This window comes from Microbacterium sp. NPDC091662, assembly GCF_044756705.1.
In the GTDB taxonomy this organism is placed as follows: Bacteria; Actinomycetota; Actinomycetes; order Actinomycetales; family Microbacteriaceae; genus Microbacterium.
Genome location: NZ_JBIVTM010000001.1, coordinates 1,079,222 through 1,531,074, shown reverse-complemented (window position 1 = coordinate 1,531,074; position 451,853 = coordinate 1,079,222). Strand labels below are relative to the sequence as shown.

The following is a 451,853-nucleotide window of genomic DNA, read 5'->3' as shown; positions in this document are numbered from 1 at the left end:
CGAGCGGACTCGCGCCGAGGAGGTCGCGACCGTAGCCGATCGCGGCTTCGGGGTGCTGCGCGGCGTCGAGGAACGGGGCGTCTCGGGTGATGTCGATGTCGCCGGCGGCGGTGTCGATCGTGACGCGCACCGGCAGGAACTCCCCGAATGTCGTCGCGAGCTCGTGCACGGCGGCTGGGCGCAGCAACTCATCGGCATCGAAGCGCGGCACGAGATGCACGCTGGTCCCGATCGGCAGCTCCTCGTCGATCTCGGCCACCTGGAACGTGCCGTCGGCACTGCCGGTCCACTCGACCGAGGCGCCGCCGCGGGCGCTGCGCGAGCGGATGACGATCGTGTCGGCGACCATGAAGCAGCTGAGCAGGCCGATGCCGAACTGCCCGAGGTAGTCGCTGCGCGGGAGGTCGAAGATGTCGCGCTTGGAGCTGCGACCCACGGTCGCCAGCAGGTCGGCGACCTCCGTCGCCGTCAACCCCACGCCGTCGTCGCGCAGCACGAACTCGCCGTTCTCGGCGGTCAGCGGAGTGATCCGGATGCGGCCGCCTCCGCCATCCAGCTCGCGGCGGGCGGTGATCGCGTCGCGGGCGTTCTGCAACAGCTCCCGCAGATACACACGAGGACCGGAGTAGATGTGCCGGCTGAGCAGATCGACGACTCCGCGCAGATCCACCTGGAACTGCTGCACTTCAGCGCTCACCGGCGCTCCCTCCTCCTGCATACGCTCGCTGAGCCTAACAAGAACACGCCATCGCGACTCCGGTTCGGCGCGACCGGATCGATGCCGTATGCTTGTGGGGCAGTTGTTGTCTGCATTCTTTCGCCATGCCTGGGGTCTTCCGATCACAGCTACGGTGGCAGAGTGGGGAGAACACCCCGAGACCTCCCGGTCTCTAGGGCGGTAGCTCAATTGGCAGAGCAGCGGTCTCCAAAACCGCAGGTTGCAGGTTCGATTCCTGTCCGCCCTGCGCGTCAGCGCAACGCTGACACACGAAAGGTACATTCAGGATGGATCAGGACGAACCGCGCGGCGAGGTCGTCGCGGCCGGCGCCACCCGCGAGAAGAAGGGCAACCCCTTCTCCCGGTTCTTCGGGAGCATCGCCCTGTTCATCCGCCAGGTCATCGCCGAGCTCCGCAAGGTCGTCACCCCGACTCGCAAGGAGCTGTTCAAGTTCACCGGGGTGGTGCTCGTCTTCGTTCTGATCGTCATGGGCATCGTCTACGGCTTGGACACGCTGTTCGCGTTCGTGACGCACTGGGTGTTCGGAATCCCTGGCTGATGACCCCCGCGGCTCGCGCCGCAGCTATGGAGAAAAACAACGTGTCTGAACGATATTCCGACGACGCCGACTGGGCGACCGCCGCAGAGCAGTCCAGCGAGGAAGACGAAGCCCAGGAGGGCAACGTCCTCGCCGAGGAAGAGCTCTCGGTCACCTCGGCTGAGCATGTCGCGGTCCACGTCGAAGACGAGGACGGCGAAGAGGACGACACGGCTGACATCGACATCGACATCGACGACCCGGAGGCGGACGCGATCGTGAACGACGCTCTCAACCTGGACGAAGCGGCTGAGTCTGAGGCTGCCGCTGAAGTCCTCAACGAATCTGTGGCCGAAGAGGCCGCCGACCTCGACGCGGCTGCGGCCGACGAGGTCACCCCCTACGACGGGCCCGACCTCGGCGCCGACGACGCGCAGGGCGACGAGGACTCCTCGACGGACGAAGGCGACGAGGACGCCGAGGAAGACCCGTACGAGGCCTTCCGCATGGACCTCCGCATGCTCCCGGGCAAGTGGTACGTCATCCACTCCTACGCCGGTTTCGAGCGCAAGGTGAAGGCCAACATCGAGCAGCGCAAGTCGACGCTCGAGGTCGAGGACGAGATCTACCAGATCGAGGTCCCGATGGAAGACGTGGTCGAGATCAAGAACGGCCAGCGCAAGATGGTCACCCGCGTGCGCATCCCCGGCTACGTGCTGGTGCGCATGGAGCTCACGGAAGACACCTGGTCGGTCGTGCGTCACACCCCGGGTGTCACCGGCTTCGTGGGCAACGCCCACAACCCGACGCCGCTGCGTTTCGAAGAGGCCTTCAACATGCTGAAGTCGCTCGTCGAGGTCAAGGACGTTCCCACGGCCAAGAACATCGCGTCGAAGGGCGGCGTCGCCGTCGCTCGTCCGCTGCCCGCCGAGGTCGACTTCGAGGTCGGCGAGACCATCACGATCAAGGAGGGCTCGTTCGCAGGTCTTCCCGGTTCGATCAGCGAGATCAAGCCCGAGAGCGGCAAGCTCACTGTCCTCGTCTCGCTCTTCGAGCGCGAGACCCCGGTCGAGCTGTCGTTCGACCAGGTCACCAAGATGGTCTGACACACTCCTCACGAGAACGGCCGTCCCTTTCGGGGCGGCCGTTCTCGCGTCCGCGTCGTGAAGGCGTCCTTCGGGGCGTTCCGGTCGCACTTGGTGTCGCGCGATCGTCCGCCGGGCGGCAGCAAATGCGACCGGAGTGACTGGGGAGCGATGCGAGGGCCGCAGGACTCCTCCGTATCGGGTAGACTTGTGTGGTTTGTGCGACGTTTCGGCGTGCGCAGAGACGACCACGTTCCGGAACCGCCGGATCTGTGGGAGAAGCGGATGCTCCGGCATCCGATTCGATGAAAGGAAAGAGAATGGCACCGAAGAAGAAGGTGACCGGCCTGATCAAGCTTCAGATCAACGCCGGTGCAGCCAACCCGGCGCCGCCGATCGGCCCCGCGCTCGGTCAGCATGGCGTCAACATCATGGAGTTCTGCAAGGCGTACAACGCCGCGACCGAGTCGCAGCGCGGCAACGTCATCCCCGTCGAGATCACCGTCTACGAGGACCGCAGCTTCACGTTCATCCTGAAGACCCCGCCTGCTGCGGAGCTCATCAAGAAGGCTGCCGGCGTCCCCAAGGGCTCCGCGACCCCGCACACCGTCAAGGTCGCGAAGATCACCAAGGACCAGGTCCGTCAGATCGCCGAGACCAAGCAGGCCGACCTGAACGCGAACGACATCGAGGCCGCCTCGAAGATCATCGCCGGCACCGCCCGTTCCATGGGCATCACGGTCGAGGGCTGAGGAGAATAATCATGGCTACCAAGTCCAAGGCTTACAAGGCTGCCGCCGAGAAGATCGAGGCAGACCGTTTCTACACCCCGACCGAGGCCGTCGCCCTCGCGAAGGAGACCGGCTCGTCGAAGTTCGACTCGACCGTCGAGGTCGCGCTGAAGCTCGCCGTCGACCCCCGCAAGGCAGACCAGATGGTGCGCGGCACCGTCATCCTGCCCCACGGCACCGGTAAGACCGCCCGCGTCATCGTCTTCGCCACCGGCCCCGCGGCCGAGGCTGCGATCGCCGCAGGTGCAGATGAGGTCGGCGGCGCCGAGCTCATCCAGAAGGTCGCCGATGGCTGGACCAACTTCGACGCCGCTGTCTCCACCCCGGAGCTCATGGGCCAGGTCGGTCGTCTCGGAAAGGTGCTCGGACCGCGTGGTCTGATGCCGAACCCGAAGACCGGCACCGTGACCCCGAACCCGGCCAAGGCCGTCGAGGAGATCAAGGGCGGAAAGATCGAGTTCCGTGTCGACAAGCACGCCAACGTGCACTTCGTCGTCGGCAAGGCGTCCTTCACCGCAGAGCAGCTGAACGAGAACATCGGCGCAGCGCTCGAGGAGATCGTCCGCCTCAAGCCGTCGAGCTCGAAGGGCCGTTACATCCAGAAGGGTGCGGTGTCGACCACGTTCGGCCCCGGCATCCCGCTGGACGTCAACTCCATCTGAGTCTGACTCTCTGAAACGCCCCCGGGTCCGCCCGGGGGCGTTTCTGCGTCCTCGCACATCCGCGAAACGAAACGTCATCGGATGCGGCGAACCGCCGGGTGACACGTACTGTGGGGGAGTTCCCGCGACGGTCGCGTAAACTCGCACCGCGCTTCACACCCAGGAGGGTTCATGTCCCGTCGTCTCATCGCCGTCACTGCACTCGTCGTCGCCGCTGCGGCGCTCACGGCCTGCAGCGGATCGAGCACGCCCGCGAGCACCTCCGGCAGCGGCGACAGCTCCGCGAGCTCCGACTTCGGCCTCGTGCAGGACGGCACGCTCACGGTCGCGACCGAGGGCACCTATCGTCCCTTCAGCTTCCACGGTGACGGCGGCTCGGGTGACCTCACCGGTTTCGACGTCGAGATCATCCAGGCGGTCGCCGACAAGCTCGGCCTCGAGGTGAAGTTCCAGGAGACGCAGTGGGATGCGATCTTCGCCGGACTGGATGCCGGGCGTTTCGACGTCATCGCGAACCAGGTCTCCATCAATGACGAGCGCGAGGCGAAGTATCTCTTCAGCACTCCGTACACGGTCTCGCCCGGTGTGATCGTCGTCGCCGAGGACGACGACTCGATCTCGTCGTTCGACGATCTCGACGGCAAGACCACGGCGCAGTCACTCACGAGCAACTGGTACGAGCTGGCCACCGAATCGGGCGCCAAGGTCGAAGCTGTCGAGGGGTGGGCTCAGGCCGTCGAGCTGCTGCGTCAGGGGCGCGTGGATGCGACCGTGAACGACAAGCTGACGTTCCTCGATTACGAGACCACCAACAGCCCCACCGGGCTGAAGATCGCGGCCGAGACCGATGAGGCGGGGGAGCAGGCCTTCGTGTTCACGAAGGACAAGGAGGCGCTCGTCGAGGCTGTCGACGGCGCTCTCGAGGAGCTTCGCGCCGACGGGACCCTGGCCGAGATCAGCGAGAAGTACTTCGGCGAAGACGTCACCAAGTAGTCGATGGAGAGTCCCTGGCAGCTGTTTTTCGATTCGCTCGGGCCGATCGCCTGGGCGGGTCTGACGGCGACGGTTCCGCTCGCGCTGGTCTCGTTCGTGCTGGGGCTCGTGATCGCGGTCGGTGTCGCGCTGATGCGCATCTCGGTGCACCCGGTCGTGTCGGGCGTGGCGCGCTTCTACATCTCGGTGATCCGGGGCACGCCGATGCTCGTGCAGCTGTTCGTGATCTTCTACGGCATGCCGTCGATCGGGATCACGCTCGACCCGTGGCCGAGTGCGATCATCGCCCTGTCGCTCAACGTCGGCGGCTACGGGGCCGAGGTCGTGCGGGCCGCGATCCTCTCGGTGCCGAAGGGGCAGTGGGAGGCCGCGTACACGGTCGGCATGAACCGCACCCGTACGCTCACCCGCATCATCCTGCCGCAGGCGGCGAGGGTGTCGGTGCCGCCGCTGTCGAACACGTTCATCTCGCTCGTCAAGGACACGTCTCTCACCTCGCTGATCCTGGTGACAGAGCTGTTCAAGGTGGCGCAACAGATCGCCGCGACGACGCTCGAGTTCATGGTCGTCTACCTGGCCGCAGCGCTGGTCTACTGGGTGTTCTGCCTGGTGCTGTCGTTCGGCCAGAGCGCTCTCGAGAGGAGGCTGGACAGTCGTGTCGCACACTGACAACATTCCCGAGGCGCTGCTCACCGCGCGCGGACTCCACAAGAGCTTCGGCGACAACGAGGTGCTCCGCGGCATCGACCTGACACTGCACCGCGGCGAGGTCGTCGTGCTCATCGGCCCGAGCGGTTCGGGCAAGACCACGGTGCTCCGTGCGCTCAACGGGCTCGAGACGCCGGACGCCGGCACGATCGTCGTCGCAGGCGGCCCCGAGATCGACTTCGCGACGGAGGCGGCGTCGAAGCCCCGCGAGCGCAAACAGAAGCGGCTGGCGCTGCGCGACCGTTCCGCGATGGTGTTCCAGCACCACAACCTCTTCCCGCATCTCACGGTGCTCGAGAACGTCATCGAAGGACCGTGGCGGGTGCAGGGTCGCCCCAGGGCCGAGGTCGTGTCCGAGGCGCTCGTGCTGCTCGACCGCGTGGGGTTGGCCGACAAGGCCGATGCCCGTCCGCATCAGCTCTCCGGCGGTCAGCAGCAACGGGTCGGGATCGTCCGGGCGCTCGCGCTCAAGCCCGATCTGCTGCTTTTCGATGAGCCGACCAGTGCGCTCGATCCGGAGCTCGTGGGCGAGGTGCTCCTGGTCATCAAGGAGCTCGCCGACGAGAACTGGACGATGGCGGTCGTGACCCACGAACTGAGCTTCGCCCGAGAGGCCGCCGACCACGTGCTGTTCATGGATGGCGGTGTCGTCGTGGAGCAGGGTCCGCCCGCAGAGATCTTCACAGCGCCGAAGCACGAGCGCACGCAACGGTTCCTCACCCGCATCATGCGCCCGCTCGACGGCGCCTGATCCGGCGACCTTCTCGCCATGCGCACGGATCGGTGGCAGGATGCCATCGTGGGAACCATCGACGACTACCTCGCAGCGCTCGCCGCCGCCGATCGCGAGGCGATCGATCGGGTCTACGCGGTCGCCCGCCAGGAGGCGCCCGATGCGGAACAGGGCACGGGCTATGGCATGCCCGCGCTCGTGTACCGCGGCAAGGCGCTCCTCTCGGTGATGCGCGCCAAGAAGCACATCGGCATCTACCCGTTCAGCCCGGATGCGGTCGCGGCGGTCGCGGGGCTTCTCGATGGACTCCCGGGCATCAGCGTCGACAAGGGGACCATCCGGTTCCAGCCCGAGCATCCGATCCGGCTCGATGTGCTCGAGAGCCTCGTCCGCACGCGGCTCGCCCAGATCGACGAGGCCTGATCCGTCAGGGGACCAGCACCGGCAGGACGAGGCTGACCGCGATCGTGATCATCACGACGGCGATCACAGCGTCGAGGATGCGCCAGGAGAGCGGAGTGCGCAGCCAGCGCCCCAGATAGCGGGCGCCGAACCCCAGCGCTGTGAACCACAGGATGCTGGCGGCGATCGCCCCGCCCGCGAACAGCCAGCGCTCGTCGCCGTGGGTGGCCGCGATCGATCCGAGCATCAGCACGGTGTCGAGATAGACGTGCGGGTTGAGCCACGTGAGTGCGAGCGTGGTCAGGATGACGGGTGCCAGACGCGTGCGGTTGAGTGTGCTGGTCGAACCGTCGACGCCGGATCCCGACTCTGCGGAGCCGACCGTGTCGACGTCGAGCTCGTCGCCGCCGCGCCAGGCCCGGCGTGCGGCCAAGATGCCGTAGGTCAGCAGGAACAGCGCGCCCGCCCAACGCGCGACCACCACCAGCCACGGCGCGGCGGAGATCACGAAGCCGAGTCCGGCGACGCCGGCTGCGATCAGTGCCGCGTCGGAGAGGGCGCAGATGGCCACGACGGCGAGGACGTGCTCCCGGCGGATCCCCTGACGCAGCACGAAGACGTTCTGCGCGCCGATGGCGACGATGAGGGAGAGGCCGAGTCCGAGGCCGGCGAGAACCGTGAGCATGGATCCAGCCTAGGAACGGTCGCACATGAAGAGAAACGATGTTTCCTACCGAACCATTAGCATCTCTAATGTGAAAATCGCTCCGGAACTCGCGGCCACCCTCGCCGCCATCGTCGACGAGGGGACGCTGGATGCCGCATCGAAGCGACTGCAGATCACGCCTTCCGCGGTGAGCCAGCGTTTGAAGGCGCTCGAGCAACAGCTCGGCCGCATCCTGGTCGTGCGCACGAAGCCCGCACGGCTGACGGAAGCCGGGGAGGCGGTCGTGCGTCTGGCGCGGCAGGTCGCGCTGCTCGAGCATGATGCGCTCGTCGGCGTGGGGATCGACGACGCGGACGACGCCCGGCGGATCACGGTTCCCCTCGCGGTCAACGCCGACTCGATGGCGACCTGGTTCCTCGCCCCGCTCGCGCGCCTGTCCGCCGCACACGACATCGACTTCGACCTGCACCGCGACGACCAGAACTTCACCGCCCGTCTGCTGGAGTCGGGCACGGTGATGGCGGCGGTCACGAGCGAGGAGGCCCCCGTTGCCGGCTGCTCGGTGTCACCGCTCGGCGTGCTCGAGTACCGCGCGATGGCGGACCCGGCCTTCGCGGCGCGCTGGTTCTCCGAAGGGGTGACGACGACGGCGTTGGCTGCAGCACCGTTCGTCGACTTCGATCGCAGGGACACGCTGCAGCACGAGTGGCTCCGCGCCATGTCGGTCGGGCAGGAGGGGGTGCCGCGCCACTACGTGCCGGCATCCCACGACTATGCCCTCGCGGTGACCCTCGGACTCGGCTGGGGCATGGTCCCGCTGCTGCAGGAATCGGCCGGTCTCGTCCCGCTGGGCGGTCCCATCCTTCGCGTGCAGCTCTACTGGCAGCAGTGGAACCTGCGCTCGGAGCTGCTCGACACGATCGCCGCAGAGGTCGCCACCGAGGCGCGTCGCGTGCTCGGCGGTGCCCCGGTCAGTCGGCGGCGGACGAACCCGGCGTCCCCCCCGAGCCGAGGGCGTGCAGCAACCGGGTGAGGTTGCCGATGTCGGTGAGGCTCCACTGCTCGAGCGTGCGCAGGAGCAGGCCCTCCTGCGGTAGTCGAGCCGCTGACAACCGCTCCGTGCCGAGGGGCGTGAGCTCCAGGAGGGATGAACGGCCGTCGGCGGGGTCGGCGGTGCGTTCGATCAGACCCAGATCCTCCAACTCCCGCACCGTGCGGCTGACCTGCCCCTTGTCCATGAGCATCCGCTCGGACAGCGTCGACACGGTCACCCGTTCGCATCGGGCGATGGTGGTGAAGATCTTGTAGGCGCCGGGCAGCAGGCCGGGGCTCACTCGATTCGCGTTCTCGGTGATCACCCGACGGAAGTGCGTGATGAGCTCGCCGAACTCCGCCTCGAGGGCGCGGACCGCTTCGGCCCGCGCCTCGGGGGTGTCGGTGGTGTTCTCAGCGTCGGACATCGGAGGCAGTGTCGTCGTGGTCGCCGTCGCGGTCGATGACCCTCACGCTGCCGGTCGTCGGAGCCCCGGAGAGCGCCGTCGCGTCGGCGATCGCGACGTCGGCCGCGTCGTCCACGCTGCCGTCGACGGGCTGCCTCTTCGAGGCATCCGCCTGGGCGCGTTCGGTCGTCGTCATCGTCGTCAGCGGTCGGTTCGGCAGGAACAGGATCGCGATGAGGCTGATCACCGCGAGCGGGATGCCGATCAGGAACGCGTGCGAGATGGCCTGCGCGTAGAAGTCCTCGATGATCGAGCGCACGGGCTCAGGGAGCAGGCGGACTTCGGGCAGGGTGCCACTGGAGAGCTGGGCGGCGACTTCGACACCCTTGTCGCCGAGCTGCGCGATGGCGGCTCCGATACGCTCTTTGCCGTCGCTGAACAGGCTGGTGAGGCTGTTGGCGAGCACGGCACCCATGACCGAGACGCCGATGGTGCCCCCGAGGCTGCGGAAGAAGGTGACGCCCGAGCTCGCGACGCCCATCTCGCTCGGCTTCGCGACGTTCTGCACGATGAGCACGAGGTTCTGCATCGTCATGCCGACGCCCGCGCCCATGACGAACATGTAGATCGAGACGAGGACGAAGTTCGTGTCGTAGTGCAGTGTCGACAACATGACGGAGCCCGCGATCAGCAGCACGGAGCCGAGGATCAGATAGCCCTTCCACTTGCCGAAACGGGTGACGAGCTGGCCGATGACCATCGACGAGATCAGGAGCCCCGCCATCATCGGCAGCGTCATGAGCCCCGCCTCGGTCGGCGTCGCACCGCGGGAGAGCTGCATGTACTGCGCGAGGTACACCGAGGTGCCGAACATCGCGACGCCGATCGAGATCGACGCGAGCACCGAGAGGGTGAACGTGCGACCGCGGAAGAGTGTGAGCGGGATGAGCGGCTCACGCACCTTGAGCTCGACGATGATGAACGCCACGGCCGCGACGATGGCGCCGCCGACCATGAGCACGGTCTCGGTGCTCCACCAGTCGAACGTCGAGCCGGCGTTGGTGATCCAGATGAGGATCAGCGAGACGGCGGCCGAGAGCAGCACGATGCCGACGTAGTCGATCGACACCTTGCGGGTGCGTTCGGTGCTGATGTGCAGCGTCTTCTGCAGGATGATCAGTGCGGCCACGGCGAAGGGGAGCGCGACAAAGAAGTTCCAGCGCCAGTTCGCGACGTCGGTGATCCATCCGCCGAGCAGCGGGCCGCCCACGGTGGCGACGGCCATCACGGCACCGAACAGCCCCATGTAGCGGCCGCGCTCGCGCGGGCTGATGATGTCGGCCATGATGACCTGGCTGAGCGCGGCGAGTCCACCGCCGCCGATGCCCTGGATGGCTCGGAAGGCGATGAGGGTGTTCGTGTCCTGGGCGAAGCCGGCCGCGGCCGTCGCGCCGACGAAGACGATGATCGCGATCTGGATCAGCAGTTTGCGGTTGAACAGGTCGGCGAGCTTTCCCCAGATGGGGGTCGAGATCGCGGTGGTGAGCAGGGTCGCCGTGATGACCCAGGTGTAGGCGGCCTGGTCGCCGCCGAGGTCGTGCACGATGACCGGCATCGAAGTGGAGACCACCGTGGTGGCGATCATCGAGACGAACATGCCGAGCAGGAGGCCGGTGAGGGCCTCGAGCACCTGGCGATGCGTCATCTTGACGGGAGAATCGGTGGTCATGCGTGACCTTTCGCAGGAGAGTGTGGAGATGCTGCGACAGCTCTGGCGCGCACAAGATGGTTGAACTGCGTCAACTATACGCCGGTCGTTGATATAAGTCAACGATCTTCGACGAGGATCCGGATCTGCGCGGGATGAGCGAATGTCGTGCGCGAAATCGCCTTGTTCTGCGGATGAGGCAGGGAGAGGATGGCGCAAACGCGCGGATGCGGGGTCGTTGAGGGGCGATCGGAACACAGGCATTCGCGCGGTTCACGAATTCCTGAGGGGGAAGCGACATGGCAACCAAAGCAACCCAGCGCAAGGTCCTGGCGGTACTGGCAGGTGGGCTCGTGCTCGGCATCGGCACCGCGGTGACTCTCGCGGTCTGGAACGACTCCGAGTTCGCGAACGGCACGTTCACCGCCGGTGCGTTCAATCTGCAGGGATCGACCGACGGCACCGCGTATGCCGACCACAACTCTGCCGGCACCGCCGCGACTCTCGCGTTCACCCTGCCGGCGGGACTCGTGGGCAACATGTCGCCGACCAGCTCCGTGTACGCCGGGTTCTGGGTGCGCCTCGCGGCCGGAACCACGAGCGGGGCGAACCTCGTGGCCGACGGCACGACAGCCGACCCCGCCGCGAGCTCCAACACGGGGCACCTCTCGTATTCGATCTATCAGCTCGCACCCGGCGCGACGTGCAACGCCGCGAGTGCCACGGGCACGCCCATCGCGACCGGAGCGACGCTCGACGTGCAGACCGGTGCGACGCAGGTCCCGCTCACGGCCGGAGGCACATCGGCCGTGCCGGGCACGGCGGTGCAGCTGTGCTTCAAGGTGACGGCGGATGCGGCGCTCACACCGAGCCTCGTGACCAATGCCACCTGGAAGTTCACGGCGACGTCCACGAACTGAGCATGTGATGGTCACCCGCAGAGAAGTGCGGGAGAGGCGGCGGCTGCGCTCCCGTCGGCTGAGGGCCGTCCTCGCGGGCGGGCTCGTGTTCGGCATCGGCGTCGCCGCCACCCTCGCCGCCTGGAACGACTCCGAGTACGGATCCGCCAGCTTCACGGCCGGAAGGTTCGACATCGTCGGAGCTGTCGACGGGGCCACGTTCTCGAGTCACGCCACCGCGGGCGCGGCGGCGACTCTGAATTTTCAGCTCGCCCCCACCGCGATGGCGCCGGGGAACTCGACCTACGCACTGTTCAGCGTGAAGACCGCGAACCCGTCGGTGGCGGGAACCCTCCAGCTGACCGCGGGAACGCCCGGAGGCACGGGGCTCGCGACGTACCTCACGTACGGGGTGCGCACGATCGCAGGCACCACCTGCAACTTGACCACGTACGCGGCGGGGACGGCGGTCGTCGCGGACGGCTCGGCGCTCACCGCGGGTGGGTCGGGAACGCAGGTCGTGACAGCGAACGGCGCGGCTCAGGTCAACTACTGCTTCGCGGTCACGCTCCCGACGACGGCCCCGAACGCCGCACAGGGGCTCACCATGACGCAGACCTGGCAGTTCCTCGGGACGTCGTCGTAGGAGCGATGGCAGGGAGGAGGACGAGATGACGACACCCACGACTCGACGGAGCCTGCGCGAGAAAGAGACGTCCCTCGCCGCGGTCGAACCCCACGCGACCGCGGCGAGGGTGCATACCGGCATGCGACCGGGGCACGTGATCGGCGACGTGCTGCTCTGGGTGGCTGCGGTCGCCGGTGCGATCTGCATCCTCCTCGTCGTGCTCGCCTTCACAGCGCAGATCACGCTCATCATGTTCCGTACCGGGTCGATGTCGCCCACGATCCCCGCTGGCTCCGTCGCGGTGGTGCAGCGCGTCCCGGCGACAGAGGTCGAGGTGGGTGACGTGGTGACCGTCGACCGCGAAGGGGAACTGCCGGTGACCCACCGCGTCACCATGCTCGCTCCCGGTTCGAGCGCGGACGAGCGCGTCATCACGATGCGCGGAGACGCGAACACCGCAGACGATCCCTTCCCCTACCCGGTGACCTCCGTGCGGAAGGTGCTGTTCTCCGTTCCCGGGATCGCGCTGGTCGTCGCGGGCATGGGGAACCCGATCGTGCTGGGAACCCTGACCGTGGCGGCGACGTCTCTGGTCGTCTGGGCGTTCTGGCCGCGCGGGCAGCGCCGGACCGCGCGCGATCCCGATGGGAACGGACCATGAGGCGCGCGCTCGCCGTCGTCCTGCTCGCGGTCCTCGCTGTCGCGATGCCGGCGGTCGCATGGGCAGCGCCGACGACGCAGATCATCCAGGGATCCGTCCTGCGCCTCGTCTCGGTCGCGGACTGGGCGGCAGCAGGCAGTCTGCTGCCGGGGGAGCCGGTGGAATGGGACATCGCGGTGAGCGCCGATGCCCCGGATCCGGGAGTCGTGCGGATCGCGGTCAGTGCGACGGGTGATGCGCAGCTGCTCCTCGACGTCTCGCTGTGTCTGCAGGAATGGACCGAGGCAGGGTGTCCTGATGGTGCCACCGCACTCCGTACGGGCTGGAGCATCCCGCGCGACGGGGTCGAGATCCCGCTCGCACAGGTCGCCGACACCGAGACGGCGCATCTTCGCCTCACGATCTTCCTGGATCCTTCCGGAGGTTCGGGCGCGGGCAGTACCGATGTGCGGGTGCACGCGCAGGGGGCGGGCGAGACCGTTGTCGTGGGGTCGGACGGCGGGCTCGCGACCACGGGGCTGCCGCCGGGCATGCCGTGGGTGGTCGTGGCCGGTGCGGCGCTGGTGGCGTGGGGCGTCGCACTCGTGAACCGCCGTCGAGGTACGGCATCCGAGACACGGAGGGTGCGATGAGGCGGTCGACACGCGTACGCATCCTGGCGGGGGTCGCGGGCCTCGCCGTGCTCGTCGGCGTCGCCTCGACGCCCGCCGTGCAGGTCACCGACGCCGCGTTCACCGACAGCGAGTACGCCACGCGGACGTTCACCGCCGCGACTCTGGCCGCCCCCGTGGTCACCTCGTGCACGGTGACGAGCTTCCTCGGCACCTTCACCGGCTTCACGATCACGTGGACATCGCCCTACCTGACCGTGCAGCAGCGGCTGTCCATCAACAACGTCGTCGTCGACAACAGCAACGTCACGCAGAGCGGATCCGGCCCGTACACCTACTCGTCCACGATCAGCTCCGGACTGCTGAACACGCTGCTGGGGAGTCTTCTCGGGTCGACCAATGCGGTGAAGGTCGAGTCGATCTACGCCGGCACCTCGTGGGTCTCACCGGCGGCGACGCGCACGCTGTCGGTCGGTGGCCTGCTCGGGCTCGGCGGCAACAACACCTGCACGTGAGGGGCAGTCGGTGCGACCGGTCGTCTGATCAGTCGGCGAGGGCCAGAGCCCGGAATGCGTCGCGTTCGCGGAGCTGTTCGCGGCGGCTCGCGGCGGCGTCCAACACGCGGCTCGGAACCTGCTGGCCGGTGGTGCGTCGGTAGAGCTCATCGATGAGATCTGTGGCGAGGCCGACGAGCTTCGCGATCTCACGGTCGTCGCGATCGATCCACACGCAGCGAGGCTCATCGTGGATCGGGGCGAAGTCGACGTGCTCCTCCCAGACGAACAGGGTCCGTTCGGCGCCGAGCACGTGCTGCTGCCACCACACCTGACGGAGGTAGGTGCGCGGGATGCCCCGGAACGCCTTGTTCGTGGTCTTGATCTCGGCGAGCTTCACCCGTCCATCGGCGTCGACCGCGATGCCGTCGGGGGTGGCGAGGTGACGATGCTCGACCTCGGCGCGGAACAGGGCGGAGGAGGGGAGGATGCCGTGGGTGGCCGCGACCCAGGCGGCGATCTCGGGTTCGCGTCGCCGGCCGTGATCGGTGTAGGCGTTGCCGCCGAAGCGGGGTCCGCCGCCGAGCTTGGAGTCGGCGGCGCGAGCGATCGACTTCTCGGAGGTCAGTCCTGCCACGTCGGTGGCCGTGATGCCCCGGGAGCGGGCCCGCAACCATGCCACCCGGTCACGGGAGTCCGCGACGATGCGTGCAGAGAGTTCCGGAGTCACCCTTCGACCCTAACCCCGCCCGCCGACCCTCCCTCCCGTACACGCCGCCCTCCCGCACCTCGCCCCCGCCCCCCGCCCCGCCCCCCGCCCCCGCCCCGTCGTCGAGTGCACGCGAACTCGTCGAGTGCACGGCTTCTGCATGCGAGTAAGTCGTCCACTCGGCGACATCTCGTGCACTCGCCGAGTGGATCACCGTTCCTGCACATTCGCGGGGAGAGCGGGGAAAAGGGGAGAGCGCGGGGATAGCGCGGGGATAGAGGGGAGGCGCGGTCGGCGGCGAGGAACCATGGGGCATGCCGAACGCCTCATCCGCCCTTGCTCAGCTCGTCCGGTCGCGGACGGACCTCCTCCAACACGGGTGGACGGACAGGCGGATCACCGCTGCGGTCCGAGAGGGGACGCTCTTCGCCTTCCGTCGCGGATGGTTCATCGCCTCGGCTGATCGGGAGAACCTGTGGCCGGAGCAGAAGCACCACGCGCACGTGATCGCGGTGGCTCGCGACGCTCGGGGACCAGCGGTCATGTCGCACACCTCCGCGGCCGTGCTCTGGGGGCTCCCGCTCCCCGCGATGCGGCTCGTCCGCGTGCACATGACTATGGCGACGCCGAGGCGCATCTCGAGTGCACCCGATGTGTTCCGTCATGTCGCGCCGCTTCCGGCGTCAGATGTGACGGTGCGTGGAGGCATCCGTTGCACGTCCTTGTCGCGAACGGTGTTCGATCTCATCCGTTCGCTGTCGGTGGCCGCTGCCGTCGCGGCGGCTGATGCGGCGGAACGGCAGATGGCGGATCGGCAGTGGGAGTGGGACCCGGATGCGGTCGTCGCGTGGCGTCGTGGACTCGGGGAGCGGCTGAGTGAGGCCGGGGGCGCGCGCGGGATCCGGCAGGCGCGGTGGGTGGCAGAGTTCGCCGACGGGCGCGCCCAGCTTCCGGGCGAGAGCGTGAGCAGACTGCAACTTCACCGACTCGGCTTCGCCGCCCCCGAGCTTCAGGTCCCGATCGATGGGCCGGATGGCACGCAGTACTTCGTCGATTTCGGGCTCACCGATGTCCGGAGCTTCGGCGAGTTCGACGGCAAGGCGAAGTACCTTGACGAGGCACAGCGGTCGGAGCGCACGATCGAGCAGGTGCTGTTGGCGGAGAAGCAGCGGGAGGACTGGATCCGGGGTCGAACCCAATGGGGCTTCGCGCGTTGGGGGTCCGAGCACATCGCAACCCCCGCGGCCTTGGCCGCTCGCCTCTCGTCCTTCCACATCACCGCTCCCTGAGCCTCCCTGCTGCCCACACCGCGCGTCGAGTGAACGGGAACTCGCCGAGCGCACGGCGACTTCGCGCGCCCAACCCGTGCACTCGCCGAGTTCCCGTTCACTCGGCGGAGTGTGGGAGGGCGGGGAGGGCGAGAGGGGGAGGGGGGAGAGGGGGAGGGGGGAGAGGGGAGAGGGGAGGGCGGGGAGGGGGGAGAGGGGGGAGAGGGCGGAGGGGGGAGAGGGGGGAGGATTTGGGGGAGGGGAGCGGGTGGGGTACAGTTGTCGAGAACCGAAGACCGCTGGTCATCGTGTGTGTGAAAACACGCGCGATCGAAGCTCTGCACAGCAGGGGCCCGCGCAGGACACGAACTTTCCGAAGCTCCGTGCGCTTGCGCCGGAGCTTTTTCTATTGCAGGTGGTCCAGGTCGGCGCCTCACCACCGTGCGGCGCCTCGTACACACCAAGGAGTGACCATGGCGCAGAAGGATGCATCGGTCGCCGAGCTCACGAAGTCATTCGAGAACTCGACTGCCGTTCTGCTGACCGAGTACCGCGGTCTGACGGTTGCCCAGCTCAAGGAGCTGCGCAACAGCATCCGTCAGGACGCTGAGTACGCCGTGGTGAAGAACACGCTGACCAAGATCGCCGCCAACAAGGCTGGCATCTCCGCGCTGGACGACGACCTCAAGGGTCCGTCGGCTGTCGCGTTCGTGCACGGTGACTTCGTCGCCACCGCCAAGGCTCTGCGTGACTTCGCCAAGGCCAACCCGCTTCTCGTGATCAAGTCCGGCATCTTCGAGGGCAACGCCCTCACCGCGGACGAGGTCAACAAGTACGCCGCGCTCGAGAGCCGTGAGGTTCTGCTGGCGAAGGCTGCGGGCATGATGAAGGCGACGATGGGCAAGGCTGCGGCCACCATCGATGCTCTTCGCGAAAAGCTGGAGACCGCAGAGGCCGCGTAAGCGACCTGCGATCTCGTCTACAAACCCCATCTATCTAGGAGATACATCATGGCGAAGCTTTCCACCGAGGAACTGCTCGAGCAGTTCGCCGGCCTGACCCTCATCGAGCTCAACGAGTTCGTCAAGGCGTTCGAGGAGAAGTTCGAGGTCACCGCTGCTGCTCCCGTCGCCGTCGCCGGTGCCGCGGGTGGCGCAGGCGCTGCTGAGGCCGAGGAAGAGAAGGACTCCTTCGACGTCATCCTCGAGGCTGCTGGCGACAAGAAGATCCAGGTCATCAAGACCGTCCGCGAGCTCACCTCGCTGGGTCTCGGCGAGGCCAAGGCTGTCGTCGACGGTGCCCCGAAGGCCGTCCTTGAGGGCGCCAACAAGGAGACCGCCGAGAAGGCCAAGGCTGCTCTCGAAGAGGCAGGCGCAACGGTTACCCTCAAGTAATCGCGACGCTCACGCGTTTCTCAACGAAGGCCCCGGGTTCGCCCGGGGCCTTCGTGCGTTCCCAGAGCGTCCGCGCCGTCTCCTACGTTCGCTGGTCTGCTTTCGCCGGTAGCACCGGAATCCCAGCGGCGGTCGTACCTGCATCCCAGCATGCTGCGAAGTCAGCGCGGAGGGGCCGTCGAGCTGCGCACGACGAGGGCCGATGCCGCATAGACGCGTTCCAGCGGTGCGTCGGGGTGCTCCATCCGCTGCGTCAAGAGTCGCACCGCCTCATGACCCTGGTCGCGCGGCGACTGCCCGATCGTGGTCAGTGCGAACATGTCGGCGTGTTCGTGATCGTCGATGCCGACGACGCTGAGCTCGGTCGGCACGGCGATGCCGAGTCGTCGCGCGGCGATGATCGCCCCGATCGCGGCTTCATCGCACACTCCCACGATCGCCGTCGGCCGCCGCCGTCGGTCTCCCAGCAGCCCTGCTGCCGCGGTGTATCCGCCCGGCATCGTCGGAGCCCCACCGGCGACGCGCCCATGAGCCGCGATCCCTGCCGCCTGCAATGCGCCGCGATAGCCGTCGAGCCGCTGTGCGTCACCGTAGCTCAGCGTGGTCGCGTCCGTCGATCCGCCGACGAAGGCGATGTCGGTGTGCCCGAGTTCGATGAGGTGCTCGGTCGCGATGCGTGCGGCGGCCGTGTCGTCGATCGACACCGCACTGGAACCCTCACTGTACGGACCGACGCTCACGAGCGGGCGCCCGGTCTGCTGCAGCCGCTCGAGTTCCCGGGCGCTCGGCTGGATGCCGACCGCGATGATCCCGTCGAAACGCCTCCCGGGGAGCACGCTCTCGAACAGCCGCTCCCTGGTCTGCGACCCTTCCGGCACGCCGTAGAGCGACAGGTCGTAGTCGAGGGCGAACAGCGACTCCTGCACGCCGGCGAGCAGCTCGGCGAAGAACCATCGGTCCACGGGCGGCATCACGACGCCCACGGTCTGTGTGCGTCCGGTCGCCAGGCTCGTCGCGGAGGAGTGGGCGACATAGGAGAGATCGCGAGCGGCGTCCTCGACGCGCTGCCGGGTGGTCTCCGACACGTACCCGCGGCCGCTCAGGGCGCGACTGGCGGTGGCCTTCGATACGCCGGCACGCGACGCGACGTCCGCGATCGTGCTCATCGGTCCTCCTCGACCTGATCACGCAGCTGCGTGGCCCCGACGCGGGGTGCGCGCCGCGTCAAATCGTAGTCGTCGTCGTCGAAAAAAGGAACCGGTTCCAGACGTGCGACGAGGGAGCGCTCCCACCAGCGGTCCGTGAGCGAGGTGAATGGTTGCGAGCTTGTGACCCTAGCGTGTTGTGCGGGGATGCGGATGGCCAGTAGGTTGGCCTGGAATCGGTTCCCTAACGATGCCCCGGGGTGGCGTCGCACCAGCCGGGAACCTGTACTCGAAGAGGAGAATTCACATGGCTCTGTCACAGCGTTCCCGGCGTTACGCGCCGCTCGCCCTGCTGGGGGTCGCGGGCATCGCGCTCGCCGGATGCGGGGCTCCCGGAGGGGCACCGGGCACCGACGGCGGCGACGGGGGCGACGCCACCGTCACGATCTACGGCACGATCGTCGATGATGAGGCGAAGCTCCTCCAGGAGTCCTGGAAGGACTGGGCCGACGAGAACGGCATCACGATCAAGTACGAGGGCAGCCAGGATTTCGAGACCCAGCTCGGCACGCGCGCCCAGGGCGGCAACCCGCCGGACATCGCGATCTTCCCGCAGCCGGGACTGTTCGCCGACTTCGCCAACCGGGACTATCTGAAGCCCGCACCCGAAGAGGTCGAGAAGAACGCCAACGAGTACTGGACCGAAGACTGGGTGAACTACGGCACCGTCGACGGCACCTTCTACGGTGCGCCGCTGATGGCGAACGTCAAGGGCTGGATCTGGTACTCGCCGGCGAAGTTCAAGGAGTGGGGCGTCGAGGTTCCCAAGACGCTCGACGAGATGGGCGCCCTCACCGAGAAGATCCAGGCGACCACCGGAACCCCCGCATGGTGCGCCGGCTTCGAATCGGGCACCGCGACCGGCTGGCCGGGAACGGACTGGATCGAGGACTACGTGCTGCGTCAGTCCGGACCGGATGTCTACGACCAGTGGGTCACCAACGAGGTCAAGTTCACCGACCCGCAGATCAAGCAGGCGTTCGATTCGGTCGGCGAAGTCCTGCTGAACCCGGCCAACGTCAACGCCGGCTTCGGTGACGTGCGCTCGATCAACTCCACCGCCTTCGGTGATGTCGCTCCCAAGCTCGCCGGCGGCGAGTGCGCGCTGACTCACCAGGCCTCGTTCCTGTCGGGCTTCTTCCCGGATGGAACGACGGTCGCCGAGGACGGCGATGTCTGGGCGTTCATGCTCCCGGGTGAGTCCGAAGACGACTCGGCCGTGACCGGTGCCGGTGAGATCGTCGGTGCGTTCAGCGACTCTGAGGCCACCCAGAAGGTGCTCGCGTACCTGTCCAGCCCCGAGTGGGCCAACAGCCGCGTCAGCCTCGGTGGCGTCACCTCCGCGAACAACGGCCTCGACCCGGCGAATGCGAAGGATCCGATCCTGCAGGAGACCATCAAGATCCTCCAGGACCCGGACACGACGTTCCGCTTCGATGCGTCCGACCTGATGCCCGGTGCCGTCGGCGCCGGCACCTTCTGGAAGGGCATGGTGGCCTGGGTCAACGGCACCTCCACGGACGACGTCCTCACGCAGATCCAGACGGGCTGGCCCGCCAGCTGAGAGAACGGGAGGGCCGCCCTCTGGGGGGCGGCCCTCCTGCTCTCCTGACCCCGCACGTCGATGTGCGGTGGTCACTCCGCTCCGCGTGATGAAGGGGAATCCGTGAACGCGACAATTTTCTTCCAGTGGATCGGCTCGCTCCCGCCGATCCTGCAGGCGGTCGCCGTCGTCATCGCCTTCGCGGTGGTCGTGGCGATCATCCTGCTCCTCGTGGACATCGCTCCACGCAGGGGAGCGCTGTACACCGGCATCCGGCTCGCGATGTGTCTGCTCATCCCGCTCGCCGTGATGTGGTTCTTCAACTCCTACTACTGGGCGATGGGAGTGGCGGTCCTCGTCGGGGCGCTGTTCTTCTGGCTGGACTATCGGTCACGCGACGGCGCGGGATACCTGATCCAGCTCGTCGCCTTCATGGCGCCGGCAATTCTGCTTCTGATCGTCGGTCTGATCCTGCCGTCGATCCAGACGATGTACTCGTCTTTCCTGAGCTCGTCGGGGAAGGACTTCGTCGGGTTCGCCAACTATCTGTGGATCTTCACGCAGTCCGATGGGATCACCGCGGTCGTCAACACGATCATCTGGGTGCTCGTGGTCCCGACCGTGTCGACGATCGTCGGTCTCGCCTACGCGGTGTTCATCGACCGCACCCGCGGCGAGAAGATCTACAAGGTGCTGGTCTTCATGCCGATGGCCATCTCGTTCGTCGGCGCGGGCATCATCTGGCGCTTCATGTACGAGTACCGAGGACCTCAGTTCGAGCAGATCGGGCTCCTCAACCAGATCATGGTGTGGTTCGGCGGGGAGCCGCAGCAGTGGCTGCTGAATGAGCCGTGGAACACCCTGTTCCTCATCGTCGTGCTCATCTGGGTGCAGACCGGTTTCGCGATGGTGCTGCTGTCGGCGTCGATCAAGGGTGTTCCGCAGGAGCTTCTCGAAGCCGCCGAACTCGATGGCGCGAACGCCTGGGAGCGGTTCATCTCGGTGACCGTCCCGTCGATCAGACCCGCGCTCATCGTGGTGCTGACCACGATCTCGATCGCCTCTCTCAAGGTGTTCGACATCGTGCGGACGATGACCGCCGGCAACTACGGAACCTCGGTGCTGGCGAACGAGATGTACACGCAGTTCTCGAAGTTCGAGGCCGGACGCAGCGCCGCGCTCTCGGTCATCCTGTTCATCCTGGTGCTGCCGATCGTCATCTACAACGCACGCCAGATCAAGAAGCAGCGGGAGATCCGATGACCGACACCGTGAAGTCCGAAACCGCTGTCAGCACGCGCGCGATCACGACCGGAGGCGGCCTCGACGGCTCCGCCGGACGCGCTCGCAAAAGACTGTCGCGCCCGTGGGCATCCGTCGCATCCATCGTGATCGCGGTCCTGTGGACCATCCCCACGTTGGGGCTGTTCATCTCCTCGTTCCGTCCGCGCGATCAGATCCAGTCGTCGGGATGGTGGACGTTCTTCGCCGACCCGCAGGTGACGCTCGAGAACTACGTCGACGTGCTGCAGTCCGGCACGACCCAGCTGACCATCCTCGAGTCGTTCATCAACTCGATCGCGATCACCATCCCGGCGACACTCGTGCCGCTGATGATCGCCTCGATGGCGGCGTACGCCTTCGCCTGGATCGATTTCAAGGGCCGCAACGCGCTGTTCATCTTCGTGTTCGCGCTGCAGATCGTGCCCATCCAGATGGCACTCGTGCCCCTGCTGAGCTCGTTCTCCCGAGGCATCAACCTCTTCGGGCTGCAGGTCACGACGCCGCTGGGCGCCTCCTCGGGCTATGCGCAGGTGTGGATCGCGCACACCATGTTCGCGCTGCCGCTGGCGATCTATCTCCTGCACAACTTCATGTCGGAGATCCCCGGGGAGATCATCGAGGCGGCACGCGTCGACGGCGCATCTCGAGGCCAGATCTTCTTCCGCGTGGTGCTGCCCCTGACGATGCCGGCCATCGCGTCCGTCGCGATCTTCCAGTTCCTGTGGGTATGGAACGACCTGCTGGTCGGACTGGTGTTCGCCGATGGCGCTGCGGCTCCCATCACCAAGCTGCTCGCCGAGATCACGGGCACGAGAGGAAACGACTGGTACCTGCTCACGGCGGGCGCCTTCGTGTCGATCATCGTGCCGCTGATCGTGTTCTTCGCGCTGCAGCGCTACTTCGTCCGCGGCCTGCTGGCCGGCTCGACGAAGGGCTGACGCTTCGGAAGACTCAGTGGCCTTCAGGCGAACGGATGCCGCGGTCGGGGTGAAACACAGCCCCGGTCGCGGCATCCGCGCGTCTACCCTGAAGTCATGAAGTACGCAGACTCGATCGTCGACCTCGTCGGCGACACACCCCTCGTGAAGCTGCAGCACGTCACCGAGGGCGTAGCGTGCACGGTTCTCGTGAAGCTCGAGTACCTGAACCCCGGGGGGTCGTCGAAGGATCGCATCGCCGCGCGGATCATCGACGCCGCCGAGGCATCCGGTGATCTGAAGCCCGGGGGGACGATCGTCGAACCCACCAGCGGCAACACCGGTGTCGGCCTGGCCCTCGTCGCCCAGCAGCGGGGCTACAAGTGCGTGTTCGTGCTGCCGGACAAAGTCGGCGAAGACAAGATCGACGTGCTGCGGGCGTACGGCGCCGAGGTCGTGGTGACGCCCACATCGGTCGCTCCCGACAGCCCGGAGTCGTACTACAGCGTGAGCGACCGGTTGACCCGCGAGATTCCGGGAGCCTTCAAGCCGAACCAGTACGAGAACCCGAACGGTCCACGCAGCCACTACGAGACCACCGGGCCCGAGATCTGGCGCGACACCGATGGTGAGGTCACGCATTTCGTGGCAGGGGTGGGGACGGGCGGCACGATCACGGGCACCGGGCGGTACCTGCGCGAGGTCTCGGAAGGCCGGGTGCGGATCGTCGGCGTCGACCCCGAGGGCAGCGTCTACAGCGGCGGCACCGGTCGTCCGTACCTCGTCGAGGGGGTGGGGGAGGACATCTGGCCGGGTGCCTACGACCCGACGGTGCCGCACGAGATCGTGGCGGTCGGCGATGCCGAATCCTTCGCGATGACCCGCCGCCTCGCCCGCGAGGAGGGAATCCTCGTCGGCGGATCGAGCGGGATGGCCGTGGTGGGGGCACTGCGCGTCGCGCGGGACCTGCCGGCGGATGCGGTGATGGTCGTGCTGCTGCCCGACGGCGGACGCGGCTACCTGGGCAAGATCTTCAACGACGGATGGATGCGCTCCTACGGGTTCAGCGAGCTGGAGGACGGGGAGACCGTCGCCGACGTGCTCGCGGCTCGTCCGTCGCGGCAGGGCGCAGGTATTCCCGACCTGGTGCACGCCCACCCGACCGACACGGTGCTCGAGGCGATCGGCATGATGACCGAGTACGACGTCTCGCAACTGGTCGTACTCAGTGCCGAACCGCCGGTCATGATGGGCGAGGTCGTCGGCACGGTCGACGAGAAGGGGTTGCTCGACCTGTTGTTCCGCGGTGAGGCGAACGCGACAGACGCCGTCGGTGCGCACGTGGGGGAGAGACTTCCGCTCGTCGGCATCCACACCTCCGTCGCCCAGGCCAAGGCCGCCCTCGCCGATGCCGACGCGCTGCTGGTCACCGCAGACGGCAAGCCGCACACGGTGCTGACGCGTCAGGACCTGCTGGCCTATCTGTCGCGCTGAGGGAGCTGCGAGCGCCGCCGACCCGGGGCGTAACCAGGAGGCCGTCCCCGCAGAGGCGGACGTAGGCTGAGACACATGTCCGATCACGCCTTCGCCACCCGAGCCATCCACGCAGGACAAGCGCCCGATCCCGTCACGGGCGCGATCATCCCGCCGATCTATCAGTCCTCCACGCACGTGCAGGACAGCGTCGGCGGTCTGCGTTCGGGCTACGAGTACAACCGTGCGGGCAACCCCACGCGTTCCTCGCTCGAGACACAGCTCGCTGCCCTCGAAGGGGGATCGAGCGCGCTCTCGTTCGCCTCGGGGCTCGCGGCGGAGGATGCGTTGCTGCGCGGCATCCTGAAGCCCGGTGACCACATCCTGCTCGGCAACGACGTGTACGGCGGCACCTACCGGCTGCTCACCCGGGTCCTCGCACCGTGGGGCATCGAGACCACGACGGTCGAGCTCTCGGATGTCGATGCGCTGCGCGCGGCGATCCGTCCCGAGACGAAGATCGTGTGGCTCGAGACCCCCAGCAACCCGCTGCTGAAGATCGTGGACATCGCGCTGATCGCCGAGATCGCTCATGCGGCCGGTCTGATCGTGGTCGTCGACAACACCTTCGCCTCTCCGGCACTGCAGCAGCCGCTCGCGCTCGGCGCCGACCTGGTGGTGCACTCCACGACGAAGTACCTCGGCGGGCACTCGGATGTGCTCGGTGGCGCGGTCGTGTTCGGCGATGATCGGTTCTTCGATCAGGTGAAGTTCCAGCAGTTCGCGGTCGGTGCCGTCTCCGCGCCACTGGACGCCTGGCTGACCACCCGCGGCATCAAGACCCTGGCACTGCGGATGCGCCAGCACTCCGAGAACGCGCAGGCCATCGCCGAGTGGGCGCAGGAGCGCCCGGAGTTCGCGCAGGTGTACTTCCCCGGACTCGCCTCGCACTCCGGCCATGAGATCGCCGCGAAGCAGATGAGCGGCTTCGGCGGGATGCTGTCGTTCGGCCTCGCCGCCGGCGCCGACGCGGCGCGGGCGTTCGTCGAGAGCACTTCGGTGTTCCAGCTCGCCGAGTCTCTCGGCGGCGTCGAGTCGCTCATCGGATACCCGCCGGACATGACGCACGCCTCCGTGCGCGGCACCGAGCTCGCGGTGCCCGAGAACATCGTGCGGCTCTCCGTCGGGATCGAAGACGTGAGCGACCTGATCGCCGATCTCGAGCAGGGACTCCACCGCATCTCGCGCTGACCCCACGAGAGGTGCCGGATCAGAGACGCACCTCCGCCTGCCGGCAGGGTGCGACTGTGCTCTCCCGGCGGGCGGATGAGGGTCAGGCGGCGGTAACATGGGGGCTTCCCCTGGTCGAATCGATTCGACCGATGCACCCCCTGAACTCTGGAAGGACGTCGTGTCCGACGCTCCCCGCACTGATTCCCTCCCCGTCGCGAAGGCGGGGGAGTCCGCCGCCGATGAACCGCAGATCCCGCAGCCCGAGCGCACCGCGACGGGGAGCATCCGCATCCCCACAGCGACCGGCGCGATCCGCACCCTCGGTGCCAATCCGGCGACCGCGCCCATCATGCTGCACCCGGGCGACGCCATCTCCCTGGGCCGCCGCACGCTGTACATCATCCTGCTCGGCGCTCTCACGGCGCTCGGCCCGTTCACGATCGATCTCTACCTCCCGGCGTTCCCGGTGCTGGAACAGGACTTCCAGACCACGGCCGCCGCGATCCAACTGACCCTGACCGGAACGATGATCGGGTTCGCGCTCGGCCAGCTCGTGGTCGGGCCCCTCAGTGACAAGGTCGGTCGCCGCGTGCCGTTGATCGCCGTCACCGCCCTGCACGTGCTCGCGAGCGTCGGTGCCGCCTTCGCTCCGGACCTCGGGCTGCTCAGCGCCGCCCGCGTGCTCATGGGCGTGGGTGCCGCGGCCGGAGGCGTGGTGGCCATGGCCATCGTGCGCGATCTGTTCGGCGGGCGTCGGCTGGTCGTGATGCTCTCCCGCCTCGCTCTCGTCTCGGGTGTGGCTCCGGTCATCGCGCCTCTGATCGGCTCGTGGCTGCTCACGCTCATGCCCTGGCGTGGGATCTTCGGCGTGCTCGCGGCTTACGGCGTGGTGATGCTGCTGTCGACGATCCTGTTCATCCCGGAGACACTGCCCGTCGCCCGTCGCCAGGATCGCGGCGGCGCCACCATGCTGCAGCGGTACCGCTCGGTGCTCTCGGACCGGGTGTTCCTCGGCGTGCTCGTGATCGGCGGCATGACGTTCTCCGGCCTGTTCTCGTACCTGTCGGCGTCGCCCTTCCTGTTCCAGGTGACGCATGGTCTCGACGCGCAGCAGTACGGTCTGCTCTTCGCGGTGAACTCGCTCGGCGTCGTCGTCGGCGTGCAGACCGCATCCCGTTTGGCCGCGCGCTTCGGGCCGCAGTGGGTCATGGCCTACTCGACCGCGGTGCTGCTGCTCGCCGGCGTCGCGATCATCGTCACCGACCAGCTCGGTCTCGGCCTGTGGGGCACGGTGATCCCGCTGTTCGTCTTCATGACCGCGTGTGGATTCACCTTCCCCAACGTGCAGGTGCTGGCGCTCGACCGCCACGGGAAGGCCGCGGGAACAGCGGCGTCGATCATCGGCGCGACGAACTTCGGCGTCGCCGGGCTCATCTCGCCCGTCGTCGGCTGGCTCTCGCACGACGCCGGGATCACCGCGACCACGATGGCCTCCGTCATGGTCGGCTGCGCCGCTATCGGCATCCTGTCGCTGTGGTTCGTCGTGCGTCCGCGCACGGTCGGGATGCTCGCTCCCTGAGTCTTCAGGTGTCGTCCGACAGAATGGGACGATGAACAGGCGCATGCTGTTGTGGTGGGGAGTGGGCCTCCTCGCGCTCGCGACGGTTCTGGGCGCCGTGGTCGTGTTCGCCTACCCGGCGACTCCCGGGTTCGATCGGTGGTGGAACGACACGATCGTGGGAGCCCGTGCGGACTGGATGGTCGACTTCGCCCTCGCCCTGAACTGGATCGGCGGCGGGTGGGTCGCGATCCTCGGGGTGCCGCTGCTGGCGATCCTGGCACTCGTGCTCGCACGGCAGTGGCGCGGTGCCCTGTTCGCCGCCCTCTGCTTCGCCGCGAGTGCCGCAGGCGTGCAACTGCTCAAACAGCTCTTCGGGCGGGCACGGCCCGACGACATGCTCGTGGTGAGTGACTACGGCTCGTTCCCCTCCGGGCACACGGCGAACGCGGCGACGATCGCCCTCGTGCTCTGGGTGCTGTTCCCGCGGGTCTGGGTCGCGGTCATCGGTGCGGCGTGGGTGCTCGCGATGGCACTCTCTCGCACCTTCCTCTCGGTGCACTGGGCCAGTGACACTCTCGGCGGGGCCCTGGTCGGCGCCGGCGTGGTGCTGGTGCTCGCCGCCTGGCTGCTCCCATGGGTGCAGAAGAAATCCGTGGTCGAGGCGCCGATAGGCTGAGAAGACCCGTTCCCTCCAGAGGAGTCGTCTTGTCCCGCATCCGTCCGTACCGCCCCACCGATCGTGCCGCACTGTATGAGATCTGCGTGAAGACGGCCGACGCCGGGGCGGATGCGACCGGCATCCTCTCCGACGATTCGCTGTGGGGTGACCTCTTCGCCGTGCCGTACGCCGAGCGGCATCCCGACCTCGCATGGGTGGTCGAGGGCGACGACGAGCGCACGATCGGCTACATCGTCGCGACCGACGACACCGACGCCTTCTACGCCTGGTTCCGCGAGGAATGGTGGCCGACGCTCGAGGAGCGTCATCCTCGCCCGGCCGAGATCGTCACCCGAGAGGACCGGATGATCGACTACGGCTACAGCCGCGCCGCCGGCATCGAGCAGAACGCGATCGACTACCCGGCGCATCTGCACATCGACCTGCTTCCGGAGACGCAGGGCCAGGGGCTCGGTCGTCGACTCATGCAGACGCTGTTCGCCGAGCTGACCCGACGCGGAGTGCGCGGACTGCACCTGGGCATCGATCCGAACAACGCAGGGGCCGCTGCCTTCTACGAACGACTCGGGATGACGCGCCTTCCGGCGGATCCCGGTGGACAGATCTACGGCGTGCGCTTCGACGGCTGATCGCCGAGAGCCCACGCGAGAATGACGAAAGAGCCCCCGCTGGCGCGGGGGCTCTTTCGTTTTGGCGGTGACGGCGGGATTCGAACCCGCGGTTGCTTGCACAACACACGCTTTCCAAGCGTGCTCCTTCGGCCGCTCGGACACGTCACCAAGGAACAACCTGTCCATCCTATCCGATGCGGGGAGGGCGGCGTGACAGGCCGGCGGCACCGCGGGTGAACGTCCATCGATGTGAAATATTGCACGTCACCCGTCACCTGTATAGCCTCATATGAGGACGCACGGCATTCGCTGGGGGTGCGGCGTCCAGAGGGAGAGCATGGACGCGAGTTCGATCATCACGTCGGGAGACGGCCTCTGCACCGCGACGGCTTTCGAGCAGTACGTCAGCGGAAGACGGACACTCGGCGCAGGTGCGGTGTTCTTCGTCGAGTCCGGAGAGCATGTCGAGGCGGTGCGGAGTCAGACCCGCCTCGACGATGTCGTGTTCGCTCCCGCAGGCTCTGCGCGGAGGACCGACCCGCGAGTGGTCGTCTACCACGGTTCCCTTCGCGAGCCCGGCGACGAGATCACGTTCGACGGCGCACATGCCGTCGGACTCGGGGAGTACGTCATGGTCCCCCTCCTCTCGATCGCCGGGCCCACCCTCATCCGTCAGAACAGCGCCGAGGGAGTGGCGGCGTTCCTGAGCGATGCCGACACGGCGAAGAACTCGGGTGTCTTCATCGATGCGCTGCTGAGCAACGCGGTTCTCCTCGACTCCCTGCCGTCGTTCCTCGGGCCCATCCGTGAAGGAGAGGCGCTGGCGCGCGTGCACGTCACCGCGGAAGGCGAGTACCGGGACGGGCCCGATGGGCTGCTGCTCGGCATCGTGGGCGACGGCCGGGAGGAGATCGAGGTCCGCGCGAGAGAATGCGAAGGTCGAGGGCGGGGCTTCGCGCGCATCGTCGACCGGGGTGTGCTCGAGGCCGACCTCGACGATCGGCCGTGGTTCGCGCGCTACCTCGCCGCGATCGAGCTGCTGCGTGAAGGGGATGGGGTTCCGAGTCGCCCCACGATCTCCGGTTTCGGCGGGCACCTCGTGCGAGCGCTCGACGAACTCGCCGCGCTTTCGGGTGTCGTCTGCGCGAGTGCCCCGTATCTGCTGACCGGCGACGGCGACGAGTGGGTGCTGGTCGACCCGCCGAGCCGGCGCCGGACCCGACTCGGCGTGGATTCGGCGCGCGCGGCGGAATGCCTCATCGCCACGGGGGACGAGTCGGCGGCGGTGGCACTGCTCGCCGCCGAACTCGGCCGGGGGACGAGCGGCGTCGCCTCGATGGTGAATGAGGTCCAGGTCAGGTTCGCAGCGATGGGCCTCGATCTCACCACGAGCGGGCGAGAATGCCTGTCATGAACGACGGCGGGCGGGTGGAGGCCTCGGAACTCGACGGAGTGAGGGCCCTCCGTGAGTGGATCACGGGGCAGATGCCGGAGCACTCTCGGGTGTTCCTCCTCGAGAGCGGAGCCCCGGCAGACGACGTCGCGCAGGTGGCTCGCCGCGACGACACGATCCTCCTGCCGGTGGAGAGTGGCACGTACGACGGCCCCGGCAGCGTGGTGCGCTACCGAGGTGCACTGCGCGATGCGGGTGACGAACTGTTCTTCGGCGAACGCGGTGTCGAGCTCCAGGACTATGTCGCCGCCGCTTTCGTCCAGATCATCGGGCCCACAGCGGTGCGCTTCTTCGACGCTTCCAGCTGGCAGGTCTTCCTCGAGGATGCCGAGCTCGCTCGTCGGACCGGGATCTTTCCGTCGGCGTTGATCGACCCGCGAGTGCTGCTCGCCGACCGCAACGCGCTGGACGGCCCGGGAGAGATCGAGGCTCCGCGGGCACTGAGGGTGAGTGCGGACGGCAGCGTCGGCATCGGCGTGCAGGGCCGAGTCATCGGCACCGTCGACGAGCTGCCGTCCGTGCTCGACGTGCCCCGGCCCCGCGCGACCGCGCTGGGAGGGGTCGCGTCGGGCGATACGTTCGCTGCCGACCTGGCGAGCCGCGATTGGATCGGACGCTACCTCAACGCCGCGGACCTCATGAAGATGCTCCGCCTGGAGAACGGCGCAGCCAGGATCTCGGGATTCGGCTGGTTCCCGATCGACGACGCCCTCTCGGATGCCGAACCGCTGAACACGGAGCCGTTCCTGCTCGAGACTGCCGACGGCTTCGTGCTCGCAGACACCGCGACCCTGCGCCGCCAGCTGCTCACGCCGTCGACGGCCCGGGCGATCGCCGCGATTCAGACCTCGAGCTCGACCGAGATCGCTTGCGAGCGCGTGGCGCGCCTGCGGGGCACATCGCTGTCGCACGCTCGCGCCCTGTGCCTCGAAGCCCGCGACGTTCTCAACGTTCATGTGGGCCGGCGTGCCGGATTCACCGACCGGCCGAAGGGAGACGAGGGGTGAGCTCTTCACATGCACTCTGGACCTCGATGCTCCCCGCCGACGCGACTTTCGCACCGGAGCGCGTCGCGGTGGGAGCCACCGGAAACCGTATCGAGTTCGCTGATGGGTCCGTACGTCTCTGCGCGACCAGCGGGCTCTGGAACGTCCCCCTCGGGTTCGGCAACCCGGCGGTCGTCGAAGCCGTGAATCGGGCGAATCATGACGCCTCCTATCTGTCCCTGTTCCGCGCGCCCCATCGCTACGCGCAGCTCGCTGCCGATGCCCTGATCGAGCTCGCAGACCCCGGCCGCTACAGCCGGGTGATCTTCTCGACGTCCGGCGGGGCGGCGAACGACGCCGCGATGAAGCTGGGCAGGCAGTATTGGGCGCAGAAGGGGCTCGCATCCCGATCGCTGATCGTCGGTCTGAAGGGCAGCTATCACGGCACGGCATACGGCAGTCATGCCCTGAGCGGAGAAGACCTCCTACAGTCCGTCTACGCGGTCGACCGCAGGTCGGTGCGGCATGTGTCGCACAGTGACGACGGTGAGGAGCTCGAACTGCTGCTGCAACGTGAGGGCTCGCGCGTGGCGTCGGTCGTCGTCGAACCCGTGCTGGGCAGTGGCGCCTACGCGTTGTCCGATGCCTTCGTCCAGCACTTGCTGGCTCTGCGCGAGGAGTACGGATTCCTGATCGTCGCCGATGAGGTCGCGACGGGCTTCGGCCGCACCGGCACGATGTTCGCCACCGACGGATGGGCGGCGCCACCGGACGTCCTCATCCTCTCGAAGGCGCTGACGAACGGGACGATGGGTGCGGCGGCGCTCCTGGTGGGGGATCGGGTCGCATCGGAGTTCGTGCGGGGCGGGTGGACGTTCGTCCACGGCGAGACTCAGGCGGGGACGCCGGCGTGCGGGGCGGCCATCCTCGCGGTGATCGAAGAACTGCATCGCATCGACGTGGAGTCGACCACTCGGGCGCTGGGCATCGACCTGCTTCGCCTCGCGGCAGGGTGGCAGGCCGACCGTGTGATCGAGGAGATCACGGGACGCGGGTGCTTCATAGGGCTCGGGCTCCGCCACGCGGACGAGAGCCCGCTCTCCGGGCCCGACGTGCTTCGTGCCGTCGCGGCGATCGCGGACAACGGCGTGCTCGTGCAGCCGGGTCCGAGCTCCATCGAGCTGATTCCGGCGTACGGATTCAGCGCGGACGAGCTTCTCGAAGTGGATGCGGCCGTGCGTGCGGGCCTGGCGCAGGGAGCGTCAGGATGACCGCGGAGTTCGCCGGCCGGCTTCCCACTCTGTGGCACGGGGAGGGGACCGCCCGTCGGATGACGAAGAACCTCACGGCAGACCGCGAGACCCTCATGATCGTGGACTCCGCAGTCGCGGTCCCCCTTCCGTCCGGGCATCGGACCACCGTGATCCGGATCGACGCGCCCTCCGTCGACGTCGCGGCGGTCGCCACTCTGGCTCGGCAGATCGTCCGTCGGCCCCCGAGCGTCATCGTGGCGGTCGGAGGGGGAACCGTTCTCGACGCGGGCAAGATCGCGGCCCTCGCTCTCGCTCCGGGGCGGGTGTTCGAGTTCGCCATCGGGCATGCGTCGAGGTCGGCGCTGACCTTCTTGCCGCATGCGCTGCCGCCCGTCGACGTCGTCGCCGTGCCGACGACGCTCGGCACCTCGTCGGAGACGAACAGCGTCGGAGTGCTCAGGAACGACAGCGGATACCGGCTCATCGTGGGGCTCGCCCTGAGACCTCGGCACGCGATCATCGATCCTTGCACCCTGACCACGCTGACGCACGCCGCGGTCCGAGAAGGAGCATTGGAAGCATTCCTGCGGGTGGCGGGTGCGTCGACGAGCCCACGCAGAAGCGCGCGGCAGAACCGCGATGCCGTCGTCCTCGGCAGGATGATCCTCGACTCGGCCACGCGAGACTCCGACTCGCACGCGGGCAGGCTGCGCCTCGCTCGACTGAGCGCGGCGACCCAGCGCAGTGCGGCACTGCGGGGGCCGGACCCCTACAGCGCCCGCCACTGGTATGCGGCCAACGAGATCGCCTTCGTGTTGGAGGTTCGCAAGATCGTCGCCACGGCAGCGGTCATCGCGGCGGTCTGGCACCGGATCTGCGCGGGAGACGGACGGTGGGGAGATCGAGAGAGCCTCCAGGACTTCTGGACGAACGTCGCGGGCGGGATGGCGTTACCGCTCGACCCGCCCGTCGGCATCGCCGCCCTCATCGAGCGCTGGGGAATAGAGCGTGCACCGAGTCCGACGCCTGCCGACATCGATCGCATCGCCGTCGCCACGGAGATCGCATGGGGACGACGTCACCCGATGCTCCCGGGCCTGGTCGCAGACGACTTCCGTGGTGTGCTCCGCGACTCCCGGTGGAGTTCTGAGCTGGTCGGCCCTGATCGCCGACCTCCGATATCCGTTTCGAAGGAGGTGAATTAGATGGGCGAGAAAGTCGAGAGCAGTATCCGGTTCCAGGAGCTGGAGACGATGGAGGCCCCCAGTTGGGAGAGCTTCTACCAGGGTGCGATAGGTGCGCTGGTCCTCATCGGGATCGGCGCAGCCGCGGCGACCTGATCCCTGCCGTGCACTGCGACGTGGAAGGGAGGTGAAGATGCGCAACGCCACGATGCCGACGCTCGAGTTCACGGAACTCGAAGCCATGGAGGCACTGAACGACACCGACGACTACATCCGAGGATTCGCCGTGGGAGTCATCATCGGAATTCTCGCCCTGACCTAGGGCGGTGTCCGACAGCTCGACGGAAGGAGGTGCAGATTGCAGATGACGTCGCTGGAGTTCATGGAACTCGAACAGATCGACGCGCCGTTGGAATGGTGGGAGCACGCGAGTTACATCATCGCCATCATCGGCGGCGCGGCAGCGATCGCAACCTAACCCATGGGGTGCGGGTGAACGTTGCACGCCCGCACCCCATCGCTCCCGTTGAGAGGCGATGTGTGAATGTCCGGTTTGATCACCGAAGCAATATCGGCGCGGCTCGAGGTCGCGGGCGCCGTTCCCCGGCAACAGGACCTGTACTCCGGAGAAGGCGCCGATTTCTACGAGCGACTGGTCGGTTCCGACCGTGCAGAGGTCCGAGAGATGCTGACGCTCGCGAGAAAGGCCGATGGACCCATTCTCGACATCGCCGCGGGTGGCGGGAGATTGACGGTTCCACTGGTGAGATCGGGAAGAGAGGTCACCGCGATCGATCTCTCGGACGACATGTTCTCGCATCTTCGGCGGTCTTTGCCCGAGGATTCGACGGTGGAGTGCGTCGTCGCGGACATGCGCGACTTCTCCCTGGGACGCCGATACGGACTCGTCCTCATCGGTGCGACATCCATCACCCTGCTCGACAGTGACGGGCGGTCGCGTCTCTACGCGGCCGTGCGCCGTCACCTCGCCGCGGGCGGAGTGTTCGCCTTCACCGTCGCGGGAGGCGCGTCAGCGCAGAGCCTCGCGATTCCGAGAGACCAGGAGATCGGTGTTCCCGGGCCCGAGGGGGAGGAGCCCTACCTCTTCGCGCAGCAGATGGAAGAGGACGGTTCGGCGCGTGTCGTCAACTGGGTCCGCGTCGCCGACATCACCGCCGGTGCAGAGGTGACGGTGCTCACGAGCCGCCTGCACGTGCTCGATCATCAGATCCTCGCGCGAGAACTCGTCGACACGGGCTTCGCGGTGCCCGCCGTCTCTCCCGTTCGTACGGACAGCGGAGTGGAGATCCTCCTGCTCACCACGTCGTGGGCGGGGTCGCCGGCAGCGGGGGATGACGATGCATCCGAGTAGTTCCCCTCGTCGGCGATCCCGCGCGGAGCCCCTGCTCGACGCCGACGCCTGCCCGCGGCTCTCTTCCGGCGTCGCCTTCGAGGAAGTGGCCGAGGAAGAGGTATGGATCGCGGTGGTCCACGGCGTGCCTTCGTCGCGCGTCTCTCCGACGGTGGTCGACCTGTTGAGAGCGATGAACGGCGAGACGGCACTGAGGGATCTGCACGGGCGTTTCGCGGAAGCCGAGTCGTTGGAGGGCTTCCTGCGCCTCGCCCAGCGTTTCCGCGCCAGCGGGCTCCTGGAAGGCGACACGAAGCTCCCCCCAGGACGGCTGACCTATCGGCCCCCTTTCACGCTGCAGATCGCGACGCTCCGTGCCTCCGGCATCTTTCGCCGGCTCGACCATCTGGTCGTCCCGATGTCGCGCCGCGTGGTGCTGATATCGATCACCGCTCTGCTGGTCCTCGGGCTGCTGGCCGCCATCCTCCAGGCGAGAGAGCTGCTGAACGTCCTCACCATGCCGGTGCCGCTGACGGGCCTCGTCGTTCTCGTCGCCGCGCTCTCCCTCATGACTCTGCTCCATGAAGCAGCCCACGGACTCACGCTCACCCGGTTCGGCGGGAGGCCTCGCCGGGCGGGCTTCATGCTCTTCTACCTCACGCCCGCGTTCTTCGTGGACGTGACCGATGGCTGGCGTCTCCCGGAACGCCGTCAACGCGTGGCGATCGCCCTGGCAGGACCCGCCGTCCACGCCGCTGCCGCCGCTGTCGCCCTCCTCGCCGCGCTCGCCTTCCCTCAACCGGTCATCCGCCAGACGCTGTTGCTGCTCGCGCTCTCCTGCGTCGCCATCGTTCTCGTGAACCTGATCCCGTTCGTGCGATTCGATGGATACATCGCGCTCATGAGCGCGCTCGATGAGCCGAATCTCCGGGGACGAGCCATCGATGATGGCGCGAGCTTCCTGGCCCGCCTCCTGTTCGGCGCACGGCGCGACGGCAGGCGCCTGGACAGATGGTGGAGCGTCCCGTTCGGTCTCGTCAGCCTCGCCGCCCCCGTGGCGCTGGTGCTGTTCGCCGTCGCCCGGACCGCGCGAGCGCTCGCCGGGGGCGGACCCCTCCTCGGCATGCTCGTGGTCGCGCTCGAAGCCATGGTCATCCTGGTCGGCATCGTGCTGCTGGCACGGGCTCTGCGGCGGGTGCTTCGTTCTGGCGTCTCGCGGCTTCGGTTCGCCGGCGTCGGTGCCGCACTCATCGCGAGCATCTCGATCATCGGTCTCCTCATCCCCGTGCCGCTGACGACCACGTTCGGCTTCTCCGCATACGACGGCCGTGTGGTGCTTCTTCATGCCGGTGAGGACGCCGATGTGGAGGTGCCGGACGGCGCCCCCGTCGTCCTGATGAGCAACGGCATCCTCGCGAACGAGAACGTCGGCGAGGGGACCACCAGGGCGGAGCCACCGCGATCGACGACGGTGCCGCTCGACGCTCTCTTCCCGGTCCGGGCAGACGGGGTCTCGGTCCCCGCGATGATCGTCGCCGGCGTGGAGGTATCCGAGGAGAGCGGGGGGCTGCCTCCGACCGGGCAGGCGCGCGTCGAGATCGGCGGGGGAAACCTGTGGCAGACGCTCTGGGCGACGGGCGTGATGCTCCCCCTGTCGGCGCCTCAGAGCGAGAGAGAGGAAGAAGGATGAGCATGATTGAGCACGCCATCGAGGTCAGAGGACTCACGAAGAAGTACGGTGATCGCACCGCCGTCGCGGATCTGTCATTCGTCGTGCCACGCGGGTCGGTCGTCGGCCTTCTCGGCCCGAACGGGGCGGGGAAGTCGACCACGCTGCGAGCGATCGTCGGCTTGCTCGCCCCGACGAGCGGCGACAGCATCGTCGACGGGATGCCCTTCTCCGCGCTCGACGATCCCGCATCGCACGTCGGCGTCCACATGGACGGCTTCGGCTTCGAGGTGGGCATCTCCGCGAGAAGACATCTGGAGATCTCCCGACTGGCGGCCGGGGCGGCCCGCAGCCGCGTCGACGAGGTGCTCGAGGAGGTGGGCCTCGCTGCGGATGCGCATCGTCGCGTGAAGACGTTCTCGACGGGCATGGCACAGCGGCTCGGACTGGCCACTGCTCTCGTCGGGTCCCCTCGCACACTCATCCTCGACGAGCCCGCCAACGGGCTCGATCCCGATGGCATCCGGTGGCTCCGAAGGTTTCTCCGGAGCTTCGCCGGACGCGGTGGCACCGTGCTGGTCGCCAGCCACCAATTGGCGGAGTTGGAGCAGGTCGTGGACGAGGTCGTCGTGATCAAGAGGCGTGTGCTCTTCGCCGGACGGCTGAGCGACCTCGTCACCAGCGACGCCGAGTCTCTCGAGAGCAAGTACTTCGATCTGGTGGGAGGGACGACCGCATGAAGAACGCGATCCGCAGCGAGGCCCTGCGTGCGGTCAGTGGGCTCTCGGTCCTGCCGGTCTACCTCGTCGCCCTCCTCATGCCGGCCTTCGTGTTGTTCTCCGACGGGTCCCGTTTCGATTTCGCCGGTGTCGATCCACGCGTCGCGACCTCTCGTCTTCTGGAGCCGCTGGCCTGGTGCGTCATCTCCGCCGCATTCGTGGGTGCGTATGCGGTCACTCGCGAGTACTACTACGCCTCGATGGACAGAACACTGACCGGAGTGGGTTTCCGTCGCGCGTTCGGGGGGAAGCTCGTGGCGGGGGCGCTCGCCGCGGTCTCCCTGTGCGTGTGCATCTTCGTTCTCTGGACTGCGGGTGTGGCGGTCGTGCTGCTGCAGAACGGGCTGACACTGGCCCTCACAGTGGGGGCATGGCAGCTGTACGCCGGCGCTCTGGTCGGAGTGGTGCTCGGTGCGTTCATCGGCGGAGCCGTCGGTTGGATCACGCGGAACTACTACGTGACGGCGGCGCTCGTCCTCGTCCTTCCGATGGTCGTGGAGTTCGCGTTGCTGCGCACGGCGCCGGAGGTGGCGAGGTTCTCGCCCGGATTGGCCATCGCCGCCCTGGGCGTGCCCGGATACCAGGATCGACTGCTCGAGTTCGCGCCTGCCCTCGCGATCGGACTCGCCTGGACCGTCGGGCTGGTCTCCCTCGCCTGGTTCCGAGGGCGCCGAGGCGCCGCGTGATCGGCCGGGCTCTCCGAGTCCAGGCCCGCAGCTTCACCGGCGACGTCGTGCTGCTCGGAGTGGTCGCCGCGGCGTTCGTGATGTCGCTCTCCTTGGCGACGAGCGTTCCCTCCGACCTCGCGGCTGCGCCGGTTGAGGCCCGCGCAGCGTTCATCGGGCCGTTCCGCGTCGTGATGGCGACATATGGCGGTGTTCTCGCTGCCGTGTACGGTTCCTTCCGCTACACGATCGATCGGCGCGACGGCGTCATCGCCCAGCGTCTGACGATGGGGCCGCGGTGGGCGCTCTTCCTCGCCAGGGTGCCCGCCGCGGCCGTCGGCGGAGCGGTCGTCGCCCTCGCCGGCGTCTTCGGGGGCCACATCGCGCTGATCGTCACGATGGGCGGCGTTCCCGTGGAGTGGTCTGCTACCGCTTCCGCTCTGGCGTTCGGTGCGGTCGCGGGTCTGTGGGGACTCGGACTGGGAGTGGTCGTGCAGGTGCATCTGGTGGCGCTCTTCGTCGCATCCATGTCGATGAGTGCGGCCTTGCTTCTCGCTGTGTTCTGCGGTGCTGTGGCCGCCTTCCTTCCGCCCCTCGTGATGCTCGAGGCCGTCGGTATCGACGTCACCGCCGTGGGAATCATGCCGGACGACCGTCTCGACCGTGCCCCGGCCGTGGGAGTGACGACGGGGTGGGTGTCGCTGGCCCTCCTCGTCGGGGGAGTCTCGTTCATGAAACGCGATGTGAAGTAGAAGCCGGGTGCGAGATCGGTGGACGTGCGGATCGGTGTCGAGGTCGACGACGTAGGATCCCTAGGTGGCAACACCCAAGATCGTCCTCTTCTACGCGTTCACCCCTCTCGCCGACCCCGACGCCATCCGCGTCTGGCAGCGTGACCTCGGCGAGGCGCTCGGCCTGCGCGGGCGTCTGCTGATCTCGAAGGACGGAATCAACGGCACCCTCGGTGGTGACATCGGTGCGCTGAAGAAGTGGCTGCGCTCGTTCCGCTCGTACGGTCCGTTCGCCGACGCCGACATCAAGTGGAGCGAGGGGACCGGCGTCGACGCCGAAGGACGCAGCCTCGACTTTCCGAAGCTCAGCGTGAAGGTGCGCGACGAGATCGTCTCGTTCGGTGCACCGGGCGAGCTCCGCGTCGACGAGAACGGCGTCGTCGGCGGCGGCACGCGCCTGACCCCCGAGGAACTGCACGGTCTGATCGACGAGCGCGGCGACGAGGTGGTGTTCTTCGACGGCAGGAACGCACTCGAAGCGCAGATCGGACGCTTCCGCGGTGCGGTCGTGCCCGACACCGAGACGACCAGAGACTTCGTCGAGCTCCTCGATTCAGGCGTCTACGACGATCTCAAGGGCAAGCCCGTGGTCACGTACTGCACCGGCGGTATCCGCTGCGAGGTGCTGTCGAGCCTGATGACCGCCCGCGGGTTCGGCGAGGTCTATCAGCTCGAGGGCGGCATCGTCCGCTACGGCGAGAAGTACGGCGACGAGGGCCTGTGGGACGGCTCGCTCTACGTCTTCGACGGCCGGGGCTCCATCGACTTCACCGACCATGCCGCGGTCATCGGGGAATGCGTCGGATGCGGGGCTGCGACCAAGCGCACCGCGAACTGCCCCGACCTGTCGTGCCGATCGCAGTTCGTGGTGTGCGAGGCGTGCGTCGCCGTGCCCTGCACCTCGCACGCCGCGTGAGGAGGAACCGCCTGAGCCGGCGACGCCCGACGGGTCAGATCGTCACGCCGGGCTCGGCGGCTCGCGGGGCGTAGAGGGAACGCGGGATCAGCGCCGCCCGCACTCTCGTGGCTCGATCGACGCTCTTCCGCAGGCTCGTGAGAACCTCGCCCAACGGCTCGGCGAGATCGTCGGATGCTTCGCCGGAGCGGGCGTAGTTCGAGAGTTCGACCGCATCGGTCAGGCGTCGCATCGCCTCGACGCCGACGTCGTTCTGCCGCACCAGACCGGCAGCGCGTGTGCGGGGGGTGTCGGCGTCGGACACGGGGATCTGCAGGTCGATCAGGGTGTCTCGGAGCTCCGCCCAGGCGGCGGCCGGGTCTCCTCGACGCGCCCTGTTCAGCCGCGCTCGGCGTTCCACGAGCCGGATCAGCGCGGGAAGCAGGAGCAGCACGACGATGCCGAGGGCCGTGAAGACGACCGGCATCGGGTCGAGGCGGCGCAGGGCGTCGCCGCTGGCCGAGTTGCCGCCGGCGTCGTTGCGATCGATCTCGGGACCCGAGGTCTGCTCGGCCTGCGGTGCCGTGGTCGGTGCCGGTGTCGAGGGGCTTCCTGAGCCTCCGCCCTGCGTCACTCCCGGGCGGAAGGCGGTGGGCACACCCAGAGACGCGGTGGGTTCGAAAGGAACCCATCCGATGCCGGGGAACAGCACCTCTGGCCAGGAGTGCAGTCGATCGCTGGTCACCGAGAACACCGATTCGCTGCCGCGCTTCTCGTCGGTCAGCGAACCGGGAAGGTAGCCGACGACGATGCGCACCTCCATGCCCAGGCTCTCCGCCATCAGTGCGAACGCTCCGGCGAAATGCACGCAGTATCCGGACCGCGCCTCGAGGAACTCCGCGACCGCTTCCGCCCCGGTTCCGTCGAAGCCCTCTTCCACAGGCGTCTCCAGCGAGTAGGCGAACTGCGAACGGAACCAGTTCTGCAGCGCGATGAGCCGGTCGTAGTCGGTGCTCGCCGCCGCGGTCACGTCGTCGGCGAGCTCGCTGATGATGCCGGGCAGCTCGACCGGCTCTGCGTCGGGATCCACGACAGGGGACGCGGCATCGATCGCGCGGATCTGCTCGAGGGTGGGGATGAGTCTCGATGACGTGACCGTGTAGTCGTTTCCGACGGCGTCGGCCCCGCGGGAGTAGAGCGTGCGGTTCTCGGGCGTGATCCTCCAGGCGTTGCTGAGTCCCTGCACGGCGGTGGCGGGATAGGGCACGGGGAGCCAGGAACTCGACATCCGCAGCACACGGATGGAGGTGTTCTGCTCCTCCGTCGCGATGTCCTCGCCCCATTCCGGGGGACCGAATCCGTCGTTCTGCGCCTGCAGGTCGCCGTCATCCGGCTGCCAGACGCGACCGTCGAAGCGGGAGAGAGTGGTCAGACGCAGATACGGCGCGGTCTCTCCCTTGGCCGCGACCGTGAGCACCTCGACCGGATTGGGCTGGCGCAGATCGTCGCCGAGACGCAGCGAGGCGTCGACCGTGACGCCGACCCCGTTGCCGGCGAGGCTCGCGGTCACGGGCAGCATCGGCGTGATGGCCACGGTCGTCGCCAGCGCGGCGGCGCCGACCGCGACGGCCAGCGACGTGGACGAGCGGCGTGGGGATTCCGGATGCCTGCGCGCGGTATAGCGGAGCAAGAGCAATGCGACCACACCGAAGAGCACGAACCAGACCACGTTCGTGTCGCCGAGTGTGACGATCATCGGCACGGCGCCGATGACGCCGGTCAGCAGGACGGCCAGCACGGCCGAACGATGCGCGACGAGGTGATCGAGGAGGATCGCGACCACCGCGAAGCCGACCCCCATCACGGCCGCGAGACCGGGGGAGGCATCCAGCGGTGCGGATCCGAACACGACGGCCTCGACGGCCGAGGCGGCGAGCACCCCGAACAGCGTCAGCGTCGCAGAGGTCGGGATGACCCCGAGGATGGCGGTGTCCCCGGCCACCAACAGCGTCACGATGGCGATGGCGACGACGATCTGCACGGCGAAGGTGGCGAGGTCCTGCGCCCATGCCGCTCGTCGCCGCAGCAGGTTCCGTGTCAGCATCCCGGTGCCCGCCACGGCGACGATCACGGCGATCACGGTGAAGGACCATGCGCCGGGAGCGATCACCGAGGTGAACGGCCACATCGCCGTGAGTGCCGCCGTCGCCGCGAGTGCGCCGGCGCCGACCACGCCGGCCGGATCCTCGTGGTCGCGGTGCCAGAAGGTCGGTCGCCGAGCGGCGACGGTCGAGCTCGGCGGAGCCTGCTCAGCGCGGAACATCGCCGACTCCGATCCGGGCCGAGACGGCATCTTCCCACGCGGCGGAGACGTCGTCCCCGAGCGGTGACACGGTCCATCCGTGACGGACGGAGGCTTCGGTGGCGCCGGGGAGCAGCTCGGTGCTGAACAGCATCGGGGCGGCGGCGCCGGCCGAACGCAGCAGCGCAGCATCCTCTTCGTCGAGGCGACCGGTGATGTAGACGAGCGGACCGGGAGGGGTACCGCCGATGAGTGCCATCAGGTCGCGGCTCTCGCCTCGGGGTGCGACCATCGCGAGAGCGGCGAGCAGGCCGTCACGATCGTCTTCGTGTCCGCGAAGCGCGCCGAGCAAGGATCCCGCGCTGTCGAGCACGTCGACGCTGTAGCCCTCGGATGCGAGGTGCACGGCCGCAGAGGCGCACAGCGAGACGGCTGCTTCGAAGGCCGGGTCGGCCTCGGCGCCCGGTGCTTCCCAGCGGCGCTCGCTGCGGTCGAGCACGACCACCGCGTCGGGGCTGGACTCCTCCTCTTCCTGACGCACCATCAGCTGACCTCGGTGCGCGGTCGCCCGCCAGTGGATGCGGCGCATCGAGTCGCCGGGGATGTATCCGCGTGGCGAGAGGTTGTCGCTGCCCTGCCCGAGCCGGGTGGACGAGGTGTGCGCAGTCCCTCCGGCAGCTCCGACCCGCACGGCCAGCGGGGCCAGGACGAAGACCTCGGGGACGACCGTCACGCTTCTCGTCTCTCCGAACGCCTGTTCGCGCTGTGCCAGACCGAACGGGTCGACCGTGCGCAGCATCAGCGGACCGAGCGGCCAGACGCCGCGGCGCACACCCGTGATGAGGTAGCTCAACTGCCCGGTCTCCGGGGGATATTCGCCGCCGGAGTCTCCGGAGACCGCATCGGGGAGCATGTCATGCCAGAGCCCCCGCGGCACGCGGATCGCGCGCAGCGAGAACCGCACGGTCACCCGTGACGTCTCGGATACGGTCAGCAGATCGGTCGAGATCTGGCGGGTGACGATGCCGGATCGTCGCGGCAACCGCACCGCGAGGAGGGAGAAGAGGGTGACGGCCGCGAGCAGCACGCCGATGTAGAGCAGGATGCGCGTGCCGAGCAGGTTCGCGGCGATCATGCAGCCGAGCGCAGCGACGAGCGCTCCGGCACCGCGGCCGGTGAGGGATCGACGTCTTCGCATGATGCGGTCTGTCAGGAACGCGTCGCCACGGGGACACGTACCCGCTCGGCGATCTGGGTGAGGGCGGACTCGACCGGCTGTGCGCCGGCCCGATGTGCGCCCCGCGCCGGGAGCAGGCGGTGCGCGAGGACCGGGATGAGCAGGGCGGTGATGTCGTCGGGGATCACGTACTCGCGCCCGTCGAGGGCTGCCCACACCTTCGCGGCTCTGACCAGCTGCAGGGTGGCCCGAGGGCTCGCGCCGAGGTGGAGGTTCGGGTCGGAGCGCGTCGCCTGGGCGAGGGCGACCGCGTACTCCTCCAGGGCGGGGGCCACGTGGACCGAACGTGCCCAGGCGATGAGCTGGGCGATCGATGCCGCGTCGGCGACGGGCGAGACGGCGGCGAGGGGGCTGACGACATCGCGCTGGCGCAGCATGAGCGCCTCGGCTGCGGCATCCGGGTACCCCATCGAGATGCGCATCATGAACCGATCGCGCTGTGCTTCGGGGAGGGCGTACGTTCCTTCCATCTCCAGGGGGTTCTGGGTGGCGACGACCAGGAACGGCTGGGGCAGCAGGTGCGTGGAGCCGTCGACCGTGACCTGGCCCTCCTCCATCGCCTCCAGCAGAGCGGACTGCGTCTTGGGGGAGGAGCGGTTGATCTCGTCGGCGATCACGATGTGCGCGAACACGGCGCCGCGCTTGAACTCGAACTCGCGATCCACGGGGTTGTAGACGGACACTCCCGTGACGTCGCCGGGCAGCAGATCGGGCGTGAACTGGATGCGGCGCACCGTCGCATCCACGCTCGCGGCGAGGGCCCTGGCCAGCATGGTCTTGCCGACCCCGGGAACGTCTTCGATGAGCAGATGCCCCTCGGCGAGGAGGCAGACGAGAGCGCTGCGCACCGCGTCCGGCTTGCCGTCGATGACCTGGCCGATCGAGCCGAGGATCGCAGACGTCTGCGCGGCGAACCTCTCGGCATCCATCGATACCGGGCTCAGGGGGGCGTTCTCTGGCATGCGTTCCCTCTCACGTCGGCGCTGCGGTGCGCGTGACTCGATCGTAACCCTGCGCAGGGCGCGCCGCTCTGGCAGGTTCCCCTGAGATTGCGCGTGGAGACGGGCGCGGTTCGGACCATCGCGCCGGTCGGGTTAGGATGGTTGACGGCTCTCCGCGTGGCGGCATCCAGGCCAATTCCCCCAGGGCGGAAACGCAGCAAGGGTAACCGGGCTCTGCTGGGTGCGCGGAGAGTCATTTTCTTTGTCCGGACATCGGCGCCGTCCTCGCGGACGTCTCGTCCCCGCCGCTCAGCCCTCTCGTGGCTGCACCTGCGACAATCATCCGGTGACCGTCTCCCCGCCGCTGAAGACCCAGCATCCGCTCGGCCGATTCGCCTCACCGGTGCTGCTGCTCGTCGCGATGTGGGTCGTGCAGTTCGCCGACGCGATCCTTCCCGGCTCGTTCACCGGCTTCGGACTGCGGTCGTGGGATGTCTCCGGTCTCGGCGGCATCGTGCTGGGACCGCTCCTGCATGCGAACTGGCAGCACCTCATCGCCAACTCCGTGCCGTTCCTGGTGCTGGGGTGCCTCGTCGCCGTGGAGGGCACCCGACGGTTCTGGGCCGTCACCGCGATCGTAGCCGTCGTCGGTGGCATCGGCACCTGGGTGTTCAATGCGCCGGGTACCCTGACGGTCGGCGCCTCGGGGCTGGTCTTCGGCTACTTCGGCTATGTCGTGATGCGGGTGTTCGCCCCCGGTCGTGTGGCGCACCGCATCCTGTACGCCGTGATCGCGATCGTCGTGATCGCGCTGTACGGCGGCTCGATGCTGGCCGGCGTCTTCGGTGTCGCCGAAGGCATCTCCTGGCAGGGACACCTGTTCGGAGCCATCGGGGGTGGCATCGCCGCCCTGGTCGGTCGACGTCCGCGAACCGATCGCGGAGCTCTGTCGCCGTGAGCGCCGCACCGGCGTCCCGCGCGAAGCGCGCGCCAGCGTCGAAGCGGCCGGCGAAGCGTCGCAAGAGCCCGCAGCGCCGCAGAAAGCCGGGCGGGCGACGGCAGGCGGCGAATCGCCTGCGTCGTCGCAAGATCCGGCAGCGCCTCCTGATCTCCGCCGGCGCCCTCGTCGTCGCGGTCGGCCTGTTCGTCCTCATCCCGCTGGGACTCGCGCGCGATCCTGCGCCGATCTGCATCGACGACCCGCAGACCTTCCCCGCTGCGGGTATCGAGGGGTGGAGTGGCGAGCAGCTCGAGAACGCGGCCACGATAATCCGCACGGCAGAGGCTCTCGGCTTCGCGCGTGAGGGGCAGATCATCGGGGTGATGACGGCGATGGGCGAGAGCAGTCTGCGCAACATCGACTACGGCGACTGGGAGACGCGCGGATTCACCAATCCCGATGGAACCCGGACCACCAGCATCGGTCTGTTCCAGCAGCAGGAGTGGTGGGGGAGCGTCGAGCAGCGGATGGATCCGGCGACCGCGACCACGCTGTTCTTCGACCGTCTCGGGCGGCTCCCCAATTGGCAGACGATGGAGCCCTCCGCCGCGATCCACCGGGTGCAGATCAACACCGACCGCGACTACTACTCGCGGTTCCAGGCGGATGCCACGGCGGTCGTCGATGCGATGTCCGGTCCATGCGAATGAGGCTGCGGCATTTGACCCGGTCAGACGCTCGGTACGTTCATGGATGCCGCGCCTAAGCTGAAGTCGTGGCGCAGAGCATCTACATCACCTCGGCCGAAGGCCATACCGGAAAGTCGACGATCGCCCTCGGGGCGCTCGACGCCCTGATGCGCGTCTCGCCGCGGGTGGGCGTGTTCCGTCCCATCGCCCGCTCGGTCACGGCGCGTGACGAGATCCTCGAGCTGATGCTCGCGCACGACGGGGTCAACCTCGACTACGACGACTGCATCGGCGTGACCTACGACGATGTGCGCGCCGACCCCGAGGCCGCGTTGTCGACCATTGTCGCGCGGTTCAAGGCGGTCGAGGCGCAGTGCGACGCCGTCGTCGTCATCGGCAGCGACTACACCGATGTCGCCAGCCCGGCAGAGCTCGGGTTCAACGCCAGGATCGCCGCCAATCTCGGAGCCCCGGTGCTTCTCGTGCTCAGCGGCCGCGACCAGCAGCGTCAGGCGGAGCAGCTGGGAACCACGACGGCGCGTCCCCCCGCCGCGATCGCGCAGATCGCGGCCCTCGCCCTGTCCGAGTTGACGCAGGAACGGGCGGAGCTGTTCGCCGTCGCCGTCAACCGCGCCGACCCGGAAGCGCTCGACGCCATCATCGAGGCGGTGCATGCCGCGCTCCCCGCGGAGAGCACACCGGTGTGGGCGATCCCCGAAGACCGCGCGCTGGTCGCGCCGTCGATCCGTGGCATCCTCGCCGCCGTCGAGGGCACCCTGCTCAAGGGCGACGATGATCGTCTGACCAGAGAGGCCCTGACGATCGTGGTCGCCGGCATGTCGATGGTGAACGTGCTGCCTCGTCTCACCGAAGAGGCGGTCGTGGTGATCCCCGCCGACCGCACCGAGGTGCTGCTGGCCGCGCTGCTCGCCGATTCGTCCGGCACCTTCCCCCGGATCGCCGGCATCATCCTGAACGGCCCGTTCCCGCTGCCCGAGCCGATCGTGCGGCTGCTCGACGGCTTCGCCTCGTCGGTGCCCATCATCACGACCGACCTCGGCACGTACGACACGGCGGTGCGCGTGATGAACACCCGAGGCCGCATCTCTGCCGATTCGCGCACCCGGTACGACCGCGCGCTCGGCCTCTTCCAGGCGCACGTCGACATCGCCGAGCTCACCGAGCAGCTCGGTCTCGCCGAGGCGCACGTCGTCACGCCGCTCATGTTCCAGTACGGGCTCATCGAACGCGCCAGCGCCGATCGCCGCCGCATCGTGCTGCCGGAGGGGGAGGACGATCGCATCCTGCGTGCCGCAGCCACGCTGCTCGCGCGAGAGGTCGCCGACCTGACGATCCTCGGCGACGAGGCGTCCATCCGCGCCAGGGCCGTCGAGCTCGGCATCGACATCGCCGCGGCCCAGGTGCTCAGCCCGACCGATCCCGAACTGGTGGAGCGCTTCGCCGCGGAGTACGCGCGGCTGCGGGCGCACAAGGGCATCACGCTCGCTCAGGCTGCGGACACGGTGACCGATGTGTCGTACTTCGGCACGATGATGGTGCACCTCGGGCTCGCCGACGGCATGGTATCGGGCGCCGCGCACACCACCGCGCACACGATCCGCCCGTCGTTCGAGATCATCAAGACCAAGCCGGGGGTGAACGTCGTCTCCAGCGTGTTCCTGATGGCCCTCGCCGATCGCGTGCTCGTCTACGGCGACTGCGCCGTGATCCCCGACCCGACCAGCGAGCAGCTCGCCGACATCGCGATCTCCTCCGCGACGACCGCCCGTCAGTTCGGCATCGATCCGCGCGTGGCGATGCTGTCGTACTCGACGGGGGAGTCCGGATCGGGCGCCGACGTCGACAAGGTGCGCGCCGCCACCGCCCTCGTGCGGGAACGAGCACCCGAGCTCCCTGTCGAGGGCCCGATCCAGTACGACGCGGCGGCGGATGCGGCGGTGGCCAAGGCCAAGCTCCCCGGCTCCGCCGTGGCGGGGCGGGCGACCGTGTTCGTCTTCCCCGACCTCAACACCGGAAACAACACCTACAAAGCCGTGCAGCGTTCGGCCGGGGCCGTCGCGATCGGCCCGGTGCTGCAAGGACTCAACAAGCCCATCAACGACCTCTCCCGCGGTGCTCTCGTCGATGACATCGTCAACACCGTGGCGATCACGGCGATCCAGGCACAGGGAGCCGAGCAGACGGGGGATGCGGCATGAGCGCCATCCTGGTCATCAACAGCGGTTCCTCGTCGCTGAAGTACAGCCTGATCGACATCGAGCAGGAGAATCTGCTCGCGAGCGGACTGATCGAGCGCATCGGCCAGGAGGTCAGCCCCGTCGCGCACACGGTGCGCCCCGCGGTCGAGGGCGACGCCGTGCCGACGATGCTCGACGCGACCTACCGCAGCGAGCGACCCATCGCCGATCACGCCGCGGCCTTCGAGGTGATGCGCGAACAGTTCGCCGCGCACGGACCCTCGCTCGACGAGCATCGCCCCGTCGCGGTCGGGCATCGCGTGGTCCACGGGGGTGCGCGCTTCTACGCCCCGACGCTGATCGACGCCGACGTGGAGCGGCAGATCGACGAGCTCGCGGTGCTCGCGCCGCTGCACAACCCCGCGAACCTCGCCGGCATCCTCGCCGCGCGCGCCGTGTTCGACGAGGTGCCGCACGTCGCGGTGTTCGACACGGCCTTCCATCAGACCCTCCCACCCGCCGCGTACACCTATGCGATCGATGCCGCGCTCGCCGCTGAGCATCGGGTGCGTCGCTACGGCTTCCACGGCACGAGTCACCAGTACGTGAGCGAGTCGGCAGCCGCGTTCCTCGGCCGTGACCTCGGGGATCTCCGTCAACTGGTGTTCCACCTCGGCAACGGGGCGTCGGTGACCGCGATCGACGCTGGCCGCTCGGTCGAGACGTCGATGGGGCTCACGCCTCTCGAGGGACTCGTCATGGGCACGCGCTCGGGCGACATCGATCCGGCAGCGCTCGTGCACCTGTCGCGCCGCGCCGGACTCTCGATCGACGACCTCGACTCTCTGCTCAACACCCGCAGCGGGCTCGCAGGTCTCGCGGGGCGCAGCGACATGCGCGACATCCTCGCGGGTGTCGAGGAGGGGGAGGACGCGGCGACCCTCGCCTTCGACGTGTACGTGCACCGGCTGCGCGCCTACGCGGGGGCCTACATCGCACAGCTCGGAGGAGTCGACGTCATCTCGTTCACCGCCGGTGTGGGCGAGAACGCCGCACCGGTGCGTGCTGCCGCGATGTCCACGCTCGGCTTCGCCGGTGTCGAGATCGACCCCGCCAGGAACGAGGCTCGGGAGCGCGGCATCCGTCGGATCTCCACGGATGCCTCCCCGGTGACGGTCCTCGTCGTGCCGACCGACGAGGAGCTGCAGATCGCCCGGCAGACGGCAGAGCTGCTCTGATCCTCTCGCGGGGGTTACCCCGTGGTGCGCGACCGCATTACGCTTGCACAGTGGCACGGAGAGGTGCCGGCCCGACGATCGCCCTTCTCCTGGAGGCTCTGTGCCTGAAGCGCTGCCCGACCTGTTCCACGCCGACGGCGTGCTCTTCGACCTCGACGGCGTGCTCACCCCGACGGCCGAGGTGCACATGCGTGCCTGGAAGGCCGTGTTCGACGATGTGTTCGCGCGCTGGGGGATCACTCCGCCGTACACCGATGCCGACTACTACGACTACGTCGACGGCAAGAAGCGCTATGACGGCGTCGCGAGCCTGATGCACAGTCGCAACGTCGAGCTGCCGTGGGGCGAGGTCGATGACGACCCGTCGGCCGAGACCGTGTGCGGTATCGGCAACCGCAAGAACGCCGCGTTCGCCGCATCGCTGCGCGGCCAGGGGATCGCGCCGTACCCCGGCTCGCTCGCACTCGTCGAGAGCCTGCATGCCGCCGGAATCCCACTCGGCGTGGTGTCGAGCTCCAAGAACGCCGAGGAGGTCCTGGGTGCCGCGGGCCTGCGCTCCTTCTTCCGGATCGTCGTCGACGGCGTCGTGGCCGAGCGTGACGGGCTCGCCTCCAAACCCGCTGCCGACATGTTCGCCGCCGGTGCCGTCGCCCTCGGGGTCGATCCGACCAGTGCCGTCGCCGTCGAGGACGCCACGTCCGGCGCCGCATCCGCTGCCGCTGCCGGCTTCGCGACCGTGGTCGGCGTCGACCGTGGCACGGGTGCCGACGCCCTGCGTGCGGCGGGCGCGACCGTCGTGGTCGACGACCTCGCCGTCTTCCTTCCCTCTTCCCGCACCGACATCCCGGAGACCGCATGATCGACCGCGACCGCTTCCCCGTCGACCCATGGCGTCTGATCGACACGCACTACTCGGAGGAGGGCGTCGGAGAGACGCTGTTCTCCGTCGGCAACGGCTACCTCGGCCTGCGCGGCAACCACATCGAGGGTCGCGGCGCCCAGGAGCACGGCACGTTCATCAACGGCCTGCACGAGACGTGGCCGATCCGTCACGCCGAGCAGGCCTACGGCTTCGCCGAGGTCGGTCAGACTATCGTGAACGCCCCTGATGCGAAGGTCATGCGCGTGTACGTCGACGACGAGCCGGTCTCGCTCGACGACGCCGACGTGCGCGAGTACCGCCGCACGCTCGACCTGCGCACCGGTGTGCTGGAGCGCCTCGTGGTCTGGGAGACCCCGTCCGGCAAGCGCGTGCGCATGCGCGACGAACGCATCGTCAGCTTCGAGGAACGTCATCTCGCCGTGCTGCGCCTCGAGGTCGTCGTCGAGAACGCCGACGCCCCGGTCACGATCAGCTGCCAGCTGCTCAACCGGCAGGACGGTGCCGGCGTCTACGCTGGCACCCCGATCGGCACGAAGGCCGCGGCCTTCGACCCCCGCAAGGCCGAGAAGATCGCCGACCGCGTGCTGGAGCCAGCCGAGCACTGGCAGGACGGACTCCGCTCCGCGCTCTCGTACCGCGTCGCCGATTCGGGCATGACCGTCGCCGTGGTCGCCGACCACGTGGTCGAGACCGAGAACGAGTACAACGCCCGCACGCTGATCGAGGCCGACATCGCCAAGAACGTCTTCCGCGTGCAGGCGAAGGCCGGTGTGCCGATCACGGTGACCAAGCTCGTCAGCTACCACACGTCGCGAGGCGTGCCTCCGCGTGAGCTCGTCGACCGCTGCCGACGCTCGCTCGACCGGGCGGCCGACGAGGGCGTCGAGACCGTCTTCCGCCGCCAGCGGGAATGGCTCGACGCGTTCTGGGCGCGCAGCGACGTGCAGATCGGCGGGCGCGACGACCTGCAGCAGGCCACCCGTTGGTGCCTGTTCCAGCTCGCACAGGCCTCGGCACGTGCCGACGGCGCCGGGGTCCCCGCCAAGGGTGTGTCCGGCTCGGGATACAGCGGGCACTATTTCTGGGACACCGAGATCTATGTGCTCCCGTTCCTCACGTACACGTCTCCACGCTGGGCGTACAACGCTCTCCGTGCTCGTGTGGGGATGCTCCCGGCCGCTCGCCGTCGCGCCGCTCAGCTCAACGAGGCGGGGGCGCTCTTCCCGTGGCGGACGATCAACGGCGAGGAGGCTTCGGCCTACTACGCGGCCGGCACCGCGCAGTACCACATCAACGCCGACATCAGCTTCGCGCTGGGCAAGTACGTGCGTGCGACGGGGGACGAGGAGTTCCTGCGTCGTGAAGGCGCCGACATCGCGATCGAGACCGCGCGGTTGTGGGCGACCCTCGGCTTCTGGCGCGCCTCGCGCCTCGTCGAGGGCATGGTGGGAGATGGGATCGAGACGTTCCACATCCACGGCGTGACCGGACCCGACGAGTACACGACGGTCGTGAACGACAACCTCTACACGAACGTGATGGCGCGCTACAACCTCCGCTACGCGGCCAAGATCGTGCGCGAGATCAGGGAGAGCTATCCCGAGGACTATGTGAAGCTGGTCGACCGCACGGGCCTCGGCCCCGGCGAGGCGGAAGCGTGGGATCGCGCGGCAGAGGCCATGTACATCCCCTACAGCGAGGGCCTCGGGATCCACCCGCAGGACTCGCTGTTCCTCGAGCGCGAGGTGTGGGATCTCGCCAACACCCCCGCCGAGCAGCGCCCGCTCCTGCTGCACTTCCACCCGCTCGTGATCTATCGGTTCCAGGTGCTCAAGCAGGCCGATGTCGTGCTCGCGCTCTTCCTGCAGGGCAATCACTTCACGCCCGAGGAGAAGAAGGCCGACTTCGACTACTACGACCCGCTGACCACCGGCGACTCGACCCTGTCGGCGGTCGTGCAGTCGATCCTCGCCGCCGAGGTGGGCTACCAGGACCTCGCGCAGAAGTACTTCGAGCAGTCGCTGTTCGTCGACCTGCACGACCTGCACCACAACGCGGCGGACGGCGTGCACGTCGCCTCAGCCGGCGGGGTGTGGACGGCGCTGGTGTGCGGTTTCGGCGGGATGCGCGACTACGCCGGCGACCTGAGCTTCGACCCGCGGCTCCCGGCGAGCTGGCCGTCGCTGTCGTTCCCGCTGCAGTGGCAGGGATCGAATCTGCACGTGACCGTGACGGCGGACGAGTTGCGCGTCCAGGTGCGCAGCGGACCCCCGGTCCCGTTCAGCGTGCGGGATGCCGCGTACATCGCGACGGTCGAGGACGAGGTCGTCGTGCCGCTGGCCGATCAGGGGCCGCTGATCCCCGGGCGTCCGACGCTCCGGCAGTTCGCCGACGCCCGACGCGAGGACGGCACGCGCATGTCGGCTTCCGTTCCCGTGATCACGACGACGATCCCGGTGATCGAACCGATCGACTGACGCTCGGGCCCGCCGAAGGTCGGTGGCACGCCGTAGGCTGTTGAGGTGACCACAGCCCTCTACCGCCGCTACCGACCCGAGACGTTCGGCGAGATGATCGGGCAGTCCCAGGTGACCGATCCGCTCATGACGGCGTTGCGCGGTGACAGGGTCGGCCATGCCTATCTGTTCTCCGGGCCCCGCGGGTGCGGCAAGACCACGTCCGCGCGCATCCTGGCGCGGTGTCTGAACTGCGCCGAGGGGCCGACAGACGTGCCCTGTGGCGTCTGCCCGAGCTGCGTCGAGCTGTCGCGTGCCGGCGGCGGATCCCTCGATGTCGTCGAGATCGACGCGGCGAGCCACAACGGCGTCGACGACGCGCGTGACCTGCGTGAACGGGCGACATTCGCCCCCAGCCGCGACCGGTACAAGATCTTCATCCTCGACGAGGCGCACATGGTGACGCCCCAGGGCTTCAACGCGCTGCTCAAGCTCGTCGAAGAGCCGCCGGAGCACGTCAAGTTCATCTTCGCGACCACCGAACCCGAGAAGGTGCTGGGCACGATCCGCTCGCGCACCCACCACTACCCCTTCCGACTGGTCCCTCCGGCCGCGATGCTCGAGTACGTCGCCAAGCTGTGCGCCGAAGAGGGCGTGATCGTCGAGCAGGGCGTGCTCCCGCTCGTCGTCCGCGCCGGCGGAGGCTCGCCCCGTGACACGCTCTCGCTGCTCGACCAGCTGATCGCCGGATCCGACGCGCCCGCCGGATCCGAGACGGTCACGGTCGGCTATGCACGCGCCGTCTCCCTGCTCGGGTACACGCACGCCGCCCTCCTCGACGAGATCGTCGATGCGCTCGCCGCGGGCGACGCCGCAGCCGCCTTCCCGGCGATCGACCGGGTCGTGCAGACCGGGCAAGACCCGCGTCGCTTCGTCGACGACCTGCTCGAGCGCCTTCGCGACCTCATCGTGATCGCTGCGGTCGGCGCCGGCGCTTCGGCGGTTCTGCGCGGTATCGCCGAAGACGATCTGGAGCGCATGCGCGCCCAGGCTGCGGCCTTCGGATCCGCACGTCTCTCGCGTACGGCCGACGTGGTCAGCGCGGCGCTCGACGACATGTCGGGTGCCACATCGCCGCGCCTGCACCTCGAGCTCATGGTCGCACGTGTGCTCGCGGGGGCGACGGATTCCGCTGCTGCGACGCCGTCGCCCGTGCCTGCGGGTGAGCGCGCCGCAGCTCCCATCCGGCAGGTCGCGACCCCGGCTGCGTCGGCGCCCTCCGCGTCGTCCGCGTCCGCTTCCGCGACGCCGGAGGTCTCCGCGCAGACCCCGGAGCCGGTCGTCGTCGAATCCGCTCCTGCTTCCGCTACCCAGACCCGGGTCGTCGAGCAGGCCGCGAGCCAGACCGTCGATTCCGCATCCGACGGTGCCGCTTCTGACGATGCCGCACCCCAGGTGGCGGCGCCGCAGGGACCGGTCACGTTCGAGCGCGTCCGTGCCGCGTGGCCCGCCGTCCTGACACGGCTCGAGAGCATCAGCCGCACGTCCTGGCTGCTGGCCACGGCCGTGCAGCCGCTGGCGTACGTCACAGAGACCGAAGTGCTGACACTCGGGTTCACCAGCCAGCACGATGTCGCCAAGTTCAAGGGCACGACCCCCGGCTCGGGTCCTTCCGATCACCTGCGCTCCGCGATCGAGAGCGAGCTCGGCGTCCGGGTGAAGTATCTTCCCGCGCCGATGCCTGCAGGGGGCGCCCCGCGCCAGCCCGTGTCGTCCGGATCGTCGGCGCCGGCCGATTCCGCTCCCGCATCGGAGCCTGCGTCAGCGGGTTCCCCTCGTCCGCAGGTCCGTGGCGCATCCGCATCGTCGGTGACCGAGTGGGCTGTCGCGCCGATTCCGTCCACGAACGACGAGCCGGCGCGCGATGCTCCGACGCCGTCCGCTTCGCTTCCCGTCGACGACGAGCCCGAAGAGGTCGAGGCAGCGGCCTCGGCTCCGGTTCCCCCGTCCGACGGTGTCGTCGATCGCGACGAGCCCCCGCTCCCGGGTGACGACGAGGCTCCGGCCTATGACGACGAGCCTCCGTACGACCCGTCGTACGAGCCGCCGGCCGAGCCGTCCGTGTCACGCCAGGCGCCGCCCGAGCGGTCGGCGCCGCAGATGCAGCGCACGGCCGTCGCCGCTGCGCCGGTCGTCATCGAGCGTTCGCCCTCCGTCGGCGGAGTGCAGCGCTATGGTGAGGCCGTGATTCGCCAGGTGCTCGGCGCGACGTTCCTTCGCGAAGAGCCCTACGAGCCCCCGACGAGGTTCTCCTGATGTATGACGGCATCGTTCAGGAGCTGATCGACGAGTTCGGTCGGCTCCCCGGCATCGGCCCGAAGTCCGCCCAGCGGATCGCATTCCACATCCTGCAGACGCCGACGTTCGACGTCGCGCGTCTCGCCGAGCTGCTCAGCGAGATCCGCCTCCGCGTGCGGTTCTGCGAGGTCTGCGGCAACGTCGCCGAGCAGGAGCGCTGCGCCATCTGCCGTGACCCGCGGCGCAGCCAGGCGCTGATCTGCGTGGTCGAAGACGCGAAAGACGTCGCGGCCATCGAGCGCACCCGGGAGTTCCGCGGCCTCTATCACGTGCTCGGCGGGGCCATCAGCCCCATCGCCGGTATCGGACCGGACGACCTGCGCATCGCCCAGCTCATGACCCGCCTCGCTGACGGCACCGTGCAGGAGGTCATCCTCGCCACCAACCCCAACCTCGAGGGGGAGGCCACGGCGAGCTACCTCAGCCGTCTGCTGACGACGATGCAGATCACCGTCTCCCGTCTCGCTTCCGGGCTGCCCGTGGGCGGAGACCTCGAGTACGCCGACGAGGTCACCCTCGGTCGTGCCTTCGAAGGTCGGCGCATCCTGTGAGCCCGAACGCGGGCTTCTCGCGTCGCGGCTGGCTGCTCTTCGGGGCCATGGCGCTGCTGTGGGGAGTGCCGTATCTGTTCATCAGCGTCGCTGTCGAGTCCTTCTCGCCGCCGGCGATCGTGGCGGGGCGCACGCTCATCGCGGCTCTGCTGCTGTTGCCGTTCGCGCTCCGCAGCGGCGCGCTGCGTGCCGCGCTGAAGCACTGGCCGTGGGTGCTCGCCTTCGGCGCGGTCGAGATGGCGGGGCCCTTCGTGCTGCTGGGGCATGCCGAGATGACGCTGCCCTCCGGCATGACGGGCCTGTTGGTGGCGACCGTTCCGTTGTTCGCCGCGCTCATCGCCCTCGGTAGCGGTGACCGCGGGGTGCTCCGGCCCGCCCGTGGCATCGGACTGCTCGTCGGCTTCATCGGCGTCGCGGTCGTGGTCGCAGGCCCTGGGCTCTTCGGCGGTGAAGTCAGTCTTCTCGCCGCGGGAGAGGTGCTGCTGGTCGCCGTGCTGTACGCGATCGCCCCCTTCATCGTGGCACGCAAGCTCAACGACGTCCCCTCCCTCGGAACCATCACCCTGTCGCTGCTCATGATCGGAATCCTGTACCTCCCGATCGGGCTGCTCACCCAGCATCAGGTGCCGACGCTTCCCTCGATCGCCGCGCTCCTCGCACTCGCCGTGATCTGCACGGCGGTGGCTTTCCTGGCGTTCTTCGCGCTCATCCGCGAGGTCGGCCCGGTGCGCGCGCCGCTGTTCACCTATGTCAACCCGGTGGTCGCGATCATCCTCGGGGCGATCGTGCTCGCCGAACCGCTGACGCCAGGACTGCTGCTCGGCTTCCCGCTGATCATCATCGGCTGCTGGTTCGCCGCCACCGGTGGTCGACTGCGCCCGGTCTCTCCCCAGGCGCTCCCGCCCTCGCTCTGACCCGCCTCTCGCCTCTCGCACCCCGCACCCCGCACCTCGCACCTCGAGTGCACGGCTTGCTGTCGAGTGCACGGCTTGCCCACGCGGATACCCCGTGCACTCGGCGACATCCCGTGCACTCGACGCAACGCGACGCGCCCCGAGCGTTCGACGCGACACATGCGCAATGGGGCATACGCGCCGATCGTAGAATGAGCGTGGGCGGATCCGCCCGTCATCCCAGGGAGTGATCGTGGCCCTCATCGTGCAGAAGTACGGCGGCTCGTCCGTCGCCGACGCAGAGAGCATCAAGCGCGTCGCCAAGCGCATCGTCGACACGCGTCGCGCAGGCCACGACGTGGTCGTCGCGGTGAGCGCGATGGGCGACACCACCGACGAGCTGCTCGATCTCGCGAACGAGGTCGCACCGATTCCCGCGCCGCGTGAACTCGACATGCTCCTCTCCAGCGGAGAGCGCATCTCGATGGCGCTGCTGGCCATGGCGATCCACTCGATGGGCTTCGAGGCGCGCTCGTTCACGGGCAGCCAGGCAGGCATGATCACCGACTCGCAGCACGGTGCCGCCCGCATCGTCGACGTCACGCCCGTGCGTCTGCGCGAAGCTCTCGACGAAGGGGCGATCGTCATCGTCGCGGGCTTCCAGGGTTTCAACCGCGACACCCGCGACATCACGACGCTCGGTCGTGGCGGTTCCGACACCACGGCCGTCGCCCTCGCCGCCGCGCTCGATGCCGATGTGTGCGAGATCTACAGCGATGTCGACGGCATCTTCACCGCCGATCCGCGCGTGATCCCGAAGGCGCAGAAGCTCGATCACGTCTCCAGCGAGGAGATGCTCGAACTCGCTGCCAACGGCGCCAAGGTGCTGTACATCCGCGCGGTCGAGTACGCACGCCGTCACGGCGTCCTGATTCACGCTCGGTCGACGTTCTCGTCGGCCGAGGGCACGTACGTTCTGGGCGAGGGCATGAAGAACCCTCGCGAAGCCGAGGGAGCAGTCATGGAAGAACCGATCGTCGCCGGCGTCGCCACCGACTTCAGCCAGGCCAAGATCACGGTCGCGGGTGTGCCCGATGTGCCGGGCAAGGCCGCCGAGATCTTCAAGATCGTCGCGAAGTCGGGCGCCAACGTCGACATGATCGTGCAGAACGTGTCGGCCACCGGACGAACCGACATCTCCTTCACCGTTCCCAAGGCGGACGCCGCGGCAGCGCTCAAAGCCCTTGCCGGCGAGCAGACCGAGGTCGGATTCCAGAACCTGATCCACGACGACCAGATCGGCAAGCTGTCGGTCGTCGGCGCGGGCATGCGCACGCACTCCGGCGTCTCCGCCACCCTCTTCGAGGCGCTGTCGGCCGGGGGCATCAACATCGAGATGATCTCGACCTCGGAGATCCGCATCTCGGTCGTGCTGCGCGACACCGATCTCACCGAGGCCGCACGCACCGTGCACACCGCCTACGGACTCGACGGTGACGCCGAAGCCACGGTCCACGCCGGTACCGGCCGCTGATCTCGCAGGCACCGACCTCTGATATCCGCAGGCACCGGCCCCTGACGTCGGCCGCAGGCACCGGCCTCTGACGTCGAGCTCTTCATGCCCCTGGCTCCGCCCGCCTCCACCCGCGTGCGGCGCCGTTCCTGCTGCTCCGTCCGCCACCCAGGATCAGTCGGCCACGCCTCTCAATCCGGCACGCCGGATCAGGCCGTCACGCCGGATCAGGCCGTTGTTCATGTCAGCCGCCTGATTCGGCGGAGTCGCCTGATCTGACCTGTCATCTGCGCCAGCATTCACTCACGTCATCGCGCTGGAGCGCGCGCACAGTTCCGCGCCGCGCCAGGCCGCCCCGCCGATCCAGGCCGCCTAGTCGATCCACGCCGCCTCGTCCAGTCAGGCCGCCCCGAGTCAGGCCGCCCCGAGTCAGGCGATCCCGCCGAATCAGGCCTCCGTTCCCGACATCGGCCTGATCCCGCGCGCTTGCCTGATTCCGCCCCCCGAACAGACGCTCCAGGGGCGCTGATCTCTGCCGTTCGGCGCTGTTTTCCTGCCGACTGAGGGCGAGCACGAAGCGCGGGACCGGCGACCTGCCGGGGCACGGTAGACTCACCGAAACCCTGACACCGGCGCCAGGCGCAGCATCAGCACCCCGACGCCGCGCCCGAAGCCTCGTACGCAGTACCGCACGACGCCAAGGAACATCATGACCCGCATCTCCGATTCAGGACTCTCCGTCGCCATCGTCGGCGCCACCGGCCAGGTGGGCACCGTGATGCGCGAGATTCTCGCCGAGCGGTCGTTCCCGATCCGCGATCTGCGCCTGTTCTCCTCGGCGCGCTCCGCCGGTACCGCGATCGAGTTCGGCGGCGCCACGGTCATCGTCGAAGACGTCGAGACGGCCGATGTCACGGGCATCGACATCGCCCTGTTCTCGGCCGGAGCCACCGCGAGCCGTGCCTACGCCCCCCGCTTCGCCGCCGCCGATGCAGTAGTCGTCGACAATTCCAGCGCCTGGCGCATGGATCCCGAAGTCCCGCTCGTGGTCAGCGAGGTCAACCCGCACGCGATCGACGAGCGTCCCAAGGGCATCATCGCTAACCCGAACTGCACCACGATGGCCGCGATGCCGGTGCTGAAGGCGCTGCACGCCGAGGCCGGTCTCGAGCGTCTGATCGTGTCGACCTACCAGGCGGTCTCCGGTTCCGGGCTCGCCGGTGCCCAGGAGCTCCTCGGCCAGGTCGAGGGCGTGCTCGCGCAGGGCGACACCCTTCGCCTCGTGCACGACGGCTCCGCAGTCGACTTCCCCGAGCCCGAGAAGTACATCGCACCGATCGCGTTCGACGTGATCCCGTTCGCCGGCAACCTCGTCGACGACGGCGACAACGAGACCGACGAGGAGAAGAAGCTCCGCAACGAGAGCCGCAAGATCCTCGAGCTTCCCGACCTCCGTGTCGCGGGCACCTGCGTGCGCGTCCCGGTCTTCACGGGGCATTCACTCTCGATCAACGTCGAGTTCGCTGACGACATCACGCCCGAGCGCGCGCGTGAGGTGCTGAGCGCCGCTCCCGGTGTCGTGCTCGACGAGGTGCCCACGCCGCTGCAGGCCGCGGGGAAGGACCCGAGCTTCGTCGGACGCATCCGTGCCGACCAGTCCGCCCCCGAGGGCAAGGGCCTGGTGCTGTTCCTGAGCAACGACAACCTCCGCAAGGGTGCTGCACTGAACGCCGTGCAGATCGCCGAGATCCTGGCCGAGCGCCTGGCGGTCATAGCCTGACGGTATCCCCGCCATGTGGAAGAGGTCTGGCCGGGCCCGGCCGCATGGTCTGCGATGGCGCGCCCGCGAACTAGACTGGCTCGGTGACTGAAAACGTCGATGTCGTCCTGATCGGCGGTGGCATCATGAGCGCCACCCTGGGTACTCTCCTGCACGAGCTGCAGCCGGAGTGGAAGATCGTCGCGTTCGAGCGACTCTCCGAGGTGGCTCAGGAGAGCTCGAACCCGTGGAACAACGCCGGTACGGGGCACGCCGCCCTGTGCGAGCTGAACTACATGCCGCAGCAGGGCGATGCTCCGCTCGACCCCGCCAAGGCTGTGTCGATCAACGAGCAGTTCCAGCAGAGCCGGCAGTTCTGGTCGTCGCTCGTGGAGAAGGGCGTGCTCGACGCGCCGTCCACCTTCATCAATGCCACGCCGCACATGACGTTCGTGCGTGGTGAGAAGGATGTCGCTTACCTCAAGAACCGGTACGAAGTGCTGAAGAAGCAGCCTCTGTTCGCGGGAATCGAGTACAGCGAAGACTCCCGTGTCATCAACAAGTGGGCGCCGCTGCTCATGCAGCAGCGGGTGAAGGGCGAGCCGTTCGCTGCGACGCGCGTGCCCGCGGGCACCGACGTCGACTTCGGAGCCCTCACGCATCAGCTCTTCGACCACCTGACCGCGTCCGGCGTCACGCTGCGCACGAACCACGAGGTGCGCAGCCTGAAGAAGCAGAAGGACGGCACCTGGCTGGTCAAGTACCGCAACAGCATCGGGCACACCCCGAGCGAGGTCAGGGCGCGCTTCGTGTTCGTCGGCGCCGGCGGCTGGGCGCTCAAGCTCCTGCAGAACTCCGGCATCCCCGAGATCAAGGGATACGGCGTCTTCCCGATCGGCGGCCAGTTCCTCAAGACCACCAACCCGACGATCGTCACCCAGCACAAGGCGAAGGTGTACTCGCAGGCGTCGGTCGGTGCTCCGCCCATGTCGGTCCCGCACCTCGACACGCGTGTCGTCGACGGCGAGGCTTCTCTCATGTTCGGCCCGTTCGCGACGTTCAGCCCGAAGTTCCTGAAGAACGGATCGATGCTCGACATCGTCTCGCAGGTGCGCGCGCACAATCTGCTGCCGATGCTGCAGGTCGCGGTGAAGAACCCCGACCTCATCACTTATCTCATCAGCGAACTGCTGAAGAACCATGCCAAGAAGGTCGACAGCCTGCGTACGTTCATGCCGACCGCGAAGGACGAGGACTGGACGCTCATCGACGCCGGCCAGCGCGCCCAGGTCATGAAGAAAGACCCGAAGAAGGGTGGCATCCTGCAGTTCGGCACCGAGGTCGTCGCCGCGGCCGACGGGTCGATCGCGGGCCTGCTCGGAGCTTCTCCGGGAGCCTCGACCGCCGTGCCGATCATGCTCGATCTGCTCAAGAAGTGCTTCCCCGCGGAGTACCCGGGCTGGGAGCCCGAACTGCGTGCGCTGATTCCCACGTTCGGCAAGAAGTTGAACGAGAATCCGGAGCTCGCCGCGGAGTCGACCGAAGCGACCGCAGCCGCACTCGGCATCAACGTCTGAGGTCGCACCGTGGCGAAGCTCTACTTCCGCTACGGCGCGATGAACTCCGGAAAGTCGACGGCACTGCTGCAGGCCGCCTACAACTACGAGGAGCGCGGTCAGCACGTGCTGCTCGCGAAGCCGGCGATCGACACCAAGGGAGCATCCGAGATCGAGAGTCGGCTCGGTGTCACTCGTCAGGTCGACTTCCTGATCGCCCCCGACGACGACGCGCGTGCGATCTTCGGCGCGCATCGGGGGCGCATGCAGCATGCCTCGGATGACGCGCTGCTGCCGGATCGTCAGAGCGATGTGGCCTGCCTGCTGATCGACGAGGCGCAGTTCCTCACGCCGACCCAGGTCGATGATCTCTTCCGCATCGCGGTGGTCGACGGCATCCCGGTCATCGCGTACGGCATCCGCAACGACTTCCTCACGCACGCGTTCCCCGGATCCGCGCGACTGCTCGCGATCGCGCATTCGCTCGAAGAGCTCAAGACCATCTGCCGCTGTGGACGGAAGGCCGTGTTCAACGGTCGCGTCGTCGGTGGACGCTTCGTGTTCGACGGCGACCAGGTCGCGATCGACGAAGGTGCGAGCGGATCGGCGTCACCGGAGCTGACGACGTATGAGTCGCTCTGCGGTACCTGCTACCTCGAAGAGTCGGGCGGACGCCTGGGCTGAGCGCCCCCTTTCGCGGTCCCGTCGCCCTTCCCCACGGTGGGAGCGCTCGCGTACCCGTGCACAATTCAGAACGACTGCCTGCCCTGAGTCGCGAAGGGTCGTCTGCGACGGGCTTCGTCGTGTCCTCCTGAGTCGTGCTGGCGGCGGGACGGACGACGACGCCATGTTTGCGTGGTCTGACCACAGGCGATACTCTGTGGTCAGACCACAGGAGGATCGATGGAGGACCAGCCGGCGCGCGCATGGCGACTCGTGCTCGAGCACATCGAACGTGATCTCCTCGACGCTCGTCTCGGCCCCGGCGACCGTCTGCCGTCCGAACGCGATCTGGCCACCGACCTCGGAGTCGGGCGCTCGAGCGTGCGCGAGGCGTTCCGCGTCCTCGAGGTGATGGGGCTCATCCGCACGGCGACCGGCTCAGGCCCACAGGCGGGGGCCATCGTCATCGCCACGCCCACCGGCGGTATGTCGACACTGCTGCGGCTGCAGGTGGCGGCGCAGGGCTTCCCGCTCGATGACGTCGTGCGCACCCGCCTGGTGCTCGAAGACGCGGTCGTCGCGGCGATGGCCGGAGCGTCCGATCGTGACACGAGCCGCGCCCACGAGCTGCTTGCCGCGATGGATGCCCCCGGCCTCTCGCCGTCGGAGTTCCTCGCTCTCGATGCCCAGCTGCACCTCTCGCTCGCGGAGGCCAGCGGCAACACCGTGATCGCCGCGATGATGGCAGGCCTGCGCTCCTCGATCGAGTCGTACGTGCAGGCGGGCGTCTCGGCGATCCCGGACTGGGACGCGATGGCGACCCGGCTCCGCGCCGAGCACCGCGCCCTCGTCGCCGCGATCGATGCCGCCGATGTCGAAACGGCGCGTTCCCTGGTCCGCACGCACATCACCGGCTACTACACGTCCGCGGGGCTCACCCGTGACATCCACCCCCAGATCTGAGAGGCACATCATGGTGCAGCGCCAATTCCCCAACCCCGTCGAGCTCCTGGAGCTCATGAAGTTCAAGAAGCCCGAACTCGACGGGCGCAAGCGACGCCTGGAGGGCGCCCTCACGATCGATGACCTGCGCCTGATCGCCAAGCGCCGCACGCCGAAGGCCGCCTTCGATTACACCGACGGAGCCGCCGAGGGCGAGCTGTCCCTCACGCGTGCACGCCAGGCGTTCCAGGATGTGGAGTTCCACCCCGGCATCCTGCGCCCGGCACCGACGGTCGACACGAGCGTCGAGATCCTCGGCGGACCGTCCGCATTGCCGTTCGGTATCGCCCCGACCGGGTTCACGCGTCTGATGCAGACCGAGGGGGAGACGGCGGGCGCGGGCGCCGCGGCCGCGGCCGGCATCCCGTTCACGCTCTCGACGCTCGGCACCACCTCGATCGAGGGGGTGAAGGCCGCCAACCCGCACGGGCGCAACTGGTTTCAGCTCTACGTCATGCGCGATCGCGAGATCTCGTACGAGCTCACCCGCCGCGCCGCCGCCTCGGGGTTCGACACCCTGCAGTTCACGGTGGACACCCCGGTCGCAGGAGCGCGACTGCGCGACAAGCGCAACGGCTTCAGCATCCCGCCGCAGCTGACCCTCGGCACGATCATCAACGCGATCCCGCGCCCGTGGTGGTGGTACGACTTCCTCACCACTCCGAAGCTCGAGTTCGCCTCGCTCAGCACGACCGGCGGTACCGTGGGCGAGCTGTTGGATGCGGCCATGGACCCGACGATCAGTTACGACGACCTCGCCGTCATCCGCGACATCTGGCCGGGCAAGATCGTGATCAAGGGCGTGCAGAACGTCGAGGACTCTGTGCGTCTGCGCGACGCCGGAGTCGACGGCATCGTCCTCTCGAACCACGGTGGGCGTCAGCTCGACCGTGCTCCGATCCCATTCCACCTGCTGCCGGAGGTGCGCAAGGCCGTGGGCGACGACTTCACGGTGATGATCGACACCGGCATCATGAACGGTGCGGACATCGTCGCGGCCGTCGCACTCGGCGCGGACTTCACGCTGATCGGACGGGCGTACCTGTACGGTCTGATGGCGGGTGGACGTCAGGGTGTCGACCGAACGATCGCTATCCTGCGCAGCGAGATCGAGCGCACGATGCGCCTGCTGGGCGTCGCCTCGCTCGCCGAACTCGAGCCCGCGCACGTGACCCAGCTGACGCGCCTGGTTCCCGTCGCCCGTGCTGCCGCAGAGGCCCGCACCCACTGAGCTCCTGCGCGCCGGGCCGTGCCGCTCGAATGGTGGTCGCGCAGCCTCAGGACTGCGTGGCCACCGCCCGCGTGCGCGGGGGCCACGGCACGAGCATCGACGTCGTACGGCGGTAGTCGGCGTACGCCGGGTACTTCGACGAGGTGATCGACTCGGTGAAGATCGTCGACCCGATGAACAGCACCGTCAGCAGTGCGGGGCCGACGATGGTCGGGTTCAGCACCCCGCCGATCAGGCCGGCGCCGCCGGTGACCGCAGCTGTCGCGCCGATCGCGTAGAAGGCCCACCACTGCGCCTGCTCGAAGAAGAAGTTCGGGTGCCGGCTGTATCGGAAGAGTCCTGTCGTGGCGAATCCCGGTGCGAGCGTCCCGCCCGCCTCCTTCTTGCGCCGGTGGAACACCCACTGCTGCTGGTCGGCGATCGTCTCCCCGACCAGGAAGGCGAGGAACGCGGCGATGAACAGAGCGTCCCACCCGGTGAGGGCGGAGGGATGTTGCGCGGCGATCTGAGCCGGAAGAGTGATGAGCACCAGCAATGCCATCTGGTAGCCGGTGATGAACAGCACGTTGAAGAGCTGGAACTGCCAGGGCCGCATCCGTCCCCGCAGCACAGCCCAGCGGTAGTCCTCCATGCCCGTGTAGCCGCCCTTGCGGGCGAAGTTGAAGGTCAGGCGTGCGCCCCACGCTGTGGCGAGCACGCCCATCAGGACCATGCGTGCCGAGCCGTCGCCGTTCGCGAACGCCCCGGCGACGAAGATCCAGACGTAGGCCACGGGCACGATCGACCAGGCACGGTCGACCCAGGAGGTGTCGCGGGTGATCAGGGACAGCACCCAGCAGACGGCGCTGGTGGCCGCGGCGACGATGATGACGATCAACAGGGCATCCATGACGCCATGCTAGGACCCTTGGGGCGGCGCGCGCTGCGCGACACCGTGCAGGTCAGAGCGTCAGCAGAAGCGCGTCGAGCTTGTCCGCGGTGTCTTCCCAGCCTTCCACAGCGACGGAGGGGACACCGATCGCGAGCACGGGGTAGTCGTTGCCGCCTTCATCGAGCCGGTCGCCGTAGAACAGCATGTCGGTGAGGGCGATTCCGGTGTGCGCGGCGAGCTGCCGCATGCCGAAGGCCTTGTCGATGCCCGCCTGGGTGATGTCGATCGAGGTCGATCCGCCCGAGCGCACCTCGAGACCCGGAAGACGTGCGGCAACCGCGTCGCGCAGCGCGCCGCGCTTCGCGCCGGTCGGATCCCAGTCGTGCTTCGCCTCGCGCGGAGCACGCTGGCCCAGTGCGGAGAAGGTGATCTGCGAGCCCCGGTCCTCGAGGATCTCGCCCCACGGCTCGGCCTCCCACAGTCCGAGGCGCTCGGCCTCTTCGCGCAGGGCTGTCAGCGCGGCCTGCTTCTCGGTGTCGCTGAGGTCATGAGCGTAGACCGAGGTGAAATCCGTGCCGTCGTGGCGGAGGTAGCGGGTGCCGCAGGTGGGCAGCAAGTGCAGCCGGGCGAGATCGGCGTCGTCGGCATCGCCGAGGCGGGCCACGACCTGAGTGCGGAACTGCGCCTCATTGCCGCCGGAGATGATGGCGACGTCGACGGTGCGCAGGAGAGCGCGCAGGAGCGAGGCGATCCGCGGGTCGATCAGACCCTTCGAGGGAGCGAGCGTGTCATCGAGATCGAAGGCGACGAGAATGGGCGCGGTCATGATGTCTCCAGCCTAGAAGGTGGACGCTGGGAGGACCTCGGGGTGAGGAGGAGGGTGAACACGACCGCGATGCTCACCCCGAGGATCGCGCCGGTCGAGTTGGCCACGACGTCGTTCAGGGTCGCGGCGCGATGGGGGAGAGCCACGCGTTGCGCGGTCTCGATCGCTGCGGACAGCAGAGGTCCCACCAGCAGCGCGAGGAACCAGACCCGACGGGGGAGGAGCAGGAACGCGAGGATGCCGACGGGCACGAAGACGAGGACGTTCGCGATGATCTCCAGGCGGGCGAAGTCGAGCGATTCCCAGCCGAGTCGGTGAGCCGTGGCGAGGACGAGGTTGAGCAGGTTCGGCATCGACTCCTCGACCCTCGACGGTGTGAGTGTGAGGGCGGCGAGACCGATCAGGAAGGGGACGCCGAGCGCGAGAGCCCAGGCGCGGGTGAGACGGCGCGGCGGCGGGAGCAGAGAGCTCATGCGTTCCCTTCGTGCGCGATCCCGGTACAGAGAAGGCCGCCCCTGAGGGCGGCCTTCCGGTGTCACTGGTCGGGGTGACAGGATTTGAACCTGCGACCTCTTCGTCCCGAACGAAGCGCGCTACCAAGCTGCGCCACACCCCGTTTGCAACCCTCCGAGTCTACAGGGAAATGTTCTCTGCGCCGAATCGAGGCCCCGATCAGTCTCGCGCGGTCAGCGTGAGCAGGGTCGCCTCGGGTCGACACGCGAAGCGCACCGGCGCGTAGATCGAGTGCCCGCAACCGGCGCTGACGTTGAGCGGCACGGTACGGCCGCCGTGCGTCCACGTGCTCAACCCCTTGGCCTGCTTGAGGGGGATGTCGCAGTTCGCCACGAGAGCCCCATAACCGGGGAGGCACACCTGACCGCCGTGGGTGTGGCCGCCGAGGATCGCGTCGGCGCCCAGGTCGGTGAAGCCGTTGAGCACGCGCTGGTACGGCGCGTGGGTGACGCCCAGTACGGGAGTCGTCGGCGTGCGGGTGCCGAGCGCCGCGATGGCGTCGGGAAGCTCGTCGAGGCGGTCCCAGTCTCGGTGAGCGTCGTTCACGCCGAACAGGTCGATCTCGGCGCCGGAGACGGTGAGGCGCGCCGCCGCGTTGTTCAGATCGGTCCAGCCGAGCTCGTCCGTGAAGTACCGGTCCATCGCGTCGGTGTCGAGCAGCTCCGGCTTGTGGTGCTTCTTGGACGGACCGAGGAAGTAGCGGAACGGGTTGCGCGGCGACGGCGCGGCGACGTCGTTCGACCCGTGCACGAACACGCCGGGGATGCCAGCAAGGGGAGCGAAGGCGCGCCGGATGCCGTCCAGGCCTCTCTCATGGCCGAGGTTGTCCCCGGTGTTCACGATGAGATCGGGCTGGAGTTCCGCGAGCGACGCGAGCCAGTCCTGCTTGCGGTGCTGCCACGGTGCCATGTGCGCATCCGAGATGTGCAGGATGCGCAGCGGGGCGGATCCGGAAGGAAGTGCCGGCGCCGTGGCTTCCCGAACCGTGAACAGGTACCTCTCGATACCGATGCCCCAGACCGCTGCGGCCGCACCCACTGCCCCCACCGCGCCGAGCGCGACGAGGGCCGGGTGTGCGGCGCGGTGTGCGGCTACTGGCACGTCACACGCACGGCCGTGGACTTGCTGGCTGCAGTGCCGGGCGCAGGGTCGGAATTGCCCACGACGGACGTCGGGGGATTGCACGAGTTGTCGAACTCGATGTTCGTGAACCCTGCGGCACCGAGAGCAGCAGTCGCCTGCGCTCTCGACATTCCGACGAGGTTCGCGGGAACCGTGGTTCCCTGTCCGTTGCTGGTCGTGAGGGTGACGGTCGCACCGCTCGCCGCTTCGCCGGTCGGGTCCTGAGCGGCGACGAGGCCGACAGCGAGGTCGCTGTCCACGGCTCCTCCGACGGAGACCTGGAAGCCCGCGTCGGTCAGGATCGCGGTCGCCTCCTCGACGGACTTGCCCACCACGCTCGGAACCGTCGTCAGCTGCTGTCGCGTCAGCTTGCCGTCGGGCTTGGGGAAGGCGTCGCCGGGATACGCGGCGTTGGCGGCCGCCTGTGCCGCCCGTGCCACCGGGTAGCGCATGTCGTTGAGGTTCCAGCCGTTGAACCTCTTCTGATAGATGTCTGCCTGACCCTGCCAGCGGCCGGCCCACACCGCGGTCGCGACCTTGCTGCTGGACTCGATCATCATGGTCGACCATCGATCGTGAGTACCGGTCTTGCCGATCAAGGGCGTCCCGTCGCCCGGGTTGGCTCGGGATCCGGTGCCACCGCTGCCCATCACGCTCTGGAGCGCGAATGCTGCCGTCGCCGCGACCTCGGGGGAGATCACGCCGTCCGTGCACGAGGAGGCCGGCAGTTCGCGGTCCTGACCGTCGGGGCCGACGACACGATCGATCGCTCGCGGCGTGCAGTACTTGCCGCCGCTCGCAACGGTCGCGTAGGCGTTCGCCATCGCGAGCGGGGAGATGTTCTTCGGCCCGAGCACGTCGAAGGGGACATTCTCATCGGTGACCTTGCCGCCGTTCGCGAGCGTGACGCCCATACGGTCCGCGACCTTGTTGATCTCGCAGATGTCGAGCTTCGAAGCCATCGCGAAGTAGCCACTGTTGAGCGAGTTCTTCGTGAAGTTCAGCACGGAGCCGGTGCTGCCTCCGCCTCCGCCGAAGTTGCCGATCTTCTTCGTGTCGGCGTTCTGCTTCACCCCGCACACGGGGATCTTCAGGTTAGTCTGCACGGTTCCATTGAGCACCTCGTTGACGGAGTGACCCTTCTCGAGCCAGTCGATCAGGGTGAAGAGCTTGTAGGTCGAGCCGACCTGGAAGCCGCCGGAGTTGCCGTGCTCCTTGTCGCCGGCGAACACCAGCGACGAGTACGCCTGGTCTTCCGTTGGTGTCTCGGTGAACGTCGTGTTCTGCGTCATCGAGAGGATGCGCCCCGTGCCGACCTCGACCGAGACGCCGGCGGCGCCGAAGTACTGGTTGTCGGCATTCGCGGGCACGACCTCTGCCATCGACTCCGCTGCAGGGTTCTGGATGCGGTAGTCCAGGGTCGTGTAGATCTTCAGACCGCCGCGACGGAGCAGGTCGGTCCGCTCCTGCGAGGTCTTGCCGAACGCCTCGTCATTCAGGACGATCGACTTCACGTACTGACAGAAGTAGGCACTGGTCCCCGCGGCGGCGCAGCCCTGCGTCGGCGGGTGCAGTGCGGGCGTGATCTCCGAGGCATCGGCTTCGTCGTACTGCGCCTGAGTGATCTTGCCGTCGGTGAGCATGCGCCCGAGCACGTAGTGACGGCGGTCCTTGGTCAGCGAGTAGCCGTCTGCCGCTGTGTTCAGCGCCACACCCTCGTTGTTCGTGGCCGTGCCCTGTTCCGGCTTGTCGATACGGTAGGTGTTGGGGTTCTGGACGATACCGGCGAGAGTCGCCGACTGTGCGACCGTGAGGTTCGCCGCCGTCGTCGAGAAGTAGTAGTTCGCTGCCGCTTCGATGCCGTAGACGGTGCCACCGAAGTTGGCGATGTTCAGGTAGCCGAGCAGGATGTCGTTCTTCGAGAAGTCCTTCTCGATCTGGATCGCGTAGCGCATCTCCTGCAGCTTGCGCTCGATGCCCTTGGCGCCGGTCGCGTTGGTCGCGTCGAGCCAGCACTGCTGGAGGTCTTCCGAGTAGGTGTCGGACGCGGTGTCGACCTCCTGCTCGCACTTCTGGATGAGAACGTTCTTCACGTACTGCTGGCTGATGGTCGACGCACCGCGGCTGGAGGTACCGCGCACATTGTCGACCAGGGCCTTGACCGTGGCGCCGATGTTGACGCCGCCGTGGCTGTAGAAGTTCTTGTCCTCACTCGACAGGATCGCGTCATACAGGTTCGGGGAGACCTGCTCGTAGGTGACGGGGACGCGGTTCTGCTCGTAGAAGGATGCGAGCTCGACCGCAGAACCGTCCGGAGCGGTCGCGTAGATGGTGGACTGCTCCATCGGCGTGCTCGGGTCGAGGCTCTCGGGGAGCTGATCGAAGAGGGTGAGGGCCTGGGTGCCTGCGAGACCGGTCATCGCGAGGACCGGAGTGACGCTGGCCGTGACGAGGAGACCGGCGACGGCGCTCAGGCCGACGAGCCCGACGAGACCGCCGAGCACGCCTCTCACCGTGCGATTCTTTTGGGGCATACGCTTGATCGTAGGGGAGTTCCCTGAATACCGCCTTTGACGAGCCCGCGCCGGAATTCCGGTGTCGTGCCCCGATCGACAGGAGTGCCATGACCACGTGGGAGTACCTCACCACGCCGCTGCTGATCCACAACACGGCAGCCATCCTCAACAACTGGGGCAAGCAGGGCTGGGAGCTCGTGCAGGTCGTGCAGGGTCCAGAGGGCGGACTCGTCGCGTACTTGAAGCGCCCCGTGACCTCCGATGCCTCGACGAATGCCGGCCTCGCCGCCGCTGAGCAGGCCGCTCGTCAGTTCGAGGGAGGCCAGGCATGAGCGTCGCCGCCCGTCTCGCCGAACTCGGCATCGAGCTCCCCGCCGTCGCCGCTCCGGTCGCGGCCTATGTCCCGGCTGTCGTGCACGGCGGTCTCGTCTACACCTCCGGGCAGCTCCCCTTCGTCGACGGGGCTCTGCCGGCCGTCGGCAAGGTCGGTGGCGAGGTCTCGGCTGAGGACGCGAAGTCCTATGCCCGCACCTGCGCACTGAATGCGCTCGCGGCGGCAGCGGATGCGGCCGGCGGGATCGACCGCATCGCCGGTGTGCTCCGTGTCGGCGGCTTCGTCGCCTCAGCCGAGGGGTTCACCGGTCAGCCCGGTGTCATCAACGGCTCGAGCGAAGTGCTCGGTGAGATCTTCGGCGACGCCGGGCGGCATGCCCGCGCGGCGGTCGGCGTCGCGGAGCTTCCGTTGGGCAGCCCGGTCGAGGTCGAGGTCGCCTTCCTCCTGGCCTGAACCCGCTCGGCGGTATCGGCCATCGCACACGCACGAGAAACGCGCCTCCCCGGACGGGAAGGCGCGTTTCTCGTTCTTGCCGGTCTACTTCACCTGTGCCGAGATGATGCTCATCACCGCGGTGTCGGCGAGGGTCGTCGTGTCGCCGACCTCACGGCCCTCGGCGACGTCGCGGAGGAGGCGGCGCATGATCTTGCCGGAGCGGGTCTTCGGCAGCTCGCCGACGATGTAGACGTCGCGCGGGCGAGCGATGGCGCCGATCTGCTCTCCCACCCAGAGCCGCAGCTGCTGGGCGAGGCCGGCGGGTTCGTGTTCGGCGAGGTAGCTCTCCTTGATGATGACGAACGCGACCACGGCCTGCCCGGTCGTCTCGTCGGAGGCACCGACCACGGCAGCCTCGGCCGTCGCTTCGTGCGCCACCAGGGACGACTCGATCTCCGCGGTCGACAGGCGATGTCCGGAGACGTTCATGACGTCGTCGACGCGTCCGAGCAGCCACAGATCACCGTCGTCGTCGAGGCGCGCACCGTCACCGGCGAAGTAGTACCCCTGGTCTTCGAACTTCTCCCAGTAGGTCTCTCGATAGCGCTCGGGGTCGCCCCAGATGCCGCGCAACATGCTCGGCCAGGGCTCGGTGATCACGAGCAGGCCCCCGCTCCCGTTGCCGACCTCGACGCCGCTCTCGTCGACGACGTCGATCGAGATCCCGGGGAGCGGGACCTGTGCGGATCCGGGTTTGGTCTCCGTGACTCCCGGGAGAGCGGACACCATGATCGCGCCGGTCTCGGTCTGCCACCAGGTGTCGACGATCGGCGTCTTGTTCGCCCCGATGACCTCGCGGTACCACATCCACGCCTCGGGGTTGATGGGCTCTCCCACCGAACCGAGCAGTCGCAGTGACGACAGGTCGAACTTCGCCGGGACGCTGCGGCCGATCTTCATGAACGAGCGGATCGCGGTCGGCGCGGTGTAGAAGATCGACACCTTGTACTTCTCGATGATCTCCCACCACCGGCCGGGGTGGGGGGCATCGGGGGTGCCTTCGTAGAGCACCTGGGTCGCGCCGTTGGCGAGAGGTCCGTAAGTGACATAGCTGTGCCCGGTGATCCAGCCGATGTCGGCCGTGCACCAGAACACATCGGTCTCCGGGTGCAGGTCGAAGACGTACTTGTGCGAGTAGGCCGCCTGGGTCAGGTATCCGCCGGAGGTGTGCAGGATGCCCTTGGGCTTCCCGGTGGTGCCCGATGTGTAGAGGATGAAGAGCGGGTTCTCGGCGGGGAAGGCCTGTGCCGTGTGCTCGGCGGAGGCGGCGGGGACGGCATCGTGCCACCAGATGTCGCGGCCCTCGATCCAATCGACCTCGTTCTCGCCGCGCTTGACGACCAGGACGTGTTCGACCGTCTGCTGCTCGCCGTCTCCGCGGTCGGCGAGCGCCTGGTCGACGGCCGGTTTCAGCGCGGACACGCGACCCTTGCGGTAGCCGCCGTCGGCCGTGATGACGAGCTTGGCGCCCGCGTCGTCGATGCGCGAGCGCAGGCTGTCGGCACTGAAGCCGCCGAAGACGACCGAGTGGATGGCGCCCAGTCGGGCGACCGCGAGCATCGAGGCGATCGCCTCGGGGATCATCGGCAGGTAGATCGCGACGCGGTCGCCCTGACCGATGCCGAGTCCTTCGAGCACATTGGCGACGCGCTTGACCTCTTCGGTGAGCTCGGCGTAGGTGATGCGGCGGGAGTCGCCCGGCTCGCCCTCCCAGTGCAGCGCCACGCGATCGCCGTTTCCTGCTTCGACGTGACGGTCGAGGCAGTTGTACGCGACGTTCAGCTCGCCGTCGTCGAACCACTTGGCGAAAGGCGGGTTGCTCCAGTCGAGTACCTGGGTGAACGGCTTGTGCCAGTGCACGAGGTCGCGGGACTGCTCACCCCAGAAGGACTCGCGGTCTGCGGCGGCGCGTTCGTACAGCTCGGGCGACGAGATGGACTGGGCGACGAATTCCTCCGACGGCGGGAACTTCCGGGTCTCGTCGAGAAGGTGGTCGATCTGGCTGCTCATCGGCAGGCGCTCCTTTGCGGCATACGGGTCTTACGAGCATGGTCGTGGGGGTGGGCGACCAGGTCACGGCGAATCTATCCCCGCGACCTCTCCTCGCATACTGCCGAAAGTCGGTAGTGGTGCCGGTTTTGTCAGGACGGTCGCCTTGCGTACACTCGACGACAGCCGAATTCTCATTCCGGCCTTGGCGTGCCCGATTCCCCCAATCGTGGACCGTCGTGGGCGGCATCTCATTCCCCCCGTGAGATGCCGCCCATTCCTTTGGGAGCGCTCCCTGCCCGCGCCTGATCTCGTCGGGGCCACGTCCTGCACCGCGGAATGCTGAGCGCTCTTCTTCACAGGCCCTGAGCTGTCCGTTGCCCTGCGCCCTTCGCCCGTGAAGATCCCGCATAGTCTCGCCGCCATGCCCGATTCCTTCGTCATCCAGCCCAGGGGAGTACGCCCGGCCACGTCCGAGCATGACGCCTCGCCCGAGCCTCTTCGCATGGATCCCGCGTTCGGACCTCTCCTCTCTCACCTCGACGATGCGGTCACCGATGTGTTCGTGAACGGGGCGGGCGGACTGTTCGTCGACCGCGGGAGCGGAGCCGAACCCGCAGCCGGATGGAGGGCGTCGGAGCGCGAGGTCCGCGACCTCGCGGTCGCGTTGGTCGGACTCGGAGGACGCCACCTCGACGACCAGGCTCCGTGCGTCGACGTGCGTCTCGACTCCGGCATCCGGGTTCACGCGGTCCTCGCGCCGGTCTCGACCACCGGAACCACGCTGTCGATACGCATTCCCCGAGTACGTGTCGCCGATCTCGACGCGCTCGCCGCTCTCGGAGCCTTCGACGCGCGCCAGCACACCTGGCTCCTCGGGCTGGTGTCCCAGAGGGCGAACATCCTCATCACCGGGGGAACCGGCACGGGCAAGACCACGCTGTTGTCGGCACTGTTGTCGGAAGTGTCGCAGACGGAGCGCATCGTCACGATCGAAGACGTCGCCGAACTGCGTCCGCGTCACCCGCATCACGTCGCCCTCGAAGCGCGGCAGTCGAATCTCGAAGGTGCAGGCGGCATCTCTCTGACGCGACTGGTGCGCGAGTCTTTGCGCATGCGCCCCGATCGGCTCGTGGTCGGCGAATGTCGCGGCGAGGAGGTCCGGGAGTTGCTCACCGCCCTCAACACGGGGCACGACGGAGGCGCGGGCACGCTGCACGCGAGTGGGCTCCGTGACGTCCCCGCGCGGCTCGAAGCCCTCGGCGCCCTCGCCGGAATGGACGCGATCGCTCTCGCACGCCAGGCGGTCAGCGCGTTCACCATCGTCCTCCACCTCGACCGTGCCCCGGGAGGCACACGTCGCATCCGTCAGGCCGGGCGTCTCATGATCGTCGGGGATCGCCTCGATATCGAAGAGGTGCAGCCGTGGTGATGCCAAGGAGCCGTGCGTCGCGACGTGGCACGAGGTCGGGCGCCACGGATGCCGCGACCGCGGTGCAGACGCTGGCAGTACTGCTGCAGGCGGGGGCCGTGCCCGTCGTCGCGTGGCGGCACCTGGCCGACACCGACGATCCGCAGGCGCGGGCGGTGGTGGACCGGATCGATCGCGGCGTCCCGCTCTTGGATGCCATCGAGGCCGAAGGTGGGGCGTGGGTCGATCTCGCCGCGGCCTGGGAGATAGCGACGACAGTGGGCGCGCCGCTCGCCGAGGTTCTCCGGATGATCGCGGAGACGCTGCGAGACGCGGCCGTCGCCGCTGACGACGTGCGCATCGCACTCGCAGAACCCGCGGGGACCGCCCGCCTGCTGCTCTGGATGCCCTTCGCCGGGCTGCTTCTCGGCTTCGCGCTCGGGTTCGACACCATCGGGGTCATCTTCGGGAACGTGCTCGGGGCCGCCTGCGTGGTCGTAGGCCTGCTTCTCGTCGCAGCGGCGCGTCTGTGGACAGCGCGCCTGCTGGGACGAGCGCGACCTGACCCCGGCACGCCGGGGATGCGCGCAGAGCTGGTCGCGGTCGCGCTCTCCGGCGGGGCCTCCATCGATCGCGCGCTGCAGCTGGTCTCGCAGAGCCCTTCCTCCGGCGGTGGCGAAGAACGTGTCCGCGCCGTGCTCGACCTGTCTCGCGCCGCCGGAGTGCCGGCGGCTGAACTGCTTCGAGCCTCCGCCGCTCAGGACCGTCACGCGGCCAGAGTGCACGGACGCCTCCGCGCCGCGAAGCTCTCCACACGCCTGTTGTTCCCGCTCGGCGTGTGCACGCTGCCCGCATTCCTCTTGCTCGGCGTCGCACCCCTCCTGCTCAGCGTTCTCGCGTCGACACCGATGTCGCTGTGATCGATCCCACGCCCCGTCCGATGCCAAAGCATCACACAGAAAGAAGGAACACCATGAAGAGCATCCCCTTGCTGGATCGACGACGCGCGGCGGCTCTGTTCGGCGATGACACCGGAGCCGCCACGGCCGAGTACGCGATCACGACCATGGCCGCTGTGGCCTTCGCCGGGCTTCTCGTCGTCATCATGCGATCGGACGAGGTGCGCGGCATCCTCACCGATCTCGTGCGGCGGGCGCTGACGGTGTCCTGATGCGGGGCTCGAGACGGAGACGGAACCCGTGTGGCGACGGCGAGACGACACGTGCGCAGCGACACGCGGGGGATCGCGGATCCGTCTCGGCGGAGTTGGCCCTCGCTCTGCCCGCGGTCGTGCTGGTGTTCCTGCTCGGCGCAGGAGCACTCGGCGCAGCGTCCCGACAGGTGGCGCTGCAGGATGCTTCCGCCGACGCTGCGCGCCTGCTCGGACGCGGCGAAGGGCAGGGGACGGCAGTGCGCGCCGTGCATGCGGCGGTCCCGGGAGCGGGGATGACCTCCTCGCTCTCGGGCGGCCTCGTCTGCGTCAGTACCACGCTCGATGTCTCCGTCGGGTCGCTGATCCGTCTGCCCCTTCATGCCAGGAGCTGCGCGCTCGACGGAGGGCTCTGATGGCGGGCTCGGCCCTTGCGGCCGGAGTCCTCGCCGTCGCAGCGACTCTGTCGCTCGGCCTCGCCGCTGTCGGTGGGGCTGCGGTCACGGCGCAACGTGCGGCGGGTGCAGCCGATGCCGCGGCGCTCGCCGTCGCAGACGCCGCGAGCGGTGCCGTGCCCATCGTCGAGCCGCCGTGCGAACTCGGCGCGAGGGTCGCGCGGGCGTCGGGTGCCGTGCTCACCGGGTGCTCCCTCGAAGGCTTCGTGGCGACCGTGGAGGTGCAGGCGGCGTACGCTGGACTCGCAGCCGTCTCCCGAGCCCGTGCTGGGCCACCCGAGGGATAGCGACGGCAGCGCGACCTCGCTCACTGTGAACGACCCCACACAGTGGTGTGTATGGTGTGCTTCGAAGAAAGGACGCACCCTTGGCTGAAGGCAAGAAGCTCGTCATCGTCGAGTCCCCGACGAAGATGCGGTCTATTCAGGGATACCTCGGCGACGGCTACGAGGTGCTCAGCTCCGTCGGCCACATCCGCGACCTCGCTGACAAGAAGGACATCCCGGCTGCGGACAAGCAGGCGTACGGGAAATACTCCATCGACATCGACAACGGGTTCGACCCGTACTACGTCGTCTCCGATCGGAAGACCAAGACGGTCGCCGAACTCAAGCGCGCGCTGAAGAGCGCGGACGAACTCCTGCTCGCCACTGATGAGGACCGCGAAGGCGAGGCGATCGCCTGGCACCTGCTCGAGACCCTCAAGCCCAAGGTCCCCGTCAAGCGGATGGTCTTCCACGAGATCACCAAGGACGCGATCCAGGCTGCCGTCGGAAACACCCGTGAACTCGACCACGACCTCGTCGATGCGCAGGAGACTCGGCGCATCCTCGACCGCCTGTACGGCTGGGATGTCTCTCCCGTGCTCTGGTACAAGGTCAAGACCGGCATCTCGGCCGGGCGTGTGCAGTCCGCAGCGACCCGCCTGATCGTCGACCGAGAGCGCGAGCGCATGGCGTTCACCTCCGCTGAGTACTGGGACGTCGATGCCGCGGCCGCCGCGACCGGTACTTCGTTCAAGATCCGTCTGGTTCGCGTCGACGGTGGTCAGCTCGCGCGCGGCACCGACTTCGGTGACGACGGCAAGCTCAAGAAGGCCGTCGTCATCCTCGATGAGGCCGCGGCCGCCGCCCTTGCGAAGGCCGTCGACGCCGTCGGTGCCGGCACGGTCACCAAGGTCGAGGCGAAGCCCGGAACCCGCAGCCCCTACGCTCCCTTCACCACCTCCACGATGCAGCAGGAGGCCGGTCGCAAGCTCTCGATGGGCGCGAAGCAGGCGATGGGCGTGGCTCAGCGTCTGTACGAGAAGGGGTACATCACCTATATGCGTACCGACTCCACGTCGCTGAGCACCCAGGCGGTGCAGGCGGCGCGGAGCCAGGCGGTGGCGCTCTACGGCGATGCCGCCGTGCCGCTGAAGCCGCGTGTGTACAAGTCCAAGAGCAAGAACGCTCAGGAGGCTCACGAGGCCATCCGCCCGTCCGGAGACAACTTCCGCACGCCGGCCTCGCTGTCGTCCGAACTCGATCGCGACGAGCAGCGCCTCTACGACCTCATCTGGAAGCGCACCGTCGCCAGCCAGATGGCCGACGCCAAGTACGAGACCACCACGGTCACCATCGCGGTCGACGCCGCCGGGAAGAAGGCCGAGTTCACGGCCTCCGGAACCGTGTACACCTTCAAGGGCTTCCTGGAGGCCTACGAAGAGGGTCGCGACGAGAAGCGTGGCGACGCGGATGCCGCGGAGAACCAGTCGCTGCCTGCTGTCGCCGTCGGCGACCAGCTCGCAGTGTCGGACGCCGAGGCCAAGGGTCACCGCACCACGCCGAAGCCGCGATACACCGAGGCTTCGCTCGTGAAGGTGCTCGAGGAGAAGGGCATCGGTCGTCCCTCGACCTTCGCCTCGATCCCCGAGACGATCCTCGACCGCGGGTACGCCGTCAAGCGCGGCCAGGCGCTCGTGCCGACGTGGCTCGCATTCAGCGTGGTGCGTCTGCTCGAGGAGCACTTCGCAGACCTGGTCGACTACGACTTCACCGCGGCGCTCGAAGATGACCTCGACACCATCGCGCGCGGTGAGCAGAACCGCGTCGAATGGCTCAAGTCGTTCTACTTCGGCTCCGACTCGCACGTCGGACTCCGTCAGGTCGTCGACAACCTCGGCGAGATCGACGCCCGCGCGTTGAACTCCACGCGCATCACCGATACCGCCACGCTCCGCTTCGGCAAGTACGGTCCCTACCTCGAGGTGGCCGACCCCGCGAACCCCGAGGCCAAGCCCCGTATCGTCAACGTGCCCGAAGACCTGGCGCCCGATGAACTGACCGCCGAGAAGGCACAGGAGCTCATCGATGCACCTGTCGCCGGCGACCGCGTACTGGGGGAGAACCCCGAGAACGGCAAGATCATCGTCGTGAAGGACGGGCGATTCGGGCCGTACGTGCAGGAGAACGACCCCGTGTCGGAAGACGCCGCGGTCGATGAGACGACCGGCGAGGTGGTCGAGGCTCCGAAGCCGAAGCGCGGCGCGAAGAAAGAGACGGCTCCCAAGCCCCGCACCGCCTCACTCTTCCGCTCGATGTCGGTCGACGAGATCGATCTCGACACCGCGCTGAAGCTGCTGAGCCTGCCGCGGGTGGTGGGAGTCGACCCGGAATCCGGCGACGAGATCACAGCGCAGAACGGCCGGTTCGGCCCTTACCTGAAGAAGGGCACCGACTCGCGTTCGCTCGAGTCGGAGTCGCAGATCTTCGACGTGACGCTCGAGCAGGCGCTCGAGATCTACGCGCAGCCAAAGTACGGCGCCGGTCGTCGCGCATCAAGTGCGCTGGCCGAGTTCGAGGCCGATCCTGTCAGCGGGAAGCCGATCCGCATCCGCGACGGCCGCTTCGGCGCGTATGTGACCGACGGCGAGACGAACGTGACGATCCCGCGCGGCCAGACCGTCGAGGACATCACCTTCGAGATCGCGGTGCAGATGCTCGCCGACAAGCGTGCCAAGGGCCCTGCCCCCAAGCGCGGTGCGGCGAAGAAGCCTGCAGCCAAGAAGACCCCTGCGAAGAAAGCCCCTGCCAAGAAGGCCCCTGCGAAGAAGCCCGCAGCCAAGAAGACCACCGCTGCCACTTCCGCTGCGCGATCGGCGGCGGCCAAGAAGGCTGCGGCGACCCGTGCGGCCAACGCTGCGGCGAAGGCGGCGGAGAAGGCGGACTCGTGACCTCAGGTCATGGAGTGTGGATCACGCTCGAGGGCGGCGACGGCTCGGGCAAGACCACGCAGTCGAACCTGCTCGCCGAATGGCTCGAAGGCACCGGGCACACAGTCGTCCGTACGCGCGAACCCGGTGGTTCCGAGGTCGGCCAGCTGGTCCGCGACATCGTGCTGCACCATCGCGGTGACATCGCGCCCCGCGCGGAGGCATTGCTGTACGCCGCGGATCGCGCACACCACGTCGCCACGGTCGTGCGTCCGGCGCTCGAGCGGGGCGATGTCGTGCTGCAGGACCGCTACCTCGATTCGTCCGTGGCATATCAGGGCGCCGGTCGGGTGCTCGACGCAACCGAGATCCGAGAGCTGTCGCTCTGGGCGGCGGAGGGAGCGCTTCCCGATCTGACGATCCTGCTCGACCTGGACCCTGCCGAGGCCCGCGCCCGTCTGGACTCCGCCGACAAGCCTTTCGACCGACTCGAAGCCGAGAAGGCGGAGTTCCACGGCCGAGTCCGCGACGCCTTCCTCGAGCTCGCCGAGGCGGAACCGAACCGGTTCCTCGTGCTCGACGCCGCAGCGGCGCCGGAGACCATCGCCGAGCGGATCCGGGCCAGAGCCGGCGCGCTTCTCGGCTGAACCCTCACGACCGGCCGGCTCGCCTGTGGGCATCCGTGCGGTCGGCGTCGGTGGCCGCGATTAGGCTGAGTGCATGCCCCAGACCGTTCCCGCCCCTTTCCCCTGGGCGGATGTGTGGGGGCAGGATGCCGCCGTCGACACGCTCCGCGCCGCGGCATCCGATCCTTCAGCGCTCTCGCACGCCTGGCTGATCACGGGTCCGCCCGGGTCCGGCCGCTCGACCCTCGCCTACGCCTTCGCCGCTGCACTGATCGCCGACCGGCCCGACGACGAGACGGTCATGCGGCAGGTGCTCGCCGGCACTCACCCCGATGTCACGGCCCTGCGCACCGACAAGGTCATCATCACGATCGCCGAGGCTCGCGGTCTCGTCGAACGCTCCTACTTCGCACCCTCCGCGGGGCGCTATCGGGTCATCGTCGTCGAAGACGCCGATCGCATGGTCGAGCGCACCTCCAACGTGCTCCTGAAGGCACTCGAAGAGCCGCCGGAGCAGACGGTGTGGATCCTGTGCGCGCCCAGTGAGGCCGATCTGCTGCCCACGATCCGATCCCGCGTGCGCTCGCTGCGGTTGCGGGAACCCGATGTCGCCGATGTCGCCAGGCTCATCAGCCTTCGCACCGGCGTCGATGCGAGCGTCGCCGAGCAGGCGGCGCGGCATGCCCAGCGCCACATCGGCATGGCTCAGCGTCTCGCCACCGACGATGCGGCGCGGCGGCGGCGCGACGAGACGCTCCGCTCGGTTCTCGGGGTCAGGGGAGTGGGCGATGCCGTCGAGGTCGCCGGGCGCATCATCCAGGCCGCGACGGAGGATGCGAAGGCGCTCACCGCCGAGCGCGACGCGCAGGAGAGGGCTTCGCTGCTGCGCACCATCGGCATCGCCGAAGGACAGGCTGTGCCGCCGGCGCTGCGCACGCAGCTCTCCGCGCTCGAAGACGATCAGAAGAAGCGTGCGACGCGTAGCCTGCGCGACGGGATCGACCGCGTGCTCACCGATCTGCAGTCGCTGTTCCGAGATGTCGTGATGCTGCAGTTCGGGCAGGGCGACGATCTCATCAACAGCGAGTTGCGCACCGAGCTGTCCGATCTCGCTTCCGCCTGGCCCGAGACCCGTACTCTTGTCGTACTTGACCACCTTGCCGAGACGCGGCAGTCGTTGGAGCGCAATGTCGCTCCTCTGCTCGCCCTGGAGAGCTTGCTCGTGACGATCACGAGCGGGAGGAAACCGTGAACAATCGATCGACTTCCCGCCTGCGTCGTGCTGCCGCGATCGTGGCAGGGCTCGCCGCCGCATCCGTCGCCCTCTCGGGCTGTCTGTACGCGATGATTCCCGAGCAGTCCTCCCGGCCGTCGACGACCAGTGACCCCGACACCGAGGGCGTCGCAGACGACCTGTTGCCCTTCTATTCCCAGGACCTCACGTGGACGGAGTGCGGCGTCGGCTTCGACTGCACCGATGTGGCGGCTCCTCTCGACTGGGAAGACCCGGGCAAGGGCGAGATCACCCTCTCGGTGGTCCGGCACCGCGCCGAGGGAACCCCTGTCGGCTCGCTGCTGACGAATCCGGGTGGTCCCGGAGCCAGCGGCGTCGACCTGATCCTCAACAGCCTCGACTTCGCGGTCGGTGCCGACCTCATCGAGAACTTCGACGTGATCGGCTTCGATCCGCGCGGAGTCGGTGACTCGACCGCGGTGACCTGCTACGACGCTCCGCAGATGGACGATTACCTGTACGGCATCCCTGCCGCTGCCCGCGGCACCGCCGAGTGGGAGGCCGAGCTGCTTGACTCCCACAAGGCCTTCGCTGAGGCGTGCGACGCGAACAGCGGCGGCATCCTGCCGTACATCACGACCATCAACGCCGCTCGTGACATGGATCTGATCCGTGCGGTGCTGGGCGACAAGCAGCTGAACTACCTCGGCTACTCGTACGGCACCTTCCTCGGCGCGACGTACGCGAAGCTGTACCCCGAGAAGGCGGGCCGCCTGGTGCTCGACGGCGCCATCGATCCGGCCGTTCCCGGGCTCGAGGTCGGGGCGACCCAGGCGCTCGGGTTCGAATCCGCGCTGCGTGCTTACATGCAGGATTGCCTGGACTCGGGGGAGTGCCCCTTCAACGGCACGGTGGACGAGGCGATGGCCGATCTGGGAGCGCTGCTGGCGAGTGTCGACAGCACGCCGCTGAAGAGCGGTGACGGTCGCATGCTGGGCGCCGATTCGCTGATGACGGCGATCATCGCCGCGCTTTACTCGCAGGACAGCTGGGGCTACCTCACGCAGGCGCTCGACGAGGCTCTGCAGGGCGACCCGACGTCGGCCCTGTTCCTCGCCGACTTCTACAACGGCCGGGAGAACGGCACCTACACCGATAACTCCGCCGAGGCGTTCCGCGCCTACAACTGCATGGATTACCCGGTGGAAGACGATCCGGCCGCGGAAGCGGCCACCAACGCGAAGATCGCCGAGGGCGCGCCGACGATCGCACCGTACTGGACCGGACCCGACTCCTGCTCGGTCTGGCCCTACCCGCCCACGGGCACACGGGGCGAGATCACGGCCGAAGGCGCAGGCCCCATCCTGGTGATCGGCACCACGAACGACCCGGCGACCCCGTACGAGTGGTCGGAGTCGCTCGCGAAGCAACTCGAAGAGGGCGTGCTCATCACGCGTGTCGGCGAGGGACACACCGGGTACAACAAGGGCAATGCGTGCGTCGACGACGCGGTCGAGGCGTTCCTGCTCGACGACGTCGTGCCGGAAGACGGTCTCCGCTGCGAGTGATCGCTGCCTCGATTCGCGAGCGAGCGCGAGACAGGGTAATATCGGTGATCGCGCCGCTCACGCGTCGCACGCCGCTTTAGCTCAGTCGGCAGAGCATTTCACTCGTAATGAAAAGGTCGTCAGTTCGATTCTGACAAGCGGCTCCGAAGGCCCCGTGATGCGAAGAACATCACGGGGCCTTTCCCGTTCCTCGCCGCGTACCCTCGAAGAATGAGCAGAGCGCTTCTCATCGTCGATGTGCAGAACGACTTCACCGAGCGCGGCGCGCTCGCCGTCGGGGGCGGCGATGCGGTGGCCGCAGCCGTCACGGCATTCCTCGCCGTCCACGGGGCCGACTACGAGGTGATCATCGCCTCGAGGGACTGGCACGATGCCGAGGGCGACAACGGCGGACATTTCGCGGAGGCCCCCGACTACGTCGACTCCTGGCCCGTGCACTGCGTCGCGGGGAGCGAGGGCGCCGAGTACGACCCGCTGTTGGTGACTGATGCCGTGACGCACCATGTCCGCAAGGGGCAGGGGAGGCCGGCGTACTCGATGTTCGAGGGACAGACGGAGGCAGGGGAGACGGTCGGCGCGATACTCACTGCGGCAGGTGTGCTCAGCGCCGACGTGGTGGGCCTCGCAACCGACCACTGCGTGCGGGCGAGCGCCCTCGACGCCATCGCGCACGGTGTGCGGGTCCGCATCCTCACCGACCTCATCGCCGGCGTCGCGGCGGAGCCCAGCGAGGTCGCGCTCGCCGAACTCGTCCATGCGGGGGCGGAGCTGATCGAGAGCGCCGACGCGTGAGCCGCAGCGTCCTGCTTCTGCGGGCGGTCAACGTCAGCGGCCGCAACAGCGTGCCGATGGTGCGCCTCCGCGAGATGCTCACGGCCGAGACCGATCTGGTCGACGTCTCCACCTACATCGCGAGCGGCAACATCCTCTGCGAGACACCGGAGCATCCGGCTGCCGCGTGTGCGGCCGTGCGCGTGGCCATCCGCGACGAGTTCGGGGTCGACACCCCCGTCATCCACCGCACTCATGCGCAGCTGGTCTCCTCGGAATCCGCGCAGCCGTTTCCCGAAGGCGATGTGAAGTTCGTGCACGCGATGTTCCTGGAAGGGTCGCCCTGCTCCGGCGCGGTCGACGCGCTGGAGCAGCGTCTCCTCGCCGCCGAGCGGATCGCGCTGGTCGGGGACGACCTGTGGATCGACTACGGTGCGGGCGGTGTGCACTCCACGAAGCTCACGAAGGCGGTGTTGGATCGCGCGCTCGGTGTGGCGGGAACGGCCCGCAACCTGCGGACGACGCGCACGCTCATCGAGCTGACCGCGTGACCTCGCCCACCTCGGCACTCAGCGCCGCCGGGGGCGTCTGCGAATGCGCCTGCAGATCGACCCGGCGGGTGTCACAGCCTGAGCATCGCACATAGAGCACGATGCCCTCGCTCGTCGGATGCCGTGACTCCACCAGCCAGGCATGCTCATGCGCCTCGGCGGCGGGGCGGACGCGGGGAATCGGAAGCGTGTTCAGCGAGGTCATGCATCCAGCGTGATGTAATGGTCTTATGCATCTCAACCCTTACGGTGAATATGCCGTGCTGCTTGCCGCCTCGCTGGCCAACGACTGGCCGGAAACCCGCGCCGGCATTGAAGAGCGCACACTGGAACTCGGGATGACACAGACGTTCCCGCCCGCTGTCGACGACCACGAGAAGGTCAGGGCCGTCCTCGATGATTGGCTCGCGATCGTCGATGAACCCGACCCCGATGCGCGGGCCGTTCTGCTCAACGCCCAACTCGCCGCCGCGGCCGCCTATCCGAGATTGACGAACCACAACGGCGAGGGGTGGCACCTGCACTACCGCGATGACGTGCCGTCGCTGCCCTATGTGCTTCGCGCGATCATCAGTCTGGGGACGTCGCTGCATCTCGTCACCCGGGGGATGAGCCGGCTCGGACGCTGCCAGGCCGCGCCGTGCACCAACGTCGTCGCGGATGTGACCCGCAACGGCCGCCAGCGGTTCTGCTCCGTGCGCTGCGCGAACCGGGCGGCCGTGCGTCGGCACCGTGCGCGAGCCTGAGCCTCGACGTCAGGCGGTCTGCCCGGCGTGCTTGCCTTCGCCGATCTCCTCGACGAGCTTCGCGTTGAAAGCCGGCAGATCGTCGGGGGTGCGGCTGGAGACGAGACCTTCGTCGACCACGACCTCCTCGTCGACCCACGTCGCCCCCGCATTGCGCAGATCGGTGGTCAGGCTCGGATAGCTGGTGAGCGTGCGTCCATCGACGACACCGGCCTCGATGAGGATCCAGGCGCCGTGGCAGATCACACCGACCGGCTTGTGCTGCTCGAAGAAGGCTCGCGCCAGATCGATCGACGCCTCGTCCATGCGCAGATGATCGGCGTTGACGACGCCGCCGGGGAGCACCAACGCGTCGAACTGATCCGCGGTGGTATCCGATGCATGCAGATCGACGACCTGTTCGTGGCCGTTCTTGCCGGTGATGGCCGCGCCGTCGGGGGCGATCAAGGTCGCGCTCGCGCCTTCTGCCGTCACGGCATCCCAGGGGCTCGTGAGCTCGCTGTCCTCGAATCCGTCGGTCGCGAGGAATGCCACGCGGCTGCCGCTGAGAGTCATCGTTCGTCCTTTCCTGGAGAGGCGTCCGCCGTTCGGGGACCACTTCACGATCTCCCGTTCCGGCCGGAGAGGAAAGGGGGTGGCCGATGCGGGGAGCCGGTGATAGGGGAGAAGCGATCCGCCTCGGAGCGCTCCCCGCAGATGTGCGTGTCCCGGCAGTACGATCCAGACATGCGCGTCCGTCCTGCACTCGTCCTCCTCTCCGCGCTCGTCCTGCTCGCGGGGTGCGCCCCCGAGCCGTCGCCGAGCCCGTCGCCGTCCGAGTCGAAGACCTCGTCGCCCACGCCCGCCCCGTCCCCCTCGGCGATCGAGACCACGGAACCGCCGGCGACGGGAACGGAGTTCACGACGACCGCGCTCGTCCAGCTCTGCGCCGAGAGGACCCGCGCCCTCGCGCCGGACGCCACGTACTTCGCAGACATGGCGACCACCGAATGGCTCTCGACATCGTCGCTCTGGTTCGTGGTCATCCCCAAGACCCTCGGCGGCGTGGACAGCGTCGCCGTCTGTGGGATCGGAGGGACCCAGGAGGCGCCGGTGTTCGCTCTCGAAGGGGAGTCGGTTCCGAGCGGAGTGGCCGATGTCCGTCAGGAACTGCTGTCGGGAGCGCCCGGCGGCGAGTCCTGAGACGGCGCCGAACGGCGATCTACGGTGGGCCCCGTGGGGCTCGAACCCACGACCCGCGGATTAAAAGTCCGATGCTCTGCCAACTGAGCTAGAGGCCCCTCATCAAAGTCTAGTGCGCACGACGAGGGGCCGTCGGCGACACAGCACCGCCGACGGCCCCTTTTCCTTCCCGGGTTCCTCCCCCTGCTCCCGAGAAGGGCGCGTGCCGGGTGTCCTCCCACCCGGCCATCCCTGGCTCAGGAAGCCGGGGGCATCAGCACCGTGTCGATGAGGTACACGGTCGCGTTCGCGGTCTGCACTCCACCGCAGATGACACTCGCGCCGTTGACCTTCAGGTCGTCGCCGCTGCCCGTGACCTCGAGATCGGCACCCTGCACGGTGGTGTGCATGCCGTCGATGTCGGCCGGCTCGATCTGGCCGGGGACCACGTGGTACGTCAGGATCGAGCTCAGCGTGGCGCTGTCGGTCTTGAGGGCCTCGATGGTGGCCGGGTCGATCTTGGCGAAGGCGTCATCCACCGGTGCGAAGACCGTGAACTCGCTGCCGTTCAGGGTGTCGACGAGGTCGACGTCGGGGTTGAGCTTTCCGCTCACCGCAGCGACCAGCGTGGTCAGCAGCGGGTTGTTCGAGGCCGCGACCGCGACCGGGTCCTGAGACATCCCCTGGACCGAACCAGCGCCGTCCGGCACCGCGTCGGCGTATGCCGCGCAACCGGGGCCGACAAGGTTGGCTGCGGGGTCCATCTCCATCGGCGTCGACTCCGACGTCTCCGGTGCCTTCGGCTCGGAAGACGACTCCGAGGTGCTGCCGCTGCCCATGGAACAGGCGGAGAGCAGGAACGCGCTCGCCAGGCCGAGGGTGATTGCCGCGGTGACCTTCTTCTTGGTGCTGAACATGTCGAGCTCCTTCAGAACTGAGCCACGGCCTCTCCGTGGCGTCGAGGGCTGTTCGGAGCCCGTTCGGGATCGGATGGGACGAATCTGAGAAATCTTCGAGGCCAATCCGATGAGACCCCCAGAGCGAACAGCTCCCGACAGAAGTGGGGACCTCATGGACCTGATCATCATCGGCCTGCTCGGCGGGCTCATCACCGGCATCTCGCCGTGCATCCTGCCCGTGCTGCCCGTGATCTTCCTCACCGGAGGGGCGCAGTCGGCGAGGTATGAGGACGAGGTGGTGCCGGCCAGGCGCAGCAGGCCCTACTTCGTGATCGCGGGTCTGGTGCTCAGCTTCACGCTCGTCACCCTCGGCGGCTCGCTGCTGCTGGGGCTGCTGAATCTGCCGCAGGACATCATCCGCTGGGTCGGCATCGCGGTGCTGATCATCATCGGCGTCGGCCTCATCGTGCCCCGCTTCCAGCACATCCTGGAGCGTCCGTTCCAGCGCTTCGGTCAGCGCGAGGTGAAGAACCGGGGGAGCGGCTTCGGCGTCGGACTCGCCCTCGGTGCGGTGTTCGTCCCCTGCGCGGGTCCCGTGCTCGCGGCGATCATCGTGGCCGGATCCACCGGTCAGATCGGCGTGGGAACGGTGCTGCTCACGGTCTCGTTCGCGATCGGGGTCGCCGTGCCGCTGCTGGTGTTCGCGCTCGCCGGTCGCAGCGTGGTCGAGCGCATCCGCTCCTTCCGCTCGAAGGAGCGCGGACTGCGCATCGCCGCGGGCATCGCGATGATCGCGCTCGCCGTCGGCCTCGTGTTCAACGTGCCACAGGCGCTGCAGCGGCTGCTTCCCGACTACACGGCTCCGCTGCAGGAGCAGATCGCGGACTCCGAGCAGGTGCAGGACGCACTCGACCTGGGCGGACTCGTCAACGACGAGAACAAGGACCTCGACAAGTGCACCAACGGTGCGGAGGAGCTCGAGTCGTGCGGCACCGCCCCGTCGATCAAGGGAATCCAGGAGTGGCTGAACACCCCGAACGGCGAGGCGGTCGATCTGAAGGATCTGCGCGGCAAGGTGGTGCTGATCGACTTCTGGGCCTACTCCTGCATCAACTGCCAGCGCTCGCTGCCGCATGTGGTCGCGTGGGACGAGGCGTACCGCGACGCCGGCCTCGACGTGATCGGCATCCACTCTCCGGAGTACGCGTTCGAGAAGGACCCGGGCAACGTCGCGGCAGGTGCTCGCGGCTTCGGCATCGAGTACCCCGTCGCGCTCGACAACAATCTGTCGACCTGGACGAACTATCGCAACCGCTACTGGCCCGCCCACTACCTCATCGATGCCGAGGGCACGGTTCGCCACATCTCGTTCGGCGAGGGCAACTACGCCGCGACCGAGTCGATGATCCGCCAGCTGCTGGAAGACGCGGATCCGTCCGTCACACTGCCGGCCGCGACGGATGTCGAGGATGACACACCCGATGTGGGATCGACCACGCGGGAGACCTTCCTCGGCTCCTCCAAGGATGTGAACTATGGCGGAGACGGTGAGTATCGCCAGGGCACGAACACCTACGCGTTCCCGAAGGATCAGCCCGCCGACAGCTTCGCGCTCGACGGCGAGTGGACGGTCGAGACGCAGTTCGCGAAGCCCGATGGAGGAGCGGGGAAGATCAACCTCGAGTACCGCGCAGCGGAGGTGCGGATCGTGGTGGCGGGTTCCGGTGACATCGTCGTGACGCGCGACGACGGATCGAAGAAGACCATCTCCGTCGAAGGGACGCCTCGCTCCTACGAGGTCGTCAAGCAGGCTGACATCGCCGAGGGCTCGGTCACGCTCGATGTGCCCGCAGGTATCGAGGTCTATTCCTTCACGTTCGGGTGACGTCTGCACGTGATCGGGGAGGAGATGCGGCATGCTGGTGGAGATGGTCATCGATGGGTTCGACGTTCCCGAGGACGGAGCGACACAGGATGCTGTCGCCGACCTCCTCGTCCGCGTCGCGTCCGGTGATCAGGCTGCCTTCGTGACTCTCTACGACACGCTCTCCTCCCGCGTGTTCGGCCTCATCCTCCGCGTGCTGGTCAACCGGTCACAGAGTGAGGAGGTGCTTCAGGAGGTGTTTCTGGAGATCTGGCAATCCGCTTCGCGCTTCGCTCCGAACAGAGGTCAGGGACGAGCGTGGATCATGACGATCGCTCATCGCCGGGCCGTCGATCGGGTGCGAGCATCGCAGTCGAGCGCCGACCGGGACGTACGAGCAGGATTCAAGGACATCGGCGTCGCGCACGACAGTGTCGCGGAGCGGGTCGAACTGGGGATAGAGGGAGGGAAGGTCGTCGAAGCGCTTTCGGGGCTTCCCGAGGCGCAGCGTGAAGCACTCGTCCTCGCATATTACGGCGGTTACAGTCAGAACGAGATCGCGGCCCTCGTGGGGGCGCCACTGGGGACGATCAAGACACGGATGCGAGACGGGCTCAGCCGTCTGCGCACGGCGATGGGGGTGACGGCATGAACGAGAAGGACTTCGCGGAGCTCGCGGCAGGTGCCGCGCTGCACTCGCTCTCCAGCGACGACGAACGCCGCTACCGCGCAGCTCTCGCCGAGCATCCGGAGTGGCAGAACACGGTCGAGGCGGACGCCGCCGCGGCTGCGCTGCTCGCGGATCCGGTCGAGCCCGTCACCGCTCCCGCGTTCATCCGCTCGGCTCTGCTCGCGCAGATCGCCGACATGCCACAGGACCATGACGCCTCGACGGGCTCCGGTGCTCCCTCCGCGACGGAGGAGAGCGTGCGGGTCTCGCAGGAGACCGAGACCGAGACCGAGACGGGGTCGAAGTCGAAGCCGCGTCGGTGGTCGCGGACCGTCTTCGCCCTGGCGGCGTGCCTCGCCGTGCTGGTGGGGGTCGGGATCGGTGCGGTCGCTCTCAACCAGCAGCTGAACCCGCCGGCGAGCGTGGTCGCTCTGCAGGAGATCGAAGCCGCGGGTGACGCTCAGCAAGCGACCGTCGCGCTCGACGACGGGGGAACCGCGACGGCCCACTGGTCGGCGTCCGCGGGCAAGGCCGTGCTGGTGGCCGACGGCATCCCCAACCCGGGGGACGGGCAGACCTACGAACTGTGGTTCGTGCGTGGCGACGCCCCGGTATCTGCGGGGGTCTTCGACGTCGACGACGGCGACGCCACGGCTGTGCTCGCCGGAGACATGCAGGCGGGCGACGCGATCGCGGTGACCGTCGAGCAGGCCGGGGGCTCTCCGACTGGTCAGCCCACCACCGATCCGGTGATCGTCATCCCCACGGCGTGAGCCGCACTGATCGCGCGTACCCTGGAGGGATGCCCGAGCAGTACCACCGGCCTGTGCGCCGCCCGACGAGTGCCTTCGACAACATCGTCGGCGCACACGATCCCGCCGAGGAGACGCGCATCGCGCACGCCACGGCATCAGCCCTGCTGACCCGCGTCCGCGCGGACGAGAGCGGGGCGAGCGCTGAGCGTCTCGTCGCCTTCACCGCCGAGCACGGGATCGATGAGATCGCGGAACTCTGGTCGAAGGCGCCCTCGCGCACGTTGCCCGGTGCCCTGTGGCGCCTCTACGTGCTGCAGCTCGCGATCCACGGCGATCCGCAGACCGCCGCCCTCCTCTACGACCGGGGGCGTGTCGAGCTGCCGTCCGCCGATGCGGTGATCGCCGGGGCACCGGTACCGGCGAGCCCGGATGAACTGGTCGCGTTGATCGACACGATCCTGCGCGGAGCCTTCCGGGGTGACTTCGCCGTCGCTCTCGACCGCGCCGCAGCGTTCTGCCGCGTGCAGGCTTCCGGCGCGACGCACACGGCGGACGACTACGAGCCGACCGAACCGGCACGGGCCAGCGAGCTGACCACCCGTGCGCTGCGGCTGAGCAGCTACGGGCAGGATCTGGCCGCGGCTGCCGTGCTGTGGCGGATGGACGGACTCGCCTGAGACGACCCGGGCCGGTCCCGGACATGAAAAGACCGGGCCGCAAGAACGCCTCTCGGCGGAAGGCCGCTCAAAGCGGCAAAAATTGGAGCCCGGGGTTATGCGGCCCGGCCACTCAATTGTAACGCGATGCGGCGGTGGGTATTCCCGCCATCTAGGCTCGGACCATGACCGGGCGCTTTGCACTCATGATCGATCCCGTCGCCGCCGATGCGCAGCGCGGCGACTTCGCCGACACGTTCACTCAGGTGGATGCCGCAGCTCCCGCGCTCAGCGTCGGAGAGTTGAGCACGCAGCGCGGTGACGGGGTGTTCGAGTCGATCGGCGTGGTCGACGGGCACGCACAGGAGGTCGTCCCGCATCTGGAGCGACTCGCGCATTCGGCCCGGTTGTGCGACCTTCCGGCGCCGAATCTCGCGCAGTGGCGCCAGGCGATCGACCACGCCGCTGCACAGCTCGGTGCCGGCGAGTCCGTCATCAAGCTCATCCTCAGCCGTGGTGTCGAGCACGGGCCCACGCCGACCGCATGGGTGACGGCAGCCCCGGCCGCCGACTTCTCCACAGTGCGCGAGAGAGGCGTGCGCGTGGTGACCCTCGATCGCGGCTACGACCTGGGAGCGGCCGAACGTGCCCCGTGGTTGCTGCTGGGCGCGAAGACGCTGTCGTACGCCGTGAACATGGCGGCCCTGCGTGAGGCGCATCGACGCGGCGCGGACGATGCGATCTTCCTCTCGAGCGACGGTTTCGTGCTGGAGGCTCCGACGGCCTCCCTGATCCTCCGCTTCGGCGACCGATTCGTCACTCCGGCCCCGAACGGCGGCATCCTGCACGGCACGACGCAGCTCAGCGTGTACGAGCACCTCGTCACCCAAGGGTTCGAGGTCGGGTACGACCGCATTCCCGCGACCGATCTTCCGCAGGCCGATGCCGCGTGGCTCGTGTCGAGCGTCCGCCTGGCTGCAGCGATCACGGCCGTCGACGACGTCTCTCTTCCGGTCGACCACGCCCTGACAGCCGCTCTGAACCACTACCTGCTCTCTCCCCGCGACTGACCCCACCCCTCCCTCCCCCCTCCCTCCCGCCCCCTCCCTCCCTCCCACCCTCCCTCCTGCCAAAACAGAGAGCACCCCTTCACGGCACGGCGTGTCTAGGCGCGACACGCCGTGGCCCTCGCGCCTGATCTCCGTTTCGGCGGGTCGGACGAAGGATGAGGGTTCGGCGGGGCGGACGAAGGGATGAGGTTCGGCGGGGTCGGACGAAGGGATGAGGCTTCGAGGAGTCGTCACACCGGCGCGAGGTGAGCCCCGCGTGCGACAGCGCCGCGGATCGCGGCCTCGACGAGATGCCAGTCGTCGATGATCAGCTCATAGGTGAATCGCAGAGTCGTGTATCCGGCGGCGGCAGCAGCTGCGTCACGCCGCAGGTCCTTGCTCCGCTCCTTCTCCCTTGCATGGTTCTCCCGGCCGTCGGCCTCGACGATGAGGAAGTCGCCGATGACGATGTCGACCTCCCCGACACCCGAGACGGGCACCTGGGTCCTGACCGCGATCCCTATCCGGTGCAGCCGAAGCCGGATGAGCGACTCGAGTCCGCTGTCGGCATCTGCACGAGCGAACGCGACGAGCCACCGCATCGACGTCGGAAGATGGCGGCGAAGCCAGATCAGCCCAGCGGGGGAGAGGAGTGATCGACGCAAGGCCGATTCGAGCGCGGCGAAGAACGTGTCCTCGCCGCAGCACCCCGCGATCTGAAGGAGGGCATTCGGGACGGGGGCAGCCTCGCCGACGCGCGCGCGACCCTCATCCCAGTGCAGCACGCAGGCGTCGCATGTCGATCGTGGAGTTCCTGCGGCTCCCATCCAGATGTGATTCGACGAAGGACGATTGAGCACCCAGAGCCCATGCTCCGCTGCGGCTTGCGCGCATCCGATCGTGCCTCCGTGAGACGCCGCATGCACCCAGGCGTCCGCGGTGTCGGGGAGCGCATAGACGCCCTGACGAGGTCGCAGCACTTCGCCGGAGCGCACCGCACGCGAGAGCTCATCGCGGCTCACACCCCGTCGACGAAGCTCCGACGTCCGTGCCATCCGCCCGAGCGCACTCAGCACAGAAGCGGCGCGCACGAAGGACATCGCCCGATACTGCCCTGGGCACGCCGTCGGTCAGGGCCGAAACCGCACGAGCTTTGGACAACACGTGGCAATCAGTGACTGTGCAGTCGAAGTGCATCTCGTTCGGGTAGGCCAAAACCCAGACCACCGGACGACCTGACGGCGTGTCAACAGGTGACACGCCGTCAGTGACTCAAGTGATCTGGGTTTTGGCGGCGAAGCAGTTGGCGCCGAAGCAGCAGGGGGTCAGCAGCAGGGGGGCCAGCAGCAAGGGGGGTCAGCAGGGGCCAGGGTCAACCGAAGCGGCCGGAGACGTAGTCCTCGGTGGCCTGCACAGACGGCGTGGTGAAGATCGAGGTCGTGTCGTCATACTCGATCAGCTTGCCCGGCTTGCCGGTGCCGGCGATGTTGAAGAACGCCGTCTTGTCGGACACGCGGCTCGCCTGCTGCATGTTGTGCGTCACGATCACGATCGTGAACTCGTTCTTGAGCTCGCCGATCAGCTCCTCGATCGCGTACGTCGAGATGGGATCGAGGGCCGAACAGGGCTCGTCCATCAGCAGCACCTGCGGCGAGACGGCGATCGCACGGGCGATGCACAGACGCTGCTGCTGACCGCCGGAGAGGCCGGAACCGGGCTTGTCGAGGCGGTCCTTGACCTCGTTCCACAGATTCGCACCGGTGAGCGACTTCTCGACCAGGGCATCCTGGTCGCTCTTCGACATGCGGCTGTTGTTGAGCTTCACGCCGGCGAGGACGTTCTCCTTGATCGACATCGTGGGGAACGGGTTCGGCCGCTGGAAGACCATGCCCACCTGGCGGCGCACGAGCACCGGGTCGATGCCGGGGCCGTAGAGGTCCTTGCCGTCGAGCAGCACCTCTCCCTCGACGCGGGCTCCGGGGATGACCTCGTGCATGCGGTTGAGGGTGCGCAGGAAGGTGGACTTGCCGCAACCGGAGGGGCCGATGAATGCGGTCACGCTGCGCGGCTGGATGTCGAGGGAGACGCCCTCCACGGCGAGGAAGTCGCCGTAGTAGACGTTCAGGTCGTTGACTTCAATGCTCTTGGACACTGCAGTTCCTTGCTTGTCGGGTCGAGGCTCAGCGGCCGGTCTTGGGTGCGAAGATCTTCGCGACGAGCCGCGCGATCAGGTTGAGCAGCATGACGATGATGATGAGCGTCAGGGCTGCGGCCCAGGCCCGCTCCACGTATGCCTCAGCGGGGATGCCCTGGTACGCGTACTGCGAGTACGTGAACACCGGGAGGGTCTGCATGCGCCCGCTGAAGAGGTTGTAGTTCATCGCGTCGGTGAAGCCGGCCGTCAGCAGCAGCGGCGCGGTCTCGCCGATCACGCGGGAGATGGCGAGCATGACACCCGTCGTGATTCCGGCGATCGAGGTCGGGAGGACCACCTTGACGATCGTGAGCCATTTCGGCACCCCGAGCGCGTACGAGGCTTCGCGCAGCTCGTTCGGCACCAGTCGCAGCATCTCCTCGGTGGAGCGTACGACGACCGGGATCATGAGCACGGCCAGGGCCACGGAACCCGCGATGCCCATGCGCACACCCGGTCCGAAGATCAGCGCGAACACGGCGTAGGCGAACAGACCCGCGACGATCGAGGGGATCCCGGTCATGACGTCGACGAGGAACGTGATGGTGCGGGCCATGCGCCCGCCCTTCCCGTATTCGACCAGGTACACGGCCGTCATCAGACCGATCGGGATGGAGATGATCGCTGCGGCCAGGGTGACCAGGAGCGTGCCGATGATGGCGTGCAGGGCACCGCCGCCCTCACCGAGCACTCCGCGCATCGAGGAGGAGAAGAAGAGCCCGTCGAAGCGGGCGACGCCGTTGGCGACCACCGTGATCGCGACGGACACCAGCGGCACCATCGCGATCGCGAACGCCGAGGTGACGATTCCGGTGATCAGGCGGTCGAGCGCCTTCCTGGAGCCTTCGATGATGCGCGACATCACGTAGATGAGCACCAGGTAGATGACCGCGCCGAGCACGACGGAGCCCGCGATGTTCAGGTCGGATCCGCTGGCGAGCGCTTCGAGCGCGAAAGGCGTGAAACCGATGAAGAGGGAGAGGGCGAGCAGCGCCCACGGCGACCAGCGGGGAAGGTGTCCCGAGCTGAGCGAGAGCTGCGAGGGAGCCGCGCTCGCCGTGCGAGCCGATTCAGGGGCGGTAACGGTCATGTCAGTTCGCTCCCGAGAATTCCTTGCGGCGGTTCACGAACCAGCGTGCGAGAGCGTTCACCGCGAACGTCACGACGAACAGGATCAGACCGGTCGCGATGAGGATGTTGATGTTGACCTGGTACGCCTCGGGGAACGTCAGCGCGATGTTGGCGGCGATCGTGGAGGGGTTCGTCGAGGTGAGCAGCTCGAAGGTGACGGCCTTGCTCACCGAGAGCACCATCGCGACGGCCATGGTCTCACCGAGCGCGCGGCCGAGGCCGAGCATCGAAGCGGAGACGATGCCGGAGCGGCCGAAGGGGAGCACGGCCATCCGCACCATCTCCCAGCGGGTGGCGCCGAGGGCGAGGGCGGCCTCTTCGTGGAGGCGAGGGGTCTGCAGGAAGATCTCGCGGCAGATGGCCGTGATGATCGGGACGACCATGACGGCGAGCACCATGGCTGCGGTGAGGATTGTGCGGCCGGTGGGCGAGACGACGCCGCTGAAGAACGGGATCCAGGAGGCGTTGGTGTTCAGCCAGACGTAGATCGGTTGGACCGCCGGTGCGAGGACCAGGATGCCCCAGAGGCCGAAGACGACCGAGGGGACGGCGGCGAGCAGGTCGACCACGTAGCCCAGGCCCTGAGCGAGTCGACGCGGGGCGTAGTGCGTGATGAACAGCGCGACGCCGAGCGAGAGGGGGACGGCGAGCAGGAGCGCCAGGAAGGCCGCCCAGACGGTGCCGAAGAGGAGCGGGCCGACGTAGTCCCAGAAGTTCGTCTTGAGGAGCGAGGCGTCTTCGGCGGTGGCGGTGAAGGCCGGGATGGACTGCACGATGAGGAAGATCGCGACCGCGGCCAGCGTGATCATGATCATGGATCCGGCGGCGACCGCCGTTCCGGAGAACCAGAGGTCACCGGCGCGCTTCTTCGCGACGATGCGCGTCGACGCCGGCGAGGTCGTGGCTGTCATGGGAGCTGCTTCCTGCTCAGTGGAGATCGGGTGTCTGACGCGAGCAGACGGTCTCCGGGATGCCGCGTGGCATCCCGGAGACCGTCACTGGCTCACTTGATGAGGTCGATCGCAGCCTGTGCCTGCGTGCGCAGGTCGTCCGAGATCGGGGCGCTGCCGGCGTTGGTCGCGGCGACGTCCTGGCCCTCAGCGCTGATCGCGGTGGTGAAGAACGCCTTGGTCAGTGCGGCGACGTTCTCGTCCTCGTACTCGGCGCAGCCGATGAGGTAGCTGACGAGGAGCACGGGGTACGCGCCGTCAGCGGTGGTGGTGCGGTCGATCGCGAAGGCGAGGTCGCCGTCGGTGCGGCCTTCCTCGATCTTCGATGCGTCGAGCGTGGCGGCTGCACCCTCGGCCGAGTGCGGCACGAACTTGTCGCCGACCTTGACGTTGACCGACGAGAAGTCGGCGGCCTGCGACGAGTCGATGTAGCCGATGAGGCCCTGTCCGCCCTTGACGGCGTTGGCGACACCCGAGGTCTTCTCGGCGGACTCGCCTGCGAGGTCGGCCGGCCACTCCTCGACGCTGCCTGCGGTCCACACGTCGCCGGCAGTCTGCGCGAGGTAGTCGGTGAAGTTGCCCGTGGTGCCCGACTTGTCGGAGCGGTGCACCGGCGTGATGGCGAGGTCGGGGAGCTTCGCGTCGGGGTTGTCCTTGGCGATCGCCGGGTCGTTCCAGTTGGTGATCTTGCCGGCGAAGATCGACGCGATGGTCCCGGCGTCGAGGTTCAGCTCGTCCACGCCGTCGAGCGAGAAGACGATGGCGATCGGGGAGATGTAGGCCGGGATCTCGATGAGGTCGGAGCCGTCGACGCACGCACCGAAACCGCCGGCCGAGATCTCGTCGGTCTTGAACGCGCGGTCGGAGCCGGCGAAGTTGACCGCGCCCTGCTGGAAGGACTCGCGGCCGCCACCCGAACCCTGCGGGTCGTATTCGACCTGGGCGTCGGGGTTGGTCTTCTGGAACTCGGCGGTCCACGCCTGGATGGCGACCTGCTGCGAGGAGGCGCCAGCGCCCACCAGGGAGCCGCTGACGGCTGCAGCGTTGGAGGTGGGCTCGTCGGTGGAACCGGTGCCTGCTTCGTTCGCGGCGCAGCCGGCGAGTGCGAGGGCGGCGACGGCGCCGATGGCGCCGATTCGTGCGATTCGGGAGATCTTCACTGTGGATCCTTCGATCTGGAATGGGTGGGGCCCGGTGCAGGGCACACAGTGACGCTATGGGCGACGGTTAACGAGACTCTCCCGAGCAGGTGAACGGCAGGTGAACGACGGGCGACTCTCTGGGGTGCTCCCGCGAGAAATCAGGGGTACGTCAGACCTTGGGGACGTGCGTCTCGATCGCGATGATGCCGGATCCGGGGTTCGTGGCCGAGAGATGCACGACCGAGAACGCGGCCGGCTCGAGGTCTGCGGCGCTGCTGAGATACGACCCCTGGATGGTGCCGGTGGCCAGCGCGATCTCCGAGAGCAGGCCGGGCAGTACCGGGCCGTGGCTGCACAGCACAGCCGGCTTGCCGGCGCGGATGCGGCGGCCGACGACGGATCGCAGGTCGGACTCGCCGTCCTCCCAGGCATCCTGACTCATCTTCTCCGTCTTCACGGGTTTGCGATCGAGGGCACGAGCGAGAGGCGTGATGGTCTCCACGCAGCGCACCGCGTCGCTCGTCACGATCCGACGCACACCGAACGCGCGCAGCGGTCCCACGATCGACTTCGCCTGCTTGCGCCCGCGCTCGGTGAGCGGACGGGAGGCATCCGAGCCGTCCCACTCCGAACGAGGAGTGGCCTTCGCGTGCCGTAGCGCGATCACCGGGAAGGTGCGCAGCACGCCATCGTCGACGAGGTTGGAGAAGAAGTCGAGGATCTCGAGGTCGACGGGATAGCTCAAGCGTGCCCGCGCCTTCTTCACGCTGACCCACTCCAGCGCCGCGATCTCCCGGTTGGGGACGAACGTCGACTCACGGATCGCGGCATCCGTCGCCTCCGCTGCCCAGTAGTGCACGACCTTCTGCTTCTGGGAGGCCAGGTGGTACCGGCTCACGCCGACCGACACCCCGAGCGACACCTTGATGCCGGTCTCCTCGTGCACCTCCCGCACGGCGGTCTCGGCGAGCATCTCCCCGGGATCGACCTTGCCTTTGGGCAGCGTGATGTCGCGGTACTTCGTGCGGTGGATCAGCAGGATTCGCAGCTTGCCCTCGACGAGGCGCCACACCACCGCTCCCGCCGCGTACACGGCCTTGTCCGTCCACTTCGAGTTGGTCGTGTCGGCCGGGAGCTGCAGTTGCCGCGTGTTCATCGAACCGCCCGCGCGCGACGGCGCCGCTGGATCAGCCCCATGGTCTTATCCTGCAGGTCGATCAGGGGTTTGCCGTCGGCATCCACCGAGTGGCGTTCCCAGACCCCTCCCGCGCCGAGGTGCCACGAGGTCGTGCCGGCGTCCATCGCGAGGTCGAAGAAGGTCCCGAGCTCTTTGAGGTGCGCGGGGTCGGTGACCCGCACCAGGGCCTCGACGCGGCGGTCGAGGTTGCGGTGCATCATGTCGGCGCTGCCGATGTACACCTGGGGGTCACCGCCGTTCTCGAAGGCGAAGATGCGCGAGTGCTCCAGGTATCGGCCGAGGATGCTGCGCACGGTGATGTTGTCGCTGATGCCGTCGAGGTCGGTGCGCAGGCTGCAGATGCCGCGCACCCAGACGTCGACCTTCACCCCGGCCGCGCTCGCGCGGTAGAGCGCATCGATGATCTCCTCGTCGACCATCGAGTTCACCTTGATGCGGATGTGCGCGGGAATCCCCGCCTCGGCGTTCTTGCGCTCGGCGTCGATCTGGCGGACCAGACCCTTGCGCAGGTGAAGCGGCGCGACGAGGAGACGCTTGAACTTCTTCTCGATCGCGTAGCCGCTGAGCTCGTTGAAGAGTCGCGTCAGGTCCTTGCCGACCTGCGCATCTGCGGTGAACAGCCCGAAGTCCTCGTAGATGCGGCTGGTCTTGGGGTTGTAGTTGCCGGTGCCCACGTGGGAGTAATGCTGCAGCTTGCCGTCTTCCTCGCGGATCACGAGCGCGAGCTTGCAGTGGGTCTTCAGACCCACGAGGCCGTAGACCACGTGCACACCGGCCTTCTCGAGCTTGCGCGCCCAGACGATGTTGTTCGCCTCGTCGAAGCGTGCCTTCACCTCGACGAGGGCCAGCACCTGCTTGCCCGCCTCTGCCGCGTCGATGAGGGCCTGCACGATGGGGCTGTCGCCGGAGGTGCGGTAGAGGGTCTGCTTGATCGCGAGCACGTGCGGGTCGCGGGCGGCCTGTTCGAGGAACGCCTGCACGCTCGTGGTGAACGACTCGTACGGGTGGTGCACCAGCACGTCCGACTTGCGGATCGCCTTGAAGATGTCGGCCCGGGTGCTCGACCCGGCGGGCTGGAAGGCCACGGCGGTGGTCGGCAGATGCGGCGGGTACCGCAGGTCGGGTCGGTCGATGCGGGACAGGTCGAACAGACCGCGCAGATCGAGCGGCCCGGGGAGCCGGTACACCTCGAGGTCGGTGATGTCGAGCTCGCGGACCAGCAGGTCCATCGTGACGTCGTCCATGTCGTCGGTGATCTCGAGTCGGATCGGCGGGCCGAAACGTCGGCGCAGCAGCTCGGCCTCGAGCGCCTGGATGAGGTTCTCGCTCTCGTCCTCCTCGATCTCCACGTCTTCGTTGCGGGTGAGACGGAACGCATGGTGGTCGAGCACCTCCATGCCGGGGAACAGATCGCCCAGGTGATTGGCGATGAGTTCCTCCAGGCGCAGGAAGCGCTTGATCTCGCCCCCTCCCGGCACCTCGACGAAGCGCGGGAGCATGGGCGGTACCTTCAGGCGCGCGAACTCCTGACGTCCGGTGCGGGCGTTGCGGATGCGGATCGCGAGGTTCAGCGACAGCCCCGAGATGTAGGGGAACGGGTGGGCGGGATCCACGGCGAGCGGCATCAGGACCGGGAAGACCTGGGCCCCGAAGTACTCCGACAGCGCCGAGCGCTCCCCGTCGGTGAGCTCGGACCACTCGGTGATCTCCACCCCGGATTCGGCCAGGGCCGGACGCACGAGCGATGTCCAGGCGTCGGCATGCCGCAGCTGCAGGGCATGTGCCTCGCGCGAGATGTCGGCCAGCGCGTCGACGGGGGAGCGGCCGATGTTGGTGGGCACCGCGAGGCCGGTCATGATGCGGCGCTTGAGGCCGGCGACACGCACCATGAAGAACTCGTCGAGGTTGCTCGCGAAGATTGCCAGGAAGTTGGCGCGTTCGAGTTCGGGAAGCGACGGATCCTCGGCGAGCTCGAGCACGCGCTGGTTGAAGGCGAGCCAGCTGAGCTCGCGATCCAGGTAGCGGTGGTCCGGGAGCTGGGAGTCGTAGGACTCGATGGCGTCGAAGTCGTCGTCTTCGGCGTCACCCAGTCCGGCGTCGGCGAGTGCGGGATCGATCATGGGGTACATCTAAGCACCGAGAGGTGACGCGCGTGTGAACGGAGTCGATCGTCAGCCCGCGCTGGCGAGGCCCTCATCCTCGTTGACGTTGAAGCGGTAGCCGACGTTGCGCACGGTGCCGATGATCTGCTCCTGGTCGCCGAGCTTCGCCCTGAGTCGTCGCACGTGCACGTCGACCGTGCGGGTGCCCCCGAAGTAGTCGTACCCCCAGACCTCGCTGAGCAGCTGCTCGCGGGTGAACACACGGGCAGGGTGGGTCGCCAGGAAGTGCAGCAGCTGGAACTCCTTATAGGTGAGATCCAGCGGCCTTCCGCGCAGCTTGGCGGAGTAGGACTGCTCGTCGATCGTGACGCCGGATGCCTGCACGTGTGCGGGCTCGGCGACCTCGTCGCGTCGCGCGAGGGCGAGACGGAGCCGGGCGTCGATCTCGGCGGGCCCCGCTGTGGAGAGGAGGACGTCGTCGATGCCCCAGTCTCCCGAGAGGGCACTCATCCCGCCTTCTGTGACGACGAGCAGCAGCGGCGCATTCTGGCCGGCGGTTCGCAACACGCGGCACAGCGACTTCGCGGCGACGAGATCGTGTCGGCCGTCGACGATCACGACGTCGTAGTCGGGGGCGCTGAGCAGCTGCGAAGGCTCTGCCGGGATCTGGCGCGCGCGGTGGCTCAGCAGCTCGAGCGCGGGGAGCACCTGCTCGGAGAGCGGAGCGTTGGTCAGAACCAGCACCTGGGCCACACGCACTCCTCACAGACGCGGATCGACGTCGTGCCGCCATGATACCGGGAGCGATGCGCAACAATGGAGACATGACGGATCCCGCACTCGCACCGCGCAACGCGTTCGTCGGTGTGCTCGTCGTCTGGGCTACGGCCTTCGTCGCCACCGTCGCGATCGGCATCTTCGTGCCCGAGGAGTGGCGGGTGCCGTGGCTGCTGGTCGGGTTCGGCGGCGTCGTGCTCCTGTCGTTCGCGGTGCAGCTCTGGTACGGACGCACGCAGGGTTTCATCTTCCGCGTGGCGGGCAGCGTGATCGGAGCCCTGCTGCTGATGGGCATCATCTCGGTCGGATTCGGTCTCGCGGCATTGATCCCGTCCTGACACCGGCGCGGCGCGGTAAGGTGGAGCACATGGACCTCATGGCGCTCGAAATGTTCTTCATCGGCCTGCTGGGCCTTGCGAGCCTCGCTATCGTCTTCGTCTCGGCCGTGGTGCTGCGCAACCTCTTCCGCGGCCAGCGCTGACGCGACGATGCTCGAACTGCCCGTCGACCTCCCGGCCGATCTCGTCCCCTTCGCGTGGCTGATCGGTGTCTGGGAGGGCACTGGTGTCATCGACTACCCGGTCGGCGACGAGCGCCTGCAGGGCGAGTTCACGCACCGGGTCAGCTTCAGTCATGACGGCGGGCCCTTCCTGAACTACTCGGGCACGGCGACCTTCCTGACCGAAGACGGCGCACCGGTGACGGCACTGCTCGCGGAGACGGGCTTCTGGCGCCTCGCGCGCCCGGCGACGGCCGCCGATGCCGGTCCCGCACTGCTCCCGCCCACCGCCCCCGCTGTCACCCGCACGGTCGACGACGTGGAGGAGTTGCGCGCGCCCAGCGGCGGATTCCCGATCGAGGTCTCCCTCGCGCACGCAGACGGCGCCCTCGAGCTCTACATCGGCGAGATCAACGGCCCGCGCATCGACATCGGCTCGGACGCCGTCGTGCGCAGCGCCGGTGCGAAGGTGCACACCGCGTCGTCACGCATGTACGGCCTCGTCGACGGACACCTGCTGTGGGCGTGGGACATCGCCGCTCTCGGCACCCCGCTGCGCTCGCACGCGTCGGCGCGGCTGGCCAAGGTCTGACGTGCCCGGCTTCCGCCAGGTCGACGGCGTCGTCTCCGACGGCGACCGGATCGCGCATTTCGGCGACGCGTTCCGTGAGCAGCGACGTCTCGCCGACGGCGCGGCCCTCGCGCCTCTCGGTGATCGCACGGTGATCGAGGTGGCCGGTCCCGAGCGGCTGAGCTGGCTCGACTCGATCACGTCCCAGGCCGTCGGGCGGCTCGCCCCCGGCGACAGCACCGAGCTCCTGGTGCTCGACCCGCAGGGCCGGGTGGAGCATGCGGCAGGAGTCTTCGACGACGGCGCATCCACGTGGCTCATCGCCGACACCGGCGACGCCGAAGCGCTCGCCGGCTGGCTGACGCGCATGAAGTTCCGCACGCAGGCCACCGTCGACGTCCGCTCCGACCTCGTTCTGGTCGGATACATCGACGGCGGCGTCATCGCAGCGACGGCGACTGCCGCGGCGTTCGCCCCGAACGGCATCGCCCTCATCTGGGCCGACCCGTGGCAGCAGATCAGTGTCGGGGGCCACCAGTACTCCGAGGTCGTCGAGCATCCGGCTGCCGACTACGCCTGGCGGGTGGTGATCCTCACCGCGGAGGGCGCCGACGCTCTCGCCGCCTCTCTCGATCGGGAGGCGCTCGCCGGTCTCCTCGCTGCGGAGGCACTACGTGTCGCCGCCTGGCGTCCGCGCTGGACGACCGAGGTCGACGAGCGTTCGCTGCCCCACGAGTCCGACTGGATCCGCAGCGCGGTGCACCTGAGCAAGGGCTGCTACCGCGGACAGGAGACCGTCGCCAAGGTCCACAACCTCGGGCACCCGCCCCGTCGTCTGGCCGCGCTCCACCTCGACGGCAGCGATGCGATCCTGCCCGAGCCCGGTGCCGCGGTCTTCGCCGGCGACGACGAAGTCGGACGCCTCACCTCGGTCGCGCGTCATCACGAAGACGGTCCGATCGCGCTCGCCATCCTGTCTCGACGGGCTCCGGTCGGCGACCTCGTGGTGCGCGTCGACGGCATCGACATCGCCGCCTCGCAGCAGGTGATCGTGCCGGCGGATGCAGGTGCCACGGCAGACATCCCGCGCCTCACCCGTCTGTCACGACGGCCCACGGCACCGGATCCGCGCGATTCCGGAAGCTGAGCTCAGTCCGAGAGCGGAGCGACCGCTGCCCAGGGCAGCGTGAGCTCGCCCAGTCGCCATCGTGTGCGCCCGCCGAGCACCGGCCAGCCCTGGTCCCGAAGAGCGCCCACGGCGGCGAGGAAGCGCTGCGTGGCGCCGAACGTCGACAGAGGAGCCGCGCGGTCCCACTCCCGATCGAGGTCGACGAGCAGGGAATGGATGCGCTCGCCCGGGACGTTGCGGTGGATCAACGCCTTCGGCAGACGCTCGGCGACGATGCTGGGGTGTTCCAGATCGGCGAGACGCAGCGAGATCGTGAAGCGCAGGGGAGCCGCGTGGGCGTCGACATCGATCCAGCTCGACACGCGGCCGATCTCGTCGCAGGTGCCCTCGAACAGCAGACCGTCGGGAGCCAGGCGCGATGCCATGCGGGACCAGGCATCCGGAACATCCTGCTCGTCGTACTGCCGCAGCACGTTCATCGCCCGGATCACCGCAGCCGAGCGTCCGGCGGGGAGGGGAACCTCGAAGCCACCGCGTGCGAAGGACACGGGCAGGTGGGGAGCGAAGGGAGTCCGCCCGGCGCGCACCTCGGCGAGTTGGGCGTCGGCTGTCGCGACGCGCGCAGGGTCGATCTCCAGGCCACGCACCTCGACGTCGTCGCGCACCCGGACCAGGCGTGTCGCGAGCTCGAAGGCGGTGACGCCGCTGGCGCCGTAGCCGAGATCGACGACCAGCGGGTCGGATGCCCGGCGCAGCGCAGCGCTCGCCGCGATCCAGCGGTCATTGCGTCGCAGCCGGTTCGTCCCCGTGGTGCCGCGGGTCGGCCGGCCGAGGGGAGATGACGCCATGTCTCCATCCTCCCAGCATCCGACTCGGGTGCCGTGCCCCGGACGGATAAACTGACGGCATGACTGCGACGCGCACCCTCATCCTGCTCCGCCACGGCCGGAGCGAGTGGAACGAACTGAACCTGTTCACCGGTTGGGTGGACGTCCGCCTCAACGAGCAGGGCGAGAAGGAGGCCCGCCGCGGTGGCGAGCTGCTGGCAGAATCCGGCATCCTCCCCGACGTGCTGCACACCTCGCTGCTGAGCCGCGCGATCCAGACCGCGAACATCGCCCTCGATGCCGCGGACCGCCTGTGGATCCCGGTGACCCGCTCCTGGCGCCTCAACGAGCGCCACTACGGGGCGCTCCAGGGCAAGGACAAGGCGCAGACCCTCGAGGAGTTCGGTCCCGAGCAGTTCCAGCTCTGGCGCCGCTCTTTCGACGTGCCGCCGCCCGTGCTCGACGACGAGAGCGAGTTCAGCCAGGTGAACGATGTCCGCTACGCGGGGATCGACGGCGAAGTGCCGCGCACCGAGTCGCTCAAGCTCGTCATCGACCGTCTGCTGCCGTACTGGGAGAGCGCGATCGTCCCCGACCTCGAGGCAGGCAAGACGGTGCTCGTCACCGCGCACGGCAACTCGCTGCGCGGTCTCGTGAAGCACCTCGAGGGCATCAGCGACGACGACATCGCCGAGCTGAACATCCCGACCGGCATCCCGCTCGTCTACGAGCTGGATGAGAACAACGTCCCCACCGGGCCGGGCCGTTACCTCGACCCCGAGGCCGCCGCCGCCGGTGCCGCCGCCGTCGCGGCACAGGGCAAGAAGTAAGAGCTTCCGCTCCCAACGTCGAAGCCCCCGATGCACACGCATCGGGGGCTTCGACGTTTCTCGACGTGCGGGTCAGGCGTGGCCGAACTCCTGCTGGCCGAGCTCCTGCTGCTCGACGGCCAGGGGGATGTCCTCCTCCTCGACCGCCCAATCGCCCGTGGCGAGGTAGACGACCTTCTTCGCGACGGCCACGGCGTGGTCCGCGAAGCGCTCGTGGTAGCGGCTGGCGAGTGTGGCATCGACGGTCGCCGTGGCCTCGCCCTTCCAGTTGTCGCTGAGCACCTTCTCGAAGACGGTGGCGTGCAGCTCGTCGACGTCGTCGTCCGCGTTGCGGATGGCGTCGGCGAAACGCAGGTCCTGGGTGCGCAGCAGCTCGGAGAGCGTGCGCGCGACCTCGACGTCGAGCTCGCCCATCTTCACGAAGGTGCCCTTGAGGCCCTTCGGGATGGCGCGCTCGGGAAAGCGGAGGCGGGCGAGCTGGGCGATGTGCTCCGACATGTCGCCCATCCGCTCGAGCGAGGCGCTCACGCGCAGAGCCGTGACGACGATGCGCAGGTCGCGGGCGACGGGCTGCTGCCGGGCGAGGATCTCGATGGCCTGCTCGTCGAGGGCGACGGCCAGCTCGTCGATCTTCGCGTCGTCGGCGATGACCTCTTCGGCCAGGGCCACGTCGCTCGTCGCGAAGGCCCTGGTGGCCTTGTCGATCGAGACCGTGACGAGGTCGGCGATCTCGACGAGGCGGTTCTGAAGGTCCTCGAGGGACTGGTGGAAGACTTCGCGCATGTTGGGGCGCAACCTTTCATTCGGATCTCGGCTATGGCAGCACGAGACGGCGGGTCGTCCGCACGAGAGCAGGTCTGTGCTCCCGCACAAGCCCGAAGCGATTGTCTGCTTCGAAGGTTAACGAACGGTGCCCAGCACGTGAATAGTACTTCTCCTGTTCCCGCCAGGGCGCGGAAACCCGCCGGACGGACGGTGAACGCACTCTACGCTTATGTCATGACCTTGCCGCAGCTCGCGCTGTCTTCGCTCGCCATCGGGCTGGTGATCGGCGTCGGCCTCTCCCTTCTCGTGGTGTGGGCATACCGGGCGCGGGCACGGGTGCAGGAAGAGACGTCGTTGGCGATTCCGGCCGGCATCACCGATGTCCTGCACAGCATGGACGACGCCGCGGCGATCGTCGACACCTCCGGCCTCGTGCTCGCCTCGTCGCAGGCCGCGACCCGTTTCGGCATCGAGGTCGGCTCGACCCTCGACCACCCGGAGCTCCGCCAGTTGGTACGCGGCGTCCGGGAAGCCGGCGGCTCCGTCACCGAGTCGATGCGCATCACGCGCGGGGGGCTGAGTCTCGACCCTCGTCTGGTCTCGGCCCGTGCCAGCGTCATCGGCACCCGCCTGGTGCTGCTGATCATCCGCGACGTCACGGAGCAGGAGCGACTCGACCAGATGCGTCGGGACTTCGTGGCGAACACGAGTCACGAGCTGAAGACTCCCGTGGGCGCCGTGAGCCTTCTCGCCGAGGCCATCGAGTCGGCCGCCGACGATCCCGCCCAGGTGCGGATCTTCGCCGCACGCATCTCGGCGGAGGCCGGGCGACTCGGGCAGCTCACCGGACGCATCATGAGCCTGTCCCGGCTTCAGGCGGAGGACGGCCTGACCAAGGTCGGGCCCGTCGCGATCGACGAGGTGATCGCGTCCTCCATCGAGGCGCACGTCGTGCAGGCCGACTCCGCGGGCGTCGAACTCGCCAGGGGCGGCGACCGCGGCGTGTTCGTGCGTGGTGACGCGCAGATCCTGATCGAGGCGGTCGGCAACCTGATCGCGAATGCGATCGTCTACTCGCCCCGCGGCTCCCGCGTCGGAGTCGGCGTGCGGGCGGAGGCCGGAGTGGTCGAGATCGCGGTGTCCGACCAGGGCATCGGCATCGCCGAAGCCGATCGCGAGCGCATCTTCGAACGGTTCTACCGGGCAGACGAGGCCCGCTCCCGGCGCACCGGAGGCACCGGGCTCGGTCTCTCCATCGTCAAGCACGCCACCCAGCGACACGGCGGCGAGGTGCGACTGTGGTCCCGTCCGGGCCGCGGATCGACGTTCACGATCCGACTTCCCCGGATCGATGCCCCCGACAACCTCGACGCGGGCAAGAAGAGCAAGAAGAAGCGTGCGCGCAAAGCGGCCAAGGCCGCCGCATCGGCGCGCGTTCGAAACGGAGAGAGAGCATGACCCGAATCCTTCTCGTCGAAGACGAGCCCGACCTCGCCGACCCGCTCGCCTACCTGCTCCGGCGTGAGGGCTACGAGGTGGAGATCGCGGAGGACGGCCCGGGTGCCCTCGCGGCCTTCCGCGAGCGCGGCGCCGACATCGTGCTGCTCGACCTCATGCTTCCGGGGATGCCGGGCACCGAGGTGTGCCGCCAGATCCGGTCGACCTCTGCCGTGCCCATCATCATGCTCACGGCCAAGGACTCGGAGGTGGACATCGTCGTGGGCCTCGAGCTCGGCGCCGACGACTACATCACGAAGCCCTATTCATCCCGCGAGCTGCTCGCACGCATGCGCGCCGTGCTGCGCCGTGTCGTGCAGGCCGACGGCGAGCTCGACGAGCGTGTGCTCGACGGTGGGCGGGTCTCGCTGGACATCGACCGGCACACCGTCTCCGTCGCCGGCGCTCAGATCAACATGCCGCTGAAGGAGTTCGAGCTGCTCGAGGTGTTGATGCGCAACTCCGGCCGCGTCCTGACCCGCGGACAGCTCATCGACCGAGTCTGGGGAAGCGACTACTTCGGCGACACCAAGACGCTCGATGTGCACATCAAGCGGATCCGCTCGCGCATCGAGGAGAACCCGAGCGAGCCGGTCATGCTCGTCACCGTGCGTGGTCTGGGGTACCGGTTCGAAGGCTGATCCTCGGACGCAACGGAGAAGAGGCCGGCACCCCGCAGGGTGCCGGCCTCTTCTCGATGCGGTGGTGCGTCAGTTCGACGGCGCCGGGGCGGCCGTGTCGGTCGGCAGCGGCGTGGGCTGCGGCGTGGCGACCTTCTCGGTGGGAACCAGGTCGGCGTAGTAGGGGAGCGATCCGTCGAGGACGGGGACGTCGCTCTTGACGCCGGTCGAGTCGCCCGACTGGAAGTGGATCTCGACCGTCGCGCCCGGCTTCGTGTCGAGACCGTCGATGCGCAGCGGCTCCTCGTCGGCGCCGAGGCTGATGCTGCCGCGTGCGGGAACCGTGATGGTGAACGGGTCGACGCCCTCGACGGTGACCGTCAGGGTGGCCTTCTCGTCGGTGGGGTTGACGATCGCGGCGATCAGGTTGCCGACCGAACCGTCTTCGGTCGCGATGACGAGGGCGTTGCGCACGTCGATCGGGCCGTCGGCGTCGGAGATGTTCACGCCGTCGGAGGCCGCGTACTCGATCTTCGTCGACTGGGGGGTGATGAACGTGCACCCGGTGGCGCCGAGCAGAACGAGGGAGCTGAGGGCTGCAGACGCAACAAGGCGCGATTTCACGGGTCCTCCTGAGGTCCGGCGGGGATATCCGCATCCATTCTATGCGTAAGTCGTGAGGGCGCCTGCGGCCCTGGGGGCGCGAACCTTAGCGCATGTGCCCTGTGGTATCCTTGAGGTTGCCGAAAGGACACGTTTTTATGCTTTTTGAGGTTGGCGAGACCGTCGTCTATCCCCACCATGGCGCTGCGACCATCATCGAGGTCAAGGAGCGCATCATCAAGGGTGAGGCGAAGAAATACCTGAAGCTCAACGTCACCCAGGGCGATCTCATCATCGAGGTTCCTGCGGAGAATGTCGACCTGGTCGGCGTTCGCGACGTCATCGGCAAGGAAGGCCTCGATCATGTTTTCGAGGTGCTGCGAGCACCCTTCACAGAAGAGCCCACGAACTGGTCGCGCCGGTACAAGGCGAACCTCGAGAAGCTCGCCTCCGGCGATGTGATCAAGGTGAGCGAGGTCGTTCGCGACCTGTGGCGTCGCGATCAGGACCGCGGACTCTCCGCGGGTGAGAAGCGGATGCTGGCGAAGGCTCGTCAGATCCTCATCTCCGAGCTGGCGCTCGCCGAGAAGACTGACGAGGACAAGGCGGGCGCACTGCTCGACGAGGTCCTCGCGTCCTGAGCTCTTTCACGTTGGAAGGCGGGTGCTTCGGCACCCGCCTTTCGTCGTCTTCGCCGGTAACGTGATGTTGTGACCATCCTCCCCGTCCCGCACACAGCGATCATCGTGGTGGCAGCCGGCTCAGGCACGCGCCTGGGTGCGAGCGCCCCGAAGGCCTTCGTCGGCATCGACGCACGTTCCGTTCTGCGTCACGCGCTCGACGGCGTCTTCGCTGCGACCCCGGCCCAGGTCGTCGTGGTCGCCCCGGAAGGACTGGAGGGCGACGCCGAGACGGAACTGCGTGAAGCTGCCGGTGAACGAGCCGAGCTCGGCCGCGTGGTCACCGGTGGTGCGACCAGGCAGCAGTCGGTGGCAGCGGGTCTCGCCGCGCTCTGGGGTGACGTCGAGACGGTACTGGTGCACGATGCAGCGCGCGCTCTCACCCCTCCGACGCAGATCGATGCCGTCGCCGCGGCGGTGACGGCAGAGGTCGGCGTCATCCCGGCGCTGCCCGTCGTCGACACTCTCAAGAAGGTGGTCGACGGTGCCGTCGTCGCTGCCGTCGACCGTTCCGAGCTCGCTGCGGCGCAGACGCCGCAGGGGTTCCCGAGGGCATTGCTCGAGGCCGCGTACGCCGCTGCCCGCGACAATGGCATCGAGTACACCGACGATGCCGCCCTGTTCGCGGCCGCCGGCCACGTCGTGCGGCACATCCCCGGTTCCGAGCGCGCTTTCAAGATCACCACGCCCGCCGACCTCGAACGGGCTCGGCACCTGCTCGGCGCGGTCGCCGCGGCAACGGGCATCCCCCGCGTGGGCATCGGCACCGATGTCCATGCCTTCGGGGGCGATGGGAACCTCTGGCTCGCCGGTCTCGAGTGGGTGGGGGAGCGGCCCCTCTCCGGTCATTCGGACGGAGATGCCGTCTCTCATGCGATCGTGGACGCCCTCCTGGGGGCCGCGGGGCTGGGCGACATCGGGGAGCATTTCGGCACCTCGCACCCCGAGTACGCCGGAGCGCACGCGGACGTCTTCCTCGCCCGCACCCGCGCGCTGCTCTCCGAAGCCGGGTTCGAGATCGGCAACGTGTCGGTGCAGTTCCAGGGCAATCGGCCGCGTTTCAGTCCTCGACGGGCGGAGGCCGAGGGGGTGCTGTCCGCTGTTCTGGGCGCTCCGGTGTCGGTGACCGCGACGACGACCGACCGGCTCGGGTTCCCCGGTCGGGGAGAGGGCATCGCGGTGACGGCGATCGCAACTGTGCTCCCCACCGGCCGCACAGAAGGCTGATGATCCGCGGAGGAGCCTCCCGATCGGCCTCCAGATCGTCACATCGGATGGCGAATCGTCACGCGAGGGCTGGCGCTCAGCAGTCCCCGAGTAGGCTTGAGCGGTGACAGTCCGCCTCTACGACACCCGCGCACAGCAGCTGCGCGACTTCGTGCCTCTCGATCCCGAGAACATCACGATGTACGTGTGTGGACCCACGGTGCAGTCCGGCCCCCACATCGGGCACGTCCGGGCCGCGCTGAGCTTCGATCTGCTGCGTCGCTGGCTCGAGTACCGACACGGTCGGGTCACGTTCGTGCGCAACGTCACCGACATCGACGACAAGGTGCTCGCGAACGCGACGGCCTCCGAGCCGTGGTGGGCGCTGGCATACCGGATGGAGCAGGAGTTCACCGCGGCCTACGCGGGCGTCGGCATCCTGGCCCCGACGTACGAGCCCAGGGCCACGGCGTCCGTGCCGCAGATGCAGGAGCTCATCGCACTGCTGATCGAACGCGGCCACGCGTACCCCGCACCGGACGGGTCCGGAGACGTGTACTTCGACGTGCGCTCCTGGTCCGAGTACGGATCGCTCACCCATCAGTCCCTCGATGCCATGGAGGCCGCGGAGGATGCCGACCCCCGGGGCAAGCGCAATCCGCAGGACTTCGCGCTCTGGAAAGGCAGCAAGCCCGAAGAGCCGGCTGATGCGACCTGGGCGTCGCCCTGGGGTGCGGGGCGACCCGGATGGCACATCGAGTGCTCCGCGATGTCGAAACGCTATCTCGGCGCAGAATTCGACATCCACGGCGGAGGGCTCGACCTGCGCTTCCCCCACCACGAGAACGAGCTCGCGCAGTCGACGGCAGCAGGTGACGGCTTCGCGCGCTACTGGGTGCACAACGGGCTCGTGACCGTCGACGGTCAGAAGATGTCGAAGTCGCTCGGGAACTTCACCTTGGCGGCCGATGTGCTGGCCGCGCACGATCCGCTGGTGGTGCGCTACGCGCTCGCCGCCGCCCATTACCGGTCGAGCCTCGACCTCGGCGACTCGTCGTGGGCCGAGGCCGAGGCGGCTCTCAGCCGGATCAGCACCTTCCAGCAGCGTGCCGAACGCGTCGCCGGGGGTGGCATCGGGGTCTTCGACTCGCAGAGTCTCCCGGAGGCGTTCGCGGCGGCGATGGACGACGACCTCGGCGTGCCCCAGGCTCTCGCCGTGCTGCACGAGACGGTGCGTGCGGGCAACTCGGCGCTCGACGCTGGCGAGGCGGAAGCCGCGCTCGATGCGCTGAGGGCTGTGCTGGCGATGACTTCTGTCCTCGGCCTGACGCCCACATCCGATGCGAAGACCGACGCGTCGGAAACCGCTCTGGACGCCCTCGTCCAGACGATGATCACCCAGCGCGCCCAGGCGCGCGCTGACAAGGACTGGGCGGCGGCGGATCGCATCCGTGACGCGATCGCCGCCGCAGGAATCACGCTGGAGGACACTCCGGCCGGAACTCATTGGAGTATCGATGGCTAAGCCAGGGCGCCCCGGCGCGAGCAAGGGAAACAAGAAGGGCCCGACCAAGGGCACCGGCGGACTCGGGCGCAAGGCGCTCGAGGGGCGGGGACCGACGCCGAAGGCGGAGGACCGCGCCTGGCACCCGGCGGGCAAGCGCAAGGCCGCGGCCGAACGCTACGCGGCAGCGACGGGCGGCAAGGGCCGTCCCGGAGGCAGCCGTCCAGGCTCGGGTGGCGGGTCGAACCGTGCCCCGAAGGCCAAGGCAGGAGACGACACCGAGAACGTCACCGGTCGCAACTCGGTCCTCGAGGCGTTGCGGGCGAAGATCCCGGCGACGGCGTTCTACATCGCGCAGCGTGTCGAGATGGATGACCGCGTGAAGGAGATGCTCTCGATCGCGACGCACCGGGGAATCCCCGTGCTCGAGGTCACGCGTCCGGAACTCGACCGCATGGCCGGTTTCGACGGCGTCCACCAGGGTGTCGCGATCAAGGTGCCCCCGTACGAGTACGCGCACCCGCAGGACCTGCTCGAGCAGGTCATCGACCGCGGCGAGGTCCCGCTGTTCGTCGCGCTCGACGGCATCACCGACCCGCGCAACCTCGGCGCGATCATCCGCTCCACCGCGGCGTTCGGCGGCCACGGCATCATCCTTCCCCAGCGCCGCTCGGCGGGAGTCAACTCGGCGGCCTGGAAGACCAGCGCCGGAGCCGTCGCCCGCACTCCCGTGGCACTGGCGACCAACCTCACCACGCAGCTCAAGGAGTTCAAGAAGCAGGGTGTTTTCGTGCTCGGCCTCGACGGCGACGGCGATGTGTCGCTTCCCGAGCTGCAACTGGCCGACCGTCCCGTCGTGATCGTGGTCGGCTCTGAGGGCAAGGGCCTGTCGCGACTGGTCTCCGAGACCTGCGATCAGATCGTCTCGATTCCGATCTCCGCCGCCACCGAGTCGCTGAACGCCGGTATCGCGACGTCTGTCGCGTTGTATCAGGTCGCGTCGCTCCGCGCCGCGAAGAAGAACTAGACCGTCCGAGGGAAGGCTGACCATGGCTCGCATCACCGTGCTCGGAGGAACCGGCTACGCCGGCCGCCACATCGTCACCGAGGCGGTGAGCCGTGGCCATGCCGTGATCGCGATCTCGCGTTCGGAGCCGACCGATCCGGTGGCAGGAGCCGCGTATCTGCAGGGCTCCGCCCTCGACCTCGCGCCCCTCGCCGACGCCTTCATCGGTGCGGATGCGGTCGTGTCGGCGCTCTCGCCGCGTGGTGACATGGAAGACCGCGCGCTGGAGGCGCTGTCGAATGTCGTCGAGCAGATCGCCGGCACGAACACCCGTCTCGGCGTGGTCGGCGGTGCCGGAGGAAGCCTGGTGGCGCCCGGAGGCCCGCGTCTGTTCGATCAGGGCTTCCCGGAGGAGTACAAACATGAGGCGCAGGTCGGCATCGACTCCCTCGCTCTCCTCGAGGCGACCGATGCGGGTCTGGACTGGTTCTTCATCCATCCGGCCGAGGTGTTCGGCCCGTGGGCGGAGGGCGAACGCACCGGTCACTATCGCGACGGCGGCGATGTGATCGTCCGCGATGCCGAGGGTAAGTCGTACATCTCCGGTGCCGATTTCGCCGTCGCAGTGGTCGACGAGATCGAGCAGGGCAACCACCACCGCGAGCGTTTCACCGTCGGCTACTGACCCCCACTCCCCCCTCTCTCCTCCCGCCCCCACCCCCGCCGGGCCGCGTCGAGAGCACGTGATCTCGCCGAGTGCACGGCTTGCGGGCGTCAACAGGCGGTGCACTCGACGACAACCCGTGCACTCGACGCTCCCGCACTCGACGGCAACCCTCGTAGGGGGAGTGGGGGAGAGGGGGGAGCGAGGGGAGCGAGGGGGTCAGACCAGGTCGCGCCAGTCGATGTCGTCATCCTCGTCGGCCACCGGGGTCATGCCGGTGATGACCGGAAGGCTCATCGTCTCGGTGGGTGGCCCCATGATGGTGGCTTCGTCGCGTCGGTGGCGCAGCACCTCGTTGATGTAGCTCGTGAGCACCTCGGCGAGGGGGATCGAGCGTCCTTCCGCCTGAGACAGGTACCAGCGGTGCTCGAGCACCTGGTGGAACACCTCTGCGGGCTCGAGCTTGGCGCGCAGCTCGTAGGGGATCGCGCGCACGACCGGCTCGAACACGCGGGTGAGCCATTCGTGCGCGTACATCTCCTCGTCCGCCCATTGCTTGGTCGAGCGGGCGCGGAACTCGTCGAGGTCGTTGAGCAGGCGTCGTGCCTGGTTCTCCTCGACATCGAGCCCGGTGAGGCGGATGAGCCGCCGCTGGTGGTGGCCGGCATCCACGACCTTCGGCTGGATCTCCACGACGGTGCCGTCGGCGGTGGTCGACATCGACATCTCATCGATGTCGAATCCGAGGGCGTTGAGCCGTTCGACACGCTCGGTGATGCGCCACGTCTCGGCGGCGGAGAAGGACTCCTGTGCGGTGAGCTCGGCCCACAGCGAGCGGTAGGACGACACGATGCCGTCGGCGATGGCGACGGCATCCACCCCGTGCTCTAGCCGCCCTCCCGCGGCGAGGTCCATGATCTCGCCGGCGATGTTCGTTCGAGCGAGGTCGAGGTCGTAGGCGCGCTGCCCGTCGGTGAGTCCCTCTTCGTGCAGCTCTCCGGTCTCCGCGTCGACGAGGTACGCGGCGAAGGCTCCGGCATCACGACGGAAGAGGGTGTTTGACAGGGAGACGTCGCCCCAGTAGAAGCCGACGTTGTGCAGGCGCACCAGCAGCAGTGCGAGCGCGTCGACCAGACGGTTGGCGGTGTCCGGGCGCAGGACGCGCGTGAACAGCGCGCGGTACGGCATCGAGAAGCGCAGGTGCGAGGTGACCAGCGCTGCGGGGAGGGGAGTGCCGTGGGCATCGGTGCGCCCGGCGATGACGGCGACGCGGTCGACGCACGGTACGTCGAGCCGGGCGAGGTTGCCCAGCATGTCGTACTCGCGCTGCGCCATCTCGGCGGTGGTCTCCTTGACGGCGACGACGCGACCCGAGAGGTCGGCGAACCGCACGAGGTGGCGGGAGAGCCCCTTCGGGAGCGAGACGATGTGCTCGGACGGCCACTTGGCGAGCGTGGTGGACCAGGGGAGCGCGAGCAGTCCCGGATCGACCTTGCTTGCGGTGATCCGCAGCGAATCCTGCATGATGCTCCTGGTGGCGTGCGAAGAGGAAAAAGAGACGCGGCGCAGGTGACCGAGGTCAGCCTGCGCCGCGTCTGTGGATCCGATCAGGCGGAGACGACCGGCTTGTCGTTCAGACGGTCACCCGACTCGATGTCGAACGCGTGCACGTGGCCGGCGGAGGCGGCGAGCGTGACGGTCTCGCCGGCGTTCGGGTGGTTGCGACCGTCGACGCGGGCGACGAGGTCGGCGCGCTTGCCGTTGATCTCGGTGTGGCCGTAGAGGTAGCCGTCGGCGCCGAGCTCTTCGACGAGGTCGACCGTGACCGAGAGGCCCTTGCCGTCGGCGGGGCCGACGACGATGTCCTCCGGACGGACACCGACGGTGACCTGCGAACCGTTGGCGCGGCCGACGGTGTCGCGGTCGAGCGGGACGACCTCGGTGCCGAAGCGGATGCCGCCCTCGGCGAGGTCGGCCGAGAACAGGTTCATCGCGGGCGATCCGATGAAGCCGGCGACGAAGACGTTGTTCGGCTTCTCGTACAGGTCGCGGGGCGAGCCGACCTGCTGGAGCAGACCGTCCTTGAGGACCGCGATGCGGTCGCCCATGGTCAGCGCCTCGGTCTGGTCGTGGGTGACGTAGACCGTGGTGACGCCGAGACGACGCTGCAGCGATGCGATCTGCGTACGGGTCTGGACGCGGAGCTTGGCGTCGAGGTTCGACAGCGGCTCGTCCATGAGGAACACCTGCGGCTGACGCACGATCGCACGGCCCATGGCGACACGCTGACGCTGGCCACCCGAGAGGGCCTTCGGCTTGCGGGTCAGGTAGGGCTCGAGGTCGAGGAGCTTCGCGGCCTCGAGCACGCGAGCGGCGCGCTCTTCCTTGCCGACACCGGCGATCTTGAGCGCGAAGCCCATGTTCTCGGCGACGGTCATGTGCGGGTACAGGGCGTAGTTCTGGAAGACCATCGCGATGTCGCGGTCCTTCGGCGGGACGTCGGTCACGTCGCGGTCGCCGATGAGGATGCGGCCGGCGTTGACCTCTTCGAGGCCGGCGAGCATGCGCAGGGACGTGGACTTACCGCAACCGGAAGGACCGACGAGGACGAGGAACTCTCCGTCACCGACCTCGAGGTTCAGCTTGTCGACGGCCGGACGGGTTCCACCGGGGTACAGGCGGGTGGCTTCGTCGAAAGTCACAGATGCCATTGTGTTTCTCCTTCACCGGCAGGTACGTGCCGGACGATCCGTAGTGATGAAGCGGTGGGATGAGCCACCGTGACCCGTCTTTGGGTCGAAATCAGTATGACATGAACAGCGGTACCTGGGTATTTCTCAGCCTCACTGGTTAGCATCGAACTCGGCCGCGCCCAGCGGCGATCGTCGCTCAGCGGCGGTCGGGGCCAACCCGGACCCCCGCAGACTCACAAGAGGAACGATGTCGAGCGACGAAACGCCGAACGTCCCCACACCTCGCAATTCTCGCGAGGCCGTGCGGGAGAAGGCTCAGAAAGTGCACGCCCAGCAGTCGAGGGCGCGCCTCATGCGACGGATCATCATCGGTGCCGTCGCCGTCGTCGCAGTGGGGGCGATCGGCACCGCAGTGACCCTTGCGGTGTCGGCCCAGGTCTCCAAGCCGAAGCTCACCCCGACGGGAATGGAGTCGGACGGCGTGGTCGTCACCGACATCACCGCGGTCGCGGGATCTGACGAGGTCCCGGCGACGCCCTCGGCAGAACCGACCGATGCAGGAGCCTCGACCGAGCCCACCCCCCAGTCGACGACCTCCGAGAAGGTCGACATCCATGTCTACGTCGACTACTTGTCTCCGGACGCCGGAAAGTTCGAACGGGCCAACGCCCGTCAGTTCGCCGGCTGGATCAGCGAGGGCGCGGTCACGGTCAGCTACCACCCGGTCGCTCTTCTCACCGCGAGCTCGAACGGCACCAAGTACTCGCTGCGTTCGGCGGCGGCAGCGGCCTGTGTCGCCACGCACTCGCCCGCGCAGTTCTACGCGTTCAACCACGACCTGCTGGACAACCAGCCCGAGGTCGGCAGCGACGGCATGTCCGACGAAGAGCTCGCGAACCTCGCCGCGGCCGTCGGTACCGACAACACCAAGGCCGTGCGGTCGTGCATCGAGAACGGCGACTTCGTCAGCTGGGCGAAGGAAGCCACCACGCGCGCGCTGGACGGACCGCTCGCCGGTTCCAAGGATCTGGTCCTGCAGTCGGCTCCGATGGTGGTCGCCAACGGAGAGGCTTACGTCGGTGCTCTCGACGACCCGGCCGAGTTCTCGCAGTTCGTGCTCAGCGTGGCGAGCGACGCGTCGCGCGCCACGCCGACGCCTACACCGACCACAACGCCTGCCCCGTAATTCGAACCGGGGTCGATGCCATCGCTAAGCTGGTGGATGGCATCCGCCGACTTGGCGCAATTGGTAGCGCACCGTACTTGTAATACGGGGGTTACGGGTTCGAGTCCCGTAGTCGGCTCAACACAACTCTGTTTTCCGTCCATCGACGTGCTTCGATGCGAAGAGCTCACGCCGGTGCGAGGGCGGGAGCGTCACACGGACTTTCGCCCCTCGCCCTAGGCTGGTCTGATGCTCCACGGACTGATTCGCCCGCTCGAGGCCCACAGTGTCACCCTCAAAGGCGAAGATCTCGCCGAGGTCCGTGCACAGCTCACCGCCCAGGCGCCTGCGGGATGGGACCTGGTGTCGGCCATGGCGACGATGGAGAAGGCCGGATCGATGCGATCCGTCGAGGGCAAGTTCCTGCGTCGCGACGGCATCCGCGAGATCGAGGGTGCCGACATGGCCGCGCTCGAGTCGCAGGTTCCGGAGGGGTGGCAGTTGCTCTCCGTGTGGAAGTCGGGCTGACGCGTACAGCGTCGCCCCGGTTTCTCGGAGTGGTCAGCCCTCTCCGTCGGTCTGCGGTGCATCGACGACCTCATCGATGAGGCTGATCCCACCGGTCGAGCTCGCCGAGTGCATGAGATCCTGAACCCACTTCGGGTTCAGCTGAGGCGCCTCGGGTTCGTCGAACGTGAAACGCAGCGGAATCGACGGGTGCAGCCAGATGGTCGAGCGGCCGGGGGCGTCGCCGTCAGGGTGACGCCAGGACAGGGTGAAGCTCTCGTTGCGTCGCAGCTTCGTGGCGATGACCACCTTCAGATGTGCGAGCGCGCGGTCCTCGATGTGGATCGCGTCGCCGTTGCCGTACTGGATCGTTCCCATGTGTGAACGATAGCCGGGAATGCGACCTCGTCCGTGCGGCGACGACGGCGTGGGGCGCTGAGACCATTCCGGAGTATCGCTATAGATGGTGATATGTTACTAACGGTTGAGCTTCCTGGTGATTGACGAGATAACACCAGGTCCATGACGGCGCAGGTGGCCGACTCCCCGCCGCGGCCACCTGCGCTTGCCTCGTGACTCACAGGATCCGGGGAGCGCCCGGGAGGGGACGTGATGAGCCGCTTACCCGAATCGGAGTTGCACTCGACGAAGTGGCAGCAGGACGACCCGTACGCGCGCAAGCTCGCCCACACGGCGTATGAGCGCGAGAAGCGCCTGTTGCAGATCGAACTCCTCAAACTCCAAGCGCACATCAAGGCCTCATCCGCGCGGGTTCTCGTCTTGTTCGAGGGGAGGGACGCTGCGGGCAAAGGCGGTGCGATCAAGCGCTTCATGGAACACCTGAACCCTCGGGGTGCGAGGGTCGTCGCCCTCGAGAAGCCGACCGATGTCGAGCGGACGCAGTGGTACTTCCAGCGCTACGTGGCGCACCTGCCGTCCGGCGGCGAGATCGTGCTGATGGATCGATCCTGGTACAACCGCGCGGGCGTCGAGAGGGTCATGGGGTACTGCTCGTCGGCCGAGTACGAGGAGTTCATCCAGACGGTTCCGGAGTTCGAGCGCATGCTCGTCGGCTCGGGGATCCGCCTCATCAAGCTGTGGTTCTCGGTCGGCGAGGCCGAGCAGCGGCGCCGATTCGCGCAGCGCGGCGAGGATCCCGTCAAGCAGTGGAAGCTCAGCGCCACCGACCTGGCGAGCGTCGACAGGTGGGCGGACTACACCGCGGCGAAGGAGGCGATGTTCGTCCGCACGGACACCACGGCACTCCCGTGGCTCGTCATCCGGTCGAACGACAAGAAGCGCGCGCGGCTGGAAGCGATGAGGTGTGTTCTCGCGAGGTTCGACTATCCAGGCAAGGACGCACTGATCGCTCATGCCCCGGATCCGCAGATCGTGGGCCGCCCCTCGCAGATCTCCGACGAGGGTGAGACGCCGAACCGGTGATGTCTTCCGACGCGCAACACGGCGTCATCCGGGAATGCGGGAGGCGGAGTCGTCGGTTGCTCTCATCATGACCCGCATCGGTACCAGTGATCTCGACGTCCTCCCGCTCTCCCTCGGCGGCAACGTGTTCGGCTGGACCGCCGACCGCGACGCCTCCTTCGCCGTCCTGGACGCCTTCGTCGACGGGGGCGGTGACTTCATCGACACCGCTGACTCGTACAGCGCCTGGGTTCCGGGGAACGAAGGCGGCGAGAGCGAGGCGATCGTCGGCGAGTGGCTGGCCTCTCGGAAGCCCGCAGGCGTGGTCGTCGCCACCAAGGTGAGTCAGCACCCGCAGTTCCGTGGCCTCGCCGCCGCGAATGTCCGCAAGGCCGCCGAGGCCTCGCTGAAGCGTCTGGGCATCGATGAGATAGACCTTTACTACGCGCACTTCGACGACGAGACCGTTCCGCTGGAGGAAACGGTCGCCGCGTTCGGACAGCTCGTCGAGGACGGCTTGGTCCGGCACGTCGCCGTGTCGAACTATTCCGCCGACCGCATCCGCGAGTGGATCGAGATCGCGGGTCGCGCGGGAGTCGCGCTGCCCGTCGCCGTGCAGCCGCACTACAACCTCGTGCACCGCAACGAGGTCGAGGACTCGATCATCCCGATCGCCGAGGAGTTCGAGCTCGGTCTCGTCCCGTACTACTCGCTGGCCAGCGGGTTCCTCACCGGCAAGTACCGCTCGAAGGACGCCGCTGGCCAGACCTCGCCTCGGGCGCAGGGGGCCGCGAAGTACGCCACGGAGGCGGGCCTGCGGATCATCGACGCGCTCGAGGAGATCGGCGATGCGCATGGCGCCTCCATCACCGCGACCTCACTCGCATGGCTTCGTGCGCAGCCGACCGTGGTCGCACCGATCGCGAGCGCGCGGACCGTGGAGCAGGTTCCCGACCTGCTCGCCGGCGCGCGTCTCGAGCTCTCGGGCGATGAGGTGCAGCGGCTCAACCGCGTCTCGGAATGGACGCCGTCGCGAGCGTGATCCGATCGGCCTAGTCGCCGACGAGCCCGAGGCGATGCGCCAGGATGACCGCGTGGATCCTGTCCCGTGCGCTGAGCTTCGCAAGCACACGACCCACGTGGGTCTTGACCGTGGACTCGCCGACGTAGAGAGTCTGGGCGATCTCTGCGTTGGTGAGGCCGCGACCGATCGCGAGGAAGACGTCCCGCTCTCGTTCTGTGAGTGATTCGAGAGCTGCGCTCTCCTCTGCGGCCGGCGTCGCGGGAGTTCCGCCGAGCCGCGGCGTCACGTGCTCCAGCAGCGTCTTCGTGACGCGTGGGGACAGCGCCGCATCTCCGCGATGGACGGCGCGCACGGCGGAGATCATCTCGTGGCGCTGGGCATCCTTCAACAGGAATCCGCTCGCGCCCGCGCGGATGGCGCCGAATGCGTACTCGTCGAGATCGAACGTGGTCAGAACGAGCACCTTGGTCTGCGGGTGCGCGCGCACGATCGCCTCGGTGGCGGCGATGCCGTCCAGCTCCGGCATCCGGATGTCCATCAGCACCAGGTCAGGGGCGAGTTGCGCGCTCTGCGCGATCGCCGCCCTCCCGTCGCCGGCCTCGCCGACGACGACGATGTCGTCCTCGGACTCCAGCACCATCCGGAAGCCCAGTCGGATCAGCTCCTGGTCATCCACCAGCAGCACCCTGATCGCCTGCGTCATCCTTCATCCTCCAACGTCTGTCGCCGTGCGGCGGGCGTGCTTCCCGATGCGGGGAGCACCGCCTGCAGAACCCATCGTCCTCCATCCGTCGGCGCGGACCGCACCGTGCCGTGCACGTGGGCAGCCCGCTCGGAAAGTCCTCGAACCCCGAATCCGTCCGATCCGATCTCGCCGGAGACGCCGTCGTTGACGATCTCGATCGTGACCGTGTCGGTTGTGTATTCCAGCCGCACGGTGATGCTCTTCGCTGTCGGTGCGTGGCGCATGGCGTTGGTCACGCCCTCCTGCACGATCCGTCCGATCGCATGCGCCACGGCGGGAGAGACGTCGGCCTGGCCGATGACGGTGAGCGTCGCCGGGTAGCCCGCACGCTGAGCCGTCTCCACGGTGTCGCGCGCCGGCACGGGTTGCATCGGCGCCAGCGGCAGCGGCGACTCGTCGTCGCGCAGCACCCCGAGCATCGAGCGCATCTCGGTGAGGGCGCCCCTGGCGGTGTCTGCGACGGAAGCCGCCGCCCTCCGCGCCTGTTCGCGGTCGGGTGTGGCGGCCGCGCCTTCGGACAGCGCGACGATCACCGTGAGCGAGTGGGAGACGATATCGTGCATCTCCCGGGCGATGCGGGCACGTTCCGATGCGGCTGCGAGCTGGGCCTGCTGATCGCGCTCGATCAGCAGCTGGCGCGAACGGTCGATGATGGCGAGGAGATAGCGTTTGCGGCCGCCCACGTTGACCCCGACGAGCGTGCCGATGAGACCGAGCGCGACATAACCGAGTGCGGTGTCGAGGCCGACCTGGAGCACGGTCGCGCCGGTCAGCATGAGGATCGTGGTGAGTCCGAGGAACCAGGCGGCGCCGATCCCGTAACAGATCCAGGCCAGACGTGCCGACCTGTAGACCGCGACGCCGTAGCAGGCGACCAACAGGAGGACGATGCCGCCGGACATACCGGTGAACAGGCCGGCGGTCCCCAGGATGACCGCAGCGATGAAGGGACCCAGCGGTGCCCGTCGGCGCCAGAGGAGAGTGCTGCACCCGATCGCGACCATCACCAGCGTCGCGATGTTGATGGCGATGTAGGTGCCTTCGGGGAGCGAGGTGCGGGGGTAGGGCGCCGCGGGGGCGAGGGACAGGAACAGGCAGATCAGCGCGAGCAGGATGTCGGCGAAGAGTGGATGGCGGGCCCAGAACCGTCGGAACAGTCCCGGGGCACGCGGAAGCCGCAGCTCCTCGTCCTCACGGACCGAGTCGCTGCGGCTTCGCGTTCTGCTCACAGGCCGACTTTACGCGTCACGGGTGCGCAGCACGCCCCACGCGACGGCGGCACCGCCGACCACCCAGCAGGCCAGCGTCAGGAACGCGACCGGAGCGTCGAGAGCAGCAGTCTCACCCGGCATGATCGCGCTCTGCGCGGCAGTCACCGGAAGGTAGGCCGAAGCCTCGATGACCCACGCCCACGCTTCTCCGGCGAAGGAGAAGAAGTTCGCCACGATTGGCAGCACGAACAGGACACCGACGGTTGCGGCGATGGCTCCTGCGCCGGAGCGCAGGATGAATCCGAACGACACCCCGATCAGGGCGAAGACGGCCATCGCGAGCGAGGCCACGACGATCGGGAGGAACGATGCCGAAGGGTCGGACCAGTCGATGCCCTGATCCCGGGGCGCCACGATGAGCGAGACGGCGAGCGCGGCGACCGCGAAGGTCACCAGCGACGAGAGGAACATGAAGACGGCCAGCACGGTCGACTTCGCAGCGAGCACCGATCCGCGCACCGGGTTCGCGGTGAGAGTGGACCGGATCATCCCGGTCGAGTACTCGCCCGTGACCGAGATCGCGCCGATGATGCCCGCGAGCAGCATGGTGAACTGGATCGGCATGATGACAGCCTGGATCGGATCGAATCCGGGCATGTCGAGCGCCTGGGCGATGAGGACGGCGATCCCGATCGTCAGCGCGGCGGCGATCCCGATCGACCACCACGTCGAGCGCAGGGTGGCGAGCTTGATCCATTCGCCGCGGAGAGCGCGGACGAAGGTCAGCTTCCGACCGGTGTCGACGCGTGGCCGCGTGGGAGCGGGAGCCTGTGTCGTGGTCATGAAATCTCCTTGGTGCGGTACTCGACGGAGTCGCCGGTGAGGGCGAGGTAGGCGTCTTCGAGTGAACCGGTGGTCGGGGTGAGTTCGTGCAGCGGGATGCCGCGAGCGGCGGCCAGGTCGCCGATGCGCGCAGCAGGCAGGCCCACGATGTCGAGGAGATCAGGGGCCGAGCTCACGATCTCCACGTCCGGGCCTCCGACGGCTGCGGCCAGATCGGCGGGTCGCGGGGTGCGCACCCGGACCGTGTTCCGGGTCCAGGAGCGGACGAGTTCGGCGAGGGGAGCGTCCGCGAGCACCCGGCCGCGGCCCATCACGATGACGTGGTCGGCGGTCTGCGCCATCTCGCTCATCAGGTGGCTCGAGAGCAGCACGGTGCGCCCCTCGGACGCCGCGTGCCGGACGAACTGTCGCACCCAGCGCACGCCCTCGGGGTCGAGGCCGTTGACCGGCTCGTCGAGGATCAGCGTGTGCGGGTCACCGAGCAGCGCTGAGGCGATACCGAGGCGCTGCCCCATTCCGAGCGAGAAGCCACCCGCGCGCTTGCGGGCAACCGACCCGATGCCCGCGAGGTCGATGACCTCATCGACGCGGGAGGAGGGGATGCCGTGCGTCGCAGCCATGGCGCGAAGGTGGTTGCGGGCGGTGCGGCCCGTGTGCACCGCCTTGGCGTCGAGGAGCACTCCGACCTCGGTGAGCGGTGCGCGCAGCTTGCGGTACTCGCGGCCGGCGATGGCGGCACGCCCCGACGTCGGGCGGTCGAGGCCGACGATCATCCGCATGGTGGTCGACTTCCCGGCGCCGTTCGGGCCGAGGAAGCCGGTGACGCTGCCCGGCTTGACAGTGAACGACACGTCGTCGACGGCGGTCTTGTCTCCGAACCTCTTCGTGAGGCCTTCTGCTGTGATCATGGGAACAACGTTACGGAGCCGACCCGGCGTCGCGCGTCCTCCTCAGGTACACATCTCACGACGAAGTCTCCGACCGGCGTGGGACATCCGAGACTCAGGGACGAGGGCGAGCCTGCACCCGCGCGGCCATCTCGTCGGACGCGAGGATCGCCTCGTCGATGATCTCCCGCGACGCCGGTGCGGTCAGCCAGTCGTGGCTCAGCGAGGAGGGGACGAGGAGAGGCATCCGATCGTGCAGATCGGCGAGGTGCGCGGGCGCAGGACGCATGACGATCGAATAGCACGTGAACCATTCGCCGTCTGCCGTGCGGCCGCGCTGGGTGACCGCAGCCATGCCGAACAGCGTGCCGTCGTCGATGATGAACTCGTTCCACTGCCGAGACGGCTTCTGCATCTCGTACCAGCTCGTCGCCGGCACGATCGCTCTCGACTTCGCCCCGCCCGGACGCTCTTGCAGTCGCTCCGACCGGGTGTTGATCGACGGGAACTTCGCCGGTTCGCCGTTGACGAGGAAGCCCCACCAGGCGGGCTCGAGGGTCGGCGCGGAATCGGGCTGCAAGATCAACGGGTTGAGGTTGCGCAGGTTCTTGCCGGTCGGGCGCACGGTCTCGCCCGCATTCTCGTGCGCCCACACGCGTAGGCCCTCGAGCACCGCGTCGTCGGCGGCGGCGAGGAGTTCTGCATCGGTGAATCGAGGATCGAGTCCGTAGCTCGCGCACATGCGGCCAGCGTAGCCCCGGCATCGGACATCCGCAGGGGCAGGAGCGACCATCGGCTCGGGTAGGGTCGACAGGTGCCAGAGAACCGTCGCCTTCCCGCCCCGCTGGCACTCGGAGGGGCGGTCGCGATCGGCGTGATGACGGCGATCCAGGCGCGGATCAACGGCGTGCTCGGAGTGCGCGTCGACGACGGGATCGTCGCCGGCTTCCTCTCGTTCTCCGTGGGTCTCGTGGCACTCGCCGTCGTGATCTGCGCGCTCCCATCCGCTCGGCGGGGAGTCGCACGACTCTGGAGCGGCATCCGGCACCACACGATCCCCGTCTGGATGCTGCTCGGGGGCGTGTGCGGCGCGCTCACCGTCTCCACACAGGGGCTCACCGCCGGTGTGCTCGGCGTCTCGCTGTTCACCGTGGGTGTGGTGGCGGGGCAGACCGTTCACGGCCTCGTGCTCGATCGGATCGGCTTCGGGCCGGCCGGAGTGGTCGCGGTCACGCCCGGGCGAGTGCTCGGCGGTCTGCTCGCGCTCGCTGCTGTCGGCATCTCCCTCTCCGGCGACGTGCTGGCGTCCGCGCCCCTGTGGATGCTGTTGCTGCCCTTCGCTGCGGGGGTCGGGATCGCGTGGCAGGCGGCGACCAACGGGCGTCTGGCCCAGCGCGCACGTTCACCGCTGGCCGCCACGCTCATGAGCTTCATCGCCGGCACCGCGGTGCTCGCCCTGGCATCCACGGTGAGCATCGTGTTCCGCGGCGCACCGGCGGGTCTTCCCACCGAGCCCTGGCTGTACCTCGGAGGGTTCCTCGGTGCCGCCTACATCCTTCTCGGCACGTTCATCGTGGCGCAGACCGGGGTGCTGCTGATGGGGCTGGGGTCGGTGCTCGGGCAGCTGGTCACGTCGGTCGTGATCGACCTGTTGTGGCCGCCCGCAGCCGGCCCCGCGCTGTGGCAGGTGCTGGCGATGGTCGTCGTTGCCGTCGCATCGGTGGTTGTCGCGGTCCCGTGGCCGCGTCGACGCTGACGGGTTACTTCTTCTTGGCCTTCTTGGCGCTCGTCTTGGGCATGCGGGTGACGAGTCTGCGCGCATCGATGGTCTTGCGGCGACCCGGCTTCTTACCTTCGGGCTTGCGTCCCACGTACAGCCATCCGAGGAGCTCTTCGTTCTTGCCGAGGCCGTGTGCCTTGGCGACCGCCTTCGCGCGCGTGTAGTGGCCGGTACGCCAGATGACGCCCCAGCCCGCCTCGTCGAGGAGCAGGCTCAGCGTATGTGCGACACCGGAGGCCACGGCCTCCTGTTCCCACCGCGGAACCTTCTCGCTCTTCTGGTAGCTCGCGACGACGGCGATGAGCAGCGGGGCGCGAAGCGGCTTCGACGAAGGCGAGGAATCTCCCTGGGCCTTGGCGATCGCCGCGCCCAGCACCTCGCGATCGGCGCCGCGCAGCTCGATCAGCCGCCACGGGCGCAGAGAAGAGTGATCAGCGACTCGGCCCGCTGCTGCGACGAACGTGAGCAGTTCGTCGCGGGTCGGCGCGGTGTCTTCGACCTTCGACCAGGACTGCCGTGCCCGGACGGCGTCGAGCGCACTCACGAGGCTTCGGGAGTGAAGTTCAGCGCGATCGAGTTCATGCAGTAGCGGTCGCCCGTCGGCGTTCCGAATCCGTCCGGGAAGACATGGCCCAGGTGGGATCCGCAGTTGGCGCAGCGCACCTCGGTGCGCACCATACCGAGGCTGTCGTCTTCGATGAGCTCGACCGCATCGGGGCGGATCGACTCGTAGAAGCTCGGCCAGCCGCATCCGGAATCGAACTTCGTGCCGCTCTTGAAGAGCTCGGCGTTGCATGCGCCGCAGGTGTAGAGGCCCGCGCGCTCCTCGTCGAGCAGCTCGCCGGTCCAGGCCCGCTCGGTCGCAGCCTGGCGCAGCACGGCATACTGCTCATCGCCGAGCTCCTCGCGCCATTCTTCTTCGGTCTTGTCCACGCTGTACGACATGTGTCCTCCTGAGTCTCGTCCATTCTCTCCCGTACGGGGAGGTGACGGGTGCTCCGGGTCAGAATGGACGGATGACGGATGCTGTGCAGGAACGGTACGCACGATTCGCCCGTGACGAGGCCCCCGGCCGCAGCGCGCTCTACGCGGAATGGGCGGCCGGTGTCGCGGCCGACGATGAGGTGAGGCGCATCCTGCTGCGGATCCCCGAGACCCGGAGGCAGCCGCCGCTCGTGTTCGCCGTCACCCGCCTGTTCGGAGCCGAGCTCACCGGGTATCCGCAGTGGCGCGATTTCGTGCTCCGCAACGCCGACGAGATCGTGGCGGAATGCGCGCGTCGCAGCCTGCAGACCAACGAGCCGCTCCGCCTCGCCGCGCTGCTTCCCGTGCTGTCCGAGATCGAGGGCCCGATCGCTCTGCTCGAGATCGGAGCCTCCGCCGGGCTGTGCCTCTATCCCGACAGGTACTCGTACCGTTTCGTCGATGAAGCGGGTGCGCTCCGTGTCGCGCTCGACCCCGCGGACGGACCGTCGACCGTCGTGTTGGAGAGCCGTGTGACCGGTCCGATACCCCCGCTGCGCATGCCGCGGGTGGTGTGGCGAGCGGGTATCGACCTGGCCCCGCTCGACGCGGCGGACCCTCGCGACCGGCGATGGCTGCGCGGACTCGTGTGGCAGGGGGAGGAAGGACGGGAGGCGCGGATCGACGCCGCGCTCGATATCGCCGCATCCGATCCTGCCCTGCTCGTCTCCGGCGACGCCGTGGATCGCATCGACGCCCTCGCATCTGACGCGCCGGTGGATGCGACACTCGTCATCACCACGCCCGGCGTGCTGGTGCACATTCCGCGAGCACGCCGGAATGCGCTGGTCGACCGCATCGGCGCTCTGGACGCCCGCTGGATCACGATCGATCCGCCGGGCGCGCTCGATGTCTGGGTGCCTCCGGTGGACGCGGCTGATCGGCCGGGCTTCGTGGTCGCGATCGACGGGAGGGTGCGCGCGGTCGCGGATCCCCTCGGGGGCTGGTGGGAGTGGCGCGCGGGCCTCCCGGCGGATGCGTCCTAACCTGGACTCATGCTCGGAGACCTGACGGAGCGCGATCGCGCGATCCTCGCGATCGAGGTCGCCTGGCCACGGCACGGGTCGGCCAAGGAAGAGGTCGTCCGTGCACAGTTGGGCATGAGCTCGGCGCGCTACTACCAGCTGCTCGGGCGGCTCATCGAGTCGGAGGCCGCGTTGGAGTACGACCCGATGCTGGTGCGGAGACTGCGTCGGATCAGGGATTCGCGCGCCAGGCAGCGCTCGGCCCGCACCCCGGGGTTCGTCGGCTGAGCCGACCTCTCGACGGCCTTCCGAATCGAGTGTTCCGTGCCGCGGAACGGATTGCCAGGAAGGTGACGCTAGCATCGAGGGGTGTCCAAGCCCTCCCGCGATCGCTTCGATGACGTTCCCCGTTCCTCCGGACGTGTGGGAGCGCATCGCGCCGAAGCTCCGGGGATGAACGGCTGGGTCGTGCTGCTGTGGTCGTTCGTCGCCGCCCTCGTCCTCATCATCGCCGGGATCTTCGGCTCCCTCGTGGTGATGGGGCGCGTCTCGCTCTTCCCTGAGGCAGCGCCCACCACCGTCCCGACCCCGGTGGAGACCGGGGTCGTGGACACGTCGGTCTCCGTGATGATCCTCAACGGCACACCGGAGGAAGGGCTCGACACGCAGATGCGGGACGTCCTCGTCAACAACGGATGGTCGCCGGATATCGTCTTCGCCGGTGACAGCTCCAGTCAGGACTTCGCGACCACCACGGTCTTCTACGTCAACGACGAGGACGAGCTCGCCGCGATCGGATTGGCGAACGTGCTCGGGGGCGCGGCCGTGCAGCAGAGCGACTACTACTCCGGTCAGACCGAGGACGGTCTGAAGCAGTTCACGGTGGTCATCGGCCTCGATCGATCGAGCACTGCACCCGAGACGCCCGGCGAGACTCCGGCCCCCTGACCTCCGGGTACACCTCTTCTGCGGCGGCTTGCACTCGAAGGTGTCGAGTGCCAGAATGGCGTTAGCACTCTCTTACTCTGAGTGCTAAACCCAACGTCTACGTCCAGGAGGGACGAAAAAACTCATGGCAAAGATCATTGCTTTCGATGAGGAGGCCCGCCGCGGCCTCGAGCGCGGCCTGAACATCCTCGCCGACGCGGTCAAGGTGACCCTCGGCCCGCGCGGCCGCAACGTCGTTCTCGAGAAGAAGTGGGGAGCCCCCACGATCACGAACGACGGTGTCTCCATCGCCAAGGAGATCGAGCTGGACGACCCGTACGAGAAGATCGGCGCGGAGCTCGTCAAGGAGGTCGCCAAGAAGACCGACGACGTCGCAGGTGACGGCACCACGACCGCCACGGTCCTCGCTCAGGCTCTGGTCCGCGAGGGTCTGCGCAACGTCGCAGCCGGCGCCGACCCCATCTCGCTCAAGCGCGGCATCGAGAAGGCCGTCGCAGCGATCACCGAGGAGCTGCTCGCCAGCGCCAAGGAGATCGACTCGAAGGAGCAGATCGCTGCCACGGCTTCCATCTCCGCGGCTGACCCCGCCATCGGCGAGCTCATCGCCGAGGCGATCGACAAGGTCGGCAAGGAAGGCGTCGTCACCGTCGAGGAGTCGCAGACGTTCGGCACCGAGCTCGAGCTCACCGAGGGCATGCGCTTCGACAAGGGCTACCTGAACCCCTACTTCGTGACGGACCCGGAGCGCCAGGAGGCGGTCTTCGAGGACCCGTACATCCTCATCGCGAACCAGAAGGTCTCCAACATCAAGGACCTGCTGCCCATCGTCGACAAGGTGATCCAGGACGGCAAGGAGCTCGTCATCATCGCCGAGGACGTCGAGGGCGAGGCTCTCGCGACGCTCGTGCTGAACAAGCTCAAGGGCATCTTCAAGTCGGTCGCCGTCAAGGCTCCCGGCTTCGGTGACCGTCGCAAGGCTCAGCTGCAGGACATCGCGATCCTCACCGGTGGACAGGTCATCACCGAAGAGGTCGGCCTCAAGCTCGAGAACGCCACGCTCGACCTGCTGGGTCGTGCGCGCAAGGTCATCGTCACCAAGGACGAGACCACGATCGTCGAGGGTGCCGGCGAGGCAGACCAGATCGAGGGTCGCGTCACGCAGATCCGTCGCGAGATCGAGAACACCGACAGCGACTACGACCGCGAGAAGCTCCAGGAGCGCCTGGCGAAGCTCGCCGGTGGCGTGGCCGTCATCAAGGCGGGCGCCGCGACCGAGGTCGAGCTCAAGGAGCGCAAGCACCGCATCGAGGACGCCGTCCGCAACGCGAAGGCAGCCGTCGAAGAGGGCATCGTCCCCGGTGGTGGCGTCGCACTCATCCAGTCGGGCACCAAGGCCCTCGACGCTCTCTCGCTCTCGGGCGACGAGGCGACCGGCGCGAACATCGTCCGCGTCGCGATCGAGGCTCCGCTCAAGCAGATCGCACTGAACGCCGGTCTCGAGCCGGGTGTCGTTGCGAACAAGGTCTCCGAGCTCCCCTCGGGCCAGGGCCTCAACGCGGCAACGGGCGAGTACGTCGACATGTTCGCAGCGGGAATCATCGACCCGGCGAAGGTGACCCGCTCGGCGCTGCAGAATGCAGCATCGATCGCGGCGCTCTTCCTCACCACCGAGGTCGTCGTCGCTGACAAGCCGGAGAAGGCTGCTGCTCCGATGGGTGACCCGTCGGGTGGCATGGACTTCTGATCCAGCTCTCATGACAGAACGCCCCCGGCTTCGGCCGGGGGCGTTCTGCGTCGGTACGGGGGGGCGCGTCAGCGGAAAAGGCTGGCCGAGTACTGATCGGCGTCTGCGTACTGGGTGGCGACCGAGCCGAGCGATGTGCCGATCGACTCGAGTACCTGCTCCACATGGAGCTGAGCGCCCTGCCACTGCTCTGCACAGGTCTGGAAAGCATGGGATGCCGTGCCGGACCAGGTCGACTGCAATTGCCGGAGCTGGGCCATGAGCGTCACCGACTCCGCCTGCAGGCGCTCGATCGTGGCACGTGTAGCGCCGTGGGCCGCATAGACGGCATCGGTGTCGACGGTGAAGACAGACATGGGAACTCCTTCTCGTAGGGGTTCCGAGGCTAGGCGGACGCCGGCGTCCGTATTCTTCCTGGCCGCGGATATCCCGCCCGCTGTGCGCAACGGGCGCGGTCGCTCAGCGGTGCAGAAGCGCCGAGCGTCTGGACGGCCCTACGGGAGGTCGAGTCGATCCAGGGGCTGGGTGTCCTCGAGGAGGTGCGCAGGAGTGGCGCGTGCCGGTGCGAGCGGAAGCGTGACGGTGAATGTCGCACCACCACCCGGAGTCTCCGACACGTCGACGCCGCCGTGTAGCGCTTTCAGGATCGACGCGACGATCGCGAGTCCGAGCCCGGAGCCTCCGGTCTCCCGAGCGCGCGAAGTGTCGGCACGCCAGAAGCGCTCGAAGATCTGCTCCCGGATCTGCGGCGGAATGCCCTCGCCGTGATCGACGATCGCGATGCTCGCGGTTCCCGCGACCCGGTCCGAGTCGACCACGATCTCGATCGGGCCGTCTTCCGGGGAGAACCGGCGGGCGTTGCCCAGGAGGTTCGTCACGACCTGACGGACCTTGTTCTCTTCGCCGAGCACGATCGGCGGCGTGCGCACGGGCAGATCGGGAACCTCGGTGAAGTCGATCGCCGGAGCCTGCTCCGGCTGCCGGGGACGACGGCGCAGGCGCGCGAGTGTGGTTCGGGAAAGCCCGCGTGGGGCCGGCGGCTGCGGAGGTTGAAGCGGGGGGATCTCGTGCAGAGGGATCACGGTCTTGCTGTCTGCGGTGCGGTCGATCACCGTGACGGTTCGTCCTGGTGCCGCGGCGCGCAGGTCGAGCGCCGCATCCCGCGCGATCGGCCGCAGATCGAGGGGGACGATCTCCGGTTCGCGCTCCTCATCGAGCCGGGCGAGAGCGAGGAGGTCCTCCACCAGCACCCCCATCCTGATGGCTTCCTTCTCGATGCGCTCCATGGCCCGCGCCGTGTCCTCCTCGCCCTTGATCGCGCCCATGCGGTACAGCTCCGCGTAGCCGCGTACGCTCACCAGCGGCGTGCGCAGCTCGTGGCTGGCGTCGCCGATGAAGCGTCGCATGTGCTGCACGGTGCGATCCCGCTGCGCGAGCGACCTGTCGACGCGGTCGAGCATCGTGTTGATGGCGGTGTTCAGCCGACCGACCTCGGTGGTCGGCTCGAGGTCGGTCAGCCGCTGCCGGAAATCGCCGGCCGCGATCGACATCGCCGTGGCTTCGACCTGCCCGAGCCTGCGGAAGGTGAGGGTCACGAGCCCGCGCGTGAGAAGGGCGGCGATCAGGATCGTGATGAGAGCGATCGTGATGTAGATGCCGAAGTACTGGCTGATGATGCGATCTGCAGGTGCGAGCGGAAGGGCCACCAGTTGGATGCGCAGAACCCCGCCCTCGGAGGGGACCACGGCGACTGCCGCGTGGAACAGCTCGCCCTCTGCGCCCGTCATCTCGAGCGGGATCTGATCCGTGTTGGCTGTGGCCTTCGCGAGGGAGTAGTGAGAGGGGAAGAGGGGTGCCTGGCCCGAGGTGCCGCGTGCCGTCGCACGCAGCTCGCCCGTCGCGTCGTAGATCGCGAAGGAGAAGTCTCGGGGCTGCTCGTCGCGCGGGCTGTAAGTGGTGACCCCGTCGACCGTCACCGCGTCGAAGTAGCGGTCGACGAGGTCGCTCGAGACCAGTGCGGGCAGTTGGGCGTCGATGTTGGCGACCAAGGCATTGCGCAGGATGGGCACCGTGCCGATGCCCGCGACGAGCAGACCCAGCGCGAGCACCGCCACCGTGACGCCGGTGACCTTCGCCCGAAGGCTGATGCGTCGCCACCAGCCAGTGACCGCATCGGGCTTGTGCGCCATGCGGTCCTCCCCGGTGCGGCGGCTGCGCCGCGAGGCGGCGTCGATGGTGGTGCGGTGGTCGTCAGACCGTCTTGCCGACCTTCAGCATGTAGCCGAAGCCGCGCTTGGTCTGGATCAGCGACTCCTCGGTGTGCGGGTCGATCTTGCGACGGAGATAGGAGATGTAGCTCTCGACGATGCCGGCGTCGCCGTTGAAGTCGTACTCCCACACGTGGTCGAGGATCTGAGCCTTCGACAGCACGCGGTTGGGGTTGAGCATCAGGTAGCGCAGCAGCTTGAACTCGGTCGGGCTCAGCTCGATCGGCTCCTTGCCGACGTGCACGTCGTGCGTGTCCTGATCCATGGACAGCTCGCCGGCGCGGATGATCGACTCCTCGTCTGCCTGCATCGTGCGGCGGAGGATGGCCTGAGCCCTGGCGACGATCTCGTCGAGGCTGAAGGGCTTGGTGACGTAGTCGTCGCCACCGGCGTTGAGCCCCTCGATCTTGTCGTCGGTGCCGTCCTTCGCCGTGAGGAACAGGATGGGCGCCGTGAATCCCGCGCCGCGGAGGCGCTTGGTCACGCTGAACCCGTTCATGTCGGGCAGCATGACGTCCAGGATGATGAGGTCGGGCTCCTCTTCGAGGACGGCCGAGATCGTGGCGGCGCCGTTGGCGACCGTCTTCACCTGGAATCCGGCGAAGCTGAGACCCGTGGAGAGCAGGTCGCGGATGTTGGGTTCGTCGTCGACGACCAGGATGCGCGGAGCAGTCATGTCCCCATTATGGTGACTTCGGCCATGGGGATGCTGACTATTGTGCGGAACGGCGTGGAGTCGCCCGCTCCGGAAGTCGGGAGTGCGCGGTTTTCCTGCGCCGTCCACAGCGGCCGGAGCATCGAGATCCTCCCGTGGTCGGATGTGCCGCACAGGTGCGCGGGGGAGGATCGATGCATGAGCTGGAACGAGGACGTCACCGCCGCCCCCGGAATCATCGCCGACTCTGGAATCGCCGCTGCACCGGCCGCCTCGCCTGACGTCGAGCGGATCGCCTACCATCGGCTGGCGCATCTGCGTCCGCGATACCGCTGGTGGCGAATGCTGCTGACCGGACTCGTCGGCATCGCCCTCTACATCGTGATCCTGTTGATCGTGATCGTGCCGCTGGTCATCGTGTCGACGTTCATCCCGGGGTGGGGCATCGAGTCGCAGACTCTGCTCACCACCTCGCAGTTCTTCGACCTCGACCGGCCGTGGCTGCTCGTCGCGCTGGTGCTGCCGCTGATCCTGATGATCCCGGCCCTCCTGCTGGGATCGCGCATCGTCGAGGGCCGCGGTGTCGGGCTGCTCTCATCGGTCACCGGACGGCTGCGGATGGGATGGCTCGGACGGAGCCTGCTGCTGGCGCTCGTGGTGTTCGCCGTCTACTTCGCTGTGGTGCTGGGCTGGTCGGCCCTCAGCGGCGATCCGGTCGTCGCGGATTTCTCCCACCCCGGACTCTGGACGATGGTGCTGCTCGTGCTGCTGCTCATCCCGTTCCAGGCCGCAGCGGAGGAGTATGTGTTCCGCGGGTATCTGATGCAGCTGGTCGGGAGCTGGCTCCGTCATCCCGCCTTCGCGATCCTGCTTCCCGTGCCGCTGTTCGTGCTCGGTCATGGCTACGACATCTGGGGTGCGGCGAGCGTGGGCATGTTCGCGATCGTCGCCGCATGGCTGACCTGGCGCACCGGGGGACTCGAAGCGGCGATCTCGCTGCACATCGTCAACAACGTGCTGATCTTCCTGCTCGGATCCGTCACGCTGGTCGACGCGAACGCCACATCGGGGACCGCCGTCGACCTGTTCGCGTCGGCGCTGGCCATGGTCGTCTACGCCCTGCTCGCCGACCGCTGGGCCGCGAAGCTCGGGATCGCGCGCCTGGCGCCGGTCGACTCAGCGTCTACCGGAGCGAGCGGAACCCATCGACTCGGCGCCGTGTTGCACGGTCGAGCCACTCGAGCGTGATCTCCCGAGGTCAGGCGGCGATCGCGTCCGAGTCCATGATCGTGTAGCTGTATCCCTGCTCGGCCAGGAACCGCTGGCGGTTCTGGGCGTAGTCCTGATCGATTGTGTCTCGGGCCACGAGGGTGTAGAAGCTCGCGGTGTGCCCGGACTGCTTCGGACGCAGCAGTCGGCCCAGGCGCTGCGCCTCCTCCTGGCGGGAGCCGAACGATCCGGACACCTGGATGGCGACGGACGCCTCGGGCAGGTCGATCGAGAAGTTCGCCACCTTCGAGACGACGAGCAGCGAGATGTCGCCCTCACGGAACGCGCGGTACAGCTCTTCGCGCTCGTCGACCGGGGTCGCACCGGTGATCTGCGGTGCGTTCAGGGCCTCGGAGAGCGACTCGAGCTGATCGAGGTACTGCCCGATCACGAGGATGCGCTCGCCCTCGTGCTTCGCGATGAGCTCACGCACGGCCTGGACCTTCGCCGGGGCGGAGGCTGCGAGCCGATACCGTTCGTCGTCGGTCGCCGCGGCGTACTCGAGACGGTCGCTCGGCGGCAGGTCGACGCGCACCTCGTAGCAGGCGGCGGGGGAGATGAAGCCCTGCGCCTCGATCTGCTTCCAGGGGGCGTCGAAGCGCTTGGGTCCGATCAGGCTGAAGACGTCGCCCTCTCGTCCGTCCTCGCGCACCAGGGTCGCGGTGAGGCCGATGCGGCGGCGGGCCTGCAGGTCGGCGGTGAGCTTGAACACCGGTGCCGGCAGCAGGTGGACCTCGTCGTACACGATGAGTCCCCAGTCGAGCGCGTCGAGCAGCGCCAGGTGCGCGTACTCGCCTTTACGCTTCGCGGTCAGGATCTGGTAGGTAGCGATCGTGACGGGCTTGACCTCTTTCGCCTGGCCCGAGTACTCGCCGATCTCCTCGGGGGTCAGGCTGGTGCGCTTGAGCAGTTCGTCGCGCCACTGCCGCGCCGACACGGTGTTCGTCACGAGGATCAGGGTGGTCGTCTTGGTCGCGGCCATCGCGCCGGCGCCCACGATCGTCTTGCCGGCGCCGCAGGGGAGCACGACCACTCCGGAGCCGTCCTTCGAGAAGGCATCGACGGCGTCCTGCTGGTAGGGGCGGATGTGCCAGCCGTCCTCGGCGAGGTCGATCTCGTGCGGGGTCCCCGGGGTGTAACCGGCGAGGTCTTCGGCGGGCCAGCCGATCTTCAACAGCTCCTGTTTGATCTGCCCGCGTGCCCAGGCATCGACGACGAACGTCTCCGGCGTCGGGTGCCCGATGAGGAGAGGCTGGATGCGCTTGTTGTTCGCGACCTGCGCCAACACGGCGGGGTCGGAAGAGCGCAGGATCAGGGTTCCCTCGTCGTCGCGTTCGATGACCAGTCGTCCGTAGCGGTTGACCGTCTCCCGCAGGTCGACGGAGACCGAGGGCGGCACGGGGAAGCGCGACCAGCGGTCGAGCGTCTCGAGCATGTCCTCGGCGGTATGCCCTGCGGCCCGGGCGTTCCACAGGCCGAGGCGAGTGATGCGGTATGTGTGGATGTGCTCGGGTGCCCGTTCCAGCTCGGCGAAGATCGCCAGCTCATGGCGGGCGCTCTCGGCATCGGCATGGGCGACTTCGAGCAGCACGGTGCGATCGCTCTGGACGATCAGTGGGCCATCAGACATAGCTCACCAGTTTAGCGGTCGCGTGAGGTGCGGGGCCCTACGGCGCGACGATCGTCGCTGTGAGGATGCTCGACACCGGAAGCGTCCGCTCCACATCGGCCGCGCGGTCTCGTCCGCGGAGCCTGCCGCCGCCCATCCCTGTCGCTTCCAGGAGGAGCTGCCGGGTGGATCCGTCCGGCATCCCGACCGTGACTTGGAGGACGGACTTCGCCCGCACGGCCGCTTCGAGTTCGCGGTCGAGCCACGCGGCGTCGGCATCCGGTCCCTGGTGCGAGCGGAGCCGTACGATCAGCGACATCAGGTCGGCGGAGTCCCCAGGGGAAGCGGGGGCAGGGGGAGCGGGGTGGCGTTCGCGCACGAGGAGGGCACCGTCGGAGCCGACGAGCGTCGCCGGGTACCGCGCATCGGTGAGTGCCCAATACACGGTGTCACGACCGACGCGGGTAGTGAGGGAGTCGATATGAGCCGTCAGAGCCAGCGGGCGCAGCGACTGGTCCACCGCCATCGCCTGGATGAGGTGCGAGTCGGAGCTCTCGATCCGCGTGCGGCCGGTCTCGTCATCGGTCGAGACGCGGACCAGGCCATGCCGTTGGGCGGTCTGCGCGATCAGATAGCCGAGGGGTTGCGGGAGCCCCGTGAGGGAGATGGAGGAGAGGAACTCGAGGATCGACGCCTCGGTCTCGCCGGCGACGAACGCGTGCGCCACGGACTCGGAGGTGAAACGGTACGACGACGCCTGGGCCGCGGACTCGCGGGCGGCGATCGTGCGCAGCCGCACATCCAGCGCCGGCTCCAGCGGACCCGGCGCGATGGCCGTCAGGTCGTTCTGCAGGAAGATGCGATCGACCTCGGTCGGCAGCAGCCGCACGAGAGTCTCGGCCTCTGCGGCGCCTCCGCGACGCAGGCTCACGGCCCATGCGGGTTCGGTGCCGTCCTCTGCGATCAGGCCGAGGAGCGCGGCCGCATCCTGCAGGACGCGCGAACGCTCGCCCCATGTGGGATCCCAGGGGTGGGCGAACGGCCAGGCCTCGGGTGGAACCCATCCGCCGCTTTCGGAACGGACCCCGCGGGGAAGGGCGTCGCGGAACGCGGTGGCCAAGACGGCCCATCGGTCGGCGGCGGAGGAGCGCAGCCATTCCTCTGCGGACTGGCTCGATCGCAGTCGTCGATCCGCGGACACGGCGAGCCCCGACTGGAGGGCGATCGCGGCGAGGGTGTCGACGATCTCGGAGGGGACGCCGACCTCGGCGAGCTGACGCTTCTCGCCTGCGCTGACGCCGCCGCCGGTGAGCAGGGCGAAGGGGCTCTCCCTCGCGATCAGGAGCAGGTCGGCGAGGACGGCCACGGTTGTGAAGGCGCGCTCGGCCGCGTGCGCCGCTGCGGTCTCGGAGGAAGATATCGCCGGCGCCGAGGCGGGCGGAAGGGCGAGCGAGCGTCCGGCGATCGCGGCGGCCACCGGGGGATAGGGCGTGCCGTCCGGACGGAGAAGGGCGAGCGCCGTGAGTTGTTCCTGCTCCTGGCCGGCGTCCTCATCGGACGCTGCGGCGAGCAGTGCGCGCGCTTCGGACGCCGTGAGCGAGGGCAGGACACGCGTCAGCGACGCCGGATCGAGCAGTGCTTCAGCGGCGTCGAAGAAGTCCTGCCACCCGGCCTCCGGCTTGACGCCCCGCGCGGCGAAGAGGCGGCGGAGGTCGTCATCGCTCGCCGCCGCCAGCCAATCCGCCAGCGGTCGCGCGTGAGTGCTCATGGCCGTTGCCTCAGGAACGCGAAGACGCGCGGCCCTTCCGGATGAAGCTCATCGTCAGGAGCGCGATGATCATGAGGAACGCGACCGGGAGACCCCAATAGGGAATCGCCGCGATGACGGGCCAGATGCCCTCGCCGAACGCGGCCTGTCCCATTCCGAGCGCCGTGCCGATGATGATCGCGAAGAAGCACACCACCGACGCCGCGGCGATTCCGAGCGCGGTGAACGCCAGGATACGATCCAGCCGGCGGATGGGAACCTCCGGTTCCGAGTTCTGCGTGCTCATCCGGATCAGCCTACTCGCACTGAGGCTTCTGCTCTGCGCGCGCCGTGACCGGTAGGCTGGGGGCACGCGCACGTGCGCGTCCACTGTTCTGCATATCGATCTCAGCGAGGTTCTCCCATGCCCACCGGCAAGGTCAGGTTCTACGACGAAGACAAGGGTTTCGGCTTCATCGCCAGCGATGACGGCCAGGACGTCTTCCTGCACGCCTCCGCGATGCCCGCCGGCACCGCGGTGAAGGCCGGCGCGCGCGTGGAGTTCGGCGTGGCCGACGGCAAGCGCGGACTGCAGGCGCTGTCGGTGCGCGTGCTCGAAGCGCCGCCGAGCCTCTCGAAGGCCAAGCGCAAGCCGGCCGACGACATGGCCATCATCGTCGAAGACCTCGTGAAGCTCCTCGATGGCATCGGTGGGGATCTGCGCCGTGGGCGCTACCCGTCGTCGGCACAGGGTCGCAAGATCGCGGCCGTCCTGCGCAAGGTCGCTGATGACCTCGAAGCCTGACGCCGACGCGCGTCTGCTCGACGCCCATGATCTCGCGCTCGCCGCGCTGGCCGAGGTCACTCCGGCGTCCACCGTCGGTCCCGCCGCCGGATACCTCGCCGAAGACGACGGTTCGGTCTCGCTGCGCTTCGAGAACCGACTCGCCGGCTACCCGGGCTGGTACTGGACGGTGACGGTCGCCCGTGTCGAGGGCGAGGAGCCGACGGTACTCGAAGTCGAGCTGCTTCCCGGCGACGGCGCTCTTCTCGCGCCGGAGTGGGTGCCGTGGGCCGAGCGCCTCGCCGAGTACCGCGCGCATCAGGTCGAACTCGCCGAAGCGGCCGCGGCCGCCGGCGATGACGTGTCGGAAGACGATCCACTCGACGGTGAAGAGGACGACGTCCTCGACGATGACGACGATGACGACGACCTCGACGATGACGGTGAGGCGGACATCCTGCACGCGGGTGACCTGGACGGCGTGGACATCGACGAGCTCGATGAAGGCGCCGACGACGAGTCGGACGATGAAGAATCGGACGACGACGAGTCGGAAGACGACGACGCCGACGCCCTCGATGAGGACGCCGGCGAGGTCGACGAGGAAGAGTGAGGCCGGGCGCTCAGGCGCCCAGGTTCTCCAGCACGTACTCGATCGATCGGGTCAGCTGGCGCACGTCATCCGGCTCGATCGAGACGAACGTCGCCACCCGCAGCTGGTTGCGTCCGAGCTTTCGGTAGGGCTCCGTGTCGACGATGCCGTTGGCGCGGAGGGTCTTGGCGATCGCCGCGGCATCGATGCTGTCGTCGAAGTCGATCGTCGCGACCACCGGGGAGCGGTGCGCGGCGTCCGTGACGAAGGGCGTGGCGACCGAAGACGCCTCAGCCCAGTCGTACAGCACCGAAGACGACTCGGAGGTGCGAGCTGCCGCCCAGCCGAGCCCGCCGTTGTCGAGGATCCAGCGGAGCTGGTTGTCGAGCAGGTGAAGGGTCGTGAGCGCGGGTGTGTTCAGGGTCTGGTTGAGGCGCGAGTTGTCGACCGCGTTCTTCAGGCTCAGGAACTCGGGGATGTAGCGACCCGATGCCGCGATGCGCTCGATGCGCTCGACGGCGGCGGGTGAGACCGCGGCGAACCACAGACCGCCGTCGGAGCCGAGGTTCTTCTGCGGCGCGAAGTAGTACACGTCGGCCTGAGCGGCGTCGAAGTCGATGCCTCCGGCGGCACTCGTCGCGTCGATGACGGTCAGGGCGCCGTCGGCGGCGATGCGCTGGATCGGAGCGGCGACGCCGGTCGACGTCTCGTTGTGCGGCCAGGCGTACACATCGACGCCCTCCACGACTTCGGCGACGGTGAGCGAACCCGGCTCGGCCTTGCGCACGTCGGGTGCCTCGAGCCAGGGGGCGCCCGCGGAGGCGGCGAACTTCCCACCGAACTCGCCGAAGACGAGGTTCTGGCTGCGCCGTTCGATGAGACCGAAGGCGGCAGCATCCCAGAACGCGGTCGATCCGCCGTTGCCCAGGATGATCTCGTATCCCTCGGGAACGCGGAACAGCGCGGCGAGCTGCTCGCGGATGCTGCCGACGAGGTTCTTCACGGGCGCCTGTCGATGGGATGTCCCCAGGATCGAGGCTCCCGACGAGACCAGCGCCTCGAGCTGCGCAGGGCGCACCTTCGAGGGACCGCAGCCGAAGCGGCCGTCGATGGGCAGGAGGTCACGGGGAATCTCGATCGCCATGCGTCGATTCTAGGGGGCGCCCGGCATGTCGCCGGACCGGTCGCGAGTCCGATGTCGGCCTGGGAATGTAGGCTTGCCTAAGAACCTCGGAGGGCCTGCACATGACCGATCTGATCGACACCACGGAGATGTATCTCCGCACCATCCTCGAGCTCGAGGAGGAGAACATCGTGCCGCTGCGCGCGCGCATCTCCGAGCGCCTCGGGCACTCGGGGCCGACCGTCTCGCAGACCGTCGGTCGAATGGAGCGCGACGGGCTCGTCATCGTCTCCGAAGACCGTACGCTCGAGCTCACCGATGCCGGTCGCCGCAAGGCCGTCGACGTGATGCGCAAGCACCGTCTCGCCGAGCGCCTGCTCTCCGATGTGATCGGACTCGACTGGGCGTTCGTGCACGAAGAGGCCTGCCGCTGGGAGCACGTGATGAGCGAGCAGGTCGAGCGTCGCCTGGTCGAACTGCTCGGACACCCGACGGAGTCGCCGTACGGCAACCCGATCCCCGGTCTCGACCAGCTCGGTGACGTGCCGGCGCGCACCTTCGACGAGGGCGTCATCGGTCTCGTCCAGCGCCTCAATGCGGCGGGGGAACCGGTCGAGGGCACGGTCCGTCGTCTTGCAGAGCCCGCCCAGGTCGACCCCGAGCTTCTCGAGCAGCTGCGCGATGCGGGCGTCGTTCCCGGAGCGCACGGAGACTTCCGTTTCAGCGAGGGCTACGTGCTCATCCAGATGGACGGCAAGGAAGACGGTCTCGAACTTCCGGTGGAGCTGGCGTCGCACATCTTCCTGGTGGGCGAACCGGCCTGATCCCGCGAGAAATCCGGGTCCTGAGCCGGTGCGGAGACGGGCTGTCGAACGCTTCTGCGCCGATTGCCAGTTTCCTGGGGTGACATGATCGTTATCTTCCGGTAACCTCGGTCAGGTCGCCAGCGAAGAAGCCCGCTGGAGATGAACCCGCGAAGATCGCCTTCCAGGCTCGTCGTCTTCACGGCAAGAATGCACAAAGTACCCGAGCTACATTCGTGCCACGAGAGCAGAGTGCCGACGAGCCAGCGCTGACCCGAACAGCGTGAAGGCCCAGGAGGACCAAGTTTTGGCCGCAGACATCGAACCGCCCGCGAAGAAGACATCTGAAGACCGAGTACCCGCCCGCCGCACCGGCGCGCGCCTGAGTGCTCGAATGGCCGTCAAGCCACTCCGATCCATCGCCATCTTCGGGGCCGTCGGTGCACTGGTCGCCGGCATCGCTCTGCCCGCTTTCGCCTCGTCGAAGCCGAGTGAAGCCGCTCCGACGACGCTCCAGCAGCTCGCGGCCGTCGACGCGCAGTCGCTCGTCGTCGCTTCGCAGGCCACCGCGGCACCGCTTGCTCGTGGCACGTTCAGCGCGACCACTCCCGAGGAGATCGCGAAGAAGAAGGCAGAAGAGGCCGCCGCTGCTCGCGCCGCCGCCGCCGCTTCCACCGCATCGACCACGTCCTCCCGCTTCAACACCGCGGGCTACGCGCTCACGTCGCCGGGATCGGGTGAGGTGCGCTACCCGCTTCCGATGGGATCGTGGAACGTCAGCCGCACCGTGGGCGGTGGGCACAACGGTGCCGACATGCTCGCACCGGCCGGTACCCCGATCTATGCGGCTGCCGCCGGCGTGGTCCGTGCCTCCGCAGAGAGCATCGGCGGATACGGTGTGGCCGTGATGCTGGACAGCGTCGTCGGTGGGCAGCGTCTGCAGACCACCTACGGCCACATGCTCTACGGCTCGCGCCAGGTGCAGGTCGGGCAGACGGTCTCCGCCGGACAGCTGATCGGCTACGTCGGCAGCACGGGTCGCTCGACCGCCAACCACCTCCACTTCGAGGTCTGGATCAACGGCGGACTCGTCGAGCCCATGTCGTGGCTCTCGGTCAACGCCGGCTGATTTCCGGACACGCCTCTCTCCATTCACCCGCCGTTTCGCCTCGCACCCAGCGAGATGGGTTAGCCTGATCCCGTTGTCGTACAGGTGGGAGAGGCTGATGGAGCGAATACCGACCATCCGAACCATGGATGCCCTCGGTCGTCACGTCCTTCTGCATAGCCCGCAGGGATGCCACGGCGTTGCCGTGCGCGAAAGGCGCTGTCTCTAGACGGCGCCTTTTTTCGTCCCCGCGATCGATCTGCCTCCTGCGCGACCTCGTGTGAGTCGAGAGTGCCGGGAAGCCGTCCCGGCGGATCGAGAGGATGACGAATGCGCACACTGGTCCTGAATGCCGGATACGAGCCGCTCGCGATCGTGTCGTTCAAGAGAGCCCTGGTGCTCGTGATGAACGACAAGGCGACCGTGATCGAACGTGTGGAAGAAGACCCCGTCTGGGGCACACACGGCGTCTACGATCGCCCGGCGGTCATCATCCTGGCGCGCTACGTGCGCGTCCCGACGAGCAGACGCGTCCCTGTCACCCGACGCGGTGTGCTCCGCCGCGACAACCACCGTTGCGGCTACTGCGGCAAGGCGGCATCGACGATCGATCATGTGCTGCCCCGCTCGCGCGGGGGAGCGGACTCGTGGGAGAACCTCGTCGCCTGCTGCCTGCGCTGCAACAACGTCAAGAGCGATCGCACGCCGCAGGAGATGCGCTGGCAGCTGCGCTTCACCCCGCGCCCTCCGCACGGCACCGCCTGGACGGTGCGCGGAACCGAACGCAGCGACCCGCGCTGGGAACCCTACCTGGCACTCGCGGCCTGAGACGTGCGGAAGGGGGCCACCCTTCGGGCGACCCCCTTCAGCACGTCGTGCCCGCGACAGGATTCGAACCTGCGACCTGCCCTTTAGGAGAGGGCTGCTCTATCCCCTGAGCTACGAGGGCGTGCACCCAGTCTAAGCGACCGGATGCACGCCGCTGCGGCGATTCAGTCCTCTCCGCGCCGCCACAGCTTCGACGGCCACCAGATCGCCTTGCCGATGTCGTACGTGAGCGCGGGGACAAGCAGCGAACGCACGACGAAAGTGTCGAGCAGCACGCCGAAGGCGACGATGAAGGCCAGCTGCACGAGGAACAGGATCGGGATCACCGACAGCGCGGCGAACGTCGCCGCAAGGACGAGTCCAGCCGACGTGATCACCCCGCCCGTGATCGAGAGCCCCCGCAGGATGCCTTCCCGCGTCCCATGCGCCTTCGATTCCTCACGGACTCGCGTCATCAGGAAGATGTTGTAGTCGATGCCGAGCGCGACGAGGAAGACGAATCCGAACAGCGGGACGGCCGGGTCGGCGCCGGGGAAGGCGAAGATCCCGTTGAAGACGAGCGCCGACACCCCCATCGCCGTGCCGAAGGACAGCACCGTCGTGAGGATCAGCAGCACCGGCGCGAGGATCGATCGCAGCAACAGCATCAGGATGAACATGATCACGACGAGGATGACGGGGATGATCAGGTTCCTGTCGTGGATCGAGGCATCGTTCGTGTCGATCGACGTCGCAGTCACACCGCCCACGAGCGCATCCATTCCGTCGAGCTCGCCGCGCAGCTCACGCACGGTGGATGCGGCGGCCTCCGAATCGGCGGCGTCGGTCAGCGTGCCCTGCAGGAGCACGTCGCCGTCGACGGTGGTGGGCTCGGGCGCCGGCGTGCCCGGTGCCCCGACGGCCGAGATGCCGTCCGCGGTGACGGGAGCGCTGCCGCTGGGCGAATCGGCGGCCGTGACCGTGACCCCGTCGACACCGTCGTTGGCGAGCAGCACGTCGGCCGCATCCTGCAGGCGATCCTCCTTCACGACGACGTAGACGGGGCTTCCGGATCCACCGGGGAAATGCTCGCCGAGTGCCACCTGTCCATCACGGGCCTCCGACGCGCCGAGCACCAGGTCGGACTGCGGCACGCCATCGGCGTCGAGTTGGGTGATCCCCGCCGCTCCCGCCAGGAGCACGAGCGTCGTCACGATCCAGATCACTCGCGGGCGGCGCTTGATGAGACCGGCGAGTCGTGCCCACAGCCCGGTCGTGCGCATGCCGTGCTCTGCGGCGACCACCTCGGGTTCGAAGCGGGGGCGGCGTGGCCAGAACACCGCGCGGCCGAAGAGCAGCAGCAGCGAAGGCAGCAGCGTCAGAGCCGAGAGCATCGCGAACACGATGCCGATCGCCGCCACCGGTCCGAGGGTGCTGTTCGATTTCAGATCGCTCAACAGCAGACAGAGGAGCCCGGCGATCACGGTGCCACCGGACGCGACGATCGGCTCGACCGAGCCCTTCCATGCGGCCATGACCGCGGTTCCCTTGTCCTGGGAGACGCGCAGCTCTTCCCGGAAGCGCGCGACGAACAGCAGGGCGTAGTCGGTGGCAGCGCCGATCACGAGGATGAAGAGGATTCCCTGCGTCTGGCCGCTGAGCAGGAGCACCTCGAACTTCGCCAACCACCACACCACGAGCAGGGCGACGCAGAGGGCGAACAGGCTCGTCGACAAGACGACCAGGGGAAGCAGGAACGATCGGTAGACCAGCACCAGGATGACGAGGACGGCCAGGAGGGCGACGCCCAGGAGAAGCCCGTCGATGCCGGCGAAACCGGCGACCAGGTCGGCGCTGAATCCGGCGGGCCCCGTGACGTAGACGGTGACGCCGTCGGGGACGGCGGCGCGCAGCTCGTCACCGAGAGCGGTCGTCACGTCGGCGAGCTCGGCATCGGAGTCGATCGGGATGAACGCCTGCACCGCCTGTCCGTCATCCGAGGGGAGCGCGGGCGAGACCTCGTCGCCGACGCCCTCCACATCCGGCGCATCCGCGACGGCGTCGGAGATCGCGTCGAGCTCCGACGCGGTGAGCTCGTCGTCGGATGTGAACACGGCGATGGCCGGGATCGAGTCGCTGTCGTTGAACTGCCCGAGCAGCTTCTGCACCTGCGTCGCGTCCGCCGATTCCGGGAGGTACGTCGTCTGCTCGTTGGAGGACACCTCGTCGACCTTGCCGAACAGGGGCCCGCCGAGCGATGCACCCACCAGCCAGACGAGGATCAGCGCCACGGGGAGGAAGATCCGCACCCAGGAGTGTCGTCGTGAACGCTCCCTCGTGGGCGGGGTCGGCGTGGCTTCGGGGCGGGACATCGGGATCCTTTCGGGAGGTGCTCGGGGACTCAGGAGACCCACGCGAGGATGAGGATCATCGTCGCGAGGAAACCGGCGAAGTAGTTCAGGGCGATGAAGCGCCGCCAGGCGCGATTCGTCGAGGCGGAGGTCTCATCCGTGACGTTCCACCACGGCGCCGCATTCACCACATAGGGAAGCGCGAGCACGGCGGCGAGCGGTCCGGGCCAGGGAGTCAGCAGCATCGCCACGCCCGCGACCACCCACAGCGAGAGCGACAGGCGCACGGTCGACCGTGCGCCGATCACCGTCGCGATCGACGAGATCCCGGCCTCCCTGTCGGGACCGATGTCCTGCACGGCTCCGAACGCATGGGCTGCCATTCCCCAGAGGAAGAAGGCTCCGAGCGTGATCACCGCCCCGGCGGTCACGGGCGCCCCGGCCAGGGCGAGACCGACGACGGCCGGGCTCACGAAATGCGTGCTGGAGGTGACGGAATCGAGGAACGGGCGCTCCTTGAACCGGAGGACCGGGGCGGAGTAGGCGATGACGGCGAACACGCTCACTGCCAGCCAGAGCCATGACGCCGGGTTCCCGACCACGACGAGGTAGACGAGGAAGGGAAGGTTCGTGGCTGCCGCCGCCCACAGGGTCGCCCGATGGATGCGGGGGGCGAGGAGCGCCCCCTCGATGCCTCCCTTGCGTGGATTCGCCAGATCGGAGGCGTAGTCGAACACGTCGTTGATCCCGTACATCGCGAGGTTGTAGGGGATGAGGAAGTACAGCGTGCCGATCACCAGCGTGAGGTCGATCTCGCGGGCGGTGAGAAGGTAGGCGGCCGCGAAGGGGAAGGCCGTGTTGATCCAGCTGATCGGACGCGATGACAGGACGATCTGGGCGATGTCGCGTCCGATGCTGCTCGACGAGGGTGCGGCGGCGCTCACGGTCGTTCCTCCTCAGCGACCGGTCGACGATCGTGCCGACGATCGTGCGTTCGCCGTCGGGCGCGCATCGCGGTCCACACCGCCGGGAGGAGAAGAGCACCCGCGAGCGGGTAGGCGAAGTCCTCGATCGGAGCCAGGCCGATGCGGAGGCCGAGCAGCGGGTCCTGTGCATAGTGGAACAGCCCGCTCGCGATCATCGCGGTGTCGAACACCGCGGTGAGCAGGAACAGCACGATCACGGTCAGCAGCACGGCGATCGGGCGCGGGCCTCGTCTACGGGATGCGAGCGCGAGCCCGATCCCCCCGAGCACCGCGATGCCGAGGAAGCAGGCGGAGAGTGCGACGTAGGTCATGAACCCTCGCCCCTCTCTCGGTGCCGATCGCGGAGCCCTGCGAGCAGGCGGACCGCTCCGGTGTAGATCACCATGGTGCACACGACGAGGAACAGCAGGAAGACGGGTTCCTCGATGGGCAGCTCGGGAGCGAGCACCAGACCCGTCGCGATCGCGCCGTCACCCCGGAAGAAGATCCCGTTGGCGATGCCGGCGACATCCCAGACGAGGAAGAACACGACACCGAGGACCGTCACGACCGCTGCGGACACCGCGTCGCGCCAGAAGAAGAGTCGGAACCGCCAATCCAGCAGCAGCATGCAGCCCAGCGAGAGCAGGAGAGCCGCCAGATACACCACGCCCATCAGGACGCCTCCGACCCGACAGAGGACGCTGCGGGTGTCGGGAGCGGGCCGGGGGAGTGGTCGCCGCGGATGCGCTTGAGCACGATCTCGGCACTGATCAGACACATCGGGACACCGACACCCGGCGCTGTGGTGGCTCCGGCGTAGAACAGACCGTGCACGCGCTTCGAGGTGTTCTGAGCTCGGAACATCGCGCTCTGGGAGAGGATGTGCGCGGGACCCAGCATGCCTCCGCGCCAGGAGTGATAGTCGTCGCGGAAGTCCGCAGGACCCTTCGTCTCGCGCACGACGATGCGTTCACGGAGATCGGGGATCCCGGCCCAGGTCGCGATCTGATCGATCGCCGCATCTGCCGCATGCTCGATCGCCGGTGATCCCGTTCCGTCGGATCCACCGTGACCGAGATCGACGTCCGCCGGCACGGGGATCAGCACGAACAGGTTCTCGTGGTCGACGGGGGCGACGTCGGGATCCGTCGCACTGGGGCTGCACACGTAGATCGATGCCGGATCGGGCACGGTCGGGCTGTCTCCGAAGATCGCGTCGAAGTTCGCATCCCAGTCATCGGTGAAGAACAGGGAGTGGTGGGGAAGCTCCGGGAGTGCGCCGCGAACACCGAGCATCACGAGGACCCCGCCCGGTCCGCTGGTGCGCCGCGCCCACCAGGCTTCGGGGTAGGTCTGCAGCGAGGGCGGAAGCAGTACGGTCTCGGTGTGGTGCAGGTCGGCCGCGGAGACGACGATATCGGCGCTCTCGACGTGCGAGGAGCCCGAGCCGTCGACCCAGCCCACGCCCGTCACGTGGGTGCCGTCGGCGCCGTCCTGCGTGCGTATCCCGGTGACGTCCGCCCCGGTCACGATCCGTGCTCCCGCGTCGATCGCGAGCGCCTCGATACGTTCGATCACGCGCCAGAAGCCGCCCTGCGGGTAGCTGACGCCCTGATCGAGGTCGAGCGCGCTCATGAGGTGATACATCGCCGGGGCGCTCCGGGGATCGGTGCCGAGGAAGACCGCCGGGTAACCGAGGATCTGGCGTACGACGGGGTGCGAGAAACGCCGGGCGGCGAAGGACTGCAGCGTGGTGCCGAGCAGGGCGGAGAGTCGAGGCAGTGCCCGGAGGACCTCCGGGACGAGGAGCGGCCGCATCCGGGTGAACGGGTTGTAGAGGAAGTACTTCTGCGCCATCGATCCGGCGTGCTGCGCGGAGTCGAGGTACGAGTCGAGCGCCGCCGTCGAGCCGGGCTCCAGCTCTTCGAAGAGACGGGTGACCTGAGCGCGTCCGGCGGGTACGGTGACGCTCGTGGAAGGGGAGTCGCCCGGACCGGGCGCGCGGAACACCCGGTATCCCGGGTCGAGGCGGGTGAGTTCCAGCTGCTCTTCGGTCGTCGTGCCCATCATTGCGAAGAAGTGGTCGAAGACCTCGGGCATCAGGTACCACGAAGGCCCGGAGTCGAAGCGGAAGCCGTCGCGTTCGATGGTTCCCGCACGTCCTCCGACGCGATCGTTCTTCTCGAGCACGACGACGTCGTGTCCGTCCCGAGCGAGCAGGCCCGCTGCGGCGAGACCGGCGACGCCGGCACCGATGACGACCACCCGGCTCATCGGTCGCGTTCCATCGCGGTGACGAGGACGGAGCGGGCGGCGAGAGCGGCCTTGATCGGATCGGGCACCCGCACCCGGCGACGGTAGAGGACATCGGCCGGGGTCTTGGACACGCGCCGGGTCAGTGCCGCGAACAGGGCCAAGGCGCTGCGCACCGCAGCGCGGGCATCCTTCGGCAGCAGGGGGATGGCGTCGCGGGCGTCATCCAGCTGACGGAACACCGTCTCGACCCACGCGTCCCGGTCGGCATCGGTCAGACGCGCGGCGCCTCCGAGGTAGCCACGGTGCAGGCGATCGGTGTCATCGGCGAGATCGCGCAGGAAGTTCACGTTCTGGAAGGCCGCACCGAGCTGGCGGGCGCCGTGCCGCAGCGTCTCGAGTTCCTCGGGGGTGCGCTCGGCGTCCCGCAGGAAGACCTGCAGGCACATGAGCCCCACGACCTCGGCCGAGCCGTAGACATACGCCGAGTGGGCGTCGACGTCGTAGGCGGCGAAGCCGGCGTCGTCGTCGATGTCGGCGCGCATCGAGTCGAAGAAGGGCTGCGTCAGATCTTCGCCGATCGCGCACTCCCGCGCGGTCCGTGCGAACGCGTGCAGGATCAGATCGCTGCTGTAGCCGCTGCGCATCGATCGATGCGTCTCCGCGATGTAGGAGTCGAGTGCGGCTGATTGCGCGGTCACATCCAGACCCGCCTCGGCGGCCACGCCGTCGACGATCTCATCGGCGATACGCACCATCGCGTAGATGTTGCGTACGTGCTGGCGATGACGCTTTCCGAGAAGACGGGTGGCGAGTCCGAACGACGTCGAATAGGTGCGGATGACGTCGGTCGTCGCGATCTCCGCCGTGCGGTTGAAGCGCCGCAATGCCGTGTCGTCCCGACGATCGGCCGAGTCCGCGGTCATCGGCTGCGACCTCCGACGCGGGAGGCGAGCGTGCGCAAAGCCCGCCCGGCCGCCGCCGGGAGCAGTGCGTCGGCCTCCGCCTCGAAGAGAGCGGCGTCCGCGGCGTCGAGATGCTCCTGCACGAGGCCTCGCACGAAGGCCTCGGAGCCGCATTCGCGCAGGCGTTCGCGGGCGTCCGCCCCGTCGGCCGGGCTGAGATCGGGCCTGCCGAAGTGCAGCTCGATCCCGTCCCAGTGGCTGGTCATGCGGGCGTAGGCGATGATGGCGGTCTCCTTGCCTTCGCGCAGATCGGAGAACGGGTCCTTGCCGTGCTCATCGGGGTCTCCGAATACGGACAGCAGATCGTCCTGCAGCTGATAGGCGAGGCCGAGGTGCAGCCCGATCAGGGCGAGTCGCTGTTCCGTCGCGTCCGACGAGCCGGTGAGCACCGCCGCGGCGCGCAACGGGAGCACGAAGGAGTACGTCGATGTCTTGTACGCGCTGGTGGACAGGATCGTCCGCAGATCAGGGGCGATGATGCCGTCGCTGAGGGCGACGTCGGCATGCTCGCCGGCCACCGTCTCGAAGATCGTCTGCTCGAGCAGGCCGAGCAGACGCTCGCGGGCTTCGGGCGACACACTCGCGCGCGCGAAACCCAGCACGGCCGACGAGAGGAGCAGGTCTCCGAGCAGGATCGCGCTCGAACGGGCCCAGTGCAGTGCGGGCTCTGTCGGTCCTGCCGGGCGTTCTGCGACGAGCGTCCCGATCAGATTGGGGCGGCGCCGGCGCATCAGGTCGCCGTCGATCACGTCGTCGTGCAGGAGGAAGGCGAAGTGGAGAAGCTCGACGTGTGCCGCGACGTCGATCGCGGAGTGTGTCTCGTCGGCGGTCAGGGGGGCAGGTGCCAACGCATGAGCGAGGTCGAGGAGCAGTCGCGGGCGGATGAGCTTGCCTCCGAGGGCATGCTCTTCGGCGGCACGCCACAGCCCGACGAACTCGCTACCGTACCGTTCCGCTGCCGCGCTTCGCTCGGAGAACCGGTGGCGCAGCGCCTGTTCGATCCGCGTCCCGAGCGATTCCTCCGTCGTCGTGGCGCTCATCGGTCAGACCTCGCCGAGTCGTCGCAGCAGCGGCAGCTGCTCGACGAGCCAGGGGCTGAAAGCGAACGGGACGTGCGTGACGGCCTCGATGAGCGAGTGGACGTCGACCCACGTCCATTCCGACACTTCATCGGGATTGGCGGTGGGGTCGCCATCGAGGATCGCGACGTGCACGGGGCAGATCTCGTTCTCGACGATGCCGCTCGCATCCACCGCGCGATACCGGTAATCGGGGAGAGCGGTCCGGATGTCGACGAGGTGAATGCCGAGCTCGCCGAGTCCATGTCGGCGCACCGCTTCATCCATCGTCTCGTCCGGTCGAGGATGGCCGCAGAAGCTGTTCGTCCAGACTCCCGGCCACGTCTTCTTCGCGAGCGCTCTCCTGGTCAGGAGCAGTCGACCTTCTCGGTCGAGGACGTAGCAGGAGAAGGCGAGGTGCAGGGGAGTGTCGTTCGTGTGGACTTCGCTCTTCGGGAGCGTGCCGACGGCGGTCCCGTCTTCTGCGAGGAGGGTCACGTCATCCATGGCATCTCCTGATCTCGAGCTACTCGATTTAGCTAACTTGGTGAGTAGTCAACTTAGCATGAAACTGTTGGTGTGTAACATGATCGCATGACCACGGAGCCCGGCACCACCCCGCACGCGGGCGCGCAGGATCCGAGCCACGTCCTGGCCGAGGCATCGCGGCCGTCAGAGGAGACTCCGGACGGCCTCATCCACTCGGCGATCTACGACGTCGAGGCGAGCGACCCTCGCAGCGTGCTGATCGACCGGACGGGTGTGCCGCCGGAGGAGCTGAAGCAGATCGCCCGGGTCATGGAGTCGCTCGCCGGATTGCGCGAAGCGGAGCAGACTCTCTCGCAGGCGTCACGTCGATACATGCGCTTGAACGAGACCGACATGCGTGCGCTGCACTACCTGATCGTGTGCGCGAACCGGAACCTGGTGGCGACACCCGGAGGGATCGCGCACCACCTCGGTGTCTCGACTGCGGCGACCACGAAACTCCTCGACCGGCTCGAGCGGGGAGGGCACATCACACGCGCGCCGCACCCGACCGACCGCAGGGCGCTGCAGATCACCATCACCCCGGAGACGCGACACGCGGCCATGGAGACGGTAGGGCGACAGCAGGCGAAGCGCTTCTATTCCGCCGCTCGACTGACTCCCGCCGAAAGGGATGTCGTGATCCGATTCCTCATGGATATGACGGAAGAGATCACTCTCCGCGACGAACCCTGGTTGCAGGAAAGCGCAGAATAGTCTCCCGCCGGGGCGGGAAGGGCGCTTGACCTTCGGTCGAGATCAGTGCGCCGCGTTGTATGCGTCGACGACCTGCGCGGGAATGCGGCCACGCTCGGAGAGCTTGTGCCCGTTTTCGTTCGCCCAGGCGCGGATCGCCGCGACCTCGGGGTTTCGCGCGGGTCGCTTGCGAGTCGCCGACGCGCGAGGAGAGCTCGAAGAGCCGGCCTTTCGTCCTGCAGCCACATAGGGCGCGAGCGCCGAACGCAATTCGTCAGCGTGCGCGGCGTTCAGGTCGATCTCATAGGCGGCGCCGTTGAGCGAGAAATGTACCGTCTCGCCTTCGCCGACTTCCAGGACGGTGCCGTCGATGTCGTCGACCAGCTGATGCACAATTCGTCTCGCCATACGGAGGACATTACTCTCCCGGAGGAAATGCGACAAGTTATGAACATTGTTTCGCAGCAATTCGACTCAGACGCTGTGATAAATCAATTCTCTGTGTTCACGGGAGAAGTCCTGCACGTCGTGCTCTCATGACAGCGGCATGGCGAGTCGAGGCGTCGAGTTTCGACATCGCGGCGCCGAGGTACGCCTTGACCGTGCCTTCCCGCAGCCCGAGTTGGGCGGCGATCTCGGCGTTCGTCGAACCGAGCGCCGCGCATGCGAGCACATCGGTCTCTCGCGGGGAGAGATGGACGGTGGGGATAGGGTTCGTCGCGGGTGCTGTGGCGACTCCGGAAAGGGTCATGAGGCGTCGCTCGACCTGCGCGATCCGGGCGCGGATCCCGGCGTCATCCACCGAGGCGGCGATGCTCCGCAGCTCCGCGAAGCTCTGCCGCAACTCTTCGCGCTGTGCCGGTGCGACGACGTCGCCGCCCCGTGTGGTCTCCTGCAGCCGACGCTGCACCTCATCGCGAATGCGCAACTCATCGGCGACGGACTGCGCGACCTGCATGGCGGGTGCCGTGGTCACCCCACCCACCTGCTCCTCATCCCACCCGCCGGCGTACAGCACCCCACGAGAACGCCCGTGGACCACGATCGGGAGGGCGAGGAGAGTGCGCAGCCCTTCGCCGAGAACGAATACGTCGTAGTCGTGCGTGATCTGCTGCGACGACCCGTAGTCGCTCGTCATCCGCGGGCGGAGCTCCATCATGGCCCGCCCGCCGAGGCCGCGCTCCGGTCGCACCCGGAGTCCGTCGAGCGAGCGTGTGCGCGCACCGACGATGCTCGTGACGCTCACGACGCCCTCTTCGATGAGGCCGCCGAAGGCGACAGGGAAGCGCGTGCGTCTGGCGAGCTCGCGCACGGCGTTGGCGACGAGATCCGCCTCGGAATCACGGGTGACGGGTGAGGACACGACTACCTACTTCCGGGGTGACGACGCAGTTCCCCGTTTCGTAGCGTCGACGATATCACCCTGTCGTGGCGGCGATATCACCCGTGCGTTCGCGAACGGAGCCGGATGCCCCATGCCGTGGAGCGCGTGGGTCCGGCGGCCTACTCGCCGGACCCACGACAACGCCAGCGGGGATCTCAGCTCGCCTCGAGGTCGAGCAGGAACCGCTTGCGCTCGGGGTGCGCTCCGTACTGCCCTGCGCTGCCGTCGGACCGCACGACGCGATGCACCGGCACGATGATCGAGAACGGGGTGATCCGGCACGCTGTGCCGACGGCGCGCGCTGCACCGGGGTGCCCCGCGAGGACGGCGACCTCCCCGTAACTCATCGTCTCGCCCCATTCGATGCCGCAGATGGTCTGCAGCGCAGTCAGGGCGAACCCATCGACGAGCCGCCAGTCGAGCCGCACATGCTGCTCGAAGCGCACGTGTTCACCGTCGAAGTAGTCGGCGAGCAGGTGGGCGAGCTCGTCGGCGGCCCCTGGGTCGGGCTCAGGCACAGATCTCAGCTGACGGGACACGCCTTCGAGCAGCCAGGGTACGCGCGGGTCTTCGGATTCGGAGAGGTCGAATCGCACGATGCCCTCGTCGGAGAACACCGCGAGAGCGTCACCGAAAGGCGTCGGTGCGAAGTCGTAGCGGAACGTCATGCCCCCATCCTGACCGTTCGCGCCGACTCCGGGCCTCGCCGCTGCCGCCCCGAGTGGAGAACGCAGGTGGTGCTCACGCCGGGCAGGAGAAGTGCACAGACCCTTTCGCGCGGCGGGAATTCGGCGGAAACCCGCCTGGGATACCCCGCGTGTGCAGGTCGCGCGCCTAGGGTGTCATTGTGTGGCGACGTGAGAACAAGTCTGCGGACGACACAGCGGTGAACCCTGCTGTGCCGATCGGCGACCTGCACGTGGCCACGACGGGCTTCGAGATCGCGCACGCGGCCGAGTCCGAGCGCACCCGTCTGAGAGCGGAGGCGGCCGATCTCGGCGGCCCTTCCCCCCTCGTGAGCTTCCGCGACGGCCCGGAGTCGGGCATCGACATCTCCAAGGCGCACCCGGGCAGTCTGCCGCAGTTCATCACCGGCAAGTCGACGCTTCTGTCGAACCTCTTCCGTGATGAGGTCGGACTGCGCACGGCCCGACTCGCCGCGGAGCGGATCACGGCGAAGAACACCGAACTGCGCACGGTCCGCGGCATCGAAGCCGTACACCTCGCCGTCGGAGTCGCCCGGTGGCGTATCGGGGGAGCGGGCTTCGCCGCTCCCGTGCTGTTGCGGCCACTCGCGATCCGCCGACACCACTCCGACTTCGAGCTGAAGCTCCAGGGCGTGTTCGAGGTGAACCCCGAACTCGTGCGCATCGCCCGCGATCACTTCGGCCTCACCATCGACGCCGCGGCACTCGCCGCCCTGGCCTACGACGGCGGCATCTTCAAGCCGCAGCCCGTGATCGACAGCCTGCGCGCGATGACGCGCTCGATCGACACCTTCTCGGTCGAACCGCGCCTGGTGGTCTCGACGTTCGCCGATGTGTCCGGCGTGATGTCCCGCGACGGCGGCAGCCTCGACCATCCGGTGCTGAACGCGCTCGCGGGCCATGTGGGCGACCGTGAGCAGGTGACCGCTCCGCGGGCCGCCCCGCATCACATCGGCCCGGACGATCGTGCGCCCGCTTCCGACACCCTCCTGCTCGATGCGGATGCGGAACAGGAGGCGGTGTTGGCCCGTATCGCGGCCGGACACTCCCTCACCGTCGCGACTCTGCCGGGCACCGGCGGGACCCAGACCGTGATCAACGCGCTGGGCGAACTGGTGCGCGGGGGCAAGCGCGTGCTCGTGGTTTCCGCACGGCGCTCCACTCTGGATGGCGTGCGCCATCGACTCGCGGGGATCGGTCTCGACAGTCTGGCGATCTCGCCCGCGAGCGTGCGGCGCGACCTTGTCAGGGCGATCGGGCGCAACGAGAAAGCCGCAGCGCCCAAGGTCGGCGAGGTCGACGACGCGCTCGTGCGTCTGCGCACGGTCCTGCGCGACTACCGTCAGGCACTCAGCGCGCCCGTCGCCGGGCTGGACGCTTCGGTCCTCGACGCGACCCGGCAGCTCACGCGGCTCGCGTCGCTCCCCGTGCCGCCGTCGACCACGGCCCGCCTCGGCCCCGATGCTCTGCGCCGTCTCGCCGCGGATCGGACCGAGGCCGCCGAAGCCCTCGCGCAGGCCGCCCGTCTCGGGGAATTCCGCTTCGGCCCGAACGACTCTCCCTGGTACGGCGTCACCTTCTCCAGCACCGAGGCGGCACGTGCCGCCCATGAACTCGCCGGTCGACTGCACTCGAACAGCGTGCCCGCCCTTCTCGAGCGCGGTTACGAACTGATCGCCCAGACGCATATGCGTCCGTTCTCGACCATCGACGAACTCGGCGAGTACCTGCGTCTGCTGCAGGGCATCCGTGACTCCCTCGACCGATTCAGCCCGACGGTGTTCGAGCGTCCGCTGGGTGAGCTCATCCAGGCGCACGGTTCGCGCCGCGATGCTCCCGGTCTGTCGGGGTCGAACAGGCGGCGGCTGCGGCGTCTCGCGAAGGAGTACGTCCGCCCGGGCGTGCACGTCACGGAGATGCATGAGGCGCTGCTGCGTATCCAGGCGCAGCGCACGCAGTGGCAGCGGTGCGTCGAGGCCGGCGTCGCCCCGGAGATCCCCCTCGGGCTCGCCGATGTGTACGTGGCCTGGCAGCGGGTGGAGGCCGAGCTCGCCGAGCTCGACGCCGCACTCGGGCGCCGCGAGCCGTTGGCGTCGCTGCCGGTGGCCCGACTCGTGCGCACCCTCGCCGGTCTCGCCGCCAAGTCCGACGTCTTCGAGAACCTCGTCGAACGCGCCCAGTTGCGCGACCGACTCGCTCTGCTGGGGCTGGAGCCCCTGCTCGCCGAGCTCTCCGTGCGCCATGTCTCCGAGTCGCAGGTGGGAGAGGAGCTCGAGTTCGCGTGGTGGCAGTCCCTGCTCGAGCGCGCCCTGCAGGACAACCGCGCCCTCCTCGGCGCGAACACCGCTGTCGTCGACCGCCTCGAACGGGATTTCCGGCTGGTCGACGAGGCTCATGCCGCGATGGCCGGACCGCTGCTCGCCTGGCAGCTGGCCAACCAGTGGCGGATCGCGATCGTCGACGAGCCGCAGCAGTCGCAGCACCTGCGCCGTGCGCTGACGCAGTCCACGACGACCACCGCGCAGGTCGTGAGCGCCGCGCCCGCCCTCATCGACGTGCTCGCGCCAGTCTGGATCTCGTCGCCGTACCTGGTGCCCGAGATTCCGGACTCCGTGGAATTCGACACCGTGATCCTGGTCGATGCTGCAGCGATCAACCTCGCTGAGGCTGCCCCGGCGGTCCGGCGGGCGCGCCAGATCGTCGCGTTCGGCGACCCGGTGACGCAGCGCCCCACGCCGTTCCGCATCGCGGTGGACCCGGAGGAGTCGTGGGAGCCCGAGGTGCCGTTCGACGACGTCTCGGCGTTCGAGCGGCTGTCAGAACTGCTGCCGGTCATGACACTCACCCGAAGCTACCGCGCGGGCGGCGAGGATCTCGCGGAACTCATCAACGACGCGTTCTACGGCGGCGAGATCGTCTCTCTTCCCTGGGCCGGTTCATACCTCGGTCGCGGCAGCCTCACCGTCGACTACGTAGAGGGCGGCACGGGAACACCGGACCCGATCTCCGGAGCTGTCGAGAGTCCGGACGCCGAAGTGGCCAGGGTCGTGACGCTCGTGGTCGAGCACGCCGTGCATCGTCCTGCCGAATCGCTCATGGTGGTGACCGCGAGCGCCCGCCATGCCGAGCGCGTACGCGCCGCTGTCACCTCGGCGTTCGCCGGGCGCTCCGACGTCGCCGACTTCGTCGGCCGCGACACCGTCGAGCCCTTCGCGGTGCTGACGCTCGAGGAGTCGGTCGCCGAGAGCCGCGACCGCGTCATCTTCTCGCTCGGCTTCGGTCTCACCAAGCACGGCAGGGTGCTGAGCGACTTCGGCGATCTCTCCACTCCCGACGGAGAGCGTCTGCTCACCGTCGGGATGACCCGCGCGCGCCGCTCGATGGTGCTCGTCTCGTCGATCCGTCCCTCTTCCTTCGACGACGGGCGCCTGGAGCACGGAGCGGCGACGTTGATGTCGATCCTCGGCGGACTCGCCGCCCGCAGCAGGGACGCGCGCCTGGAGGACCTGGCCGATCCGCTCACCCTCGCCCTCGCGCGGGAGCTGCGGCGTCTGGGTGCTTCGGTGGACGTCGACTATCGCGGTCTGCTGCCGCTGGTCGCGCAGCACGGCGGCAAGGCGGTCGTGATCGAGTCCGACCCGGAGTCGCGGGGCGAGTCGCTGCGCGAGACGCTGCGGTTGCGACCGCACGTGCTGCGTCGCCTGGGCTGGCACTACGTGCGTGTGCACGCTTTCGATCTCTACAGCGACCCGGTGACGGCCGCGACCCGGATCGCCTCCGTCCTCGGCATCTCGGAGTCGGCGCCGCGCGCAGAGAACGACACGCAGCCGATCGATATCGTCGACACCCAGAATGACTGAGGAGTCCGACGCCTCGACGCCGCGCCAGCGCGTGGTGCGGGTCACCGGCTCGCGCCGTGCGCGCCTCACTCCGGTGCCCGGGAGCGACCCGGAGCCCGAGTCCCGCCCCGCCGAGGTGCCTCCGCGGTCGCGGCCGAAGAGCGCCAAGGGGCCGAATGACGATCAGCTGATCCAGGACGTGCCGCCGCACTACTGAAGCGCCGGAAGAACCGAGTCGCCGGATGACGGGGCAGTGCTGTCGCTGAACGCCGTGTCGGTCCTCCGGGCCGCTGAACGAGAAACGCACGGCCCCTCCGAAGAGGAACCGTGCGTCTCGGGTGCGAGCGGGGGCGGTCAGGCCCCGCGCTGTGCCTTGAGCAGGTCGCGGATCTCGACGAGCAGCTCGGACTCGGTCGAGGCGGCCGGCTCCTCCTCGGGCTCCTCCGCCGGGGTGCCCTTGCGTGCCTCGACGTGGGCCTTGAACGTGTTCATCGGCAGTACGAAGACGAAGTACACGACGGCGGCGACGGCGAGGAAGCTGATGATCGCCGTGATGAGGTCGCCGATCGGGAACACGACCGTCTCGCCGTAGATGTTCGGGACCGGGATGCCGAACTGACCTGCCGCATCAGCCTTGAGGAAGAGCGAGATGAGCGGGTTGATGATGCTGTTCACGACGGCCGTGACGATCGCGGTGAAAGCCGTGCCGATGACGACGGCGACGGCCAGATCGATCACGTTGCCGCGGAGCAGGAAGTCCTTGAAACCTTTGAGCATGGGATCCCCCAACAGATCGGGGCCTCAGGAAGAGGCCGGAGTCGACGCAGCCGCCGGTTTGGCGCTCGTCGTCGATTCCGATTTCGATGATGCCGAACCATCTTTCGATCCACCGGATTTGGCGCGCGAGTCCGTGCGATAGAAGCCGGAGCCGTTGAAGGTCACGCCGATCGAGCCGTACTGCTTGCGCAGCGCTCCACCGCACTCGGGGCACACCGTGAGAGCGTCGTCGGCGAAACTCTGCACGGCGTCGAACTTGTGTCCGCACGCGGTGCAGGCATAGGCGTAGGTGGGCATGGGGGTCCTTGCGATCAGCGTCGCCGTGGCGACAGGGTGAGGGTCTGCGACGGGGTCACGGCGCCGTTCACGGGCTGGTCGTGCACCTCGCGCGGAAGTTCGTCGAGTACCTCGGAATCATAGATCACGGCGTAGACGGGCGGGCACTTCTCCATCGACCCGATGGTCTTGTCGAAGTAGCCGCGTCCCCAGCCCATGCGCATGCCCGTGCGATCGACCGCGGCAGCGGGGACGATCATGAGGTCGACGTCGTTGACGGCGATCGGGCCCAACACCTCGCCCGTGGGCTCGGGCAGACCGAACAGCCCCTCGGAGACCTCGTCGTCGTCGGTCGCGACGGCCCAGTCGAGCAGTCCGTCGGCGCGCGTGACGGGGAGGAGCACGCGGATGCCACGGCGCACGGCCCTGGTCACGAAGTCGCGGGTGCCCGGCTCGGTGGTGGTGGAGAGGAAGCAGGAGATGGACTGCGCACCGAGCTCATCGATCAGCGTGTCGAGGCGCTCGCCGATCGCGGTCGCGGCGGCCTCGCGCTGCGTGTCGGAGAGGAGCTGGCGTCGTTCGCGGAGTTCGGCGCGGAGTGCGCGCTTCGCATGTTCGACGTCGTTCGACATGGCTCCGAGTCTACGTCGGCGCTCACCACTAGGCTGGCAAGATGGCTGACCACAAGATCAAAGCCGTCATTCCCGCTGCAGGCCTGGGAACACGTTTCCTCCCTGCGACGAAGGCGATGCCGAAAGAGATGCTGCCCGTCGTCGACAAGCCGGCGATCCAATACGTCGTCGAAGAGGCGGCGAACGCCGGCATCGACGACATCCTCGTCATCATCGGCCGCAACAAGAACGCCATCTCCAACCACTTCGACTCCGTGCCGGAGCTCGAGGTCAAGCTCATGGAGAAGGGCGATACCGGTCGCCTCGAGCGCGTGATGAAGTCGAGCGACCTCGCCGACATCCACTTCGTCCGCCAGGGCGAGCCGAAGGGGCTCGGGCACGCGGTCCTGCGTGCGCGCACCCACGTGGGCGACAGCTCCTTCGCCGTGCTCCTCGGAGACGACCTCATCGACGAGCGCGACCCGCTCCTCACCGACATGATCGCCGAGCACGAGCGCTCCGGCGCAGCCGTGATCGCGCTCATGGAGGTCGACCCCGCGAACATCCACATGTACGGTGCGGCCGCAGTCGAGCCGCTCGAGGACTCCGACGCCGTCCGGGTGACCGGGCTGGTCGAGAAGCCCGCGCGGGAGGACGCGCCGTCCAACCTGGCCATCATCGGCCGCTACGTGCTCCCGGCTTCGGTGTTCGACATCCTCGAGCACACCGAGCCGGGCAAGGGCGGAGAGATCCAGCTCACCGACGCGCTCCAGGTGCTCGCGACCGATCCCGACGGCCCCGGCGTCGTCGGCGTCATCTTCGGTGGACGCCGCTACGACACGGGCGACCGCGTCGACTACATCAAGGCGATCGTGCAGCTCGCCGCAGACCGTGATGACCTCGGTCCCGAGCTGCGCCCCTGGCTCAAGGAGTTCGCGGAACGCCTCTAGGCGACTCTGCGGGCGTCGGTGCGGCATGGATCTGGCGGCGGGAATGCGACACGGACCCATAGAACTGCGGCTCGTCCGTGCGAAAGATGCGCGACCGCTGCAGCATGAGCTGCTCGCCAACAGGTCGTGGCTTCAGCCGTGGGAGGCGACCGTCCCCTATGGCTCGGTCTCGTTCGACATGAGGCTCAGCATCCGTCGCCTGCTTCAGCAGTACCGCGACGGCTCGGGCTATCCGTTCGTCATGGAGTACGACGGCGAGGTCGCGGGACAGTTGAACGTGTGGGGAGTGTCCCGCGGTTCGCTGTGCTCGGCCACGATCGGGTACTGGGTGAGCGAGCGGTTCGCCGGCCGGGGGATCACGCCGACCGCGGTGGCGATGGCCACGGACGTGTGCTTCACCGAGTACGGACTGCACCGCATGGAGATCTGCATCCGGCCGGAGAACGCCGCGAGTCTGCGTATCGTGCAGAAGCTGGGTTTCCGGTACGAGGGACTGCGTCGTCGTTACATCCACATCGACGGCGACTGGCGCGACCACTACGCGTTCGCGCTGACCAGGGAAGACGTACCGCAGGGGGTGCTCGCGCGCTGGCTCAGCGGTCAGGTGCCGCCCGACGCCGCGACGGTGCCGCCATCCGACCGCATCTCGCACTGAAATCGGCCTTCGGAGGGCAGATCCGGACGGACTCGCCGCGACACGCGCCCGTGTGTACGGCGCTGTCAGCTCCCAGCCCGTAGCGTGGTGCGTATGGACGGGCCGGTGCTGAGCGGAGGAGTGATCGTGCTCGTCGCCGTGCTGCTCTGGATGCTCTATCTGCTGCCTTCGTGGCGGGGGCGATTCCAGTACAACGCCGCCGAACGCAACGCCGTCCGGCTGAACCAGGCCCTGCGTGTGCTCGCCGAGACGAGCGAGACTCCCGGTGAAGTGCGCTTCGAGCTGAACGCCCGCACCGCGCTGGCCCAGCAGAAACTGGCGAAGCGGGTGCAGTCCGAGCGCGAGGCCGCCGAGCTCGAGACTCTCCGCGAAGAACTCGCGGCGACCAGGGCCGACCCGGTGATCCGACGAGCACGTGCCCGTCGACGTGTCCGTGTCGCCGCGACCAGCACCCTCCTCGTCGGACTCGTCATCGCCGGGCTCGGCATGTGGCAGCTCCTGGCTGCCGGGAGCTCGGCGCTGCTGTGGGTCGGCGGCGCCGCCATCGTCATCGCCGGCATCGCTCTGCAGCGGATGGCCGCCGTCGCCGGTCGAGTCGCACGCGCCACGCACGTGGTGGCCGCTCCGGCCGCCCCGCGCGTCGCCCCCGAGCTGCACGACCAGGGGCGGGCGACGTGGACACCGCGTCCGCTGCCGGAGCCGCTCGTGTCGGTGCCCGGGTCTCGTGCGCAGGCCGCGCAGGCCCAGATGGAGGCGCAGGAACAGCGTCGCAAGGCCGCGCGCGTCGCCGCCCTGCGCGAACGTGCGGAGCAGATGGCGCCCGAGGCGCCGGTGGCGCTGCCCGCGGCCTCGTCGCCGTACGCACGGATGGGCTTCGTCGACGACGCCGAGATCGAGGCGCACGTGCGTGAGCTGCTCTCGCGCCGCGCCGCCGGATGACCGCTCGCGGCGCGAACAGCTTCTCCGTCGTGATAGCGTAGATGTCGTTCAAGGGCCTATGGCGCAGTTGGTAGCGCGCCTCGTTCGCATCGAGGAGGTCAGGGGTTCGAATCCCCTTAGGTCCACCGAACACAGAAGCCCCCCGGCGTGAGCCTGGGGGCTTCTGTCATGTCTGAGGGCGACGGAAGTGGCTTCTGCGGCTCAGGCTCGCGAGGCGAGTCCGGTGAGTAGTTCCAGCACGCAGAGCGCGGCAAGACGCACGGTGCGGGCGTCATCGGCGTCGGCGGTGGCATCGACCTCCGCGAGGTCCGCACTCACGACGCGGGCGTCCGCAGCCACGGCGCGTGTGAGTGCCCGAAGCTCCCACGCCTGCAGTCCACCGGGCACGCTCGCGGGGCAGCCGGGAGCGACGGATCGGTCGCAGACGTCGACGTCGATGTCGAGGTGGATGCGCGGATCGGGTCCTGCGCCTGCGACCTCGAGGGCCTCGGCGGTCACATCGTCTATGCCGCGGCGGCGGAGCTCGTCGAGGGTGATCACGCGGATGCCCCAGTCGGCCGCACGCCGGGCGTAGGCGGCGGAGTTCGCGAAGTCGGCGATACCGATCTGCACGATCCTCGTCGGGTCGATCCGGGAGGTGCTCACCGACGATGCGACGGGGATGTCCTCCACGAGGCGTCGCACCGGCGTTCCGTTGGAGATGCCGTCGCGCAGGTCGAAGTGCGCGTCGAAGGTGATCAGTCCGGTGGCCTCCGCGCCGAGCGCCACCGGGTAGGTGAGCGAGTTGTCGCCGCCGAGCGCGATCACGAGTCTCGCGGCCGCGGCGAGATCCCGCACGCGGGAGATGACCCTCGCCTCACCGGCGGAGCCGTCCGGGTCGGCGACGTCACCGGCATCGGCGATGCGCAGCACCTCGTCGAGTTCGATCACGGGCGGTCCCATCACGGTCGTCCCGTAGCGGGGGAGCGCCCCGCGGATCGCGGCGGGCGTCGCGTGCGCACCCGTCGGCGAGAGCGAGGTGCGCCAGGTGGGGACGCCGAGCAGCACGGCATCGGCTGCGCCGTCGAACGCGGACCAGGATCCGGCACGCGGCCAGAGCGGGTCGTGACTCAACTGTCGGGAGGAGGGGGACATGGTCAGACTCCGGGGATCAGGGCGTGGGCGATGGAGAAGATGACGAGGCCGGCCAGGGCGCCGACGAACGTGCCGTTCAAACGGATGTACTGCAGGTCACGGCCGACCATGAGCTCGATCTTCTCGGTGGTCTCGACCGGGTCCCAGCGTTCGACGGTGTCGGTGATGATCGAGGCGATGTCATGCCGGTAGCGGTCGACGAGGAAGACCGCAGCGTCCGATACCCAGGTGTCGACGCGGTGCTGCAGCGCGGTGTCGGTCGTGAGGCGTTCGCCGACCTCCTGCAGCGCCTGCACGGCACGACGACGCAGACCGCTCTCCGGATCGGCGAGGGCTGTGAGCAGACCGTTCTTCGCGGTGTTCCACGCTTCGGCGGCCAGGGCGCCGACACGGGGACTGTCGAACAATGAGGCCTTGGCGTTCTCGAGCTTCGCGCGCGTCGCCGGGTCGTTCTGCAGGCTGTCGGCCAGACGCGCCAGGTAGCCGTCGACCGCGAGGCGAGCCGGGTGGCGGGGGTCGGCCTGCACGGCATGGACGAACTTCACCGCCTCGTGGTAGACCGTGTCGTCGACGAAGCGATGCGCGAGCTTCGGAACCCACCCGGGGAGGCGTCGGGAGACGAGGCCGCTGAACGACTCGGCATTCGCGTCGAGCCAGCGCGCGATGCTGTCGGCGGCGAGATCGACCGCGCCGTGATGGGCATCGGCCTCGACGATCTTCTCGAGCCAGGCTCCGGCCGGCGGGCCCCATTCGGGATCGACGAGGTGCTCGCGGGCGAGGTCGGTGATGAGGTCTCGCACGTCGTCGTCGCTCAGCGCATTGAGCACGGCCGTGGCGATCGTCGCTCCTTCGGCGCCGACCCGCTCGGCATGCGGGGCCTCGCGCAGCCACTCGCCGGCGCGCAGGGCGATCTGCGTGCTCGACAACTTGGTGCGCACGACGCTGGCTTCGAGGAAGTTCGTCTCGACGAATTCGCCGAGCGTGTGACCGATCTCGTCCTTGCGGTTGGGGATGATCGCGGTGTGCGGGATGGGGAGTCCGAGCGGACGGCGGAACAGCGCAGTCACCGCGAACCAGTCCGCGAGCGCACCCACCATGCCGCCCTCTGCGGCGGCTCGCACGTAGGCGAGACCCTCGATGCGCTGCTGGAACGCGAAGGCGAACACGAACACGACGGCCATGAACACCAGAGCTCCGAGGGCCACGGCCTTCATGCGTCGGAGCGCACGGAGACGCTCCTGGTCGGCGGGCGAGAGCTGCGTCATCGGTGTTCGCGGCATGACGTCATCCTTTCACGCCGTCGGTCGCACGGCCCCGTCCGCCGACGGTGCGCTGTCTCGGCGCTCAGACAGCCGTATACCCCCTGGGGGGAGTACTCTCAAGGGGTGATCGAAGACATCAAGAAGCGTGCTCTGCACCGCACCAGCATCCTCGAGGGACAGATGCGCGGCGTCGCGCGGATGATCGAGAACGAGGACTACTGCATGGACATCATCACGCAGTCCCGCGCCATCCAGCGCTCCCTCGAATCCCTCAACCGGCTGCTGCTGGAGAACCATCTGCAGACGCACGTCACGCACATGTTCGAGGAGGGCGGCGAGGAGCGGGAGAAGGCCGTCGTCGAGTTGCTCAAGGCGTTCGACTTCGACCGCAAGTAGAGCGCTCCGGGCCCGGCACGACACAGCGCCCCGGCCGAGTCGCCGAGGCGCTGCACGCGGACTCACCGGCCGCTGTCGTCGAACACCTCACCCTCCATGGCGTCATAGCCCTCGGTCTGGGGATCGCCGTGCGAGCCGCCCGAGATCGCGTACTCCTCCTCCGGCGAGAGCACAAGGCGGTGGCGGAAGAAGAGCCCGAACCCGAGCAGGATCACGACGTACACGATCGCGATGGCGATGATCGCCGGGCCGAACGTCGGGTTCAGCAGGAACCCGACGAAGATGAGCGCCGCGATCACCAGCGCGACGGCCGCACCGGGGATGCCCCACGGGCTGCGGTACGGGCGGTCGACGTTCGGGTACTTCTTCCGCAGGATCATGAACGACACCAGCTGGAGGCCGTAGGCGAGCACGGCACCCCAGACCGCGATGTTCAGCACGATCGCGCCCGCGACGGACCCCGCGCCTTCGGCATCGACCGCGGCGAGCACGTCGAGCACGATGAGGGCGATGAAGCCGATGGCCGCACCGACCACGAGCGCCACCCACGGCGTCTGCCGCTTGCCGGTGAGGGAGAGGAAGCGCGGGTAGTAGCCCGCGCGGGAGAGCGAGTACATGTTGCGGCCGTAGGCGAACATGATGCCCTGCAGCGAAGCGAGCAGCCCGATCAGAGCGAAGAGGGCGAGCACCGCGGCGAGCTGGTCGCCGACGATCGCACGGAAGCCGTCGAGCAGCGGCTCGCCCGCGGTGCCCGTGGCCTCGGCCCCGATCACGCCCGTGTTCAGGAACAGCACGAGCAGACCCGTGACGATGAGGGTGCCACGAGCCCAGAATCCGGCCTTGGGGATGTCGCGGGTGGGATTGTGCGATTCCTCCGCAGCCAGGGGCAGCTCCTCGATGCCGAGGAAGAACCACATCGCGAACGGGAGGGCGAACAGGATCGGCAGCACCCCGTGCGGCAGGAACTCGGTCTGGCCCGGGTCGGGCGCGATGTTCCACAGGGCGTCCCAGCTGAAGGCTCCGGAGAAGATCGCCATGAGGGAGAACACCAGGATGATGCCGATCGAGATGATCGACACGACGATCGCGAAGCGGAACGAGATCGCCGCTCCCGCGGAGTTCAGCGCGATGAAGACGACGTAGAGGATCAGGTACCAGAGCCACCCCGGCAGCTCGAGCCCCAGCAGTTCGCTCGTGATGCCGTTCGCATACGACGCCGAGAAGTAGACGATCACCGCCGTGGTCGCGACGTACTCGATCGTCTCGGCAGCGCCGGTCACCAGGCCGCCCCAGGGTCCCATCGCCGATCGGGCGAAGGAGTAGGCGCCACCGGTGTGCGGCATCATCGCGGCCATCTCGCCGATCGCGAAGATCATGCCGTAGTACATGAGGACGAGGATCACGAAGGCGATCAGCATCCCGCCGAAGCCCGCGAAGTCGATGCCGAAGTTCCAGCCGGAGAAGTCGCCGGAGATGACGGCCGCGACCGCGAGACCCCACAGGCCCCAGACGCCGGCCGATCTCTTCAGCGTGCGTTTCTCGAAGTACTCGCTCCCGGCACGTGTATAGGTCGCCCCAGCGACCTTGCGGGATTCATTGCTCTGCTCAGACATCCGCTCTCCGTTCGCACGCACAATGGCGCCGGGTGCGCCTTGCGGATGATTGTGGCAGTCAATGGTGGTTTCGTCTACCTTTAGACGCCGAGGTGATCTACTCTGAGGGCGAAGCCGGTCGGTCGATCGCTTCACCACGACGACGGGAGCGAGAAGATGTCGGGAAACCTGAGCATCGAGCAGCTGGATGCCGGCATCGCCGCCGGCGAGATCGACACGGTGATCGTGGCGTTCGCCGATGCGCAAGGACGACTGGTCGGCAAGCGGGTCTCCGCGCGGCTGTTCCAGGAGGACATCCTGCATCACGGCGCCGAGGCCTGCGACTACCTGCTGTCGGTCGATGTCGATATGAACACGGTCGAGGGCTACGCGATGTCGGGCTGGGATCGCGGTTATGGAGACATGGTGCTGCGGCCCGACGTCGCGACCCTCCGGCGCATCCCCTGGCTCGACGGCACCGCGCTCGTGATCGCCGATCTGGTGTGGGGCAACGGCGAACCGGTGGGACCGTCGCCGCGTGCCATCCTCGACCGCCAGCGCGATCGCCTCGCCGAGCGGGGATGGACCGCGTTCTCCGGCACCGAGCTGGAGTTCATCGTCTTCGACAACACCTACCGCGACGCCTGGGCCCGAAAGTACGAGGGCCTGACCCCGTCGACCGACTACAACGTCGACTACAACCTGCTCGCCTCCACGCGCCTCGAACCCCTGCTGCGCGACATCCGCAACAGCATGGACGGCGCGGGACTGTACTGCGAGGGCGTGAAGGGGGAGTGCAATCTCGGGCAGCAGGAGATCGCGTTCCGCTACGCCGAGGTGCGGGAGACCGCCGACCAGCATGCGCTCTACAAGAACGGCGCGAAGGAGATCGCGGAGCAGCACGGACAGGCACTCACCTTCATGGCCAAGTTCAACGAGCGCGAGGGCAACAGCTGCCACATCCATCTCTCCCTGCGTGCCGCCGACGGCACCCCGGTCATGGCGGGGGACGGCGAGCATGGGTTCAGCCCGATCATGGAGCACTGGATCGCCGGCATACTCGCGACTCTGCGCGAATTCACCCTGCTCTACGCGCCCAACATCAACTCGTACAAGCGGTTCGCGAAGGGCAGCTTCGCCCCGACCGGCGTCGCCTGGGGCATCGACAATCGCACCTGCGCGCTGCGCGTGATCGGCTCCGGCTCCGGCCTCCGGGTCGAGAACCGGGTGCCGGGCGGCGACGTGAACCCCTACCTCGGCATCTCGGCGATCATCGCCGGGGGCCTGTACGGCATCGAGAACGAGCTGTCGTTGCCCGAGCGCTTCACAGGCAACGCCTACGAATCCGGCGTCGAGCACCTGCCCACCACCCTCCGGGAGGCGGCGCAGCTGTTCAGCGAATCATCCATCGCCCGCGCGGCGTTCGGCGACGACGTCGTGGACCACTACCTGAACCAGGCGCGCATCGAGGTCGAGGCCTACGACGCCGCCGTCACCGACTGGGAGCGCATCCGTGGTTTCGAGCGGCTCTGACCTGGCCCCGCTGATCGGTGTCACGACCTATCTCGAGCGGGCGCAGCAGGGGGTGTGGGATGTGCGGGCGGCGTTCCTGCCCGAGCAGTATCTGACCGGGGTGACGGATGCCGGCGGCATCGCGCTGCTGCTGCCGCCACAGGACCCGGCGTCGGCGGAGGCGGCGATCGCCGGCATGGACGGGCTGGTCCTCTCCGGGGGCGCGGATGTCGCCCCGGAGCTGTACGGCGAAGAGCGGCATCCGCTCACCGATCCCGCCCGTGTCGACCGCGATGCGTGGGAGCTCGCCCTGTTCCGTGCCGCCGAGCGGCGCCGCATCCCGGTGCTCGCGATCTGCCGGGGACTGCAGCTCGTCAACGTGGCACGCGGCGGCACGCTCCAACAGCACCTGCCCGAGTCGCTCGGCACCGAGCGGTACCGCCTCGGCGGGGGTGTGTTCGCCGAGAACGACATCGAGGTCTCTGGCGACACCGCGCTCGCCGGGGTGCTCGGCGCGGGCGACGTACGCGTGCACAGCTACCACCATCAGGGCATCGATCGCCTCGGGGAGGGGCTGGTCGCGGCCGCTCGCTCGGACGACGGACTCGTGCAGGCCTTCGTCGACACCTCGGTCGGCCATCTCGTCGGCATCCAATGGCATCCGGAGGAGAACGCCGAGGACCGGCGTCTCTTCGAAGACCTCGTCTCACAGGCTCGTGCGTTCGCCGCGCGGCGGAAGGAGGACGCCAGATGAGCGCGTTCACAGTCATCAACCCGTCGACCGGGAAAGCGATCCGCGACGTCGCCCGTGCCGATGCCGCAGAGACCGATGCCGCGATCGCGCGGGCCGTCGCGGCCCAGCGCCGATGGGCGGCGCTCGCCCCGGTCGCACGGGCCGATGCGCTCCGAGCGTTCGCGCGGGCGGTCGAGGGCGCGGCCGAGGAGCTGGCGCAGCTGGAGGTGCTCAACTCCGGGCATCCGATCGGCTCCGCGCGCTGGGAGGCCTCGCACGTCGCACAGGTGCTGAACTACTACTCGGCCGACCCGGAACGGCTGTCCGGGCGGCAGATCCCGGTGGCCGGCGGCCTCGACGTGACGTTCCATGACCCCTACGGCGTGGTCGGCGTCATCGTGCCGTGGAACTTCCCCATGACGATCGCATCGTGGGCCTTCGCGCCGGCGCTCGCCGCGGGCAACGCCGTGGTCCTGAAGCCAGCCGAGCTGACCCCGCTCACCGCGATCCGCCTCGGTGAGCTGGCACTCGAAGCAGGTCTCCCCGAGGGGCTGTTCGAAGTGGTCACCGGCTCGGGCTCGGTCGTCGGCCAGCGCCTCGTCGAGCACCCTGATGTGCGCAAGGTGGTCTTCACCGGCTCGACCGAGGTCGGCATCGAGGTCGCGGCGGGCTGCGCCAGGGCGCTCAAGCCCGTGACCCTCGAACTCGGCGGCAAGAGTGCGAACATCGTCTTCGCCGACGCCGACCTCGAACGGGCGGCCGCCGGTGTCCCCGGGTCAGTGTTCGACAATGCCGGACAGGACTGCTGCGCCCGCAGCCGCCTGCTCGTGCAGCGCTCGGTGTACGACCGCTTCCTCGAGCTGCTCGAACCGGCCGTGACCGCCTGGCGCGTGGGCGACCCCGCGCGGGAGGACACTGACATGGGACCCCTGATCTCTGCCGGGCACCGCGACACCGTCGCCTCGTTCCTCGACGGCGCCGACATCGCTTTTCGCGGCAGCGCGCCCGAGGGGGACGGGTTCTGGTTCGCTCCGACCGTCGTGCTCGCCGACCCTGCCGACCGCATCGCCCAGCAGGAGGTGTTCGGCCCCGTCGTCGCGGTGATGCCCTTCGAAGACGAGGCCGACGCGATCCGCCTCGCGAACGACACGGCATACGGCCTCGCCGGATCCGTGTGGACCGAGAGCCTGGGCCGCGGGGTGCGCGTCGCGCGGGGCGTGCGCAGCGGCGTCCTCTCGGTGAACTCGCACTCCTCGGTGCGCTACGCGACGCCGTTCGGCGGCATGAAGGCCTCGGGCCTGGGGCGCGAGCTCGGTCCGGACGCCGCGGAGCACTTCACCGAGACCAAGAACGTCTTCTTCGCGACCGATGAATCCTGATCGCCTCGCCACCCACCCCTTCCGGAACGGAGAACCCACATGAGCATCGATCTGACCCAGCGGCTGAAGGACCGCGTCGCCATCATCACCGGTGGCGCGAGCGGCATCGGGTTCGCCACCGCGCAGCGCTTCGCGGCGGAGGGCGCGTTCGTCGTGATCGCCGACGTCGATCCGACCACGGGCGAGGCGGCGGCTGCCGAGGTGGGCGGGGCGTTCCGTCCGGTCGACGTCGCCGACCAGACCAAGGTCGACGCACTGTTCGACGGCGTCGCGGCGGAGTTCGGTCGCATCGACATCGCCTTCAACAATGCGGGCATCTCGCCGGCGGACGACGACTCGATCGAGACGACCGAGCTCCCGGCCTGGGATCGGGTGCAGGATGTGAACCTCAAGAGCGTGTATCTGTGCAGCCGCGCCGCACTGCGTCACATGGTGCCGGCCGGACGCGGCTCGATCATCAACACCGCGTCCTTCGTCGCACTGCTGGGGTCGGCGACCTCGCAGATCAGTTACACCGCGTCGAAGGGCGGCGTGCTGGCGATGTCCCGCGAGCTCGGGGTGCAGTTCGCACGGCAAGGCGTGCGGGTGAACGCGTTGTGCCCGGGACCTGTGAACACCCCGCTGCTGCAGGAGCTGTTCGCCAAGGATCCGGAGCGGGCGCAGCGGCGCCTCGTGCACGTGCCGATGGGGCGCTTCGCCGAGCCTGCGGAGCTGGCAGCGGCAGTGGCTTTCCTCGCCTCGGATGACTCGTCGTTCATCACCGCGAGCGCCTTCGTCGTCGACGGCGGGATCACGAACGCCTACGTCACCCCGCTGTGAGCGACCCTCACCTCGCTGTGACAGGGTGAAGGCATGAGCGAGCACCCCCACGACGGCGACCTCGTCGAGGTGCGCAGGGCGGTCTACCGACCCCTGCGGCGCGGCAACGCCCTCGAAGACGCGGTGGCCCGCCTCGTGCAGACCATCCGTCTCGGTGTGGTCGCTCCGGGGGAATCGCTGCCGCCCGAACGGGAGCTCGCGGCGTCGTTCGGTGTCAGTCGCGACACCGTGCGCGAGGCGATCCGCGAACTTGCGGACACCGGCTACCTGCTGCCTCGGCGTGGTCGGTACGGAGGGACGTTCGTCGCCGATCCGCTACCGCACCCGACCGTGTCGGGCACGGTGACGGCGGAGGAGATCGACGACGTGCTCGGGCTGCGCCGCGTGCTCGAGACCGGTGCCGTGCGCGCAGCGGCGAGCCGATCGCTCGACGCCGCGACGCGTGCCGACCTCTGGGCGCGTCACGAGGCCGCTCTGCCGGCCGGACCGGACGAGTACCGGCGCCTGGACACCCTGCTGCACCTGGCGATCGCCGAGGCGGCGGGCATCCCCTCGCTGGTCGCGCTCGTCGCCGAGAACAGAGCGGACGTGAACGCCTGGCTCGACACGTTCCCGCTGATGCCGCGCAACATCCAGCACTCGGGCGAGCAGCACGAGAGCATCGTCTCGGCCATCCTCGCCGGACGCCCGGATGCGGCAGAGGCGGCGATGCGCGATCACCTCGCAGGGTCCGAGGCGCTGCTGCGAGGGTTCCTCATCTGATCAGCGCTAATCGGTCGCGACTTCGACGATTTGCAACGGATATCGTTGCGAATTGATCAAGAGACTTCCGATTTCGCTATACCTGACGACTTTCCTGTGCCAGACTCGCGGCAAGCGAATCTCAATGGGGAGGCTCCATGCCCGACACCACCCGAACGTCGACGGCGACATTCGACGCACCCACCGCCACCGGTGCGGTCCGCATCGATGGCGTGACCAAGCGATACGGCGCCGCCACCGCGGTCGACGACCTGAGCCTCGACGTGCAACCGGGGGAGTTCCTCTCGCTCCTCGGCCCGTCGGGCTGCGGCAAGACGACTACGCTGCGTATGATCGCGGGGTTCGAGTATCCGGACGCCGGGGACATCCTGATCTCCCGTCGAAGCGTCTTGAACCTGCCGCCCTACCGGCGCGAGGTCAACACCGTCTTTCAGGCGTACGCCCTCTTCCCGCACCTGACGGTCGCCGAGAACGTCGCTTACGGTCTGCAGCAGCGGCGTGTACCCAAGGCCGAGCAGCGGGAGCGGGTGAGCGACGCGCTCGACATGGTGCAGCTGCGGGCGTTCGCCGACCGTAAGCCGACGCAGCTCTCCGGCGGGCAGCAGCAGCGGATCGCCCTGTCACGGGCGCTCATCAACCGGCCGAGCGTGCTCCTGCTCGATGAGCCGCTCGCAGCGCTCGACCGTCAACTGCGCGAGGAGATGCAGCTCGAGCTCAAGCTGTTGCAGGCCCGCCTCGGCACGACCTTCGTGTTCGTCACGCACGACCAGGCCGAAGCGCTGTCGATGAGCGACCGGATCGCCGTGATGCGCGCGGGACGGATCGAGCAGTTGGACGCGCCGGCCGCCATCTATGCGGAGCCCGCGTCCGCCTACGTCGCCTCGTTCATCGGGCAGCAGAACTTCGTGCACGGCACGGTGCGTGCCGACGGTGACGCGGTCGACACGGCGATCGGCGTGATCGGCGGTCGCTGGGGCGGCGAACGGGTCGCCGCGGGGCAGCCGGCGGTCGCCGCGATCCGGCCCGAGTACATCCGCCTGGAGCAGGGCGAGGGCGTAGGCGTCCGCGGTCGTGTGCTCGGGGTCTCGCATCTCGGCGAGACGCTGCAGGTCGCGGTCCGCATCGGTGAGGACGCCACATTCCTCTCGCGGATGCCGGCGCCCACCGCGCCGCAGATCGGAGTCGACGACGAGGTGCGCTGCGTCTGGAGTTCCGCGGATGCGCGGCTGTTCGCTGCTGACGGCATCGCCACGACCGCGACGCACGTGATCACTCTGCCCAAGGACGGCGGCCGGTGACCGGCACGCCCCCGGTGCGTGTGCTCGCGCACCGGAGCGCCGCGCGGGTGATCCGCACCGAGCTGACCAGGCGCGGCTTCCTCGCCACCGCGATCATGGCGGGCGGTGCGGTCGTACTCAGCGCATGTGCCCCGGGGCAGAACGCCGCCGCGGTGCACGCCGAGGGCGGCCCGCTCGAGGACAAGCTCTCGATCTACAGCTGGGGCGACTACGACGCCCCGGAGGTGCTCGAGCAGTTCACCGCAGAGAGCGGCCCGCGCATCGTGCTCGACGCCTTCAACTCGAACGAGGAGCTGATCGCCAAGCTCGTCGCGGCTCGCGGTACCTCGGGCTACGACATCGTGGTGCCGACCGGCGTCTTCGTCGGACCGATGGCCGAGAACGGACTCCTGCAGAAATTCAATCTCGACCTGCTGCCGAACATGAAGCACGTGGCGCCGGAGTTCCGCGGACGCTCGTGGGATCCGGGCAACGAGTACTCGGTGTGCAAGGCCTGGGGAACCACCGGGTTCGTGTACGACAAGAGGGTGATCTCGCGCGAGCTCACGACCTGGAACGACTTCATCGACGCCGCGCAGAACGAGGCATCAGGGTCGACCTCGGTGCTCGACGACCCCGCTCCGCTGCTCGGCATCTACTTCTGGGCGAACGGCATCGACTGGACCACCACGGACCCGGACGACCTCGACGCGGTCGAGAAGTTCCTGGTCAAGGTCCTCGCGCCGCACATCTCGGCGTTCGACTCGTACCCGGGAGGTTCGTCGATCCCGCAGGCCTCGCACGCGCTGCTGCAGTCCTACAACGGCGACGCGCGGCTCGGCATCTTCGAGTCCGACGATCCCGACCGGTGGCAATGGGTGCTGGGGAGTCCGGCGACCGAGCTGTGGATGGACAACTGGGCGATCGCCGCCGGCGCCCCGCACCCCGAGGCCGCGCATGCGTTCATCGACTTCGTGCTGCAGCCCGACGTGCAACTCGCACAGGTCGACTACATCGGCTACGACACCGGAATCTCGGGCATCCGCGACGAGGCGGAGGCCGCGGGGCTCGAACGACTCGACATGGTGTTCTTCGATGAGGAGCAGGTGGCGACGATGCACGAGGGCAAGCTGACGGACGCGCAGGATCGCGTCGTCTCGATCTGGAACTCGATGAAGGCGGCCGCCGGTGCCTAAGCTCAAATTCGGTCTCGCCATCCCCGCCTGGGTATGGCTGCTCATCTTCTTCGTCGCCCCGATCTTCATGGTGATCGTGTTCAGCTTCGGCTACAAGCCGAGCATCTTCGCCACGCACGCGCTCGACCACCTCTCGTTCGACCGCTACATCGAGGCGCTCTCGCCGACGTTCTTCAGCACCTTCCTGAACACGCTGTGGATCGGCGTCCTGGGCACGGCCCTGTGCCTCGTGATCGGCGGGCCGGTCGCGTACTGGATCGCGGTGAAGGCACCGCCTTCGAAGCGGGGGTTGCTTCTCGCGCTCGTGATGGTGCCGTTCTGGACCAACTTCCTGGTGCGCACGATCGGCTGGCAGGTGATCCTCGCGCCCGAGGGATGGCTCTCGCAGCTGCTGCAGGGGATCGGGGTCATCCCCGGTCCGCTCGACCTGCTCTACTCGCGTGGTGCCGTGCTCCTGGGCGTCGTCTACAACTACCTGCCACTGATGATCCTGCCGCTGTTCGTCGCCTTCGACCGGGTATCCGGACCGTTGCGCGAGGCGAGTAAAGACCTGGGCGCGAACAGCGTCACGACCCTCCTGCGGGTGACCGTGCCGTTGGCGAGGCCCGGCATCATCGCCGGCGTGCTCCTGGTCTATATCCCGCTCATGGGCGACTACATCACCGCCACCGTGCTGGGCGGGGCGAAGGGCAACATGATCGGGCAGGTGGTGGCGAGCCAGTTCCAGACCGCGCAGAACTGGGCATTGGGCTCGGCGATGGCCGTGCTGCTGATCATCGTCATCATGCTCTCGATCGCGGTCGCGGCTGGGATCCTCTGGCTCGTGACGCTGCCGCTCAGACAACGCAACCGACTCGTCCTGGGGGAGGGATCATGACCGACACGAAGACGACCTCGCCCACCACGACCACGGTGCCGTCCTCGGCACGGGCACCGCGCGCGCGCCGAGGAGCCGGGCGCTTCGTGCTGCCGATCTGGGCGGCGCTGGTGTTCCTGTTCCTGTTCCTGCCGATCCTCGTGATCATCGCGTACTCGTTCAACGTCGGGCGCCTGCTGGTGTCGTGGGATCACTTCGGCTTCGACTCGTTCCTCGCGATCGTGAACAAGCCGGCGATCCGCGATGCCGTGCTCGTGTCGGTGCGCACCGGTCTGCTGGCGGCTCTGCTGGCCACGGCGCTCGGCACGCTGGCCGGCATCGCGATGGCACGCAATCCCGGCAAGTGGGTGTGGTGGTTCCTCGGGCTCCTGTTGCTCGTCTCGGTCACGCCCGAGATCGTCGACGCCGTCGCGCTGCTGCCGTGGCTGGTGTTCCTCGGGCAGGATGCCGGGATCGGCATCTTCAACGACGGCACGATGAGACTCGTGGTGGGGCAGTCGCTGTTCTCGATCGCGATCGTGTCGTACATCGTGCGGGCTCGGCTGGTGGGACTCGACGCCCGCCTGGAAGAGGCCTCGGCCGATCTCTACGCGCCGCCCGTGCGCACCTTCCTCAAGATCACTCTGCCGCTCGCGATGCCTGCCGTGCTCGCCGGGTTCCTGCTCTCGTTCACACTGAGCCTCGACAACACGGTCGTGTCGGCGTTCGTGCAGGTGTCGGGAACGACGCCGTGGCCCGTCTACGTGCTCAGCGCGCTGCGCAGCGGACTGCGGCCGGAGATCGCCGCGGTGTCGACGATCATGCTGGTGCTCACGCTGTTGGCCCTCGCTCTGGTGGCCGTGGTTCTCAAGAGGGCGGGAGACTCGGCGACCGAGATCGCCCGCACGATGGCAGGGGGTTGAGCGTGGGATACGCAGATCTGGTCTTCACGGGTGGCGTGCGCGGAGGGCGGGTGTTCCTCGCCGATGCCGCACGCACGACCGCGCACGCTGTCGCGGTGACCGACGGGCGCATCAGCGCAGTGGGGCACGACGTCGCGGCGCTGATCGGGCCGGAGACCGAGGTGATCGACCTCGCGGGCGGACTGCTGGTGCCCGGCTTCCAGGACGCGCACGTGCACCCGGTGTGGGGCGGGTTGGACATGCTCCGCTGCGACCTGTCTGCGCTGGCGACCCGGGAGGAGTATCTCGCCCGGATCGCCGAGTATGCGATGGAGCACCCGGACGACGAATGGATCCTCGGGGGCGGGTGGCAGATGTCGGCGTTCCCCGGTGGCACGCCGACCGCGGAAGACCTCGACTCCGTGCTGCCCGATCGTCCGGCGTTCCTGCCGAACCGTGACGGACACGGTGCCTGGGTCAACTCCCGCGCGCTCGCGCTCGCCGGCATCACCCGCGAGACGGCCGACCCCGCGGACGGGCGGATCGAGCGCGATGCGACCGGCGCCCCCAGCGGCACGCTGCACGAGGGAGCGATGGGCCTGGTCAATCGGCTCCTGCCGACCGAGGCGCCCGAGCGACTCGTCGAGGCGCTCCTGCAGGGGCAGCGCCACCTGCACTCCTACGGGGTGACGGCTTGGCAGGACGCGATCGTCGGCACCGAGTACGGCGATGCGGGCGATCCGCTCCCGGCCTATCGGACCGCCGCCGCATCCGGGGCGCTCACCGGTCGCGTCGTCGGCTCCCTGTGGTGGGATCGATCACGGGGCCTGGAGCAGATCGACGACATCGTGCGCCGTCGGGACGAGAGCACGGTCGGGCGCTTCCGGGCGCGCAGCGTGAAGATCATGCAGGACGGCGTCGCCGAGAACTTCACCGCCGCGATGTTGGAACCGTACTGCGACGGCCACGGGCATCCGCGCGAGGACTCCGGGATCTCCTTCGTCGAACCGGAGCTGCTCAAAGAGGCCGCGACCCGGCTCGACGCCCTCGGCTTCACGCTGCACTTCCACGCGATCGGCGACCGAGCCGTGCGCGAGTGCCTCGATGCGGTCGAGGCCGCGCTCGTGCAGAACGGCCCGCGCGGCAACCGACACCACATCTCCCACATCCAGGTCGTGCACCCCGACGACATCCCGCGGTTCCGGGCGCTCGACGTCACCGCCAACATGCAGATGCTGTGGGCGACGCTCGAACCGCAGATGGTCGACCTCACCATTCCGTTCCTCGGGAAGCAGCGCAGCGCGTGGCAGTACCCGTTCGGCGACCTGTTGCGTTCCGGCGCCGCGCTCGCCGCGGGCAGCGACTGGTCCGTGAGCACCCCGAACCCGATGGCGGCGATCCACGTGGCCGTCAACCGCCGTTCCGCGCCGACCGAGTGGGAGGGCGACTACGAACCGTTCCTTCCCGAGCAGGCGATCGACCTCGCCACGGCCCTCGTCGCTTACACGGCGGGATCGGCGCGGGTGAACCACCTCGACGACACCGGGACGATCGTGGTGGGGATGCGGGCGGACCTCGCCCTGCTCGACAGGGATCCGTTCGAGCATCCGGCGGAGGAGATCGGTCTGACCGAGGTGCGCGGCACCTGGGTCGAGGGAGAGCGGGTGTTCGACTCCGTGGGCGACTGACGCGGGACGCCTCCGGAGGACACGAACCCCGACGACGCGAAACCCCGACGACATCGCGTCGTCGGGGTTTCGCGTCATGCTCGCGTCAGCCTGCGGCGGCCTCGTCGGCCACGGACAGTGCCTCGTCGAGCACGCCGAGTCCGCGCACCAGGTCTTCTTCGCTGATCACCAGCGGCGGGGCCACGTGCATGCGGTTGAAATGCGTGAACGGCCAGACTCCGGCCTTCTTGGCGGCAGCGGCGAAGGCCCCCATCGGTGCAGCGTCGGCGCCGGCGGCGTTGAACGGCACGAGAGGCTCGCGCGTCTCCTGGTCGCGGACCAGCTCGACCGCCCAGAACAGTCCGAGACCGCGCACATCGCCGACGCTCGGGTGCTTCTCGGCCCAGGAGCGCACGGTCGGACCGACCACGCGTTCACCGAGGTCGCGCACGCGCTCCAGGATGCCGTCGCGACGGAACACCTCGAACGTCGCGACACCGGCCGCGCACGCCAGCGGGTGTCCCGAGTAGGTCAGACCGCCGGCGAACGGCATCGTGTCGAAGGCGCTCGCGATGCGGTCGGAGATCACCACGCCGCCGAGCGGCACGTAACCCGAGTTCACGCCCTTCGCGAAGGTGATCAGATCGGGGTGGGCGTCGAACGCATCGATGCCGAACCATTCGCCCAGTCGCCCGAAGCCGACCATGACCTCGTCGGCGATGTAGACGATGCCGTAGCGGTCGCACAGTTCGCGCACGCCCTGCAGGTAGCCGGGTGGCGGCACGAGCACGCCGTTGGTGCCGACGACGGTCTCGATGATGATCGCCGCGATCGTCTGCGGTCCCTCGAGCTGGATCGTCTGTTCGAGGTGCGCGAGCGCCCGCTCCGCCTCCTGCTCCGGGGTTTCGGAGTGGAACGGCGAGCGGTACAGGTACGGCCCGAAGAAGCGCACGGCGCCGGAGTCGACGGTGTCGTTCGCCCAGCGGCGCGGGTCGCCCGTGAGCGAGATCGCGGTCGAGGTGGAGCCGTGATAGCTGCGGTACATCGACAGCACCTTGCGACGGCCGGTGAACTGGCGGGCCATGCGCACTGCGTACTCGTTGGCCTCGGCGCCGCCGTTGGTGAAGAACACCTTCTCCAACCCCTCCGGCGCGACCTCGGCGATCAGGCGGGCGAGCTCGCCGCGTACGTCGTTCGCGATCGATGGCTGGATCGTCGCGAGACGCCCGGCCTGCTGCTGGATCGCCGCGACCAGGTCGGGATGCTGGTGCCCCAGGTTCAGGTTCACGAGCTGGCTGGAGAAGTCGAGGTAGGCGTTGCCCTGGTAATCCCAGAACGTCGAACCCTCGCCCGCAGCGACGGGGAGTGGATCGATCAGTCCCTGCGCGCTCCAGGAGTGGAATACGTGACCGCGGTCGTCCGCACGCACCTGCGCTTCGGCCTCGGGGGCGGGAAGCGGGTGCGAGACGCCGTGGCGGTCGGTGAAGTTCGTCATGGTGTTCGCTCCTGGTCAGTGGTTGCTCGGGAAGCCCAGGTCGATCTGGGACGGCGTGTGGTCGGGCCACCGGGTGGTGACGACCTTGGAGCGCGTGTAGAAGTGCACCGATTCGGGACCGTAGATGTGCGAGTCGCCGAACAGCGAGTCCTTCCACCCGCCGAACGAGTAGGCGCCGATCGGCACCGGGATCGGCACGTTGACGCCGACCATGCCGACCTCGATGTCGAACTCGTACTGCCGGGCGGTGCCGCCGTCGCGCGTGAAGATCGCGGTGCCGTTGCCGTAGGCGTTGGCGTTGACCAGTTCGACCGCTTCGGCGTAGGTCTCGACGCGCACGACCGACAGCACCGGGCCGAAGATCTCGTCGTCGTAGACCTTCATCCCCGGGGCGACCTCATCGATCAGGCTGACGCCCAGAAAGAAGCCCTCAGAGTCGAACTGCTTCTGCGTGCCGTCGACGACGACCTTCGCGCCCTCGGCCGCGGCTCCCGTCACGTACGAGGCGACCTTGTCGCGGTGCGCGCGGGTGATGAGCGGACCCATCTCGCTCGCGGCGTCCGTGCCCGCGCCGATCGTGAGGCCGCCGATGCGGTCGGCGATCGCGGTGACGAGGTCATCGGCGATGTCGCCCACCGCGACCAGCACCGACACCGCCATGCAGCGTTCGCCGGCGGAGCCGTAGGCGGCGGAGACCGCGGCGTCGGCGGCCGCGTCGATGTCGGCATCGGGCATCACGACCATGTGGTTCTTCGCACCGCCGAGCGCCTGCACGCGCTTGCCTGCGGCTGAGGCGCGCTGGTAGATCGAGCGGGCGATCGGGGTGGAGCCGACGAAGCTCACGGCATCGACCCTGGGCGAGTCGAGGATCGCGTCGACGGCCTCCTTGTCGCCGTTGACCACGTTGAGCACACCGGCGGGGAGCCCGGCCTCGGCGAAGAGCTTCGCGAGCCAGACGGATGCCGACGGATCCTTCTCGCTCGGCTTGAGCACGACAGTGTTCCCGCACGCGATCGCCGAGGCGACCATCCACAGCGGCACCATGACAGGGAAGTTGAATGGTGTGATCGCCGCGACGACGCCGACCGGCTGCTTGACCGAGTGCACGTCGACACCGCGCGAGACCTGCTCGCTGCGTTCGCCCTTGAGCAGGTGCACGAGTCCGGCGGCGAACTCGACATTCTCGATGCCGCGCGACACCTCGCCGGCTGCATCCGAGAGCACCTTGCCGTGCTCGGAGGTGACGATCGCGGCGAGTTCGGGCGTGCGCTCCTTGAGCAGCTGCCGCAAGCGGAAGAAGACGTCGGCGCGCTTGATCAGGCTCGTCTCGCGCCAAGCGGGGAGCGCGGCCGCCGCTGCGGCGATGGCGGAGTCGACCTCGGCGGTCGAGGCGAACGCGACCTGCTTCGACACCTGGCCGGTGGCGGGATCGAAGACCTGACCGGTGCGGGCCGCTTCGGCGGTCTCCACTGCGTTGATGACGTGACGGACGATGTCCACGATGTTCCTCCGGGGCTGAAGACGACGCAATCGAACACTCTGACTGAGGGTTCGGTACGCTGATGTTCCTCAATGATCACAGAGCGGAAGAGCGTCGAGTGGTGTCAGAACGTCAGGACTTGAGCCTCTATCGGACAGATCGTCCGGCGCGGACGGGGGGTGTGCTCAGCGTGGCCGACGTTCTCACCGATCCTGTGCTGCAGGCAGGTGCGCCCGACGTGATCGTGGGCGGTGCCGCCCTCGATGCCGACGTGCGCTGGGTGCATGTCTCCGACAGTGCAGGAGTCGCCCGACTGCTCGACGGCGGCGAGCTGCTGCTCAGCACCGGAGCGGGGTGGCCGACGACTCCGGGTGAGCTGCGTGACTTCGCGAGAGCCCTGCATCGTGCGGGGATCGCGGGCATCGTCGTCGAGCTCGGTTCCGGCCAGTCGCAGATCCCCGATGCCGTGACCGAGGTGTGCCGGGACGTCGGTCTCGCCCTGATCGCCCTGACCAGCGAGATCAAGTTCGTCGCTGTGACGGAATCCGTGCACAGATCCCTCATCGCCGCGCAGACGGACGCGCTGCACGAGCGCCAGCGGTTGCACGAGCTCTTCACCGCGTTGAGCTTGCAGGGCGCTCCGGCCGACGTCGTGGTCGCCGAGACGGCGAGAGCACTCGGTGCGCCCGTCGTGCTGGAGAACCTCGCGCACGAGGTGATCGCGTTGGAGACCCTGCGTACACCGGTCGCGCAGGCGCTCGGTCAGCTCGCCGCGGCCGATCGCATCCCGGTGCAGGCGAGAGGGGTGCGCTGGGGAACCCTGCTCGCACTTCCGGGACCCGTGCATCCGGCTGGTCGGCACACCGTGCTCGAACAGGGGGCGACGGCACTGGCCTTCGGCTGCCTGGCGGATGGGGGCGACGCCGAGTGGTCGCTGCTCGCACAGCGGGGCCTCATCGACGACCTTCTCGGAGCACGCTTCGCGAGCCCGGAGGACATCGTCTCGCGTCTCGCTTCCGGCGGATTCACCCTTTCGGGTCGGCACTGCCACGGCATCGTCGCCCGCGGCGCGGAGTCGGCGGCCGAGCTCGCCTACCGGGCTCGACAGGCCGGGGGCGCCGTGGTCGCGGCACGCGTGGGGGAGGACGACGTCGCCCTGCTATCGCTCCCCGAGTCCGCGCCGCTCACCGATGCTCTTGCCGTGCGCATCGCCGGGCCCGCGCGCACGGTCTTCGTCGGACCTCCGGCGGAGGATGTGCTGGGGCTGCTCGCCTCGTTGCGCGCGGCGAGAGACCTCGCGGCGAGCGACCGCTCCGAGACGGGGCCTCGCGTGCGACGCGTCGAGGATCGCCCGCTGGAGCGCTTCGTCGCCTCGCTACGTGACGATCGGCGTCTGCTCGCGCACAGCGAGCGGATGCTCGCCCCGGTCGTGGCGTACGACCGGGAGCGGCGCGGTGACCTGCTCGACGTGCTCTCGGCGCTCGTCACCCACCCCGGGAACCGCTCCGCGGCGGCGGCCGCGAGCCACCTCTCGAGATCGGTCTTCTACCAGCGACTCACCCTGATCGGCGACCTGCTCGACGTCGACCTCGACGACGGGGAGACGCTCGCCGCGCTCCACCTCGCACTGCTGACGAAGCGGAGCGCGGTGCCCGTGGCCTGAGCCGTGACGTCGGTGCCGCGCCTGCGCGGGTCAGAGCACAGACTGCGCGCGCGTCAGCACATCCCGCAGGATCTGCTCGATCTCGCGGAACTCGGAGGGGCCGACGGTGAGCGGCGGCGCGAGCTGGATCACGGGGTCGCCACGATCGTCGGCGCGGCAGTACAGACCGGCTTCGAACAGGGCGGGGGAGAGGAAGCCGCGCAGCAGCCGCTCGGACTCGGCGTCGTCGAAGGTCTCCTTGGTCGACTTGTCCTTCACCAACTCGATGCCGAAGAAGTAGCCGTCGCCGCGCACGTCGCCCACCAGCGGCAGGTCGAGCAGCTTCTCGAGCTCGGCGCGGAACAAGGGCGAGTTCTCACGCACATGCGCGTTCAGCCCCTCCTCGTCGAAGATCGCGAGGTTCTCCAGCGCGACAGCGGCCGACACCGGGTGCCCGCCGAAGGTGTAGCCGTGCGGGAAGGACAGATCACCCTTCGAGAAGGGCTCGTAGATGCGGTCGCTGACGATGGTCGCGCCGATGGGGGAGTAGCCGCTCGTCATCCCCTTGGCACACGTGATCATGTCGGGCAAGTAGCCCAGGCCCGTGCACGCGAAGGTGTGACCGAGGCGGCCGAAGGCGCAGATGACCTCGTCCGAGACGAGCAGCACGTCGTGCCGGTCGCAGATCTCGCGGACGCGCGCGAAGTAGCCGGGAGGAGGTGGGAAGCATCCGCCGGAGTTCTGCACCGGCTCGAGGAACACGGCGGCCACGGTGTCAGCGCCTTCGAAGAGGATCATCTCCTCGATGCGGTCGGCCGCCCAGCGTCCGAACGCCTCGAGGTCGTCGGCGGGGCCGCCCATCTCGGCCGCGCGGTAGAAGTTGGTGTTGGGCACGCGGAAGCCGCCGGGGGTGACGGGCTCGAACATCGACTTCATCGCCGGGATGCCCGTGATCGCCAGCGCACCCTGCGGAGTGCCGTGGTAGGCCACGGCGCGCGAGATGACCTTGTGCTTGGCGGGCTTGCCCTGCAGCTTCCAGTAGTGCTTGGCGAGCTTGAACGCGGTCTCGACCGCCTCACCGCCCCCGGTGGAGAAGAAGACCTTGTTGAGGTCGCCCGGCGCCTCGTCGGCGAGGCGGTCGGCCAGCTCGATCGCGGCCGGGTGCGCATACGACCACAGCGGGAAGAACGCCAGCTCGGAGGCCTGAGCCGCTGCGGCTTCGGCCAGTCGGCGCCGACCGTGCCCGGCATTGACGACGAAGAGCCCGGCGAGACCGTCGAAGTATTCCTTGCCCTTGGCATCCCAGATCCGGTGCCCGTCGCCTTTCACAATGATGGGTACGCCGGACTCGGCCATCGTCGACTGCCGGGTGAAGTGCATCCAGAGATGGTCCTTCGCCATCGTCTGCAGTGCGGACTCGGAAGGGATGGTGCGTGCGGTGCTCATCTGGTCCCCCAGTTGTAGAGCTGCTTCTGCAGCTTGGCGTAGATGAAGGTTTCGGTGGAGAGGACGCCATCGATCGGTCGGATGACGTCGTTGATCAACGCGAGCAGATCGTCGTCGTCCTCGCAGACGACCTCGGCGAGGACGTCGAAGGAGCCGACCGTGATGACCACGTAGTCGACGGCCTCGATCGCGGCGATGGCCTCGGCGACGCGGCGGGCGTCGCCGGACACGCGCACGCCGATCATGGCCTGGCGGTGAAAGCCCAGCTGCATCGGGTCGGTGACGGCGACGATCTGCATCACGCCCGACTCGGTGAGCCGCTGCACCCGCTGGCGCACGGCGGCTTCGCTCATCCCGACGGTGCGGCCGATCTCGGAGTAGGAACGACGGCCGTCCTCTTGGAGCAGCTCGACGATCGTCTTCGACACCGCATCGAGGGAAGGGTGCTTCTTCGCCGGACTCATGGTGCGATCCTCGCACTCCAGCATGCGCTCGGCAACCGATTTCGCAGAATCTGGCCAATCGTCCAGCGGAATCGGCAGAAAACTCAGCTCTCGAGCGGTCCCAGCCAGGCACTCGCCGCCGTCGAGTGCGCGGATTCGGGATCGGAGGGGTGGAACGCACCAGCCAGGACGTCGCGGTAGAGACGGGACAGCTCGTTGGCGGAGAAGTACGACCCGCCGCCGGCCACGAGCATCGCCTCGTCGACGACGTGCTTGGCCATCGTGATCGCCCGGTGCTTGACGCCGGAGAGCTGCGGGAACCAGCGCGCGCCGTGATCGATGCGGTCGTCCACATCGCGGGCGAGCGCGGCGATCTGCGGCGGCAGGGCGTCGTAGGCGATGGCCATGTCGGCGATGCGCCAGCGGATGTCGGGGTCCTGGCTGTAGGCGAGGCCCGTCTTCTTGGAGTGCCGCTTCTGCGCCGTCGTCACCGCGAGCTCGAGCGCTCGCCGGGCGATGCCCGTGTAGACGGACGCGAGCAGGATCTCGAAGACCGAGAAGATCCCGAACACGATCGGGTCGGGGCTGGGGCCCGGATCGATGCGTCGCACCACATGGGCGGCATCCGCCACAGCGCCGTTCAGCCTCGTGGTCCGGCTCTGCGTGCCCCGCATGCCGAGGGTGTCCCAGTCGTCGGAGGTGGTGACGGCATCTGTCCGCTCGACGAAGGCGAACACGAGTTTCGGTCCATCGGGGCTGGTGGTGTCGAGGCCGTGCAGACCCAAACGCGTCCAGACGGGGGCGAGGGAGGTGAAGATCTTGGTTCCGGTGAACGCGTAGCCGCCCTCGCCGTCGGGCACGGCCGCGGTGTCGCTGCCGAACAGCACCAGGTCGTTGCCGCCTTCACTGATACCGAAGGCGAAGACCTCGCCCGCCGCGGCGCCGTGCTGCACGAACTCCAGCCCGGGTACACCGCGGTCGGAGAAGACCTTCGCTACGCCGGTCCACACGAGGTGCATGTTGATGGCCAGTGCCGTCGCGGGCGCGGCACCGGCGAGGCGCTGCTGCAGCATCGCGGCTTCGGCGAGTCCGAGGCCCGCGCCACCGCGCTCCTTCGGCACGAGGATGGACAGGTAGCCGGCGGCGCGCAGCTCGTCGAGGTCCTGCTGCGGGAAGGTGTTCTCGCGGTCGTGGATCGGCGCGCGCTCGCGGATGCGCTCGAGAAGGTCGTCGGGGAGGAAGGTCGCGGGGTCGAATGTCATGCCAGGGCCTCCAGAAGCTGACGGACGGATTCCTCCGGGCGGTCGCGGTGCAGGGAGTGCCCTGCGCCCTCGACCACGGAGAGGGTGATCAGGGGATTCGCGGCGAGGACCTCATCGGCGAGCTCGCCCGTGAAGATGCTGTACACGGCGGGGTCGGCGCCGATCACGTGCGTGGGTACAGTGAGGCGCGCAGCCTCGGCGCGCACGTCCCACGGCTGATTCTGAGTGCTGGTCTGCTCCACGGCCCAGGCGCTCGCACGCCGCACCGCGTCGACCTTGAGCTCCTGATCCTGCGGGTGCCAGTGCGGATGCTCCGCCTGCACGACCTCGAGCCTGGTGTCCGCGAACGCGCGCTCCTGGCTCCGGCGGACGATCGCGGCATCGCGCCCGCCGACGTGGATCGCGGGGTCGATCAGCACCAGTCGCCGAGTCCATTCCGGGGCCGAGGCGGAGGCGACCGTGCTGGAGGCGCCGCCCAGCGAATGGCCGATGACCGCGTCCCACGCACCGCCGTCGTCCGGGAGGGTGGCCGCGAGATCGGCACCGTAGGCGGCGACCGAGTAGTCGAGAGAGCGAGGTGCATCGCCGTGACCGCGCAGATCGACGGCTGTCGCGTGCCACCCTGCTTCGGCGAGAGCGTCGCCGAGGCGCCACATCAGCGCTCCGGAGGAACCGAGGCCGTGCACCAGAAGAGCGCGACGAGCTGCCGACGGAGAGCCCCAGGAGAGACGCGGCAGGGTGAGCGGGGCAGGCATGGCACCAGCCTACGACCGGTGGCGGTCAGCCGAGCCGTCTCAGGAGAGCGGCACGAGCGGCGGCAGGTCGGCTGCGATCGTCAGCACGCGCTCCGCGGCCGCGTGACCGGCGGACAGACGTGCGGCGAGGTCGGCGCCGTCGAGAGTCGCCGCGAGGAAGCCGGAGGCGAACGCGTCTCCTGCGCCGACCGGCTCGACGACATCGACCACGGGGGCGGGCACGAAGACCGGTTCGTCGTCGCCGGCGAAGGCGGTGGCACCGACATCGCCGTCCTTGACGACCAGCAGCGCGCAGTTCGGAAGGAAGGCGCGGATCTCGCCCGGCGTCGCTGTGCCCCAGATGCGCTCGGCCTCGTCTCGGCCGACGAAGGTGATGTCCGCGGCATCCGCCAGGCGAGCGAGCGTCTCGGCGGCATCCTCTCTGCTCCACAGCGGACGACGGTCGTTCACGTCGAACGACACGAGGGCTCCCGCGGCGCGTGTGTCGGCGAAGAGCCGGTCGACCATCGCGCGGCATGATGCGGACAGCGCGGGGGTGATCCCGGTGGTGTGCACGATCCGCACGCCGTCGAGCTGCTGCGCGGTGAGGAACCCCGGTTCCATGCGGGAGGCGGCAGAGCCTCGGCGGTAGTAGTAGACGGAGGAGGACTCGGCGCCGGGGTCCTTGAACATCACACCGCTGGGGGAGGCGGCGTCGCGCTCGACCCACAGCTCCACACCGCGCCGCTCGAGTTCTGAGGCGACCCTGTCGCCGAGCGGGTCGGCGCCCAGGCGGGAGGCCCAGGCGACACGGTGACCGGTGGAGGCGACACCGGCGGCCACGTTGGACTCGGCACCGGCGAGGCCGATCGACGCCTGCGCGGCGTCGGCGAGCCGGGCGTCCGTCGGAGTGATCAGCGCCATGGTCTCGCCGAGGCAGACGATCTCGGGGGCAGAGGTCGAGGAGGTGGGGGAGCTCATGAGGGGGTGACCGCCAGGGGTTCGGTGTCGGGATGCGGGCTCGCGTCGCGGTGACGCAGATCGGGGAAGGAACGGACGAAGACGACGGCCACGATGAGTCCGACGGCGGCGAAGATCGTGGCGGCGAGGTAGGCGCCGCGCCAGTCGCCGACGTCGACGAGGAAGCCCGCGACGGCGGATCCGGCCGCGGCCCCGATGAGTTGGCCGGTGCCCGCCCAGCCGAAGGCCTCAGCGGTCTCGCTGAACTTGACGCTGGCCGACGTGATCGCGAAGAGCACGGCGAGAGCGGGAGCGATGCCGATGCCGGCGAGGATCAGAGTGCCTCCGAGCCAGAACACGTTGAGCATGACCATCGTCAGGCCGAGCCCGATCGTGACGATCAGCAGACGGCGGGCCATGGCCCACGGCCCGATGGGGATGTGCCCGAATGCGAGGCCTCCGGCCAGACTTCCCGCCGAGAACACGGCGAGCACGAGACCGGCCGCGAGGCTTCCGTGCTCGAACGTGGCGACCACTCCCACCTCCACGGCGGCGCAGGCCCCGATCAGGAGGAACCCGATCACGGTCGCCAGCAGCACGGGCGGCTTGAGCGCGACCTTGCCGAGGGCGTTGCGGCTGCGGGGGATGCGCACGCGCCCCACCTCGGGGGAGAGGATGAACCACGCGCCGCCGCCGACGAGGATGATCGCCACCAGCAGCAGACCCTCCGCGGTGCCGATCTGGGTCGAGACGAGCGTGATCACGACGGGAGCCAGCACCCAGATGATCTCCTGCAGCGACGCGTCGAGGGAGAACAGCGGAGTGAGGTTCGAGGAGTTGACGAGCTTGGGGTAGATGGTGCGGACCGCAGCCTGGACGGGCGGGGTCGAGAGCCCGGCGACCAATCCGAGCGCCATGTATCCCGGCACCTCGAGCGGCAGCACCGCGAGACACAGCACGGCCACGACGCACACCGACAGCGTGAGGGTGAGCACACGCCGCATACCCCACACGCCCATCCAGCGGCTGGTGATGGGGCCCGCGATCGCCTGGCCCACGCTGGTCGCGGCGAGGACCAGACCCGCGGATCCGTACGACCCGGTCTGCTGCTCGACGTGCAGCAGGATCGCCAGGGACATCATCCCGTTGGGGAAGCGCGCGGTCAGCTGAGCAGCGATCATGCGCGCCACTCCAGGCGTGCGAAGAAGATCCCGATATCCCGCCACCAGACCACGGTACCGGGCCGCGGGGCCGGGCACCGAAGAGGTCGATCCGCGACACGCCCGCGACACGCCGAAGGACGATTTCCACAGGAATCCGAATGTCGGTGGGGCGTCGTAACGTGCCCCCTGTGGATGGATCGCTCACAGGGGCTTCCCAGCCGCGATTTCACGCGGTTCGAGTGCCTCCGCCGGGGGCCTCGGCCTGTGGAAGAAACGGTGGAGAACCTGTGTTGTATCTGTAGAGAACGGTGGATAACTACACGGATGTAACTACTACCCCTTGTGGTCGCCCCCAATGTCGGTCCCCATATGTAGTATTGAAGTCCCGGCAGGGGGTCTACCGGGAAACAGCCTGATGAGAAGCAGGCCAGAGATTTGAGGGGTTACGAAAAGATGTCGATCACGGTCTACACAAAGCCTTCCTGCGTTCAGTGCAACGCCACCTACCGCGCCCTCGATGCCAAGGGCATCGAGTACGAGATCCTCGACCTGTCGGAAGACCCGACGGCGCTCGAGCAGGTCAAGGCGCTCGGCTACATGCAGGCACCCGTCGTCGTCACCGACGAGGGGCACTGGTCGGGCTTCCGTCCCGACAAGATCGACGAGCTCGCCTCCCGTCTGGCGTGACGCCGCATGAGCGCCGTCGCGACCGCAGCGCCGCTCCTGATCTACTTCTCGAGCGTGTCGGGTAACACCGCGCGGTTCATCGAGAAGCTCGGACTCCCGTCCCGACGCATCCCCCTCCACCGGAATGAAGAAGACCTCGTCATCGACGAGCCCTTCGTGCTGGTCACCCCCACCTACGGCGGGGGAGCGGGGCGCGGCGTCGAGAAGGGCGCAGTTCCGAAACAGGTGATCCGGTTTCTCAACGACGAGCGCAACCGGCGCCACATCCGCGGCGTGATCTCCGCGGGCAACACCAACTTCGGCGACGCCTTCTGCCTCGCCGGCGACATCATCAGCCGCAAGTGCCACGTGCCTCACTTGTATCGGCTCGAGATCTTCGGCACACAAGACGATGTGGATCGCGTGAGCGACGGATTGGAACGACGGTGGCAGCTTCAGTGACCGAGACAGTGGCATTCAAGGCGAACCCCTCTTACGAGGGTCTCGACTATCACGCGCTCAACGCGATGCTCAACCTGTACGACGCGAACGGGAAGATCCAGTTCGACGCCGACAAGCGCGCCGCGCGGGAGTACTTCCTGCAGCACGTGAACCAGAACACGGTGTTCTTCCACTCGCTCAAGGAGCGCCTGGACTACCTCGTGGAGAAGGAGTACTACGAGGGCGCCGTCATCGAGAAGTACTCGATGGAGTTCATCCAGAAGCTCAACGATCTCGCCTACGGCAAGAAGTTCCGTTTCGAGACGTTCCTCGGCGCGTTCAAGTACTACACGAGCTACACGCTGAAGACGTTCGACGGCAAGCGCTACCTCGAGCGCTTCGAGGACCGCGTCGTCATGACGGCCCTCGGCCTCGCAGACGGCGACGAGAAGCTCGCCGTCGCGCTCGTCGAGGAGATCATCTCCGGCCGCTTCCAGCCGGCCACACCGACGTTCCTCAACGCGGGCAAGGCGCAGCGCGGCGAGCTCGTCAGCTGCTTCCTGCTGCGCATCGAAGACAACATGGAGTCGATCGCCCGCGGCATCAACTCCGCCCTGCAGCTCTCCAAGCGCGGCGGCGGCGTCGCGCTGCTGCTGTCGAACATCCGCGAATCGGGTGCGCCGATCAAGCAGATCGAGAACCAGTCCTCGGGCATCATCCCCGTGATGAAGCTTCTCGAAGACAGCTTCAGCTACGCCAACCAGCTCGGTGCGCGTCAGGGTGCGGGTGCGGTGTACCTCAACGCCCACCACCCCGACATCATGCGCTTCCTCGACACCAAGCGCGAGAACGCCGACGAGAAGATCCGCATCAAGACGCTGTCGCTGGGTGTCGTGGTTCCGGACATCACGTTCGAGCTCGCCAAGAACGACGAGGACATGTACCTGTTCTCGCCGTACGACGTCGAGAAGGTCTACGGCGTTCCGTTCGGCGACATCTCGGTCACCGAGAAGTACCGCGAGATGGTCGACGACCCGCGCATCAAGAAGACCAAGATCAACGCGCGCGAGTTCTTCCAGACCGTCGCCGAGATCCAGTTCGAGTCCGGCTACCCGTACGTCATGTTCGAAGACACGGTGAACAAGGCCAACCCGATCAAGGGTCGCATCAACATGTCCAACCTCTGCAGCGAGATCCTGCAGGTGAACACGCCGACGACCTACAACGACGACCTGTCGTACGACAACATCGGCAAGGACATCTCCTGCAACCTCGGCTCGATGAACATCGCGCTGTCGATGGACGCCGACGACCTCGGTCAGACGGTCGAGACGGCGATCCGCGCCCTCACCGCGGTGAGCGACCAGAGCCACATCGGTTCGGTGCGCTCGATCGAGGACGGCAACGACCGCTCGCACGCGATCGGCCTCGGCCAGATGAACCTGCACGGCTACCTCGCTCGCGAGCACGTCTACTACGGCTCCGAAGAGGGCATCGACTTCACGAACATCTACTTCTACACGGTGCTGTTCCATGCGCTGCGTGCGTCGAACAACCTCGCGATCGAGCGCGGCACGACGTTCGACGGTTTCGAGGACTCGAAGTACGCGTCGGGGGAGTTCTTCGACAAGTACATCGACCAGGCCTGGGTCCCCGCGACCGAGAAGGTCAAGGAGCTGTTCGCCGGCAAGCACATCCCGACCCAGGACGACTGGGCCGAGCTGAAGGCGTCGATCCAGAAGCACGGCATCTACAACCAGAACCTGCAGGCCGTCCCGCCGACCGGCTCGATCTCGTACATCAACAACTCCACGTCGTCGATCCACCCGATCGCGTCGAAGATCGAGATCCGCAAGGAAGGCAAGCTCGGTCGCGTCTACTACCCGGCGGCGTTCATGACGAACGACAACCTGGAGTACTACCAGGACGCATACGAGATCGGCTACGAGAAGGTCATCGACACCTACGCGGCTGCCACGCAGCACGTCGACCAGGGGCTGTCGCTGACGCTGTTCTTCAAGGACACCGCCACCACGCGTGACATCAACAAGGCGCAGATCTACGCATGGCGCAAGGGCATCAAGACGATCTACTACATCCGTCTGCGTCAGCTGGCGCTCGAGGGCACCGACATGGCCGAGTGCGTCTCGTGCATGCTCTGACCTGAGAACCTGTCGACCCGAGAACGCGGCTGAAACCCGAGAAACGACGAAGAAATGACTCCCGAAAGACTCAAACTGGTCTCCAGCGTGCAGGCGATCAACTGGAACCGCATCCAGGACGACAAGGACCTCGAGGTCTGGAACCGTCTGGTGAACAACTTCTGGCTGCCGGAGAAGGTGCCGCTGTCGAACGACGTGCAGTCGTGGAACACGCTCACCCCCGACGAGCAGCTGCTCACCATGCGGGTGTTCACCGGTCTCACGCTGCTCGACACGATCCAGGGCACCGTGGGCGCGGTGTCGCTGATCCCCGACGCGATCACACCTCACGAAGAGGCCGTGTACACGAACATCGCGTTTATGGAGTCGGTGCACGCGAAGAGCTACTCCTCGATCTTCTCGACCCTCGCGTCGACGAAGGAGATCGACGAGGCGTTCCGCTGGTCCACCGAGAACCCGAACCTTCAGAAGAAGGCTCAGATCATCATGGATTACTACCAGGGCGACGACCCGCTCAAGCGCAAGGTCGCCTCCACCCTGTTGGAGTCGTTCCTGTTCTACTCGGGCTTCTACCTGCCGATCTACTGGTCGTCGAAGGCGAAGCTGACGAACACGGCCGACCTGATCCGCCTCATCATCCGTGACGAGGCCGTGCACGGCTACTACATCGGCTACAAGTTCCAGAAGGGCCTCGAGAACGAGACCCAGGCGCGTCGCGACGAGCTCAAGGACTACACGTTCTCGCTCATGTACGAGCTCTACGACAACGAGGTGCAGTACACGCAAGACCTCTACGACGGTGTCGGTCTGACCGAAGACGTCAAGAAGTTCCTGCACTACAACGCCAACAAGGCCCTCATGAACCTGGGCTACGAGGCGATGTTCCCCTCCAGCGTCACGAACGTGAACCCGGCGATCTTGTCGGCACTCTCGCCGAACGCCGACGAGAACCACGACTTCTTCTCGGGGTCGGGCTCGTCGTACGTGATCGGCAAGGCCGAAGCCACGGAAGACGACGACTGGGACTTCTGACAGTTCGCGCCAGCGGACATCCGCTGCACGACGACGGCCCCCGACCACGTGCGCACGAGCGCGTGGCCGGGGGCCGTCGCATGGGCGGAGGCCGATGATCGGCGATGTCATGGGGCACCCATAGAATTCGGGAATGCGCACGCACCGAAGCCGCCCCGCAGAGCCATGCCCCTGACGCGCGAGACGCTCCTCCGCGAGATGGAGACGACACTCGACCGCATCGGCGTCGGCATGAACGACTGGCCCGAGGGGGTCGACGTCACGACGCTGTCACCCCGCGGTCAGCTCGTGGCGCTGCTGCTCGTCATGGACGTGAGCCCCACACTTGTGAACGGCTGGCGATTCCGGTCCGCTGAAGACGACATCGTGCGCTTCCTGCCGCGGAAGACCCTGCCCTGGGACTCCGACACGGCTGTGTTCGCGCTGCAGGCCGCGTTGAAGGTCGACTGCATGAGTTACATCTGCGGACCGGCTCTGCGGGGCGCAGAGAAGGCGATGGCTGACGGTCACGTCGATACCGCCCTGTACGAGGCACTCGACGCCTGCGCGATCCACCTTGCCGGCCTGATGCACGGGCGGATCGCGACCCGTTGGAACGTCGACAGAGACCTCAAGACGGCCAACCGGCTGCTGGCCTCTTTCCTCCCACCCGGAGTCCTCGACCTGACGGCCGTCCACGACGGTGACGAGTGGGCGGAGCGAGCCCGGCAGTTGGCCCGCGCGCACCCGGTCGACGATGTCGAGCCCCTGATCCGCCACCTCGCGGTGCTCGGTCACAAGACCCCGTCCCAGACCTGGCAGCGACAGCTGCGGGAGGTGTTGCGTCCCGACGCCGCCCGCGCTCTCGTCGGGGAATGGGTTCGCGCGGCGCGCGAGACCGGGGTTGCCGAAGACGGTCATCTCTACGCGCCCTCGAACGAAGACCTGGTGCGGGCCGCCGTCGTCGCCGCACGCTCGATGGACGTGACCGAGGTGCCCGCCGCGGTGCTGGGTGCCCTGGTGCGGCAGGGCGCCGAGACCCGCCCTCCCTCCACGGAGTCTCTGGCGCTCCGCGTGGCCAGCGCTGCCGTCGACACGCTCGCGCAGCGCGCCGCCGACGGCGACCTGGCCGAACTGGAGACTCTCCTCGACGACATCTCCCGCCGCGACCTTCTGAAGCGCATCGGTGCCGCCCTGGGGGCGGAGGCCGTTGCGCGCGCGGAGAAGCGCGATGCGGAGCTCAAGAAGCAGAAGGCCGCCGCCGTGCGGGCGAAGGCGAGTCCCATCCCGAAGCTCCTGCGCGGAGAGGTCGACCGCATGCTGGAAGAGCACGTGAACGGCACGATGCGCGAGCTGGGCTTCCGCAAATCGGGGCGCACCTGGCGCCGGTGGGTGGATGCACGCGTGGAGGTCGTCGATTTCTACTCCAGTGATCTGTACATGAGCGTGCAGTACGGGGTGCTGTTCGAGGGGCTGCATCCCGAAGACGGCCCGGCGACGCAGCGAGATCCGAAGCGGGTGAAGCCCTTCGAGCTCGACCTGCTCGTGTCCGACACCGGATGGTTCGCTGACGACGACGTGCTCGACCTGCTCGCCGAGCGCGTGCGCACGGAGATCGTCCCGTTCCTCCAGCGCTGCGGCGACCGCACCGCGCTTTTCGAGCTGCTGCTTCACGGGGTGGGTCTGCCGCCGGTCGTCGACCGCGGGGATCCGAGGTTCCGCGACACGGACTACTCCGTGTCCTTGCGCAGGAGGCCCGCGCAATCGGGTGTCCTGCTCGGAGCGCTCGCCTGCATCGACGGCGACCGTGCCGGGGCGGAGAGCTGGCTCGGCACGGCCGATCGGCAGGTCGATCCCCTCAGCCACCACGCCACGAAGTCCGAGATCGACTACTGGCGGGAGCGCGTCGCCGCTCTGCCCGCGTCGTAGCATCGTCCGATGACCGAGGAGACCGCGGTTGAGGAGCGCATGCGTGTGAAGGTGACGCGCACGCTCGTGCGCATCCCTCTCATCGTGGGCAGCCTGCTCCTCCTCGTGGCCATAGCGTTCACGCTTCTAGGCGACGACCTGAGCTTCTTCCCGTTCCTGCTCATGCTGGTCGGCGGCTGGTGCTTCGGGTTCGCGTTCGTGAATGCGACCCTGGGCATGGTGCCCCCGCGCAACGGCGCGATCCTGCACCTCGGCGTCACCATCGTCCTCGGGGCGCTCGTCGCGTTCGTGGTGGAGTTCGGCGGAGACCTTCTCGCCCCGTTCCCCGAGGCGGTGCGCCGCGTCGCCGTGGTGCTGCAGCTCGCGGCGATACCGGCCACGGGGTGGATCTGGCTCGCACTCATCGGCCGTGTCACCGACTTCTTCGCGCGCCGGGACACGAAGAAGAAGCCGCCGCCGGTGACACCGGACTGGGAACGGGAGGAGAGTGGCGACGGGTCGATCGTGCGATTCCCCGCCATCGAGCTCCGGATGCGTGCGCTCACCCAGGCGATCGTGGCGATCGTCGTGGTCGCCGGACTGTTCGGTGTCGCACTCCTGATCGCACTCGACGACATCGTGATGCGGATGGGGCCTCGGATCGCGATCGTCCTCATGGGAATCGTGGTCGGACTTCCGGTGTACCTCGTGTTCATGGCGATCCTGCGCCGACGCACTGCGCAGTGCACGGTCGCCTTCGGGAACGAAGAGTTGCGTGTACGGGTGGGCGATGAACTCCGCACGATCCCGTTCCGGAGCCTCGAGTTCCTGCGCTGGCGGTGCCGCAGCGACTACGCGCGCATCGAGGTGCGCGGCGCCGGTGCGGATCTGTCGCTCTTCGCCGGGCTCGCCCCGCCGCCGCGAGGCTTCTCTGCCGAGCTCCCCGCCCTGCCGCGACGCGTGTATCGACGACTAGAGCTGGCCGGACTCACCGTCGAGAAGGCCCGCCGGGGCGAAGTCATCACGTTCCGCGGCCCGTCGGAGCCGTTGTCGCGCGCACCCGCGCACTGAGCGCATGTCGGTGACCCGTGCCAGGATCCGAGCATGGGAAACCTCCGACTCCGGATCTGGTCCGAGAACGACCTCGAGCTGCTGCACGCGGCCAACACCCCGGAGATGACCGCGCATCTCAACGGCCCGGAGACCGAAGACGAGATCGTGGAACGGCATGCCCGCTACCTTCGTCTGGTCGCCTCTGGCGAGGCGCGGATGTTCGTCATCGAAGACGATGCAGGGCGCTCGCTCGGATCCATCGGCCATTGGCACGTCGTCTGGCGGGAGAAGCCTGCGCTCGAGACCGGGTGGTTCGTCCGGCCCGAGGCGCAGGGGCACGGTGTGGCGTCGGCGGCCCTCGCTCTCCTCATCGACGACGCCCGTGAGCATAGGGAGAGTCGGCGCTTCCTGACGGCATTCCCCGGGGTCGAGAACCCGGCATCGAACGGGGTCTGCCGGCGCAACGGATTCACCCTGGCTGGCAGCGTCACGGAGCAGTTCCGCGGTTCCGAGCTGACCGTGAACGAGTGGGCCCTCGACCTCACGACCCTGTCGGATTGAACCCGCCCGAGGTCAGCCTGCCGGGTACTCCTGCGCCCTGAGAAGCCGGGCCAGATGCGCGGCGTTCCTCGTCGCCGTGCCGATCGCCGATGCGACCTTCTCCGGAGTCTCATCGAGATCCTTGTAGTCGACCGTGTGCATCGCCTCGCCGTTCCAGTACACCGACCCTTGGGCGGGAACCGTGAATCCGACGTCGTTCAGCGATTGGAAGAGGATGGCCGCGATGTGGTGCGCCCCGTCCTCATTGCCGACGATGCCCGCGACGGCCACCTTGTCGAACAGCGTGGGGCGTCCCCGGGCGTCCGTCTCGCCGAGCTCCGCATCGAGGCGTTCGAGCACGCGCTGTGCGACGCTCGAATGCTGTCCCATCCACGTGGGGGTGACGAACACGAGAATGTCGGCGTCCAGCACCCGTCGACGGATCTGGGGCCATTCGTCGTCGGCGCCCATGTCCTTCTCGACTCCGGGGCTGAGGGAGAGGTCGACGGCGCGGACCAGGTCTCCGGTGACGCCGTGGTCGGCCAGCGCATCGAGCAGCTGCGTCGCGAGCAGATCGGAACTGGAGGGAGCGGGCGACGGCTTCAGCGTGCACGAGACGGCGACCGCGGTGAGTGGTGTCTTCATGCTCCGAGCAGACCAGACGACGAAGAACGTGCACAGGGGGTTTCCGAGTCCGGGCTATCCTGGTAGACGGCACCGACGACAGGAGATCCCGTGATCCTCAGCTTCCTCTTCTTCATGATCCTCTTCATCGGAGGGATCCTGCTGATGGGCATCTCGTTCGGGCTGCCGGCGTTCCAGGCGCTCGCGTTCTGCGGTGGCCTGCTGCTGGTCACGCTGGCTCTCGCCTTCATCTTCCGTCAGGGCGGTTCGGCCACCCGCCGGTCGAACAACTGGTCGGGCAACGCCACCGAGTGACTCCTCGCGCTCCGCGCGTCGTCAGGCGCGACGGCTGACCGCCGACGGTCGACGGTTCACCGTCTTCTGGCGAGTCTCGCTTCGAGGTTCGCCCTGACCGCGGGCCATTCCGGCTCGATGATCGAGTACTCCACGCTGTCGCGCAGCGCGCCGTTGCGGTATCGGCTCATGGCACGCATGACGCCGTCCTGCTTGGCCCCGAGCCGCTCGATCGCCGTGCGCGACTGGAAGTTCACCCACTGCGTGGTCAGGCCCACGCGGAACACCCCGAGCGTCTCGAACGCGTGCCGGAGCAGCAGCAGCTTCGACTCCGCATTCGTTCCCGTGCCATGCGCCGACGGCCGGTTCCAGGTGAAGCCGATGTGCAGACGGGGCACGTCGGCGACGATGTCGTAGTACGAGGTGAGCCCGAGGACGCGACCAGCGGCATCGAATGCCGTGAAGGGGATCATCTCGCCCTTCTCGACGAGCCCGATCCGTCGCTCGACCTCTGCCGCGACGCCGTCGGGTGCGGGTACCGAGGTGTACCACGCCGTCTTCCACAGGTCGCCCTCTTGCACCGCCTCGATCAGTCCGTCGACGTGGGAGCGTTCGAGGGGACGAAGCTCGACCAGTTCGCCGGTGAGGGTGACGGGGGAGGGGGTGACGGGGAAGGCCATGACGCTATTCAACCAGCGACGAGGAGCGTCTGACGCAACAGCCGCTGGTAGGCCGTGACCAGCTCGATCGTGACCTCCAACTCGAAGGCCAGGCTCGCGAGATGCGGCCCGCGAACGTCTTCGGCCTCGGCATACGCGCGCGGGGTGATGAGCTGCGACGCCGCCCATTCATCGGCCTGACGCTCCTGCTGGGTGCGGATCGCGGCGGTCGGGGCGGGGACATGCCCGAGGCAGGCGTGTCCGAGCTCGTGCGCGAGCACACTGCGGGTCGTGCGGGCGCTCATCCCCGGGCTGAGGCGGATCGTGCGCGTCGCGGGATCGTAGCCACCACGCGTGCGACCGGTGCGCTCGACGACGCGCACCCTCTGTTCGTCGGCGAGACGGAGAAGGTGCTGCATGGTCGGTCCTCCTCGTGCGGGCCCACACACCGAGTCTGGTGCCCGGCCTACTCGTAGAGGTCGTCGGTGTCGGCGTCGTGTCGGACACCGGATTCGAAGGCGACCTCTCGAGTATCTTCGCGCGTGCCGGCGACATCGGGGGTGCGTCGGATCGGTGTGATGCGCGCGGTGGGGTCGCCATCGGCACGGAGACGCTCTTCTGCGCGAGCGAGCAGCACGTGGGGTTCGACGCCGAGGTCGGCACAGACCGCGTAGACGACGGGGACCGGGATCGCGCGCTTGCCCGTCACATAGTTGTCGAGAGCGCTCCGGGCGATCCCGACGCTGCGTGCCATCGCGGCGATGCTGCTCCGCGATGCAGCGATCTCCGCGCGCATCTGGCGACCGACGGCATCGTTGAACTGCTCGGCAGGTGTCTTCACCCGGCTCACCATAGCAGCGTCACGAGGCCAGAATGCCGCCATTCTGTACCATTCCATCGCCGTTCGGGTTCGTTTGGGGCGGTAGTGTAGGCGGATGGGGACAGAATTGCGTCATTTGCTGGCATCTGAGGTCGATGGGGCCCGGTTCCATGCGGGAGTGTCCTTCTCCGACCTCTCCGAGCGCTCGGGCATCGAGCCGGAGGCGCTCGGTGATCTGCTCGACGGGATGGAGGACTTCACAGTCGTTGACCTCGTGCGCATCGCCGACGTCCTCGGCGTTCCGGTCACCGCTCTGCTTCCCGGCGCCGCGACCGACGATTCCTGACGGCGTCGGTCGCGGGCGGTAGCGTGGTGAGCATGAAGACAGTGTCGTTCGGATCAGCCACCGCCCCCGCCGTCATCGCCGGCATGATGCGCATCGACGACAAGGACGACGCTCACATCCGCACGCTGTACGACACCGCCCGCGCGGCGGGCATCGACTTCTTCGATCACGCCGACATCTACGGCGGACGCATGCACCATTGCGAGGCGCGGTTCGCCGATGCCTTGCAGCTCACCCCGTCAGCGCGCGACGAGATCGTGCTCCAGACGAAGTGCGGCATCGTGCCGTCGCAGGGGATGTTCGACTTCTCGTACGAGCACATCATGGCGCAGGTCGAAGGGTCGCTCGCGGCGCTGCGGACCGACCGTCTCGACGTGCTCCTGCTGCACCGCCCCGATGCGCTCGTCGAGCCTGAAGAGGTCGCGCGGGCCTTCGATGACCTGGAGAGTGCGGGCAAGGTCAGGGCGTTCGGCGTCTCGAACCACACGCCGCGCCAGATCGACCTCCTCCGCACGGCTGTCCGACAGCCGCTGGTCGCGAATCAGCTGCAGCTGTCGATCACGCACGCGCCGATCATCGCGCAGCCGGTAGCGGCCAACATGGCCGGACAGGAGCAGAGCGTGGTGCGCGACGGCGGTGGCATCGTGGAGTACTGCCGCATCAACGGCATCACGATCCAGGCATGGTCGCCGTTCCAGGGCGGTTTCTCCCACGGGGTGTTCCTCGGCAACCCCGAGTATGCGGAACTGAACACCGTGATCGATCGCCTCGCGGCGGCGTACGACGTCGCGCCGATCGCGATCGCGACCGCCTGGATCACGCGCCACCCCGCAGGCATGCAGGTCGTGCTCGGCACCACCACGCCCCAGCGGGTGCAGGATGCGGCGGCCGGTGCCGACATCACGCTCACGCGTGCCGAGTGGTACGAACTGTTCCGCGCCGGCGGGCACCTGCTGCCGTAGCCCGAGCGGCACGTCGCGGCGTCGTCTACCCTGAACTCATGTCGTTCCTGTTCTCGCTCCTCGTCATCGCCCTGATGATCGGCGCGCTGATCGACATCATCACGCGGGACAGCTCGCTGGTGAAGTTCCTGCCGAAGCTGGCGTGGATCATCATCGTGATCCTGCTGCCGTTGATCGGGGGCCTGTTGTGGTTCGGGCTCGGCCGTGACTACGGCGAGTCCGGCATCCAGATGCCGCGTATGCGGAGGGCCGAGCGCCCCGCGGCGCCGACCGATGTACGTCCGGCCCCACCGAGGGACACCCGTACGACGGAACAGCAGATCGCCGACCTCGACCGTGAGATCGAGGAGTGGCGGCGGCGTCAGGAGATCGAGAAGAATCGCGGAGTGGACGGAGAGGGGTCGGCCGGGCCCGCAAGCTCCGCCTAAGCGACCGCCGCGCGGTCGAAAGACTCGCGGACGGCGTCTTCGAGGATCGGAAATCGGAACTCGAACCCCGCGTCCGTGAGCTTCTCCGGCAGCACCCACCGGCTCTTGAGGATCAGCTCGGTCTCGGTGCGCATGCCGATCGCTCCGAGTTCGAGCATCCATCGCGGCATCGGCACACCGATGCGCACGCCCAGCACTCGTCGGACCGTCGCCATGAACTCGACATTGTCGACCGGGTGCGGCGATGCGGCGTTGACGGGCCCCTCGAGCGACGGCGTCTGCTCGACGAAGTCGATGATGCGGGCCACGTCTTCGATGTGCACCCAACTGAAGCGCTGGTGGCCACGGCGTGCGCCTGGGAGGTGACCGGTGCCGGCGGCCCGCCGTGCAGCGCTGATCGGCCAGCGTCCGTCGTACTGGGATCCGCCGAGCCCGAACCGCGCGAGGTCTTTCACCGGACCGAGGACGCCGCCGTGGCCGAGGACGATGGCGCTGCGCAAGGCGACGCGTCGGGTGGCGGGAAGGTCGTCGGCGAACAGCGCCTTCTCCCATGCCTTGGCGACCTCGACCGAGAACCCGGTGCCGATCTCGCCGGTCGACTCGGTCATCGGACGGTCTTCCGCATGACGGTAGATGGTGGCTGTCGAGGAGTTCACCCAGAGTTCCGGAGGCGTCGAGGCGCGTGCGATCGCGGTGCTCAGGGACGCTGTCGTGTCGAGACGGGAGCGGAAGATCTCCGCGCGATTCTCCGGTGTGTAGCGACAGTTCACACTCTTGCCGGCGAGCCCGATCACCAGGGTTGCTCCGTCGACGGCGCGGTCGATCTCCACCTGGTCGCCCCAGCGGATGTCGGCGCCCGAACGGGAGATCGTGATGACCTCGCGGCCCTCGGCACGAAAGCGCGGCAGCAGGAATCTGCCCATGAAACCCGTGGATCCGCCGATGACGACCCGTCCTGCGCTCATGCGATCTGCTCCGTCTCGGAATGGTGGATGCGATAGGTGAAGTCGCCGCGGTACTCGTACACGCGGCCGAGGAGCGGAGCGTCGACCGTCAGGGACATGCACTGTCTGTGCACGGTGTCGTCGTAGCGCTCGGTGAGGCGGACCACGGGGGCCACCGCGCGGGGGATACGCACCCGCAGGCGTCCGAGACGCAGACCGACGGCGCGGCTGGTGAGGTGCAGCGCCCCCTGACGCACGTCCACATCGAAGCAGGCGGCGAGGAGAGCAGGTTCGCCGAGCTCGTCGACGACACGACCGCGTCGCGTGAGCGCGGCCGCATCGCGCATGGTCCACGGTCCGCGCGGGAACTGGAAGGTGCGCTCCCCGATCGCCCTCGAGGCGATCGTCCGGTTCTCCACGCGGAACGGCACATCGCGCTCCCATCCGGCGGCGACCACGCCGCGGCGTTCGAGAAGCCGGAGGAACGGCCACAGCCATCGGCGCGGAGTGCCGACGTGCGAGAACACCCCCTCGCCGATGCCGACGGCGCCGTCGGGGATCGCCTCGAAGTACGTGCGAAGCCGAGGGTGCAGGTCATCGATGCGCTCGCCGAGTGCCCGGGCGTAGGGGGACTGCGGCACGGGCGTCACGCTTCGAGCCTAGCCGTGTCGTCGGCGGGTCCGATCCGCCCGGCGTCGCGCTCAGGACGCTGGGCGCAGCAGTCGATCGAGGAGGGCGAGCGCCTCGTGCTGCGGCGCTGTCTCGTCGAGCAGCCACTGCGTCTGCAGGCCGTCGGATGCGGCGACGACGAGGGCGGCGACCGCATCCGGGTCGATGTCGTCGCGGATCCGGCCGTTCTCCTGCTGATGTCGGACGACATCGGCGAGGCGGGCGCGGAGGCGGGTGAATCGACCGGTGGCGAATGCGCGCGCCGCCGGATGCCCCTCCTCGAGAGCCGTGGCGACGAGCGTCGAGTAGAGCTGGACGAGCCCCGGGATCGCGCGGTTGATGCGCGCGGATTCGATCATCATCTCCACCGGCGTCGCGTCCGCCGGAGGAGAGCTGGGCTGACGCGACGGAACCGTGCTCTCTTCGTAGACGGCCACGAGGAGCTCTTCCAGTGAGCCGAAGTAGTGCGTGAGGGCCGCATGGGTGACCCCCACCTCACGGGCGATCGCCCGCAGGCTCGTGCGGTCGGCGCCGCGCTCGGCGAAGACCTCGATCGCGCGATCGAGGATCTCCTGTCGTCGAGCGATCCCCTTGGCGTAGGCGCCGCGTTGGCGGGGCGGATCGGCGTGCTCGGACGTGTCGGCGGGCATGGAGAGAGTCTAGCGAACCAAAACTTCCGTGTGGAGGTATTTGGTGATAACGTGCCTGCACGGGACAGCGGTCCCGCCACGTCACCGATGACCGAAGGAGCATGACCGATGACGATTCGGACTTCCCTGCAGCTGTTCACGATCAAGGACGAGCTGGAGGCCGACCTCGAATCCTCCCTCGCGGCGGTTGCCGCCCGCGGGTTCACCGCCGTGGAGCCCTACGATTTCGTGCGCCGCGCCGAGCCCCTCGCTGCGGCACTGTCCGCCGCCGGGCTGGTCGCGCCGTCGGGACACGCCTTCCTGGCGTCGGAATCGTTCGTGAACCCCGACGGCAGTGGCACCACGGTGCCGGTGCCGTCGCCCGCGGAGGTCTTCGCCGCAGCGAAGGTGCTCGGCATGGACACGGTCATCGACCCGTACACCGAGCCCGCACGCTGGGAGTCGGTCGAGCAGATCGAGCAGACGGCGCGACTGCTGAACGAAGCGGCGGAGATCGGCGCGACCGTGGGGGTGCGCGTCGGCTACCACAACCACGCGCACGAGCTGGAGGCCGTGTTCGACGGCGTCACCGGCCTCGAGGTTCTCGCGGGCCTCCTCGACGAGCGTGTCGTGCTCGAGGTCGACCTGTACTGGGTCGCCCGTGGCGGCGTCGACCCCGTCGCGCTGCTCGAGCGTCTGGGCAGCCGCGTCGTCGCCGTGCACGCCAAGGACGGTACGCTCGACCCCGCGCTCGCCGGTGCCTACCCGCCCGCCGATCAGGTGGCTGCGGGCGAGGGATCCGTTCCACTCGTCGAGGCGATCGCCGCTGCTCCGGCCCTCGAGCTCGCGATCGTAGAGTTCGACCACTACGAGGGCGACCTGTTCGACGCCATCGAGCGCAGCCGGGTGTACCTCGACGAGAAGGTCGCCGGCTGATGGCGGGCGGCACCCGCTCGTTCGGAGACGGTCCTGTCGGCGTCGGCATCATCGGCGCCGGGAACATCAGCGATCAGTACCTGTCGAACCTCACGACGTTCCCGGATGTGCGCGTCCTCGCGATCGGCGACCTGCTCGAGGACCGCGCGAAGGCGCAGGCCGAGAAGTACGGCGTCCCGCGCTCCGGCAGCGTCGACACCGTGCTCGGCGATCCTGAGATCGACATCGTCGTGAACCTCACGATCCCTGCCGTGCACGTCGAGGTGTCCGAGGCGATCATCGCTGCGGGCAAGCATGTCTGGACAGAGAAGCCGATCGGCGTGAGCCGCGAGGAGTCCCGCCGACTGCTGGAGAAGGCGGATGCGGCCGGTCTCCGCGTCGGTGTCGCCCCCGACACCGTGCTCGGACCGGGCGTGCAGACGGCGAAGCGGGCGATCGCACGCGGCGACATCGGCCGTCCGCTGTTCGCGCAGACCACGTTCCAATGGTCGGGGCCGGAGATCTTCCACCCGAACCCCGCGTTCCTGTACGCCAAGGGTGCGGGGCCGCTGCTCGACATGGGGCCCTATTACGTGTCGGCACTCGTGCACGTCTTCGGCCCGGTCGCCTCGGTCGCTGCCCTCGGGCTGCAGGGCACACCGACGCGCCGGGTACAGGTGGGTGAGCTGGCCGGTCAGGAGTTCCCGGTCGAGATCCCGTCGACGCTGAGCGTGCTGATGGACTTCGAACAGGGTGGGCAGGCGCAGAGCGTCTACAGCACCGACTCGCCCGTCATCCGGCAGGGGATCGTCGAGATCACCGGCACCGAGGGCACCATCGTGATCCCGGATCCGAACACCTTCGGCGGCGCGATCTCGATCACCCGACCGCTCACGCGTCTGTTCATCCCACCGGAGCCCGTCCAGCAGGACATCATCGACGTCGAGCAGGAGGGCGTGCTCTCCGGCCGCGGCGTGGGGCTGCTCGACATGGCGCGCTCGATCGCCGCCGGTCGTCCGCACGTGGCGACGGGTGAATTCGGCTACCACGTGCTCGACACGCTCCTGTCGATCGAGGAGGCGGCCGCATCGCGCAGCTTCGTCGACGTGGAGAGCGCGCTCGATCAGGTCGGTTCGATCGCTGCCGACTTCGACCCGTTCGAAGCGACGCTCTGAGCGCAGTGCGGCGTGACGGCGGGGGTGCGGATCAACGCACCTTCGCCGCCACGTAGCGGTCCACGCTCGCGGGGGAGAGAACCTCGCGGGCGACCATGATCGCCGCTCCGAGGACAGCGGCGCGATCGCCTGCCTGGGACTGCACGATCGCGAGATGCTGTGTGGCCAGCGGGATCGACCGCCGATACACGACTTCGCGTACCCCCGCCAGCAGGTGCTCGCCCGCCCGAGCGATGCTGCCGCCCAAGACGATGATCGAGGGGTTCAGGAGATTGACGACGGTGGCGAGCACCTCGCCGACGTCGCGCCCGGCCTGACGGGTCGCTTCGATGGCCGTGGCGTTCCCCGCGCGAACGAGCTCGACGACGTCTGAAGCGCTGTGTGCGTCGAGTCCTTCGTCACGGAGGGCGATCGCGAGTGCCGAACCGCTGGCGAGCGCTTCGAGGTCGCGATCATCGCCCGGTTCTCGGGTCGATCCCGCGCCCGTCGGCACCTGCACGTGACCCATGTCTCCCGCAGATCCCTGGGCACCGCGCTGCAGCTGCCCTCCAGCGATGATGCCGGCGCCGATGCCGGTGGACACCTTGACGAAGATCAGATCGTCGACCTGGGGCCAGCTCGTCGCCTGCTCGCCCAGCGCCAGGATGTTGACGTCGTTGTCGACCAGAACCGGCACTTCCAGCGTCTTCTGCACGTAGGCGGGAATGTCGAAGCGGTCCCACCCCGGCATGATCGGCGGATTCGTGGGCCGCCCCGTGGAGTGCTCGACCGGGCCGGGGACGCCGATGCCGACCCCGACCAGCGGCAACCCGTCGGCCGTAGAGGCGAGCAACGCGGCCCCGTCGGCGAGGATCATGTCGAGCAGACTCTCCGGACCGTCGCCGATGTCGATCGTGCGGGTGCGTGCGTCGAGGATGACGCCAGCCAGGTCCGCGACCGCGACGGTCGCATGCGTCGCCCCGAGATCGACGGCCAGCACGAGGCCGGCGCGCGGATTGAAGGCGACGCGCGCTGGTGGGCGCCCGCCCGTGGATGCCGCCTCGCCGGCCGGGCGGAGGAGACCGGCGGAGAGGAGCGCGTCGACGCGCAGGGCGACGGTGGATCTGGCGAGTCCCGTGAGCGCGGCGAGCTCGGCCTTCGTTCGGGCGCCCCCGTCGCGGAGGATCTGGAAGATCTCTCCGGCGCCGGAGGAGATCGCCGCAGCCGGCCTCGGAACGTCAACCATTGCGTCAGTAAACCACAGCACTTCGGCGTCTCGGCAATCGACTTCGGATTCGTCCCAGATGACTTTTGACGAAGCTCTAGCAAAAGTTGGAAGGTTTGTGTCAGAATGGGCCGCATGACAACGGATGTCACTGACACCGGTCTCGGGACGATCCGAGCCGGCATCCTCGGCGGAGGATTCATGGCCCGCGTGCATCGCACCGCGGCGCGAGACGCCGGTGGCGAACTGCGCGCGGTCGCCACCCGTTCCGCCGCAGGGGGCCGCGATGCGGCTCGGACTCTGGGCGCCGATCGGGCCGAGAGCGATGCCGCAGCGCTGCTCACGGCCGCAGACATCGACGTCGTTCACATCTGCACCCCCAACGCCACGCATGCAGCCCTGGCGCTCCAGGCGCTGAGCGCGGGCAAGCACGTCGTGTGCGAGAAGCCGCTCGCGACCACCGCGCGCGATGCGAAGACCCTCGCCGACACAGCGGCAGCGGGGGCGCGGGTCGCCGCTGTGCCCTTCATCTACCGCTACCACCCGATGGTGCGCGAGGCCAGAGCCCGGGTCGCCCGCGGAGAGGCCGGTGACCTGCTCACCCTCGATTGCTCGTACCTGCAGGACTGGATGCTCTTGTCGAGCGATGACGACTGGCGCGTGCGCTCGGAGTCGGGCGGCGCCTCCCGCGCCTTCGCCGACATCGGATCGCACCTGTGCGACCTGATCGAGTTCGTGATCGGCGAGCGGATCCACGCCTTGAGCGCACGCACCCGGCGGGTCTTCTCTGAGCGGTCGGGGCAGGCCGTCGACACCGAGGACATCGTCGCCGTGCTGGTCGAGACCGAATCCGGCGCCCTCGGCACGCTGCTCATCTCACAGATGGCCGCTGGTCGCAAGAATGCCCTCACGCTGGAGCTGCACGGATCGCGGCAGAGTCTGCGCTTCGAGCAGGAGCGGCCGGAGGAACTCTGGATCGGCATGCGCGAGGAGTCGCGGCTGCTGCTGCGCGACCCGGCCACATCCGCCCCGGATTCGGCGCGACTCCAGCGCGTCCCGGCTGGCCATTCGATGGGCTACCAGGACGCATTCAACGGATTCGTCTCCGACGTCTACGCGGCGATCGCGGGCACGGAGCCGGACGGGCTTCCGACGTTTGCGGACGGATACCGCTCTGCCGTGCTGACAGAGGCCGTGCTGGCTTCTGCGGCGGACGGCGGACGATGGGTGGAGGTGGCGGCATGATCACCACGACCCAGCCGGTCCTGTCGGTCTCCGGCGTCTGCAAGTCGTTCTTCGGCGTCGAGGTGCTCAAGGGAATCGACTTCGACGTGCGCCCCGGCGAGGTGCACGGTCTCGTCGGCGAGAACGGTGCCGGCAAATCGACCCTCATGAAGATCATCGCGGGTGTGCAGTCGGCCGACGACGGCGTGATCTCCTACCGCGGCGAAGAGGTGCATCATTCGCACCCGCGGCAGGCGATGGATGCGGGCATCGTGACGGTGTTCCAGGAGTTCACGTTGCTGCCCGAGCGCACAGTGGCACAGAACGTCTACCTCGGACGAGAGCCGCGCCGCGCAGGGTTCGTCGATCAGCGGGCCATGAACACCAGCACGGCAGAGCTGCTGGCCGACCTCGGCGTCTCGTTCATCGAGCCGCAGGCGCGCGTCGGATCGCTCACGGTCGCGGAGCAGCAGATCGTCGAGATCGTCAAGGCGCTCTCGTTCGATGCGCAGGTCATCTCGATGGACGAGCCGACCGCCGCCCTCAGCGACCGAGAGGTCGAGCTGCTCTACGCGATCATCCGCCGGCTCACCTCGCGCGGTGTCGCCGTGATCTACGTCTCGCACCGGCTGAAGGAGATCTTCGACCTGTGCGACCGGATCACCATCCTCAAGGACGGCGCTCTCGTTTCGACCGACGAGACCGCAGCCCTCACCACCGACGAGTTGGTGCGGCGCATGGTCGGCCGGTCGATCCAGTCGTACTTCCCCGACGCGCTCGAGGGCACCACGGTCGGTGAACCGCGGGTCGAACTCGATCGTTGCGGCAACGCGTACGTCGACGGGGTGTCGCTGACCCTGCGCGCCGGCGAGATCGTCGGCATCGCGGGGCTGCAGGGGTCAGGACGCACCGAACTCGTGGAAGGGGTGTTCGGCATCCAGGCGTTCACCCGGGGGTCGATGCGGATCGACGGAACGCCGACGCGGATCACGAGTGCGCGGGCGGCCGTCCGTGCCGGGCTCGCACTGGTGTCGGAAGACCGCAAGGCGCAGGGCCTCGCCCTCGGGCAGTCGATCCTCGACAACGCCCTGCTGGTGGTAAGGAGCGTCTTCGCCGGTCGTACCGCCGCGTCGCGACGTGAGGTTCCCGGTGTGCTGAGCTCGCTCGAGGTCAGTTCCCAGGGGGTCGACCAGGAGGTGCGCTTCCTCTCCGGCGGCAACCAGCAGAAGGTCGTGCTGGCCAAGTGGCTGCTCACCCGGCCGCAGATCGTGCTCTTCGACGAGCCGACGCGCGGTATCGACGTCGGTGCGAAGTACGCGGTGTATCAGCTGATGCGAGAGCTCGCGCATCAGGGGAAGGCCGTGCTGATGGTGTCGAGCGAGCTGCCAGAGGTGATCGGCATGAGCGATCGGATCCTGGTGATGCGCGACGGCGAACTCGTCGCCGAACTGCCCGCCGGTGCGGCGGAGCACGAGATCCTCGGCGCCGCGACCGGTGCGAGCGATCCCGGCACCACGGCCGAAGGGGGTGCGCGATGAAGCGCCTCCGCATCGACTCCACCGTCATCGTGCTCGCCATTCTCCTGTTCGTGATCGTCGTCGGCGCGATCCTCGTCGGCACGGTCGGGCGCAACTTCCTGAGTCCGGGCAACATCCGCGACATCCTCACCGGCATGAGCGTGCTCGGCCTCGTCGCGATCGGTCAGACGCTCGTGGTGCTCGGAGCCTCTCTCGATCTCTCGGTCACGTACGTGATCAGCCTGTCGAGCCTGCTCGCGGCGACGATGATGAACGGCAGCGCCGGCAACATCCCCCTCGCCGTGATCGGCACCCTGCTGGTGTGCGCGGGCATCGGGCTGGTGAACGGGCTCATCGTGACCGTCCTCAAGGTGAACGGGTTCATCGCCACCCTCGGTGTCGGCCTCATCCTGCAGGGCATCCTCAACACGAACTTCGAGGGGTCAGCGGGGAACGTACCGTGGGCGTTCCAACTCATCGGCGCCACCGGCCTCGGGCCGATACCGGTGTCGACGCTGATCATGATCGTGCTCGCCGTCGTCGTCTGGGTCTTCCTCAACCGCACCCGTACAGGCGCTCACCTCTACGCGGTGGGCGGCGACCCCGAGATCGCCCGACTGTCCGGCGTCGGCATCCGGATGCCGCTGATCTGGGCGCACGTGCTGTGCTCGGTGTTCGCGGGACTCGCCGGACTGCTCCTCGCCAGCCGGCTCGGCGTCGGCAGTCCGACGGTCGGTCAGCAGGGCGGTTACGCCCTCCTCTCGATTGCGGCCGTCGTTCTGGGCGGCACTCTGCTGCTCGGCGGGCGTGGCTCGGTGTGGGGGACGATCGGCGGTGTCGCGATCCTCGCGGTGGTCGACAACGTCATGAGCGTCATGCAGATCAACCCGTTCCTCAAAGACGTGGTGCGCGGCGTGGTGATCGTGGCCGCGGTGGCCGTGTACAGCCGCCGCTCGATCGTCCGTCGTCGTCCGCGATTCGGCGCCGGAGGCACGCGAACCGGCGGTGACGACGCCGCGAAGGCCGCCGAGCCCGAGATGGCGGCTGCGGTCTCCCAGCTCGTCGACGCCACACCCGATCCCGGCCCCGCTGCGGAAGGAGGGCGCTCATGAACGCACTGCGCGCACTCGTGAGCCCGCGTGGAGCAGTGTTCCTGCTGTTGGTGCTGTTGCTGGTGGCGGTCACGATCCTCAACCCGAGCTTCGCCGAGCCCGGACAGTTCATGCGCTTCATCCAGCGCGTCGCCCCGATCGCCATCGTCGCGATCGGGCAGTACTTCGTGATCATCGCCGGTGAATTCGACCTGTCGCAGGGATCGCTCATCACGGCGCAGGTCATCATCGCCGGCAACCTGGTGGGACAGGACGATTCCCGCACGATCCCGGTGCTGCTGCTGATGATCGTCTTCGCGGTGGTCGTCGGACTCGTGAACGGTCTGCTGACGACGCTGCTCAAGGTGCCGTCGTTCATCGTGACGCTCGGCATGATGCTCGCCCTCCTCGGTGGGGTCATGTGGTGGACAGGGGGAGCGGCCACGGGAAATCCCGCCGACAGCTTCCGCGAGATCGGCCGCGGCGGAATCCGCGATATCCCGTTCCTCGACTTCGTCCCGTGGGCGGTCCTGCTGCTCATCGTCTGGCTCGCCCTCGGCATCTGGATCACCAAGCGCCCTTTGGGAAAGACGCTCATCGCGGTCGGCGACAATGCTCGAGCCGTCGACTACGCCGGTGCCCGTCGGGCCTGGGTGACCACGCGCGCTTTCATCATCTCGTCGCTGTCCGCCTCGCTCTCGGCCGTGCTGCTGGTCGGATATGCCGGCGTGCACCCCTCCGTGGGGCGGGGCTACGAGTTCACCGCGATCACCGCCGTCGTCCTCGGTGGCGTCGTGCTGGGCGGTGGCCGCGGCTGGATCGTCGGCGCGGTCGCCGGCGCCTTCGCCCTCGAAGCGTTGTTCATGCTGCTGAACATCGCCGGCGTCCCCTCGACGCTGCGCGATGCCGTCCAGGGCGTCATCATCATCGCCGCAGTCGCATACTCGGCCGTCGCCTTCCGGGCACGACGGCGACGCGGCCCCCAGTCTTCTCCCGATCAGGGGAAGGAGCAGATTCCTCCACCGGGGGCTCCTGCTCGAGAGTCTGCTTCACCTGCCCTCGCCTCCGGGGGCCACACAGAAACCAGAGGAGATTAGCAATGCGACGATCAATGAAGATCGCCACCGCAGGGGTGGCTCTCTTCGGCCTCATCGCGCTCGCCGGGTGCACGACCGACCCGTCTGTTGCGCCGGTGGAGTCGGACGATCCCGATGCGACGGCGGAGACGACCGAGTGGTTCGACCAGGAGCTCTTCGACAAGCAGGACGAGGAGCGCGGCGTGAATCCGCAGGGACCGGCGGGTGAGCCGTACCTCCAGCACATCAACGCCGAGATGGTAGACACCTCCGAGTTCGCCAGCGAGGGGGCCAAGAAGGCCTGCTTCGCGAACGCCTCGATCTCGAACCCGTGGCGTCAGACCGGGTGGATCACGATGAACCAGCAGCTCGAGGCGCTGCAGGGCGTCGGGGCCATCAGCGACATGGAGACCCGCGACGCGAAGGACTCCGACGACACGCAGATCGCCGACATCGACTACTTCATCTCGGAGGGCGGCTGCGACGTCTTCCTCATCTCGCCGAACAGCACGGCGGCGATGACACCTGCCGTCGAGCGGGCGTGCGACACCGGTAAGCCGGTCATCGTGTTCGACCGTGGCGTCAACACCGACTGCCCTGTCACCTTCATCCACCCGATCGGCGGCTTCGCCTGGGGCATCGACACGGCGGAGTTTCTGATCGACAACCTCGAGAAGGGCGACAAGGTCGTGGCACTGCGCATCCTCCCGGGTGTCGACGTGCTGGAGCACCGGTGGGCGGGCGCCGAGAAACTCTTCGACGAGGCGGGGATCGAGGCCGTGGACTACTTCACGGGCGCGGACCCCGCCGAGATCAAGAGCATCATCAGCGACGAACTCGCCAAGGGCGACGTCGACGGCATCTGGATGGACGCCGGTGACGGCGCGGTCGCAGCCATCGAGGCATTCGAGGACGCGGGAGCGGACTACCCGGTCATGACCGGAGAGGACGAGATGAGCTTCCTCCGCAAGTGGAAGGAGACGGGGCTGACCGGACTCGCGCCGGTGTACTCCAACTTCCAGTGGCGCACTCCGCTGCTCGCGGCGCAGATGATCTTCGCCGGCACCGAGGTGCCGAAGGAGTGGGTGCTGCCCCAGAAGCCGATCACGGAACCGGAACTCGACGACTACCTCAAAGCCAACGAGGGCATGCCCGACGGGCACTACGCCAAGTTCGGCGGGGAGAACCTTCCCGGCTACCCGACGGTGTGGCAGGAACGGCAGATCCCGTAGCCGAGGCGATCCCGCCCTTCCGCTCCACACCCGTGGAGTGGGAGGGTGGGATCGACTTCACGATCACAAGGACAACGATGCCCCGCACGATCGCCGTCAACACCTGGGTGTGGACGTCTCCGCTGACCGATGCCACGCTCGAACCGCTCGCCCGGAAGGCCGCAGACTTCGGGTACCAGGCACTGGAGCTGCCGCTCGAGAGCGTCGGAGACTGGGACCCGGCGCGGGCGCGCGAGGTTCTCGATACGGTCGGTCTCGCTGCGATAGTGGTGGGAGCCATGGGCCCCGATCGTTCGCTGCTGGCCCGCGCCGGTGACGTCGGCGCGACACAGGACTATCTCCGTTCCTGCATCGCTGCCGCGCAGACACTGGGCGCTCGGGTCGTGGCCGGCCCGTTCTACGCCCCGACCGGCGTGACCTGGCGGATGGATGCGGGGGAGCGTTCGGCGGTCGCGGGAGAACTGCGTGAGAATCTGTCCGCGCTGGCCGAAGAAGCCGCAGCGGCGGACATCACCCTCGCGATCGAACCGCTGAACCGCTACGAGACCAGCGTGCTCAACACGGTCGAGCAGAGCCTGGATGCGCTCGGCCCGCTGATCGGCCCCGGGCTCGGACTCGCTCTCGACACATACCACCTCAACATCGAGGAGAAGAAGCCGGACGACGCGATCCGCACGGCCGGAGCGGCGATCGCGCACGTGCAGGTGTGCGGCAGCGATCGCGGAGCAGTCGGTGACGACCACACCGACTGGCCGGGCATCCTCCGCGCGCTCGACGATGCCGCCTACCGAGGCCCGCTGGGACTGGAGAGCTTCACCGGGGAGAACGCGACGATCGCGGTCGCGGCCTCCGTGTGGCGACCGCTCGCGCCGAGCCAGGACGACCTCGCCGTCCGCAGCATCGCGGCGTTGCGCGCCTTCGGTACGTGAGCGTGCACGACCCGAACGAGTCCGAGACGAAGGAGTCCTCATGACGAGTCACCCGGTCACCCTGTTCACCGGACAGTGGGCGGATCTGCCCTTCGAAGAGGTTGCGCGGCTCGCGGCCGGCTGGGGGTACGACGGCCTCGAGGTAGCCGCGTCCGGGGATCACCTCGATCTGCAGCGCGCCGATGAGGACGACGCCTATGTGGCCTCCCGCAGGGAGATCCTCGATCAGCACGGGCTGAAGATCTTCGCGATCTCGAACCATCTCGCCGGTCAAGCCGTGTGCGATGCGCCCATCGACTTCCGCCACCAGGCGATCCTGCGCGACTACGTGTGGGGCGACGGCGAGCAGGAGGGCGTCAGGCAGCGCGCCGCCGAGGACATGAAACGTGCAGCACGGGTGGCTCGCAAGCTCGACGTCGACACCGTGGTCGGGTTCACCGGCTCGTCGATCTGGCCGTATCTGGCGATGTTCCCGCCGGTTCCGGCAGCCGTCATCGAGGGCGGGTTCGAGGACTTCGCTGCCCGCTGGAACCCCATCCTCGATGTGTTCGACGGAGAGGGCGTGCGGTTCGCGCACGAGGTGCACCCGGGAGAGATCGCATACGACTACTGGTCTTCGGTGCGTGCGCTGGAGGCGATCGAGCATCGGGAGGCCTTCGGATTCAACTGGGATCCCTCGCACATGATGTGGCAGAACGTCGACCCCGTCGGCTTCATCGTCGACTTCGCAGACCGGATCTATCACGTGGACTGCAAGGACACCCGGCTGCGTCCGCGCAACGGCCGGGCCGGCGTGCTCGGCTCGCACCTGCCGTGGGGTGACCCGCGGCGCGGCTGGGACTTCGTCTCGACGGGGCACGGCGACGTGCCGTGGGAGGACGCGTTCCGTGCTCTGGACGCGATCGGCTACACCGGACCCATCTCGATCGAGTGGGAGGACGCCGGCATGGACCGACTGCATGGTGCGCCCGAAGCGCTGGAATTCGTGCGGTCGCTGCTGTGGCCGAAACCCGAGGCCTCGTTCGACGCCGCGTTCAGCAACCAGTGACTCTCGGAACAGGAACTCCATGTCGATCCAGCACACCGTCGTCTTCCGCCTGATCCACCCGGCCGGGTCTGCCGAGGAACGGGAGTTCCTGGCGACGGGGCACGCGGTCCTGACCTCGATTCCCGGCGTCGAGGACTTCACCATCCGCCGCCAGGTGAGCGCGAAGAGCGACCTCAGCCATCAGTTCTCGATGGTGTTCGCCGACCGGCACGCCTACGCCGCGTACGACAGGCACCCCGTGCACCGGGCGTTCGTGTCGGAGCGCTGGGTGCCCGAGGTCGCGGAGTTCCAGGAGTACGACTTCGTGGAATGACGCCGTCTGTCAGACGGCGGGCTCGCGCAGACGGACGAGCCGCTCGTGCCCGGTCTCCTCGAGCTCGGCGATGTCGTCACGCGACTTCAGGAAATCGGAGAACGAGCGGTAGCCGAGGGCCTTCTCGCTGAACGACGGGTCCATGCGGCGCATGTGCGTCTTGACCGCGGAGCTGTGCAGCCATTCGTCGGCATCGGCCTTGTCGTGACCGAGGCGCAGCGCGCGCTCCAGCAGCTGGGTCGCCACCTCCTGATCGTCCACCTTGTCCTCGACCCTGGGCTCTTCCGTCTTGGGTGCAGACTTGGCGCGCGTGCGCTTCGAAGCGGTCTTCGTCTTCGCGGCGGGCTCGGCGACGCTCTCCGTGGCGGCGTCGGCGACCGCGGCGGGCGGCTCCGCCACGACCTCGGCTTTCGCGGCGACGACGGGAGCGGCCTTCACGGGGCGGACCACGCCGGGCAGCGAGTCGTACGACTCGAACTCGTCGCACGCGGCGGCCAGCGACTTGGCGGTCGAACCCGACACCCCGACGCCGATCACATAGCGGCCGAGACGTTTGCAGCGCTGGGCCAGTGGCACATAGTCGCTGTCGCCCGCCACGATCACGACGTGGGTGAGATCGGGCAGCCGGAACATGTCCTCGACGGCGTCGACCGCGAGCCGGATGTCGGCACCGTTCTTGGCGTAGGCGGCGGCCGGGAACAGCTGCACGAGGTCGACGGCGCGGGCCACGAGCTGCGAGCGGTAGACCGCGTTCACGGGGGACGACCAGTCGGCGTAGGCCCTCGTGAGCACGAGTGTGCCGAACGAGGCGGCGTAGTCGATGATGGCGCCGACCTCGATCATCGCGCGGCTCAGCCGGTCGGTGACCTCGGGGTCGTTCGGATTCTCGCTGATCCGCTGACGATCCTTGCCGTAGGCGTTGCGGCCGTGCACACGGTCATACCAGGAGATGACGATGTTGTCGAAGTCGAGGTAGACGGCGACGCGGGCATCGGTGGTCTCCGCCATGATCAGACCTCCTCACGGGGATAGCGGACGCCGATCTGCGCCCTGATCTCGTCGAGGGTGCCCATGATCGCGACGCTCTCGGTGATCGGCAGGATGTCGCCCTCGAGGATGCCGTCACGCACCAGTCGCTCGGCGGCGAGCGCCTGGAACTGCATGCCGCGACCTTCGACGTCGGAGGTGTAGGTCTCCTGCACCGTCCCGTCCGGCAGGACCAGGCGGAAGGTGGTGGGGCTGTACCAGACAGTGTCGATGTCGATGCGGGCGGCCGTGCCGATGATGCTCGCGACGTTGGGTCCCGCTGCCCGCGACGACGACAGGCTGGTCGAGATCGCTCCGCCGTCGTGGGTCATGACGGTGGCGACCTCGGAGTCGGCTCCCGTCTCGACGAGTCGGCCGACCGCACGGATGGTGCTCGGGGCGCCGAGGATGTCCCAGATGAAGGAGATGGGGTAGATGCCGAGGTCGAGCAGCGCGCCGCCACCGAGGTCGAGAGCGTTGAGGCGGTGCGTGGGGTCGGAGGGCAGCAGCTGCGTGTGGTCGGCGCTCACCGCGCGGATCTCGCCGAGGGCGCCGTCGGCGATGAGCTCGCGGATGCGGACCATGTGCGGCAGGTAGCGAGTCCACATCGCCTCCATGACGAGCAGACCGCGCTCGGCGGCCAGCGCCTGCAGGTCTTCCGCTTCGGCACGGTTCAGGGTGAACGCCTTCTCGGCGAGCACGTGCTTGCCGTTCTCGAGCGCGAGACGGGCGTTCTCGTGGTGCATCGGGTGCGGCGTCGACACGTAGATGATGTCGACATCGGGGTCGGACACCAGGGCCTCGTACGAGGCGTGCGCGTGGGGGATGTCGAAGCGGGCGGCGAAGGCGTCGGCCGACTCCTGTGAGCGGGATCCGACGGCCACGAGGTCGAGCCCCGCGGTTCTCAGATCGGACGCGAATGCGCCGGCGATACCGCCGGTCGCGAGGATTCCCCACCGAAGACCTGTCATGGTCTCAGCGTAGGGGGTGTGCCGGCTGTGACGGACTGTTACATCCCGTGACGCCCGGCATCGGCGCCGTGGCAGCGGGGACCCGACGGCTCCTACCGTGACGGGCATGACCGAACCCCTCATCATCGGCGCCATGGTGCGCACCCTGGGCGCGTATCCGTCGGGTTGGCGCCAGCCCGGTGCACACCGCGACCCCGCGACCGACGCCGACATCCTGCGCCACATCGCGCGGGAGGGGGAGGAAGCCGGTCTCGACTACCTCTTCTTCGGGGACTGGCTCGCCACCGGTCCGGATCTGGAGTTCCGCGACCCGTACCTGCTGGCCCGTATCGACCCCGTGAGCGCCGTGCTCTTCCTCGCCGGGGTGACCTCGCGGATCGGCCTGATCGCCACGGTCAACACCACCTACGCCGACCCGTACACGACCGCGCGCTCGCTGGCCTCCCTCGACGTGCTCACCCGTGGCCGCGCCGGCATCAACCTCGTCACCGGTGCCGAGCCGCGTGCGGCGGGCAACCACGGTCGTGAGGCACACGCCGACAATGAGAGCCGCTACGACCGGGCAGAGGAGTTCGTCGAGGCCCTGCGCCGGCTGTGGGACTCGTGGGGCGAGGACGCCTGGATCGCCGACGCCGACCGCGGGGTGCTGATCGACCCGGAGGCGCTGCGTGCCGCCGACCTGCAGGGGGCGCAGGTGCGCGTCACGGGTCCGCTCAACGTCGCGCGCCCGCCGCAGGGACAGATCCCGATCGTGCACGCGGGCACGTCGCCGCGCTCGAGGACTCTCGCAGCCACCGAGGCCGATCTCGCGCTGACCGCCGCACCCACGCTGGCCGACGCGATCGCGACCCGTCGGCTGCTGCGCGACATCGCGGCGGAGGCCGGACGATCGCCGGACGCGCTGAAGGTGATCGCGCCGGTGCTCCCCGTCGTCGCGGACACGGATGCCGACGCGCGACGCATCGTGGAGAGGCTGCTCGCCCTGGTGCCGCTCGCCGAGGGACACCAGGCGGCCAGATCGGCGTTCCCGTCGAACCGCACCGTCGCCGCACTCGCCGACGCGCTCGATGTCGCGGTCGACGACCCGCTGCGTTCCTCGACCTTCGACGCGCCGGTGACTTCCGCCGAGGCCCTGCGGCTGGGAGAACGCGGTGCCGCGCTGATCGAGCGCCTCGGTCTCATCGCCGGGCTGCGCGTCTCGGGTCCTCGCGTCTCGGGATCAGCCGTCGCGCACGGCGATCCGCTCACGTGGCGGCATCTGGTCGCCGCCCATGCCGTGCCCGCGGCCTTCGTCGTGGGAGACGCGGTGACGGTCGCTGACCACTTCGAGACCTGGCGTGACGAAGGCGCCGCAGATGGATTCAACGTGCTGTCGGCCTTCCAGCCCGCACAGTTCGAGGCTTTCACGCGGCAGGCGGCCCCTGAGCTGCGCCGTCGCGGACTGCTGCGCGACGCGCACGAGAGCACCGGAGCGACGCTCCGCGACCGTCTGCGCATTTCCTCGTATGTCGACGCGTGACCACACGTTTCGCCACGCGACATCCGGAGTCGGCCGCCTCGCGCCGGGGGAGCCGCGATTCCTACGGTGAAGTCACCTCACCGCTGCACCCGAAACACCGCACCCGAAGCACCGCACGCACCCGAAGCATCGCACCCGAATCCTGGAGGCCCACCCATGAACCGTCGTCTCATCCGCGCCGCCGCCATCGCGCTGCCGCTCGTCCTCGCGGGCAGCCTCGCCGCCTGCGCGTCGACGCCCGCACCGGCGAACTCGCCCGCTGAAGGCGGCGACCCCGTCACTGGCGGAACCCTCACCTACCTCGAGCACCAGGCGTACACGAACCTCTACCCGCCGCAGGCCGGCTTCTACCCGAACGGCGGCATCGTGAACAACATCGCGGCCCGCCTGACGTGGCAGAACCCGGACACGCTCGAGATCGAGCCGTGGATCGCCTCGGACTGGACCGTGAACGATGACGCCACCGAGTACACGTTCAACCTCAACCCCGACGTCACGTTCTCGGACGGCACCGTGCTCGACGCCGCCGCCGTGAAGAAGAACTTCGACACCTACGGGCTGGGCGATGCCGAGCGGGGACTCACCGTCTCCGAGGCGATCAACAACTACGCCAGCAGCGAGGTGGTCGACGACGACACCGTCACGTTCCACTTCTCGGCGCCGTCGCCCGGGTTCCTGCAGGCGACGTCGACCATCAACTCGGGCCTGCTGTCGCCGGCGACCCTCGACGGCACGATCGAGGACTTCGGCGCGGGCAACGCGGCCGAGATCATCGGTTCGGGGCCGTTCACCGTCACGGGGGAGAAGCTCGGCACCGAGTACACGCTCACCGCCCGCGACGATTACGACTGGGGTCCCGACAGCGTCGACAACGACGGGCGCCCCTACCTCGACGCCGTGCACGTGCTGATCACGCCGGAGGACTCGGTGCGCATCGGCTCGCTGCTCGCGGGCCAGGCCGACTACGTCCGTTACGTGCAGGCGTTCGACGAGGACCGCGTCGAGGGCGCCGGCTTCACGCTCTACGCCCCGCAGACCCGCGGCGTGAACAACTCGATCGCCCTCCGTCCCGAGAACCCGCTGCTCTCCGACATCCGCGTTCGGCAGGCGATCATCGCCGCCGTGGACGCGCAGGAGGTCGTGGACACGCTCTTCACCGAGAACTACCCGGTGGCGACCTCGGTGCTGTCGTCCCAGGCCCTCGGTTACAAGGACGAGTCGGAGCACTACGAATACGACCCGAAGAAGGCCGAGAAGCTGCTCGACGAGGCCGGATGGAAGCCCGGTGCCGACGGCATCCGCGAGAAGGACGGAGAGCGTCTCGCGATCACGGTCTACGAGGCCAAGCCGCAGCCCCTGTCGAAGCAGACCCTCGAACTCGTCGCGCAGCAGCTGGCGAAGGTGGGCGTCGAGCTCTCGGTCAAGCCCGGCGACGCCGGCAGCTATGCCGAAGACACCCGTGACCCGCTGAAGACCGGCTTCTACCACTCGATGGTCGGCCGGGCGGATCTCGACGTGATCAAGAGCCAGTACTTCACGAAGAACCGCGACGTGCTCATCTCGAAGGATGCGAAGCTCGACGAGCTGCTGCTCGCCGTGGCCTCAGAGCCCGACGCCGACGAGCGTGTCGCCGCGTCGCAGGCCGTGCAGGACTACATCGCCGAGCAGGCCTACGTCATCCCGCTGTTCGAGGAGCCGCAGGTGTACGGCACGGCGACGTATGTGCACGGCGTCGCGTTCGAGTCGGTGGGGCGCCCGACGTTCTCCGGCGTCTGGCTCTCCGAGCACTGAGCGGCATGGTGCGTCGATGAGCTTCATCCTCCGACGAGCCGGGCAGGCCGCGATCGTTCTGATCGCGGCCTTCACGGCCACCTTCTTCCTGCTGCAGCTGCTGCCGGGTGATGCGATCCTGATCAAGTTCTCCGACCCCAGCCTCGGGCTGTCGCCGGACCAGCTCGACAGCATCCGCGCCACCTACGGCGCCGACCTGCCCTGGTGGCAGCAGTACGTGCACGCAGGACTCGGCTTCCTCGCCGGCGACTTCGGGTTCTCGACGCAGTTCGGCACTCCGGTGCTGACGATGCTCGCCGAGGCGCTGCCCGCGACGCTGCTGCTCGCGTCGCTCGGACTCGTCGTCGCCCTGCTGCTGGCCATCCTGATCGCCGGGCTCTCGTCGCTCGCGCCCTTCGCGTGGCTGCGCGACAGCCTGCGGCAGGTGCCGGGCCTCTTCGTGGCGGTGCCGGTCTTCTGGCTCGGAATCCTGCTCATCCAGGTGTTCTCGTTCGGACTCGGCTGGGTGCCGATCGTCGGGGCCGACCCGGTGAGCGGGCTCCTCCTCCCCGTGCTGACCCTCGCGGTGCCCATCTCGGCGCCTCTGGCCCAGGTGCTGGTCCGGGCGATCGATCAGGTGCAGTCGCAGCCGTTCGTCACGGTGGTCCGCGCGAAGGGGGCGCCGCCGCTCTGGGTGCTCACGCGCTCGGTCGCCCGAAACGCCGCGGTGCCGACGCTGACCATCGCCGGTGTGCTGTTCGGAGAACTCGTCGGGGGAGCGGTCGTGACCGAGACCGTGTTCGGCCGCACGGGCATCGGTCGACTGACCGAACAGGCCGTCGCGAACCAGGACATCCCGGTGCTGCAGGGCGTCGTGCTGCTGTCGGCCCTCGGGTTCGTGGTCATCAGCTTCGCGGTCGACCTCGTCACCCCGCTCATCGACCCGCGTCAGCGGACGGTCACGCGCTCCCGCCCCTCCACCGCCTCCACTGCCTCGAGGACCGCACCCCAGGAGGTGTCCGCATGACCGCTCCCGTGATCGCCGAGACGAGCATCGAGCCCGACCTCGCTCCGACGCCGACCACCCCGGAGCGGGCGACCGGAAGCCGTCGGCGTGATCGTCGGCGTGCTCTCGTGCGTGGCCGCGCCTGGGGCCTGTATCTGGCGCTCGCCGTCGTGGCGCTCGCCGTGCTCTGGGCGGTCATCCCCGGAGTGTTCGCCCCCGGCGATCCTCTCACCGGTGTGCCGGCCGACAAACTGCTGCCGCCGAGCGCCGCGCACTGGTTCGGAACCGACACCCTCGGACGCGACCTGTTCGGGCGCGTCGTCCACGGTGCGGTGCACTCGCTCTCCGGCGCCCTCATCGCCGTCACGGTCGGCCTCGCCCTCGGCACGGTGCTGGGCGCGATCGCCGGCGCGGTGGGCGGTGTCGTCGACGACGTGCTGATGCGCGTCGTCGACGTGCTCCTCGCGATCCCCGGGCTCCTACTGTCGTTGTCGGTGATCATCCTGCTCGGATTCGGCACCGTCAACGCGGCCATCGCGGTCGGTCTCGGCAGCGTCGCCGCCTTCGCCCGGCTGATGCGCGCCGAGGTCGCCCGCGTACGGCGCACCGAGTACGTCGAGGCCGCCTTCGGCAGCGGCGCCACCTTCTTCGCCGTGCTGCGCCGACACGTGCTGCCCAACTCGCTCACCCCGATCGTCGCGCTCGCCGCTCTGCAGTTCGGCACGGCGATCCTGGCGATCTCGACTCTCGGGTTCCTCGGGTACGGCGCCCCGCCGCCCACCCCGGAATGGGGGCTGCTGATCGCCGAAGGACGCAACTACGTGGGCACGGCCTGGTGGCTCACGGCTCTCCCCGGTCTCGTCGTCGTCGCCGTCGTGCTCAGTGCCAACCGCATCAGCCACCGCATCGGAAGGGGGACGCGATGAGTGTTCTGGCAGCGACGGATCTGCGGATCTCCTACGGGGGTCGCGAAGTCGTGCACGGGGTCTCGTTCGAGATCGAGGAGGGCGAGACCCTGGCGCTCGTCGGTGAATCGGGATCGGGCAAGTCGACGACCGCCCACGCGCTCCTGGGGCTCCTCCCGGCCGGCGGCACGGTCGACGGGGGCAGAGTCGTGCTGGGCGACCTCGACATCTCGGGATGGACGGACCGCGCGCTCCGGGGCATTCGCGGCGCGGAGATCGGCCTGGTCCCGCAGGACCCGACGACCTCGCTCGATCCGGTGCGACCGATCGGCGCACAGGTCGAGGAGATCCTGCGCCTGCACGGACACCGGGACCGGCGTTCGCGTCGCGCGCGTGCGATCGAGCTGCTCGACCGCGTCGGCATCGATGATCCGGACCTGCGGGCACGCCAGTACCCTCACGAACTCTCCGGCGGCATGCGGCAGCGTGTGCTGATCGCGACCGCGATCGCCCTGCAGCCGCGCCTGCTGATCGCGGACGAGCCGACCAGCGCCCTCGATGCGACCGTGCAGCGCAAGGTGCTCGATCTGCTCGACGAGTTCCAGCGGGAGGAGGGCACCAGCATCCTGCTCGTGACCCATGATCTCGGCGTGGCCGCTGACCGCGCGGAACGGCTCGTCGTGCTCAAGGACGGACGGATCGTGGAACAGGGGCGGAGCGAGGCGGTGCTCGCCGCACCGTCCGACCCCTACACGCGACAGCTGCTCGCCGATGCTCCCGCATTCGCGACCGGATTCCGTCGCCCGGATGCGCCGCCGTTCCTGCGGGACGCCGCGGCCGTCGCCGCGGAGAACCCCTATGCGATCGTGGCCGAGGGGCTCGTGAAGGAGTTCCGCGTCGCGGGGCGCGAACGCTTCCGCGCCGTCGACGACGTCTCGTTCCGCGTGCGCCGGGGCACCACCCACGCCCTCGTGGGGGAGTCCGGGTCAGGCAAGACGACCACGGCGCGGCTGATCACGCGCTTCCATCAGCCCGATGTCGGCACGATCGAGGTCGACGGCGAGGACGTGACCCACGCGAAGCGCGAACAGCTGCGCGCGCTGCGCCGACGCGTGCAGCTCGTCTACCAGAACCCGTTCGCATCGTTGGATCCTCGCCAGCACATCGTCGACATCGTCGCGGAGCCGCTGCAGAACTTCCGGGTCGGCTCGCGTGTCGAGCGCCGCGAGCGCGCGCTGGCGCTCCTCGATCGGGTCTCGCTCCCGGCCGATGTCGCCACACGTACCCCGCGCGAGCTCTCGGGGGGACAGCGACAGCGCGTCGCGATCGCCAGGGCGCTCGCGATCGATCCGGAGGTCGTGGTGCTCGACGAGGCGGTGTCGGCATTGGACGTGACCGTGCAGGCGCGCATCCTCGAGTTGCTCACGTCGCTGCAGGCCGAGCTCGGCCTCACGTATCTGTTCATCTCGCACGACCTCGCGGTGGTGCGCAGGATCAGCCACACCGTCTCGGTGATGCGCCGTGGCCGCGTCGTCGAGCACGGGCAGACGCAGGATCTCTTCCGCGACCCGCAACACGACTACACCCGGGAGCTGCTCGCCGCGGTTCCCGGCACGAGGGAGTTCTCGCACACCGGAGAGTTCTCGCCCGCCAGAGAGGTTCTCGCATGACCGCGCCCACCGTCGCCTTCTTCACCCGTCTGCTCGATGACGCATCGCCCGCCGAGAGATATGCGCTCGCGACCGCGCAGATCCAGCAGGCCGAGCGACACGGGATCGGGCGGGCCTGGGTGGCCCAGCACCACTTCCACGCGGCTGAAGGTGGCCTGCCGTCGCCGCTGGTGTTCCTCGCCCACGTGGCCGCCGTGACACGTGGCATCCGGCTCGGAACCGGTGTCATCACCCTGCCGCTGGAGGATCCGGTGCGCGTGGCCGAAGATGCCGTCGTCGCAGATCTGCTCTCCGGGGGGCGCGTGGATCTGGGACTCGGCAGCGGCGGCACACCGTCGTCGTTCGTGCCGTTCGGCGAAGACGTGCGCGACAAGGCACCGACCTACGATCGCAAGCTGCGCACGCTCCTCGACGGCCTCGCGGGGCGCGACGTCGGGGCGGGCAACACGCTCTACCCGGATGCCGGAGGCCTCGCCGACCGCATCTGGCAGGCCACCTTCTCGGCCCCCGGCGGGCACCGCGCCGGGGTGCACGGGCACGGGCTGCTGCTCTCCCGTACGCAGCCCCGCCGCGCCGAGCGGCTGCATGCGCCGTTGTCGGAGCTGCAGGATCCGATCATCGACGCGTACCTCGAGGCGCTGCCTCACGGGGTGGCACCGCGGATCACAGCTTCGCGCACCGTGTTCGTCGCGGACGACCGTGCCGAGGCGCTGCGGTTCGCCGAGGTCGGGCTGCGCCGGGCGGCCGAGGGCTTCCGCCGTCAGGGGCAGACCGTTCCCGGCGACAGCATCGATGAGCTGATCGCCGCGCTCGACACGCACCTGGGCACGCCGGAACAGGTGGCGGAGTCGCTCACCGCCGATGCCACGCTCGCCCGCGCGACCGAGGTGGCGTTCCAGGTGCACTCGGTCGACGCCCCGCACGAGCACGTGCTGCGCTCGATCGCGCTCTTCGCCGACGAGGTCGCCCCGGCCCTCGGCTATGTACTCGCCCCTTCCCCCGAAGAGAACCTCACCCTCAAGGAGAACGCATGACCGACGACATCGTGGACCGGATCGTGGAGGTGACCCCGGAGCTGGATGCTCTGCGCCGTCGCCGCCCGGTCACCAGGGAGCAGCTGCAGGCGAGTTTCGACGCCCTGTTCCGCCCGGTATCGGTCGAGCACGTCTCGCAGGCGGAGCGCGAGCTCGTGGCCGCCTTCGCGACGGGGCTCGCCGGTGAGGAGGAGGCGACAGCCGTGTTCTATGCGGCCCGCGCGCGGGAGGCCGATCCGCAGCGGGCGGCGGTCGTGCTCGCGGAGATCTCCGGAGCGGCGGTCGACGGGCCCTTCGGCGCCTACACCGAGCTGGGTCTGCAGGGTGAGAACACCGAGGGGGAGCGATACGTCCCCTCCGACGCGGTCGTCGCCGTCCTGGGCGAGCGCCTCGCCGCCGCCCTCGCGCACACGCACCTGCTCGTGTTCAGGCCCCGCGAGGCCGCGGGTGCCGACCTCGGACGCCTGCTCGACGCCGGGTGGTCGACGGACGGGATCGTCACGCTATCGCAGCTGGTGTCGTTCCTCGCCTTCCAGCAGCGCGTCGTCACCGGGCTCCGCGTGCTCGCCGCCGCAGGACTCGCCCGGACCGAGATCTCCGAGGAGGAGGCAGCATGACCGCCGAACAGAGCGTGCTCCGTCACGACGATGCCCCGCACCCGCACGCCTTCACCCGCGGCGAGGTCGGCTGGGTGCCGCACCTGGAACCCCTGGCCGAGGAGGAGCTGACCGAGCGGCACTACGACGGTCTCGTCGACGCCGCGCGCGCGAAGAACGACTACTTCCGACTGCTCGCCCGTGACCCCGAGGTCCTCAAGGCCCGCACCTTGGTGGACAAGGACATCTTCTACAACGCGGTCGAGGGCCTTCCTCGTGCCGACCGTGAGCTCGCGGCGACGGCGGCATCCCGTCGCAACGGCTGCGTGTTCTGCGCCTCGGTGCACTCGCGCTTCGCCGCACATCACAGCAAGCGCGTCGACGACGTCGACCTGCTGCTGGACGAGGGCGTCGACGCCGACCTCGGAGAGCGCTGGAACGCGATCGTCGCGGCATCCGTCGCCCTCACCGACACGCCCAGCGCATTCGGGGAAGCGGAGATCGCGCGGCTGCGCGCGGCAGGGCTCGACGACCTGGAGGTCGCGGATGTCATCCACGGCGCCGCGTTCTTCAACTGGGCGAACCGGCTGATGCTGTCGATCGGACGGCCGGTGGCTCCGGCCTGATCCGGATCGACCACGGCTACGGCAGCAGGATGATCTTGCCCGACGCGGCGCCGGACTCCATGAGCTCATGGGCCTGCGCCGCTTCGGCGAGGGGGAGCTGCGGACCGAGCTCGATCACGAAGTCGCCGGTGTCGAGGAGCGCGATCGTCTCGGGCAGCGCCTCGGCGCGCCAGGCGAGTTCCTGGTCGGTCAGCGGCACCGGTGAGCCGCCGGAGAAGGCGCGGATGCCGAAGGACGCAGCATCCGGCCCCCGCACGATCGTCGCGATGCGGTCACGGTCGGCCACGAGGGCGAGGGAGGTCTCGATCGCCTCATCGGTGCCCGCGCAGTCGAGCACCACCGTGACGGCCGAGGGAGCGGCGGCGCGGACCCGGTCGAGCAGGCCGTCGCCGTAGGCCACCGGGATGGCACCCAGCTCGCGCAGCTGGTCGTGACGTGCGGGACTCCCGGTCGCGATCACGGTCGCACCCCAGGCGACGGCGAACTGCACGGCCGCCTGTCCGACGGATCCGGAGCCTCCGTGCACGAGCAGCACGTCGCCGTCGGCCACCCCGAGCGAGCGCAGCGCCTGGTAGGCGGTTCCGGCGGGGATGCCGATGCCCGCGCCCTCGGCCGTGGTGACGGAGTCGGGGAGCTTCGCGAGTTTGTCGGTCGAGATGGCGAGTGCCGAGGCATAGGTGCCGTGCCCATCGCGGATCGCGACACGATCGCCGACCGTGAAGTCTTCGACGCCTTCGCCGAGCGCGTCGACGACACCGGCGCCGTCGAAACCGACCGGGCGCGGCTCTGTGATGGGCGGAGAGGGGCGCTTGCCGCCGCGCAGCTTCGCATCGATCGGGTTCGCCCCTGCGGCCTCGATGCGCACCACGACCTCGCCCCGTGCGGCGACGGGGTCGGGGATCTCGATCAGGTGGAGGACAGCGGGGGAGCCGATTTCGGTGTACACGATCGCGCGAGCCATGCGTTCAGGCTACCCGCGCGCCGGGGTGGGAGGTCGCGGATCAGCGGCCGGACAGCACCTTCATGATGCGCTGCGGCGACACCGGCTGCGCGGTGCCCAGACGCTGCGCGAACACGCTCACGCGATACTCCTCGAGCAGCCAGCGCACCTCGACGATCTCGGGCGACGCGTCGGCCGCGAGCGGGATCGTGCCACCGGCGTCTTCGAAGGCCTTCGCCATCCGCTCGTACTCGGTCATGCGCGCCCGGTCCTTGCCGGGCTCGCTGGCGAGGGTCTTCAACCGATCGAGCATCCCCTCCAGATAACGGGGGAAGTGCGCGAGGCGGTCGACACCGGCGGTGGAGACGAACCCCGGATGCAGCAGTCCGCGCAGCTGGGTGCGGATGTCGTTCAGCGGTCCGAGCAGGGCGAGGGAGTTCTGCGACTTGATGCCGCGCTCCACGTCACGCGACTTCGTGAGGATGCGTGCGACCAGGGAGACGCAGGCGAACAGCTCGTCGACGAGGACGGCGGAGACCGCGTCGCGTACCCGCCCGAAGCCGGTCTCGTCGCGCACGATCCCGTCGGGCACGAGGCCTTCGATGACCTTGCAGGCGACCGCCGCGCGTGAGTCCTCGATGAGGGCGGCGGCGGAGGGATAGGGCGAGGCGGCGAGGGCGAGCTTCTCCTGGCTCGTCAGGTGCTCCTGCACGTACGAGGAGGGCGAGGGCACACCCAGCAGAACGAGGCGCAGCACGCCGTCGCGGGTGGCGGCCGCCGCGGCATCCGGGGTCGATTCGACGCGCACCGACACGCTCTTGCCCTGGTCGACGATGGCCGGGTACCCCCGCACGACGCCGCCGGCGACGCGGGTGTCGAGCACCTCGGGCAGTTCTCCGAACGTCCAGGCCGTGAGGCCGGTCTGCTCGAGGGGCGCGGACGCGATGCGTTCGATCCCGCCGCGTTCGGTGCCGCGGTTCGCTCCCGGCCCTCCAGAGCGGGATGGAGCCGCGATCGAGCGGGCGACGCTGCTGCGTGCGCGGTCGGAGAGCTGGGTTTGAAGCGCCCGCAGGTCGCGTCCAGAGCCGACCACCCTGCCGCGTTCGTCCACGGCGCGGAAGTTCATGCGCAGGTGCGCGGGCACGCGCTCGTCGTCGAAGTCGGCGGCGGAGACCAGCTGGTTCGCGAGCGGCTGGATGCGGCGCGCGAGGGCTTCCTTGAGCGTGCGCGGTGGCAGGCCGCCGTGCGACTCCGGCCCCTCCTCGACGAGCTCGGCGCCGAACTTCTCCGCCCAGTCGGCGGCGGGGACCACGTGGCGACGGATCGCCTTGGGGAGGGCGCGCAGCAGGCCCGTCACCAGCTCGGCACGCAGGCCGGGAACCTGCCAGTCGAAGCCGCGGTCCTCGATCTGCGCGAGGAGCGGCAGCGGCACGACCACGCTGACACCGTCGTCGTCGGCGCCCGGTTCGAACCGGTACGCGAGACCGAGCACCTGGTCGCCCTGCGTCCACCGCGTCGGGAACTCGCGCTGATCCGCGCGTTCGTCGTCGTCGATCAGGTCGCTCTCGCGCATCACGAGCAGCTTCGGCGTCGTCGCCATGGCTTCTCGCCACCAGCTCTCGAACGACCGCACGTCGAACACCTCGGCGGGGATGCGCTCGTCGTAGAACCGGAACACGGCCTCGTCGCCGGCGAGGATGTCGCGGCGGCGTTCGCGCTCCTCCAGCTTCTCGAGGCGCTTGCGCAGTTCGGCGTTGCTGCGCCAGAACGCGCTCACCCGCTTGTCGATCCGTGTCGGATCCCACTCGCCCTCGACGAGCGCATGCCGCACGAACAGCTCGCGGGAGGCGGCGCGGTCGATGCGGGCGAACTGCACGCGCCGTCGCGGGATGATCTCGAGCCCGAACAGCGTCACCTTCTCGAAGGCGACGGCAGCACCCGCGTCCTTGGACCAGTGCGGCTCGGTGACCTGACGCTTGGCCAGGTCGCCGGCTAGGGGTTCCGCCCACGCCGGGTCGATCGCGGCGACCGTGCGCGCGAACGTGCGTGAGGTCTCGACGATCTCGGCGGCGATCACCGCACGCGGGCTCTTCTTGCGCAGACCGGAGCCGGGGAAGATCGAGAAGCGGATGCCGCGCGCCCCGCGGTATTCGGCGATGCGACGGCCTTTCGGCTCCTTCGCGGGGGAGTGGGCCTTGCCCGCAGCGGCGGTGCGCTCATCGAGGATGCCGATCTGCGAGAGCAGGCCCGACAGCAGCGCACGGTGGATGGCGTCGGGATCGCTCGTCCCGCCGTCGTCGCCCGCTCTCCGGTCGTCGCGGGGGCGGTCGGGCATCTTCACGAGCGTGCGCAGCTGGCGATGCACGTCGAACCACTCGCGCACCCGCACGTAGTTGAGGTGCTCGGAACGGCACAGCCGGCGGAACGCGCTCGAGCCGAGCTCGCGCTGCTGCTCGCGCAGGTGGTTCCAGAGGTTCAGCAGGGTGAGGAAGTCGCTGGTCGGGTCGACGAACCGTGCGTGCAGGCGGTCGGCTTCGTCCCGGCGCTCCTCCGGCCGCTCCCGCACGTCCTGGATCGTCATGCCGGAGACGATCGCGAGCACGTCACGCGTCACGGTGCCGCCGGAGCCCGCCTTCCCGGCTTCGATCAGCATGCGTGCGAACCGCGGATCGATCGGCATGCGGGAGATGTCGCGACCCGTGCGGGTGAGGTGCGGGGTACCGTCGCGGCGTGATGCCTCGACGGCGCCGAGCTCGGTGAGCAGGTCGAACGCGGCCTTCACGCCTCGGGAGTCGGGCGGGGTGAGGAAGGGGAACGCCGTGATGTCGCCGAAGCCGAGCGACAGCATCTGCAGGATGACCGAGGCCAGCGAGGTGCGCAGGATCTCGGGCTCGGTGTACTCCGGGCGCTTGTCGTAGTCCTCTTCCGAGTAGAGGCGGATCGCGATGCCGTCGCTGGTGCGACCCGCACGGCCGGAACGCTGATTCGCCGACGCCTGGGAGACGGCCTCGATGGGCAGGCGCTGCACCTTGGAGCGGTTGCTGTAGCGCGAGATGCGCGCGGTGCCGGTGTCGATGACGTACTTGATGCCGGGGACCGTGAGGCTGGTCTCGGCGACGTTCGTGGCGAGGATCACCCGGCGGCGCACACCCGCCACCCGGCTGCGCTCGAACACCCGATGCTGGTCGGCGGCGGAGAGGCGTCCGAACAGGGGCAGCACTTCGGTGGGCGCGCGGTCGTTCGCGTAGGCGCCGCGCACGGCATCGGCGGCGTCGCGGATCTCGGCCTCGCCGGGGAGGAAGACGAGCACATCGCCCGGTGCTTCGCGGTCGAGCTCGCGCAGGGCCGCGATGATCGCCGAGACCTCGTCCTCCGGCTCGGCCGCGGTACTCTCGTCGTCCGCATCGTCGACCGGCCCGCGGTAGCGGATCTCCACCGGATACGTGCGTCCGGAGACCTCGATGATCGGCGCCGGGGTGCCGTCCGGAGCGGCGAAGTGCTTCGCGAAGCTCTCCGGATCGATCGTCGCCGAGGTGATGATCACCTTCAGGTCGGGGCGTTCCGGGAGGATGCGAGCCAGGTAGCCGAGCAGGAAATCGACGTTGAGGGAGCGCTCGTGCGCCTCGTCGATGATGATCGTGTCGTAGCGGGTGAGCAGCCGGTCGCGGTGGATCTCGTTGAGCAGGATGCCGTCGGTCATCAGGGCGATGCGCGTGGCGTCCGACACCTTGTCGGTGAAGCGCACCTTGTACCCGACGAGTGTGCCCAACTCGACCTGGAGCTCTTCGGCGACGCGCTCGGCGATCGTGCGCGCGGCGAGGCGACGGGGCTGGGTGTGGGCGATGCGCTCCCGCCCGAGCTCCAGGGCGATCTTCGGCAGCTGCGTGGTCTTTCCCGAGCCGGTGGCACCCGCGACGATCACGACCTGATGATCGCGGATGGCGTCGGCGATCTCAGCCCTCGCGGCACTGACCGGCAGCTCGGGGGGATAGGAGATCACGGGGGAAGACATAGCCCTCCATCGTATGCCGGGATCGGTCCTCTACGCGCCGAAGTCAGCCTCTACGATCAGGGGGTGATCACTGCTCTCGCCCCCGTCCGGTGGTTCCGTGAGTTCGGACGACCTCCGCGCATCCTCGGGCTCGACGTCGCCCGAGGGTTGGCGATCCTCGGCATGGCCGGAGCGCACATCGGCGAGACGGAACCGTTCGACTGGTTCGACCCGTCGACCTGGACCGATCTGGTGCATGGACGCTCGTCGATCCTGTTCGCGGTGCTCGCCGGCGTCTCGATCGCTCTCATGACCGGACGCAGCGCGCTCCCGGAGCGTGAGCGCATCCCGAGCATCCGCCTGAATCTGATCGGCCGGGGCGCGGTGATCTTCGTGATCGGCCTCGCCCTGGAGATGCTGAACACCCCGATCGCGGTGATCCTCACGCTCTACGGTCTGCTCTACGTCGCGGTCATCCCGTTCCTGCGCTGGCGGCCGTGGCAGCTGCTGACGGGGGCGGGGGTGCTCGCACTGTTCGGTCCCGCTCTGCTCGCGTTCCTGAACGCGTTGATGCTGAACCCGTACGGTTCCGGCATCGGCTTCGTGCTGTACGGCACGTACCCGATCACGGTCTGGATGTCACTCGTGCTGGCCGGCATGGCGCTCGGACGCCTGCGCGTCGAGCGGATGCGCACGGCGGCTGTCGCACTCGGCATCGGTGTCGCGCTCGTGGTGGTCGGGTACGGCCTGGGCGGTATCGGACAGGCTGCGGGCCTCACCGGCGACGTCGAGAGCGGCGCTACGCGGACGGAGATCTCTTCGGGGAGTTCGATCATCGGCTCCGCCGGCTTCGGCACGGTTCCATCCGGGTGGGAGGCCTACCCGCAGGCGCTCGCCGAATCCGACCCGCTTCGTGCCGTGCTCACCGCGGTCTTCGCCGTCGACCCGCACAGCGGTGGTACGGCCGAGATTCTCGGGTCCGGGGGTTTCGCGCTCGTCGTCATCGCCCTGTGCCTGCTGCTGAGCAGGCCTCTGCGCTGGGCCCTGCTGCCGGTTGGCGCGCTCGGCTCCATGCCGCTGACGGCATACAGCGCCCACGTGCTGTCGATCGTGCTGGTCGGCGGACCAGGGGCGTTCTTCTCCAGCAACGCGTTCTGGGCAGCGACCGCGATCGGACTGCTCGTGCTGACGACGCTCTGGTCGATGTTCTTCGGACGTGGACCGCTCGAGCGCCTGGTCGGTCGGGGAGCGTCGGCGATGGCGGCGGTACCCCGCCGTTGACACCGGCGAGCTGGGGCCTCTCACCCGATGGTGGCGGCGCTATGTGTTAGCGTGAATGCGCGGCGCTTTCTGGCGTCCGCGACCGACCCTGATCTCGGGTCGGACTGGGGAGTTTCGAACTGGGGAGTTCACACCACCGCGTCGCGGCGATCTTTCGCCGCCTCGATGTCGTCGAGCGCGCGGGGGAAGACGCCTGCGCGTTCGGAACGGCATCGACTGGGGAGTCACGGTGGGGAACACGAGTTTCGGGCGACGGGCACGCGGTGCCGTCGCATCAGTGCTGACGGCCGGCCTGCTGATCGCAGGTCTGTCCGGTATGGGAACCGCGGCGGCGGTCGCGGCCGAGGTGCCGCCGACCACGCCGCCGCAACTGCAGCGCGATGAGAACGTGGTGACGTCGGATCCGATTCCGACCGTCCAGATCGACAACGGCTACGTGTGGGCGCAGACCACGATCGGCACCACGGTGTACGCGGTGGGCAAGTTCGACAACGCCCGTGAGCCGAAGGCGGCGCCCGGCACGTCGTTGACAGCGCGGTCGAACGTGCTGGCCTACGACATCGTCTCGGGTGCCCTGTCCACGTTCGCGCCGACGGTCAACGGCGTCATCAAGGCGGTCGCCGCATCTCCGGACGGATCCCGCATCTACATCGGCGGCTCCTTCAACAAAGTGAACGGGAAGGACCGCTGGAACTTCGCGGCGCTCGATGCCAAGACCGGTGAGCTGGTGCCGCAGTTCGCGCCGTCGATCGGCGGCAGCGGCGTGTACGCGATCACCACCGACGGGTCGAACATCTACCTGGGCGGTCTGTTCACCCAGGCCAACGGTGTCGCCCGGAAGAACCTCGCGGCCTTCGACCAGAAGAACGGAGCGCTCCTGAGCTGGGCCCCGCAGGCCGACCGCCAGGTCGACGCCCTCGTGATGGATCCGGCGGGCACGAACGTCATCGTCGGAGGCCGGTTCTCGACGGTGAACGGCAGCAGCCTGCGCGGTTCCGCAGCGGTGGACAAGACCACGGGTGCCGCCGACACCGCCTGGGGCATCTCCCAGGTCGTGAAGAACAGCGGCAGCAGCAGCAACTCCGGTATCTTCGCCCTCGCCACCGACGCGAACTCGGTCTACGGAACCGGGTGGAGCTGGGCCGGCGGAGGAAACCTCGAGGGGACTTTCGCCGCAGAGGCGGGAACAGGGGCGGTGCGCTGGATCGCGGATTGCCACGGCGATCACTACGGCGTGTACTCGACCGGCAAGGTTGTCTACACCACCAGCCACATGCACTCCTGCAACACGATGGGTCTGCAGCCGCAGAAGAACCCCGCGGTGTACCAGTACGCCGAGGCCTACACGGCCGATGCGCGCGGCACCCTCTCCGCGAACACCTACTCGGGGTACGCCAACTGGGCGGGAACCCCTGCACCGTCGCCGTATCAGTGGGCGCCGGACTTCGCGGTCGGCACCACGAGCGGCCTCGGCCAGGCGGGCCTGTCGATCACGGGCGCAGGCGACATGATCTCGATCGGCGGAGAGTTCCGCTCGGTGAACAACGGGCAGTTCGAGGGAATCGTGCGCTTCTCCACGAATCCGCCCGACGGTGCGAAGGACGGGCCCCGCATCGCAGCCGCGGACTGGAAGCCCACGGCGGGAACCTCGCCCGTTCCCGGGCGCGCTCGTGTGACGATCCAGACGAACTGGGATCGGGATGACCTGACCCTCACCTACGAGCTGTACCGAGCCGGAACAGCTGAACCCGTGGCGAGCACGACCGCGGACGGCACCTGGTGGAAGCGCGCGACGGTCACCCTCGACGACCCGACGGCGACGCCGGGCGCGACGCAGAGTTACACCGTGGTCGCGCGGGACGCCGACGGCAACACCGCGACCAGTGCGAGCGTGAACGCGAAGGCGAATGCGGGCACGGTCTCGGCCTACACGACCAAGGTCCTCGCAGACGGCCCCTCGCTGTACTACCCGATGGGCAACGTCTCGAAGGACTGGGCGGGCGCGAACAACCCGGTGAACGGGTCGGGCGCCACGGTCTCGTCGTCCGGCATCGAGAACAGCGGCACCGGATCGACCACGTTCAACGGCACCACGAACGGCCGGGTGTCGTCCGATGCCAAGGCGGCGGCGTCGAAGGAGTTCTCCTCGGAGATCTGGTTCCAGACGACCACGAAGACCGGCGGCATGCTCATCGGCTCCGGGGCTGCGAAGACGGGGAGCTCCGCGACCGTCGACCGTCAGCTCTACATGACCAACGGCGGCACGCTGACCTTCGGCGTCTTCGCCGGTCAGACCCGCGCGACAGTCGCCGGGGACAAGGCGCTGAACGACGGAACGTGGCATCACGCGGTCGTCTCGCAGGGCGCAGAGGGGATGAAGCTGTACGTCGACGGCGAGCTCGTCGCCTCGGATCCCGCGGTCACGACGTCCAAGACCGACTCCGCCTACCTCCGCATCGGCGGCGATGCGCTCACGGGCTGGCCCTCGGCGCCCTCGTCGAACTACTTCAAGGGTGCGCTGGACGAGGCCGCGGCGTACCCGGTCGCGTTGAACGCGGACCAGGTGCGATCGCACTTCCAACTGGGGAAGGGCCTGAAGGCTCCGACGGCGGCCTTCACGGCGCAACCGACCGATCTGAGCGTGGCGGTCGACGCGTCGGGCTCGATCGCGGACGGCGAAGCCTCGATCAGCGCCTACGCCTGGGACTTCGGCGACGGCTCGACGGCCACGGGTGCGACGGCGACGCACGATTACACGGCGGCGGGCACCTACACGGTGCGCGTGACGGTCACGGACAGCCGCGGACTGTCGGCCTCGAGCGAGAAGCAGGTCGTGGTGACGGCCCCCGTGGTCGCCGACGTCGCAGTGGCATCGGACGGATTCGATCGTGCGGTCGAATCCGGCTGGGGCAGTGCCGACATCGGCGGGGTGTGGACGCCGATGCAGGGCAAGTCGACCGCGCTCTCCGTGGCGGACGGCGCCGGGGTGATCGATCTCGCCGCAGGACAGACCCGCGAGATGCTGTTGGACGATGCATCGGTGCGGGATTCCGTCACGACGATGTCCTACACGCTCTCGGCCGGTCCGGACTCGGGCACGGCGTACGTCGGTGCGGGTTCCCGTCGTGCCGGCGACAGCGGGTACCGGGCTCTCGCCTGGCATCGTGCGGACGGGGCGGTCTGGGTGGTGATCCAGCGCAACGGCACGGCGATCGCCAGCGCGGCGGTCCCCGGTCTGACCTGGAGCGCCGGGACGGTGTTCCACCTGTCGACCGAGACCTCCGGTTCGCCCTCGACGACAATCCGCGCGAAGGTGTGGGCCGAGGGTCAGCCGGAGCCTACGGCGTGGCAGGTATCCACGACCGATGCGACTCCGGCTCTGCAGGGCGAGGGATCGCCGTCGGTGTTCTCGTACCGGGCCGGCAGCGCGACCGGCACGAACGTCGTGCGCGTGAACGAGGTCAAGGCCATCCGACTGGGTCAGTGAGTGAGCAGGTGGGGGGGCACCGGCATCGGGTCGGGTGCCCCCACCTGGTCTCTCAGAAGTGCGTGCCGCCGTCGATGCGCACCTCGGTGCCGGTGATGAAGGCACCGTCCTCGCTCGCCAGCATCGCCACGACACCGGCGACCGACTCGGGGCCTGCGAAGCCCTGACCGATCGCGGGCGCGAGCTTCATGAACAGGCTCATGTCGGCGTCGGCGGGCAGGCCAGGGCCGTTGCTCTGGTTGCTCTGGCCGGATCCGTCGGTCATGCCGGACGAGATCGAACCGGGCTGCACCGCGGTGAAGCGAATCCCGCTCTTGGCGTACTCGGCGGCGAGCGCGTGGGTCATCGACTGCACGCCGCCCTTGCTGGCCGCGTAGGCCGCCATGTAGGGGTGGGCGAAGCCGGCTGAGGTCGAGCTGAAGTTCACCACGGCGGACGACGTGCCATCGAGCAGAGCGGGGATCGCCGCGCGGATCACGAGGAACGTGCCGACCAGGTTGATCCGGATGACCTGCTCGAACTGGTCGAGCGTCGTCTCATGGGTGTGCGAGGAGCGCAGGATGCCGGCGGCGTTCACGAGCACGTCGAGCCCACCCAGAGCGGCGACGGCCTCGGCGACGCCGGCGGCCACCGAGGCTTCGTCGGCGATGTTCATCGTCACGGTCGTGAGGCGTTCGGCGAGCGGTCCTGCCTTGGCGACCGTGTCTTCGAGACCCGCGGTGCTGACGTCGGCGGCGACGACGCTGCCGCCTTCGCGGAGCATGCGCAGCACCGTGGCCTGGCCGATGCCCGACCCTCCGCCGGTGATGAGAGCCCGACGTCCTTCGTAGCGGTTCATGATCTTCCCTTCGTGGTGGTGTCGTCGTGTCGACGTTCCGTTGTAGGCAGACTATGCCTGAATGGCATAACGTGCCACATAGGCCCAACCTGCCGCAGAGGGCACCTATTCCCGTACGCTGTGACGGTGGAGACCTCGACCCTCACCGAACGCCGCAGGGCCGCGACCGAGCGGGACATCGCGGCCGCTGCCGCCGCCCTGTTCGCCGAGCAGAGCGTGGCGGGGGTCACCGCCGAGCAGATCGCAGCGCGCGCCGGTGTCTCGGTGCGCACGTTCTACCGGTACTTCGCCCGGAAGGAAGACGCGGTCACGCCGATCCTCAGCGTCGGCGCCCAGCGCTGGCAGGAGGCCTTCGCGCAGGTGGGGGAGCGTTCGCTGCGGGAGCAGATCCCCGCCGTGATCCAGGCGCAGCTCACCGAGGACGAGCCCGCGGAGCGGTCATCCGAGGGACTCGAGCTCGACACGATGCTCGGCGTGCTCCGCGGCCTCGACGACGATACGGCGATGCGCGACGTCTGGCTGCGCGTCAACGACGACTCCGAGCGTCGACTGCGAGCGATCCTCCAGGAGCGCGGCATCGCGGTGTGGGAGGCGACCCTGCTCGCCGCCGTCGCGACCGCCTCGATCCGGGTCGGACTCGAGCAGTGGGCGGCGGAACCCGACGGCCCTCGTCCTGCGGAGCGCGCGGTAGACGCCTTCCGGGCCATGTCACAAGGGCTGCGCGACCTCGACTGACTTCTCTCGCGAGGGACGCACGGGATGCGCCGCGACTAGAGCGGCAATGCGAGATACAGCTGGTAGGCGCCCTGGTCGGCGAAGCTGTCCGCCGCGTTCGCGGGCGCTTCGACGATGTACAGGCGTCCGGGGGCGTGCGGGCGTGACCGGGCATCGAGATGCCACATGACCCGGCTCACGATCGCGCCGTCGAAGTCGTATCGGGTGCCCGATCCGTCGTCGAAGACCTGCTCCGTGTAGGTGGGGTCGCCGATCCTGGCGCGTATGTCGAGCGCGGCCTGCGCGGCCTCATCATCGGAGGGGAACTGCAGCACCGTCACGGTGGCGCGTCCGGTGTCGGCGCCGAACACCGCGGTCGCGGCATCAGAGGAGCCGAGATCGTTCGGCGCGTCCGTCCAGTCGCCTTCGAGTCGCCAGTCGCCGGCCGCGGTTCCGATCTCGTGGGCGGCCGCCGTGCAGAGGTCGCCGCACCCGGCGCTCGGCCGGTCGGCGGCCGATGTCGGAGCTACGGTGTCTTCCGGAGTCGTGGATGCCGATGGCGCTGCCGACGAGTCTCCACGTCCCTCTCCGATCTCCGCGCGCAGACCGGCAGCGAGAACGAGATTCGTCGCGATCGTTCCGAGGAGCAGGACGGCCGCGATGACGGTGACCAGGATGACGATGGTCCGACTGCGCCTCTTCGTGGCCGTCACGATCCGCGACTCGCCGTCATCGGGATCCTGCGCATCGGCTGCAGGGGGCGGCGGCGGGAGGTACTCCTCATCGCCCGAGGCGTCGCGTTCATTCATCGACCCTCAGCCTAGGGAACGTCGGCCGAGGGGCGCGTCGCCCGCACCGACTTCTTTCGTCACCGGCCGGTCCCGCCTGTCATCACAGGTCATAGGCTGGAGACATGACGATTCCTGCACTCGAACTGAACGACGGCAACTCCATCCCCCAGCTCGGCTACGGCGTCTTCAAGGTGCCGCCGGCAGAGACCGAGCGCGCGGTGAGCGAGGCGCTCGAGATCGGCTACCGCCACATCGACACGGCCGCCATCTACGGCAACGAAGAGGGCGTCGGCGCCGCCATCGCAGCCTCCGGCATCCCGCGCGATGAGCTGTTCGTCACCACGAAGCTCTGGAACGACCGTCACCACGACGACGAGCCGCGCGCCGCCATCGGCGAGAGCCTCGAGAAGCTCGGGCTGGATAAGGTCGACCTGTACCTGGTGCACTGGCCGACCCCCGCCAAGGACGACTACGTGCACGCATTCGCGAAGCTGGTCGAGCTCCGCGACGCCGGGCTCACCCGCAGCATCGGCGTCTCGAACTTCCTGGTCCCGCACCTGGAGCGCACCGTGAAGGAGACCGGCGTCGTCCCGGCCGTGAACCAGATCGAACTGCACCCGGCGTACCAGCGCCGCGAAGAGGTCGCCTGGGCCGACGCGAACGGCGTCAAGATCGAGGCCTGGGGGCCGCTCGGCCAGGGCAAGTACGACCTGTTCGGCACTCCCGCCGTCGCGGAAGCCGCAGCAGCGCACGGGGTCACCCCCGCGCAGGCGGTGCTGCGCTGGCACCTGCAGAAGGGCATCATCGTCTTCCCGAAGTCGGTGCGCGCCGAGCGCCTGCGCGAGAACCTCGACGTCTTCGGCTTCGAGCTGACCGACGCCGAGATCGCGGCGATCGATGCCCTCGACCCGCTCGACGGCTCCGGCCGCGTCGGCTCGCACCCGGACGAGGTCAACTGACCCGCTCAGCGGACAAAGGGCCTTCGGGCCTACATGACGCCCCGTGTCGCCTCGCGCGACACGGGGCGTCGTCGTGAGTACCGTCGAGGCATGACAGCTCCGTTCCGTGTCGTCGCCGTGTCGGGATCCCTGCACGAGCCCAGCAAGACGACCGCCCTCGTCCGCGCGATCACGGCCGCCATCGCCGAGCGCTCCGAGATCGAGTCGCAGCTCATCGAGCTGACGCAGATCGGTCCGGGGCTGGCCGGCGCGCTGCAGCGCGATCAGTTGCCGCCGGAGGTCGAGGCGCAGCTGCAGGCGATCGAGTCCGCCGATCTGTTGATCGTGGGCAGCCCCGTGTATCGGGCATCGTTCACCGGGCTCTTCAAGCACCTGTTCGACTTCGTCGGCCAGTACGACCTCGTTGGCAAGCCGGTGCTGCTGGCGGCGACCGGCGGCGGCGAGAAGCATGCGCTGATCATCGAGCACCAGCTGCGCCCGCTGTTCGCGTTCTTCCAGGCGCTCACCCTTCCGCTCGGCGTCTACGCGAGCAACACCGACTTCGACGGCTACGAGATCGTCTCCGAGGTGCTCGAGGCGCGCATCGCGTTGGCCGCCGAGCGCGCCCTTCCGCTGGTGGGATACGCGGCATCGCGTCCGATCGAGCTGCTCGTCGGCTGACCGCGCCCCCTCCGCGCGGCGTAGCGTGAGGGCATGACCAACCGGCTCGCCGACACTCTCAGCCCCTACCTCCGCGCGCACACCGACAACCCGGTCGACTGGTACCCGTGGGGTGAGGAGGCGTTCGAGGAGGCGCAGCGGCGGGACGTGCCGCTCCTGATCTCGATCGGCTACTCGACCTGCCACTGGTGCCACGTGATGGCTCGGGAGTCGTTCGCAGACCCTGCCACCGCCGCACTCATCAACGAGGGCTTCGTGGCTGTGAAAGTCGACCGCGAGGAGCACCCGCAGGTGGACGGCGCCTACATGGCCGCGGCCTCGGCCTTCACGCAGAACCTCGGCTGGCCGCTCACGGTCTTCGCCACTCCGCGCGGGCGCACCTTCTACGCCGGTACCTACTGGCCCCCGGAGGCGCGTGCGCCGATGCCCGCATTCCGCGACGTGCTCGCGGCGGTGCGGGAAGCCTGGACGCTGCGTCGTGCGCAGGCGGAGGAGTCGGCGGATGCCGCGACCGACGCGCTCGCCAGGGCGGCGGAATCCGTTCCCTCAGATCTGCCGGATGTGGTGACGATCGCGACGGCTGCCGAGACGATCGCGCAGCGCGAGGATCGGCAGTTCGGCGGCTTCGGCGGAGCACCGAAGTTCCCCGTGGCCACGACGCTGCGATTCCTGCAGCACCCGCTCGTGCGGGAGGGGGCTCCGGGAGCGGCGGCATCGGCTGCACGCGCTCTCGCGGCGATGGCGGGCTCGGAGCTCCGCGATGCCGATGGCGGGTTCTTCCGCTACGCGACACAGCGTGACTGGACGGTGCCGCACTACGAGAGGATGCTGACCGACAACGCACAGCTGCTCGATGTCGCGCGCGACGCGGGAGACGAGCAGACCGTGCGGGGTATCGCCTCCTTCCTGATCGACGTGCTCCAGCGCGACGGTGGCGGCTTCGGTGCGGCGCAGGACTCGGAGTCGACGATCGACGGTGAGCGCAACGAGGGCGGGTACTACCTCCGCCCGCTCGCCGAGCGCGCGGGCCTGGAGGTGCCTGCGGTCGACGGCAAGGTGATCACCGGTTGGAACGGACTCGCGATCGGCGCCCTCGCGCGGGCGGGAGCGGCCTTCGGGGAGCAGAGCTGGATCGACGCGGCGGCCTCTGCTGCGGAACAGGTGCTGCGGATCAATCGGGATGCCGACGGCGCCCTGGTGCGCGCTTCCCTCGACGGGCGGGCATCCGCCGCGGTCGCGACCGCCGCCGACCTCGGGCTGCTCGCCGACGGCCTGTTCGCGCTCGCGCTGGCGACGGGCGATGCGACCTGGGCGATCGCCGCACGAGGCGTCCTCGACGAGTCCATCGACAGCAGAGCCGGCGATGATCCGCTGCTGTCCGCTCAGGGCATCGCGACCTCGCCCGATCAGACCGACGGCGACCTGCCCTCCGACGCCGCTGCGGTGGCCACCGCCGCGCTGACGGCCTGGTTGCTGGGCGCGGGGGACCGGTATCGCGAAGCCGCGATGGGGACGGTGAGGGCACTCGCCGTGCGCTCGCTGGAGCAGCCGTTCGCCCACGGCACGCTGCTGCGGGTGGCTGCAGGACTCGCCGTTCCGCCCCGCCAGCTCGTCGTGGTCACTGCGGCGCGTGACAGCGCGCTGGCCGTGGTCGGGCGGGGCGCGGACGCCGAGGTGGTCGCCGTGGCCACGCCCGAGCAGGCGCGGGCGTTCGCGGATGCGGGGTTCGAACTGTTCGAGGGCAAGGACGCGGTCGCGGAACGCGCCTACGACTGCCGCGCCTTCGTGTGCCGACTGCCGGTGAGTGACCCCGCAGAGGTGTCGCTCGCGCGCTGACGGTCGGCCCTCACCCGCGCCACGGCTCCTACGCTGGGAAGGGAACCGGTTTCGAGAGAGGGGGCGGGCATGGGCGCGCGGCAGATCGAGTGGGTCGACATCCCGGCGGGAGCACTGCAGCGGGGGACACCGCTCGATCAGGTCGACGCCCTCACCGTCCGGTATGCCCACACCGGCGTTCCCCGAGCTTGGTACGAGAAGGAGACGCCGCGCACGCAGGTCGTCGTCCCGGCGTTCCGGCTCGCCCGCACCCCGGTGACGGTGGCGCAGTGGAGGGTGTTCGCGGAGGCGACCGGCGCCCGTGCCATCTCCGGCATCGACGAGCATCCGGTGGTCGGGGTCTCGTGGGACGAGGCCACCGCCTATGCCGCCTGGATCGGCTCGCAGCTCGGCGTGGACGCCCGCCTGCCGACCGAAGACGAGTGGGAACGGGCGGCGCGCGGCGACGACACCCGCGAGTTCCCGTGGGGTGACGAGTACGTCACGGGCCGGGCGAACCTGTTCGATCTGGGACTGGGCACCACCACACCTGTCGGCTCGTTTCCCGACGGCGCCAGTCCGTTCGGGGTGCTCGACCTGGCCGGCAACGTCGACGAGTGGACCTCGACCCTGTACGCGCCGTATCCGGGAGCGCCCGATGACGTCCCCGCCGTCGAGGACTGGGCAGCTGATCCGCACATCACGCGCGGCGGCGCGTTCCGTCACGACGTCGACCTGGCTCGCTGCGCACGGCGGCACGGGGCCTACGAGGCCGACCTCGTCGCGGTGGGCATCGGCTTCCGACTCGCGGCGTCCAACGATCGAGACAGCGCGACTGTGCAATCTGACTAACCATTGCCCGGGAAGTGCCGGTCGATTGCGCGAGATGCGCAGCTTCCGGTGCGCCGATTGCCCAGTGGATGCGATCCGTTCTACTGTTGCGCGACAGCAGGCGGTGCCGCTCGGGGGCCGCCCATGGATCACAGCAAGGACGCTCTGACGATGCCTCTCCCCACCCGCGCCGGACTCGACGCCGTTCCCGCGTACCGGCAGGGGCGCTCTGCCCCGGCCGGTGCCTCGAAGCTCTCCTCGAACGAGTCCCCGCATCCGCCGCTGCCCTCGGTCGTCGAGGCCGTACGCGATCGCCTGGACGGCATCCACCGCTATCCCGACATGAGCGCCGCGGCCCTGCGCGAACGGCTGGCCGACCGCTACGGCGTCGATGCGTCAGAGGTCACCGTCGGTGCCGGGTCGGTCGAGATCGCCTCTCAACTCATCCACGCGGTCGCCGGCGACGGTGACGAGGTCGTCTTCGCGTGGCGCTCGTTCGAGGCGTACCCGTCCCTGGTTCGCATCGCGGGTGCCACGCCCGTCCCCGTGCCGCTCGACGCGGATCACGGGCACGACCTCGATGCGATGCTCGCGGCGATCACCCCGCGCACCCGCCTGATCTTCGTGTGCAACCCGAACAACCCGACGGGCACCGTGGTCGGCGCCGACGAGCTCGAGCGCTTCGTCGCCGCGGTGCCGCACGACGTGCTCGTGGTGATCGACGAGGCCTACGTGCACTTCGATCGCACCGAGAGCCGGGGTGCCGGCATCGAGCTGTTCCGGCGGCACCCGCATGTGGCGGTGCTGCACACGTTCTCCAAGGCCTACGGACTCGCCGGCCTGCGCATCGGCTATGCGATCGCCCCGGCCGCTGTTGCCGAGAACCAGCGCAAGGTGGCCGTGCCGTTCGGCGTGACCGACCTGGCGCAGACCGCGGCTCTCGCCTCGCTGGACGCTGAAGACGAGCTCGCGACGCGCATCGACGAGGTCGTCGCCCAGCGCGACAGGCTCCATGCCGTGCTCGTCGCGGCCGGATGGCCGGCCGTCCGGTCCCAGGCCAACTTCGTGTGGGTGCCGTCCGCCGACCGCACCGCGGAGCTCGAGAGCCTCCTGCAGAGAGGCGGCGTGATCGCGCGCGCCTTCGCCGGGGAGGGCATCCGCATCTCCTCGGGTTCCGTGGAGGACATCGACCGGGTGGAAGCCGCGCTCGCGAGTGCCGTGCACGACCACGATGCCGCCGAGCGTGTGGAGGTCGGCGCATGACCGATGACCGTATGACCGAGGTCCCCCCGACCACCACGACCACCAAGGGTCTGCACCCGGGCCTGACCCGCCGTCAGATCTCGATGATGGGACTGGGCGGTGCGATCGGCGCCGGGTTGTTCGTCGGATCGGGCCAGGCGATCAGCATCGCGGGTCCCGCCGTGCTGGTGTCGTATCTCGTCGCGGGCGGCATCGTCGTGCTCGTGATGGCGATGCTGGCCGAGATGGTCGCCGCACGGCCCAGCTCGGGGGCTTTCAGCTCATACGCCCAGAAGGCGATGGGACGCAGCGCCGGCAGCGCGGTCGGCTGGCTCTACTGGATCCAGCTCGTCGTGGTGATCGCGGCCGAGGCGACCGGTGCCGGTGCGATCGTCTCCAACTGGACGCCGGGCATCCCGGCCTGGGTGTGGGTGCTGATCTTCGTCGTCGCGCTCACCGCGGTGAACCTGTTCGGCGTGCGCAACTACGGCCGCTTCGAGTTCTGGTTCGCGGCGATCAAGGTCGCGGCGATCATCGCCTTCCTCGTGGTGGGGGTGTGCGCGATCGTCGGGCTGATCCCCGGGGTTCCGGCGACCGGCATCGCGAACCTGGTTGACAACGGCGGCTTCGCGCCGAACGGCATCGCCGGTATCGCCGGCGCCCTGCTGATCGTGGTGTTCGCGTTCGGGGGCACCGAGGTGGTCGCGATTGCCGCCGCGGAGTCGAACGACCCCGCGCATAACATCCGCCGCATCGTGCGCGAGGTGCTCGTGCGCATCCTCGTCTTCTACGTCGGATCGATCTTCGTGATCGTCGCCGTGCTGCCCTGGAACGACCCGGCCGTGAAGGCGGGCCCGTTCTCGGCGGTGCTCGAGACGCTGAACGTGCCCGGCGTCGGGCTCGTGATGGACCTCATCGTGATCATCGCGCTGCTGTCGGCCATGAACGCCAACATCTACGGGGCCTCCCGCATGGCCTACTCGCTGGGCGAGCGCGGACTCGCCCCGCTGGCCGCGACCCGCACGAGCCTCAAGGGCGTGCCGTTCATCGCCGTGCTGGCCTCCGTGGCGTTCGGGTTCGTCACGGTCGGGCTCAACTGGGCCTTCCCTGACGTGGTGCTGCCCGCCCTGCTGAACGTGGTCGGATCGACGCTGCTCGTGATCTGGACCGCCACCGCGGTGGCGCAGATCATCCTCCGCCGTCGCGCGGATCGTGCGGGCGAGGCGATGCCGATGCGCATGTGGGGCTTCCCCTGGTTGTCGTGGCTGTGCCTGGTGCTGCTCGCCGCCGTGATCGCCCTCGCGATGATCGATGAGGCCGCGCGCATCCAGCTGCTGCTCACGCTGGGTCTCACCGCCGTGCTCCTCCTCGTCGCCCGGGCGACCAGGAGCGTGGCCCGGCCCGGCGTCCCGCGGGAGTAGTGATGCGCATCGATCGCCTCGACGCCCAGCTCATCCGTCTGCTCACGGAGTCGCCGCAGCTGCCGATCCTGGAGTGTGCACGGCGGCTCGGGATCGCGCGCGGCACCGCGACGAGTCGGCTCGCGCGCCTGCACGAGGGCGGGGTGATCGAGGCGATCGTGCCGCGGATCGATCCGGCGGGTTTCGGCTACGGCGTCGTCGCGTTCTGCCTGGTCGAGATCGATCAGAAGGTGGGGCACGACGACGTGGCGACGGCTCTTGCGGATGCCGTCCCCGAGATCGTCGACATGCACACCGTCACGGGGGCCAGCGACATGCAGTTGCGGCTGGTGGCGCGCGATGCCACGCGGTTGCAGGAGGTGCTCGACCGGGTGGCCCTGGTGCCGGGCGTCGCACGCACCGCCTCGTCGATCGCGATGCGCACGCATCTCTCGGGCCGTGTGCTCCCGCTGGTCGAGCACGTGGCCACGGACGAGGTGCTCTAGGGCCACGACGATCCCGCTAGCATCGTCGTCATGGTCGCTGCTCCCGTGCTCGTGGATCTCGACCGCGACAGCGTCGCGATGGGCGACGACATGTCCTCCCATGCGCACCGCCGGTCCTTCCCGGACGGCACGCGCCTGGCGGATCTGCTCGAGGCGACGCATCCCGAGATCGAGAACCGCGGATGGTCGTGGGTCGCCGTCGTCGACGGCACCGTGTCGGCGGTGTGGTCGGTGGACCACGGGGTGCGTCTGCTGGTCAGGAACCGCCGACTGCGGGGGTCGGCGTCGCCGATCCCGGTCGTCTTCCGCTACTTCCTCCAACTCGACCCGCAGTGGCTGCACGGGCGACTGGCAGCGGGCGCTGCGGCGAATCGGGATGCCCTGAGCGCGGAGTACGCGCCGCTCGCGGCCGAGCGCCTGGAGGCGGAACAGCGCCGCCGCGAACGGGAAGTGCCGGAGAAGCTGCTCTCCGCAGCGGCCGTCGGCGCGCTCGTGCGGCTCGGCGCGACGATCGACCTGCACTCCGACGCGCGCTGTCGGTTCTTCGCCGCGGGCGAGCGATGGGTCGTCGTGCGCTCCGACTCCATGACGCTCGTCTACCGCGCCGAGACGGCAGCGCCGATCGCGTCGCTGCGTCCCCGCGCCTTCGCCGAGCTCTGGCTCGCGACGGCTGTGGGGGCGCGTGGACGGCAGGAGCACGGCCTTCCTGCGCTGCCGCCATCCACGTCGGCGGAGGTTCCGCCGCCGGAGGCCATGGCGTCCTGGCCCCCGGGGACTCAGCGGTGGTCGTTCACCGGCGACGCCGGTCACGTCGCTCAGCTCTCCGGCGAAGACGCCCTGGACTGGTACCGCTTCGCGTTCGGGCGCACGCTCGACGAGATCGTGCAGTCACTCGCGATCTGAGGGACACCGTGGTGCGCCGGGCGGGCTCACACCCAGCCGGGCAGCCAGTTGTGCAGCAACCAGAACTCGTACGGCACGCTCATCCCGGTCCACAGGGGAAGGAAGAACGCCGACACCAGCACCACGAACGCGAGGAAGATCATCACGGTGCGCTCGCCGGACTGGCGGCGGTAGAGCGGATCCTCACGTCTCCCTGCGATGATCCGCAGCGTCATCGCCAGCGCGATCACGAGGAACGGCATCATCACGACCGTATAGAACTGGAAGATCGTGCGGTCGGGGAACATCAGCCACGGCACGTAGGTGACCGCGAGGCCGACCAGGGGGATGCTCAGCTCCGGGCCGACGGGCTGCCGGGTGATCCAGCCGCGCACCAAGCGGTAGAGCAGGTAGATCGCCGCGGCCACGCCCGCGTACCAGATGAGCGGATTCGGGATCGCCGAGATCACGCCGATGCAGTGGTCCGTGCCGCAGCCAGCCGGGTCGGAGTCGACCCAGACCGCCGTGGGGCGCAGCAGGAACGGCCATTCCCACGCCGGACTCGCGTAGGGGTGCCCGCGAGTGAGGCCGACGTGGAAGCCCAGGATCGACTCGTGGTACTTCCATAGCGCGATCAGCGGGTTCGGGTCGCTCTGCCGGTCGTAGCCCCCGGCCGTCACCAGCCAGCCGGTCCAGCTGACCAGGTACACGGCCAGCGCGGGGAACACGAGCAGCACGAACGAGACGGGGCCCTGACGGAACGCTGCCGAGGTCGGCCAGAGCACCACGCCTGCGCGCCGTCGGGCCAGAGCGTCGGTGACGACGACGTACAGGCCGAAGCCCGCCAGCACGTACAGTCCCGACCATTTCACGGCCGATGCCGCACCGAGCGCAGCGCCCGCGGCGATCAGCCAGGGACGACGCCAGAGGACCGGACCCCAGAACGGATCCGGTGTGTCGGGATCGCGCTTCTCGAGCACCGGGATCGTCCGCTGCCGGTCGATGACCACGAAGAGAACGCCCAGCAGGACGAAGAAGGTCAGGATGCCGTCGAGCAGGGCGATGCGGCTCATCACGATGCTGAGACCGTCGATCGCGAGCAGCGTTCCGGCCACGCTCGCCACGATCACGGAACCGCTGAGCCGTCGCGCGATCAGGTAGACCAGGAGTACGGATGCGGTGCCGAGCACTGCGGTCGCGAGCCGCCAGCCGGCGCTGTTGTCGGGACCGCCGATCGCCATGCCGAGTGCGATGAGCCACTTGCCGAGCGGGGGGTGCACGATGAACGCGCCCTGTTCGGACAGCGGCAGCTGCTGCAGCGTGACGAAGGCATCGTTGGCGTTCTCGCCCCACGTGCCCTCGTAGCCGAGCGTCCACAGCGACCAGGCGTCCTTGACGTAGTAGGTCTCGTCGAACGCGAGCTGATGCGGATGGGCGACGTTGATCAGGCGGAGAAGGGCGGCGATCGCGGTGATGACGAGGGGCGCGAGCCACCGGATCGCGCGCCCCCAGTCGGGAGCGTGGAGCAGGCGGTCACGCAGCTGCCCGTAGCGCGTCAACCGCTCATCGGGAGCGGGAAGCAGGGGCACGGGCGCGGTCACCGCTCCAGCCTAGACAACCGGCCTTCTCGGTCGGCTGCATCCGGCCCGCCTAAGCTGGGCGGGTGATCATCCTCGCCGCCACTCCGATCGGAAATCTCGGCGACGCATCGCGCCGCCTCGTGGAGGTGCTGGAGAACGCCGAGGTCGTCGTCGCCGAAGACACGCGAACCACGCAGCGTCTGCTGAAGGCCCTGCAGATCGAGAACCGGCCGCGCCTGATCGCCCTGCATGACCACAACGAGAAGCAGAAGGCCGCCGAGCTGGCAGCGCTCGCGGCCGAGACCGACATCGTGGTGATGAGCGATGCCGGCATGCCCACCGTGAGCGATCCGGGCTACGGGCTGGTCGCCGAAGCCGTCGCTCAGGGCGTCACGGTGACCGCGATCCCCGGGCCGAGCGCGGTGCTGATGGCGCTCGCGATCTCGGGCCTGCCCACCGACCGCTTCACGTTCGAGGGTTTCCTGCCGCGCAAACCGGGGGAGCGGCGCTCTACCCTGCGCGCGCTGGCCGCAGAACCCCGCACCATGGTCTTCTTCGAATCTCCCGCGCGCCTCGCGAGCTCACTCGCCGACATGGGTGCGGCGTTCGGCGACGAGCGGCGGATCGCGGTGTGCCGGGAGCTCACGAAGCTGTACGAAGAAGTGCGCCGCGGCACGGCATCCGAATTGGTGGCGTGGGCCGAGGACGGTGTGAAGGGTGAGATCGTCGTCGTGGTCGAAGGGGCGGCGCACCGCGATGCCTCGCCGGAAGACGCTCTCACGCAGGTGCAGAAGCTCGTCGCCGACGGCATCCGGCTCAAGGACGCCGCCTCCGAGGTCGCCGGCCTCACCGGGCTCTCCTCCCGGGACCTCTATCAGGCCGCCCTCGCCGCCCGCTCCGGAGGGGCGTGACCGTGAGCAAGGCGGCGACCGTGTACGACGTGGCCGATCGGGCCGGCGTCTCGATCGCCACGGTCTCGCGTGTGCTGCGCTCACCGGATGCGGTGCGCCCGGTCACCCGTGAGCGCGTGCTCGACGCCGTCGCGGCACTCGGGTACGTGCCCAGCGGCAGCGCCCGCGGACTCGCCGAGCGGCGCACCGGCGTGCTCGGGCTGTACTTCCCGGGATTCGATGCCGCTGAGGATGCTCCGCCGCTCGACGCGCTCTCCGCCGCCGATGCCGACGCCCCACCGTTCGCGATCGTCCGCGACGAGGCCGATTCCGACGGTCGGCACACCTCGATGCTGTTCCTCGACGAGGTGCTGCGCGGTGCGGAGCTGGAAGCGTGGAAGCAGGGCTTCGTGCTCATGGTCGGCGTCGGGCGCGACGATCCCGATCGCTCCACCGTGCGTGACATGGCCGGCCGTGTGGACGGACTCATGGTCCTCGCGAGCAGCGTGCCGGACGACGTGCTGGCACGACTGGCGCGGCGCATTCCCGTGGTCGTGCTCTCCGGGCCGCCGCGCGGCGATCACTACGACCACGTCACGGTGAGCAACGCCGAAGCGATGGGTGAGCTGACCCGGCACGTGCTGGCACAGGTGGGAGACGGGCCGCTCGCTTTCCTCGCGGGGCCCGCGGATTCGCCGGATGGTCTGCAGCGCTGGGAGGGGTTCGCGGCGGCCGTGGTGGCTGCGGGCGGATCGCTCGACGACGTGACGGTGCTGCGCGGCGACTTCACCCGGGCGTCGGGGCGCAGAACTGCCGAGGAGCTTCTCACCGCGCAGGCGCCGGCCGCGCTGATCTCCGCGAACGATCAGATGGCGCTCGGAGCGCTCGACGCGTTCCGCGGAGCTGGCGTCCGCGTGCCGGACGAAGTGCTCGTGACGGGCTTCGACGGCATCGAGGCCGCCGCGCTGTCGCAGCCTCCGCTGACCACGATCCGTCAGCCGATGATCGACCTCGGCCGGGCGGCCGTGCAGGTGCTCGCCCGGCGGCTGGAGAACACGGAAGCCGAGCCGGTCGTCGCCCGGCTGCCCCTGCAGATCCTGCTGCGCGAGAGCTCTCAGCGCCCGGTCTGAACGGCGCGGCGACGGTCGGCGCGCCCGTGTCAAGGGGTTGCGATGTCAAAATGTATGCGCTTACAATCACTGAGGCGGTGCGAACCGTCCTGAGACGGCGCAGGCCGTGCGGGTGTTCCGAGAGTTCCGGTGGTCCGGCAGGGGCGCCCTTCATGACAGAGACGACATGAGGTGGCAGATGTCAGGTGGCAGAACACCGAGAGGGCGCATGATCCAGCGCTGGCGCCGAGCGGCGATCGTGGGCCTCGCGGCCGTGGCGGTCGCACTCAGCGGCTGCAGCATCCAGATCACATCCCAACCCGATCCGTCGATCGGCGCCGACACGATGCTGATCAACGCCGACAAGGGCAACCCGTTCTTCACGAAGAACTTCAACCCGTATCTCACCAACACGCGCACAGCGTCGCGGTGGATCTACGAGCCGCTGATCCTGATCAACCCGCTGGACGGCACGCAGAACCCGTGGCTCGCCGCCGGGTGGAGCCAGCCCGACGCCCGCACGATCGTCATGACGATCCGCGACGACGTGAAGTGGAGCGACGGTGAAGACCTGACGCCCGAGGACGTGGCCTTCACGTTCCAGTTGCTCAAGGACAACCCCTCGCTCGACATCAAGGGCGCCTGGCAGCACCTCGACAGCGTCGAGACCCAGGGCAGCGACGTGATCCTGCATCTCAAGACCGAGGACGCGCCCTCGCTGGCGATCCTCGGGCAGACGATGATCGTGCCGGAGCACCTCTGGTCCGACGTGAAGGACCCGGGCACGTATCGCAACGAGGATCCTGTGGGAACCGGGCCGTTCGTGCTCGGCAACTACAACGACCAGCAGTACTCGATGGACAAGAACCCCGACTACTGGCAGGCCGACTCGATCGAGATCGAGCACATCATCCTCCCCGCCACGAACTCGCAGCTCGACACCGTCACGCGCGGTTACGACTGGGCCTACTCGTTCATCTCCGACGTCGAGGGCACCTGGGGTGCGGCGAGCGATCACAACTCCTGGTGGTTCCCACCCGGTGGCGTGATCGCGCTGATGCCGAACCTCGAGGTCGCCCCCTTCGACGACGTGAACGTGCGCCGCGGCATCGCGCTCTCCCTCGATCGTGACGAGATCGCCGAGACCGCCTCCGAGGGGTACATGAAGCCGGCGGGTCAGACCGGTCTCATCCTTCCGAACCAGGAACAGTACCTGGATCCGAGCATCCCCGATCAGGGCATGATCACGCAGGACAAGGATGCCGCGCTCGCCGCCTTCGCCGACGCGGGCTACACCCTCGACGGCGACCGCCTCGTGGACGCGAACGGCGAGCAGCTCGAGTTCGCGCTCACCACCGCGAACGGCTACTCCGACTGGACCAGGGCCGCGCAGACCGTGCGCAGCCAGCTCGCCGATGTCGGCGTGAAGGTGACGCTCAAGCTTCCGCAGCCCGCGGGGTACCAGAGCGCGATCAGCAACGGCGACTTCGAGATGGCGATCGGCGGCATGGGCAACGGCGACGTGTACCAGGCCTACAACAACCTGCTCTCCAGCGAGTTCTACGTGCCGTCGGGAAAGCCGACCGCGAACAACTTCGAGCGCTACAAGTCGCCGAAGGTCGACGCGCTGCTCGCCGAGTACCGCGAGACCGTCGATGCCGCCCGCCAGGCCGAGATCGTGAAGGAGCTGCAGGGCGTCGTCTACGACGAGCTGCCCGTGATCGGCCTCTACTACGGCGGCATCTGGGGCCTGTTCAGCGATGCCAAGTTCACCGGCTGGCCGAGTGAGGAAGACCCGTACATGATCCCGCAGAACTACGACTCCGCGCCGCTGGGCATCTTCACGCGGCTCGAGCGAGTGAAGGAGGACGACAAGTGAAGTACGTGCTCCAGAAGTTCGGCCTGTTCGTGCTCACGCTGTGGGCCGCGGTCACCCTGAACTTCTTCCTCCCGCGCATGATGCCCGGTTCCCCGGCGGACGCCGCCATCGCCAAGCTGTCCCAGAACGGCCCGGTGTCGGATGCCACGCGCGCCGCCATCGAGGCACAGCTGGGGGTGCCGACCGGATCGCTGTGGGATCAGTACATCGCCTACCTCGGACAGGTCGTCCGGCTCGACTTCGGCGTCTCGTACACGTTCTACCCGCAGTCGGTGTCGAGCATGGTCTCCACGGCACTGCCGTACACGATCGGACTCGTCGGCATCGTCACGATCCTCGCGTTCGTGATCGGCACGCTGATCGGCGTCGCGGCCGCCTGGCGCCGCGGCACCTGGCTCGACACCCTGCCGACGCTGACCGGCTCGTTCCTCAGCACGTTCCCGTACTTCTGGACCGCGCTGCTGCTGCTGTTCTTCTTCGGCTACGTGCTGCACTGGTTCCCGACCACCGGCGCCTACTCGGCGACGACGACCCCCGGGTTCACCTGGGAGTTCCTCGGAGACCTGATCAGTCACGCGTTCCTCCCGGCTCTGACGATCCTGCTCACCTCGCTGGGCGGCTGGATCATCGGCATGCGCAACGCCATGATCAACACGCTCGGCGAGGACTACATCACCTTCGGCGAGGCGAACGGCCTGCACGGCCGCACGATCGCGCTCCGTTACGCCGCGCGCAACGCGATCCTGCCGAACCTCACCGGCTTCGGGCTCACGCTCGGCGGCGTGGTCGGCGGATCGATCCTCGTCGAGCAGGTGTTCGGGTATCCGGGCATCGGCTACCTGCTGTTCAACGCCGTGATCGGGCAGGACTACCCGCTCATGCAGGCACTCTTCCTGATGATCACCGTGAGCGTGCTCATCGCCAACTTCCTCGTTGACATCCTGTACGGGGTACTCGACCCAAGGACCCGCCGATGACTTCCACCATGAACGTCAAGATCCCCGCCGAGCGCATCGCCGCGCCCAGCCCGTGGCGCGCCTTCGGACGCATGGTCGCCACGCTCTGGGGCAACGGCAAGGCGCGGCTCGGGCTGTGCATCCTCGCCTTCTTCGTGCTGGTGGCGGTGTTCGCCCCCGTGCTCGCCCCGTACGGTGCGAAGGACAACACCTTCGAGCGCAACGCCGACGCCTCCTGGGCGCACTGGCTCGGCACGACCGCCGCGGGGGAGGACGTGCTCAGCCAGCTCATCTACGGCGCGCAGGTCAGCCTCCTGGTCGGCTTCGCAGCCGGCATCCTGTCCACCATCGTCGCCGTGCTCATCGGCCTCAGCTGGGGATACATGCGCGGCTTCGCCGGCGAGGTGGTCGGCTTCATCGTCAACCTCTTCCTGGTGATCCCGGGCCTCCCTCTCATGATCGTGATCGCTGCGTACCTGCAGAACGGCGGCATCCTGATGATCATCGCGGTCATCGTGGTGACCGGCTGGGCCTGGGGCGCGCGTGTGCTCCGGAGCCAGACGCAGTCGCTGCGCGGCAACGACTTCGTCACCTCGGCGCAGTTCTCGGGCGACAGCAGGACGCGCATCATCTTCCGCGAGATCCTGCCCAACATGACGTCGATCATCGCCGGCACGCTCTTCGGGGCGGCCACGGCCGCGATCCTGGCGGAGGCGGGGCTGGAGTTCCTCGGCCTCGGCGACTCCAGCATCGTCAGCTGGGGCACCATGCTCTACTGGGCGCAGAACTCCAACTCCCTGCTCACCGGACAGTGGCTGCTGCTGTTCGCCCCCGGTCTGTGCATCGCACTGCTGGCGCTGAGCCTGACACTGATCAACTTCGGCGTGGACGGCATCTCCAATCCGCGCCTGCGAGAGGGGAAGGGCCGATGACCACCATGGCATCCGAGACCACGACCACGGGAAACGACATCCTGCTCGAGGTGCAGGGGCTGTCCGTCGAATACGCCTCGCCGGGCGCGAAGCCCGTCACCGCGGTCGAGGGTGTGTCGTTCTCGCTCCGCCGCGGCGAGTTCGTCGGCCTGGTCGGCGAGTCGGGGTCGGGCAAGTCGACCCTCGGCTTCGCCCTCACCCGGTTGCAGAAGCCACCGGCGCGGATCAGTGCGGGACGCATCCTCTTCGGCGGACGCGACATCCGCGAGCTGGATGCCGAGGAGCTGCGCCGTCAGCGTCAGGGCGGATTCGCCATGGTGCTGCAGTCGGGCATGAACGCCCTCAACCCGGTGCGCACGATCGGCAACCACTTCCGCGACATCTTCGCCGCCCACGGCCACGTGCCCAAGGAGGCCCGCGATGCGCGTGCCCGTGAACTCATCGGCAAGGTCGGTCTCGACGCGTCGGTGCTCGCCCGTTACCCGGGCGAACTCTCCGGCGGTATGCGCCAGCGTGCCTCGATCGCGCTCGCGCTGTCTCTCGAACCGCAGTTGATGGTGTTCGACGAGCCCACCACGGCGCTCGACGTGCTCGTGCAGCACGCGGTGATGGACACGATCAAAGAGCTGCAGCGGGCCGAACACTTCACCGCCATCCTCATCAGCCACGACCTCGGCATCGTGTTGGAGGCGACGGACCGGGTGATGGTGATGCACGAAGGGCACATCGTCGAAGACGCCAAGAGCATCGACATCCTCGAACGCCCGCAGGACGAGTACACCCGGATGCTGCTGAGCCACTACGCGGATCCTCGGGCGGAGAAGATCGAGATCCCCGGCTTCGTCGACGCCGGCACTCGCCGTCGGGAAGGGCGTTCGCGGACCGACGTCACCGAGACGCTGCCGACCGTGTCGTCGCGCGACACCCGTCGGGCGGATGCGGCGATCGTGGTGGACGGGGTCTCGAAGCACTACCCGGCGCCGCGACGCGGGCAGGACGCCGTGACCGCCGTCGACGACGTGTCGTTCCGGCTCGAACCGGGCGAGGCCCTGGCGCTCGTCGGCGCCTCTGGATCGGGCAAGTCGACCATCGCCAAGATGCTGACCGGCGTCGAGAAGCCCACTTCCGGCACGGTGCACTTCGGCGATGTCGACGTCGCGACGCTCAAACGCGGTGGTCTGCGAGACCTGCGCAAGGACGTGCAGATGGTGTTTCAGGACCCCTATGCGGCGCTCAACCCGTTGCACACCGTCGAGTACGCCCTCACCCGCCCGGTCATGAACTACACGAAGCTGCGCGGCCCCGAGGCCAGAGCGCGCGTGCTGGAGCTGCTCGAGACGGTCGGTCTCACGCCCGTCGAGCAGTTCGCGGCCAAGCTGCCGCACCAGCTCTCCGGCGGGCAACGGCAGCGCGTCGTGATCGCCAGGGCGCTCGCGAGCGATCCGCAGGTGCTGATCGCCGACGAGCCCGTGTCGATGCTCGACGTCTCGCTCCGCGCCGGGGTGCTGGCGCTGCTGGAGGACCTGCGCGAGAGATGGGGCATCAGCATGCTCTACATCACGCATGACCTGCTGAGCGCACGCCTGGTGACCCAGAACATCCTGGTGCTCAATGGCGGTCGGGTGGTCGAACGCGGCGAGACCGCCGAGGTGCTGCAGCATCCGGAGGACCCGTACACGATCGAGCTGCTCGACGCCGTGCCCAACCCCGCGCGCCTGCGCTGACCGTCACGACTTCAACACAAGAGAGAGGAGAGCACTCGTGCTCGCATTCCCCGACGGCTTCCTGTGGGGTGCCGCGACAGCGGCCCACCAGGTGGAGGGCAACAACACCACGAGCAACTGGTGGGCGATGGAACACGCGCCCGGCTCGCCCATGGTGAAGCCCTCCGGCGATGCCGCCGACCACTTCCACCGCTACCCGGAGGACATGCGGCTGCTCGCCGCCGCCGGGCTGAACTCCTACCGGTTCTCGGTGGAATGGGCGCGGATCGAACCCGAGCGCGGCTTCGTCTCCCGGGCGATGCTCGACCACTACCGCCGCATGATCGACACCGCCCGTGAGAACGGACTCGACCCCACGGTCACACTCATGCACTTCACGGTGCCGCAGTGGTTCCAGAAGGACGGCTTCTGGCGCGCCGACGACGCGGTCGACCTGTTCGCCCGTTACGTCGAGACCGTGCTGCCGATCCTCGACGGCATCGACTACGTGTGCACGATCAACGAGCCGAACATCGCCGCGATGCTGGCCGGGGGAGAAGACGCGGCGAACCTCGTCGCCTACGGCCTCCCGAACCCCGACCTCGCCGTCGCCGACACGCTGCTCGAGGCGCACCACCGTGCATCGGAGATCCTGCATTCGGTGCCCGGCGTCAAGGCCGGATGGACCATCGCGACGCAGGCGTTCCACTCCACGGGAGAGCCGGGAGCCGACGAGATGCTCGCCGCGTACGGCGATCCCCGCGACCACTGGTATCTCGACCAGTCGGCGGGCGACGACTTCGTCGGCGTGCAGGCGTACACCCGCACCTTCATCGGTCCGGAGGGCCCGCGCCCGGTGTCGGCCGACGTCGAGACGACGCTGACCGGCTGGGAATTCTTCCCTGAAGCGCTCGAGATGGGGGTGCGCAGCGCCTGGGAGCGCAGCGGCGGCGTGCCCGTGCTCGTGACCGAGAACGGCATCGCGACCGCCGATGACACCCGCCGCATCGCCTACACGCAGGGTGCGCTCGAAGGTCTGCATCGCGCGATCTCCGACGGCATCGACGTGCGCGCCTACCAGCACTGGAGCGCGCTCGACAACTACGAGTGGGCCAGCGGTTTCCGCCCCACGTTCGGTCTGATCGGTTTCGACCACGAGACGTTCGAGCGCTCGCCGAAGCCGTCGCTGGCCTGGCTCGGAGAGGTCGCACGCCGCAACGGTCTCTGAGAGGCACCGTCGACCTCGCCGCGGATGCGCCCCCGGCATCCGCGGCGGGGTTACCCTCGGGACATGACGCAGGCGATGCACGCGACGCGCGGAGCAGAGACACGGCGAGACACCCTCCGGGCAGCTGCCGCGGGTCTGAGCGCGTCGTTCCTCGCCGTCGGCCTGGGAGAACTCGTCGCCGCGGTAGTCGAGCCGAGCGCGAGCCCGTTCGCCGTGATCGGGAGCGGACTTATCGACCTCGCGCCGAGCTGGGCGAAAGACACCGCCATCGCGCTGTTCGGCACCGGCGACAAGGCTGCCCTGATCACGGGGATCGCCGTCGTGCTCGTCGTCGTCGCCGCATTCGCCGGGATCCTGGAGCGCAGACGATCCGGTCTCGGAGCGGTGATCCTGGGGGCGCTGGGTGCGCTCGCCGTCGTCGCGGCGATGATCCGTCCCGGTGCGGGCCCGTTCGCCTGGCTGCCCGGTCTGATCGCCGGGCTCGTGGCCGTGATCACTCTGCGCCTGCTCATCGCTCGGCTGCGACCGGTCGCAGGCCTGCAGCCCGACGGCGAGGACCGGAGACGATTCCTGTTGTGGACCGCCGGGGTCGCCGCAGCAGGCGCAGTGGCACTCATCGTCGGAAACGTCGCGCGCGGGGCGAGCCGCTCGATCGAAGCGGTCCGCGATGCCCTGCGGCTGCCGACGGCGGCACGTGCGGCAGCGGCGGTCCCCGCCGGTGCGGAGCTGGGGATTCCCGGTCTCGCCTCCGTCGTGACCCCGAACGCGGAGTTCTATCGCATCGACACCGCGCTGATCGTGCCGCAGGTCGACCCGGCCGACTGGTCGCTGCGCATCCACGGGATGGTCGCGCGCGAGATCGAGATCACGTGGGACGAACTGCTGGCCATGCCGATGCAGGAGTCCGACGTGACGCTCGCCTGCGTGTCGAACGAGGTGGGGGGATCACTGATCGGCAACGCCCGCTGGCTGGGTCTTCCGGTGCGGGAGCTGCTCGCGCGCGCGGGTGTCGACGCCGACGCCGACATGGTGCTCTCGACCTCGGTCGACGGCTTCACGGCATCGACACCGATCGAGGCGCTCACGGACGACCGCGACGCCCTGCTCGCGATCGGCATGAACGGCGAGCCGCTGCCGATCGAGCACGGCTTCCCGGTGCGGATGGTGGTGCCGGGCCTCTACGGCTACGTCTCGGCCACCAAGTGGGTCACGCAGCTGGAGGTGACGCGGTTCGACCGTGCCACGGCCTATTGGACGACGCGGGGATGGTCGGATCACGGGCCCATCAAGCTGCAGTCGCGCATCGACGTCCCGCGTCGCGGCCAATCGATCCCCGCGGGGAAAGCGGTCATCGCCGGGATGGCCTGGCAGCAGCACGTCGGCGTCGCCGGGGTGGAGGTGCGCATCGACGACGGCCCGTGGCGCGCCGCCGAACTCGCGACGGCGATCTCTACCGACACCTGGGTGCAATGGAGCCTCGACTGGACGGCGGAGAGCGGAGCGCACACCGTCGAATGCCGGGCGCTCAGCGTCGACGGCGAGACGCAGACGTCGGATCCGGCGGCGCCTGCCCCTGATGGCGCGCAGGGATGGCATCGCATCGACGTGTCGGTGGCATGAGCCTCCTGCCGCGTATGCGCGGACACGGCGTAACCACCCGCGGCATCGCACCTAGAATTGCTCCATGCCCGCAGGCGAATCCTTCTACATCACCACGCCCATCTACTACCCGTCCGACGTGCCTCACATCGGCCACGGGTACACGACGGTGGCCGTCGACACGCTCGCACGGTGGCACCGCCAGGCGGGGGATGACACCTGGATGCTGACGGGCACCGACGAGCACGGGCAGAAGATGCTGCGCGCCGCGGCGGCCAACAACGTCACGCCGCAGGAATGGGTCGACAAGCTCGTCAGCGAGAGCTGGTTCCCGCTGTTGACGACGCTCGACGTCGCCAACGACGACTTCATCCGCACCACGCAGGAGCGCCACGAGACGAACGTGCAGACGTTCTTCCAGCGCCTGTACGACCGCGGTTACATCTACGCGGGCGAGTACGAGGCGCTCTACTGCGTGGGGTGCGAGGAGTTCAAGCCCGAGTCCGAGATCGTCGACGGCACCGGTCCGTTCGAGGGCCTCAAGGTCTGTGCGATCCACTCGAAGCCCCTCGAACTGCTGCAGGAGAAGAACTACTTCTTCAAGCTCAGCGAGTTCCAGGACCGCCTGCTCGAGCTCTACAAGACCCAGCCCGATTTCGTGCGCCCCGACTCGGCGCGCAACGAGGTCGTCTCCTTCGTGAGCCAGGGCCTGAAGGATCTGTCGATCTCGCGCTCGACCTTCGACTGGGGCATCCCGCTGCCCTGGGACGAGTCGCACGTCATCTACGTGTGGGTCGATGCGCTGCTGAACTACGCCACGGCCGTCGGCTACGGCTCCGATGAGGAGACCTTCGAGCGCCGCTGGCCCGCGTACCACGTGGTCGGCAAAGACATCCTGCGCTTCCACGCCGTGATCTGGCCGGCGCTGCTGATGGCGGCCGGCCTCGACGTGCCGAAGGGCGTGTTCGCGCACGGCTGGCTGCTCGTGGGCGGTGAGAAGATGTCGAAGTCGAAGCTCACCGGCATCGCGCCGACCGAGATCACCGACGTCTTCGGCTCGGACGCGTACCGCTTCTACTTCCTCTCGGCGATCGCCTTCGGTCAGGACGGCTCGTTCTCGTGGGAAGACCTGTCGGCTCGCTACCAGGCCGAGCTCGCGAACGGCTTCGGCAACCTCGCCTCGCGCACCACCGCGATGATCGAGAAGTACTTCGAGGGCGTCGTGCCGCGCGCGGCCGAATACACCGAGAAGGATCTCGCGATCCAGAAGATCGTGGCGGATGCGGCGACGAATGCGGATGTGTCCATCGCGCAGTTCCGCATCGACGAGGCGATCTCGGCGATCTGGACCATCGTCGACGCGCTGAACGGCTACATCACCGCGAACGAGCCGTGGGCACTGGCCAAGCAGGCGAACAGCGGAGACGAGGACCAGCGCGCGCGCCTCGGCACCGTGCTGTACACCTGCGCCGAGGGCCTGCGCGCCCTCGCGGTGCTGCTGTCGCCCGTGATGCCGCAGTCGACCGAGAAGCTCTGGATCGCCCTCGGTGCCGCCGAGACCCTGGGCCGTCTGCAGGACCAGCCGATCCGCGAGGCGGGAGCCTGGGGCGTGCTGCGTCCCGGCACCAGCGTCAACGGCCTTGCACCGCTGTTCCCGCGGGTGGAGTCCGCGGCCTGAACCGCGGTCCGAATCACAGAGCGCGAAGAGATGGCCGAGACCTACGTGCGTGAGCGTTCGGGCGACGGGCGCAAGGACCTGAAGTATCCGCCCGCACCCGAGCCGCTCACGGTCCCGGTGTACGACAACCATGCGCACCTCGAGATCCTCGACGGAGACGACCCGCTGTCGCTGAGCGAGCAGCTCGACCGCGCAGCGGCCGTGGGCATCACCGGGGTCGTGCAGGCCTCGGGCGACATCGAGTCGTCGCGGTGGGCGGTCGAGGCCGCGGCATCCGACCCTCGTGTGCTGGCCGCCGTCGCGATCCACCCGAACGATGCGCCGACGTATGCAGAGGAGGGGCGTCTGGATGAGGCGATCGCGGTGATCGACGAGCTCGCCGCGCACCCGCGCACCCGGGCGATCGGCGAGACCGGTCTCGACTTCTTCCGGACGGAGCCCGAGCGGCGGGCGCCGCAGTTCGAGTCGTTCGAGGCACACATCGCGCTCGCGAAGAAGCACGGCATCGCGATGCAGATCCACGACCGCGACGCACACGATGCGGTGCTGGAGACACTGACCCGCGTGGGTGCCCCGGAGCGCACCGTGTTCCACTGCTTCTCGGGTGACGATGCGATGGCGCGCACCTGCGCCGATGCCGGCTACCACCTGTCGTTCGCCGGCAACGTCACGTTCAAGAACGCCCAGAATCTTCGCGATGCGTTGAAGGTCACCCCGCTCGATCGCCTCCTGGTCGAGACGGATGCGCCGTTCCTCACCCCGGTGCCTTTGCGAGGCCGCCCGAACGCGCCCTACCTGGTACCGATCACGGTGCGCTTCATGGCCGCAGAGCTCGGCATCGACGTGGATGAGCTGTGCGCCCAGCTCGCCGAGAACACCCTGCGGGTCTACGGCTCGTTCGCCGACTGAGGGTCGTTCGCCGACGGACTCGCGGGTTCCGCATCGTCGGGCCCGGTCTCGGCGACAGGCTTCGCCGACACGATCTGCGAGATGGGCTTCCACACCAGCAGCAGCGTGAGGGCGGCACCGACGAAGGCGAACCACCACGGCGCGGTGAGCCCCCAGACCTGGGCGATCACGCCTCCGAGCGCCTGCCCGACGACCATGCCACCGAACACGCCGACCATGTTCACGGAGGCCACCCGGCCCTGGAGCTCGGCGGGGACCAGTCGCTGTCGCACGGTCGTGGAGATCGTTCCCCAGACGAATGCGTAGGCGCCGAAGAAGAACATGATGACCAGGGCCACCCAGCCGGTGGTGGTGAGCGCGAACGACAGGTGCATGAGCACCTCTAGCGACAGCACGACCCGCATCAGCGTCGCGAAGGACACGTGGCGCTCCAGCCAACCGAAGCTGAGGGTCGCCAGGATCCCCCCGGCCGCCGATGCCGTCGTGAGCGCACCGTAGCCGACCGCGCCCATGTGCAGGTGCTCGGTGGCGTACAGGACGAGCACGCCCCACGGAGCCGCCCAGGTGATGTTGAAGACCAGGATGATGAGCACCAGCATGCGCACCGGAGGGTTTCGCCACAGCCACCGCAGGCCTTCGGCGATGTCGGTGTGCACCGGAGGGCGGGTGTCGTTCTCCCGGGGCGGGACGGGTGTCTTCGCCATGCGCGAGATGAGCACCACGGCGAAGCTCACGCACACGACCTCGAGCAGGAAGGGCCACGCCGTGCCTGCGGCGAACAGGAAGGCGCCCAGCGGGGGACCGGCGAACTGGTTCGCGACCAGGTATCCGGCCTGCAGACGCGCATTGCCGATGCCGAGGTCTGCGGGCTTCACGAGCATGGGCAGCAGCGTGCTGCCCGCCGTGTCGACGAACACCTCGGCGGTGCCGTAGAGGAAGGCGACTGCGAGCACGATCCAGATGTTGGCCACGCCCGTGATGAGGAACACGCACAGCGCTGCGAGCACGACCGCTCTGGCAGCGTTGGCGAACATGACCAGCCGCCGCCGGTCGAAGCGGTCGGCGATGGCACCCGCGTGCAGGCCGAACAGCAGCCACGGAAGGAACTGCAGGATCGCGCCGGCCGCCACCAGGATCGGCGACGAGGTCATCGACGCGATCAGCAGCGGAGCGGCCGCGAGCGCGACGCCGTCGCCGACGTTGCTCGTCCACGACGACGCGAGCAGCCAGCGGAAGTCTCGGCCCATACGGCGGGGCGCGACGAGTTCACCGAGAGAAGGCACCAGAGAAGACTACTGACGACGGGGGACATCGAAGGAGTGGGGGAGAATGGGGGCATGACCGTCTCCCTGCTCGGCGCCACCGAGATCCGCCGCCTCGCCGCCGAGCTCGACGTCACCCCGACGAAGAAGCTCGGCCAGAACTTCGTCACCGATGCGAACACCGTGCGCAAGATCGTGCAGGCCGCCCGCGTGCAGCCGCACGAGCGCGTGGTCGAGGTCGGACCGGGGCTCGGCTCGCTGACCCTCGCGATCCTCGAGACCGGGGCTTCGGTCACGGCCGTCGAGATCGATCATCGCCTCGCCGCCCGCCTGGCGCAGACCGCCGCCGAGCACGGTGTCGAGGCCGATCGGCTCACGGTCGTCGACGCGGATGCGCTGCGCATCACCGCACTGCCGGGGGAGCCCACCGTGCTGGTGGCGAATCTGCCCTACAACGTCTCGGTGCCGGTGCTGCTGCACTTCCTCGAGAACTTCGCCTACCTGCAGCGCGGCGTCGTGATGGTCCAGGCCGAGGTCGCCGAGCGCCTGGCCGCGAAGCCGGGGTCGAAGATCTATGGCTCGCCGAGCGTCAAGGCCGCCTGGTACGGCGAATGGAAGCTCTCGGGCACCGTGTCCCGCCAGGTGTTCTGGCCGGTCCCGAACGTCGACAGCCTGCTCGTCGGCTTCGACCGCTCCGAGGGGGAGCGCGGCACCGAGGAGGAGCGCCGTCGCACCTTCCAGATCGTGGACGCGGCCTTCAACCAGCGTCGGAAGATGCTCCGTCAGGCCCTGTCCGGGATCTTCGGCAGCTCGGCGGCGGCGTCGGAGGTGCTGATCGCCGCGGGTGTCGCACCGACTGCTCGCGGAGAAGACCTCACGGTCGCGGACTATCAGCGCATCGCGCAGCATGCTGCGGCGGCCGCCGCCCTCTCGGTCGACAGCATCGATGTCGATGCCCTCGATGACGACGTCGCCCCCACCCAGTAATCTGGCACCGTGACCGACTCCCCTCGCTTCCGCCCCGATGTCCCCGAGCTGCACCGTCCGTACGCGGCGGACGAGAGCCGCTACCAGCAGTTCGCCTACCGCCAGGTCGGCACGTCCGGCCTCTACCTGCCACCGATCTCGCTCGGACTGTGGTGGAACTTCGGCGACAACATCCCGCTCGACAACCAGCGCGCACTGCTGCGCCACGCGTTCGACCGCGGCATCACGCACTTCGACCTGGCGAACAACTACGGCCCGCCCTACGGCTCGGCGGAGAAGAACTTCGGGCGCATCTTCGCCGAAGACCTCCGCCCGTACCGCGACGAGCTGATCATCTCGTCCAAGGCCGGCTGGGACATGTGGCCCGGTCCCTACGGCGACTTCGCGAGCCGCAAGTACATCCTCGCCAGTGCCGAGCAGTCGCTGACGCGGATGGGCCTCGACTACGTCGACATCTTCTACTCGCACCGGGTCGACCCGGTCACCCCGATCGCCGAGACGGTCGGCGCGCTCGACACCCTCGTGCGCCAGGGCAAGGCCCTGTACGTGGGTATCTCGTCGTACAGCGCCGAGCGCACGGCAGAGGCCGTCGCGGTCGCGAAGGATCTCGGCACGCCGCTGGTCATCCACCAGCCCGCCTACTCGATCCTCAACCGCTGGGTCGAAGACGGCCTGACCGACACCCTCGAGCAGTCGGGCCTGGGCGCGATCGCCTTCACGCCGCTGGCGCAGGGCCTGCTCACCGACAAATACCTCGGCGACGGCACGGCCGAGCGCGCGCAGAAGCGCGGTTCGCTGCCGGAGGGCCGCCTCACCGATGAGGCCGTGCAGACCCTGCGCGCGCTGAACGAGGTCGCGCAGGGGCGTGGCCAGTCGCTCGCGCAGCTCGCGCTGCAGTGGACGCTGCGCAACCCCGTCGTGGCCTCGGCCTTGATCGGCGCCTCGCGGCCGGAGCAGCTGGACGAGAACATCGCCGCCGTGAACGGTCCTGCCTTCAGCTCTGAGGAGCTCGCGCGCATCGACGAGCTCGCGGGAGCCATCGACGTCAACCTGTGGGCCAAGTCCTCGGAGCTGTGACCCGATCATGAGCCATGCCGCGTTCGCCGACTCCGTGCACGTGCGCGCCCCGGGGAAGATCAACGTCTTCCTCGGGGTCGGCGGGCGGCACGACGACGGCTACCACGCGTTGGCGACGGTCTTCCAGGCGGTATCCCTCTACGAAGACGTGATCGCACGCCCCGCCGACGACTTCTCGGTCACGGTCTCGGGCGTGGAAGACATCGACTCCGTTCCGCTCGATGATCGCAACCTCGCGATGCGCGCGGCCAAGCTGCTCGCCGTCGCCGTGGATCATCGAGGCGGAGTCGCCCTCGAGATCCGCAAGAGCGTGCCTGTCGCCGGCGGCATGGGCGGAGGCTCGGCGGACGCCGCTGCCGCCTTGGTCGCCTGCGATGCACTGTGGGGAACCGGGCTCTCACAGGCGCGGCTGCACGACCTCGCCGCACGTCTCGGTGCGGATGTGCCGTTCGCCCTGCACGGCGGCACGGCGGTCGGCACCGGCCGCGGCGACCAGCTCAACCCGGCGCTCGCCCGCGGACGTTTCGACTGGATCCTGGTGCCCAGTGAGCAGGGGCTGTCGACGCCCGTCGTCTACGAGCGCCTCGACCTGCTGCGCGAGGAAGAGGGTGCGCTCGCCGACGATCCGCCGCTGTCGCTGGACGTGCCGATCCCGGTGCTGCAGGCGCTCCGCTCCGGCGACCCGGCGCAGCTCGCCGAGACACTGTTCAACGATCTGCAGGCCGCGGCCCTCTTCGAACGCCCCGACCTCGCCGACACGATCCGTCAGGGTGTCGCCGCGGGTGCCCTCCAGGGCATCGTCTCCGGCTCCGGGCCTACGGTGGCGCTGTTGTGCCCCGATCCCGAGACCGCGCAGGACGTGCAGTCCTCGCTGCGGGAGACCGGGCTCGACCCGCTGCACGTGCACGGCCCCGTCCCCGGCGCCCGCATCATCGGCTGACGCACGAGTCCACTTCAGTGCGGGGTCTCACTCGGCGTTCAGCAGCGCGCTCACCCGGTAGGGGATGACCTCGCGCAAGAACAGGCTCGTCGAGGTGCGGAGGATGCCGGGGCACAGCCGCACCACTTCGGCGACCCGGTAGAGGTCGTCGGGGTCCTTGGCGACGACGCGCAGCAGCAGGTCGGTGTCACCGGCCGGCGCGAAGCACTCCAGCACTTCGGGAACACGGCTGAGCGCCTCGATCGCGGCGGTGATCTTGTGCTGGTCGAGCTCGACGAGGATCGAGGCGGCGACGCCCCGGCCCAGTGCCTGCGGGAGGATGCGCGCGCTGTGTGCGCGCAGGTAGCCACCGGACTCGAGACGCTCCAGCCGCGCGTGCACGGTGCCCCGCGCGAGGCCGAGGTCCTGGGCGATCAGGGCCACCGGGCGCCGCGGGTCGGTGTCGAGCACCGTGAGGATCCGCCGGTCGGTCTCGTCGAGGTTGGCCATTTCGATCACCGTCGCCTTCTTCGGGCTGCACCGATTGATCGGATCGATCAATCGGAAACCACTCTATGGTCTGAATGCTCTATAGGTGGTGAAATGAGTGTCAGATACGCAGGATGTCGGCCACGAGCGGACATCACGCGCACTCGACGGAGAGGCCACGAGCCGCACGCGCCGGGTGCAGACGGCGACGGGCCACGAGCCTCAGCCGGCCCCGTCCCCGCGAGGGGCGGGGCAGGCGCTGTCCCCTGATGCGGCGCTGTCCCCTGATGTGGCGCCTTCCCCTGATGTGGCGCCTTCCCCTGATGTGACGCCTTCCCCTGATGTGACGAAGGTCGCGTCAGTCGTGGGGAACGAGCAGGCGCAGCTGCACCATGGCCGAGAACCGGGCTTCCGGGTCGGTCAGATCGAGTCCGCTGATCTCCGACAGGCGGCGCAGTCGATACCGGAAGGTGTTCGGGTGTGTGTACACCCGGGCCGCCGCCACCGCCACATCGCCGAAGGCGTCGAGCCAGGCCCGCAGTGTCTCGACCAGGTGCGTGCCCTTCTCCCGGTCCTGGGCGAGCAGCTGGGCGACGGGGCCGGTGGGCTGGTCGCCACGGGCTCGCACGAGGTCGCCGAGCTCGACCAGCAGAGCCTCCATCTGCACCGCGGTGAAGCGCGCGACCGGTTCGCGCGACGGCGCCTGGCGGACCACGCCGAGCGCACGGTCGGCGTTCGCGCGGGACGAGGGGATGCCGGTGGTCTCATCCGCCACCGTGCCGACGCCGATGCGGATCTCGCTGGTCGCCCCGAGCCGGCCGAGGAAGTCGGTCGCCACGCGTGCGGCTCGGCTGTCGGCATCGCTGCGCTCGGCCCCGTGATCGGTATCGCCCTGCTCCGGCCGGGTGCCGACGACGGCGTACACGACGTTGCCGATCACGGCGACGGCGGAACGGAGATAGACGGCGCCCAGGTGCACGGCGAAGGCGTCGGCGATGTGCTGCCTCTCCGCGACACCGCGGGCTCCGGCCGACGGTTCATCGTCGGCCTCTTCCGCGGCGGAGAGTGCGAGCACCACGCACCGGTGGTCGTTCAGCCGCAGTCGTGCCGTGGCATCCGCCGCTCCCGGGCCTCCTTCGAGGATGGTGGCGAGCAGGTCGGCGCGCAGTCGGCGCTCGACATCGGCACCGGCCCGCAGGCGCAGCATGTGCAACGCGACGAGGCCGGCTGAGTCCTTCAGCGCGCGCACGCGATCGGGGGAGAGCGGCTCCTGAACGGCGGCCCAGATCGACCCGAGGATCTCATCGCCCGCGCGCACCGCCAGGGCCACGCGGGGGAACGAGGGAAGGCCCTCGGTGTTGAGCACCGGACCGACGTCGATCGGATCCTCGCTGCGGTACAGCTCCTGGAAGACGCCGCGCTCTTCGAGTTGGCGCGCGAACCGCTCGGGCACCTGCCGACCGAGCACCGTCTCGATGCGCGCCGGATCCGCCTCGTGCTGGCGGCCCGAGAACGCGACGACCCGAGAGTTGCGGTCCTCGATCGTGACCGGGGCGTTCAGCAGGGTGGCGATCGCGTTGGCGAGGGCGAAGAGGTCGCCCGATGGCATACCGCCGAGCGTCGTCGCTCCTTGGTCGCCGACGTCTCCCTCGGCGATGAGCGAGCGCAGCATGGCGGCCAACTGTGCCCACGACGCCCCGCGCGTGAGGGCGAGGACAGGGATGCCGGTGGCCTCGGACGCATCGCGCACCGGTTGCTCCGCCCGCACCGGAGCGCGCAGCACGAGGGCGGAGGCGTGCTGGGCGGCGAGTGTCTGCAGCAGGTCGGCGATCTCCTCGGGGTCGCTCAGCCCGACGCCGAGCACGAGTGCGCCGCGCATCGGCATCGCGTCGTCGAGGACGTCGTGGATGACGACCGTCTCGATCTCGGCGTCGTCGTCGACCGCACCGCTCACGACCTCGAGCAGGGTGTTGCCGAGGTCTTCGATGACCCGGCCGAGGCTGGCGCGGGGCCTGGTCGTCACGGACATGAGCACAGGGCCCAGGGTAGGGGGAGACCGCTGGTCGCGGAGCTGTGGAGCACGACGAAATCGTATCGACTCTTGGTCGATCTCGACAGGATCATCGTGCCCCGCTCGCGCGGTCATCTGGTGCTCAGAAGGTGATCCACTCGGTGCGGACCGTCACGGCGTCCAGCGCATCCTGATCCGGGGTGACCCCGATCCCCGGACCCGTCGGAACCGTGAGCGTGCCGTCTTCGACGACGAACGGCTCGGTGATGTCGCGGGAGTAGTAGCGGCCGGAGCCCGACGTGTCGCCCGGGAGCGTGAAACCGGGCAGAGCCGCGAGGGCGACGTTCGCCGCGCGGCCGATCCCGGTCTCGAGCATCCCGCCGCACCACACCGGGATGTCGTTGGCCACGCACACGTCGTGGATGCGACGCGCTTCGAGGTATCCGCCCACGCGACCCGGCTTGATGTTCACGATCGAGCACGCACCGAGGGCGATCGCATCCGCCGCCGCGCGGGCCGAGACGATCGACTCGTCGAGGCACACCGGGGTCGTGATGGCCTTCGCGAGCTGTGCGTGGCCGAGCAGGTCCTCCTCGTCGAGGGGCTGTTCGATCAGGAGCAGATCGAACGGGTCGAGCTTGGCGAGGTGCCGGGCGTCACTGCGGTGGTAGGCGGTGTTCGCGTCGACCTGCAGCAGCACCTCGTCACCGAAGCGCTCACGCACCGCGCGCACGGGGTCGATGTCCCACCCCGGCTCGATCTTCAGCTTGATGCGCACGTATCCCTCGTCGAGGTACCCGCCGACGGCAGCGAGCAGCTCGGGGATGGAGTCCATGATGCCGACCGAGACACCGCAGTCGACGCGGTCGCGCACGGCGCCGAGCTCGCGGGACAGCGGCACCCCCGCGGCACGCAGCTCGGCGTCGAGGATCGCCAGCTCGACGGCAGCCTTCGACATGCGGTGCCCCTTGAACGTCGCCAGTGCCGGAGCGACGCCACCCGCGTCGAGATCCTTCACCTGTGCGAGCGCAGGCAGCAGGAACCGGGTGATCACGTCGACGCTCGCCTCCACGTACTCGGAGGAGTACAGCGGGTCGTTCATCGCGACGCCCTCGCCCCAGCCCTCCGCCTCGTCGGTGACCGCGCGGACCAGCAGCGCCTCGCGCACGGTCTGCACCCCGAACGACGTCCGGAACGGCGACACCAGCGGCATCTCGATCACGCGCAGCTCGAATCCGGTGAGCTTCATCCCTGTTCTCCTCTGTCGATGGTGTACGCGCCGGAGCGGTCGAACGAGAGCACGCGCCCTCCACCCTCCAGCGATGCTCCGAGTGTCTCCCGCAGGGCCAGACGCCATGCGGTCGCGCTGGCGGGTTCGGTGAGACGCAGGGTCTCGATGTCGCGCGGCAACGCCACGCGCACCAGGCGCGCGTCGGTGCGATGACGGAGCGGCCCGAGGTCTTCGCCCACGCTGAGCAGCGGCTCGGCGTGGGCGACCACGTCGGCGCTGCCTGCGGACTCGCCGTGGCAGGCGGCCACGACGCGAGGGTCGCGCACGTACCAGGTCACCAGCATCCGGTCGGTGTCGTCCGCGCCGTTGAGGGCGTCGGCCATGTGCCCGTAGAAGTTGCGGTGATACGACGTCGGGCTCGCAGCGAGCTTCACGAGGTTGAAATGGGCGTTCCGACTGATGAGCGGGTCGAACGTCCAGGAGATCTCGTCCAGCCCCTCTTCGAGCGCCCACGCCCGCTGATGCACCTTGAGGGCGAAACCGACGCTGCGGCCCCGCATGCGCGAGGAGACACCGGCGATGTGGCTGTGCAGGGCACGCTGACCGGGGGCGGCGAAGAAGCCGAAGCACGCGCCGACGAGCTCGTCGTGCTCGAAGGCACCGCCCACGTAACTGCCGGCCTTCGACAGCGCGCGCAGGGTCTCGACGTTCACGGGGGAGGCCTCGCCCTGCTTGGTCCAGATGCTCTGGAACAGCTCGGCGACCCGGGCGAAGTCGTCGACCTCCGAAAGCAGGCGGATATCCACTCCCGCCCTCGATGCGGCGGCGCTCGCCGCATCGGCCGCCTCCGCAGGTGAGGCGCGGAACGCCGCGGCATCCGTCATGCTCATGCCCTTCCTCCGGCCAGCGCATCGCGATCAGCCCTGGTCGCGTGCCCGGCCAGAGCGGTGGCGATCAGCTCCTGCAGCAGCAGGGTCCGTTCGGGGATCATCGCGATCACCACATGCTCGTCGTCGGCGTGCGCGCCGCCGCCCACGGCCCCGAGACCGTCGAGCGTCGGCACTCCGAGCGCGGCGGTGAAGTTGCCGTCGGAGGCGCCGCCGACCGCGACGCCCCGGAACGGGGTGAGTCCTGTGCGCGCAGCGATCGCGACTGCCTGCGCGAACAGGTGCGCCGATGACTCCGGTTCCAGTGGACGTCGATTCGCACCGCCTTCGATGCGGACGGACGCTCCCGCAAGCGTCGGGGCGATGGCGCGGAGCGCCGCATCCACCCTGTCCTGCTCCGCCACCGTGCGCACCCGCACGTCGACCGCGAACTCCGCCTCGGCCGGGACCGTGTTCGTCGTGCTGCCGGCACGCAGAAGCGTTGGCGTCACACTGGTTCCCGCTGCCGGGTCGCCGAGCCGGGCGATCGCGAGCAGCAGATGCGCGGCCTCGATCGCGGCGTTCACACCGCGCTCCGGTTCCAGTCCGGCGTGGGCTGCCCGGCCGCTGACGTGCACCCGGTAGAGCGAGACGCCTTTGCGTGCGAGCTTCACGGCGCCACCCTCGGCCGCGGCCTCGAGCACGAACGTCGCCGCGCACCCGATCGCCTCCTGCTCGATCAGCGCGCGAGAGCTCGGGGAGCCGAGTTCCTCATCGCCCGTGATCAGGATGCTGACGCCGGTGCGGTCGGGCAGCGCGGCCACGGCGTGCAGCGCCATCGCCACGCCGGTCTTCATGTCGAAGCATCCCGGACCCCGCAGCACGCCGTCGTGGATGCGGAAGGGGAGCCGCTGCAACGATCCGAGCGGCCACACCGTGTCGTGATGGCCGAGGATCAGCACTGCCGGATCACCGAACCGCCACCGCAGATGCGTGCGCCCCTCGATAACGATGCGCTCGGGTGCGACGCCCAGCAGCCTCTCGCCGAGGGAGGCGACGACATCGGCGCTGCGGGAGACGGCGTCGAGGTCGTCGGACGGCGACTCGCAGGAGACGAGGGTCTCGATGTCGGCCAGGACCTGGTCGAGGTCCACGTCCGCCTGCACCGTCATCACGAGACCTTCGGCGCTGCGCGGACGCCGTGGTGCAGATAGCGCTCGCCGCTGGGCAGGGAATAGAAGACGACCGCATGCCAGGCCTGTTCGCCCTCGGTGCGCATCACGAACTCGCCGGGGCGGACCGGCACCAGCGGATGCTCCTGCACCGGGTCGGGGAGCAGGGACGCGAGGGGGCCGTTGATGGTCGTGCGCATGCGCACGCCGTCGTCATCGCGGAAGATCTCCGTGCGCACGCCTGCGCGGTCGTAGACGCCCTCGAACTCCGAGAAGTCGTCGGCGTAGGGCTCCTCCGGGGGGACGAGTCCGGCGGGGATGCGCAGGTCGGCGATCTCGGCGAAGATCTCCCCGAAGAGCGCGTCGTACAGGTCGCGGGTGTTGCCCCCGTTGGCGAGCAGGGTGACCGCGACCTCCTCATCGAGGAGGATGCGCAGGAACGACGACTGCCCGATCGTGTTGCCGTCGTGGCCGATGACCTTGCGCCCCTGCCAGTTGAAGAGGATCCAGCCCACGCCCCAGCTGTCTCCGATGGAGTACGGGTCGGGCACATCGACCTCGTGCTGCTGCATCCGTCGCACGCTCTCTTCGGAGAGCACCCTGGTGCCGTCGGCGGCGAGGCCACCGGTCAGGTGCATGCGGGCGAACGCGAGCACGTCGGCGGTGGTGGAGTTGACGAGTCCGGCTGGTCCCATCGCGCGGGGGAGCATCCATGCCGGGGCGAGGACGGGACCGTCTTCGCCGATCTCGGTGTGGCCGCTGGCCGTCCGGAACATGACCGCTTCCTCCGGGAGCGTCGAGGAGTGGGTGAGTCCGAGCGGGGAGATGAGCAGGTCGCGCATGGCCTGGTCCCAGCTGGTGCCGGTGATCTTCTCGATCACGCGGCCCGCGAGCACGAAACCCGAGTTGCAGTACGACATGGTCGCACCCAGCGGGTGGTTCTGGGCGACCCCGTCCAAGAGCGTGACGTACTTCTCGAGCGTGTCATCGCCCCGGCCGGTGTCGGTGAAGACGTCGCCGTCGATCCCGCTGGTGTGGCTGAGCAGGTGACGCATCGTCACCCGGCGCGTGACCTCCGGGTCCGAGGAGGAGAACTCCGGCAGATAGTCCACGATCGGAGCGTCGAGGTCGAGCTTGCCCTCGTCGACGAGCCGCATCACCACCGAGGCGGTCCACACCTTCGTCATCGAACCGATCTGGAAGACCGAGTCGTCGGTGGTCTCGATTCCGGTGCGCACGTTGAGTATGCCGTGATGCGCATATACCGGCTCTTCGCCGACACGGAGGATGCCGAGGGTCGCTCCCGGCACCTTGTGCGTCGCGGCCAGGGCACTGAGCCGCTGTTGCCAGTGCCGGGCGTCGAGCCGGGCGCGCACGGGCTTCCCGGCGGGAGGGGCGTACTGCTCGACCCAGTCGATCACCCGCTGCGAGTAATCCGCCCGGTGCGAGGGCGGACCGGAGAGCAGGAAGAGGTGCGAACCGCCGGGGTAGAGCACGAGGCGGGTGGGCACATCGCGCTCGCGCAGGGCGGTGAACCACTGTTCCGCCTGGCCGACGGGGCAGCGGTCGTCCGCCGCCCCCTGCAGGATGAGCGTCGGTGTGGTGACCCGGTCGACCTGTGTGAACGGCGACTGCGCCGAGATGCGCTCCTCGTCACGCCACGGCAGCCCGCCGTTCTCCTTCGCCGACAGGTAGTGCCCGAAGTCGGACGTGCCGCCCATCGAGAAGAGGTCGGTGACCACACCTCCTCCGACGGCTGCGGCGAACCGGTCGTCGCGCGAGGTCAGGTAGCAGGTCATGAAGCCGCCGTAACTGTAACCGGTGACGGCGAGACGAGCCGGATCCGCGATGCCATCGGCCACGAGCTGGTCGATCGGCTCGAGGAAGTCGTTCGTGTCGTTGACTCCCCATCCTCCGGAGACCGCGGAGAAGAACGCATCGCCGTAACCGTCGCTGCCGCGGGGGTTGAGGGTCAGGATCGCCCAGCCGCGGCGTGCGAGCAGTTGGTGGTACGGGTGGATGATGTCTGCCGCGCCGTTCCAGGAGTTGTGCGGACCGCCGTGGACGTCGAGAAGCAGCGGCAGCGGTCCCGTGGCATCGGGATCGCGGCGCAGCCAGCCCGTGACGACCGTGCCGTCGGAGATGGTGAAGCGGCGCTCCTCGGCGGGCACGAGGTCGAAGTCGGGGGTGCCGTATGCGGTGACGACGTGGGTCGTGCCGTCGGCGAGGTCCAGGAGCGCGACGTCGCCGAAGGAGTCCGGTGTGGCGAGCACGATCGCCGCGGATAGCCCGGCGACCGACAGCCCGGACACGTTCGCGGTGCCACTCACGAGCGACGTGGCGCCCGACCCGTCGGTGGCCACGCGATACACGTGCGAATAGCCGTTGTCGCGCAGGCAGAACACGATGTCTCCGCCGTCGGTGAACTGCGGCATCCCGCCGGGGTAGCCGGGGCCACCCGGCATCACGTTGCGATCGAGGCTTCCCGTGATGCTCTGCGGCTCGCCGCCGTCGACCGGGAACAGCAGCAGGTCCGCGTTGCCGACCTCGGTATCGGTGCGTCCGGCCGCCAGCACGTGGCGACCGTCCCGCGTCCAGCCCACGGCTGTGGCCTGCACGTCGGCCGCACTGATCTGCACGGCCTCGCTGTTCGGGTCGGTGGACGAGCGCACGAACACGGGGACCCGCATCGTCAGGTCCGAGTCGTCCTCGACACTCGACGAGTAGGCGATCTGTGTGCCGTCGGGCGACCAGAACGGCTCGGACGCGTGGGAGCGTCCACGGGTGAGGACGGTGACCGCGCCTGAGTCGACGTCGAGCACGTGCACCTGCTGCACGAGGGTGCCGAGGTTGCCCGCGCCGTCGGCCTTGTAGCCGAGGCGGTCGGTGGCGGTCGGCGCTGATCGCCGGGCGAGGATGGTCTCCGCGTCCTCGCCGGGGAGGGCTGCGCTGTCGACCGGTGCCGTGAAGGCGATGCGCTGTCCGTCGGGGCTCCAGGCGGGGGCTCCGGCACCGAGAGGGAGAGTCGTGAGGTTGCGCGCCTCGCCACCCGCAGCGGGGAGGAGCCAGAGCTGCGCGGGGCCGTCCTGCGCACGCAGGAACGCCAGCTGCGAGCCGTCCGGGCTCCACACCGGCGTCGAGTCCGCCGTCGCGTAGGTCAGTGCGGAGGGGGTTCCGCCCGCGGCCGGAACCTGCCACAGCGCCCGTGCGTCGCGGTCGCCGTCGCGGTCGGTGGTCCGCAGCACGAAGGCGATGCGGGTGCCGTCCGGAGACAGCGCGGGCTGCTCGGGCGTGCGGACGGAGAGCAGATCGTCGACGGTGACGCGGTTCATGAGAGCTCCAATCGATGGTCAGTCCACTGTGTCCGCTGAGAGCGGGGACCGTGTTGTGGTCGCGGCCGAAACCAGGGGGATGGTTTGGGAGGTGGGCACAGTCCCGAGCGCGGCGTCGGCAGGCGTCCCCGCGAAATGACAGGCAGCGCCCGCCGTGCCCGTGGGCAGCGGAGGTTCCGCGATCACGCAGATCTGACGGTCGGGTCGTGCGGCCGGGCCGATCGGACACCGCGGGTGGAAGCGGCATCCGCTGGGCGGCGCGTGCGGATCAGCGGGCTCGACATCGACCGGTGCGAGCGGATCGACCGCGAGCAGGTTCCCGTACCGGGTGGGCGCCGCCTGCAGCAGATCCCGCGTGTACGGGTGCTGCGGGTCGGCGAGCACCTGCTCGGTGGGCCCGAACTCGACGATGCGCCCCAGGTACATCACCGCGATGCGGTCGCTCAGGTAGCGCACGACAGACAGATTGTGCGAGATGAACAGCATCGTGAGGTCGAGCTCACCGCGCAGTTCTCGCACGAGGTTGAGCACGGAGCCCTGCACCGACACGTCGAGTGCTGAGGTGATCTCGTCGGCGATCACGACCTCGGGCCGGGCGGCGAGTGCCCTGGCCAGGGCGATGCGCTGGCGCTGTCCTCCCGAGAGCGCGGCCGGGAGCGACTGCGCGCGGTCGGCGTCGAGGCTCACGAGGTCGAGCAGACGGGCGACCTCGGTGCGCCGGGCGTTCGCACCGCGGATGTCACGTGGCAGCGCCTCGGCGATCGACTCGCCGATCGTCATGCGCGGATCGAGCGAGGAGAACGGATCCTGGAACACCATCTGGATCGGGCGACGACGACGGAAGGTCCGCACGTCCACGCCGTCGAGCGTGATGGTCCCCTCGCTGATCGGGGCCAGCCCGATCGCCGCGCGGGCCAGGGTCGACTTTCCGGATCCCGACTCGCCGACGAGTCCGACGACGGATCCGGACGGGACCACGAGCGAGACGTCGTCGACGGCGGTGAGGCCGGAACGATGCGTGCCGTAGCGCACGCTGACCTGATCGAAACGCAGCTCGCTCATCGCAGGACCGTCTCTTCCTCTTCTGCGGTCGTCTCGTCGGCGACCGTGGCGATCGCCACCGGGACCGGTGCCTCGCCGTCCACCGGGTGCCAGCACGCGACGCGGTGTCCATCGGCATCCGCCACCAGCTCGGGGTCGCTCTCGCGGCACAGATCGGTCGCGAGGGGGCAGCGGGCGGCGAACGCGCAGCCGGCGGGGAAGGCCCCCGGTGCCGGCGGGCGGCCGGGGATCATCTTGAGCGGCTCGCTGCGGTCGGCGTCGAGTTCGGGCACGACATCGAGCAGGGCCCGGGTGTACGGGTGCCGGGCGTCGGTGTGCAGTGTCGCCGCAGGCAGATCCTCGACGATACGGCCCGCGTACATGACCAGCACGCGGTCGCAGGTCTGGGCGACCACGGCGATGTCGTGGCTGATCAACAGGATGGCCGCATCGGTGTCGCGGCGGACGCCAGCCAGCAGCTGGAGCACCTGCCGCTGCACGGTCACGTCGAGCGCCGTGGTCGGTTCGTCCGCGATGATCAGGCGCGGGTGGTTCATGAGTCCCATGGCGATCATGGCGCGCTGTCGCATGCCACCGGAGAACTCATGGGGGTATTGGTGGGCGCGTCGGGCGGCCGCGGGCACCCGGACCGACTGCAGGCGTTCGATCGCCCGATCCATGGCCTGCTTCCGGGTGATGTCCTGGTGCTCGGAGGCGGCCTCGGCGAGCTGCGATCCGATGCGCCTGGTCGGGTTGAACGAGGTCATCGGGTCCTGGAAGACCATCGCGAGCGAGGTGCCGAGCAGGCTCCGCACCGCGCGGTCCGATGTGGTCATCAACGGCGTGCCGCAGAAATCCAGGCGGGCGGCGGCGACATGGCCCGGCCGCTCGATGAGGCGGGCGGCGGCGAGCGCGGTGAGGCTCTTGCCCGATCCGGATTCGCCGACGACACCGATCGCCTCGCCGCGCGAGATCGTGAACGAGACGCCACGCACCGGGGTGACCCAGCCGGCGGCCGTCGGGAAGGAGACGCGCAGGTCGTCGACGAGGAGCACCACTTCTTCACCGTCGACCTGCGCGGGCTGGGTGGTGCCGGGCGTGCTCGCTCCGGAGAGTGCGATGGCGGGGAGGCGGTGGCGGCGTCTGGCGGATCGTCCGCCGAGGGCCGCGGCAGCCGTCTCGCCGAGGAGGTTGAACGCGAGTCCGGCGATCACGACCGCCACAGCGGGACCGAGGGCGGCCGCCGGGTTCAGGTAGATGCGGTTCAGCCCCTCGCCCAGAAGGCGGCCCCAGTCGTACTCGGGCACCTGCACGCCCAGGCCGAGGAACGAGAGCCCGGCGAAGGCGAGCAGTGCCGAGCCCGCCGCGACGGTCGCGTTCACGATGAGCGGCTCGCCGATGTTCGGCAGGATGTGCCGGATCAGGATGCGGAAGCGCGAGACGCCTGCCACCTGTGCGGCCGAGATGAAGTCGCGGCCCGCGATCGCCGCCGACAGGGTCTGCGTGAGCCGGGCGAACTGCGGCGCCATCGCGAAGCCGATCGCGAGCACAGCGCCCGTTGAGCCGACGCCGAAGATGACCGCGAAGAACAGGGCGAGCAGCAGGCCGGGAAAGGCGACCGCGATGTTCACGAAGCCGACGATCGGGCGTCCGAGCCACCGCGGGAGCACCGACGGCGCCGTGCCGAGGAGGGTACCGGCGACCACGCCGATGATCACGGCGATCACCGCCAGCACCACGGAGAGCCGAGTGGCGACCAGCACGCGGGCGAGCACATCGCGGCCGAGGGTGTCGGTGCCCAGGAGATGCTCGGCGCTCGGCCCCTGGGTGATCGCGGCCGGATTCACCTGCTCGGCCTGGGCGCCCCAGATGATCGGGGCGAAGATCGCGCCGAGGGTGACGAGCAGCACCAGACCGAGAGCCGTGATGCCGAGGGGTGAGCGGACGATGCCTGACCATGCCGTGCGTGCCGACATCATGCCTCCCGGATGGTGGATCGAGGATCGAGGAGTGCGAGGATCACGTCGATCACGAGGTTCACGACGAGCACACCGACGCCGTAGACGAGCACGATGCCCTGCACGACCGAGTAGTCCTTGCTGAGGATCGACTGCACGATCATGGTGCCAAGGCCCGGCCAGGCGAAGACGTTCTCGACCAGCACGGTGCCGGCGACCATGCCGGTCAGCAACAGGCCGGTGAGGGTGAGGGTCGCGGTCATGGCGTTGGGGAGTGCGTGACGCGAGTAGATGCGGTGCGGGGCGAGGCGCTTGGCGCGGGCGGTGCGGATGAAGTCCTGACCCAGCACCGAGAGCACCTCGACCCGGATGATGCGCGAGAACACGGCGATCGGTCCGACCGCGAGGGCCACCACCGGCAGCACGAGCGAGAACGGTGCCGTGTTGCCGGCCACCGGGAACCAGCCCAGCGACACCGCGAACACGTAGACGAGGCCGACGGCGAGGAGGAACTCGGGAATCGCGGCGAGGATGACCGAGCCGGTCGCGAACGCGAGCTCGAGGCCGCGGCGCCGACCGCCGCGGGTGGCGACGGCCATCGTCACCCCGAGGGGGACCGAGACCAGCAGCACCAGGACGACTGCGAGCAGGGCGAGCTGCAGCGTCGCGGGGAGCCGGGTGGCGATGATCTCGGAGACCGGCTGGCTGGTGATCATCGAGGACCCCATGTCGCCGGTGAACAGGCCGCCGATGTAGCGGAAGTACTGCACGATGAGCGGCTGGTCGAGGCCGAGCGCGGCGCGTCGGGCCTCGACCAGCTCGGCCGGGGCGTTCAGCCCGAGGGCCGCGCGCACCGGGTCGCCCGGTACGAGGTGGATCATGAGGAAGGCAGCCGTGACCAGCACCCACACCGAGAGCACGAACTGCCCTCCGCGCCGGACCAGGAAGGACACCCAGGGGTTGTCCGACCGTGCGGATCTGATCAGTATCGCCTGCGTGGCGGTGGTGCTGGCCATCGGCTGTCTCCGGTCCTCGGTCTACTCGTACATGCGGATCGACGTGGGATCGATGCCGTCGCCCTCGGTGAACGTCGCCTTGGTCGCGAAGGTCATCCGGGCGATGTTCGCGTACGGCACCACGCTGGTCGTCTCGAACAGCGCCTCCTCGGCGGCGGCCCAGTCGTCGCAGCCCTCGTTGCCGGCCTTGGCGGAGGCCGCCGTGACCGCCGCGGTGTAGTCGGCGTTGTCGATGGAGGCGAAGTTGGTGCCGTTCGGGGCGCCCGGTCCCGAGTAGAACGGGACGAGCATGCTCGGCAGCGAGACGGTCAGCGGCGCGGCCGAGATGTCCCAGTCGCCCGTCGAGAACAGGACTTCGCTGAGGGTCGGCGAATCGACGGCGGTGACGCTGATGTCGACACCGAGGTCCTTCCAGGCCGCCTGGGCGAGTTCGGCCGCGGCGTTGCCGGCATCTCCGAGCTGCGAGGAGTAGATCATCCGCAGAGTGAGCGTCTGGCCGTCCTTCGTGCGCACCCCGTCGGAGCCGACCTTCCAGCCGGCGCCGTCGAGTGCCGCGGCGGCCGCGTCAACGTCGAGCTCGGGGAGGTGCCCAGAGACGGTGTCGGCACGGCACGGGTTGGGGGATACGGTGACGAGCCCGGTCGGCACGGTGGCCTTGCCGCTGCCGATGACCTGACGCATCTGCTCGAGGTCGAGCGATTGCATCAGGGCGTCGCGCACGGCCTGGTCGGCGGTGGGTCGACCTTCGGCCTGGTTGAAGGTGAAGGATCCGCCCGGGGTCTCGATCGACGTGTGGAAGAGCCCGGCGCTCTCGACGCGTGCGCTGTCCGGGCCGATGACGGTGGCCGCGTTGACCTCGCCCGAGAGGAGCAGGTTCGTGGCGGTCGTCTCGTTCGGGACCACGCGGAAGACCACGCTGTCGGGCAGGCCCTTCTGCTTCGGGTCCCAGTCGCCCGGACCCCAGGCGAAGTCGTCGCGTCGGGTGAGGGTGTACTGGCTGTTGGGCGCGATCTCGGTCATCGTGAACATGCCCGTCGAGCCTTCGCCCTTCGCGAGCGCGTCGGGGTCGTCGATGACCGTGCCGCACACGATCGAGATGCTGCCGATGTTCTCGATCAGGAACGAGTCGGGGCGACCGCTGGTGACGGTGACCGTGCCGGCCGCATCGTCGCCGACTGCCGACGTTCCCGGCTGCACCTGCAGGCCGATGAGGGGCGAGGCGTTGGCGGGGTCGCCGATGTGGGTGATGTTCGCGGCCACGTCGGTTGCGGTGAGCGGCGTGCCGTCTTCGCAGGTGAGACCGTCCCGGAGGGTGAAGGTCGCGGTCGTGGTGTCCGCCTCCCACGACTCGGCGAGCCCGGAGGTGATGCTGCCGTCCTCCATCACCTCGACGAGGCGGGCGTAGAGGAACCGGTCGATGGACCGGGCCACCGACATCACGGTGACGAACGGGTCCAGGCTCCCCGGATCGGTCGAGATCACCGAGGTGAACGTCTTGCCGTCGGCGAGCACACCGTCGGTGCCGTCGCCTCCGCTCGGAGGGGCGCCTGCGGCGCAGGATGTCAGGGCGAGCGTCGCAGCGCCGAGCAGCGCGATCAACGGGGTACGAGAACGCATCAGAAGCCTCCAGCAGTGTTCGGGATGGTGCAGGTGGGTGGTGCAGGGGGAGTGCGGGTCAGACGGTCTGCGCGCGCAGGCCCTCGACGGCGGCGAAGGCGGCGCGGCCGATCGAGGCGTCGACGAGCGGCTGCCGATCGACGAGGGAGGCGGCCTGGGTGAACACGGCCACCGCGTACTGGCGACCGTCGGGATAGGTCACGACGCCGGCCTCGTTGCGCCAGGTGGGGAGTGTGCCGGTCTTCGCGGCGATGCGCACCTCTCCCGGGAATCCGGAGGTCAGCCGATGCGGCCAGATCTGCAGCGCCATGATGTCGCGCGCCTGACGGCAGGCCTCGGCCGGGGCCGCGGTGTCGGTCCACAGGGCGTTCAGCAGCGAGGTGACATCGCGTGGCGTGGAGTACGAGGTCCGCAGCGGCTGCACGGCATCGAGTGCGAGGATCTGTTCGGCTGTCGCGCCGGTGAACAGCTCGTCCAAGTCGCTGTCGGGCGCACCGCCGAGGTCGGCGATGACCGAGGCGAACAGGTCTTCGCAGCATCCGATCAGTCGCGTGCCGTGCAGTCCCAGATCGGCGATGACACGGTTCACCGCCTCGGCGCCGAGGCGGTGGTAGATCACGTCGGTGGCCGCGTTGTCGCTCATCGACATCATGTTCAACGCCAGGTCGCGCCAGCTGACCTCGACGTCGTCCGCGAAGCCGGCCGTGCCCACACCGCCGATCCGATAGCGCGCCGTCACCGTGGTGCGCGCGGTCGGGTCGAGCTCGCCCGCAGCGACCGCCCGCACGTAGGCGGTGAGCACCACGATCTTGAAGACCGAGGCGAGCACCACCGGATCGTCGGCGCCGACGGTCACCTCGGGACCATCGGCCACGCCGATCTCCCGCGCGTGCAGAAAGCCCGTCGCTCCCGCGCCGGCGAAGATCTCGGCGATCTGCGCGGACGTCTCCGATGCCGTTGCCGCGGTGGTGGAGCGCATCGGAGTGGGGGAGGGCGCCGTGACGGTCACGCGTCCACCCGGCGGTCGGCGCGTCCGGTGTGCAGGTACAGGGCGCGACCGTTGCCGTCGTCGCCCACGAACGCATGCGGCATGTGCATGCCGTTCTGCGGTTCGCGGGGGAGCAGGGTGTCTCCTGCCCAGCCGACGAGTTCGACCGGCTCCGGGGCCGGGCCCAGTTCGGCGAAGATCCCCTTCATGGTGCGTTCCAGCCAGATGCGTCCGTCGTCGTCGACGCGTACGGTCGAATCGGAGACGGACGACGAGTAGGTGCCGAGCACCCGCTCGAGATCGATCGCGACCGGCGACTCCGGAACCGCGGGCAGCTCCGGTACGGTGACTCCCGCGAGGGCGGACAGCACCTTCGACGTGATCGCGTGGTACGCGTCGACAGTGCGTCCGCCGTTGGTGAGCACGGCCACCGCGACCCCGGCGCCAGGGACCATCCGCAGGAACGCATTCTGACCGATCGTCCCGCCGTCGTGGCCGATGACCGGCCCGCCGTCCCAGTCGAAGATCTCCCAACCGAGGCCCCAGGCATCGCCCATGATGCCGAGCTCGGGGAGATCGACCTGACGCTCCTGCATCGCTCGCACGCTCTTCTCCGAGAGCACGCGTGTGCCGTCGGCGGCGACTCCGCCGTCCAGGTGCATGCGGGCGTAGGTCACCAGGTCGCGCGCGGTCATGGCCAGCATCGATCCGGCGGGGGCGTTCGAGCGCACGAGGTTCCACACCGGAGCAGGCACCGGGTCATCGCTGCCCTCTGCCGGGAGGTGCCCGAGTGCCGCGCGGAACATGATCGCCTCGGAGGCCGTCGTGGCCACGTGCGTGAGTCCCAACGGGGCGGCGAGGTATGTGCGCAGCGCCTGGTCGTATGACGTGCCGCGCAGCACCTCGACGATGCGGCCGAGCACGACGAACGCGGCGTTGTTGTACGAGAAGCGCTCGCCGGGGGCGAAGAGCTGGGGGGCGTCGGCGATCGTCGCGAGATACTTCTCGACCGCGTCGTCGCCGACACCCGTGTCGTTGAAGAGATCGCCTTCGAACCCGCTCACGTGGCTGAGCAGCTGGCGGGCGGTGATCGCGCTCGCCGCCGCGTCGTCGCCGATCGCGAACGCCGGCACGGTGTCGCGCACCGGGGCGTCGAGGTCGAGCAGCCCCTCGTCGACGAGTTGCATGATCAGGGTCGCTGTCCAGGTCTTGGTGATCGAGCCGATCTGGAAGACCGAGTCCTCGTCGGCCTCCACGCCGGTGTTGCGATTGAGGATCCCGGACGCAGTGGTGAAGATCTCGCCACCGGCCAGGATCGCGACGGATGCCGCGGGGATGTGCGCGTCGGCCAGCATCGCGGGAAGGTTCTCCCGCACCCAGCTGCCGATTTCGTTCAGGTCGGACACGTGCGCTCCTCTTCGTCGAGTGGGCCGTCGTCTTCGGGGCGACGGCGATGGGGCCGAGACTATTCGCGTGCTCCATCGCCTCGTTGGTGCCCGGCGACGAGACTTGCGCCGACGTTGGTGCGGTCGGACGAACGATGACCTTTCAGGCGTCGCCGCGCACCGCGCGCCCCGGAAGGGCCCCGGTCACGATCTCACCCGCGTGCACGACAGGAGTGCCGTGCACGTACAGTTCGCGCACGCCGCGTGACGGCCTGGTCGGGTCGGCGTAGCTGGCCCGGTCGGTCACGGTCGTCGGATCGATCACGACGATGTCGGCGTCCGCTCCGACCGACAGATGACCCTTGCCGCGCATGCCGGACGAGACCTCGTCGAGCACCCGTGCCGGCAGGAAGGAGCAGCGGCGGAATGCTTCGAGCCAGCTCCAGGTCCCGCTCTCGAGAACCATCAGCCGCTGCGATTTCGTGAACGTCCCCGACGTGCGCGGGTGCGTGTGTCCGCCTGCCGGAAGCGGCCAGTCCCGTTGCTCGTACACTGGCCGGCCGTCGCCCGCGGACCAGGAGATCGGCATCGCATCGCTCGCCACGATCGAATCGGGGTAGGCCAGGGCGCGGTGCAGGTGGGCGCGATCGAAGGGATCGGCCTCGTCGAGGAACGTCACGATGCATGTCGCCCCGGGATCGGTCGCACGCACCTCGCGCAGGCGGGCCTCGTCGGCGATGCGCTCGCCGGTGTCCACCAGCACCAGCGAGCGCGGAGCGATGCCGAGGCCCGCGAGCTTCTCCGGCGCGAGGAAGAACGCGCCGATCGCGGTGCTGCCCGCGCCGTACGGGTAGGCCTCGACGGTGACGCGGGAGCCGGCGGCGCGGCTGCGGTCGAGCAGGGCGAGCACGCGGTCGACGTGGCGCAGCGAGGTGCTGTTCACATGGCAGTGGTGCATCGCGGCCCCGGTCTCGGCCGCGGCGCGCACGAGCTCTTCCGAACCGTCGATCGGCGTGCGGGGATCGGCTTCGATCAACTCCCGCACGTGCGTGAAGGTCGGGGCGTGCGCTGCAGCGGCCAGACGTGCGAGGTCGAGATATTCGTCGGGATCGGACCGTGGTGCGTATCCCATGAGCACGCCGATGCCGAGCGCTCCGGCGCCGAGCTCGTCTTCGAGGAGACCGAGCCAGCGGCGGCGTTCCACGGGGGAGGATGACCGCTGCCAGTCGGGCTTGGCGAGCAGGTCCATCGACGCGGCGAAGTCGGCGACCGGCACCCTGTCGAGGTGCGCGTACGCCCGTGCCTGCGACCAGGAGGCCGAGAAGCCGTAGTTCAGGGGGCGTCCGTCGGCCGCGGCGCGCGCGAGGGCCTCCGCGATCGGCATGAGTCCGGCCTCGAGATCGAGGGCGGTGGTGACGCCGTCCATCGCCTGCAGACGGTGCCCCGCGATCGAGTGCACGTGGCTGTGCAGGTCGACGAAGCCCGGTCCGACGATGAGTCCGGTGGCGTCGACGACCTCGACCTCGGCCGGTGCGGTGAGCGCGTCGCCGACCGCCGCCACACGCCCGGCCACGATCAGGAGGTCGGTGATGCGGTCGGTTTCCGTCTTCGGGTCGATGACGCGCCCGCCGCGCAGCAGAATGTCCACGCTGTCACGATGGCACGGACCGCGAAGACATTCCGGTGCCGGCCGACGAAAGCGTGCGGTGGTTCCGGTGCGTGCAGACAATCGCGCGCGGCCGTCTGAGCCCGCGAAGCGCGTCCTCGTCCGACGAGAGGTGCACGCGCCAGCGCCGAAAGACATAATGTAGGGGGATGTGACCGTGCACACGCAAGGAGGCAAGTGATGTCCACCGCCTCCGAGCGCGCGCGGTTGCCGAGTATCCGCGACGTCGCGCGGCTCGCCGGGGTCTCGCATCAGACCGTGTCCCGGGTGCTCAACGACCACCCGAGCATCCGTCCGGAGACGAAGGCCAAGGTGCTCGATGCGATCTCGGTCCTCGACTACCGGCCGAACCTGGCGGCGCGCGCTCTCGTCACCAGCAAGTCGAACATGCTGGGCATCCTGTCGGCGACCATCGGCGAGTTCGGTCCCACCTCGTCCATCGCGGGCATCGAGGATGCGGCGCGCGAGGAGGGCTATTCGGTCTCGACCCTGAACCTCGCCGACACCACGCCCGAGGCGATCGGTCATGCGGTGCGCCAGTTGTCCCGCGAACAGGCAGACGGCATCGTGGTGCTCGCCCCGCAGGTGCGGGTGTTCCATGTGCTGCGCGGCATGTCGGTCGACATGCCGTTCGTGACGCTGCAGACGGCTTCGGGTTCCGATGGCGTGAGTCTGTCAGCCGACCAGGTGGCGGGTGCCAAAGCGGCGACCGAGCACCTGATCTCGCTCGGTCACAGCGACATCCTGCACCTGGCCGGCCCTCAGGACTGGATCGAGGCGGAGTCACGGATGCGCGGCTATCTCGACGGTCTGCGCGAGGCGGATCTGCCGACGTTCCCGCCGATCCGCGGCGACTGGACCGCCGACTTCGGTTACTTCGCCGGCAAGGAGCTGTCCCTGCGACGGGACTTCACCGCGGTGTTCGCCGCGAACGATCTGATGGCGATCGGGCTGATGCACGGTTTCCGTGATTCCGGCGTGCGGGTACCCCACGACGTGAGCGTGATCGGGTTCGACGACATCCCGGTCGCGGCGCACGTGGCGCCGACGCTCAGCACCGTGCACCAGGACTTTCCCGAGCTCGGGCGCCGGGCGGTTCGGATCCTCCTCGCCCAGATCCGCGGCGAGCAGGTGCCCGAGTTCGGGCCCCTGCAGACGATCCTGCGCGCGCGCGAATCCGCGGCGGCGCGCTGACCTGTTGCGGGACCGCTCCCAGCAGATCGGGTCGCACGCATCACGGTAGCGACACGAAATCGGTGCGCGGACTTGACACAGGTTCGTCGTGAGTGGACGATGTAATCCAATGTGAACGGTCACATCGAAGGTGACCGCACGTCGCGAGGAAAGATCCGTGAGCACCACAGCAACGTTGCCTACCGTGTCAGGCCCCATCCTGGAGATGCGCAGCATCACCAAGGAGTTCCCGGGGGTCAAGGCGCTGGCCGACGTCTCGATCACCGTCCGCGCCGGCGAGATCCACGCGATCTGCGGCGAGAACGGGGCCGGGAAGTCGACCCTGATGAAGGTTCTGTCCGGGGTCTACCCCTACGGAACCTACGACGGCGAGATCCTGCTCTACGGTGAGGAGCAGCGGTTCAGGGACATCGCGGCCAGCGAGCAGGCGGGTATCGCGATCATCCACCAGGAGCTCGCGCTCATCCCCGAGCTCTCGGTCACCGAGAACATCTTCCTCGGCAACGAGATCCAGCGCGGCGGACGCATCGACTGGACGGCTCAGAAGGAGCGGGCCATCGAGCTCCTCGCCCGCGTCGGGCTGAGCGAAGATCCCGACGTGCCGATCAAGACCCTCGGCGTCGGCAAGCAGCAGCTCATCGAGATCGCCAAGGCGCTGAACAAGGACGTCAAGCTGCTCATCCTCGACGAGCCGACCGCTGCCCTCAACGAGAACGACTCGCAGCACCTGCTCGACCTGATCCTGGGGCTGAAGGCCAAGGGCATCGCGTCGATCATGATCAGCCACAAGCTCAACGAGATCGAGCAGATCGCCGACGAGATCACGATCATCCGAGACGGCCGCACGGTCGAGACGCTCGATATCTCGCGCGGGGAGATCAACGAGGACCGCATCATCCGCGGCATGGTCGGTCGTTCGCTCGAGAGCCGCTACCCGGATCGCACCCCCGAGATCGGCGAGGTGTTCTTCGAGGTCAAGGACTGGTGGGTGCAGCACCCGACCGTGCCGGAGCGCATGGTCGTCAAGGGCTCGAACATCAACGTGCGCCGCGGCGAGGTCGTCGGCATCGCCGGTCTCATGGGCGCGGGTCGCACCGAGTTCGCGATGAGCATCTTCGGCCGCTCGTACGGCACCTTCCTCTCCGGCACCCTCATCAAGGACGGCCAGGAGGTCGCCCTGTACGACGTCGCCTCGGCGATCAAGCACGGGCTCGCGTACGTCAGCGAGGACCGCAAGGTGCTCGGACTCAACCTGCTCGACACGATCAAGCGGTCCATCGTCGCGGCGAAGCTCTCGAAGATCGCGCACAACGGCGTCGTCGACTCCCGGGAGGAGTTCTCGGTGGCAGAGCGCTATCGCAAGGCGCTTCGCATCAAGACGCCCTCCGTCGAAGAGGGTGTCGGCAAGCTCTCCGGCGGAAACCAGCAGAAGGTCGTGCTGGCGAAGTGGATGTTCACCGACCCCGACCTGCTCATCCTCGACGAGCCCACGCGTGGCATCGACGTCGGTGCGAAGTACGAGATCTACGCGATCATCAACGAACTCGCGGCTCAGGGCAAGGGCGTCATCGTCATCTCCAGCGAGCTCCCCGAACTCCTCGGCATCTCCGACCGCATCTACACCGTCTTCGAAGGTCGGGTCACCGACTGCATCCCGGCCGACCAGGCGACACCTGAGGACCTCATGCGCAGCATGACCTCCGCGACCCAGAAAGCATCCGCATGACCACCGACACCACCGCAACGAAGCGCGGCTTCCACTTCAAGGACATCACGAAGATGTTCGGGGGAGGGCAGTCGACCCTCCGTCAGTTCGGCATCCTCGGCAGCCTGGTCGTGATCCTGGTCGTCTTCCAGGTGCTGACGTGGATCTTCAAGGGCACCGGACTGACGCTGTCCTCCGGCAACCTGATCAACGTCGTCAACCAGTACTCGTACATCCTGATCCTGGCCATCGGCATGGTGATGGTCATCATCATGGGTCACATCGACCTCTCCGTCGGATCCGTCGCCGCGTTCACGGGCATCGTCGTGGCCAAGGCCATGCAGGACTGGAACCTCCCCTGGCCGTTGGGCATCCTCCTCGGTCTCGGTGTCGGCGTGCTGGTCGGTGCCTGGCAGGGATTCTGGGTCGCCTACGTCGGGGTGCCGGCGTTCATCGTGACGCTGGCCGGCATGCTGTTCTTCCGAGGCGCGAACCAGGCGGTGGGTGACTCGCTGTCGATTCCGGTGCCGCAGGGCTTCAAGGTCATCGGCGCGGGATACCTTCCCGAGCTGTCGTTCATCCCGGTGCCCTTCAACGTCTTCACCATGCTCCTCGCTCTCGCCGGCGTCGCGTGGATCGTGTTCTGGGAGATCCGCACCCGTCGCATCCAGCACAAGATGGGCGCCGACATGGCGCCGCTCTGGGTGAGCGTCACCAAGGTCGTGCTCATCTCGGTCGTGATCCTCGTCGCCGGTTGGCTGTTCGCCACCGGGCGCGAAGGCACGAGCTTCCCGATCTCGGGCATCATCCTGCTCGCCCTCGTCATCCTCTACTCGTTCATCACGAACAACACCGTCTTCGGTCGCCACATCTACGCGGTCGGCGGCAACCGGCAGGCCGCGCGACTGTCGGGTGTGAAGGACCGCTGGGTCGACTTCTTCGTGATGATGAACATGTCCGTGCTCGCCTCGTTGGCCGGCATGATCTACGTCGCCAGGGCGACGGCCTCCGGCCCGCAGGACGGCAACGGCTGGGAGCTGGACGCGATCGCCTCGGTCTTCATCGGTGGCGCAGCCGTCTCCGGTGGAATCGGAACCGTGATCGGGTCGATCATCGGTGGTCTCGTGATGGCGTTCCTCAACAACGGCCTCGCCCTCCTGGGCGCCGGAGCCGACGTGGTCTCCATGATCAAGGGCCTCGTGCTCCTGTTCGCCGTCGGGGTCGACGTCTGGAACAAGCAGCAGGGCCGCCCGTCGATCATCGGATTCCTCACGCGTCGCTTCGGCCGCAAGCAGGACCCGGCGACCGACACGTTCGATCCGACCAAGACGAACTACCCCACCAGCCAGAAGTACGAAGCCCCCGCCGTCGAAGAGACGCGCGGATAGTAGGGGCCCAGGCGCGTGCCGCACGCGCACCTGGACCTTCACACACCAGAGAAAGAGATCACATGAAGAAGATTCTTCTGTCGGCGACAGCGCTTGTCGTCGCGGGCGCCTTCGCCCTCACCGGCTGCTCCTCGGAGCGCGGCGGTGATACCGGTTCCGGATCGGGGGACGAGGCCAAGGGCTTCGCCGCCGATGCCACGATCGGCGTCGCCCTTCCGGACAAGACCTCGGAGAACTGGGTCCTCGCCGGTCAGCTGTTCACGGACGGTCTGGAGAAGGCCGGCTTCAAGGCTGACGTGCAGTATGCGCCGGCCAGCAACACTGTTGCCGAGCAGCAGAACCAGATCCAGGCCATGGTCACCGGTGGAGCCAAGGTCATCATCATCGGCGCGAAGGATGGCAAGCAGCTCGCCACCCAGGTCGAGGCCGCCCGTGACGCCGGCGTCACCGTGATCGCCTACGACCGTCTGATCGAGAACACGGAGGCGGTCGACTACTACGTCGCGTTCGACAACTTCAAGGTCGGTCAGCTGCAGGGTCAGGCTCTGCTCGACGGGCTCGCCGAGCGTGCGGGTCACGAGGCTCCGTACAACATCGAGCTGTTCTCGGGATCGCCGGATGACGCGAACTCGGCCGTGTTCTTCAACGGCGCGATGGACGTGCTCCAGCCGAAGATCGACGACGGCACGCTCAAGGTCGTCTCCGGCCAGACCGAGATCGCTCAGACGGCGACCGAGGGCTGGAAGGCCGAGAACGCACAGCGTCGTATGGACTCGATCCTCACGTCGACGTACAGCTCGGAGACGCTCGACGGCGTCCTCTCCCCGAACGACACGCTTGCTCGCGCCATCATCACCTCGGTGCAGGGTGCCGGCAAGCCGGTCCCGGTGGTCACGGGTCAGGACTCCGAGGTCGAGTCGGTCAAGTCGATCATGGAGGGCATCCAGTACTCTACGATCAACAAGGACACCACGCTGCTCGTCGAGCAGTCGATCAAGATGGTCGGTCAGCTCCAGAAGGGCGAAGAGGTCGACGTCAACGACACCGAGCAGTACGACAACGGCGTGAAGGTCGTTCCGGCTTACCTGCTCGACCCGATCATCGTCACCAAGGAGAACGCGGCTGAGGCCTACGCCAACGTCCCGAGCCTCCTCGAGATCGTGAAGTCGTACCAGTAACACGCATCCTCTTCACGACGTTCACCGTCGTGGAACGGCGAGCCGTCCTTCCCCTCGGGGTGGGGCGGCTCGCTTCGTTCGGCGCCGGCCGTGGTTCCTCAGCCGCGAAGCTCCCGGGTCGCCTGGCCCGTGCGCTGCAGAGCATCGACGGTCTCGGTGTATCGACGCTTCGCGACGCCGATGAACAGGCAGTCCACGAGCGTGAGCTGGGCGATGCGGCTCACCATGGCGCCGGCGCGGAAGGTCGATTCGCGCACCTCGGTGAAGAGCGGATGGTCGGCCGCGCGGGCGAGGGGGGAATCCTTGGCCGAGGTGACAGCGATCGTGGCGGCGCCGCTGGTGCGTGCCGTCTCCAGGAAGCGCACGGTCTCGAGTGTCGAGCCCGAGTGCGAGAAGCCGATCGCGACGGTCAGGGCGGTGGGGAGCACCGAGACGGCCACGGCTTCGTGCGGGTCTGCCGGCATGTGCGCGTTCCGACCGACGCGCAGGAGCTTGTGGGTGAGATCCTCGGCCACGAAGCGACTGGCGCCGAGTCCGTAGAGGAGGATCCGGTCGGCGCGGTCGAACACGTCGACGGCCGCCTCGAGCACGGCGAAGTCGAGTCGGGCGACGGTCTCCTCGATCGCCAGGAGCTCGAGAGCTGCGACTTTCGACACCGCCTCCTGCAGGGTGTCGTCGTCGGAGATCTCCGATCCGTAGGCTCCACGTGACGAGAACTGGGCGGCCTCCTTGCCGAGCTCGGCGGCCAGGGCCATGCGCAGCGGGGCGTAGCCGCTGAAGCCGATCGCACGGCAGAAGCGCACGACCGATGCGACGGAGGTGTCGCATTCCGCGGCCAGCTCGTTGATCGTGTTGTCGATCACGACGGAGGGGTTCTCGCGGACGACCAGCGCGATGCGGGCGAGCGACGGCGTGAGCGTGGAAGCCGCGGCTTCGATCGTCGACTGGATGCTCATCGGTCCTCCATCGGTGCGGTGCCGCCGGTTCGGTGTAAATTCTTTTTGCAGAGTCTACTTCGCATGTAGTCTCTTTTCACAGACTTTTTCGCCGATCTCAGGAGGGCCGATGGATGCACGCGTGACGGTATCCGTCGATCTCGGCAAGTCGCGGTGTCGCGTGGTCCGCATCGGTCCCGATGGTCGGATCGAGCGTGACGGCATCGGAGCTCCCGGGCTGGCCGCAGCGGGGGGTGTGGACAGGGCGCTCGACGCCATCCTCCCGCTCCTCGAGGGTGATCGGCTCGACGTGATCGGCGTCGGTGCCGCGGGGGCGTGGATGGCGCCGGAGGCTGCGCAGGAACTGTCTTCCCGGCTCGCGGCCGCGAGCGGTGCGGCGGTGGCCGTCGCCTCCGACGTGGTCACGGCCCACGCGGGTGCGCTCGACGGGGCCGGGGGAGTGCTCCTCATCGCAGGCACCGGAGCGGCGGCGCTCGGCATCGACGCCGACGACGCACGACTCGTCGATGGCTGGGGTCCGGAACTCGGCGACTTCGGCAGCGGATCGTGGCTCGGTCGTGAGGCGCTGCGCGCCGTGATGCGCGCCGACGACGGGTTGGCATCGCGCACGGCGCTCACCCAGGCGATCGCCGAGCCCATCGGCGCGGTCACCGACATCCAGGCCTGGCTCGCGGGCAGCGATCCGCTCCCGCGGCGCCTCGCCACGCTCGCCCCGCTCGTCCTCGATGCCGCGCAGTCGGGTGACCTCGTCGCCGGCGCGATCGTCGCTGAGGGCATCCGACTGCTCACGGCGACGGCGGCCGCCGGTTCCGCTCTCACGGCCGACGTCGTGCTCCACGGCGGTCTCACCGCGCATGCGTGGTTCCGCGAGCACCTGACCTCCTCCTTGCAGGCTGCCGGTCGTCGGGTCGTCCCCGCGCGCGGTGATGCCCTCGACGGGGCGCTGCTGCTCGCACGCCGCACCGACCTCCCCCACGAAAGGTTCGTCCACCGTGCCGAATGACGACTCCCGCCTCGCCGCCCTCCTCTCCGTGCTCGATCGCCTCGATACCGAGGCTTCCACGACGGAACGCGGAGACCTCGATCTGCTGGGCACCGCCGAACTCGTGCGACGGATGAACGCCGAGGATAGGCGGGTGCCCGAGGCGGTCGCCGAGCGCGCCGAGGAGATCGCGGCCGCCGTCGACGGCATCACCGAGCGGTTCCGGCGCGGGGGCCGTCTCATCTACATCGGGGCCGGCACCGCAGGGCGCATCGGCGTGCTCGACGCGAGCGAGTGTCCGCCGACCTTCGGCACCGATCCCTCGATGGTCGTCGGTCTGATCGCCGGCGGAGAGACCGCGATCCGCTCGGCAGTGGAGAACGCCGAGGACGACGCCGCCGCGGCGGAGGCCTCGCTGCGCGAGCTCGGACTCTCGGAGAGCGACACGGTGGTCGGCATCTCGGCATCCGGCCGCACGCCCTACGTGGTGGGAGGGCTGACGTATGCACGCAGCGTGGGAGCGTTCGCCGTGGCGATCGCGTCGAACGCCGACTCCGAGATCGGTGCGGCTGCAGAGATCGCGATCGAGGTCGTCACCGGCCCCGAGTTCATCTCCGGGTCCACACGGTTGAAGTCCGGAACCGCGCAGAAGCTCGTCGTGAACATGCTCACCACGCTGTCGATGATCAATCTCGGCAAGACGTATCGCGGAGTGATGGTCGATCTTCTCGCGACGAACGAGAAGCTGCATGCCCGCTCGATCCGCACGGTGTCGCAGCTGTCCGGCGTCGACACCGACAGGGCGGCCACGGCGCTGCAGGCGGCGGACGGCTCGGTCAAGCTCGCGCTGCTGATGCTCGCCGCCGACGCGACGCCCGAAGATGCGGCTGCCGCCCTCGACGACGCCGACGGGATCCTTCGCGACGCGATCGCGGCACTCGCCTGAACGCGGCGCGCCCCTGAGTCCGGTGCGCACGTGCGTCTCGCGCGCCGGGCGCGGCCACGGGGTGCTCCCGCGTCAATAGGATTCGGGTGTGGATGATCTCGTTCCGGCGGCGCCCTGGCTGCTCGCCGGTGCGGCCGTCGTCGCGGCGGTCGCCTCGCTGCTCGCGGGACGCGCCGTGCCGTGGCAGGGCCGGCAGGCCGTGCTGGTCATGGCAGCCGCGATGCTCGTGACCGCGCTCGCGGGTGATGCCCCGATGGTCGGTCTAGGGCTGGGAGCGGTGCTGCTGCTCTCCGCCATGCTCGGCACGGTGGGAGTGCGCGGAACCTCGACGGCCGGTGAGTGCTTCCGCCGCGCGCTCATCGCACTGCTCCTCGCCATCTGCTCGTTCGAGAGCGCAGCCACCGGTGTGGTCCCCGAGACGAGCGGCGGAGCCCACGGCGGGCATGGCGGTCTCTCCGGTCTGCTGGCCGTCCTGATCGTCGCCGGAGTGATCGGCGTGGTGCTGTGGACCGTGGCGGCGGACTGGTTCGTCGAGCCCGTCCATCAGGGGCGTGCCGCCCGTCTCCTCGCGGTCGAGTCATGGGCGCTGGCCGCCGGTGCCGCCCTGATGTGTCTGGCGACCTGAGAGGGGTTCCGGGGTCCGATAGCGTGGCGGCATGCCCCTCGCCCTGATCACCGGAGCTGCCCGTGCCGACAGTATCGCCGCCGGCATCGTCCCTCGTCTGCGCGCGGCCGGCTGGACCGTCGTCACCAGCGACCTGCGCGACGCCGATCACCCCGCCGACCTGTCGACGTCTGAAGGACCGGAGGCGCTCATCGCCGATGTGACCGCCGCGCACGGTCCGATCACCGCCCTCATCCTGAGCCACGCGCACGACGTGGAGTCGGGCATCCTCGACACCACCGCCGAGAGCTTCGACAGGCACGTCGCCGTGAACGCACGGGCGAGTCTGCTGCTGATCGCGGCCTTCGCGCGGCAGGTCGGCGACGACGGGGGAGTGATCCTCGCGCTCACCAGCGACCACGTCACCGGCAACCTCCCGTACGGTGCGTCGAAGGGCGCGCTCGATCGGCTCGTCATCTCCGCCGCGCGCGAGCTCGGTCACCGAGGGATCTCCGCGAACGTGCTGAACCCCGGACCCATCGACACCGGCTGGATGGATGACGAGACGCGCACGGGACTGGCGGGGATGACGCCTCTCGGACGCCTCGGCCAGCCGGCGGATGTGGCTGCGGTGGTGGAGTTCCTCGTGTCGGACGAGGGGCGTTGGATCTCCGGGCAGCTGCTGAAGTCCGACGGCGCGTTCTCGGCGCAGTACTGAATCCGTTCGGGGTGTTCGATCAGTTCACGACGTCCGCGATCAGTGCCCGCCGCCGAACTCGATCATCCCGACCCCGACGGCGATGAGCGCGACGCCGACGGCCATCATCGCCGAGAAGTGGTCCTTGAAGATGACCCGTCCCAGCACGGCGGTCAGCGCGACGCCGGCGGCAGCCCAGATTCCGTAGGCGACGCCCACCGGCATTCCCATCGCCAGGATCGTGCCGAGCAGTGTGAACGCCGTGAGGTACCCGACGACGATGACGGGGATCCAACGGCGACGGCGCAGGCCCTCGGATGCGCGCAGGCTCAGTGTCGCGGTGACTTCACTGATGATCGCGAGAGACAGGAGCAGCCAGGTCATGGGGTGACCTCCGTCGTCTCGCGTGTGTGGGAACCGAGTTCGACGAGCAGTACGCCGACCACGATCACGCCGACGCCGATGATCTGCACCGGCCCCAGCAGTTCGCCGAACAGGACGGTGCCGAGCACAGCGGTGAGCACGACTCCGATCGCCGACCAGATGCCATACGCCACCCCCACGGCCATCCCGCGATCGAGCACGACCGACAGCAGCCACAGCGAGCCGGAGTAACCGAGAACGACGACGATGAGCCAGAGCGGATGCGTGAACCCCTCGGCCGCACGCAGCGAGAGGGTCGCGGTGACTTCCAGCGCGATCGCGAGCAGGAGGGGCGGCCATGCCGAACGGCGAGGGCGATCTGTCATCGGGGGCCTTTCGTGGAGGGTCCGAGGGGGAGAACGCGATGGCGGCGCGCGAGATTCCCCGCTGCGATTGCGCAGCGGTCGCGGTGGCGGGCGCGGGGAACGAGCTGTGATATCGAGCAGGAGAGGGGAGCGTATTCGCCGCTGATATCCCGGCATGGAATAGAACATAGCTTCGAATGTCGGGTGTGGTCGCGGTAGAATCGAGTATGTCGAATTTGACTGCGTTGCATGAGGCGATGTCTCGTCTGGATGAGGTGTGGTCTGACGCCGGTGATTCGGGGGAGTTGTCGCGGGAGCAGTTGATCGCGGTGAGCGCGTCGGTCGGGGTGTTGCGGCGTCGGTTGGATGCGGTGCATGTGTCGGTGGCGGCGTGTATTGCTCGGGAGTCGCGTCCGGAGCTCGGTGCGGGGAGTCTGGCGAAGCAGCAGGGTTTCCGGAGCCCGGCGACGTTGATCGCGGTGGCGACGGGGGTGTCGATGGGTGATGCGTCGCGGTTGGTCAGGGTGGGTGAGGCGACGGCGCCGCGGAGTGATCTTCTGGGGGTGCGTCTGCCGGCGAGGTATCCGTTGGTGAGCGAGGCGTTGGATGCGGGGGTGCTGGGTGCTCCGGCGGCGGCGTTGATCATCGCGGCGCTGGATCGGTGCCGGACCGCTGCGGGGGTGGAGCGGATCGCTGAGGGGGAGCGGCTGCTGGTGGAGTCTGTCGGGGGTTTGGCGTTGGATGATGTGCGCAAGCTCGTGGTCCGGGCGGAAGCGTGGCTTGACCCGGATGGGGTGGAGCCGCGTGAGGAAGAGCGCCGTGGCAGGCGGGCGTTGTCGCTGTTCGAGCGGGACGGGATGGTGCATCTGAACGCGGTGCTCGATGTGGAGACTGCGGCGCCGGTGGTGACGGCGATCCGGGGGTTCGTGACGGCGGTGTTCGCGGCGCGGAAGGATGCTCCCGATGCGGGCGCTCCTGATGGGGACCGGCGGACGGTGCCGATGATTCAGGCGGATGCTCTTTCGGTGTTCTGTGCGCATGTGCTCGGGTGTGAGCGGCGGGTTCCGGTGGCTGGGGCGAGGGTGATCGTGCGGATGGGCCTCGATGATCTGGAGGCCGGTACGGGGTCGGCGACCGTGGATGGTGTGGATCAGCCGGTCAGTGTCGGGGCGGCGCGGCGGATGGCGGCCGGGGGCGGGGTGATCCCCTGTGTTCTCGGCGGGGACAGTGAGGTGCTCGATTGGGGGCGGGAGAGACGGTTGTTCACCCGGGCGCAACGGCTGGCGTTGGTGGAGCGTGATGGGGGATGCGCGATGTGCGGGTTGCCGCCGGAGATGACGAGGGCGCATCACATTCGCTGGTGGACACGCGACCGCGGGCCGACAGATCTCTCCAACGGGGTGCTGCTGTGTGAGACGTGTCACCATCGCATCCACGACAACGGGTGGGAGATACGCATCGACGCTCCCGGGACCGCGACCGGGACCCGGACCGGGAGCGGAGTGCGGAGTGGGAGTGGGAGTGGAGGGCGGGTGTGGTTCATCCCGCCGCCATACGTCGACCCCGCGCGAACCCCGAGGCTCGGCGGGCGCGCACGCTTCGACATCGCCGCCTGATGACGTGTTGCCTGATGACGTGTTGCCTGATGACCCGATCAAGCATTCTCGACCCTCGGGATTCGGCGCGTGTTCCCGCGGCTTGTACGCTGGATGCATCCCCCGATTCACCCGGCAACTCGCGCGCCGGCGACCTCGGCGCGCGCTCACACATGCAAGGACGCAGATGAACGATTCCGCGGCACACCGCGACGACTGGACTGAGAGCGAAGAGCTGGCGGAGCGGATGATCCCGCTCATCGGGGCGCTCCGACGCGAACACGACGTGGTCACCTCGCTCCACGGGCACCGCCTGCTCGGCCTGTCGGCGACCGGCCTCGTCGAGGTGCACGAGCGCGTCGCGCAGCTCGGGCACGAGCGACTCCCGATCGAGGACAGCCTCGCCGTGCTGGAAGCGATCCATGCCCTCGCTCCCGGCGCTTCCTCACTCGACGTCGCTCGCCTCGTCGCCGGCCACGCCGAGAGCGGCCAGTCGCTGGAGACCTACCTCGCCGACGTGCTCGCGCCCGCGATGGGAGCCGTCGCCGCCGAACCCACCGATGTCGTGCTCTACGGCTTCGGGCGCATCGGCCGCCTGCTCGCCCGCATCCTCATCGCGCACACCGGCGGAGGAAGCGGACTGCGCCTGCGCGCCATCGTCGTCCGCCGTGGCGCCGAGAACGACCTCGTCAAGCGTGCATCCCTGCTCTTGCGCGACTCCGTGCACGGCCGCTTCGCCGGCTCGGTCACCGTCGACGAAGAAGCCGGGCAGATCATCGCCAACGGCACCCGCATCCAGGTGATCTACTCCGACGACCCGGCGACCATCGACTACACCGCCTACGGCATCCACGATGCGATCGTCGTCGACAACACCGGACGCTGGCGCGACGAGGCCGGACTCTCGCAGCACCTGCGCTCGACCGGCGTCGCCCGCGTGCTGCTGACCGCACCGGGGAAGAGCCCCCTCAAGAACATCGTCCACGGCATCAACGACGACACGATCGTCGACACCGACCGCATCCTGTCGGCCGCCTCCTGCACGACCAACGCCATCACGCCCGTGCTCGCGGCGATCGACGAGGCCTACGGCGTCGTCAAGGGACACGTCGAGACCGTGCACTCGTTCACGAACGATCAGAACCTGATCGACAACTTCCACAAGGGCGATCGGCGCGGACGCTCGGCGGTGCTCAACATGGTCATCACCGAGACCGGAGCCGCGAAGGCCGTCGCCAAGGCGCTGCCGCAGCTCGAGGGCAAGCTCACGGGCAGCTCGATCCGCGTCCCCACCCCCGACGTCTCCCTCGCGGTGCTGCACCTGACGATCGAGCGCCCCGCGACCAAGGATCAGGTCAACGACTACCTGCGCCGGGTCTCTCTGCACTCCAAGCTGCGCCAGCAGATCGACTATGTGGAGAGCCCCGACGTCGTCTCCACGGATTTCGTCGGCTCGCACCGCGCCGGCATCGTCGACGGTCTCGCCACGATCGCCGACGAGGACACCCTCATCCTGTATGTCTGGTACGACAACGAGTTCGGCTACTCGTGCCAGGTGATCCGCGTGCTCGAGGTCATGGCGGGCTCGCACCCCATCGTGCTCCCCGAGCGCCGTGAGGTGACGCTGCAGAGCTGAGACTCCGCGTGCGCCGCGTCGGCGGCACCCGGCATGATGAGGCCATGAAGACCGCGACCCTGCGTGCCGAGCGCCTCCGATCGCACCGCCTCCGATCGCACCGCCTCACCGCGCCGACGACCACGGTGACAGCTGCGGCGCAGCACATGCTCGCGGTGCAGAGCCAGGACTTCACCGCGGGTCGGTGGGCGCTGGCCGTACGTACGCGAGGGGAAGCCGCGTTGCGCGACGTCGACCGCGCCTTCGACCGCGGCGACATCGTGCGCGGGTGGACCATGCGCGGCACGCTGCACACCGTCCCGGCGCGCGACTTCGGCTGGATGCTGCAGGTCACCGCCGGGCGGCAGCGGCAGCAGGCGGCCTCCCGCTACCGCGATCTCGGCATCGATGACGACATGGTCGCCGCGAGCGTCCGGGCGCTGACGCCGGCACTGCGTGACGGCGGCTGCACCCGCGCCGAGGTGTTCGAGATCCTCCAGGGGATCGGCATCGACCCATCGGGTCAGCGGGGCATCCATCTGCTGTTCACCCTCACGATCGACGGTCTGATCTGCCAGGGCCCGGTCGTCGCGAGGGCCGGCGTCGCCCGCGAGCAGCGGTTCGTGCTGGTGGAAGATCACATCCGCGAGCATCTCACCCCCGATGACCCGCTCGCCGAGCTGTTCGTCCGCTACATCGACGGACACGGTCCTGCCGGCGTCGCCGATTTCGCCTGGTGGTCGGGCCTCACCCTCGGTCAGGCGCGCGAGGCGGCCGCGAGGGCGGCTGCCGGAGCGGACGGCAGCAGGGTCGACGAGATCGACGAGGGACTCTTCGCCGCACGCCGACGTCCTCGTCGAGCGGCGGGTGCGGCATCCGTCCATGCGCTCGGCGCGTTCGACGAGTACTACATCTCCTACGCCGATCGCACGATCGTCTGCGCCTCGGAGCACCTCGCGGCCGTCGGCCCCGGAAAGAACGGCATGGTGCGTCCGACCCTCATCGAGCAGGGGCGGGTGATCGGAACCTGGTCGCATGCGAGCGCGACCAGGGATGCGCCGCCCGAGCTGTTCGAGGAGCCGGAGGATCGCGACGCCGTGGCTGCGGCACTCGCCCGCTTCGCCCGGTTCGCCGACGATTGAGCCGGAAGCGACCTCCCGCCCGTCGCCGCGACTACTCGCTCGCGTGACGTGCGAGGAAGTTGTACACCTCGTTGTCGTCGACACCCGGGAACGCGCCGCGGGGGAGCGGCGAGAACATGTGCGTGTGCACGCGCGCGCTCGGCCACGCTCGTCCGCTCCAGCGATCGCTCAGTTCGGCGGAGGGGCGCCGGCAGCACGACTCGTCGGGGCAGGTCGACACCGCTCTGTCGTTCGTCTCGCGCCCGCGCCACCAGCGCGCATCGTCGAAGGGCACGCCGACCGTCACCGAGAATTCGCCGTCGCTCGACGATCCGGTCTGCGTCGAGCACCAGAAGGTGCCGGAGGGGGTGTCGGTGTACTGGTGGTGCTCCACCGTGCGGTTCTGCTGCGTGAACGCCGCGCGGGCCTGGAACTTGCGGCACACCCGCTGACCCTCGACCGCGCCGGTCACGTCCATCGGCAGCGGCAGGTCGTCGTTCTCGTACACACGGGTGATCGCGCCGGTGGAGTCGACCCGCAGGAAGTGCAGCGCCATGCCGAGGTGCTGCGTCAGCAGGTTGGTCATGCGCATGCCCGCAGCTTCGTGCGTCACGCCGAAGCCGTCGCGGAAGTCCTCGACCGCGAGGTTGCGGTCCTTCTTCGCCTGCTGCAGGAACGCGACGGCTGCGGTCTCCGGCATCAGGCAGCACGCGGCGAAGTAGTTGATCTCCAGACGCTGCTGCAGGAAGTCGGCATAGTCGGTCGGCGGTGTGTGCCCGAGCAGTCGGTGCGCCATCGCCTGCAGCGCCATCGAGCGCAGACCGTGGCCACCCGGGATCGATGCCGGCGGCAGGTAGATGCGTCCGTTCTCGAGGTCGGTGACCGAGCGGGTCGAGTGGGGGAGGTCGTTGACGTAGATCAGCTCGAACCCGAGCTTCTCCGCCATGATGCTCACGGTGCGGTGGGTGAGCGCACCCTGCACGTGCCCCGCGGCCTTGAGGTGCTTCTCGGCGAGCTTCTCGATCTCGGGGAGGTAGTTGTTCTGCGCGCGCATCCGCAGCCGCAGCTCGGTGTTCGCGCGCCGCGCTTCCTCCGGGGTGGCGATGGCCTCGCGCTCGCGGCGCTCCAGCTCGCGGTGCAGGCCCAGGACCGACTCGATCGTCTCGTCGCTCATGCCCTTGGTCACGCGCACGGGTGCGACCCCGAGCTGACGGAAGACCGGGCTCTCCTGCGCGCGCTCGAGGGCGATCTCGAGCGCGGCCCGGCGGTTCGGCGGTTCACCGGAGATCAGGTCGGTCACCTCGGTCTTGGTCGCGTGTGCGATCGCCTGCAGAAGCGAGAGCTTGGGCTCGCGCTTGCCGTTCTCGATCAGGCTCAGCTGAGAGCCGGCGACGCCGACCAGAGCACCGAGCTCGTCGAGCGTGAACCCGTTCTCGAGTCGGTGGTGACGGATGCGGTGGCCGAGAGTCGTGAGGTGGATGCCGGAGGACGCCATTCCTTGAGTCTAACGAAAGAATCGAAGTTCTTATCGCTCAAATTGGCCGAAAGTCCCGCTCGAACCGGAAGAAGATAGGTGCAACGCCCCACACTTCAAAGGAGCACACGTCATGGCTATCGCCGAAGTCTTCACCCCCCGCACGTCTCCCGTCACACCGACGCGTACGTTCGGCGCGGCTCCGACGTATGACACCCCCGCCATGGCCGAGCTGGCGGCCTGGGTCGAGGAGATCCGCGCTCTCACCCAGCCCGACTCCGTGCACTGGGTCGACGGCTCGCGCGCCGAGAACGACTGGCTGCTGCGTGGACTCGTCGACGAGGGCAAGCTCATCAAGCTCAACCCCGAATGGCGTCCCGGTTCGTACCTCGCCCGTTCGCACCCCAGCGACGTGGCCCGCACCGAGGGGCGCACCTTCATCGCCTCCGAGCGCGAAGAGGACGCCGGCCCCACGAACAACTGGGCGGCCCCGGCCGAGATGCACGACAAGATGGACGAGATCTTCGAGGGTTCGATGCGCGGCCGCACGATGTACGTCGTGCCGTTCTCGATGGGTCGCGTCGGCGGTCCGCTCTCGCACATCGGCGTGCAGATCACCGACAGCGCCTACGCGGTCGCCTCGATCGGCATCATGACCCGCGTCGGCGACGCCGTCACGCGTCAGATCGCCGAGGGCGCGCCGTGGGTCAAGACCGTGCACACGGTCGGCGCGCCGCTCGCCCCGGGGGAGCAGGACGTCGAGTGGCCGTGCAACGACGACAAGTACATCGTGCACTTCCCGGAGACGCTCGAGGTCTACTCGTACGGTTCGGGCTACGGTGGCAACGCGATCCTCGCCAAGAAGTGCTTCGCGCTGCGCATCGCCTCGGTGATCGCCCGCGATGAGGGATGGCTCGCCGAGCACATGCTGCTCATCCGCGTGATCGACCCGCAGGGCAAGGCGTACCACGTGGCCGCAGCGTTCCCCTCGGCCTGCGGCAAGACGAACCTCGCGATGCTGCGTCCGACCATCCCTGGATGGCGGGTCGAGACCCTCGGTGACGACATCGCCTGGATCCGTCCGGGCGAAGACGGTCGCATGTGGGCCATCAACCCCGAGGCGGGCTTCTTCGGCGTCGCGCCCGGCACCGGCGAGTCGACCAACGTCACCGCGGTCGAGACCCTCTGGGGCAACACGATCTTCACGAACGTCGCGCTCCGTCCTGACGGCGACGTGTGGTGGGAGGGGCTGACCGATGAGGCGCCCGCGAACCTGATCGACTGGGAGGGCAACGACTGGACTCCCGAGTCGGGGCGACCGGCCGCGCACCCCAACTCCCGTTTCACGGTGTCGGCGGCGCAGTGCCCGCAGATCTCTGAGGACTGGGAAGAGGCCGTTCCGCTCGACGTCATCCTGTTCGGCGGACGCCGCGCCAGCAACGTCCCGCTCGTGGTCGAGGCTACCGATTGGACGCACGGCGTCTTCCTGGGCTCGAACATCTCGTCCGAGCGCACCGCTGCCGCTGAGGGCACGGTCGGGGAGCTGCGTCGCGACCCGTTCGCGATGCTGCCGTTCTGCGGCTACAACATGGCCGACTACTTCGGGCACTGGCTGAAGGTCGGACGCGGCCTGCGCTTCGACCGGGCACCGCGTATCTTCCAGGTGAACTGGTTCCGCCGCGGCGACGACGGCCGGTTCCTGTGGCCGGGCTTCGGCGACAACTCGCGTGTCGTCGACTGGATCATCCGCCGCATCGCGGGTGACGTGCCTGCGGTCGACAGCCCGATCGGACGCCTGCCGCGCGTGGAGGACCTGAACCTCGACGGACTCGACATCCCCGCCGCCGACCTCGACGAGCTGTTCTCGGTCGATGCCGAGGCGTGGAAGACCGAGGCCGACCTGACCGAGGAGTTCTACGACACCTTCGGCGACAAGGTCCCCGCGGCGCTGCGCGCCGAGCTGGCCTCGCTGCGCTACCGCCTCGACAAGGCGTAGTTCCCCCAGACCGGTGCCGGTTCGGGGGAGCCGGCACCCTCGGGGCTTCGTGCCCCGCAAACCCGCGAAGGCGGGACATCAGAGACGAACCCATGGCTGAGTGGTCTCCGACGTCCCGCCTTCGTGTTGTCGTGCGTCAGGTGAGCAGCTGGTGTCGGGCGAGGTCGCGGTACAGCGGCGTCGACTCCACGAGTTCGGCGTGCGTGCCCTGGCCGACGACGACGCCATCCTGCAGCACCACGATCAGATCGCTGTCGACGACCGTCGAGAGGCGGTGCGCGATCACGATGAGCGTGCGGTCGGTCGACACGGCGTCGATGGCCTCCCGCATGCGCTGCTCGTTCACACCGTCGAGCGATGACGTCGACTCGTCGAGCAGCAGGATCGGAGCGTCCGTGAGCAGGGCGCGGGCGATCGCGAGCCGCTGACGCTCACCACCTGACAGCATCACGCCGTCTTCGCCGACGGGCGCATCGATGCCGAGCGGATTGCGCTCGAGCACGTCGCCGAGGTTCACGGCGCGCAGCACCCGTTCGCAGTCGGCATCCGTCGCCTCGGGAGAGGCGAGCCGCAGGTTCTCGGCGAGCGTGCCGGCCAGCGTCGGCGCGTCCTGCTCGACGTAGCCGAAGTTGGCGCGGAGGTCATCGCGTGGATAGGTGCGCGCGTCGTGGCCGTGCAGGCGGATCGAGCCGCCGGTCGGGTCGTAGAAGCGCTCGATCAGCGAGAGGATCGTGCTCTTGCCCGCACCGCTGGGACCGACCAGGGCGACGCGGGAGCCGTGCGGCACGGCGAACGACACCCCGCGGAGCACCTCGTGGTCCTGCACGGGAGGGGCGGCGTCCTCGGCCGCTTCCAGGTGCGCGTCCGCGAGCAGGGTCCGTGCCTCCTTGGCAGCGGCCTGACGGGCGGCGACGACGTTCGCGGGGTAGTGGAAGCGCACGTCGCGGAACTCGACGGCCGGCGCGTCCGCTGCAGCGGTCTCCGGCGGCAGCGACGCGACGATCTTCTCGTCGTCCTGCGATTCGGTGGGCAGGTCGAGCACCTCCTGGATGCGGCCGAGCGCGCCGAGCGCCTGGTTCACCGACGTGATCGCGCCGAAGGTCGTGGCCAGCGGCATCACGAGCAGGAACAGGAACATGATGAACGAGATCAGCGCGGCGATCGTGATGGCCCCGGCAGCGACGCGGAACCCGCCGACGCCGAGCACCACGAGCAGCGACAGCTGCAGCGCGATGCCGCTGACGGGAACGACCATCGAGGAGATCTTGGCGATGCGCACGCCGATGCCGTACGCGTCGGAGGCGAGGCCCGACACGGCGGCGGTCTCGCGTTCGGTGGCTCCCGAGGCGCGGATGGTGCGGATCGAGCCGACTGCGCGCTCCACGCCGGAAGCCAGCTCGCCGACCTTCTCCTGCTGCGCGGTCGACGCGGTGCGGATGCGTCCGCTCAGCAGCACGACGACGGCGACCGAGATGCCGATCACGACGACGATGAGCAGCAGCAGGATGGGGTCGATCACGAGCATCGCGATGAGCGCGCCGAGGAAGAGCACCGCGCTGCCGACGGCGTCGGCGAGGCCTTGGGTGAGCACGGCGTAGAGCAGCGTCGTGTCGGTGCCGACGCGGGAGACGAGGTCGCCGGTACGGCGGGCATCGAACTCCGAGGTCGGCAGGTGCAGGATGCGGGCGATCAGCTTGCGGCGGCTCGAGTACACGACGGCGGTGCCGGTGCGCTGGAGCAGATAGTGCTGGAAGCCGGAGATGACCGACGACACGATCACGAAGCCGACGAGCAGCCACACGAGGATGCCGATACCGGTGTCGGACTGCACCGCCTCGATGACCTGACCCACGAGCAACGGCTGCACGAGCGAGGTCGCGGCGCCGATGACGCTGAGCACCGCGACCACGATGAGGGTGCGCTTGTGTTCGAAGAGGAAGGGGAGGAGCTGGCGGAAGGTGGCGCGGGGGCCTTCGGGCTGTGCGCCACGTCCGCGGCGGCGTGCTGTCGCCGAACCGGACATGCGGGACCTCTATCTGGAGATGGTACTTCGACCGTACTTCGTTCGCGGTCGAATCCTATGGAGCGGCTGTATGCGGCACATCGCGGGCTCAGGACCGGCCGAATCGCCGATGAGCCGCCTGCTTGCTCACGCCGAGGGCGCTGGCGATCGCCTGCCAGGAGTAGCCGAGGTTCCGCGCGCGACGCACGTTCGCCTCCTCGGCACGGGCCACCTCCTTGCGCACCTCGGCGAGCCGATGCAGCGCGGCCAGGGGCTCGCTGCCATCGTCGTGTGCGATCGCGGTCGGCATTGTCATGATGGACCTCCTGCGTCAATCATCGTTGACGCGCTCGCGAGTGTCAATACATGTTGACGTGGCAGTCTGGGGGGATGCCGACGAAGAAGTGGATCCTGTTCGACATCGGGGGAGTGCTGGAGGTCGTCGACGACGACGCCTGGCAGCAGCAATGGTGGGAGCGCTGGCGGGCGGTGGTCGGTCTCGAATCCTCCGTCTTCGAGGCGCGCATCGCCGAGGCCGACCTTCCGCCGATCGATGTCGCCGTCGGCACCGAACCCGCTTTCTGGGCGGCGGTGGGCACGGCACTCGGTCTCGACGAGGTCCAGCGCCGCGCGATGCGCGCGGACTTCTGGGATGCCTACTGCGGCACCGGCAACCACGACCTGATCGCGTACGCGCGCACGCTCTCGGCGCGGGCGGGAACAGCGATCCTCTCCAACTCGGCCGATGGAGCGCGAGAGCAGGAGGAACGACGCTTCGGGTTCTCCGAGGTGTTCGCCCCGATCTGCTACAGCCATGAGCAGGGTGTGAACAAGCCGCATCCCGAGGCCTACCGGCGCGCACTGCAGCACATGGGTGCCGACCCGGGCGACGTGCTGTTCATCGACGACCATCAGGTATCGGTCGACGGTGCCGAGGCGGTGGGGATCCGCGCCGTGCGACACCTCGGCAACGCGACCACCATCGCCGCGATCGAGGAGTTCCTCGCGGACTGAGCCGATCGGGAGCGACCGGGAGCGCATGCCGGAAGGGCACCCCCGTCCGAAGACGGGAGTGCCCTGGTGAAGCCCGGACGAATCGAACGCTACAGCTCGACGGCCGCCGCGACGCCGAGATCGTCGTCGTAGTCGTGATCCTTGGTCTCCGGGGAGAGGATCAGCGCGATGAACGTGAGCACACCCATCGCGGACAGGTACAGACCCACCAGCCACGGAGCGCCGCCGGCCACCTCCCACAGCTTCAGGGCGATGAGCGGGGCCACCGCCGCGCCGAGGATCGACGAGACGTTGTAGGCGATCGCCGACCCCGTGTACCGCACGTTGGTCGGGAACAGTTCGGGAAGCAGGGCACCCATCGGGCCGAACGTCGCTCCCATCAGCATGAACCCGAACACGAGGAATGCCTGGGTGAGTGCACCCGTGAACTTCGGGTCGACGGCGGGCAGGAGGAAGGCGTTGAACGTGAGACCGAACACGATGATCGCCCCGGTGACCCACAGCAGCAGCTTCCGTCGTCCGACCGCGTCGGCGATCGGTCCGGAGAGCAGCGTGAAGATGCCGAAGAACACCACGCCGATGATCTGCATCAGCACGAAGTCGGTGTAGCCGAAGCCGAGACCGGGATAGAACTGGGCCGCGAACTTGATCGGGTCGAACGGGGCGCCGGTCGCCTCGGCCGCGGCCTTCGCGGCGGCGGTGGCGGTCTCCAGCGAGGCGGCCTTGGTTCCGTAGGCGAGGGTGAAGTTCGTCATCAGGTAGAACAGCACGTACGTCGCCAGCATGATGAACGTGCCGAGGATGAGCTGCTTCCAGTGGTGACGGAACACGGTCGCGAGCGGGAGCTTGCGGATCACGCCCTTCGTCTCGGCCTTCTTGAACGTGTCGGACTCGACGAGCTTGAGCCGCACCCACAGGCCGATGATGACCATCACCGCGGAGAACAGGAACGGGATGCGCCAGCCCCAGGAGAGGAACGCCTCGGACTTCAGGACCGGGTTCTCGGCGTGGGGGAGCAGCCAGTTGATCGCGAGGAACAGGAAGTTGGCGATGATGAAGCCCAGCGGCGCGCCCAACTGCGGGAAGGTGCCGTACCAGGCGCGCTTGCCCTTCGGCGCGTTCTCGGTGGCGACCAGTGCCGCGCCCGACCATTCCCCGCCGAGCGCGAAGCCCTGGGCGAGTCGCAGGATCAGCAGCAGGAGGGCCGCCCACCACCCGATGTCCTGGTACGTGGGCAGCAGGCCGATCACGAAAGTCGCGATGCCCATCGTCAGCAGCGACGCCACGAGCGTGGCCTTGCGGCCGAACTTGTCGCCGAAGTGGCCGAAGACCACCGCGCCGATCGGGCGGGCGACCATCGCCGCACCGAACACCGCGAACGACGAGAGGAGCGACGTGGTGTCGTCGCCGGTGGGGAAGAACAGCACCGGGAACACGAGCACGGCCGCCGTCGCGTACGCGTAGAAGTCGTAGAACTCGATCGTCGTGCCGACCAGGCTCGCGGTGATGACGCGCGAGCGAGGATTCGCGGGCGCAGTGGCAGTACTCATGAAGCTCCTCCGATCGAGCGCCCGGTGCGCCGGGCGACTCGGGCGAGTTTACGCCTTCCTGAGTGTTTGCTGTACGCGTGTTTCGCGTGTCACCACGGACTACTCCTCGGTATCGCCGAGCGCGGGGGCGCCGACGAACACGACGCGCGGCTCCAGCACGTGTTCGAGCTCCAGCACGACAAGGCGGTTGGCGCCCGCTCTGGTCACGGGCGCGGGCACCGAGAGCGCGCGTTGCGGGCCGTTGCGCCAGTAGCGGCCGAGGAAGAAGCCGTTGACGAACGCGTAGCCCTTGCCCCAGGATGCGGTGTCGACGAAGAGGTCCGCAGGCGCGTCCAGGGGGAACTCGGCCGTCCACGCGGCCGGGCCGTCGTCCCTCTCGTGATTCGGGCTGAGGTCGCCCGCCTCCGCGTCGATCTGCGCGTCGATCTGCGCGGCGATATCCGCGACATCCAGCGGCGTCGATCTCCACCCCGTCACCGGCGCACCGCTGAGGGTGATCTCGCCGTACAGGCCCTTCTCCTCGCCGAGACGGTGGTCGTAGTTGACGCGTCCCTGATCTTCGACCAGGATGCGGAGGCCCGTGCCATCCGGGATCCGGATGGCACGGTCGTGCCGGGTGCGGGCGAGAGTCCCGACCGGGTGGCCGTCGACGCTCACCCAGGCCAGGTCGCGTACGTCGTCGACGACGAGGAGGCCGCCCTTCCCGTTCGGCAGTTCGGCGTCGTAGCGCATGAGGGCGCTCAGGTGCCCGAGCGCATCGAAGGTCCGGGGCTGCGCGGTGACCGCGGCGGAGGCGGCGGCGTCGGCCCAAGCCCCCGCTGGGCGCAGCGGAACCTCGAATGCAGGCGAGGCCTCGGCAGCCGTCGGGAGCTCGTCCGGCACGGGGGCGTACCGGGCGATCACCTCGCGGAAGGCGAAGAACTTGGCCGTGGGGTTGCCGGCCTCATCGAGCGGGGCGTCGTAGTCGTAGGAGGTCACCAGGGGCAGGTAGCGGCCCTTGTGGTTCGCGCCGTTGGTGAGACCGAAATTGGTGCCGCCGTGGAACATGTAGATGTTGACCGACGCCCCGGCCGCCAGCAGTTCGTCGAGGTCGGCGGCGGCCGTCGCGACGTCGGTCGTGTGATGCACTCCGCCCCACCAGTCGAACCAGCCGTCCCAGAACTCCGCGCACATCAGCGGGCCCGTGGGCTGATGGCGGCGCAGGGTGGCGAGCCGTTCCGCACTGCGGGAGCCGAATGATCCGGTCTTGTGCAGCTCAGGGAGGCTCCCATCGTCCAGCATCCGATCGACCGGCTGATCGACGCTCGTCAGCGGCACGGTGATGCCGGCCTCGCGGGTGACGGCGACCAGCGCCTCGAGATAGGCGGGGTCGGAGCCGTAGGCTCCGTACTCGTTCTCGATCTGCACCAGGATCACGGGCCCGCCGTGGTCGATCTGCCGCGGCGCGACGATGTCGTACACGCGCCGCAGGTAGGTGCTCACCTCGGCGAGGAAGGCGGGAGCGGAGGAGCGCAGCCCCTCGACGCTGCCCGTCAGCCACACGGGCAAACCTCCGTTGTGCCACTCGGCGCAGATGTAGGGGCCGGGCCGCACGATCGCATCCATGCCCTCCTCGTGCACCAGGTCGAGGAAGCGTCCGAGGTCGTTCCATCCGCTCGCGTCCCACTCGCCGCGACGAGGTTCGTGCGCGTTCCAGGCGACGTACGTCTCGATCGTGTTCAGCCCCATCAGCCGGGCTTTGCGAATGCGGTCGCGCCACTGGTCGGGGTGCACGCGGAAGTAGTGGATGGCGCCGGAGATCACCTGGTGCGGCTGGCCGTCACGAAGGAAGTCGGTGTCGCCGAGGGAGAAGGAGGTCACGTGTCGTGGTGCTTTCGATGAGGCGGACCGAGCCGGCCCGCGGGGAGCGGGCCGGCTCAGCCGCGGGTGTCACTTGTTGACGCTGAAGCCCTGGGCGTTGCCGTACTCGACCAGCGCGTCCTGCCAGGCGGTGAGGCCTTCGTTCAGGTCGGTGCCGTTCTGGTAGGACTGGCCCACCGTGTCGCCGAAGATGCTGTTCCCATACACCTGGTAGGGCAGGTAGCTCCAGCCCTCGACCACGTCATCGGCCGCGGCAGCGAGGACCTCGTTGATCTTCTGACCGCCGAAGTACTCGGGCGCCTCGGCGAGGAACTCGGTGCTCGACAGCTCCGCGGTCGTCGACGGGAATCCGCCGGATTCGAGGGCGATCGCGATGCTCTCCTCGGAGTTGTTCAGCCACCACAGGAAGCCTGCCGCCAGCTCCGGGTTCTTGCTCTGCTTCGTGACAGCCTGTCCGCCACCGCCGTTCTCCGCGCTCGCCGGGGAGCCGTCGTACGTCGGCATCGGCGCGACGCGCCAGTCGCCGGCGCCGTCGGGTGCGCCGGAGATGAGGTTCGCGGGCATCCACGCACCGATCACGAGGCTCGCCAGGCTGTCGTCGCCGAGGGCACGGAACCACTCGTCGCTCCAGCTGCCGTAGGGGGCGAGCAGATCCTCCTCGACGAGGCGGTTCCAGTTCTCGGTCCACTTCTTCGACCCGGTGTCCTGCAGATCGATCGTGACGTCGGTGCCAGAGGTCTCGAACGGCTTTCCGCCGGCCTGCCAGATCATCGAGGTCGCGAAGCCGGCGTCGCCGGTGTCGTTGGTGATGTACGCGTCGGGGTTCGCCGCGTGGATCGCCTGGGCGGCCTCGTAGTACTCGTCCCAGGTGGTAGGGACGGCGACACCGGCCGCGTCGAACACCGTCTTGTTGTAGAACAGGGCCATGGGGCCCGAGTCCTGCGGCAGGCCGTAGATCGCGTCGCCGTCGGTGACCGAGTTCCAGGTGGAGGCGGTGTAGTCGTCCTCGAAGTCCGCGAAGCCGTACTGCGACAGGTCCGTGAAGGCATCCGTCAGGGCGAACTGCGGGAACGCGTAATACTCGATCTGCACGACGTCCGGAGCACCGGAGCCCGCCTTGATCGCGTTCTGCAGCTTGGTGTACTCCTCGTTGTTGGTGCCGGCGTTCACCAGCTTGACCTTGACGTTCGGGTACTCCTTCTGGAACGCCTCGACCTGGGCCTCGGCGGACGGCGTCCACGACCAGTACGTGATCTCGCCGCCCTTCTCGAGCGCCGCCTCGACGGAGTCGAACGAGCCGGAACCCGCGCTGCCGGAGCCGGCGTCGCCGCCGGTGCTGCAGCCGGCCAGCGCGAGTGCTGCCACGGTTCCTGCGGCGAGCACCGCGAGGGTGCGCCGCGTCGCTGAGGGGAGGTGCTTCATTGCTGTGTCCTTTCGGGAGGTGCGATCCAGCGTCGGATCGCGGAGGTGATGCAGGAGAGGGACGGGGAGCTACTGCTTGACGCTTCCCGCGGTGAGACCTGACTGCCAGAAGCGCTGCAGCAGCAGGAAGGCGATGACGATCGGGATGATCGTGAGCAGCGAGCCCATGATCACGAGGTTGTAGATCGGCTGGGATCCGGCGCCGATGGCCTGGGCGCTCCACTGGTTCAGGCCGACGGTGAGGGGATACCAGGCGGGGTCCGACAGCATGATCAGGGGCAGGAAGTAGTTGTTCCAGGTGGCGACCACCGTGAACAGAGCGACCGTCACGATGCCCGGGGCGAGCAGCCGCATCGAGATCGTGAAGAACGTGCGGAACTCACCTGCTCCGTCGATGCGGGCCGCCTCGAGCAGCTCGGTCGGCACGGACTCCGACGCGAACACCCAGATCAGATACAGACCGAAGGGGCTGATGAGGGAGGGGATGATCACCGCCCAGGGCGTGTTCGTCAGGCCGAGCTCGCTGAACAGCAGGAAGGTCGGGACGGCGAGAGCGGTGCCGGGCACCGCCACCGCGCCGAGGACCACGGCGAACACTGCGCGGCGTCCGGGAAAGCGGAACTTCGCGAGCCCGTAGCCGGCCATCGTGGCCAACAGCGTCGCGCCTCCGGCACCGACCACGACGTACAGCAGGGTGTTTCCGAGCCAGCGCAGGAAGATGCCGTCGCGGTACGAGAACGTGGCGACCAGGTTGTCGAAGAAGGCGAAGTCGTCGGCGAACCAGAGTCCGAACGAGCTGAAGAGTCCCGCCTGCGTCTTGGTCGAGCTGAACAGCAGCCACGCCAGGGGGACGAGCGTGTACAGCGCGTAGACGATCATGACGATCAGCAGCGTGTTCGACTTTCGCGGTCTCAGCGGGTCGTGGCGCCGGTGCGCGGGGCGGGCGAGGGGGAGTGCCATGTCAGCGCACCTCCGACTTCGAGCCGCGCAGTTGCACGACGTAGGCGATGACCGCGGTGATGACGCCCATGATGATGGCGATCGTCGCGGCGTAGTTGAACTGCTGCCCGGCGAACGACAGGTTGTACGCGTACATGTTCGGGGTGAAGAACGTCGTGATCACGTTCGGGGCGAGCGGGCGCAGGATGTTGGGTTCGTTGAAGAGCTGGAAGCTGCCGATGATCGAGAAGATCGTCGCGATCACGAGCGCACCGCGCACGGACGGGATCTTGATCGAGAAGATCGTGCGCCAGGCCCCTGCGCCGTCGAGGGATGCCGCCTCGTACATGTCGGTCGGGATGGTCTTGAGCGAGGAGTAGAAGATCAGCATGTTGTAGCCGACGAACTCCCACGTGACGATGTTGCCGATCGAGACCAGCATCCACTCCTTGGCGAAGGGGGTGATCGCGTCGACGCCGAGGAAGTCGTTGATGTTGCTCGTGAGGCCGAACTGGTCGCCGTAGATGTAGCCCCACATCAGCACCGCGACGACGGCCGGGACCGCGTAGGGCAGGAAGATCAGGATGCGGAAGAACGATGCTCCGCGCAGGCGGGCACTGTCGATGGCGAGGGCGGCGCCGAGAGCCAGGATCAGCATGATCGGCACCTGCACGACGAGGAAGATCAGCACGCGGCCGAACGCCTCCCAGAACTGCGGATCGGTGAGGGCGCGGACGTAGTTGTCCAGTCCGACGAATGCGGTGCCACCGATGAGCTTCTCCTGGAAGAAGCTCAGGTACAGCGCGTAGGCGAGCGGTGTCAGGAACACCAGGGCGAACACGACCATGAACGGGCCGACGAAGGCCCAGCCCTTCCAGTCGCGCTTGTCGCGGCGCCCGATGCCGATGGCACCGGGGACTGCGGGGATTTCAGTCGTCATCGACGAGTCCTTCGTGGGATCCGGGCGCACTCCGCGCCGTGTGTCAACGTCAACATATTGGATGGACTGGTAGTGTGTCAACGTCAACATATGAGGGGATGGGTGATCGTGACCCCGGAGCATCCGACAGAGACGTCGACGCGTCGACGTGAGCCCTCGATGGAGGATGTCGCCCGTGAGGCGGGCGTCTCCGGTCAGACCGTGTCACGCGTCGTCAACGCCAGGGGCTATGTCGGCGCGGCCACGCGTGAGCGCGTCGAGGCCGCCATGCACAGCCTGGGATACCGGCCGAACAGCGCCGCCCGCGCGCTGCGATCAGGGCGATTCCGCACGATCGGCGTCGTGATGTTCTCCTTCAGCTCCTATGGGAATCAGCGCACGCTCGACGCGATCGCCGTGCGCGCCGCGCAGCTCGGCTACGCCCTCACCCTCATCCCCGTCGAATCGAGCGCGGGCGAGACCGTGGCCGGCGCGTTCCGGCGGCTGGAGGAGCACGCGGTCGACGGCATCATCATCGTGATCGAGGCGCACCAGCTCGACGAGGCCGACATCGAGATCCCCGAGGCGCTTCCCGTGGTGTTCGTCGACTCGAACCGCACGGCCACCCATCCGTTCGTCGATACCGATCAGGCGCAGGGTGCCCGGCTCGCGACCGAACACCTTCTCGAACTCGGCCACGACACCGTGTGGCACGTCACCGGTCCCGCGCGCTCCTACTCCGCCGAGCGCCGCCGTGAGGCATGGCGGGAAACCCTCGAGACGCACGGACGTACGGTGCCGGAACCGCTGGCGGGGGATTGGACCGCCTCGTCCGGGTACGAGGCGGGGGTCGAGCTGCGCGAGATCGACGGGGTCACCGCCGTGTTCGCCGCGAACGACCAGATGGCGATCGGCGTGCTGCGTGCGTTCCGCGAGGCCGGGCGCGACGTGCCGGAAGACGTCAGCATCGTCGGGTTCGACGGATTGCCCGATGCGGCACAGTTGTGGCCGCCGCTGACGACCGTGCAGCAGCACCCGGAGCGCGTGGGTGCGCTCGCCGTGGACGCGCTGCTCGCCGAGCTCGACGGCGTCGACCGTCAGCAGACGCCGCTCGTCGGCACCGAGCTCATCGTGCGCGCGAGCACGGCGGCGCCGCGGAAGCGCTGACGGCTCAGCGCCAGATGACGGCGAGGCCGGCGTTCAGGAGCGCCAGGATGCCGATCAGCCAGAACACCGCGGGCGGTACGACCTGGCCGCGCTTCTGACGCGCGGAACCGATGCCCAACAGGGCGCCGATGATGAGCAGCACGACCAGCTTGACGCCGATCTTGACGTAGTTGAGGTCGTACTCGATGCCCCACGGGGCGGCGAGGGCGAGACCGGCGACACCGGCGATCGCGAGGCCGTAATCCATGATCTTCGTGATCTGGCGCTTACCGCCGAAGGCCTGCGCGGCCCAGGCGCCGAACAGCACGGCGAAGCCGATCAGGTGGATGAACACGACGATATGACGCAGAGTCTCCATGCCCTCACCGTACGAGTGCGGCGAGGTCCAGCGCTAGCAAGGGCAGGCTGACCTCAGCCGCGCAGCTCCCGGGTGACGAGCGCCGTGCGCAGGGCGGCATCGGCCGCTTCGGCGCCCTTGTCCTCCTTGGAGCCTTCCAGACCCGCCCGGTCGAGACCCTGCTGCTCGTCGTCGAGGGTGAGCACTCCGAAGCCGACCGGCTTGCCGGCGTCGAGGGCGACGCGGGTGAGGCCATCGGTGGTCGCCGCCGATACGTATTCGAAATGCGGTGTGCCTCCGCGGATGATCACCCCGAGCGCGACCACCGCATCCGCTCCACCGGCGAAGGCGGCCTGAGCGGCGATCGCGAGCTCGAACGAGCCGGGAACACGCACCAGCCGGTGCGTGGCCTGGGCCGCGTCCAGCACGCGCTCCGCGCCGGCGATCAGGCCGTTCGAGATCGCCTCGTGCCAGGTTCCGGCCACGATGACGACGTTCAGACCGCGTCCGTCGATCGTACCGGTCTCGGGTGCTCCTGCGCCGCTCATTTGTCGTCCTCTCCGTGGGCGAGCGCCTCTGCGAGTTCCGCTTCGCCGATGATGTGACCCATCCGGTCACGCTTGGTCTCCAGATACTGGTGGTTGTTGGGGCCCACGCCGACGATCAGGGGCACCTGCTCGACCACGTCGAGACCCAGCTCGCGCAGCTGTGCGACCTTGTCGGTGTTGTTCGTCAGCAGTCGCACCTTCGACACGCCCAGGTCGGAGAGGATGCCGGCCGCTGCTGCATAGTCGCGGGCGTCGGCAGGCAGCCCCAGCGCGAGGTTGGCGTCGACCGTGTCGAGTCCTTCCTCCTGCAGGCTGTAGGCGCGCAGCTTGTTGATGAGGCCGATCCCTCGGCCCTCATGACCGCGCATGTAGATGACGACTCCGCCCTCCTTCTCGATCGCGTCGAGGGCGGAGTCGAGCTGGGGGCCGCACTCGCACTTCAGCGAGCCGAACGCCTCGCCGGTCAGGCACTCCGAGTGCACCCGCACGAGCGCGGTCTCGCCGAGCTCGCCCGAGACGACGGCGATGTGGTCGGTGCCGGTGATGCGGTCCTTGTAGGCGAGGAAGCGGAAGGTGCCGTGAGTGGTGGGCACGGTGGCGTCGGCACGCAGGCTCACGCGACGGCCGTGACGAGCACTCGGAGTGGCGCCATCGGGATCGATCTCGTTGAGGTGGGCGATCAGCTGCTCGATCGTGATGACCGGCACGCCGTCGCGGGCGCCGAGCTCGATCAGGCCGGGCAGACGCATCATGCTGCCGTCTTCCGCCACGACTTCCGCGATCGCACCGACGGGCCGGAGACCGGCGAGCTTCATGAGTTCGACAGCGGCCTCGGTGTGGCCGCTGCGCTCGCGGACGCCGCCGTCGACCGCCCGCAGCGGCAGCACATGCCCTGGGCGGATGATGCTGGTCGACGTCGATTCCGGGTTCGACAGCACGTTCAGCGTGTGGGCGCGGTCATGGGCGCTGATGCCGGTGGTGACCCCCTGCGCGGCATCGACACTCACCGTGTAGGCGGTCGAGCGGGCGTCTTCGCTGGCGGCGACCATCGGCGGCAGGTTCAGGTGATCGGCGAGATCGGCGGGCATCGGGGCGCAGATGAAACCGGACGACCAGCGCACGGCCCACGCCACCCACTCCGGCGTCGCGAGCTCGGCCGACAGGATGACGTCGCCCTCGTTCTCGCGGTTCTCGTCGTCGGCGACGAGCACGGGGCGGCCGGCGCGCAGCGCTTCCAGGGCTTCGGCGATGGTGGAAAGGCTCATCGCGAGCCTCCTTCCGGTGCGGCGCGGAACGCGAGCAGGCGCTCGACGTGCCGGGCGAGGATGTCGGTCTCCAGGTTCACGCGGTCGCCGACGGCGCGGACGCCGAGCGTGGTCGCGGCGAGGGTCTCGGGGATCAGCGAGACCTCGAACCAGGGGGAGGGGTCTGCAGGGGCACTGACGGCGCTCACCGTCAGTGAGGTGCCGTCGACCGAGATCGACCCCTTGTCGACCACGAGCGGGGCGAGGTCGTGGGGCAGGCTGATCCGCAGCACGCTCCACTGCGCACCGGGGCGCACCTCGAGCACGTCGCCGGTGCCGTCGACGTGGCCCTGCACGATGTGGCCGCCGAGTCGCGCGCCCACCGGCATGGCCTTCTCGATGTTCACGCGGGTGCCCACCGTCGCCGACCCGATCGCCGCGACGTCGAGAGTCTGCTTCATCACGTCGGTGTCGAAGGTGTCGGCGGTCGAGCCGACCACGGTCAGGCACACGCCCGAGACGGCGATGGACTCGCCGTGCACCGCGTCCGCAGCGGCACGGGGGGCGCGCACGGTCAGGCGCCAGCCGTCGCCAGCGGGCGCGATCGCGGTGATCTCGCCCATCTCCTCGATGATTCCGGTGAACATCAGGCGGCTCCTTCGTTCTGCGGGTCTTCCGCGGGATCGGTGGCATGCACAGGGCGTGCGATCGCGAGCAGATCGTCTCCGAGGGGGACCCACTCGTCGACGCTCAGGTGTCGGGCCTCGTCGATGGAGCCGACGCCGATGTCGGTCAGGGCGAGTCGGTCGCCGCCGAGCAGCACCGGGGCGATGTAGGCGAGCACGCGATCGGCGAGCCCCGCCTCGATGAAGGCGCTGGCGAGGGTCGGGCCGCCCTCCACGAAGAGGCTCTGCACCCCACGGGTGTGCAGGTCTGCCACGACCGCGTGCAGATCGTGGGTCGCGAAGAACAGCGGGGTGTGCGGATGCCGGTGCACCGCGGCATCCGCCGGAGTGGGACGGGATCCGATGACCACCGGGATCGGCTGGTGCGGCAGCAGGGCGTCGCCGTCGCGGGCGGTCAGGGCCGGGTCGTCGGCGCGCACGGTTCCGGTGCCGACCGCGATCGCGTCGGCCTCCGCGCGTCGACGGTGGACGTCGGCGCGGGCGGCAGGTCCGGTGATCCACTGGCTCGATCCGTCGGCGGCGGCCGCGCGGCCGTCGAGGCTCTGCGCCCACTTGACGGTGACCTGCGGGCGCCCGAGTCGCTGTGCCGTGAGCCATCCGGCGATCAGGGCGTGCGCGGCGTCCGCCTGTTCGCCGGCCTCGACCTCGACGCCCGCGGCGCGCAGTCTTTCCGCTCCGCCTCCCGAGACGACGCCCGGGTCGTCGAGCGCGTAGACCACGCGGGCGACGCCGGCCTCGATCAGGGCGACAGCGCAGGGCCCTGTGCGGCCGGTGTGGTTGCAGGGCTCGAGGGTCACGATGGCCGTGGCGCCACGGGCTGCGCCGGGGGCGAGCTTCGAGAGCGCGTCGACCTCGGCGTGCGGGGTACCGGCCCCGTGGTGCCAGCCTTCGGCGATGACCGCTCCCTCGGGGGAGAGGATGACCGCACCGACCTGCGGGTTCGCCCCGCGCGGTCCGCGGGCGGCGAGGTGGAGCGCGCGATCCATCGCGTTGCGCTCGGCCGCGTTCACTGCCATCCGTCGTCCTCCTCTGAGGCTCCGGGGTCAGACAGGGGTGGCGGAACGGACGCACGGATGCGTCTCGTGCTGCCTCCCTTCCGGACTAGCGAGGTCTCCCTCGCATCACCGTCGGTCCCGGAATTCCACCGGATCGGCATCCCGATCTCTCGAGACGCTCGCGGACTGTCACCGCCGGTTCGGATTCTCACCGACCCCGGAGCACGTTGTTGTTCTGAGTGTACTCAACGCGTCTGCGCACATTTCATTCCACGACATGGATGGCAACCGGCCGCTGCGCCGCTGCGCTCACTTCAGCAGACGGGAGAGACGCCGGTCGGCGAGCACTTTGCCGCCGGTCTGGCAGGTGGGGCAGTACTCGAGCGAGCGGTCGGCGAAGAACACGCTGCGCACCGTGTCTGCGCACACCGGGCAGGCTTCTCCTCGGCGCGCGTGCACCTGCATGCCGCGGCGCTTGGCATCCTTCAGATCCGCCGGCGGTTTGCCGGAGGCTTCGGCGACCGCCTCTGTCAGTGTCTCGCGCATGGCTCCGAACAGGCGGTCGATCTCGGCGTCGTCGAGCTTTCCGGCGATCGCATACGGCGACATGCGCGCGGCGTGCAGGATCTCGTCGGAGTAGGCGTTGCCGATGCCGGCGATCACCCCCTGATCGCGCAGCAGCCCCTTGATCTGCATCCGTCGGTCGTTCAGCAGCGCGGCGAAGGCATCGCGGGTGAACGAGGCGTCGAGCGGATCGGGACCGAGCCGGGCGATGCCCGGCACCTCCTGCGGATCGCGCACCACGTACACGGCGAGCGACTTCTTCGTCCCCGCCTCCGTGAGGTCGAAACCGCTGCCGTCGTCGAGGGTGATACGCAGGGCGATGGGGGACTTGCCCGGCTTGATGAGTGTCGTCGGGAGCGTCTCGTACCAGCGCAGCCACCCGGCCTTCGCGAGGTGGAACACCAGGTGCAGGTCGTCGCCGCAGGAGAGCACGACGAACTTGCCGAGACGCGCGGACGCCGTGATCGTGGCTCCCTGGAGGGCGTGGATCGGGGGATCGTAGGTCTTCAGCGCGGCGATCGCCGAGACGGTCGCGCGCGTGACGGTACGCCCCACGGCGCGTTCGGCGAGAAAGGTGGTCAGGCCCTGGACTTCCGGCATCTCCGGCATGCGTTCATCCTGTCATCGGGCGCCGACACTGTCACCCGGCGGGCGCGCGCGTCAGAGGATCGGCCAGTCGACCGGCGTGCGATCGTCGGTCGGCAGCAGCCCGGCCATCCAGCCGTCGTCGCGCCCGCGCGGGCTCGTCAGCGCCTGCCGTTGCAGGCCTTCGTAGCGGAAGCCGAGGGCGCGGGCGGCGCAGGCCGAAGGGATGTTTCCTGCGACGGCCTGCCAGCGGATGCGGACGAGCCGGAGGCCGACGAAGCCCCAATCGATCACGGCGCCGGCTGCTTCCGCGAGGTAGCCCCGGCCTCGAGCGCCGGCCGTCACCCAGTAACCGAGCTCGGCGGTCGCGCCCGTGAAGTGCTCGGTCATGTTGTGAAGACCGATCATGCCCACGAGCACGTCATCGGCGTACATGCCCCAGACGACCTCGGACCCGGCATCCCACTGCGCGGCCACCATGCGCACGAACTGCTCGGCGTCCTCGCGGGTGTACGGATTCGGCACCGTGGTCCATCGCGGGATCTCCGGGTCCTGGCATGCCTCGGCGATCGCGTCGATGTCCGCCTCCGTAGGAGCGTGCAGAACGAGGCGGGGGGTGGTGAGGGCGACGGATTCCATCCCGACAGCCTAGGCAGGCGAGCGCTCCTCGACGGGCGCGGCGGCCGGAGTGTCCGTGGGCGCGACTAGTCTTGTCCGGTGACTGTTCCGGGGATTCTGCGCGCCTTGGAAGAGGCGTCTCTGTACCGTGACGCCCTCAGCTGGGCGCGCACCGACGCCGACCTCGGCCTGGTCGACGGTCTCGACGCCCCGGCGCTCGCCGGACTGCTCGAGAAGCGGGCCGCGGCGGGACACCCGCCCGCCCTCCTCGCCGTCGTCCCCACCGGTCGGCGGGCCGAGAGCCTCGCGCTGGCGATGCAGGCCTACCTGCCCGACGCCGACATCCTCACCTTCCCCGCCTGGGAGACGCTGCCGCACGAGCGTCTCAGCCCGAGCCCCGACACGGTCGGTCAACGTCTGCAGACGCTGCGCCGGATCGCGGAGTGGTCGGGCGACCACCCGCTCGTCGTCGTCGCGTCCGTGCGGGCAGCGCTCCAGCCGATCGCCGGCAACCTGGGCGAGATCGCCCCGCTCGAACTCGGCGTCGGCAGCCGGGGGCACGAACTCGACCGCGTGGTCGAGCAGTTGGTCGAACGAGCGTACTCGCGCGTCGACATGGTGTCGCGGCGCGGCGAGTTCGCGGTGCGCGGCGGCATCCTCGACGTCTTCCCTCCCACGTCGGAGCACCCCTACCGCGTCGAGTTCTTCGGCGACGAGATCGATCAGATCCGTGCGTTCTCGGTCGCCGATCAGCGCTCCCTTCCGGGTGATGTCACGGGTGTCGACCTGCCGCCCACCCGCGAGTTGCTGCTCACAGCCGAGGTGCGCGATCGGGCCCGTGCCCTCGTCGGCGGCTTCCCTGCGATCTCGGGCATGCTCGAGAAGATGGCCGAGGGCATCCCGGTCGAGGGCATGGAGTCGCTGCTCCCCGCGGTCGCCGGACCGTTGAAGTCGCTGGCCGAGTACCTGCCGGCGGGAAGCGCCACGGCGGTCATCGATCCCGAGCGCTCGAGCGCGCGCGCCATCACCCTGGGCGACACGAACCGCGAGTTCCTCGACGCCGCCTGGAGCGCGGCCACCTCCGGCGCTTCCGCGCCCATCGATCTGGGCGCCGGTGACTTCCTGACCATCGCCGAACTGCGCGAGGTCGTGCGCGACCGCGGCGGGGTGTGGTGGCGGCTCAGCCCGTTCGGCGCCGGTCTCGGCGAGGGCGATGCGGAAGCCACGAACCTCGGCGCCGCCGTCATCCCCTCCTTCCACGGAAACGTCGACGGCGCGATCTCCTTCGTCGAGGCGAAGGTGACCGACGGATGGCGGGTGGTCGTGATCGCCGCCGGTCACGGTCTGGTCGATCGTGCACGCGACGTGCTCGCCGACCGCGGACTGGCCGCCCGGGTGGTCGAGACGCTCACCGACGCACCGGAGGGCGGCGTCGCGACCCTCGTCACCGGATCCGTCGAAGCCGGCTTCCAGGTGGCCGAGGCGAAGCTCGCCGTCCTCACCGACAACGAGTTCTACGGCCGCACCATCGGCGGCGACCAGCGCGTCGTCAAGAAGCTCGCCTCGCGGCGCAAGAACGTCGTCGACCCGCTGCAGCTCAAGCAGGGCGACTTCGTCGTGCACGCCACCCACGGCATCGGCCGCTTCGTCGAGATGACCCAGCGCGAGGTGTCCACCGGCGGGCGCAACGCGACCAAGTCGATCCGCGACTACCTCGTGCTCGAGTACGCGCCGTCCAAACGCGGGTACCCGGGCGACAAGCTGTTCGTGCCGACCGATCAGCTCGACCTGCTCTCGAAGTACGTCGGCGGCGAGGCGCCGACGCTCTCGAAGATGGGCGGCAGCGACTGGTCGCAGGCCAAGGGCAAGGCGCGCAAGGCCGTGCGCGACATCGCCGTCGAGCTCGTGAAGCTCTACTCCGCTCGCATGAGCGCGAAGGGCCACGCGTTCGGCCCGGACACCCCGTGGCAGCGCGAGCTGGAAGAGGCTTTCCCGTTCGCCGAGACCCACGACCAGCTGCAGACGATCGACGAGATCAAGGCCGACATGGAACGGCCCATCCCGATGGACCGCCTGCTCTCGGGCGACGTCGGCTTCGGCAAGACCGAGGTCGCCGTGCGCGCCGCGTTCAAGGCGATCCAGGACGGCAAGCAGGTCGCGATGCTCGTGCCGACGACGCTGCTGGTGAAGCAGCACCTCGAGACGTTCACCGAGCGGTTCGCCGGCTTCCCGGTCAAGGTGCGGCCGCTGTCGCGCTTCCAGACCGACAAGGAGGCGCGTCTCACCCTCCAGGGGTTGCTGGAGGGCTCGGTCGACATGGTGATCGGCACCCACCGCATCCTCACCGATCAGGTGATGTTCAAAGACCTCGGTCTGATGATCATCGACGAAGAGCAGCGGTTCGGCGTCGAGCACAAGGATGCGCTCAAGAAGATGAAGACCAACGTCGACATCCTCGCCATGAGCGCCACGCCGATCCCGCGCACGCTCGAGATGGCCGTCACCGGCATCCGGGAGATGTCGACGCTGGCGACCCCGCCGGAGGACCGGCATCCGATCCTCTCGTTCGTCGGCCCGCGCAGCGACAAGCAGATGGCCGCGGCGATCCGCCGGGAGATCCTGCGCGAGGGGCAGATCTTCTTCGTGCACAACCGCGTGCAGTCGATCCAGCGCGTCGCGAGCGAGCTCGCCGAACTCGTCCCGGAAGCCAGGATCGCGGTCGCGCACGGCCAGATGGGCGAGCACCAGCTCGAGCAGGTCGTCGACGACTTCTGGGAGCGCAAGTTCGACGTGCTCGTCTCGACCACCATCATCGAGACCGGTCTCGACATCGCGAACGCGAACACGATCATCATCGACCGCGCCGACAAGTACGGACTCAGCCAGCTGCACCAGCTGCGTGGACGCGTCGGACGAGGTCGCGAGCGCGCGTACGCGTACTTCCTGTACGACGAGATGAAGCCGCTGAGCGAGACCGCGGCCGACCGCCTGCAGACCATCGCGGTCAACAACGATCTGGGCTCCGGCATGCAGGTCGCGCTGAAGGACCTCGAGCTGCGCGGGGCGGGCAACCTGCTCGGCGCCGAGCAGGCCGGACACATCGCGGGCGTCGGATTCGACCTGTACCTGCGCATGATCGGCGAGGCGGTGGCGACGTTCCGCGGCGACGAGGTCGAGACCGGCCAGGAGCTGCGTCTCGAACTGCCCCTCGACGCGCGCATCCCCGAGTACTACATCGACAGCGAGCGGCTGCGGCTCGAGGCCTATCAGAAACTCTCGGCGGCGTCTGCGGCGACCGCGAAGGACGACGCGATCGACCTGGTCATCGAAGAGCTCGTCGACCGCTACGGCACCCCGCCCGAAGAGGTCGAGGGATTGCTGGCCATCTCGCGCCTGCGTCGGCGTGCCGCACGCGCCGGGCTGACGGATGTCGTCGTGATGGGCTCGAACCTGCGCATCGCGCCCGCGCGACTCGAGGACTCGATCAAGGTGCGGCTGCAGCGGCTCTACCCGAAGGCGAAGCTCGTGGCCGGGGGAGAGGCGCTGGTCGTGCCGATGCCCACGGTCCCCGCGGCGGTCGGCGTGGGACTCGAACCACTGCCCGATGCGCAGCTGCTCGAATGGGTCGGTCAGTTGTTCACCGCGATCTTCCCCGAGCCCGCCAAGACCGAGTAGCGCGCGGCGCGGGGCCGCGGTACTAGTCTGGCCGCATGTTGTACGAGCACCTCGGGGCTCGGCCCCGCGTCCATGACACCGCCGTCATCGCCCCCACCGCCGTCGTCTCCGGCGACGTGGAGATCGGACCGGGCTGCCAGGTGCTGCACGGCGCCGTGATCACCGCCGAGGGAGGCGCGATCACGCTCGGCGAGCACGTCATCGTGATGGAGAACGCGCTCATCCGCGCGACGGCGGCGAACGCGGTGCACATCGGTGCGCACACCCTGATCGGCACGCTGTCGAGCATCGCGGGTGCGACCGTCGGCGAGGAAACGTTCCTCGCCTCGGGGTCGCGGGTGTTCAACGGCTCGCTGATCGGGCCGCGCTGCGAGGTGCGTGTCAACGCCATCGTGCTCCGCCGTGCCGTGCTGCCCGAGGGCACGGTCGTGCCGATCGGCTGGGTGGCGGTCGGCGATCCCGTGCAGCTGTTCTCGCCGGACCGCGAGGCGGAGATCGCCGCGGCGCAGCCCGACCTCGACTTCCCCGGTCACGTGTTCGGCGTCGACAGGGACACCCCCGACCTGATGGTGCAGCTGACCGAGCGCTACGGCAGTTCGCTCGCGCGGCATGCCCACGACGTGCAGATCGACGACTCCCATCGCGGGCAGCACCGCGCATGACGGAGGGCGTGGGGCTGGTGCGTCCCGACGTCAGCACCGCCGATGCCGCGCGCATCGCGTTCGAGGGCTGGGGGATCACGGCCACGGCGGAAGAGCTCGGCAGCAATCAGGACCGGAACTTCCTGCTCACGGCGGAAGACGGCACGAGGAGTGTCCTGCGGATCGACAACCCGGCGTTCGGTGATGACGCGCGCGACGCCCAGCACGCCGCGCTCGATGCCTACCGCGCCGCCGGCGTCCGGGTGCCGGCGGTGCTGCCCGGCCTCGACGGTGCCCTCACGCAGGTTGCGGACGGGCTTGCCGCACGGCGTAGCGAGTTCGCGCCGGGAGAGCCGCTGGTGGACGCCGGCTACCTCGCCCCCGTGGTCCTCGCCGAGTTCGGAGCGCTTGCCGCCGCGTCCGTGAACGCGCTGGCCTCGCTGGAGCATCCCGGTCTCGACCGTGCCCAGATGTGGGACATGCGCGTCGCTCATGAGCAGACGGAGGCACTCGCCCCGTCGATCGCCGATGCCGCGCTTCGCGGCCGGGTGCTGCGGGCGGCGGCGAAGGCCGATGCCGCTCTCGCACCGCTCGCGGAGCTGCTGCCGGTGCAGGCGATCCACGGCGACCTCACCGACGACAACGTGATGGGTGCGCGGGGCGAGGACTCCCGACTGCACCCGGGCACGGTGCTCGATCTCGGCGACATCGGGCTCGGCTGGCGCGTCGCCGAACTCGCGGTGTGCACCGCATCGATGCTGCACCACGAGCCGGAGCGGCCGTTGCGGGTGATCGAGACCGTCGCGGCCTTCCATCGGGATGCGCCGTTGAGCGAGGAGGAGGCCAGGGCGGTCTGGCCGCTCGTGGTGCTGCGCGCCGCGCTGCTCGTGGCGAGCGGGTGGCGTCAGCTCGAGATCGACGGCGAGAACGACTACGCGCGCGAGCGGATCTCGGGCGAGCAGGCGATCTTCGACGCGGCGACCGCGCTGCCGCTCGCCGAGATGACCGAGCACGTGCTCGCCGCGGCCGGCATCGACGCCCCGGGGATCTCCCTTCCCGAGCTCGCGGGGGACGACGCGCCTCCGCTGCGCGCACTGCTGCCGGATCTCACCGGCCGTGTCGCCGTGATCGATCCGGGTGTCGAGTCCGCCGCGCTCGACAGCGGACGCTGGCTCGAGGACTCGGTCGAGCAGGCTCTGGTCGCCGAGGCGTTCGACCTCGGCGTCGCTGTGGCGGTCATGCCGTACGGGGCGTTCCGACTGACACGTGCGATCGTCGACGAGGCGGATCCGGGGCAGACCTGGGCGACCGCGAGCGAGCTGCATCTGCCTCCGGGCCCGCGGGTGCGGGTGGTGGCGCCGACCGACGCACGGGTGACGCAGCGGGGGGCGGTCGCACGCCTCGCCCTCGACCTCGCCGATCCGGACGACGGCCACGAATGGGTGCTGGAGGTGTCGGGGCTCGACGCGGAGGAGCGGCGCGAACGCCCCGTGAGCGCCGGGGAGACGGTGGGGTGGCTCGCCGCGTCGTTCGAGCCGCGGCGCCTGACCGTCGGGATCCACCGCGACGACGCTCCCGAGCGCCAGGCCGACGGCGCGGGCCTCGTCGCCCCCGAGCAGGTCGCGGCCTGGCGCCGCCTCACCGCCGATCCGGCCCCGCTGCTCGGGCTGCCCTCCTTCGCCCGGCGGGACGATTCGGCGGCGGAGCTGCAACGCCGTGAGCGCATCTTCGCCGCGGCACAGGAGCGCTACTACTCCCATCCGCCGCAGATCGAGCGCGGCTGGCGGCACCATCTGATCGACACCACCGCGCGCACCTACATCGACATGGTGAACAACGTCGCCGGTCTCGGCCATGCGCATCCGAAGGTCGCGGATGCGGCGGATCGCCAGCTGCGGACCCTCGCCACGAACTCCCGATTCCTGTTCCGCGATCTCGCGGAGTACAGCGAGCGGCTGCTCGACCTGATGCCGGACGGCAGCGACCTCGACACCGTGCTGTTGGTCAACAGCGGCTCGGAGGCGGTCGACCTCGCGATCCGGCTGGCTCAGGCCGCGACCGGACGCCAGACGGTCGTCGCGCTGCGCGAGGCCTACCACGGCTGGACGATGGCGAGCGATGCGGTCACCACCAGCGCCTACGACAATCCCTCGGCCCTCGCGACGCGCCCGGATTGGGTGCACGTGGCCGACGTCCCCAATCGCTTCCGCGGCACGTATCGAGGCTCCGACGTGGCGGGCGACTATCTCAGCGACCTCACGACGGATCTCGACCGGTTGGAGGGGGAAGGGCGGCACGTCGCCGCGTTCCTGTGCGAGTCGATCCTCGGCAACGCGGGAGGGGTGGTGCTCCCCGACGGCTACCTGGCCGGGGCCTACGCCCGGACCAGGGCGGCGGGCGGACTGTGCATCGCCGACGAGGTGCAGGTCGGATTCGGGCGGATGGGATCGGCCTTCTGGGGATTCGAACGCGCGGACGTCGTGCCCGACATCGTCACGATCGCGAAGCCGATGGGCAACGGGTATCCGATCGGCGGGGTGATCACGACGAAGCGCATCGCCGACGCGCTGTCGACGCAGGGGCAGTTCTTCTCGTCCGCCGGGGGAAGCGCGCTCAGCTGCCGCGTCGGCATCGCGGTGCTGGATGCGATGGTCGAGGATGACCTGCAGCACAACGCCGCGGTGATCGGTGCCCGGCTCGCGGAGGGGCTGCGCGGGCTCGCGGAGCGGCATCCCCTCGTCGCCGTCGTGCATGGCGAAGGGCTGTATCTCGGCGTCGAACTGGTGCGCGATCGCGACACCATGGAGCCTGCCGCCGCCGAGGCCGCGGCGATCTGCGAGCGCATGCGCGAACTGGGGGTGATCGTGCTGACGACCTCGGAGCGCTCGAACGTCCTGAAGATCAAACCGCCCCTGTGCCTCAGCGCAGAGAGTGCCGACCATGTCGTCGCGATGCTGGATCGCGTGCTCGCCGAGGGATGGTGACGTCGGGGGTCTTCTTCGAATCCCGCCGTCGTTCGGATTGTTAAAAGCGCATTTCGAACCGAATTCACCGTAGCGCTGACGAATCCCTCCGGTCCATACTGTTGCTCAGCGTCGGACGACCCGAAGTCCGACCCATGCGCTGTCCCCCGAGGAGTACCCATGGCCACGAAGACGAAGCCGCTCGCGCACGGCGGAGGAACGCTCAGACGAAATCTCGGGCTGTGGGCGATCGTCGGGCTCGGGCTCGGATACATGACGCCGACGGTCGTGTTCGACACGTTCGGCATGGTCGCCCGCGACACCGACGACGTCGTACCGGCCGCGTATCTGGTCGCACTGGTCGTGATGGTGTTCACGGCGATCAGCTACGGCAAGATCTCGAGCGCGATCCCGAGCGCCGGTTCGGCGTACACGTACGTGCGCGAGTCGATCCACCCGAACCTGGGATTCATGGTCGGGTGGACCTCGCTGATCGACTACGTGCTGCTGCCGATGGTCAACTGCCTCATCATCCGCAGCTACCTCGAAGCCCTGTTCCCCGAGATCCCGGGCTGGATCTGGGTCGTGCTGTACTGCATCCTCGTCACCACCATCATCTACCTGACGATGCGCGGCACCTCGAACATGAACATGATCCTCCTGGTGTTCTCGATCGTCGTGATGGCCGTGTTCGTGGTGATGGTGATCGCCCAGTTGATGCGTGGCGAGGGCGCGGGCACGGTCGCGTCGATGACCCCGTTCTTCCACGACGGCGCCACGATGGGCGCAGTGCTGATGGGCGCCACGATCGTCTGCTTCTCGTTCATCGGCTTCGACGCCGTCACGATGTATGCGGAGGAGGCGAAGGACCCGAAGATCATGCCGAAGGCGATCCTGCTGACGGTGCTGCTGGGCGGGGCGATCTTCCTGATCTCCGGCTACCTCACGCAGCTGCGCTTCCCCGACTGGAACGAGTTCGCCCCCGGCGGCGACATGCAGTTCGTCGAGGACTCCACGCTCCCGATCATCGGCGAGCTGGTCGGCGGCCCCGTGCTCATGGCGGTGCTGACCGCGGCCGGTTTCTGCGCGACCCTCGCCTCGGGCCTCGCCTCGCACGCCTCGGTGTCGCGCATGCTGCTGGTGATGGGGCGCAACAACGTGCTGCCGCAGAAGGCGTTCGGCTACATCAACCCGCGCACCCACACGCCGACGTTCAACATCGTGCTGGTCGGCGCCATCTCCCTGCTGGCGATCCCGTTCACGCTCGAGCTGATCGCGGCATGGATCAACTTCGGTGCGCTGATCGCCTTCACCTTCGTCAACATCTCGGTGATCGCGTGGTTCGCGATCCGCAAGGGCCGTCGTAAGACGCCCGGCGACATCTTCAACTTCATCGTGATGCCGGGAATCGGCATGGTCCTCACCGGCCTGCTCTGGGCGAACCTGCACGAAGACGCCCTGCGCGGAGGCCTCGTGTGGACCGCGATCGGGGTCGTCTACCTCGCGATCATCACGAAGGGCTTCCGCAAGAAGGTCGTCGCGTTCGACGAGAACCAGGCGGTGACCGGGTACAACAAGGTCGTCAAGGTGCCGGTCGACGAGAGCTGACGACGGCGCCGACGAGAAGAGCCGCCTCCCGGGAAAGGGAGGCGGCTCTTCTCGTGGGGGCGGCGGATCAGATGACGCCCTGGGCGAGCATCGCCGCGGCGACACGCTCGAAGCCCGCGATGTTGGCGCCGGCGACGTAGTCGCCCGCGACGCCGTGACGTTCCGCGGCGTCGAAGGCGGCGTCGTGGATGTCGCCCATGATCTCGCGCAGCTTGTTCTCGCTGTCGCCGAAGCTCCAGCGCTGACGCGAGGCGTTCTGGCTCATCTCGAGCGCCGAGGTGGCGACACCGCCGGCGTTGGCGGCCTTGCCGGGGGCGAACAGCACGCCGGCCTTCTGGAACGCGTCGACGGCATCCGGCACGCACGGCATGTTCGCGCCCTCCGAGACGGCGCGCACGCCGTTGGCGATCAGGGCCTCCGCGTCAGCGAGCGAGACCTCGTTCTGCGTGGCGGACGGCACGGCGATGTCGACCGGCACCTCCCACACACTGCCGCCTTCGACGAAGCGGGCACTCGGGCGGCGGTGCGCGTACTCGACGATGCGGGCGCGCTCGACCTCCTTGATCTGGCGCAGCAGGTCGACGTCGATGCCGGCATCGTCGACGACGTAGCCGGAGGAATCGGATGCCGTCACCGCGGTGGCGCCGAGCTGGGTGGCCTTCTGGATCGCGTAGATCGCGACGTTGCCGGAGCCCGAGATGCCCACGCGCTTGCCGCTCAGGGAGTCGTCGTGCACGGCGAGCATCTCCTGCGCGAAGAAGACAGCGCCGTAGCCGGTGGCCTCGGTGCGCACCTCGGCGCCGCCCCATCCCGTGCCCTTGCCGGTGAACATGCCGGATTCGTGGCGGTTGGTGACCTTGCGGTACTGCCCGAACAGGTAGCCGATCTCACGACCCCCGACGCCGATGTCGCCCGCGGGGACGTCGGTGTGCTCGCCGAGGTGGCGGTACAACTCGTTCATGAACGACTGGCAGAAGCGCATGACCTCGGCGTCGGAGCGTCCGTGCGGGTCGAAGTCGGAGCCGCCCTTGCCGCCGCCGATGCCCTGACCGGTGAGCGCGTTCTTGAAGATCTGCTCGAAGCCGAGGAACTTGATGATCGACAGGTTCACCGAGGGGTGGAAGCGCAGTCCGCCCTTGTACGGGCCGAGCACCGAGGAGAACTGGATGCGGTAGCCGCGGTTGACGTGCAGCTTTCCGGAGTCGTCGATCCACGGCACGCGGAAGAGGATCTGACGCTCGGGCTCGACGAGGCGTTCGAGGATGCCGCCGTCGACGTACTCCGGGTGGCGTTCCAGGACCGGGGCGATCGAGTGCAGCACCTCGTGGACGGCCTGGTGGAACTCCGGCTCGTGCGGGCTGCGCGAGAGCACCGTGTCGAACACGGGCTGCACGGACGCGGCGAGCGGATGGAAGTCGGCGGGAGACGAAGCGGTCACGCGGAAGAGCTTTCTGGTGGGGGATGGTGGTGCAGGCGATCGTGTCGCGTGAGGCTGTGCCGGATCCGGCAGAGATTTCACTCTAGTGGGCACCGAAAGCGGGGGTTCCCGCCGGGTCGGTGGCGACGTGGGTCACCCGGTGTTCTGCAGGCCGGCGGCCACACCGCTGACGGAGAGCAGCAGCAGGCGCTGCTGTTCCGCGTCGGCGCCGGAGCCTGTGGGGTCCTCCGCGGCCGTGCGCAGCGCCCGGAGCGCGCGCAGCTGCAGGAGCGAGAGCGCGTCGACGTACGGGCTGCGCAGCTGCACAGCGCGCTGGAGGACGGGCTTGTTCTCGAGCAGGCTTTCACCCCCGGTGAGACGGATCACCCAGCGCCGCGTTGTCGCGAGCTCGTCGAGCACGAGCTGCGCCAGGTCGTCGCGGTCGCCGAGGGCGAGGTACTGGCGGGCGATGCGCTCGTCGGTCTTCGCGAGGCTCATCGCGACGTTGTCGATCATGGTGCGCAGCAGCGGCCACTCGCGGTACGCCTCGATCAACAGCGACTCGTCGCCCACGGCATCCAGTGCCGTGCCGAGGCCGAACCATCCGGCGAGGTTGATGCGCGCCTGCGTCCACGCGAACACCCACGGGATCGCCCGCAGGTCTTCCAGCGATTCGACGGAGAGCCCGCGGCGGGCCGGGCGGGAGCCGAGCGCGAGCAGCCCGATCTCCTCCATCGGCGTCACGGTGGCGAACCAGGGAGCGAAGCCCTCCGCCTTCACGAGCGAGAAGAAGCGCTCGCGGGAGGCGGCGTCCATGATCGAGGCGACCTCGGCGTAGCGCGCGGCCGCCCGGCTCGTGCGCTCCTCCTCCGTGGGGGAGGAGGCGAGCAGTGTCGCCGCGGCGACCTGGTCGATGTGCCGCATCGCGATCGCGGGCTCGCCGTAGCGCGCGAAGATCACCTCGCCCTGCTCTGTGAGCTTGAACCGGCCGTCGACCGAGTGCGGCGGCTGCGCGAGGATCGCGGAGTTGGCGGGGCCGCCGCCGCGTCCGAGAGCACCCCCGCGGCCGTGGAAGAGCGTCAGCTCGATCTCGGATTCCTGAGCCCACCGCGCGATCTTCTCCTGCGCCTCGTAGAGGGCGAGGTTCGCGGCCACCGGGCCGACGTCCTTCGACGAGTCGGAATAGCCGAGCATGACTTCGAGCCGGTTGCCGGTGGCCGCCATACGCTCGCGGAACTCCGGGAACGTCACGGCTTCTTCGAGGATGCCGGGGGCCGCCTGCAGGTCGGCGAACGTCTCGAACAGCGGCACCACGTCGAGCACCGGAGCGTCGTCGCCCAGGGCATAGCGGGCGAGACGGTGCACATTGGCGAGGTCGGAGGCGGCCTGGGTGAACGAGACGACGTAGCGTCCGGCGGCGCGCAGCCCGCGGTCGCGCTGGATGTCCGCGATCGCGCGGAACACCTCGAGCACCTCCTCGGTCTGTGCGCTGACGGCCTCGCCCGCATCGAGCTCTGCCAGCGCCTTCGCGTGCACCTGGGAGTGCTGGCGCACCTCGAGCTCGGTGAGGTGGAAGCCGTAGGTCTCGACCTGCCAGATCAGGTGCTGCACGCCGCCGAACGCGTGGCGCTTCGCTCCGGCAGCGGCGAGCGACGACTGCACGGCGCGCAGATCCGCAAGCAGTTCCTCGGGGCGGGAGTATGCCTGTGCGCTGTCGTCGCCGCGGCGTGTGGCGGCGACGCGACGCGCCAGGGTCAGCAGCACGCGGCGGTGCGGCTCGTCGGGCGAGCGGGTGGCGAGCTCGGCCGCCAGTGCCGGCTCTGCGGCGGAGAAGCTCTCCCAGAGCGCTGTGACCTCGGCGCTGGGCGGGGTGTCGTCGGAGGCGAGCGTCAGGGTCCGGCCGATGCGCTCCAGGGCGCGCTCGAGCCCCCGCAGCACATGGTCCGCTGCGATCTGCGAGGCTTCACGCGTCACGGATGCCGTGACGAAGGGGTTGCCGTCGCGGTCGCCGCCCACCCACGAGCCGATCCGCACGAAGGCGGGCACGACAGGCGCGCTGGCGCCCGAGCCCTCACCGCGGAGCGCGTCGTCGATGCGGCGGTACACGTGAGGCACCGTCGTGAAGAGCGTCTCGTCGAACACGCCCATCACAGTGCGCACCTCGTCGGTCGGAGACGGCTTCTGGGAACGCAGAGGGGCTGTGCGCCACAGTGTGTCGATCTCCTCCAGCATGCGTCGGCGGGCACGATGCTCCTCCGAGCCGCCCTCGCTCGCCGCGTCGTGCTGCGTGAGCAGCTCCGACAGACGGCGGATGCTCGACGACACCGCACGGCGACGGGCCTCGGTCGGGTGCGCGGTGAAGACCGGGTGGAAGCGGAGGCCCTCCAGGCGGCGGCGGGCCTCGTCGTCGCCGACCTCGGTGCGCAGCCGCGCGTACGCGGTCGCGACGGTGTCGGCGGCATCCTCGCGGCCCGGCTGACCGGCGCGCTCGCGCAGCACGCGCACGCGCTGGTGCTCCTCGGCGAGGTTCACGAGGTGGAAGTAGCAGGTGAACGCGCGGGCGACCTCGTCGGCCCGCGCGACGGTGAACGACTCGGCGATCGCCGCCGCGCGCTCGAACGCGTCGGGGGTCTCCTCGTCATAGGCCTGGATCGTCGCGAGTCGCAGCCGTTCGACGTCTTCGAAGAGGCCGTCGCCGCCGGCTTCGCGCAGCACCTGCCCGAGCAGCTGCCCGAGCATCCTGACGTCTGTGCGCATCGCATCGGGGATGCCGCGACCGGCTTCGAAGCGGCCGATCACGCGGATGGCCTCGGTGTTCGTGGGCTCGGAGAAGGAGTGTGCGGGGGTCACCCTTCGAGAGTATCCCTCGCGGAAGGCGTGTCCTGCACGCATGACGATGTGCTCCGAGACCGGCGAAGGAGGGAGACGTCGAGGCCTTCGGGCGATCTACGATGGGGGGAATGCGCATCTCAGCGAACCCCCTCCGCGGGCAGCAGTTCCCCGCCGTCCTCCTCCTGGTCGCGGCGGGACTCGGGCTCCTCCTCGCGAACCTGCCGACGCACGACGCGCTCGCCGCCTTCCTCGACTTCCACATCGCAGTGCCGGGGACAGCCCTCGACCTGTCGATCGCGCACTGGGTATCCGATGGGCTCCTCGCCGTCTTCTTCCTCGTCGTGGCGATCGAGCTGCGTCACGAGCTGACCCATGGCGAGCTCGACTCCCCGCGCAAGGCCGTGCAGCCCGCGATCGCGGCGGCCGGAGGCGTGCTCGTCCCCATCGCGGTCTACCTCCTCATCGCCGGCGGCGACAGCACCACGGCACCCGGCTGGCCCATCCCCACGGCGACCGACATCGCGTTCGCCCTCGGTGTCCTGGCGATGTTCGGCAAGGGGCTGCCCTCTCGGGTCCGTGTCTTCCTGCTCGCCCTCGCGATCCTCGACGACATCATCGGCATCATCTTCATCGCGGTGCTGTTCGCCGACGACGTGCAGTGGCTGCTGTTCGGACTCGCCCTCGTCGGAGTGGCCGTGTTCTGGGCGCTGAGCCGGCTCCTGCACGCCACGGGGCATCCGCTGATCGCGGTCGCCATGGTACTGGTCGGCGTGGTCACCTGGGGGTTGGTCGCCTCCTCCGGCATCCACGCCACGATCGCCGGTGTGCTGCTGGGCCTCGTGATGTCGCCCGTGCCCGCGGGGCGCACCCGGCACGCGCTCGAGCCGACCGTGAACGGAGCGATCCTGCCGCTCTTCGCCTTCGTCGCGGCGTTCGTCGTGATCCCCGCCGTGTCGATCACGCAGCTGTCACCGGCGTTCTGGGCCATCGTGGTCGCCCTGCCCGTGGGCAAGATCATCGGCATCTCGCTGTTCGGCTGGCTGGCGATGCGCATTCGCCCGAAGGGCGCCGAGCCGGCTTTGCCGCTCGCCGACATCCTCGCCGCTGGGGCCCTCGGCGGCATCGGCTTCACGGTCTCGCTGCTGCTGGCGAACCTCGCCTTCGCCGACGACGGCGGCATCAGGGACCAGGCGATCCTCGGCGTACTCGTGGGTTCGCTGATCGCGCTCGTGATCTCCGGGATCTTCGTGTCGCTGCGGGCACGCTGGTACCGTCGGGTCGCATCCGCAGCATCCTGAGGGGCGTGATGACGGGCAGTCCGACGCGGGATCTCTCCGCGCCCGACCGATTCGAGGAGGAAGCGTGAGCGCTCAGACCGAGACCGATGCCGACGCGCAGGATCCGCTCCGTCGAGCCGCCGACACCATGCACGCGGTCAGGGACCGCTGTGTGTGGTCGCAGCAGATCACGCATCGCGACCTCGTGCCGTACCTCATCGAGGAGGCGCACGAGGTGATCGACGCCGTCGAGGCCGGCAGCCGCGACGACCTTCGCGAGGAGCTCGGCGATCTGCTGTGGCAGGTGCTGTTCCACTCCGCCATCGCGGCGCAGGACCCCGACGATCCGTTCGACATCGACGATGTGGCGCGCACGCTCACCGAGAAGATGGTGCGGCGGCATCCGCACGTGTTCGCCGGGGAGGTGGCCGAGACGCCCGAGCAGGTGCTGGTGCACTGGAACGCGGCGAAGGCGGCGGAGAAGCGCACTCGACGCAGCGTGCTCGACGGCGTGCCGCGGGGGATGCCGGCGCTCGCGCTCGCGCAGAAGGTCATCGGCCGCGCCGCCGGAGTGGGCGTGGCGATCGAACCGGCACCAACCGCCTCGGCGACCTCGGAGAAGGAGCTCGGCGAGGCGCTCCTCGCGCTCGTCGCGGCGGCGCGTGCCGAGGGCTGGGATGCCGAGCGGGCGCTGCGGGAGCGGCTGCGGACGCTGGAAGACGACGTGCGCGCTGCCGAAGCCGCATCCTGACGCCCGGCACGACGTTGCCTGCAGACCTGGGAAGATGGAACCGTGGCTACCGTGAACCCGCCGCGCGGCATGCGCGACATCCTCCCCGCCGACAAGGCCCGCCGTGAGCGTGTGCTCTCCGTCATCCGCGAGCGCTACCTCGCGCACGGATTCGACGAGATCGAGACGCCCGTCGTGGAGGACTACGACAGACTGCATGCCGGCATCGGCGGCGACAACGAGAAGCTCTCGTACAACATCCTGCGCCGAGGTCTCGATGCCGATGCGATCCGTGCTGCTGCTGAAGACCCTGCCGCGCTCTCCGACCTCGGCCTCCGCTACGACCTGACCGTGCCGCTCGCCCGCTTCTACGCGAGCAACCGCGGACAGCTCCCCACCGTCTTCCGCTCGATCCAGATCGGCCCGGTCTGGCGCGCCGAGCGTCCGCAGAAGGGCCGTTACCGCCAGTTCGTGCAGTGCGACATCGACATCATGGGCGACGACTCCTCGCGTGCCGAGGCCGAGCTGATGGTCGCGTCTCTCGACGCCGTCGACGCGCTGGGCCTCGAGGGCGCGACCGTGCGCATCAACGACCGCCGGGTGCTGGAGTGGATGCTCGACAGCTTCGGGTTCACGGCAGAGGAACGCCCCGGGGTGCTCATCACGATCGACAAGCTCGACAAGATCGGCCCCGAGGGAGTGGCGACCGAGCTGCGGGAACGCAGTGCCTCGACCGCAGCCGCCGACGCCTTCGACGCCTTCCTGCGGCGTCCGCAGACCATGGAGTACCACCCGTTCGGCGAGCGGCAGATCCGCAAGGCCCTGCCCGAGGGTGCCCCGGCCGAGCTGGTCGAGCACCTGGTCGGCATCGGTGAGGCGGTGGCTGCGGGGCGCGGACAGTCCGACATCCCTCTCGTCTTCGATCCGTTCCTCGTGCGCGGAATGGGCTACTACACGGGCACGATCTTCGAGCTCGCACACCCCTCCGTCGGGTACTCGCTCGGTGGCGGCGGACGATACGACGGCATGATCGGGCGCTTCCTCGGGCAGCAGGTTCCCGCTGTCGGCTTCTCGCTCGGCTTCGAGCGCCTGGTCGACCTGATCGCCGACGAGCACGATGCCGCGGCGCAGGCTGTCGTGCTGATCCACGATGCCGACGTGCCGGTGCACGAGCTGGTCCGGCACAAGGCGGCACTCATCGCCGGCGGGGCCAGAGTGCGTCTGGAGCGGCGCACGAAGAACGTCAAGGCTCTGCTCGAGCGTTCGGCGGCCGACGGCTACACCGCCTTCGCGACCGTCTCCGCCGGTGCCGGCGAGGTGGACCTCAAACCGCTCTCCTGACGAGCCGGGCTCGTCGCCCGATCCCGTTCACGCCGTGTTCACGGTGACGGGATGGAATCAGGGCGTGAGCCGCTTCCGCATCCCCGTTCTGGCCGGGGCGACACTCGTCGCGCTCCTCATCGGCTTCCGGCTCGTGCTCGGCCGACAGGCGGCGCTCGCGCGACGGCGGATCGGGAAGCCGCTGGGGGAGGAAGCACTCGATGCGGATCGCCTCTGGCGTCGAGGTCTCGACGGAGCGCCCCTCGACCTGCTGATGCTCGGCGACTCGATCGCCGCCGGCCTCGGGGCCGAGCATCGCAAGGAGACGCTGGGCGGGCGCCTCGCGAAGGCGACCGGACGCCGGATGCATCGCCCGGTGCGACTGCGCACGGCGGCCGTGGTCGGTGCGGAGTCGCCCGATCTCCCTGCTCAGCTCGACGCCCTGCCCGCAGAGTATCCCCCGCACGTGGCCGTGATCGTCGTGGGCGGCAACGATGTGACGCACCGGCTGCCCGTGGCGCTGTCGGCGCAGCACCTGCATGAGGCCGTCCGCAGGCTGCGCGGTATGGGGGCCGAGGTCGTCGTTGGCACCTGCCCCGACCTCGGTGCGCTGCGCGCCGTGCCGCAGCCCCTCCGGCGGATCGCGTCGAGCCTGTCGCGCCGTCTCGCTGAGATCCAGGACGAGACGGCCCGACAGGCGGGCGCCGAGCCGGTGGATCTGCGCCACGCGGTGGGATCGATGTTCTTCGACGAGCCCGAAGCGATGTTCAGCCTCGACCGCTTCCATCCGAGCGCGCTCGGGTATCGCCGCACAGCCGAGGCGCTGCTGCCGGCGGTGTATCGCGCGGCGGAGAGGTCGCTCAGCTCGCGCCATCCGTCGGCTCCGCGCTGAACGACGCAGCCCACTCGGCGACCCGGCGGCTGCTCTCCTCGTCGGAGATGTCCTCGACACGGGTCATGACCGACCAGCGCACGCCGAACGGATCGCGGATGCTGGCGAATCGATCGCCCGAGACGAAGGGCGCCGGGGCTTCGCGCACGGTCGCTCCCGCGGCGACGGCCTTGTCGACGACCGCATCCACGTCCGAGACGTACAGGCCCATCGAGTAGCAGTCGTCGTCGCCGTCGGGTGAGCGCACGAGGTGGTACTCGGGGTTCGGCTCTCCGAGCTGGAGCAGGCCGAGTCCGAAGTCGAGGTCGGCGTGCGCGACCACCCCGCCGAACTCGGTGACGTCGACGACCCGCGCCCCGAAGACGTCGCGGTAGAACTCGATCGCCTGTTTCGCGTCGGGGATCGCCAGGAAAGGCGTGAGGGAGGTGGCGCTGTTGGGGCGTCCATTCGTCGTGTAGGTCCCGTCGGCCCCGGTCGTCGTGGTCGCTGCGGTGGTGTCTGCGGTGGTGTCGTCGTCGCTCATGCCGCCACGCTAGGCCGTGCGGGGCGGCCGCGGCTTGAAGATCGGCGACAGCATCCCGATGTCGGGTCCGGAGCCTACGCTGGGCCCATGGTGAACCCGACCCGCGGTGTGCTGTATCCCGCACGCCTGCCGCAGTTCCATCGACTGCCGGCCCCGTCGTCGGTGACGGACCTGGTCGCGTGGTTCTGGATTCCGGAGTGGGACATCGCCCCAGGGCGCTCATCGCGGCAAGAGGTCGTCGCCTATCCGGCGCTGAACCTCGTCGTCGATGCGGATGCCGTGACACTGTCGGGCGCGACCACGCGCCTGTCGCACCGCGATCTGCGCGGGAGCGGATGGGCCGTCGGCGCGCTCCTGCGTCCCGCGGCCGTCGCGGCGCTGATCGACGAACCCGGCTCCCTGGTCGACGACGAGCGGGTCCTCGATGAGGGCGCGGACGTCGCCCACCTTCGCCGGAGCGTCGCCGTCGCGATGGGCTCGGGGGAGGGGCACCGGCCACGGGCGGTCGAAGCCTTCTCCCGGTGGCTCGGGCAGCGCGTGGGACCGGTCGGCGACCCGGCACGCCAGGCCAACGCGGCCGTCGAGGTCCTGATGGGAGACGGGGCGGCCCTCACCCCGGAGGAGGCAGCCACGCGCCTGGCGGTGTCGGTGCGGACCCTGCAGCGTATGACGCACCGCCACGTCGGACTCTCACCGGGCGCGATGATCCGACGTCGGCGCCTGCAGGAGGCGGCGCAGCGGGTGCGCGAGGAACCGGGGGCCGACCTGGCCTCGATCGCGGCGGAACTCGGATACGCCGACCATGCGCATCTCACGCGGGACTTCCAGGCCGTGCTCGGCGTCGCCCCGCGGGTGTACCGCTCCGAGACGCGCCGCTGACGACGGACGGTGAGAGCCTCGGGATCCGTACGCGAGCTCAGACCCGCGGGAACCGCAGTCGCAGCATCCGGTATCCGACGCCGAGCAGCACGACGGCCATGCCGATGAGCGAGGCGAATACGGGGAGGGTGTTCACCAGGACCAGGCATCCGAGGGCGCCGAGAACCTGCAGCGCCCGGGGATAGCGGCGTGCGGACCCGGTCTGCCGGAACGCGGCGGCGTTCGCGATGAGGTAATAGAGCAGCACGCCGAAGGAGGAGAAGCCGATGGCATCGCGCAGGTCGGCGACGAGCACGATGGCGATCACGATGAGGGCGATGGCGATCTCGGCGCGCTGGGGCACGCGGTGCCGCACGTCGATCTTCGCGAGGAATCGAGGCACGTCACGCTCGCGCGCCATCGCCAGGGTCGTGCGGCCGATTCCGGTCAGCAGCGCCAGGAGAGCACCGAGCGAGGCGGCAGCCGCCGCTACGCGGATCACGGGTGCCCATGCTGATGCGTCCGCGGCGATGACGAGATCGACCAGAGGCGCCGTCGAGCCGATCACGTCGGCGCCGAGCACGAGCAGGACGGCGACGCCCACCAGGAGATAGACGGCGACGGCTCCTCCCAGAGCGAGGACGATCGCCCGGGGGATGGTCCTCGCGGGGTCGATGACCTCTTCTCCCATCGTCGCGATGCGTGCGTAGCCGGCGAACGCGAAGAACAGCAGCCCCGCGCCCTGCAGCACGCCGTAGGCCGTGGCATCGGGAAGCGGGGGCGGCGAGACGGCCGGGGCCGCGCTGAGTCCGAGGCCGACCGCGACGGCGAGGCCGAGCAGCGAGCACACCACGAGGATGCGTGTGACCAGGGCGGTGCGCGTCACGCCGAAGCAGTTCACCGCGGCGAGAAGGGCGACGGCCGTGACGGCAACGGGGATCTGTGCGTCTCCCGGGGCCGCGTAGGCGGCGAACGTCATGGCCATGGCCGCGCAGCTGGCGATCTTGCCGATCACGAAGCTCCATCCGGCGACGAAGCCCCACCACGCGCCGATCTCCGCACGGGCATAGGCGTACGTGCCTCCGGCGACGGGGTGGGCGGCGGCGAGCTGCGCCGAGGAGGTGGCGTTGCAGTACGCGACGACCGCGGCGATCGCGAGGGCGATCAGGATACCGCTCCCGGCGACGCCGATGGCGGGAGCCCACACGGCGAACACACCGGCGCCGATCATCGAGCCGAGGCCGATGGCGATGGCGTCTCCGAGTCTCAGTCGACGGGCGAGGGGCATCCCGTCATCGTGGCACGCGGCGGTGAACGGCGGGTGACCCCGGGTGGCCCGACACCGGGGCGATCGCGTGCGCCGGCAGGGTGAGGGTGGCCGGCATCGCGCCTCCCACCCGCACGACCTGGTCGCTGGGGATCAGGCGCGAGTGGTCGCGCACCGGATCGTCCGTCCCCGGGTTGCGCAGGTGCAGAGGATGCGCGCCGGACGACACCTGCACTCGCAGGCGCGACCCGGCCGCGAAGCGGTGCGCGAGGGGCGCGAGCTCGAGCCGCACCCTGCCGTCATCCGTGTCGGCAGTGTCGTCCGCGCCAGGCGAGAGTCGGCGGTACCCGTCGGTGAGCGCCCGAGAGACGCCGCGGTCATCCACTTCGCAGAGGCGCACGAACATGTCGGCGCGGGGGTTCGACGACTCGAAGGACAGAGCGATCTCGGGGGTCCCCATGACGACCAGATCCGTGGGAAGCGGATCGCCGGTGAAGACGAGCACGTCGTCCCTGCGCTCCCGGGCGCGCTGCCTGCGTCGCCCGGCGGAGAACGGATTGAGCGTGCGGCCGCCGGAATCCGGTGTCGGATCCGCCGGGTCGTAGCGGTAGGCGAGGGTCGTCGGGGGATGCCAGGGGCCGCTCGGTTCGAGTCGGCCGTCGGCGGTGAGCTCCACGGTCATCGCTTCGTGCGGGGGAGGCCAGCTCGCCCGAACCTGCCAGCCGCCCCCTCCGGTCACCTCGAAGCTCACGCCGTCCGTCGGCGCATCTGCGGTGAATGAGAGCAGCGCCTCGCGGACCCCGATCACCGTGATCTCAGGGGCGCCGTGCACCCAGTCTCCGATGATGAGGCGCACCGGACGCCCCGCGTCGCGAAGGGCGGCATAGTCCGCCAGCTGACCGACCAGGAACAGGTCCTGCCATCCGGCAACGAGAGTGACCGGCGGGATGGTCTCGACGTCCTGTGCGAAGTGCATCGGTTCCCACCAGGGGGCGCCCTCGTCGCTGTGCTCGACCCAGTCGCGGAAGAACTGCGGGTCCGCGCCACGTGCCACGCGCACGGCGTCCGCAGGGGGGATCGCGAGCGCCCCCCGACGGAAGGCGCGGCGGGCGCGGAGCAGCGCCCACGCCTTCGACGGCAGCGACCGCTCCTGGATGTCCAGCGCGTACGCCCACGTGAGCGGTGTGTCGATCGAGAATCCGCCGCCCGGGTAGAGGATCGCGTCGTCGAACCGTCGCGCCGAGATCGCGATGCCCAGGGCATCCGGACGCTCGTCGCCGTCGCAGTAGGCCCACTGGGTCACGCCGAAGTAGCTTCCGCCCCAGGAGTGCACGCGCCCTGTCGCCCACGGCTGCGCGCGCAACCACCGCATCGTCGCCTGCCCGTCGGAGACCTCGTCGTGCAGCGGGTCGAATGCGCCGGCCGACCCGAACGTGCCGCGGCAGCTCTGCACCACCACATGGTGCCCGCGCTCGGCGAGGAACAGCGCCACCCCGGCGATGCCGTCACGCCCGTACGGGGTGCGGATCAGCACCGTGTGCCCGTCGGATCCGTCCGCATGCCAGTGGTCGGTGAGGAGTGCGGCGCCGTCGTCCGCCGAGACCGGGATGTCGGCCCTGCGCGTGATGTTCCGGTGCGTCTGCGGGGGCATGTCGACGGCACGGGAAAGGCGTCGGTACTCCCGACGGGCCGCGCCGCCGAGACGGGGAGCATCGGTCATCGCACGCCCTTCACTCGGGTGACCGCGAATGCGGCGATCACGGCCATCGCGACCGCGCCGATGTAGAGGGCCGCGAAGTTCTCACCTGTCGGCGAGCCTATGCGGGTGGCGAAGAATCCGAAAACGGGCACGAGGATGCCCGGCAGCAGATAGGCGAGGGCGACGATGCCGAGATCTTTGCCGGCGTCGTCGACGGAGGGGAGGCATTCCGTCATCAGGGCCACATCGGCCGCGATGTAGGCACCCTGACCGGCTCCGACGATCGCGATCCCGACGAGGAAGAACCCGATGTCGCCGAACGAGATCGCCAGCACCAGGCCTCCCGCGCTGGCGAGAGCGCCGATGACGACGCTCGGCTTGCGGCGGCCCGTGCGATCGGAGATCACCCCGAACACGAAAGCCATCACCAGGTTCATGAGCGTGAAGGCCGCTGTCGCCTGCGTCTGCACCGCGGCGATCTCGGTCGGGTCGTCGATGCCGAAACGGCCCGAGATCGTCAGGTAGAGGTAGCTCGTGACCGACACGATCGACGCGGTCATGAAGAGACGGCACACCCAGGCCCAGGCGAAGTCGGGGTAACGGCGCGGGCTCAACCAGAAGGTCGCCAGCACGCCGCTCCAGTCCATCGGTTCGGCGGGCTGCCGGCGACGGATGTCCTTGAGCGTGAAGAACAGCGTGATGGCCAGGAGCACCGAGAGCCCGCCGGGGATCAGGAACATGCCGACCTGGCCGATCGGCGCGACCAGCCCGGCGAGCGAGACCCCGCCGAGGATCCCGATCGCGGTGGCAGCCCCCGTGACGGCCGACATGATGGCGCGGATGCTGCGACGGATCTGGTCGGCGAACAGCGTGTGGACGGTCATCGACACGGCACCCCAGCCGACGAGCACCAGGATGGTGCCGACACCGAGCACGAGGAGGGAGGGGGCGGTCGCCTGCACGACGTATCCGGCCAGGGCGATCAGCGAGCCGGAGAGGATCCAGGGGCGCCGGATGCCGAGGCGGGACATCGATCGATCACTCAGGCGACCGAAGATCGGCGTCGTGATGAGGATGGCGGCGCCGCCGAGCGTGAGGATGATGCTGAGGTTGCCCGTCGCCTGGTCGGGGTCCCACTCCTTGAGGAGCTGGGGGATCGCGACGCCGGCGACGCCCTGGGCGATGCCGGACCCGAGCCAGGCGAGCACGAAGGCGATCCAGAACCAGCGCGTCTGGCGCTGACCGGGGATCGCGTCGGCGGTGAGCGGCGGAGCGGGGTCCGCGGGGAAGACAGGATCGACTGCGTGGGTGGACATCATCGTCTCCGGATCTCGGTCGGGGTGTGGAGGGGTCACGGGCGGGCGCCGGCGGTCGTCACCGGATCGGCGTTCGGGCGGACGGTCGAGCGGTAGGCGTCGGAAAGCGCCGAGACGAAGACGTCGCGCCACTCGCGTGCCCCCTCCCACCGGCCGGTGAGGCCGGGGGAGGCGTGATCGTGGCCGGCGCCGATACGCAGCACGACGGGGACGCCGGCGTTGCGCAGAGCGTCGGCGTACGCCGTGGCGCCGTCGCGGAGCGGATCGAACTCGGCGGCGAGGATGAGGGCGGGGGCGAGATCGCGGTGGTCCGGCGCGTCCAGCGGAGAAGCCTCGGCGAGGGGAGCACCGCAGCGATAGACGTCGGCGAGGTGCAGGGCCGTCGCCATGTCGGCGGCCATCGACTCGCCGACGATGCGCAGCGCAGCGGGCAGCACTTCGAGCGCCTGGTGGTGCAGCGATATCCCGGCGTCGCGCTCGCGCAGCGCAGCGGAGGCCGCGACGGTGGCACCGGCGGAGTTGCCGCCCACGCCCAGCCGATCCGCGTCGATCGCGAGCTCGTCGGCACGCGCGCGCAGATCCGCCAAGGCCGCGACGGCGTCGTCGACAGGAGCGGGGAACGGGTGCTCGGGTGCCAGCCGGTACTCCAGCGACACGATCTGCACGCCGGAGCGCACTGCGCGATCCGCACAGAGACGATCGTTGAGTGATTCGTCGATCGTGCCGCCGGTCCAACCTCCGCCGTGCAGCCACAGCATCGTGGGGAGGGCACCTGTCGCGGCTGCGGTGCGGAACCGTCGGGCACGCAGCGGACCTTCTCCTCCCGCCACCTCCAGGTCGTCGATGTCCACGCCCGAGGGAACCGGTGCGGTGAACTCGGAGGCCAGGAGGTCGCTCAGCTCCCGCTGCGCCCGGCGACGCGCTCCTATGGCGGGAGACTCCAGGTCGGGAAGGGTCGCCGACAGCTCGCGGATGCGCTGGATCCACTCCAGGATCGCCGGATTCAGCGGCGGCCGGCGCTGCTCCTGATCGCTCATTCCGTCGTTCCTTCGTGGAGCGTGCGCAACTCGGAGACGACCAGACGGTGCGCGGCATCCGCCGCGGGCACGAATCCGGTGGAACCGAGGGAGCCGTGCGTCTGTCCGATGAAGCGCATGGCGGTCACCGGGACACCGGAGGCGGAGAGCGCTCGTGCGTAGGCTTCTCCATCGCCGCGCAGGGGGTCGAGCTCGGAGGTGAGGATCACAGCGGGCGGAAGCCCCTCGTGCGATGCGGCCCGCAGCGGCGACGCATACGGGAGACGAGCGGCCGAGGCATCCTCGCCGACATACTGCCGCACCAGGGTACGGCCGACCGCGCGCACGATGACTCCCGGCATGCGTGCATCGATGCCGCCCATGTCGGCATGACCCATGGTCAGGTCGAGTGCGGGGTTCTCCAGCAGCTGCAGGGCGATCGGATGGCCGGAGCGGTCGCGGTTCATGAGCGTCACGGCCGCGGCGAGGTCGCCTCCCGACGAGGCTCCGCCCACGGCGATCCGGTCCGGCGCCGCTCCCAACTCCTCCGCGTGGGCGTGCGTCCACTCGAACGCAGACCAGCACTGCTCCGGTTGGGTGGGGAACCTCTGCTCCGGAGCGTGGGAGTAGTCGGCCGCGACGATCACGATCCCTGCGTCCCGTGCTCTGACACGGAAGCGGGCGTCCCACGAGATCCAGTCGATCCCGGCGATCGTGAATCCGCCGCCGTAGAAGTACACCAGCGCGGGGAGGCCCGAGCCGGGTGGCGTGCGCTCCTGGCCGGGCCAGTACACGCGCACGCGTACGTCGGGGTGCCCGTCGACCGGGACGATGTGGTCCTCGGCGGCGGTGGGGAGCGGGGTGATCCCGAGCGCGGCGCTCACGATCTCGTCGTTCCTGGCAGCGACCCGGCGTCGTCCTGCGGGGTCTGCGGGTTCCTCCTCGAGCAGAGGCGCGACCCGCTCCTCCCACGCCGCGACGGCGCTGTCGAGGGTCGGGCGCCGGAATCGGGACCGCGGTGTCGGCATCGGGCATCTCCTTCGATGGGTTCCGCACCCGGACGGGTTCCGACCGGGCGGGTTCGGACCTAGTCTGAGGAATCGAAGAACTTCGATGAAGAACGGGGTCCGAGCATGCGCGCACGACCGGGACGGGTCACCATCTACGACGTCGCGGAGCGCGCGGGAGTGAGCATCTCCACCGTGTCGCTGGCGGTGAGCGCGCCGCATCGGGTGCGGCAGGAGACCCGCGAACGCATCGTGGCTGCGGCCACCGCGCTCGGGTATCGGATGACGCAGGGTCGGCGGGTGGGGGCCGCGCGCATCGCGGTCGCTGCACCGTTCACCACCTACCCGTCGTATCTGCGACGTCTGTCCGGAATGCTCCGCCGGGCCAGGGATGCGGCGGTCGACATCATCCCCTACGACCTCGATTCCGCGGCCGCGGCCGATGAGCCGCTGCTCGACGTGCTGCCCACGCGCACGGACGCCACCGGCCTCGTGGTGATGGGGGTTCCTCTCGGCGGCGCGGCACGTCGGGCGAGCAGGGCCGCGCGCATCCCGGTGGTCTACGTCGACGTGGTACCGACACGGTCGGACGTGGGAGGTCCCGTCGTCCTCGTCGACGACCGCGACGGTGGTGCGCAGATCGGCCGCCACCTCGCCGGCCTCGGACATCGCCGCGTCCTGTTCGTGCATGAGCCGCAGCGCTCGCCGGCCTACGTGTCGGCCGGGATGCTCCGCATCGAAGGGCTCACGCAGCACCTGGCGATGACCGACCTGGCTGTGGCCGATCCCTCTGCGGTCGACGGCCGGGTGATCGCTGCGGCACGCGCCGCAGGTGCGACGGCGATCGTCGCGAACCACGACCAGTTCGCGGCCGCCGTGCTGTCGGCGATGCGTGCGGATCCCGCCACCGCCCCGCTCGCGGTCGTCGGCTACGACGACGGTGAGGTCGCGGCGGCCCTCGACCTCACGACGGTGCGGCAGCCGTTCGAGGAGAGCGGGCGCACGGCTCTGGAACTCGTCCTCGGACGGGTGTCGGGCGCAGCGGCCGACCACGGCACCGTGCGCCTCGCCCCCACACTGATCGCCCGGTCGTCGACCCTCGCGAGGTCGTCGACCCTCGCCGGGGCGATCAGCTCCGAGCCGCGGTGACCCGCTTCTTCTCGCGGATGTAGACCTCGCGGCGCACCTTCGCCACGATATCGCCCTCGCGGTCGGTGATGACGGTCTCGAACCACTCGAGCACCTTGGCTCCGCCGCGTGCCCGCTCGCGGATCTCCTCCGCCTTCTCCTTCGACACGTCGAACTCGGCCGTGAGCACGCCTCGTCCGGGCTTGAGGAACTCGATCTCGCCACGGGTGTCCCACACGACGTGGTCGCGTCCGAGCTGGTGCATCACCAGCATGAAGAAGTAGGGATCGGTCATGGCCGACATCGAGCCGCCGAACGCGGTCTTGACGTAGTTGCGGGTGAAGACGTTGACGTGCAGCTCGACGGTGGCGTGCGTCCAATCCTCGCTGAAGCGGCGGATGCGGATGCCGCTGAAGAGGTTGGGAATCCACAGGCTCATGCCGATCGCGAGACGGCGGGGAGTGATGCGCATGAAGGCCAGTGTGGAGCACCTGACCGACAGTGACAAAGACGTCTGGAGGGTTGTCACAGTTGTTCTAGTTCGCATAGAATAAGTAGCAATTCCAGGAGAGGAGGGTCGGATGCTCATCCGCGTCGATCCCGACAGTCCCCGCGCGCTGTACGACCAGGTGGCGGCCTCCATCCGCTCCGACATCCTCACCGGGGTCCTCGCCCCCGGCGACCGCCTTCCCGCGGCGCGCGATGTCGCCGAAGCGCTCGACATCAACCAGCACACCGTCCTGCACGCCTATCAGCGGCTGCGCGATGAGGGCTTGGTCGACCTGCGCCGCGGCAGGGGAGCGGTCATCGCGGCGTCGGCCGCGCCCCTCGCCGAACTCGCTCATGAGATCGACGAGCTGGTGCGTCGTGCTGCGGCCCTCGGCGTCTCTGCCGACACGCTCGCCGGCATCGTGCAGTCGCACCGCGACGACCGAACCGAACCGAACCGCCCCGACAGCCGCGAGGAGGACTCGCCATGACCACCCACGACATCACCCGCACGCCGCCCCCATTGCTGCGACGCGCGCGGCTGACCTTCCTCATCGTCGCGGTGATCCTGCCGATCGTGATCACCGCCGTCGCCGTCGTGGTCCTCCTCGCCTGGCTGCCCGCGCTGCCGGCACAGGTGGCGACGCACTGGGGGGTGAGCGGCGCCGACAGGTTCGGCCCGCCGTCCGTGTATCTCTGGATCCTCGTCGGGGTCGGGCTCGGCTTGCCGGCGCTGATGGCGATCGTCACCCTCGCGTCCGTCGGTGCGCACTGGGGCGGGGCGGCCCGGCTGATGGGCGCACTCGCTGCCGGCATGTCCGCCTTCGCCGCCGTCATGAGCCTCGGATCCCTCGCGATCCAGCGCGATCTGACCGATGTCGCCGACGCGCCGGGTATCGGCGGGGTGATGGCGCTCTCCTTCGGCGCACTCGTGCTGATCGGCGGCATCGCCTGGATGGTGCAGCCGCGCGTGCGACCGGAGCAGGGACGCACCCTCGAGCCTCGTTACTCGGTGCACGTCGCGAAGGGGGAACGTGTCGTGTGGGTGGCCACGACGACGATGCCGCGCGGTGCGCTCGCCTTCCTGCTGTTCGTGCTCCTCGGTCTCGTCGCGCTCGCCGCGTACATGCTCGGCACCGGCGTCGAAGGGGGCTGGATCGTCGCGCTGGTCGTGCTGGTCGTGGGCTTCGCCCTCGCGGCGACCGCCTCGTTCCGCGTCACGGTCACGCCGGAGGGCTTCTCCGCTCGCGCCCTGCTGGGGTGGCCGCGCATCCGCATCCCGCTCGAAGAGGTCGAGTCGGCGCGCGCCGTCGACATCTCCCCGTTCGGCGAGTTCGGCGGGTGGGGATGGCGCATCGCCGTCGACGGGCGCACGGGCATCGTCATGCGCAGCGGTTCCGCGATCGAGGTCTCCCGACGTGGCCGGCGGCCCTTCATCGTGACGATCGACGGCGCGGAAGAGGCTGCGGCACTGCTGCAGGCCTACGTCGACCGCGCGCGCACCGCGGGCACGCCCGCGACCGACCCCGGAAAGGCGATGTCATGAGCGACCAGGCCCTGCGCGCGCGCCGCGTGCCGTGGACCGCGGTGATCGTCTTCGTGGCGGTCTCCTTCGCCCTCTCCTGGCTGGTGGCCATGCCCCTGTGGCTCGGCGACGGCCTCGCCGAACCGATCTCGGCGTTCCTGTTGCCGGTGATGATGTTCACCCCGGCCGTGGCTGCTCTGGTCGTCACCTTCGTGATGCGCGTCCCCGCACCGCGGCACCGTGCCCGCTTCCTCGGGCTGTGGCCGCTGCGCCCTGCGAAGCGCGTGATCTGGCTCATGGTCGCGGGGTGGCTCGCGCCGCCGCTGCTGGTGGGTCTCGGCCTGCTCCTGTCGGTCGCGCTCGGTTTCGTGCAGCTCGATCTGACGTTCGCGGCTTTCGCCGCCGAGCTCGAGAAGGCGGTTCCGGCGGGCGTGCCCCTGCCTCCTGTCCAGGTCATCGTGTTCGCGCAGCTCGCGATGATCCCCGTCGGTGCGCTGTTCAACAGCCTCTTCGCGTTCGGCGAGGAGCTCGGCTGGCGGGGGTGGCTGCTTCCCGCGCTGCGTCCGCTCGGCACCTGGCCGGCCCTGATCCTCAGCGGCGTGATCTGGGGCGTGTGGCACAGCCCGATCATCCTGCTCGGCTACAACTTCGGGCGCACCGACATCACGGGCGTCCTGTTCATGGTCGTCGGATGCGTGACCTGGGGAGTTCTGCTCGGTTGGCTGAGACTGCGGTCCGCGTCGGTGTGGCCGGCGGTCATCGCGCACGGATCGCTGAACGCCGCTGCGGGACTCATCCTCATCTTCGCCGCGACCCAGCCCGACATGGCATTGGCAGGACCACTCGGTGTCGCGACCTGGATCGTGCTGGCGCTCGTCGCGGTGATCCTCCAGGTGACCGGACAGTTCCGCGCCCAGCCCGAGCTCGCCGACGCCCCGGGGCGGCTGCTCTCGGTACCCCGGCCTTGACGGAGGGCGGCGTCGGGGGTTGGCTGAGGCCATGGAATCCACCCCTGCCGCCTGGTCCGACGCCGACTCCTTCCTCTCCGGCCTTCTCGTCGGTCCCGATACGGAGCTGGAGTCGGCCCTCGCCGCCCAGCGGGCAGCCGGTCTGCCGGAGATCGAGGTCGCCCCGGTCGCGGGCAAACTGCTGAGCCTTCTCGTGCGCATCAGCGGCGCGCGTCGGGTGCTCGAGGTCGGCACGCTCGGCGGCTACTCGACGATCTGGCTCGCTCGCGCCGTCGGCGCCGACGGCCGGGTCGTGACGATCGAGGCGGAGTCGGACAACGCGGCGGTCGCCCGTGCCAGCATCGACGCCGCGGGCGTCGGCGATCGCGTCGACATCCGAGTGGGGAGGGGAGCGGACGTGCTGCCGACTCTGGTCGGCGGATTCGACCTGGTCTTCATCGACGCCGACAAGGAGTCGAACACGATCTACCTCGATTGGGCGGCGAAGCTCGGGCACCCCGGCACCGTGATCGTGCTCGACAACATCGGGCGCGAGGGCGAGATCGTGCGCGAAGACAGCACCGATCCGAAGGTCGTGGGCACCCGCGAGGGACTGCGGATGCTGGGGGAGGACCCGCGTTTCGATGCGACGGCTCTGCAGACCGTGGGCGTGAAGGGATGGGACGGCTTCGCGATCGCCGTGGTCGTCTGACCTTCGGGGCTTCCCGCCGCGGTCGATTCGCGTCCGGGCGAGTCCCGAAGTCCGTCGGGAGGCCGGGCTAGACTGGGCGCGGATCGACGACGCTCCACACAACGTTTTCCCCCTGAGCAAGGAGCACATCAGTGGCACTGATCGAGGCTGTAGGCGCACGCGAGATTCTCGACTCGCGCGGAAACCCGACCGTCGAGGTGGAGGTCCTCCTCGACGACGGCATCGTGCAGCGGGCGGCCGTTCCGTCCGGCGCATCCACGGGCGCGTTCGAGGCATACGAGCTCCGCGACGGAGACAAGAGTCGCTACGGCGGCAAGGGCGTGCTCAAGGCCGTCGAGGCCATCATCGACGAGCTCGGACCGGCGATCGAGGGTGTCGAGGCGAGCGAGCAGCGCATCGTCGACGAGATCCTGATCGATGTCGACGGCACCGAGAACAAGAAGCGCGTCGGCGCCAACGCCATCCTCGGTGTGAGCCTCGCGGTGGCCAAGGCCGCGGCCGACTCGGCCGACCTCCCGCTGTTCCGCTACCTCGGCGGCCCGAACGCGCACGTGCTGCCCGTTCCGCTGTTCAACGTCATCAACGGCGGCGAGCACGCCGACAACGGCATCGACATGCAGGAGTTCTTCCTCGCGCCGATCGGCGCCGAGACCTACTCCGAGGCGCTGCGCTGGGGCGTGGAGACCTACCACGTGCTGCGTGCCGAGCTGAAGGCCGCCGGCTACGCGACCGGCCTCGGCGACGAGGGCGGCTTCGCCCCCGACCTGCCCAGCAACCGTGAGGGTCTCGACTTCCTGGTGAAGGCGATCGAGAAGGCCGGTTTCACCCCCGGCACCGACATCGCCCTCGGCCTCGACGTCGCCGCCACCGAGTTCTTCAAAGACGGTGTCTACCGTCTCGACAACAAGGACTGGGACGCCGCCGCACTCACCGAGTACTACGTCGGTCTCGTCAAGGACTTCCCGATCGTCACGATCGAAGACGCACTCGCCGAGGATGACTGGGACAACTGGAAGCACCTCACCGACGCCCTGGGCTCCCAGGTCCAGCTGGTCGGCGACGACCTGTTCGTGACCAATCCGCAGCGCCTCGCCGACGGCATCAAGCGCGGTGTCGCCAACTCGCTGCTCGTCAAGGTCAACCAGATCGGCACGCTCACCGAGACGTTCGACGCGGTCAGCCTGGCGCAGCGCTCCGGCTACACCGCGATGCTCTCGCACCGCTCGGGCGAGACCGAGGACACCACGATCGCCGACCTGGTCGTCGCGACCAACGCCGGCCAGATCAAGGCGGGTGCTCCTGCGCGCAGCGAGCGTGTCGCGAAGTACAACCAGCTGCTGCGCATCGAGGAAGAGCTCGGCGATGCCGCGGTCTTCGCCGGCCGCTCCGCGTTCCCGCGCTACCAGGCCTGAGCGCACGCCACATCGAGGAAGCCGCCGACAAGGCGGTGAAGACCGCCGCTGATGCGGCATGACGAAGGAGGAGCCGTGGCACGACGACCGGCTCCTCCTTCGCCGTCTCCGCGCGCGCAGGCCTCGCCCCCGGCGGCGAAGAAGGGCGCGAAGCCCCGGGCGCAGACGGCGCAGTCGTCGAGCCGACGTGCATCGGGCGCGCCCCGTGGGGCGGCGCCCCGCGTCGATGTCCGCGAGTGGGCGTCCGGCATCCGGCTGTCGGCGTTCTCCGTCATCATGCTGTCGTTGGTCGTGCTGGGCGCCTGGGTGCTCGTGCCGACGCTCGGGACCTTCATCGACCAGCGTCAGAAGATCGCCGCTCTCGAGGCATCGGTGAAGGTGAGCGAAGAGCAGATCGAGGCGCTCGTCGCCGAGCGCGAACGCTGGAACGATCCCGCGTACATCACGACGCAGGCTCGCGAACGCCTCTACTACGTCAAGCCCGGCGAGGTCGTCTATCTGATCGACAACGACCTCGACCCCGCAGCGCTTCCGCGCGAGCAGGATCCCGTGAGCGATTCGCTCGTCGAGACGCCGACCGACTGGATGCCGCAACTGCTGCGTACGCTCGTATCGACCGGGCTCAGCGACACGGCCGCCGTCGCTCCCTGAGCGATCGCTTCGAGCATCTTCCCTGGCGGCTCCCCTACGCTGGTGGGGTGACCACGCCGCCGTTCCCTGCACCCACGCCCGCTGAGCTCGCCGTCGTATCGGCGCAGCTCGGCCGTTCCGCCCGAGGAGTGGTGGGCATCGCGGCCCGCTGCGCGTGCGGCAACCCGACGGTCGTCGCGACCACGCCGCGCCTGCCGGACGGCACGCCTTTCCCCACCTTCTACTACCTGACGCACCCGGCGGCGACGGCGGCGATGTCGACGCTCGAGGCCACCCAGGTGATGCCGGAGCTCGCGGCTCTCCTTTCCGACGACGACGACGTGGCCGCGGCCTATCTCGCAGCCCACGAGGCCTACCTGGCCGACCGGGGGGAGTTCGGCGAGGTTCCCGAGATCGACGGCATCTCCGCCGGAGGCATGCCCACGCGAGTCAAGTGCTTGCACGCCCTGGCCGGACACGCCCTGGCTGCAGGCCCCGGAGTCAACCCGATCGGCGATGCCGCACTCGCACGCTCTTCGTGGTCGCCCTCCGTCTGCCGCTGCGAAGACCCCGGTGCCGCCGTTCGCGACGTGGTGGCGTCCTCGGCATGACCGCGCGCCGTAAGCTGCGCAGCGCTGCCGCCATCGTGGTGGTCGCGACGACTGTGCTGCTCATCGGCGCCTCCGCCACCCCGCCGCCGATCCCCGACGATCCCGCAGATCCGGTACGGGCTTCGGAGTACTGGCTCGACGGCGCACGCGTCCGCGAAGCCTGGCAGACCACGCGCGGCAAGGGGGTGACGATCGCGGTGATCGACACGGGCATCGGCAAGGTGCCGTCTGTCTTCGGCGACGCGGTCGTCGGGGGCACCGACGTGTCCGGCGCCGGCACGCCGGACGGGCGCACGCCGCTGGGTGCCGTCGACGGCAACCACGGGTCGTGGGTGGCCTCGCTCGCGGCCGGGCGCGGTGCGCCGGACGGAACGGGCATGATCGGTGTCGCGCCCGAGGCCAACCTGCTCTCGATCTCCGTGGGCTTCGGCGCGGCCGCGGCGGTGCCGTTCACCGAACAGGTGGCGAAGGGCATGAAGTGGGCCGTCGACAACGGGGCCGACGTCATCAATCTGTCGTTCACCACGAACACGCTCGATTGGGACGAGAGCTGGGACGATGCGTTCCTCTACGCGTTCGAGCACGATGTGGTGGTGGTGGTCGCGGCAGGCAACCGGGGGAGCGGGACGAACATCATCGGTGCCCCGGCGACCATTCCGGGCGTGCTCACCGTCGGCGGTGTCGACCAGACGGGCACGGCCAGCATCGAGGCGTCGACCCAGGGCATCACGATCGGCATCTCGGCGCCCAGCGAGGGGCTGATCGGCGTCTCGGCCGACGGCTCGGTCGTCCCCTGGCGCGGTACCAGCGGGGCGGCACCCATCGTCGCGGGAGTCGCGGCACTGATCCGCTCGGCGCACCCCGACATCAAGGCGATCGACGTCATCAACCGCATCATCAAGACCGCGATCCCGGTCGACGATGCGATCAAGCCGCAGGATCCGCTCTACGGGTACGGACTGATCGATGCGGCAGCGGCGATCTCCGCGAACATCCCCGCGGTGAATGAGAACCCCATGGGAGACCTGGCGGAGTGGATCCGCGTCTTCCGCCGCGCGCAGACGGAACCGCAGCCCGTCGAGACGAGGACCCCGGTCGCCGTGCCCCCTCTTCCGGCCGCAGACGCACCGACCGAAGCCGGTTCACCGTTGCTTCCCAGCGCGGATTCATTGCGCTACGGTACCCTGCCGCTCATTGCGCTCACGGTCCCTGGTATCCTGGTAGCGCTTGGCGTCACCGCAGCTGCCCGGCGCATCCGATCGGCGCGCATTTCCGTACGCCACACCCCCGACTCCGAGGAGTAGTTCTTCTGTGCCTCAGAACAGCACTGTGCCCAAGATCCTGATCGTCGGCGGAGGGTACGCGGGTTTCTACACCGCGTGGAAGCTCGAGAAGCATCTGCGCAAGGGTGAAGCCGACGTGACCATGGTCGACCCGCTGCCGTACATGACGTACCAGCCGTTCCTGCCCGAGGTCGCCGCCGGCTCCATCGAGGCGCGTCACTCGGTGGTCGCGCACCGCCGCCACCTCAAGCGCACCCACGTGCTCACCGCCAAGGTGACGAACATCAACCACGCGCAGAAGGTCGCGACGATCACGCCGCCCGTGGGCGAGCCGTACGAGTTCGCGTACGACCAGATCGTCGTCACCGCCGGTGCCGTCTCGCGTACCTTCCCGATCCCCGGCATCGCCGACAACGCGATCGGACTGAAGACGATCGAAGAGGCCGTCGCGATCCGCGACAAGGTCATGTCGAACTTCGACAAGGCTGCGGCGCTCCCGGCCGGCCCCGAGCGCGACCGTCTGCTGACCGTCGTGGTCGTCGGTGGTGGCTTCGCCGGTATCGAGGTGTTCGCCGAATTGCGGTCGCTGGCTTCCGCGCTGGTGGCCAAGTACCCGCAGATCAGCTTCGACGACACCCACTTCCACCTCATCGAGGCGATGGGCCGCATCATGCCCGAGGTCTCGCTGCAGACCAGCGAGTGGGTGCTCAAGGACCTCGCCAAGCGCGGTGCCAACGTGCACCTCGACACGCAGCTGACGAGCGCCGTCGACGGCAACGTCGAGCTCTCCACCGGAGAGGTCATCCCGACCGACGTCATCGTGTGGACCGCCGGTGTCATGGCGAACCCGACCGTCGTCCGCGGCGGAGACCTGCCGGTCGAGGAGCGCGGTCGCATCCAGACCCGCGCCGACCTGCGCGTCGGCACCCCCGAGGCATTCGTCGAGGGTGCGTGGGCCGCCGGCGACGTCTCGGCGGTTCCCGACCTGTCCGGTGGTGGTGTCGGCGGCTTCTGCGTGCCGAACGCCCAGCACGCGGTCCGGCAGGCCAAGCTGCTCGCGAAGAACCTCGTCGCGGTCCTCCGCGGAGAGAAGCCCAAGGACTACTTCCACAAGAACCTCGGTGCCGTCGCCGGTCTCGGTCTGTACAACGGGGTCTTCCAGTCCGGGAAGATCGCCCTCAAGGGCTTCGTGGCCTGGGTTGCGCACCGCGGCTACCACGGTCTCGCGATGCCCACGTGGGAGCGCAAGTTCCGCGTCATCTGGGGCTGGTGGAACAACCTGTGGCTCGGCCGCGACCTGGTGAACCTCGAGACGGTGCAGAACCCGCGCTACGTCTTCGAGGAGTTCGCCGCCCGCCCGCGTCCGGCTGCTCCCGCCGCTCCCGTGGCAGATGCTGCTCCGGCCGCGAAGGCTGCTCCGGCCGCGAAGAAGTCGGCGGCCAAGGCCGCTCCTGCCGCATCGGCCGAGGCGACGGAGAAGCCCGTCGCGAAGAAGCCGGCCGCCAAGAAGCCCGCAGCGAAGAAGCCGGCTGCCGAGAAGGCTCCCGAGCCGGTTGAGGCTGCGGCCAAGTAGCAGACGTTCTCCACCACGTAGATCGGCCCCGCGCGCTCCGCGTCGGGGCCGATCTTCGTCTGTGCGGGGTGGCTCCGAGGCCATGCATAGGTACAGCCGGTATCGTCACGCGGGCAAGGGGAGTACTCCCGAATGCGGCGACGTCGTCATTACGAGCACGAGATCGTGCTCCGGCCCGCCGGCCCGTGAGGGTGGAGGAGACCTTGGCACCCGCATCGCGGGCTGCCGAGAGAACCCTGCCGTCGTCCCGACGTCGTGGATCCGCGGTGGTCCGCACCACGAAAGGGACCACCCATGGGAAAGCTCTCCCGCCTGATCGGCATGGCATCCGAAGCACTCGAGAAGAACGCCGGCACGGGGCGCAACGGCCACGCCGCCGACGGATCGCGCTCGCAGGACGGTTCCCGGTCGACGGACTGGGGAGGCATGCTCCGCGGCGCCGTCGATGCCGTTCGCGGGCAAGCCGACCCTGCGCAGCCGTCGATGCGGAACCAGGATGGTCCCGCAGCGTCCGATCCCTATGCGCCCCCGGCCCCGGCCGGTGACCGTGCTCGTCCTGCGAGCGCCGCACCGGTGGATCCGTATGCGCCCCCGGCTCCGGGTTACTCCAGGGCATCGCAGCGCGCGACAGACGTGGACCGGGCGGCCATCGCCCGCTATGACTATCTCCTGCAGTCCGCGGATCCGCAGCGTGTCGAACAGATCCACCGCGAGGCGTTCGCCCGCCTCACTCCCGAGCAGCGTGCGCAGGTGGCGGCCCGAATGCGGCAGGAGCTCGAACCGGGGGAGCGCCCGCGGTCCTCGTCGCCGGACGACCTCGCCCGGGCCGCCGGACGTGCCGAGGCGATGAAGCCGGGCCGGATGCGCGGACTGCTGTCGCGAGTGCGTGGTGCCGGTGTCGGTGGCGCTGCCGGTGGCGCTGCGGTCGCCGCTGGTGGCGCGGCCGTCGGATTGCTCGGGGTGGTGGCGGGCGGTGCCGTCCTCAGCACCGTGGCCGGACCCCTGCTGGATCAGGCCGCGAACATCGGTGTCGACTTCGGCGCGCTGGCGGAGGGCGTCGACATCGAGTCCCTGGCGTCCGGAATCGACGTCGAGTCGCTTGCGGGAGGAGCCGGTGATCTCCTGGGTTCGGCCGGCGAGACGGTGTCAGGGCTGGGTGATGCGGCGAGCGGATGGGGCGAGCAGCTCGGCAACCTCGGTATCCCCGGTATCGGCGACATCTTCGGGCGCTGACCGCCGATGTATCTCGCTGCTGCCGCCGATCACGGCTTCACCGGGCTGACCGGGTTCGCGGCCGACGTCCTCACCGCGCTCGGAGACATCGGAGTGGGGGTGCTGGTCTTCCTCGAAGTCCTCGTGCCCCCGATCCCGAGCGAGGTCATCCTCCCGTTCGCGGGATACCTGAGCCAGAGCGGCCCTCTGAACCTGGGATGGCTGATCTTCTGGAGTACCCTCGCCTCCTGGCTCGGGGCGCTGTTGCTGTATTGGCTCGGTGCCGCGATCGGAATGGATCGAGCCGTGCGCATGCTGGCGGCGACTCGGCTGGTGAGTCGATCGGATCTCGAGCGCGGGTCGGACTGGTTCGTGCGCAGCGGCGGCTGGACCGTGCTGGTCGGGCGGATGGTCCCCGGCGTCCGCAGCCTCATCTCGATCCCGGCCGGGGCCGCCCGCATGAACCTCGTGACGTTCAGCATCTACACGGTCATCGGCAGCGGCCTCTGGAACACGCTCCTGCTCGGCGTCGGTGCAGCCCTGGGCACGCAGCACGAGCAGCTGGAGCAGTACCTCGGATACCTCGACTACGCCGTGTACTCGGCGATCGCGATCGCTCTCGTGATCCTGGTCGCGCGGCGGATCAGGGAGGCGGCAGGCGAACGGAAGTCGTTAGCCCCTACCGACGACTGAGTGACGGTGTGTGCCCCCGCTGGGACTCGAACCCAGACTGAAGCGATTTTAAGTCGCCTGCCTCTGCCATTGGGCTACGGGGGCCTCGCGGCCAGCTTATCGCCGTGCTCGTATGCGATGCGGTGCCGTCGGGGGTGATCCGGAGTCCGATGAGGCCATAGGGTGGGGGAGTGCTCGACCTCATCGACGAACTGAGCCCCGTCCACGGTGCGCCTGCGGTCGCCCCCGAATGGGAGGACCCGGCCCGCTATTGGCCGCGCCTGTCGGCCGTGACGGGTCATCTCCCCGCGCCGGTCGCGGTGATCGACCGCGAGGCGCTCCGCTACAACGCGATGGATCTCCTCGTGCGTGCCGGTGGGCTTCCGATCCGTGTCGCCTCGAAGTCGGTGCGCGTACGTTCCGTGCTCGATGCCGTGCTGAAGCTGCCCGGGTTCCACGGCATCCTCGCCTTCACGTTGGACGAGGCGCTGTGGCTCGCCGAGACGCACGACGACATCATGCTCGGCTATCCGACCGTGGATCGTGGCGGTCTGGAACGGCTCTTCGCCGATGAGCAGGCGGCGCAGCGCATCACGCTGATGGTCGACGACCTCGTGCATCTCGATCTCATCGACAGCGTCGCGGGCCCTGGTTCACGCCCGGAGCTCCGTGTCGCGATCGATGTCGATGCCTCCTGGCGTTCTTCGCTCCTCGGGCACATCGGCGTGCGGCGCTCGGCGCTGTTCAGCGCCGGCGAGGTGGCCGCGTTCGCCCGCAAGGTCGTCGCGCGGCCGGGATTCCGGCTCGTGGGACTGCAGATGTACGACGCGCAGATCGCGGGACAGGGCGATGACGCCGGGCCCGATGCGCCGTTGATCCGGATGGTGCAGGCCCGCTCGCGCACCGAATTGCGGGAACGCAGGGCAGCCATCGTCTCCGCCGTCGGCGCGATCGCTCCGCTGGAGATCCTCAACGGCGGCGGCACCGGATCGCTCGAGTTCACCGGAAGCGACGAGTCCCTCACCGAAGCGAGCGCGGGCAGCGGACTCCTGGGCGGTCATCTGTTCGACGGCTACCGGTCCTTCCGCCCTGCGCCGGCATCCGCGTTCGCGTTCGACGTCGTCCGGCGTCCGGCCGTCGACATCGCCACGGTGCTCGGCGGGGGCTGGATCGCGTCCGGCCCCGCAGTGGCGTCGCGTCAGCCGCGCCCCGTGTGGCCGGAAGGGCTGCACACGCTCTCCCGGGAAGCGGCCGGAGAAGTGCAGACACCGCTCCAGGGCCCCGCAGCCACATCGCTGGGGGTCGGGGACCGGGTCTGGTTCCGCCATGCCAAGAGCGGCGAGCCGGCCGAGCGCATCGAGAGCTACCACCTGGTCTCGGGCGACGAGATCATCGACGAGCTGCCGACCTACCGCGGCGAGGGAAAGGCCTTCCTGTGACGAGAATCGGCGGCACCTGGCAGAACTGGGGTCGCTCGGCCTCGGTGCGACCCGTGCGTGTGGAGCGTCCGCGCAGCCCCGAGGGCGTGCAGCGGGCGGTGGTCGCCGCGGTGAAGCACGGCCTGCCGGTGAAAGCCGTCGGCGCCGGCCACAGTTTCACCGGCATCGCCGTCGCCCCCGGCGTCCTGCTCGAACTCGACGATCTGCAGGGTCTCGTCTCGGCGGATGCGGTCACCGGACGTGTGACGCTGCTCGCGGGCACTCGACTGCACCGTATCCCGGGTCTGCTCGCCCCCTACGGACTCGCGATGGAGAACCTGGGCGACATCGATCGGCAGTCGATCGCCGGAGCGATCTCGACCGGCACGCACGGTACGGGGGCGGAGTACGGCGGCCTCGCGACCCAGGTGGTCGGAGTCACGATGGTCACGGCAGACGGCGACTTCCTCCGCATCGACGATGAGCATGAGAGCGAGCTCCTGCCCGCGGTGGCGCTGGGGCTGGGTGCTCTCGGCATCATGGTCGAGGTCACGCTCCAGTGTGTGCCCGCGTTCGTGATGCACGCGATCGATGAGCCGGTGCCGTTGGACGAGGTGCTCACCACCCTCGACGAGCGCGTCGCCGCGGCCGACCACTTCGAGTTCTACTGGTTCCCCCACACCGATGTGGCCCTGACCAAGCGCCAGACGCGCTTGCCGGAAGCGACGGTCCGCAAGCCGCTCCCGGTGGTCGGGCGATGGATCGATGAGACGCTGCTCTCGAACGGCGTGTATCGCGTGGTGTGCGCGGCGGGTCAGGTCGTCCCGGCGATCACCCCCTCGTTCAGCCGGCTCGCGGTCACGCTCACCGGAGATCGTGAATACACCGAGCTCTCGCACCGGGTTCTCATCCAGAGCAGGACCGTGCGGTTCCGGGAGATGGAGTACGCGATCCCCGCCGAGAACGTCGTGGCGGCCTTCCAAGCCGTCCGGGCGCTCATCGAGCAGCGTGGCTGGCGGATCGAGTTCCCCATCGAGGTGCGGTTCGCGGCGGCCGACGACCGCTGGCTGTCCACGGCTCATGGGCGTGCGAGCGCCTACATCGCCGTCCATCGATATTGGCGTGCCGACCCCACGGAGTACTTCGCTGCCGTGGAGGAGATCATGCACGAGTACGGCGGCCGCCCGCACTGGGGCAAGCTCCACATGCTGACCGCCGAGAGGCTCCGGGAGCGGTACCCGCGGTTCGATGACTTCGTCGCGCTGCGCGACCGCCTCGACCCGGAACGTCGGTTCGGCAACCGGTACCTCGAGCGCGTTCTCGGGAGCTGATCGGAGCGCGGCTGCGGCCGCGCATGCCCAGTCCACGTGCAGACTGCGCGTCTAGGATGAGAGAAACACGAGGAAGGGTGGGCCACTGATGGAATGGCTCGTGCCGGTACTGATCGTTGTCGGAGTGATCCTGCTCGTCGGCATCTATCTGTGGGCCACGTACAACTCGCTGGTGCAGCTGAACGTCCGCGTCGATGAGGCGTGGAGCGGAATCACGGTGCAGCTGAAGCGACGAGCCGACCTCATCCCCAACCTGATCGAGACGGTCAAGGGATACGCCTCGCACGAGAAGGCGGTCTTCGAGAACGTCAGTCGTGCGCGCGCCGAGACCCTTTCGGCGGGAGGGCCCGGTGAAGCGGGCATCGCCGAGGGGCACTTGCAGCAGGCTCTGCGCAGTCTGTTCGCGGTTGCCGAAGCGTACCCCCAGCTGCAGGCGAGCACGAACTTCCTCCAGGTGCAGCAGGCGTTGGTCGATACCGAGGACAAGATCCAGGCGGCGCGCCGTTTCTACAACGGCGGTGTGCGCGAGCTCAACACCAAGATCAAGGTCTTCCCGAACAACCTGTTCGCGAAGGGCTTGGGCTTCTCCGAGCGGGAGTTCTTCGAGGTCGCCGACAGCAGTGCCATCTCCGAACCGCCGCGCGTGCAGTTCTGACGCTCGCTGCTCGACCTGGTGCCGTCACCACGGTGAGAGCACGAGACCGTCGGCGGTGAACGAGATGTCGCCGCGCAGGGTCCAGGAGTCCGTGCGATAGGTGGTCGTGCGGGACTCGCCGTTCACGCCGGTCCCGGTGACGGTGGCCACGAGTGCTCCGCCCTCTGCTGTGAAACCCGTCGGGGTCAGGGTGATGGTCGGTGACGCGTCGATCCGATAGCGGATGCCGGACACCTCGCGGAACTCCGTCCCCCAGGGGATCCGGATTCCGCAGCCTTCCGCCTCCGCGGTGGCCGGGGCGGTACAGGTCTCGAGGTGATCGTCGAGCTGGTCCTGTGCGGCAGCCGTCGCTTCCGGGCGTACGGCGGCGTCGACCGTCGCCGCGGTCTTCCCTCCGGGCAGCACCGACACCGAGCTGTCGCCGTCGAGCAGCGTGGCCGGCGCGGCGGCCACGGTGTAGATCGCCGGCAGCAGGGGAATGCTCTTCCCCACAGGCATGGTCGCGTCCCCTATCGCGACCTCCGATCCGATGCTCGAGTCCACTGTCACGGTGCCGAGTCCCGTGGCGTCGACGCTCCAGCGGCCGTCGACGACGCCGAGCCTGAGCTGCCCGCCCTGCGCCGCGTCACCGAGGACGAACTCGATGTCGACGGCGGCGGACGCACCGTCTGCGTCTTCTCGGACGCTCGTGACCCTCGCTTCTTCGATCAGCGCGGTCGCGGCATCGAACGCGTCGAGGGCCGACGTCGAGACCTTCATCCCGGTCGCCGCCACAGCATCGGGATCGCCGGATTCCAGAGCGTGCAGATAGTCGAGCGCCGCATGCTCGGGAGTGGACGAAAGGGCTGTCGACTGCCAGAGCCACAGCCCTCCGGCGACCACGACGAGCCCCGTGGCACCGCCGATCAGCCACCAGCGGGCCCTGCTCATGCCGGGCTCTCCCGCGCATGCACGTGCCGCCGCACGGCAGGGCCGGTGCCCACACCCGCAGCCAGTGCGGCATGCACGCTCGCGGTGGCATCGCCCCAGCGTGACACCGAGATGTTCTCCAGTCCCTGCCAGGTCGCGGCCAGGGCGAGCTCCGCCGCGATCTGTTCCGCATCGCCCGGGCGGGCCTGCGGCTCCCACCAGGCGGATTGCACCTGCAGCGTCGACGTCGCGCGGTCGGCCTTGAGATCGACCCGGGCGACGATGCGGTCGCCGACGAGGACCGGCAGGGAGTAGTAGCCGAATCGCCGCTTCTCGGCAGGCACGTAGATCTCGATGCGGTAGTCGAGCTCGAACGCGCGCAGCGCTCGGTCTCGGAACCACACCACCGGGTCGAACGGGGTCAGGATCGCTGCGGCATCCACTCTGCGGGGGAGCACCGCGTCCTGGTGACGCCATGCAGGCAGGGGGCGCCCGCCACGTTCCCACCCGCGTACCTGCACCGGCTGCAGCTCGCCCGCATCGACGAGGTCGGCGATCGAGTGGGCGACCGCGGCTCGGTCGCGGATCCGGTAGTAGTCGGCGAGGTCGGACTGTGTCGCGACGCCGCTCGAACGGGCCGCGCGGCGCGTCAGCTCGAGGATCGCATCCGCACGGGAGACCTCCTGCGAGCGGATGCTGTCGGGGATCACGTGCGCGGCCGATGCGTACGTGCGCTCGAAACCGCGGCGTCCGCTGATCGCGACGTCACCGGTGCGCCACAGGTGCTCGAGGGCGAGCTTCACATCGTCCCAGTCCCACCAGGTGCCTCGCTCTCGCGGTGCATCGGCGCGCAGGTCGGCCGGTCGCAGCGGCCCGCGCACACGCAGCTCGTCCTGCACCCACTGCACCGTTCGCGCGTTGCTGCTCATCCAGGAGTCCTCGCCGGCCCAACGCCTGCGGAAGTCGTCCATGCGGAACCGCCAGAGCGGCCAGTCCTCGATCGGGATGAAGGTCGCCTCGTGCGCGAGGTACTCCACATAGTGAGTCGTGCGGGAGAGGAAGATGCGGTCGAGGAGAGCGGGTTCGTAGGCGCCGAGCCGCGAGAACAGCGGCAGGTAGTGGGACCGGGCGAACACGTTCACGGAGTCGATCTGGAGCACGCCGAGCCGGTCCATGACCCGGTGCACATGGCGGCCGGCGACCGATGCGGGTCGCGCGCGGGTGAACCCCTGAGCGGCCAGAGCGATGCGGCGTGCCTGGGTGGAGCTGAGGGTGTCGGTCACACCGTCAGGGTATCGCCGGCCGCCGACATGCCGCCCACGGGAAAGATGCGTTCGACGGCATACGGCATGACCGTAGACTTGGGCGATGAGCGAGGACCAGCGACCCCGGCTGCGTGATCTGTTCCGTCCGCGCCCGGTCTCCACCGACCGCACAGTGACGACCGAGGCCGACGAGGCGGTGCCGCTGCCTCTGCGGATAACGGCGGGATACGCCTGGCGGCTGCTTCTGATCGCCGCCGCGATCGGCGTCTTCATCTGGCTGGTGATGCTGCTCAAACTCCTGGTCATCCCGCTCATGGTCGGAATCCTGATCACCGCGCTGCTATGGCCGGCGTTCTCATGGATGCTGCGGCACGGTCTTCCGCGCTGGCTGGCGATCGCCATCTCGCTGATCGGCACGGCCGCCATCGTCACCGGATTGATGTGGCTCGTCGTCTGGCAGGTGCGCGCGCAGCTCCCCGACGTGCAGCAACGCTCGACGGAAGCCTTCGACCAGTTCCAGGTCTGGTTGCACGAGGGCCCCCTGAATCTGTCCGATACGCAGATCGCGAACTATCTGCAGCAGGGTCTCGACTTCCTCAACGAGCAGGCCCAGGTGCTGTGGACCGGCGCATTGGCGATCGGGACCACGGTCGGCCATGTCGCCACTGGGGCGGTGCTGTCGCTGTTCATCCTCATCTGCCTGCTCGCCGACGGTGCCGGCATCTGGCGATGGACCCTCAAGATCTTCCCGCGCAAGTCGCGCCTCGCGGTCGACGGTGCCGCCCGCAACGGCTGGACCACGATCGTGAACTACGCGCGCACCCAGCTGTTCGTCGCGACGATCGACGCGATCGGCATCGGACTCGGGGCGTTCCTGCTCCAGGTGCCGCTCGCGCTCCCTGTCGCCGTGCTGGTGTTCCTCGGCTCCTTCATCCCGATCGTGGGTGCGGTGGTGACCGGTGCTGTCGCCGTGTTCCTCGCGCTCGTGTACAACGGTCCGTGGATCGCACTCTGGATGCTCCTGGTGGTCCTGGCCGTCCAGCAGATCGAGGGGCACATCCTGCAGCCGATCATGATGGGCTCGGCGGTCAAGGTTCATCCGCTCGCCGTCGTCCTCGTGGTCGCGGGCGGCGCGATGATCGCCGGCATCCCGGGCGCCCTGTTCGCGGTGCCGTTGGCGGCCTTCGTCAACGTCGCCGCCGTGACCATCAGCTCGGGATCCTGGCGCACCGGCGTCGGGCCGAGCGGAGACCTTATCTGGAGCACAGTTCCGCGCGAGCGGAGACGGAGGAATCGATGAGCGCAGTCCCCAGCCTGACCGAGTTCGAGCACGCAGCTCAGAGTCTGGCTGAGGTGATCTCGCACACGCCGACGCTGCCGTCGCGAGCCCTCTCCGACGTCCTCGGAGCCCCTGTCCTGCTGAAGATGGAGAATCTCCAGCGCACGGGGTCGTTCAAGATCCGCGGTGCGGCATACCGGCTGTCGAAGCTGAGCGCCGAGGAGCGCTCCCGTGGCGTGGTCGCGGCCTCTGCGGGCAACCATGCGCAGGGAGTGGCGCTCGCTGCGCAGGAACTCGGCATCCCCGCCACGATCTTCATGCCGTTGGGCGTCCCGGTGCCGAAGCTGCTCGCCACACGTGGCTACGGAGCAGAGGTCGTGCTGGAGGGCGAGACGGTGGCGACATCGCTGCGTCTCGCCGCCGAGTTCTCCGAGCGCACGGGAGCGGTGCTAATCCACCCGTTCGACCACCGAGACGTCGTGATCGGGCAGGGGACGCTCGGGCTCGAACTTCTAGAAGATGCGCCCGACGTCGACACCGTCGTGCTCGGCATCGGCGGAGGCGGCCTCATCGCCGGCGTCGCCGCGGCCGTGAAGGCGCGCGCTGCGGAGCTCGGGCGCACGGTCCGCATCATCGGCGTGCAGGCCGAGAACGCGGCCGCCGTTCCCCCCTCCCTCGCGGCTGGAGAGCCCGTCGACATCGTGACGCGTCCGACCATCGCCGACGGCATCCTGGTCGCGCGTCCCGGGGCCATCCCCTTCGACATCATCAAAGACCTCGTCGACGAGGTCGTCACGGTCTCCGACGACGACCTGGCCAGGGCCATCCTCATCCTGCTCGAGCAGTCGAAGGTCGTGGTCGAGCCCGCAGGCGCGGCCGGCGTGGCGGCGATCCTGGCCGGCAAGGTATCGGCCGCAGGCACCACGATGGCCGTGCTGTCCGGGGGGAACATCGATCCGCTCCTGCTGCAGCGGGTGGTCTCGCACGGACTCGCCGCCTCCGGCCGCTACCTCACGATCCGTATCCCGCTGCCCGACCGTCCGGGCCAGCTGGCCCGCGTGTCGGAGCTCATCGCCGAGGCCGGTGCGAACGTGATCGAGGCGATGCACACCCGCCACGGCCACGGCCTCCAGATCAGCGACGTGATCCTCGAGCTCAGCGTCGAGACACGCGGCCCCGAGCACTCGGAGCACACGCTCGACACGCTGCGTCGCGCTGGGTTCGAGCCCATCCTCGTCCCCGATTGAGCACACCGATCGTTCACGCAGAAGCGCCCCCGCGTCCGACAGGATGCGGGGGCGCTTCTGACGGGCGGCTCAGCCCGTGTAGGTCTCGACGTTCACGATCTCGACGCTGATCGAGCGCCCGTTGGGAGCCTCATAAGAGGACTTCTCGCCGACCTTGAGGCCGAGGATCGCCTGCCCGAGCGGGCTGGCTTCGCTGTACACGTCGAGGTCGCTGCCGGCCGCGATCTCGCGACTGCCGAGGAGGAAGACCTCTTCGCCACCGGCGACGAGGGCCGTGACCACGGTGCCGGGCTCGACGATCCCGCGGCTGGCAGGAGCCTCGCCGACCTTGGCCGTCTTCAGCAGGCCTTCGAGAGTGCGGATGCGCGCCTCCTGCTTGCCCTGCTCGTCCTTCGCGGCGTGGTACCCGCCGTTCTCCTTGAGATCGCCCTCTTCGCGGGCCGCCTCGATGCGCTTGGCGATCTCGTCGCGGCCGAAGGTGGACAGGTGCTCCAGCTCGGCGACGAGCCGGTCATACGCTTCCTGCGTGAGGAAGGGAACCTGAGCATCGGTGGACATGACGAAGCTCCTTCTTTCGGGATCCCTCCGGCATGCTGCGGGGGATATGCCAAGACGCCCCGGCACGGTGCCGGGGCGTCGTCTTGTCTGGCACGAGTCTAGGCGACCCAGCAGGCGTTCACCAAACCTGTGGTGGCTGCCGACACGGTCGGAATGGTGACGGAGCGGGCCTGCGAGTGGCTGTCTCCTGCTTCGATCTCGACGATCTTCCAGCCCACCACACCGAACTCCTCGTCGAGCGCTTCCACCGCGCACACGACGTCCTTGCCCTGCACTCCTGTCACCTGGAAGCTGATGTTCACGGAGTGCTCGTCGACGAGCTCGAAACCCAGGTCGTCGGCGTCGACGGAGGCCATCGACTGGGCCACGGTCATCCAGCTGAAGGCGCCCACGATCAGCAGTGCGATCGCGCCGCCGATGATCCACGGCGTCCGGCGTCGTCGGGTTCGGCCATAGCGTTCATCGAGCTCGTGTGCGGTCGTCACAGGTGGGTCTTCCCGGTCGTTAGGCTGGTGTTACCAGGTTATGCGACCTGCGTACGAAAGGCCGATTCATGTTCTCTCTGTCCGAGACCCCGATGCCGACGCCGAGCATGACCGTCGATCCGGTATCGGTCACCCCGGGGTTCGTCGGCTTCGCCGCGATCGTCGTGGTCGTGATCGCGGTGATCCTGCTGATCTGGGACATGAACCGTCGCATCCGCCGGGTCCGGTACCGCGAAGAGGTGCGTGACGAGCTGGACGCCGAGGAAGCGGCGCAGGCCGAGGGCGGTGCCGCTGCTCCCGGAGCCGGCGAACCGACCTCCGACGGCACGACCTCGGCTGACGGCGAGGGCGACACGCCCGCGCGCTGACCGACCGTCACGGCGCGCCCAGCGAGGGCGACAGCGGCGACAGCGCGATGAGCAGACATGCGGTCCAGTGGCACAGGAACGCAAGCACCGTGCACACGTGGAAGATCTCGTGGAACCCGAAGTGCCCCGGCCACGGATTCGGCTTCTTGAGCGCGTAGACGATGGCGCCGCCGGTGTAGAGAAGGCCTCCCACGATCACCAGCACCATCATCGCGAAGTTCGCGTTCATGAGATCGACGATGTACATCACGGCCGCCCAGCCGAGCAGCAGGTACAGGGCGACGTAGAGCCAGCGCGGCGCGTGGATCCAGAAGACCCGGAACAGGATGCCGACGAGGGTGCCGCCCCAGACCAGGCAGAGGAGCAGCACGCCCTTTGCAGGAGGCAGTGCCAGAACCGCCAGCGGCGTATAGGTGCCGGCGATCAGCAGCAGGATGTTGGCGTGGTCGATGCGCTTGAGCAGCACCTTCACCTTCGGCCGCCAGTCGATGCGGTGGTAGAGCGCCGAGTTGCCGAAGAGCAGCAGCGACGTGAGCATGAACACGGCGGACGCCCATTTCGCCGCGGCACCGTCGGCCACGACGATCAGGACGATCCCGGCGACCAGCGCCACCGGGAACGTGCCGGCGTGGATCCAGCCTCGCCAGGTCGGTTTGACCTCGGTCGCCGCATCCACGGCGGCTGCTTCGAGCAGGGGCAGCTGAGGGACGTCGGGGCCGGAAGGCTCGGGAGTGCTCACGTGCTCACTCTAAGCCGACGCCCATACCGCGCAGGGCACATATCCCCAGCCAGCGCACACGATGCCGGAAGCCCCGACACGGTAGCGTAGGGAGGTGATGTCACGCGAGAGCCCGGGGCGCGGGCCGCTGTATCGGCTCTACACCAGCCGGCTGCGTCGCCACCTCGATCCGGCCAGGGTGCCGCATCATGTCGCGATGATGATCGACGGGAACCGTCGTTGGGCGCGTCAGCTCGGCCTGGACACGCCCGCGGAGGGGCACCGGGCGGGCGCGGCGAAGATGCGCGAGTTCCTCGGCTGGTGCGATGAGCTCGGCGTGCGGGTCGTGTCGCTGTACCTGCTCTCGAGCGACAACCTGCGAAAGCGCGACTCCGCGGAGCTCGCCGACCTCATCGAGATCATCGCCGAGCTGGCCGAAGCGCTGTCCCGCGAAGGCAACTGGCGGGTCAAGCACGTCGGCCGCTCCGACATCCTCCCGGCAGAACTCGCGCGCGTCCTCTCCGACGCCGAGAACCGCACGAAGGATCACACCGGATTGCACGTGAATCTCGCCGTCGGCTACGGCGGACGCAACGAGATCGTCGACGCGGTGCGGAGTATCATCACGAAACACGAGGCGTCCGGCGGCACACTCGAAGACCTCGCGGCCCACCTCACGCCCGAGATGATCGGTGAGCACCTCTACACCGGCGGGCAGCCCGATCCCGACCTGGTGATCCGCACCAGCGGGGAGCAGCGGTTGAGCGACTTCCTCCTCTGGCAGAGCGCGCACAGCGAGTTCTACTTCGTGGAGGCGCTGGGCCCCGATCTGCGCCAGGTGGACTTCCTGCGTGCGATCCGTGATTACGCCGACCGCGACCGACGCTTCGGGCGCTGACCGGGTGCCAGGGGTCGGCGTAGCCGTGCCACAATGACGCAGTGAGCACTTTCCAGGACTATGTCGACACGTTCGACAGCGAGTCCGGCTACCTGAACTGGGCAGCCTTCGGCCCGCTGTCGCCGTCCGTCCGTGAAGAGTTCTTCGCCGACGCCGACCTGCTCGGCAGCGGACGGCCGTCTTCGCTCTCCCTTGTCGGCGAGCGCATCGGCCAGGCCCAGGAGTTGGTCGCCGAGTTGCTCGACGCGGAGGCCGATGACGTCACGCTGCAACCGTCGTCGACCCACGGGCTTATGCACGCGCTGTTCGGTCTCTCCGGTGCGGTGATCGCGAGCACCGCCGAGTTCCCGAGCGTCAGTCTGACCCTGGAGCGCGCATCCACGGCATCGGATCGAACGGTCACACCGCGCTGGATCACACCCGACGACGGACGGGTGACCCCCGACACCGTGATCGATGCCCTCGATGACGAGGTGGTCGCGCTGGCGGTGAGCCACGTCGACTTCCGCACCGGATTCCGTGTCGATCTCGCGGCGCTGCGCGAGGCGATCGGGCCCGACCGTCTGCTCATCGTCGACGCCGTCCAGTCTTTCGGCGTGATCGACGCCGACTACTCCGCGGCCGACGTGGTGGTCGGTCATGGCTACAAGTGGCTGCGCGCAGGTCGTGGCAGCGCTTTCGCGTGGTTCTCGCCCCGCGCACGCGAACGGATCGTTCCCGTGCTCTCCGGCATCACCGGAACGACGGCCACGGGGCTGTTCGTCGATGAACTACCCGCGCCTTCGCCGTCCGCCAGCGCCTTCACCGTCAGTCAGCCGGATACGCTCGCGGCCGGCCGGCTCGCGATCGGCGTGCGCGATGTGCGTGACGCCGGAGTCGCCGCAATCGAGGAGCGGCTCGCGCAGAACGTCGACACCGTGATCGAGATCGCCGACCGTCACGGGATCGTCGTGAGTTCGCCGCGCGAGCGGACGGCGCGCGCCGGCATCGTCGCCCTCGCTCCGGAGGAGCCCGCACGCCTGGCCGCAGCGCTCGCCAACGCCGGGCTGGTCGTGACGGCTCGGGGCGACTCAGTGCGGATCGCCCCGCACGCGGGCACGGACGCGGCGACGTTCGGACTCCTCGACGATGCTCTGCACGCGTTCGGCAACGAGACGTTCATCAGCGTGTAACGAATCGCTGGCGTGTCGAGTTCGGGTTAATCGCCCGAGCGGTCGTACGTTCTAGGCATCGGGCAAGGCGCCCGTTCGAGTCGGCCTCAGGTTGACGACTCGTGACCCCCTGGTCGACTCGTTCGAATAGCCGGGATTCCCCGGGTCGGGAGTGGGTCGTGACCACACGTACAGCGCAGCAGGCCACCAGCACCGCGCAGCAGTCCACCCGTAAGACGACGAGGCGAGCATCATCCGCCGATCCGGATCAGGATCTGCGCACGTATGTCCTCGACACCTCTGTCCTGTTGAGCGATCCGCAAGCGTTCTTCCGGTTCGCCGAGCACTCGGTCGTCCTTCCCGTCGTCGTGATCACGGAGCTCGAGGGCAAGCGCCACGACCCGGAGATCGGCTACTTCGCGCGGCAGGCCCTCCGCCACCTCGACGACCTGCGCATCGAGCACGGGCGACTCGACTTCCCCGTCGAGGTCGGTGAGGGCGGGACCCTCCGGGTCGAGCTCGCCAACACCGACTCTTCGGTGCTCCCGGCCGGCATCCGCCTCAGCGACAACGACACGCGCATCCTCTCGGTCGCCATGCACCTCGCGCAGGATGGGCAGGACGTCACGATCGTCTCGAAGGATCTGCCGATGCGCGTCAAGGCCGCATCCCTCGGCCTGCGTGCCGAGGAGTACCTGGCAGAGCAGGCGGTGGACTCCGGATGGACCGGCATCTCGACACTCGACCTCTCCGGCGACGACATCAGCGACCTCTACGAGAGCGAGGTCGGCATCAGCGAGCAGGCACGGGGGCTGCCGGTCAACACCGGGCTGATCATCCACTCCGAGCGCGGCTCCGCCCTCGGCCGGGTCACCGGCGAAGGTGAGTACCGCCTCGTTCGAGGAGACCGTGACATCTTCGGTATGCACGGCCGTTCGGCCGAGCAGCGTATCGCGATCGATCTGCTGCTCGATCAGGAGGTCGGCATCGTCTCCCTGGGCGGACGTGCGGGCACGGGTAAGTCGGCGCTCGCGCTCTGCGCAGGGCTCGAGGCGGTGCTGGAGCGACAGCAGCAGAAGAAGATCATCGTGTTCCGGCCGCTGTTCGCCGTCGGCGGGCAGGAGCTCGGCTATCTTCCCGGTGACCAGGGCGAGAAGATGGGCCCCTGGGGTCAGGCGGTCTTCGACACGCTGGGTTCCGTGGTCTCGGGAAACGTGATCGAAGAGGTCATCGAGCGCGGACTGCTCGAAGTGCTCCCGCTGACCCACATCCGCGGGCGCTCCCTCCACGACGCGTTCGTGATCGTCGACGAAGCCCAGTCGCTCGAGCGCAACGTGCTGCTGACGGTGCTGAGCCGCATGGGCCAGAACTCGCGTGTGATCCTCACCCACGACGTCGGTCAGCGCGACAACCTCCGGGTCGGACGCCACGACGGAATCGCCAGCGTGATCGAGACGCTGAAGGGGCACGATCTCTTCGGCCATGTGACCCTGACGCGGTCCGAGCGCTCGGCCATCGCCGCCCTCGTCACCGAGCTCCTGGAGGGTGGAGAGCTCAGCTGACGGTGGGAAGACAGCGGATGCCGCGAGGATCGTGTCCTCGCGGCATCCGCTGTTTCGGCTCGGTGCCGTTTCGTCCGTCGCATGAACCCCGTCCGCTCGCATGATGATTCGTCGTGCTCGGTCATGCAATCGTCGGATGGTCATGCGCCTGAGACGTGGGAGCGATTCAATCGGACTGCACGGCGGCGCGTTCCGCACTCGTGTTCACCGTTTACGTGAAGGAGCACTGTCGGAGTGGGCGCACGCCCCCAGAATCGGACGATGATCGACGTCAACGTGTTCCTCGAACGGCTGGGAGGAGTCGCACGCGGAACCCGGCTACAGGCCTTCGGATGCTCGCGATCGCGGCTGGGCGCGGAGTGCAGAGCGGGTCGTATCGTCCGCGTGCGCCCTGGCGTGTTCGCATCTCGACGAGCAGCGACCGATGTGGTCGCGGCGGCGGCTCACGGGGGCGCCCTCACGTGCGGGAGCGCCTTGAGGATCAGGAAGGTGTGGACGCTGGAGGTTCCGACGGAAGTGCATGTCTGGATGGGGCTCGGCGGGCGGCGACATCACCCGAAGCGCTGTGGCTGCGTCGGCCACTTCACCCGCGGTCGCATGGAGGTCGGCATCGCGCCGATCGAGGTCGCGTTGACACACGCATACGCCTGTTACGGGGAGGAGTTCTTCTTCGCCGCGTACGAGTCGGCTTGGAACAAGCGGATGCTCACGGCTGCGGCGCGTGCGCACGTCCGCTCCGCCCTTCCTGCGACGGCGCGCTGGCTCGTCGACTTCGCGCGTCCGGACGCCGAGAGCGGCCTGGAGTCCCTGGTGCGGCTGAGGCTCCATCTCATCGGTGTCGCTGTGCGCACCCAGGTGACCGTCGACGGGGTCGGGCGGGTCGACTTCGTGATCGAAGGTCGTGTCATCCTCGAGGCCGACGGTCGCGAGAACCACGAGGGTGCCGCGAAACGGCATCGCGATCTCATGCGAGACGCGCTCGCATCCGACCTCGGCTTCGAGACGCTCCGCTTCGACTATTCGATGATCGTGTACTCGTGGGACGTGGTCGAGGCAGCGATTCTGGCCGCGCTCGCACGGGCTCGTGCGTGAAGTGGCGCACCTGCATGAGGTGATGCCGGATGCAGGTGCCGTCCCGCCGAATGGTCATGCAATCGTCGATTGGTCATGCGTGTGCACCGAGAGCGGGGAAGCGGGCCCGGAAACAGCGGATGCCGCGAGGATCGTGTCCTCGCGGCATCCGCTGTCTCGTGTCCTCGGGTCAGCCCGGGTGCGTCATCGACAGCAGGTCGAGCTTCTCGTCGAGCTGCTCCAGGGTGAGGTCGCCGCGCTCCACGTAGCCGAGATCGATCACAGCGTCGCGCACCGTGATGCCCTTGGCGACCGAGTGCTTGGCGATCTTCGCGGCGGCTTCATAGCCGATGAGCTTGTTCAGCGGCGTCACGATCGACGGGCTCATGCCCGCGAACGCGGCGGCGCGCTCGACGTTGGCCTGCAGGCCGTCGATCGTCTTGTCGGCGAGCACGCGCGAGGCGTTCGACAGCAGACGGATCGACTCGAGCACGGCTGTTCCCATGACGGGGATGGCGACGTTCAGCTCGAAGGATCCGGATGCGCCGGCCCAGGCGACGGTCGCGTCGTTGCCGATCACGCGCGCGCACACCATCAGCACGGCTTCGGGAACCACCGGGTTGACCTTGCCGGGCATGATCGAGGATCCGGGCTGCAGGTCGGGGATGTGCAGCTCTCCGAGACCCGTGTTGGGGCCGGAGCCCATCCAGCGCAGGTCGTTGTTGATCTTGGTCAGCGAGACCGCGATCGTGCGCAGGGCACCGGAGGCTTCGACGAGACCGTCGCGGTTGGCCTGCGCCTCGAAGTGGTCCTTGGCCTCGGTGATCGGCAGCTCGGTCTCGGCTGCCAGCAGCGCGATGACCTTCTGCGGGAAGCCGAGCGGGGTGTTGATGCCGGTGCCGACTGCGGTGCCGCCGAGCGGGACCTCGGCGACGCGGGGGAGGGCAGACTGCACACGCTCGATGCCGAGGCGGATCTGACGGGCATAGCCGCCGAACTCCTGACCGAGGGTGACGGGCGTCGCGTCCATGAGGTGCGTGCGGCCGGACTTGACCGCGTCCTTCCACAGCTCCGCCTTCGCCTCGAGGGCGACGGCAAGGTGGTCGAGGGCGGGGATGAGAGTGTCGATGAGAGCCTGGGTGACCGCGATGTGCACCGAGGTCGGGAACACGTCGTTGGACGACTGCGAGGCGTTCACGTGGTCGTTGGGGTGAACCGTCGCGCCGAGGATGCGCGTCGCGAGCGTCGCCAGCACCTCGTTCATGTTCATGTTCGATGAGGTGCCGGATCCGGTCTGGTACGTGTCGACCGGGAACTCTCCGTCATGGGCGCCGGACGCCACCTGATCGGCGGCCTGGGCGATCGCGTCGGCGATGGCGCCGTCGAGCGTGCCGAGCTCCTTGTTGGCGAGCGCCGCGGCCTTCTTGATGCGGGCCAGGGCGGCGATCTGCGTCGACTCCAGCCCCTTGCCCGAGATCGGGAAGTTCTCCACGGCGCGCTGGGTCTGCGCTCCGTAGAGCGCGTTCACGGGCACCCGCACCTCACCCATGGTGTCGTGCTCGATGCGGTAGTCCTGCTCGGTCATTCCGAACCCTCCTCGGTTGCGGGGTCAGTTCCCTCGGTGGTGACGCCGTCGGCGTCGATTCCGACCGTGATCACGGGCACCGCGGTGCCCTCGGCCAGACGGTAGTTGGCGCCGACGATGCCCAGGCGGCCCGCGGAGACGGCGTCGCTGATGATCTCGGACGACTGCAGCAGGTCGCTCACCGTGTTGCGCAGGTGTTCGATGCCGACGAGCTCCGAGTCGATCTCGGCGACGGTGGTTCCGCCGTTCTCGGCCAGCACCTTCCGCGCGGCGGGCACGATCGGGGCGATCAGCTTCCAGATGTGCGGGGGCAGGGGCGCCGCGTCGATCGCGGTGCCGTCGATCGCCGCGCGCACAGCGCCGCAGGAGTCATGGGCGAGAACGACGATCAGCGGCACTTCGAGCACCGCGACGGCGTATTCGAGGCTCGCGACGATCGATTCGCCGATCACCTGTCCGGCATTGCGCACCACGAACAGGTCGCCGAGGCCGAGGTCGAAGATGATCTCGGCGGCGAGGCGCGAGTCCGAGCAGCCGAAGAGCGTCGCGACGGGGTGCTGCGCCGCTGTCAGGTCCTTGCGACGGGCGACGTCCTGGTTCGGGTGCCGCGGCTCGTCCTGTACGAAGCGGCGGTTGCCGTCCTGCATCTGCTTCCAGGCGGCGGTCGGGGTCAGGGGGTGCGTCATGAAGCCTCCGAGATGATGCGGATCTGCGGAATGAGCGACTCGGCGAGCTCAGCGGTCGAATCGGCCGAGCGCGAGCCGTAGAGCAGGATGTAGTCGTCGCCGGCCTGGGTGCCGATGGCGTAGGTGACGTTCGCGTTGGATTCGGCGCTGCCCGGCTTGTACACGTCCCAGTCGAGTCCGCCGATGCTCACCGTGTCGGTGGGGGCGATGCCGTTCAGGCGCTGCGGTGCCCAGGAGGAGTCCGCGTCGAATGCCTGTGCGACCTTGATGAAACCGCGTTCCGTGTCGGATTTGGGAGCGAGGGTGACCTCCCACACCACAGTGGCCCCGCCCTGCATCTCCGCACCGTTCGCGCGCCAGAAGTCGCCGAGTTCGGGGATCAGGACGGGACGGTCCATCGAGGACTCCACGCCTTCCGCGACCGCGGCGACGTCGAGAGGCTTCTGCTCGACCGGAGCGCCTCGGGGCACGGCGAAGATGATGACAGCCACCACGGCCAGGGTGACCAGCAGCGCGGCGACGAGGTTGCGCACCGTCTGGCTCGATCGGTAGGCCTTGCTGGATGCCGCTTTGCGGGCGGCCGTCTCGTCCGGCGTCTCGGGGCGGCCGAGCTCGGCGATGATGGGGGGCTGCTTGCTCATGAGTCTCCCGGCGATGTCTCGGCGTCGGATGCCGCGGCACGGGCGGCATCCAAGCGGCGCTTGGCTCCCAGCAGCCACTCCTCGCAGCGGGCGGCGAGAGCCTCTCCGCGCTCCCACAGAGCGAGGGAGTGCTCGAGAGTGGGGGAGCCCTGTTCGAGCTCGGCGACGACCTTCACGAGCTCGTCACGGGCCGCCTCGAACGACAGCGTGTCCACAGGGGTGTCGTTCAGGGCGCTCACTCCTCCATCTTACGTCGTGCGCAGCGGGCGCTCGGCTCAGGCGTCTTCGGCGATCTCGCCCTCGGATCGAGCGGTCAGCGAGCCTCGGTCGAGCGTGATCGTGAGTGCGCTCCCGGTCGGAGCATCAGCGGCGTCACGCAGGATCACACCGCCGTCGAGATGGGCGATGGCGTAGCCGCGAGCCAGCGTCGCGGCGGGGGAGAGCGCTCGGAGAGATGCGCGGAGCTCGCCCGTGCGGCGGCCGGCGTCGTCGAGCTGCCGGTTCACGGCTTCTCTTCCGCGTCCGAGAAGCAGCCAGATCTCCTGGGCGCGGGAGTCGATGATCGGTGCGGGCGAGCGCAGCACCGGCCGTGAGCGCAACTGCTCCAGTTGGGCGATGTCATGCGTGAGTCGCTGCGTGAGCCTCGTGGTCGCGCGGGACCGCAGCTGCGCGATGAGCGCGCGCTGCTCGCCGACGTCGGGCACGACGCGTTTCGCCGCGTCGGTCGGGGTCGAGGCTCGGAGATCGGCCACGTCGTCGAGCAACGGGTGGTCGTTCTCGTGTCCGATCGCGCTCACCACGGGAGTGGAGACCGCGGCCACCGCTCGCACGAGCTTCTCGTCGCTGAAGCCGAGCAGCGTCTGCGGATCGCCGCCGCCGCGGGCGATGATGATCACGTCGACCTCGGGGTCGGCGTCGAGGCGCGCGAGGGCCGCGAGCGTGTCGGGAACGCAGCGGTCGCCCTGCACAGCGGCGTACTCCGTGCGGAAGCGCACCTGCGGCCAGCGCAGCTCGGCGTTGCGATGCACGTCCTTCTCGGCGTCGGAGCGCTCACCGGTGATCAGACCGATCACGTGCGGGAGGAACGGCAGGCGCTTCTTCCTGGCCGGATCGAACAGGCCCTCCTGCCGCAACTGCACGCGGAGCTTCTCGAGCCGCTCGAGCTGATCGCCCAGCCCGACATGCTTCATCGCTGAGACGGCGAAACTGAAGTCGCCGGCCTTGACGAAGTAGTCGGCCTTCACCGCGGCGACGACGTGATCGCCGACGCCGATGTCCGAGGGGATGCGCCCGCGCACGCTCGACCACACCCGGATGGAGATCTGCGCATCGGAGCGGGTGTCCTTCAGCCGTGCGAACACGTTGCCGGCGCGGACGTTCCAGGAGGTGATCTCGCCCTCGACCCAGACGGTGTTCCACCGGGCGATGAAGTCGCGGATCGTCGCGTTCAGGCGTGTGACGGAAGTGGGCGCGTCGGCGGTCGAGTCGCGGGGTGCGACGGAATCGGCCGGAGGGGTTTCGCCCTGGCCCGTCGTCGCTTCGAAGACTGTCATCCGCTCCCGTTCCCTGCCCGTGAACCTCTCCGGCCGTGCACAGCTGCGCGACGGTAGAATTCAAGGGTGACTTCGACTGCCGTTCATCTCCCCGTGCCCCGCCTTCCACGAGTGCGCGCGGCGGCCGGGCGGCTTCAGGATAACCCGGTGGCCGGACACAAGCGCGTTCTGCTCGCCGCGCCGCGCGGCTATTGCGCCGGGGTCGACCGTGCCGTGGTCGCGGTCGAGAAGGCGCTCGAACGCTATGGCGCCCCCGTCTACGTGCGCAAGCAGATCGTGCACAACATCCACGTCGTCACCGAGCTCGAGGAGAAGGGCGCGATCTTCGTCGAAGAGGTCGACGAGATCCCCGAAGGTGCGCACGTGGTCTTCAGTGCTCACGGAGTCTCACCTGCCGTCGTGAATGCGGCGTCCGATCGCGGACTCCACGCGATCGATGCCACCTGCCCGCTGGTCACCAAGGTGCACCGCGAGGCCGTGCGCTTCGCGCGAGACGACTTCGAGATCCTGCTCATCGGCCACGAAGGCCACGAAGAGGTCGAGGGAACGGCCGGCGAGGCCCCGGAGCACGTCACCGTCGTGAACTCTCCGGAAGAGGCCGACACGGTCGTCGTGAAGGACCCGAACAAGGTCGTCTGGCTCTCGCAGACCACTCTCTCCGTCGACGAGACGATGGAGACGGTCAACCGTCTGCGCACCCGTTTCCCCGAGCTGCAGAACCCGCCGTCCGACGACATCTGCTACGCCACCCAGAACCGTCAGGTAGCGATCAAGAAGGTCGCAGCCGGAGCAGACCTCGTGATCGTCGTCGGTTCATCGAACTCGTCCAACAGCGTGCGCCTGGTCGAGGTCGCGCTCGAGTACGGCGCGAAGGCCGCCTACCGCGTCGACTACGCCGAGGAGATCCAGCAGGAGTGGCTCGACGGCGTAGAGACGGTCGGTGTGACCAGCGGCGCATCCGTGCCTGAGGTGCTGGTGCGCGAGGTGCTCGATGCGATCGGCGACGCCGGATATCGTGACGTCGAAGAGGTGAAGACGGCCGAGGAGGATCTGATGTTCTCCTTGCCCAAGGAACTGCGTCAGGACGCTGCGGGTCAGCGCGACGCGCGGGCACTCGGCGGTCGTGCATCGGGAGGAGGCGCGTAGCGTTGAGCGCCGCGGAGGCGGAGCCCACCCTCATCGGGTCGGTGCAACGCGCTCTGCGGCTGGTCGACATCGTCGCCAACTCGCCTCGTCCTCTTCCGCCCAAGATGCTTGCGGCGATCACCGGACTCACCCCCGGCACCACTTACAACCTGGTGCGCACGCTCGTGCATGAGGGGTATCTCGCGTCGGAACCCGACGGTGTCGTGCTCGGCACCCGGTTCCCGTCGTTCCAGCAGCAGATCGGCGCGCGGGGAGTCTTCCTGGCCCGCGTGCGTGCGGCGCTACGAGATGTGACGCAAGATGTGGGAGCCACGGCGTACCTCTCGCGCTTCGACGACGGGGAGATGCACCTGGTCGACATCGTCGACGCCGTCCGCAATCCCCGGATCGAGTTGTGGGTGGGTCTGCAGTCCAGCGGGCACGCGACCGCCCTGGGAAAGCAGATCCTCGCCGATCTTCCGGAAGCCGACCGTCTGGACTACCTCTCGCGGCATCGTCTGCCGGAACTGACACCGCGGACCATCACGGATCGCACCGCGCTGCTCACGCAGCTGGAGCGCTCGCCGGGGTGGGCGATCGACCAGGAGGAGTACGCGATCGGCGCCACCTGCGTCGCGGTGCCGGTCATCGCCCCGGGGATCACCGCGTCACTCGCGATCTCCCTGCCGACAGAGCGTGCGGTGGTCGACCGCGCGCTCGTCTCGACCCTTCAGCGCACCGCGCGCCGTCTTTCGCTGCAATTGGGAGCGGATTCGCTGGATGAGGGTCTCGCCGGGGGCGAGTTCACTATCTGAAGGAAGGCCCCTGGTATTGCCTCACGCGGTTTCCTACTATGGGGAGAGTAGCGGCATACGTGAACGCTACTGATCGCCTCGAGCGTCCCCAGCGCTGGCGATCAATCTGGATGAGAAGCGTCCCCAGCGCTTCACGTCCGCGGCCCCGAGAAGTCCCCACTTCTCCGGGGCCGCTATCGTTTCCGGCGCTCGCCCTCGCCCGCTGTGAACCGGCCCGAGGTTGTGCCGTTAGCATGGCGAGATGAGCGATCAGCGGCCCCAGTACGGCGAACTCGCGACCCCCGAGGAGCAGCGACGAGCCGCCGGTCTGCCCCCGCTCGACGAGGTCGTGATCGCACCTCCCGTGGCGTCCGTCCCGCCCACGCTGCAGGCAGGGCCGGCGGATGATCCCGCGACGAAGCGATCGCACCCGCTCGATCGGTTCGCGACGATCGCGATGCTCGCCTACGGACTCATCAACATCGTCGTCACCGGTCTGTCGTACCTGGATCTGCCGAGCGTCATGAACCAGACGATGAAGATCCTCGGCATCGAGGGGGAGTTCACGAACTTCGCGCAGGGGAAGACCTGGGGGACGATCGCCGCGATCGTGCTCGCCGTCGGATGGTCGATCACCGCTGCGCTCTCGATCCGCCGTCTGCGCAGAGGACGGATCACCTGGTGGCTCCCGATCGTGGGAGCGATCATCACGATGGGCGTGGTGTCGATCTGCATCGCGGTTCCGATGATGAGCGATCCGGCGTTCGTCGCCCACCTCGAGCAGATGACGGCCCCCTGACCTCACCCTCGTCGGCAACGGCGCGCGTCGTTCCCAGGGGCACGCAGAAGGGGCCCGGCAGGAATGCCGGGCCCCTTCTGCTTTCTCGTGAACTGTCAGCTCTGGGACTGTCCGTACGAGCCGAGCTGACGGGTCGACTCCACCACGCGGGCGGCCATCGCCGACTCGGCGATCTTGCCCCAGGCACGCGGGTCGTACTGCTTCTTGTTGCCGACCTCGCCGTCGACCTTGAGGACGCCGTCGTAGTTCTTGAACATGTAGTCGGCGATCGCGCGCGTGTAGGCGTACTGCGTGTCGGTGTCGATGTTCATCTTGATCACGCCGTTGGCGACCGCGAGGGCGATCTCCTCATCGGTGGAACCCGATCCGCCGTGGAACACCAGGTCGAGCGGCTTGGCGCCGGTGTTGTACTTGGCGGCGACCTCGGCCTGGATCTCGCCGAGGAGCTCCGGACGCAGCTTCACTCCACCGGGCTTGTACACGCCGTGCACGTTGCCGAAGGTGAGGGCGGCGATGTAGCGGCCCTGCTCGCCGAGGCCCAGGGCCTGCACGGCCTGGTCGACATCGGCGAAGGTCGTGTAGAGGGCTTCGTTCGAGCCCTCGTGCTGCACGCCGTCCTCTTCGCCGCCGACGACGCCGATCTCGACCTCGAGGATGGCGTTGATGTTCTTCATGCGGGGGAGCAGATCCTTCGCGATCTCGATGTTCTCCGCGAGGGGAACAGCCGAGCCGTCCCACATGTGGGACTGGAAGATCGGGTTCCGACCGGCCTTGACCTCTTCTTCGGAGGCGGAGATGAGCGGCTCGACGAAGCCTGCCAGCGCATCCTTCGGGCAGTGGTCGGTGTGCAGCGCGACGGTGATCGGGTAGTTCTTCGCGACCTCGGTCGCGAACCGGGCGAAGGCGAGGGCGCCGGTGGCGCGGGCCTTCACCGTGTGGCCGGCGAAGTAGTCGGCGCCACCCGTGGTGACCTGGATGATGCCGTCGGAGCCGGCCTCGGTCAGTCCCTGGAGGACGGAGTTGATCGTCTGCGAGCTGGAGACGTTGAATGCGGGGTACGCGAAGCCGCCGGCCTTCGCGCGGTCGAGCATTTCGGCGTACTGATCCGGGGTGGCGACGGGCATGAGAACTCCTGCGATAGGGGAAGCCGGGACAGCTGCCACTCTATCGGGGCGTGCGCGCTGATACCGCAGCCGTGGCCGCGGTCGAGCGCGGCCTCTCCTGCCTCGTTGTTAAGAATCGCGATTCCTTCGTGGGATCTGGACCGAAAGGCGCCGGATTCGGACGTGTCGATGGCTAGGCTGACCGCATGGTGAGTCTGACAGCGGATCTGAGCCCTCTTCGTCCCGACCGTAACCTCGCGATGGAGCTGGTGCGTGCGACGGAGGCAGCGGCCATCCGCGCGGTCCCCTTCATCGGTCGCGGTGCCAAGGAAGCGGCAGACGGTGCCGCGGTCGATGCGATGCGTGCATTCCTCGGCACGGTCGACTTCCAGGGGCGCGTCGTCATCGGCGAGGGGGAGAAGGACAACGCCCCGATGCTCTTCAACGGCGAGGTCGTGGGGACGGGCCGCGGACCCCTGTGCGATATCGCGGTCGACCCCATCGACGGCACCTCTCTCACGGCTGCCGGTCGGCAGAACGCCCTCTCCGTGATCGCCGTCTCAGATCGCGGCACGATGCTCGACGCCTCGACCGTCTTCTACATGGACAAGCTCGTGACCGGCCCGGCTGGTGTCGGGGTCGTCGACATCCGTCTGCCCATCGGCGAGAACATCCGCAAGCTCGCGGGCGCGCTCGACAAGCCCGTCGACGAGATCGTCGTCTCGGTGCTGAACCGCCCGCGCCACGAGCAGCTGATCCAGGAGATCCGCGATGCCGGTGCCGGCACACGTCTGATGAGTGACGGTGACGTCGCCGGTGGCATCAACGCGGCCCGTCACGATGCGCGCACCGACATGTGCGTCGGCGTCGGCGGCAGCCCCGAGGGCATTGTCACGGCGTGCGCGATCAAGGCTCTCGGTGGACACATCCAGGGCCGCCTCTGGCCGCGCGACGATGACGAGCGCCAGCGCGGCATCGACGCCGGACTCGACATGGACAAGGTCTACGAGGCGGACGACCTGGTGCAGGGGAACAACACGATCTTCGTCGCGACCGGTGTGACCGACGGTCAGCTCGTCGCCGGTGTCCGTCGCGAACGCGGCTACGTGTACACCGAGAGCGTCGTGCTTCGCGGGGCTTCGGGGACTCTCCGCCGTATCGCATCGGAGCACCTCGTCTCGAAGTGGCTCTGATCCGTCGGGAGCTGTTCGCCGCGTGACCTTCTGTGGCGAATGGGCGCCATCGTTATCGAGCCGGTATCGCCCGGCCGCGGCACGATCCACGGTTCGCCGGGGTGCCGTGTCACAATTGTCACTGGGTTTGTCGCCGTCGACGGAGCCGCCGGGCACCGCAGGCACAGGAGGGCGAACAGATGACAACGCAGCACACGAGCGGTTCTAAGGCCGCCCCGACGAAGATCATCACGACCAACACGGGGCGTATCCTCCGGGTGAGCGCCGATGCGGAATCCGTTCCGACGCCGCCGGTCGTGGCCCCGGCCACTCCGGCGGTCGATCCGGCTCGCCGGGCCGACGTGCTCTTCCGCGTCCGTCGCGACGAAGGACACGAGATCAGCGCGTGGTGGATGATCGGCGCGTTCCTCGCGACCAGCGGTCTCGTCATCCTGCTGCTCAGCGGCGTCCCCGGTATCGCCTGAGCTTTCGTCGCCTCAGCATTTCGTCGCCTGGGATGGTCGTCTCCCGTCGTTCGCGAAGTCGAACGGCGGCGGGGTCGTTCTCGCAGGCTGATTCGCCCGCATCACTCTTCGTCGAGTCGACGCCGCACGTCACCCACGTCCGCGCGGACCGTCTCGGCACGCGTGGGCTCGTGGGGGCCGATCGCCTCGGTCTGCGACGGGCGATCGCCGGAAGCGGTGTCATCCGTCGCGATGAGTTCGGGTGCGGTGAATCGCCTGGCCGCGCCCACCGTGGTCGGAGGCGCTGTCGCGAGAGCTGACGCATCAACACCCGGGAACTGGCGGGCGGTGACGAGCACGCGCGTCTCGAGTGAGCCGGCGAACCTGTTGTAGCTGTCGACGGTGCGCTCCAGCGCCCGACGCAGGTCGTCGGCATGCCCGGCGAGCGTGCCCAGCCGGTCGTACAGCTGCGTGCCGAGCGCGAGCAATGTGCGCGCCTCGGTCGACACCTCCTGCTGGGTCCACGTGAAGGCGACGGTCTTCAGCACCGCCCAGAGGTTGACGGGTGAGGCGAGTGCGACCCGTCGGCTGAACGCATAGTCGAGCAGGGTCGGGTCCTCATCGATGGCGGCGGCCAGCAGCGACTCGCTCGGCAGGAAGCAGATCACGAACTCGGGGCTGGCATCGAGTCCCGCCCAGTAGGCCTTCTTCGCAAGGGCGTCGACGTGTGCACGGACCGCCTTGACATGCTTCTGCATCAGCGCGCGGCGCTGCGGCTCTCGTGCGTCGCCCCCGGGCAGGGCGGAGGCCTCGAGGTAGGCGTCGAGAGGCACCTTGGCGTCGACCGCGATCGAGCTGCCTCCGGCGAGGCGGATGACCATGTCGGGTCGCCCCTGACCACGGTCGGAGGAGATCGTCGCCTGCAGGTCGAAATCGATGTGACGGGTGAGTCCGGCAGCCTCTACCACACGGCGCAGCTGGGTCTCACCCCAGACGCCGCGCGTGGCGGTGGATCGCAGCGCTCCGGCGAGGGATTCGGTCGTCGCCCGCAGGGCTTCGTCGGACTCCTGGGCCCGGCGAAGTTGCTCTTCGAGAGTTCCGAACTGTGCGTGCCGCTCGCGCTCGATGGCCGTGACCTTGGTCTGCATCTGCTGCAGACTCTCGCGGACCGGTGCGAGCGCGGTCAGCACCGCATTCTGCTGTTGCACCCGCTGCGCCTCGGCCCGCTGCTCGTTCCGTGCATGCTCGACGGCGTCGCGGTACAGGTCATACTGCCGGTCGCGGTCGTCGCGCGCGGCCGCCAGCTCGGCCTGGGCGCGCGCGAGGTCGGCGGCCCCGCGCCCGGCACGCAGGAACCAGCCCACGGCGGCACCCGCCGCGAGGGCGACGAGCAGAAGAACGACAGCCAGAGCATCCATGTGTTCATGATGCGGCCGGCATCCGACATTCCGAGGCCGCCGCGCACAGACGCGGCGCGGCGGGTCAGGCGACGGCGCGCTCCAGTGCGGGGGCGACGGGGGCGACCGGCGCGGTCACGCGCAGGCTCAGGGCATCGGCGAGCGCGAAAACATCCGCGGCGCCCGCTCTGGCTGCCGCGTCGATGACGATCTGCGCGCAGGCGCGGGCGTCGGCGAGGGCGTCGTGATGCGAGAACTCCTCGAAACCCGCGGCGGCCGCGGCGACCGGCAGACGATATGAATCGAGCGTGTAGGTCTTGCGGGCGACCTGCAGGCTGCACAACGAGCGGTACGGCGGGCAGAGCTGACCTGTCGCCTCGGAGGCACGGCGCAGGACGTTGAGGTCGAAGCCGGCGTTGTGCGCCACGAGCACGTCAGCTCCGGCGAAGGCGCACAGACGGTCGAACTGGTCGACCCAGGTGGCGGCCGACAGCACATCCTCGGGCTGGATGCCGTGGATGCGGACGTTCCACTCCTGGAACTCGTCGTGTCCTGGGGGCGGCTGGATCAGCCATCCGGTGGTGGCCACGACCTCGCCGTCGCGCACGCGGACGAGTCCGACGGAGCAGGCAGAGGCCGGACTGGAGTTCGCGGTCTCGAAGTCGATCGCAGTGAAATCCAGTGGCACATCCCCACTTTCCCCCGGCGGCTCGAAGAGGGGTCGGAGACTCGCCGTATGCTGGCGACATGGCTGAGGACATGGCGACGTCGTTCGGAGCGCAGGCCGGGGATTACGAGGCCGGGAGGCCCGACTATCCGTTCGAAGCGGTGGCGTGGTTGCTCGAGCGGATGCCAGCGGATTCCCGCCGCGTCGCCGATGTCGGGGCGGGAACGGGCAAGCTCACGCGCGTCCTCACGCAGGCCCCTGACGCTGAGGTCGTCGCGATCGACCCCGATCCGGAGATGCTCGCCACCCTCCGCGGTGCAGTGCCGGGGGTGCCCACCTTCGTCGGGTCCGCGGAGCAGCTGCCTCTTCCGGACGCGAGTGTCGACGCCGTCGTGCTGGGGCAAGCGTGGCACTGGGTGAATCCGGTCGCCGGCTCCGCGGAGATCGGTCGAACCATGCGCACCGGGGGAGTGCTCGGCCTCATCTGGAACATCCGCGACGATCGCGTCGAGTGGGTCCGCAGGCTCACCGAGATCATGCACGGCAGCCACGCCGAGATCATGCTCGCCGAGGGAGATCCGGTCGTCGCCGCACCTTTCGGTCCTCTCGAGCAGGAGCGGTGGGAATGGGTCCGCCCCGTCACCCGCGACGTGCTGCACCGGATGGCGGCATCGCGCAGCTACATCATCACCGCCCCTGACGAGGAAAAGGCGCGCATCCGCCGGGAGCTCGACGCCCTCTTCGATGAGCTCGACCTGCATGGCGATGCGACCATCGACCTTCCGTACGTGACCCGCGCGTACCGCGCCGTCCGCGACTGACGCACAGCCCCCGCAGGATCGCGGGGCACCGGCCAGGTAGACTCGTGCCCCGTGGCTCTCACTATCGGCATCGTCGGCCTGCCCAACGTCGGCAAGTCCACCCTCTTCAACGCACTCACCAAGAACGACGTGCTCGCGGCGAACTATCCGTTCGCGACGATCGAGCCCAACGTCGGCGTGGTGAACCTGCCCGACCCGCGTCTGGAGAAGCTCGCGGAGATCTTCGGCAGCGAGCGGATCCTCCCCGCGGCGGTGTCGTTCGTCGACATCGCCGGCATCGTGCGCGGTGCGAGCGAGGGTGAGGGTCTGGGCAACAAGTTCTTGGCCAACATCCGTGAGGCCGACGCCATCGCACAGGTCGTGCGCGGCTTCGCTGACGACGACGTCGTGCACGTCGACGGCACGGTCAACCCGGCATCCGACATGGAGACGATCAACGCCGAGCTCATGCTCGCCGACCTCGAGACCGTCGACAAGGCGATAGCCCGGTACGAGAAGGAAGTCCGCGGCAAGAAGATCGAGCCCGTCGTGCTCGAGACCGCGAATGCGGCGAAGGATGCGCTGGAGCGCGGCGTGCTGCTCTCGGTCGCCGGCATCGATCTGACGCCCATCCGCGAGCTGGGTCTGCTCACCGCGAAGCCCGTCATCTTCGTCTTCAACGTCGACGAGGCGGTGCTGACCGACGATGCGCGCAAGGCGGAGCTCGCCGCTCTCGTCGCCCCGGCGAAGGCCATCTTCCTCGACGCGAAGATCGAGTCCGAACTCATCGACCTCGACCCGGAGGATGCGGCGGAACTGCTCGCCTCGACCGGCCAGGACGAGTCGGGCCTCGACCAGCTCGCGCGTATCGGCTTCGATACCCTCGGCCTGCAGACCTACCTCACGGCCGGTCCGAAGGAAGCGCGCGCCTGGACGATCCCCAAGGGCTCGAAAGCGCCGCAGGCCGCCGGTGTCATCCACACCGACTTCGAGAAGGGCTTCATCAAGGCCGAGATCGTCTCGTTCGAGGATCTGGTCGAGACCGGTTCCGTCGTCGAGGCCCGTGCCAAGGGCAAGGCACGCCTCGAGGGCAAGGACTACGTCATGCAGGACGGCGACGTCGTGGAGTTCCGCTTCAACAACTGAGCACGACAGCGTGATCGAAGGCAGACGCCTGAGGTCAAATCTTGAGGAAGATGCCATCTATGTCCAGCTCAGGCAAGTTGGCTATGGATCGTCGTGCCCATTCCGGGTCGATCAGAGCTTGAGCTTGTGTGATCTGAAGTTGGGCTTCTTTCATTGTGTAATGGAGCAGCTCCGTCCAGTACACAAGTTCTGAGTTTCGTCTCGAGCTCCTGACGGCCCTCAAGAAGGCCGTGGCGCTTTGATGCAAGCTATCCATACATTCATACGCTGGCATGTAAAAGCCCACAGGTCGTGGGCCATGGAGGAAGACGCCCAAGGAGTCCGCGGCGGCTGCCTTCATCGATCCGCTATGCGATGCGTGAACGTGGTGACTGGCGTTCGAAAAGCGGGAGCTTGATTCGACATCTCCGTATGCTCTGCTTATGTCCGCGTACGTTACCCGACGGTTGTCGAAGGCCGGCGATGCCCAGCCGTATGGTCTGGCCATGGAGACTCCATGTCGCTGGATGACGCGCTGATACTGCTTATCTATTATTTGGATCGTCTCAGCAGTGAGGCCGCGAACATGGCCGTCCTCTTTCCGTCGCCACATTTCCACATGGTGACTTGCCTCGAATCGTTTTGCGATCTCGGTGCTGCTCCGCTCGATGAACGTCGCAATGACGCCGAGCTCGACTACGGTACGCATGCGGGCTTCAGCGCCGTCCGGAAACCCGCGTTCGAGCAATGCAAAGGTTTCGTTGGTTGCGGTCATGGCACGTTGGAGTAGTCCTGCCAAAACCTCCGCCTTCCGACGTGGGCGCCCCTGCTGGAGCCAGCGAGAGCCCGCGGACGCCAGTACGTGGCCGCAGATTGATAGATAGGCCGAGACGAAGTCCAATGATTCGTCTAGAAGCTCAGCGACCGAGTCGCTAACCAGGTCTGGAAACGCACGTGCCGCCGAGCCAAGCTCCGCTAAGTCCTCTGGAAGATGCCAGTCCAGATTCTCAAGAAAGTCACGGGCCTTTTCGCGCGGATCAGCGTTCGGGGTTCGACGACTGTAGGAGGAGATACTCCCCGCGATTCTCTGCGAGAGCTTTTTCAGAAGCGCTCGCTCGAGATCGGCCATCTTCATTGCCGGATCTGCTTCGGCTGACCGCCCGTCTCCTGCAGATGTCCTCATGGCTGAAGTATGCCGGTTTTGCGCAACTGTGTGTTCCCGACCGGCAGCGCCCGCGCTCGGATCGGAAGCTTCGAAGTTAGTGCTCGGCGTATCGAAGAACGCAGAGCATCCAAGGGTCTCACGTCTACGCAACGTGGTGGAGGTCCGCTTCAACGACGAGAGCTGTCGTCTCGTGGTAGGTCGGGCTGAACGGCACTGTCGCTGCATACGTCCCGTCAGCACGGACATTGAGTCGCCTCAGGTGTTATCGATTTCGAGGCTGCGGAGAAGTGACTCGCCGCCCGCGGGCGTTGGCCGATTAGCGGACGAGGCGTTCCGCCGATTCATCAGTAACGGCTGAACACACTGGTCCTGTACGGTGAGAGCGCCAGAAGATTGCTGGCGTCGGGAGCCCTGGGGGGACGATATGAGCAGCATCGAGAACGTGGACTACACGAACTGGGATTGGCTGCCGCGGGCGGCCAATGAGGTCGAGAGCTACGTTCTGCGATTGCTAGCCGAGTCCGGCGTCGAGCCGCACGACGTGTCCGCGCGAGCGAAGTCGATAGCGTCGTTCCAGCGGAAACAACTCGCGAAACAATACCCCGACCCCATCGGACAGATCACTGACATCGTCGCGATCCGGATCATCACCTACTCGAACACCGATCGGGATCGAGCCCGAGAACTAATCCGTTCCCGATTCGCTGTCCTGCCGGGAGAGGATCGGAACCCAGGCGAGGAAAAGCCGCCGCACTTGCGCGGATACGACTGCCTGCACATCGTCGTCTCGGGGGAAACAGACGACTACGACTCTGATTGGGTAGTCTCCGGGGGTGATCTCGAGCGGTACTTCACGACGTTTGGAGGGCTCGAGATCCAAATCCGCACAGTGGCAGGCCACGCATGGGCGGAATTCGAGCACGCAAGGCGGTACAAGGGCGCTCAGTACAAAGCGATCAGCGAGCAAGACCAGGGGACGATAGATCAGCTGTTCGGCGCGGCGTCCGACGCTCGCCGCGCGCTCGACGAGACCTTCGTGGCAATCGATCGGATTCTTGCTCGACCGACCGTAGATATCGAAAGCGCGCACATCGAGACGCGCGTCGAGCCGGATCCCGGGCCGGGGGAGGTTGCATCCACCGCCTTGGATGCGGTCACGCTCTCACAACTCATGAAGACGCGGTTCCCGAACGACGCCGACGGGAGCGATAAGGGAGTTGATTTCGGAATCGAACTAGTGCGAGCAACAGGCATAGATACCGTCGAGGCCTTGGAAGCGGCGTTGGAAGATGTAGATAGCGACCAGGTGCGCGCGCTTATGGAGTCAGGTGTGTCTGTCACTCGGGTACGGCGCCTGGACGACGAACTTCTCGCGCACTTCGGGCAGGACTACATTAACAAGACCCAGCACACGGGGTACGGCAAACACCGAGCACTGCAGCTTGAGTGGCGCTATGACCGATTGCGAGGAAAGACTCGGTACAGGACATACTTGCTGCTCGGAGAAGCACGCCCGACCGAACTTGAGGCAGGGCCCTACACTGCGGTTGGTGCGCTTCGCGAAGTTGCACGACTACTGGCGCACGCGCGTGGGGTCGACACAGTTCTCACGCCAGGACTGATCGCCTCGGAGCCGAACCTTCCGCCGGGTGCCCGGGCGAAGAAGATCGCACTGGAAGGCGACGCGGCGATCTGGGTCGCGTCGAACCTGAACCGAGAGGCGTCCGAGCAACTGATGCTTCAACTACTGGATCGGGCGCGCCCCGTTGATCTACGGATCGCGCGCGGGGATGTCGTCGTCGCTGATGGTCAAGCCGCACGTCACCGCCAGCAGGTTGATGGGCATTGATCAGGCCGGAACAAAACACACAGGTATTGCGTCCATGTCAGGAGCTGCGGATGGGTGAGGATTCGCCAAGCGTGGCTGGGCCGTCTCGCGTGCGACGCAGCTTCCTCATCCGCACCTGCCTGATCATCGTCATCGTCGGGCTCGTCGTGAGTGGGGTCACCGCGTTCCCTCTGCGCGAAGAGCTCATGCTCGGACGCGACATCCTGAACAACACGGGCCTCAGCGCGGTCTTCCCCGACCTCGCCTTCTGGGTGCAGCGGGTGGCAGAGGGGCTCGAGGTCACCGGCGCCGACTATCCGTTCCTCGCCTACGGCACGGACTGGCTGGCGTTTGCCCACCTGGCGATCGCGGTCGCTTTCGTCGGACCGCTCATCGATCCGGTGCGCAACGTCTGGGTGACCATCTGGGGCCTCATCATGTGCGCAGGCATCCTTCCGCTGGCACTCATCGCCGGAGCGATCAGGGGGCTTCCGCTCGGCTGGCAGCTCATCGACATCTCGTTCGGGGTGGTCGCGGCCGTGCCGCTCACCATCGCGCTCGTGCTGACACGCCGACTCGAGAGATCGCGCATCGGCGCCCGCGGAGCACCCGCGTCTGCGCACCACCCGCACGGGTGACAGGATTGACGGATGACCGCAACACTCGTGGCCCAAGGGCTGGCCGGCGGGTACGGCCACCGCACCCTGTTCGATTCCCTCGACCTGACCGTCACGGCGGGTGACGTCGTCGGTCTCGTCGGGGCGAACGGGGCGGGGAAGTCGACCCTCCTCAAGCTGCTCGCCGGTGTCGACGAGCCGCAGGCCGGCACGATCCGGCTCGCACCGGCTGATGCCTTCGTCGGCTGGCTGCCGCAGGAGCACGAGCGCATCGTCGGAGAGAGCGTCGCCGACTATATCGGCCGTCGCACGGGCTGCACGGCTGCGACCAGAGAAATGGATGCCGCCGCCGCTGCGCTCGGTGACCCCAGCCTCGCCGCTCCCGGCACAGACCCGGCCGACATCTACTCCGTCGCGCTGGAGCGCTGGCTGGCGAGCGGTGCCGCCGACCTCGACGAGCGACTTCCGGTGGTGCTCGCCGACCTCGGGCTTGACCTCGGTGGCGATCCGGCCGAGGCGATGATGACCTCGTTGTCCGGCGGGCAGGCCGCCCGCGTCGGTCTCGCCGCGCTGCTGCTCTCGCGTTTCGACATCGCGCTGCTGGATGAGCCGACCAACGACCTCGACCTCGACGGGATCGAGCGACTCGAGGCGTTCGTTCGGGGGCTCCGTGGCGGGGTCGTGGTGGTCAGCCACGACCGCGAGTTCCTCGCCCGCTGCGTGACCCGGGTGCTGGAGCTCGATCTCGCGCAGAACAGCAACCGCGTGTTCGGCGGCGGCTACGACTCGTATCTGGAGGAGCGGGCCACGGTCCGTCGACACCAGCGCGAGAAATACGACGAGTTCGCCGACAAGAAGGCCGACCTCGTCGCTCGTGCACGGACCCAGCGCGAGTGGTCGAGCCAGGGTGTGCGCAACGCGATGAAGAAGGCTCCGGACAACGACAAGATCAAACGCAAGGCGTCGGCCGAGTCGAGTGAGAAGCAGGCGCAGAAGGTGCGTCAGATGGAGAGCAGGATCGCCCGACTCGAAGAGGTCGAAGAGCCGCGCAAGGAGTGGCAGCTCGAGTTCACCATCGGCTCGGCGCCGCGTTCCAGCTCGGTCGTGTCGACGTTGAGCTCGGCCGTGTTCCGGCAGGGAAGCTTCCAGCTCGGGCCCGTGTCGCTCCAGGTGAACGCGGGGGAGCGGATCGGCATCACCGGTCCCAACGGCGCCGGGAAGTCGACGTTGCTGCGTGGGCTGCTCGGGCGGCAGGTTCCGGACGAGGGAACGGCGAGCCTCGGTGCGAGTGTGCAGATCGGCGAGATCGACCAGGCCCGCGCACTGCTCGTCGGCACGCAGCCCCTCGCCGTCGCCTTCGAAGAGCTCGTGCCGGAGATGGCATCCGGCGAAGTCCGTACTCTCCTCGCGAAGTTCGGACTCAAGGCCGATCACGTGACACGCGCTGTCGATGAGCTCTCACCGGGGGAGCGCACGCGCGCCGGACTGGCCCTGCTGCAGGCGCGCGGCGTCAACCTGCTCGTGCTCGACGAGCCGACGAACCACCTCGATCTGCCCGCGATCGAGCAGCTCGAACAGGCGCTCGAGTCCTACGAGGGAACCCTGCTGCTGGTCACCCATGACCGGCGGATGCTCGCGACCGTTCAGACCGACCGGCAGTGGCGGGTGGAGGCCGGGCAGGTCGTCGAGGTATGACGGGGCAGCCTGCGTTTCGGGCACTTGATCCGCGGCCCGAGCGTCTCCCTGACCGCCAGGTCGGGATACGCTGGAGCACGGCGGCTTCGGCCGCGGTTCGGTCGCTGGCGTCCGCCGTGGACGTTCCGCCGGAGTTCCTGACCCTGACGGCACGAGGAGATTGACGCCGATGACCGACACCCAGATCTTCGAGCCCGACGGCCGCGCGATCCCCTTCGTCGACGAGGGCGACGGGCCCGTCAAGCTCGTCCTGATCCAGGAGCGCGATCTGGCGGCTGATGTTCTCGGCGTCGTCGCGCACTACCTCGCCGAGGAGGCGGGCTTCCACGTGCTGCGCATCGGCCACCGTGCCGAGGTCAAGCACGAAGAGGTCTCGCTGGAGGATCGGGTCGAAGACGTACTGGCCGTGATCGATCACGTCGGGCTGGGCGACACCTGGATCGGCGGCCACGGCTTCGGTGGCACGGTCGCGCGGGCGTTCGCCCTGGCTCATGCCGACCGCGTGAACGGTCTGGCGCTGCTTGCTGTCGAGGAGAACGACACCCCGCTCGCGCCTGTGATGCCCGTTCTGATCATCCAGGGCACCAAAGACCTCGATGCTCCGTTCGCAAATGGTGAGCAGCTGCAGTCCACGGCGCCGGAGCGTGCGAGCGTGAAGAGCATCGACGGAGCCGATCACCTGTTCCCGATGACGCACCCGATCGAGACCGCGGTCGTCATCGAGGAGTACCTCGACTGGGACTGAGTCTCGGCTGGCGACGCTGACCCGCTAGCGCCCCTGCCGCTTCTTGTAGGGCTTGGGCTGCCCCTTGACGGCGGGCGTGCGCCCCTTGCCCTTCGACGCTTTGGCCTTGCCTCCGGCCGGGGCGGGTGCGCTGCGAACCGGCTCCGGGGCTGCCGCGACCTCTGCCTTCGCCTCCACCAGGAGGAGTTCGCCGACAGGGGTGAGCCGTGTCGGGCCTTCGCGATGGACGATCGGATGACCGACCTCGGCTTCGAGCTTGTCGATCGAGGTGTAGAGCGAGGCCAGCGGGATGCCGAGCTTCTCCGCCGCACGCGGGAAATGCAGTTCCTCCGCGAGGACGACGAAGCGGCGGAGCAGAGAGATCTTCACGATGGCCTTTCGACTGTTCGCACGGGTGTGCGAGCTCGTTCCAGGTTACGCGGTGCAGACAGACGGATGCCGCGACCGAGTCGGCCGCGGCATCCGGAATCCTTCGGTCAGGCGACCTGCGGGGTGACGGCGAACGAGACGGAGCCTTCGTCGTCGACGCCGGCATCGAGGATCTTGTCGTCGAGAGCGGCGACAGCCGACTCATCGAGGAACAGCCGGGTACCGGCGACCTCCACGACCTGGTCCTGCGGTTCCGGGTCGGCGGCGACGAGCACGGCGAGGCGTGCACCGCCCTCCGGTCCCTGGGCCTCGGTCGAGTGGATGCGCAGGCCCGCATCCGGGGCGTCGGTCTGACGGCTGACGAGGGTCGTCACGATGGCGGAGGCGTTGTCGGTGAGGGTGAGCACGAGACTCTCCTTCCGGTTGGGGCATGCCGCGGTCGCGACATGTCCGGGCTACGATGCCCGACCTCGGAGATGGTCTCAACCCCCTTGCGCGGATTCGGAGGAGGCTCTTACCCTGCTCGCAGGTGCTTGCGCAGAAACACCTGCGCGGTGCCGTCGCCGTCTGGCACACGCTCGTGCTCCTCGTAGCCGCACGACTCGTAGAGACGGATGTTCGCCTCGCTCAGGCTGCCGGTGAACAGCTCGGCGACATCGGCGCCCGATGCCCTCTCGGCGCTCTCGAGCAGCAGCCGTCCGATTCCCTCGCCCTGCATATCGGGAGCGATCGCGATCCTGCCGATCAGAAGCAGACCGTCTCTCACGACGTAGCGGATCGCGCCTACGAGTCGGCCGTCGATGCGCGCCGTCAGTCCGGACTCGGATCGCAGCTCCGCCTCCAGTTCGGCGAGCGTCTGCGTCAGAGGCGGCATGTCGACACTTCCGTAGATCGCCGCCTCGGAGACGAAGGCGGCGCGCTGCACGGTCAGTACCTCGCCGGCGTCGTCGTCGTTGATCGGGGAGACGATGATCTCCGGCCGCGTTCCGCTCGGATCTTCGTTCACGGCGTCTGCTTTCACGATGTCTGCGTCATTCACTCGAGCCACATTCCGGGTCGCGTCCGCACGGTGTCAACCCCCTCGCCCCGGATGTCGGCGCGAGCTAGCGTCACCGACAGGAGGTCACACCATGGCTGAAAGCACGACGACCAAGAAGACCGGCGGCTCGACGAAGGGCGCAGCGAAGACGACCAGACAGCAGAACGCGGAGAAGGGCTTCACCGCCTCGACGACGCTTGCGAACAACCTGCAGGCGGTGCTCGTCGACCTGTTGGACCTGGCGATCCAGGGAAAGCAGGCGCACTGGAACGTCGTGGGGCGCAACTTCCGCGACACCCACCGTCAGCTCGACGAGATCATCGACGACGCACGAGCCTTCAGCGACACGATCGCGGAGCGCATGCGCGCCCTGCACGCGGTTCCGGACGGCCGCAGCGCGACCATCGCGAAGACGACGTCGCTCCCGGAGTTCCCCGCAGGTGAGGTGTCGACGACCGAGACGATCGATCTGGTCACCGCGCGCCTCGAGGCTGCCGTGGGAACGGTGCGAGACGTGCACGACGCCGTCGACGAGGAGGACCCGACTTCGGCCGACCTTCTGCACGCCATCATCGAGCGGCTCGAGCAGTTCGCATGGATGGTCAGTGCCGAGAACCGGAGCCCGGCGGGACGCTGAATGCTCTCGTGTGCGTGGAGTCTCCGTCACTCGGCGGCGGCGCCACGGGCGGTGGCTCTGCCGCGCATGACGCGTGGCAGAGCGACCCACAGGGCCGCCACGAGAACGACTGCGGCGACGAGTGCGATGATCCCCGCCGTGCGGTTCACCGTGAAGTCGACGATCAGGGTCGTCACGCCGATGGTCAGGGCGCCGATCACGATCAGGTCGATGCGGACGATCCGCGCGGCGATGCGGACGAGGTCGGGCTTGCGACGACGCCCGAACAGTGCGCGGTGCATCCCGACCGGAGCAAGCGCGAGGATGGTCGCCACCGCTGCGAGAGCGACGAGGACGACGTACAGGTCGCGCTGGAGCTCGTCCATATCGGTGAACCGCGGCTGGAAGGCGACGGCGAGGAGGAACCCGGTCAGGATCTGCGTGCCCGTCTGCATGACGCGCAACTCCTGCAACAGCTCGTCCCAGTTGCGATCCGCGCGTTCGTTCGCGGTCTCGTCGCGTCCGTCGGCGCGGTCGTCGAGACCGTCCCCACGACCGGATGGTTCTGATGTCATGGACTCAGTGTGGTTACCCCACTCGGGTGCTGTCCAGACGTGTACCCCCGCAGAACGAAAGAAGGCATGATGACGCTCCCACCGATCCGCGACTGGTGGTCCGAGCTCACAGAAGAGGGACGCCGAGCCGTGCTCGACAGCGAGACCCCGCATCTCGATGAGGCGGTGCGCGAGGAGATCCGCGTGATCACCGGTGCCGTGGTCGGAATGGTGGAACAGCTGAGCGACGACGACCTCGACTACGCCCGCTCGCACGCCGAGCACGAGGATTGACCTCCTGCTGCATGGCTCGGCTGCCTACGCGGCGTCGGGCTCGGCCGTACCGGCATCCTCTTCGCGCAGCCGTGGTTCGGTGCGTCGTTCCGGACGCACGCCGGCCTTGTCGGCGTAGAACGCGCGGATCCGGTCCATGTCGGCCGTGACATCGCCGGTCAGGTCGATCGTCGGCCCGAGCCCCGTGGTCATGGTCGTCCGATCGACGAAGCCGAGCGTCACCGGCATCCCGGTCTCTCTCGCGATCCGGTAGAAGCCCGACTTCCAGTACTCGTTGCCGCCGCGGGTTCCGTCCGGGGTGACGACCAGGCCGAAGACCGTTCCGTCGTGGACCTGACCCACGACATCTCTCACCACGCGCGCCGGGTCGGCGCGGTCGACCGGGATGCCGCCGAGACGTCGCATGATCGGACCCCGCCATCCGTGGAAGAGGCTCTTCTTCCCGAGCCAGTGCACGTCGATGTCGAGCTTCCAGGCGATGGCGAGCATCAGGACGAAATCCCAGTTCGACGTGTGGGGTGCCCCCACGAGGACCGTCGGGCGTGTCGGCGCGGCCTCGCTCACGAGCGTCCATCTGCTGAACGCCCAGAAGATGCGAGCGAGGAGTCGTGTGAGCATGGGTCAACCGTAGGGGAGAACGGCTGTCGATCCGCTGGTCACGCATCCCGGGCGGGTTCGGCGCCACCGCCCGCGGGCAGGCGTACGATCGAGGGATGAAGAAAACGCAGCAGGACTCCACGCAGCAGGAAGCGCCCGTCGGGCTGCAGCCGCTCCTGGACTCCCTGAACCTGCTCGAGGGTGACGCTGCCGGCTATTGCAGCAATGGCGTCTGCCAGTTCCCCGCCCCGAAGAGCGAGTAAGAGGCAGACGCCATCGCAGGCCGTCTACGGACGGTCAGTGTCCGCCGTGGAAACCTTCGCCGGCATCGTCGGCAGGCTTGCGCACGAACGGGCTGAGCGCCACCGCCGCGAGCGAGATGATCGCCGCGATCAGGAACGCCATGCGCGCACCAGGAGCGCCGGCGACCGCAGTCGACAGCCCCTCCTGCTCACCCGCGTGCAGGATCGAGGAGTACGTCACCAGCAGCAGCGCGACACCTGCCGCGCCACCGACCTGCTGCAGTGTGTTCAGCACCGCCGAACCGTGCGAGTACAGCGACCGCTGGAGCGAGCCGAGCGAGGCGGAGAACAGCGGCGTGAACGACATAGCCAGACCGACCGACATGGCCGCCTGCACGATGATGAGCACCCACCACACGGTGTGCTCGCCCACCGTCGAGTAGAAGAACAGTGACGCCGAGACCAGGATCGTGCCGGGGATGAGCAGCGGACGCGTGCCGCGCGCATCGTAGACACGGCCCATGACCGGTCCGAGCAGGCCCATCAGCAGCGAGCCCGGGAGCAGGATCAGGCCGGACTGGAGCGGGTTCAGGCCGGCGACGTTCTGCAGGTACTGCGGAAGGAGCGTCAGGGTGCCGAACATCGACAGCGCCAGGATCGACATGATGATCACGGACAGCGTGAAGTTGCTGGAGCGGAACACGCGCAGATCGAGCAGCGCGTCGTCGATGCGCTGCAGCACGAGCTGACGCCAGACGAACAGTCCGAGCGACACCGCGCCGACGACCAGCGAGATGATGCCGGCGGTTTCGCCCGACCCGCCCTCGCCGCCGAACTGGCTGAGCCCGAACACGATGCCGCCGAAGCCGAGCGCCGCGAGCGGGATCGAGGGCACGTCGAGAGGCACGGCGCGGGTCTCACCGAGGTTCGTCATCCACTTCACACCCATGAACAGGGCGATGAGGGAGATCGGGAGGATGATGCCGAAGAGAGCGCGCCAGCTCGCGAGCTCGAGCACGGCGCCGGCGAGGGTCGGGCCGATCGCGGGAGCGAGCGAGATCACGAGGCCGACGCGACCCATCATGCGACCGCGGGACTGCGGCGGCACGACATTCATGATCGTCGTCATCAGCAGCGGCATCATGATGCCGGTACCGGCTGCCTGGATCACGCGGCCGACGAGCAGCACGGCGAAGCCGGGGGCGACGAGCGCCACGAGCGTACCGAGCGAGAAGGCGATCATCGCGGCGATGAAGACCTGGCGTGTGGTGAACCGCTGCAGGATGAAACCGGTCGTCGGAATCACCACGGCCATGGTGAGCATGAAGGCGCTCGTGAGCCACTGGCCGAGCTCGGGCGGGATACCCAGGTCGGCGTTCAGGTGGGGGATGGCGATCCCCATCGTGGTCTCGTTGAGGATGGCGACGAAGGCGGCGACCAGAAGCAGCCAGATCACCCGCATGTCCTTGCGGGAGATCTCACCCCCGGCCGTTGCGGGGGTCGTCGAGATGGAGCCGGTATCGACGGCAGACATGGGCGGCCTCCAGGGCGAAGAAGGAACGGATGATCGCGAGAGTTCGCAAGAGTCATTCAGCGTAACGGCAGCCGCGGACATTTCATTCCGAATTCACAGATATCCGCCGTAGGCGGAGGCGCGGGCCGCGATGTCGTCGTGCGTGAGTACGCTGGCGCCATGAGCATGGGCGGCGGCATGGGCGGTGGTCCGCGGGGTGGTGGCTTCCGCGGGGTCGACGAGAACGCGCAGCGGAAGCTGAACGCGGAGGCGCCGAGGATCAGCGGCCTGGGCGCGCGGGTGGTCTCGTTGTTCCGCGCCTACCGCTGGCGCATCTTCTTCACCGGGATCCTCGTCGTGGTGGGAGCGGCGATCGCCGTCGTGCCACCTCTGATCGTGCAGCGCATCTTCGACGATGCGCTGTTCCCCGTCGCGGGCGGTGGCCCGCACCTCGAGCTGCTGGCCTGGCTCGTGGGCGCGATGGTCGCGCTGTTCCTGATCTCGGCGGTGCTCGGCGTGGCCCAGACCTGGTTGACCTCGACCGTCGGCAACAGCGTCACCGGCGACCTTCGCGTGAAGCTGTTCGAGCACCTGCAGGCGATGGAGCTCGGCTTCTTCACCCGCACCAAGACGGGCGTCATCCAGTCGCGTCTGCAGAACGACGTGGGCGGCGTCTCCGGCGTGCTGACCAACACCGTCACCAGCATCCTGGGCAACGTCGTCACCGTGATCGCCTCGCTGGTCGCCATGATCCTCATCGACTGGCGGCTGACGCTGATCGCCGTGATCATGATGCCGTTCCTGATCTTCGTCCAGCGCAAGGTGGGACAGGTGCGGGCGCGCATCGCGGGGGAGACGCAGGAATCCCTGTCGGAGCTCACCTCGATCACCCAGGAGACGCTGAGCGTCTCGGGCATGCTGCTGTCGAAGGCCTTCAATCGTCAGCGCACCGAGTCGGAGCGCTACCAGGCCGAGAACCGCAATCAGGTGGTCCTCCAGGTGCGCCGGGCGATGAGCGGCCAGGGCTTCTTCGCCGTCGTGCAGGTGCTGATGGCCAGCGTGCCCGCCGTGATCTATCTCGTCTCCGGCTACCTGATCGCCGGTGGCACCGGGGCGATCACCGCAGGAACCGTCGTCGCATTCACCACGGTGCAGGCGCGGCTGCTCATGCCCTTGATGGGTCTAATGCGAGTGTCGCTCGATCTGCAGACGTCATCGGCCCTGTTCGCGCGCATCTTCGAGTACCTCGACCTGGTTCCGGAGATCGAGGACGGCCCGGACGCGATCACGGTCGACGAGGCTCCAGGGCCTCGGGGGCGTCTGGAGTTCGACGAGGTGGTGTTCCGCTACCCTGACGCGTCCTCCGACGCCCGCCCGACGCTCGATGGAGTGTCCTTCGTGGCGGAACCCGGCCAGCACGTCGCGTTCGTGGGCCCCTCGGGCGCAGGCAAGACCACGATCCTGTACCTGGCTCCGCGCCTGTACGAGGCGAAGGGGGGCGCCGTGATGTTCGCCGGTGCCGACGTGCGTGCGCTCACTCAGGAGTCGATCATCGACAACGTCGGCATCGTGTCGCAGGAGACGTACCTCTTCCACGCCACGATCCGCGAGAACCTGCGCTATGCCAAGCCGGATGCGACCGAGGACGAACTGATCACAGCGTGCACGGCGGCGAACATCCACCACATCATCGCCGGCTTCGAGCAGGGATACGACACGGTGGTGGGGGAGCGCGGGTACCGGCTCTCCGGTGGTGAGAAGCAGCGTATCGCGATCGCCCGGGTGCTGCTGAAAGATCCGCCGGTGCTGCTCCTCGACGAGGCGACCTCCGCACTCGACACGGTCTCGGAGCGCGTCGTGCAAGAAGCTCTCGACGAGGCGGCGAAGGGGCGTACGACCCTCTCGATCGCCCACCGGCTCTCGACGGTGATGGGCGCAGACGTGATCCACGTTCTCGAGGCCGGGCGCATCGTCGAGTCGGGTACGCATGCCGAGCTCCTCGCCCTCGGCGGGCTCTACGCCGAGCTCGCGGCCGAACAGGTGGCGGCATCGCGCGTGCTCGACACCGAGGCCGCCGTCGAAGAGGCGGTGACCGGCGGTGCAGGCGTGCCGCTCGCCGAACGCCGAGCCGACAAGGCGCCGGTCGATTCTGCGGGCGCAGACGCCGTCGCGGCCATCACGGCTGCGGTGCCGCTGCTCGCCGAGCCTCGCCCGGACGAACGGGTCTTCCCGCCGGAGCCGTGAGCGCTGAACACCGAGTTCGCAGACCCGGGCCCGGTCCGGGGCGTCGGTTCTCAGTGCACCGACAGTCCGCCGTCGACGAACAGCGAATGCCCGGTGACATAGGCCGAGCCCGCACCGGCGAGGAACACCGCGGCGCCAGCGAAGTCGCTCGGCAGACCGTTGCGCCTGATCATCGTGCGTGCGGCGAGTTCCGCGACCTTCTCCGGATCCTGCTGGAGTCGAGCGTTCAACGGGGTGAGCACGAAGCCGGGGACGAGCGTGTTGCTGGTGACGCCGGTTCCACCCCAGGCCTCGGCCTCGGAGCGCATGAGCGATTCCACCGCGCCTTTCGACGCGCCGTAGATGCCGCTGCCCACGAAGGCGCGGTGGGCCTGCTGGGAACTGATGTGGATGAGTCGGCCGTATCCGCGTTCGGCCATTCCCCGCGCATAGCGCTGACCGAGCAGGAACGGCGCGAGGGCGTTGACCGTCATCGTCGCGTCCCAATCGTCCTCGGTGATCTCAGCGAACGGCGGGCGGATGTTGATGCCGGCGGAGTTGACGAGGATGTCGGGCGCGCCGAAGGGCGCGGCCGCCGCCGCGGCGACGGCGTGTATCCCCTCTCTCGTGCTGAGGTCGCCGATCACGCCGTCGGCGCGGCAGCCGAGCGCGCGCAGCTCGTCGACCGTCTCGCGGATGCGGTCCTCACCGCGCGCGACGATGACGGTCGACGCTCCGGCGCGCGCGAGCGCGGTGGCGATGCCCCGGCCGATGCCGGAGCTGCCGCCGGTGACGACCGCGGTGCGGCCGTCGAGCGAGAACAGCGAGGAGAGGTATTCGTTCATATGTTCACCGTCAATGGTTCGGAGGGCGGGCTCACCACGCGAGCGCGGCGGCGATGGCAGGGTCGGGCGCGGCGTCGTCGAATTCGGGCAGGGCTCGCAGCTCGGACATGAAAGCATCGACCTCGGCGGCGTACGCCGGGTCGGGATGGCTCTCGGCGATCTCGAGCAGCGGGGCGACGTCCATCGCGAGGATGAGTTCGATCCGGGCGGTCACGGAGGCGCGGGCACCGGCGTCGTGCAGCACCCGGATGCCGCCGCGGAGGGCCGCGAGGTAGTCGCGCAGTACCGGCAGCTGCGCCTTGCCCTGGGTGATCGAGGTGCCGTCGGCTCGGAGCCGCCAGCGCACGAGCACATCCGGGATCACGTCGAACGCGCGTGCCCGGGTGTACATCAGCTGCGCGACCACCTGGTCCTCGTAGGCGACCCCCTCGGGGAAGCGCAGGTCGTGCCAGAACGAGGTGCGACTGACCTTCGACCAGGCGACGATGTTCGAGACCGCCTGCGGGTGCGCGGCGAGGGTCGTGCCGAACTGTTCCGGGGAGGTCGCCGCGGCGACCCACGGCTGCACGCGGCCGGAGACGTAGCCGTCACCGAGGTCGCGCGAGCGTACGTAAGCTCCGGCGACGAAGTCGCTTCCGGTCCGGCCCAAGATCTCCGTCGTGCGGGCGAGGGCGTCCGGCAGCAGTTCGTCGTCGCCGTCGAGGAAGCCGAGGTAGGGGGTGTCGATGAGCTCCAGACCGACGTTGCGCGCGGCGCCGAGACCGCGGGAGGCCGTGTGACGGATCGTCGTGAAGCGAGCGTCGTCGGCTGCGGCGGCGTCGAAGATCGCTGCCGTTGCGTCCGTCGAGCCGTCGTCGATCAGGATCGCTCTCCATCGCGACTCGGTCTGCGCGCGCAGCGAGTCGAGCGCGGCGGGAGCGAAGGCCGCGATGTCGCGTCCGGGGACGATCAGCGTCACGATCGGGGCGGAGGCAGTCACCTGCCGAGTCTATGACCGTGGATCAGCCTCGGGCCGCGCGCACCGACTCGGCGACGAGCAGGCCCAGTCGCTCGGGAGCATCCGCGGGCATCGCCTCGCGACCGAACGTGAAGCGCACGGAGGTCTGCGCCAGCCCGGGGTCCACACCGCACGCGAGAAGGACGTGTGACGGCTCGTCGCTGCCCGCCGCGCATGCCGACCCGCTCGACGAGATGACCCCGCGGCGCTCCAGTTCGAGCAGGATCGATTCCCCGCCCGTGCCGGCGAATGTGAAACTGGCTGTTCCGGGCAGGCGATCTTCGGCGTCGCCGGTGAGCGCGGCCTCGGGGACGCTCGCGAGCACTCGGGAGATGAACCGCGCGGTCGCTGATCCGACGTACGCCGCAACCGCCTCGCGCTCTGTCTCGGCGAGTTCCAGCGCGGTCGCGAGTGCCACCGCGCCCGCGACGTTCTCGGTGCCGGAGCGTCGCCCGCGCTCCTGGCCGCCTCCGTGCAGCAACGGCTCCACCGGCACGCGCCCGCGCACGGCCAGGGCGCCGATGCCTTTCGGAGCCCCGAGCTTGTGACCGGCGATCGACACCGCGTCGACACCGAGATCACGCAGCGGGAGCCACCCCGCCGACTGCACGGCGTCCAGATGCAGGGGCACGCGGACGGCGCGGGCAACGGCCGCAAGTGCCGTCACGTCCTGGACGGTGCCGATCTCGTTGTTCGCATGGCCGATCGAGACCAGCGCCGAGTCGTCCCTGATCGCCGCGGCCAGGTCATCCGGAGCGATCCGTCCTCGCGCGTCCACAGGCAGGAGAGTGATATCGACGGCATGGAAGCGCCGCAGATAGTCGGCGGATTCGAGGATCGACTCGTGCTCGATCGGCGAGATCACCAGATGACGCCGCCCCGTGCCGAGAGCCGCGAGAACGATGCCCTTCACGGCGAGGTTGTTCGCCTCGGTGCCCCCGGCGGTGAAAACGACGTCGCCCGTTCGCATCCCCAGCACGCGGGCCACCCGTGCACGAGCGTCGTCGAGCGCACCGGCCGCCGCCTCGCCGGCGGTGTGATGGCTCGACGGGTTCCCGAAGACGCCGGAGAGGAACGGGCGCATCGCCGCGAGCACCTCGGGCCGCACCGGCGAGGTCGCGGCGTGATCGAGGTAGAGCATGTCCGAGGGTGACATCGCGGTCAGTCGATCCGAAGATCCAGGCCCAGATCGAGGGCGCGCGCGGAGTGCGTCAGAGCGCCCACGGAGATCACGTCGACTCCGGTGCGGGCGATGTCGCCGACCGTGTCGAGGTTCACGCCGCCCGAGGCCTCGACCGTGGCGCGCTCGCCGATCAGGGCCACTCCCGCGCGCAGGTCGTCGAGCGAGAAGTTGTCGAGCAGCACGGTGTGGGCACCGCCGTCGAGGACCGCCGATATCTGGTCGAGACGGTCGACTTCGACGACGACGTGCGTCGTGTGCGGAAGCCGCGAGAGCGCTTCGCGGAGCGCCGCCGCGAGGTCGAGACCAGAACGAGTGAGCACGGCGAGGTGATTGTCCTTGGCCATCACGGCGTCCGACAGCGAGTACCGGTGGTTGCGTCCGCCGCCCGATTCGACCGCATGCCGTTCGAACGCCCGCAGTCCCGGGGTGGTCTTGCGGGTGTCGGCGATGCGAGCACCCGTGCCGTCGATCGCGGCGACGTAGGCGGCGGTGAGTGTGGCGATTCCGCTCATCCGTTGAGCGAAGTTCAGACCGACCCGCTCGGCGGTGAGCACGCTGCGGGCCGAACCGGAGACTGAGGCGAGGACGTCGCCCGCGGCGAACTCGTCGCCGTCGCCGACGTGCAGATCGACGTCGAGAGTTGCGTCGGTGAGCCGGAATGCGGCGGCGAAGACCTCTCCGCCGCTGAAGACCCCGGCTTCCCGGGCGACGAGATCGGCGGTGGCGGTGGCGTCTGCGGGCAGCAGTGTGGCGCTGGTGAGGTCGCCCCACGGGGCGTCTTCTTCGAGAGCCGCGCCGACGACCCGATTCACGGTGGCGGTGGTCAGCATCAGACGGTCTCCAGGATCGATGAGGGATGGCGAGAAGTGGCAGGGGCGTCGGGTGCATCCGTCTCGACACGATGGTGGGCGCCGACGGACGCGGTGCGGGCGAGTGCTGCGATGGTCGTCGCCTCGGCGAGCAACAGCAGGTTCGTGTCTTCGTGCGCAGCGACGGTGGTCGGAGCCGAGCCCGATGCAGACCACGCACCCAGGGTGTCGAGCGCGTGAGCGAGGCCGTCGCCTGTGCGCAGCAGGCCGACCTCGTCCCACATCAGCTGCTGCAGCCCGGCGCGGGTGAAAGCGGGTGCGATGCCACCGCGACCCCGTTCCGGGCGACGTCGCACCGGAACCGACTCGTGCGCGATATCCGCCCAGGGGCTCCTCAACGCCGCCGCCGCGCGGGCGCCGAACACCGCACCTTCGAGCAGCGAGTTCGACGCCAGACGATTGGCTCCGTGCACGCCCGTGCACGCGACCTCGCCCGCGGCGAAGAGACCGGGCACGGTGGTGCGGCCGTCGAGGTCGGTGACCACGCCACCCATCAGGTAGTGGGCTGCCGGCGTCACCGGGATCGGTTCACGCGCCCAGTCGAAGCCGCGTTCTCTCGTCACCCGGTCGATGGTGGGGAACCGCCGCGCGAGGGCTTCGGCTCCGAGCATCGTGGCGTCGAGTCTGACCGGGCTGCCCTGAGCGGCGGCTCGGCGTGCGATCGCTCGCGCCACGACGTCGCGCGGGGCGAGCTCGCCCTCGAGGTGACTGTCGAACACGAACCGACGGTCATCGTCGTCGACCAGCGTCGCGCCCTCGCCGCGCACGGCCTCGGAGATGAGGAACGCGGGACCCGTCGCCAGGATCGTCGGATGGAACTGGACGAACTCCATGTCGGCGACCGCAGCGCCCGCCCGCATCGCGGCAGCGATGCCGTCTCCGGTCGTCCCCTCGGGGTTGGTCGTGTGCGCGTAGAGGTGACCGGCTCCTCCGGTGGCGAGGATCACGGCATCGGCGGACAACGTGGAGGTCGCGCCGTCGTGGAGGATCCGGACGCCGCATACGGCACCGTCCCTCACCACCAGGTCCACCAGGAACGCGTGCTCGACGAGGCCGACGTCCGTCTGCCGCACAGCGCCGACCAGGGCCGCGGAGATCGCAGCTCCCGTGGCGTCCCCGCCGGCGTGCACGATGCGCGCGTGACGGTGGGCGGCCTCTCGTCCCAGCTGCAGCGAACCGTCGGCTGCGCGGTCGAAGCCGACGCCGCGTGCGATCAGCTCGGCGATCCGCGCCGCGCCGTCCGTGACCAGCACCTGCACAGCGTCCCGGTCGGACAGTCCTGCACCGGCGTCCAGAGTGTCGGCGGCGTGCAGAGCGGCGGAGTCGTCGGGACCGTAGATCCCGGCGACACCGCCCTGAGCGAGACCAGTGCAGCCAGCGCCGATGTCACCCTTGGTGACGATCGTCACGTCGTGCCCGGCCTCGTGCGCATGGAGCGCCGCGGTGAGCCCGGCGATGCCCGATCCGGCGACGATGACGTTCATCGCGTGCCTGCGACCACCGGGGGCTTCGCCGCGAGCATCCGTTCGAGGGCCACCCTCGCGGGCTCGGCCACGTCGTCGGAGACGGTGATCCGATTCGGGGTGCGCCCGGCGACGAGTTCTTCGAGCACCCACGCCAGGTAGCCGGGGTGGATGCGGTACATCGTCGAACAGGGGCAGACCACCGGGTCGAGGCAGAAGATCTCGTGCTGCGGGTACTGGGCGGCGAGCCGTCGGACGAGGTTGATCTCGGTCCCGATCGCGAACGTGGCCGGCTCGCTGGCCGAGTCGATCGCCCGGCGGATGTACTCGGTCGAACCGGCTTCATCTGCGGCGTCGACGACCTCCATCGGGCACTCGGGGTGCACGATCACACGCACGCCGGGATGCTCGGCGCGGGCCTGGTCGATCTGGCCGACCGTGAAGCGCCGGTGCACCGAGCAGAAGCCGTGCCACAGGATCACACGCGAGTCGAGCAGCTCCGCGGCAGAGGATCCGCCGAGCGCTCGCCGCGGGTTCCACATCGGCATCTGCGCGAGAGGCACGCCCATCGCCTTGGCAGTGTTCCGCCCCAGGTGCTGGTCGGGGAAGAACAGCACCCGTCGTCCGCGCTCGAAGGCCCATTCCAGCACCGTCTGGGCGTTGGACGAGGTGCAGACGATCCCGCCGTGCCGTCCGACGAAACCCTTGATCGCCGCCGAGGAGTTCATGTACGTCACCGGGATCACCGGCACACGGCCGTCGGCGTCGACGGCATCGAGGTCGCCGAGCACCTCTTCGAGCTGCTCCCAGCAGTCTTCGACCTGGTCGATGTCGGCCATGTCCGCCATCGAGCAGCCGGCGGCGAGATTGGGCAGGATCACCGCCTGGTCGGGCTGCGAGAGCAGGTCGGCCGTCTCGGCCATGAAGTGCACGCCGCAGAACACGATGGCTTCGGCATCCGTCCTGCCTTTGGCCGCGGTCGCGAGCTGGAACGAGTCCCCGACGTAGTCGGCGTGCTGAACGACCTCCTCGCGCTGGTAGAAGTGGCCGAGGATCACGGCCCGGTCGCCGAGGGTGGCCTTCGCGGCACGGATCCGCCCGTCCAGCTCCTCCTCCGATGCCGCGCGGTACTCGGCGGGCAGTTCGCCTTGACGCGGCGCCCCCGTCGGGATCACATCCCCCATGGACGAGCCGGGTCCGTAGCCCGGTCGCGCGTCGAAGTCCCACGGACCGGCGGCGAGGTCGGTGGTGCACGTGGCATCGGTCGACGCGCCGCTGACGATGGCCTGGATCGCATGGTCGACCGAGGCGTCCAGCGGCGGGACAGCGGGAGCGGGTACGAAGGTGATGCTCATCGGGTGCTCGTTTCTTCGGGACCGAGCGGGCCGCGATCGGCCAGCTCGACATCGGTGTTGTCGCGGTACAGACGTGCAGGTCGGTGGCTTCCGGTGCGGAATCGGTCGGTGGGGAGCAGGTTGCCCGCCGCTTCCACCTGGCGCCGGAAGTTGGCGGGGTCGAGGGTGCGGCCGAGAATCGCTTCGTAGGCCTCGCGCAGTTCGGCGAGGGTGAACTCCGCGGGGAGGAACCCTTGGGCGACGCGGCTGTAGCCGACCTTGTTGCGCAACCGCCACAGCGCGTACTCGATGATCTTCGAGTGGTCGAAGGCCAGCTGTGGAAGTGCGTCGATATCGAACCACTCCACGTTCTCGGGGGCGTGCCCGGATGCGCGATGCGCCGCGCTCTGCGCCGTCACATCGTCTTGCCGCAGCAGCGCCCAGTACACGATCGACACGACCCGGGTGGGGGAGCGGTCCACGGCTCCGAAGGCGTAGAGCTGCTCGAGGTAGGTGGGTGCGAGGCCCGTGGTCTCGGCGAGGGTGCGTGCTGAGGCGTCCACGGGTGATTCGGTCGGAGTGAGCCAGCCGCCGGGGAGGGCCCATTGATCGGCGAAGGGTTCGCGGGTGCGCAATACGAGGGGCAGCGCGAGAACGGCTCGTCCGTCGTCCGTGCGACGCAACGTCAGGATGACCGTCGAGACGGCGACCCGGATGTCGCTACTTTGAGTCATGGACACCTTAACCTCCGAGATCGATCTTAGTGTCATTCGGACCCTTAGTGGGCGCAGATGACGACTGTCCACGTCGAGTCCGAAACGTTATCTCGCGGGCGCGGGGAAGCTTGTTCGTCGGGGCGGGGTTTGTTAGGTTACTGTCCTAACAAACCCCTTCGGGAGTGGCCGACCGGCTGCCTCCCCGGGCCCAAGAACCCCACCTCCGGGGTTCTGCTCCATCCGGAGCGATCCCTCCTGCAGTGCAGCACCGAGAGGAAACAAGAGAAATGATCCGTAACGGAAGGCGCAAGATTGCGCTCACCGCGATTGCCGGAGCATCCGTCCTCGCCCTGGGCCTCACGGCCTGTGGCGGCGGCAGCGACAGCGGCAACGCCGATGGCGACCGGGCCCTGCGTGTCTGGGCCGGCAGCCAGACCCCGATCACCGCGAACTACAACCCGTTCGCACCGACCGTGCTCCACGGCGCGCTCGGACCGATCTACGAACCGCTGTTCTTCTACAACAAGACCGCGGACTCCGAGCCCGTAGGCCTGATCGGCGACTCGTTCGAGTACAACGAGGACGGCACGGTGATCACCATCACCATCAAGCCCGACCTCAAGTGGAGCGACGGAAAGCCGCTCACCGCGAAGGACGTCGCGTTCTCCTTCAACTACGAAGCGAACAACCCCGAGGGCAACGGACTGGTCTCGGCCGAGGCCACCGACGACACCACCGTCGTGCTGACCTACTCGTCGGCGCAGTACACGACCGAGTTCCAGCGTCTCGGTTCGACCTACATCCTGCCCGAGCACATCTGGGCCGAGGTCACGGACTTCGCGAACTTCGCGAACGAAGACCCGGTGGGATCCGGCGCCTACGTCGTCGACAAGACCACGAGCGAGTCGTACACCCTCGTCGCGAACGAGAACTTCCGCGATGCCGACAAGCTGGGCGTCAAGAAGGTCCAGTACATCGCCGTCGACAACAACCAGACAGCGCAGGACCTGCTCGCCGCCGGCAAGCTCGACTGGACGGGCATGTTCATCCCGAACCCGGACGACGTGACCAGCAACGGCGTGATCGACTGGATCAACACGCCACAGGACCCGACGGTGCTCTACACCTGCTCGAACGCCGAGCTCGGCTGCACCGGTCCGCAGACCGACGTCGCCGTGCGTCAGGCGCTCAACGTCGCGATCGACCGCACCACCATCAAGGACAAGGCGTTCGTCGGTCTCACCGGCGACATCTCGCCGACGTTCGCCCTGCTGCCCCGCGACGAGAAGTGGGTCGCCGACCCGGCCAACGAGGTCAGCCCGCAGGAGGCGAACGCCGCGGAGGCCGGCTCGATCCTCGAAGCCGCCGGCTACACCAAGGGCTCCAGCGGCATCTACGAGAAGGGCGGCGTGCCGCTCGAACTCACGCTCACCTCGGTCGACGGCTGGACGGACTACAACGACGCCGCGAAGCTGATCGCCGAGCAGGCCGAGGCGGCCGGCATCAAGATCACGGCATCGACCGTGCAGTGGCAGGAGTTCTCCGATTCCCGTCAGGGCGGCGATTTCCAGCTGATCATGGGTGGCGTGATCGGCACCTCCGTCGCCGACCCGTTCCAGATCTACCGTGACTGGTTCGGCGGTACCGCCGTCGAGTCGACGAGCCCCGTCGGCACCGAGGTGCCTGCAGGTCGCTGGAACTTCAGCCGCTACAGCAACCCGGTCGTCGACACCGCCATCCAGGCGGCGATCAGCACGAACGACGAGGCGACGAAGAAGGAGCTGTACGGCACGATCCAGACCGAGATCGTCCGTGACCTGCCCTACATCCCGCTCGTGATCAACGCGACCCAGACCTTCTACAACACGAAGGACTACACGGGCTGGCCGACCGAGGAAGACCTCTACGCCTTCCCGCCGTCCTGGGGTGCGATCGCGGCAGGCTACGTTCTGACGCAGCTGCAGCCGGTCAAGTAGTAGAGGAGTCGGGGAAGAAGGAAGTCAGGAAAACAGTGACATGAAGTTCTATGCACGAAGAATCGGGTTCTACGCGTTCACGCTCTGGGCCGCGATCTCCATCAACTTCCTTCTTCCCCGGCTCATGCCGGGGAACCCGGCCGACATCATGATCGCCAAGATGCAGCGAGCCGGCGGTGAGGTCTCCGAGACCGCCATCCGCAACATCAAGCTCCTGCTCGGCGGCGATGACTCCTCTCTCTGGGAGCAGTATCTGTCCTACTGGGGACGCATGTTCCAGGGTGACCTCGGAGTATCGGTCACCAAGTTCCCCACTCCGGTGACGGAGCTCATCGCCGGCGCCCTTCCCTGGACGCTCGTCCTGGTCGGCACCGCGACCGTCATCTCCTTCGTCCTCGGCGTCGTGCTCGGCGCCTGGGCCGGATGGAAGCGCGGCACCTGGGTCGATCACCTGATCCCCGCGACCACCGTCCTCCAGTCGATCCCGTACTTCTGGATGGCGCTCATCCTCGTCGCCGTGTTCGCCGTCGGGTTGGGGTGGTTCCCGATCTTCGGCGGCTACGACGTCTTCGACTTCCCGGATGGCCCCGAGCCGACATGGGCGTTCTTCAGCGATGCCGTGGCCCACGCGATCCTCCCCGCTGTCACGATCGTGATCAGCTCGGTCGGCGGCTGGATGTTCGGCATGCGCAACATGATGGTCTCCACGCTCGCCGAGGACTACGTGCTGACGGCGGAGGCGAAGGGCCTGCGGCCCCGCCGCGTGCTCACCACGTACGCCGCCCGCAACGCGGCGATCCCCTCGATCGCGGGCTTCTCGATCACGCTTGGTTTCGTGGTCGCCGGCTCCATCGTGATGGAGCAGGTGTTCACCTACCCCGGCATCGGCAAGCTGATGTTCCAGGCCGTGACCAACAACGACTACGCGCTGATGCAGGGACTGTTCCTCGTCATCACCCTGACGGTGCTCGCCGCCAACTTCATCATGGACCTCGTCTATGGCTTCATCGACCCGAGGGCTCGCCAGAATGTCTGACACGAAGAACCCGCTCCTGACGCAGGAGCCACCCGTCACCGCGCCGGCCAGCACGGTCTCGCTCGCCACGCAGCAGGGGCGCAAGCGTCGTCGCTTCCTTCCCAGCACCTCGCCGAAGTTCATCGTCGGCGTGATCCTGGTCGCGGCCATCGTGCTGTTCGCGATCATCGCACCGATCTTCTCGCAGGACCCGCGCAGCACGGCGAACCCTGCACTCCAGCCGCCCTCCGCGGAACACTGGCTCGGCACCACCAAGCTCGGCAACGACATGTTCGCGCAACTGGCGATCGGCGCCCAGGGTTCCCTGCTCATCGGTGTGACCGCCGGCGGCATCGCGATCGTGCTGTCGTTGTTCTTCGGCGTTCTGGCCGGATACCTGGGCGGCTGGCGCGAAGACGGTCTCGCACTCCTCACGAACGTCATGATCGTGATCCCCGGGCTTCCGCTGGTGATGGTCATCGCCTCGTTCGTGCCGCAGCGCAGTTGGCAGCTCGTCGCGTTCGTGCTCGGCATCACCTCCTGGGCCGGGGCGGCATATGTGCTCCGGCTTCAGACACGATCGCTACGTACGCGTGACTACGTCTATGCGTCGAAGGTCGCGGGGGAGCGGTCGTTCCGCGTGATCCTGGTCGAGATCATGCCCAACCTCCTGCCGCTGCTCACGGCCCAGTTCCTCTTCGCGATCATCTTCGCGATCCTCGGAGAGGCCGGCCTGTCCTACCTCGGTCTCGGCCCCAACTCCTCGATCACGTGGGGATCGATCCTCAACGACGCGCAGTCGGGGCAGGCGCTCGGACGCGGTGCCTGGTGGTGGTTCGTCCCGCCGGGGCTCATGATCGCGATTCTCGGCGCCGGCCTGTCGCTCATCAACTTCGCGATCGACGAGGTCATCAATCCGAAGCTGCGCAATGCGCCCGAAGCCGCGCGGCGTGTGCGCAAGGCCGCCAAGACCAAGGGAGTCACCGCATGAGCGAGCCGGTCCTGACGGCGCGGAACGTGTCGATCGAGTATGAAGTGGATCCGCCGGTGAAGGCCGTGCGGAACGTCTCCTTGACGTTGAACCGGGGCGAGATCCTGGGGTTGGCGGGGGAGTCGGGGTGTGGGAAGACGACTCTGGCCTACGGCATGAACCGTCTGCTCAAGGCTCCGGCCCTGATGACGGGCGGGGAGATCGTGTTCCATGACCGGGATGGTCATGACATCGACATCGTGGGCCTGGACGGCGAGGGTCTGCGGGCGTTCCGGTGGGACAAGATCTCGATGGTGTTCCAGGGGGCGATGAACTCGTTGAACCCGGTGATCAGTGTCAAGGCGCAGATCTTCGACATCTTCGACACGCACCGGCCCGGGATGAGCAAGAAGGCAAAGACCTCGCGGGCGGAGGAACTGCTGACGCTCGTCGGCGTGGACCCCAATCGCCTGTCGAGCTTCCCGCATGAGCTGTCGGGCGGCATGCGGCAGCGGATGATGATCGCGATGGCTCTGGCCCTCGACCCGCAGGTGATGATCATGGACGAACCGACCACGGCGTTGGACGTGGTCGTGCAGCGGGGCATCATCCGGGAGTTCATGCGGTTGCGGGAGAAGCTCGGATTCGCGGTGATCTTCATCACGCATGACCTGCCGATGCTGATCGAGATCAGTGACCGGATCGCGATCATGTTGCAGGGGCAGATCGTGGAGGAGGGGACGGCGGAGGAGATCTACCGGTCTCCGCAGCATGAGTACACGAAGCGGTTGCTGTCGAGCTTCCCGTCGCTCAAGGGCGAGCGGGGCGATTTCGTACGCACCGGTGTGAGCCAGGAGGGCGTGCGATGACCACGAACACGAACACGCAGACGGCCAGCAGCTCGACCGGATCGACGGCGACGTTGGAGGCGCGGAATCTGGTGAAGGATTTCCACCTGCGGTCGGGATTCAAGACCAGCATCCTCCATGCGGTGAAGGACGTGTCGTTCACGATCGAGGCGGGCAAGACGGTCGCGCTGGTGGGGGAGTCGGGGTCGGGGAAGTCGACGATCGCGCGGATGTTGATGAAGCTGGAGACGCCCACCAGTGGCGAGATCCTGTTGGACGGGAAGGCGTCAGGGGCTCGAGGGCGGGCGTTGGAGCGGTATCGCGCGGATGTGCAGATGGTGTTCCAGGACCCGTTCGCGTCGTTGAACCCGTTCCACACGATCGTGCATCACCTGGAGCGGCCGATCCGTCTGCACCACCCGGAGCTGTCGCGGGCGCAGGTGCGCGAGCGGGCGGTGGAGCTGTTGGAGCGGGTGCGTCTGACCCCGGGGGAGTCGTTCGCAGAGCGCCGCCCTCACGAGCTGTCGGGCGGGCAGCGACAGCGGGTCGCGATCGCGCGTGCTCTCGCCCCGGGCGCCCGGTTCATCGTCGCCGACGAACCGGTCTCGATGCTGGACGTGTCGATCCGGCTCGGGGTGTTGAACCTGCTCGCTGACCTGCAGCGCGAGGAGAACCTCGGTGTGCTGTACATCACGCACGACTTGGCCACGGCTCGGCATTTCTCGGATGAGATCATGGTGCTCTACAAGGGCGACGTCGTCGAGCGCGGCCCCGCGGACGAGGTCATCCTCAACCCGCAGCACGAATACACCAAGACGCTCCTCGGCGCCGCACCAGAGCCCGACAACCTCGGCCGCCTCCGCGACGAGGTGCGGGCTGAGCTCGGCATCACCCGCTGACGGCCGGCACTCCGCCTTCGAATCGCGTGAATGGTCGCTCCTGACCCAGAAACAGGACCATTCACGCGATTCGAACGCCGCTCCCGAGAATCCGGCACCGAGGATCCGACCGGCTAGACTGGACCCACAATTGAAGACAGGCCGAATGACCCACGCGGGAGAGCCCCGGCGAACGCAGCCGGGCACCGAAGGAGCAAGCCTCCCCGCCAATCTCTCAGGTACGCGTACCGCGCGGTTCCGGCCACTCTGAAAAGCGATCCGGCGACTCTGCGGATCCGCCGACGGTGAAAGCCCCGCCTCCGTGCACGGGTGAAGCTCTCAGGCCCATGACAGAGGGGGAGTTCCGAGGAACGACGGTGTCGCCGTTCCGCCCGACACAGCCCGGGAGAACTCCATGTCCGACCCCCGCTACACCCCGCTGCGCGCACGCCATGAGGCGCTCGGCGCATCGTTCACCGACTTCGGCGGCTGGCAGATGCCGGTGCGGTACACGTCCGACCTCGCCGAACACCACGCCGTGCGCCAGAGCGCGGGCATCTTCGACATCTCGCACATGGCCGAGTTCACGGTCCGTGGCAGCGGGGCCGCCGAGTTCCTCGACAACGCCCTGGCCGGCCGCCTCTCGGCGCTGGTCGTCGGAAAGGCGAAGTACTCGCTCCTGCTCGCCGAGTCCGGCGGGATCATCGACGACGTGATCGTCTACCGCCTTCAGGAGGACGACTTCCTCATCATCTCCAACGCGGGCAACCGCGACGCCGTCTCCGCTGCTCTGCGCGATCGCACCGACGGCTTCGATGTCGTGGTGCAGGACGTCTCCGACGACTATGCGCTCATCGCCGTGCAGGGGCCGCAGGCTGAAGCCATCCTCGCCGCGACGCCGGACATCACCGATGTCAGCATTCCCTGGACCGAGCAGAAGTACTACGCCTGGGCGTCCGCGAACTACGAAGGCGTGCCCGTCCTCCTCGCGCGCACCGGTTACACCGGCGAGGACGGCTTCGAGCTTCTGGTCGCCGCCGACCGCGCCGCGTCGCTCTGGGATGCGCTCCTCGCCGCGGGCGCGCCCCACGGCCTCGTCCCCGCCGGACTCGCCGCGCGCGACACCCTGCGGCTCGAGGCGGGTATGCCCCTGTACGGACACGAGCTGAGCCTCGACACCCGGCCGGCGCAGGCGGGCCTGGGGCGGGTCGTCGTGACCGCGAAGGAGAGCTTCGTCGGCAAGGACGCGCTCTCCGCCGCTGCGGAGTCGGCCGACGCATCGGAAGCACCTGTCCTGGTCGGACTCGTCGCCGAGGGCAAGCGCGCCGGTCGCGCCGGCTACGCCGTGGTCGGCGAAGACGGGGCGGTGCTCGGTGAGATCACGAGCGGCGCGCTCAGCCCCACCCTCGGTCATCCGATCGCGATGGCCTACGTGACCCCATCTTCCGCGGAAGAGGGAACAGCAGTATTCCTTGATGTGCGGGGGACCAGAATCCCCGCGACCGTGACCGCCCTGCCTTTCTACCGGAGGACCAAATGACCGACCTCGCCGCACTCCACTACACCGAAGAGCACGAGTGGATCGCCGCTGACGGCGACGCCGTGACCATCGGGATCACCGACTACGCCGCTGAGAAGCTGGGCGACGTCGTCTTCGTCGAGCTCCCCGCCGTCGGCACCGAGGTCACCGCAGGAGCAGTCGTCGGCGAGATCGAATCGACGAAGTCGGTCGGCGAGCTCTACGCTCCCGTCTCGGGCACGGTCGTCGAGATCAACGACGCGGCGGTGGACGACCCGTCCCTCGTCAACGCGGCGCCGTTCGAGGGCGGATGGCTGCTCAAGGTCTCCGTCGCCGCCGGAGCTCTCGACGGACTGCTCGACCGCGACGCCTACGTCGCTCTCACGGAGGGCTGATTCTCCAGTGGTCACTTTCGCCGATCGTCACATCGGACCCACCGATGCCGCGCAGCGCACGATGCTCGCCGCCCTCGGTCTCGACACCACCGCAGCCGAGTCGGCGCTGAGCCCGGTCGAGGCGCTCATGCGCCAGGCCGTGCCCGCGTCGATCTACACCGGTCCGTCGTCCGATGCCACAGATGCGCCCTCGCTCATCCCGTCCGCCGCGAGTGAGACCGAGGCTCTCGCCGAACTCCGGACGCTCGCGTCGCGCAACACCGTGAACCGACCGATGATCGGCCTGGGCTACTACGGCACCATCACGCCGCAGGTGATCCAGCGCAACGTGCTGGAGAACCCCTCCTGGTACACGGCCTACACGCCGTACCAGCCGGAGATCTCCCAGGGGCGCCTGGAGGCGCTCATCAACTTCCAGACGATGGTCGCAGAACTCACGGGCCTGACGACCGCCAACGCATCGATGCTCGACGAGTCGACCGCGGTCGTCGAGGCGATGCTGCTCGCCCGTCGCGCCTCGAAGTCGGCGTCGACCGTGTTCGCGGTGGATTCTGATGCCCTTCCGCAGACCAGGGCGATGCTCGCCACACGTGCAGAGGCGCTCGGCATCGAGATCGTCACGGTCGACTTCGCCGCTGGCGAGGAGCTGCCCGCTGACCTCTTCGGCGTGTTCGTGCAGTATCCCGGGGCATCGGGTCGAGTCTGGGACCCGTCCGCCGTCTTCGACGCCGCGCACCTCTCCGGGGCTCTCGCCGTCGCGGCGGCCGATCTGCTCGCCCTCACCCTGATCGCCTCTCCCGGCTCCCTCGGCGCCGACGTGGCGGTCGGCACGACCCAGCGCTTCGGCGTGCCGATGGGCTTCGGCGGGCCGCACGCCGGCTACATGGCGGTCCGCTCCGGCCTCGAGCGTCAGCTGCCCGGTCGACTCGTGGGAGTGTCGGTGGATGCCGACGGCAAGCCCGCGTACCGGCTCTCGCTGCAGACGCGCGAGCAGCACATCCGTCGCGAGAAGGCGACGTCGAACATCTGCACCGCCCAGGTGCTGCTGGCCGTCATGGCATCGATGTACGCCGTCTACCACGGCCCCGATGGGCTGCGAGCGATCGCCGTGGACGTGGCCCGCAAGGCGGACGCTCTGGCCACGTGGCTCATCGAGCTCGAGCTCGACATCGAGCACCCGGAATTCTTCGACACACTCCGCGTCCGCGTGCCGGGCCGCGCCTCCGAGATCGTCGCTGCCGCGCACGAGGAGGGCTATCTCCTCCACGAGGTCGACGCCGACACCGTCGGCGTCTCGGTCGACGAGACCACGACGTTCACCGACCTCGACCGAGTCGCGGGCTGCTTCGCGTCGGGTACCGGGCGCTCCTTCGGGTACATCGCCGCGTCCGAGCACGGCCGGCTTCCCGACGACCTGCTGCGTCAGGACGAGTACCTCGCGCACCCGGTCTTCCACTCGCACCGCTCGGAGACCGCCATGATGCGGTACCTGAAGAGCCTCTCCGACCGCGACTACGCGCTTGATCGCGGAATGATCCCGCTGGGGTCGTGCACGATGAAGCTCAACGCGGCCACCGAGATGGCGGCGATCACATGGCCCGAGTTCGCAGGCATCCACCCGTTCGCGCCGGCCGCCGATGTGCAGGGCTACATCGAGCTCATCGACCAGCTCGAGGGCTGGCTCGCCGAGGTCACCGGCTACGACGCGGTCTCCCTGCAGCCGAACGCCGGTTCGCAGGGCGAGCTGGCGGGGCTCCTCGCCATCCGCGGGTACCACCACGCGAACGGCGACGTGCACCGCACGGTCTGCCTCATCCCGTCATCGGCGCATGGCACGAACGCGGCCTCGGCCGTGCTCGCCGGCATGAAGGTCGTCGTCGTCGCGACCGACGAGCTCGGCAACGTCGACCTCGACGACCTGCGCGCGAAGATCGCCCAGCACGCCGACGAGTTGTCGGCCTTGATGATCACCTACCCCTCCACGCATGGCGTGTACGAGGAGCAGGTCGTCGAGATCACGGCCGCCGTGCACGACGCCGGTGGACAGGTGTACGTCGACGGCGCCAACCTCAACGCCCTGCTCGGCTATGCGCGCTTCGGCGACCTGGGCGGCGACGTCTCGCACCTCAACCTGCACAAGACGTTCGCGATCCCGCACGGTGGTGGCGGCCCCGGCATCGGTCCGGTCGCGGCGAAGTCGCACCTCGCACCGTTCCTTCCCTCGCACCCGCTGGCACAGAGCGCCGAGCACTTCGGCGGCTTCACGTTCGAGGGCGGGGTGATCTCCGCAGCTCCCTACGGGTCCGCGGGCATCCTCCCGATCTCATGGGCGTACGTGCGCATGATGGGCGCCGACGGGCTGCGCCGTGCCACCGCGGCGGCCGTGCTCTCGGCGAACTACATCGCCGAGCGCCTCGGCAGCCACTTCCCGGTGCTGTACACCGGTGAGAACGGTCGGGTGGCGCACGAGTGCATCCTCGACCTGCGTCCCCTCAAGGAAGCCACCGGCGTCACGGTCGATGACGTCGCCAAGCGCCTCATCGACTACGGCTTCCACGCGCCGACCATGTCGTTCCCCGTCGCGGGAACCCTGATGGTCGAGCCGACCGAGTCAGAGGACCTCGACGAGATCGAGCGCTTCATCGAGGCCATGGTCATGATCAAGGCCGAGGCGGAGGCCGTGGCTGCCGGTCGCTGGCCGGCGGACGACAACCCGCTGGTGCACGCGCCGCACACTGCGGTCTCGCTCATCGCGGGGGAGTGGAACCACGCGTACTCGCGCGAGGATGCCGCCTACCCGGTGCATGCGCTGGTCGCCGGCAAGTACTGGCCGCCGGTGCGTCGTATCGACCAGGCCTACGGCGACCGCAACCTCGTGTGCGCCTGCCCGCCGGTCGAGGCCTTCGCCTGATCCGCGTGCTCATCTGAGCAGACGGTGTCGCGCTTCCGGGTGGGAGTGCGGCACCGTCTTCTGTTTCTCGGTGTTTCCCGGGTGTTACAGATGGTCACCACTCAGTAACAGTTCGTTAGCTGAGGGCGGCTGTGGGCGAAGCGGCGGGTTACGCTCAGGTATCCCTGCGTGTTCGACGGTGAGCGCGCAGACTCAGCACTGTCCACAGGAGGACGAAAAGTGAAAAGAAACAGGATTGCCCTCGCGGGCAGCGCTCTGCTCGTGATCGGCGCCTTGGCGCTGGCCGGTTGTGCAGGCGGGAACGACTCGGGCGACGAGGGCTCCAAGGGCTCGACGTCGGCCATCATCTCGGCGAACGGCAATGAGCCGGAGAACCCGCTGATCCCGACCAACACCAACGAGGTCGGTGGAGGAAAGATCCTCGACTCGATCTTCGCCGGCCTCGCCTTCTACGACGGCGACGGCGCCCTCGTCAACGACATGGCCGAGTCGATCACCGTCGACGCCCCGAACAAGGTCACCGTGAAGCTGAAGGAGGGCCACAAGTTCACCAACGGTGAAGACGTCGTCGCTCACAACTTCATCGATGCGTGGAACTACGGCGCACAGCTCTCCAACGCTCAGCTGAACCAGTCCTGGTTCGCGGACATCGTGGGCTTCAACCCCGACGCGGACTCCGAGCTCACCGGCCTCACCGAGGTCGACGACCAGACCTTCACGATCGACCTGAGCAGCGATGTCGCATCCGACTTCGTGACCCGCCTGGGCTACTCGGCGTTCTACCCGCTCCCCGACGCGGCCTTCGAAGACATGGATGCCTTCGGGGAGAACCCGATCGGCAACGGTCCGTACATGCTCGCCAAGGACGGTGCCTGGCAGCACGACGTTCAGATCGACCTGGTCAAGAACGACGACTACAAGGGTGAGCGCGTCGCGCAGAACGGCGGCCTCACGCTGAAGTTCTACACGGCTCCCGAGGGCGCATACGCCGACCTTCTCGGTGGCAACATCGACGTCATCGACCAGATCCCCGAGGCTTCCCTCGCGGTGTTCGAGGACGAGCTCGGCGAGCGGGCGACCAACCAGCCCGCCGCGATCTTCCAGTCGTTCACCATCGGTGGCCAGCTCGCCCACTTCTCGGGCGAAGAGGGCACCCTGCGTCGTCAGGCGATCTCGATGGCTATCAACCGCGACGAGATCACGAGCAAGATCTTCGCCGACACGCGTACCCCGGCGAGCGACTTCACCACGCCCGTCATCGACGGCTGGAGCGACAGCGTTCCCGGGTCCGACGTCCTGAAGTACGACCCCGAGAAGGCCAAGGAGCTGTGGGCGAAGGCTGACGCCATCGCGCCGTGGTCGGGAACCTTCCAGATCGCGTACAACTCCGATGGTGGACACCAGGTGTGGGTCGACGCGGTCTCGAACTCGCTGAAGAACACGCTCGGCATCGAGGCGTCGGGCGCACCGTACGTCGACCTCGCCACGCTCCGCGCAGCGGTTAACGCTCGTGACGACGCCGGCAAGCGCACCATCCAGACGGCGAACCGTTCCGGATGGCAGGGCGACTACCCCGCCGTCTACAACTTCCTGCAGCCGCTGTACGGCACGGGTGCATCGTCGAACGACGGTGACTACTCCAACCCCGAGGTCGACGCACTGCTCGCAGAGGGTGCAGCGGCGACGAGCGCCGACGACGCCAACGCGGCGTACGAGAAGGTTCAGGAGATCCTGTTCAACGACCTTCCCGTCATCCCGCTCTGGTACCAGAACTCCATCGGCGGTTTCGGCGACTCGGTCGACAACGTCACCGTCGGCTGGAACTCTGTTCCGCTCTACTACGAGATCACCAAGGCCGAGTAGTTCCTTGGAGTGAACGGCAGCGAGGCGGTGGCGGCGACGTCACCGCCTCGCGTCGTGCACTCCGGCTGACTCCGACTCCACGAAAGGAGCAAGGATGCTCGCCTATACCCTGCGGCGACTTCTCCAGCTGATCCCGGTCTTCTTCGGTGCGACGCTTCTCATCTACGCGCTCGTCTTCCTGATGCCGGGTGACCCGATCGCGGCGCTCTTCGGTGACAAACCGCCGAGCCCGCAGCTGCTCGCCACGATCCGAGCGCAGTACCACCTGGACGACCCGTTCCTCGTCCAGTACTTCTACTACATCACCGGCGTCTTCAAGGGCGACATGGGAACGACGTTCTCCGGTGAGTCCGTGAGCACCGTCCTCGCGCGTACGCTTCCGATCACGGGGCGTCTGGCGATCATGGCGATCGCGATCGAGTTCACGCTCGCCATCATCATCGGAACGCTCTCCGCGCTCCGCAAGGGCAAGTTCTTCGACCACGTGTCGCTGATCAGCTCTCTCGTGTTCCTGTCGATGCCGATCTTCGTCGTCGCCTTCCTCGCGCAGTATTTCCTCGCGATCAAGCTGGGCTGGTTCCGTCCGACGGTCGGTGGTCAGAACGACTGGGGCGACCTCTGGCTGCCCGCCATCGTGCTGGGACTGAGCCTGTATGCGACGAGCATGCGTCTGATGCGCGGCTCGGTTCTCGACACCCTCAACCAGGACTGGGTACGCACGGCCTACGGCAAGGGACTGTCACGCAACCGCGTGATCCCCGTGCACGTGCTGCGCAACTCCCTGATCCCGGTGATCACCAACTCGGCGACGAACTTCGGTGTGCTCCTCGTCGGAGCGACCGTGACGGAGTACATCTTCAACATTCCCGGCGTGGGACAGACCCTGTTCCAGGCGACGTTGAGGCACGAAGGACCGACCATCGTGTCGTTCGTGACGGTGTTCGTCATCATCTACGTTCTCGTCAACCTGCTCGTGGACTTGCTCTACGGGCTGCTCGACCCGAGGATCCGCTATGTCAAGTGACCGTCCCACCCACTATGTCGCACCGGTGGTGGCCGAACAGCCGCCGACGGATGCCATCAATGTCAAGGGCAAGCCCGCCAGCCTCTGGCGTGACGCGTGGACCGACCTGCGCCGCCGTCCGTCGTTCTGGATCTCCCTCGGAATCGTCGCGCTCATCCTGCTGATGGCCCTGTGGCCGACGCTCTTCACGCAGACGCCTCCGAACAACCAGTGCGAGCTTGCGAACTCCAATGCAGGACCGGCAGCCGGACACCCTCTCGGGTACACGTTCCAGGGCTGCGACATCTGGTCTCGCATCGTCTGGGGCTCGCGCACGTCGATCAGCGTCGGCCTGCTGGCGACCCTCATCAGCTCGACTCTCGGGCTGATCATGGGCGCCTTCGCCGGCTACTACGGCGGGTGGCTCGACGCGGTGCTCTCCCGCATCGGCGACATCTTCTTCTCGATCCCCTACATCCTCGCGGCTGTCGTCGTGATGACGGTGTTCTCGCAGTACCGCAACGTCTTCACGCTCGCTCTCGCGATCGGCGGGTTCGCCTGGGCTGCCACGGCGCGCGTCGTCAGGGCAGAAGTGCTCAGGGTGAAGCAGGCGGACTTCGTGATGGCCTCGGCTGCGCTCGGCAAGGGGCGCTTCGGCACCCTCCTGTCGCACGTGATCCCGAACGCCTTCGCTCCGCTGCTCGTGCTGGCGACCCTGGCTCTGGCCGGTGGCATCGTCGCCGAGGCGACACTGAGCTTCCTCGGTGTCGGGCTCGGTAGCGACGTCATGTCCTGGGGCAACGACATCAGCCAGGCGCAGCGCTCCCTGCGCGTCGCGCCGATGGCGCTGATCTATCCGTCGATCGCGCTCACCATCACGGTGCTCGCGTTCATCCTCCTGGGCGAGCTCATCCGAGACGCCCTCGACCCGAGGGCGAGGGCACGCCGATGAACGAATCGACAGCTCCGCTGCTGAGCGTTCGCGATCTCACGGTCGCGTTCGACACGCAGAACGGCACACGACAGGTCCTGCACGGCATCAGCTTCGATGTCATGGCGGGGGAGACGGTCGCGATCGTCGGCGAGTCCGGTTCGGGCAAGTCGACGGCCGCGACATCGATCATCAAGCTCCTCGCGGGCACGGGGCGGATCACCTCCGGCAGCATCACGCTGGAGGGGCAGGAGCTCACCACCCTCTCCGAGCGGGAGATGGAGCGGGTTCGCGGCAAGGCGATCGGCTACGTGCCGCAGGACCCGATGTCGAACCTCAACCCCGTCTGGAGCATCGGCTTCCAGGTGGAGGAGGCGGTTCGTGCGAACGGTCTCGCGCAGGGCCGTGCCGCGGTCCGTGCCCGCGCGATCGAGGTGCTCCAGCAGGCGGGTCTCGCCGACGCGGCCAAGCGGCTTCGTCAGTTCCCCCACCAGTTCTCCGGCGGAATGCGCCAGCGTGCGCTCATCGGCATCGGATTGGCAGCGGACCCGCGGCTTCTGATCGCGGACGAGCCCACGTCGGCGCTCGATGTCACCGTGCAGCGCGTGATCCTCGACCACATGGCGAGCCTGACGCGCGACCGCGGCACTTCGATGCTGCTGATCACCCACGACCTCGGTCTCGCGGCCGAGCGCGCTGAGCGGCTGATCGTGATGCAGAACGGCTCGATCGTGGAGTCGGGGCCGAGCAAGGCGATCCTGCAGAATCCGCAGCACCCCTACACGAAGCGTCTGGTCGCCGCGGCGCCGAGCGTGGCATCGCAGCGCATCCAGGCCGTGGTCGAGGACCGCGGCGTCGAGACGCTCGACGACCTCGCCGACATCCCGCCGACCGTTCGCGTGGCTGCTCTCACGAAGGACTACCGCATCCGCCAGGGTGGGTTCCGCAGCGAGATGTTCCGTGCTGTGGACGACGTGTCGTTCGAGATCCCGCGCGGAAAGACGCTGGCACTGGTCGGCGAGTCGGGCTCGGGCAAGTCGACCGTCGCGAAGATGGTCCTCAAGCTCGAGGAACCCACGTCGGGAACGATCGAGATCGACGGAATGGATGTGTCCGGATTCTCCCGGGCGCAGTCGTTCGGTCTTCGACGTCGCATGCAGCCGGTGTTCCAGGACCCGTATGGTTCCCTGGATCCGCTGCGCAACCTCGAGAACACGATCGCGGAGCCGCTCGAGATTCACGGGGTCGGCGATCGTACGTCTCGACGCGAGCGTGTACGCGAGCTGCTCGATCAGGTGTCGCTGCCGCAGGATCTGGCCACGCGCTATCCGAGCGAGCTGTCGGGCGGGCAGCGTCAGCGTGTCGCGATCGCGCGCGCGCTGGCGTTGAAGCCCGACATCGTCGTGCTGGATGAGGCCGTGTCGGCTCTGGACGTGCTCGTCCAGGCCCAGATCCTCAAGCTGCTGGCCGACCTGCAGACCGAGCTCGGGCTCACCTACCTGTTCATCACGCACGACCTCGCGGTGGTGCGTGTCTCGAGCGACCTGGTCTGCGTCATGGAGCGCGGCCGGATCGTCGAGCAGGGCACGGTCGATGAGACCTTCGCGAACCCGAAGCAGGAGTACACGAGTCGCCTGCTCGAGGCCATTCCCGGTGCGTCGATCCCTCTGGGCGGCCTCTGATCGTGGCGAGGCCGAACTCTCCCGAGGACGAGCGGGCTTTCCGCTCGTCCTCGGGCACGGTCGTCATGGTCGTGAGCCTCGCGCTGGCGGTGTTCCTCCTCGGGGACGCCGTCGTGCGGGGCGGATGGGCGCAGACGCTGCTGCTCGCTCCGTGGGTGCTTCTCGGTCTGTGGATCGTCTACGAGATCAGTTACGTGTCGATGGTCCGCATCGGCGACGACGGGGCGCTCGTGCAGAACATGCTGCGGCGGACCGAGTTCGGCTGGCACCGGGTTCGAGACATCGACCTCCAGTGGCAGCTGAAATTCACCTTCGATGACGACACGGAGCTCACCTGCTGGGGCGGCCCGGCGCACGCCCGGCCCAAACGCAGCAAGATGCGCGATGAGGAGACCAGCGTCTCGACCTCGCTGCGCAGCTTCACCGACATCCGCGACCGTTGGCAGGCGGCAGCGGGGCATGGTGCGAGCGCGCCGATCCGCCGTTCCTGGGACACCCGGGCGCTGCTGGCGCTCGCAGTGATCGTCGTCTGGGCGGTCGCGGCCGTCCTGATCGCCTCCGCGGGCTGAACAGCTCCCGCCGCTCGAGACGCGTGCCCCCTGCCCTCATCACGAGGTCAGGGGGCACGTTGCGATGCGCCTCGGACCCTGGTTCAGGAGTAGGAGAACCAGTGGCCGGGCAGGTTGGCGCGGTAGACACACGGTCCGACGCTGTAGCCCTCCTGCATGAAGATCCGTCGTTCGGCCTGACAATAGGACAGGTCTGTGAACGGACCGAACCAGGAAGCCGCCTGCGCTGCGGCAGCTCCGCCGAAGACCATTCCTGCGACGAGGACGATGCCTGCGGCCGCTGCGGACAGTTTCTTCTTCATTCGAATCCCCCCGGATTGTCGTGCCCACGTCGTCGTGGGTGCCCCGAGCCTAGGGTGGGCGTCACGGCATGTCAACGCACGGGAGGACGGGCTGGGTGCCCGCCCTCCCGTGCGTCGGCGCTCAGTGCGATGGTGCTCAATAGGACAGGTGCTCAGCCAGGCAACCCGAACAGCTCGGGCCACATCGACGCCGCCCACGGGTACCCGACGAAAGCGGCGGCATCGATCACGAAGTGCGCCACGAGGAACGGCAGCAGCCTGCCCGTCCGCTGATACAACCATCCGAAGAGCAGGCCCATCGCGAGGTTGCCGACGAACGCCGGATACCCCTGGTAGAGGTGGTAGCTGGCCCGCAGGACCGACGTGGAGACGATGATCGTCCAGGGGCTCCAACCGAGCTGACGCAGCCGGGTGAAGAGGTAGCCGAGAACGACGAACTCCTCCTGCAGAGAGGCTCGGGCGGCGGCCAGCAACAGGACCGGAATCGTCCACCAGTAGGCATCGATCCCGGCGGGGTCGATCGCGACGGTGAGGCCGAGAGCGCGGCCGGCGAGGTAGAGACCGAGTCCGGGGATGCCGATGGCCAGCACGAGCAGGACGCCCCGCCCCACATCCTTCGCGATCCCTGTGCCGTCCAACCCCAGCCGCGCCAGGTGCGGGCGACGCGACTGCCACAGCAGGAAGCACACCAGCAGCACGGGAACGAGGGAGAAGCCGATCGCAAGCACCTGGTACACGAGGTCGAAGATCTCCCGATCGCTGCGGGAGGGATTCAGCTTCGCGACCTGATCGGCGATCGGGACCTCGTCGGTGAGGCGGTAGGCGAGCTGCACGATCGCGTACACCGCTGACTGGCCGAGGCCCAGGGCCAGGACGATCGAGATCTCCCACCACAGGCGTGCACGGGACGGAGTGGGGGAGAGGGCGGGGAGGTCCCACGGAGCCTGCGGTCGGGTCACGATCTCGATGCTACGACCTGCTTTTCAGGAACAAGCCCTGAGCTTGCGTTATCCTGGAACGTCGGCTTCCCGGCGAAACCCCACATCTTTTAGGACACCTGCATGGCGCACGCCCTCCGTTCTGACCTCCGCAACGTCGCAATCGTCGCGCACGTCGACCACGGCAAGACCACTCTCGTCGACGCCATGCTGCGTCAGACGGGCTCCTTCGGCGAACACGCTCACGTCGATGAGCGCGCCATGGACTCGAACGACCTGGAACGTGAGAAGGGCATCACGATCCTCGCCAAGAACACGGCGATCACTTACAAGGGCAAGCACGCCCAGGGCAAGGAGATCACGATCAACGTGATCGACACCCCCGGTCACGCCGACTTCGGTGGCGAGGTCGAGCGCGGCCTGTCCATGGTCGACGGTGTCGTGCTGCTCGTCGACGCGAGCGAGGGGCCGCTGCCGCAGACCCGCTTCGTGCTGCGCAAGGCGCTCGAGGCGAAGCTCCCCGTCATCCTCCTGGTCAACAAGACCGACCGTCCCGACGCCCGCATCGCGGAGGTCGAGGAAGAGGCGCACGACCTGCTGCTGGGTCTCGCCTCCGACCTGGTCGACGATGTGCCCGACCTCGACGTCGACGCGCTCCTCGACGTGCCGGTGGTCTACGCCTCCGGCCGTGCCGGTGCCGCATCGCAGAACCGTCCCGCCGACGGCTCGCTGCCGGACAACGACGACCTCGAGCCGCTGTTCGAGGCGATCCTCGAGCACGTCCCGGCTCCGGAGTACGACGACGAGCACCCGCTGCAGGCCTGGGTCACGAACCTCGACTCCAGCCCGTTCCTCGGCCGTCTCGCGCTGCTTCGCGTCTTCAACGGCACGTTGAAGAAGGGCCAGACCGTCGCCTGGGTCCGTGCCGACGGCACGCACCAGAACGCACGCATCACCGAGCTCCTGAAGACCCGCGCACTCGAGCGCTACCCCGCGGAGTCCGCCGGCCCCGGCGACATCGTCGCGATCGCCGGTTTCGAGAACATCACGATCGGCGAGACCATCGCCGACCCCGAGGACGTGCGTCCGCTGCCGGCCATCACGGTCGACGACCCCGCCATCTCGATGACGATCGGCACCAACACCTCGCCCCTCATGGGCAAGGTCAAGGGGCACAAGCTCACTGCGCGCATGGTCAAGGACCGCCTCGACAAGGAGCTCATCGGTAACGTCTCGCTCAAGGTCGTCGACATCGGACGTCCGGATGCGTGGGAGGTGCAGGGCCGTGGAGAGCTGGCCCTCGCCATCCTCGTCGAGAACATGCGTCGCGAAGGTTTCGAGCTCACCGTCGGCAAGCCGCAGGTGGTCACGAAGAAGATCGACGGCAAGACCTACGAGCCGTTCGAGCACCTCACGATCGACACTCCGGAAGAGCACCTCGGGGCGATCACCCAGCTGCTCGCGAACCGCAAGGGTCGCATGGAGAACATGACCAACCACGGCACCGGTTGGGTGCGCATGGAATTCATCGTCCCGTCGCGCGGCCTCATCGGCTTCCGCAGCGAGTTCCTCACCACCACGCGCGGCACCGGAATCGCGAACGCGATCTCGCACGGCTACGAGCCGTGGGCCGGTTCCATCACGACGCGCCAGAACGGCTCCATCGTCGCCGACCGCCAGGGTGTCGTCACCCCGTTCGCGATGATCGCGCTGCAGGAGCGCATGTCCTTCTTCGTGCAGCCCACGCAGGAGGTATACGAGGGCATGGTCATCGGCGAGAACTCCCGCGCCGATGACATGGACGTGAACATCACCAAGGAGAAGAAGCTCACCAACATGCGTGCGGCGAGCTCGGACACCTTCGAGTCGATGACGCCCCCGCGCCAGCTCACGCTGGAGGAGAGCCTCGAGTTCGCCCGCGACGACGAGTGCGTCGAGGTGACCCCCGAGGTCGTCCGCATCCGCAAGGTGAACCTCGACGCGAACACCCGCGCGCGGGAGACCGCTCGTCTGAAGCGCCAGGACGCGAACGTCTGAGACCACGCTCGGGCACGCTCCGACTGAGAGGGCCTCGTGCCGCCGAAAGGCGTGCGCGAGGCCCTCTTCTCATGTAAATCCCAGGTGAGGGATGGTTTTCGTTCAGGTTTGTGGTTCAGAGTGGTTCACTTGCGCCTGGGACGAGCTCCCGATGAGTCTCCTGCAAGGGCGTACGACCACCCGAAAGTCGAACCCATGCTTCAGAAAACCCGTGCGCTTCGGCGCGCCTCCGCGGCGGCATCCGCCCGCACCGCGGCCCACCGCCCGATGACCCTCCTGGGAATCGCATCCGCCACTCTCGTCGGCATCACCCTCAGTGTCGGTCTCGCTTCCGCACCGGCGATGGGTGCGATGAACGCCGCATCCGCCGTCACGGCTCCCGCCCTCGCCGGCGCCGAGCCGCTCGCGCAGATCTCGGAAGACGCGACCGCGACCCTGACTCAGGCGAAGGGCGCTGTGGCGGCGGCGGAGACGCTGGAGACCGAGGTCGCGGCCTCCGGCCTCGACGTGGGTGCCGTCACATCCGTCGACACCTCCGCCCTGGAGACCGAGATCGACAAACTCGACGACAGCGACGTGACGCCGGTGCTCCTGGTGGGCGTCCTCGCCGACAAGGCGGAGGACGAGATGGCGAGCGTCGTCGCCGACACCGAAGAGCTTCGGAGTGCGCTCACCGCCGCACAGCAGAAGCAGGCAGCGGAAGAGGCCGCCAGGGTCGCGGCGGAGCAGGCGGCTGCGCAGGCCGCAGCGGAACAGCAGGCCGCGGCCGCCCTGGCCGCGGCGAACACGCCGGAGGGTGCCAAGGCGGCTGCGCAGCAGATCATGTCGAGCACGTACGGGTGGGGCGGAGATCAGTTCTCCTGCCTGAACTCCCTGTGGAACAAGGAGTCCGGCTGGAACTATCAGGCGTACAACCCGAGCGGTGCCACCGGCATCCCTCAGGCGCTTCCCGGCAGCAAGATGGCCTCTGCCGGTTCCGACTGGCAGACGAACGCCGCCACTCAGGTCGCCTGGGGTCTCGGATACATCTCGTCGGTGTACGGAACCCCGTGCAGTGCGTGGTCGCACTCTCAGGCCATGAACTGGTACTGACGCCGGTCGTGCCGCCGAGGATTCTCTAGCCGAAGGGGGCCGTCGAGCGCTACGGTGACTCTGACGGCTGGGGGCGTCACGGATCCGAGGAGGAGATGTGCTCGACCCGGCGGCGTGGCGCGGTGTTGCGCAGGAGGTCTCCACCGGCACTCTGCCGGGCTGGGATCGTGTCGAGGAGATCGTGCGCGATGCGCACTCCCGCTACGCGGGCGAGCACTCGGGCAGAGTCGCCGACTACATCCCCGTGCTCGCGGAGGTGGACCCGGACCTGTTCGGGTTGGCGGTGATCGAGGTCGGTGGCGGACTGCACGACGCCGGCGATGCCCGGTACCCGTTCTCCATCCAGTCGATCTCGAAGATGTTCGTCTATGCGCTGGCGATCCAGGAGCACGGCCACGAACGGGTGCGCGACATCGTCGGCGTGAACAACACCGGGCTCGCGTTCAACTCCGTGATGGCGGTCGAGCTCAACGACGGGCACCCGATGAACCCGATGGTCAATGCGGGCGCCATCGCGACGACCGCGCTCATGCCGGGCAGCACCTCCGTCGAGCAGTGGGAGCGCGTTCGTGAAGGACTCTCGGCCTTCGCCGGGCGCCCGCTGAGCCTCGACGGCGTCGTGTACGCCTCGGAAGCGGAGACGAACGACCGCAATCGTGCGCTGGGACGGCTGCTGCGCAGCTACGGTCGGCTGACGGGCGAGCCCGATGAGGTGGTCGACGTCTACACGCGTCAGTGCGCGCTCAGCGTGACGGCTCACGATCTCGCGGTGATGGGGGCGACACTCGCCGACGGGGGAGTGAACCCCGTCACCGGCCAGCGGGTCGTGTCGGAAGAGGTCTGCCGAGACACGCTCGCCGTCGTCGCGTCGACCGGGCTGTATGAACGTTCCGGCGACTGGCTGTTCGAGATCGGGCTCCCGGCGAAGTCCGGTGTCGCCGGAGGCATCGTCGCGATCGCCCCGGGGAAGGGCGCAGTGGCGGGCTTCTCGCCGCGTCTGGACGAGGCCGGGAACTCGATCAGATCGCAGATGGCGATCGGATATCTGTCGCGCGTTCTGGGGCTGAACCTGTTCGCCTCCGCCCCGGCGCGACGTGACGCGCCCGCAGCCTCGTCCGCACCGAAGGAGCAGGAGCAATCATGACCCAGACCGCGCAGAGCCCGACCAAGACCTCGTGGCTGCCGATGGTCAGCCTGTTCCTCGCTCAGGTGCTGATGTCGTTCAACGTCGCGGCGCTGCCGATCTCGCTCGGCGGCATGGTGAGCGAGTTCGGCGTTCCGCCCACGGTCGCGAGCACCACCATCGTCATGTACGGCCTCGCGGTGGCCGCTCTCGTGATGACCGGTGCGAAACTCGGCCAGCGGATCGGCTGGGTCGTCATCTTCCGGATCGTGATCGCGCTGTTCGCAGGCTCTTCGGTCATGATGATCCTCGCTCCGACCGTGTGGTGGGCGATCGCCGGTCAGGCCGTGGCGGGAGCAGCCGCGGCGATCATCGTGCCGTCGATCGTGGCGCTCATCGCGGAGAACTATCGGGGGCCGCAGCAGGCGACCGCCATCGGTGCGATCGGCTCGGCCCGCGCGATCTCCGGGGTCAGTGCCTTCCTCATCGGCGGAACACTGGGAACCCTGGTCGGCTGGCGTCCGATGTTCTTCATCGTGCTGGGGATCGCCGTGGTGGTGTTCGCGCTGAGTTTCACGCTGCGCGGGGATCGCGGAGACGCGTCGATCCGCATCGACCTCGTGGCGTCACTGCTGATCGGTGCGGCGATCGTGCTGCTGACGCTGGGGTTCAACAACCTGAACTCCTGGGGTGCCGTGGCGGCGACGGCTGACGCTCCTTTCAACATCCTCGGTCTCTCGCCTGCCCCCGTGTTCATCGTCATCGGTCTCGTGCTCGGCCAGGCCTTCTTCCTGTGGACGAGGAGGCGGATGGCACTGGGGAAGGTGCCCCTGATCGACCTGAGCGTCCTCGGGTCGTCGCGCGAGCGTGCCGCCGTGTACGCCATGTTCATCGTCGTCGCGCTGGAAGCGTGCGTGAACTTCACGATCCCGCTCTACATCCAGATCGTGCAGGGCCGGACGCCGTTCGACACCTCCATGGCGATGATGCCGTTCAACCTCACCGTCTTCGTGACGGCCACACTGGTGGTTCGGCTGTACCGACGGTTCCCGCCGCGCACGATCGGCGTGGTCGGCTTCATCCTCACCACGGTCGCCCTGGTGTGGTTGTCGTTCGTCGTGAACAACAACTGGGAGACGATCCCGACCATCGCCGGGCTCATCGTGTTCGGCATCGGTCAGGGCGCGCTCGTCACGCTGGTGTTCAACGTGCTCGTCACCGCGGCCCCCGCCGAGCTCGCCGGTGACGTCGGGTCCTTGCGCGGCACGACGCAGAATCTCGCATCGGCGGTCGGCACCGCGCTGGCCGGCGCGCTTCTGGTGTCGCTTCTCGGACTCAGCGTCGGTCGTGCGGTCGTTGAGCACCCCGAACTGCCGCCGTCGCTCGTCGCCCAGGTCGACATGGACAACGTCAACTTCATCAGCAACGACGACCTCCGCGTCGCGTTGGAAGCGACGGATGCGACGCCCGCTCAGGTCGACGCGGCCGTCGTGGTGAACGAGGAATCTCGGCTCGGCACCCTCAAGCTCGGCCTGCTGCTGCTCGCGGGGATCAGCGCGCTGGCGATCCTCCCGGCCTCACGGCTGCCGCAGTACCGGCCGCACGAGATTCCCGACCCGTCGCCTGCGGCCGGTCCGGAATGACGGTCAGCGCAGTTCGGAGATGAGCACGGCGCTGGTGCCCGATGCGGTCGCCTCGAAGATGTGCGGGGCATCGCCGGCGTACGTGAGATAGTCGCCGGGGTTCAGCAGCACGGGATCACCCGCCGGCCCGATCCGCGCCTGCCCTGCCATCAGGATCACATGCTCGATCGTCCCGGGGTGATGCGGGTCGGAACGGCGGGCGTCGCCGGGCTCGGCCTGGATCAGGTAGACGTCGCGGCGGGCCCCGGGAGGGCTCGCCGAGAGCAGTGTCGCACTGTACGCCGCCGCGGATGAGGGGACACCGGCGAGATCGTCGGCGCGGATGAGAGTCGGCGCGTTCGCCTGCTGATCGACGAGCACGGCGAACGGCACGCCGAGCGCGACTCCGAGGGCCCATAGTGTCTCGACGCTGGGGTTGCCGGCTCCGCTCTCGAGCTGGGAGACCGTCGCCTTCGAGATGCCGGCGCGTCGCGCGAGCTCGGAGACCGACAGTCCTGCACTCTCCCGTTCCCGTCGAAGGGTGCGGGCGATACGTGTGCGGAGTTCCTCCATGTGTTCATCATGTCAAACGTTCGTTCGCTTGACTATCCGATCGTCGATGTTCAGAATTATGATCATGTGTTCAGTGAAGCGAACGTCGATGCGTGGGATGCGTGGGATGCGTGATGACGGCGGAGCGTGAGGTCTGGCGCGAAGCGCTCGGGGTCGTCATCGCGACCAGTGCGTACGGCGTCTCGTTCGGTGCGCTCGCCGTGGCGTCAGGGCTCGACGTGTGGCAGACCTGCGTGCTGAGTCTGCTGATGTTCACGGGCGGATCGCAGTTCGCTTTCGTGGGCGTCTTCACCGCCGGCGGCCTCGCGGCCCTGCCATCGGCGGTCGCTTCGGCGGCGCTCCTCGGCGTCCGCAACGTCGCCTACGGCATGCGCATGTCGCCGATCGTCGGAGGGCGGCCTCTCCGCAAGGCGGCGGCCGCGCACTTCACGATCGACGAATCGACGGCGGTCGCGATCTCGCAGAACGACCCGCGGCTGCGGCAGATCGGCTTCTGGGTGACGGGGATCGGCATCTTCGTCGGGTGGAACATCACCACCCTCGTCGGAGCACTGGTGGGCGATGTGCTCGGAGACCCCAAGACGTGGGGACTGGATGCGGCCGCGGCTGCAGCCTTCCTGGCCTTGCTCTGGCCTCGCCTCAAGCAGCGGCAAGCTGTAGCGGTCGGCGTCGCGGCGGCGGTCGTCGCCGCGGCCTTCACCCCGTTCCTGATGCCCGGCCTTCCGGTGCTCGTCGCCGCGGTCGTCGCGATCGCGGTCGGTTGGTTCAACTGGCTGGGGAATCCTGCGCCACCAGACGGAGCACAAGCGGATGCCGGATCGGAGATGATCCCATGAGCCTGTGGAGCGCGATCCTTCTCGCTGCCTTGATCTGCCTGGCGCTCAAAGCCGCCGGATACCTCGTGCCTCCCCGCGTGCTCGAGGCGCCACGTACAGCCCGCATCTCGGACCTCCTGACGGTGGCGCTGCTGGCGGCTCTCGTGGCCGTCCAGACCTTCGGTGACGGACAGGCGATCACCGTGGATGCGCGCGTGCCCGCACTGCTGGTCGCAGGAGGGCTCTTGTGGTTGCGGCAGTCCTTCCTCGTGGTCGTCGTTGCGGCCGCGCTGGTGGCCGCGCTGTTGCGCGTGTTCGGACTCGCCGCATGAGGCGGCGGCCGCCTCCGGATGGCAGCGCCCTCCTCGGTAAGATCGACGGGTGCGCGTGAACTGGATGTCGAGAGTCTTGTCGTGGATCGCGGCCGCCCTGGTGGGCGGTGTCTACGGCATCGCCGGCACCATCAGCCACAGTGTGATGTGGGGCCCGATCCCGGTCGGCATGATCGTCGCCGCGATCGCCTGCGCGGCCATCCTCGTCGCTGTGCGTGCGCTCACCCACGACAGGGGTGCGGCCGTGGCGGCCGGTCTCGGGATGATCGGCATGCTGGTGCTGATCTCCGGCGAAGGCCCCGGCGGTTCCGTCGTCGTCCCCGCATCGTTCGCCGGCCAGATCTGGACCTATCTGGTGGCCGGAATCGTGCTGCTGGTCATCGCCTGGCCGTCGGTGCGTCGCCTTCCCGTCCGCACCGAGGCGGCCTCCGCGCAGGAACCTGAGTCCCGCGAGTCGTAGACTGAAGGGGTGACGTATGTGATCGCCCTCCCGTGCGTCGATGTCAAGGATCGCGCCTGCATCGACGAGTGCCCCGTTGACTGCATCTACGAGGGCGAACGCTCGTTGTACATCCACCCCGACGAGTGCGTCGACTGCGGTGCCTGCGAGCCGGTGTGCCCGGTCGAGGCGATCTACTACGAAGACGACCTGCCCGACGAGTGGCAGGACTATTACAAGGCCAACGTCGAGTTCTTCGACGAGATCGGTTCACCGGGAGGCGCCGCCAAGGTCGGCGTGTACTCGTTCGACCACCCGATCGTCGCCGCTCTCCCGCCGCAGGGCGAGTAGGCGCGTTCCGTGAGCGTCCGCGACCTCGCCGACTACCCGTGGGATGCCGTCGTCCCGTTCCGTGAACGTGCCGAGAAGCATCCGCACGGCCTCATCGACCTTTCCGTCGGGTCGCCGGTCGACCCGACGCCCGAGATCATCCGGCGTGCGCTGGCGGAAGCCACCGATGCGCACGCGTACCCGCAGACCGTCGGGACGCCGAATCTGCGCGAGACGATCGTCGGCTGGTACGCGCGGCGCAGGGGAGTGCTCGATCTCCGCGTCGACAACGTGCTCCCCACGATCGGCTCCAAGGAGCTCGTCGCCCTGCTGCCGACGCTCCTCGGACTGGGGGCCGGAGACATCGTCGTGCACCCGCGCGTGGCCTATCCGACATATGAGGTCGGTGCCCGCGTGGTGGGGGCGACGCCCCTGGCCGCAGACGATCCCGGGGACTGGCCGGAGGGCACCAAGCTCATCTGGATCAACACCCCGGGCAACCCGGATGGCCGCACGTGGACCGTGGACGAGCTCGCCACGGCCGTGAGTCGCGCGCGTGAACTCGGCGCCGTCCTCGCGAGCGACGAGTGCTACGCCGAACTGGGGTGGGACGGCGTATGGGCGACCGAGCCGATCCCCTCGATCCTCGACCCGCGCGTCACAGGCGGAAGCCGTGCGAATCTGCTCAGCGTCTACTCGCTGAGCAAGCAGTCGAACCTCGCCGGATACCGCGCGGCCTTCGTGGCCGGATGTGCACGCATCGTCGGCGAGCTTCTCACGGCACGCAAGCACCTCGGATTGATGCCGCCCGCGCCGGTGCAGCACGCGATGGCGGTCGCTCTCGGGGACGACGAGCACGTCGCCGCGCAGAAGGCTCTCTATCGGTCCCGTCGCGATGCCCTGCGGCCGGCCTTGGAGGCCGCAGGGTTCCGCATCGACGGTTCGGAAGCCGGGCTCTACCTCTGGGCGACCGAGGGACGCGATGCGTGGGAGTCGATGGGGCGATTGGCCGACCTCGGCATCCTGGCCGGTCCCGGCCCTTTCTACGGGGCCGATTCGGGGCAGCACGTGCGGCTGGCGCTCACGGCGTCGACCGCGCACGTGAACGAGGCGGCGCGCCGTCTCTCTGTCGCTGATCTGTAGGTTCCCTCCTCGGAGGAGGCCTCTGTTTGGCGGATGTCACAGTAGGCCTGTGCGACTACTAGGCTGTAAAGGCGATTCGGTCGTGACCCGACCTGGCGCTTCAGCGCCGTGAGATCGCCAGTTCAGGCTTGATCAAGATCTTGTCCGACAGCACCGCGACGAGCGGGCGCGGACACTACGAGGAGGTCCGCGTGAGTGCAGCGGCAGACCAGACGGCGAAGCTGACGATCGGCGACACGACCGCGGAATTCCCGGTGCTGCGCGGCACGGCGGGACACGACAGCATCGATTTCTCGACGCTGACGCGGCAGACCGGCTACACGGGCCTCGATTACGGCTTCGTGAACACGGCATCGACGAAGTCGGAGATCACGTTCATCGACGGCGACAAGGGCATCCTGCGGTATCGCGGTTACCCGATCGAGCAGCTCGCCGGCTCGACGAGCTACCTCGAGGTGGCCTGGCTCCTCATCTACGGCGAGCTGCCGTCTGCGTCCGAGCTGGCGGAGTTCGACGAGAAGATCCGTCGCCACACGCTGCTGCACGAAGACCTCAAGCGCTTCTTCTCGGCGCTGCCGCACACGGCGCACCCGATGTCGGTGCTGTCGTCTGCTGTCGCCGCCCTCTCGACCTACTACGAGGGGCAGACCGATCCGCACAACCCCGAGCACGTCGAGCTGAACATGGTGCGCATGCTCGCCAAGCTTCCCGTGATCGCGGCGTACGCGCACAAGAAGAGCGTCGGCCAGGCGTTCCTCTATCCGGACAACTCGCTGAGCTTCGTCGACAACTTCCTGAAGCTGAACTTCGGTGTGCACAGCGAGGAGTACGAGGTCAACCCGGTGATGTCGAAGGCTCTCGAGCTGCTCCTCATCCTGCACGAGGACCACGAGCAGAACGCGTCCACGTCGACCGTGCGCCTGGTCGGATCCACCGGCGCGAACCAGTTCGCCTCGGTCTCCGCAGGCATCCAGGCTCTCTCCGGCCCGCTGCACGGCGGTGCGAACGAGGCCGTGCTGACGATGCTCGGACAGATCCGCGACTCCGGACAGAGCGTCTCGCGCTTCGTTGAGCGGGTGAAGAACAAGGAAGAGGGCGTGAAGCTGATGGGCTTCGGGCACCGGGTGTACAAGAACTACGATCCGCGCGCCAAGCTCGTCAAGGACGCGGCCGACGAGGTGCTGTCGTCGCTCGGCGTCACCGACCCGCTGCTCGACCTCGCGAAGGAGCTCGAGGAGCTCGCGCTGGCCGACGACTACTTCCGTGAGCGTCGCCTGTACCCGAACGTCGACTTCTACACCGGCGTCATCTACAAGGCCATGGGCTTCCCGACCCGCATGTTCACGGTGCTGTTCGCGATCGGACGCCTGCCCGGCTGGCTGGCCCAGTGGCGCGAGCTGCAGCTCGACCCGCAGACCAAGATCGGCCGCCCGCAGCAGTTGTACACCGGGTCTCCCGAGCGTTCGTTCCCGACCCGCTAGGGGAGTGGCGCGCCCGCGTGCCTCACGCGGGCGACGGGGCCGCGACCTGATCGCCGACCACGTCGAGCACCAGCTGGAGCTTGGTCTGGAACGTGCACTCCAGCAGTTCGGTCGTGGCCTCGTCCGCGCCGTAACGCTCGGGAAGTCGCAGTCCGAGCAGAGTGTTGAGCAGCATCCCCTCGGCGAGGAAGGTGCGCACCTCCTCCGGTGCGAAGCCGGCCTCGTCGCGCAGCATGCGATAGATCTTGAGGAAGTCGGTGCGGGCCCGTTCGCCGATGACGGCATCGTGTCCCATGCTGAACGCCTGCATCAGCGAGAGCAGGATGCCCCGATCCTCGACCAGGTTCACGTACGCAGAGCCGAGTCGGCGCCCGAGTTCCCGGTCGGGTGACCCCACCGTGGCCTTCCACTCCTGGATCACTGCGGAGAAGGTGTCGAGCAGCTTGCCGCTCGCGCGTGCCAGGACCTCGACGAACAGGCTCTCCTTCGTGCCGAACATTCGCACGACGTAGGGCTGGCTGATGCCTGCCGCCTTCGCGATCTGGTCGGTGGTGGCGCCGAAGTATCCGCGTTCGCCGAACACCAGGCTCGCTGCGGCGAGGATCTGCTCGCGTCGCTCGGCGGCCGGGATGCGTTCGCTCTGCTTCTCGTTCACGCTTGACAGGTTATCAGTTGATTACTACTCTTCGATGAGCAAGTAATCATTCAATAACTACGAGGAATTCTCATGACCCCATCCACCCGACGTCTTCCGGTCTGGTTGACGATCGTGGCAGCCTCACTGCCGATGTTCATGGCGACACTGGACAACCTCGTCGTCACCGGTGCGCTCCCCGTCATCTCCCGCGAACTCGGTGCCTCGATCGAGGAGCTGCAGTGGGTCATCAACGCATACACCCTGAGCTTCGCCACCTTCATGCTTCTCGCCGTCGGCCTCGGAGACCGTTTCGGTCGTCGTACGGTCTTCCTGTCCGGCATCGCCGTGTTCACGCTGGCCTCGGCGGGCGCAGCACTCGCGACCGAGCCCTCGATCCTCATCCTCGCCCGGGCGATCCAGGGCGTCGGAGCCGCGGCCCTCATGCCTCTCTCCCTGACCCTGCTCGTCGGGAGCGTCTCCGAGCGGCTGCGCCCGGCCGCGATCGGTATCTGGGGAGGCGTCGCCGGGCTCGGGGTCGCCACGGGGCCGCTCATCGGAGGCGCGGTGATCGAGGGCTGGAACTGGCAGACGATCTTCTGGCTCAACGTCCCGGTCGGCATCCTCGCCGTGCCGCTCATCCTGCTCGCACTGCCCAACAGCTTCGGCGCTCGCGTGCGGGCCGATCTCGTCGGACTCCTGCTGGCCGGTCCCGGCGTGCTGGGCGTCGTCTACGGGATCGTGCGCGGCAACGACGCGGGCTGGGACAGCCTCGAGGTGGTGGGGGCCCTGGTGACCGGTGCGCTGCTCCTGGTGGGCTTCGTCGTCTGGGAGGGGCGCACGGCTCACCCGCTCCTGCCCCTGCGGCTGTTCCGCGACCGCAGCTTCACGGTGGCGAACCTCGTGGGCGTGACCTTCAGTTTCGGGATCTTCGGTGCCGTCTTCATCCTGATCCAGTTCCTCCAGGTGGTGCAGGGACATACCCCGCTCGAGGCGGGGATCATGACGATGCCGTGGACGCTGGCGCCCATGGTCGTCGCACCGCTCACGGGGCTGCTGTCGCCGCGCACCGGCACCCGCCTTCCGATCCTGGTCGGCCTGACGATGCTCGCCGTCGCGCTCGGGTGGATCGCGCTCACCCTCTCCGCGTCGCTCGAGTACTCGGCGATGTGGCCGCCGTTCCTGCTGGCGGGGATCGGTATGGGGCTCGTGTTCGCTCCGAGCTCCACGGCGGTGCTGATGAACATGGCGCCCGACGATCATGCCAAGGCCTCGGGCACGAACTCCACGCTGCGCGAGATCGGAGTCGCACTCGGCGTCGCCGTGCTCACCGCGGTCTTCGTCGGTGCCGGCGGAACCCTGACGCCCACCGGCTATGTGGATGCCGCCGTGCCGGCGATCTGGGTCGGTGCCGGGGTGCTCGCGCTGGCGGCGGTGATCTCGGTCGCTCTTCCCTCGGGCGTCCGTCGTCTGCGAACGGCTGCCGATGGCACCGCCGACGCGGACAGCGCGCCGGATCGGGCGGAGGCGCCTGTGCCCGCCTGAGATAGACGAGCCGCAGCGCAGAACGCCCCCGGTCATGCGAAAGGCATGGCCGGGGGCGCTCCGTCGATTCGAGTCGGCTCAGCCGCGCGTCGTGATCAGCGACCCTGCGAGCTGCGTCCGCCCTGACGCTGGCCGCTCTGCGTGGAGTAGCCACCACCCTGGCCGGCACCGGAAGCACCGGAGCGGGGACGACGACGGCGACGCGACGGCGGGTTGGCCGCCCCGTTCTTCTCGCCACCGGCGGGGCGCTGCTTCGAGGACTGTCGCTGCTGCTGTGGGGCCTGGACCGGAGCAGGGCGCACGTGCGGTGCGCGCTCGGGGACGAGGGCGGTGACGGCCGCGGTCGTCACGTCTTCCAGCGGTGCCGTGATGGCAGCCTTGCGCAGCAGGTCCTTCACGTCGCGACGCTGCTCGGGGAGCACGACGGTCACCACGGTGCCGGCGGCTCCGGCGCGAGCGGTGCGGCCGGAACGGTGCAGATACGCCTTGTGCTCGACGGGCGGGTCGACATGGACGACGAGGTCGACGTTGTCGACGTGCACGCCGCGGGCCGCGACGTCGGTCGCGACGAGCACGCGCACTCCGCCGTCTTCGGGGGCAGCGGAGAAGGCGCCGAGGTTGCGCTCGCGGGCGTTCTGCGACAGGTTGCCGTGCAGGTCGACCGCGGGGATCCCTGCGGCGGTGAGCTGCTTCGCGAGCTTCTTCGCCTGGTGCTTGGTGCGGGTGAAGAGGATGCGACGACCGGTGCCCGATGCGAGCTCGCGCACGAGTGCGGTCTTGTTGTCGGTCGAGTCGACGACCAGCACGCGGTGCGTCATCTCTCCGACGGGCACGCTCTCCTCGTCGACCTCGTGGCTGACCGCGTTCGAGAGGAAGCGGCGGGCGAGAGTGTCGATGCCGCGGTCCAGCGTGGCGCTGAACAGCAGGCGCTGCCCACCGGCCGGGGTCGCCGTGAGGATGCGGGTGACGCCGGGGAGGAAGCCCAGGTCGGCCATGTGGTCTGCTTCGTCGAGCACGGTGACCTCGATAGCGCTCAGACGCACGACCTGCTGCTTCATGAGGTCTTCGAGGCGACCGGGGCAGGCCACGACGATGTCGACGCCGCCACGCAGCGCCTGCTCCTGCGGACGCTGGCTGACGCCGCCGAAAACGGTCGTGACGCGCAGACCGGCGGCTTCGGCGAGAGGCGCGATGGTCGCGGCGATCTGGGTGGCGAGCTCACGGGTAGGAGCGAGGACGAGTCCGCGCGGGAGTCCGGCGCGGCGCTGTCCGCCCGAGGCGGCGAGGCGCGCGACGAGCGGGAGGGCGAAGGCGATGGTCTTGCCGCTGCCCGTGCGTCCGCGACCCAGGAGGTCGCGTCCGGCGAGGGAGTCGGGAAGAGTGTCGCGCTGGATGGCGAACGCCTCGGTCTTGCCGGAATCGGCGAGAACGGCGGCGAGCTCGGCGGGAACGCCGAGTTCAAGGAAAGTAGACATGCAGAAACTCCGTCAGCGCACGAGTGAACGGCGCGAGATAAGGGGTGAGGTGGGCGACGGCGCAGGAATTGCGCATCGGTTCGCCGTTCGAAAGGCCAGCTCGTGCTGGTGGTGGGAGCAGTTCCGCTCGCTTCGGTCCTCGGAGACCCCGTGACGACGACGATGTTGCGGGACCGGCGGTACGCGCAACGATGTCAGTCTACCAGTGTGCGCATGCCGTCGGCTGCATGTCGCCCCCGGAGCGGGTCGTCGGCGCCGGGGGAGGCCGGGTTCGAGGCCGTTCTCAGGCGTGCAGTGCCTCGTTCAGGGTCACTCCCACGCCGGCGCGGCGGACGGCTTCCACCGCACCGCTGAGCGAGTTGCGGCGGAAGAGCAGCCCGTCCTGCCCGGAGAGCTCCGCGCCCTTGACGGTCTTCCGCCCGCCGTCCGCGGTCACGGGTCCGTCGACGAGGACGATCTTCGTGCCGGCCGTGACGTAGAGGCCCGCCTCGACGACGCAGTCGTCACCGAGGGAGATGCCGATGCCGGCGTTCGCTCCCAGCAGGGTGCGCGCACCGATCGACACGCGGTGGGTGCCTCCGCCGGAGAGGGTGCCCATGATGGACGATCCTCCGCCGATGTCGCTGCCGTCGCCGACGACCACGCCCTGCGAGATGCGGCCTTCGACCATCGACGCGCCAAGGGTGCCGGCGTTGAAATTGACGAAACCCTCGTGCATCACGGTCGTACCAGGGGAGAGGTGGGCCCCCAGGCGCACGCGGGAGGCATCGGCGATGCGGACGCCCGACGGCTGCACGTAGTCGGTCAGGCGCGGGAACTTGTCGAGTCCCTGCACCTGGATGCCGGCCCGCTGCAACTGCGGGCGCAGACGGGCGGCGTCGGCGGGGAGAACGGGGCCGGCGTTGGTCCAGGCGACATTCGGAAGGTGTCCGAAGACGCCGTCGAGGTTCAATTCGTTCGGGCGTACCACGAGGTGCGACAGGGCGTGCAGACGCAGGTAGGCGTCGGCGGTGGAGGTCGGTGCCTCATCGAGGTCGATCTGCAGCTGCACCACCTCGATCGTGACGTCGCGTCGCTCGTCGCGCCCGGCGAAGGGGTCGAGCGCGGCGACCGCGGCCTCGTCGGTCGTGGCCGTACCGGTGCGCACCTCGGGGTACCACGCATCGAGGACCGTGCCGTCTCCAGCGATCGTGGTCAGTCCGATACCCCATACCGTGCGTGCGTCGCTCATCCCTCCACGCTATCGCGCTCGGCGTGCGACGACCGCACTCATGACGGGGTAAGTAGGCTGGACCCATGGTGCTCGATCTGACCGCGTCCTCCGTCGACCTCACCCGTGCGATCTGCGACATTCCGAGCGTCTCCGGCGACGAGAAGGCGCTCGCCGATGCGATCGAGGCGGCGGTGGCCCCGCTCGATCATCTCGATGTCTTCCGGCACGGGAACACGATCGTGGCCCGTACCGATCGGGGCCGCGCGCAGCGGGTGGCGATCGCCGGTCACATCGACACGGTGCCGATCAATGCGAACCTGCCCACGCGCGACATGGAGATCGACGGAGTGCCCTATCTCTGGGGGCGCGGGACCGTCGACATGAAGGCGGGCACAGCTGTGCAGTTGAAGCTCGCGGCGGAATTGACCGACCCCGCGATCGACATCACCTGGCTGTGGTACGACAACGAGGAGATCGAGGCGTCGAAGAACGGACTCGGCCTGCTCGCCGCCGTGCGTCCCGACCTGTTCGAGGCGGACTTCGCGATCCTCGGCGAGCCGTCCAACGGTGAGGTGGAAGGCGGCTGCAACGGCACTCTCCGTGCGATCGTGCGCACCACCGGCGTGCGTGCACACAGCGCACGTGCCTGGATCGGCGAGAACGCGATCCATCGCGCAGCACCTCTCCTCACGCGTCTGGCGGAGTACCGCGCCAAGGAGGTGCTGGTCGAAGGGCTGCTGTACCGCGAGAGCTTGAGCGCCGTGCGCATCGCGGGCGGCGTCGCAGGAAACGTCATCCCCGACGCCTGCGAAGTGGAGGTCAACTATCGGTTCGCGCCCAACAAATCGGCGGCCGACGCCGAGGCTCATCTCCGGGGGGTCCTCGCCGGCTTCGACGTCGAGATCACCGACGCCGCCGAAGGCGCTCGCCCCGGCCTCGACGCCGAGATCGCGAAGCAGTTCGTGGCGGCGGTCGGCGCGGAGCCGCGCCCGAAGTACGGGTGGACCGATGTCGCACGGTTCTCCGCGCTCGGGATCCCGGCCGTCAACTACGGACCCGGCGACCCGCACCTCGCCCACCACGACGAGGAGCGTGTGCCCCTCGCGCAGATCGACGCCGTGGAGCGGGGCCTGCGCGCATGGCTCACCTCGCGCTGAGCGCTGCGCGCCGGTGGGCGAAGGCGCCGGTCGCCCTGCGCGTGGCCGTCGTCTACCTCGGAGCCCGGGTCGTCACCACGGTGTTCCTGATCGTCGCCGCGTCGCTGTCGACCTCATCCTCGCGATTCGGTGCGGGGGCGGGACTCATCGATTTCGTCCTCGGCTGGGATGCGCAGTGGTACTGGCTGGTCGCCGAGAACGGCTATCCGACGGATCTGCCCCTCACGGACTCGGGCGACGTCGCCGAGAACGCCTGGGCTTTCATGCCCGTGTTCGCATATGCGGCGAAGGGGATCGGGTTGCTGCTCGGGTCCTGGGGAGCCGGTGCCCTCCTGCTCTCGCTCGTCGCGGGGTACCTGGCCTGCCTCGCGCTTCATCGCCTGCTTCGTGATCGCATCGGGAACTCTGCGGCGATGTGGGCCGTGATGTTCTTCGCGGCAGGACCGATCGCGGCGATGTTCCAGGTCGGGTACGCCGAGACGCTGTTCCTGCTGCTGCTGTTCCTCGCCCTCGATGCGACGACGCGTCGCACCTACGCCTGGCTGTACATCCTCATCCCCGTCATGGCCTTCACCCGGCCCGGCGTTCTCGCCTTCGCCCTGTTCCTCGGCCTGCACGGACTGCTGCGCTGGATCCGACGTCGGCAGGATCCGCTCGCGGGGCGCGAGATCGCTCATATCCTCGCGCTCGGCGCACTCGCCACCCTGTGCGGCTTCGCCTGGCAGGTGATCGCCGGCATCGCGACAGGGGATCCGGGTGCGTATCTCGCTACCGAGCTCGCGTGGCGCCAGCACTGGATCACCGGTGGCGTCGGGGGCTTCATCCCCTTCGAAGGCTGGATCCAGGCCTCGCAGTTCTGGTTCGCCCTCTGGGGAATGCCGCAGTGGTGGGGACCGATCGTGCTGGTGCTGGCGGTAGTCGGCGCTGCTGCCGCCCTCCTCTTCTCCTCACAGGTGCGGGCACTGGGCACCGACATTCGTCTGTGGAGCGCGAGCTACCTGCTGTATCTGCTCGCCGTCTTCTTTCCGCAATCGAGCACGTTCCGCCTGCTTCTGCCCCTGAGCCCCCTCTGGGGCGCGGTCGCCGTGCCGCGATCGCGACTCTGGCGTGTCGGCATCCTGGCCGCCTGTCTCCTCGGGCAATGGTTCTGGATCTACCACGTCTATGCGCTCGGAAGCACGTTCTGGCAGGTGCCGTGATCGTGAAGCTCGACCCAATTGTTGCTCCGTGACCTCCAGGTCCCGGTGACACCCGATAAACTCATCCCATACCACCGGAGGAAAGGGAGCCACGATGGCAGCGATGAAGCCGAGGACCGGAGACGGACCTATGGAAGCCGTGAAAGAAGGACGACTCATCATCGTGCGCGTTCCACTCGAAGGCGGCGGCCGCCTGGTCGTCTCCGTGAACGACGCCGAGGCCAAGGAGCTTCACGACGTGCTTGCCGCCGTCGTGGCACCGGCCTGATCGACCTGGGATCCGCGTCAGCGGATCCGAAAGGGCGGTGGATCCGAGGATCCACCGCCCTTTTTCCGTGCGTACGGTGACCGTCCCTCCGGGCGGCGTGCGGTGGTCAGTCGCGCTCGGCGAGACTGATCAGCTGCAGCAGACCTTCGCCGGCGGGCGAGACCGTGGCGAGGACCGCAGACGATTCCTGCGTCTCCTGCACGAGGGATCGGTAGGCGGAGGTGATCTCGTCGCGCTGCACGGGGTCGGCCACGCGACCGCCCGCAAGCACGCGGGGGACGAGCACGAGGCCGCCGGTGCGTGCGAGACGAAGCCCGTGCTCGACATATTCGATGACGTGCTCGGGATCGGCGTCGACCAGCACGATGTCATAGGAATTCTCGTTCATGCGGGGAAGCACGTCGATCGCTCGGCCGGTGATGAAACGGGCCCTCGTGGGGGTAACCCTCGCATCGGCGAACGCCTGTCGCGCGGCGGCGAGATGCTCCGGCTCGTTGTCGATCGAGGTGAGAACGGCCTGGGGGGCGCCCCGCAGCAGCCACAGACCGGAGACTCCGGCACCGGTACCGATCTCGACGATGGAACGGGCGGACGTCGCAGCGGCGAGCACGGCGATCTGCGAGCCGACGGCGGCGCTGATCGGCATCGCTCCCAATTCGACCGCATGTGCGCGAGCGCGGCTTATGGCGTCGGGTTCCACGATGGATTCGCGCAGAAAACGCGCGTTCGCGTCATGCTCGCTCATGGCCTGTTTCTCCCTGCCTGCCCGGTGATCCTCTCCAGAGTATTCGGTCGGTGAGTGCGGGGACCGCAGGCGCGGCGGTAGCCTGTAGAGATGACGTTCGGGCTCACCTTCGAGAAGCTGCTGCTGATCGGCCTCATCGCGGTCCTGATCATCGGTCCCGAGCGTCTTCCGCGGGCGGCGGAGAGCTTCTCCCGCATGGTCCGCAAGGCCGGCGAGTACCTCCGCGCCACCAAGTCGAGGGTGCGCGAGGAGATGGGCCCGGAGATCGACGACGTCGACTGGCGCAAGCTCGACCCGCGGCAGTACGACCCGCGTCGGATCATCCGAGACGCGCTCATGGAGGAACCCCAGCCGGCGACCCCGCTGCAGGCGCGGGAGACGATCGCGGAGCCGATCGCCGGCGCCGCCGTCACGATCGCCAACACCACCCGTGTCGCGCCGCAGGAGTTCAGCGCGACCAATCGTCCGCCGTTCGACCCCGAAGCCACCTGACCCGGGGACGCCTCGGCATCCGCGACCACCAGCCGAGTGAGATCTAGGAGATCTTGGATCGGAGGGTCGCGATGTCGTCGTCCGTGAGCAGGGCGCGGGGAATCGCCGTGGCGACGGATGTGTCGCGCAGCTTCAGCAGGACGGCGTCCTTGCCCACATGCATCCTCTGGAACGTGCGGTAGGCGATGTCGGAGCGGCGGCGGCCGCTGCCCATCTGCAGCCTGTCGTCTTCGAGTGACACCCACACCACGGTCTCTACGGGCATCGCGATCCGGACCGCGGTTCGCGCGCCCGACACCGACATGACGATGGCGAAACCTGCCAGCGCGAGGATGATCACGGGCATCCATCCCGCTCCGTACGGGCCGTCCTCTCCCGGCGCGACGGGCACACTGAGGTTCAGGACGCTGAACACGAGTGCTGCGGCGAGGGCGACCCACATGACGAGGGCGGCGGGGCGGGTCAGCGAGTAGATCGCGGCGTCTCGCGCCATCCGTCGCAGCAAACTCTCATCGACGGTCAGCGAGCGTGGGGGCACCGGTTCATTCTCCCACGGTTCAGCCGATCGACATCGGCAGGGATCGGCCGGAGAGACCCCTGCCCTTTCGCGCGAGCGTGCGTGCGAGGTCGCGGATGGCCGTTGCCGCGACATCGGTCGTCTCGCCGGCGACGATCGGCTCGCCCGCGTCTCCGCCCTCGCGAAGAGCGGGGCTCAACGGGATCGAGGCCAGAAGCGGCACCGTCGCTCCCGGCTCGGACAGGGCTTCGGCGACGGCCGCACCCCCGCCGGAGCCGAACAGGTCGATGACCGTGCCGTCGGGCAGGGTGTATGCCGCCATGTTCTCGATCACGCCGATCACGCGCTGACCCGTCTGACGTGCGACCAGACCGCTGCGGATGGCGACCTCGGCGGCCGCGGTCTGCGGAGTGGTCACGACGAGCACCTCGGCGTGGGGGAGGAGCTGGCCGATCGAGATCGCGATGTCGCCCGTTCCCGGAGGCATGTCGATGAGGAGCACATCGAGGTCGCCGAAGAAGACGTCGGTGAGGAACTGCGACACGGTGCGGTGCAGCATCGGTCCGCGCCACGCCACGACGGATTCGCCGTCGCGGAGGAACATGCCGATCGAGATCGTCTTGACGCCGTGTGCGACCGGGGGGAGCATCAGATCGTCGATGCGTGTCGGCTGTGTGCCGGCCGGGATGCCGAGGAGTCCGGGGATCGAGAACCCGTGGACGTCGGCGTCGACGAGACCGACGGAGAGTCCCTGATCGGCGAGTGCGACGGCGAGGTTCGCCGTGACCGTCGACTTACCCACGCCGCCCTTGCCGCTGGAGACGAGGATCACGCGGGTGAGGGAGTCGGGGCCGAACGGCATGTGACGTGCAGGGCGGCCCGCGCGGAGCTTCTCCGTGAGCGCCTTGCGCTCGGTCGGGGTCATCACGCCGACCTCGACCTCGACTTCTGCGATGCCGGGAACGGATGCCGCGGCCGCGCGGACGTCCGATTCGATCCTCGCCGCCGCCGGGCAGCCGACGATCGTCAGCACGATGCCGACGTGGGCGCGATCGCCGTCGACCGTGATCGCACGGACCATGTCGAGGTCGCCGATGGGACGACGCAGCTCGGGATCCGTCACAGCGGCGACGGCGGATCGGACGCGCTCCACCGCCGTCACGATGCGGAGCCGGATCGGGTCTTCTCGGGAGACTCTTCGAGCTCGGCGAGAAGCGCCTTGAGCTCCTGACGGAGCACGTCGCGCGTCACGACCTGTGAATTGCGCTCCTCGAGCGACATCCGCAGGGCCACGATCTCCCGGGCGAGGTACTCGGTGTCGGCCAGGTTCCGCTCGGCGCGCTGGCGGTCCTGTTCGATCTGCACTCTGTCGCGGTCGTCCTGACGGTTCTGCGCGAGCAGGATGAGCGGTGCGGCGTAGGAGGCCTGCAGCGAGAGCATGAGTGTCAGGGCCGTGAAGCCGAGTGCGGCGTCGTCGAAGCGCAACTGATCCGGCATCAGGGTGTTCCACACGATCCACAGCACACAGAACAGGGTGAGTATCAGCAGGAACGCGGGCGTCCCCATCGCCCGCGCGACCCACTCCGTGAAGCGGCCGAAGCGGTCGCGGGAAGTCGCCCGAGGTCGGGTGGTCGTGCGCCCTGGTGCATCGAGGCGTGGGGAGCGGGGCATCAGCGCACCTCCTTCGCCGGAGCGGCGGCGTCGTCACTGTCGTGCGATCGCCAGTCGTCGGGCAGCAGGTAGTCGAGCACGTCGTCGATGCTGATCGCTCCCACGAGGCGATGCGCCGCGTCGATCACGGGAAGCGAGACGAGGTCGTAGCTCGCCAGCAATCGCGCCACCTCGGCGGCGGAGGCGGTGACGGGCACGGGCTCGAGGCTGTCGTCGAGGATCGCCCCGAGTCGCTCGTGCGGCGGGTAGCGCAGCATCCGCTGGAAGTGCACGAGTCCGAGCAGGCGCCCGGTCGGAGTCTCGAACGGCGGAAGGGTCACGAACACTGCGGCGGCCAGCGCCGGGTGCAGCTCGTGGCGGCGGATCAGCGCGAGCGCCTCGGCGACGGTGGCGTCGGCCGACAGGATGATCGGCTCCGGTGTCATCAGACCACCGGCCGTGTCGGGCCCGTAGCGCAGCAGCATCCTGACGTCTTCGGCCTCCTCCGGCTCCATGAGCTCGAGGAGCTGCTCCAGACGGTCCGGGGCGAGCTGGGCGAGCAGGTCGGCCGCGTCGTCCGGTTCCATCTGGTCGAGGATGTCGGCGGCGCGCTCGTCGCCGAGACGGTCGAGGATGTGCACCTGCTCGTCTTCGGGCATCTCCTCGAGGGCATCCGCGAGGCGGTCGTCCGACAACTCTTCGGCCACCTCGATCATGCGCTGCTGCGGAAGGTCGAGCAGCGTGTTGGCGAGGTCGGCGGCGTGCAGCTCGGAGTACGAGGCGACCAGCTGCTCAGCCGACTGCGATTCACCGGGTGCGCGTTGCTCGGCGACCTCGCTCCATGCCGCGAACGTCGTCGGGCCCTTCGCGAACGGGGAGGCGCTGGTCTTCGGGCGGCGGAGGAACAGCTGGCTGATCGCCCATTCGCCGAGGCGGTTCGGTTCGATCGCGATGTCTTCGATGACCGCCGTGCCGCTGCCGTCGACGAAGCTCACGCGTCGTCCCAGCATCTCGGCGAGCACACGCACCTCGCCGGCGCGCGGAGAGAAGCGTCGCACGTTGATCAGGCCGGTGGTGATGACCTGGCCGGAACGGATCGAGGTGACACGCCCGATCGAGAGGAACACGTGCCGTCGTCCGGGGATCTCCACGACCAGACCGATGACACGGGGTGCCGCGGTACTTCGATACACGACGACGACATCTCGGACCTTGCCGAGCCGGTCGCCGACGGGGTCGAAGACGGCGCACCCGGCAAGGCGCGCGGCGAAAACCCGTTGTGTGCTCACTTCTCCAGAGTAGTCGGCGCCCCGGGTCTCCGGCGGGATGGCCGTGCCTCGGGCCGTCCGGCGGTACGCGTGGAAGAATAGCCGGATGAGCATGCTGAACCGGCCCGCGAGCGGCACAGACACCGGCGAGATCGTCGCGTCGATGCGCGACTACGAGAGCGCGCAGAAGACGGTCTCGAAGCTGATCGCCGGGGAGGTGCCGGCGCGCGACATCGCCATCGTCGGGCAGAGCGTGCGCACGGTGGAACGCGTGACCGGCAAGCTCGGCTATGCGGCCGCCGCGCGCTCGGGTGCGATCAACGGCGTGCTGATCGGGCTGTTCCTTGCCGCCATCCTCGTGCTGGGCAACCCCGAGGTGCCGATCCAACTCTTCCTCGGCTTCGTCCTCATCGGCGTCGCGGTCGGCATGCTCCTGAGCCTGGTCACGTACGCGATCGTCCGTCGTCGGCGCGACTTCGCCAGCGTCACCCAGTTCGCGGCCGACCACTATGAGGTCACGGTCCTGTCCTCATCGCTGGGCAAGGCCCGCCAGGTCCTCGGCGCCAACAAGGTCGCTCCGGTGCGACCCCCGGTGAACCTCGACGAACCGCCGCGGTACGGCGAGCGGATCACACCGGGCGCGACCGCTCCAGAACCAACCCCGGGGCCCGAGGAGCCCGTGATCCCTCCGCGGCCGGCCGACCCCGTCGCCGAACCGGTTGCCGAACCGGTCGCCGAGCCCGTCGCCGACCCGGAACCCGGGACGACGCCCGAGCCCGGGACCGCATCGGCAGGGACCGCCGCTGCGTCGACCGTGACACCGGTCGAGCCCGACGCCGCTCCCGGCGCAGAGGGCGTCCAGGGCGAACGGGCATGACGGCGACCTCAGCGCTCTCCATCTGATGGTCGAGATCCAGGTCGCCCTCCCGTCGGGCGTCACCGTGGTGTCCGCCGACTGGACACTCGGCGACAATGGGGCGACGGTGATCGTGGCGCACGGCGCGGGGACCGGCAAGGACCATCCGTTCCTCACCGGCTATGTCGACGCACTGAGCGCGATGGGCTTCTCGACCCTCCGCTTCAACTTCCCCTATGTGGAGCAGGGGCGACGGATGCCGGGGCCCGCCGCGCATGCGATCGCCACGTGGAACGCGGTCACGACCTTCGCGCGCGAGTCCGCCCCCTCGTCGACCCTCTGGGCGACGGGCAAGTCGTACGGCGGACGCATGGCGTCGATGGCCGTCGCCGAGGGCATGCGTGTCGACGGGCTCGCCTACCTGGGGTATCCCCTTCATCCGCCCGGACGTCCGGAGAAGCCACGGGTCGAGCATCTGCCGGGGATCACCGTCCCGCAGCTGTTCGTGGAAGGGACGAACGATCCCTTCATCCAGCCGATCCGGCAGTTCGAGGCGGCCGTCGCCACCTGCCGAGACGCGCGCGTCGTCTGGATCGACGGCGGCGGGCACACCTTCGAGGTGAAGGGGCGCAAGCTGCCCGCCGCGCAGATCGGGGCTTCACTCGCCCCGATCGTGGCGGAGTTCGCCCTCGGCGGCGCGGAGCGCTGACGGCCCTCCGCCGTACGCGCTTCGGTCGCATGACCCCTCAGTCGACGAGCGCCGACAGTTCCGCGTCCGCGAGCACGCGCTCCACGGTCGAGATACCCAGGGCGCTCATCGCCGGGTTCGACCGCGCGTAGTACCAGCCGAGCCCCAGGGCCTGCTGCAGCGCCCAGGCAGCGCCGCGGTGCCACTCGGCGTCGTCGGGGCAGACTCCGGCGCGGATGATGCGTCGTACCGGGGCATCGAAGAGGTGCCAGGCGGCGACGAGGTCGAGTGCGGGATCCGCGGGACCGAAGTCCCCGCCGTCGAGTACTCCGGCCAATCGGGTCGCACCCTCGTGTTCCGCGATCAGGAGATTGAACGGCGTGAGGTCGCGGTGGCTCATCACCGCGGTGTCGGCAGACGGGAGCTCGCGCAGCGCCGCCCAGAGCCGCGCCGCACGGGCCGTGTCGACGAGATGCTCGCTGCGCATCAGGCACGTCGCGACCCACTCGTCGTGGTCGCCGAGGGATCCGCCCCGACCTCTCCCGTCGAACACTCGGCCGCGCACGTCGACGCAGCGCAGCGCGCTGATGAGGGCGACCAGGTCGTGGGCGAGCTGCTCGGACGTGGCGGAGCGCTCGGGATCCGCCACGTCGCCCTCGATCCACGTCTGCACGGCCCAGGCCGAATCGAACTCCTCCGATGCGGACGCGGTGCCGTAGGAGCGTGGTGCGGGGAACGGGCTCGACGCGGCGAACTCGTCGAGTGCTGCCGCTTCGCGCACGAGCTCATCGACCGATGCCCCGACGATCGGGAAACGGGCGACGAGTGCGTCGCCCACCCGGATGATCCTGTTCACGGTGCCCGTCGTGGAGACGGGGCGCAGGGGGACGCCGCGGAGCTCGGGGAAGCGGCGCGCTATCAGCTGCGCCGCGACCCCGGGCTCGAGTGCGAGCTCGCCCTCATGCATCCGCCGGTGTCAGCTCTGCAGCCGCGCGATCCACGCCTCGACCTCGTCGGCCGTGCGGGGGATGCCGGCCGAGAGGTTCACGGGGCCGTCCTCGGTCATCACGATGTCATCCTCGATGCGCACGCCGATGCCACGGAGCTCGGCAGGCACCGTGAGGTCGTCGATCTGGAAGTAGAGTCCGGGTTCGATCGTGAACACCATGCCAGGTGCGAGGATGCCGTCGTAGTACATCTCGCGGCGGGCCTGGGCGCAGTCGTGCACGTCGATGCCGAGGTGGTGCGAGGTGCCATGCACCATGTACCGACGGTGCTGGCCGCCCTTGTCGGCATCCAGAGCCTCTTCGGCGGTGACGGGCAGCAGACCCCACTCGGCCGTCCGCTCGGCGATGACCTTCATGGCGGCTCCGTGCACGTCACGGAAGCGTACACCGACCCGAGCGGCGGCGAATGCCGCGTCGGCGGCCTCGCGCACCGTCTCGTAGACGCGCCGCTGCACGTCGGTGAACGTGCCGGAGACGGGCAGCGTGCGCGTGATGTCGGCGGTGTAGAGGCTGTCGGCCTCCACACCCGCATCCACCAGGATCAGGTCACCGGGAACCACGGTTCCGTCGTTGCGCGTCCAGTGCAGGTAGCAGGCGTGCGGGCCGGAGGCGGCGATCGTGTCGTAGCCCTCGCCGTTGCCGTCCTCGCGTGCGCGGCGGTGGAAGACGCCTTCCACGACGCGCTCGCCGCGTGCATGAGCCGTCGCGGCAGGAAGCTCGCGGATGATGTCGTCGAAGCCGTTCGCCGTGATCTCGACGGCGCGGCGCATCTCGGCGATCTCGAACTCGTCCTTGATGAGCCGCAGCTCCGAGACGAAGCGGGTGAGGGTCTCGTCCTCGTCGAGCACCAGCTCGCCCTCGACGGCTTCCCTGTCGTCCAGATGGGCGGTGGCGATGTCGAGGTCGGCGGCGACGCCGGCGAGGGACGGTCGCGGACCGATCCAGAACTCGCCGACCGTGGCATCCGCGTAGAACTCGGTCGTGGTGCGGTCGGCGCGCTCGCGGAAGTAGAGGGTGATGTCGTGGCCGGTCTCGGTCGGCGCGAAGACGAGGACCGAGTCGGGCTCGGCATCAGATGCCCACCCCGTGAGGTGTGCGAAGGCGGAATGCGCGCGGAAGACGTAGTCGGTGTCGTTGCTGCGCTGCTTGAGAGAGCCGGCAGGGATCACGAGGCGCTTGCCGGGGAAGGCCGCAGAAACGGCCGCCCGACGCACAGCCGCGTACGACGCCTGCGCGCGCGGCGCCGGAAGCGTCTCAGGGCGCTCGGCCCAACCGGTCGAGATCGTGTCGAGGAAGCCCTGGGGGAAGGGCTGCTTGCGATTGGTGGTGCCGTTCTCTACAGACGCTTCGACGGTGGGTTCTGCGATCGTGTCGCGCTCTCCTGTGCTCATCCCTCCAGTCTGTCACCTGGCGGGCGGGTGCGGGAGTCAGCCGGCGGGCTCGAGCTGCACGACCAGGGCGCGGTGGTCGCTGCCACCGGCGTCGTCGAGCACGACGGATCCCGTCGGTGCCCAGTTCTGCGACGCCATCACATGATCGATCGGAGCCCCCGCGAGCGCGGGAAGGGAACTCGGCCAGGTGCCGGTGAGTCCGTTGCCGGTGCGGGAGGCGACATCGCGGCAGTAGCCGATGTCGCCGCCTTCCACACCCAGAGGTGCCATGTGGTCGATCGTCGCGTTGAAGTCGCCGGCCAGGATGAAGTCGCCCTGGGGGCATTGATCCGCGATCCACTGCAGATCACTGCGCCACTGCTGCATCTCTTCCATGCGCGGCGCGACCGCGTGCACGGCGACGATGGTGGGGCCGGAGCCGTCGATCGGCATGAGCACGACGCTGGGCACCGAGCCGGTATTGCTGGTCCCGTCCTTCGCCGACTCGATCACCGAGTACTCGCCGAGGTCAGGGGCGACCAGCACGGTCGTCTGCCACGACTGCGGCCCGTCCTGCACATCCGGCCGGAACTGCACGTGGTGTACCCACATCGGGTGTCCCTGCTCGCGGAGCATGATCGCGATGCGCTCACCGACGGCCTCGGTCGTCTCCGGAAGGGCGACGACGTCGGCCCCCTGATCGAGGATCCGCTGGGCGATCACCTCGGCAGACACCGCCTCTCCCGCCGTGTTCCAGGTGAGCACTCGAACACTGCCCTCGGTCTTCTCCGGGAGCGTGGAGCCCCCGAAGCCGCGAACGGCACCGATCGCCGCGGTCGCGCCGGCACCGAGCAGCGCGACGATCAGGACGGAAGCGGCGAATCCGCGGAGCGGACGGGCGAACAGCAGCAGGAGCGCGAGCACTGCGACGACGAGGAACCCGCCGAGCACGACGCCGCGAGCCGACACGAGCTGCGCGAACGGGTAGGTCTGCTCGAGACGGAAGAACTGCGGCCACACCACGACCGCCGTCGCGATCGCGAGCAGCACGGTGAAGAGGATCCCCAGGAGACGAAACATCCCCACAAGCCTAGGAGCGTCGCCTGTGAAGTCCCTGCCTCGACATCCGCTTCCGTGCGCCTCCGCGTCCGCGCGGGTCGACGCTCGGTACGCTCGGAGGATGGCCACTTCGTCCCATGGGTTCGCCGGTCCCGCCGACCTGCACCTGCACTCCAACCATTCCGATGGCACGGAGTCGCCGGCCGAGGTGGTCCGACAGGCGCACGCGCACGGGGTGCGCACGCTCGCTCTGACCGACCACGACCGCTCGACCGGCTGGGACGAGGCGGCAGATGCCGCGGCCGCACAGGGGATGACCTTCATCCCGGGGATGGAGCTCTCCGCGAAGCACGAGTGGCGCAGCGTGCACGTGCTCGGCTACCTCTTCGATCCGGAGGATGAGGCACTGCGTGCCGAGACCGATCGCATCCGCGGGGATCGGATCGGTCGTGCCGAACGGATCGTCCGCAACATCGGGCGCGACTACGACCTCCAGTGGGAAGACGTGGTGGCGCAGACGACACTCGACGCGACCGTCGGGCGTCCGCACATCGCCGACGCCCTCATCGCCCGTGGCATCGTGCGGGATCGGACCGAGGCGTTCGACGGCATCCTGCATCCGCGGGAGGGGTACTACGAGCCCCACTACGCCCCCGATCCGCTGATCGCGGTGCGTCTGATCACCCGGGCGGGGGGAGTGGCGATCATCGCCCACCCCGTGACGGCGGGGCGCGATCGTATGATGCCCGTGGCGTTCATCGAGCGACTCATCGAGGCGGGCCTCGGCGGGTTCGAGATCGAGCATCGTGAGAACACGGAGGCGGGCAAGAGGCTGCTGCGAGAGATCGCCGCGACGCACGACCTCATCGTCACGGGCTCGAGTGACTATCACGGCACCGGCAAGCCGAACCGTCCGGGCGAGAACACCACGTCCGAGGAGATGGTGGCCAGGCTCATAGCACGCGGTACGGGCACCGCCCCGCGCTTTCCCTGATCCTCGGCATTCTGGCGGCCATCTCCCGGCGACCTGTCGAGCGGGGCCGATACCGTCCGAAGCATGCAGCGAGCGACTTCCCTCGAGCGACGCGCCGACGCGTGGGCTCATCGACTCCTCCTCGGTGCCCCGTCGAACGGCGTCCGCGCCGGTCTGATCGAGTTCGCGGTGTTCGTGGTCAAACAGGCGTGGGCGTGCATCTTCGGGGCGGCGCTGCTGGTCCTGATCGTCGCCGCGCGCCTGTGGTATCCCGACGATGCGGCGCTCGCACGCAATGACGCGCTCACCATCGCCGCCGTTCTCATCCAGGTGGCGATGCTCGTCTTCCGTCTGGAGAGCGGGCGCGAGCTGTGGGTCATCGTCCTGTTCCACATCACCGGCACAGCTATGGAGCTGTTCAAGACCGATGTGGGCTCGTGGGCCTATGCCGCAGACGGGATACTCCGTATCGGCGGCGTCCCGTTGTTCAGCGGCTTCATGTATGCGGCGGTCGGATCGTACATGGTGCGCGTCTACCGCTTGTTCGACCTCGGCTTCACACGGTACCCACGCCGATGGATGACGGCTGTCCTCGCGGTCGCGATCTATCTCAACTTCTTCACCCACCACTGGTGGTGGGACGCCCGCTGGGTGCTGCTCGCGGGAGTCGTGGTGCTATGGCTGCCGACCGTGATGCACGCGCGGGTGTGGCGTCGCACGATCCGTCTGCCGCTGCTGGCGGTGTTCGGCGGGGTCGCGGTGTTCATCTATCTGGCAGAGAACATCGGGACGTGGGCGGGCGCATGGGCGTATCCCGATCAGGTCGGGGGCTGGCAGCCGGTCTCGCTGAGCAAGTTGAGCTCGTGGTTCCTGCTGATGATCATCTCGGTCGTGCTGGTCGCCTGGGTGTATCCGCCGCAGGTTCCGGCAGCGCTGCTGCGTACGGCGGACGAGGGACGTGCACAGGCATCGGACGCAGGCGGCGAAGGTCGAACCGGGCGCACCTGACGTTCGGTTTCTGCGTCCGCACATGCGAGAGGGCGCATGCGCCAGGGTATCCCCGGCGTATGCGCCCTCGCGCTGGCGGACTTAGGCTCCGGTGACGGGAGCCGCGCCGGCGCCGGAACCACCGCGGCGGCGGCGACGACGCCGTGCCGGAGCCGGCTTGCCGTCGTGGTGCTCCTTGCCCGCACCGTCATGCGTCCCCGCGCCCTCGGCTCCGCGATCGGCGGCCGGTGCGGACTGCCCCTCGCCGGACGTCGACTCCGCAGCGCCCTCGGTGAAGGTCGAACCGACCGGAGTCGTGCTGTTGCGACGGCGACGGCGGCGGCGGGTGCCGCTCTCATCGGTCCCCTCGGCGGCGGCGTCGGCCGCG

431 protein-coding genes, 9 tRNA genes, 1 other RNA gene and 2 riboswitches (2 of these 443 running past the window's edge) are annotated in these 451,853 nt (G+C 68.5%); of the genes, 267 read left to right on the top strand and 174 right to left on the bottom strand.

What is annotated here, in order from left to right; genetic code table 11:
- A protein-coding gene (locus tag ACIQLD_RS07345) for an HSP90 family protein (RefSeq protein WP_402606775.1) crosses the window boundary here: on the bottom strand, positions 1-697 show its start. Its footprint begins 1,127 nt before the window's first position; the window shows 697 of its 1,824 coding nt (coding positions 1-697); the start codon lies at positions 695-697; its stop codon lies off the left edge, out of view.
- 195 nt (positions 698-892) lie between these two features.
- On the opposite strand from ACIQLD_RS07345, the gene ACIQLD_RS07340 reads away from it, so the two are divergent.
- The 9 genes from ACIQLD_RS07340 (at position 893) to ACIQLD_RS07300 (ending at position 6,652) form a co-directional block, all read left to right on the top strand.
- A tRNA-Trp gene (locus tag ACIQLD_RS07340) sits at positions 893-965 on the top strand.
- 40 nt (positions 966-1,005) lie between these two features.
- Positions 1,006-1,278 (top strand): preprotein translocase subunit SecE, encoded by a 273-nt coding sequence (gene secE / locus ACIQLD_RS07335; protein ID WP_387177980.1) that lies wholly within the window; start codon positions 1,006-1,008, stop codon positions 1,276-1,278.
- Positions 1,279-1,319: 41 nt separating this feature from the next.
- Positions 1,320-2,363, top strand: coding sequence for a transcription termination/antitermination protein NusG (gene nusG, locus ACIQLD_RS07330; RefSeq protein ID WP_402606772.1), 1,044 nt, complete (start codon positions 1,320-1,322; stop codon positions 2,361-2,363).
- 299 nt (positions 2,364-2,662) lie between these two features.
- Positions 2,663-3,094, top strand: a complete 432-nt coding sequence (gene rplK, locus ACIQLD_RS07325) for a 50S ribosomal protein L11 (RefSeq protein WP_056312763.1) — start codon at positions 2,663-2,665, stop codon at positions 3,092-3,094.
- 11 nt (positions 3,095-3,105) lie between these two features.
- Positions 3,106-3,795 carry a 50S ribosomal protein L1 gene (gene rplA / locus ACIQLD_RS07320; RefSeq protein ID WP_017829144.1) on the top strand — a complete coding sequence of 230 codons (690 nt, stop codon included), beginning with the start codon at positions 3,106-3,108 and terminating at the stop codon, positions 3,793-3,795.
- 171 nt (positions 3,796-3,966) lie between these two features.
- Entirely contained in the window at positions 3,967-4,788 is an 822-nt protein-coding gene (locus tag ACIQLD_RS07315) for an amino acid ABC transporter substrate-binding protein (protein WP_402606768.1), read from the top strand.
- Between the two features lie 3 nt (positions 4,789-4,791).
- Positions 4,792-5,457, top strand: a complete 666-nt coding sequence (locus tag ACIQLD_RS07310) for an amino acid ABC transporter permease (RefSeq protein WP_136040690.1) — start codon at positions 4,792-4,794, stop codon at positions 5,455-5,457.
- Positions 5,444-6,247 (top strand): amino acid ABC transporter ATP-binding protein, encoded by an 804-nt coding sequence (locus ACIQLD_RS07305; RefSeq protein ID WP_402606765.1) that lies wholly within the window; start codon positions 5,444-5,446, stop codon positions 6,245-6,247. Before ACIQLD_RS07310 ends, ACIQLD_RS07305 begins: the two co-directional genes overlap by 14 nt.
- A 48-nt stretch (positions 6,248-6,295) precedes the next feature.
- Positions 6,296-6,652, top strand: a complete 357-nt coding sequence (locus tag ACIQLD_RS07300; RefSeq protein WP_402606762.1) for an iron chaperone — start codon at positions 6,296-6,298, stop codon at positions 6,650-6,652.
- A 4-nt stretch (positions 6,653-6,656) separates the two neighbouring features.
- Here ACIQLD_RS07300 and ACIQLD_RS07295 read toward each other — a convergent pair whose 3' ends face one another.
- Positions 6,657-7,316 (bottom strand): LysE/ArgO family amino acid transporter, encoded by a 660-nt coding sequence (locus ACIQLD_RS07295; protein WP_402606759.1) that lies wholly within the window; start codon positions 7,314-7,316, stop codon positions 6,657-6,659.
- Positions 7,317-7,386: 70 nt separating this feature from the next.
- Between ACIQLD_RS07295 and ACIQLD_RS07290 the strand changes: the two genes are divergently transcribed.
- Positions 7,387-8,331, top strand: coding sequence for a LysR family transcriptional regulator ArgP (locus tag ACIQLD_RS07290; protein WP_402606757.1), 945 nt, complete (start codon positions 7,387-7,389; stop codon positions 8,329-8,331).
- Here ACIQLD_RS07290 and ACIQLD_RS07285 read toward each other — a convergent pair.
- Both ACIQLD_RS07285 and ACIQLD_RS07280 read right to left on the bottom strand, forming a co-directional pair.
- The gene (locus tag ACIQLD_RS07285) at positions 8,270-8,758 is read right to left on the bottom strand and encodes a MarR family winged helix-turn-helix transcriptional regulator (RefSeq protein ID WP_402606755.1); all 489 of its coding nucleotides are present in this window, start codon (positions 8,756-8,758) and stop codon (positions 8,270-8,272) included. The two genes, ACIQLD_RS07290 and ACIQLD_RS07285, sit on opposite strands and share 62 nt — an antisense overlap.
- Positions 8,745-10,466 carry an MDR family MFS transporter gene (locus ACIQLD_RS07280; RefSeq protein WP_402606752.1) on the bottom strand — a complete coding sequence of 574 codons (1,722 nt, stop codon included), beginning with the start codon at positions 10,464-10,466 and terminating at the stop codon, positions 8,745-8,747. The genes ACIQLD_RS07285 and ACIQLD_RS07280 overlap by 14 nt, the downstream gene beginning before the upstream one ends.
- 278 nt (positions 10,467-10,744) lie before the next feature.
- On the opposite strand from ACIQLD_RS07280, the gene ACIQLD_RS07275 reads away from it, so the two are divergent.
- The 5 genes from ACIQLD_RS07275 to ACIQLD_RS07255 are packed head-to-tail and all read left to right on the top strand — an operon-like array spanning position 10,745 to position 13,759.
- Entirely contained in the window at positions 10,745-11,365 is a 621-nt protein-coding gene (locus ACIQLD_RS07275) for a SipW-dependent-type signal peptide-containing protein (protein WP_402606749.1), read from the top strand.
- 7 nt (positions 11,366-11,372) lie between these two features.
- On the top strand, positions 11,373-11,990 hold the full coding sequence (locus ACIQLD_RS07270) for a SipW-dependent-type signal peptide-containing protein (RefSeq protein ID WP_402606746.1): 618 nt from the start codon (positions 11,373-11,375) through the stop codon (positions 11,988-11,990).
- A gap of 25 nt (positions 11,991-12,015) precedes the next feature.
- Positions 12,016-12,633: a signal peptidase I gene (locus ACIQLD_RS07265; protein WP_402606743.1), complete on the top strand. Its 618-nt coding sequence runs from the start codon at positions 12,016-12,018 to the stop codon at positions 12,631-12,633.
- On the top strand, positions 12,630-13,265 hold the full coding sequence (locus tag ACIQLD_RS07260; RefSeq protein ID WP_402606741.1) for a hypothetical protein: 636 nt from the start codon (positions 12,630-12,632) through the stop codon (positions 13,263-13,265). Before ACIQLD_RS07265 ends, ACIQLD_RS07260 begins: the two co-directional genes overlap by 4 nt.
- Positions 13,262-13,759, top strand: coding sequence for a hypothetical protein (locus ACIQLD_RS07255; RefSeq protein ID WP_402606738.1), 498 nt, complete (start codon positions 13,262-13,264; stop codon positions 13,757-13,759). Before ACIQLD_RS07260 ends, ACIQLD_RS07255 begins: the two co-directional genes overlap by 4 nt.
- Before the next feature lie 28 nt (positions 13,760-13,787).
- Here ACIQLD_RS07255 and ACIQLD_RS07250 read toward each other — a convergent pair whose 3' ends face one another.
- Positions 13,788-14,468: a YqaJ viral recombinase family protein gene (locus tag ACIQLD_RS07250; RefSeq protein ID WP_402606735.1), complete on the bottom strand. Its 681-nt coding sequence runs from the start codon at positions 14,466-14,468 to the stop codon at positions 13,788-13,790.
- 293 nt (positions 14,469-14,761) lie between these two features.
- Here ACIQLD_RS07250 and ACIQLD_RS07245 point away from each other — a divergent pair, with 293 nt between their 5' ends.
- From ACIQLD_RS07245 to rplL, 3 genes are all read left to right on the top strand, one after another.
- Positions 14,762-15,736: a hypothetical protein gene (locus ACIQLD_RS07245; RefSeq protein WP_402606732.1), complete on the top strand. Its 975-nt coding sequence runs from the start codon at positions 14,762-14,764 to the stop codon at positions 15,734-15,736.
- A 452-nt stretch (positions 15,737-16,188) separates the two neighbouring features.
- Positions 16,189-16,677, top strand: a complete 489-nt coding sequence (rplJ, locus tag ACIQLD_RS07240; protein WP_017829129.1) for a 50S ribosomal protein L10 — start codon at positions 16,189-16,191, stop codon at positions 16,675-16,677.
- A 48-nt stretch (positions 16,678-16,725) separates the two neighbouring features.
- Entirely contained in the window at positions 16,726-17,109 is a 384-nt protein-coding gene (gene rplL / locus ACIQLD_RS07235; RefSeq protein ID WP_017829128.1) for a 50S ribosomal protein L7/L12, read from the top strand.
- A 161-nt stretch (positions 17,110-17,270) separates the two neighbouring features.
- On the opposite strand, the gene ACIQLD_RS07230 is transcribed toward rplL, so the two are convergent.
- Positions 17,271-18,275, bottom strand: a complete 1,005-nt coding sequence (locus ACIQLD_RS07230; protein ID WP_402606729.1) for a LacI family DNA-binding transcriptional regulator — start codon at positions 18,273-18,275, stop codon at positions 17,271-17,273.
- A 286-nt stretch (positions 18,276-18,561) separates the two neighbouring features.
- Here ACIQLD_RS07230 and ACIQLD_RS07225 point away from each other — a divergent pair, with 286 nt between their 5' ends.
- The 8 genes from ACIQLD_RS07225 (at position 18,562) to ACIQLD_RS07190 (ending at position 27,633) form a co-directional block, all read left to right on the top strand.
- Positions 18,562-19,878, top strand: coding sequence for an ABC transporter substrate-binding protein (locus ACIQLD_RS07225; protein ID WP_402606727.1), 1,317 nt, complete (start codon positions 18,562-18,564; stop codon positions 19,876-19,878).
- A 102-nt stretch (positions 19,879-19,980) separates the two neighbouring features.
- Positions 19,981-21,120, top strand: a complete 1,140-nt coding sequence (locus ACIQLD_RS07220; protein WP_402606725.1) for a carbohydrate ABC transporter permease — start codon at positions 19,981-19,983, stop codon at positions 21,118-21,120.
- Positions 21,117-22,079, top strand: a complete 963-nt coding sequence (locus ACIQLD_RS07215; protein WP_402606723.1) for a carbohydrate ABC transporter permease — start codon at positions 21,117-21,119, stop codon at positions 22,077-22,079. Before ACIQLD_RS07220 ends, ACIQLD_RS07215 begins: the two co-directional genes overlap by 4 nt.
- 96 nt (positions 22,080-22,175) lie before the next feature.
- Positions 22,176-23,552, top strand: coding sequence for a cystathionine beta-synthase (locus tag ACIQLD_RS07210; RefSeq protein WP_402606721.1), 1,377 nt, complete (start codon positions 22,176-22,178; stop codon positions 23,550-23,552).
- Between the two features lie 75 nt (positions 23,553-23,627).
- On the top strand, positions 23,628-24,782 hold the full coding sequence (locus ACIQLD_RS07205) for a cystathionine gamma-synthase (RefSeq protein WP_402606718.1): 1,155 nt from the start codon (positions 23,628-23,630) through the stop codon (positions 24,780-24,782).
- A 160-nt stretch (positions 24,783-24,942) separates the two neighbouring features.
- Positions 24,943-26,343 (top strand): multidrug effflux MFS transporter, encoded by a 1,401-nt coding sequence (locus ACIQLD_RS07200; RefSeq protein WP_402606715.1) that lies wholly within the window; start codon positions 24,943-24,945, stop codon positions 26,341-26,343.
- A gap of 31 nt (positions 26,344-26,374) precedes the next feature.
- Positions 26,375-27,001 (top strand): phosphatase PAP2 family protein, encoded by a 627-nt coding sequence (locus ACIQLD_RS07195; RefSeq protein WP_402606712.1) that lies wholly within the window; start codon positions 26,375-26,377, stop codon positions 26,999-27,001.
- A 29-nt stretch (positions 27,002-27,030) separates the two neighbouring features.
- A complete protein-coding gene (locus ACIQLD_RS07190) occupies positions 27,031-27,633 on the top strand; it encodes a GNAT family N-acetyltransferase (RefSeq protein WP_402606709.1) in 603 nt (200 codons plus the stop codon).
- A gap of 62 nt (positions 27,634-27,695) precedes the next feature.
- Here ACIQLD_RS07190 and ACIQLD_RS07185 read toward each other — a convergent pair.
- Positions 27,696-27,783: transfer RNA gene (locus ACIQLD_RS07185), tRNA-Ser, on the bottom strand.
- A gap of 169 nt (positions 27,784-27,952) precedes the next feature.
- Between ACIQLD_RS07185 and mpaB (ACIQLD_RS07180) the strand changes: the two genes are divergently transcribed.
- The 13 genes from mpaB (ACIQLD_RS07180) (at position 27,953) to ACIQLD_RS07120 (ending at position 38,662) form a co-directional block, all read left to right on the top strand.
- Entirely contained in the window at positions 27,953-29,029 is a 1,077-nt protein-coding gene (gene mpaB / locus ACIQLD_RS07180; RefSeq protein WP_402606706.1) for a daptide biosynthesis RiPP recognition protein, read from the top strand.
- Positions 29,026-30,075: a daptide biosynthesis RiPP recognition protein gene (gene mpaB / locus ACIQLD_RS07175; RefSeq protein WP_402606703.1), complete on the top strand. Its 1,050-nt coding sequence runs from the start codon at positions 29,026-29,028 to the stop codon at positions 30,073-30,075. The genes mpaB (ACIQLD_RS07180) and mpaB (ACIQLD_RS07175) overlap by 4 nt, the downstream gene beginning before the upstream one ends.
- Positions 30,072-31,325, top strand: a complete 1,254-nt coding sequence (mpaD, locus tag ACIQLD_RS07170; RefSeq protein ID WP_402606700.1) for a daptide-type RiPP biosynthesis aminotransferase — start codon at positions 30,072-30,074, stop codon at positions 31,323-31,325. The genes mpaB (ACIQLD_RS07175) and mpaD overlap by 4 nt, the downstream gene beginning before the upstream one ends.
- Positions 31,322-32,512, top strand: a complete 1,191-nt coding sequence (gene mpaC / locus ACIQLD_RS07165) for a daptide-type RiPP biosynthesis dehydogenase (RefSeq protein ID WP_402606697.1) — start codon at positions 31,322-31,324, stop codon at positions 32,510-32,512. The genes mpaD and mpaC overlap by 4 nt, the downstream gene beginning before the upstream one ends.
- Complete coding sequence (gene mpaA1 / locus ACIQLD_RS07160) at positions 32,513-32,647, top strand: MpaA1 family daptide-type RiPP (protein ID WP_021199159.1); 135 nt, start codon at positions 32,513-32,515, stop codon at positions 32,645-32,647.
- A gap of 37 nt (positions 32,648-32,684) precedes the next feature.
- Positions 32,685-32,813 carry an MpaA2 family daptide-type RiPP gene (gene mpaA2 / locus ACIQLD_RS07155; protein WP_402606694.1) on the top strand — a complete coding sequence of 43 codons (129 nt, stop codon included), beginning with the start codon at positions 32,685-32,687 and terminating at the stop codon, positions 32,811-32,813.
- Positions 32,814-32,855: 42 nt separating this feature from the next.
- Positions 32,856-32,969, top strand: a complete 114-nt coding sequence (gene mpaA3, locus ACIQLD_RS07150) for an MpaA3 family daptide-type RiPP (RefSeq protein ID WP_402606692.1) — start codon at positions 32,856-32,858, stop codon at positions 32,967-32,969.
- A 66-nt stretch (positions 32,970-33,035) separates the two neighbouring features.
- A complete protein-coding gene (mpaM, locus tag ACIQLD_RS07145) occupies positions 33,036-33,863 on the top strand; it encodes a daptide-type RiPP biosynthesis methyltransferase (RefSeq protein WP_402606690.1) in 828 nt (275 codons plus the stop codon).
- Positions 33,850-35,532, top strand: a complete 1,683-nt coding sequence (gene mpaP, locus ACIQLD_RS07140; protein ID WP_402606688.1) for a daptide biosynthesis intramembrane metalloprotease — start codon at positions 33,850-33,852, stop codon at positions 35,530-35,532. Before mpaM ends, mpaP begins: the two co-directional genes overlap by 14 nt.
- A gap of 2 nt (positions 35,533-35,534) precedes the next feature.
- A complete protein-coding gene (locus tag ACIQLD_RS07135; protein WP_402606686.1) occupies positions 35,535-36,251 on the top strand; it encodes an ATP-binding cassette domain-containing protein in 717 nt (238 codons plus the stop codon).
- Complete coding sequence (locus tag ACIQLD_RS07130) at positions 36,248-36,976, top strand: ABC transporter permease (RefSeq protein ID WP_402606684.1); 729 nt, start codon at positions 36,248-36,250, stop codon at positions 36,974-36,976. Before ACIQLD_RS07135 ends, ACIQLD_RS07130 begins: the two co-directional genes overlap by 4 nt.
- Complete coding sequence (locus tag ACIQLD_RS07125; RefSeq protein ID WP_402606682.1) at positions 36,973-37,707, top strand: hypothetical protein; 735 nt, start codon at positions 36,973-36,975, stop codon at positions 37,705-37,707. Before ACIQLD_RS07130 ends, ACIQLD_RS07125 begins: the two co-directional genes overlap by 4 nt.
- 64 nt (positions 37,708-37,771) lie before the next feature.
- The gene (locus ACIQLD_RS07120; protein ID WP_402606679.1) at positions 37,772-38,662 is read left to right on the top strand and encodes a rhodanese-related sulfurtransferase; all 891 of its coding nucleotides are present in this window, start codon (positions 37,772-37,774) and stop codon (positions 38,660-38,662) included.
- A gap of 34 nt (positions 38,663-38,696) precedes the next feature.
- Here ACIQLD_RS07120 and ACIQLD_RS07115 read toward each other — a convergent pair whose 3' ends face one another.
- From ACIQLD_RS07115 to ACIQLD_RS07105, 3 genes are read right to left on the bottom strand one after another with little or no spacing between them, the layout of a single operon-like run.
- The gene (locus tag ACIQLD_RS07115; protein WP_402606677.1) at positions 38,697-40,964 is read right to left on the bottom strand and encodes a DUF3488 and transglutaminase-like domain-containing protein; all 2,268 of its coding nucleotides are present in this window, start codon (positions 40,962-40,964) and stop codon (positions 38,697-38,699) included.
- Entirely contained in the window at positions 40,951-42,141 is a 1,191-nt protein-coding gene (locus ACIQLD_RS07110; protein WP_402606675.1) for a DUF58 domain-containing protein, read from the bottom strand. Before ACIQLD_RS07110 ends, ACIQLD_RS07115 begins: the two co-directional genes overlap by 14 nt.
- 11 nt (positions 42,142-42,152) lie before the next feature.
- Positions 42,153-43,142 carry an AAA family ATPase gene (locus tag ACIQLD_RS07105; protein WP_402606672.1) on the bottom strand — a complete coding sequence of 330 codons (990 nt, stop codon included), beginning with the start codon at positions 43,140-43,142 and terminating at the stop codon, positions 42,153-42,155.
- A gap of 143 nt (positions 43,143-43,285) precedes the next feature.
- Here ACIQLD_RS07105 and ffs point away from each other — a divergent pair.
- From ffs to ACIQLD_RS07025, 16 genes are all read left to right on the top strand, one after another.
- Positions 43,286-43,382, top strand: an RNA gene (gene ffs / locus ACIQLD_RS07100) — signal recognition particle sRNA small type.
- Positions 43,383-43,467: 85 nt separating this feature from the next.
- Complete coding sequence (locus tag ACIQLD_RS07095) at positions 43,468-44,079, top strand: rhomboid family intramembrane serine protease (protein ID WP_402606670.1); 612 nt, start codon at positions 43,468-43,470, stop codon at positions 44,077-44,079.
- Positions 44,076-44,771, top strand: a complete 696-nt coding sequence (locus ACIQLD_RS07090) for a hypothetical protein (RefSeq protein WP_402606668.1) — start codon at positions 44,076-44,078, stop codon at positions 44,769-44,771. The genes ACIQLD_RS07095 and ACIQLD_RS07090 overlap by 4 nt, the downstream gene beginning before the upstream one ends.
- 65 nt (positions 44,772-44,836) lie before the next feature.
- Entirely contained in the window at positions 44,837-46,969 is a 2,133-nt protein-coding gene (pta, locus tag ACIQLD_RS07085; RefSeq protein ID WP_402606666.1) for a phosphate acetyltransferase, read from the top strand.
- Positions 46,966-48,186: an acetate/propionate family kinase gene (locus ACIQLD_RS07080; protein WP_402606664.1), complete on the top strand. Its 1,221-nt coding sequence runs from the start codon at positions 46,966-46,968 to the stop codon at positions 48,184-48,186. Before pta ends, ACIQLD_RS07080 begins: the two co-directional genes overlap by 4 nt.
- A gap of 100 nt (positions 48,187-48,286) precedes the next feature.
- The gene (locus tag ACIQLD_RS07075) at positions 48,287-49,045 is read left to right on the top strand and encodes an HAD-IA family hydrolase (protein ID WP_402606662.1); all 759 of its coding nucleotides are present in this window, start codon (positions 48,287-48,289) and stop codon (positions 49,043-49,045) included.
- Positions 49,042-51,546, top strand: a complete 2,505-nt coding sequence (locus ACIQLD_RS07070) for a glycoside hydrolase family 65 protein (protein ID WP_402606660.1) — start codon at positions 49,042-49,044, stop codon at positions 51,544-51,546. Before ACIQLD_RS07075 ends, ACIQLD_RS07070 begins: the two co-directional genes overlap by 4 nt.
- Before the next feature lie 45 nt (positions 51,547-51,591).
- Positions 51,592-53,841, top strand: coding sequence for a DNA polymerase III subunit gamma and tau (locus ACIQLD_RS07065; RefSeq protein ID WP_402606657.1), 2,250 nt, complete (start codon positions 51,592-51,594; stop codon positions 53,839-53,841).
- A complete protein-coding gene (gene recR, locus ACIQLD_RS07060; protein WP_402606654.1) occupies positions 53,841-54,434 on the top strand; it encodes a recombination mediator RecR in 594 nt (197 codons plus the stop codon). The genes ACIQLD_RS07065 and recR overlap by 1 nt, the downstream gene beginning before the upstream one ends.
- Positions 54,431-55,348: a DMT family transporter gene (locus tag ACIQLD_RS07055; RefSeq protein ID WP_402606651.1), complete on the top strand. Its 918-nt coding sequence runs from the start codon at positions 54,431-54,433 to the stop codon at positions 55,346-55,348. Before recR ends, ACIQLD_RS07055 begins: the two co-directional genes overlap by 4 nt.
- Positions 55,349-55,580: 232 nt before the next feature.
- Positions 55,581-56,861 (top strand): aspartate kinase, encoded by a 1,281-nt coding sequence (locus ACIQLD_RS07050; RefSeq protein WP_029258718.1) that lies wholly within the window; start codon positions 55,581-55,583, stop codon positions 56,859-56,861.
- A gap of 688 nt (positions 56,862-57,549) precedes the next feature.
- On the top strand, positions 57,550-58,620 hold the full coding sequence (locus ACIQLD_RS07045; RefSeq protein WP_402606648.1) for an aspartate-semialdehyde dehydrogenase: 1,071 nt from the start codon (positions 57,550-57,552) through the stop codon (positions 58,618-58,620).
- Positions 58,621-58,703: 83 nt separating this feature from the next.
- Positions 58,704-60,176: a malate:quinone oxidoreductase gene (locus ACIQLD_RS07040; RefSeq protein ID WP_402606645.1), complete on the top strand. Its 1,473-nt coding sequence runs from the start codon at positions 58,704-58,706 to the stop codon at positions 60,174-60,176.
- Between the two features lie 9 nt (positions 60,177-60,185).
- Positions 60,186-60,839, top strand: coding sequence for a thymidine kinase (locus tag ACIQLD_RS07035; RefSeq protein WP_402606643.1), 654 nt, complete (start codon positions 60,186-60,188; stop codon positions 60,837-60,839).
- Between the two features lie 219 nt (positions 60,840-61,058).
- Complete coding sequence (locus ACIQLD_RS07030) at positions 61,059-61,781, top strand: FadR/GntR family transcriptional regulator (RefSeq protein ID WP_402606641.1); 723 nt, start codon at positions 61,059-61,061, stop codon at positions 61,779-61,781.
- A gap of 10 nt (positions 61,782-61,791) precedes the next feature.
- Positions 61,792-63,051, top strand: a complete 1,260-nt coding sequence (locus ACIQLD_RS07025; RefSeq protein ID WP_402606639.1) for an alpha-hydroxy-acid oxidizing protein — start codon at positions 61,792-61,794, stop codon at positions 63,049-63,051.
- A 46-nt stretch (positions 63,052-63,097) separates the two neighbouring features.
- On the opposite strand, the gene ACIQLD_RS07020 is transcribed toward ACIQLD_RS07025, so the two are convergent.
- The 6 genes from ACIQLD_RS07020 to ACIQLD_RS06995 all read right to left on the bottom strand — a co-directional run bounded on the left by ACIQLD_RS07020 (position 63,098) and on the right by ACIQLD_RS06995 (position 68,917).
- The gene (locus tag ACIQLD_RS07020) at positions 63,098-63,940 is read right to left on the bottom strand and encodes a DUF1295 domain-containing protein (RefSeq protein ID WP_402606637.1); all 843 of its coding nucleotides are present in this window, start codon (positions 63,938-63,940) and stop codon (positions 63,098-63,100) included.
- Positions 63,941-63,992: 52 nt separating this feature from the next.
- Positions 63,993-64,748: an HAD-IIB family hydrolase gene (locus ACIQLD_RS07015; RefSeq protein WP_402606634.1), complete on the bottom strand. Its 756-nt coding sequence runs from the start codon at positions 64,746-64,748 to the stop codon at positions 63,993-63,995.
- Entirely contained in the window at positions 64,745-65,221 is a 477-nt protein-coding gene (locus ACIQLD_RS07010) for a VanZ family protein (protein WP_402606632.1), read from the bottom strand. The genes ACIQLD_RS07015 and ACIQLD_RS07010 overlap by 4 nt, the downstream gene beginning before the upstream one ends.
- Positions 65,222-65,287: 66 nt before the next feature.
- A tRNA-Pro gene (locus tag ACIQLD_RS07005) sits at positions 65,288-65,364 on the bottom strand.
- 56 nt (positions 65,365-65,420) lie between these two features.
- Complete coding sequence (locus ACIQLD_RS07000; protein ID WP_402606630.1) at positions 65,421-66,362, bottom strand: metallophosphoesterase; 942 nt, start codon at positions 66,360-66,362, stop codon at positions 65,421-65,423.
- Positions 66,353-68,917 carry a transglycosylase domain-containing protein gene (locus ACIQLD_RS06995; protein WP_402606627.1) on the bottom strand — a complete coding sequence of 855 codons (2,565 nt, stop codon included), beginning with the start codon at positions 68,915-68,917 and terminating at the stop codon, positions 66,353-66,355. Before ACIQLD_RS06995 ends, ACIQLD_RS07000 begins: the two co-directional genes overlap by 10 nt.
- Before the next feature lie 89 nt (positions 68,918-69,006).
- On the opposite strand from ACIQLD_RS06995, the gene ACIQLD_RS06990 reads away from it, so the two are divergent.
- Positions 69,007-69,231 (top strand): hypothetical protein, encoded by a 225-nt coding sequence (locus ACIQLD_RS06990; protein WP_021199127.1) that lies wholly within the window; start codon positions 69,007-69,009, stop codon positions 69,229-69,231.
- Positions 69,228-69,686, top strand: a complete 459-nt coding sequence (locus ACIQLD_RS06985; RefSeq protein WP_402606624.1) for a RidA family protein — start codon at positions 69,228-69,230, stop codon at positions 69,684-69,686. Before ACIQLD_RS06990 ends, ACIQLD_RS06985 begins: the two co-directional genes overlap by 4 nt.
- Positions 69,687-69,770: 84 nt before the next feature.
- On the opposite strand, the gene acs is transcribed toward ACIQLD_RS06985, so the two are convergent.
- The gene (gene acs, locus ACIQLD_RS06980; protein WP_402606622.1) at positions 69,771-71,738 is read right to left on the bottom strand and encodes an acetate--CoA ligase; all 1,968 of its coding nucleotides are present in this window, start codon (positions 71,736-71,738) and stop codon (positions 69,771-69,773) included.
- Positions 71,739-72,141: 403 nt separating this feature from the next.
- On the opposite strand from acs, the gene ACIQLD_RS06975 reads away from it, so the two are divergent.
- The 12 genes from ACIQLD_RS06975 to ACIQLD_RS06920 all read left to right on the top strand — a co-directional run bounded on the left by ACIQLD_RS06975 (position 72,142) and on the right by ACIQLD_RS06920 (position 82,676).
- Complete coding sequence (locus ACIQLD_RS06975; protein ID WP_402606620.1) at positions 72,142-73,149, top strand: TadA family conjugal transfer-associated ATPase; 1,008 nt, start codon at positions 72,142-72,144, stop codon at positions 73,147-73,149.
- Positions 73,149-74,048 (top strand): type II secretion system F family protein, encoded by a 900-nt coding sequence (locus ACIQLD_RS06970; RefSeq protein WP_402606618.1) that lies wholly within the window; start codon positions 73,149-73,151, stop codon positions 74,046-74,048. Before ACIQLD_RS06975 ends, ACIQLD_RS06970 begins: the two co-directional genes overlap by 1 nt.
- A 53-nt stretch (positions 74,049-74,101) precedes the next feature.
- On the top strand, positions 74,102-74,299 hold the full coding sequence (locus tag ACIQLD_RS06965) for a DUF4244 domain-containing protein (protein ID WP_402606616.1): 198 nt from the start codon (positions 74,102-74,104) through the stop codon (positions 74,297-74,299).
- Positions 74,300-74,394: 95 nt separating this feature from the next.
- Positions 74,395-74,694, top strand: coding sequence for a TadE family type IV pilus minor pilin (locus ACIQLD_RS06960; protein ID WP_402606614.1), 300 nt, complete (start codon positions 74,395-74,397; stop codon positions 74,692-74,694).
- Complete coding sequence (locus ACIQLD_RS06955; protein ID WP_402606611.1) at positions 74,694-75,020, top strand: helicase; 327 nt, start codon at positions 74,694-74,696, stop codon at positions 75,018-75,020. Before ACIQLD_RS06960 ends, ACIQLD_RS06955 begins: the two co-directional genes overlap by 1 nt.
- A gap of 80 nt (positions 75,021-75,100) precedes the next feature.
- Positions 75,101-77,947, top strand: a complete 2,847-nt coding sequence (topA, locus tag ACIQLD_RS06950) for a type I DNA topoisomerase (protein WP_402606609.1) — start codon at positions 75,101-75,103, stop codon at positions 77,945-77,947.
- Positions 77,944-78,573 (top strand): dTMP kinase, encoded by a 630-nt coding sequence (gene tmk / locus ACIQLD_RS06945; protein ID WP_402606606.1) that lies wholly within the window; start codon positions 77,944-77,946, stop codon positions 78,571-78,573. Before topA ends, tmk begins: the two co-directional genes overlap by 4 nt.
- A gap of 73 nt (positions 78,574-78,646) precedes the next feature.
- Complete coding sequence (locus ACIQLD_RS06940) at positions 78,647-79,804, top strand: DNA polymerase III subunit delta' (protein ID WP_402606603.1); 1,158 nt, start codon at positions 78,647-78,649, stop codon at positions 79,802-79,804.
- Positions 79,801-81,354 (top strand): alpha/beta hydrolase, encoded by a 1,554-nt coding sequence (locus tag ACIQLD_RS06935; protein ID WP_402606601.1) that lies wholly within the window; start codon positions 79,801-79,803, stop codon positions 81,352-81,354. Before ACIQLD_RS06940 ends, ACIQLD_RS06935 begins: the two co-directional genes overlap by 4 nt.
- 70 nt (positions 81,355-81,424) lie before the next feature.
- Positions 81,425-81,497 (top strand) — tRNA-Thr (locus ACIQLD_RS06930).
- A 67-nt stretch (positions 81,498-81,564) separates the two neighbouring features.
- A complete protein-coding gene (locus tag ACIQLD_RS06925; RefSeq protein ID WP_402606599.1) occupies positions 81,565-82,146 on the top strand; it encodes an isochorismatase family protein in 582 nt (193 codons plus the stop codon).
- Positions 82,143-82,676, top strand: coding sequence for a DUF1697 domain-containing protein (locus ACIQLD_RS06920; protein WP_402606596.1), 534 nt, complete (start codon positions 82,143-82,145; stop codon positions 82,674-82,676). Before ACIQLD_RS06925 ends, ACIQLD_RS06920 begins: the two co-directional genes overlap by 4 nt.
- On the opposite strand, the gene ACIQLD_RS06915 is transcribed toward ACIQLD_RS06920, so the two are convergent.
- The gene (locus ACIQLD_RS06915) at positions 82,657-82,881 is read right to left on the bottom strand and encodes a hypothetical protein (RefSeq protein WP_402606593.1); all 225 of its coding nucleotides are present in this window, start codon (positions 82,879-82,881) and stop codon (positions 82,657-82,659) included. The two genes, ACIQLD_RS06920 and ACIQLD_RS06915, sit on opposite strands and share 20 nt — an antisense overlap.
- 25 nt (positions 82,882-82,906) lie before the next feature.
- Here ACIQLD_RS06915 and ACIQLD_RS06910 point away from each other — a divergent pair, with 25 nt between their 5' ends.
- Positions 82,907-83,422, top strand: coding sequence for a CGNR zinc finger domain-containing protein (locus tag ACIQLD_RS06910; RefSeq protein ID WP_402606591.1), 516 nt, complete (start codon positions 82,907-82,909; stop codon positions 83,420-83,422).
- A 9-nt stretch (positions 83,423-83,431) separates the two neighbouring features.
- Here ACIQLD_RS06910 and ACIQLD_RS06905 read toward each other — a convergent pair whose 3' ends face one another.
- Complete coding sequence (locus ACIQLD_RS06905) at positions 83,432-83,977, bottom strand: type 1 glutamine amidotransferase domain-containing protein (protein WP_402606589.1); 546 nt, start codon at positions 83,975-83,977, stop codon at positions 83,432-83,434.
- A 171-nt stretch (positions 83,978-84,148) separates the two neighbouring features.
- Between ACIQLD_RS06905 and ACIQLD_RS06900 the strand changes: the two genes are divergently transcribed.
- Positions 84,149-84,604 (top strand): hypothetical protein, encoded by a 456-nt coding sequence (locus tag ACIQLD_RS06900; protein ID WP_402606587.1) that lies wholly within the window; start codon positions 84,149-84,151, stop codon positions 84,602-84,604.
- A 25-nt stretch (positions 84,605-84,629) separates the two neighbouring features.
- Here ACIQLD_RS06900 and ACIQLD_RS06895 read toward each other — a convergent pair.
- Both ACIQLD_RS06895 and ACIQLD_RS06890 read right to left on the bottom strand, forming a co-directional pair.
- Positions 84,630-84,702: transfer RNA gene (locus ACIQLD_RS06895), tRNA-Lys, on the bottom strand.
- Positions 84,703-84,840: 138 nt separating this feature from the next.
- Positions 84,841-85,500, bottom strand: coding sequence for a fasciclin domain-containing protein (locus tag ACIQLD_RS06890; protein ID WP_402606585.1), 660 nt, complete (start codon positions 85,498-85,500; stop codon positions 84,841-84,843).
- Between the two features lie 154 nt (positions 85,501-85,654).
- Between ACIQLD_RS06890 and ACIQLD_RS06885 the strand changes: the two genes are divergently transcribed.
- From ACIQLD_RS06885 to ACIQLD_RS06865, 5 genes are all read left to right on the top strand, one after another.
- Positions 85,655-87,367, top strand: coding sequence for a cytochrome c biogenesis protein DipZ (locus tag ACIQLD_RS06885; RefSeq protein WP_402606583.1), 1,713 nt, complete (start codon positions 85,655-85,657; stop codon positions 87,365-87,367).
- Positions 87,368-87,398: 31 nt separating this feature from the next.
- Entirely contained in the window at positions 87,399-87,998 is a 600-nt protein-coding gene (sigK, locus tag ACIQLD_RS06880) for an ECF RNA polymerase sigma factor SigK (RefSeq protein WP_402606581.1), read from the top strand.
- Positions 87,995-88,789: an anti-sigma factor domain-containing protein gene (locus tag ACIQLD_RS06875; RefSeq protein WP_402606579.1), complete on the top strand. Its 795-nt coding sequence runs from the start codon at positions 87,995-87,997 to the stop codon at positions 88,787-88,789. Before sigK ends, ACIQLD_RS06875 begins: the two co-directional genes overlap by 4 nt.
- A gap of 29 nt (positions 88,790-88,818) precedes the next feature.
- Positions 88,819-89,448 (top strand): DNA-directed RNA polymerase subunit beta, encoded by a 630-nt coding sequence (locus tag ACIQLD_RS06870; protein ID WP_402606577.1) that lies wholly within the window; start codon positions 88,819-88,821, stop codon positions 89,446-89,448.
- 164 nt (positions 89,449-89,612) lie between these two features.
- Positions 89,613-90,497, top strand: a complete 885-nt coding sequence (locus tag ACIQLD_RS06865; RefSeq protein WP_402606575.1) for an aminodeoxychorismate lyase — start codon at positions 89,613-89,615, stop codon at positions 90,495-90,497.
- A gap of 230 nt (positions 90,498-90,727) precedes the next feature.
- Here ACIQLD_RS06865 and ACIQLD_RS06860 read toward each other — a convergent pair whose 3' ends face one another.
- The 8 genes from ACIQLD_RS06860 to ACIQLD_RS06825 all read right to left on the bottom strand — a co-directional run bounded on the left by ACIQLD_RS06860 (position 90,728) and on the right by ACIQLD_RS06825 (position 99,946).
- Entirely contained in the window at positions 90,728-91,576 is an 849-nt protein-coding gene (locus ACIQLD_RS06860; RefSeq protein ID WP_402606572.1) for a type IV toxin-antitoxin system AbiEi family antitoxin domain-containing protein, read from the bottom strand.
- A 272-nt stretch (positions 91,577-91,848) separates the two neighbouring features.
- A complete protein-coding gene (gene pstB, locus ACIQLD_RS06855) occupies positions 91,849-92,628 on the bottom strand; it encodes a phosphate ABC transporter ATP-binding protein PstB (protein ID WP_017828973.1) in 780 nt (259 codons plus the stop codon).
- Positions 92,629-92,656: 28 nt separating this feature from the next.
- Positions 92,657-93,760: a phosphate ABC transporter permease PstA gene (gene pstA / locus ACIQLD_RS06850; RefSeq protein WP_402606568.1), complete on the bottom strand. Its 1,104-nt coding sequence runs from the start codon at positions 93,758-93,760 to the stop codon at positions 92,657-92,659.
- Position 93,761: 1 nt separating this feature from the next.
- Positions 93,762-94,712, bottom strand: coding sequence for a phosphate ABC transporter permease subunit PstC (gene pstC, locus ACIQLD_RS06845; RefSeq protein WP_387177757.1), 951 nt, complete (start codon positions 94,710-94,712; stop codon positions 93,762-93,764).
- Between the two features lie 92 nt (positions 94,713-94,804).
- A complete protein-coding gene (gene pstS / locus ACIQLD_RS06840) occupies positions 94,805-95,911 on the bottom strand; it encodes a phosphate ABC transporter substrate-binding protein PstS (protein WP_402606565.1) in 1,107 nt (368 codons plus the stop codon).
- 151 nt (positions 95,912-96,062) lie between these two features.
- The gene (locus ACIQLD_RS06835) at positions 96,063-97,049 is read right to left on the bottom strand and encodes an NUDIX domain-containing protein (protein WP_402606563.1); all 987 of its coding nucleotides are present in this window, start codon (positions 97,047-97,049) and stop codon (positions 96,063-96,065) included.
- The gene (locus tag ACIQLD_RS06830) at positions 97,046-99,211 is read right to left on the bottom strand and encodes an RNA degradosome polyphosphate kinase (RefSeq protein WP_402606561.1); all 2,166 of its coding nucleotides are present in this window, start codon (positions 99,209-99,211) and stop codon (positions 97,046-97,048) included. The genes ACIQLD_RS06835 and ACIQLD_RS06830 overlap by 4 nt, the downstream gene beginning before the upstream one ends.
- Before the next feature lie 51 nt (positions 99,212-99,262).
- On the bottom strand, positions 99,263-99,946 hold the full coding sequence (locus ACIQLD_RS06825) for a winged-helix domain-containing protein (protein WP_402606559.1): 684 nt from the start codon (positions 99,944-99,946) through the stop codon (positions 99,263-99,265).
- Positions 99,947-100,017: 71 nt separating this feature from the next.
- On the opposite strand from ACIQLD_RS06825, the gene ACIQLD_RS06820 reads away from it, so the two are divergent.
- From ACIQLD_RS06820 to ACIQLD_RS06810, 3 genes are all read left to right on the top strand, one after another.
- Positions 100,018-100,308, top strand: coding sequence for a hypothetical protein (locus ACIQLD_RS06820; protein ID WP_402606556.1), 291 nt, complete (start codon positions 100,018-100,020; stop codon positions 100,306-100,308).
- 150 nt (positions 100,309-100,458) lie between these two features.
- Positions 100,459-101,061 (top strand): FABP family protein, encoded by a 603-nt coding sequence (locus tag ACIQLD_RS06815; RefSeq protein WP_402606554.1) that lies wholly within the window; start codon positions 100,459-100,461, stop codon positions 101,059-101,061.
- Between the two features lies 1 nt (position 101,062).
- The gene (locus ACIQLD_RS06810) at positions 101,063-102,187 is read left to right on the top strand and encodes a YgfZ/GcvT domain-containing protein (protein ID WP_402606552.1); all 1,125 of its coding nucleotides are present in this window, start codon (positions 101,063-101,065) and stop codon (positions 102,185-102,187) included.
- Positions 102,188-102,189: 2 nt separating this feature from the next.
- Here ACIQLD_RS06810 and ACIQLD_RS06805 read toward each other — a convergent pair whose 3' ends face one another.
- The gene (locus ACIQLD_RS06805; protein WP_402606550.1) at positions 102,190-103,017 is read right to left on the bottom strand and encodes a class I SAM-dependent methyltransferase; all 828 of its coding nucleotides are present in this window, start codon (positions 103,015-103,017) and stop codon (positions 102,190-102,192) included.
- A gap of 59 nt (positions 103,018-103,076) precedes the next feature.
- Here ACIQLD_RS06805 and ACIQLD_RS06800 point away from each other — a divergent pair, with 59 nt between their 5' ends.
- The gene (locus ACIQLD_RS06800; protein ID WP_267415512.1) at positions 103,077-103,826 is read left to right on the top strand and encodes a phosphoglyceromutase; all 750 of its coding nucleotides are present in this window, start codon (positions 103,077-103,079) and stop codon (positions 103,824-103,826) included.
- Between the two features lie 72 nt (positions 103,827-103,898).
- Here the strand turns inward: ACIQLD_RS06800 and phoU are convergent, their stop codons facing one another.
- The gene (gene phoU / locus ACIQLD_RS06795; RefSeq protein ID WP_021199093.1) at positions 103,899-104,609 is read right to left on the bottom strand and encodes a phosphate signaling complex protein PhoU; all 711 of its coding nucleotides are present in this window, start codon (positions 104,607-104,609) and stop codon (positions 103,899-103,901) included.
- A gap of 216 nt (positions 104,610-104,825) precedes the next feature.
- On the opposite strand from phoU, the gene ACIQLD_RS06790 reads away from it, so the two are divergent.
- Both ACIQLD_RS06790 and ACIQLD_RS06785 read left to right on the top strand, forming a co-directional pair.
- A complete protein-coding gene (locus ACIQLD_RS06790) occupies positions 104,826-106,049 on the top strand; it encodes a sensor histidine kinase (protein ID WP_402606547.1) in 1,224 nt (407 codons plus the stop codon).
- Positions 106,046-106,729 (top strand): response regulator transcription factor, encoded by a 684-nt coding sequence (locus ACIQLD_RS06785; RefSeq protein WP_045263359.1) that lies wholly within the window; start codon positions 106,046-106,048, stop codon positions 106,727-106,729. Before ACIQLD_RS06790 ends, ACIQLD_RS06785 begins: the two co-directional genes overlap by 4 nt.
- Positions 106,730-106,798: 69 nt before the next feature.
- Here the strand turns inward: ACIQLD_RS06785 and ACIQLD_RS06780 are convergent, their stop codons facing one another.
- Positions 106,799-107,332: a DNA modification methylase gene (locus ACIQLD_RS06780; protein WP_402606544.1), complete on the bottom strand. Its 534-nt coding sequence runs from the start codon at positions 107,330-107,332 to the stop codon at positions 106,799-106,801.
- Between the two features lie 137 nt (positions 107,333-107,469).
- Here ACIQLD_RS06780 and ACIQLD_RS06775 point away from each other — a divergent pair, with 137 nt between their 5' ends.
- The 5 genes from ACIQLD_RS06775 (at position 107,470) to ACIQLD_RS06755 (ending at position 112,392) form a co-directional block, all read left to right on the top strand.
- The gene (locus tag ACIQLD_RS06775) at positions 107,470-107,952 is read left to right on the top strand and encodes a CarD family transcriptional regulator (RefSeq protein WP_017201416.1); all 483 of its coding nucleotides are present in this window, start codon (positions 107,470-107,472) and stop codon (positions 107,950-107,952) included.
- A 69-nt stretch (positions 107,953-108,021) separates the two neighbouring features.
- Complete coding sequence (gene ispD / locus ACIQLD_RS06770; protein ID WP_402606542.1) at positions 108,022-109,218, top strand: 2-C-methyl-D-erythritol 4-phosphate cytidylyltransferase; 1,197 nt, start codon at positions 108,022-108,024, stop codon at positions 109,216-109,218.
- Positions 109,219-109,321: 103 nt separating this feature from the next.
- Positions 109,322-110,722 (top strand): cysteine--tRNA ligase, encoded by a 1,401-nt coding sequence (gene cysS, locus ACIQLD_RS06765; RefSeq protein ID WP_402606540.1) that lies wholly within the window; start codon positions 109,322-109,324, stop codon positions 110,720-110,722.
- Complete coding sequence (rlmB, locus tag ACIQLD_RS06760; RefSeq protein WP_402606538.1) at positions 110,715-111,728, top strand: 23S rRNA (guanosine(2251)-2'-O)-methyltransferase RlmB; 1,014 nt, start codon at positions 110,715-110,717, stop codon at positions 111,726-111,728. Before cysS ends, rlmB begins: the two co-directional genes overlap by 8 nt.
- A gap of 22 nt (positions 111,729-111,750) precedes the next feature.
- Entirely contained in the window at positions 111,751-112,392 is a 642-nt protein-coding gene (locus ACIQLD_RS06755) for an NAD(P)-dependent oxidoreductase (RefSeq protein WP_402606535.1), read from the top strand.
- Positions 112,393-112,590: 198 nt separating this feature from the next.
- On the opposite strand, the gene ACIQLD_RS06750 is transcribed toward ACIQLD_RS06755, so the two are convergent.
- Together ACIQLD_RS06750 and ACIQLD_RS06745 are read right to left on the bottom strand one after the other, a co-directional pair.
- Positions 112,591-113,895: a DUF4032 domain-containing protein gene (locus ACIQLD_RS06750; RefSeq protein WP_402606532.1), complete on the bottom strand. Its 1,305-nt coding sequence runs from the start codon at positions 113,893-113,895 to the stop codon at positions 112,591-112,593.
- 83 nt (positions 113,896-113,978) lie between these two features.
- Positions 113,979-115,082 carry an ABC transporter ATP-binding protein gene (locus tag ACIQLD_RS06745; protein WP_021199080.1) on the bottom strand — a complete coding sequence of 368 codons (1,104 nt, stop codon included), beginning with the start codon at positions 115,080-115,082 and terminating at the stop codon, positions 113,979-113,981.
- 229 nt (positions 115,083-115,311) lie between these two features.
- On the opposite strand from ACIQLD_RS06745, the gene ACIQLD_RS06740 reads away from it, so the two are divergent.
- From ACIQLD_RS06740 to ACIQLD_RS06730, 3 genes are all read left to right on the top strand, one after another.
- A complete protein-coding gene (locus tag ACIQLD_RS06740; protein ID WP_402606530.1) occupies positions 115,312-116,250 on the top strand; it encodes a DsbA family protein in 939 nt (312 codons plus the stop codon).
- Between the two features lie 45 nt (positions 116,251-116,295).
- Positions 116,296-116,368, top strand: a tRNA-Thr gene (locus tag ACIQLD_RS06735).
- Positions 116,369-116,478: 110 nt separating this feature from the next.
- The gene (locus ACIQLD_RS06730) at positions 116,479-116,757 is read left to right on the top strand and encodes a hypothetical protein (RefSeq protein ID WP_402606527.1); all 279 of its coding nucleotides are present in this window, start codon (positions 116,479-116,481) and stop codon (positions 116,755-116,757) included.
- A gap of 33 nt (positions 116,758-116,790) precedes the next feature.
- Here the strand turns inward: ACIQLD_RS06730 and ACIQLD_RS06725 are convergent, their stop codons facing one another.
- Positions 116,791-117,114 (bottom strand): hypothetical protein, encoded by a 324-nt coding sequence (locus ACIQLD_RS06725; protein WP_402606524.1) that lies wholly within the window; start codon positions 117,112-117,114, stop codon positions 116,791-116,793.
- Positions 117,115-117,348: 234 nt separating this feature from the next.
- Here ACIQLD_RS06725 and ppk2 point away from each other — a divergent pair, with 234 nt between their 5' ends.
- Both ppk2 and ACIQLD_RS06715 read left to right on the top strand, forming a co-directional pair.
- Entirely contained in the window at positions 117,349-118,179 is an 831-nt protein-coding gene (gene ppk2 / locus ACIQLD_RS06720; protein ID WP_402606521.1) for a polyphosphate kinase 2, read from the top strand.
- Positions 118,180-118,246: 67 nt separating this feature from the next.
- Positions 118,247-119,200: an aldo/keto reductase gene (locus ACIQLD_RS06715; protein WP_402606519.1), complete on the top strand. Its 954-nt coding sequence runs from the start codon at positions 118,247-118,249 to the stop codon at positions 119,198-119,200.
- A 10-nt stretch (positions 119,201-119,210) separates the two neighbouring features.
- On the opposite strand, the gene ACIQLD_RS06710 is transcribed toward ACIQLD_RS06715, so the two are convergent.
- The 5 genes from ACIQLD_RS06710 to ACIQLD_RS06690 all read right to left on the bottom strand — a co-directional run bounded on the left by ACIQLD_RS06710 (position 119,211) and on the right by ACIQLD_RS06690 (position 123,610).
- Complete coding sequence (locus tag ACIQLD_RS06710) at positions 119,211-119,885, bottom strand: response regulator (RefSeq protein WP_402606517.1); 675 nt, start codon at positions 119,883-119,885, stop codon at positions 119,211-119,213.
- A complete protein-coding gene (locus ACIQLD_RS06705) occupies positions 119,882-121,156 on the bottom strand; it encodes a sensor histidine kinase (protein WP_402606515.1) in 1,275 nt (424 codons plus the stop codon). Before ACIQLD_RS06705 ends, ACIQLD_RS06710 begins: the two co-directional genes overlap by 4 nt.
- 9 nt (positions 121,157-121,165) lie before the next feature.
- Entirely contained in the window at positions 121,166-121,981 is an 816-nt protein-coding gene (locus tag ACIQLD_RS06700; protein ID WP_402606513.1) for an ABC transporter permease, read from the bottom strand.
- Positions 121,978-122,889 carry an ABC transporter ATP-binding protein gene (locus ACIQLD_RS06695; protein ID WP_402606511.1) on the bottom strand — a complete coding sequence of 304 codons (912 nt, stop codon included), beginning with the start codon at positions 122,887-122,889 and terminating at the stop codon, positions 121,978-121,980. Before ACIQLD_RS06695 ends, ACIQLD_RS06700 begins: the two co-directional genes overlap by 4 nt.
- A 94-nt stretch (positions 122,890-122,983) precedes the next feature.
- Positions 122,984-123,610 (bottom strand): SOS response-associated peptidase family protein, encoded by a 627-nt coding sequence (locus ACIQLD_RS06690; protein ID WP_402606508.1) that lies wholly within the window; start codon positions 123,608-123,610, stop codon positions 122,984-122,986.
- Between the two features lie 102 nt (positions 123,611-123,712).
- Between ACIQLD_RS06690 and ACIQLD_RS06685 the strand changes: the two genes are divergently transcribed.
- A complete protein-coding gene (locus tag ACIQLD_RS06685) occupies positions 123,713-124,624 on the top strand; it encodes a DMT family transporter (RefSeq protein ID WP_402608501.1) in 912 nt (303 codons plus the stop codon).
- Between the two features lie 4 nt (positions 124,625-124,628).
- Here the strand turns inward: ACIQLD_RS06685 and ACIQLD_RS06680 are convergent, their stop codons facing one another.
- Complete coding sequence (locus ACIQLD_RS06680) at positions 124,629-125,192, bottom strand: nitroreductase family protein (RefSeq protein WP_402606505.1); 564 nt, start codon at positions 125,190-125,192, stop codon at positions 124,629-124,631.
- Positions 125,189-125,593, bottom strand: a complete 405-nt coding sequence (msrB, locus tag ACIQLD_RS06675; RefSeq protein WP_402606501.1) for a peptide-methionine (R)-S-oxide reductase MsrB — start codon at positions 125,591-125,593, stop codon at positions 125,189-125,191. Before msrB ends, ACIQLD_RS06680 begins: the two co-directional genes overlap by 4 nt.
- Before the next feature lie 71 nt (positions 125,594-125,664).
- Here msrB and ACIQLD_RS06670 point away from each other — a divergent pair, with 71 nt between their 5' ends.
- The 4 genes from ACIQLD_RS06670 (at position 125,665) to groL (ending at position 129,328) form a co-directional block, all read left to right on the top strand.
- Complete coding sequence (locus ACIQLD_RS06670) at positions 125,665-126,657, top strand: DUF2332 family protein (RefSeq protein ID WP_402606499.1); 993 nt, start codon at positions 125,665-125,667, stop codon at positions 126,655-126,657.
- Between the two features lie 9 nt (positions 126,658-126,666).
- Positions 126,667-126,924, top strand: a complete 258-nt coding sequence (locus ACIQLD_RS06665; RefSeq protein WP_402606497.1) for a DUF3263 domain-containing protein — start codon at positions 126,667-126,669, stop codon at positions 126,922-126,924.
- 81 nt (positions 126,925-127,005) lie between these two features.
- The gene (locus ACIQLD_RS06660; RefSeq protein ID WP_402606495.1) at positions 127,006-127,584 is read left to right on the top strand and encodes a LytR C-terminal domain-containing protein; all 579 of its coding nucleotides are present in this window, start codon (positions 127,006-127,008) and stop codon (positions 127,582-127,584) included.
- Between the two features lie 124 nt (positions 127,585-127,708).
- The gene (gene groL, locus ACIQLD_RS06655; protein WP_387177680.1) at positions 127,709-129,328 is read left to right on the top strand and encodes a chaperonin GroEL; all 1,620 of its coding nucleotides are present in this window, start codon (positions 127,709-127,711) and stop codon (positions 129,326-129,328) included.
- 68 nt (positions 129,329-129,396) lie between these two features.
- Here the strand turns inward: groL and ACIQLD_RS06650 are convergent, their stop codons facing one another.
- The 3 genes from ACIQLD_RS06650 to ACIQLD_RS06640 form a co-directional block, all read right to left on the bottom strand.
- Entirely contained in the window at positions 129,397-129,684 is a 288-nt protein-coding gene (locus ACIQLD_RS06650; protein WP_402606493.1) for a WXG100 family type VII secretion target, read from the bottom strand.
- A gap of 138 nt (positions 129,685-129,822) precedes the next feature.
- On the bottom strand, positions 129,823-131,517 hold the full coding sequence (locus tag ACIQLD_RS06645; RefSeq protein ID WP_402606490.1) for a sensor histidine kinase: 1,695 nt from the start codon (positions 131,515-131,517) through the stop codon (positions 129,823-129,825).
- Positions 131,518-131,578: 61 nt separating this feature from the next.
- A complete protein-coding gene (locus ACIQLD_RS06640; protein ID WP_017828926.1) occupies positions 131,579-132,271 on the bottom strand; it encodes a response regulator transcription factor in 693 nt (230 codons plus the stop codon).
- Between the two features lie 177 nt (positions 132,272-132,448).
- Here ACIQLD_RS06640 and ACIQLD_RS06635 point away from each other — a divergent pair, with 177 nt between their 5' ends.
- The gene (locus tag ACIQLD_RS06635) at positions 132,449-133,498 is read left to right on the top strand and encodes a lysostaphin resistance A-like protein (RefSeq protein WP_402606487.1); all 1,050 of its coding nucleotides are present in this window, start codon (positions 132,449-132,451) and stop codon (positions 133,496-133,498) included.
- 10 nt (positions 133,499-133,508) lie between these two features.
- Here the strand turns inward: ACIQLD_RS06635 and ACIQLD_RS06630 are convergent, their stop codons facing one another.
- From ACIQLD_RS06630 to ACIQLD_RS06620, 3 genes are read right to left on the bottom strand one after another with little or no spacing between them, the layout of a single operon-like run.
- On the bottom strand, positions 133,509-135,149 hold the full coding sequence (locus tag ACIQLD_RS06630; RefSeq protein ID WP_387177673.1) for a DNA repair helicase XPB: 1,641 nt from the start codon (positions 135,147-135,149) through the stop codon (positions 133,509-133,511).
- A gap of 37 nt (positions 135,150-135,186) precedes the next feature.
- Positions 135,187-136,896 carry a helicase-associated domain-containing protein gene (locus tag ACIQLD_RS06625; protein WP_402606485.1) on the bottom strand — a complete coding sequence of 570 codons (1,710 nt, stop codon included), beginning with the start codon at positions 136,894-136,896 and terminating at the stop codon, positions 135,187-135,189.
- 10 nt (positions 136,897-136,906) lie between these two features.
- Positions 136,907-137,182 (bottom strand): multidrug ABC transporter ATPase, encoded by a 276-nt coding sequence (locus ACIQLD_RS06620; RefSeq protein ID WP_402606482.1) that lies wholly within the window; start codon positions 137,180-137,182, stop codon positions 136,907-136,909.
- 117 nt (positions 137,183-137,299) lie between these two features.
- Between ACIQLD_RS06620 and ACIQLD_RS06615 the strand changes: the two genes are divergently transcribed.
- A complete protein-coding gene (locus tag ACIQLD_RS06615) occupies positions 137,300-137,680 on the top strand; it encodes a cold-shock protein (RefSeq protein ID WP_021200010.1) in 381 nt (126 codons plus the stop codon).
- Positions 137,664-138,272: a DUF3027 domain-containing protein gene (locus tag ACIQLD_RS06610; RefSeq protein WP_402606479.1), complete on the top strand. Its 609-nt coding sequence runs from the start codon at positions 137,664-137,666 to the stop codon at positions 138,270-138,272. The genes ACIQLD_RS06615 and ACIQLD_RS06610 overlap by 17 nt, the downstream gene beginning before the upstream one ends.
- Before the next feature lie 10 nt (positions 138,273-138,282).
- Here ACIQLD_RS06610 and serC read toward each other — a convergent pair whose 3' ends face one another.
- A complete protein-coding gene (gene serC, locus ACIQLD_RS06605; protein ID WP_402606477.1) occupies positions 138,283-139,395 on the bottom strand; it encodes a phosphoserine transaminase in 1,113 nt (370 codons plus the stop codon).
- Positions 139,396-139,496: 101 nt separating this feature from the next.
- Between serC and ACIQLD_RS06600 the strand changes: the two genes are divergently transcribed.
- From ACIQLD_RS06600 to ACIQLD_RS06590, 3 genes are all read left to right on the top strand, one after another.
- Positions 139,497-140,198: a metal-dependent transcriptional regulator gene (locus tag ACIQLD_RS06600; RefSeq protein WP_021200007.1), complete on the top strand. Its 702-nt coding sequence runs from the start codon at positions 139,497-139,499 to the stop codon at positions 140,196-140,198.
- 373 nt (positions 140,199-140,571) lie between these two features.
- On the top strand, positions 140,572-141,306 hold the full coding sequence (locus ACIQLD_RS06595; protein WP_402606475.1) for a M23 family metallopeptidase: 735 nt from the start codon (positions 140,572-140,574) through the stop codon (positions 141,304-141,306).
- A gap of 309 nt (positions 141,307-141,615) precedes the next feature.
- Complete coding sequence (locus tag ACIQLD_RS06590; protein ID WP_029258662.1) at positions 141,616-142,113, top strand: HNH endonuclease; 498 nt, start codon at positions 141,616-141,618, stop codon at positions 142,111-142,113.
- 48 nt (positions 142,114-142,161) lie between these two features.
- Here the strand turns inward: ACIQLD_RS06590 and ACIQLD_RS06585 are convergent.
- The 9 genes from ACIQLD_RS06585 to idi form a co-directional block, all read right to left on the bottom strand.
- A tRNA-Arg gene (locus tag ACIQLD_RS06585) sits at positions 142,162-142,234 on the bottom strand.
- Positions 142,235-142,277: 43 nt separating this feature from the next.
- Entirely contained in the window at positions 142,278-144,464 is a 2,187-nt protein-coding gene (locus ACIQLD_RS06580) for an MMPL family transporter (protein WP_402606472.1), read from the bottom strand.
- A 29-nt stretch (positions 144,465-144,493) separates the two neighbouring features.
- Positions 144,494-145,387, bottom strand: a complete 894-nt coding sequence (locus ACIQLD_RS06575; protein ID WP_402606470.1) for a prenyltransferase — start codon at positions 145,385-145,387, stop codon at positions 144,494-144,496.
- Positions 145,384-145,740 (bottom strand): lycopene cyclase domain-containing protein, encoded by a 357-nt coding sequence (locus ACIQLD_RS06570; RefSeq protein ID WP_402606468.1) that lies wholly within the window; start codon positions 145,738-145,740, stop codon positions 145,384-145,386. The genes ACIQLD_RS06575 and ACIQLD_RS06570 overlap by 4 nt, the downstream gene beginning before the upstream one ends.
- Positions 145,737-146,084, bottom strand: a complete 348-nt coding sequence (locus ACIQLD_RS06565) for a lycopene cyclase domain-containing protein (protein ID WP_402606465.1) — start codon at positions 146,082-146,084, stop codon at positions 145,737-145,739. Before ACIQLD_RS06565 ends, ACIQLD_RS06570 begins: the two co-directional genes overlap by 4 nt.
- Entirely contained in the window at positions 146,084-147,685 is a 1,602-nt protein-coding gene (gene crtI, locus ACIQLD_RS06560) for a phytoene desaturase family protein (protein WP_402606463.1), read from the bottom strand. Before crtI ends, ACIQLD_RS06565 begins: the two co-directional genes overlap by 1 nt.
- Positions 147,682-148,590 carry a phytoene/squalene synthase family protein gene (locus ACIQLD_RS06555; protein ID WP_402606460.1) on the bottom strand — a complete coding sequence of 303 codons (909 nt, stop codon included), beginning with the start codon at positions 148,588-148,590 and terminating at the stop codon, positions 147,682-147,684. The genes crtI and ACIQLD_RS06555 overlap by 4 nt, the downstream gene beginning before the upstream one ends.
- A complete protein-coding gene (locus ACIQLD_RS06550; RefSeq protein WP_402606458.1) occupies positions 148,587-149,669 on the bottom strand; it encodes a polyprenyl synthetase family protein in 1,083 nt (360 codons plus the stop codon). Before ACIQLD_RS06550 ends, ACIQLD_RS06555 begins: the two co-directional genes overlap by 4 nt.
- 3 nt (positions 149,670-149,672) lie before the next feature.
- Positions 149,673-150,194: an isopentenyl-diphosphate Delta-isomerase gene (gene idi / locus ACIQLD_RS06545; RefSeq protein WP_402606455.1), complete on the bottom strand. Its 522-nt coding sequence runs from the start codon at positions 150,192-150,194 to the stop codon at positions 149,673-149,675.
- Between the two features lie 87 nt (positions 150,195-150,281).
- Here idi and ACIQLD_RS06540 point away from each other — a divergent pair, with 87 nt between their 5' ends.
- Positions 150,282-150,932, top strand: coding sequence for a MarR family winged helix-turn-helix transcriptional regulator (locus ACIQLD_RS06540; RefSeq protein ID WP_402606452.1), 651 nt, complete (start codon positions 150,282-150,284; stop codon positions 150,930-150,932).
- 42 nt (positions 150,933-150,974) lie between these two features.
- On the opposite strand, the gene ACIQLD_RS06535 is transcribed toward ACIQLD_RS06540, so the two are convergent.
- From ACIQLD_RS06535 to ACIQLD_RS06525, 3 genes are all read right to left on the bottom strand, one after another.
- Entirely contained in the window at positions 150,975-151,304 is a 330-nt protein-coding gene (locus tag ACIQLD_RS06535) for an Lsr2 family protein (RefSeq protein ID WP_402606450.1), read from the bottom strand.
- 112 nt (positions 151,305-151,416) lie between these two features.
- Complete coding sequence (locus ACIQLD_RS06530; RefSeq protein WP_402606448.1) at positions 151,417-152,274, bottom strand: LuxR C-terminal-related transcriptional regulator; 858 nt, start codon at positions 152,272-152,274, stop codon at positions 151,417-151,419.
- 176 nt (positions 152,275-152,450) lie between these two features.
- On the bottom strand, positions 152,451-152,963 hold the full coding sequence (locus ACIQLD_RS06525; protein ID WP_402606445.1) for a methylated-DNA--[protein]-cysteine S-methyltransferase: 513 nt from the start codon (positions 152,961-152,963) through the stop codon (positions 152,451-152,453).
- A 179-nt stretch (positions 152,964-153,142) separates the two neighbouring features.
- Between ACIQLD_RS06525 and ACIQLD_RS06520 the strand changes: the two genes are divergently transcribed.
- Positions 153,143-156,862: an AAA family ATPase gene (locus ACIQLD_RS06520; protein ID WP_402606443.1), complete on the top strand. Its 3,720-nt coding sequence runs from the start codon at positions 153,143-153,145 to the stop codon at positions 156,860-156,862.
- Positions 156,855-157,058 (top strand): hypothetical protein, encoded by a 204-nt coding sequence (locus ACIQLD_RS06515; RefSeq protein ID WP_402606441.1) that lies wholly within the window; start codon positions 156,855-156,857, stop codon positions 157,056-157,058. The genes ACIQLD_RS06520 and ACIQLD_RS06515 overlap by 8 nt, the downstream gene beginning before the upstream one ends.
- 137 nt (positions 157,059-157,195) lie before the next feature.
- Here ACIQLD_RS06515 and mscL read toward each other — a convergent pair whose 3' ends face one another.
- The 3 genes from mscL to ACIQLD_RS06500 are packed head-to-tail and all read right to left on the bottom strand — an operon-like array spanning position 157,196 to position 158,526.
- On the bottom strand, positions 157,196-157,618 hold the full coding sequence (gene mscL, locus ACIQLD_RS06510) for a large conductance mechanosensitive channel protein MscL (RefSeq protein WP_402606438.1): 423 nt from the start codon (positions 157,616-157,618) through the stop codon (positions 157,196-157,198).
- 24 nt (positions 157,619-157,642) lie between these two features.
- Entirely contained in the window at positions 157,643-157,915 is a 273-nt protein-coding gene (locus ACIQLD_RS06505) for an FmdB family zinc ribbon protein (RefSeq protein WP_402606436.1), read from the bottom strand.
- Between the two features lie 14 nt (positions 157,916-157,929).
- Positions 157,930-158,526: a 5-formyltetrahydrofolate cyclo-ligase gene (locus ACIQLD_RS06500; RefSeq protein ID WP_402606434.1), complete on the bottom strand. Its 597-nt coding sequence runs from the start codon at positions 158,524-158,526 to the stop codon at positions 157,930-157,932.
- Between the two features lie 41 nt (positions 158,527-158,567).
- Here ACIQLD_RS06500 and galU point away from each other — a divergent pair, with 41 nt between their 5' ends.
- From galU to ACIQLD_RS06480, 4 genes are all read left to right on the top strand, one after another.
- The gene (gene galU / locus ACIQLD_RS06495; protein ID WP_402606432.1) at positions 158,568-159,455 is read left to right on the top strand and encodes a UTP--glucose-1-phosphate uridylyltransferase GalU; all 888 of its coding nucleotides are present in this window, start codon (positions 158,568-158,570) and stop codon (positions 159,453-159,455) included.
- Between the two features lie 43 nt (positions 159,456-159,498).
- Positions 159,499-160,110 (top strand): GNAT family N-acetyltransferase, encoded by a 612-nt coding sequence (locus ACIQLD_RS06490; protein WP_402606430.1) that lies wholly within the window; start codon positions 159,499-159,501, stop codon positions 160,108-160,110.
- 93 nt (positions 160,111-160,203) lie between these two features.
- Positions 160,204-161,049 (top strand): hypothetical protein, encoded by an 846-nt coding sequence (locus ACIQLD_RS06485; protein ID WP_402606428.1) that lies wholly within the window; start codon positions 160,204-160,206, stop codon positions 161,047-161,049.
- Positions 161,050-161,101: 52 nt separating this feature from the next.
- Positions 161,102-161,174, top strand: a tRNA-Ala gene (locus tag ACIQLD_RS06480).
- A gap of 76 nt (positions 161,175-161,250) precedes the next feature.
- Here ACIQLD_RS06480 and ACIQLD_RS06475 read toward each other — a convergent pair.
- Positions 161,251-162,183, bottom strand: a complete 933-nt coding sequence (locus ACIQLD_RS06475) for an arginase family protein (RefSeq protein ID WP_402606426.1) — start codon at positions 162,181-162,183, stop codon at positions 161,251-161,253.
- Positions 162,184-162,185: 2 nt separating this feature from the next.
- The gene (locus ACIQLD_RS06470; protein ID WP_402606423.1) at positions 162,186-163,463 is read right to left on the bottom strand and encodes a DUF445 domain-containing protein; all 1,278 of its coding nucleotides are present in this window, start codon (positions 163,461-163,463) and stop codon (positions 162,186-162,188) included.
- A 105-nt stretch (positions 163,464-163,568) separates the two neighbouring features.
- Between ACIQLD_RS06470 and ACIQLD_RS06465 the strand changes: the two genes are divergently transcribed.
- Positions 163,569-163,841 (top strand): metal-sensitive transcriptional regulator, encoded by a 273-nt coding sequence (locus tag ACIQLD_RS06465; protein WP_045263421.1) that lies wholly within the window; start codon positions 163,569-163,571, stop codon positions 163,839-163,841.
- 62 nt (positions 163,842-163,903) lie between these two features.
- Here ACIQLD_RS06465 and ACIQLD_RS06460 read toward each other — a convergent pair whose 3' ends face one another.
- Positions 163,904-165,454, bottom strand: a complete 1,551-nt coding sequence (locus ACIQLD_RS06460) for an amino acid permease (protein ID WP_402606420.1) — start codon at positions 165,452-165,454, stop codon at positions 163,904-163,906.
- 156 nt (positions 165,455-165,610) lie between these two features.
- Between ACIQLD_RS06460 and ACIQLD_RS06455 the strand changes: the two genes are divergently transcribed.
- The 10 genes from ACIQLD_RS06455 (at position 165,611) to ACIQLD_RS06410 (ending at position 176,557) form a co-directional block, all read left to right on the top strand.
- On the top strand, positions 165,611-166,966 hold the full coding sequence (locus ACIQLD_RS06455; RefSeq protein WP_402606418.1) for a glutamine synthetase family protein: 1,356 nt from the start codon (positions 165,611-165,613) through the stop codon (positions 166,964-166,966).
- The gene (locus ACIQLD_RS06450) at positions 166,947-167,699 is read left to right on the top strand and encodes a gamma-glutamyl-gamma-aminobutyrate hydrolase family protein (RefSeq protein WP_402606415.1); all 753 of its coding nucleotides are present in this window, start codon (positions 166,947-166,949) and stop codon (positions 167,697-167,699) included. The genes ACIQLD_RS06455 and ACIQLD_RS06450 overlap by 20 nt, the downstream gene beginning before the upstream one ends.
- Positions 167,696-169,057: an aldehyde dehydrogenase family protein gene (locus ACIQLD_RS06445; RefSeq protein WP_402606413.1), complete on the top strand. Its 1,362-nt coding sequence runs from the start codon at positions 167,696-167,698 to the stop codon at positions 169,055-169,057. The genes ACIQLD_RS06450 and ACIQLD_RS06445 overlap by 4 nt, the downstream gene beginning before the upstream one ends.
- 39 nt (positions 169,058-169,096) lie before the next feature.
- The gene (locus ACIQLD_RS06440) at positions 169,097-169,876 is read left to right on the top strand and encodes a 3-oxoacyl-ACP reductase (protein ID WP_402606411.1); all 780 of its coding nucleotides are present in this window, start codon (positions 169,097-169,099) and stop codon (positions 169,874-169,876) included.
- Between the two features lie 33 nt (positions 169,877-169,909).
- Positions 169,910-170,638 carry a FadR/GntR family transcriptional regulator gene (locus ACIQLD_RS06435; RefSeq protein WP_402606408.1) on the top strand — a complete coding sequence of 243 codons (729 nt, stop codon included), beginning with the start codon at positions 169,910-169,912 and terminating at the stop codon, positions 170,636-170,638.
- Positions 170,639-170,775: 137 nt separating this feature from the next.
- On the top strand, positions 170,776-171,936 hold the full coding sequence (locus ACIQLD_RS06430) for an ABC transporter ATP-binding protein (protein WP_402606406.1): 1,161 nt from the start codon (positions 170,776-170,778) through the stop codon (positions 171,934-171,936).
- Positions 171,933-173,111, top strand: a complete 1,179-nt coding sequence (locus tag ACIQLD_RS06425; RefSeq protein ID WP_402606404.1) for a spermidine/putrescine ABC transporter substrate-binding protein — start codon at positions 171,933-171,935, stop codon at positions 173,109-173,111. The genes ACIQLD_RS06430 and ACIQLD_RS06425 overlap by 4 nt, the downstream gene beginning before the upstream one ends.
- The gene (locus ACIQLD_RS06420; RefSeq protein WP_402606401.1) at positions 173,104-173,988 is read left to right on the top strand and encodes an ABC transporter permease; all 885 of its coding nucleotides are present in this window, start codon (positions 173,104-173,106) and stop codon (positions 173,986-173,988) included. Before ACIQLD_RS06425 ends, ACIQLD_RS06420 begins: the two co-directional genes overlap by 8 nt.
- Positions 173,985-174,890: an ABC transporter permease gene (locus ACIQLD_RS06415; protein ID WP_402606399.1), complete on the top strand. Its 906-nt coding sequence runs from the start codon at positions 173,985-173,987 to the stop codon at positions 174,888-174,890. Before ACIQLD_RS06420 ends, ACIQLD_RS06415 begins: the two co-directional genes overlap by 4 nt.
- Positions 174,891-174,892: 2 nt before the next feature.
- A complete protein-coding gene (locus ACIQLD_RS06410; RefSeq protein WP_402606397.1) occupies positions 174,893-176,557 on the top strand; it encodes an amidohydrolase in 1,665 nt (554 codons plus the stop codon).
- A gap of 85 nt (positions 176,558-176,642) precedes the next feature.
- Here the strand turns inward: ACIQLD_RS06410 and ACIQLD_RS06405 are convergent, their stop codons facing one another.
- Positions 176,643-178,031: an aspartate aminotransferase family protein gene (locus tag ACIQLD_RS06405; RefSeq protein ID WP_402606394.1), complete on the bottom strand. Its 1,389-nt coding sequence runs from the start codon at positions 178,029-178,031 to the stop codon at positions 176,643-176,645.
- A gap of 15 nt (positions 178,032-178,046) precedes the next feature.
- A complete protein-coding gene (locus ACIQLD_RS06400; RefSeq protein ID WP_402606392.1) occupies positions 178,047-179,531 on the bottom strand; it encodes a CoA-acylating methylmalonate-semialdehyde dehydrogenase in 1,485 nt (494 codons plus the stop codon).
- Positions 179,532-179,701: 170 nt separating this feature from the next.
- Between ACIQLD_RS06400 and ACIQLD_RS06395 the strand changes: the two genes are divergently transcribed.
- The gene (locus ACIQLD_RS06395) at positions 179,702-181,174 is read left to right on the top strand and encodes a PucR family transcriptional regulator ligand-binding domain-containing protein (protein ID WP_402606389.1); all 1,473 of its coding nucleotides are present in this window, start codon (positions 179,702-179,704) and stop codon (positions 181,172-181,174) included.
- A gap of 30 nt (positions 181,175-181,204) precedes the next feature.
- Here ACIQLD_RS06395 and ACIQLD_RS06390 read toward each other — a convergent pair whose 3' ends face one another.
- The 6 genes from ACIQLD_RS06390 to ACIQLD_RS06365 form a co-directional block, all read right to left on the bottom strand.
- Positions 181,205-182,599: an aspartate aminotransferase family protein gene (locus tag ACIQLD_RS06390; RefSeq protein WP_402606387.1), complete on the bottom strand. Its 1,395-nt coding sequence runs from the start codon at positions 182,597-182,599 to the stop codon at positions 181,205-181,207.
- Positions 182,596-183,063, bottom strand: a complete 468-nt coding sequence (locus tag ACIQLD_RS06385; protein ID WP_387177572.1) for an Lrp/AsnC family transcriptional regulator — start codon at positions 183,061-183,063, stop codon at positions 182,596-182,598. Before ACIQLD_RS06385 ends, ACIQLD_RS06390 begins: the two co-directional genes overlap by 4 nt.
- 83 nt (positions 183,064-183,146) lie before the next feature.
- Entirely contained in the window at positions 183,147-184,304 is a 1,158-nt protein-coding gene (locus tag ACIQLD_RS06380) for an acyl-CoA dehydrogenase family protein (RefSeq protein WP_402606384.1), read from the bottom strand.
- Positions 184,301-185,059 (bottom strand): alpha/beta fold hydrolase, encoded by a 759-nt coding sequence (locus ACIQLD_RS06375; RefSeq protein WP_402606382.1) that lies wholly within the window; start codon positions 185,057-185,059, stop codon positions 184,301-184,303. Before ACIQLD_RS06375 ends, ACIQLD_RS06380 begins: the two co-directional genes overlap by 4 nt.
- Positions 185,060-185,098: 39 nt before the next feature.
- Positions 185,099-186,019 carry a sugar kinase gene (locus tag ACIQLD_RS06370; RefSeq protein ID WP_402606380.1) on the bottom strand — a complete coding sequence of 307 codons (921 nt, stop codon included), beginning with the start codon at positions 186,017-186,019 and terminating at the stop codon, positions 185,099-185,101.
- Positions 186,016-187,179 carry an MFS transporter gene (locus ACIQLD_RS06365; protein WP_402606378.1) on the bottom strand — a complete coding sequence of 388 codons (1,164 nt, stop codon included), beginning with the start codon at positions 187,177-187,179 and terminating at the stop codon, positions 186,016-186,018. Before ACIQLD_RS06365 ends, ACIQLD_RS06370 begins: the two co-directional genes overlap by 4 nt.
- Positions 187,180-187,614: 435 nt before the next feature.
- Here ACIQLD_RS06365 and nrdH point away from each other — a divergent pair, with 435 nt between their 5' ends.
- From nrdH to ACIQLD_RS06330, 7 genes are all read left to right on the top strand, one after another.
- The gene (gene nrdH / locus ACIQLD_RS06360) at positions 187,615-187,848 is read left to right on the top strand and encodes a glutaredoxin-like protein NrdH (RefSeq protein WP_017828869.1); all 234 of its coding nucleotides are present in this window, start codon (positions 187,615-187,617) and stop codon (positions 187,846-187,848) included.
- A 6-nt stretch (positions 187,849-187,854) separates the two neighbouring features.
- A complete protein-coding gene (gene nrdI, locus ACIQLD_RS06355; protein ID WP_402606376.1) occupies positions 187,855-188,289 on the top strand; it encodes a class Ib ribonucleoside-diphosphate reductase assembly flavoprotein NrdI in 435 nt (144 codons plus the stop codon).
- Positions 188,286-190,430 (top strand): class 1b ribonucleoside-diphosphate reductase subunit alpha, encoded by a 2,145-nt coding sequence (gene nrdE / locus ACIQLD_RS06350; RefSeq protein WP_021199955.1) that lies wholly within the window; start codon positions 188,286-188,288, stop codon positions 190,428-190,430. The genes nrdI and nrdE overlap by 4 nt, the downstream gene beginning before the upstream one ends.
- A gap of 54 nt (positions 190,431-190,484) precedes the next feature.
- A complete protein-coding gene (gene nrdF, locus ACIQLD_RS06345; RefSeq protein ID WP_045263442.1) occupies positions 190,485-191,462 on the top strand; it encodes a class 1b ribonucleoside-diphosphate reductase subunit beta in 978 nt (325 codons plus the stop codon).
- A gap of 165 nt (positions 191,463-191,627) precedes the next feature.
- Entirely contained in the window at positions 191,628-193,370 is a 1,743-nt protein-coding gene (locus ACIQLD_RS06340; protein ID WP_402606373.1) for a hypothetical protein, read from the top strand.
- A gap of 9 nt (positions 193,371-193,379) precedes the next feature.
- Positions 193,380-194,420, top strand: coding sequence for a hypothetical protein (locus tag ACIQLD_RS06335; RefSeq protein WP_402606370.1), 1,041 nt, complete (start codon positions 193,380-193,382; stop codon positions 194,418-194,420).
- Between the two features lie 33 nt (positions 194,421-194,453).
- The gene (locus tag ACIQLD_RS06330) at positions 194,454-194,963 is read left to right on the top strand and encodes a GNAT family N-acetyltransferase (protein WP_402606368.1); all 510 of its coding nucleotides are present in this window, start codon (positions 194,454-194,456) and stop codon (positions 194,961-194,963) included.
- 12 nt (positions 194,964-194,975) lie between these two features.
- On the opposite strand, the gene ACIQLD_RS06325 is transcribed toward ACIQLD_RS06330, so the two are convergent.
- Positions 194,976-195,587 (bottom strand): flavodoxin family protein, encoded by a 612-nt coding sequence (locus ACIQLD_RS06325; RefSeq protein WP_402606366.1) that lies wholly within the window; start codon positions 195,585-195,587, stop codon positions 194,976-194,978.
- Between the two features lie 90 nt (positions 195,588-195,677).
- On the opposite strand from ACIQLD_RS06325, the gene ACIQLD_RS06320 reads away from it, so the two are divergent.
- On the top strand, positions 195,678-195,881 hold the full coding sequence (locus ACIQLD_RS06320; RefSeq protein ID WP_028503256.1) for a hypothetical protein: 204 nt from the start codon (positions 195,678-195,680) through the stop codon (positions 195,879-195,881).
- A 56-nt stretch (positions 195,882-195,937) separates the two neighbouring features.
- On the opposite strand, the gene ACIQLD_RS06315 is transcribed toward ACIQLD_RS06320, so the two are convergent.
- From ACIQLD_RS06315 to ACIQLD_RS06305, 3 genes are read right to left on the bottom strand one after another with little or no spacing between them, the layout of a single operon-like run.
- Positions 195,938-196,540 (bottom strand): GNAT family N-acetyltransferase, encoded by a 603-nt coding sequence (locus ACIQLD_RS06315; protein ID WP_402606363.1) that lies wholly within the window; start codon positions 196,538-196,540, stop codon positions 195,938-195,940.
- A gap of 8 nt (positions 196,541-196,548) precedes the next feature.
- A complete protein-coding gene (locus tag ACIQLD_RS06310) occupies positions 196,549-196,938 on the bottom strand; it encodes a zinc metallopeptidase (protein ID WP_402606361.1) in 390 nt (129 codons plus the stop codon).
- Positions 196,939-196,985: 47 nt separating this feature from the next.
- Positions 196,986-197,360 carry a helix-turn-helix domain-containing protein gene (locus tag ACIQLD_RS06305; RefSeq protein WP_402606358.1) on the bottom strand — a complete coding sequence of 125 codons (375 nt, stop codon included), beginning with the start codon at positions 197,358-197,360 and terminating at the stop codon, positions 196,986-196,988.
- A 157-nt stretch (positions 197,361-197,517) separates the two neighbouring features.
- Between ACIQLD_RS06305 and ACIQLD_RS06300 the strand changes: the two genes are divergently transcribed.
- From ACIQLD_RS06300 to ACIQLD_RS06290, 3 genes are read left to right on the top strand one after another with little or no spacing between them, the layout of a single operon-like run.
- Complete coding sequence (locus ACIQLD_RS06300; protein ID WP_402606356.1) at positions 197,518-197,685, top strand: XRE family transcriptional regulator; 168 nt, start codon at positions 197,518-197,520, stop codon at positions 197,683-197,685.
- 32 nt (positions 197,686-197,717) lie between these two features.
- Complete coding sequence (locus tag ACIQLD_RS06295; protein ID WP_402606354.1) at positions 197,718-198,647, top strand: aldo/keto reductase family oxidoreductase; 930 nt, start codon at positions 197,718-197,720, stop codon at positions 198,645-198,647.
- Positions 198,648-198,685: 38 nt separating this feature from the next.
- Positions 198,686-199,075, top strand: coding sequence for a PLDc N-terminal domain-containing protein (locus ACIQLD_RS06290; RefSeq protein ID WP_402606352.1), 390 nt, complete (start codon positions 198,686-198,688; stop codon positions 199,073-199,075).
- Here ACIQLD_RS06290 and ACIQLD_RS06285 read toward each other — a convergent pair.
- From ACIQLD_RS06285 to ACIQLD_RS06275, 3 genes are read right to left on the bottom strand one after another with little or no spacing between them, the layout of a single operon-like run.
- Positions 199,072-200,040: an epimerase gene (locus ACIQLD_RS06285; protein ID WP_402606350.1), complete on the bottom strand. Its 969-nt coding sequence runs from the start codon at positions 200,038-200,040 to the stop codon at positions 199,072-199,074. The genes ACIQLD_RS06290 and ACIQLD_RS06285 overlap by 4 nt on opposite strands.
- The gene (locus ACIQLD_RS06280) at positions 200,037-200,669 is read right to left on the bottom strand and encodes a DUF4166 domain-containing protein (protein WP_402606348.1); all 633 of its coding nucleotides are present in this window, start codon (positions 200,667-200,669) and stop codon (positions 200,037-200,039) included. The genes ACIQLD_RS06285 and ACIQLD_RS06280 overlap by 4 nt, the downstream gene beginning before the upstream one ends.
- Positions 200,670-200,720: 51 nt before the next feature.
- Positions 200,721-201,338, bottom strand: a complete 618-nt coding sequence (locus ACIQLD_RS06275; protein ID WP_402606346.1) for a TetR/AcrR family transcriptional regulator — start codon at positions 201,336-201,338, stop codon at positions 200,721-200,723.
- Between the two features lie 108 nt (positions 201,339-201,446).
- On the opposite strand from ACIQLD_RS06275, the gene ACIQLD_RS06270 reads away from it, so the two are divergent.
- Positions 201,447-202,253 (top strand): sugar phosphate isomerase/epimerase family protein, encoded by an 807-nt coding sequence (locus ACIQLD_RS06270; RefSeq protein ID WP_402606343.1) that lies wholly within the window; start codon positions 201,447-201,449, stop codon positions 202,251-202,253.
- A complete protein-coding gene (locus tag ACIQLD_RS06265; RefSeq protein WP_402606341.1) occupies positions 202,253-203,407 on the top strand; it encodes a Gfo/Idh/MocA family protein in 1,155 nt (384 codons plus the stop codon). The genes ACIQLD_RS06270 and ACIQLD_RS06265 overlap by 1 nt, the downstream gene beginning before the upstream one ends.
- A 31-nt stretch (positions 203,408-203,438) precedes the next feature.
- On the opposite strand, the gene ACIQLD_RS06260 is transcribed toward ACIQLD_RS06265, so the two are convergent.
- Positions 203,439-204,632: an ROK family protein gene (locus ACIQLD_RS06260; RefSeq protein WP_402606339.1), complete on the bottom strand. Its 1,194-nt coding sequence runs from the start codon at positions 204,630-204,632 to the stop codon at positions 203,439-203,441.
- A 114-nt stretch (positions 204,633-204,746) separates the two neighbouring features.
- On the opposite strand from ACIQLD_RS06260, the gene ACIQLD_RS06255 reads away from it, so the two are divergent.
- From ACIQLD_RS06255 to ACIQLD_RS06220, 8 genes are all read left to right on the top strand, one after another.
- Entirely contained in the window at positions 204,747-205,856 is a 1,110-nt protein-coding gene (locus tag ACIQLD_RS06255; RefSeq protein ID WP_402606336.1) for a Gfo/Idh/MocA family protein, read from the top strand.
- On the top strand, positions 205,853-207,373 hold the full coding sequence (locus tag ACIQLD_RS06250) for a sugar ABC transporter ATP-binding protein (protein ID WP_402606333.1): 1,521 nt from the start codon (positions 205,853-205,855) through the stop codon (positions 207,371-207,373). The genes ACIQLD_RS06255 and ACIQLD_RS06250 overlap by 4 nt, the downstream gene beginning before the upstream one ends.
- A complete protein-coding gene (locus ACIQLD_RS06245) occupies positions 207,370-208,464 on the top strand; it encodes an ABC transporter permease (protein WP_402606330.1) in 1,095 nt (364 codons plus the stop codon). The genes ACIQLD_RS06250 and ACIQLD_RS06245 overlap by 4 nt, the downstream gene beginning before the upstream one ends.
- Entirely contained in the window at positions 208,461-209,540 is a 1,080-nt protein-coding gene (locus ACIQLD_RS06240) for an ABC transporter permease (RefSeq protein ID WP_402606327.1), read from the top strand. The genes ACIQLD_RS06245 and ACIQLD_RS06240 overlap by 4 nt, the downstream gene beginning before the upstream one ends.
- Before the next feature lie 2 nt (positions 209,541-209,542).
- Positions 209,543-210,751, top strand: coding sequence for a substrate-binding domain-containing protein (locus ACIQLD_RS06235; RefSeq protein WP_402606324.1), 1,209 nt, complete (start codon positions 209,543-209,545; stop codon positions 210,749-210,751).
- A gap of 77 nt (positions 210,752-210,828) precedes the next feature.
- A complete protein-coding gene (locus ACIQLD_RS06230; RefSeq protein WP_402606322.1) occupies positions 210,829-211,680 on the top strand; it encodes a sugar phosphate isomerase/epimerase family protein in 852 nt (283 codons plus the stop codon).
- Positions 211,681-211,720: 40 nt separating this feature from the next.
- Entirely contained in the window at positions 211,721-212,728 is a 1,008-nt protein-coding gene (locus ACIQLD_RS06225) for a sugar phosphate isomerase/epimerase family protein (protein ID WP_402606319.1), read from the top strand.
- Between the two features lie 19 nt (positions 212,729-212,747).
- On the top strand, positions 212,748-213,041 hold the full coding sequence (locus ACIQLD_RS06220) for a Dabb family protein (protein WP_402606317.1): 294 nt from the start codon (positions 212,748-212,750) through the stop codon (positions 213,039-213,041).
- Between the two features lie 9 nt (positions 213,042-213,050).
- On the opposite strand, the gene ACIQLD_RS06215 is transcribed toward ACIQLD_RS06220, so the two are convergent.
- A complete protein-coding gene (locus ACIQLD_RS06215; RefSeq protein WP_402606315.1) occupies positions 213,051-214,049 on the bottom strand; it encodes an NYN domain-containing protein in 999 nt (332 codons plus the stop codon).
- Between the two features lie 2 nt (positions 214,050-214,051).
- Positions 214,052-215,038 carry a Gfo/Idh/MocA family protein gene (locus ACIQLD_RS06210; protein ID WP_402606313.1) on the bottom strand — a complete coding sequence of 329 codons (987 nt, stop codon included), beginning with the start codon at positions 215,036-215,038 and terminating at the stop codon, positions 214,052-214,054.
- A gap of 106 nt (positions 215,039-215,144) precedes the next feature.
- Here ACIQLD_RS06210 and ACIQLD_RS06205 point away from each other — a divergent pair, with 106 nt between their 5' ends.
- The 8 genes from ACIQLD_RS06205 to ACIQLD_RS06170 all read left to right on the top strand — a co-directional run bounded on the left by ACIQLD_RS06205 (position 215,145) and on the right by ACIQLD_RS06170 (position 224,164).
- Positions 215,145-216,557 carry an NtaA/DmoA family FMN-dependent monooxygenase gene (locus ACIQLD_RS06205; RefSeq protein ID WP_402606310.1) on the top strand — a complete coding sequence of 471 codons (1,413 nt, stop codon included), beginning with the start codon at positions 215,145-215,147 and terminating at the stop codon, positions 216,555-216,557.
- Between the two features lie 156 nt (positions 216,558-216,713).
- Positions 216,714-218,348 carry a TIGR04028 family ABC transporter substrate-binding protein gene (locus ACIQLD_RS06200; RefSeq protein WP_402606307.1) on the top strand — a complete coding sequence of 545 codons (1,635 nt, stop codon included), beginning with the start codon at positions 216,714-216,716 and terminating at the stop codon, positions 218,346-218,348.
- Between the two features lie 16 nt (positions 218,349-218,364).
- Positions 218,365-219,354: an ABC transporter permease gene (locus ACIQLD_RS06195; protein WP_402606304.1), complete on the top strand. Its 990-nt coding sequence runs from the start codon at positions 218,365-218,367 to the stop codon at positions 219,352-219,354.
- On the top strand, positions 219,351-220,259 hold the full coding sequence (locus ACIQLD_RS06190; RefSeq protein WP_402606301.1) for an ABC transporter permease: 909 nt from the start codon (positions 219,351-219,353) through the stop codon (positions 220,257-220,259). The genes ACIQLD_RS06195 and ACIQLD_RS06190 overlap by 4 nt, the downstream gene beginning before the upstream one ends.
- On the top strand, positions 220,256-221,908 hold the full coding sequence (locus tag ACIQLD_RS06185) for a dipeptide ABC transporter ATP-binding protein (RefSeq protein WP_402606299.1): 1,653 nt from the start codon (positions 220,256-220,258) through the stop codon (positions 221,906-221,908). Before ACIQLD_RS06190 ends, ACIQLD_RS06185 begins: the two co-directional genes overlap by 4 nt.
- On the top strand, positions 221,905-222,942 hold the full coding sequence (locus tag ACIQLD_RS06180) for a putative FMN-dependent luciferase-like monooxygenase (RefSeq protein WP_402606297.1): 1,038 nt from the start codon (positions 221,905-221,907) through the stop codon (positions 222,940-222,942). Before ACIQLD_RS06185 ends, ACIQLD_RS06180 begins: the two co-directional genes overlap by 4 nt.
- Positions 222,939-223,559: a CMD domain protein gene (locus ACIQLD_RS06175; protein ID WP_402606294.1), complete on the top strand. Its 621-nt coding sequence runs from the start codon at positions 222,939-222,941 to the stop codon at positions 223,557-223,559. The genes ACIQLD_RS06180 and ACIQLD_RS06175 overlap by 4 nt, the downstream gene beginning before the upstream one ends.
- Entirely contained in the window at positions 223,556-224,164 is a 609-nt protein-coding gene (locus tag ACIQLD_RS06170) for an alkylhydroperoxidase domain protein (RefSeq protein ID WP_402606292.1), read from the top strand. Before ACIQLD_RS06175 ends, ACIQLD_RS06170 begins: the two co-directional genes overlap by 4 nt.
- Positions 224,165-224,180: 16 nt before the next feature.
- Here ACIQLD_RS06170 and ACIQLD_RS06165 read toward each other — a convergent pair whose 3' ends face one another.
- Positions 224,181-225,125 (bottom strand): zinc-binding alcohol dehydrogenase family protein, encoded by a 945-nt coding sequence (locus tag ACIQLD_RS06165; protein ID WP_402606290.1) that lies wholly within the window; start codon positions 225,123-225,125, stop codon positions 224,181-224,183.
- 40 nt (positions 225,126-225,165) lie between these two features.
- Positions 225,166-229,116 carry an ATP-dependent RNA helicase HrpA gene (gene hrpA / locus ACIQLD_RS06160; protein WP_402606287.1) on the bottom strand — a complete coding sequence of 1,317 codons (3,951 nt, stop codon included), beginning with the start codon at positions 229,114-229,116 and terminating at the stop codon, positions 225,166-225,168.
- Positions 229,117-229,179: 63 nt separating this feature from the next.
- On the opposite strand from hrpA, the gene ACIQLD_RS06155 reads away from it, so the two are divergent.
- Both ACIQLD_RS06155 and ACIQLD_RS06150 read left to right on the top strand, forming a co-directional pair.
- Positions 229,180-230,376 carry a heparan-alpha-glucosaminide N-acetyltransferase domain-containing protein gene (locus tag ACIQLD_RS06155; protein WP_402606285.1) on the top strand — a complete coding sequence of 399 codons (1,197 nt, stop codon included), beginning with the start codon at positions 229,180-229,182 and terminating at the stop codon, positions 230,374-230,376.
- A 229-nt stretch (positions 230,377-230,605) separates the two neighbouring features.
- Positions 230,606-233,863: a LamG-like jellyroll fold domain-containing protein gene (locus ACIQLD_RS06150; protein ID WP_402606283.1), complete on the top strand. Its 3,258-nt coding sequence runs from the start codon at positions 230,606-230,608 to the stop codon at positions 233,861-233,863.
- Between the two features lie 52 nt (positions 233,864-233,915).
- Here ACIQLD_RS06150 and ACIQLD_RS06145 read toward each other — a convergent pair whose 3' ends face one another.
- Positions 233,916-234,701: an SDR family NAD(P)-dependent oxidoreductase gene (locus ACIQLD_RS06145; RefSeq protein WP_402606281.1), complete on the bottom strand. Its 786-nt coding sequence runs from the start codon at positions 234,699-234,701 to the stop codon at positions 233,916-233,918.
- Positions 234,702-234,827: 126 nt separating this feature from the next.
- On the opposite strand from ACIQLD_RS06145, the gene ACIQLD_RS06140 reads away from it, so the two are divergent.
- Entirely contained in the window at positions 234,828-235,436 is a 609-nt protein-coding gene (locus tag ACIQLD_RS06140; protein WP_402606278.1) for a TetR/AcrR family transcriptional regulator, read from the top strand.
- A gap of 35 nt (positions 235,437-235,471) precedes the next feature.
- On the opposite strand, the gene ACIQLD_RS06135 is transcribed toward ACIQLD_RS06140, so the two are convergent.
- On the bottom strand, positions 235,472-236,224 hold the full coding sequence (locus ACIQLD_RS06135; protein ID WP_402606275.1) for a hypothetical protein: 753 nt from the start codon (positions 236,222-236,224) through the stop codon (positions 235,472-235,474).
- A 104-nt stretch (positions 236,225-236,328) separates the two neighbouring features.
- Here ACIQLD_RS06135 and ACIQLD_RS06130 point away from each other — a divergent pair, with 104 nt between their 5' ends.
- From ACIQLD_RS06130 to ACIQLD_RS06095, 8 genes are all read left to right on the top strand, one after another.
- Positions 236,329-237,165, top strand: coding sequence for an aldo/keto reductase (locus tag ACIQLD_RS06130; RefSeq protein ID WP_402606273.1), 837 nt, complete (start codon positions 236,329-236,331; stop codon positions 237,163-237,165).
- A 90-nt stretch (positions 237,166-237,255) separates the two neighbouring features.
- Positions 237,256-237,825 carry an FMN reductase gene (msuE, locus tag ACIQLD_RS06125; RefSeq protein ID WP_402606271.1) on the top strand — a complete coding sequence of 190 codons (570 nt, stop codon included), beginning with the start codon at positions 237,256-237,258 and terminating at the stop codon, positions 237,823-237,825.
- Between the two features lie 33 nt (positions 237,826-237,858).
- A complete protein-coding gene (locus tag ACIQLD_RS06120; RefSeq protein WP_402606269.1) occupies positions 237,859-239,661 on the top strand; it encodes a thioredoxin domain-containing protein in 1,803 nt (600 codons plus the stop codon).
- A gap of 69 nt (positions 239,662-239,730) precedes the next feature.
- A complete protein-coding gene (locus tag ACIQLD_RS06115; protein WP_402606266.1) occupies positions 239,731-240,492 on the top strand; it encodes a formylglycine-generating enzyme family protein in 762 nt (253 codons plus the stop codon).
- A gap of 150 nt (positions 240,493-240,642) precedes the next feature.
- The gene (gene hisC, locus ACIQLD_RS06110; protein WP_402606264.1) at positions 240,643-241,734 is read left to right on the top strand and encodes a histidinol-phosphate transaminase; all 1,092 of its coding nucleotides are present in this window, start codon (positions 240,643-240,645) and stop codon (positions 241,732-241,734) included.
- The gene (locus ACIQLD_RS06105) at positions 241,731-243,134 is read left to right on the top strand and encodes an amino acid permease (protein ID WP_402606262.1); all 1,404 of its coding nucleotides are present in this window, start codon (positions 241,731-241,733) and stop codon (positions 243,132-243,134) included. The genes hisC and ACIQLD_RS06105 overlap by 4 nt, the downstream gene beginning before the upstream one ends.
- 2 nt (positions 243,135-243,136) lie before the next feature.
- Positions 243,137-243,619 (top strand): Lrp/AsnC family transcriptional regulator, encoded by a 483-nt coding sequence (locus tag ACIQLD_RS06100; protein ID WP_029267075.1) that lies wholly within the window; start codon positions 243,137-243,139, stop codon positions 243,617-243,619.
- Between the two features lie 30 nt (positions 243,620-243,649).
- The gene (locus tag ACIQLD_RS06095; RefSeq protein WP_402606258.1) at positions 243,650-244,522 is read left to right on the top strand and encodes a hypothetical protein; all 873 of its coding nucleotides are present in this window, start codon (positions 243,650-243,652) and stop codon (positions 244,520-244,522) included.
- Between the two features lie 26 nt (positions 244,523-244,548).
- Here ACIQLD_RS06095 and ACIQLD_RS06090 read toward each other — a convergent pair whose 3' ends face one another.
- Entirely contained in the window at positions 244,549-246,102 is a 1,554-nt protein-coding gene (locus ACIQLD_RS06090) for a dolichyl-phosphate-mannose--protein mannosyltransferase (protein WP_402606256.1), read from the bottom strand.
- A 62-nt stretch (positions 246,103-246,164) separates the two neighbouring features.
- Between ACIQLD_RS06090 and rsmI the strand changes: the two genes are divergently transcribed.
- From rsmI to ACIQLD_RS06040, 10 genes are all read left to right on the top strand, one after another.
- Complete coding sequence (gene rsmI, locus ACIQLD_RS06085) at positions 246,165-246,992, top strand: 16S rRNA (cytidine(1402)-2'-O)-methyltransferase (protein WP_402606253.1); 828 nt, start codon at positions 246,165-246,167, stop codon at positions 246,990-246,992.
- The gene (locus ACIQLD_RS06080; RefSeq protein ID WP_402606251.1) at positions 246,989-248,101 is read left to right on the top strand and encodes a LacI family DNA-binding transcriptional regulator; all 1,113 of its coding nucleotides are present in this window, start codon (positions 246,989-246,991) and stop codon (positions 248,099-248,101) included. The genes rsmI and ACIQLD_RS06080 overlap by 4 nt, the downstream gene beginning before the upstream one ends.
- Positions 248,102-248,309: 208 nt before the next feature.
- Positions 248,310-249,959, top strand: coding sequence for an ABC transporter substrate-binding protein (locus tag ACIQLD_RS06075; RefSeq protein WP_402606248.1), 1,650 nt, complete (start codon positions 248,310-248,312; stop codon positions 249,957-249,959).
- Positions 249,956-250,936, top strand: a complete 981-nt coding sequence (locus ACIQLD_RS06070; RefSeq protein ID WP_402606245.1) for an ABC transporter permease — start codon at positions 249,956-249,958, stop codon at positions 250,934-250,936. Before ACIQLD_RS06075 ends, ACIQLD_RS06070 begins: the two co-directional genes overlap by 4 nt.
- Entirely contained in the window at positions 250,933-251,847 is a 915-nt protein-coding gene (locus tag ACIQLD_RS06065) for an ABC transporter permease (RefSeq protein WP_402606242.1), read from the top strand. The genes ACIQLD_RS06070 and ACIQLD_RS06065 overlap by 4 nt, the downstream gene beginning before the upstream one ends.
- The gene (locus ACIQLD_RS06060) at positions 251,844-253,571 is read left to right on the top strand and encodes an ABC transporter ATP-binding protein (protein ID WP_402606239.1); all 1,728 of its coding nucleotides are present in this window, start codon (positions 251,844-251,846) and stop codon (positions 253,569-253,571) included. Before ACIQLD_RS06065 ends, ACIQLD_RS06060 begins: the two co-directional genes overlap by 4 nt.
- Before the next feature lie 37 nt (positions 253,572-253,608).
- On the top strand, positions 253,609-254,778 hold the full coding sequence (locus ACIQLD_RS06055) for a glycoside hydrolase family 1 protein (RefSeq protein WP_402606237.1): 1,170 nt from the start codon (positions 253,609-253,611) through the stop codon (positions 254,776-254,778).
- 63 nt (positions 254,779-254,841) lie between these two features.
- Complete coding sequence (locus ACIQLD_RS06050) at positions 254,842-256,398, top strand: molybdopterin-dependent oxidoreductase (RefSeq protein WP_402606234.1); 1,557 nt, start codon at positions 254,842-254,844, stop codon at positions 256,396-256,398.
- A gap of 64 nt (positions 256,399-256,462) precedes the next feature.
- Positions 256,463-258,055: a methionine--tRNA ligase gene (metG, locus tag ACIQLD_RS06045; protein ID WP_402606232.1), complete on the top strand. Its 1,593-nt coding sequence runs from the start codon at positions 256,463-256,465 to the stop codon at positions 258,053-258,055.
- A gap of 30 nt (positions 258,056-258,085) precedes the next feature.
- Positions 258,086-258,964 (top strand): TatD family hydrolase, encoded by an 879-nt coding sequence (locus tag ACIQLD_RS06040; RefSeq protein WP_402606230.1) that lies wholly within the window; start codon positions 258,086-258,088, stop codon positions 258,962-258,964.
- Here ACIQLD_RS06040 and ACIQLD_RS06035 read toward each other — a convergent pair.
- Positions 258,943-260,247 carry an MFS transporter gene (locus ACIQLD_RS06035; RefSeq protein ID WP_402606228.1) on the bottom strand — a complete coding sequence of 435 codons (1,305 nt, stop codon included), beginning with the start codon at positions 260,245-260,247 and terminating at the stop codon, positions 258,943-258,945. The two genes, ACIQLD_RS06040 and ACIQLD_RS06035, sit on opposite strands and share 22 nt — an antisense overlap.
- A gap of 54 nt (positions 260,248-260,301) precedes the next feature.
- On the opposite strand from ACIQLD_RS06035, the gene rsmA reads away from it, so the two are divergent.
- The 3 genes from rsmA to ACIQLD_RS06020 are packed head-to-tail and all read left to right on the top strand — an operon-like array spanning position 260,302 to position 263,230.
- Positions 260,302-261,213, top strand: coding sequence for a 16S rRNA (adenine(1518)-N(6)/adenine(1519)-N(6))-dimethyltransferase RsmA (gene rsmA, locus ACIQLD_RS06030; protein WP_402606226.1), 912 nt, complete (start codon positions 260,302-260,304; stop codon positions 261,211-261,213).
- A gap of 9 nt (positions 261,214-261,222) precedes the next feature.
- Positions 261,223-262,290, top strand: a complete 1,068-nt coding sequence (gene mgrA, locus ACIQLD_RS06025; RefSeq protein ID WP_402606223.1) for an L-glyceraldehyde 3-phosphate reductase — start codon at positions 261,223-261,225, stop codon at positions 262,288-262,290.
- 7 nt (positions 262,291-262,297) lie between these two features.
- Positions 262,298-263,230, top strand: a complete 933-nt coding sequence (locus tag ACIQLD_RS06020) for a 4-(cytidine 5'-diphospho)-2-C-methyl-D-erythritol kinase (protein WP_402606221.1) — start codon at positions 262,298-262,300, stop codon at positions 263,228-263,230.
- 27 nt (positions 263,231-263,257) lie between these two features.
- On the opposite strand, the gene ACIQLD_RS06015 is transcribed toward ACIQLD_RS06020, so the two are convergent.
- From ACIQLD_RS06015 to ACIQLD_RS05955, 13 genes are all read right to left on the bottom strand, one after another.
- Complete coding sequence (locus ACIQLD_RS06015) at positions 263,258-263,719, bottom strand: Lrp/AsnC family transcriptional regulator (RefSeq protein ID WP_402608499.1); 462 nt, start codon at positions 263,717-263,719, stop codon at positions 263,258-263,260.
- A gap of 337 nt (positions 263,720-264,056) precedes the next feature.
- The gene (locus ACIQLD_RS06010; protein WP_402608497.1) at positions 264,057-265,727 is read right to left on the bottom strand and encodes a helix-turn-helix domain-containing protein; all 1,671 of its coding nucleotides are present in this window, start codon (positions 265,725-265,727) and stop codon (positions 264,057-264,059) included.
- A gap of 124 nt (positions 265,728-265,851) precedes the next feature.
- Complete coding sequence (gene menC / locus ACIQLD_RS06005; RefSeq protein WP_402606219.1) at positions 265,852-266,958, bottom strand: o-succinylbenzoate synthase; 1,107 nt, start codon at positions 266,956-266,958, stop codon at positions 265,852-265,854.
- Positions 266,955-267,830, bottom strand: a complete 876-nt coding sequence (locus tag ACIQLD_RS06000) for a GNAT family N-acetyltransferase (protein ID WP_402606217.1) — start codon at positions 267,828-267,830, stop codon at positions 266,955-266,957. Before ACIQLD_RS06000 ends, menC begins: the two co-directional genes overlap by 4 nt.
- Positions 267,827-268,978: a M20 family metallopeptidase gene (locus tag ACIQLD_RS05995; protein ID WP_402606215.1), complete on the bottom strand. Its 1,152-nt coding sequence runs from the start codon at positions 268,976-268,978 to the stop codon at positions 267,827-267,829. The genes ACIQLD_RS06000 and ACIQLD_RS05995 overlap by 4 nt, the downstream gene beginning before the upstream one ends.
- Positions 268,978-272,310, bottom strand: a complete 3,333-nt coding sequence (locus ACIQLD_RS05990) for a serine hydrolase (protein ID WP_402606213.1) — start codon at positions 272,308-272,310, stop codon at positions 268,978-268,980. Before ACIQLD_RS05990 ends, ACIQLD_RS05995 begins: the two co-directional genes overlap by 1 nt.
- An 18-nt stretch (positions 272,311-272,328) precedes the next feature.
- Positions 272,329-273,372: an ABC transporter ATP-binding protein gene (locus ACIQLD_RS05985; protein WP_402606211.1), complete on the bottom strand. Its 1,044-nt coding sequence runs from the start codon at positions 273,370-273,372 to the stop codon at positions 272,329-272,331.
- Entirely contained in the window at positions 273,369-275,330 is a 1,962-nt protein-coding gene (locus tag ACIQLD_RS05980; RefSeq protein ID WP_402606208.1) for a dipeptide/oligopeptide/nickel ABC transporter permease/ATP-binding protein, read from the bottom strand. The genes ACIQLD_RS05985 and ACIQLD_RS05980 overlap by 4 nt, the downstream gene beginning before the upstream one ends.
- A complete protein-coding gene (locus ACIQLD_RS05975) occupies positions 275,327-276,325 on the bottom strand; it encodes an ABC transporter permease (RefSeq protein WP_402606205.1) in 999 nt (332 codons plus the stop codon). The genes ACIQLD_RS05980 and ACIQLD_RS05975 overlap by 4 nt, the downstream gene beginning before the upstream one ends.
- Positions 276,326-276,346: 21 nt before the next feature.
- On the bottom strand, positions 276,347-277,942 hold the full coding sequence (locus ACIQLD_RS05970) for an ABC transporter substrate-binding protein (protein ID WP_402606203.1): 1,596 nt from the start codon (positions 277,940-277,942) through the stop codon (positions 276,347-276,349).
- Between the two features lie 58 nt (positions 277,943-278,000).
- Positions 278,001-278,951, bottom strand: a complete 951-nt coding sequence (locus ACIQLD_RS05965; RefSeq protein ID WP_402606201.1) for a serine hydrolase — start codon at positions 278,949-278,951, stop codon at positions 278,001-278,003.
- Entirely contained in the window at positions 278,948-280,336 is a 1,389-nt protein-coding gene (locus tag ACIQLD_RS05960) for a serine hydrolase domain-containing protein (RefSeq protein ID WP_402606199.1), read from the bottom strand. Before ACIQLD_RS05960 ends, ACIQLD_RS05965 begins: the two co-directional genes overlap by 4 nt.
- 142 nt (positions 280,337-280,478) lie before the next feature.
- Positions 280,479-282,119 carry an amidohydrolase family protein gene (locus ACIQLD_RS05955; RefSeq protein ID WP_402606197.1) on the bottom strand — a complete coding sequence of 547 codons (1,641 nt, stop codon included), beginning with the start codon at positions 282,117-282,119 and terminating at the stop codon, positions 280,479-280,481.
- 42 nt (positions 282,120-282,161) lie between these two features.
- Between ACIQLD_RS05955 and ACIQLD_RS05950 the strand changes: the two genes are divergently transcribed.
- From ACIQLD_RS05950 to ACIQLD_RS05935, 4 genes are all read left to right on the top strand, one after another.
- Positions 282,162-283,175, top strand: coding sequence for a LacI family DNA-binding transcriptional regulator (locus ACIQLD_RS05950; protein WP_402606195.1), 1,014 nt, complete (start codon positions 282,162-282,164; stop codon positions 283,173-283,175).
- A 205-nt stretch (positions 283,176-283,380) separates the two neighbouring features.
- Entirely contained in the window at positions 283,381-284,901 is a 1,521-nt protein-coding gene (gene mmsA / locus ACIQLD_RS05945; protein WP_402608495.1) for a multiple monosaccharide ABC transporter ATP-binding protein, read from the top strand.
- Positions 284,898-286,268, top strand: a complete 1,371-nt coding sequence (gene mmsB, locus ACIQLD_RS05940; protein WP_402606193.1) for a multiple monosaccharide ABC transporter permease — start codon at positions 284,898-284,900, stop codon at positions 286,266-286,268. Before mmsA ends, mmsB begins: the two co-directional genes overlap by 4 nt.
- 62 nt (positions 286,269-286,330) lie before the next feature.
- Entirely contained in the window at positions 286,331-287,446 is a 1,116-nt protein-coding gene (locus ACIQLD_RS05935; RefSeq protein WP_402606189.1) for a substrate-binding domain-containing protein, read from the top strand.
- 98 nt (positions 287,447-287,544) lie between these two features.
- Here the strand turns inward: ACIQLD_RS05935 and ACIQLD_RS05930 are convergent, their stop codons facing one another.
- The gene (locus tag ACIQLD_RS05930) at positions 287,545-288,402 is read right to left on the bottom strand and encodes a MurR/RpiR family transcriptional regulator (protein ID WP_402606186.1); all 858 of its coding nucleotides are present in this window, start codon (positions 288,400-288,402) and stop codon (positions 287,545-287,547) included.
- A 109-nt stretch (positions 288,403-288,511) separates the two neighbouring features.
- Between ACIQLD_RS05930 and ACIQLD_RS05925 the strand changes: the two genes are divergently transcribed.
- The 4 genes from ACIQLD_RS05925 (at position 288,512) to ACIQLD_RS05910 (ending at position 291,652) form a co-directional block, all read left to right on the top strand.
- Positions 288,512-289,405, top strand: a complete 894-nt coding sequence (locus ACIQLD_RS05925) for an N-acetylglucosamine kinase (RefSeq protein WP_402606184.1) — start codon at positions 288,512-288,514, stop codon at positions 289,403-289,405.
- On the top strand, positions 289,395-290,330 hold the full coding sequence (gene murQ, locus ACIQLD_RS05920; RefSeq protein WP_402606181.1) for an N-acetylmuramic acid 6-phosphate etherase: 936 nt from the start codon (positions 289,395-289,397) through the stop codon (positions 290,328-290,330). The genes ACIQLD_RS05925 and murQ overlap by 11 nt, the downstream gene beginning before the upstream one ends.
- A gap of 88 nt (positions 290,331-290,418) precedes the next feature.
- Positions 290,419-290,955 carry a hypothetical protein gene (locus tag ACIQLD_RS05915; protein ID WP_402606178.1) on the top strand — a complete coding sequence of 179 codons (537 nt, stop codon included), beginning with the start codon at positions 290,419-290,421 and terminating at the stop codon, positions 290,953-290,955.
- A 31-nt stretch (positions 290,956-290,986) separates the two neighbouring features.
- Positions 290,987-291,652 (top strand): SDR family oxidoreductase, encoded by a 666-nt coding sequence (locus ACIQLD_RS05910; RefSeq protein WP_402606175.1) that lies wholly within the window; start codon positions 290,987-290,989, stop codon positions 291,650-291,652.
- A gap of 39 nt (positions 291,653-291,691) precedes the next feature.
- Here ACIQLD_RS05910 and ACIQLD_RS05905 read toward each other — a convergent pair whose 3' ends face one another.
- Both ACIQLD_RS05905 and ACIQLD_RS05900 read right to left on the bottom strand, forming a co-directional pair.
- The gene (locus ACIQLD_RS05905; protein WP_402606172.1) at positions 291,692-292,015 is read right to left on the bottom strand and encodes a DMT family transporter; all 324 of its coding nucleotides are present in this window, start codon (positions 292,013-292,015) and stop codon (positions 291,692-291,694) included.
- Positions 292,012-292,380, bottom strand: coding sequence for a DMT family transporter (locus ACIQLD_RS05900; protein ID WP_402606170.1), 369 nt, complete (start codon positions 292,378-292,380; stop codon positions 292,012-292,014). The genes ACIQLD_RS05905 and ACIQLD_RS05900 overlap by 4 nt, the downstream gene beginning before the upstream one ends.
- Before the next feature lie 185 nt (positions 292,381-292,565).
- Between ACIQLD_RS05900 and ACIQLD_RS05895 the strand changes: the two genes are divergently transcribed.
- The 3 genes from ACIQLD_RS05895 to ACIQLD_RS05885 all read left to right on the top strand — a co-directional run bounded on the left by ACIQLD_RS05895 (position 292,566) and on the right by ACIQLD_RS05885 (position 296,711).
- On the top strand, positions 292,566-293,975 hold the full coding sequence (locus ACIQLD_RS05895) for a DUF222 domain-containing protein (RefSeq protein WP_402606168.1): 1,410 nt from the start codon (positions 292,566-292,568) through the stop codon (positions 293,973-293,975).
- Positions 293,976-294,141: 166 nt separating this feature from the next.
- A complete protein-coding gene (locus tag ACIQLD_RS05890; RefSeq protein ID WP_402606165.1) occupies positions 294,142-295,590 on the top strand; it encodes a glyceraldehyde-3-phosphate dehydrogenase in 1,449 nt (482 codons plus the stop codon).
- 44 nt (positions 295,591-295,634) lie between these two features.
- Positions 295,635-296,711 carry a winged helix DNA-binding domain-containing protein gene (locus ACIQLD_RS05885; protein WP_402606162.1) on the top strand — a complete coding sequence of 359 codons (1,077 nt, stop codon included), beginning with the start codon at positions 295,635-295,637 and terminating at the stop codon, positions 296,709-296,711.
- A gap of 31 nt (positions 296,712-296,742) precedes the next feature.
- Here the strand turns inward: ACIQLD_RS05885 and ACIQLD_RS05880 are convergent, their stop codons facing one another.
- Entirely contained in the window at positions 296,743-298,185 is a 1,443-nt protein-coding gene (locus tag ACIQLD_RS05880; RefSeq protein WP_402606159.1) for a helix-turn-helix domain-containing protein, read from the bottom strand.
- 112 nt (positions 298,186-298,297) lie between these two features.
- On the opposite strand from ACIQLD_RS05880, the gene ACIQLD_RS05875 reads away from it, so the two are divergent.
- A complete protein-coding gene (locus ACIQLD_RS05875; protein WP_402606156.1) occupies positions 298,298-300,160 on the top strand; it encodes a phosphoenolpyruvate carboxykinase (GTP) in 1,863 nt (620 codons plus the stop codon).
- A gap of 136 nt (positions 300,161-300,296) precedes the next feature.
- Here ACIQLD_RS05875 and ACIQLD_RS05870 read toward each other — a convergent pair whose 3' ends face one another.
- Positions 300,297-302,183: an ABC transporter ATP-binding protein gene (locus ACIQLD_RS05870; RefSeq protein WP_402606153.1), complete on the bottom strand. Its 1,887-nt coding sequence runs from the start codon at positions 302,181-302,183 to the stop codon at positions 300,297-300,299.
- An 88-nt stretch (positions 302,184-302,271) separates the two neighbouring features.
- Complete coding sequence (locus ACIQLD_RS05865) at positions 302,272-302,478, bottom strand: AsnC family protein (protein WP_402606150.1); 207 nt, start codon at positions 302,476-302,478, stop codon at positions 302,272-302,274.
- A gap of 74 nt (positions 302,479-302,552) precedes the next feature.
- On the opposite strand from ACIQLD_RS05865, the gene ACIQLD_RS05860 reads away from it, so the two are divergent.
- Positions 302,553-303,176, top strand: a complete 624-nt coding sequence (locus ACIQLD_RS05860; protein ID WP_402606147.1) for an HAD family hydrolase — start codon at positions 302,553-302,555, stop codon at positions 303,174-303,176.
- Between the two features lie 89 nt (positions 303,177-303,265).
- On the opposite strand, the gene ACIQLD_RS05855 is transcribed toward ACIQLD_RS05860, so the two are convergent.
- The 5 genes from ACIQLD_RS05855 to ACIQLD_RS05835 all read right to left on the bottom strand — a co-directional run bounded on the left by ACIQLD_RS05855 (position 303,266) and on the right by ACIQLD_RS05835 (position 309,887).
- Entirely contained in the window at positions 303,266-304,726 is a 1,461-nt protein-coding gene (locus tag ACIQLD_RS05855) for an MFS transporter (RefSeq protein WP_402606144.1), read from the bottom strand.
- Positions 304,727-304,825: 99 nt separating this feature from the next.
- Entirely contained in the window at positions 304,826-306,586 is a 1,761-nt protein-coding gene (locus tag ACIQLD_RS05850; protein WP_402606140.1) for a beta-galactosidase family protein, read from the bottom strand.
- 69 nt (positions 306,587-306,655) lie between these two features.
- Positions 306,656-308,008, bottom strand: a complete 1,353-nt coding sequence (locus ACIQLD_RS05845) for an ABC transporter substrate-binding protein (RefSeq protein WP_402606137.1) — start codon at positions 308,006-308,008, stop codon at positions 306,656-306,658.
- A 69-nt stretch (positions 308,009-308,077) separates the two neighbouring features.
- Positions 308,078-308,968, bottom strand: a complete 891-nt coding sequence (locus tag ACIQLD_RS05840; RefSeq protein WP_402606134.1) for a carbohydrate ABC transporter permease — start codon at positions 308,966-308,968, stop codon at positions 308,078-308,080.
- 1 nt (position 308,969) lies between these two features.
- The gene (locus ACIQLD_RS05835) at positions 308,970-309,887 is read right to left on the bottom strand and encodes a carbohydrate ABC transporter permease (protein WP_402606131.1); all 918 of its coding nucleotides are present in this window, start codon (positions 309,885-309,887) and stop codon (positions 308,970-308,972) included.
- Between the two features lie 159 nt (positions 309,888-310,046).
- Between ACIQLD_RS05835 and ACIQLD_RS05830 the strand changes: the two genes are divergently transcribed.
- Positions 310,047-311,033 (top strand): LacI family DNA-binding transcriptional regulator, encoded by a 987-nt coding sequence (locus tag ACIQLD_RS05830; protein WP_402608494.1) that lies wholly within the window; start codon positions 310,047-310,049, stop codon positions 311,031-311,033.
- 4 nt (positions 311,034-311,037) lie between these two features.
- Here ACIQLD_RS05830 and ACIQLD_RS05825 read toward each other — a convergent pair whose 3' ends face one another.
- The 7 genes from ACIQLD_RS05825 to ACIQLD_RS05795 all read right to left on the bottom strand — a co-directional run bounded on the left by ACIQLD_RS05825 (position 311,038) and on the right by ACIQLD_RS05795 (position 316,631).
- The gene (locus tag ACIQLD_RS05825; protein WP_402606128.1) at positions 311,038-311,391 is read right to left on the bottom strand and encodes a Fe-S protein; all 354 of its coding nucleotides are present in this window, start codon (positions 311,389-311,391) and stop codon (positions 311,038-311,040) included.
- 53 nt (positions 311,392-311,444) lie between these two features.
- The gene (gene ribH, locus ACIQLD_RS05820; protein ID WP_402606125.1) at positions 311,445-311,918 is read right to left on the bottom strand and encodes a 6,7-dimethyl-8-ribityllumazine synthase; all 474 of its coding nucleotides are present in this window, start codon (positions 311,916-311,918) and stop codon (positions 311,445-311,447) included.
- Positions 311,915-313,183 (bottom strand): GTP cyclohydrolase II, encoded by a 1,269-nt coding sequence (gene ribA / locus ACIQLD_RS05815; protein ID WP_402606122.1) that lies wholly within the window; start codon positions 313,181-313,183, stop codon positions 311,915-311,917. The genes ribH and ribA overlap by 4 nt, the downstream gene beginning before the upstream one ends.
- Entirely contained in the window at positions 313,180-313,809 is a 630-nt protein-coding gene (locus ACIQLD_RS05810) for a riboflavin synthase (protein ID WP_402606119.1), read from the bottom strand. The genes ribA and ACIQLD_RS05810 overlap by 4 nt, the downstream gene beginning before the upstream one ends.
- Complete coding sequence (ribD, locus tag ACIQLD_RS05805) at positions 313,809-314,864, bottom strand: bifunctional diaminohydroxyphosphoribosylaminopyrimidine deaminase/5-amino-6-(5-phosphoribosylamino)uracil reductase RibD (RefSeq protein WP_402606116.1); 1,056 nt, start codon at positions 314,862-314,864, stop codon at positions 313,809-313,811. Before ribD ends, ACIQLD_RS05810 begins: the two co-directional genes overlap by 1 nt.
- A gap of 63 nt (positions 314,865-314,927) precedes the next feature.
- Positions 314,928-315,072: riboswitch (FMN riboswitch) on the bottom strand.
- Between the two features lie 80 nt (positions 315,073-315,152).
- Entirely contained in the window at positions 315,153-316,016 is an 864-nt protein-coding gene (locus ACIQLD_RS05800; RefSeq protein ID WP_402606114.1) for an Fpg/Nei family DNA glycosylase, read from the bottom strand.
- 51 nt (positions 316,017-316,067) lie between these two features.
- Positions 316,068-316,631, bottom strand: coding sequence for a GNAT family N-acetyltransferase (locus ACIQLD_RS05795; protein ID WP_402606111.1), 564 nt, complete (start codon positions 316,629-316,631; stop codon positions 316,068-316,070).
- 78 nt (positions 316,632-316,709) lie between these two features.
- Here ACIQLD_RS05795 and mfd point away from each other — a divergent pair, with 78 nt between their 5' ends.
- From mfd to ACIQLD_RS05775, 4 genes are all read left to right on the top strand, one after another.
- Positions 316,710-320,285, top strand: coding sequence for a transcription-repair coupling factor (gene mfd, locus ACIQLD_RS05790; protein ID WP_402606108.1), 3,576 nt, complete (start codon positions 316,710-316,712; stop codon positions 320,283-320,285).
- Positions 320,286-320,320: 35 nt separating this feature from the next.
- A complete protein-coding gene (locus ACIQLD_RS05785) occupies positions 320,321-320,947 on the top strand; it encodes a gamma carbonic anhydrase family protein (protein WP_402606106.1) in 627 nt (208 codons plus the stop codon).
- Entirely contained in the window at positions 320,944-323,910 is a 2,967-nt protein-coding gene (locus ACIQLD_RS05780; protein ID WP_402606104.1) for an aminotransferase, read from the top strand. Before ACIQLD_RS05785 ends, ACIQLD_RS05780 begins: the two co-directional genes overlap by 4 nt.
- 159 nt (positions 323,911-324,069) lie before the next feature.
- Positions 324,070-325,497, top strand: coding sequence for an APC family permease (locus ACIQLD_RS05775; RefSeq protein WP_402606102.1), 1,428 nt, complete (start codon positions 324,070-324,072; stop codon positions 325,495-325,497).
- 67 nt (positions 325,498-325,564) lie between these two features.
- Here the strand turns inward: ACIQLD_RS05775 and gdhA are convergent, their stop codons facing one another.
- Positions 325,565-326,935: an NADP-specific glutamate dehydrogenase gene (gdhA, locus tag ACIQLD_RS05770; protein WP_402606099.1), complete on the bottom strand. Its 1,371-nt coding sequence runs from the start codon at positions 326,933-326,935 to the stop codon at positions 325,565-325,567.
- Between the two features lie 132 nt (positions 326,936-327,067).
- On the bottom strand, positions 327,068-329,764 hold the full coding sequence (locus tag ACIQLD_RS05765) for a phosphoenolpyruvate carboxylase (RefSeq protein ID WP_402606097.1): 2,697 nt from the start codon (positions 329,762-329,764) through the stop codon (positions 327,068-327,070).
- Between the two features lie 110 nt (positions 329,765-329,874).
- On the opposite strand from ACIQLD_RS05765, the gene nhaA reads away from it, so the two are divergent.
- The 4 genes from nhaA (at position 329,875) to ACIQLD_RS05745 (ending at position 333,965) form a co-directional block, all read left to right on the top strand.
- On the top strand, positions 329,875-331,044 hold the full coding sequence (gene nhaA / locus ACIQLD_RS05760) for a Na+/H+ antiporter NhaA (protein WP_402606095.1): 1,170 nt from the start codon (positions 329,875-329,877) through the stop codon (positions 331,042-331,044).
- 127 nt (positions 331,045-331,171) lie between these two features.
- A complete protein-coding gene (locus tag ACIQLD_RS05755; RefSeq protein ID WP_402608493.1) occupies positions 331,172-331,774 on the top strand; it encodes a MazG family protein in 603 nt (200 codons plus the stop codon).
- A 69-nt stretch (positions 331,775-331,843) separates the two neighbouring features.
- Positions 331,844-333,094: a histidine--tRNA ligase gene (hisS, locus tag ACIQLD_RS05750; RefSeq protein ID WP_402608492.1), complete on the top strand. Its 1,251-nt coding sequence runs from the start codon at positions 331,844-331,846 to the stop codon at positions 333,092-333,094.
- A 64-nt stretch (positions 333,095-333,158) separates the two neighbouring features.
- Positions 333,159-333,965, top strand: coding sequence for an SGNH/GDSL hydrolase family protein (locus ACIQLD_RS05745; RefSeq protein WP_402606092.1), 807 nt, complete (start codon positions 333,159-333,161; stop codon positions 333,963-333,965).
- Here the strand turns inward: ACIQLD_RS05745 and ACIQLD_RS05740 are convergent.
- A complete protein-coding gene (locus ACIQLD_RS05740) occupies positions 333,934-334,488 on the bottom strand; it encodes a VOC family protein (protein ID WP_402606090.1) in 555 nt (184 codons plus the stop codon). The genes ACIQLD_RS05745 and ACIQLD_RS05740 overlap by 32 nt on opposite strands.
- An 87-nt stretch (positions 334,489-334,575) precedes the next feature.
- On the opposite strand from ACIQLD_RS05740, the gene ACIQLD_RS05735 reads away from it, so the two are divergent.
- The gene (locus ACIQLD_RS05735) at positions 334,576-335,367 is read left to right on the top strand and encodes a helix-turn-helix domain-containing protein (RefSeq protein WP_402606087.1); all 792 of its coding nucleotides are present in this window, start codon (positions 334,576-334,578) and stop codon (positions 335,365-335,367) included.
- Between the two features lie 37 nt (positions 335,368-335,404).
- Here the strand turns inward: ACIQLD_RS05735 and ACIQLD_RS05730 are convergent, their stop codons facing one another.
- The 5 genes from ACIQLD_RS05730 to ACIQLD_RS05710 are packed head-to-tail and all read right to left on the bottom strand — an operon-like array spanning position 335,405 to position 341,672.
- Complete coding sequence (locus ACIQLD_RS05730; protein WP_402606085.1) at positions 335,405-336,634, bottom strand: APC family permease; 1,230 nt, start codon at positions 336,632-336,634, stop codon at positions 335,405-335,407.
- A gap of 4 nt (positions 336,635-336,638) precedes the next feature.
- Positions 336,639-338,333, bottom strand: a complete 1,695-nt coding sequence (locus ACIQLD_RS05725) for a CocE/NonD family hydrolase (RefSeq protein WP_402606082.1) — start codon at positions 338,331-338,333, stop codon at positions 336,639-336,641.
- Entirely contained in the window at positions 338,330-339,628 is a 1,299-nt protein-coding gene (locus ACIQLD_RS05720) for an MFS transporter (protein WP_402606080.1), read from the bottom strand. The genes ACIQLD_RS05725 and ACIQLD_RS05720 overlap by 4 nt, the downstream gene beginning before the upstream one ends.
- Positions 339,629-339,663: 35 nt before the next feature.
- A complete protein-coding gene (locus ACIQLD_RS05715) occupies positions 339,664-340,665 on the bottom strand; it encodes an alpha/beta hydrolase fold domain-containing protein (protein WP_402606077.1) in 1,002 nt (333 codons plus the stop codon).
- The gene (locus ACIQLD_RS05710) at positions 340,662-341,672 is read right to left on the bottom strand and encodes an alpha/beta hydrolase (protein ID WP_402606075.1); all 1,011 of its coding nucleotides are present in this window, start codon (positions 341,670-341,672) and stop codon (positions 340,662-340,664) included. Before ACIQLD_RS05710 ends, ACIQLD_RS05715 begins: the two co-directional genes overlap by 4 nt.
- A 105-nt stretch (positions 341,673-341,777) precedes the next feature.
- Between ACIQLD_RS05710 and ACIQLD_RS05705 the strand changes: the two genes are divergently transcribed.
- Positions 341,778-342,800: a LacI family DNA-binding transcriptional regulator gene (locus ACIQLD_RS05705; protein WP_402606072.1), complete on the top strand. Its 1,023-nt coding sequence runs from the start codon at positions 341,778-341,780 to the stop codon at positions 342,798-342,800.
- On the opposite strand, the gene ACIQLD_RS05700 is transcribed toward ACIQLD_RS05705, so the two are convergent.
- On the bottom strand, positions 342,781-343,251 hold the full coding sequence (locus tag ACIQLD_RS05700; RefSeq protein WP_402606069.1) for a PaaI family thioesterase: 471 nt from the start codon (positions 343,249-343,251) through the stop codon (positions 342,781-342,783). The genes ACIQLD_RS05705 and ACIQLD_RS05700 overlap by 20 nt on opposite strands.
- Before the next feature lie 109 nt (positions 343,252-343,360).
- On the opposite strand from ACIQLD_RS05700, the gene ACIQLD_RS05695 reads away from it, so the two are divergent.
- The 11 genes from ACIQLD_RS05695 (at position 343,361) to ACIQLD_RS05645 (ending at position 353,866) form a co-directional block, all read left to right on the top strand.
- Entirely contained in the window at positions 343,361-343,759 is a 399-nt protein-coding gene (locus tag ACIQLD_RS05695) for a GntR family transcriptional regulator (RefSeq protein ID WP_402606067.1), read from the top strand.
- Positions 343,756-344,814, top strand: a complete 1,059-nt coding sequence (locus tag ACIQLD_RS05690; protein ID WP_402606064.1) for a DUF1648 domain-containing protein — start codon at positions 343,756-343,758, stop codon at positions 344,812-344,814. Before ACIQLD_RS05695 ends, ACIQLD_RS05690 begins: the two co-directional genes overlap by 4 nt.
- Entirely contained in the window at positions 344,811-345,761 is a 951-nt protein-coding gene (locus tag ACIQLD_RS05685; RefSeq protein ID WP_402606062.1) for a lysostaphin resistance A-like protein, read from the top strand. Before ACIQLD_RS05690 ends, ACIQLD_RS05685 begins: the two co-directional genes overlap by 4 nt.
- A 31-nt stretch (positions 345,762-345,792) precedes the next feature.
- Positions 345,793-346,452 (top strand): O-methyltransferase, encoded by a 660-nt coding sequence (locus ACIQLD_RS05680; RefSeq protein ID WP_402606060.1) that lies wholly within the window; start codon positions 345,793-345,795, stop codon positions 346,450-346,452.
- Between the two features lie 131 nt (positions 346,453-346,583).
- Positions 346,584-347,864: a phosphopyruvate hydratase gene (gene eno, locus ACIQLD_RS05675; RefSeq protein ID WP_402606058.1), complete on the top strand. Its 1,281-nt coding sequence runs from the start codon at positions 346,584-346,586 to the stop codon at positions 347,862-347,864.
- A 75-nt stretch (positions 347,865-347,939) separates the two neighbouring features.
- On the top strand, positions 347,940-348,515 hold the full coding sequence (locus tag ACIQLD_RS05670) for a septum formation initiator family protein (protein WP_402606055.1): 576 nt from the start codon (positions 347,940-347,942) through the stop codon (positions 348,513-348,515).
- Positions 348,516-348,562: 47 nt separating this feature from the next.
- Positions 348,563-349,105, top strand: a complete 543-nt coding sequence (locus ACIQLD_RS05665; RefSeq protein ID WP_402606053.1) for a DUF501 domain-containing protein — start codon at positions 348,563-348,565, stop codon at positions 349,103-349,105.
- Positions 349,102-350,409 (top strand): S8 family peptidase, encoded by a 1,308-nt coding sequence (locus ACIQLD_RS05660; RefSeq protein WP_402606051.1) that lies wholly within the window; start codon positions 349,102-349,104, stop codon positions 350,407-350,409. Before ACIQLD_RS05665 ends, ACIQLD_RS05660 begins: the two co-directional genes overlap by 4 nt.
- A gap of 25 nt (positions 350,410-350,434) precedes the next feature.
- Positions 350,435-351,961, top strand: a complete 1,527-nt coding sequence (locus ACIQLD_RS05655; protein WP_402608491.1) for an NAD(P)/FAD-dependent oxidoreductase — start codon at positions 350,435-350,437, stop codon at positions 351,959-351,961.
- Positions 351,962-352,255: 294 nt separating this feature from the next.
- Positions 352,256-353,194, top strand: a complete 939-nt coding sequence (locus ACIQLD_RS05650; RefSeq protein ID WP_402606048.1) for a cation-transporting ATPase — start codon at positions 352,256-352,258, stop codon at positions 353,192-353,194.
- A 6-nt stretch (positions 353,195-353,200) separates the two neighbouring features.
- Complete coding sequence (locus ACIQLD_RS05645) at positions 353,201-353,866, top strand: DedA family protein (RefSeq protein WP_402606045.1); 666 nt, start codon at positions 353,201-353,203, stop codon at positions 353,864-353,866.
- An 11-nt stretch (positions 353,867-353,877) separates the two neighbouring features.
- Here ACIQLD_RS05645 and ACIQLD_RS05640 read toward each other — a convergent pair.
- Positions 353,878-353,950, bottom strand: a tRNA-Leu gene (locus tag ACIQLD_RS05640).
- Between the two features lie 86 nt (positions 353,951-354,036).
- Between ACIQLD_RS05640 and ACIQLD_RS05635 the strand changes: the two genes are divergently transcribed.
- From ACIQLD_RS05635 to ACIQLD_RS05625, 3 genes are all read left to right on the top strand, one after another.
- Positions 354,037-355,284: an amino acid deaminase/aldolase gene (locus tag ACIQLD_RS05635; protein ID WP_402606042.1), complete on the top strand. Its 1,248-nt coding sequence runs from the start codon at positions 354,037-354,039 to the stop codon at positions 355,282-355,284.
- Positions 355,281-356,594 (top strand): D-arabinono-1,4-lactone oxidase, encoded by a 1,314-nt coding sequence (locus ACIQLD_RS05630; RefSeq protein WP_402606039.1) that lies wholly within the window; start codon positions 355,281-355,283, stop codon positions 356,592-356,594. The genes ACIQLD_RS05635 and ACIQLD_RS05630 overlap by 4 nt, the downstream gene beginning before the upstream one ends.
- 88 nt (positions 356,595-356,682) lie before the next feature.
- Positions 356,683-357,249 (top strand): LemA family protein, encoded by a 567-nt coding sequence (locus ACIQLD_RS05625; RefSeq protein WP_402606036.1) that lies wholly within the window; start codon positions 356,683-356,685, stop codon positions 357,247-357,249.
- A gap of 24 nt (positions 357,250-357,273) precedes the next feature.
- On the opposite strand, the gene ACIQLD_RS05620 is transcribed toward ACIQLD_RS05625, so the two are convergent.
- Positions 357,274-358,179: a hypothetical protein gene (locus ACIQLD_RS05620; protein ID WP_402606034.1), complete on the bottom strand. Its 906-nt coding sequence runs from the start codon at positions 358,177-358,179 to the stop codon at positions 357,274-357,276.
- Positions 358,176-359,441, bottom strand: coding sequence for a winged helix-turn-helix domain-containing protein (locus ACIQLD_RS05615; RefSeq protein WP_402606032.1), 1,266 nt, complete (start codon positions 359,439-359,441; stop codon positions 358,176-358,178). Before ACIQLD_RS05615 ends, ACIQLD_RS05620 begins: the two co-directional genes overlap by 4 nt.
- 85 nt (positions 359,442-359,526) lie before the next feature.
- On the opposite strand from ACIQLD_RS05615, the gene ACIQLD_RS05610 reads away from it, so the two are divergent.
- Together ACIQLD_RS05610 and ilvA are read left to right on the top strand one after the other, a co-directional pair.
- Entirely contained in the window at positions 359,527-360,723 is a 1,197-nt protein-coding gene (locus ACIQLD_RS05610; protein WP_402606029.1) for an AI-2E family transporter, read from the top strand.
- Entirely contained in the window at positions 360,720-361,949 is a 1,230-nt protein-coding gene (gene ilvA, locus ACIQLD_RS05605; RefSeq protein WP_402606027.1) for a threonine ammonia-lyase, read from the top strand. The genes ACIQLD_RS05610 and ilvA overlap by 4 nt, the downstream gene beginning before the upstream one ends.
- Positions 361,950-362,018: 69 nt before the next feature.
- On the opposite strand, the gene greA is transcribed toward ilvA, so the two are convergent.
- The gene (greA, locus tag ACIQLD_RS05600) at positions 362,019-362,507 is read right to left on the bottom strand and encodes a transcription elongation factor GreA (RefSeq protein ID WP_021199541.1); all 489 of its coding nucleotides are present in this window, start codon (positions 362,505-362,507) and stop codon (positions 362,019-362,021) included.
- Positions 362,508-362,605: 98 nt separating this feature from the next.
- Positions 362,606-362,992 carry a DUF4307 domain-containing protein gene (locus ACIQLD_RS05595; RefSeq protein WP_402606024.1) on the bottom strand — a complete coding sequence of 129 codons (387 nt, stop codon included), beginning with the start codon at positions 362,990-362,992 and terminating at the stop codon, positions 362,606-362,608.
- 68 nt (positions 362,993-363,060) lie between these two features.
- On the opposite strand from ACIQLD_RS05595, the gene ACIQLD_RS05590 reads away from it, so the two are divergent.
- A complete protein-coding gene (locus tag ACIQLD_RS05590; RefSeq protein WP_402606021.1) occupies positions 363,061-363,360 on the top strand; it encodes a hypothetical protein in 300 nt (99 codons plus the stop codon).
- A 7-nt stretch (positions 363,361-363,367) separates the two neighbouring features.
- Here the strand turns inward: ACIQLD_RS05590 and ACIQLD_RS05585 are convergent, their stop codons facing one another.
- Positions 363,368-364,099, bottom strand: a complete 732-nt coding sequence (locus tag ACIQLD_RS05585; RefSeq protein WP_402606019.1) for a hemolysin III family protein — start codon at positions 364,097-364,099, stop codon at positions 363,368-363,370.
- Between the two features lie 97 nt (positions 364,100-364,196).
- Between ACIQLD_RS05585 and ACIQLD_RS05580 the strand changes: the two genes are divergently transcribed.
- From ACIQLD_RS05580 to ACIQLD_RS05565, 4 genes are all read left to right on the top strand, one after another.
- The gene (locus tag ACIQLD_RS05580; RefSeq protein WP_402608490.1) at positions 364,197-364,976 is read left to right on the top strand and encodes an isoprenyl transferase; all 780 of its coding nucleotides are present in this window, start codon (positions 364,197-364,199) and stop codon (positions 364,974-364,976) included.
- A 41-nt stretch (positions 364,977-365,017) separates the two neighbouring features.
- Entirely contained in the window at positions 365,018-366,148 is a 1,131-nt protein-coding gene (locus ACIQLD_RS05575; RefSeq protein WP_402606016.1) for an aminotransferase class V-fold PLP-dependent enzyme, read from the top strand.
- A 158-nt stretch (positions 366,149-366,306) separates the two neighbouring features.
- Positions 366,307-367,689 (top strand): PhoH family protein, encoded by a 1,383-nt coding sequence (locus tag ACIQLD_RS05570; protein WP_402606014.1) that lies wholly within the window; start codon positions 366,307-366,309, stop codon positions 367,687-367,689.
- A gap of 489 nt (positions 367,690-368,178) precedes the next feature.
- Complete coding sequence (locus ACIQLD_RS05565; protein WP_402606011.1) at positions 368,179-368,781, top strand: endonuclease domain-containing protein; 603 nt, start codon at positions 368,179-368,181, stop codon at positions 368,779-368,781.
- A gap of 169 nt (positions 368,782-368,950) precedes the next feature.
- Here ACIQLD_RS05565 and ACIQLD_RS05560 read toward each other — a convergent pair whose 3' ends face one another.
- The 5 genes from ACIQLD_RS05560 to xseA are packed head-to-tail and all read right to left on the bottom strand — an operon-like array spanning position 368,951 to position 373,225.
- A complete protein-coding gene (locus ACIQLD_RS05560) occupies positions 368,951-370,345 on the bottom strand; it encodes an aspartate ammonia-lyase (RefSeq protein WP_021199548.1) in 1,395 nt (464 codons plus the stop codon).
- Positions 370,342-371,031 (bottom strand): carbonic anhydrase, encoded by a 690-nt coding sequence (locus ACIQLD_RS05555; protein ID WP_029266660.1) that lies wholly within the window; start codon positions 371,029-371,031, stop codon positions 370,342-370,344. The genes ACIQLD_RS05560 and ACIQLD_RS05555 overlap by 4 nt, the downstream gene beginning before the upstream one ends.
- A complete protein-coding gene (locus ACIQLD_RS05550; RefSeq protein ID WP_402606008.1) occupies positions 371,028-371,672 on the bottom strand; it encodes a DUF4245 family protein in 645 nt (214 codons plus the stop codon). The genes ACIQLD_RS05555 and ACIQLD_RS05550 overlap by 4 nt, the downstream gene beginning before the upstream one ends.
- Positions 371,669-371,911 carry an exodeoxyribonuclease VII small subunit gene (locus ACIQLD_RS05545; protein ID WP_402606005.1) on the bottom strand — a complete coding sequence of 81 codons (243 nt, stop codon included), beginning with the start codon at positions 371,909-371,911 and terminating at the stop codon, positions 371,669-371,671. Before ACIQLD_RS05545 ends, ACIQLD_RS05550 begins: the two co-directional genes overlap by 4 nt.
- 36 nt (positions 371,912-371,947) lie before the next feature.
- On the bottom strand, positions 371,948-373,225 hold the full coding sequence (xseA, locus tag ACIQLD_RS05540) for an exodeoxyribonuclease VII large subunit (protein ID WP_402606003.1): 1,278 nt from the start codon (positions 373,223-373,225) through the stop codon (positions 371,948-371,950).
- Between the two features lie 93 nt (positions 373,226-373,318).
- Between xseA and ACIQLD_RS05535 the strand changes: the two genes are divergently transcribed.
- The 3 genes from ACIQLD_RS05535 (at position 373,319) to ACIQLD_RS05525 (ending at position 375,943) form a co-directional block, all read left to right on the top strand.
- On the top strand, positions 373,319-374,371 hold the full coding sequence (locus ACIQLD_RS05535; RefSeq protein ID WP_402608489.1) for a 4-hydroxy-3-methylbut-2-enyl diphosphate reductase: 1,053 nt from the start codon (positions 373,319-373,321) through the stop codon (positions 374,369-374,371).
- Positions 374,372-374,373: 2 nt separating this feature from the next.
- Entirely contained in the window at positions 374,374-375,165 is a 792-nt protein-coding gene (locus ACIQLD_RS05530; RefSeq protein ID WP_402606000.1) for an IclR family transcriptional regulator, read from the top strand.
- A 241-nt stretch (positions 375,166-375,406) separates the two neighbouring features.
- Positions 375,407-375,943: a DUF6264 family protein gene (locus tag ACIQLD_RS05525; RefSeq protein WP_402605997.1), complete on the top strand. Its 537-nt coding sequence runs from the start codon at positions 375,407-375,409 to the stop codon at positions 375,941-375,943.
- Between the two features lie 95 nt (positions 375,944-376,038).
- Here ACIQLD_RS05525 and fbaA read toward each other — a convergent pair whose 3' ends face one another.
- Positions 376,039-377,067, bottom strand: coding sequence for a class II fructose-bisphosphate aldolase (gene fbaA / locus ACIQLD_RS05520; RefSeq protein ID WP_402605994.1), 1,029 nt, complete (start codon positions 377,065-377,067; stop codon positions 376,039-376,041).
- Between the two features lie 185 nt (positions 377,068-377,252).
- On the opposite strand from fbaA, the gene glpX reads away from it, so the two are divergent.
- Positions 377,253-378,239, top strand: a complete 987-nt coding sequence (gene glpX / locus ACIQLD_RS05515; RefSeq protein WP_017828697.1) for a class II fructose-bisphosphatase — start codon at positions 377,253-377,255, stop codon at positions 378,237-378,239.
- Between the two features lie 179 nt (positions 378,240-378,418).
- Positions 378,419-378,703 (top strand): hypothetical protein, encoded by a 285-nt coding sequence (locus tag ACIQLD_RS05510; RefSeq protein WP_402605991.1) that lies wholly within the window; start codon positions 378,419-378,421, stop codon positions 378,701-378,703.
- 101 nt (positions 378,704-378,804) lie between these two features.
- Here the strand turns inward: ACIQLD_RS05510 and ACIQLD_RS05505 are convergent, their stop codons facing one another.
- On the bottom strand, positions 378,805-380,100 hold the full coding sequence (locus ACIQLD_RS05505) for a DNA recombination protein RmuC (protein WP_402605989.1): 1,296 nt from the start codon (positions 380,098-380,100) through the stop codon (positions 378,805-378,807).
- Positions 380,101-380,164: 64 nt separating this feature from the next.
- Positions 380,165-380,767, bottom strand: a complete 603-nt coding sequence (locus ACIQLD_RS05500) for a 3'-5' exonuclease (protein WP_402605986.1) — start codon at positions 380,765-380,767, stop codon at positions 380,165-380,167.
- 59 nt (positions 380,768-380,826) lie between these two features.
- Between ACIQLD_RS05500 and ACIQLD_RS05495 the strand changes: the two genes are divergently transcribed.
- Positions 380,827-381,567: a class I SAM-dependent methyltransferase gene (locus tag ACIQLD_RS05495; RefSeq protein WP_402605983.1), complete on the top strand. Its 741-nt coding sequence runs from the start codon at positions 380,827-380,829 to the stop codon at positions 381,565-381,567.
- Positions 381,568-381,618: 51 nt separating this feature from the next.
- Entirely contained in the window at positions 381,619-382,692 is a 1,074-nt protein-coding gene (ychF, locus tag ACIQLD_RS05490) for a redox-regulated ATPase YchF (protein ID WP_136025120.1), read from the top strand.
- 34 nt (positions 382,693-382,726) lie between these two features.
- On the opposite strand, the gene ACIQLD_RS05485 is transcribed toward ychF, so the two are convergent.
- A complete protein-coding gene (locus ACIQLD_RS05485) occupies positions 382,727-383,854 on the bottom strand; it encodes a DUF5677 domain-containing protein (RefSeq protein ID WP_402605980.1) in 1,128 nt (375 codons plus the stop codon).
- A gap of 406 nt (positions 383,855-384,260) precedes the next feature.
- Here ACIQLD_RS05485 and ACIQLD_RS05480 point away from each other — a divergent pair, with 406 nt between their 5' ends.
- The 4 genes from ACIQLD_RS05480 to ACIQLD_RS05465 all read left to right on the top strand — a co-directional run bounded on the left by ACIQLD_RS05480 (position 384,261) and on the right by ACIQLD_RS05465 (position 388,721).
- Positions 384,261-385,685, top strand: coding sequence for a GTP pyrophosphokinase family protein (locus tag ACIQLD_RS05480; RefSeq protein ID WP_402605978.1), 1,425 nt, complete (start codon positions 384,261-384,263; stop codon positions 385,683-385,685).
- A 71-nt stretch (positions 385,686-385,756) separates the two neighbouring features.
- Positions 385,757-386,302, top strand: a complete 546-nt coding sequence (locus tag ACIQLD_RS05475; RefSeq protein WP_402605976.1) for a hypothetical protein — start codon at positions 385,757-385,759, stop codon at positions 386,300-386,302.
- A gap of 12 nt (positions 386,303-386,314) precedes the next feature.
- Positions 386,315-387,976, top strand: coding sequence for an ABC-F family ATP-binding cassette domain-containing protein (locus tag ACIQLD_RS05470; RefSeq protein ID WP_402605974.1), 1,662 nt, complete (start codon positions 386,315-386,317; stop codon positions 387,974-387,976).
- Between the two features lie 169 nt (positions 387,977-388,145).
- On the top strand, positions 388,146-388,721 hold the full coding sequence (locus ACIQLD_RS05465) for an alpha/beta fold hydrolase (RefSeq protein WP_402605971.1): 576 nt from the start codon (positions 388,146-388,148) through the stop codon (positions 388,719-388,721).
- A 24-nt stretch (positions 388,722-388,745) separates the two neighbouring features.
- On the opposite strand, the gene ACIQLD_RS05460 is transcribed toward ACIQLD_RS05465, so the two are convergent.
- The 3 genes from ACIQLD_RS05460 to ACIQLD_RS05450 all read right to left on the bottom strand — a co-directional run bounded on the left by ACIQLD_RS05460 (position 388,746) and on the right by ACIQLD_RS05450 (position 390,096).
- Entirely contained in the window at positions 388,746-389,090 is a 345-nt protein-coding gene (locus ACIQLD_RS05460) for a LysR family transcriptional regulator (RefSeq protein ID WP_402605968.1), read from the bottom strand.
- Positions 389,091-389,197: 107 nt separating this feature from the next.
- Positions 389,198-389,497, bottom strand: a complete 300-nt coding sequence (locus ACIQLD_RS05455; protein WP_387177171.1) for a Fe-S cluster assembly protein HesB — start codon at positions 389,495-389,497, stop codon at positions 389,198-389,200.
- A 107-nt stretch (positions 389,498-389,604) separates the two neighbouring features.
- On the bottom strand, positions 389,605-390,096 hold the full coding sequence (locus ACIQLD_RS05450; RefSeq protein ID WP_402608488.1) for a GNAT family N-acetyltransferase: 492 nt from the start codon (positions 390,094-390,096) through the stop codon (positions 389,605-389,607).
- A gap of 124 nt (positions 390,097-390,220) precedes the next feature.
- On the opposite strand from ACIQLD_RS05450, the gene ACIQLD_RS05445 reads away from it, so the two are divergent.
- Positions 390,221-390,766 (top strand): Dps family protein, encoded by a 546-nt coding sequence (locus ACIQLD_RS05445; RefSeq protein ID WP_402605965.1) that lies wholly within the window; start codon positions 390,221-390,223, stop codon positions 390,764-390,766.
- Positions 390,767-390,792: 26 nt separating this feature from the next.
- Here the strand turns inward: ACIQLD_RS05445 and ACIQLD_RS05440 are convergent, their stop codons facing one another.
- A complete protein-coding gene (locus ACIQLD_RS05440; RefSeq protein ID WP_402605962.1) occupies positions 390,793-391,320 on the bottom strand; it encodes a DUF6328 family protein in 528 nt (175 codons plus the stop codon).
- A 66-nt stretch (positions 391,321-391,386) separates the two neighbouring features.
- On the opposite strand from ACIQLD_RS05440, the gene ACIQLD_RS05435 reads away from it, so the two are divergent.
- Positions 391,387-391,593: a hypothetical protein gene (locus tag ACIQLD_RS05435; protein WP_402605959.1), complete on the top strand. Its 207-nt coding sequence runs from the start codon at positions 391,387-391,389 to the stop codon at positions 391,591-391,593.
- Positions 391,594-391,617: 24 nt separating this feature from the next.
- Here the strand turns inward: ACIQLD_RS05435 and ACIQLD_RS05430 are convergent, their stop codons facing one another.
- The gene (locus ACIQLD_RS05430; protein WP_402605956.1) at positions 391,618-392,211 is read right to left on the bottom strand and encodes a 1-acyl-sn-glycerol-3-phosphate acyltransferase; all 594 of its coding nucleotides are present in this window, start codon (positions 392,209-392,211) and stop codon (positions 391,618-391,620) included.
- Positions 392,212-392,306: 95 nt separating this feature from the next.
- On the opposite strand from ACIQLD_RS05430, the gene ACIQLD_RS05425 reads away from it, so the two are divergent.
- Positions 392,307-392,453 (top strand): hypothetical protein, encoded by a 147-nt coding sequence (locus ACIQLD_RS05425; RefSeq protein WP_402605953.1) that lies wholly within the window; start codon positions 392,307-392,309, stop codon positions 392,451-392,453.
- Positions 392,454-392,487: 34 nt separating this feature from the next.
- Here the strand turns inward: ACIQLD_RS05425 and ACIQLD_RS05420 are convergent, their stop codons facing one another.
- The gene (locus tag ACIQLD_RS05420; RefSeq protein ID WP_402605950.1) at positions 392,488-393,966 is read right to left on the bottom strand and encodes an MDR family MFS transporter; all 1,479 of its coding nucleotides are present in this window, start codon (positions 393,964-393,966) and stop codon (positions 392,488-392,490) included.
- Between the two features lie 165 nt (positions 393,967-394,131).
- Between ACIQLD_RS05420 and ACIQLD_RS05415 the strand changes: the two genes are divergently transcribed.
- Entirely contained in the window at positions 394,132-396,189 is a 2,058-nt protein-coding gene (locus ACIQLD_RS05415; protein WP_402608487.1) for an ABC transporter ATP-binding protein, read from the top strand.
- Between the two features lie 50 nt (positions 396,190-396,239).
- On the opposite strand, the gene ACIQLD_RS05410 is transcribed toward ACIQLD_RS05415, so the two are convergent.
- From ACIQLD_RS05410 to ACIQLD_RS05380, 7 genes are read right to left on the bottom strand one after another with little or no spacing between them, the layout of a single operon-like run.
- Positions 396,240-397,013, bottom strand: a complete 774-nt coding sequence (locus ACIQLD_RS05410; protein WP_402605947.1) for an SDR family NAD(P)-dependent oxidoreductase — start codon at positions 397,011-397,013, stop codon at positions 396,240-396,242.
- A 31-nt stretch (positions 397,014-397,044) separates the two neighbouring features.
- The gene (locus tag ACIQLD_RS05405) at positions 397,045-397,992 is read right to left on the bottom strand and encodes a glycosyltransferase family 2 protein (protein WP_402605943.1); all 948 of its coding nucleotides are present in this window, start codon (positions 397,990-397,992) and stop codon (positions 397,045-397,047) included.
- Between the two features lie 22 nt (positions 397,993-398,014).
- A complete protein-coding gene (locus ACIQLD_RS05400; protein WP_402608486.1) occupies positions 398,015-399,151 on the bottom strand; it encodes a cysteine desulfurase family protein in 1,137 nt (378 codons plus the stop codon).
- A 20-nt stretch (positions 399,152-399,171) separates the two neighbouring features.
- Positions 399,172-400,023, bottom strand: coding sequence for a carboxylating nicotinate-nucleotide diphosphorylase (nadC, locus tag ACIQLD_RS05395; RefSeq protein WP_402605941.1), 852 nt, complete (start codon positions 400,021-400,023; stop codon positions 399,172-399,174).
- Positions 400,023-401,546 carry an L-aspartate oxidase gene (nadB, locus tag ACIQLD_RS05390; RefSeq protein ID WP_402605937.1) on the bottom strand — a complete coding sequence of 508 codons (1,524 nt, stop codon included), beginning with the start codon at positions 401,544-401,546 and terminating at the stop codon, positions 400,023-400,025. The genes nadC and nadB overlap by 1 nt, the downstream gene beginning before the upstream one ends.
- Positions 401,543-402,880 (bottom strand): quinolinate synthase NadA, encoded by a 1,338-nt coding sequence (nadA, locus tag ACIQLD_RS05385; protein ID WP_402605934.1) that lies wholly within the window; start codon positions 402,878-402,880, stop codon positions 401,543-401,545. Before nadA ends, nadB begins: the two co-directional genes overlap by 4 nt.
- Positions 402,877-403,593, bottom strand: a complete 717-nt coding sequence (locus ACIQLD_RS05380) for an NUDIX hydrolase (protein WP_402605931.1) — start codon at positions 403,591-403,593, stop codon at positions 402,877-402,879. The genes nadA and ACIQLD_RS05380 overlap by 4 nt, the downstream gene beginning before the upstream one ends.
- 269 nt (positions 403,594-403,862) lie before the next feature.
- On the opposite strand from ACIQLD_RS05380, the gene ACIQLD_RS05375 reads away from it, so the two are divergent.
- The 13 genes from ACIQLD_RS05375 to ACIQLD_RS05315 all read left to right on the top strand — a co-directional run bounded on the left by ACIQLD_RS05375 (position 403,863) and on the right by ACIQLD_RS05315 (position 420,135).
- Positions 403,863-405,551: an ABC transporter substrate-binding protein gene (locus tag ACIQLD_RS05375; RefSeq protein WP_402605928.1), complete on the top strand. Its 1,689-nt coding sequence runs from the start codon at positions 403,863-403,865 to the stop codon at positions 405,549-405,551.
- Positions 405,552-405,591: 40 nt separating this feature from the next.
- Positions 405,592-406,587 (top strand): ABC transporter permease, encoded by a 996-nt coding sequence (locus tag ACIQLD_RS05370; protein WP_402605925.1) that lies wholly within the window; start codon positions 405,592-405,594, stop codon positions 406,585-406,587.
- Complete coding sequence (locus ACIQLD_RS05365; RefSeq protein WP_402605922.1) at positions 406,580-407,557, top strand: ABC transporter permease; 978 nt, start codon at positions 406,580-406,582, stop codon at positions 407,555-407,557. The genes ACIQLD_RS05370 and ACIQLD_RS05365 overlap by 8 nt, the downstream gene beginning before the upstream one ends.
- A complete protein-coding gene (locus ACIQLD_RS05360) occupies positions 407,554-408,405 on the top strand; it encodes an ABC transporter ATP-binding protein (RefSeq protein ID WP_402605919.1) in 852 nt (283 codons plus the stop codon). The genes ACIQLD_RS05365 and ACIQLD_RS05360 overlap by 4 nt, the downstream gene beginning before the upstream one ends.
- Complete coding sequence (locus tag ACIQLD_RS05355) at positions 408,402-409,283, top strand: ABC transporter ATP-binding protein (RefSeq protein ID WP_402605916.1); 882 nt, start codon at positions 408,402-408,404, stop codon at positions 409,281-409,283. Before ACIQLD_RS05360 ends, ACIQLD_RS05355 begins: the two co-directional genes overlap by 4 nt.
- 145 nt (positions 409,284-409,428) lie before the next feature.
- Positions 409,429-409,523, top strand: a riboswitch (glycine riboswitch).
- Positions 409,524-409,677: 154 nt separating this feature from the next.
- Entirely contained in the window at positions 409,678-410,802 is a 1,125-nt protein-coding gene (gene gcvT, locus ACIQLD_RS05350) for a glycine cleavage system aminomethyltransferase GcvT (RefSeq protein WP_402605913.1), read from the top strand.
- On the top strand, positions 410,799-411,176 hold the full coding sequence (gene gcvH / locus ACIQLD_RS05345) for a glycine cleavage system protein GcvH (RefSeq protein WP_402605911.1): 378 nt from the start codon (positions 410,799-410,801) through the stop codon (positions 411,174-411,176). The genes gcvT and gcvH overlap by 4 nt, the downstream gene beginning before the upstream one ends.
- A 61-nt stretch (positions 411,177-411,237) precedes the next feature.
- Positions 411,238-414,087, top strand: coding sequence for an aminomethyl-transferring glycine dehydrogenase (gcvP, locus tag ACIQLD_RS05340; RefSeq protein ID WP_402608485.1), 2,850 nt, complete (start codon positions 411,238-411,240; stop codon positions 414,085-414,087).
- Between the two features lie 219 nt (positions 414,088-414,306).
- Positions 414,307-415,950 carry an ABC transporter substrate-binding protein gene (locus tag ACIQLD_RS05335; RefSeq protein WP_402605909.1) on the top strand — a complete coding sequence of 548 codons (1,644 nt, stop codon included), beginning with the start codon at positions 414,307-414,309 and terminating at the stop codon, positions 415,948-415,950.
- 94 nt (positions 415,951-416,044) lie between these two features.
- Positions 416,045-416,974, top strand: coding sequence for an ABC transporter permease (locus ACIQLD_RS05330; protein ID WP_402605906.1), 930 nt, complete (start codon positions 416,045-416,047; stop codon positions 416,972-416,974).
- Positions 416,964-417,905, top strand: coding sequence for an ABC transporter permease (locus ACIQLD_RS05325; protein WP_402605904.1), 942 nt, complete (start codon positions 416,964-416,966; stop codon positions 417,903-417,905). Before ACIQLD_RS05330 ends, ACIQLD_RS05325 begins: the two co-directional genes overlap by 11 nt.
- Positions 417,902-419,566, top strand: coding sequence for a dipeptide ABC transporter ATP-binding protein (locus ACIQLD_RS05320; protein ID WP_402605901.1), 1,665 nt, complete (start codon positions 417,902-417,904; stop codon positions 419,564-419,566). Before ACIQLD_RS05325 ends, ACIQLD_RS05320 begins: the two co-directional genes overlap by 4 nt.
- Positions 419,567-419,568: 2 nt before the next feature.
- Positions 419,569-420,135 (top strand): PH domain-containing protein, encoded by a 567-nt coding sequence (locus tag ACIQLD_RS05315; RefSeq protein ID WP_402605898.1) that lies wholly within the window; start codon positions 419,569-419,571, stop codon positions 420,133-420,135.
- An 83-nt stretch (positions 420,136-420,218) separates the two neighbouring features.
- Here the strand turns inward: ACIQLD_RS05315 and ACIQLD_RS05310 are convergent, their stop codons facing one another.
- Positions 420,219-420,437 carry a hypothetical protein gene (locus ACIQLD_RS05310; RefSeq protein ID WP_402605896.1) on the bottom strand — a complete coding sequence of 73 codons (219 nt, stop codon included), beginning with the start codon at positions 420,435-420,437 and terminating at the stop codon, positions 420,219-420,221.
- Between the two features lie 152 nt (positions 420,438-420,589).
- Positions 420,590-421,396, bottom strand: a complete 807-nt coding sequence (locus ACIQLD_RS05305; RefSeq protein ID WP_402605893.1) for a CPBP family intramembrane glutamic endopeptidase — start codon at positions 421,394-421,396, stop codon at positions 420,590-420,592.
- 102 nt (positions 421,397-421,498) lie between these two features.
- On the opposite strand from ACIQLD_RS05305, the gene typA reads away from it, so the two are divergent.
- The 4 genes from typA (at position 421,499) to ACIQLD_RS05285 (ending at position 427,270) form a co-directional block, all read left to right on the top strand.
- Positions 421,499-423,412, top strand: coding sequence for a translational GTPase TypA (gene typA, locus ACIQLD_RS05300; RefSeq protein WP_387186188.1), 1,914 nt, complete (start codon positions 421,499-421,501; stop codon positions 423,410-423,412).
- Between the two features lie 195 nt (positions 423,413-423,607).
- Positions 423,608-424,504 carry a phospholipase gene (locus ACIQLD_RS05295; protein ID WP_402605891.1) on the top strand — a complete coding sequence of 299 codons (897 nt, stop codon included), beginning with the start codon at positions 423,608-423,610 and terminating at the stop codon, positions 424,502-424,504.
- A gap of 97 nt (positions 424,505-424,601) precedes the next feature.
- On the top strand, positions 424,602-425,648 hold the full coding sequence (glsA, locus tag ACIQLD_RS05290) for a glutaminase A (RefSeq protein ID WP_402605889.1): 1,047 nt from the start codon (positions 424,602-424,604) through the stop codon (positions 425,646-425,648).
- On the top strand, positions 425,645-427,270 hold the full coding sequence (locus ACIQLD_RS05285; protein WP_402605887.1) for an MFS transporter: 1,626 nt from the start codon (positions 425,645-425,647) through the stop codon (positions 427,268-427,270). The genes glsA and ACIQLD_RS05285 overlap by 4 nt, the downstream gene beginning before the upstream one ends.
- A 3-nt stretch (positions 427,271-427,273) precedes the next feature.
- Here the strand turns inward: ACIQLD_RS05285 and ACIQLD_RS05280 are convergent, their stop codons facing one another.
- Positions 427,274-427,822: a helix-turn-helix domain-containing protein gene (locus tag ACIQLD_RS05280; protein WP_402605885.1), complete on the bottom strand. Its 549-nt coding sequence runs from the start codon at positions 427,820-427,822 to the stop codon at positions 427,274-427,276.
- A 113-nt stretch (positions 427,823-427,935) separates the two neighbouring features.
- On the opposite strand from ACIQLD_RS05280, the gene ACIQLD_RS05275 reads away from it, so the two are divergent.
- From ACIQLD_RS05275 to ACIQLD_RS05250, 6 genes are all read left to right on the top strand, one after another.
- Positions 427,936-428,658, top strand: coding sequence for an AzlC family ABC transporter permease (locus ACIQLD_RS05275; RefSeq protein WP_402605882.1), 723 nt, complete (start codon positions 427,936-427,938; stop codon positions 428,656-428,658).
- Positions 428,655-428,969 carry an AzlD domain-containing protein gene (locus ACIQLD_RS05270; protein WP_402605879.1) on the top strand — a complete coding sequence of 105 codons (315 nt, stop codon included), beginning with the start codon at positions 428,655-428,657 and terminating at the stop codon, positions 428,967-428,969. The genes ACIQLD_RS05275 and ACIQLD_RS05270 overlap by 4 nt, the downstream gene beginning before the upstream one ends.
- A 49-nt stretch (positions 428,970-429,018) precedes the next feature.
- Positions 429,019-429,429, top strand: coding sequence for a histidinol dehydrogenase (locus tag ACIQLD_RS05265; RefSeq protein ID WP_402605877.1), 411 nt, complete (start codon positions 429,019-429,021; stop codon positions 429,427-429,429).
- 9 nt (positions 429,430-429,438) lie between these two features.
- Entirely contained in the window at positions 429,439-429,759 is a 321-nt protein-coding gene (gene fdxA, locus ACIQLD_RS05260; RefSeq protein WP_045263079.1) for a ferredoxin, read from the top strand.
- Positions 429,760-429,768: 9 nt separating this feature from the next.
- The gene (gene dapC / locus ACIQLD_RS05255) at positions 429,769-430,881 is read left to right on the top strand and encodes a succinyldiaminopimelate transaminase (protein WP_402605875.1); all 1,113 of its coding nucleotides are present in this window, start codon (positions 429,769-429,771) and stop codon (positions 430,879-430,881) included.
- 191 nt (positions 430,882-431,072) lie between these two features.
- Positions 431,073-432,362 carry a citrate synthase gene (locus ACIQLD_RS05250; RefSeq protein WP_046398932.1) on the top strand — a complete coding sequence of 430 codons (1,290 nt, stop codon included), beginning with the start codon at positions 431,073-431,075 and terminating at the stop codon, positions 432,360-432,362.
- A gap of 22 nt (positions 432,363-432,384) precedes the next feature.
- Here ACIQLD_RS05250 and ACIQLD_RS05245 read toward each other — a convergent pair whose 3' ends face one another.
- The gene (locus tag ACIQLD_RS05245) at positions 432,385-433,017 is read right to left on the bottom strand and encodes a TetR/AcrR family transcriptional regulator (protein ID WP_402605871.1); all 633 of its coding nucleotides are present in this window, start codon (positions 433,015-433,017) and stop codon (positions 432,385-432,387) included.
- Positions 433,018-433,089: 72 nt separating this feature from the next.
- Here ACIQLD_RS05245 and ACIQLD_RS05240 point away from each other — a divergent pair, with 72 nt between their 5' ends.
- On the top strand, positions 433,090-434,541 hold the full coding sequence (locus ACIQLD_RS05240; RefSeq protein ID WP_402605868.1) for a DHA2 family efflux MFS transporter permease subunit: 1,452 nt from the start codon (positions 433,090-433,092) through the stop codon (positions 434,539-434,541).
- Positions 434,542-434,636: 95 nt separating this feature from the next.
- Here ACIQLD_RS05240 and ACIQLD_RS05235 read toward each other — a convergent pair whose 3' ends face one another.
- Both ACIQLD_RS05235 and dapD read right to left on the bottom strand, forming a co-directional pair.
- Entirely contained in the window at positions 434,637-436,016 is a 1,380-nt protein-coding gene (locus ACIQLD_RS05235) for a DEAD/DEAH box helicase (RefSeq protein WP_402605865.1), read from the bottom strand.
- Between the two features lie 283 nt (positions 436,017-436,299).
- Positions 436,300-437,247, bottom strand: coding sequence for a 2,3,4,5-tetrahydropyridine-2,6-dicarboxylate N-succinyltransferase (gene dapD, locus ACIQLD_RS05230; protein WP_402605862.1), 948 nt, complete (start codon positions 437,245-437,247; stop codon positions 436,300-436,302).
- A gap of 65 nt (positions 437,248-437,312) precedes the next feature.
- Between dapD and dapE the strand changes: the two genes are divergently transcribed.
- From dapE to ACIQLD_RS05215, 3 genes are all read left to right on the top strand, one after another.
- Positions 437,313-438,386 carry a succinyl-diaminopimelate desuccinylase gene (dapE, locus tag ACIQLD_RS05225; protein ID WP_402605860.1) on the top strand — a complete coding sequence of 358 codons (1,074 nt, stop codon included), beginning with the start codon at positions 437,313-437,315 and terminating at the stop codon, positions 438,384-438,386.
- Complete coding sequence (locus tag ACIQLD_RS05220) at positions 438,368-439,585, top strand: hypothetical protein (RefSeq protein WP_402605857.1); 1,218 nt, start codon at positions 438,368-438,370, stop codon at positions 439,583-439,585. The genes dapE and ACIQLD_RS05220 overlap by 19 nt, the downstream gene beginning before the upstream one ends.
- A gap of 94 nt (positions 439,586-439,679) precedes the next feature.
- Positions 439,680-439,853, top strand: a complete 174-nt coding sequence (locus tag ACIQLD_RS05215) for a DUF3117 domain-containing protein (RefSeq protein WP_017203323.1) — start codon at positions 439,680-439,682, stop codon at positions 439,851-439,853.
- 106 nt (positions 439,854-439,959) lie between these two features.
- Here ACIQLD_RS05215 and ACIQLD_RS05210 read toward each other — a convergent pair whose 3' ends face one another.
- Complete coding sequence (locus tag ACIQLD_RS05210) at positions 439,960-440,598, bottom strand: O-methyltransferase (RefSeq protein ID WP_402605854.1); 639 nt, start codon at positions 440,596-440,598, stop codon at positions 439,960-439,962.
- A gap of 90 nt (positions 440,599-440,688) precedes the next feature.
- On the opposite strand from ACIQLD_RS05210, the gene ACIQLD_RS05205 reads away from it, so the two are divergent.
- Positions 440,689-441,090 (top strand): twin-arginine translocase TatA/TatE family subunit, encoded by a 402-nt coding sequence (locus ACIQLD_RS05205; protein WP_402605851.1) that lies wholly within the window; start codon positions 440,689-440,691, stop codon positions 441,088-441,090.
- A gap of 43 nt (positions 441,091-441,133) precedes the next feature.
- Here the strand turns inward: ACIQLD_RS05205 and ACIQLD_RS05200 are convergent, their stop codons facing one another.
- From ACIQLD_RS05200 to ACIQLD_RS05185, 4 genes are read right to left on the bottom strand one after another with little or no spacing between them, the layout of a single operon-like run.
- A complete protein-coding gene (locus ACIQLD_RS05200; RefSeq protein WP_402605849.1) occupies positions 441,134-441,628 on the bottom strand; it encodes a YcxB family protein in 495 nt (164 codons plus the stop codon).
- A gap of 19 nt (positions 441,629-441,647) precedes the next feature.
- The gene (locus ACIQLD_RS05195; RefSeq protein ID WP_402605848.1) at positions 441,648-442,769 is read right to left on the bottom strand and encodes an Mrp/NBP35 family ATP-binding protein; all 1,122 of its coding nucleotides are present in this window, start codon (positions 442,767-442,769) and stop codon (positions 441,648-441,650) included.
- Positions 442,766-443,278: a DUF1003 domain-containing protein gene (locus tag ACIQLD_RS05190; RefSeq protein WP_402605846.1), complete on the bottom strand. Its 513-nt coding sequence runs from the start codon at positions 443,276-443,278 to the stop codon at positions 442,766-442,768. Before ACIQLD_RS05190 ends, ACIQLD_RS05195 begins: the two co-directional genes overlap by 4 nt.
- Positions 443,278-444,546: a magnesium transporter MgtE N-terminal domain-containing protein gene (locus tag ACIQLD_RS05185; protein ID WP_402605844.1), complete on the bottom strand. Its 1,269-nt coding sequence runs from the start codon at positions 444,544-444,546 to the stop codon at positions 443,278-443,280. The genes ACIQLD_RS05190 and ACIQLD_RS05185 overlap by 1 nt, the downstream gene beginning before the upstream one ends.
- An 85-nt stretch (positions 444,547-444,631) precedes the next feature.
- Here ACIQLD_RS05185 and ACIQLD_RS05180 point away from each other — a divergent pair, with 85 nt between their 5' ends.
- Both ACIQLD_RS05180 and ACIQLD_RS05175 read left to right on the top strand, forming a co-directional pair.
- Entirely contained in the window at positions 444,632-445,402 is a 771-nt protein-coding gene (locus ACIQLD_RS05180) for a general stress protein (protein WP_402605842.1), read from the top strand.
- 25 nt (positions 445,403-445,427) lie between these two features.
- Positions 445,428-446,090 carry an alpha/beta family hydrolase gene (locus tag ACIQLD_RS05175; RefSeq protein ID WP_402605839.1) on the top strand — a complete coding sequence of 221 codons (663 nt, stop codon included), beginning with the start codon at positions 445,428-445,430 and terminating at the stop codon, positions 446,088-446,090.
- 37 nt (positions 446,091-446,127) lie between these two features.
- On the opposite strand, the gene ACIQLD_RS05170 is transcribed toward ACIQLD_RS05175, so the two are convergent.
- From ACIQLD_RS05170 to ACIQLD_RS05160, 3 genes are read right to left on the bottom strand one after another with little or no spacing between them, the layout of a single operon-like run.
- Positions 446,128-447,036 carry a phosphotransferase gene (locus ACIQLD_RS05170; RefSeq protein ID WP_402605837.1) on the bottom strand — a complete coding sequence of 303 codons (909 nt, stop codon included), beginning with the start codon at positions 447,034-447,036 and terminating at the stop codon, positions 446,128-446,130.
- A 9-nt stretch (positions 447,037-447,045) separates the two neighbouring features.
- On the bottom strand, positions 447,046-448,467 hold the full coding sequence (locus tag ACIQLD_RS05165; protein WP_402605835.1) for an aminopeptidase P family protein: 1,422 nt from the start codon (positions 448,465-448,467) through the stop codon (positions 447,046-447,048).
- A gap of 36 nt (positions 448,468-448,503) precedes the next feature.
- Positions 448,504-449,526, bottom strand: a complete 1,023-nt coding sequence (locus tag ACIQLD_RS05160; RefSeq protein WP_402605832.1) for an endonuclease/exonuclease/phosphatase family protein — start codon at positions 449,524-449,526, stop codon at positions 448,504-448,506.
- Between the two features lie 100 nt (positions 449,527-449,626).
- Here ACIQLD_RS05160 and ACIQLD_RS05155 point away from each other — a divergent pair, with 100 nt between their 5' ends.
- Together ACIQLD_RS05155 and ACIQLD_RS05150 are read left to right on the top strand one after the other, a co-directional pair.
- On the top strand, positions 449,627-450,499 hold the full coding sequence (locus ACIQLD_RS05155; RefSeq protein WP_402605830.1) for a PHP domain-containing protein: 873 nt from the start codon (positions 449,627-449,629) through the stop codon (positions 450,497-450,499).
- A 63-nt stretch (positions 450,500-450,562) separates the two neighbouring features.
- Positions 450,563-451,486: a DUF817 domain-containing protein gene (locus ACIQLD_RS05150; protein ID WP_402605828.1), complete on the top strand. Its 924-nt coding sequence runs from the start codon at positions 450,563-450,565 to the stop codon at positions 451,484-451,486.
- Positions 451,487-451,567: 81 nt separating this feature from the next.
- Here the strand turns inward: ACIQLD_RS05150 and ACIQLD_RS05145 are convergent, their stop codons facing one another.
- On the bottom strand, positions 451,568-451,853 hold the 3' portion of the coding sequence (locus ACIQLD_RS05145) for a DEAD/DEAH box helicase (RefSeq protein WP_402605826.1). Its footprint extends 1,235 nt past the window's final position; only the last 286 of its 1,521 coding nucleotides appear in the window; the start codon falls outside the window, past its right edge; the stop codon is at positions 451,568-451,570.

Excerpts from the sequence above, each read along its gene's own strand:
- msuE (WP_402606271.1), top strand. The coding sequence starts at position 237,256 with ATGACAGCTCCGTTCCGTGTCGTCGCCGTGTCGGGATCCCTGCACGAG.
- ACIQLD_RS06870 (WP_402606577.1), top strand. The coding sequence starts at position 88,819 with ATGCCCGAGCAGTACCACCGGCCTGTGCGCCGCCCGACGAGTGCCTTC.
- ACIQLD_RS06010 (WP_402608497.1), bottom strand. The coding sequence starts at position 265,727 with ATGTCCGTGACGACCAGGCCCCGCGCCAGCCTCGGCCGGGTCATCGAA.
- ACIQLD_RS05905 (WP_402606172.1), bottom strand. The coding sequence starts at position 292,015 with ATGACCTGGCTGCTCCTGTCTCTCGCGATCATCAGTGAAGTCACCGCG.
- ACIQLD_RS06375 (WP_402606382.1), bottom strand. The coding sequence starts at position 185,059 with ATGCCTGCCCCGCTCACCCTGCCGCGTCTCTCCTGGGGCTCTCCGTCG.
- ACIQLD_RS05735 (WP_402606087.1), top strand. The coding sequence starts at position 334,576 with ATGGTGAACCCGACCCGCGGTGTGCTGTATCCCGCACGCCTGCCGCAG.
- ACIQLD_RS05660 (WP_402606051.1), top strand. The coding sequence starts at position 349,102 with ATGACCGCGCGCCGTAAGCTGCGCAGCGCTGCCGCCATCGTGGTGGTC.
- ACIQLD_RS06215 (WP_402606315.1), bottom strand. The coding sequence starts at position 214,049 with ATGGCGGAGACCACCGATGCCCGCGTCGCCGTCTACCTCGACTTCGAC.
- ACIQLD_RS05375 (WP_402605928.1), top strand. The coding sequence starts at position 403,863 with ATGATCCGTAACGGAAGGCGCAAGATTGCGCTCACCGCGATTGCCGGA.
- ACIQLD_RS06295 (WP_402606354.1), top strand. The coding sequence starts at position 197,718 with ATGAAGACAGTGTCGTTCGGATCAGCCACCGCCCCCGCCGTCATCGCC.
- ACIQLD_RS06835 (WP_402606563.1), bottom strand. The coding sequence starts at position 97,049 with ATGAACACGCGGCAACTGCAGCTCCCGGCCGACACGACCAACTCGAAG.
- ACIQLD_RS06900 (WP_402606587.1), top strand. The coding sequence starts at position 84,149 with ATGCGCGTCCGTCCTGCACTCGTCCTCCTCTCCGCGCTCGTCCTGCTC.
- ACIQLD_RS06165 (WP_402606290.1), bottom strand. The coding sequence starts at position 225,125 with ATGGCTCGCGCGATCGTGTACACCGAAATCGGCTCCCCCGCTGTCCTC.
- recR (WP_402606654.1), top strand. The coding sequence starts at position 53,841 with ATGTATGACGGCATCGTTCAGGAGCTGATCGACGAGTTCGGTCGGCTC.
- ACIQLD_RS05845 (WP_402606137.1), bottom strand. The coding sequence starts at position 308,008 with ATGAAGCACCTCCCCTCAGCGACGCGGCGCACCCTCGCGGTGCTCGCC.
- glpX (WP_017828697.1), top strand. The coding sequence starts at position 377,253 with ATGGTGAGTCTGACAGCGGATCTGAGCCCTCTTCGTCCCGACCGTAAC.
- ACIQLD_RS06645 (WP_402606490.1), bottom strand. The coding sequence starts at position 131,517 with ATGGCGCACAAGCCCGATGCGGTCACTGGCTGGTGGCGACGCATCAGC.
- ACIQLD_RS06550 (WP_402606458.1), bottom strand. The coding sequence starts at position 149,669 with ATGAGCGCCACGACGACGGAGGAATCGCTCGGGACGCGGATCGAACAG.
- ACIQLD_RS06740 (WP_402606530.1), top strand. The coding sequence starts at position 115,312 with ATGTCGAGCGACGAAACGCCGAACGTCCCCACACCTCGCAATTCTCGC.
- ACIQLD_RS07045 (WP_402606648.1), top strand. The coding sequence starts at position 57,550 with ATGACCCGCATCTCCGATTCAGGACTCTCCGTCGCCATCGTCGGCGCC.
- ACIQLD_RS06570 (WP_402606468.1), bottom strand. The coding sequence starts at position 145,740 with ATGACCTACGTCGCACTCTCCGCCTGCTTCCTCGGCATCGCGGTGCTC.
- hrpA (WP_402606287.1), bottom strand. The coding sequence starts at position 229,116 with ATGTCTTCCCCCGTGATCTCCTATCCCCCCGAGCTGCCGGTCAGTGCC.
- ACIQLD_RS06370 (WP_402606380.1), bottom strand. The coding sequence starts at position 186,019 with ATGAGCTCCCCCACCTCCTCGACCTCTGCCCCCGAGATCGTCTGCCTC.
- ACIQLD_RS05580 (WP_402608490.1), top strand. The coding sequence starts at position 364,197 with ATGTCACGCGAGAGCCCGGGGCGCGGGCCGCTGTATCGGCTCTACACC.
- ACIQLD_RS05910 (WP_402606175.1), top strand. The coding sequence starts at position 290,987 with ATGCCCCTCGCCCTGATCACCGGAGCTGCCCGTGCCGACAGTATCGCC.
- ACIQLD_RS07280 (WP_402606752.1), bottom strand. The coding sequence starts at position 10,466 with ATGACCACCGATTCTCCCGTCAAGATGACGCATCGCCAGGTGCTCGAG.
- ACIQLD_RS05700 (WP_402606069.1), bottom strand. The coding sequence starts at position 343,251 with ATGCGCATCACTCCCCGCCGTCTCGCGATCGGCATGAGCCTGTGGATT.
- hisS (WP_402608492.1), top strand. The coding sequence starts at position 331,844 with ATGCGCGACATCCTCCCCGCCGACAAGGCCCGCCGTGAGCGTGTGCTC.
- ACIQLD_RS06455 (WP_402606418.1), top strand. The coding sequence starts at position 165,611 with ATGTCGGGAAACCTGAGCATCGAGCAGCTGGATGCCGGCATCGCCGCC.
- ACIQLD_RS06105 (WP_402606262.1), top strand. The coding sequence starts at position 241,731 with ATGACCGATGACCGTATGACCGAGGTCCCCCCGACCACCACGACCACC.
- ACIQLD_RS05855 (WP_402606144.1), bottom strand. The coding sequence starts at position 304,726 with ATGAGTACTGCCACTGCGCCCGCGAATCCTCGCTCGCGCGTCATCACC.
- ACIQLD_RS06525 (WP_402606445.1), bottom strand. The coding sequence starts at position 152,963 with ATGACGTTCCGCTACGACTTCGCACCGACGCCTTTCGGTGACGCTCTC.
- ACIQLD_RS06255 (WP_402606336.1), top strand. The coding sequence starts at position 204,747 with ATGACAACGGATGTCACTGACACCGGTCTCGGGACGATCCGAGCCGGC.
- ACIQLD_RS06595 (WP_402606475.1), top strand. The coding sequence starts at position 140,572 with ATGGCCGTCAAGCCACTCCGATCCATCGCCATCTTCGGGGCCGTCGGT.
- ACIQLD_RS07020 (WP_402606637.1), bottom strand. The coding sequence starts at position 63,940 with ATGGATGCCCTGTTGATCGTCATCATCGTCGCCGCGGCCACCAGCGCC.
- crtI (WP_402606463.1), bottom strand. The coding sequence starts at position 147,685 with ATGAGCCGGGTGGTCGTCATCGGTGCCGGCGTCGCCGGTCTCGCCGCA.
- ACIQLD_RS05480 (WP_402605978.1), top strand. The coding sequence starts at position 384,261 with ATGAGCAGCATCGAGAACGTGGACTACACGAACTGGGATTGGCTGCCG.
- ACIQLD_RS06145 (WP_402606281.1), bottom strand. The coding sequence starts at position 234,701 with ATGAACCGCTACGAAGGACGTCGGGCTCTCATCACCGGCGGAGGGTCG.
- ACIQLD_RS05165 (WP_402605835.1), bottom strand. The coding sequence starts at position 448,467 with ATGAGCACAGGAGAGCGCGACACGATCGCAGAACCCACCGTCGAAGCG.
- ACIQLD_RS06755 (WP_402606535.1), top strand. The coding sequence starts at position 111,751 with ATGGCTCGCATCACCGTGCTCGGAGGAACCGGCTACGCCGGCCGCCAC.
- ACIQLD_RS05370 (WP_402605925.1), top strand. The coding sequence starts at position 405,592 with ATGAAGTTCTATGCACGAAGAATCGGGTTCTACGCGTTCACGCTCTGG.
- nrdH (WP_017828869.1), top strand. The coding sequence starts at position 187,615 with ATGTCGATCACGGTCTACACAAAGCCTTCCTGCGTTCAGTGCAACGCC.
- mpaB (WP_402606706.1), top strand. The coding sequence starts at position 27,953 with ATGGACGCGAGTTCGATCATCACGTCGGGAGACGGCCTCTGCACCGCG.
- ACIQLD_RS05780 (WP_402606104.1), top strand. The coding sequence starts at position 320,944 with ATGACGGAGGGCGTGGGGCTGGTGCGTCCCGACGTCAGCACCGCCGAT.
- rplL (WP_017829128.1), top strand. The coding sequence starts at position 16,726 with ATGGCGAAGCTTTCCACCGAGGAACTGCTCGAGCAGTTCGCCGGCCTG.
- ACIQLD_RS06095 (WP_402606258.1), top strand. The coding sequence starts at position 243,650 with ATGGTCGCTGCTCCCGTGCTCGTGGATCTCGACCGCGACAGCGTCGCG.
- ACIQLD_RS05680 (WP_402606060.1), top strand. The coding sequence starts at position 345,793 with ATGGAATCCACCCCTGCCGCCTGGTCCGACGCCGACTCCTTCCTCTCC.
- ACIQLD_RS05725 (WP_402606082.1), bottom strand. The coding sequence starts at position 338,333 with ATGACCGATGCTCCCCGTCTCGGCGGCGCGGCCCGTCGGGAGTACCGA.
- ACIQLD_RS06885 (WP_402606583.1), top strand. The coding sequence starts at position 85,655 with ATGGACCTGATCATCATCGGCCTGCTCGGCGGGCTCATCACCGGCATC.
- acs (WP_402606622.1), bottom strand. The coding sequence starts at position 71,738 with ATGAGCAGCCAGATCGACCACCTTCTCGACGAGACCCGGAAGTTCCCG.
- ACIQLD_RS06555 (WP_402606460.1), bottom strand. The coding sequence starts at position 148,590 with ATGACCGCGGACTCGGCCGATCGTCGGGACGACACGGCATTGCGGCGC.
- ACIQLD_RS06700 (WP_402606513.1), bottom strand. The coding sequence starts at position 121,981 with ATGACCACGACACAGGCTCCCGCTCCCACGCGGCCACGCGTCGACACC.
- ACIQLD_RS05650 (WP_402606048.1), top strand. The coding sequence starts at position 352,256 with ATGGGAAAGCTCTCCCGCCTGATCGGCATGGCATCCGAAGCACTCGAG.
- ACIQLD_RS05360 (WP_402605919.1), top strand. The coding sequence starts at position 407,554 with ATGAGCGAGCCGGTCCTGACGGCGCGGAACGTGTCGATCGAGTATGAA.
- ACIQLD_RS05365 (WP_402605922.1), top strand. The coding sequence starts at position 406,580 with ATGTCTGACACGAAGAACCCGCTCCTGACGCAGGAGCCACCCGTCACC.
- ACIQLD_RS06270 (WP_402606343.1), top strand. The coding sequence starts at position 201,447 with ATGACGATTCGGACTTCCCTGCAGCTGTTCACGATCAAGGACGAGCTG.
- ACIQLD_RS05310 (WP_402605896.1), bottom strand. The coding sequence starts at position 420,437 with ATGAAGAAGAAACTGTCCGCAGCGGCCGCAGGCATCGTCCTCGTCGCA.
- ACIQLD_RS06805 (WP_402606550.1), bottom strand. The coding sequence starts at position 103,017 with ATGGCGTCATCTCCCCTCGGCCGGCCGACCCGCGGCACCACGGGGACG.
- ACIQLD_RS05525 (WP_402605997.1), top strand. The coding sequence starts at position 375,407 with ATGAGCGATCAGCGGCCCCAGTACGGCGAACTCGCGACCCCCGAGGAG.
- ACIQLD_RS06385 (WP_387177572.1), bottom strand. The coding sequence starts at position 183,063 with ATGAGTCCGGCGAAGAAGCACCCTTCCCTCGATGCGGTGTCGAAGACG.
- ACIQLD_RS07080 (WP_402606664.1), top strand. The coding sequence starts at position 46,966 with ATGAGCGCCATCCTGGTCATCAACAGCGGTTCCTCGTCGCTGAAGTAC.
- ACIQLD_RS06600 (WP_021200007.1), top strand. The coding sequence starts at position 139,497 with ATGACCGATCTGATCGACACCACGGAGATGTATCTCCGCACCATCCTC.
- ACIQLD_RS06185 (WP_402606299.1), top strand. The coding sequence starts at position 220,256 with ATGAGTGTTCTGGCAGCGACGGATCTGCGGATCTCCTACGGGGGTCGC.
- ACIQLD_RS05830 (WP_402608494.1), top strand. The coding sequence starts at position 310,047 with ATGGAGGATGTCGCCCGTGAGGCGGGCGTCTCCGGTCAGACCGTGTCA.
- mscL (WP_402606438.1), bottom strand. The coding sequence starts at position 157,618 with ATGCTCAAAGGTTTCAAGGACTTCCTGCTCCGCGGCAACGTGATCGAT.
- ACIQLD_RS05190 (WP_402605846.1), bottom strand. The coding sequence starts at position 443,278 with ATGCCCCGCTCCCCACGCCTCGATGCACCAGGGCGCACGACCACCCGA.
- ACIQLD_RS06970 (WP_402606618.1), top strand. The coding sequence starts at position 73,149 with ATGCCAAGGAGCCGTGCGTCGCGACGTGGCACGAGGTCGGGCGCCACG.
- mpaP (WP_402606688.1), top strand. The coding sequence starts at position 33,850 with ATGCATCCGAGTAGTTCCCCTCGTCGGCGATCCCGCGCGGAGCCCCTG.
- gcvT (WP_402605913.1), top strand. The coding sequence starts at position 409,678 with ATGTCCGACCCCCGCTACACCCCGCTGCGCGCACGCCATGAGGCGCTC.
- ACIQLD_RS06715 (WP_402606519.1), top strand. The coding sequence starts at position 118,247 with ATGACCCGCATCGGTACCAGTGATCTCGACGTCCTCCCGCTCTCCCTC.
- menC (WP_402606219.1), bottom strand. The coding sequence starts at position 266,958 with ATGAAGCTCACCGGATTCGAGCTGCGCGTGATCGAGATGCCGCTGGTG.
- ACIQLD_RS07105 (WP_402606672.1), bottom strand. The coding sequence starts at position 43,142 with ATGCCAGAGAACGCCCCCCTGAGCCCGGTATCGATGGATGCCGAGAGG.
- ACIQLD_RS05550 (WP_402606008.1), bottom strand. The coding sequence starts at position 371,672 with ATGAGCAAGCAGCCCCCCATCATCGCCGAGCTCGGCCGCCCCGAGACG.
- ACIQLD_RS06265 (WP_402606341.1), top strand. The coding sequence starts at position 202,253 with ATGGCGGGCGGCACCCGCTCGTTCGGAGACGGTCCTGTCGGCGTCGGC.
- ACIQLD_RS05990 (WP_402606213.1), bottom strand. The coding sequence starts at position 272,310 with ATGAACCGCGTCACCGTCGACGATCTGCTCTCCGTCCGCACGCCCGAG.
- ACIQLD_RS06430 (WP_402606406.1), top strand. The coding sequence starts at position 170,776 with ATGCCCGACACCACCCGAACGTCGACGGCGACATTCGACGCACCCACC.
- mpaM (WP_402606690.1), top strand. The coding sequence starts at position 33,036 with ATGTCCGGTTTGATCACCGAAGCAATATCGGCGCGGCTCGAGGTCGCG.
- ACIQLD_RS06470 (WP_402606423.1), bottom strand. The coding sequence starts at position 163,463 with ATGCCGCGAACACCGATGACGCAGCTCTCGCCCGCCGACCAGGAGCGT.
- ACIQLD_RS05730 (WP_402606085.1), bottom strand. The coding sequence starts at position 336,634 with ATGCCCCTCGCCCGTCGACTGAGACTCGGAGACGCCATCGCCATCGGC.
- ACIQLD_RS05380 (WP_402605931.1), bottom strand. The coding sequence starts at position 403,593 with ATGACTCAAAGTAGCGACATCCGGGTCGCCGTCTCGACGGTCATCCTG.
- ACIQLD_RS05985 (WP_402606211.1), bottom strand. The coding sequence starts at position 273,372 with ATGAGCGAGCTGCGTTTCGATCAGGTCAGCGTGCGCTACGGCACGCAT.
- ACIQLD_RS05995 (WP_402606215.1), bottom strand. The coding sequence starts at position 268,978 with ATGACGGTGCAGGCGGACGTGGACCTCGACCAGGTCCTGGCCGACATC.
- ACIQLD_RS05415 (WP_402608487.1), top strand. The coding sequence starts at position 394,132 with ATGGGCGGCGGCATGGGCGGTGGTCCGCGGGGTGGTGGCTTCCGCGGG.
- ACIQLD_RS05755 (WP_402608493.1), top strand. The coding sequence starts at position 331,172 with ATGCACGCGGTCAGGGACCGCTGTGTGTGGTCGCAGCAGATCACGCAT.
- mpaA3 (WP_402606692.1), top strand. The coding sequence starts at position 32,856 with ATGACGTCGCTGGAGTTCATGGAACTCGAACAGATCGACGCGCCGTTG.
- ACIQLD_RS05715 (WP_402606077.1), bottom strand. The coding sequence starts at position 340,665 with ATGAGCGATCAGGAGCAGCGCCGGCCGCCGCTGAATCCGGCGATCCTG.
- ACIQLD_RS05695 (WP_402606067.1), top strand. The coding sequence starts at position 343,361 with ATGCTCATCCGCGTCGATCCCGACAGTCCCCGCGCGCTGTACGACCAG.
- ACIQLD_RS07115 (WP_402606677.1), bottom strand. The coding sequence starts at position 40,964 with ATGTTCCGCGCTGAGCAGGCTCCGCCGAGCTCGACCGTCGCCGCTCGG.
- ACIQLD_RS06690 (WP_402606508.1), bottom strand. The coding sequence starts at position 123,610 with ATGTGCGCGAGCTACGGACTCGATCCTCGATTCACCGATGCAGAACTC.
- ACIQLD_RS06730 (WP_402606527.1), top strand. The coding sequence starts at position 116,479 with ATGCTCCACGGACTGATTCGCCCGCTCGAGGCCCACAGTGTCACCCTC.
- ACIQLD_RS05505 (WP_402605989.1), bottom strand. The coding sequence starts at position 380,100 with ATGGATGCTCTGGCTGTCGTTCTTCTGCTCGTCGCCCTCGCGGCGGGT.
- ACIQLD_RS06275 (WP_402606346.1), bottom strand. The coding sequence starts at position 201,338 with ATGCCCGCCGACACGTCCGAGCACGCCGATCCGCCCCGCCAACGCGGC.
- ACIQLD_RS05430 (WP_402605956.1), bottom strand. The coding sequence starts at position 392,211 with ATGCTCACACGACTCCTCGCTCGCATCTTCTGGGCGTTCAGCAGATGG.
- mpaA1 (WP_021199159.1), top strand. The coding sequence starts at position 32,513 with ATGGGCGAGAAAGTCGAGAGCAGTATCCGGTTCCAGGAGCTGGAGACG.
- ACIQLD_RS05555 (WP_029266660.1), bottom strand. The coding sequence starts at position 371,031 with ATGACGCACCCCCTGACCCCGACCGCCGCCTGGAAGCAGATGCAGGAC.
- idi (WP_402606455.1), bottom strand. The coding sequence starts at position 150,194 with ATGGATGACGTGACCCTCCTCGCAGAAGACGGGACCGCCGTCGGCACG.
- ACIQLD_RS06120 (WP_402606269.1), top strand. The coding sequence starts at position 237,859 with ATGACCAACCGGCTCGCCGACACTCTCAGCCCCTACCTCCGCGCGCAC.
- ACIQLD_RS06635 (WP_402606487.1), top strand. The coding sequence starts at position 132,449 with ATGAGCTGGAACGAGGACGTCACCGCCGCCCCCGGAATCATCGCCGAC.
- secE (WP_387177980.1), top strand. The coding sequence starts at position 1,006 with ATGGATCAGGACGAACCGCGCGGCGAGGTCGTCGCGGCCGGCGCCACC.
- ACIQLD_RS05210 (WP_402605854.1), bottom strand. The coding sequence starts at position 440,598 with ATGAGCGAGCATGACGCGAACGCGCGTTTTCTGCGCGAATCCATCGTG.
- galU (WP_402606432.1), top strand. The coding sequence starts at position 158,568 with ATGGCTGACCACAAGATCAAAGCCGTCATTCCCGCTGCAGGCCTGGGA.
- ACIQLD_RS06130 (WP_402606273.1), top strand. The coding sequence starts at position 236,329 with ATGACGATTCCTGCACTCGAACTGAACGACGGCAACTCCATCCCCCAG.
- ACIQLD_RS05935 (WP_402606189.1), top strand. The coding sequence starts at position 286,331 with ATGAAGAAGATTCTTCTGTCGGCGACAGCGCTTGTCGTCGCGGGCGCC.
- ACIQLD_RS05275 (WP_402605882.1), top strand. The coding sequence starts at position 427,936 with ATGACGGCGGAGCGTGAGGTCTGGCGCGAAGCGCTCGGGGTCGTCATC.
- ilvA (WP_402606027.1), top strand. The coding sequence starts at position 360,720 with ATGAGCGCAGTCCCCAGCCTGACCGAGTTCGAGCACGCAGCTCAGAGT.
- ACIQLD_RS06485 (WP_402606428.1), top strand. The coding sequence starts at position 160,204 with ATGGACGGGCCGGTGCTGAGCGGAGGAGTGATCGTGCTCGTCGCCGTG.
- ACIQLD_RS05410 (WP_402605947.1), bottom strand. The coding sequence starts at position 397,013 with ATGAACGAATACCTCTCCTCGCTGTTCTCGCTCGACGGCCGCACCGCG.
- ACIQLD_RS06695 (WP_402606511.1), bottom strand. The coding sequence starts at position 122,889 with ATGATCACAGCAGAAGGCCTCACGAAGAGGTTCGGAGACAAGACCGCC.
- ACIQLD_RS06435 (WP_402606408.1), top strand. The coding sequence starts at position 169,910 with ATGAGCGAGCACCCCCACGACGGCGACCTCGTCGAGGTGCGCAGGGCG.
- ACIQLD_RS06180 (WP_402606297.1), top strand. The coding sequence starts at position 221,905 with ATGACCGCGCCCACCGTCGCCTTCTTCACCCGTCTGCTCGATGACGCA.
- ACIQLD_RS05740 (WP_402606090.1), bottom strand. The coding sequence starts at position 334,488 with ATGAGCGACGACGACACCACCGCAGACACCACCGCAGCGACCACGACG.
- sigK (WP_402606581.1), top strand. The coding sequence starts at position 87,399 with ATGCTGGTGGAGATGGTCATCGATGGGTTCGACGTTCCCGAGGACGGA.
- ACIQLD_RS06225 (WP_402606319.1), top strand. The coding sequence starts at position 211,721 with ATGACGAGTCACCCGGTCACCCTGTTCACCGGACAGTGGGCGGATCTG.
- ACIQLD_RS05840 (WP_402606134.1), bottom strand. The coding sequence starts at position 308,968 with ATGGCACTCCCCCTCGCCCGCCCCGCGCACCGGCGCCACGACCCGCTG.
- ACIQLD_RS06050 (WP_402606234.1), top strand. The coding sequence starts at position 254,842 with ATGACGCAGGCGATGCACGCGACGCGCGGAGCAGAGACACGGCGAGAC.
- ACIQLD_RS05880 (WP_402606159.1), bottom strand. The coding sequence starts at position 298,185 with ATGGCGTCCTCCGGCATCCACCTCACGACTCTCGGCCACCGCATCCGT.
- ACIQLD_RS06040 (WP_402606230.1), top strand. The coding sequence starts at position 258,086 with ATGGCCGAGACCTACGTGCGTGAGCGTTCGGGCGACGGGCGCAAGGAC.
- ribA (WP_402606122.1), bottom strand. The coding sequence starts at position 313,183 with ATGAGCCTTTCCACCATCGCCGAAGCCCTGGAAGCGCTGCGCGCCGGC.
- ACIQLD_RS06115 (WP_402606266.1), top strand. The coding sequence starts at position 239,731 with ATGGGCGCGCGGCAGATCGAGTGGGTCGACATCCCGGCGGGAGCACTG.
- ACIQLD_RS06865 (WP_402606575.1), top strand. The coding sequence starts at position 89,613 with ATGACCGGGCGCTTTGCACTCATGATCGATCCCGTCGCCGCCGATGCG.
- ACIQLD_RS05295 (WP_402605891.1), top strand. The coding sequence starts at position 423,608 with ATGCTTCAGAAAACCCGTGCGCTTCGGCGCGCCTCCGCGGCGGCATCC.
- ACIQLD_RS06285 (WP_402606350.1), bottom strand. The coding sequence starts at position 200,040 with ATGAGCGCAGGACGGGTCGTCATCGGCGGATCCACGGGTTTCATGGGC.
- hisC (WP_402606264.1), top strand. The coding sequence starts at position 240,643 with ATGCCTCTCCCCACCCGCGCCGGACTCGACGCCGTTCCCGCGTACCGG.
- ACIQLD_RS05425 (WP_402605953.1), top strand. The coding sequence starts at position 392,307 with ATGAAGAAAACGCAGCAGGACTCCACGCAGCAGGAAGCGCCCGTCGGG.
- ACIQLD_RS06505 (WP_402606436.1), bottom strand. The coding sequence starts at position 157,915 with ATGCCCACCTACGCCTATGCCTGCACCGCGTGCGGACACAAGTTCGAC.
- ACIQLD_RS07275 (WP_402606749.1), top strand. The coding sequence starts at position 10,745 with ATGGCAACCAAAGCAACCCAGCGCAAGGTCCTGGCGGTACTGGCAGGT.
- ACIQLD_RS07215 (WP_402606723.1), top strand. The coding sequence starts at position 21,117 with ATGACCGACACCGTGAAGTCCGAAACCGCTGTCAGCACGCGCGCGATC.
- ACIQLD_RS06460 (WP_402606420.1), bottom strand. The coding sequence starts at position 165,454 with ATGTCTGAGCAGAGCAATGAATCCCGCAAGGTCGCTGGGGCGACCTAT.
- ACIQLD_RS07030 (WP_402606641.1), top strand. The coding sequence starts at position 61,059 with ATGGAGGACCAGCCGGCGCGCGCATGGCGACTCGTGCTCGAGCACATC.
- phoU (WP_021199093.1), bottom strand. The coding sequence starts at position 104,609 with ATGCGCGAAGTCTTCCACCAGTCCCTCGAGGACCTTCAGAACCGCCTC.
- ACIQLD_RS06955 (WP_402606611.1), top strand. The coding sequence starts at position 74,694 with ATGGCGGGCTCGGCCCTTGCGGCCGGAGTCCTCGCCGTCGCAGCGACT.
- ACIQLD_RS05355 (WP_402605916.1), top strand. The coding sequence starts at position 408,402 with ATGACCACGAACACGAACACGCAGACGGCCAGCAGCTCGACCGGATCG.
- mmsB (WP_402606193.1), top strand. The coding sequence starts at position 284,898 with ATGACCACCGACACCACCGCAACGAAGCGCGGCTTCCACTTCAAGGAC.
- dapD (WP_402605862.1), bottom strand. The coding sequence starts at position 437,247 with ATGAGCGACGCACGCACGGTATGGGGTATCGGACTGACCACGATCGCT.
- ACIQLD_RS05285 (WP_402605887.1), top strand. The coding sequence starts at position 425,645 with ATGACCCAGACCGCGCAGAGCCCGACCAAGACCTCGTGGCTGCCGATG.
- ACIQLD_RS05440 (WP_402605962.1), bottom strand. The coding sequence starts at position 391,320 with ATGACATCAGAACCATCCGGTCGTGGGGACGGTCTCGACGACCGCGCC.
- ACIQLD_RS05705 (WP_402606072.1), top strand. The coding sequence starts at position 341,778 with ATGCGCGCACGACCGGGACGGGTCACCATCTACGACGTCGCGGAGCGC.
- rlmB (WP_402606538.1), top strand. The coding sequence starts at position 110,715 with ATGGCTAAGCCAGGGCGCCCCGGCGCGAGCAAGGGAAACAAGAAGGGC.
- ACIQLD_RS05215 (WP_017203323.1), top strand. The coding sequence starts at position 439,680 with ATGGCAGCGATGAAGCCGAGGACCGGAGACGGACCTATGGAAGCCGTG.
- ACIQLD_RS05810 (WP_402606119.1), bottom strand. The coding sequence starts at position 313,809 with ATGTTCACCGGAATCATCGAGGAGATGGGCGAGATCACCGCGATCGCG.
- nadA (WP_402605934.1), bottom strand. The coding sequence starts at position 402,880 with ATGAGCATCACCTTCGTACCCGCTCCCGCTGTCCCGCCGCTGGACGCC.
- ACIQLD_RS07315 (WP_402606768.1), top strand. The coding sequence starts at position 3,967 with ATGTCCCGTCGTCTCATCGCCGTCACTGCACTCGTCGTCGCCGCTGCG.
- ACIQLD_RS06490 (WP_402606430.1), top strand. The coding sequence starts at position 159,499 with ATGCGACACGGACCCATAGAACTGCGGCTCGTCCGTGCGAAAGATGCG.
- ACIQLD_RS07260 (WP_402606741.1), top strand. The coding sequence starts at position 12,630 with ATGAGGCGCGCGCTCGCCGTCGTCCTGCTCGCGGTCCTCGCTGTCGCG.
- ACIQLD_RS06000 (WP_402606217.1), bottom strand. The coding sequence starts at position 267,830 with ATGAGCATGACGGATGCCGCGGCGTTCCGCGCCTCACCTGCGGAGGCG.
- msrB (WP_402606501.1), bottom strand. The coding sequence starts at position 125,593 with ATGTCGTACAGCGTGGACAAGACCGAAGAAGAATGGCGCGAGGAGCTC.
- ACIQLD_RS06170 (WP_402606292.1), top strand. The coding sequence starts at position 223,556 with ATGACCGCCGAACAGAGCGTGCTCCGTCACGACGATGCCCCGCACCCG.
- ACIQLD_RS05865 (WP_402606150.1), bottom strand. The coding sequence starts at position 302,478 with ATGACAATGCCGACCGCGATCGCACACGACGATGGCAGCGAGCCCCTG.
- ACIQLD_RS05320 (WP_402605901.1), top strand. The coding sequence starts at position 417,902 with ATGAACGAATCGACAGCTCCGCTGCTGAGCGTTCGCGATCTCACGGTC.
- ACIQLD_RS06220 (WP_402606317.1), top strand. The coding sequence starts at position 212,748 with ATGTCGATCCAGCACACCGTCGTCTTCCGCCTGATCCACCCGGCCGGG.
- ACIQLD_RS05980 (WP_402606208.1), bottom strand. The coding sequence starts at position 275,330 with ATGATGTCGGCACGCACGGCATGGTCAGGCATCGTCCGCTCACCCCTC.
- nhaA (WP_402606095.1), top strand. The coding sequence starts at position 329,875 with ATGCGCATCTCAGCGAACCCCCTCCGCGGGCAGCAGTTCCCCGCCGTC.
- ACIQLD_RS05160 (WP_402605832.1), bottom strand. The coding sequence starts at position 449,526 with ATGTTTCGTCTCCTGGGGATCCTCTTCACCGTGCTGCTCGCGATCGCG.
- dapE (WP_402605860.1), top strand. The coding sequence starts at position 437,313 with ATGGTGCTCGATCTGACCGCGTCCTCCGTCGACCTCACCCGTGCGATC.
- ACIQLD_RS06290 (WP_402606352.1), top strand. The coding sequence starts at position 198,686 with ATGTCGTTCCTGTTCTCGCTCCTCGTCATCGCCCTGATGATCGGCGCG.
- ACIQLD_RS07010 (WP_402606632.1), bottom strand. The coding sequence starts at position 65,221 with ATGAGCTCTCTGCTCCCGCCGCCGCGCCGTCTCACCCGCGCCTGGGCT.
- rsmA (WP_402606226.1), top strand. The coding sequence starts at position 260,302 with ATGACCGTCTCCCTGCTCGGCGCCACCGAGATCCGCCGCCTCGCCGCC.
- ACIQLD_RS06245 (WP_402606330.1), top strand. The coding sequence starts at position 207,370 with ATGAAGCGCCTCCGCATCGACTCCACCGTCATCGTGCTCGCCATTCTC.
- ACIQLD_RS05420 (WP_402605950.1), bottom strand. The coding sequence starts at position 393,966 with ATGTCTGCCGTCGATACCGGCTCCATCTCGACGACCCCCGCAACGGCC.
- ACIQLD_RS06610 (WP_402606479.1), top strand. The coding sequence starts at position 137,664 with ATGACCTCGAAGCCTGACGCCGACGCGCGTCTGCTCGACGCCCATGAT.
- ACIQLD_RS06975 (WP_402606620.1), top strand. The coding sequence starts at position 72,142 with ATGCCCGATTCCTTCGTCATCCAGCCCAGGGGAGTACGCCCGGCCACG.
- ACIQLD_RS06745 (WP_021199080.1), bottom strand. The coding sequence starts at position 115,082 with ATGGCATCTGTGACTTTCGACGAAGCCACCCGCCTGTACCCCGGTGGA.
- ACIQLD_RS06965 (WP_402606616.1), top strand. The coding sequence starts at position 74,102 with ATGAAGAGCATCCCCTTGCTGGATCGACGACGCGCGGCGGCTCTGTTC.
- ACIQLD_RS05775 (WP_402606102.1), top strand. The coding sequence starts at position 324,070 with ATGGCCACGAAGACGAAGCCGCTCGCGCACGGCGGAGGAACGCTCAGA.
- ACIQLD_RS07295 (WP_402606759.1), bottom strand. The coding sequence starts at position 7,316 with ATGCTCACGGTTCTCGCCGGCCTCGGACTCGGCCTCTCCCTCATCGTC.
- ACIQLD_RS05205 (WP_402605851.1), top strand. The coding sequence starts at position 440,689 with ATGACGTTCGGGCTCACCTTCGAGAAGCTGCTGCTGATCGGCCTCATC.
- ACIQLD_RS06785 (WP_045263359.1), top strand. The coding sequence starts at position 106,046 with ATGACCCGAATCCTTCTCGTCGAAGACGAGCCCGACCTCGCCGACCCG.
- ACIQLD_RS06250 (WP_402606333.1), top strand. The coding sequence starts at position 205,853 with ATGATCACCACGACCCAGCCGGTCCTGTCGGTCTCCGGCGTCTGCAAG.
- gcvH (WP_402605911.1), top strand. The coding sequence starts at position 410,799 with ATGACCGACCTCGCCGCACTCCACTACACCGAAGAGCACGAGTGGATC.
- ACIQLD_RS06580 (WP_402606472.1), bottom strand. The coding sequence starts at position 144,464 with ATGTCCCGCCCCGAAGCCACGCCGACCCCGCCCACGAGGGAGCGTTCA.
- ACIQLD_RS05720 (WP_402606080.1), bottom strand. The coding sequence starts at position 339,628 with ATGTCCACCCACGCAGTCGATCCTGTCTTCCCCGCGGACCCCGCTCCG.
- ACIQLD_RS05220 (WP_402605857.1), top strand. The coding sequence starts at position 438,368 with ATGGCTCACCTCGCGCTGAGCGCTGCGCGCCGGTGGGCGAAGGCGCCG.
- ACIQLD_RS07270 (WP_402606746.1), top strand. The coding sequence starts at position 11,373 with ATGGTCACCCGCAGAGAAGTGCGGGAGAGGCGGCGGCTGCGCTCCCGT.
- ACIQLD_RS06650 (WP_402606493.1), bottom strand. The coding sequence starts at position 129,684 with ATGTCTGTCTTCACCGTCGACACCGATGCCGTCTATGCGGCCCACGGC.
- ACIQLD_RS05175 (WP_402605839.1), top strand. The coding sequence starts at position 445,428 with ATGGTCGAGATCCAGGTCGCCCTCCCGTCGGGCGTCACCGTGGTGTCC.
- ACIQLD_RS06820 (WP_402606556.1), top strand. The coding sequence starts at position 100,018 with ATGACGGATCCCGCACTCGCACCGCGCAACGCGTTCGTCGGTGTGCTC.
- ACIQLD_RS05785 (WP_402606106.1), top strand. The coding sequence starts at position 320,321 with ATGTTGTACGAGCACCTCGGGGCTCGGCCCCGCGTCCATGACACCGCC.
- ACIQLD_RS06205 (WP_402606310.1), top strand. The coding sequence starts at position 215,145 with ATGACCGAACCCCTCATCATCGGCGCCATGGTGCGCACCCTGGGCGCG.
- pstC (WP_387177757.1), bottom strand. The coding sequence starts at position 94,712 with ATGACAGCCACGACCTCGCCGGCGTCGACGCGCATCGTCGCGAAGAAG.
- ACIQLD_RS06060 (WP_402606239.1), top strand. The coding sequence starts at position 251,844 with ATGACCACCATGGCATCCGAGACCACGACCACGGGAAACGACATCCTG.
- ribH (WP_402606125.1), bottom strand. The coding sequence starts at position 311,918 with ATGAGCGGCGCAGGAGCACCCGAGACCGGTACGATCGACGGACGCGGT.
- ACIQLD_RS05835 (WP_402606131.1), bottom strand. The coding sequence starts at position 309,887 with ATGACGACTGAAATCCCCGCAGTCCCCGGTGCCATCGGCATCGGGCGC.
- ACIQLD_RS06065 (WP_402606242.1), top strand. The coding sequence starts at position 250,933 with ATGACTTCCACCATGAACGTCAAGATCCCCGCCGAGCGCATCGCCGCG.
- ACIQLD_RS06925 (WP_402606599.1), top strand. The coding sequence starts at position 81,565 with ATGAGCAGAGCGCTTCTCATCGTCGATGTGCAGAACGACTTCACCGAG.
- ACIQLD_RS06230 (WP_402606322.1), top strand. The coding sequence starts at position 210,829 with ATGCCCCGCACGATCGCCGTCAACACCTGGGTGTGGACGTCTCCGCTG.
- serC (WP_402606477.1), bottom strand. The coding sequence starts at position 139,395 with ATGGCGATCGAGATTCCCCGTGACCTCCTGCCCATCGACGGCCGCTTC.
- ACIQLD_RS05930 (WP_402606186.1), bottom strand. The coding sequence starts at position 288,402 with ATGAGCATCCAGTCGACGATCGAAGCCGCGGCTTCCACGCTCACGCCG.
- ACIQLD_RS07265 (WP_402606743.1), top strand. The coding sequence starts at position 12,016 with ATGACGACACCCACGACTCGACGGAGCCTGCGCGAGAAAGAGACGTCC.
- ACIQLD_RS06500 (WP_402606434.1), bottom strand. The coding sequence starts at position 158,526 with ATGTCGAACGACGTCGAACATGCGAAGCGCGCACTCCGCGCCGAACTC.
- ACIQLD_RS06235 (WP_402606324.1), top strand. The coding sequence starts at position 209,543 with ATGCGACGATCAATGAAGATCGCCACCGCAGGGGTGGCTCTCTTCGGC.
- nrdI (WP_402606376.1), top strand. The coding sequence starts at position 187,855 with ATGAGCGCCGTCGCGACCGCAGCGCCGCTCCTGATCTACTTCTCGAGC.
- ACIQLD_RS07015 (WP_402606634.1), bottom strand. The coding sequence starts at position 64,748 with ATGACCGCGCCCATTCTCGTCGCCTTCGATCTCGATGACACGCTCGCT.
- ACIQLD_RS05955 (WP_402606197.1), bottom strand. The coding sequence starts at position 282,119 with ATGTCTTTCGGCGCTGGCGCGTGCACCTCTCGTCGGACGAGGACGCGC.
- ACIQLD_RS06640 (WP_017828926.1), bottom strand. The coding sequence starts at position 132,271 with ATGACTGCTCCGCGCATCCTGGTCGTCGACGACGAACCCAACATCCGC.
- ACIQLD_RS05435 (WP_402605959.1), top strand. The coding sequence starts at position 391,387 with ATGATGACGCTCCCACCGATCCGCGACTGGTGGTCCGAGCTCACAGAA.
- ACIQLD_RS06515 (WP_402606441.1), top strand. The coding sequence starts at position 156,855 with ATGACTGAGGAGTCCGACGCCTCGACGCCGCGCCAGCGCGTGGTGCGG.
- ACIQLD_RS06990 (WP_021199127.1), top strand. The coding sequence starts at position 69,007 with ATGACCACGTGGGAGTACCTCACCACGCCGCTGCTGATCCACAACACG.
- ACIQLD_RS06915 (WP_402606593.1), bottom strand. The coding sequence starts at position 82,881 with ATGACCTCGCTGAACACGCTTCCGATTCCCCGCGTCCGCCCCGCCGCC.
- ACIQLD_RS07195 (WP_402606712.1), top strand. The coding sequence starts at position 26,375 with ATGAACAGGCGCATGCTGTTGTGGTGGGGAGTGGGCCTCCTCGCGCTC.
- ACIQLD_RS06260 (WP_402606339.1), bottom strand. The coding sequence starts at position 204,632 with ATGGTTGACGTTCCGAGGCCGGCTGCGGCGATCTCCTCCGGCGCCGGA.
- ACIQLD_RS05400 (WP_402608486.1), bottom strand. The coding sequence starts at position 399,151 with ATGCTCTACCTCGATCACGCCGCGACCTCGCCGGTGCGGCCCGAGGTG.
- ACIQLD_RS05685 (WP_402606062.1), top strand. The coding sequence starts at position 344,811 with ATGAGCGACCAGGCCCTGCGCGCGCGCCGCGTGCCGTGGACCGCGGTG.
- ACIQLD_RS05235 (WP_402605865.1), bottom strand. The coding sequence starts at position 436,016 with ATGTCTACTTTCCTTGAACTCGGCGTTCCCGCCGAGCTCGCCGCCGTT.
- nadB (WP_402605937.1), bottom strand. The coding sequence starts at position 401,546 with ATGAACGTCATCGTCGCCGGATCGGGCATCGCCGGGCTCACCGCGGCG.
- ACIQLD_RS05885 (WP_402606162.1), top strand. The coding sequence starts at position 295,635 with ATGAAGACCGCGACCCTGCGTGCCGAGCGCCTCCGATCGCACCGCCTC.
- ACIQLD_RS06390 (WP_402606387.1), bottom strand. The coding sequence starts at position 182,599 with ATGAGCACCGCACGCACCATCCCTTCCGAGTCCGCACTGCAGACGATG.
- ACIQLD_RS06615 (WP_021200010.1), top strand. The coding sequence starts at position 137,300 with ATGCCCACCGGCAAGGTCAGGTTCTACGACGAAGACAAGGGTTTCGGC.
- ACIQLD_RS06190 (WP_402606301.1), top strand. The coding sequence starts at position 219,351 with ATGACCGCTCCCGTGATCGCCGAGACGAGCATCGAGCCCGACCTCGCT.
- ACIQLD_RS05950 (WP_402606195.1), top strand. The coding sequence starts at position 282,162 with ATGTCCACCGCCTCCGAGCGCGCGCGGTTGCCGAGTATCCGCGACGTC.
- ACIQLD_RS07205 (WP_402606718.1), top strand. The coding sequence starts at position 23,628 with ATGTCCGATCACGCCTTCGCCACCCGAGCCATCCACGCAGGACAAGCG.
- rplJ (WP_017829129.1), top strand. The coding sequence starts at position 16,189 with ATGGCGCAGAAGGATGCATCGGTCGCCGAGCTCACGAAGTCATTCGAG.
- ACIQLD_RS05180 (WP_402605842.1), top strand. The coding sequence starts at position 444,632 with ATGAGCATGCTGAACCGGCCCGCGAGCGGCACAGACACCGGCGAGATC.
- ACIQLD_RS06565 (WP_402606465.1), bottom strand. The coding sequence starts at position 146,084 with ATGGGCGTGGTGTATCTGGCGGCTCTCCTGCTCTCGCTGGGCTGCATG.
- ACIQLD_RS05900 (WP_402606170.1), bottom strand. The coding sequence starts at position 292,380 with ATGACAGATCGCCCTCGCCGTTCGGCATGGCCGCCCCTCCTGCTCGCG.
- ACIQLD_RS06200 (WP_402606307.1), top strand. The coding sequence starts at position 216,714 with ATGAACCGTCGTCTCATCCGCGCCGCCGCCATCGCGCTGCCGCTCGTC.
- ACIQLD_RS06540 (WP_402606452.1), top strand. The coding sequence starts at position 150,282 with ATGACCACGGAGCCCGGCACCACCCCGCACGCGGGCGCGCAGGATCCG.
- ACIQLD_RS06445 (WP_402606413.1), top strand. The coding sequence starts at position 167,696 with ATGAGCGCGTTCACAGTCATCAACCCGTCGACCGGGAAAGCGATCCGC.
- nadC (WP_402605941.1), bottom strand. The coding sequence starts at position 400,023 with ATGCTGACCACCGCCACCGTGAATCGGGTCGTCGGCGCGGCTCTCGAA.
- ACIQLD_RS05150 (WP_402605828.1), top strand. The coding sequence starts at position 450,563 with ATGCAGCGAGCGACTTCCCTCGAGCGACGCGCCGACGCGTGGGCTCAT.
- ACIQLD_RS06240 (WP_402606327.1), top strand. The coding sequence starts at position 208,461 with ATGAACGCACTGCGCGCACTCGTGAGCCCGCGTGGAGCAGTGTTCCTG.
- pstA (WP_402606568.1), bottom strand. The coding sequence starts at position 93,760 with ATGACCGTTACCGCCCCTGAATCGGCTCGCACGGCGAGCGCGGCTCCC.
- ACIQLD_RS05155 (WP_402605830.1), top strand. The coding sequence starts at position 449,627 with ATGGCCACTTCGTCCCATGGGTTCGCCGGTCCCGCCGACCTGCACCTG.
- ACIQLD_RS06625 (WP_402606485.1), bottom strand. The coding sequence starts at position 136,896 with ATGAGCACTCACGCGCGACCGCTGGCGGATTGGCTGGCGGCGGCGAGC.
- ACIQLD_RS06380 (WP_402606384.1), bottom strand. The coding sequence starts at position 184,304 with ATGACATTCGACCCCGCGACCTTCCTCCCCGACGACCTTCTCGAGCGC.
- ACIQLD_RS06330 (WP_402606368.1), top strand. The coding sequence starts at position 194,454 with ATGGGAAACCTCCGACTCCGGATCTGGTCCGAGAACGACCTCGAGCTG.
- ACIQLD_RS06725 (WP_402606524.1), bottom strand. The coding sequence starts at position 117,114 with ATGGGAACGATCCAGTACGGCAACGGCGACGCGATCCACATCGAGGAC.
- ACIQLD_RS05860 (WP_402606147.1), top strand. The coding sequence starts at position 302,553 with ATGCCGACGAAGAAGTGGATCCTGTTCGACATCGGGGGAGTGCTGGAG.
- ACIQLD_RS06590 (WP_029258662.1), top strand. The coding sequence starts at position 141,616 with ATGCGCACACTGGTCCTGAATGCCGGATACGAGCCGCTCGCGATCGTG.
- ACIQLD_RS05610 (WP_402606029.1), top strand. The coding sequence starts at position 359,527 with ATGAGCGAGGACCAGCGACCCCGGCTGCGTGATCTGTTCCGTCCGCGC.
- ACIQLD_RS07255 (WP_402606738.1), top strand. The coding sequence starts at position 13,262 with ATGAGGCGGTCGACACGCGTACGCATCCTGGCGGGGGTCGCGGGCCTC.
- ACIQLD_RS05800 (WP_402606114.1), bottom strand. The coding sequence starts at position 316,016 with ATGCCGGAGATGCCGGAAGTCCAGGGCCTGACCACCTTTCTCGCCGAA.
- ACIQLD_RS06775 (WP_017201416.1), top strand. The coding sequence starts at position 107,470 with ATGCTTTTTGAGGTTGGCGAGACCGTCGTCTATCCCCACCATGGCGCT.
- ACIQLD_RS07225 (WP_402606727.1), top strand. The coding sequence starts at position 18,562 with ATGGCTCTGTCACAGCGTTCCCGGCGTTACGCGCCGCTCGCCCTGCTG.
- mpaB (WP_402606703.1), top strand. The coding sequence starts at position 29,026 with ATGAACGACGGCGGGCGGGTGGAGGCCTCGGAACTCGACGGAGTGAGG.
- ACIQLD_RS05645 (WP_402606045.1), top strand. The coding sequence starts at position 353,201 with ATGTATCTCGCTGCTGCCGCCGATCACGGCTTCACCGGGCTGACCGGG.
- ACIQLD_RS05975 (WP_402606205.1), bottom strand. The coding sequence starts at position 276,325 with ATGGCCAGCACCACCGCCACGCAGGCGATACTGATCAGATCCGCACGG.
- ACIQLD_RS05465 (WP_402605971.1), top strand. The coding sequence starts at position 388,146 with ATGACCGACACCCAGATCTTCGAGCCCGACGGCCGCGCGATCCCCTTC.
- ACIQLD_RS07310 (WP_136040690.1), top strand. The coding sequence starts at position 4,792 with ATGGAGAGTCCCTGGCAGCTGTTTTTCGATTCGCTCGGGCCGATCGCC.
- ACIQLD_RS06015 (WP_402608499.1), bottom strand. The coding sequence starts at position 263,719 with ATGGCCAACCTCGACGAGACCGACCGGCGGATCCTCACGGTGCTCGAC.
- ACIQLD_RS06405 (WP_402606394.1), bottom strand. The coding sequence starts at position 178,031 with ATGACGAACTTCACCGACCGCCACGGCGTCTCGCACCCGCTTCCCGCC.
- ACIQLD_RS05590 (WP_402606021.1), top strand. The coding sequence starts at position 363,061 with ATGTTCTCTCTGTCCGAGACCCCGATGCCGACGCCGAGCATGACCGTC.
- ACIQLD_RS06905 (WP_402606589.1), bottom strand. The coding sequence starts at position 83,977 with ATGACTCTCAGCGGCAGCCGCGTGGCATTCCTCGCGACCGACGGATTC.
- ACIQLD_RS06325 (WP_402606366.1), bottom strand. The coding sequence starts at position 195,587 with ATGAAGACACCACTCACCGCGGTCGCCGTCTCGTGCACGCTGAAGCCG.
- ACIQLD_RS06020 (WP_402606221.1), top strand. The coding sequence starts at position 262,298 with ATGAGCCATGCCGCGTTCGCCGACTCCGTGCACGTGCGCGCCCCGGGG.
- ACIQLD_RS07135 (WP_402606686.1), top strand. The coding sequence starts at position 35,535 with ATGATTGAGCACGCCATCGAGGTCAGAGGACTCACGAAGAAGTACGGT.
- ACIQLD_RS07070 (WP_402606660.1), top strand. The coding sequence starts at position 49,042 with ATGATCGACCGCGACCGCTTCCCCGTCGACCCATGGCGTCTGATCGAC.
- ACIQLD_RS06910 (WP_402606591.1), top strand. The coding sequence starts at position 82,907 with ATGCATCTCAACCCTTACGGTGAATATGCCGTGCTGCTTGCCGCCTCG.
- ACIQLD_RS05170 (WP_402605837.1), bottom strand. The coding sequence starts at position 447,036 with ATGCATGAGGGCGAGCTCGCACTCGAGCCCGGGGTCGCGGCGCAGCTG.
- ACIQLD_RS06340 (WP_402606373.1), top strand. The coding sequence starts at position 191,628 with ATGCCCCTGACGCGCGAGACGCTCCTCCGCGAGATGGAGACGACACTC.
- ACIQLD_RS06175 (WP_402606294.1), top strand. The coding sequence starts at position 222,939 with ATGACCGACGACATCGTGGACCGGATCGTGGAGGTGACCCCGGAGCTG.
- metG (WP_402606232.1), top strand. The coding sequence starts at position 256,463 with ATGCCCGCAGGCGAATCCTTCTACATCACCACGCCCATCTACTACCCG.
- ACIQLD_RS05445 (WP_402605965.1), top strand. The coding sequence starts at position 390,221 with ATGGCTGAAAGCACGACGACCAAGAAGACCGGCGGCTCGACGAAGGGC.
- ACIQLD_RS06365 (WP_402606378.1), bottom strand. The coding sequence starts at position 187,179 with ATGATCGCTGCTCAGCTGACCGCGCGCTTCCCCAACGGGATGATGTCC.
- ACIQLD_RS06440 (WP_402606411.1), top strand. The coding sequence starts at position 169,097 with ATGAGCATCGATCTGACCCAGCGGCTGAAGGACCGCGTCGCCATCATC.
- ACIQLD_RS07285 (WP_402606755.1), bottom strand. The coding sequence starts at position 8,758 with ATGTCCGACGCTGAGAACACCACCGACACCCCCGAGGCGCGGGCCGAA.
- ACIQLD_RS06940 (WP_402606603.1), top strand. The coding sequence starts at position 78,647 with ATGCCCCAGACCGTTCCCGCCCCTTTCCCCTGGGCGGATGTGTGGGGG.
- ACIQLD_RS05710 (WP_402606075.1), bottom strand. The coding sequence starts at position 341,672 with ATGCCGACACCGCGGTCCCGATTCCGGCGCCCGACCCTCGACAGCGCC.
- rplA (WP_017829144.1), top strand. The coding sequence starts at position 3,106 with ATGGCTACCAAGTCCAAGGCTTACAAGGCTGCCGCCGAGAAGATCGAG.
- xseA (WP_402606003.1), bottom strand. The coding sequence starts at position 373,225 with ATGACAGTCTTCGAAGCGACGACGGGCCAGGGCGAAACCCCTCCGGCC.
- nrdF (WP_045263442.1), top strand. The coding sequence starts at position 190,485 with ATGACTCCCGAAAGACTCAAACTGGTCTCCAGCGTGCAGGCGATCAAC.
- ACIQLD_RS05240 (WP_402605868.1), top strand. The coding sequence starts at position 433,090 with ATGACCCCATCCACCCGACGTCTTCCGGTCTGGTTGACGATCGTGGCA.
- ACIQLD_RS05825 (WP_402606128.1), bottom strand. The coding sequence starts at position 311,391 with ATGGAGACTCTGCGTCATATCGTCGTGTTCATCCACCTGATCGGCTTC.
- ACIQLD_RS06195 (WP_402606304.1), top strand. The coding sequence starts at position 218,365 with ATGAGCTTCATCCTCCGACGAGCCGGGCAGGCCGCGATCGTTCTGATC.
- ACIQLD_RS06890 (WP_402606585.1), bottom strand. The coding sequence starts at position 85,500 with ATGTTCAGCACCAAGAAGAAGGTCACCGCGGCAATCACCCTCGGCCTG.
- ACIQLD_RS06100 (WP_029267075.1), top strand. The coding sequence starts at position 243,137 with ATGCGCATCGATCGCCTCGACGCCCAGCTCATCCGTCTGCTCACGGAG.
- ACIQLD_RS06670 (WP_402606499.1), top strand. The coding sequence starts at position 125,665 with ATGACGGATGCTGTGCAGGAACGGTACGCACGATTCGCCCGTGACGAG.
- ACIQLD_RS05510 (WP_402605991.1), top strand. The coding sequence starts at position 378,419 with ATGACAACGCAGCACACGAGCGGTTCTAAGGCCGCCCCGACGAAGATC.
- ACIQLD_RS06830 (WP_402606561.1), bottom strand. The coding sequence starts at position 99,211 with ATGATCGATCCCGCACTCGCCGACGCCGGACTGGGTGACGCCGAAGAC.
- ACIQLD_RS05795 (WP_402606111.1), bottom strand. The coding sequence starts at position 316,631 with ATGGAATCCGTCGCCCTCACCACCCCCCGCCTCGTTCTGCACGCTCCT.
- mmsA (WP_402608495.1), top strand. The coding sequence starts at position 283,381 with ATGCGCAGCATCACCAAGGAGTTCCCGGGGGTCAAGGCGCTGGCCGAC.
- ACIQLD_RS05270 (WP_402605879.1), top strand. The coding sequence starts at position 428,655 with ATGAGCCTGTGGAGCGCGATCCTTCTCGCTGCCTTGATCTGCCTGGCG.
- ACIQLD_RS06815 (WP_402606554.1), top strand. The coding sequence starts at position 100,459 with ATGCTCGAACTGCCCGTCGACCTCCCGGCCGATCTCGTCCCCTTCGCG.
- ACIQLD_RS06800 (WP_267415512.1), top strand. The coding sequence starts at position 103,077 with ATGACTGCGACGCGCACCCTCATCCTGCTCCGCCACGGCCGGAGCGAG.
- ACIQLD_RS05890 (WP_402606165.1), top strand. The coding sequence starts at position 294,142 with ATGAACGATTCCGCGGCACACCGCGACGACTGGACTGAGAGCGAAGAG.
- ACIQLD_RS07025 (WP_402606639.1), top strand. The coding sequence starts at position 61,792 with ATGGTGCAGCGCCAATTCCCCAACCCCGTCGAGCTCCTGGAGCTCATG.
- ACIQLD_RS06075 (WP_402606248.1), top strand. The coding sequence starts at position 248,310 with ATGATCCAGCGCTGGCGCCGAGCGGCGATCGTGGGCCTCGCGGCCGTG.
- typA (WP_387186188.1), top strand. The coding sequence starts at position 421,499 with ATGGCGCACGCCCTCCGTTCTGACCTCCGCAACGTCGCAATCGTCGCG.
- ACIQLD_RS06995 (WP_402606627.1), bottom strand. The coding sequence starts at position 68,917 with ATGCCCCAAAAGAATCGCACGGTGAGAGGCGTGCTCGGCGGTCTCGTC.
- ACIQLD_RS05280 (WP_402605885.1), bottom strand. The coding sequence starts at position 427,822 with ATGGAGGAACTCCGCACACGTATCGCCCGCACCCTTCGACGGGAACGG.
- ACIQLD_RS06665 (WP_402606497.1), top strand. The coding sequence starts at position 126,667 with ATGCTCGGAGACCTGACGGAGCGCGATCGCGCGATCCTCGCGATCGAG.
- ACIQLD_RS05925 (WP_402606184.1), top strand. The coding sequence starts at position 288,512 with ATGGATGCACGCGTGACGGTATCCGTCGATCTCGGCAAGTCGCGGTGT.
- ACIQLD_RS06415 (WP_402606399.1), top strand. The coding sequence starts at position 173,985 with ATGACCGACACGAAGACGACCTCGCCCACCACGACCACGGTGCCGTCC.
- ACIQLD_RS05325 (WP_402605904.1), top strand. The coding sequence starts at position 416,964 with ATGTCAAGTGACCGTCCCACCCACTATGTCGCACCGGTGGTGGCCGAA.
- ACIQLD_RS05560 (WP_021199548.1), bottom strand. The coding sequence starts at position 370,345 with ATGACCGAGCAGGACTACCGCATCGAGCACGACACCATGGGTGAGGTG.
- ACIQLD_RS06875 (WP_402606579.1), top strand. The coding sequence starts at position 87,995 with ATGAACGAGAAGGACTTCGCGGAGCTCGCGGCAGGTGCCGCGCTGCAC.
- ACIQLD_RS05690 (WP_402606064.1), top strand. The coding sequence starts at position 343,756 with ATGACCACCCACGACATCACCCGCACGCCGCCCCCATTGCTGCGACGC.
- groL (WP_387177680.1), top strand. The coding sequence starts at position 127,709 with ATGGCAAAGATCATTGCTTTCGATGAGGAGGCCCGCCGCGGCCTCGAG.
- ACIQLD_RS07130 (WP_402606684.1), top strand. The coding sequence starts at position 36,248 with ATGAAGAACGCGATCCGCAGCGAGGCCCTGCGTGCGGTCAGTGGGCTC.
- ACIQLD_RS06315 (WP_402606363.1), bottom strand. The coding sequence starts at position 196,540 with ATGGCCTTCCCCGTCACCCCCTCCCCCGTCACCCTCACCGGCGAACTG.
- ACIQLD_RS06310 (WP_402606361.1), bottom strand. The coding sequence starts at position 196,938 with ATGCAGCACCTTCTCCGTCTCGCCGACGAACAGAGGGTGCGCGTCGTC.
- gcvP (WP_402608485.1), top strand. The coding sequence starts at position 411,238 with ATGCTCGCCGCCCTCGGTCTCGACACCACCGCAGCCGAGTCGGCGCTG.
- ACIQLD_RS06985 (WP_402606624.1), top strand. The coding sequence starts at position 69,228 with ATGAGCGTCGCCGCCCGTCTCGCCGAACTCGGCATCGAGCTCCCCGCC.
- ACIQLD_RS05970 (WP_402606203.1), bottom strand. The coding sequence starts at position 277,942 with ATGCGTTCTCGTACCCCGTTGATCGCGCTGCTCGGCGCTGCGACGCTC.
- ACIQLD_RS05620 (WP_402606034.1), bottom strand. The coding sequence starts at position 358,179 with ATGAGCAGGGCCCGCTGGTGGCTGATCGGCGGTGCCACGGGGCTCGTC.
- ACIQLD_RS06860 (WP_402606572.1), bottom strand. The coding sequence starts at position 91,576 with ATGTCCTTCGTGCGCGCCGCTTCTGTGCTGAGTGCGCTCGGGCGGATG.
- mpaA2 (WP_402606694.1), top strand. The coding sequence starts at position 32,685 with ATGCGCAACGCCACGATGCCGACGCTCGAGTTCACGGAACTCGAAGCC.
- ACIQLD_RS05495 (WP_402605983.1), top strand. The coding sequence starts at position 380,827 with ATGGCTGAGGACATGGCGACGTCGTTCGGAGCGCAGGCCGGGGATTAC.
- ACIQLD_RS05330 (WP_402605906.1), top strand. The coding sequence starts at position 416,045 with ATGCTCGCCTATACCCTGCGGCGACTTCTCCAGCTGATCCCGGTCTTC.
- ppk2 (WP_402606521.1), top strand. The coding sequence starts at position 117,349 with ATGAGCCGCTTACCCGAATCGGAGTTGCACTCGACGAAGTGGCAGCAG.
- ACIQLD_RS06790 (WP_402606547.1), top strand. The coding sequence starts at position 104,826 with ATGACCTTGCCGCAGCTCGCGCTGTCTTCGCTCGCCATCGGGCTGGTG.
- ACIQLD_RS06750 (WP_402606532.1), bottom strand. The coding sequence starts at position 113,895 with ATGCAGGATTCGCTGCGGATCACCGCAAGCAAGGTCGATCCGGGACTG.
- ACIQLD_RS06210 (WP_402606313.1), bottom strand. The coding sequence starts at position 215,038 with ATGACAGGTCTTCGGTGGGGAATCCTCGCGACCGGCGGTATCGCCGGC.
- ACIQLD_RS05470 (WP_402605974.1), top strand. The coding sequence starts at position 386,315 with ATGACCGCAACACTCGTGGCCCAAGGGCTGGCCGGCGGGTACGGCCAC.
- ACIQLD_RS06335 (WP_402606370.1), top strand. The coding sequence starts at position 193,380 with ATGACCGAGGAGACCGCGGTTGAGGAGCGCATGCGTGTGAAGGTGACG.
- ACIQLD_RS06710 (WP_402606517.1), bottom strand. The coding sequence starts at position 119,885 with ATGACGCAGGCGATCAGGGTGCTGCTGGTGGATGACCAGGAGCTGATC.
- ACIQLD_RS05485 (WP_402605980.1), bottom strand. The coding sequence starts at position 383,854 with ATGAGGACATCTGCAGGAGACGGGCGGTCAGCCGAAGCAGATCCGGCA.
- mpaC (WP_402606697.1), top strand. The coding sequence starts at position 31,322 with ATGACCGCGGAGTTCGCCGGCCGGCTTCCCACTCTGTGGCACGGGGAG.
- ribD (WP_402606116.1), bottom strand. The coding sequence starts at position 314,864 with ATGGCAGTGAACGCGGCCGAGCGCAACGCGATGGATCGCGCGCTCCAC.
- greA (WP_021199541.1), bottom strand. The coding sequence starts at position 362,507 with ATGTCCACCGATGCTCAGGTTCCCTTCCTCACGCAGGAAGCGTATGAC.
- ACIQLD_RS07230 (WP_402606729.1), bottom strand. The coding sequence starts at position 18,275 with ATGAGCACGATCGCGGACGTCGCGTCGCGTGCCGGCGTATCGAAGGCC.
- ACIQLD_RS06475 (WP_402606426.1), bottom strand. The coding sequence starts at position 162,183 with ATGTCCCCCTCCTCCCGACAGTTGAGTCACGACCCGCTCTGGCCGCGT.
- ACIQLD_RS05870 (WP_402606153.1), bottom strand. The coding sequence starts at position 302,183 with ATGTCCGGTTCGGCGACAGCACGCCGCCGCGGACGTGGCGCACAGCCC.
- ACIQLD_RS07245 (WP_402606732.1), top strand. The coding sequence starts at position 14,762 with ATGCCGAACGCCTCATCCGCCCTTGCTCAGCTCGTCCGGTCGCGGACG.
- ACIQLD_RS05875 (WP_402606156.1), top strand. The coding sequence starts at position 298,298 with ATGGCTATCGCCGAAGTCTTCACCCCCCGCACGTCTCCCGTCACACCG.
- ACIQLD_RS06630 (WP_387177673.1), bottom strand. The coding sequence starts at position 135,149 with ATGTCTGATGGCCCACTGATCGTCCAGAGCGATCGCACCGTGCTGCTC.
- ACIQLD_RS07210 (WP_402606721.1), top strand. The coding sequence starts at position 22,176 with ATGAAGTACGCAGACTCGATCGTCGACCTCGTCGGCGACACACCCCTC.
- ACIQLD_RS07110 (WP_402606675.1), bottom strand. The coding sequence starts at position 42,141 with ATGCGAAGACGTCGATCCCTCACCGGCCGCGGTGCCGGAGCGCTCGTC.
- fbaA (WP_402605994.1), bottom strand. The coding sequence starts at position 377,067 with ATGCCCGTCGCCACCCCGGATCAGTACGCCGAAATGCTCGACCGCGCG.
- rplK (WP_056312763.1), top strand. The coding sequence starts at position 2,663 with ATGGCACCGAAGAAGAAGGTGACCGGCCTGATCAAGCTTCAGATCAAC.
- ACIQLD_RS06135 (WP_402606275.1), bottom strand. The coding sequence starts at position 236,224 with ATGAATGAACGCGACGCCTCGGGCGATGAGGAGTACCTCCCGCCGCCG.
- ACIQLD_RS05625 (WP_402606036.1), top strand. The coding sequence starts at position 356,683 with ATGGAATGGCTCGTGCCGGTACTGATCGTTGTCGGAGTGATCCTGCTC.
- ACIQLD_RS06620 (WP_402606482.1), bottom strand. The coding sequence starts at position 137,182 with ATGAGCACGCAGAACTCGGAACCGGAGGTTCCCATCCGCCGGCTGGAT.